Source organism: Symploca atlantica LB2515 (genome assembly GCF_052546295.1).
Genome location: NZ_JBQWMT010000001.1, coordinates 2050001 through 2511373, shown reverse-complemented (window position 1 = coordinate 2511373; position 461373 = coordinate 2050001). Strand labels below are relative to the sequence as shown.

Annotated in this window: 362 protein-coding genes, 5 tRNA genes, 2 rRNA genes, 9 pseudogenes and 1 riboswitch (2 of these 379 only partly in view); of the genes and pseudogenes, 213 read left to right on the top strand and 165 right to left on the bottom strand. The window is 44.1% G+C overall.

Going from position 1 to position 461373, the window contains the following annotated elements:
• The 4 genes from ACT7WV_RS10545 to ACT7WV_RS10530 all read left to right on the top strand — a co-directional run.
• On the top strand, positions 1-206 hold the 3' end of the coding sequence (locus tag ACT7WV_RS10545; protein WP_463424243.1) for an alpha/beta fold hydrolase. 637 nt of this gene lie to the left of the window's left edge; only the last 206 of its 843 coding nucleotides appear in the window; its start codon lies off the left edge, out of view; its stop codon occupies positions 204-206.
• A 469-nt stretch (positions 207-675) separates the two neighbouring features.
• The gene (locus tag ACT7WV_RS10540; protein ID WP_445102861.1) at positions 676-873 is read left to right on the top strand and encodes a hypothetical protein; all 198 of its coding nucleotides are present in this window, start codon (positions 676-678) and stop codon (positions 871-873) included.
• Between the two features lie 452 nt (positions 874-1325).
• Entirely contained in the window at positions 1326-2507 is a 1182-nt protein-coding gene (locus tag ACT7WV_RS10535; protein WP_445102860.1) for a nitric oxide synthase oxygenase, read from the top strand.
• A gap of 113 nt (positions 2508-2620) precedes the next feature.
• Positions 2621-4168 (top strand): NarK family nitrate/nitrite MFS transporter, encoded by a 1548-nt coding sequence (locus ACT7WV_RS10530; RefSeq protein ID WP_445102859.1) that lies wholly within the window; start codon positions 2621-2623, stop codon positions 4166-4168.
• Positions 4169-4345: 177 nt separating this feature from the next.
• Here ACT7WV_RS10530 and ACT7WV_RS10525 read toward each other — a convergent pair whose 3' ends face one another.
• The 3 genes from ACT7WV_RS10525 to hypD all read right to left on the bottom strand — a co-directional run bounded on the left by ACT7WV_RS10525 (position 4346) and on the right by hypD (position 10287).
• On the bottom strand, positions 4346-7879 hold the full coding sequence (locus tag ACT7WV_RS10525) for a response regulator (protein ID WP_445102858.1): 3534 nt from the start codon (positions 7877-7879) through the stop codon (positions 4346-4348).
• Positions 7866-8918, bottom strand: coding sequence for a BMP family protein (locus tag ACT7WV_RS10520; RefSeq protein WP_445102857.1), 1053 nt, complete (start codon positions 8916-8918; stop codon positions 7866-7868). Before ACT7WV_RS10520 ends, ACT7WV_RS10525 begins: the two co-directional genes overlap by 14 nt.
• 229 nt (positions 8919-9147) lie before the next feature.
• A complete protein-coding gene (gene hypD, locus ACT7WV_RS10515; protein ID WP_445102856.1) occupies positions 9148-10287 on the bottom strand; it encodes a hydrogenase formation protein HypD in 1140 nt (379 codons plus the stop codon).
• Between the two features lie 231 nt (positions 10288-10518).
• Here hypD and ACT7WV_RS10510 point away from each other — a divergent pair, with 231 nt between their 5' ends.
• Complete coding sequence (locus ACT7WV_RS10510) at positions 10519-10938, top strand: heavy metal-responsive transcriptional regulator (RefSeq protein WP_445102855.1); 420 nt, start codon at positions 10519-10521, stop codon at positions 10936-10938.
• 119 nt (positions 10939-11057) lie between these two features.
• On the opposite strand, the gene chrA is transcribed toward ACT7WV_RS10510, so the two are convergent.
• A complete protein-coding gene (chrA, locus tag ACT7WV_RS10505) occupies positions 11058-12299 on the bottom strand; it encodes a chromate efflux transporter (RefSeq protein ID WP_445102854.1) in 1242 nt (413 codons plus the stop codon).
• Positions 12300-12636: 337 nt separating this feature from the next.
• Here chrA and rpsD point away from each other — a divergent pair, with 337 nt between their 5' ends.
• The gene (rpsD, locus tag ACT7WV_RS10500; protein WP_445102853.1) at positions 12637-13245 is read left to right on the top strand and encodes a 30S ribosomal protein S4; all 609 of its coding nucleotides are present in this window, start codon (positions 12637-12639) and stop codon (positions 13243-13245) included.
• Positions 13246-13322: 77 nt separating this feature from the next.
• Here the strand turns inward: rpsD and moaA are convergent, their stop codons facing one another.
• Entirely contained in the window at positions 13323-14309 is a 987-nt protein-coding gene (gene moaA / locus ACT7WV_RS10495; protein WP_445102852.1) for a GTP 3',8-cyclase MoaA, read from the bottom strand.
• A 195-nt stretch (positions 14310-14504) separates the two neighbouring features.
• Between moaA and ACT7WV_RS10490 the strand changes: the two genes are divergently transcribed.
• From ACT7WV_RS10490 to guaA, 3 genes are all read left to right on the top strand, one after another.
• On the top strand, positions 14505-15413 hold the full coding sequence (locus ACT7WV_RS10490) for an alpha/beta hydrolase (RefSeq protein ID WP_445102851.1): 909 nt from the start codon (positions 14505-14507) through the stop codon (positions 15411-15413).
• Positions 15414-15503: 90 nt separating this feature from the next.
• Positions 15504-16625 carry a cobalt-precorrin-5B (C(1))-methyltransferase CbiD gene (gene cbiD / locus ACT7WV_RS10485; RefSeq protein ID WP_445102850.1) on the top strand — a complete coding sequence of 374 codons (1122 nt, stop codon included), beginning with the start codon at positions 15504-15506 and terminating at the stop codon, positions 16623-16625.
• 148 nt (positions 16626-16773) lie between these two features.
• Positions 16774-18402: a glutamine-hydrolyzing GMP synthase gene (gene guaA / locus ACT7WV_RS10480; protein ID WP_445102849.1), complete on the top strand. Its 1629-nt coding sequence runs from the start codon at positions 16774-16776 to the stop codon at positions 18400-18402.
• Between the two features lie 153 nt (positions 18403-18555).
• Here the strand turns inward: guaA and ACT7WV_RS10475 are convergent, their stop codons facing one another.
• Entirely contained in the window at positions 18556-18903 is a 348-nt protein-coding gene (locus ACT7WV_RS10475; protein WP_445102848.1) for a PilZ domain-containing protein, read from the bottom strand.
• A gap of 591 nt (positions 18904-19494) precedes the next feature.
• Here ACT7WV_RS10475 and hemJ point away from each other — a divergent pair.
• The 3 genes from hemJ to ACT7WV_RS10460 all read left to right on the top strand — a co-directional run bounded on the left by hemJ (position 19495) and on the right by ACT7WV_RS10460 (position 22592).
• A complete protein-coding gene (gene hemJ / locus ACT7WV_RS10470) occupies positions 19495-20109 on the top strand; it encodes a protoporphyrinogen oxidase HemJ (RefSeq protein WP_463424242.1) in 615 nt (204 codons plus the stop codon).
• 286 nt (positions 20110-20395) lie between these two features.
• Entirely contained in the window at positions 20396-22087 is a 1692-nt protein-coding gene (locus ACT7WV_RS10465; protein WP_445102846.1) for a CTP synthase, read from the top strand.
• A gap of 76 nt (positions 22088-22163) precedes the next feature.
• A complete protein-coding gene (locus ACT7WV_RS10460; RefSeq protein ID WP_445102845.1) occupies positions 22164-22592 on the top strand; it encodes a hypothetical protein in 429 nt (142 codons plus the stop codon).
• Positions 22593-22786: 194 nt separating this feature from the next.
• On the opposite strand, the gene ACT7WV_RS10455 is transcribed toward ACT7WV_RS10460, so the two are convergent.
• From ACT7WV_RS10455 to trxB, 4 genes are all read right to left on the bottom strand, one after another.
• On the bottom strand, positions 22787-23671 hold the full coding sequence (locus ACT7WV_RS10455; RefSeq protein ID WP_445102844.1) for an ROK family protein: 885 nt from the start codon (positions 23669-23671) through the stop codon (positions 22787-22789).
• A 46-nt stretch (positions 23672-23717) separates the two neighbouring features.
• Positions 23718-24269: a hypothetical protein gene (locus tag ACT7WV_RS10450; protein ID WP_445102843.1), complete on the bottom strand. Its 552-nt coding sequence runs from the start codon at positions 24267-24269 to the stop codon at positions 23718-23720.
• Positions 24270-24354: 85 nt separating this feature from the next.
• A complete protein-coding gene (locus ACT7WV_RS10445; RefSeq protein ID WP_445102842.1) occupies positions 24355-25239 on the bottom strand; it encodes an ABC transporter permease in 885 nt (294 codons plus the stop codon).
• A gap of 252 nt (positions 25240-25491) precedes the next feature.
• Positions 25492-26889: a thioredoxin-disulfide reductase gene (trxB, locus tag ACT7WV_RS10440; protein WP_445102841.1), complete on the bottom strand. Its 1398-nt coding sequence runs from the start codon at positions 26887-26889 to the stop codon at positions 25492-25494.
• Positions 26890-27254: 365 nt separating this feature from the next.
• On the opposite strand from trxB, the gene ACT7WV_RS10435 reads away from it, so the two are divergent.
• From ACT7WV_RS10435 to ACT7WV_RS10425, 3 genes are all read left to right on the top strand, one after another.
• Positions 27255-28592, top strand: a complete 1338-nt coding sequence (locus ACT7WV_RS10435; protein ID WP_445102840.1) for a class I SAM-dependent methyltransferase — start codon at positions 27255-27257, stop codon at positions 28590-28592.
• Positions 28593-28714: 122 nt separating this feature from the next.
• Positions 28715-29311 carry a type IV pilin-like G/H family protein gene (locus tag ACT7WV_RS10430; RefSeq protein ID WP_445102839.1) on the top strand — a complete coding sequence of 199 codons (597 nt, stop codon included), beginning with the start codon at positions 28715-28717 and terminating at the stop codon, positions 29309-29311.
• Positions 29312-29440: 129 nt separating this feature from the next.
• Positions 29441-31678 (top strand): O-linked N-acetylglucosamine transferase, SPINDLY family protein, encoded by a 2238-nt coding sequence (locus ACT7WV_RS10425; RefSeq protein ID WP_445102838.1) that lies wholly within the window; start codon positions 29441-29443, stop codon positions 31676-31678.
• Positions 31679-31747: 69 nt separating this feature from the next.
• On the opposite strand, the gene ACT7WV_RS10420 is transcribed toward ACT7WV_RS10425, so the two are convergent.
• Both ACT7WV_RS10420 and ACT7WV_RS10415 read right to left on the bottom strand, forming a co-directional pair.
• On the bottom strand, positions 31748-32755 hold the full coding sequence (locus ACT7WV_RS10420; RefSeq protein WP_445102837.1) for an FkbM family methyltransferase: 1008 nt from the start codon (positions 32753-32755) through the stop codon (positions 31748-31750).
• 45 nt (positions 32756-32800) lie between these two features.
• Positions 32801-34420, bottom strand: a complete 1620-nt coding sequence (locus ACT7WV_RS10415) for an FkbM family methyltransferase (protein ID WP_445102836.1) — start codon at positions 34418-34420, stop codon at positions 32801-32803.
• 149 nt (positions 34421-34569) lie between these two features.
• Between ACT7WV_RS10415 and ACT7WV_RS10410 the strand changes: the two genes are divergently transcribed.
• Positions 34570-35217 (top strand): Uma2 family endonuclease, encoded by a 648-nt coding sequence (locus ACT7WV_RS10410; RefSeq protein WP_445102835.1) that lies wholly within the window; start codon positions 34570-34572, stop codon positions 35215-35217.
• Between the two features lie 6 nt (positions 35218-35223).
• Positions 35224-36024, top strand: coding sequence for a hypothetical protein (locus ACT7WV_RS10405; RefSeq protein WP_445102834.1), 801 nt, complete (start codon positions 35224-35226; stop codon positions 36022-36024).
• A 131-nt stretch (positions 36025-36155) separates the two neighbouring features.
• On the opposite strand, the gene ACT7WV_RS10400 is transcribed toward ACT7WV_RS10405, so the two are convergent.
• Both ACT7WV_RS10400 and ACT7WV_RS10395 read right to left on the bottom strand, forming a co-directional pair.
• Positions 36156-36581 (bottom strand): hypothetical protein, encoded by a 426-nt coding sequence (locus ACT7WV_RS10400; protein WP_445102833.1) that lies wholly within the window; start codon positions 36579-36581, stop codon positions 36156-36158.
• Positions 36582-36784: 203 nt separating this feature from the next.
• Positions 36785-37270: an allophycocyanin gene (locus tag ACT7WV_RS10395; protein ID WP_445102832.1), complete on the bottom strand. Its 486-nt coding sequence runs from the start codon at positions 37268-37270 to the stop codon at positions 36785-36787.
• A 195-nt stretch (positions 37271-37465) separates the two neighbouring features.
• Between ACT7WV_RS10395 and rlmD the strand changes: the two genes are divergently transcribed.
• Together rlmD and ACT7WV_RS10385 are read left to right on the top strand one after the other, a co-directional pair.
• Entirely contained in the window at positions 37466-38842 is a 1377-nt protein-coding gene (rlmD, locus tag ACT7WV_RS10390; protein WP_445102831.1) for a 23S rRNA (uracil(1939)-C(5))-methyltransferase RlmD, read from the top strand.
• A gap of 503 nt (positions 38843-39345) precedes the next feature.
• A complete protein-coding gene (locus ACT7WV_RS10385) occupies positions 39346-39795 on the top strand; it encodes an ATP-binding protein (RefSeq protein ID WP_445102830.1) in 450 nt (149 codons plus the stop codon).
• Here the strand turns inward: ACT7WV_RS10385 and ACT7WV_RS10380 are convergent, their stop codons facing one another.
• A complete protein-coding gene (locus tag ACT7WV_RS10380; protein WP_445102829.1) occupies positions 39796-40080 on the bottom strand; it encodes a DUF6439 family protein in 285 nt (94 codons plus the stop codon).
• 47 nt (positions 40081-40127) lie between these two features.
• Between ACT7WV_RS10380 and ACT7WV_RS10375 the strand changes: the two genes are divergently transcribed.
• Both ACT7WV_RS10375 and asnS read left to right on the top strand, forming a co-directional pair.
• On the top strand, positions 40128-40520 hold the full coding sequence (locus ACT7WV_RS10375) for a sll0565 family protein (protein WP_445102828.1): 393 nt from the start codon (positions 40128-40130) through the stop codon (positions 40518-40520).
• A gap of 115 nt (positions 40521-40635) precedes the next feature.
• Positions 40636-42027 carry an asparagine--tRNA ligase gene (gene asnS, locus ACT7WV_RS10370; protein ID WP_445102827.1) on the top strand — a complete coding sequence of 464 codons (1392 nt, stop codon included), beginning with the start codon at positions 40636-40638 and terminating at the stop codon, positions 42025-42027.
• A 136-nt stretch (positions 42028-42163) separates the two neighbouring features.
• Here the strand turns inward: asnS and ACT7WV_RS10365 are convergent, their stop codons facing one another.
• Complete coding sequence (locus ACT7WV_RS10365) at positions 42164-42472, bottom strand: hypothetical protein (protein WP_445102826.1); 309 nt, start codon at positions 42470-42472, stop codon at positions 42164-42166.
• A 900-nt stretch (positions 42473-43372) separates the two neighbouring features.
• On the opposite strand from ACT7WV_RS10365, the gene ACT7WV_RS10360 reads away from it, so the two are divergent.
• Complete coding sequence (locus tag ACT7WV_RS10360; protein WP_445102825.1) at positions 43373-44656, top strand: cyclic nucleotide-binding domain-containing protein; 1284 nt, start codon at positions 43373-43375, stop codon at positions 44654-44656.
• A 37-nt stretch (positions 44657-44693) separates the two neighbouring features.
• Here the strand turns inward: ACT7WV_RS10360 and ACT7WV_RS10355 are convergent, their stop codons facing one another.
• The gene (locus ACT7WV_RS10355; protein WP_445102824.1) at positions 44694-45908 is read right to left on the bottom strand and encodes a DUF790 family protein; all 1215 of its coding nucleotides are present in this window, start codon (positions 45906-45908) and stop codon (positions 44694-44696) included.
• Positions 45909-46001: 93 nt separating this feature from the next.
• Here ACT7WV_RS10355 and ACT7WV_RS10350 point away from each other — a divergent pair, with 93 nt between their 5' ends.
• Entirely contained in the window at positions 46002-46985 is a 984-nt protein-coding gene (locus ACT7WV_RS10350; protein ID WP_445102823.1) for a tetratricopeptide repeat protein, read from the top strand.
• A gap of 197 nt (positions 46986-47182) precedes the next feature.
• On the opposite strand, the gene ACT7WV_RS10345 is transcribed toward ACT7WV_RS10350, so the two are convergent.
• The 3 genes and pseudogenes from ACT7WV_RS10345 to ACT7WV_RS10335 all read right to left on the bottom strand — a co-directional run bounded on the left by ACT7WV_RS10345 (position 47183) and on the right by ACT7WV_RS10335 (position 48504).
• Positions 47183-47740: a pentapeptide repeat-containing protein gene (locus ACT7WV_RS10345; protein ID WP_445102822.1), complete on the bottom strand. Its 558-nt coding sequence runs from the start codon at positions 47738-47740 to the stop codon at positions 47183-47185.
• 424 nt (positions 47741-48164) lie between these two features.
• A pseudogene (locus ACT7WV_RS10340) lies at positions 48165-48275 on the bottom strand (pentapeptide repeat-containing protein); the annotation flags it as partial.
• 37 nt (positions 48276-48312) lie between these two features.
• Positions 48313-48504, bottom strand: coding sequence for a pentapeptide repeat-containing protein (locus tag ACT7WV_RS10335; protein WP_445102821.1), 192 nt, complete (start codon positions 48502-48504; stop codon positions 48313-48315).
• A gap of 660 nt (positions 48505-49164) precedes the next feature.
• Between ACT7WV_RS10335 and ACT7WV_RS10330 the strand changes: the two genes are divergently transcribed.
• On the top strand, positions 49165-50070 hold the full coding sequence (locus ACT7WV_RS10330; RefSeq protein WP_445102820.1) for a CoB--CoM heterodisulfide reductase iron-sulfur subunit B family protein: 906 nt from the start codon (positions 49165-49167) through the stop codon (positions 50068-50070).
• Between the two features lie 3 nt (positions 50071-50073).
• On the opposite strand, the gene ACT7WV_RS10325 is transcribed toward ACT7WV_RS10330, so the two are convergent.
• The 6 genes from ACT7WV_RS10325 to ACT7WV_RS10300 all read right to left on the bottom strand — a co-directional run bounded on the left by ACT7WV_RS10325 (position 50074) and on the right by ACT7WV_RS10300 (position 55451).
• The gene (locus ACT7WV_RS10325) at positions 50074-51924 is read right to left on the bottom strand and encodes an N-acetylmuramoyl-L-alanine amidase (RefSeq protein WP_445102819.1); all 1851 of its coding nucleotides are present in this window, start codon (positions 51922-51924) and stop codon (positions 50074-50076) included.
• A 255-nt stretch (positions 51925-52179) separates the two neighbouring features.
• The gene (gene darG / locus ACT7WV_RS10320) at positions 52180-53223 is read right to left on the bottom strand and encodes a type II toxin-antitoxin system antitoxin DNA ADP-ribosyl glycohydrolase DarG (protein WP_445102818.1); all 1044 of its coding nucleotides are present in this window, start codon (positions 53221-53223) and stop codon (positions 52180-52182) included.
• Between the two features lie 16 nt (positions 53224-53239).
• Entirely contained in the window at positions 53240-53554 is a 315-nt protein-coding gene (locus ACT7WV_RS10315; RefSeq protein ID WP_445105620.1) for a DUF4433 domain-containing protein, read from the bottom strand.
• 66 nt (positions 53555-53620) lie between these two features.
• Positions 53621-54634, bottom strand: coding sequence for an IS701 family transposase (locus ACT7WV_RS10310; protein WP_445101257.1), 1014 nt, complete (start codon positions 54632-54634; stop codon positions 53621-53623).
• Between the two features lie 145 nt (positions 54635-54779).
• The gene (locus tag ACT7WV_RS10305) at positions 54780-55142 is read right to left on the bottom strand and encodes a DUF4433 domain-containing protein (RefSeq protein ID WP_445102817.1); all 363 of its coding nucleotides are present in this window, start codon (positions 55140-55142) and stop codon (positions 54780-54782) included.
• A 78-nt stretch (positions 55143-55220) separates the two neighbouring features.
• Positions 55221-55451 carry a transposase gene (locus ACT7WV_RS10300; protein ID WP_445105619.1) on the bottom strand — a complete coding sequence of 77 codons (231 nt, stop codon included), beginning with the start codon at positions 55449-55451 and terminating at the stop codon, positions 55221-55223.
• 64 nt (positions 55452-55515) lie between these two features.
• On the opposite strand from ACT7WV_RS10300, the pseudogene ACT7WV_RS10295 reads away from it, so the two are divergent.
• Positions 55516-56754, top strand: a pseudogene (locus ACT7WV_RS10295) (IS701 family transposase).
• A 7-nt stretch (positions 56755-56761) separates the two neighbouring features.
• On the opposite strand, the gene ACT7WV_RS10290 reads toward ACT7WV_RS10295, so the two are convergent.
• Positions 56762-56971, bottom strand: coding sequence for a transposase (locus ACT7WV_RS10290; RefSeq protein ID WP_445102816.1), 210 nt, complete (start codon positions 56969-56971; stop codon positions 56762-56764).
• A 57-nt stretch (positions 56972-57028) separates the two neighbouring features.
• Between ACT7WV_RS10290 and ACT7WV_RS10285 the strand changes: the two genes are divergently transcribed.
• Positions 57029-57514, top strand: a complete 486-nt coding sequence (locus ACT7WV_RS10285) for a hypothetical protein (RefSeq protein WP_445102815.1) — start codon at positions 57029-57031, stop codon at positions 57512-57514.
• A gap of 70 nt (positions 57515-57584) precedes the next feature.
• On the opposite strand, the gene ACT7WV_RS10280 is transcribed toward ACT7WV_RS10285, so the two are convergent.
• Positions 57585-57797, bottom strand: coding sequence for a hypothetical protein (locus tag ACT7WV_RS10280; RefSeq protein ID WP_445102814.1), 213 nt, complete (start codon positions 57795-57797; stop codon positions 57585-57587).
• 15 nt (positions 57798-57812) lie between these two features.
• Here ACT7WV_RS10280 and ACT7WV_RS10275 point away from each other — a divergent pair.
• Positions 57813-58055: pseudogene (locus ACT7WV_RS10275) on the top strand (IS200/IS605 family accessory protein TnpB-related protein); the annotation flags it as partial.
• A 433-nt stretch (positions 58056-58488) separates the two neighbouring features.
• Here ACT7WV_RS10275 and cobW read toward each other — a convergent pair.
• The 3 genes from cobW to ACT7WV_RS10260 all read right to left on the bottom strand — a co-directional run bounded on the left by cobW (position 58489) and on the right by ACT7WV_RS10260 (position 61446).
• Complete coding sequence (gene cobW / locus ACT7WV_RS10270; RefSeq protein WP_445102813.1) at positions 58489-59523, bottom strand: cobalamin biosynthesis protein CobW; 1035 nt, start codon at positions 59521-59523, stop codon at positions 58489-58491.
• A gap of 32 nt (positions 59524-59555) precedes the next feature.
• Positions 59556-60215, bottom strand: coding sequence for a HupE/UreJ family protein (locus tag ACT7WV_RS10265; RefSeq protein ID WP_445102812.1), 660 nt, complete (start codon positions 60213-60215; stop codon positions 59556-59558).
• A gap of 537 nt (positions 60216-60752) precedes the next feature.
• Positions 60753-60901: riboswitch (cobalamin riboswitch) on the bottom strand.
• Between the two features lie 2 nt (positions 60902-60903).
• Positions 60904-61446 carry a DUF3122 domain-containing protein gene (locus tag ACT7WV_RS10260; protein WP_445102811.1) on the bottom strand — a complete coding sequence of 181 codons (543 nt, stop codon included), beginning with the start codon at positions 61444-61446 and terminating at the stop codon, positions 60904-60906.
• Positions 61447-61659: 213 nt separating this feature from the next.
• On the opposite strand from ACT7WV_RS10260, the gene ACT7WV_RS10255 reads away from it, so the two are divergent.
• The 3 genes from ACT7WV_RS10255 (at position 61660) to ACT7WV_RS10245 (ending at position 64341) form a co-directional block, all read left to right on the top strand.
• The gene (locus tag ACT7WV_RS10255) at positions 61660-62370 is read left to right on the top strand and encodes a response regulator (RefSeq protein WP_445102810.1); all 711 of its coding nucleotides are present in this window, start codon (positions 61660-61662) and stop codon (positions 62368-62370) included.
• A gap of 46 nt (positions 62371-62416) precedes the next feature.
• Entirely contained in the window at positions 62417-63553 is a 1137-nt protein-coding gene (locus ACT7WV_RS10250; protein ID WP_463424162.1) for a sensor histidine kinase, read from the top strand.
• A 104-nt stretch (positions 63554-63657) separates the two neighbouring features.
• Positions 63658-64341 (top strand): class I SAM-dependent methyltransferase, encoded by a 684-nt coding sequence (locus ACT7WV_RS10245; RefSeq protein ID WP_445102809.1) that lies wholly within the window; start codon positions 63658-63660, stop codon positions 64339-64341.
• 109 nt (positions 64342-64450) lie between these two features.
• Here ACT7WV_RS10245 and ACT7WV_RS10240 read toward each other — a convergent pair whose 3' ends face one another.
• The gene (locus ACT7WV_RS10240) at positions 64451-65698 is read right to left on the bottom strand and encodes an HhoA/HhoB/HtrA family serine endopeptidase (protein ID WP_445102808.1); all 1248 of its coding nucleotides are present in this window, start codon (positions 65696-65698) and stop codon (positions 64451-64453) included.
• Positions 65699-66014: 316 nt separating this feature from the next.
• Positions 66015-66854 carry a prephenate/arogenate dehydrogenase gene (locus ACT7WV_RS10235; protein WP_445102807.1) on the bottom strand — a complete coding sequence of 280 codons (840 nt, stop codon included), beginning with the start codon at positions 66852-66854 and terminating at the stop codon, positions 66015-66017.
• A 317-nt stretch (positions 66855-67171) separates the two neighbouring features.
• Here ACT7WV_RS10235 and ACT7WV_RS10230 point away from each other — a divergent pair, with 317 nt between their 5' ends.
• From ACT7WV_RS10230 to ACT7WV_RS10175, 12 genes are all read left to right on the top strand, one after another.
• Entirely contained in the window at positions 67172-68752 is a 1581-nt protein-coding gene (locus ACT7WV_RS10230; RefSeq protein WP_445102806.1) for a pentapeptide repeat-containing protein, read from the top strand.
• A gap of 331 nt (positions 68753-69083) precedes the next feature.
• Entirely contained in the window at positions 69084-70661 is a 1578-nt protein-coding gene (locus tag ACT7WV_RS10225) for an ATP-dependent DNA helicase (protein WP_445102805.1), read from the top strand.
• A gap of 152 nt (positions 70662-70813) precedes the next feature.
• Entirely contained in the window at positions 70814-71026 is a 213-nt protein-coding gene (locus ACT7WV_RS10220) for a DUF2839 domain-containing protein (RefSeq protein WP_445102804.1), read from the top strand.
• Positions 71027-71395: 369 nt separating this feature from the next.
• Positions 71396-71743, top strand: coding sequence for a DUF1815 family protein (locus ACT7WV_RS10215; protein ID WP_445102803.1), 348 nt, complete (start codon positions 71396-71398; stop codon positions 71741-71743).
• Between the two features lie 315 nt (positions 71744-72058).
• Positions 72059-73204, top strand: coding sequence for a DNA replication/repair protein RecF (recF, locus tag ACT7WV_RS10210; protein ID WP_445102802.1), 1146 nt, complete (start codon positions 72059-72061; stop codon positions 73202-73204).
• Between the two features lie 639 nt (positions 73205-73843).
• Entirely contained in the window at positions 73844-77275 is a 3432-nt protein-coding gene (locus ACT7WV_RS10205; protein ID WP_445102801.1) for a glycerophosphodiester phosphodiesterase family protein, read from the top strand.
• A gap of 110 nt (positions 77276-77385) precedes the next feature.
• Positions 77386-78324, top strand: coding sequence for a hormogonium polysaccharide biosynthesis glycosyltransferase HpsE (gene hpsE / locus ACT7WV_RS10200; RefSeq protein WP_445102800.1), 939 nt, complete (start codon positions 77386-77388; stop codon positions 78322-78324).
• A 55-nt stretch (positions 78325-78379) separates the two neighbouring features.
• Positions 78380-79474 carry a hypothetical protein gene (locus tag ACT7WV_RS10195; protein WP_445102799.1) on the top strand — a complete coding sequence of 365 codons (1095 nt, stop codon included), beginning with the start codon at positions 78380-78382 and terminating at the stop codon, positions 79472-79474.
• Positions 79474-80403 (top strand): glycosyltransferase family protein, encoded by a 930-nt coding sequence (locus ACT7WV_RS10190; protein WP_445102798.1) that lies wholly within the window; start codon positions 79474-79476, stop codon positions 80401-80403. Before ACT7WV_RS10195 ends, ACT7WV_RS10190 begins: the two co-directional genes overlap by 1 nt.
• A gap of 238 nt (positions 80404-80641) precedes the next feature.
• Complete coding sequence (locus ACT7WV_RS10185; RefSeq protein WP_445102797.1) at positions 80642-82471, top strand: S8 family peptidase; 1830 nt, start codon at positions 80642-80644, stop codon at positions 82469-82471.
• The gene (locus ACT7WV_RS10180; RefSeq protein ID WP_445102796.1) at positions 82468-82692 is read left to right on the top strand and encodes a hypothetical protein; all 225 of its coding nucleotides are present in this window, start codon (positions 82468-82470) and stop codon (positions 82690-82692) included. Before ACT7WV_RS10185 ends, ACT7WV_RS10180 begins: the two co-directional genes overlap by 4 nt.
• A gap of 928 nt (positions 82693-83620) precedes the next feature.
• Positions 83621-86128 carry a CHAT domain-containing protein gene (locus ACT7WV_RS10175; protein WP_445102795.1) on the top strand — a complete coding sequence of 836 codons (2508 nt, stop codon included), beginning with the start codon at positions 83621-83623 and terminating at the stop codon, positions 86126-86128.
• A gap of 27 nt (positions 86129-86155) precedes the next feature.
• Here the strand turns inward: ACT7WV_RS10175 and ACT7WV_RS10170 are convergent, their stop codons facing one another.
• Positions 86156-86758 (bottom strand): hypothetical protein, encoded by a 603-nt coding sequence (locus tag ACT7WV_RS10170; protein WP_445102794.1) that lies wholly within the window; start codon positions 86756-86758, stop codon positions 86156-86158.
• A gap of 261 nt (positions 86759-87019) precedes the next feature.
• Here ACT7WV_RS10170 and speA point away from each other — a divergent pair, with 261 nt between their 5' ends.
• On the top strand, positions 87020-89083 hold the full coding sequence (gene speA / locus ACT7WV_RS10165; protein ID WP_445105617.1) for a biosynthetic arginine decarboxylase: 2064 nt from the start codon (positions 87020-87022) through the stop codon (positions 89081-89083).
• 121 nt (positions 89084-89204) lie between these two features.
• Here speA and ACT7WV_RS10160 read toward each other — a convergent pair whose 3' ends face one another.
• From ACT7WV_RS10160 to ACT7WV_RS10150, 3 genes are all read right to left on the bottom strand, one after another.
• Positions 89205-90368 (bottom strand): sugar phosphate nucleotidyltransferase, encoded by a 1164-nt coding sequence (locus ACT7WV_RS10160; protein ID WP_445102793.1) that lies wholly within the window; start codon positions 90366-90368, stop codon positions 89205-89207.
• A 416-nt stretch (positions 90369-90784) separates the two neighbouring features.
• Entirely contained in the window at positions 90785-91711 is a 927-nt protein-coding gene (locus ACT7WV_RS10155; protein ID WP_445102792.1) for a segregation/condensation protein A, read from the bottom strand.
• Positions 91712-91785: 74 nt separating this feature from the next.
• Entirely contained in the window at positions 91786-92157 is a 372-nt protein-coding gene (locus ACT7WV_RS10150; protein ID WP_445102791.1) for a lipopolysaccharide assembly protein LapA domain-containing protein, read from the bottom strand.
• A gap of 447 nt (positions 92158-92604) precedes the next feature.
• Between ACT7WV_RS10150 and pdxH the strand changes: the two genes are divergently transcribed.
• The 3 genes from pdxH to ACT7WV_RS10135 all read left to right on the top strand — a co-directional run bounded on the left by pdxH (position 92605) and on the right by ACT7WV_RS10135 (position 94574).
• Entirely contained in the window at positions 92605-93249 is a 645-nt protein-coding gene (pdxH, locus tag ACT7WV_RS10145) for a pyridoxamine 5'-phosphate oxidase (protein ID WP_445102790.1), read from the top strand.
• 120 nt (positions 93250-93369) lie between these two features.
• Complete coding sequence (locus ACT7WV_RS10140) at positions 93370-93831, top strand: hypothetical protein (protein WP_445102789.1); 462 nt, start codon at positions 93370-93372, stop codon at positions 93829-93831.
• A 314-nt stretch (positions 93832-94145) separates the two neighbouring features.
• Positions 94146-94574, top strand: coding sequence for a hypothetical protein (locus tag ACT7WV_RS10135; RefSeq protein WP_445102788.1), 429 nt, complete (start codon positions 94146-94148; stop codon positions 94572-94574).
• Positions 94575-94659: 85 nt separating this feature from the next.
• On the opposite strand, the gene ACT7WV_RS10130 is transcribed toward ACT7WV_RS10135, so the two are convergent.
• Positions 94660-95679 carry an aldo/keto reductase gene (locus ACT7WV_RS10130; protein WP_445102787.1) on the bottom strand — a complete coding sequence of 340 codons (1020 nt, stop codon included), beginning with the start codon at positions 95677-95679 and terminating at the stop codon, positions 94660-94662.
• A gap of 269 nt (positions 95680-95948) precedes the next feature.
• Between ACT7WV_RS10130 and ACT7WV_RS10125 the strand changes: the two genes are divergently transcribed.
• From ACT7WV_RS10125 to ACT7WV_RS10110, 4 genes are all read left to right on the top strand, one after another.
• Complete coding sequence (locus tag ACT7WV_RS10125; protein ID WP_445102786.1) at positions 95949-96323, top strand: DUF3110 domain-containing protein; 375 nt, start codon at positions 95949-95951, stop codon at positions 96321-96323.
• Between the two features lie 64 nt (positions 96324-96387).
• Positions 96388-97320, top strand: a complete 933-nt coding sequence (gene murQ, locus ACT7WV_RS10120) for an N-acetylmuramic acid 6-phosphate etherase (RefSeq protein ID WP_445102785.1) — start codon at positions 96388-96390, stop codon at positions 97318-97320.
• Positions 97321-97386: 66 nt separating this feature from the next.
• Positions 97387-98934, top strand: coding sequence for a site-2 protease family protein (locus ACT7WV_RS10115; RefSeq protein WP_445102784.1), 1548 nt, complete (start codon positions 97387-97389; stop codon positions 98932-98934).
• A gap of 806 nt (positions 98935-99740) precedes the next feature.
• A complete protein-coding gene (locus ACT7WV_RS10110; protein ID WP_445102783.1) occupies positions 99741-100241 on the top strand; it encodes a hypothetical protein in 501 nt (166 codons plus the stop codon).
• 38 nt (positions 100242-100279) lie between these two features.
• Here the strand turns inward: ACT7WV_RS10110 and ACT7WV_RS10105 are convergent, their stop codons facing one another.
• Complete coding sequence (locus ACT7WV_RS10105) at positions 100280-102010, bottom strand: glycoside hydrolase family 10-like protein (RefSeq protein WP_445102782.1); 1731 nt, start codon at positions 102008-102010, stop codon at positions 100280-100282.
• Between the two features lie 399 nt (positions 102011-102409).
• Between ACT7WV_RS10105 and ACT7WV_RS10100 the strand changes: the two genes are divergently transcribed.
• Together ACT7WV_RS10100 and ACT7WV_RS10095 are read left to right on the top strand one after the other, a co-directional pair.
• Positions 102410-102907 (top strand): hypothetical protein, encoded by a 498-nt coding sequence (locus tag ACT7WV_RS10100; RefSeq protein WP_445102781.1) that lies wholly within the window; start codon positions 102410-102412, stop codon positions 102905-102907.
• Positions 102908-103095: 188 nt separating this feature from the next.
• On the top strand, positions 103096-103476 hold the full coding sequence (locus ACT7WV_RS10095; protein WP_445102780.1) for a hypothetical protein: 381 nt from the start codon (positions 103096-103098) through the stop codon (positions 103474-103476).
• A gap of 38 nt (positions 103477-103514) precedes the next feature.
• Here ACT7WV_RS10095 and ACT7WV_RS10090 read toward each other — a convergent pair whose 3' ends face one another.
• The 4 genes from ACT7WV_RS10090 to ACT7WV_RS10075 form a co-directional block, all read right to left on the bottom strand.
• Positions 103515-103892, bottom strand: coding sequence for a DUF423 domain-containing protein (locus tag ACT7WV_RS10090; RefSeq protein WP_463424241.1), 378 nt, complete (start codon positions 103890-103892; stop codon positions 103515-103517).
• An 18-nt stretch (positions 103893-103910) separates the two neighbouring features.
• Complete coding sequence (locus tag ACT7WV_RS10085; protein WP_445102778.1) at positions 103911-104309, bottom strand: hypothetical protein; 399 nt, start codon at positions 104307-104309, stop codon at positions 103911-103913.
• Between the two features lie 72 nt (positions 104310-104381).
• Positions 104382-105074, bottom strand: a complete 693-nt coding sequence (gene bchM, locus ACT7WV_RS10080) for a magnesium protoporphyrin IX methyltransferase (RefSeq protein ID WP_445105616.1) — start codon at positions 105072-105074, stop codon at positions 104382-104384.
• 209 nt (positions 105075-105283) lie between these two features.
• A complete protein-coding gene (locus ACT7WV_RS10075; RefSeq protein WP_445102777.1) occupies positions 105284-106006 on the bottom strand; it encodes a hypothetical protein in 723 nt (240 codons plus the stop codon).
• Between the two features lie 5 nt (positions 106007-106011).
• Between ACT7WV_RS10075 and ACT7WV_RS10070 the strand changes: the two are divergent.
• From ACT7WV_RS10070 to ACT7WV_RS10060, 3 pseudogenes are all read left to right on the top strand, one after another.
• Positions 106012-106468 (top strand): annotated as a pseudogene (locus tag ACT7WV_RS10070) (RNA-guided endonuclease TnpB family protein); the annotation flags it as partial.
• 87 nt (positions 106469-106555) lie between these two features.
• Positions 106556-107795, top strand: a pseudogene (locus ACT7WV_RS10065) (IS701 family transposase).
• A 17-nt stretch (positions 107796-107812) separates the two neighbouring features.
• Positions 107813-108587: pseudogene (locus ACT7WV_RS10060) on the top strand (RNA-guided endonuclease InsQ/TnpB family protein); the annotation flags it as partial.
• An 11-nt stretch (positions 108588-108598) separates the two neighbouring features.
• Here ACT7WV_RS10060 and ACT7WV_RS10055 read toward each other — a convergent pair.
• The 3 genes from ACT7WV_RS10055 to nagA all read right to left on the bottom strand — a co-directional run bounded on the left by ACT7WV_RS10055 (position 108599) and on the right by nagA (position 111404).
• Complete coding sequence (locus ACT7WV_RS10055) at positions 108599-109714, bottom strand: Z1 domain-containing protein (RefSeq protein ID WP_445102776.1); 1116 nt, start codon at positions 109712-109714, stop codon at positions 108599-108601.
• Between the two features lie 33 nt (positions 109715-109747).
• Complete coding sequence (locus ACT7WV_RS10050) at positions 109748-110110, bottom strand: hypothetical protein (RefSeq protein ID WP_445102775.1); 363 nt, start codon at positions 110108-110110, stop codon at positions 109748-109750.
• A 61-nt stretch (positions 110111-110171) separates the two neighbouring features.
• The gene (gene nagA, locus ACT7WV_RS10045) at positions 110172-111404 is read right to left on the bottom strand and encodes an N-acetylglucosamine-6-phosphate deacetylase (protein ID WP_445102774.1); all 1233 of its coding nucleotides are present in this window, start codon (positions 111402-111404) and stop codon (positions 110172-110174) included.
• A 90-nt stretch (positions 111405-111494) separates the two neighbouring features.
• Here nagA and purE point away from each other — a divergent pair, with 90 nt between their 5' ends.
• The 18 genes from purE (at position 111495) to ACT7WV_RS09955 (ending at position 140409) form a co-directional block, all read left to right on the top strand.
• Positions 111495-112022, top strand: coding sequence for a 5-(carboxyamino)imidazole ribonucleotide mutase (gene purE, locus ACT7WV_RS10040; RefSeq protein ID WP_445102773.1), 528 nt, complete (start codon positions 111495-111497; stop codon positions 112020-112022).
• Positions 112023-112633: 611 nt separating this feature from the next.
• Positions 112634-114199 (top strand): ammonium transporter, encoded by a 1566-nt coding sequence (locus ACT7WV_RS10035; RefSeq protein WP_445102772.1) that lies wholly within the window; start codon positions 112634-112636, stop codon positions 114197-114199.
• Positions 114200-114293: 94 nt separating this feature from the next.
• Positions 114294-115136, top strand: a complete 843-nt coding sequence (locus tag ACT7WV_RS10030; protein WP_445102771.1) for an SGNH/GDSL hydrolase family protein — start codon at positions 114294-114296, stop codon at positions 115134-115136.
• A gap of 121 nt (positions 115137-115257) precedes the next feature.
• The gene (locus ACT7WV_RS10025; protein ID WP_445102770.1) at positions 115258-116469 is read left to right on the top strand and encodes a 4-hydroxy-3-methylbut-2-enyl diphosphate reductase; all 1212 of its coding nucleotides are present in this window, start codon (positions 115258-115260) and stop codon (positions 116467-116469) included.
• Positions 116470-116792: 323 nt separating this feature from the next.
• Entirely contained in the window at positions 116793-119477 is a 2685-nt protein-coding gene (clpB, locus tag ACT7WV_RS10020; protein WP_445102769.1) for an ATP-dependent chaperone ClpB, read from the top strand.
• 201 nt (positions 119478-119678) lie between these two features.
• A complete protein-coding gene (locus ACT7WV_RS10015) occupies positions 119679-121481 on the top strand; it encodes an asparagine synthase-related protein (protein WP_445102768.1) in 1803 nt (600 codons plus the stop codon).
• Positions 121481-122692 (top strand): hypothetical protein, encoded by a 1212-nt coding sequence (locus ACT7WV_RS10010; protein ID WP_445102767.1) that lies wholly within the window; start codon positions 121481-121483, stop codon positions 122690-122692. Before ACT7WV_RS10015 ends, ACT7WV_RS10010 begins: the two co-directional genes overlap by 1 nt.
• Before the next feature lie 297 nt (positions 122693-122989).
• Positions 122990-123901, top strand: a complete 912-nt coding sequence (locus ACT7WV_RS10005; RefSeq protein ID WP_445102766.1) for a sulfotransferase — start codon at positions 122990-122992, stop codon at positions 123899-123901.
• Between the two features lie 39 nt (positions 123902-123940).
• Complete coding sequence (locus ACT7WV_RS10000) at positions 123941-125734, top strand: asparagine synthase-related protein (protein WP_445102765.1); 1794 nt, start codon at positions 123941-123943, stop codon at positions 125732-125734.
• Complete coding sequence (locus tag ACT7WV_RS09995; protein WP_445102764.1) at positions 125731-126939, top strand: hypothetical protein; 1209 nt, start codon at positions 125731-125733, stop codon at positions 126937-126939. Before ACT7WV_RS10000 ends, ACT7WV_RS09995 begins: the two co-directional genes overlap by 4 nt.
• Positions 126940-127125: 186 nt before the next feature.
• On the top strand, positions 127126-129135 hold the full coding sequence (gene htpG, locus ACT7WV_RS09990) for a molecular chaperone HtpG (RefSeq protein ID WP_445102763.1): 2010 nt from the start codon (positions 127126-127128) through the stop codon (positions 129133-129135).
• Positions 129136-129222: 87 nt separating this feature from the next.
• On the top strand, positions 129223-130485 hold the full coding sequence (locus tag ACT7WV_RS09985) for a sulfotransferase domain-containing protein (protein WP_445102762.1): 1263 nt from the start codon (positions 129223-129225) through the stop codon (positions 130483-130485).
• A gap of 111 nt (positions 130486-130596) precedes the next feature.
• On the top strand, positions 130597-130833 hold the full coding sequence (gene rpmB / locus ACT7WV_RS09980) for a 50S ribosomal protein L28 (protein ID WP_445102761.1): 237 nt from the start codon (positions 130597-130599) through the stop codon (positions 130831-130833).
• A gap of 549 nt (positions 130834-131382) precedes the next feature.
• The gene (gene hpsA, locus ACT7WV_RS09975; RefSeq protein ID WP_445102760.1) at positions 131383-137022 is read left to right on the top strand and encodes a hormogonium polysaccharide biosynthesis protein HpsA; all 5640 of its coding nucleotides are present in this window, start codon (positions 131383-131385) and stop codon (positions 137020-137022) included.
• Positions 137022-137723, top strand: a complete 702-nt coding sequence (gene hpsB, locus ACT7WV_RS09970; RefSeq protein WP_445102759.1) for a hormogonium polysaccharide secretion pseudopilin HpsB — start codon at positions 137022-137024, stop codon at positions 137721-137723. Before hpsA ends, hpsB begins: the two co-directional genes overlap by 1 nt.
• A 100-nt stretch (positions 137724-137823) precedes the next feature.
• A complete protein-coding gene (hpsC, locus tag ACT7WV_RS09965; RefSeq protein WP_445102758.1) occupies positions 137824-138861 on the top strand; it encodes a hormogonium polysaccharide secretion pseudopilin HpsC in 1038 nt (345 codons plus the stop codon).
• Between the two features lie 52 nt (positions 138862-138913).
• Positions 138914-139630 (top strand): pilus assembly FimT family protein, encoded by a 717-nt coding sequence (locus tag ACT7WV_RS09960; RefSeq protein WP_445102757.1) that lies wholly within the window; start codon positions 138914-138916, stop codon positions 139628-139630.
• 185 nt (positions 139631-139815) lie between these two features.
• A complete protein-coding gene (locus ACT7WV_RS09955) occupies positions 139816-140409 on the top strand; it encodes a pilus assembly FimT family protein (RefSeq protein WP_445102756.1) in 594 nt (197 codons plus the stop codon).
• A 120-nt stretch (positions 140410-140529) separates the two neighbouring features.
• On the opposite strand, the gene glgB is transcribed toward ACT7WV_RS09955, so the two are convergent.
• The 3 genes from glgB to ACT7WV_RS09940 all read right to left on the bottom strand — a co-directional run bounded on the left by glgB (position 140530) and on the right by ACT7WV_RS09940 (position 144048).
• Entirely contained in the window at positions 140530-142839 is a 2310-nt protein-coding gene (gene glgB / locus ACT7WV_RS09950; RefSeq protein WP_445102755.1) for a 1,4-alpha-glucan branching enzyme, read from the bottom strand.
• Between the two features lie 198 nt (positions 142840-143037).
• Entirely contained in the window at positions 143038-143370 is a 333-nt protein-coding gene (locus tag ACT7WV_RS09945; protein WP_445102754.1) for a hypothetical protein, read from the bottom strand.
• A 516-nt stretch (positions 143371-143886) separates the two neighbouring features.
• Positions 143887-144048, bottom strand: coding sequence for a hypothetical protein (locus tag ACT7WV_RS09940; protein ID WP_445102753.1), 162 nt, complete (start codon positions 144046-144048; stop codon positions 143887-143889).
• Between the two features lie 475 nt (positions 144049-144523).
• Here ACT7WV_RS09940 and ACT7WV_RS09935 point away from each other — a divergent pair, with 475 nt between their 5' ends.
• Together ACT7WV_RS09935 and ACT7WV_RS09930 are read left to right on the top strand one after the other, a co-directional pair.
• Positions 144524-144937 (top strand): hypothetical protein, encoded by a 414-nt coding sequence (locus ACT7WV_RS09935; RefSeq protein WP_445102752.1) that lies wholly within the window; start codon positions 144524-144526, stop codon positions 144935-144937.
• A 319-nt stretch (positions 144938-145256) separates the two neighbouring features.
• Positions 145257-146963: a peptidoglycan D,D-transpeptidase FtsI family protein gene (locus ACT7WV_RS09930; protein ID WP_463424240.1), complete on the top strand. Its 1707-nt coding sequence runs from the start codon at positions 145257-145259 to the stop codon at positions 146961-146963.
• Positions 146964-147007: 44 nt separating this feature from the next.
• On the opposite strand, the gene ACT7WV_RS09925 is transcribed toward ACT7WV_RS09930, so the two are convergent.
• Both ACT7WV_RS09925 and ACT7WV_RS09920 read right to left on the bottom strand, forming a co-directional pair.
• The gene (locus tag ACT7WV_RS09925) at positions 147008-149125 is read right to left on the bottom strand and encodes a thioredoxin domain-containing protein (RefSeq protein WP_445102750.1); all 2118 of its coding nucleotides are present in this window, start codon (positions 149123-149125) and stop codon (positions 147008-147010) included.
• Positions 149126-149230: 105 nt separating this feature from the next.
• Positions 149231-149446 (bottom strand): hypothetical protein, encoded by a 216-nt coding sequence (locus tag ACT7WV_RS09920; protein ID WP_445102749.1) that lies wholly within the window; start codon positions 149444-149446, stop codon positions 149231-149233.
• An 82-nt stretch (positions 149447-149528) separates the two neighbouring features.
• On the opposite strand from ACT7WV_RS09920, the gene ACT7WV_RS09915 reads away from it, so the two are divergent.
• Positions 149529-150110: an HD domain-containing protein gene (locus ACT7WV_RS09915; protein WP_445102748.1), complete on the top strand. Its 582-nt coding sequence runs from the start codon at positions 149529-149531 to the stop codon at positions 150108-150110.
• A 17-nt stretch (positions 150111-150127) separates the two neighbouring features.
• On the opposite strand, the gene ACT7WV_RS09910 is transcribed toward ACT7WV_RS09915, so the two are convergent.
• Positions 150128-150520, bottom strand: coding sequence for a DUF6335 family protein (locus ACT7WV_RS09910; protein WP_445102747.1), 393 nt, complete (start codon positions 150518-150520; stop codon positions 150128-150130).
• A 164-nt stretch (positions 150521-150684) separates the two neighbouring features.
• Positions 150685-153138, bottom strand: coding sequence for an IMS domain-containing protein (locus tag ACT7WV_RS09905; protein WP_445102746.1), 2454 nt, complete (start codon positions 153136-153138; stop codon positions 150685-150687).
• A 329-nt stretch (positions 153139-153467) separates the two neighbouring features.
• Here ACT7WV_RS09905 and pdhA point away from each other — a divergent pair, with 329 nt between their 5' ends.
• The gene (gene pdhA / locus ACT7WV_RS09900) at positions 153468-154499 is read left to right on the top strand and encodes a pyruvate dehydrogenase (acetyl-transferring) E1 component subunit alpha (protein ID WP_445102745.1); all 1032 of its coding nucleotides are present in this window, start codon (positions 153468-153470) and stop codon (positions 154497-154499) included.
• 106 nt (positions 154500-154605) lie between these two features.
• Here pdhA and ACT7WV_RS09895 read toward each other — a convergent pair whose 3' ends face one another.
• Entirely contained in the window at positions 154606-156690 is a 2085-nt protein-coding gene (locus ACT7WV_RS09895) for a ShlB/FhaC/HecB family hemolysin secretion/activation protein (protein ID WP_445102744.1), read from the bottom strand.
• 398 nt (positions 156691-157088) lie between these two features.
• Positions 157089-158342, bottom strand: coding sequence for a DUF4912 domain-containing protein (locus ACT7WV_RS09890; RefSeq protein WP_445102743.1), 1254 nt, complete (start codon positions 158340-158342; stop codon positions 157089-157091).
• A 494-nt stretch (positions 158343-158836) separates the two neighbouring features.
• Here ACT7WV_RS09890 and ACT7WV_RS09885 point away from each other — a divergent pair, with 494 nt between their 5' ends.
• Complete coding sequence (locus ACT7WV_RS09885) at positions 158837-160822, top strand: amylo-alpha-1,6-glucosidase (RefSeq protein WP_445102742.1); 1986 nt, start codon at positions 158837-158839, stop codon at positions 160820-160822.
• Between the two features lie 234 nt (positions 160823-161056).
• Here the strand turns inward: ACT7WV_RS09885 and ACT7WV_RS09880 are convergent, their stop codons facing one another.
• A complete protein-coding gene (locus tag ACT7WV_RS09880; RefSeq protein ID WP_445102741.1) occupies positions 161057-162574 on the bottom strand; it encodes a glycosyl hydrolase family 57 in 1518 nt (505 codons plus the stop codon).
• A gap of 324 nt (positions 162575-162898) precedes the next feature.
• On the opposite strand from ACT7WV_RS09880, the gene ACT7WV_RS09875 reads away from it, so the two are divergent.
• On the top strand, positions 162899-163366 hold the full coding sequence (locus ACT7WV_RS09875) for a hypothetical protein (RefSeq protein ID WP_445102740.1): 468 nt from the start codon (positions 162899-162901) through the stop codon (positions 163364-163366).
• Between the two features lie 31 nt (positions 163367-163397).
• Here ACT7WV_RS09875 and ACT7WV_RS09870 read toward each other — a convergent pair whose 3' ends face one another.
• The 3 genes and pseudogenes from ACT7WV_RS09870 to ACT7WV_RS09855 form a co-directional block, all read right to left on the bottom strand.
• Entirely contained in the window at positions 163398-163724 is a 327-nt protein-coding gene (locus ACT7WV_RS09870) for a YbjQ family protein (protein ID WP_445102739.1), read from the bottom strand.
• A 206-nt stretch (positions 163725-163930) separates the two neighbouring features.
• Positions 163931-167713: a magnesium chelatase subunit H gene (bchH, locus tag ACT7WV_RS09865; RefSeq protein ID WP_445102738.1), complete on the bottom strand. Its 3783-nt coding sequence runs from the start codon at positions 167711-167713 to the stop codon at positions 163931-163933.
• A 46-nt stretch (positions 167714-167759) separates the two neighbouring features.
• A pseudogene (locus tag ACT7WV_RS09855) lies at positions 167760-169032 on the bottom strand (RNA-guided endonuclease InsQ/TnpB family protein).
• 238 nt (positions 169033-169270) lie between these two features.
• Here ACT7WV_RS09855 and ACT7WV_RS09850 point away from each other — a divergent pair.
• On the top strand, positions 169271-169972 hold the full coding sequence (locus ACT7WV_RS09850; protein WP_445102735.1) for a class II aldolase/adducin family protein: 702 nt from the start codon (positions 169271-169273) through the stop codon (positions 169970-169972).
• A gap of 2 nt (positions 169973-169974) precedes the next feature.
• On the opposite strand, the gene ACT7WV_RS09845 is transcribed toward ACT7WV_RS09850, so the two are convergent.
• Complete coding sequence (locus ACT7WV_RS09845) at positions 169975-170118, bottom strand: hypothetical protein (RefSeq protein ID WP_445105741.1); 144 nt, start codon at positions 170116-170118, stop codon at positions 169975-169977.
• A 424-nt stretch (positions 170119-170542) separates the two neighbouring features.
• Between ACT7WV_RS09845 and ACT7WV_RS09840 the strand changes: the two genes are divergently transcribed.
• Positions 170543-171733 (top strand): RICIN domain-containing protein, encoded by a 1191-nt coding sequence (locus ACT7WV_RS09840; RefSeq protein ID WP_445102734.1) that lies wholly within the window; start codon positions 170543-170545, stop codon positions 171731-171733.
• Positions 171734-171882: 149 nt separating this feature from the next.
• Here the strand turns inward: ACT7WV_RS09840 and ACT7WV_RS09835 are convergent, their stop codons facing one another.
• Positions 171883-172263 carry a transposase gene (locus ACT7WV_RS09835; RefSeq protein WP_445102733.1) on the bottom strand — a complete coding sequence of 127 codons (381 nt, stop codon included), beginning with the start codon at positions 172261-172263 and terminating at the stop codon, positions 171883-171885.
• 241 nt (positions 172264-172504) lie between these two features.
• Between ACT7WV_RS09835 and ACT7WV_RS09830 the strand changes: the two genes are divergently transcribed.
• The 3 genes from ACT7WV_RS09830 to ACT7WV_RS09820 all read left to right on the top strand — a co-directional run bounded on the left by ACT7WV_RS09830 (position 172505) and on the right by ACT7WV_RS09820 (position 175688).
• Positions 172505-173977 (top strand): aldehyde dehydrogenase family protein, encoded by a 1473-nt coding sequence (locus ACT7WV_RS09830; protein ID WP_445102732.1) that lies wholly within the window; start codon positions 172505-172507, stop codon positions 173975-173977.
• A 408-nt stretch (positions 173978-174385) separates the two neighbouring features.
• A complete protein-coding gene (locus ACT7WV_RS09825; RefSeq protein ID WP_445102731.1) occupies positions 174386-174820 on the top strand; it encodes a hypothetical protein in 435 nt (144 codons plus the stop codon).
• Positions 174821-175013: 193 nt separating this feature from the next.
• Positions 175014-175688: a pentapeptide repeat-containing protein gene (locus ACT7WV_RS09820; protein WP_445102730.1), complete on the top strand. Its 675-nt coding sequence runs from the start codon at positions 175014-175016 to the stop codon at positions 175686-175688.
• A 37-nt stretch (positions 175689-175725) separates the two neighbouring features.
• Here ACT7WV_RS09820 and ACT7WV_RS09815 read toward each other — a convergent pair whose 3' ends face one another.
• Positions 175726-176436, bottom strand: a complete 711-nt coding sequence (locus ACT7WV_RS09815; RefSeq protein WP_445102729.1) for a DUF928 domain-containing protein — start codon at positions 176434-176436, stop codon at positions 175726-175728.
• Between ACT7WV_RS09815 and ACT7WV_RS09810 the strand changes: the two genes are divergently transcribed.
• The 8 genes from ACT7WV_RS09810 (at position 176435) to ACT7WV_RS09775 (ending at position 183537) form a co-directional block, all read left to right on the top strand.
• On the top strand, positions 176435-176578 hold the full coding sequence (locus tag ACT7WV_RS09810; RefSeq protein ID WP_445102728.1) for a hypothetical protein: 144 nt from the start codon (positions 176435-176437) through the stop codon (positions 176576-176578). The two genes, ACT7WV_RS09815 and ACT7WV_RS09810, sit on opposite strands and share 2 nt — an antisense overlap.
• Before the next feature lie 71 nt (positions 176579-176649).
• Positions 176650-176985 (top strand): DUF3082 domain-containing protein, encoded by a 336-nt coding sequence (locus tag ACT7WV_RS09805; protein ID WP_445102727.1) that lies wholly within the window; start codon positions 176650-176652, stop codon positions 176983-176985.
• A 105-nt stretch (positions 176986-177090) separates the two neighbouring features.
• Positions 177091-178608, top strand: coding sequence for a cryptochrome/photolyase family protein (locus ACT7WV_RS09800; RefSeq protein ID WP_445102726.1), 1518 nt, complete (start codon positions 177091-177093; stop codon positions 178606-178608).
• Positions 178609-178743: 135 nt separating this feature from the next.
• Complete coding sequence (locus ACT7WV_RS09795) at positions 178744-178890, top strand: hypothetical protein (RefSeq protein ID WP_445102725.1); 147 nt, start codon at positions 178744-178746, stop codon at positions 178888-178890.
• Positions 178887-180551: an HD domain-containing phosphohydrolase gene (locus ACT7WV_RS09790; protein ID WP_445102724.1), complete on the top strand. Its 1665-nt coding sequence runs from the start codon at positions 178887-178889 to the stop codon at positions 180549-180551. The genes ACT7WV_RS09795 and ACT7WV_RS09790 overlap by 4 nt, the downstream gene beginning before the upstream one ends.
• A gap of 683 nt (positions 180552-181234) precedes the next feature.
• On the top strand, positions 181235-181459 hold the full coding sequence (locus ACT7WV_RS09785) for a DUF2811 domain-containing protein (RefSeq protein ID WP_445102723.1): 225 nt from the start codon (positions 181235-181237) through the stop codon (positions 181457-181459).
• A 122-nt stretch (positions 181460-181581) separates the two neighbouring features.
• Positions 181582-182205 carry an aminoacyl-tRNA hydrolase gene (gene pth / locus ACT7WV_RS09780; RefSeq protein WP_445102722.1) on the top strand — a complete coding sequence of 208 codons (624 nt, stop codon included), beginning with the start codon at positions 181582-181584 and terminating at the stop codon, positions 182203-182205.
• A gap of 102 nt (positions 182206-182307) precedes the next feature.
• Positions 182308-183537 carry an RNA-guided endonuclease InsQ/TnpB family protein gene (locus tag ACT7WV_RS09775; protein ID WP_445101398.1) on the top strand — a complete coding sequence of 410 codons (1230 nt, stop codon included), beginning with the start codon at positions 182308-182310 and terminating at the stop codon, positions 183535-183537.
• A 37-nt stretch (positions 183538-183574) separates the two neighbouring features.
• Here the strand turns inward: ACT7WV_RS09775 and ACT7WV_RS09770 are convergent, their stop codons facing one another.
• Complete coding sequence (locus tag ACT7WV_RS09770) at positions 183575-184855, bottom strand: hypothetical protein (RefSeq protein WP_445102721.1); 1281 nt, start codon at positions 184853-184855, stop codon at positions 183575-183577.
• Positions 184856-185205: 350 nt separating this feature from the next.
• On the opposite strand from ACT7WV_RS09770, the gene ACT7WV_RS09765 reads away from it, so the two are divergent.
• The 3 genes from ACT7WV_RS09765 (at position 185206) to ACT7WV_RS09755 (ending at position 188997) form a co-directional block, all read left to right on the top strand.
• A complete protein-coding gene (locus tag ACT7WV_RS09765; protein ID WP_445102720.1) occupies positions 185206-186564 on the top strand; it encodes a UDP-N-acetylmuramoyl-tripeptide--D-alanyl-D-alanine ligase in 1359 nt (452 codons plus the stop codon).
• Positions 186565-186730: 166 nt separating this feature from the next.
• Entirely contained in the window at positions 186731-187285 is a 555-nt protein-coding gene (locus ACT7WV_RS09760; RefSeq protein ID WP_445102719.1) for a GNAT family N-acetyltransferase, read from the top strand.
• 119 nt (positions 187286-187404) lie between these two features.
• A complete protein-coding gene (locus ACT7WV_RS09755) occupies positions 187405-188997 on the top strand; it encodes a hypothetical protein (RefSeq protein WP_445102718.1) in 1593 nt (530 codons plus the stop codon).
• Positions 188998-189019: 22 nt separating this feature from the next.
• On the opposite strand, the gene ACT7WV_RS09750 is transcribed toward ACT7WV_RS09755, so the two are convergent.
• Together ACT7WV_RS09750 and ACT7WV_RS09745 are read right to left on the bottom strand one after the other, a co-directional pair.
• Positions 189020-189223 (bottom strand): hypothetical protein, encoded by a 204-nt coding sequence (locus ACT7WV_RS09750; RefSeq protein ID WP_445102717.1) that lies wholly within the window; start codon positions 189221-189223, stop codon positions 189020-189022.
• 599 nt (positions 189224-189822) lie between these two features.
• Positions 189823-190326, bottom strand: a complete 504-nt coding sequence (locus tag ACT7WV_RS09745) for an AAA family ATPase (protein ID WP_445102716.1) — start codon at positions 190324-190326, stop codon at positions 189823-189825.
• Positions 190327-190423: 97 nt separating this feature from the next.
• Between ACT7WV_RS09745 and ACT7WV_RS09740 the strand changes: the two genes are divergently transcribed.
• Positions 190424-192145, top strand: coding sequence for a serine/threonine protein kinase (locus tag ACT7WV_RS09740; protein WP_445102715.1), 1722 nt, complete (start codon positions 190424-190426; stop codon positions 192143-192145).
• 646 nt (positions 192146-192791) lie between these two features.
• Here ACT7WV_RS09740 and ACT7WV_RS09735 read toward each other — a convergent pair.
• Positions 192792-193472: a hypothetical protein gene (locus ACT7WV_RS09735; RefSeq protein WP_445102714.1), complete on the bottom strand. Its 681-nt coding sequence runs from the start codon at positions 193470-193472 to the stop codon at positions 192792-192794.
• Positions 193473-193816: 344 nt separating this feature from the next.
• On the opposite strand from ACT7WV_RS09735, the gene ACT7WV_RS09730 reads away from it, so the two are divergent.
• From ACT7WV_RS09730 to ACT7WV_RS09715, 4 genes are all read left to right on the top strand, one after another.
• Positions 193817-194593: an FkbM family methyltransferase gene (locus tag ACT7WV_RS09730; protein WP_445102713.1), complete on the top strand. Its 777-nt coding sequence runs from the start codon at positions 193817-193819 to the stop codon at positions 194591-194593.
• Between the two features lie 438 nt (positions 194594-195031).
• Entirely contained in the window at positions 195032-199444 is a 4413-nt protein-coding gene (locus ACT7WV_RS09725) for a phytase (RefSeq protein ID WP_445102712.1), read from the top strand.
• A 284-nt stretch (positions 199445-199728) separates the two neighbouring features.
• Positions 199729-200907, top strand: coding sequence for a M20 family metallopeptidase (locus ACT7WV_RS09720; protein WP_445102711.1), 1179 nt, complete (start codon positions 199729-199731; stop codon positions 200905-200907).
• 155 nt (positions 200908-201062) lie between these two features.
• Positions 201063-201308, top strand: a complete 246-nt coding sequence (locus ACT7WV_RS09715) for a hypothetical protein (protein ID WP_445102710.1) — start codon at positions 201063-201065, stop codon at positions 201306-201308.
• Positions 201309-201319: 11 nt separating this feature from the next.
• On the opposite strand, the gene ACT7WV_RS09710 is transcribed toward ACT7WV_RS09715, so the two are convergent.
• Together ACT7WV_RS09710 and mgtE are read right to left on the bottom strand one after the other, a co-directional pair.
• The gene (locus tag ACT7WV_RS09710) at positions 201320-202867 is read right to left on the bottom strand and encodes a WD40 repeat domain-containing protein (RefSeq protein ID WP_445102709.1); all 1548 of its coding nucleotides are present in this window, start codon (positions 202865-202867) and stop codon (positions 201320-201322) included.
• 103 nt (positions 202868-202970) lie between these two features.
• The gene (mgtE, locus tag ACT7WV_RS09705) at positions 202971-204368 is read right to left on the bottom strand and encodes a magnesium transporter (RefSeq protein ID WP_445102708.1); all 1398 of its coding nucleotides are present in this window, start codon (positions 204366-204368) and stop codon (positions 202971-202973) included.
• 874 nt (positions 204369-205242) lie between these two features.
• Here mgtE and ACT7WV_RS09700 point away from each other — a divergent pair.
• From ACT7WV_RS09700 to ACT7WV_RS09680, 4 genes and pseudogenes are all read left to right on the top strand, one after another.
• A complete protein-coding gene (locus ACT7WV_RS09700) occupies positions 205243-206808 on the top strand; it encodes an ATP-binding protein (protein ID WP_445102707.1) in 1566 nt (521 codons plus the stop codon).
• A 199-nt stretch (positions 206809-207007) separates the two neighbouring features.
• A pseudogene (locus ACT7WV_RS09695) lies at positions 207008-207720 on the top strand (M48 family metalloprotease); the annotation flags it as partial.
• Between the two features lie 70 nt (positions 207721-207790).
• Entirely contained in the window at positions 207791-209008 is a 1218-nt protein-coding gene (locus tag ACT7WV_RS09685) for an RNA-guided endonuclease InsQ/TnpB family protein (RefSeq protein ID WP_445102131.1), read from the top strand.
• Between the two features lie 266 nt (positions 209009-209274).
• A complete protein-coding gene (locus ACT7WV_RS09680; RefSeq protein ID WP_445102704.1) occupies positions 209275-209694 on the top strand; it encodes a hypothetical protein in 420 nt (139 codons plus the stop codon).
• Between the two features lie 116 nt (positions 209695-209810).
• Here ACT7WV_RS09680 and ACT7WV_RS09675 read toward each other — a convergent pair whose 3' ends face one another.
• Positions 209811-210464, bottom strand: coding sequence for an HAD-IA family hydrolase (locus tag ACT7WV_RS09675; protein WP_445102703.1), 654 nt, complete (start codon positions 210462-210464; stop codon positions 209811-209813).
• Between the two features lie 33 nt (positions 210465-210497).
• Complete coding sequence (gene queG / locus ACT7WV_RS09670; protein ID WP_445102702.1) at positions 210498-211448, bottom strand: tRNA epoxyqueuosine(34) reductase QueG; 951 nt, start codon at positions 211446-211448, stop codon at positions 210498-210500.
• A gap of 239 nt (positions 211449-211687) precedes the next feature.
• On the opposite strand from queG, the gene ACT7WV_RS09665 reads away from it, so the two are divergent.
• Positions 211688-212650: an orange carotenoid protein N-terminal domain-containing protein gene (locus ACT7WV_RS09665; RefSeq protein ID WP_445102701.1), complete on the top strand. Its 963-nt coding sequence runs from the start codon at positions 211688-211690 to the stop codon at positions 212648-212650.
• Positions 212651-212864: 214 nt separating this feature from the next.
• A complete protein-coding gene (locus tag ACT7WV_RS09660; RefSeq protein WP_445102700.1) occupies positions 212865-213299 on the top strand; it encodes a ketosteroid isomerase family protein in 435 nt (144 codons plus the stop codon).
• A gap of 236 nt (positions 213300-213535) precedes the next feature.
• On the opposite strand, the gene ACT7WV_RS09655 is transcribed toward ACT7WV_RS09660, so the two are convergent.
• The 4 genes from ACT7WV_RS09655 to ACT7WV_RS09640 form a co-directional block, all read right to left on the bottom strand.
• Entirely contained in the window at positions 213536-213976 is a 441-nt protein-coding gene (locus ACT7WV_RS09655) for a hypothetical protein (RefSeq protein WP_445102699.1), read from the bottom strand.
• 382 nt (positions 213977-214358) lie between these two features.
• Positions 214359-214796: an ATP-binding protein gene (locus tag ACT7WV_RS09650; protein ID WP_445102698.1), complete on the bottom strand. Its 438-nt coding sequence runs from the start codon at positions 214794-214796 to the stop codon at positions 214359-214361.
• Between the two features lie 3 nt (positions 214797-214799).
• Positions 214800-216488: a SpoIIE family protein phosphatase gene (locus ACT7WV_RS09645; RefSeq protein ID WP_445102697.1), complete on the bottom strand. Its 1689-nt coding sequence runs from the start codon at positions 216486-216488 to the stop codon at positions 214800-214802.
• Between the two features lie 758 nt (positions 216489-217246).
• The gene (locus ACT7WV_RS09640; RefSeq protein ID WP_445105615.1) at positions 217247-217966 is read right to left on the bottom strand and encodes a response regulator transcription factor; all 720 of its coding nucleotides are present in this window, start codon (positions 217964-217966) and stop codon (positions 217247-217249) included.
• Between the two features lie 525 nt (positions 217967-218491).
• Between ACT7WV_RS09640 and ACT7WV_RS09635 the strand changes: the two genes are divergently transcribed.
• The 4 genes from ACT7WV_RS09635 (at position 218492) to ACT7WV_RS09620 (ending at position 225578) form a co-directional block, all read left to right on the top strand.
• Complete coding sequence (locus tag ACT7WV_RS09635) at positions 218492-221059, top strand: PAS domain S-box protein (protein ID WP_445102696.1); 2568 nt, start codon at positions 218492-218494, stop codon at positions 221057-221059.
• A complete protein-coding gene (locus ACT7WV_RS09630; RefSeq protein ID WP_445102695.1) occupies positions 221056-221484 on the top strand; it encodes a response regulator in 429 nt (142 codons plus the stop codon). The genes ACT7WV_RS09635 and ACT7WV_RS09630 overlap by 4 nt, the downstream gene beginning before the upstream one ends.
• 111 nt (positions 221485-221595) lie before the next feature.
• Positions 221596-223791: a sensor histidine kinase gene (locus tag ACT7WV_RS09625; protein ID WP_445102694.1), complete on the top strand. Its 2196-nt coding sequence runs from the start codon at positions 221596-221598 to the stop codon at positions 223789-223791.
• Between the two features lie 518 nt (positions 223792-224309).
• Positions 224310-225578 (top strand): glycosyltransferase, encoded by a 1269-nt coding sequence (locus ACT7WV_RS09620; protein ID WP_445102693.1) that lies wholly within the window; start codon positions 224310-224312, stop codon positions 225576-225578.
• 48 nt (positions 225579-225626) lie between these two features.
• On the opposite strand, the gene alr is transcribed toward ACT7WV_RS09620, so the two are convergent.
• Positions 225627-226841, bottom strand: a complete 1215-nt coding sequence (gene alr, locus ACT7WV_RS09615) for an alanine racemase (protein WP_445102692.1) — start codon at positions 226839-226841, stop codon at positions 225627-225629.
• A 505-nt stretch (positions 226842-227346) separates the two neighbouring features.
• Here alr and ACT7WV_RS09610 point away from each other — a divergent pair.
• From ACT7WV_RS09610 to nuoK, 11 genes are all read left to right on the top strand, one after another.
• A complete protein-coding gene (locus tag ACT7WV_RS09610) occupies positions 227347-231402 on the top strand; it encodes a PAS domain S-box protein (protein ID WP_445102691.1) in 4056 nt (1351 codons plus the stop codon).
• A gap of 56 nt (positions 231403-231458) precedes the next feature.
• The gene (locus ACT7WV_RS09605) at positions 231459-235325 is read left to right on the top strand and encodes a PAS domain S-box protein (RefSeq protein ID WP_445102690.1); all 3867 of its coding nucleotides are present in this window, start codon (positions 231459-231461) and stop codon (positions 235323-235325) included.
• Between the two features lie 393 nt (positions 235326-235718).
• Positions 235719-237233 (top strand): adenylate/guanylate cyclase domain-containing protein, encoded by a 1515-nt coding sequence (locus ACT7WV_RS09600; RefSeq protein WP_445102689.1) that lies wholly within the window; start codon positions 235719-235721, stop codon positions 237231-237233.
• 114 nt (positions 237234-237347) lie between these two features.
• Positions 237348-237845, top strand: a complete 498-nt coding sequence (locus ACT7WV_RS09595) for an HNH endonuclease (protein ID WP_445102688.1) — start codon at positions 237348-237350, stop codon at positions 237843-237845.
• Positions 237846-238577: 732 nt separating this feature from the next.
• Positions 238578-239837 (top strand): DHH family phosphoesterase, encoded by a 1260-nt coding sequence (locus ACT7WV_RS09590; protein ID WP_445102687.1) that lies wholly within the window; start codon positions 238578-238580, stop codon positions 239835-239837.
• A gap of 94 nt (positions 239838-239931) precedes the next feature.
• The gene (gene sixA, locus ACT7WV_RS09585; protein ID WP_445102686.1) at positions 239932-240432 is read left to right on the top strand and encodes a phosphohistidine phosphatase SixA; all 501 of its coding nucleotides are present in this window, start codon (positions 239932-239934) and stop codon (positions 240430-240432) included.
• A 95-nt stretch (positions 240433-240527) separates the two neighbouring features.
• Positions 240528-241664, top strand: coding sequence for a citrate synthase (locus tag ACT7WV_RS09580; protein WP_445102685.1), 1137 nt, complete (start codon positions 240528-240530; stop codon positions 241662-241664).
• A gap of 248 nt (positions 241665-241912) precedes the next feature.
• Positions 241913-243031 carry an NADH-quinone oxidoreductase subunit NuoH gene (nuoH, locus tag ACT7WV_RS09575; RefSeq protein WP_445102684.1) on the top strand — a complete coding sequence of 373 codons (1119 nt, stop codon included), beginning with the start codon at positions 241913-241915 and terminating at the stop codon, positions 243029-243031.
• Positions 243032-243233: 202 nt separating this feature from the next.
• Complete coding sequence (gene ndhI, locus ACT7WV_RS09570) at positions 243234-243836, top strand: NAD(P)H-quinone oxidoreductase subunit I (protein ID WP_445105614.1); 603 nt, start codon at positions 243234-243236, stop codon at positions 243834-243836.
• A gap of 81 nt (positions 243837-243917) precedes the next feature.
• Complete coding sequence (locus ACT7WV_RS09565; protein ID WP_445102683.1) at positions 243918-244544, top strand: NADH-quinone oxidoreductase subunit J; 627 nt, start codon at positions 243918-243920, stop codon at positions 244542-244544.
• Between the two features lie 37 nt (positions 244545-244581).
• Positions 244582-244893 (top strand): NADH-quinone oxidoreductase subunit NuoK, encoded by a 312-nt coding sequence (gene nuoK / locus ACT7WV_RS09560; RefSeq protein WP_445102682.1) that lies wholly within the window; start codon positions 244582-244584, stop codon positions 244891-244893.
• Between the two features lie 295 nt (positions 244894-245188).
• Here nuoK and ACT7WV_RS09555 read toward each other — a convergent pair whose 3' ends face one another.
• Complete coding sequence (locus tag ACT7WV_RS09555; protein WP_445102681.1) at positions 245189-246208, bottom strand: M48 family metalloprotease; 1020 nt, start codon at positions 246206-246208, stop codon at positions 245189-245191.
• A 134-nt stretch (positions 246209-246342) separates the two neighbouring features.
• On the opposite strand from ACT7WV_RS09555, the gene ACT7WV_RS09550 reads away from it, so the two are divergent.
• From ACT7WV_RS09550 to leuD, 3 genes are all read left to right on the top strand, one after another.
• Positions 246343-246477, top strand: coding sequence for a hypothetical protein (locus tag ACT7WV_RS09550; protein ID WP_445102680.1), 135 nt, complete (start codon positions 246343-246345; stop codon positions 246475-246477).
• Positions 246478-246579: 102 nt separating this feature from the next.
• Positions 246580-247983, top strand: a complete 1404-nt coding sequence (gene leuC, locus ACT7WV_RS09545) for a 3-isopropylmalate dehydratase large subunit (RefSeq protein ID WP_445102679.1) — start codon at positions 246580-246582, stop codon at positions 247981-247983.
• 46 nt (positions 247984-248029) lie between these two features.
• Positions 248030-248623 carry a 3-isopropylmalate dehydratase small subunit gene (leuD, locus tag ACT7WV_RS09540; protein WP_445102678.1) on the top strand — a complete coding sequence of 198 codons (594 nt, stop codon included), beginning with the start codon at positions 248030-248032 and terminating at the stop codon, positions 248621-248623.
• Between the two features lie 210 nt (positions 248624-248833).
• On the opposite strand, the gene ACT7WV_RS09535 is transcribed toward leuD, so the two are convergent.
• The gene (locus tag ACT7WV_RS09535; RefSeq protein ID WP_445102677.1) at positions 248834-249307 is read right to left on the bottom strand and encodes a CYTH domain-containing protein; all 474 of its coding nucleotides are present in this window, start codon (positions 249305-249307) and stop codon (positions 248834-248836) included.
• A 132-nt stretch (positions 249308-249439) separates the two neighbouring features.
• On the opposite strand from ACT7WV_RS09535, the gene aqpZ reads away from it, so the two are divergent.
• Positions 249440-250165: an aquaporin Z gene (gene aqpZ, locus ACT7WV_RS09530; protein ID WP_445102676.1), complete on the top strand. Its 726-nt coding sequence runs from the start codon at positions 249440-249442 to the stop codon at positions 250163-250165.
• Between the two features lie 99 nt (positions 250166-250264).
• Here aqpZ and hisIE read toward each other — a convergent pair whose 3' ends face one another.
• Entirely contained in the window at positions 250265-250915 is a 651-nt protein-coding gene (hisIE, locus tag ACT7WV_RS09525; protein WP_445102675.1) for a bifunctional phosphoribosyl-AMP cyclohydrolase/phosphoribosyl-ATP diphosphatase HisIE, read from the bottom strand.
• Between the two features lie 256 nt (positions 250916-251171).
• On the opposite strand from hisIE, the gene hemL reads away from it, so the two are divergent.
• Positions 251172-252473 (top strand): glutamate-1-semialdehyde 2,1-aminomutase, encoded by a 1302-nt coding sequence (gene hemL, locus ACT7WV_RS09520; protein ID WP_463424161.1) that lies wholly within the window; start codon positions 251172-251174, stop codon positions 252471-252473.
• Between the two features lie 160 nt (positions 252474-252633).
• Here hemL and ACT7WV_RS09515 read toward each other — a convergent pair whose 3' ends face one another.
• From ACT7WV_RS09515 to ACT7WV_RS09505, 3 genes are all read right to left on the bottom strand, one after another.
• Positions 252634-253128, bottom strand: a complete 495-nt coding sequence (locus ACT7WV_RS09515) for a YajQ family cyclic di-GMP-binding protein (protein WP_445105612.1) — start codon at positions 253126-253128, stop codon at positions 252634-252636.
• A 134-nt stretch (positions 253129-253262) separates the two neighbouring features.
• A complete protein-coding gene (locus ACT7WV_RS09510; protein ID WP_445102674.1) occupies positions 253263-253673 on the bottom strand; it encodes an MAPEG family protein in 411 nt (136 codons plus the stop codon).
• A gap of 3 nt (positions 253674-253676) precedes the next feature.
• Positions 253677-254180: a DNA recombination-mediator protein A gene (locus ACT7WV_RS09505; protein WP_445102673.1), complete on the bottom strand. Its 504-nt coding sequence runs from the start codon at positions 254178-254180 to the stop codon at positions 253677-253679.
• A gap of 159 nt (positions 254181-254339) precedes the next feature.
• On the opposite strand from ACT7WV_RS09505, the gene ACT7WV_RS09500 reads away from it, so the two are divergent.
• Positions 254340-254413, top strand: a tRNA-Val gene (locus ACT7WV_RS09500).
• A 168-nt stretch (positions 254414-254581) separates the two neighbouring features.
• On the opposite strand, the gene ACT7WV_RS09495 is transcribed toward ACT7WV_RS09500, so the two are convergent.
• The 4 genes from ACT7WV_RS09495 to ACT7WV_RS09480 form a co-directional block, all read right to left on the bottom strand.
• Positions 254582-255580, bottom strand: coding sequence for an XcyI family restriction endonuclease (locus ACT7WV_RS09495; protein ID WP_445102672.1), 999 nt, complete (start codon positions 255578-255580; stop codon positions 254582-254584).
• Positions 255570-255977, bottom strand: coding sequence for a DNA cytosine methyltransferase (locus ACT7WV_RS09490; RefSeq protein ID WP_445102671.1), 408 nt, complete (start codon positions 255975-255977; stop codon positions 255570-255572). Before ACT7WV_RS09490 ends, ACT7WV_RS09495 begins: the two co-directional genes overlap by 11 nt.
• The gene (locus ACT7WV_RS09485) at positions 255970-256713 is read right to left on the bottom strand and encodes a DNA cytosine methyltransferase (RefSeq protein ID WP_445102670.1); all 744 of its coding nucleotides are present in this window, start codon (positions 256711-256713) and stop codon (positions 255970-255972) included. Before ACT7WV_RS09485 ends, ACT7WV_RS09490 begins: the two co-directional genes overlap by 8 nt.
• A 248-nt stretch (positions 256714-256961) precedes the next feature.
• Positions 256962-257996: an adenosine deaminase gene (locus tag ACT7WV_RS09480; RefSeq protein ID WP_445102669.1), complete on the bottom strand. Its 1035-nt coding sequence runs from the start codon at positions 257994-257996 to the stop codon at positions 256962-256964.
• Between the two features lie 136 nt (positions 257997-258132).
• Between ACT7WV_RS09480 and ACT7WV_RS09475 the strand changes: the two genes are divergently transcribed.
• From ACT7WV_RS09475 to ACT7WV_RS09440, 8 genes are all read left to right on the top strand, one after another.
• Complete coding sequence (locus ACT7WV_RS09475) at positions 258133-259473, top strand: adenylosuccinate synthase (protein ID WP_445102668.1); 1341 nt, start codon at positions 258133-258135, stop codon at positions 259471-259473.
• An 86-nt stretch (positions 259474-259559) separates the two neighbouring features.
• Positions 259560-260186, top strand: a complete 627-nt coding sequence (locus ACT7WV_RS09470; protein ID WP_445102667.1) for a 50S ribosomal protein L25/general stress protein Ctc — start codon at positions 259560-259562, stop codon at positions 260184-260186.
• A 343-nt stretch (positions 260187-260529) separates the two neighbouring features.
• Positions 260530-261549, top strand: coding sequence for an adenosine kinase (locus ACT7WV_RS09465; RefSeq protein ID WP_445102666.1), 1020 nt, complete (start codon positions 260530-260532; stop codon positions 261547-261549).
• Between the two features lie 220 nt (positions 261550-261769).
• Complete coding sequence (locus ACT7WV_RS09460) at positions 261770-263293, top strand: bifunctional aminoglycoside phosphotransferase/ATP-binding protein (protein ID WP_463424239.1); 1524 nt, start codon at positions 261770-261772, stop codon at positions 263291-263293.
• 149 nt (positions 263294-263442) lie between these two features.
• On the top strand, positions 263443-263778 hold the full coding sequence (locus tag ACT7WV_RS09455; protein ID WP_445102664.1) for a hypothetical protein: 336 nt from the start codon (positions 263443-263445) through the stop codon (positions 263776-263778).
• A 48-nt stretch (positions 263779-263826) separates the two neighbouring features.
• Positions 263827-264618: a YdcF family protein gene (locus ACT7WV_RS09450; protein WP_445102663.1), complete on the top strand. Its 792-nt coding sequence runs from the start codon at positions 263827-263829 to the stop codon at positions 264616-264618.
• Positions 264619-264667: 49 nt separating this feature from the next.
• A complete protein-coding gene (locus ACT7WV_RS09445) occupies positions 264668-264898 on the top strand; it encodes a hypothetical protein (protein ID WP_445102662.1) in 231 nt (76 codons plus the stop codon).
• Between the two features lie 204 nt (positions 264899-265102).
• On the top strand, positions 265103-266302 hold the full coding sequence (locus ACT7WV_RS09440; protein WP_445102547.1) for an RNA-guided endonuclease InsQ/TnpB family protein: 1200 nt from the start codon (positions 265103-265105) through the stop codon (positions 266300-266302).
• Positions 266303-266313: 11 nt separating this feature from the next.
• On the opposite strand, the gene ACT7WV_RS09435 is transcribed toward ACT7WV_RS09440, so the two are convergent.
• From ACT7WV_RS09435 to ACT7WV_RS09395, 9 genes are all read right to left on the bottom strand, one after another.
• Complete coding sequence (locus ACT7WV_RS09435) at positions 266314-266535, bottom strand: ferredoxin-thioredoxin reductase variable chain (RefSeq protein ID WP_445102661.1); 222 nt, start codon at positions 266533-266535, stop codon at positions 266314-266316.
• Between the two features lie 320 nt (positions 266536-266855).
• Positions 266856-268163: a glutamate-5-semialdehyde dehydrogenase gene (locus ACT7WV_RS09430; RefSeq protein ID WP_445102660.1), complete on the bottom strand. Its 1308-nt coding sequence runs from the start codon at positions 268161-268163 to the stop codon at positions 266856-266858.
• A gap of 137 nt (positions 268164-268300) precedes the next feature.
• Positions 268301-268372: transfer RNA gene (locus tag ACT7WV_RS09425), tRNA-Val, on the bottom strand.
• Between the two features lie 303 nt (positions 268373-268675).
• Positions 268676-269131: a hypothetical protein gene (locus ACT7WV_RS09420; RefSeq protein ID WP_445102659.1), complete on the bottom strand. Its 456-nt coding sequence runs from the start codon at positions 269129-269131 to the stop codon at positions 268676-268678.
• 114 nt (positions 269132-269245) lie between these two features.
• On the bottom strand, positions 269246-269608 hold the full coding sequence (locus ACT7WV_RS09415; protein WP_445102658.1) for a hypothetical protein: 363 nt from the start codon (positions 269606-269608) through the stop codon (positions 269246-269248).
• A 517-nt stretch (positions 269609-270125) separates the two neighbouring features.
• Positions 270126-270857: a RadC family protein gene (radC, locus tag ACT7WV_RS09410; protein WP_445102657.1), complete on the bottom strand. Its 732-nt coding sequence runs from the start codon at positions 270855-270857 to the stop codon at positions 270126-270128.
• 96 nt (positions 270858-270953) lie between these two features.
• Positions 270954-271913: a phosphoribulokinase gene (locus tag ACT7WV_RS09405; protein ID WP_445102656.1), complete on the bottom strand. Its 960-nt coding sequence runs from the start codon at positions 271911-271913 to the stop codon at positions 270954-270956.
• Positions 271914-272075: 162 nt separating this feature from the next.
• Positions 272076-272429 carry a 4a-hydroxytetrahydrobiopterin dehydratase gene (locus ACT7WV_RS09400; RefSeq protein ID WP_445102655.1) on the bottom strand — a complete coding sequence of 118 codons (354 nt, stop codon included), beginning with the start codon at positions 272427-272429 and terminating at the stop codon, positions 272076-272078.
• Between the two features lie 77 nt (positions 272430-272506).
• Positions 272507-272578, bottom strand: a tRNA-Val gene (locus ACT7WV_RS09395).
• Positions 272579-272616: 38 nt separating this feature from the next.
• Here ACT7WV_RS09395 and ACT7WV_RS09390 point away from each other — a divergent pair.
• From ACT7WV_RS09390 to ACT7WV_RS09380, 3 genes are all read left to right on the top strand, one after another.
• A complete protein-coding gene (locus ACT7WV_RS09390; RefSeq protein ID WP_445102654.1) occupies positions 272617-273264 on the top strand; it encodes a metal-binding protein in 648 nt (215 codons plus the stop codon).
• A gap of 31 nt (positions 273265-273295) precedes the next feature.
• The gene (mazG, locus tag ACT7WV_RS09385) at positions 273296-274138 is read left to right on the top strand and encodes a nucleoside triphosphate pyrophosphohydrolase (protein ID WP_445102653.1); all 843 of its coding nucleotides are present in this window, start codon (positions 273296-273298) and stop codon (positions 274136-274138) included.
• Positions 274139-274275: 137 nt separating this feature from the next.
• Complete coding sequence (locus ACT7WV_RS09380; RefSeq protein ID WP_445102652.1) at positions 274276-274497, top strand: hypothetical protein; 222 nt, start codon at positions 274276-274278, stop codon at positions 274495-274497.
• A gap of 326 nt (positions 274498-274823) precedes the next feature.
• Here ACT7WV_RS09380 and ACT7WV_RS09375 read toward each other — a convergent pair whose 3' ends face one another.
• From ACT7WV_RS09375 to ACT7WV_RS09365, 3 genes are all read right to left on the bottom strand, one after another.
• On the bottom strand, positions 274824-275711 hold the full coding sequence (locus ACT7WV_RS09375; RefSeq protein WP_445102651.1) for an alpha/beta hydrolase: 888 nt from the start codon (positions 275709-275711) through the stop codon (positions 274824-274826).
• 169 nt (positions 275712-275880) lie between these two features.
• The gene (locus ACT7WV_RS09370) at positions 275881-276759 is read right to left on the bottom strand and encodes a cyanophycinase (RefSeq protein ID WP_445102650.1); all 879 of its coding nucleotides are present in this window, start codon (positions 276757-276759) and stop codon (positions 275881-275883) included.
• 349 nt (positions 276760-277108) lie between these two features.
• On the bottom strand, positions 277109-277327 hold the full coding sequence (locus ACT7WV_RS09365) for a hypothetical protein (protein ID WP_445102649.1): 219 nt from the start codon (positions 277325-277327) through the stop codon (positions 277109-277111).
• 510 nt (positions 277328-277837) lie between these two features.
• Here ACT7WV_RS09365 and ACT7WV_RS09360 point away from each other — a divergent pair.
• Complete coding sequence (locus ACT7WV_RS09360; protein WP_445102648.1) at positions 277838-279748, top strand: ATP-binding protein; 1911 nt, start codon at positions 277838-277840, stop codon at positions 279746-279748.
• A 39-nt stretch (positions 279749-279787) separates the two neighbouring features.
• On the opposite strand, the gene ACT7WV_RS09355 is transcribed toward ACT7WV_RS09360, so the two are convergent.
• Both ACT7WV_RS09355 and ACT7WV_RS09350 read right to left on the bottom strand, forming a co-directional pair.
• Positions 279788-280771, bottom strand: coding sequence for a 3'(2'),5'-bisphosphate nucleotidase (locus ACT7WV_RS09355; protein ID WP_445102647.1), 984 nt, complete (start codon positions 280769-280771; stop codon positions 279788-279790).
• A 574-nt stretch (positions 280772-281345) separates the two neighbouring features.
• Positions 281346-281543, bottom strand: a complete 198-nt coding sequence (locus tag ACT7WV_RS09350; RefSeq protein ID WP_445102646.1) for an NblA/ycf18 family protein — start codon at positions 281541-281543, stop codon at positions 281346-281348.
• Positions 281544-281767: 224 nt separating this feature from the next.
• On the opposite strand from ACT7WV_RS09350, the gene ACT7WV_RS09345 reads away from it, so the two are divergent.
• Positions 281768-282940, top strand: a complete 1173-nt coding sequence (locus ACT7WV_RS09345; RefSeq protein ID WP_463424160.1) for a glycosyltransferase — start codon at positions 281768-281770, stop codon at positions 282938-282940.
• A 122-nt stretch (positions 282941-283062) separates the two neighbouring features.
• On the opposite strand, the gene rpaB is transcribed toward ACT7WV_RS09345, so the two are convergent.
• Entirely contained in the window at positions 283063-283800 is a 738-nt protein-coding gene (rpaB, locus tag ACT7WV_RS09340; protein WP_445102644.1) for a response regulator transcription factor RpaB, read from the bottom strand.
• 543 nt (positions 283801-284343) lie between these two features.
• Between rpaB and ACT7WV_RS09335 the strand changes: the two genes are divergently transcribed.
• Positions 284344-284607, top strand: coding sequence for a hypothetical protein (locus ACT7WV_RS09335; protein WP_445102643.1), 264 nt, complete (start codon positions 284344-284346; stop codon positions 284605-284607).
• A 52-nt stretch (positions 284608-284659) separates the two neighbouring features.
• Here ACT7WV_RS09335 and ACT7WV_RS09330 read toward each other — a convergent pair whose 3' ends face one another.
• On the bottom strand, positions 284660-284890 hold the full coding sequence (locus tag ACT7WV_RS09330; protein WP_445102642.1) for a DUF3134 domain-containing protein: 231 nt from the start codon (positions 284888-284890) through the stop codon (positions 284660-284662).
• A 278-nt stretch (positions 284891-285168) separates the two neighbouring features.
• Here ACT7WV_RS09330 and ACT7WV_RS09325 point away from each other — a divergent pair, with 278 nt between their 5' ends.
• The 3 genes from ACT7WV_RS09325 to ACT7WV_RS09315 all read left to right on the top strand — a co-directional run bounded on the left by ACT7WV_RS09325 (position 285169) and on the right by ACT7WV_RS09315 (position 287672).
• Positions 285169-285753 carry a PAP/fibrillin family protein gene (locus tag ACT7WV_RS09325; protein ID WP_445102641.1) on the top strand — a complete coding sequence of 195 codons (585 nt, stop codon included), beginning with the start codon at positions 285169-285171 and terminating at the stop codon, positions 285751-285753.
• Positions 285750-286556 carry a PD-(D/E)XK nuclease family protein gene (locus tag ACT7WV_RS09320; RefSeq protein ID WP_445102640.1) on the top strand — a complete coding sequence of 269 codons (807 nt, stop codon included), beginning with the start codon at positions 285750-285752 and terminating at the stop codon, positions 286554-286556. The genes ACT7WV_RS09325 and ACT7WV_RS09320 overlap by 4 nt, the downstream gene beginning before the upstream one ends.
• A 681-nt stretch (positions 286557-287237) precedes the next feature.
• Positions 287238-287672, top strand: coding sequence for a hypothetical protein (locus tag ACT7WV_RS09315; protein ID WP_445102639.1), 435 nt, complete (start codon positions 287238-287240; stop codon positions 287670-287672).
• Between the two features lie 189 nt (positions 287673-287861).
• Here the strand turns inward: ACT7WV_RS09315 and ACT7WV_RS09310 are convergent, their stop codons facing one another.
• From ACT7WV_RS09310 to ACT7WV_RS09290, 5 genes are all read right to left on the bottom strand, one after another.
• On the bottom strand, positions 287862-289271 hold the full coding sequence (locus ACT7WV_RS09310; protein ID WP_445102638.1) for an ApeA N-terminal domain 1-containing protein: 1410 nt from the start codon (positions 289269-289271) through the stop codon (positions 287862-287864).
• An 88-nt stretch (positions 289272-289359) separates the two neighbouring features.
• A complete protein-coding gene (gene uvrA, locus ACT7WV_RS09305; protein ID WP_445102637.1) occupies positions 289360-292368 on the bottom strand; it encodes an excinuclease ABC subunit UvrA in 3009 nt (1002 codons plus the stop codon).
• A 64-nt stretch (positions 292369-292432) separates the two neighbouring features.
• Complete coding sequence (locus ACT7WV_RS09300; RefSeq protein ID WP_445102636.1) at positions 292433-293083, bottom strand: pentapeptide repeat-containing protein; 651 nt, start codon at positions 293081-293083, stop codon at positions 292433-292435.
• Between the two features lie 839 nt (positions 293084-293922).
• Positions 293923-295440, bottom strand: a complete 1518-nt coding sequence (locus tag ACT7WV_RS09295) for a pentapeptide repeat-containing protein (RefSeq protein WP_445102635.1) — start codon at positions 295438-295440, stop codon at positions 293923-293925.
• A 142-nt stretch (positions 295441-295582) separates the two neighbouring features.
• Entirely contained in the window at positions 295583-301099 is a 5517-nt protein-coding gene (locus ACT7WV_RS09290) for a PAS domain S-box protein (RefSeq protein WP_445102634.1), read from the bottom strand.
• A 438-nt stretch (positions 301100-301537) separates the two neighbouring features.
• On the opposite strand from ACT7WV_RS09290, the gene ACT7WV_RS09285 reads away from it, so the two are divergent.
• The 4 genes from ACT7WV_RS09285 to ACT7WV_RS09270 all read left to right on the top strand — a co-directional run bounded on the left by ACT7WV_RS09285 (position 301538) and on the right by ACT7WV_RS09270 (position 306151).
• Positions 301538-302215: a response regulator transcription factor gene (locus ACT7WV_RS09285; RefSeq protein ID WP_445102633.1), complete on the top strand. Its 678-nt coding sequence runs from the start codon at positions 301538-301540 to the stop codon at positions 302213-302215.
• A 279-nt stretch (positions 302216-302494) separates the two neighbouring features.
• Positions 302495-302884: a hypothetical protein gene (locus tag ACT7WV_RS09280; RefSeq protein ID WP_445102632.1), complete on the top strand. Its 390-nt coding sequence runs from the start codon at positions 302495-302497 to the stop codon at positions 302882-302884.
• An 851-nt stretch (positions 302885-303735) separates the two neighbouring features.
• A complete protein-coding gene (locus ACT7WV_RS09275) occupies positions 303736-304089 on the top strand; it encodes a DUF1830 domain-containing protein (protein ID WP_445102631.1) in 354 nt (117 codons plus the stop codon).
• Between the two features lie 1276 nt (positions 304090-305365).
• Positions 305366-306151, top strand: coding sequence for a WecB/TagA/CpsF family glycosyltransferase (locus ACT7WV_RS09270; protein ID WP_445102630.1), 786 nt, complete (start codon positions 305366-305368; stop codon positions 306149-306151).
• Positions 306152-306679: 528 nt separating this feature from the next.
• Here the strand turns inward: ACT7WV_RS09270 and ACT7WV_RS09265 are convergent.
• Entirely contained in the window at positions 306680-308680 is a 2001-nt protein-coding gene (locus tag ACT7WV_RS09265) for a glycosyl hydrolase family 28-related protein (RefSeq protein WP_445102629.1), read from the bottom strand.
• Positions 308681-309596: 916 nt separating this feature from the next.
• Here ACT7WV_RS09265 and rfbF point away from each other — a divergent pair.
• From rfbF to ACT7WV_RS09220, 9 genes and pseudogenes are all read left to right on the top strand, one after another.
• Positions 309597-310448 carry a glucose-1-phosphate cytidylyltransferase gene (gene rfbF / locus ACT7WV_RS09260; protein WP_445102628.1) on the top strand — a complete coding sequence of 284 codons (852 nt, stop codon included), beginning with the start codon at positions 309597-309599 and terminating at the stop codon, positions 310446-310448.
• Positions 310426-311424 carry an NAD-dependent epimerase/dehydratase family protein gene (locus ACT7WV_RS09255; RefSeq protein ID WP_463424238.1) on the top strand — a complete coding sequence of 333 codons (999 nt, stop codon included), beginning with the start codon at positions 310426-310428 and terminating at the stop codon, positions 311422-311424. The genes rfbF and ACT7WV_RS09255 overlap by 23 nt, the downstream gene beginning before the upstream one ends.
• 15 nt (positions 311425-311439) lie before the next feature.
• A complete protein-coding gene (locus ACT7WV_RS09250; protein WP_445102626.1) occupies positions 311440-312669 on the top strand; it encodes a methyltransferase domain-containing protein in 1230 nt (409 codons plus the stop codon).
• Positions 312670-312773: 104 nt separating this feature from the next.
• Positions 312774-313994 (top strand): class I SAM-dependent methyltransferase, encoded by a 1221-nt coding sequence (locus ACT7WV_RS09245; protein WP_445102625.1) that lies wholly within the window; start codon positions 312774-312776, stop codon positions 313992-313994.
• A gap of 162 nt (positions 313995-314156) precedes the next feature.
• Positions 314157-314570 (top strand): annotated as a pseudogene (locus ACT7WV_RS09240) (VanZ family protein); the annotation flags it as partial.
• Positions 314571-314645: 75 nt separating this feature from the next.
• A complete protein-coding gene (locus tag ACT7WV_RS09235; protein WP_445105611.1) occupies positions 314646-315716 on the top strand; it encodes a LamG-like jellyroll fold domain-containing protein in 1071 nt (356 codons plus the stop codon).
• 100 nt (positions 315717-315816) lie between these two features.
• Positions 315817-317004, top strand: a complete 1188-nt coding sequence (locus ACT7WV_RS09230) for a class I SAM-dependent methyltransferase (protein ID WP_445102624.1) — start codon at positions 315817-315819, stop codon at positions 317002-317004.
• 497 nt (positions 317005-317501) lie between these two features.
• On the top strand, positions 317502-323612 hold the full coding sequence (locus ACT7WV_RS09225) for an Ig-like domain-containing protein (protein ID WP_445102623.1): 6111 nt from the start codon (positions 317502-317504) through the stop codon (positions 323610-323612).
• A gap of 247 nt (positions 323613-323859) precedes the next feature.
• Positions 323860-324774, top strand: coding sequence for a glycosyltransferase family 2 protein (locus tag ACT7WV_RS09220; protein ID WP_445102622.1), 915 nt, complete (start codon positions 323860-323862; stop codon positions 324772-324774).
• Positions 324775-324876: 102 nt separating this feature from the next.
• On the opposite strand, the gene ACT7WV_RS09215 is transcribed toward ACT7WV_RS09220, so the two are convergent.
• The 12 genes from ACT7WV_RS09215 to ACT7WV_RS09160 all read right to left on the bottom strand — a co-directional run bounded on the left by ACT7WV_RS09215 (position 324877) and on the right by ACT7WV_RS09160 (position 339582).
• The gene (locus ACT7WV_RS09215; protein WP_445102621.1) at positions 324877-326238 is read right to left on the bottom strand and encodes a hypothetical protein; all 1362 of its coding nucleotides are present in this window, start codon (positions 326236-326238) and stop codon (positions 324877-324879) included.
• Between the two features lie 33 nt (positions 326239-326271).
• Positions 326272-327396 (bottom strand): exostosin domain-containing protein, encoded by a 1125-nt coding sequence (locus ACT7WV_RS09210; RefSeq protein WP_445102620.1) that lies wholly within the window; start codon positions 327394-327396, stop codon positions 326272-326274.
• Positions 327397-327476: 80 nt separating this feature from the next.
• On the bottom strand, positions 327477-328649 hold the full coding sequence (locus ACT7WV_RS09205; RefSeq protein ID WP_445102619.1) for a glycosyltransferase: 1173 nt from the start codon (positions 328647-328649) through the stop codon (positions 327477-327479).
• Between the two features lie 41 nt (positions 328650-328690).
• Complete coding sequence (locus ACT7WV_RS09200) at positions 328691-329644, bottom strand: glycosyltransferase family 2 protein (RefSeq protein ID WP_445102618.1); 954 nt, start codon at positions 329642-329644, stop codon at positions 328691-328693.
• On the bottom strand, positions 329641-330906 hold the full coding sequence (locus tag ACT7WV_RS09195; protein WP_445102617.1) for a glycosyltransferase family 4 protein: 1266 nt from the start codon (positions 330904-330906) through the stop codon (positions 329641-329643). The genes ACT7WV_RS09200 and ACT7WV_RS09195 overlap by 4 nt, the downstream gene beginning before the upstream one ends.
• Complete coding sequence (locus ACT7WV_RS09190; RefSeq protein WP_445102616.1) at positions 330903-331811, bottom strand: glycosyltransferase family 2 protein; 909 nt, start codon at positions 331809-331811, stop codon at positions 330903-330905. Before ACT7WV_RS09190 ends, ACT7WV_RS09195 begins: the two co-directional genes overlap by 4 nt.
• 78 nt (positions 331812-331889) lie before the next feature.
• Complete coding sequence (locus tag ACT7WV_RS09185; protein WP_445102615.1) at positions 331890-333041, bottom strand: glycosyltransferase family 4 protein; 1152 nt, start codon at positions 333039-333041, stop codon at positions 331890-331892.
• A gap of 103 nt (positions 333042-333144) precedes the next feature.
• On the bottom strand, positions 333145-334431 hold the full coding sequence (locus ACT7WV_RS09180) for a glycosyltransferase family 4 protein (RefSeq protein WP_445102614.1): 1287 nt from the start codon (positions 334429-334431) through the stop codon (positions 333145-333147).
• Between the two features lie 83 nt (positions 334432-334514).
• Entirely contained in the window at positions 334515-335768 is a 1254-nt protein-coding gene (locus ACT7WV_RS09175; RefSeq protein ID WP_463424159.1) for a glycosyltransferase family 4 protein, read from the bottom strand.
• Between the two features lie 112 nt (positions 335769-335880).
• A complete protein-coding gene (locus ACT7WV_RS09170) occupies positions 335881-336717 on the bottom strand; it encodes a glycosyltransferase (protein WP_445102613.1) in 837 nt (278 codons plus the stop codon).
• Complete coding sequence (locus ACT7WV_RS09165) at positions 336714-337703, bottom strand: glycosyltransferase family 2 protein (RefSeq protein ID WP_445102612.1); 990 nt, start codon at positions 337701-337703, stop codon at positions 336714-336716. The genes ACT7WV_RS09170 and ACT7WV_RS09165 overlap by 4 nt, the downstream gene beginning before the upstream one ends.
• Positions 337704-337758: 55 nt before the next feature.
• Positions 337759-339582, bottom strand: a complete 1824-nt coding sequence (locus ACT7WV_RS09160; RefSeq protein ID WP_445102611.1) for an ABC transporter ATP-binding protein — start codon at positions 339580-339582, stop codon at positions 337759-337761.
• A gap of 1164 nt (positions 339583-340746) precedes the next feature.
• Here ACT7WV_RS09160 and ACT7WV_RS09155 point away from each other — a divergent pair.
• Entirely contained in the window at positions 340747-342984 is a 2238-nt protein-coding gene (locus tag ACT7WV_RS09155) for a GumC family protein (protein ID WP_445102610.1), read from the top strand.
• Positions 342985-343546: 562 nt separating this feature from the next.
• The gene (locus tag ACT7WV_RS09150) at positions 343547-344605 is read left to right on the top strand and encodes a hypothetical protein (RefSeq protein WP_445102609.1); all 1059 of its coding nucleotides are present in this window, start codon (positions 343547-343549) and stop codon (positions 344603-344605) included.
• A gap of 292 nt (positions 344606-344897) precedes the next feature.
• Here the strand turns inward: ACT7WV_RS09150 and ACT7WV_RS09145 are convergent, their stop codons facing one another.
• The gene (locus ACT7WV_RS09145; RefSeq protein ID WP_445102608.1) at positions 344898-346118 is read right to left on the bottom strand and encodes an aminotransferase class V-fold PLP-dependent enzyme; all 1221 of its coding nucleotides are present in this window, start codon (positions 346116-346118) and stop codon (positions 344898-344900) included.
• Between the two features lie 203 nt (positions 346119-346321).
• Between ACT7WV_RS09145 and ACT7WV_RS09140 the strand changes: the two genes are divergently transcribed.
• Both ACT7WV_RS09140 and ACT7WV_RS09135 read left to right on the top strand, forming a co-directional pair.
• Positions 346322-346789, top strand: a complete 468-nt coding sequence (locus ACT7WV_RS09140) for a glutaredoxin family protein (protein WP_445102607.1) — start codon at positions 346322-346324, stop codon at positions 346787-346789.
• A gap of 41 nt (positions 346790-346830) precedes the next feature.
• Positions 346831-347688, top strand: a complete 858-nt coding sequence (locus tag ACT7WV_RS09135; protein ID WP_463424158.1) for a cytochrome c biogenesis protein CcdA — start codon at positions 346831-346833, stop codon at positions 347686-347688.
• Between the two features lie 23 nt (positions 347689-347711).
• Here ACT7WV_RS09135 and ACT7WV_RS09130 read toward each other — a convergent pair whose 3' ends face one another.
• Positions 347712-348413: a M15 family metallopeptidase gene (locus tag ACT7WV_RS09130; RefSeq protein ID WP_445102605.1), complete on the bottom strand. Its 702-nt coding sequence runs from the start codon at positions 348411-348413 to the stop codon at positions 347712-347714.
• 237 nt (positions 348414-348650) lie between these two features.
• On the opposite strand from ACT7WV_RS09130, the gene ACT7WV_RS09125 reads away from it, so the two are divergent.
• Entirely contained in the window at positions 348651-349052 is a 402-nt protein-coding gene (locus ACT7WV_RS09125) for a hypothetical protein (protein ID WP_445102604.1), read from the top strand.
• A gap of 120 nt (positions 349053-349172) precedes the next feature.
• Here the strand turns inward: ACT7WV_RS09125 and yidD are convergent, their stop codons facing one another.
• Positions 349173-349421 (bottom strand): membrane protein insertion efficiency factor YidD, encoded by a 249-nt coding sequence (gene yidD / locus ACT7WV_RS09120; RefSeq protein WP_445102603.1) that lies wholly within the window; start codon positions 349419-349421, stop codon positions 349173-349175.
• Positions 349422-349481: 60 nt separating this feature from the next.
• On the opposite strand from yidD, the gene ACT7WV_RS09115 reads away from it, so the two are divergent.
• Complete coding sequence (locus tag ACT7WV_RS09115; protein ID WP_463424157.1) at positions 349482-350180, top strand: diacylglycerol/polyprenol kinase family protein; 699 nt, start codon at positions 349482-349484, stop codon at positions 350178-350180.
• Positions 350181-350478: 298 nt separating this feature from the next.
• Positions 350479-351171: a hypothetical protein gene (locus ACT7WV_RS09110; RefSeq protein ID WP_445102602.1), complete on the top strand. Its 693-nt coding sequence runs from the start codon at positions 350479-350481 to the stop codon at positions 351169-351171.
• Positions 351172-351830: 659 nt separating this feature from the next.
• Here the strand turns inward: ACT7WV_RS09110 and ACT7WV_RS09105 are convergent.
• The gene (locus tag ACT7WV_RS09105; protein WP_445102601.1) at positions 351831-351983 is read right to left on the bottom strand and encodes a hypothetical protein; all 153 of its coding nucleotides are present in this window, start codon (positions 351981-351983) and stop codon (positions 351831-351833) included.
• A 307-nt stretch (positions 351984-352290) separates the two neighbouring features.
• Between ACT7WV_RS09105 and ACT7WV_RS09100 the strand changes: the two genes are divergently transcribed.
• The 4 genes from ACT7WV_RS09100 to ACT7WV_RS09085 all read left to right on the top strand — a co-directional run bounded on the left by ACT7WV_RS09100 (position 352291) and on the right by ACT7WV_RS09085 (position 357255).
• Positions 352291-353688: a nicotinate phosphoribosyltransferase gene (locus tag ACT7WV_RS09100; protein ID WP_445102600.1), complete on the top strand. Its 1398-nt coding sequence runs from the start codon at positions 352291-352293 to the stop codon at positions 353686-353688.
• Between the two features lie 175 nt (positions 353689-353863).
• Complete coding sequence (locus ACT7WV_RS09095; RefSeq protein WP_445102599.1) at positions 353864-354454, top strand: nicotinate-nucleotide adenylyltransferase; 591 nt, start codon at positions 353864-353866, stop codon at positions 354452-354454.
• A complete protein-coding gene (locus ACT7WV_RS09090) occupies positions 354427-355179 on the top strand; it encodes an NUDIX hydrolase (protein ID WP_445102598.1) in 753 nt (250 codons plus the stop codon). Before ACT7WV_RS09095 ends, ACT7WV_RS09090 begins: the two co-directional genes overlap by 28 nt.
• Positions 355180-355557: 378 nt before the next feature.
• A complete protein-coding gene (locus ACT7WV_RS09085; RefSeq protein WP_445102597.1) occupies positions 355558-357255 on the top strand; it encodes an NAD+ synthase in 1698 nt (565 codons plus the stop codon).
• A 107-nt stretch (positions 357256-357362) separates the two neighbouring features.
• On the opposite strand, the gene ACT7WV_RS09080 is transcribed toward ACT7WV_RS09085, so the two are convergent.
• The 3 genes from ACT7WV_RS09080 to ACT7WV_RS09070 all read right to left on the bottom strand — a co-directional run bounded on the left by ACT7WV_RS09080 (position 357363) and on the right by ACT7WV_RS09070 (position 362146).
• Positions 357363-360296: a glycerol-3-phosphate acyltransferase gene (locus ACT7WV_RS09080; protein WP_445102596.1), complete on the bottom strand. Its 2934-nt coding sequence runs from the start codon at positions 360294-360296 to the stop codon at positions 357363-357365.
• A 298-nt stretch (positions 360297-360594) separates the two neighbouring features.
• Entirely contained in the window at positions 360595-361677 is a 1083-nt protein-coding gene (gene psbA, locus ACT7WV_RS09075; RefSeq protein ID WP_445101826.1) for a photosystem II q(b) protein, read from the bottom strand.
• 127 nt (positions 361678-361804) lie between these two features.
• Positions 361805-362146: a histidine triad nucleotide-binding protein gene (locus ACT7WV_RS09070; protein ID WP_445102595.1), complete on the bottom strand. Its 342-nt coding sequence runs from the start codon at positions 362144-362146 to the stop codon at positions 361805-361807.
• 293 nt (positions 362147-362439) lie between these two features.
• Between ACT7WV_RS09070 and ACT7WV_RS09065 the strand changes: the two genes are divergently transcribed.
• Positions 362440-363969 (top strand): YifB family Mg chelatase-like AAA ATPase, encoded by a 1530-nt coding sequence (locus ACT7WV_RS09065; protein ID WP_445105608.1) that lies wholly within the window; start codon positions 362440-362442, stop codon positions 363967-363969.
• Positions 363970-363972: 3 nt separating this feature from the next.
• Here ACT7WV_RS09065 and ACT7WV_RS09060 read toward each other — a convergent pair whose 3' ends face one another.
• Complete coding sequence (locus tag ACT7WV_RS09060; protein ID WP_445102594.1) at positions 363973-364353, bottom strand: hypothetical protein; 381 nt, start codon at positions 364351-364353, stop codon at positions 363973-363975.
• Positions 364354-364606: 253 nt separating this feature from the next.
• On the opposite strand from ACT7WV_RS09060, the gene ACT7WV_RS09055 reads away from it, so the two are divergent.
• The 10 genes from ACT7WV_RS09055 (at position 364607) to tkt (ending at position 382250) form a co-directional block, all read left to right on the top strand.
• Complete coding sequence (locus ACT7WV_RS09055; protein ID WP_445102593.1) at positions 364607-365464, top strand: GUN4 domain-containing protein; 858 nt, start codon at positions 364607-364609, stop codon at positions 365462-365464.
• A 152-nt stretch (positions 365465-365616) separates the two neighbouring features.
• Positions 365617-366915 (top strand): adenylosuccinate lyase, encoded by a 1299-nt coding sequence (gene purB, locus ACT7WV_RS09050; protein WP_445102592.1) that lies wholly within the window; start codon positions 365617-365619, stop codon positions 366913-366915.
• A gap of 69 nt (positions 366916-366984) precedes the next feature.
• Complete coding sequence (locus tag ACT7WV_RS09045) at positions 366985-367596, top strand: hypothetical protein (protein WP_445102591.1); 612 nt, start codon at positions 366985-366987, stop codon at positions 367594-367596.
• 201 nt (positions 367597-367797) lie between these two features.
• A complete protein-coding gene (locus ACT7WV_RS09040) occupies positions 367798-370194 on the top strand; it encodes an OmpA family protein (RefSeq protein WP_445102590.1) in 2397 nt (798 codons plus the stop codon).
• Positions 370195-370893: 699 nt separating this feature from the next.
• Positions 370894-374844: a DUF4347 domain-containing protein gene (locus ACT7WV_RS09035; protein WP_445102589.1), complete on the top strand. Its 3951-nt coding sequence runs from the start codon at positions 370894-370896 to the stop codon at positions 374842-374844.
• Positions 374845-375417: 573 nt separating this feature from the next.
• A complete protein-coding gene (mutL, locus tag ACT7WV_RS09030; protein WP_445102588.1) occupies positions 375418-377202 on the top strand; it encodes a DNA mismatch repair endonuclease MutL in 1785 nt (594 codons plus the stop codon).
• Positions 377203-377258: 56 nt separating this feature from the next.
• Entirely contained in the window at positions 377259-378050 is a 792-nt protein-coding gene (locus tag ACT7WV_RS09025; protein ID WP_445102587.1) for an ion transporter, read from the top strand.
• A gap of 280 nt (positions 378051-378330) precedes the next feature.
• Positions 378331-378579, top strand: coding sequence for an acyl carrier protein (gene acpP, locus ACT7WV_RS09020; protein WP_445102586.1), 249 nt, complete (start codon positions 378331-378333; stop codon positions 378577-378579).
• A 65-nt stretch (positions 378580-378644) separates the two neighbouring features.
• Positions 378645-379904, top strand: coding sequence for a beta-ketoacyl-ACP synthase II (gene fabF / locus ACT7WV_RS09015; RefSeq protein WP_445102585.1), 1260 nt, complete (start codon positions 378645-378647; stop codon positions 379902-379904).
• A gap of 321 nt (positions 379905-380225) precedes the next feature.
• Entirely contained in the window at positions 380226-382250 is a 2025-nt protein-coding gene (gene tkt / locus ACT7WV_RS09010) for a transketolase (RefSeq protein ID WP_445102584.1), read from the top strand.
• Positions 382251-382375: 125 nt separating this feature from the next.
• Here the strand turns inward: tkt and ACT7WV_RS09005 are convergent, their stop codons facing one another.
• The 3 genes from ACT7WV_RS09005 to purS form a co-directional block, all read right to left on the bottom strand.
• A complete protein-coding gene (locus ACT7WV_RS09005; RefSeq protein ID WP_445102583.1) occupies positions 382376-382669 on the bottom strand; it encodes a hypothetical protein in 294 nt (97 codons plus the stop codon).
• A 392-nt stretch (positions 382670-383061) separates the two neighbouring features.
• Entirely contained in the window at positions 383062-383742 is a 681-nt protein-coding gene (purQ, locus tag ACT7WV_RS09000) for a phosphoribosylformylglycinamidine synthase subunit PurQ (protein ID WP_445102582.1), read from the bottom strand.
• Entirely contained in the window at positions 383739-384020 is a 282-nt protein-coding gene (gene purS, locus ACT7WV_RS08995; RefSeq protein ID WP_445102581.1) for a phosphoribosylformylglycinamidine synthase subunit PurS, read from the bottom strand. The genes purQ and purS overlap by 4 nt, the downstream gene beginning before the upstream one ends.
• Positions 384021-384119: 99 nt before the next feature.
• Between purS and ACT7WV_RS08990 the strand changes: the two genes are divergently transcribed.
• Positions 384120-384518, top strand: a complete 399-nt coding sequence (locus ACT7WV_RS08990; protein WP_445102580.1) for a Fur family transcriptional regulator — start codon at positions 384120-384122, stop codon at positions 384516-384518.
• Between the two features lie 93 nt (positions 384519-384611).
• Here the strand turns inward: ACT7WV_RS08990 and ACT7WV_RS08985 are convergent, their stop codons facing one another.
• Complete coding sequence (locus ACT7WV_RS08985; RefSeq protein WP_445102579.1) at positions 384612-385613, bottom strand: SPFH domain-containing protein; 1002 nt, start codon at positions 385611-385613, stop codon at positions 384612-384614.
• A gap of 184 nt (positions 385614-385797) precedes the next feature.
• Positions 385798-386235, bottom strand: coding sequence for an NfeD family protein (locus ACT7WV_RS08980; RefSeq protein WP_445102578.1), 438 nt, complete (start codon positions 386233-386235; stop codon positions 385798-385800).
• Between the two features lie 474 nt (positions 386236-386709).
• On the opposite strand from ACT7WV_RS08980, the gene ACT7WV_RS08975 reads away from it, so the two are divergent.
• Positions 386710-388737, top strand: coding sequence for a protein phosphatase 2C domain-containing protein (locus tag ACT7WV_RS08975; RefSeq protein ID WP_445102577.1), 2028 nt, complete (start codon positions 386710-386712; stop codon positions 388735-388737).
• Between the two features lie 138 nt (positions 388738-388875).
• Here the strand turns inward: ACT7WV_RS08975 and ACT7WV_RS08970 are convergent, their stop codons facing one another.
• A complete protein-coding gene (locus tag ACT7WV_RS08970; protein ID WP_445102576.1) occupies positions 388876-389430 on the bottom strand; it encodes a hypothetical protein in 555 nt (184 codons plus the stop codon).
• Between the two features lie 148 nt (positions 389431-389578).
• On the opposite strand from ACT7WV_RS08970, the gene folB reads away from it, so the two are divergent.
• Positions 389579-389935 (top strand): dihydroneopterin aldolase, encoded by a 357-nt coding sequence (folB, locus tag ACT7WV_RS08965; protein WP_445102575.1) that lies wholly within the window; start codon positions 389579-389581, stop codon positions 389933-389935.
• Between the two features lie 56 nt (positions 389936-389991).
• On the opposite strand, the gene ACT7WV_RS08960 is transcribed toward folB, so the two are convergent.
• Positions 389992-390702, bottom strand: coding sequence for a DUF2259 domain-containing protein (locus ACT7WV_RS08960; RefSeq protein WP_445102574.1), 711 nt, complete (start codon positions 390700-390702; stop codon positions 389992-389994).
• Between the two features lie 66 nt (positions 390703-390768).
• Between ACT7WV_RS08960 and ACT7WV_RS08955 the strand changes: the two genes are divergently transcribed.
• The 3 genes from ACT7WV_RS08955 (at position 390769) to ispE (ending at position 392856) form a co-directional block, all read left to right on the top strand.
• Positions 390769-390909 carry a patatin-like phospholipase family protein gene (locus ACT7WV_RS08955; protein WP_445102573.1) on the top strand — a complete coding sequence of 47 codons (141 nt, stop codon included), beginning with the start codon at positions 390769-390771 and terminating at the stop codon, positions 390907-390909.
• 167 nt (positions 390910-391076) lie between these two features.
• Entirely contained in the window at positions 391077-391898 is an 822-nt protein-coding gene (rsmA, locus tag ACT7WV_RS08950; protein WP_445102572.1) for a 16S rRNA (adenine(1518)-N(6)/adenine(1519)-N(6))-dimethyltransferase RsmA, read from the top strand.
• A gap of 4 nt (positions 391899-391902) precedes the next feature.
• Complete coding sequence (gene ispE / locus ACT7WV_RS08945; protein WP_445102571.1) at positions 391903-392856, top strand: 4-(cytidine 5'-diphospho)-2-C-methyl-D-erythritol kinase; 954 nt, start codon at positions 391903-391905, stop codon at positions 392854-392856.
• A gap of 137 nt (positions 392857-392993) precedes the next feature.
• Here ispE and ACT7WV_RS08940 read toward each other — a convergent pair whose 3' ends face one another.
• Positions 392994-394604, bottom strand: coding sequence for a peptide ligase PGM1-related protein (locus ACT7WV_RS08940; protein WP_445102570.1), 1611 nt, complete (start codon positions 394602-394604; stop codon positions 392994-392996).
• Between the two features lie 515 nt (positions 394605-395119).
• Here ACT7WV_RS08940 and ACT7WV_RS08935 point away from each other — a divergent pair.
• On the top strand, positions 395120-395248 hold the full coding sequence (locus ACT7WV_RS08935; protein WP_445102569.1) for a hypothetical protein: 129 nt from the start codon (positions 395120-395122) through the stop codon (positions 395246-395248).
• A gap of 370 nt (positions 395249-395618) precedes the next feature.
• Here ACT7WV_RS08935 and ACT7WV_RS08930 read toward each other — a convergent pair whose 3' ends face one another.
• Entirely contained in the window at positions 395619-396935 is a 1317-nt protein-coding gene (locus ACT7WV_RS08930; protein WP_445105607.1) for an aminopeptidase P N-terminal domain-containing protein, read from the bottom strand.
• 316 nt (positions 396936-397251) lie between these two features.
• Between ACT7WV_RS08930 and ACT7WV_RS08925 the strand changes: the two genes are divergently transcribed.
• The gene (locus tag ACT7WV_RS08925) at positions 397252-397794 is read left to right on the top strand and encodes a carboxymuconolactone decarboxylase family protein (protein ID WP_445102568.1); all 543 of its coding nucleotides are present in this window, start codon (positions 397252-397254) and stop codon (positions 397792-397794) included.
• The gene (locus ACT7WV_RS08920) at positions 397795-399129 is read left to right on the top strand and encodes an adenylate/guanylate cyclase domain-containing protein (RefSeq protein WP_445102567.1); all 1335 of its coding nucleotides are present in this window, start codon (positions 397795-397797) and stop codon (positions 399127-399129) included. It begins immediately after the preceding gene.
• Between the two features lie 200 nt (positions 399130-399329).
• On the opposite strand, the gene ACT7WV_RS08915 is transcribed toward ACT7WV_RS08920, so the two are convergent.
• The 5 genes from ACT7WV_RS08915 to ACT7WV_RS08895 form a co-directional block, all read right to left on the bottom strand.
• On the bottom strand, positions 399330-400109 hold the full coding sequence (locus ACT7WV_RS08915; protein WP_445102566.1) for an MBL fold metallo-hydrolase: 780 nt from the start codon (positions 400107-400109) through the stop codon (positions 399330-399332).
• A gap of 24 nt (positions 400110-400133) precedes the next feature.
• Positions 400134-400751, bottom strand: coding sequence for an anthranilate synthase component II (locus ACT7WV_RS08910; protein ID WP_445102565.1), 618 nt, complete (start codon positions 400749-400751; stop codon positions 400134-400136).
• A gap of 376 nt (positions 400752-401127) precedes the next feature.
• The gene (locus ACT7WV_RS08905; RefSeq protein WP_445102564.1) at positions 401128-401583 is read right to left on the bottom strand and encodes a diacylglycerol kinase family protein; all 456 of its coding nucleotides are present in this window, start codon (positions 401581-401583) and stop codon (positions 401128-401130) included.
• Between the two features lie 117 nt (positions 401584-401700).
• Positions 401701-402222, bottom strand: a complete 522-nt coding sequence (gene ybeY / locus ACT7WV_RS08900; RefSeq protein ID WP_445102563.1) for an rRNA maturation RNase YbeY — start codon at positions 402220-402222, stop codon at positions 401701-401703.
• A gap of 35 nt (positions 402223-402257) precedes the next feature.
• The gene (locus ACT7WV_RS08895) at positions 402258-402473 is read right to left on the bottom strand and encodes a DUF3285 domain-containing protein (protein ID WP_445102562.1); all 216 of its coding nucleotides are present in this window, start codon (positions 402471-402473) and stop codon (positions 402258-402260) included.
• Between the two features lie 279 nt (positions 402474-402752).
• Between ACT7WV_RS08895 and ACT7WV_RS08890 the strand changes: the two genes are divergently transcribed.
• Positions 402753-403982 carry an RNA-guided endonuclease InsQ/TnpB family protein gene (locus ACT7WV_RS08890; RefSeq protein WP_445101398.1) on the top strand — a complete coding sequence of 410 codons (1230 nt, stop codon included), beginning with the start codon at positions 402753-402755 and terminating at the stop codon, positions 403980-403982.
• Between the two features lie 219 nt (positions 403983-404201).
• On the opposite strand, the gene prfB is transcribed toward ACT7WV_RS08890, so the two are convergent.
• A protein-coding gene (prfB, locus tag ACT7WV_RS08885; protein WP_445105606.1) for a peptide chain release factor 2 occupies positions 404202-405309 on the bottom strand; the annotation gives its coding sequence in 2 pieces (ribosomal slippage) (positions 404202-405236 and positions 405238-405309; 1107 coding nt in all).
• Positions 405310-405436: 127 nt separating this feature from the next.
• Entirely contained in the window at positions 405437-406165 is a 729-nt protein-coding gene (locus ACT7WV_RS08880) for a Bax inhibitor-1/YccA family protein (RefSeq protein WP_445102561.1), read from the bottom strand.
• A gap of 468 nt (positions 406166-406633) precedes the next feature.
• On the opposite strand from ACT7WV_RS08880, the gene ACT7WV_RS08875 reads away from it, so the two are divergent.
• Positions 406634-407416: an RNA polymerase sigma factor SigF gene (locus tag ACT7WV_RS08875; RefSeq protein ID WP_463424237.1), complete on the top strand. Its 783-nt coding sequence runs from the start codon at positions 406634-406636 to the stop codon at positions 407414-407416.
• 26 nt (positions 407417-407442) lie between these two features.
• On the opposite strand, the gene ACT7WV_RS08870 is transcribed toward ACT7WV_RS08875, so the two are convergent.
• From ACT7WV_RS08870 to ACT7WV_RS08855, 4 genes are read right to left on the bottom strand one after another with little or no spacing between them, the layout of a single operon-like run.
• Positions 407443-408570: a glutathionylspermidine synthase family protein gene (locus tag ACT7WV_RS08870; RefSeq protein WP_445102559.1), complete on the bottom strand. Its 1128-nt coding sequence runs from the start codon at positions 408568-408570 to the stop codon at positions 407443-407445.
• A gap of 8 nt (positions 408571-408578) precedes the next feature.
• A complete protein-coding gene (locus tag ACT7WV_RS08865) occupies positions 408579-409082 on the bottom strand; it encodes a hypothetical protein (RefSeq protein ID WP_445102558.1) in 504 nt (167 codons plus the stop codon).
• Positions 409083-409086: 4 nt separating this feature from the next.
• Positions 409087-410571 carry a CIA30 family protein gene (locus ACT7WV_RS08860; protein WP_445102557.1) on the bottom strand — a complete coding sequence of 495 codons (1485 nt, stop codon included), beginning with the start codon at positions 410569-410571 and terminating at the stop codon, positions 409087-409089.
• Between the two features lie 50 nt (positions 410572-410621).
• Positions 410622-411248, bottom strand: a complete 627-nt coding sequence (locus ACT7WV_RS08855; protein WP_445102556.1) for a hypothetical protein — start codon at positions 411246-411248, stop codon at positions 410622-410624.
• 470 nt (positions 411249-411718) lie between these two features.
• Here ACT7WV_RS08855 and ACT7WV_RS08850 point away from each other — a divergent pair, with 470 nt between their 5' ends.
• The gene (locus ACT7WV_RS08850; protein ID WP_445102555.1) at positions 411719-412000 is read left to right on the top strand and encodes a hypothetical protein; all 282 of its coding nucleotides are present in this window, start codon (positions 411719-411721) and stop codon (positions 411998-412000) included.
• A 146-nt stretch (positions 412001-412146) separates the two neighbouring features.
• Here ACT7WV_RS08850 and ACT7WV_RS08845 read toward each other — a convergent pair whose 3' ends face one another.
• The gene (locus ACT7WV_RS08845) at positions 412147-413004 is read right to left on the bottom strand and encodes a hypothetical protein (RefSeq protein ID WP_445102554.1); all 858 of its coding nucleotides are present in this window, start codon (positions 413002-413004) and stop codon (positions 412147-412149) included.
• 94 nt (positions 413005-413098) lie between these two features.
• On the opposite strand from ACT7WV_RS08845, the gene ACT7WV_RS08840 reads away from it, so the two are divergent.
• Complete coding sequence (locus ACT7WV_RS08840; protein WP_445102553.1) at positions 413099-414004, top strand: alpha/beta fold hydrolase; 906 nt, start codon at positions 413099-413101, stop codon at positions 414002-414004.
• Positions 414005-414061: 57 nt separating this feature from the next.
• Here ACT7WV_RS08840 and ACT7WV_RS08835 read toward each other — a convergent pair whose 3' ends face one another.
• Positions 414062-415006: a glycosyltransferase family 2 protein gene (locus ACT7WV_RS08835; RefSeq protein WP_445102552.1), complete on the bottom strand. Its 945-nt coding sequence runs from the start codon at positions 415004-415006 to the stop codon at positions 414062-414064.
• Between the two features lie 150 nt (positions 415007-415156).
• On the opposite strand from ACT7WV_RS08835, the gene ACT7WV_RS08830 reads away from it, so the two are divergent.
• Positions 415157-416443: an FAD-dependent oxidoreductase gene (locus ACT7WV_RS08830; protein ID WP_445102551.1), complete on the top strand. Its 1287-nt coding sequence runs from the start codon at positions 415157-415159 to the stop codon at positions 416441-416443.
• 186 nt (positions 416444-416629) lie between these two features.
• Here the strand turns inward: ACT7WV_RS08830 and ACT7WV_RS08825 are convergent, their stop codons facing one another.
• Positions 416630-418153 carry a polysaccharide biosynthesis/export family protein gene (locus ACT7WV_RS08825; protein ID WP_445102550.1) on the bottom strand — a complete coding sequence of 508 codons (1524 nt, stop codon included), beginning with the start codon at positions 418151-418153 and terminating at the stop codon, positions 416630-416632.
• A 552-nt stretch (positions 418154-418705) separates the two neighbouring features.
• Here ACT7WV_RS08825 and stpA point away from each other — a divergent pair.
• Together stpA and ACT7WV_RS08815 are read left to right on the top strand one after the other, a co-directional pair.
• Positions 418706-420025, top strand: coding sequence for a glucosylglycerol 3-phosphatase (gene stpA, locus ACT7WV_RS08820; RefSeq protein WP_445102549.1), 1320 nt, complete (start codon positions 418706-418708; stop codon positions 420023-420025).
• 184 nt (positions 420026-420209) lie between these two features.
• Positions 420210-421001, top strand: coding sequence for a hypothetical protein (locus ACT7WV_RS08815; protein ID WP_445102548.1), 792 nt, complete (start codon positions 420210-420212; stop codon positions 420999-421001).
• A 6-nt stretch (positions 421002-421007) separates the two neighbouring features.
• Here ACT7WV_RS08815 and mutS read toward each other — a convergent pair whose 3' ends face one another.
• The 6 genes from mutS to ACT7WV_RS08785 all read right to left on the bottom strand — a co-directional run bounded on the left by mutS (position 421008) and on the right by ACT7WV_RS08785 (position 427836).
• A complete protein-coding gene (gene mutS, locus ACT7WV_RS08810) occupies positions 421008-423767 on the bottom strand; it encodes a DNA mismatch repair protein MutS (protein WP_463424156.1) in 2760 nt (919 codons plus the stop codon).
• Positions 423768-423859: 92 nt separating this feature from the next.
• Entirely contained in the window at positions 423860-425059 is a 1200-nt protein-coding gene (locus ACT7WV_RS08805) for an RNA-guided endonuclease InsQ/TnpB family protein (protein ID WP_445102547.1), read from the bottom strand.
• Between the two features lie 469 nt (positions 425060-425528).
• Entirely contained in the window at positions 425529-426329 is an 801-nt protein-coding gene (cpdA, locus tag ACT7WV_RS08800; protein ID WP_445102546.1) for a 3',5'-cyclic-AMP phosphodiesterase, read from the bottom strand.
• 134 nt (positions 426330-426463) lie between these two features.
• Positions 426464-426694, bottom strand: coding sequence for a helix-turn-helix domain-containing protein (locus ACT7WV_RS08795; protein ID WP_445102545.1), 231 nt, complete (start codon positions 426692-426694; stop codon positions 426464-426466).
• Positions 426695-426961: 267 nt separating this feature from the next.
• Entirely contained in the window at positions 426962-427405 is a 444-nt protein-coding gene (locus ACT7WV_RS08790) for an NUDIX hydrolase (RefSeq protein ID WP_445102544.1), read from the bottom strand.
• Entirely contained in the window at positions 427402-427836 is a 435-nt protein-coding gene (locus ACT7WV_RS08785) for a hypothetical protein (protein ID WP_445102543.1), read from the bottom strand. The genes ACT7WV_RS08790 and ACT7WV_RS08785 overlap by 4 nt, the downstream gene beginning before the upstream one ends.
• A 321-nt stretch (positions 427837-428157) precedes the next feature.
• Here ACT7WV_RS08785 and folD point away from each other — a divergent pair, with 321 nt between their 5' ends.
• The 3 genes from folD to ACT7WV_RS08770 all read left to right on the top strand — a co-directional run bounded on the left by folD (position 428158) and on the right by ACT7WV_RS08770 (position 430729).
• Positions 428158-429024, top strand: a complete 867-nt coding sequence (gene folD / locus ACT7WV_RS08780) for a bifunctional methylenetetrahydrofolate dehydrogenase/methenyltetrahydrofolate cyclohydrolase FolD (protein ID WP_445102542.1) — start codon at positions 428158-428160, stop codon at positions 429022-429024.
• A 58-nt stretch (positions 429025-429082) separates the two neighbouring features.
• Complete coding sequence (gene crtE / locus ACT7WV_RS08775; protein WP_445102541.1) at positions 429083-430012, top strand: geranylgeranyl diphosphate synthase CrtE; 930 nt, start codon at positions 429083-429085, stop codon at positions 430010-430012.
• Positions 430013-430270: 258 nt separating this feature from the next.
• On the top strand, positions 430271-430729 hold the full coding sequence (locus tag ACT7WV_RS08770) for a divergent PAP2 family protein (protein ID WP_445102540.1): 459 nt from the start codon (positions 430271-430273) through the stop codon (positions 430727-430729).
• A gap of 93 nt (positions 430730-430822) precedes the next feature.
• Here the strand turns inward: ACT7WV_RS08770 and ACT7WV_RS08765 are convergent, their stop codons facing one another.
• The gene (locus ACT7WV_RS08765) at positions 430823-431206 is read right to left on the bottom strand and encodes a DUF4346 domain-containing protein (protein ID WP_445102539.1); all 384 of its coding nucleotides are present in this window, start codon (positions 431204-431206) and stop codon (positions 430823-430825) included.
• 241 nt (positions 431207-431447) lie between these two features.
• Between ACT7WV_RS08765 and ACT7WV_RS08760 the strand changes: the two genes are divergently transcribed.
• From ACT7WV_RS08760 to ACT7WV_RS08735, 6 genes are all read left to right on the top strand, one after another.
• Complete coding sequence (locus tag ACT7WV_RS08760) at positions 431448-433709, top strand: ribonucleoside-diphosphate reductase subunit alpha (protein ID WP_445102538.1); 2262 nt, start codon at positions 431448-431450, stop codon at positions 433707-433709.
• A gap of 48 nt (positions 433710-433757) precedes the next feature.
• Positions 433758-434792, top strand: coding sequence for a ribonucleotide-diphosphate reductase subunit beta (locus ACT7WV_RS08755; protein ID WP_463424236.1), 1035 nt, complete (start codon positions 433758-433760; stop codon positions 434790-434792).
• 406 nt (positions 434793-435198) lie between these two features.
• Positions 435199-436170 (top strand): terpene synthase family protein, encoded by a 972-nt coding sequence (locus ACT7WV_RS08750; RefSeq protein ID WP_445102536.1) that lies wholly within the window; start codon positions 435199-435201, stop codon positions 436168-436170.
• Positions 436171-436178: 8 nt separating this feature from the next.
• Entirely contained in the window at positions 436179-437816 is a 1638-nt protein-coding gene (locus tag ACT7WV_RS08745; protein ID WP_445102535.1) for a histidine kinase dimerization/phosphoacceptor domain -containing protein, read from the top strand.
• 186 nt (positions 437817-438002) lie between these two features.
• A complete protein-coding gene (smc, locus tag ACT7WV_RS08740; protein WP_445102534.1) occupies positions 438003-441761 on the top strand; it encodes a chromosome segregation protein SMC in 3759 nt (1252 codons plus the stop codon).
• A 141-nt stretch (positions 441762-441902) separates the two neighbouring features.
• Entirely contained in the window at positions 441903-442892 is a 990-nt protein-coding gene (locus ACT7WV_RS08735; RefSeq protein ID WP_445102533.1) for a PRC-barrel domain-containing protein, read from the top strand.
• Positions 442893-442969: 77 nt separating this feature from the next.
• Here the strand turns inward: ACT7WV_RS08735 and dacB are convergent, their stop codons facing one another.
• Together dacB and ACT7WV_RS08725 are read right to left on the bottom strand one after the other, a co-directional pair.
• The gene (dacB, locus tag ACT7WV_RS08730; protein WP_445102532.1) at positions 442970-444481 is read right to left on the bottom strand and encodes a D-alanyl-D-alanine carboxypeptidase/D-alanyl-D-alanine endopeptidase; all 1512 of its coding nucleotides are present in this window, start codon (positions 444479-444481) and stop codon (positions 442970-442972) included.
• A gap of 38 nt (positions 444482-444519) precedes the next feature.
• A complete protein-coding gene (locus tag ACT7WV_RS08725) occupies positions 444520-444804 on the bottom strand; it encodes a hypothetical protein (RefSeq protein WP_445102531.1) in 285 nt (94 codons plus the stop codon).
• A gap of 618 nt (positions 444805-445422) precedes the next feature.
• Between ACT7WV_RS08725 and ACT7WV_RS08720 the strand changes: the two genes are divergently transcribed.
• Positions 445423-446283, top strand: coding sequence for an SDR family oxidoreductase (locus tag ACT7WV_RS08720; protein ID WP_445102530.1), 861 nt, complete (start codon positions 445423-445425; stop codon positions 446281-446283).
• A 46-nt stretch (positions 446284-446329) separates the two neighbouring features.
• On the opposite strand, the gene ACT7WV_RS08715 is transcribed toward ACT7WV_RS08720, so the two are convergent.
• Positions 446330-447220: a pentapeptide repeat-containing protein gene (locus ACT7WV_RS08715; protein ID WP_445102529.1), complete on the bottom strand. Its 891-nt coding sequence runs from the start codon at positions 447218-447220 to the stop codon at positions 446330-446332.
• Positions 447221-447575: 355 nt separating this feature from the next.
• Positions 447576-448604, bottom strand: coding sequence for a hemerythrin domain-containing protein (locus ACT7WV_RS08710; RefSeq protein WP_445102528.1), 1029 nt, complete (start codon positions 448602-448604; stop codon positions 447576-447578).
• A 477-nt stretch (positions 448605-449081) separates the two neighbouring features.
• Here ACT7WV_RS08710 and ACT7WV_RS08705 point away from each other — a divergent pair, with 477 nt between their 5' ends.
• The 5 genes from ACT7WV_RS08705 (at position 449082) to ACT7WV_RS08685 (ending at position 452848) form a co-directional block, all read left to right on the top strand.
• Positions 449082-449828, top strand: a complete 747-nt coding sequence (locus tag ACT7WV_RS08705) for an LmeA family phospholipid-binding protein (protein ID WP_445102527.1) — start codon at positions 449082-449084, stop codon at positions 449826-449828.
• A 52-nt stretch (positions 449829-449880) separates the two neighbouring features.
• Positions 449881-450402, top strand: a complete 522-nt coding sequence (locus tag ACT7WV_RS08700; protein ID WP_445102526.1) for a photosystem I assembly protein Ycf3 — start codon at positions 449881-449883, stop codon at positions 450400-450402.
• A 124-nt stretch (positions 450403-450526) separates the two neighbouring features.
• Positions 450527-450820, top strand: a complete 294-nt coding sequence (gene gatC / locus ACT7WV_RS08695; protein WP_445102525.1) for an Asp-tRNA(Asn)/Glu-tRNA(Gln) amidotransferase subunit GatC — start codon at positions 450527-450529, stop codon at positions 450818-450820.
• A 31-nt stretch (positions 450821-450851) separates the two neighbouring features.
• Entirely contained in the window at positions 450852-451808 is a 957-nt protein-coding gene (locus ACT7WV_RS08690) for a glutathione S-transferase family protein (protein ID WP_463424235.1), read from the top strand.
• A gap of 182 nt (positions 451809-451990) precedes the next feature.
• On the top strand, positions 451991-452848 hold the full coding sequence (locus ACT7WV_RS08685; RefSeq protein ID WP_445102523.1) for an Npun_R2479 family HD domain-containing metalloprotein: 858 nt from the start codon (positions 451991-451993) through the stop codon (positions 452846-452848).
• Between the two features lie 32 nt (positions 452849-452880).
• On the opposite strand, the gene ACT7WV_RS08680 is transcribed toward ACT7WV_RS08685, so the two are convergent.
• The 4 genes from ACT7WV_RS08680 to glyQ form a co-directional block, all read right to left on the bottom strand.
• Complete coding sequence (locus ACT7WV_RS08680) at positions 452881-454491, bottom strand: adenylate/guanylate cyclase domain-containing protein (RefSeq protein ID WP_445102522.1); 1611 nt, start codon at positions 454489-454491, stop codon at positions 452881-452883.
• Between the two features lie 327 nt (positions 454492-454818).
• Positions 454819-454905, bottom strand: a tRNA-Ser gene (locus tag ACT7WV_RS08675).
• Between the two features lie 57 nt (positions 454906-454962).
• Positions 454963-457323, bottom strand: a complete 2361-nt coding sequence (locus tag ACT7WV_RS08670; protein WP_445102521.1) for a ComEC/Rec2 family competence protein — start codon at positions 457321-457323, stop codon at positions 454963-454965.
• A gap of 145 nt (positions 457324-457468) precedes the next feature.
• Positions 457469-458365, bottom strand: a complete 897-nt coding sequence (glyQ, locus tag ACT7WV_RS08665; protein WP_445102520.1) for a glycine--tRNA ligase subunit alpha — start codon at positions 458363-458365, stop codon at positions 457469-457471.
• 341 nt (positions 458366-458706) lie between these two features.
• On the opposite strand from glyQ, the gene ACT7WV_RS08660 reads away from it, so the two are divergent.
• The 3 genes from ACT7WV_RS08660 to ACT7WV_RS08650 form a co-directional block, all read left to right on the top strand.
• Positions 458707-460196: ribosomal RNA gene (locus tag ACT7WV_RS08660) — 16S ribosomal RNA — on the top strand.
• 153 nt (positions 460197-460349) lie between these two features.
• Positions 460350-460423: transfer RNA gene (locus tag ACT7WV_RS08655), tRNA-Ile, on the top strand.
• Positions 460424-460683: 260 nt separating this feature from the next.
• Positions 460684-461373 (top strand): 23S ribosomal RNA (locus ACT7WV_RS08650); it runs 2194 nt beyond the window's last position.
• Together the 16S and 23S rRNA genes with 1 tRNA gene alongside form the textbook arrangement of a ribosomal RNA operon.

Below are 461373 nucleotides of genomic sequence, written 5' to 3'. Positions count from 1 at the left end.
TGACAACTCCCCTTGAGATTCCCACCCTTTTGGTGCAACCAGAAAAAGGCGTCAACCGCAAAGACTGGCAACTTAAACCCTATAAAAACTATCTAAAAAACTTACGTATTTGCCAAGTTCCCGGCAATCACTGGCCATTTTTGGTGCAGCCTGAAGTGTTCAACCAGACTGTGGCAGCTTTTTTAGAAGAACAAAGAGCACTGTAGTAGTATTTTACTGGAGTGAGAAGCATTAGCAAGATGAGGGGACAAGTAGAGAGCCTCTTTTGAAGAACTTTGTTCGTGGCTCATTAAAAATTGCTGTAACTCAATAACTTATCAAGACACCTCTAAGGAAGGATGACAAATCTTGAGATTTACCGATATGCGGGAAAAGCGATCGCATATAAAAATCAATCTTAGTTGAATTTTTGATGAATTTCTGAAATTATCTATATAAAAATTCAGTAAAGTTTGACTATTTACCTAGACAGGTATTAGTAAAGTATGTAAAGGTTTTAGTAAGAGAAAAATCTTATCAGGGTTGCTCATCAAATAGTCTGGAACACCTCAAAAAAAGCACAGTTTAATCCTTTTAGCTAACTAGTTAAAGAAGATAAATAACTGAAAGCTTGCCAGATGGCAATTTGAGGCTCTGAATTTCCCAGAAAGTATTTTCTTTAATCAGGAGAATTAAATGGTAGACCATTACGCGCGACTAAGTGAGCGTACAATTTCACTTCGCCAGGCTCTAGTCGTCCACTCGGTTTACACACAACTGAGCAATCTACGTCTGCAAATTTTCAGGGCATCTGATATTTTTCCAGCGTGGGATTTGAGGAGTTTAAGGAAAACTATCCGAGAGTGTCTCAAGAGTACGCCCATGTTTGGCTAAACCCTCCAGAAATTTTGATCTATTAGTTACGTCACAAATGTTCAGCCGCAAAAAAGGACAACCTTCTCCTTAGTAATCCCATCATTATCACTCTGGCAAAAATCTATCGAAACCCGAAGAAGAACCCACTTTTATCCGCGTGAATCTGTGGTTCTGAATTATTCAATTTTTGCTAAAAATCTATTAACTGAGGTTTTGGGCTTCCTTAACGGCTCGATAAACATGCAGACACCTAGGCATTTTGCCTCTTCGAGAACAATCAATAGTTTGGCAACCTGCCCTATTAGTCAGTGTGCATTATACAAGAGGGGCTGGCTGGATTAGCCAACCTAAAATCTTAACCACCTAATTACAAAAGGTGCAAGCTTTCAGTCTTAACAGAGAGTTGCTAATTGCCGTGGAAAATTTCTTCCACAGCAGGAAATAAATACAGCTACATTCCCCAAAAAATCATGAATTGGTGCAGCCACAGAAAAAACCAGATCGCGCTCTGGGAAAAAATTGAACAACAAGAATTAGTCTCCCCAACTTTGCTGGAAGCAGAGGATTACCTCCAGCTACTCCACCGAGAAAAACAGCTTTCAGAAAGTCAGTTGTGGGCAAGACTAGGTCAAATTAAGCAGGAGTTACGGCACACTGGCACCTACTTACAGACTCCTGAAGAGTTGACCCACGGTGCCAAAGTTGCATGGCGCAATAGTGTCAGGTGTATTGGGCGCATTTATTGGCAGGGACTAACCGTGCAAGATTTACGTCATCTATCCACTGCTGAAGAAATTTTTGCCGCCATAGTCGAACATATCCAATTTGCTACCAACGGCGGCAGCATCCGACCAACAATCAGCATTTTTGCCCCTGATCAGCCGGGCCAACCAGGCATCCGTATCTGGAATCCATTACTAATCCGCTATGCAGGATACCGACAAACTGATGGCTCAGTACTAGGTGATCCAGCTCAGGTAGAACTAACAGAAATTATCAAACGCCTAGGCTGGTCAGGTGGAGCAGGAACTCCCTTCGATATACTGCCCTTAATTATTCAGATGCCAGGTCAAAGACCACGGCTGTTTGAGCTACCACCAGAGATCGTCATGGAGGTGCCAATTAGTCATCCCCAATACCCCTGGTTTGCCGATTTAGGTCTGAAATGGCACGTTCTTCCAGCAGTTTCTGACAAGCGCCTCGAAATCGGAGGGATTTCCTACTCGGCAGCGCCGTTCAATGGCTGGTACATGAGTGCGGAGATTGGATGCCGTAACTTTGGAGATACCAATCGATACAACATGCTGCCAATTATTGCTGAAAAACTGGGTCTAAAAACCACCTCCAAAATTTCTCTCTGGAAAGACCGAGCCTTGGTAGAACTAAATATTGCCATTTTGCACTCTTTTGCCCAACAAGGTATCTCAATTGTTGACCATCACACAGCCTCTCACCAATTCATACGTCACACCGAGCGAGAGGAGGAGTCTGGTAGAACGGTTCCAGCCGATTGGGGTTGGACTGTGCCACCAATCTCGGCCTCAACCACCGAGGTTTTTCACCGTGAGTACCAAAATGTTTGCCTCAAACCGAACTTTTTTGACCAGCCAGCTATTGGCAGCAAGACATCTGGTGGTTGCCCTTTTCACTAAGCTACCAATTTACAAAACAGTGAATTGGCATAGCACTCCAGCAGTGGGTCAAATACTTTAAAAAACCCACAGAAAAAATATTCCGTCTACCAAAAATATAGGGAAGTTTAGCAATGCTTAAAGGACTGGCCTCCTTTAGTGGAAGATACCGTATCTTGCACATGACTTGGTTTGCCTTTTTTCTGACATTTATCGTTTGGTTTAGCTTTGCACCTTTTGCAACAACGATTCAGAAAGACCTAGGATTAACCGCCGAACAGCTCAAAACTTTAGCAATTTGCAACCTGGCTTTAACCGTTCCAGCTCGCATTGTTATTGGCATGATTCTGGATCGTTTTGGGCCTCGAATTACCTTTTCTGGTCTACTCATTTTTGCAGCTATTCCCTGCATTACTACCGCCATTTCTCAGAACTTTGACCAACTACTGTGGAATAGTCTATTTAACGGTATTGTTGGTGCTGGCTTTGTGGTGGGTGTCCGCATGGTGGCCGAGTGGTTCCCCCCTAAAGAAATCGGGATTGCCCAAGGCATCTACGGTGGCTGGGGCAATTTTGGCGCAGCTGCGGCTGGATTTTTGTTGCCCCCTATCGCGGTAGCTACCTCTATTTATTCCTCCGGTTTAACAAATTGGCGTGTTGCCATCCTAACTACAGGCTTAATTTCGGCTATTTACGGCGTTATCTACTTCTTCAATGTTCAAGACACTCCCCCTGGCAAGGCATTTCAGCGTCCTCGACGCAGTGGTGGTCTTGAGGTGACGAGTACCAAAAGCTTTTTTGCTGTTAGTTTGCTAGACCTCGGCTTAATTCTTTCTCTCGGTTTATTAACTTGGCCATTAGCTGGAGAAAAAATCCGTTTTTTGAATGGGCAACAGGTGTTGTTAATTTGGGTATTTCTAGGTGCTTTATATTTGTTTCAGTTCTACAAATCCTGGCAGGTGAATCAAGAACTGGTTGGCTCAATCAATCCGTTTGCTCATAATTTTCTTAAAGGTGCCAAGCGCTACCCACCATCTGCGCGTTACGAAGTTCGTCAAATTGCCTTACTCAGTTTTACCTATGCCGTTAACTTTGGCTCTCAACTAGCAATTTTATCAATCTTGCCTCGCTTTTTTGAACAAACTTTTAGTCTCAGTACTGTTGTTGCTGGGATAATTGCAGCCAGTTATCCTTTTTTTAATCTGATTTCACGTCCTAGTGGTGGTTTAATTTCCGATAAACTGGGTAGTCGCAAGTGGACAATGACTTGTTTAACAGTAGGCATTGGTATTGGTTACTTACTAATGGGGAATATTAATAGTAACTGGTCACTATTAGTTGCGATTGCTGTTACTATGTTCTGCTCTTATTTCGTCCAAGCAGGGTGTGGAGCTACCTTCGCTATGGTGCCACTAATTAAAAGAGAAATAACTGGACAAATATCTGGTTGTGTGGGTGCCTACGGCAATGTGGGTGGAGTTGTTTATCTCACCATCTATAGACTTACTGATATCCAGACTTTGTACGCCAGCATGGGGATAACTGCCCTGATTTGCGCTAGTCTGTGTGGGTTCTTCCTTAAAGAACCTCAAGCTTCTTTTGGTGAAATAGTAGTAGAGAAAGTCAACTCTCAAGTGCCAGAGAAAGAAGAATTGCCAGAGAAGAAGCTGACTTCAATTTAACTTTTTCTAGCAATTTATCAAGCACATCATTTAATTCTTTTGTGCATTGTAAATTTTTTGGGAGGATTAGTAATTCTAGGTAATTATTTTTCCTCCTTTTACTTATTACTTATTACTTATTACTTATTCTTATTACTTCAATCCAGACTATCTATAGATTTTTTGAAATTATTATTACTAAGGAGACGTACCAGGATATAGCTGCCGATAAGAACGCTCGAAATAGATTTGAGCAACTGTATCAGACGGATTAAGGCGCAAGCATTCTTCAAATTTTTGCACGGCTTCCCTAAAAGCCTGCTGATGGTAGAGCAACAAACCCTCTTCAAAGATACTTTTTGTCGCCAATTTACTCGCTTTAAGCAAAGGAGCATCTCCATCAAAAATTTCAAAAACAGCTACCGCCTTCGATTTCCCTTTTACTTTAACCTGGTCAATAAAGCGGAAGCTATACTCCTCAGGAGTTTGCAAACGAGCTAATGTCAGATGAGAGATTAATAGCGATACTCCATACTGTTTAGTCAGTCTTTCTAGGCGGGAAGCTAAATTAACCGCATCACTAATCACGGTACTATCCATGCGATTTTTGCCTCCCACTGTACCCAGCATCAAGCAACCTGTATTAATACCAATCCCTACCTGAATCGGTGGATAACCGCAGTTAGCACGATTTTGATTATAGTGTCTGAGCCGATTTAGCATAGTAATAGCTGCCTTGACAGCATCGTCGGCTACGCCACCAAAGAGCGCCATAATTCCATCGCCCATGTATTTGTCAATAAAGCCCCGATTGTCAATAATTGCTGGTTCCATGCGCGACAGATAGGCATTGATAAAGCGGAAATTGTCCTCCGGGGTCATACTTTCCGACAGGGTAGTAAAGTTGCGAATATCGGAAAAAAGAATCGACATTTCTTCTTTCTGAACATTGTCGCCCAATTGAACATCAACAATGCTTTCTTTGTTCAACAACTGCAGAAACTGACGCGGGACAAAACGACTACAAGCAAGGTGAATATTAGAGAGTCTTAGATGAGTTTTTAGCCTAGCTAGTAACTCATTTTTCGAGATGGGTTTAGTCAGATAATCATTAGCACCAACACTCAATCCTGCCACGAGATCATTAACTTGATTTTTTGCAGTTAACATGACTACTGGCAATTCGTTGGCAGCAAATTCTTCCCGTAGTTTTTGGCAGACTTCATAACCGGTCATTCGAGGCATCATTACGTCAAGTAAGATGAGGTCAGGCTTGAAACCTTGCTCAATTACTGCTAGCGCCTCTATGCCATTGTTAGCTTGGGTAATGGCATAATCTTCTAACAGAAGATGATTTACCAGCACTTGAAGATTCACTGGCTCATCATCGACAATCAGGATTTTGAATTGATTCGTTGGTGGTATGGGACAGATTAACTGTTGAAACTTTGAGGATGGTTCAGCTACGGCTGTATGCAAATTCTGGGTGTAGCTGTTTCCGTGGACGTAGTCTGGCATGGTGGCTAAAGGGGAAGCCTCACTATCATCAAAGTCAGATTTTTGGGAAATAGCCGTTGCCAAACTTCTAACTCTTGAATCTTGGGGATCTGTACTTATTACTGAATACTGTCCCTCAAAAATAGGCAGCGTAAACGTAAATCTTGAACCCTTATCTAAGGCGGAGACAACAAAAATTTCTCCTCCGTGCAACTCTACTAATTGTTTAGTTACTGCTAAGCCTAAGCCAGTGCCTCCGTAGGCGCGTGCCATCGAACCATCAGCTTGTTCAAAGGATTCAAAGATACGACCTATCTTATCTTCCGCGATACCGATGCCAGTGTCGGAGATCGTAATTACTAATTGTTTTTTATTATTAGTGCTTTTGCCTAACAAGCTTGAGGTTTCGTAGAAATCGTAGAAGCTAGGCTTTTGTTGGTCAAAGTCTGGGACTCCTAGAAAACTTGCGGGTGTAAAGGCAATATCCTTGGGTTGAGTTTCGCCAAAGTCTCCCTTCATAGTCATACCTGGCTCTAAGGTATGATTTATCTGTGCAATGACTTCACTTGTGGCAATTTGCCGATGAGAACTCTCAATTCCTAGTTCTTGCTCAGGAATACTGACTAATTTTGCTGAAATTTCTATCGTACCGCTATCGGTGAATTTAATGGCATTACCGACTAGGTTATGCAAAATTTGTTGCAAGCGATTTTCATCAGCTTTGGCTGGAGGTAGATCAGGGGGAATTGAGTTAACTAAATGTACATCTTTTTGACCCACCAGAGCTTGGCTGAGGGTGAGAACGACATCAGCAATTTCTCGCATACCCACTGGCTTGAGTTGCAGTCGTAGGTTATTGTGTTTCAGCTTAGAAAAATCGAGGATATCATTAACCAACGTGGCTAGTCGATGTCCACTTTGGGCAATCATCAACAAATTCTTGCGTTGCGATTCAGAAACTGGCCCAGCAGCTCCGTCAATCAACGATTCGGCAAGGCCAATCATGCCGTTGAGGGGTGTCCGCAGTTCGTGAGAGGTATTGGCTAAAAATTCATCTTTGAGCCTATCTAAGCGTTGTAATTCCTGGTTTTTGGCTTCTAGAGTAGAAAATGACTCTTGTAACTGCCGTCCCATATGGTTGAAGGAGTCAGCTAGAACCCCTAGTTCATTTTGTGAGCGAATGTTCACCTGAACATGCAGATTGCCTTTACTAATCTGGGCAGCAGCAGCTGCGAGACGACCTAATGGGGTGACAAACCGCCTCGAAAAAAAGAAACCCACCCCTGCGGTAGCTAGGGTGGTCAGAGAAAGCGCTCCAGCCATGGCTAAAATCATCTGGCGTACAGGAGCGTAAGCTTCGGTGGTAGGCAGTTCAACAACCACTTTCCAGGGAACACTACCCACAGAGGCATAGGCCCCCAAAACTTCTACTTTTCTCAACCCGTGGTAGGTACTCAACGGCTGGCTTTGAGTATCGATTTCTGTTGGTGCTAATTTTTCCAGGAAAGGACGCTTTGAGAGGTCTTCGAGCTTTGAATTGGTCGGGTTACTGCCTTTTTCGGCAATTAAGTGAAGGCGATTATCAATCACGTAAGCGTAACCAGTGTCTCCCACATTAGTATCAGAGACAATAACCCAGAGAAACTCTAAATTAATCCGCGCCAGCAAGACGCCATCAACTTCGTCGGCATTATTGCGCACTGGCACTGCCAATGTCACTATGGGTACTCCCCGCTCTTGGTCAATTTCCACATCACCAACATAATCTTCTTGACGGTTGAAGGTGTGGGAAAATATAGGGTCATTTGCTTGATATTCAGAGGAGATTTCCCCCAGGGGTGAAACTTCTGCAACAATTTGACCCTGGCGGTCTAAAAGAGCGACCATTTCATAGGCTTTATTGTGGCGCGTCAGACCCTCTAATAAATTCTGCTGCACTACTGAGGGTAAATCTGTCAAGCCTTGTACCCTAGCTAGGTAGTTGAGTTTCTTTTTCAAGTCCTCTAGGTAAACATCAATCTGTTGTGCCGCTGACTTGCTCCGTTGCTGCTGAAGCAACAGAGACTGCTTCAACTGAGAGCGGAAACTCAATTTTGTTAGCAGTCCACCAGTGAGGACAGAGGAGAATACAACCAAGAATACCAAACCATATCGCAATTGATTAGCAATCGTTAGCATTCCCCCACCTCTACCAACACTTCTAGCTTTGTTTTGAGGGGAATTACGGCGAGACATCAATTTTGCCAGCAAGGATATTTTTTTTGACGGTGTTTACCATATCTTCTTCTTTAGCGGTTAGTGCTCCGCGGAAAGGAGCTAAGGTTTGCGCTCCCTCAGATAACCCAAACCGATATTGTTTCCCTTCCCAGCGTCCTTGTCTTACCAACATAGCTCCTTCCAGCAAAACTACAGGTACTTTCTGTAGTGAGCTAGTTAGTATGGCGTTAGGAGCCATCTTATATAAATCCTGTACCCAACCGATCGCATGTACACCAGCTTCTGAGGCGACTTTAACTACAGCAGCATCACCAGCCCCGGCTATGCCTAACAATACATCCGCTCCTGCTGCTACCATTGCTGAGGCAATCTTCTCGGCTTTGTCGGGATTGGCAAAGCTATTAATCCACTTAACAGATACCTTAATCCTCGGATCTACTGCTTTGGCACCCCGCTCAAATAACTTCCCAGCTTCGACAATATCAGGTATGGGCATGCTACCAATCATTACCACTTTTCTAGTTTCGCTTTTCAAGCCTGCTACGACACCAGCAAGATAGCCTAACTCACCGGAACGAAACCCTAAAGCACCAAGATTCTTATTATTGCCGGCATAACGCCCCACAATAGCAAATTCCGTGCGAGGAAATTCTTTAGCAACTGTCTCTGCGGCCACATTAAATTCGCCCCCGTGACCAATAATGAAATTAAAGCCATGTTTGGCGTATCGGCGAAATGCTTGCTCAACCCCTCTAGGCGGCAAGTCTGCTAGGTTTTCTGTGTAAGCCACTTGCGCTCCCAGCTCCTTTTCAATCAGCTTAAGACCTTTGTAACCTGACTGACTCCAGGGGTCATCACCCCTAGAATTGGGTAGGAGGATTGCAACTTTAAAGCTACTGCTCTCTGGTACGGCTGGTGTCGTTGGAGTTTCACCGGGGGTGTAAATGACCGATAACCAGGCAAATACGAAAGAAGCTACGGGAGCAAGCAGCAGGGTGCGAAAGCGAACTTTTCTGAAAACTCGGTAAGTCAAACCACTGATAAATCTGATTAACATAGGTGCGATCAGCTAGCTCCTTACGGAACCGCCACGCTAACGCTAGTACCATAGGTAATCGCCTTTAATGGCTAATGTTTGCTCAAATGGGCGATCTACCTTGATCCTCTAACATAAAAATGTAAAAGACTTGATACAAGTACTGATCAAAGGTGATCTTATATAATCCGGAAACCCCTCCCTACGCAGAGAGGGGTCTAACCCCTCGTTAATTGAGCAATAGTCTCGATCACTCACCATGCCTTGGTACTGTCAACGCCACTTCTTGGTTAACATCTGACTGTTGTCGATAGCGATAATAAGCGGCGCAAGCTCCTTCTGAGGAAACCATGGGGGCTCCTAGGGGATACTCAGGAGTACAACGACTACCAAAGGCTGGGCATTCGTGGGGTTTCTTAATACCTTGTAAAACTAATCCACTCAGACATTCCGAAGCCTGTAATGGCAGTTGCTCGATGGCACCTAATTCAAAACGACGGGCAGCATCGAAGTCAGCATATTGCTCTCTTAGTCCTAGTCCACTTTGGGGAATCTCGCCGATCCCACGCCACCGACGCGGCACCACTTCAAAGATTTCGCGAATTAGCTGTTGAGCTATTTGATTACCTTGCTGCTGTACAGAACGAGTATATTGATTTTCTACTACGGCTCTCCCTTCCTCTAGCTGTTTGATGCACAGATAAACTCCTTGCAGAATGTCCACTGGCTCGAAGCCGGTGACTACAATCGGAATGTGATACTTCTGAGCAAGAGGCTGATACTCGTGATATCCCATCACCGTGCAAACATGACCAGCAGCGAGAAAGCCTTGAACACGGCAATTAGGTGAAGAAAGAATTGCCTCCATTGCTGGCGGCACCAGTACATGAGATACTAAAAGGGAGAAATTTCTCAAACCCAACTGATAAGCTTGGCTCACTGCCATCGCTGTTGCTGGTGTGGTGGTTTCAAATCCGACAGCAAAGAAAACTATCTGTTTTGTGGGATGGTTCTGAGCAATTTTTAGAGCATCTAGGGGAGAGTAAGTAATACGAATATCGCTACCAGTTGCCTTAACACTGAGCAAATCTTTTTTGGTTCCTGGTACTCGCAGCATATCCCCGAAGGAGCATAAAATAACTTCCGGGCGAGAGGCAAGGGCAATTGCTTGGTCAATTAATTCCACTGCCGTGACACAAACTGGACAACCAGGACCATGAATCAGAGTGACTTCTTTGGGCAAAAGCTCGTCGATTCCATATTTGACAATGGAATGAGTCTGTCCGCCGCAGATTTCCATGATTGTCCAGGGTTGACTAATTACAGAGGCGATCGCATTAGCATACTTTTGTGCTGCTACCCCATCCCGGTATTCATCTACAAATTTCATGGTTGAGAATTTATTATAGTTCCACCCCTATTGTGAGACTAGAGTACCCAAGGCTTCTGTAGAGTGCACATCAAACGTTACTTGCTGGGGGATTTCCGGCAGATCTCCGACTTCTTTGGGCAATCAGGGTTTCCTAAAAGAAGTCGGAGATCTGGATTATTTTTGCTGAATTTGCCTTCATTGACGCCGATACTAAAGATATTAACTAGATCAAATGTAAGGAAAAAAGCAATGCTTACTAGTGAGCCAAAACTCCTCTTGATCGGCAAACTAGAAGCCCTCAGTGGTGTTCCGATTAAGACTATTCGCTACTACGAAGAACTAGGCATAATCAAGTCTTCAGGACGTACAGAGGGAGGTTTTAGACTATTCTCACCTGATGTAGTGTCTCGCCTCAGCTTTATTAAGCGGTCGCAAAATCTCGGTTTCAGTCTCCAACAAATTGGAGAAATTCTCCGTATTCACGATCACGGGGAATTACCCTGTGACGAAGTTAGGCAAAAGATCCAAGCCAAAGTCTTAGATATTAATGCTCGGATTCAACAGTTAAAAGAACTCAAATCAGAACTGTTATCTCTAGTTTCCGAGAGAAAACCTTTATACCATCAAGAAGAAGGGCTGATTTGTCCAATTATTCAAAATTTTGAATAATTGACCTTCTAAAAAGACACTCGATTCATCGTCAGTGAAAAACGGGAGATGGTCAATGGAAAATTGAGCTGTAAATGCCAGAATCTGGTTGATAGCCTCTATTTTCAATTAACCATTTTCTATTTTCCAAAAGATTCCATACATAGCCCAATTAATGCTCCTGCTGGCACCAATTGCCAAGTAGGAGTCTTGTAGCGTAATAGAGCAATTAAAGCCAGAATCAGAATTAAAACTGCCACTGCCGAACGTAGTATATTTTCCTGTACCAAAGCTGTCTGTGCCAACGGTAATGCTGCTGCGGCAATTGCTCCGACAACAGCAGGGGTTACTCCTCTCAAGAAAGCCTGAATCCAGGGGTTTTGACGAACCCGCAACAGCAGTGGTGAAGCCACCATAATAAAAATAAAAGAGGGAGTAAAAATGCCAACGGCAGAAACTAATGCTCCCAGCACTCCGGCAACCTTGTAACCAACAAAAGCCGCCGTTAGCACTACAGGACCAGGACTTAACTGCCCAATTGCCACTCCATTGATAAATTCAGTGTGGGTAAGCCATTGAAGCTTATTAACCACTTCAAATTCTAACAAAGGGATAATCACCAGTCCCCCACCGAAGATAAAGCTGCCAACTTTGAGAAAAAATAGAGTCAAAGGTAAGAAAAATTCCCTAATGCGTTCCCATCCCCAGAAACTGGAAAGAGCAAGAGTTTCTGTCGGTATGTTGCCCAACAAAATAGCTAATCCCGGCAGTAGATAACTATTAACTTGCCTAGACGTGGATTGGCGATTTTGTGGCCCTCTAGGGCCAGAGAAATACATGCCAATCAATCCTGCAATCAGAAATTGCCCTAGGACACTTAACTGAGAGAGTAAGGTTACCAGAAAAACAGCGATCGCAATTAAAGCACTACTCCAGTGTTTAATTGTCTTTTTGCCCAACTTCCAACAAAAGCCCAAAATAATCGCGGTTACGACTGGAGAGATACCCAAAAACAGCGCTTCGATTTGAGGCAATCCCTGAAAACGAAAATATCCCCAAGAAAGAGCCACAACAATTAAAAAAGCTGGACTAATAAAACACAGTCCAGCTACTAAGGCTCCCCATTGTCCAGCCCTTAAGTAACCTGCATAAATCCCCATCTGGGTAGAAGCTGGACCCGGTAGCATTTCACAAACCGCCAAACCTTCGGTAAACTGCTCCTGAGTGAGCCAGTTACGTCGAATGACGGCTTCATCATTAATCATGGCAATATGGGCTTGCGGGCCACCAAAGCCAATTGTGCCTAATTTGAGAAAGATTTGAGCCACTTCTACCAATCGTTTTGGGAGACTAGGGTTTGACTCTTGCCGTGGTTGAGCCATTTGCTTTGCCTCGGTTACCAATAAGCTGCTGATTACACTACTCAACAGAAACAACGAGAATAGTACCAAAGTGTAAGTATTCAACCGGGAATAATCTTAGCTATTGCAGCCTGATCGGGCAAGACATTTACTAATTCTGGAGCAAGGTTCTAGCAATTGTTTTAGCTAGATTGGTGAGCTGCCGCGCCGGACTCTGCCAGAATGAGAATGAAGCCATTCTGTAAAATTGGTTTATAAGTTGCGGGTTCAGATTTTTACCCTGGGAATTACTTGCCCTCTAAGTGTAAAATAATAGTTTTGGGTAAAGATTTAGTTAGGACACTAAAGAGGAAGTTATATGTCGCGATATCGAGGCCCGCGTCTGCGGGTGGTGCGCCGTCTAGGTGATTTGCCTGGTTTGACTCGCAAGACGCCCCGCCGGGCATATCCACCAGGTCAACATGGGCAAGGTCGCCGGAAGCGTTCAGAATATGCTATCCGCCTAGAGGAAAAGCAAAAACTTCGCTACAACTACGGCGTTACAGAAAAGCAGTTGCTTCGCTACGTGCGTCAAGCTCGTCGGCGGACAAGTTCCACAGGTCAAGCCTTGCTGCAACTGCTGGAAATGCGACTGGATAACACGGTGTTCCGTCTGGGAATGGCAGGTACAGTCCCTGGTGCTCGTCAGTTGGTCAACCATGGTCATGTGACGGTCAATGGTAGAGTGGTCGATATTGCCAGCTATCAATGCCGACCAGGGGACGTAATTGGGGTTAGAGACCGCGCTCAGTCCAAGCGTCTGGTGACACAAAATCTCGACTTCCCAGGCTTGGCAAACCTTCCCAGTCATTTAGAGTTTGACAAAAATGCTCTCGTAGGCAAGGTTAATGGTGTCGTTGAGCGCGAGTGGGTGGCGCTGCAAATTAACGAACTGCTTGTGGTTGAGTACTACTCACGGAAAGCCTAGGTTAAGTTACTGGTTGAAGGTTAGAAGGTTGGAGGTGAAACTTTTAACTTCTAACTTTCAACTTTTTTCAGTTCTCACTAACCGCCAATCTGCGACATGGTGCGGGTATAAGTTCCCTGGGTTCCAGAGTCTCGCTGCTTGAAGTTAATTTCTGGTTTAATTAGCAGTAACTCTCTTACTTGTTCTCTTAAATCAGCAGTGTCAATACCGAGACGGATAGCTTTTTTTAAGTCGATTTGACCATTTTCATTGAGCAGACAGGGGCGTAGCCAGCCATCGGCAGAAAGGCGCATGCGATTGCAGCGATCGCAAAAACACTCTGACATCTGAGAAATAAAGCCCAAAGTGCCTAAAGCACCGGGAATTTGAAAGACATCAGCCGGTCCATTCCCCCGGACATTAGCGGCACTCAAACCCCAATGTTCGCGAATGCTTTGTCGCAATTCCTCTGAAGGCACCCAAGCACGTTCTCCAAAGAGTTCGGCATTCCCAATCGGCATAAACTCAATAAAGCGAACATGCCAGTGACGTTCAATAGTTAGGGCAGCTAAATCTAATACTTCGCCTTCATTGATCCCCGGAATTACTACCACATTTAGCTTGAGGGGGTCAAAACCAGCGTGGTAGGCGGCTTGAATGCCTTCCCAAGTCTGTTGCCAGCGTGAACGTCCCCGGCTACCAGTAATTTTGTCAAAAGTCTCTGGGTGAAGAGAATCAAGGCTAATATTGACACGCCGCAAGCCTGCATTATAGAGATTTTCTGCCATGCCTGCGAGTAAATAGGCATTTGTGGTCATGGCTAAGTCCTGAGTTTGGGGTAAAGAGGCAATATCTCTGACTAACTCCACAACACCAGGACGTAATAAGGGTTCCCCACCCGTGAGGCGAAACTTACTAAAACCTACAGGAATAAAGACCTCTTTAAGTAGCCTTAGCAGTTCCTCATTAGTTAATAATTCCTGCCGCAGGATATAATCAAGCTCAGCTCCTTCCGGCATACAGTACTGACAACGGAAGTTGCAGCGGTCAATGAGGCTAATTCGCAAATAATCTACTGTATTCATGCTTGTTTGAGCTATTGCTTATCGTTGATCGAGTGACGAGCAGGAGTCCTTGATTAAAGACTTATCTTAGATGAGCTGGTGAGAACTGCTCTGGTGTCTATTTTCATTTAATAAGAATTTTTAAGAAAATAAGGGGTAATAGCCCTGATTACCAAGAACTAAAAAAGTGTTACCTGATTACCAAGAACTAAAAAAGTGTTAAAGGATCACGAGGCACCGGATTTTATTCTCTATGCCCAACACGGATGGGCAGATAATGCGCAAGCGATCGCTCAACTGGCACAGGCAATAGCAACCCCAAAAACTAGAATTATTACTCCCGATCTCGGCTGGTGGAGAACCTGGCTGAGAATTGAACCTCTGATTGAGCAAGTAGAACAAACGGCAATAGAAGCATTTTCCCATCATCCCGAAACACCAGTGAGAATCATTGGTCATTCGATGGGGGGATTAATTTGGCTGGAAGTTCTCAGCCGTCACCCAGAATGGTGGCCACAAATAGAATCTTTAGTACTGATTGCCTCTCCTATTGGGGGTGCAGATATCGCACGAATCATCGATCCCTTAGGTATTGGCATTGGTATAGCCAGAGATTTAGGCATCAATCGCCGAGAGATGGCGCAATTGATTGCTCAAGCTATTCCTACCTTGGGGATCGCAGGCAATATTGATCAGGGCAGCGACGGCACAATCACTGTAGAAACAACCAAGTTCGATTACGGAAGTTCAATAATACTACCGAATTTACCTCACGCTACTCTCAAAAATCATCCGCAAGTAGTAGAAAGCATTCGTAATTTTTGGGCTAATCCAGTCATAATTCAACCTAAAGTAGCAGATTTTGCCAGTGTATTAATTCAACGTTTACGCTCATTACCAGGAATGACTGATGGTCATTGGCGCAATTTCTCCTCTTCTAAGAAGTATGTAACTCTCGAAAATGGCCTAACGATTCGTACTTGGAAGAACCCCTTACAAATCGAACATGTTTTTCTTGCTAATAGGGAAGGGCTGTGTCTCTATAGTGGCTTTGTTGGCTGGCTTCACGTTGCACAGTTACGCGATAACCTCGAAGGCATCAAAAGAGAATATGGGCAATCGTGACGGTAAATGGAAAATAGAAAATAGAAAATTGAGACTATAATCCAGTTCCTGGCGTGTACAGCTCAATTAACCATTTGCCATTTGCTACTTATGACTGTATCTTCTGCTCAGTCTGGATATACATTACCTGTATTCGCCTGTGCCACAGCCATGGCTGCACTGCATTGGTTGCGCCACCTACAACCACTGGATGCTGTATCAGTGGACTTAATTGAACCTTCAGAAACTGTAGAAATTCCCATCGAACAAGTGTCAGGGATTCGGGCAGGTATGGCGCTAGCAATTACTCGTAGCAACCCTGGTGATAACCTTGATTTGACCCGCGATACTCCAGTGTGGGCTGTAGTTGAATGGGTTCAATCGGGGCAAACAGAACAGGTAAAGTTAGTCGGTGGAGAAGGAATTGGGCGACAAATAAGTGCAGGTGGTAAGGCGGCAATTTATGCTTATGCTCAAAAACTGCTGCAAGCCAACCTGAAGCCTTATCTCACACCAGCAGAAAAAATTCAGGTGACAATTATCTTGCCAGAAGGACGCCAGCTAGCACAACGCACTTCCAATGCAGCTTTTGGGGTGGTGGAAGGACTTTCACTACTAGGCACTACAGGCATTTCTCAACCTCTAAGCGCTCCTGGTCAGTTAGAAGCTTACCGCGAAGAACTGCGATACAAAGCTAGCCGTTTTGAGTGTTTAGTGTTTTGTGTGGGAGAAAATGGCTTAGATTTAGCCCAAAAGCTAGGGATTAATCCAGAGCAATTGGTGAAAACTGCCAATTGGCTGGGACCGATGCTGGTAGAGGCTGGGTTGCAGAAAATTTCTGCAATTTTGCTGTTTGGCTATCATGGCAAACTGATTAAACTAGCAGGGGGAATTTTTCATACTCACCACCATCTAGCCGATGGTAGGCTGGAGATCTTAACAGCTCACTGCGCTAAGCTCGGTCTACCAACAGCGCTGTTACAAGAAGTTTTTCAGAGTCCGACGACTGAAGCCGCACTTCAATGTCTCCGGAAATGGGATGCTACCAGTGGTAAGGATTGGGTGAATCAAGTTTACGGTGCGATCGCGAGTACTATTGATACTCGTTGCCAAGATTATATCCAAAAACACTCTGAACAAGAGATCTGCGTTGGTTCAGTAATGTTTAATCGCGATCGCCAAATTTTCGCTACTAGCGCCACAGGTGTCACGTTTCTATCACAATTGTGCTAACTTTGTAGGAATCTCCGTAGCTTTAACCTACAGAAACCGCTGGGTTTCGACCAAACTTTCCCTGCAAGAGATTCTTGCTGCTCTCCTGAGCATGTTTGAGCAGCAAAATCTCTTGCACCTTTACACAATTGCTATAACGGACGCATCAGTGACACTACAGACAGAACAAGCATCTGACCAAGTAGAGACATTATCACCAACGTCTCTACAAGGGCAACTCAACCGTCAAATGATCATCATCTTAGACTTTGGCTCCCAATACTCCGAGCTAATTGCCCGTCGCATTCGCGAGACTCAAGTATACTCTGAAGTTATTTCTTACCGCACTACTGCCGAACAGCTACGGCAGCTTAGCCCTAAAGGAATTATTCTTTCAGGAGGTCCCAATTCTGTCTACGACAAGGGGGCACCCTTGTGCGACCCGGAAATTTGGAATCTAGGTATACCAGTACTAGGGGTCTGCTATGGTATGCAGTTGATGGTGCAACAACTTGGTGGGCAAGTAACACGTGCCGCAAGAGCCGAGTACGGTAAAGCATCACTACTAATTGACGATCCTACTGACTTGCTGACCAATGTTGAAGAAGGGTCAGTCATGTGGATGAGCCACGGGGACTCTTGTCAAGCTTTGCCAGAAGGGTTTGAAATTCTAGCGCATACGGAGAATACTCCCTGTGCTGCAGTTGCTCACCATGAAAACAAGCTTTATGGTGTACAGTTCCATCCTGAGGTAGTACATTCTGAGGGTGGTCTTGCTCTGATCCGTAACTTTGTTTACCACATCTGTGAATGTGAACCCACTTGGACAACAGCAGCCTTTGTTGAAGAAGCGATTAGAGAAATTCGTGCCAAAGTCGGAGACAAGCGGGTGCTGCTGGCTCTCTCCGGTGGTGTTGATTCTTCCACTCTCGCTTTCTTGCTCCACAAGGCAATTGGGGATCAGGTCACTTGCATGTTCATTGACCAAGGTTTCATGCGTAAAGGTGAACCAGAGCGCTTGCTGAAGTTATTTCAGGAGCGATTTCACATTCCTGTAGAATATGTCAATGCTTGTGAGCGTTTTCTTACCCAGATTGATGGTATTTCAGACCCAGAAGAAAAACGTCGCCGCATTGGTCATGAATTCATTAACGTTTTTGAAGAAGAGTCGAGACGCCTCGGTCCTTTCGATTATTTGGCTCAGGGTACTCTCTATCCCGATGTGATTGAATCAGCCGATACTAACGTTGATCCCCAAACCGGTGAGCGCGTAGCGGTGAAAATTAAGAGCCATCATAATGTTGGCGGTTTACCTAAGGACTTACGCTTTAAACTGGTTGAACCTTTGCGCAAACTCTTTAAAGACGAAGTTCGTAAAGTAGGACGTTCCATTGGTTTGCCAGAGGAAATCGTGCGACGGCATCCTTTTCCCGGCCCAGGGTTAGCAATTCGTATTGTTGGCGAAGTCACCAAAGAACGGCTGGATATTTTGCGTGAGGCTGATTTTATTGTCCGCCAAGAAATTAATCAGCGGGGAATCTATCATGACTTTTGGCAAGCGTTTGCCGTACTGTTGCCCGTGCGCAGTGTCGGAGTTATGGGTGACCAGCGCACCTACGCTTATCCCGTCGTCTTGCGCTTCGTTTCCAGTGAAGATGGTATGACTGCTGATTGGTCACGAGCGCCTTACGACCTACTCGAAACTATCTCCAACCGGATTGTTAATGAGGTAGAAGACGTTAATCGGGTAGTTTACGATATCACCTCTAAGCCTCCTGGCACCATTGAGTGGGAGTAGGGGTTAACTTCAGATAACAGATTAACTTTAACGAAAAATCGCCTGCTCATGAGCAGGCGATTTTTTATACAGAGGATATGACTATCCTGACTGTAAAAACAGCTAATCTAGGTAAAAAAGATAGTATTTCTTGCTCAAAACTTCAGCTTTCGATTATTCAGAAAAGACATTTTCTGGAACATCTAGCAGGCGGTTGAGACAAGTTTCTGAGATATCTAAAAATTGCAACCCTATCTCATATTTAGCCTGCGACTTCTCGGTAGTTTCCTTAATCCAGGCAACTCTGACAGTCGGAGTGACCGTTTTACTGCCTGGGACAAAGAACTTTAATTGAAAAGATTCTCCAACTTTCAACGGTCTATCGGAGTAGATGCGAGCACCGCCTCGACTAATGTCAACTGCCCAATAGCGACCTCTAAATAATCCTTGAGTTTTGCAAAAAAGCGAGATTTGTTGACGCTCAAACCCTCTTTTTTCTGGGGAAACTTTGCTGTTATCCATGGCTTATTTTCAGGATAGGTAAAAATTTTTGTCTAGTGAAAACTATTTTTACACACTGGAGGTTTGCGATCAGGTATACGGGAGTATTGAAATATTGTTCTAAACCTCCAATTAACTCCATTTAATTCCACGTCTTTTATAAATATAAATTATAAAGGATTAATTTGCCAATATTTCAATTACTGTAAATACCACTATTTAATGTAAATCACCAATACAAGAAAGGAAAGATGTTTGCCAGATTTCGCAGTGTGAATGTCTTCACAAGAAAAACATATTTTAGTAATTTCATTAATGTTTTTTTGAAGATCTTTGCTCTTGAAGAAAAAAAACTGAGTTGTTTATAACCAGAGACAATCATCAAAAGTAACGATTAGAATCTATACCCAAGTCTTCTAGAGAATTTTATTTTAAAGAATTAAATTTTTCTTTATCCCTACATCCAAGCCTGAGAGGGTTAAAAGAGTCGATCAGACTGGCTGTGGTCAAATCTGAGTAGCTTGGTGCTGTCGAGTGGGAAAATTAAGATAACCTAGCACAAAGCAAACAAGGTGGGTAGTTCTACCCCAATCAAGTAGAGGAGATAAGATGATGGCTTATTTTTGGTTTAAAGCCTTTCACCTAATTGGCATCGTTGTTTGGTTCGCCGGGTTATTTTATCTGGGGCGTCTTTTTGTATATCATGCAGAAGCTTCAGAGCAGTCAGAACCCGCCCAAACAATTCTCAAAAGTCAGTATCAGATTATGGAGAAACGCCTCTATAATCTGATTACCACTCCCGGAATGGTAATCACGGTAGTGATGGCAGTTTGCCTATTGACTACTGAACCTGAAGTTCTCAAGGACAGTTGGTTACATATCAAGCTGGCTTTTGTTGCAGCTTTACTGATCTATCATTTTTACTGTGGTCGCATCATGAGACAGTTAGCCACAGAAAAATGTGCTTGGAGTGGTCAGCAGTTCCGGTTTTTCAATGAAGCGCCCACTGTTCTGCTATTAGCGATTGTTTTACTGGCGGTGTTTAAGAACAATCTGCCCACAGATGTTACTGCTTGGGGTATCTTAGGATTGATCGTCGCCATGGTAGCAACAATTCAGCTCTACGCCAAAAAACGCAAGCGCGACAAAGAAAAAATGCTCTCAGAAGCATCACCAGAACAACCTCAAACCCAGGATGAAGAGACGACTCGACAGTTACCAGTTTGAGAATCAGGGGTGGTTGCTCTTTGGGCAATCGCCCTAGGAAGTTTCTATTGATGTTCGGTTAAATTAGCATTACCAGCCCCTAAAGCAAGAGAACCCGGAAAAAAGGATTTTCTTTTTTCCTTAACTTTTGCTTAAAAATTGAGGGTGCCATCAGAGTTATTAGATTAGGCGATTACTGTTAGCAAAGCTGATCTGTAAAGACTACCACCGGCAACTAACCACTTCTGAAGAGTGTGGCACAATTAACGGGGTGTATCTAGAAAAAGTTTGTTTTTCAAAAAACTTTATGAGTAAGTTTATCTTTGTAACCGGTGGCGTTGTCTCTAGCATTGGTAAGGGAATTGTCGCCGCTAGTCTGGGGCGTCTCTTAAAATCGCGGGATTATTCTGTCTCGATCCTCAAGCTAGACCCGTATATTAACGTAGATCCAGGTACGATGAGTCCTTTCCAACATGGGGAAGTGTTTGTCACCGCAGATGGTGCCGAAACTGATTTAGATTTGGGACACTACGAACGCTTCACTGATACGTTGATGTCCCGCCTCAACAGCGTTACTACTGGCTCAATTTATCAGGCGGTGATTAACAAAGAGCGTCGCGGTGACTATATGGGGGGTACAGTACAAGTGATTCCCCATATTACTAATGAAATAAAGCAGCGCATCCACAGAGTTGCCAAAAACACCAATCCAGATGTGGTGATTATCGAAGTGGGTGGTACGGTTGGTGATATAGAATCTCTACCGTTCTTAGAGGCAATTCGCCAGCTGCGCAAGGATGTGGGGCGCAACAATGTTTTGTATATGCATGTGACGCTGATTCCCTGGATTGCCTCCGCTGGCGAGATGAAAACTAAGCCAACTCAGCACTCGGTTAAGGAACTGCGCTCAATCGGTATTCAGCCAGATATCTTGGTTTGTCGATGCGATCGCCCTTTACAGATAGGTATAAAAAACAAACTTTCAGAATTCTGCGATGTACCAGTAGAATCGGTGATCACTTCCCAAGATGCTAACAGTATCTACGAAGTACCCCTAATTTTAGAGCGAGAAGGACTCGCCCAGCAAGTCCTGGAGTTATTGCAAATGCAACAAAGAGAACCAGATTTAAGTCAGTGGAAAACTCTGGTTGAGCATCTGTATAGCCCAACTAAACAGATTGATATTGCTATTGTTGGTAAGTATACCCGCCTGGGCGACGCCTATCTCTCGGTAGTCGAGGCTTTGCGGCACGCCTCAATGCATGTAGAAGGTATTACTGGGGATAGTACAACCGGAATAGATATCAATCTGCGTTGGGTTAACTCTGAAGACTTAGAGACTTACGGAGCTGAACGCTTCCTTGATGGTGTGAGTGGTGTCATTGTACCAGGTGGTTTCGGCGTCCGGGGAATCGATGGCAAAATTGCCGCAGTTGAATATGCTCGTAAAAAACAGATTCCTTTTCTCGGCTTATGTCTGGGAATGCAGTGTTCTGTGATTGAATGGGCACAAAATGTTGCTATGCTCGAAGATGCCAATAGTGCAGAATTTGCTGTTGATGCGGCAAATGCGGTGATTAATCTGCTGCCAGAGCAACAAGATGTTGTAGATTTAGGTGGCACAATGCGCTTAGGTCTGTATCCTTGTCGTTTACAGATAGATACGCTAGCGTCTTCTCTATACCAGAAGGAAGTAATTTATGAGCGTCATCGGCACCGCTACGAATTTAACAATGCTTACCGCAATCTATTTTTGGACACGGGCTATGTGATTAGTGGCACTTCCCCTGATGGTCGTTTGGTGGAAATAATTGAATTGCCACAACACCCCTTTTTCATTGCCACTCAGTTCCATCCAGAGTTTAGTTCTCGACCAAATACTCCTCACCCTTTATTTAGGGGGTTTGTGCAAGCTGCTGCCATAAAATTCAACAGCAAAGAAGCAATTCTTCCTAACGGCACAGTCTCCAAAGAGCAATCTCCAGCAGAAGTATCCTAGCCGATGAGCATGCTTATATTTAGGCAACCATTAATGTTTGTCGTGCCAGAACTCACCTTGTAAATAGGGAGGTTTTGTGGCGTACTGGATAAAAGTTAGTTACGAGCGCAATGAGTATGTCGTTGATCTTGACAGCCTCAGTGCTTTCGCCTGCTCCCCCAATGGCAAAATAACGTTTTGGTTGCCGGATAGTTCTATCCCGGTTGTAGTTAACCAAAAGAGTGATCCAAAGGGCTATCAACAAGTTATCGAGTACATCAAAGACATACAAGATGTATCGCAGCGCTTACATGGAGAACCTTGGATCAAGGTTAACTACGAGCGTAATGACTACATCATTAACCTTAATTGCATTAGCAGTTTTTGTTACAATCCTAGCGGCAGACTAACATTTTGGTTACCTGATAGCTGTACTCCGATCATCATTAAACAGCACACAGACCTAGATACTTACCAAAAACTAATCGAGTACATCAAGCAAAAAACTGGATTTGTACTCTCTTAGTTTGCCGATTAAAAGTTATTCGAGCAGCGTTCCCTGAAGGGTTAAGTATTGCTGATTACTGAAAAACAATGAAGGGTTAAGTATTGCTGATTACTGAAAAACAATCCAGATCTCCGACTTTTTTGGTGAAACCCTGATTACTGCTGAATAAATTTGATTCAGAAGTCGGAGATCTCTGATCAATCATCCTTTCTTCAGCATAAAGACTGCCAAGCTAATTGAGCGGCACCCACTATCCCTGCCTGATTGCCTAACTCAGCTTTGAGTAGTTTAAGACCAACACGGGAGCTAGGCAACACCCGTCGTTCAATTTCTGCCAAGGCTGCTGGAAAAAAGAACTCAGCGCTGGCACTGACGCCGCCGCCAATAACAATTGCTTCCGGTGTCAAAACATAGATTAAACTTGCCAACCCGGCACCCAAATCACGCCCGTAGCTTTGCCAAAATTCTAGAGCTTTTGGGTCACCTTCTCTTGCCATAGCACAAAGTTCCGCTGGTTCCTTGCCTGTGCGGCGTCGAATTGCTCTAATTGAGGTGTATTGCTCTAACGAACCCTGATTACCACTATTACACATTGGACCGTCTGGGTTTAAGGTAATTAAGCCCAACTCGCTAGCAGCACCTTGATGGCCAGTGAAAAGTTTGCCATCCAGAATAATTGCCCCTCCGACACCAGTACCTAGGGTCAGCAAAATTAGATGGCGAAAGCAGCGCCCAGCACCTAACCAAGCTTCTCCCAAACCAGCACAGTTAGCATCATTAGCCAGAACAGTAGGATAAGCAGTATTGGCTTCTAACAAATCAGCTAGAGGGACATCCAGCCACCCGGTGAGGTTAATCGCAACTCTGGCAATCCTACCTGTCGCATCAGCTGGCCCAGGAGTCCCGATACCAATGGCTAAGCAATGCTGATTAGGATCTAGTTGTAATATGGCTTTGGTCATCGCCTCTACAACAGCAGTGGGTGTTGCTGGTTGAGGGGTTGGTACACTGAAAGACTCGGAACAAGTTCCATCCTGCTGGAAACGCCCCAGTTTAATGGCAGTTCCCCCTAAATCAATGCCGATTACTTCAGTCATTAGTTATGCTGTAATTGATCATGCGCAAATGACCAATAATAGCTGTTTAGTCAGCAACTTTAAAAGAATTCCAAAACTCTTGAAATGCCTGTTCTGCACCTTGATAAATTGCTGCTTTTTCGTCTAAAACAGCTTTGCTAATCTCTCCATCTTCGTATTGTTTTCGTGCTAGTTCTAACTCTAGTTGCTTATTTTGATAGTCTTGTTTTCTGATGGTTCCTTCTACGGAACCAACCCAGTTAGGAAAGCCTAAGTTTTGAGTTTCCGAATCGGTATTGCCAACTTTTGCGATTGCTGGCTCTCCCAAAGTGGCTTTACTATTTTCTGTAAGGCTTCTAAAGCTGGACAAAGCATCCCTAATCTGAGCTATTGTTTCTAGGGAATTTTCTACAGAAAACCTTTCGTTAAGCGTATCGTCTGCTGGCTCATCCGGACTAACTGGAGAAATAGACAAATACTCCTGTCGAAAATAAGTATTAGCTTGTACTGGCAGCGTTGCTACAGAACTAGTCCAGAAGTCTACAGCAATAACCAGGGAAATCAGCGTTAAACTACCAGTTGTAGCTAGTAGTGATAATTGGCGTTTGATACCTTTCATAGCAGTTTCGAGGTTTATTGTACAGCTATCCAATTACTGTACATAAACTATTCGACGCTATTGTGATAATGTTCAGTTCCACCATTCAACGATGTTCTCTGGAATTAATTAACTCACTCAAGCCTTCTCCTACTAAAGATAATCCTACTACCATCAGTGTCATGCCTAAACCAGGAAACAGGGCTGTCCACCAAATCCCTGTGGGTAGGGCATCAAGGGCTTGACGTAAGTCGTGACCCCATTCGGCAGTTTCTTCGGGCAGTCCTAGACCTAAAAATCCTAAGCCTCCTAGAATCAAAATTGCATCGGCAGCGTTGAGGGTAAATAATACTGGTACGCTTTGGATGACGTTGAAAAACAAATAGCGAGATAACACTCTTTTTGTAGAAGCGCCCATGGCTTGCGCTGCTTCAATGAATAATTCGCTTTTAACGCTGGCGGTATGGTTGCGGACAACTCGATAATACTGAGGCACGTAGGAAATGCTCAATGCGATCGCAGCATTTAATACTCCTCGCCCTACGACAAAAGCTAGAGTTACTGATAGCAGCAATCCTGGCAGGGTGTAAATAGTATCCATCAAAAACAGCAACACCCGGTCTAATTTACCACCCAGGTAACCACTGACTAACCCCAAGGGTACGCCAATAATTAGACTAAGAGAGGTGGCGAGAATTACTACTTGCAAGGCAGCTTGAGAGCCAAATAAGGTGCGAGAAAAGACATCATAGCCCTGGCGAGACGTACCGAACCAATAACGCGCTCCTGGTGGCTCAAGGATAGGATTACTTAATGACTCGGTGGGGTCTTGCAGCCATCCCCAGGACTCAAAGGTGGGAGCAAGAATGGCTACTAAGACAAAGAAAAGTGTGATTACTACTCCCACCGCCATGAGTTGCATGGAAAGACTAGGGCGTCCAGAAAAACGCAAAAAGCGGGGTAATCGAAGTTTGAGTTTGGTTGAGGTCATAATCAGTAAGTAATAAGCATGCCCTTGAGCGGAGCGAAGGGTAATAAGTAATAATAAGAAAATTTATTACTTTTTGGAAAACTTATTACTTAAAAAGCATTTCTTGCAAACATTTGGGGAATCGATATATCGATATAAGGTTAGCAGGTTAGAGGTTTACAGCTTGCAAGGAAATTGCCAACCACAGCTTTCAATCTTTAAGCCAGTAGAAACCTCGACAAACAACCTTCTAATCTGCCAACCCCAAAGATACTATTTACCTGCTGAAACGCCTGCTGGTAAATGTTCTTCAATGACGTTACGATACTCGCTTTTTTGCTTGATGCCCCGAAGTTGTGTCACTATTTCCTTATCCTTGAAAAATTGTACAGTGGGTGTTCCTGTTACCATGGCGTTTTCGGCAATTTCTGGGTCGGCTTCGACGTCAACCTCGACGAAGTGAATTTTCCCGTCAAACTCATCTACCACCTTATCCAGAATTGGCTTCAGGGTACGGCAAGGGCCACAAGTCGGCGAGACATATTTAACCATGATTAAGCGATCGCTATCATGGAATAATTTACGCAGGGCATAACCACCGACGTGGCGTGTCTTATTCACATCAAAGGTTTCTGCCGTGTCAGCAACCGTCGCTTTTTCTTGATTTGGCGTCGTTACTGGTTTTTCTGATTCTGGTTTTTGATGGTATTCCTGAATCAGGTTGTGAACAGAGAGCCAGCGTTCTGCTAGCATTGCTGCCATACAACCAGTACCAGCAGCAGTGATGGCTTGACGAAATTCGTGGTCTTGGACATCGCCAGCAGCATAGACGCCTTCGACACTAGTTTCTACTGAATCGTGCTTAGTCACAACATAACCAACTTCGTCTAGTTCTAGTTGTCCCTTAAACAAAGAGGTATTGGGTTTGTGACCAATGGCGTAAAATAGCCCTTTAACCGGAAGATCTCGCTCTTCGCCAGTTTGGGTATCGCGGACTTTTAGCCCAGTCATCCGGTCATTCTCACCGAAGACATCCACCGCCTGAGTGTTCCAGTGAACTGTGATTTTCGGGTTATTCAGAACCCGGTCTTGCATGGTTTTACTAGCCCGCATCTGGTCACCGCGTATTAGCATGTGAACACGAGAGCCATATTTTGTCAAGTAAACCGATTCTTCCGCCGCTGAGTCACCGCCTCCAATGACGGCTAGTTCCTCACCATGAAAGATGGGGGTGGCACCATCACAGATAGCACAGGCTGAGATACCATGGCTCCAAAATTGATTTTCGCTGGGTAATCCTAAGCGTTTGGCAGTAGCACCTGTGGCAATAACGATGCTGTGGGCTTTTACTTCTCGTTCATCAGAGCGGACAATAAAGGGACGCTGGTTTAAATCAACAAAGGTGACATCTTCTGTATAGCACTCAGTCCCCCAACGCTCTGCTTGGGCTTTCATCCGTTCCATTAGCTGTGGCCCGGTAATTCCTTCTGGGAAGCCAGGGAAGTTTTCGACTTCTGTGGTGGTCATTAATTGCCCCCCTGGGATGCCTCCAGCTTGGAAGCCTTCAAACATTAGGGGTTTCAGGTTGGCTCTTGCTGCATAGATAGCAGCAGTATAGCCTGCGGGGCCGGAACCGATGATTACCAGATTTTCTACAGTGGGGTTGGTCATATATAAACTCATAACGACTACGTTTTGATAATTATAGCGGTTTTTGGGCTGTTCGTAATGCAGCCCTCAAAAATATTAGAATCATAGAAATATTAGAATCATAGAGTTTACTAATTGCAGTTTCCGGAAAGCCGGTTGCATCAATGCCAACCTGACACGGCTTTTTACTTTTTACCTTGGATAATCATTTCAATTGCCACTGCCAAATAATTCGCCCATGGGTCTAAAGGGAGTTAGAATCACCTAGCCTAGTGGCAAAAATTAGTGCATATTCTGTTGAGATACCTTCGTTTATTGATACCTACTTGCTCACTGGCTAATCTTAGCCAAGTATAATCCCTAAAAATCATCAGGAGACTCTTAAAATGGACAGTCAAAAATATGATTTAGATTTAATCGAAAAAATTCGTCAACAGTTTGACAAAACACCTTACCCTAGAACTCCCTTAGAACAATCGCCAAAAGACGACTTAAATTCGCTATTTATTCATAATTTAGTTACACCTTACTACCTAGTAAATCAGAAAATTACTAATACCGAAGGGAAAGTAATTTTAGATGCCGGCTGTGGCAGTGGTTATAAATCATTAGTTTTAGCTGAAGCTAATCCAGGAGCCAAAATAGTTGGAGTTGATTTATCAGAAGAATCTGTTAAGGCAGCAAGGCACAGGTTAGAGTTTCACGGCTTTGAAAACGTAGAATTCCATACTCTTTCGATTTATGATTTGTCTGAGCTGGGTATGGAATTTGACTACATTAATAATGATGAAGTTCTCTACTTACTGCCCGATGTAGCAGCAGGTTTGAAAGCAATGAAGTCTGTTCTCAAGCCAGAGGGAATTATTCGCACTAATTTACACAGTTCTCTGCAGAGAACTGTCTTTTTCCGCGCCCAAGAACTGTTCAAGAAAATTGGTCTGATGGATGGCAATCCAGAGGAAATGGAAATGGAACTTGCCATCGAAACCATGAAATCTCTCAAAAATGGAGTGAATCTCAAAGATAGGGCTTGGAATGCTGGTTATGAAACCCCTGATTGGAAAGGTACGCTGTTATCCAATCACCTGTTGGTAGGGGACAAGGGATTTACTATTCCAGAAATGTTTGCTGCTTTAAGAGAGGTAGAACTAGAATTTGTCAGCATGGTTTACTGGCGGTATTGGGATGTAACTGATTTATTCCAAGAACCAGATAATTTACCCGCATTTTGGGCAATGAGTCTGCCAGAAATTTCAACAGAGGATCGCTTACATTTGTATGAACTATTACACCCGATACATCGGCTTTTAGATTTTTGGTGCGCCCATTCTAGTCAGGTAGATTCTTTTTTACCTGTTGACCAGTGGCAAGCATCCGACTGGCAAGGGGCTAAGATACACTTGCATCCTCAGTTGAGAAATACAAAATCGCGGGAAGATTTAATTAAGTGCATCACTGAGCAAAAGCCCTTTGTGATCAGCGGTTATGTCTCTTTGCCAACTATGGCACCAGTAGAGATAGATGGCACTATGGCAGCTTGTCTGTTGCCTCTTTGGGAGGAACCGCAGTCTTTTAAGTTCCTAGTGCAGCGCTGGCTCAAGATTCGTCCCCTAGATTTAGTAACTTTGGAACCAGTGAGTGAACAGATGGCTTTTGAGGAAGTCAAAAAATGTTTAAGTAAGCTAGAAGTCTTTCTCTACGTGCTTTTGGAGAAGTCTGTTTGAAGTTTCTCCATGGCTGCAAGCAAAATTTTTTGGTAAGGGTGATAGGAAAAGGCTCGCAGGTGGGTAAGTTAGTTACAGAAGTGAGAAGTTAAGCATCGCCCACCTCAAGAAAAGGCCTCAATATGAAAACTGAACTAAAAGCAAAGTTTTTACAGTACCTGAACCAGAACAAAAAGGACGAAGGTTTCACCCTGATTGAACTGCTGGTTGTAATCATCATTATTGGTATTCTCTCTGCTATTGCTCTGCCCTCCTTCCTTAATCAGGCAAACAAAGCGCGGGAATCAGAGGCCAAAACCTATGTTGGTTCGATGAATCGGGCGCAGCAAGCCTACTACTTAGAGAAACAAGATTTTGTTAATCGAACGGAAGATATTGGTTTATTGGGTCTAGGTATTGCGACCCAGACTGAGAATTATGAATACAAAGTGCAGTCAGAAAATGGTGTTGGTGACCAAACTAATGACACGCAAGTAGCAAATATGGCACAGCCTCGGAAGGGTGACCAAGCTACAGTTAGAGCTTATGTAGGTGCAACGCAAATAACCACTAATCCAGATACCAGTGAAGCGACTACTGTAGCAATCTTATGCCAAGGAGCTAAAGCTCCGATTGGTCTCGGTGGTGCTGGAACTGGTGGATTTGACGCAATAAAATTCGGCAATCCCGTCGCTGGAGAGTCACCAAAATGCGTCGATCCTAACTACGAAAATCTATGATCGATAACTAACTAATACTAGCTGTTGATTTTAGAGTTGCCTCTGATTGATTACAAGCATTTTGAGGAAGTGGGTAAGACTATCTACCCACTTTCTTTTCACTGAAATTGCACCAACATCGAATACCCGATGACTGCTGAATACAACTTGACAAATCTGGTCAACTGGCAGCAGCAAGCTGCCCAATATTTAATTAAAGGCGATTACGCTCAAGCGGCAAGCCTTTACGAACAGGCAATTGAAGCAGAACCAGAGATCAAGTCTTACTACTGGCATCTCGGCTTAATGCTCATGTTACAGGGGCAAGAAGCCGAAGCCCAAATGACTTGGCTGCTAGCAATCGCAGAGGGAGAGCCAGAACAGGTTGACCAGTGGACAGGGGAACTGCTCGAAGTTCTGCAAACCGAAGCCGAACGGCGAGAGGAACTAGACGACTATGCTGTGGCTTGGGCAATTCGCCAGCACATCCGGGAAATTAACCCCCGCGATATCAATAATTTATTACAGATTATTCAACTTTCGCTCAGTCTTAAGACTTTTATTTTAGAAGACCTAACTCAGTTAGGAGTTATCAATCTACTCCAGTCAGAGGAAACCAAGACTGTTGACCCTGAGCTACTGCTACAGGTGCTGCAAAATGTTTTATCTCAAGCTCCCCCTCACCAAACTCTAGTAGAGTTGACAGCAGCTTGTCTACCCTGGGTTAAAGATACTGATCGCTTTGTAGAAACAGTAGCACGCGCATCTATCGAAATTGGTCATCTAGCCAAGTGTCCTACCCTAGCAGCAGAGCTAATCGAGTTATGTTTGCGTTTAGATGATCAAAACTTAGATGTCTTGACTCAACTGACGGCATTTTATCAAAATTCGCAGCAATACGATAAAGGTATAGAAACGGCTAGGCGCTGCTATTCTATGGCGCAAGAGTTATCGCATAAAGTGTATGCCAGTCATCTGCTGATGCGGGGACTTACTGGCGCTGGCGGACACAGGCAAGAAGCCGTTGATGTTTTCCAAAAGCATAAATCCTTACTCTCCGCTCTAGTCCAGGAAAGACCTACCCATCTGCCTCAAGGTTGGAATCTCAGTCTGCATAGTTCAACCTTCTTTTTACCTTACTTTAAAGATGAGGCCAAAGAAAATCGGCTGATTCAGAATCAGCTTGCCGAGTTGTGTCAAGTCAATACTCGTAATTATGCCAAAGAGCAGGCAGAGCGATATAGCAAAAGAGTACTAACCAAATCTAACGGTCATGCTTATACTAAACCGCTCAAAATTGGATACTTCTCTCATTGCTTGAGAATGCACTCCGTAGGCTGGCTAGCGCGCTGGGTATTTAGGCATCATAACCGCGAGCAGTTCCAAGTGCATGCCTATATGCTCAATAATCGGCAAACTAACGACCCTATACAAGACTGGTATATCGGTCAGTCTGACAAAGCTTACCAGTTTCCGCCCAATGGTCTGCAAATTGCCGAGCAAATTTACGAAGATGAAATTGATATTCTGATCGATCTTAATAGCACCACCCTAGATATAAGCTGTGAAATAATGGCGCTGAAACCTGCGCCAGTTCAAGTCACTTGGTTGGGTTGGGATGCTTCGGGAATACCAGCCATCGATTACTTTATCGCTGACCCCTACGTTTTACCAGATACGGCTGAAGATTATTACGCCGAGAAAATTTGGCGCTTACCCGAAACTTATATAGCGGTTGATGGGTTTGAGGTTGGTATACCTACTTTACGCCGCGAACATCTCGATATTCCCAGCGATGCAGTTGTGTATCTTAGCGGTCAAAGAGGCTACAAACGGCATCCCGATACGGCAAGACTGCAAATGAAAATAATTAAAGAAGTGCCGAATAGTTACTTTTTGATTAAAGGTTTTGCCGATGAAGAATCAATTAAAGGCTTCTTCAACCAAATAGCAGAAGAAGAAGGTGTAAGTTGCGATCGCTTACGATTCTTACCTAATGATCCTTCAGAAGTAACTCACCGAGCAAACCTAGGTATTGCTGATGTTGTGCTAGATACCTATCCCTACAACGGAGCCACCACAACCCTAGAAACTCTTTGGATGTGCATTCCCTTAGTAACCAGAGTAGGAGAACAATTTGCCGCTCGCAACAGTTACACCATGATGGTTAATGCAGGTATCACAGAAGGCATTGCCTGGACTGACGAAGAGTATATCGAATGGGGTGTTCGCTTAGGAAAAGATGAAGCACTGCGGCAACAAGTCTCTTGGAAATTAATAAAATCAAAGCAAACGGCACCACTGTGGAATGGTAAAAAGTTTACTCGCGAGATGGAAAAGGCTTACGAGCAAATGTGGGCTAAATATGTTGAAAGTAGTAACTCGTAGTTGATTGATTCTAAAGCACCTGTAGGGTAGGCAAAATTAACCCGCGATCGCCTTCACTTATTCTTGCTCTTAGGAAGCATTGCCGACTTGCAATAAATCTAGCTTTTCATCACTAATATAGTTGCGAATTTGAGCCACAATAGGTAAGCTTCCTAATCCTTGTTGCACTAGTTCGGGAAACTGAGCCAAACTCTCGACTATATTATCAGCAAAATTATATTGTGCCTCTTCGCCGTAACTTAGAGTCAGATACTCTAACAATTCTAAGGAATAGTCAGGAAAATTCATTACGTCAGCAATGCAAGCTAATTTAAATATTTTCTCTGGAGTCTTTAAGGTTGTACTAATATCTTCTCGAATCAAATCCCGCAAGTAAAAAGCATCTCCCCAGAGTAACTGTCCGGGACGAACTCTTGATTGGATAGGAGATCTAGCGCGAGTGCAGTAAGATTTAGTTAAATCAAATAGTGTGAAATCTCGCTTATTTAAATAAGTATCTACATCAGCAAATAAAGGTTGATTGACGTACAAATGTGAAAATTCCACTTCGATTTGTACTGCCAGAACACTTTGCTCTAATATCCCGGAAGCGCCTTCTAATACCTGAAGATCTGCCCCCTGAACATCAACTTGTAAGAAATCAATCTCCTCTATTCCTTCCTCTTGACAGAAAACATCTAAGGTTGTGGTTTCAATCCCTAGAGTGAAATCTAAATTTACCAATTTCGCAAGCCCAACAAACCTAGCTAGGTATGGTTCATTAGGGGGATATAGGGAACTACACATCGGGTGTTGGGTTACATAAAGTGTAGATTCTCCTACAGAACTCCCTAGTGCAAGAGGAATATGTTTTTCCGTCCAATTTACTTGTCGAGTTTCCAGATCGGCGTTAGCTTGTTCGCAAGCGTCAGCGTCTGCATCAAATCCGTAAATAGTTAATCGAGGTGCAAAAATGCCCCACTCTTGACTAGCGTAGTCATCCTGGCTGCCTATTTTACGAGAGCCAACGTTACATATAGTAAGATGAATCCGATCTAAGTGACCACTTTGCTTTAAGCTGGCAAGAAAAACTGACAATTTTAAATCCTCTTTTTTGAGCAATAAACAGTAAAAAATTAATAACTATTGCCTGGATAACTTTGAAGTAGAGGTTTCATTTTTAAATATCGCAACGATATTCAATCTTCCCCGTAAATCATCAATAGAATTTATGGGAATAAGTTCCTGCAAATAAGGCTGATATCGAAACAATTGATACCCTCTACACTGAAGAAAATCAGCAACAGCTATGTTACTTCCTTTACTACCTGCAATATTTTCATATAGTATAATCGGATTAAATTCAGTTAAAATTCGATCGCTACCTACTAATACTTGCAGTTCGTGACCTTCTGCATCAATTTTTAACAAATCTACCTGACAAATATTTTCTAGCTCAATTAAGCTATCGAGAGTAAAGCAAGGAACCTCTTCAAAATTGCCTTGTTTTGCTGTTACCTCGGCCTCACTATCAACAATTTCGTTAAGTTCGCTGGCTGCATGTAAACCAAGTCTGACTGCACCATCGCGATCGCTTGCTGCACCCGCACATACTTTCACCCAACTTAGCTCATTAATCCTACAGGTTTCTTGCAAACAACGCACGCAACCGGAAAAAGGTTCAACAGCCAACACACAACCATTTACGCCTACCCTTTGTGCAGCACTAAATGTGTAAACTCCCACATTAGCACCAACATCAATCACCGTCATTCCAGGTTTAAGCCAGCTTCGCCAGAACTCCATTTCTGCTTCAAACCAATCTCCTTCAGCAATTAAAACACTGGTAACAAGACTGCGGAGACTTGACTCAACTGCTAGTGTTAACTTCTCCTCAAAAGAAACATAGGTTATTGAACTTTCACTCCCCAATTGAGTCCAGTCCAAGTCTATTGAATGTGGCTTTTTAAGCCTAACTTCGCGAGCGATTTCCAGCCAACTTTCTGCTACTTTTGTTTGCCCTAAATCTCGATAAGCTAGGTAGAGAGATTGCATAACTTTCGCAGAAGTTGGGTGAACCTTGTGGGCACAGTGCAAATTCAACAAGCCTTCCCATTGACTATTGATGATATTAGCAATTCCCAGCTTTAAATTAATAGAAGCAACCTGAGGAAATAGTTGAGCAGTTAGCTGTAAAAATCGTTGTCCTGTAGTATTGTAAAAAACTAACTGTGAACGACATAACACTTCACTAAATAAAAGTAGCGCTTGAGCATAACCATCCTCAGTTTGTAGAAGGTGAACTAATTGTTCATCCCGACTGTCTGTAAAATCGTTTGCAGGAGGCAGGTAAATTAAGCCCAGAGGAATTGGTTGCTCATTAACATAAGCAGGCTGTAGAGTATTAATGAAAGTAGAAAACGCCATTTGTAAGGCTTGCTCTTTTTCCCCCGTCATGGCTAACACTAAAGCCAGATGAGCTGCACAAAGCGGATGTCCCTGTAATTCACTTCCCTTATTTAACGCCTCGAAAGCAATTTCAAGATATACGCCACGTAGGGATAAGTCTTGGCATTGCTCCGCTTCAATTAGTGCTAACGCAGCACAGTTGTTAAACTCAATAGCAGATGTAGGATTATCCCAACAAGTACTTTTAAGAGTACTAGCTATACGCAATAAAGTATCTTGCCCTAACTGCGGACAAACACCTTCTAGATATTTCCAATAGACATCACCATAATTCATAATAGATTCTGACGTCACTACCTCAAATCCTGAATAAATTGCACAACTGCCTAACCTACACTACAAGCGCTATCTTTAAATTACCCAGTTTTGCCTCAAGAACGATCGCACCTACTCAAACTTTCTTCGCAACTGGGTAGGTACTACTAGAAAATAGGGACGGAGAGATGTTACTCGAACTCAAGCAAATCACAGTACCACCAGGACAAAGAGTGCTGCTGCAAGAAGTTAGCTGGCAGGAATTTGAAGCTATTCTAGAGGATTTAGGTGAACATCGTGCCTCTAGGGTGGCTTATGACAATCAAACTCTGGAAATTATGACCCCATTACCAGAACGTGAGACGGTAAAAGTCATTATTGGAGATTTAGTCAAAGCGCTTCTGGAAGAATTAGACGTTGACTTTTGGTCACTTGGTTCAACAACCTTTAAAAACGAAGCAATGCTCAAAGGCATAGAACCTGACGACTGTTTCTACATCCAAAATGAAGCTAAAGTGCGAGGCAAAAATCGTTTGGACTTAACATTAGATCCACCTCCTGATTTAGTACTAGAGGTTGATATAACTTCTCGTACTCATTCCAATATCTATGAAGCACTGGGAGTAACTGAACTCTGGCGATTTGAGAATGGTCAATTGCAAATTAATGTGCTGCAAGAGGGTGAATATTTTCAGTGTAACTATAGCCCGCAGTTTCCCAATTTACCCTTGATTGAGATAATTCCCCAATATCTTAACCAATGTACCACTATAGGAAGAAACAAAACAATGAAGGCTTTCCGTACTTGGGTGAGGGAGCAAAAGAAATACCAATAATAACTAATGACCATTAACCTTGCTCAAAACCTCAGTCGCTCCCTAGTAAGCTCTATCGCTGCTTTGGGCTGTGCTGTAGCAGTAGCGATGCTACAATTACCTCAACTCAATGCTCTCAAGAACAGCTCTAAAAACGCCACGCCAGCCGCCCTCAAACAGGAATTAGCATCAGAAAGATTAAGCCTCAATCTACTGCAAAAAACTCCAACCTTTGGCTTTGATAATTTACTCGCCGATTGGGTATTTATCAATTTCCTACAATACTTTGGTGATGAGCCTGCTCGTGCCGTAACGGGCTATCAGCTTAGCCCAGAGTATTTTGAAGTAATTATAGACCAAGACCCCAGATTTCTGGAAGCATATCTCTTTCTTTCGAGCAGTAGCTCCTTATATGCAGGCATGCCAGAACGCTCTGTAGCTCTCATGAAAAAAGGACTAAAGTCCCTTTCTCCTAATGTTCCACCCCAATCTTATTATGTTTGGCGCTATAAAGCTGTTGATGAGCTATTGTTTTTAGGTGATGCTCAAGCAGCTAGGCAATCTTTTGCAAAAGCAGCAGAGTGGGCTAGTACTTATCCAGATCCAGAAAGCCAGAGTGTTGCCGTAATTTCTCGCCAAACTGCTGAGTTTCTCAGTCGTAATCCTCAAAGTAAATCGGCTCAAGTCAGTGCTTGGGCAATGGTTTTAAATAACGCAGTGGATGATGGTACTCGTCAGAGAGTTATTGACCGTATTGAGGCGCTGGGTGGTAAAGTTGTTGACACACCGGAAGGAGGACGGAAAATTCAAATGCCCCAAGTAGATTAAGTCTCAAACTGGGCTTGATCAAAGATTCATTATTTAAACCTTATTGTCAATAATTGGGAAATTATTGTAGTGCGATCATCTTGGTCGCTACTTATACCCAATTTAAATCTGTCAAAGCTTAGTCTAATTTCCTAGAGCAGTTGCTGCATTGTTAAGCCTAAACTAAAACCAGTCAGAGTAAAAATAGCGATAACCCCAAAAGCTTGTAGATCACCGTAACCTGCTGTTTGAAGATCTAAGCGGGCTAACAAACCTGCACAAAAAAGTACTAGAAAGCGGATAAAAATGTGAAGTGATCCAAGGACAATTACTGCCAAAAAAGAGCCAATAATCACTGTCACAAAAGCTCTGTTGTCAGATTTTAGCCAAGTTTCAACAAAGCCTCTCACCAAATTTACGGGAGCAGTCAAAGCGACAGCAATTAGAAAAACAAGAACTCCCCCCATTAACCACCACCACCAAGAAACCTCAGAGGCAGATATCAACCAGCCAAAGACGCCATTAGTGAACAGAAGAAGTAACAGAGTTATCCAGGGCAGTTTGGTCCAAAACTGCATTTTTTTTGCCTAAAACCTATAGTGAACTACCTACATCAAATCAAAAATTATGATCTAAGCTTCGCGTCTTATCAGCCGTTGTCGCTTGCTGTTACCATAATTATGCTTGATCAATGTCTTGTATCAGAACCTATCCGGCTTAGTAATCCCAGCGACCTCACCTTAAGTCAGGTCGCTGAGTTGACAGTATCTGTAGTTAACAATTAGGACATGGCTTGAATGATGTAATCAAAGTAAGGAGAAGCTTCCACAGCATCTTCCTCACTCAGTAACGCCAGAGAAGCGTTTTTTAGACAGCGAATCGATTCAGCCATTCCTGACACCGGTACACCGAGGGAGTTGTACATTTCTCTGACCCCAATCAAACCGATTTTTTCAATTGGTTCTTTATCACCAGCAATGATTCCGTAACTCACCAGCCGCAAGTACCAGCCGTAGTCCCGTAAACATTGATTGCGCTCACGCTGACCATAAGCATTGCCACCAGGAGCAATGTAATCAGGGCGCTTTTGCCAAAGCTGCTTGCTAGCTTCTTGAACTATCTTTTTTTCATTTTCAGATAGGGTAGAAGCAATACGCATGCGCTGCTCACCAGTCTTCAAAAACTCATTGATACTCTTGAGTTCGCCAGAGCTAGGATATCTGAGTTCGTCGTCCGCTTGGAGAATTAGTTGTCTAACTACGCTCATATTATTGGGTTAACTTAGGTAACATTTGTAGTTTAGCGACTCTGGGCTACACAGAGAAAGAGTTGAAGCCTAGAAGATAGAAGACTGCTGATAGCAGGTTGTAATGCTTCTTAACTTGCAATAAATGATAAGCTACCAGCCCGCGCTTCCTTCAACCTTATAAAAGATAAAATACAACATCGGAGTTCAAATGAAATGATAACTATTGATCCTACCCCAGACCTTTGGCAACAAGGTCAGCTGCTCGAAGTAATAATTACTGACCTTAGTGATAGTGGTGACGGTGTTGGACGTTTTGCTTCAAGGGTCGTGTTTGTGCCAGATACCGTAACAGGCGATCGCGTTTTAGTCCGATTGGTGCGTGTCAAGCCTCAATACGCCCATGGCAAGGTACATGAACTCTTAGAGAGGTCTCCAGGGCGCATCCGACCAAATTGCATTGTGGCTGATAAGTGTGGTGGTTGTCAGTGGCAGCATGTTGCCTATCCCTACCAAGAGGAGACAAAACATAATCAAGTGGTTCAAGCGTTAGAGCGCATCGGTGGTTTCACTGAGCTAAACATTGCGCCATTGTTGAAAGCTGGCTCTCCTCTGGGCTATCGCAACAAGGCAACCTATCCGCTAAAAAGGTCAGCAGCTGGTAAAGTGCAGGCAGGCTATTACCAAAAAGGCAGCCACCAGCTCATTAATCTCAATCAATGCCCTGTACAAGATGCTCGCTTAAATCCCCTACTGGCACAAATTAAGCTGGACATTGAACAGTTGGGATGGTCGATTTATAACGAAAGCCGTCACCAAGGAAAATTACGCCACTTATCGCTGCGGATTGGACGCCGCACCGGTGAAATATTGCTTACTTTAGTAGCAACAGACGCCAAATTACCAGGTCTTGACATCCAAGCTCAAAAATGGCTGAGTAGCTATCCCCAAATAGTGGGGGTCTGTCTTAATCAAAACCCCGACCGTACCAATGTGATTTTTGGTTCTCAAACCCACTGTGTTGCGGGTCAGCCATACTTACAAGAGAACTTTGCTGGTCTTGAGTTCCAATTGCGCCCAGAAACATTTTTCCAAGTTAATACCGAAGCTGCTGAAGCCCTCTTAAAAGCGATTACCAAGCAGTTAAGTCTCAGTGGTAATGAAGTATTAGTCGATGCCTACTGTGGTATTGGCACGTTCACCTTGCCTTTAGCTAGGCGAGTGCGGCAAGCAATTGGTTTGGAGGTGCAAGCGGTGGCAGTGGAACAGGCTCAAATTAATGCTCAGCTCAACAAAATTGACAATGTGACCTTTCAGACAGGAGCAGTAGAGCAGTTATTACCTCAACTGGGACTTGTGCCAGACATTGTATTACTTGATCCCCCACGTCAAGGATGTGAGCGCTCTGTTATCGATGCCCTACTAGAGATTGCACCACAAAGAATTGTCTACATCAGTTGTAAGCCAACTACTCTGGCGCGGGATCTCAAAATTTTGTGCCAGACAGGAAACTACCAGCTAACTCACCTACAACCAGCCGATTTTTTCCCTCAAACTTCCCACGTTGAATGTGCTGCTTTTCTGGAGTTATGACCTGGAGCCCAGTAATCTCCTGAGCAGAATACCTTCTTGGGAGGCGGGTGTTTCGTGTTCTCGATCAGTCTTCAACTCCAATTTCTGAGTCACTATTAGCTGATGCGTAATTTGCATGTTTCCATGACATTTGAGGCATCGCTCTGGTGTTTGGCAGAGTATTTCGATACAATAGAAAGGTGTGGAGGTTACCTTCTAAGCTGCGAGAAGATGACTCTCCTCTAGAGGAAAGAAGTTAGCGCACTTCGATATTATCCGTCGCAAAGTGGGAACTGGCTTCGGTGGTTCTACGGAGACAGGTGGCAGAGCAGCTTTTCAGTAAATGTGAATTCCAGCCCAACCAGCAGAATTTCACAATTGCAGAAGCCAGTATCTAAAGCCTAGACAAGTATTTCGTGCCTAAGCAATAGAGCCTGGTTCGGAGCAAGTTAGCTCAAGTAACACGCTAGCAATTCTTGTATAACATCAAGTCCACCAAACAAATTCTAGAGGTCTACTCATAAGTGATTGCTATATCAATGCGCCCAACCGGACGCGACTGGGGAACAATTAGCTTCGCTTCTACCCTCTACCTTAGCCCAGTCATCGACCTGCTTCTCGAACAAGTTCCCCGCCAGTGGCGACCAGAACTCCGTCTGGGACTTCAAGAAGCATTAGTAAATGCGGCAAAGCACGGTAATAATTTAGACCCAAGCAAGAGAGTAGAGGTTCACTTTTCGGTAGTAAAGGGCGAATATTGGTGGGTAATTGCCGACGAAGGTTCTGGGTTTCGTCCACCTTGTTGCAGACAAGTTGAAAGTTACGAGAGTTTGCCTAGTGACTCCTCTGAAAATGGCAGGGGTCTTTGTCTCCTCCAACTCATCTTTGACCAAGTTCAGTGGAATCATCAGGGAACAGAACTGAGGTTATGCAAACAGGTCAACTCTGGCTCAAGACTGCCCCTACTTACCTAACTAACGACCATGATCCCCATGGCTAGGACACGGAGGTGCTGAAATCGAGCGGTCTAGCCATCCTGATGCTTGGTTAAACCTAGCAAGAGCTTCCTCTGGTTGTTCTTTGAGAAGAAAGATCAGAGCAGCAGCTGCTTGTTCACGGGCTCTTGCTTGGCGATTAGACTTTAAGCGGTGCCAATCATTGGGTCTGATGGTTAGGCGTTCTGCGAGTACTTGAGCAAGTTCTAGAGTACTCAGTTTACTGAGAGTATCAGTGCTGCTTAATTGGGTAGATTCAGGCATTACTTTAAATTACACTGTCATTTACTCTTAAGTTTAATGTACTGAAGATGCCTCAAGGAAACTCGCGCCCGTCGTCTGGTGGTTCAGAATCTAACCAGCCCGATACAGGTAACAGGGAGTTTGAGCAGGTTCTTTCGGAAGTAGAACAATCTCTTCAATCTCTCAAAGAACGTTACGAACAGGTGAAACGAGATCGGCAGCAGCAAGCACGACTCCAGCAGCGCCGAGAACAACTAAAAAAGCAACTGCCAAATATCAGTCACCGACAACAGTTGCAAACAGAACTACGACAAATTAAAGAGCAACTCGAAACTATCGAGCTCAATTTAGAAAGCCAGTTGTTTTCTTGGGGTTCTCTAAAAGAGCCTTTTTGGCAAGCCGTCCGCTTTGCAGGACTAGGTATTGTTATTGGTTGGATCTTAAAGTCTTGTAGCGCTTAGTCATTCACCGTCAGGAGATCGCTATGCTGCTCTTTCCTAATCGGCAATAACCACTAAACTGGGATTATGGCTATGTTTGCCCAGGGTTTGGCTTGTTAGTGACTGTCAAAAAAATATGGTAAATCGACGGATTGTAGAAATATTAAGAACTGGTCAGCCTGATGAGTCGGTGACGATTAAGGGTTGGGTGCGCACCAAAAGAGAATTGAAGGATTTTGCCTTTACGGAAGTAAACGATGGTTCTTCCATGGTTTCCTTGCAAGTGATACTTAATCCCGACTTGCCAGATTACGAAAATACATTGAAACAGCTCAACACTGGGGCTTCAGTAGAGGTTAGTGGTGTACTGGTGCCTTCTCCTGGAAAAGGGCAACGAATTGAGATCAAAGCATCTCAGGTCAAGGTATACGGCGAGGCTAACCCAGAAGCCTATCCCCTTCAGAAAAAACGTCATTCCTTTGAGTTTTTGCGCACGATTGGGCATTTGCGAGCACGTACTAACACCATGGGAGCAGTCTTCCGGGTGCGCAATGCCTGCGCCAGCGCCATCCACGAATTTTTTCAAGAGCGGGGTTTTTTGTGGGTTCACACCCCCATTATCACTGCTAATGACTGTGAAGGTGCAGGTGAGTTGTTCACCGTCTCTAGTCTAAATTTTCAAAATCTGCCGAAGACAGAGGCAGGAGAGTGTGATTACAGCCGAGATTTTTTTGGTAAAAGAGCCTACCTTACTGTCAGTGGTCAACTGCAAGCCGAAGTGATGGCAATGGCATTCCGAGACGTTTACACCTTTGGCCCCACTTTTCGGGCAGAAAATTCTAATACATCCCGGCATTTGGCCGAGTTTTGGATGGTAGAACCAGAGATGGCGTTCTGTGACTTATCAGGGGATATGGACTTGGCTGAGCAATTCCTCAAGCACCTCTTCAAGTCGGTGCTGGAACAATGTCCAGAGGACATGGAATTTTTCAATAAACGGATTGATGATTCAGTACTGTCAACTGCTGAAAATATCATCAATAACCAGTTTGAGCGAATTACTTATACAGAGGCGATTGCTCTTTTAGAAAAAGCCGACCGCCAGTTCGAGTATCCCGTCAGTTGGGGTCTAGATTTGCAGTCAGAACACGAGCGCTATTTGGCGGAAGAACTCTTCAAAAAACCTGTAATTGTCACTGACTACCCAGTAGGGATCAAAGCCTTTTATATGCGTCTCAGCGACGACGAACAAACCGTGCGTGCCATGGATGTTCTCGCTCCCAAAATTGGTGAGATCATCGGCGGTTCACAGCGGGAAGAACGTCTCGATATTCTTGAAAAAAGGATTCAAAGCCAAGGGGTGAATCCAGAAGAATTATGGTGGTATCTAGATTTACGCCGCTATGGCACCGTAGAACACGCAGGGTTTGGCCTAGGATTTGAGCGATTGGTACAATTTATGACTGGTATGGGAAATATTCGTGATGTCATCCCCTTCCCTCGAACACCTTTGAGTGCCGATTTTTAAATTGGTTTTCCCATTGCTAACTACTTTGCCCTCAATCTAGCTAGCAAGTTGGGTTTCGATGGAAGAAAAAAGTAATTAACCTGATATCCAGAAACAATTTAAATGTTTAGTAACACAAAAAGACTTGGATATGGTATTATGAAACCTTCCTACAGATGCCAGACGGCTGCTCAGACAGAGCTTTTTGAATTATGGTCAACAGACCTTGCCTGCTAGGGTCGTCGTTTTGAGGATAAAGCTCCCAGGCACTGATTGGTGCTGGCTGGTAGGCTAGCTTGTAGTAGTCGTTGGGGGCAACAAATATCTTCCACACAGGCTGTTTGGATTTTTTCCGGGTTTCGTAGCCGCACTTTTTGAGAGCCTCTCGAATAACAGTTGCTTCTCGAGCAACTTGTATGGCCTCGTTAGCAGAAGATCTCCTCGTGGGTATTTGATAAGTAGTCATGGGTGATTTAGCTTGGTTAAGCAGTGAACGTGAAGGCTGTTTTGTTTTGTAGCTGTCCCGTCTGACAGTCTTTTTGAGGTGGCGATTTATCTTCACTAATGACAATGCTTATACAAAATAGCTATGAGCTGCATTCGCTGCCATTCGGGATAAACTCTACTGATTTGAAGTCGCTGTAATTCAAATAAAACGGGCATCTTTGCCAACAAGCTAAGAAGCGATTAACCCGTAGTTAGTTGTCAAAAACTTGGAGCAGAATTAGTTTAAAAGGCTGCTGTCAGGGAAAACGCCAAGAACAGTTAGTCTTCTTAAACCTAGCAGTGATAAGTCATCTGCAAACAAGGACAGATAGTTTCCTCTAAGATTTTCTAGGTGTTGATCATTTGTCTAGCTTCCTAGTGTACTTAAGCTTCTTAATAAGTTTTAACACAGAAACTGTATCTCCGTAATACATTTTTCTGAATTAGGGGTGTAATCTAAGATACTATGAACTGACAAATCAGGTGATAATGGAGCTGGCTACTTTGGTTATCCAGCAAGTTGGCGTAATACCAAAAACTAGTGCTAGAAAAGAGCTACTTTTTTAATGAACTCAGCTTCGGCAAAAAAAATTGAGTAACTGTTTTAACAAAGAAAGTAGTCAACATAGTGGCAATACCTTGTTGAAATAGCTGAAACAACTGATGCTCTGACACAGCTCAACTTTTTTTGATTTCGTTAAACATAATCAGTGCAAAGAGCTTAACATTCATTCGTTAACTCCAAACTAAGATTTAGTTACTTCTGGGTTAAATGCGATCAACTTGTATTAGTCTGAACCAATAAAGTCGGTTTGGAGCTATCTACTGGTAGTATGTATTCAGCCTGGCACTAGAAGCATCTACCTAAAATTTATAAAAGTTGACCCAATCTTCCCTAACGGCAGCATTTATACAGGGCATATTAGGAGCTTCAAGCTTGGTCTTGGGAGCCTCTTTAGGAGTTTTTTGGCAACAGAGCAAGTCTTTCTCGGCTGCCGTAATGGCCTTTGGCAGTGGTACTTTACTCTCAGCGATCGCTTTTGAAATCACTATACCCGTTTACCGTGAGAGCGGGTTTTTGCCTTTGCTGGTCGGGTTTATTGTGGGTGGTAGTTTATTCACTGGTCTAACCCAATACATTGACCAAAAAGGCGGTTTTTTGCGCAAACTCGCCTCTAGCCGTCGCTACCTTCTAGAACATCGCCAGGAACAGGTATCAGACATTCTCAATCGCATTGCCCATATTGAGGTGATTCAGAATCTACCAGCTAGGGAGAGGCAAGCCATTGCTCCCTTTCTCAAACCAGTTTCTGTTCAATCTGGAGAGGTACTTTGCCAAGAGGGAACTCCGGGAGAGTACTTCTACATGATTGTGGAGGGAGAAGCTGAGGTACTCAAAAACCAGAAAGTGGTTAATACAATGGGACCCGGGGAGGTATTTGGTGAAATGTCATTGCTGACAGGAGAACCACGATCAGCCACTGTGATTGCTCGAACTCCGATGGAGTTGTATCAATTGCACCAGCAACACTTTAATAATGTGTTAACTTGGTCACCCCATATGGCTTGGGCCTTAAGCCGTTCCCTAGCGCGGCGGCTGCAATTCTCTACTGATTCACGTATTGCGGTAGAAGAAAATTTAGATCGTTGGCGGCAACAGTTAATTGATCGAGTAGAACTAGATCTGTTGATCACAGAAGACCCTACCACTCTGCAAGGATTGGTCAAGCGTTCTGCTCCTTTGGCGATTGTCATAGGTACATTAATTGATAATATTCCAGAATCAGCCGTAATTGGCATGAATGCGGGAGAAGGTCATTTCGGCTGGTCATTTTTACTGGCGGTGTTTATTTCCAATTTCCCTGAAGCATTGTCGAGTGCCTCTGGCATGAAACAGGCAGGCGCTGGGAAAATTCAAATTCTCGGTTTGTGGATTGGAGTCATGCTGTTGTGCGGTTTTTGTGCAATTGCTGGCTACTTTTTGCAAAGCAATACCCCTGGGTTACTAGTAGCAATAGCTCAGGCTCTCTCTGGTGGAGCAATTCTGGCGATGTTAGCCAGTACAATGATGCCAGAAGCCTATGAGCTTGGTGGCAGTTCGGTGGTTTTCTCGACTATTTTGGGTTTTTTGTTAGGTTTCTTTATTTCATCAAGCCACATTTGAGACCCTCAACTGACTGCTGAGTTGATCAAGAATAAGCTTAATCCAAAATTTCCAACACAGTTTTCGGCGAAAGTTTATCTTTAAACCAAACAACTCTTACCGGAATATCCTGCAATTTAACCCCGGCTTTTTCCAAATTTAATCGCTCAGAAATTGCCAGAATTAAGTTATCGCATCCTGACTGATGTACCTGGTAAAATTTCTTCTTTAAGTATTCTGGACGCCAGTAACCGACAATCTCTAATAAGAAGTTACGTCCATCGGGGTGAACTAAGCGAAAGTCCGGAATCATCACACTACCAGGAACAGGAATTAGGTCAACTTCTCGCTCTAATATCCACTCAGTTTTTTGGGATTCCCAACGCTTGGCAAAAGCCATCTCCAACATACTGTCATAAGTCTTATCAGGCGGATAGTGACTCACTAAACCACACTGATCATTGAGACTAAAACGACCCGTTTTGATGGTGCCACTATAAGGGTCACGACGCTGCAATGTAGTATTGAGACTCCATTTAGTAACATGCAACAAAGCTGGGAGTAGTTTGGCGATCGCCAAACCATAGCGCGTACTAGGCTTAAATAGGCTCGTTGGCCCATCGATGATAATCGTAAAGCCGTGGTCAGCGTCCCCCTCAATGTATGTCATTAGCTGAAACAGCTTCAAATAGCGGAATAAAAGCTTATACTGACCAGGAACATTCCGGTGGGCATTAATAGTAATGTCACTAGCACGATAAAAAATGCCCTGCACTTGAGACAAGTTGTAGCGGTGCAGTAATGCTTCTGGTGCTGGGTCATCAAACTGGGTAAGGATCCGATTTTCTTGTAAATCGGCATATAAACCAGTGTTAATTTGCTGTGGCAGAACTTCGTGGTTTAATTCTTGACCGAGGGCGATACAGAGAGTCTCTAGTGTCGCTTGAGACGCCCCAGGAGAGGGGACGGATTGAGCCGCCAGGGTAAACACCCTCTTACGCAGTTCTTTAGGTTCTAGGGGGCTGATGATTTCAAACGTGGAGAAGCTGTTTTTGAGGATATGTGCCAAACCTCTTTTGAGTCGGTAGTCAGGACTGTCGCCTTCCAGGTCTAATAACTGTCGATCTAACTCGCCTTGAGTATGACCAACAGCCTCCTGGAAGCAACTGATTAATTCAGTAGCAATGGCACAGCTTTGTGGGTTAATCGACAATCGTTTGGGAACAATCTCTTCTCCATTTTGCCGATTAATTAACAGCTCAGTCGGTAGCATAATTTAATTGAATCCTTTAGTTCTTCCAGTCATAGTATTAATAAGCTTCAATTAAATGGCAGGATTCTTGCTAAATGAGGAAGGGAATTCGAGATGAGTAGAGTAATGCTCAGGCGGCAGAGTTCATACGACGCAATCTACAGAGCTCTGGAATGCCGACCAGACAGTTACCAGGATTGGTATGAGCAAGGGAATGCCTTGCGTGATGCGGGGCGCTACGAGGAAGCCCTCGCCAGCTATGACCGAGCCTTGGATTACAAACCCCATGATTATTGGACTTGTTACTGGCAGGGCGATATTTTGGAAGCATTAGGACGCTGGGAAGACGCAGTTGCTAGCTATGACCAAGCCCTAGAAGACAGACCCTCTGACTACTGGGCTTGGTGTCGTCAGGCTATTGTGCTGCGCCAGCTTGAGCGCTACCAAGAGGTAATTGTCTGCTATGACCATGCCTTAGAAGCCAGACCAAGGGATTATTGGGCTTGGTATAATCGGGGTTACGTAGCTTTAGAAGACTTGGAGTGGTACACAGAAGCGATCGCTTGTTTCGAGCAAGCCCTAGCAGCGCGACCACAAGACTATTGGAGTTTTTATCGACAAGGCGACGCTTGGCGATACTTGGGACGTTACTCCGATGCGATCGCTTGCTATGATCAAGCGCTTGAGTGTCGTCCTGCTGATTACTGGGCTTGGTATCGACGAGGAAACGCTTTGCGTGATTCGGGCAACTGGGAAGAGGCTATTATCAGCTATGACCAAGCATTAGCCATTAAACCAACAGACTTCTGGAGTTCTTACCAGCGAGGCGAGGTGCTGCGGCGCTTAGGTCGATATCAAGAAGCCATTGCTAGTTACGACCAAGCCCTTGACAGTGAACCAGAAGACGCTTACGCCTGGTACAATCAAGCTTGTGCTCAGGCGTTGCTCGGTAATCATGAACTAGCTCTTGCTGCGCTGCAAGAAGCGATTCAGCTAAATGGGGAAAATCGAGAGTTACCCAAAACCGACTCAGATTTTGATAGCTTGCGAGGGCATGAGCAGTTTCAGGCATTGGTCTTTGGCAACCTGTCTCTCTAGGGAAAAGTAGATAATATCTAGAGTTGTCATGGGCTTAGTGGCGAGCAGAACACCAAGTTTGGCTTGATATACCGCGAATAAGCAAAAATCGGCAAGTAAATGGGGGAGTTCCGAGAGTTAAAGTTGAGGATATCCCAGTTTTCCAGGATCGTAAACTCAGCTCCTGAACTCCCCCAGTTTAGTTAAGGATCACAGGATTAATCCGTTGAGCAAGAGCCGTTCCAACTTACCCAATGACGGGACACACCATGATGTGCTATTTCTCTATCAAGCTTGTCTTTGCTCAGACAAGTACCACTCAATTCAGCACCCACTAAATCGGCACCACTGAGCTCAGCCCCGTTTAGCTTGCTGTTGGTCAAACAAGTCCCACTTAAATCGGCACCACTGAGTTCGACATCAGTCAAGTTAGCGCCACTAAGATTAGCTTGATGAAGGTTAGCACAACGCAAGTCCGCACCACTCAGGTCAGCACCGCTCAGGTTGGTTCCAATCAAGTCGGCCCCAATTAGGTTAATTTCGGTTAAATTTGCTCCAGTCAAGTCAGCCCTGCTCAAGTCGGAATTGGTCAGATTGGCTTGATGGAAACAAGTACCACTCAGGTCAGCTCCACTCAAGTCAGCTCCACTCAGGTCAGCTCGACTTAGGTCAGCTCGACTTAGGTTTACTCCACTTAAGACAGCATTAGCCAGGGAAACGCCCCGAAAATCCGACTCTCTGGCAGCATATCGATGCAAAAGCTCTTGAATATTCATCTCTTAAGGTTTCCTAAATGTGTATTTTTAGGCAGCCCTGCGTTGGAAAGAGTTTGCGTAGGTTTTCCCTACACCCTACGTAATCAACTCACCTAGGCCACGCCATTGATCGGTTAGACCATCCTCACGTCACACCAGAAACAAATTTGAGTTTTTCACTTTCTAAACAAAGGTCACGACCAAATCGGCTTTCACAATTTCACCACTAAATCTTGATCGGCTTTATCAGTCGTTTTAATAAGTTTGAAACCCAAGCTTTATAGCTCTTATCGTTTCAAGTCTTAATTAGAAGCAGCAGCAACTTTGCTGGTATTCTACTCAAGTACAAGTTTATAACAAAACCTCTTTTATGGTTAAGAACTTTAACAGAAGTTTATTTGAAAAAAAATTTACAACTTCTATGCAAGTAGAACTTCGCCTCAGCTCAAAAAAACGGAATATCCTCTAGTTTAATTAACGCAGCGTCAGCATCGCTTAAGTCAGCACCAATTAGATTTGCCCCAGTTAAATTAGCTCCGATTAAGTTAGCTTCGGTTAAATTTGCCCGTCAGCTCCATTTAAGTTAATGTCAGTCAGTTTAGCTTGATAGAAACAAGTACCGTACCGCTCAAGTCAGCATTATTTAACTGGGAATGAGACAGGTTGACTCTGCTCAAGTCAGCACCAGAGAGGTTAGCACAACTGAAAACAGTACTAGCCAGGGAAACTCCCTGAAAATCGAACTTTCTACCAGCAGATCTAAGCAAAATTTGTGGCGTTTTCATTTCTTCAGGTTTCCTAAATTGCTAGTTTTAGGCGGCATAGAGTTCTGGCGTAAGTTATAGTTGAACCCTACGTCATGAAATCACCTTGACTGTAGTATTAATCTGTCATAATCTCTTAGATTATATTCAAGGCAAAGCTAAGTGTATTGATCTACTAACGGTGACTATGCGGTCACTTTCGCCTCTGTCAGGTAGTTACTGAATTATTGGCAATGGCATTAATGAGTTCGCACAAAAATGACCAATACTCAGTTCTAATTATTCTTTAACTAGAGCTGACAAACGTTAGCAATTCTTTGTTTAGCACCTAATCAATGGCAAATATTGTAATTCCAAAATAATCTCTGATTTGAAACTTTCAAAAAAAAGTTTATCGTACTGTTTTATTAAGGGAATTTGATAACTCATTTTAATTACGACTTGCCTAGGATAAACCCTTGTTGATTTTAAATTGATAATTTCACCAGACAAGCCAACTTGCAAAACTTGAAAATACTTACCAGTAACTTGACTATTTATCGTTAGTGTGAATTCAATTTTTCTCTCTGTGGTAGCTTCTTTGGTAGAGTAAAATCTTGAAGAGGCGATGGCATCAGATTACGCTAACCTCTTGTAAAGAATAGACCTAAACAATTATCTGCAAGCCCAATTCAAACCGCTATGCCATCTCCAACTCTAAAGTATGCTTACTTTCCTGGCTGCGTTGCCCAAGGTGCCTGCCGGGAGCTTTATCAATCTACTAGCGCTCTCGCCCTGGCATTAGGTATTGAACTGCTCGAACTCAAAAAAGCCGCCTGTTGTGGTTCTGGTACTTTCAAGGAAGATTCCCAACTGCTCGAAGATACCGTCAACGCTCGCAATATTGCCCTAGCAGAAGAACTGAATTTGCCACTTTTGACCCACTGCAGCACTTGTCAGGGGGTAATTGGTCATGTAGATGAGCGGTTAAAACAATCTCAACAAACAGACCCGAAATATTTACAGCAGGTCAATGGACTGCTCAAGCAAGAAGGCTGTTCACCTTACCGAGGCAGTACAGAAGTCAAGCATTTGTTGTGGGCGTTAGTGACTGATTACGGACTCGAAGCTCTACAAGAACGAGTTACTCGCAAGCTGAGTGGACTCAAGTGCGCTGCTTTCTATGGCTGTTATTTACTAAGGGCACAGCAGTCTATCCCCTACGACGACCCTTTCCGACCAGAATCAATGGAAAATGTGTTTCGGACAGTCGGGGCAACACCAGTTTATTATCAGGGTCGCACCCAGTGCTGCGGTTGGCCGCTTTCTAGCTATGCTCCAGAGCAATCTTTCCAGATGGCTGGAGGACATATTCAGCAAGCCATTGATGCTGGGGCAGATTGCTTGGTCACACCTTGTCCTTTATGCCACCTTAACCTTGATTCCCGTCAACCAGAGGTAGAGAAAGTGATTGGTCGTCAGTTAGGATTACCAGTATTGCACTTACCTCAGTTGGTTGCTCTGGCACTAGGAATTAGCCCCAAGGAGTTGGGTTTAGAGCGGCACATTGTTTGCACTAAACCTGTGTTAGAGAAACTAGGATTTTAAGCTCTAAAAATTTTGCTGCACATACTGTAAAATTCCAGCTGCGATCGCATCGGCAATTTGACTGCGGAAAGCCGGGGAAGCGAGTCTCGGTGCGTCCTCTCGACCAGTGACAAAACCAACTTCCACTAAAACAGCAGGCATGGAAGTTCTTCTAAGAACATAAAATCTCGCCTGTCTAACTCCCCGGTTTCTTACATTTAAACTTTGCAGCATACTGTTATGAATTGTTTGGGCAAGACGCCGACCACGAGCACTGGAGTAATAATAAGTTTCTATGCCGTTAACATCTGGACGGCTTAAACTAATGGCATTAGCATGAATACTCACAAAAATAGTAGCGCGTGCCCGCTCGGCCATTTGAACCCGTCCGGCAAGACTAATAAATCTGTCATCGGAGCGGGTCATGACGACTTGTAGTCCCTGTTGCTCTAGGATAGAGGCTACTTCTCGGGAAATGGGAAAAATTACATCTTTTTCCTGCAATCCACCAATGCCAATGGCTCCGGGGTCTTTGCCACCGTGTCCTGGATCAATGATCACTAAAACACGACTGTTAGGGACACGATAACGGCCAGCTGACGACCTTACCCTCTGAGGCGTTGTACTCCTCTCAGGCTGTGGCACCGGAATTGAGCGACTACGAGGCGATTCGGCTCTTGGCTGCTGCAATTGTAGTGCTAGAAGTTTGTCATTGAGCTGGTTGAGTTCTCCAATTTGAGCATCCCGGCCAGGTTCTACGAGAATCACCACAGTGCTGGGGTCTTGCTGTCTTAGTCGCACCTGCGATACTGAACTACTAGAATTTAGCTGAGGCCCCTTAACCCCATCATCGAGTTGAGCAGAGGGAATCAGAATACGGTAGGCATTAGCTGAACTATCCCAACTGCTGCTTGCCCTAATGCTTTGGTCAGCCCTAATTAACAGCTGAGTATCGTTATTAGCCAGTTCAACAGACTCAATCTTGGCCAGTCTCCTGGCGGTTTCAGCAGAAGAGGTTCGTTCCTCAGAACCACCGACCTGGAGGGCAGAGGCGCTCTGAGGTACAATCACCAGGCCACCGACACCGCTATAACTCACCTGCCAATCTGGAGAGTCTCTGGCCACTTCCAACCTGACGCGAATTATCGCTGGTGAGTTCTGCTCTTGGGAAAATTGAATTTGATTAACCCCGTAGAGATTGACCAGTATCTCTTGGTTGAGCAGATTAGCAGGCAGAGTAATACCCTCGACTTCAAAATCTATAGTACGAGTTGGGCTACTGCGTCTTGCTTGCCGAGAACGACCTCTTCTCACCCTGACTTTTTCAGGTTCACTGCTGCTAGTCCGAATGAAAAAACCATTCCGTGTCACCTCAAAACTCGGTGGTAGGTTTCTTGAGGTTGCTTGTTGATCAGTAGTTATTACTTGAGGAGAAGATTGATTGTTGGAGGAGGCAGAGATTACTGATGGTGGCGCTGTCCTTTGAGGGGTTGGCAATTGCACTGACCATTGACGAGGAGAAGCACCTTGAAATTCGACCTTTTGCGGATCTAAGAAATAACCAGGTGCTAACTCGACGACAATGCGAGTCGTCTGAGGGTCAAACTGTCCTACTCGGATTTCGCGAATTTCCCCTGTACCTTGCTGATTGACCGTCCGGCGTTCCAAGGTTGTACCAGGCAAATCGATGACCAGACGCGTTGGGTTAGTAATTAGTTGCGCTTTGGGTTGCACGCCACCGTCCGTTACTAGCACTAACCGATTTCGATTTGTCTCAAAACGCCAAGAAAGGAGTTTGGCAGCTTCGGCGGCAGATGAACAGAGGACAACGCTCCAAAAACTTGCAAATACCAGTAACCACTTAAATCTCATCATTTAATTGTTGCTTCTTAGAAGAACCTGGTACTCCTTCACTTAGGGAGGGAAGAAGCAGAGAACCTTTTACCATTTCACTTTAAAGTGTTGACACGCATCATTTGATTAGGGATTCAGGCGTTAGGAGTCAAAGATTAGGCACTAAAAAAATAACGACAAGCATCAGCGGCGACAAGCTATCCGGAGCTTAGTCAGCGGTTAACGGTCTGTCCGGTCCCTGATACATTTATTAGACTTTGTATAAAAGTGTGATGCCTAGGGGCTTGCCAACCACCCCATCTCGCGTAGTCGCTTCCAAGCTAAGTGAATGTGACGGGGTTCAAACATTCGTTTGCGTGTGTTCCAAGCATGAACCTTTGTGACAACCTCTTCCTCAGTTACAGCCTTTTCTTGAGTAGCAACCCAATGAACAGTAGACAATAACTCCATCCCAAAAGTCGTCTCAAATCCTTCGATGAGATCCGCGACACGGGCAAACCTAGCCTGTGTTGCCTCATGCTCTGTTAGAAATGTTTCAGCTTGCTCAGAAGCATAGGGCTTCAACTCCAATGGTTTATCTGGTCGATCTTCAGCATCACCATAACCACTTATAAAATGCCCTTCAATATGACTAAGGACATGGCGTAGATTCTCAGCATAAGGTCCATAGGGAGCCTTGTGATAATTTAGACGCAGAGGTTCACCAGCTTCTTGCATAAAGTACATTAGCTTGTGTACTTCCAGAAGAGTAACAGTAGGGTCCATAACGGCTGCTAAGTAGCGGCGCATCAGTCCTAGCAACGCCGCTCGTCCAACAGTCATGTTCGGTACTTTGTTCTCTCTGACCATTGCAGTAGCTTGGGGCGCTCCGGCAGGCTCAAACAGAAGAATATCTACCTCTGGTAAGGATTGCAAAGCTTCAATAATTAGTGGTCGCACTTCTTCCCAGTTCAAACCACCCAACCCACAACCCAATGGAGGAATTGCAATCGAGCGAATCTGCTGCTGCTGTACAACGTTTACTAAGTCTGCAAGCCCTGATTTAATGTCTTCAATGCGGCTTTTGCCTTTCCAGTGACGCTTAGTGGGAAAGTTGATGATGAAGTGGGGATTATACAAGCGATTGAGGTCATGTATAAACATCTTGCCAGGTTGCACCTGATGAGCTTTACAAGCAGCTTCATAAGCTTTGAAGTTTTCTGGAAAGGCTTTCCGGAATTGCAGTGCAATACCTCGTCCCATGATGCCAACACAATTCACTGTGTTAACCAACGCTTCAGTGTCGGCTTTAAGGATGTCACCTTGAGTTAGCTCAATCATGGGTTGGCGTCTCCGATCAAAAATACCAGCTAGGCTCTATATCTATAACGGGTTGATGCCCGACGCTTGTCAAAGCCGTTTTAACTTTTGTTGCCATCGTACTATTAATTGTCCCAATTTTCTCAATCAGCGTCCACGGAAAGACATCAAACATCAAAAACTCCGCTTGTTTGCCTTCCTTGACCTTGGCATCACGAAAATCTGTAGACGCAACAGCAGCCCAGTCAATCTTGCTTAGTTTGGAGGGATGATTATAAAAGGTAGTTAAGCGAGCACCGGCATTACCATCACTGAAAGCCCAATGTACTGTGTTTAAATTTGCCCAGTGGATTACTGTCAGGACTTACGCAACTGTCACAAGCAAGGGCGTAGCTACGCCGCGCCAAGCGCTAAACAACTAGAGGACAAACATGGGAACATCCGGACGTTTGAGTTGCTGAACTAAATAATTTGACAATAATCCATGTTTAATTTGATAAATTGTTTGACTACTTTTATAAGCTAAATCTTTGAGTCTAAGCCCAACTAAAATAGCGCAGGCAATATGGTTTCTTTGAAGGCGACCCTTGCGACATTGACACGATTCAATCCCAGTCAATTGTTTTAATTCTCGATGAAACTCCTCAACCTTCCATCGAACCTTACACACTTTTTGTACAACGTCCGTAGAATCTTGAGATAAATCGTTTGTAGCGATAAAATCCGTTCTGTCGGTGGAGACAGTCACCCGGAATAGTTTCACTTTTTTAGCACCTGGGAACTTTTTTATTTTAACTATTTTACCGGATTTCAACTCCTGCTCATCCCAAGATAACAAATCAACTTTTTTATAATTTTCTTGACCTGACGTATCATCAACAAGCCGATTACGTTTCAGAGGGCAATAATAATATTTCCCTAAACCATCAATATATAACATCAGTTTGTTGGTTGCATACCAAGTGTCCATCAAGACAGCTTGAAACGGCAAAACCTTATGATACACAAGGTTTTGTAGCATCTCTATTACATGATCTATCTTGGTTTTTCCATCTCGGTCTGGGTCATAAATACGATAGTCCACTACCCAAAACTTTCCGAGTTCATGATTGACATATATACAATTTATGACACCAATTCCTTGGATAACACCATGTTCATTGCCACTATACTGCCGTTTACTTGTCTCTATTTCTGTGGCATGTCGTTTATCAAGTACTGTATCATCAAACACGACATATGAATTCTTATTTATTTCGATGATATCTTTGAGATTATCCCAAAGTAGACGCGGTGTTAGCTTTTCATTTTTGAGATAGCGGTTGATTTTATCATGGCTAATCTGCTCTAGATGCTCTGCCAAATTTGTCAGAGTATAATTAATTTGACTACTTAACAAATACTGACAATAGTTAAGTTTAGTAAATCTCATCAACTAAAAGATTTTTTTATGCGTCCTCAACTAATTTTCTCATGATTTGAAGAATACTTAACATAGCCAATCACTGTTACTAATTTCAGCAATGCCATCTGGGTACGCCACTTTGACATAGTACATAAATACTATAAAGTTGCGCTCACGCTGTGCCAGTTGCGTAAGTCCTGACTGTATTGAAGTCGGCTTGGAGGTGGACAATAGGTTGCTGACCACCCCTGTAGCTAACCTCTGGATGATTTCCCATGTGCAGAATGTAGAGCATGATGGAACGTGGGCAGAAGTAGAACGGCACATACTGTCCCACCATTGTCCCTGAATGGCATGAAACCTCTATCTCATTGAGTCGTCGCTGCTTAATGGTAGACATCCCCACCAATGAACAGGTGAGTCCGTTGGCAATGCGGTTTGCATCCGAAACCAATCCCATACTGGCTACAATGGTGGGCAAATTGTCTATATGGGTGATGTGATAAAGTTTGGGGCTAGAGGGAACCGATGCCATGTGGCATTATCCTTTGAGCAAATTCCGTCGCTAACTACCGCTTGACCCTATCGGGTACAAGCGTAGGATGCGCGACGGTCAGGATTTATCAGCTTTACCGTGATTCTTAATGTAAGTAATTAGTACATCAATACTGGCACTAGCTCCTACAGAAATAATCGTCGAGCCATCGTTCCAAAATTCACCACCCCAAAGATATTCTTCCAAATAGTCACCGTACTCCTTCCGCATTCGGCGAGAGGATACGGATTTCACATTTTTGATCAAGTTAACGGGACTTAAACGAAAATAAAGAGTTAATAAAGGTATAATTTAGGCATGGCAGCCATTTGACATTAGAGTGTAAGACAGGAAAGAGACAACCCCCGCCGCCATGCCTCCTTGCTTCGATAGATGGTGCAAACGCTTTGATGATGTCTGGAGACATCAAGCGCAAAAAAGGGAGTTTAGGAACTATATTGGGGGATTATTAGGGGAAAGTGAAGGAAAAAACCTGTCTCAAATGGCGGATAACGCGGTGGGAGTGACTTACCACCGATTACATCATTTTTTAACGGAAGCCCCCTGGAATGCTCAACAGGTAAATGAGCGGCGTCTACTGGTGATGAATCAGTGTAGCCAACCCGAATAAGTAGAGGATTCACGTTAATTGTAGATGACTCAGGACATAGGAAAAGTGGCAATTTCACGGCGGGAGTAGGACGACAGTACATTGGAGAAATCGGGAAGACAGACAACGGAATAGTAGTGGTAACAACTCATCTATATGATGGGAAAAAAGCCTACCGTTAGATATAGAGTTATCTCAACACGCTAGTTCTTTAGCTGAAGGAAAAAAGATATTGAATTCCAGAAAAAGCCGGAGTTAGGCTTAGCATTAATTGACCGCAGCATGAACAGAGGATATCGACCGGGTATCGTATTAATTGATGCTGGGTATGGAAATAACACAACGTTTTTGCTGGAACTGGAAAAAAGGAAACTCAAGTATATAGGAGGATTAGCCAAAAACCGTAAGGTGATAATTGAAATAGGGATAAGTCAACGAGAAGAGATTCGCCTAGATAAGTTAGCCAAATCCTTGTCGCCAAAAGATTTTACCCCTGTTCAAATCAATCTAGATAAACTGAAAACCGTTTGGGTGGCTCCTGTAGAAGTTGAACTCTCACAGCTTGAAGGAAAGAGAACAATTGCTATCGTCATGAATGCCTCAACCTTCGACCAAGCTAGTGATGTTGACTATTTTATTACCAATGTTGAATCAACAAAAGCCACAGCCGATTGGATAGTAACTACCTACTCTCAAAGAAATTGGGTAGAAGTTTTCTATCGGGAAGCCAAAGGCTGGTTGGGTTTATCTGAATATCAAGTCAGAGATTATAGAAGCCTGATAAGACATTTCATGCTTGTGTTTTGTGCCTATACATTTATTTTATGGCACACTTTAACCGGAGGATTAAGACGGCGTTGGGCATCGAAACCTTTAAACACCTTTACTGAAGCATTAGAGGCGTTTCGGACAGCGATGTCTTTCCGTTTTATGGAGTGGTTGAACCACAATCGGGACGTATTCTTTGCTCACAAAGCTGCTTTGGGCTTTGTTTGGGCTTGAAATCTGTCTAAGTCCCATTAACCAAGTTTAATCCTGGATAAGCATCAAACAAGATGTGAATGTGGTCGCCTTCCCCACCCAGTTCAATAGGTTCGCACTCCCATTTCACCAGCAATGTAATGAGGATTTGCTTTAACCTATCCTGCATCTCTTGGGTCAAGATATCTTTGGGATACTTCAATGTGAGGATTAAGTGGTAGCACAACCTGAAAGTCATGTGATTTCTGGATTTTAGCTTTAAATTTTTCTCTTTATTCACTGCTACAATCATTGCATGGGCAATTCAATTGTACGCACAGATCGGTGGCAGTTAGCACCGACACCAGAGCAGGTGAAGCATTTAGAGCGAACAGAGAAGATGTATCGCTCCTACGCTCGTGCTTTGATTGGTGTCGTTTTCACTCACTTTGACCAAATAGTGAGTGCTGACTCTCCTTGTGCGGCAACTGAACGACTCATTCATGCCACCAAAAATAATCCCAATCCTCGATACCAATACTTGGGACGGAATTTTTACAAGTTTCCGTCCTACCTGCGTCGAGCCATTATTCAAGCCGCTATCGGGCAAGTCTCTAGTTTCGTGACTCGTTATTACCGATGGCAGCAAGGACGACGCTCCAAAAGAAATGCACTGCCTCCTATACTCAACGCCGTGACGAATTTGCACGTTGTTTTGTATAGAGGGCAGTGCATTTTGTTTGAAGAAGATTGCGTCCACATCAAGGTCTACAACGGTAGGGAGTGGACATGGGAAAAATAGGGGTAGTTGGACGCCGAGAACGTCACAAGCTCCCAAACTCTAAGAGTTTGTCACCATCACTAGTAATGAATCACAAAGGAGTGTTCTTGGCAGTTCCCTTCCAGATCACACCTCCTAAGATGGGAAAACCCAAAAAAGTTTGTGGTGTTGACCTCGGATTGAATACAATTGCGGTAGCCTCAATCGTGAGTTCTGACGGCACTGTGACTGCGTATACTGATTCTTCAATAATTGTGCAGCCGACATAGACCGAAGGGATAAGCGATTGCAGGCTATTCGCCACAAAGCCCGTTTAACGATGAGAAAAACGGGCAAGCTGTACAAGGGTTTTTGTCAATCGATTTACCGGAAGGCTCACAATATCAACCGTCAAATCTGTCAGTTAGTTTCTAGGCAACTGGTAGATTGGACAGTACAGCAAGGGGCTGAGGTTATCGTCCTGGAAAACCTTAAGGGTTGGCGACCCAAGGGTGGCAAGAAAGGCTCTACCTTGCGTCAGCGGTTCCATGGTTGGATGAAGAGTCGATTGGCTCAACTCATTACCGAAAAATTTGAAGAACTGGGAGGCAAGGTCGAGTTTGTTTTTGCCCGTGGTACATCTAGTAATGCTTTTGATGGTTCTGGGACTGTAAAACGTTCCAAATCCAACTATTCTCTGGCTACATTCCAGACTGGGAAGCGGTACAATGCTGACCTTAGTGCGAGTTACAACATAGCGGCTAGATATTGGCTGAAAAACATTAAACCCACTCGGAGAAATCGCAGTGGGTCTGTTTCGGGCAAAAGTTCCCGAACGGAACCGAGAATGCCGCCTACTCTGTCATTTATGGAGCTAGACGCCACGCTTCTATTCGTAAGAATGAAGCGTGGAGCATTCACACATTTTCCGAGTATGGCATCAATGCGTACGGAAACGAATCAGTTAGCCTCAAATTTTTGTAGGAAATTGGCCGAGAGTGGACTGACACAAAGAGCTAATTGCGAATTGCTGCCTCAATTTGAGTCTGGTCTAGGTCGCGACCAATCACCACAAGGCGCGTCTGCCGTAATTCACCACTGTTCCAGGGTCGGTCGTAAAAAGACTCAAAACGTTTGCCTACTCCTTGCAACACTAGACGCATCGATTTTTGTGGCACATCGACAAAGCCTTTAATGCGGTAAATTTCCTGCTGTTGCACTAACTTCTGTAGTTTATCGATTAGTGCTTTCGGTTCAAACGCTTGGTCACAGATTAAGGCAAGAGAGTTAATCTCTTCATCATGTTCGTGTTCTGCTTCATGGTCATGATGACTAGGACGACTATCTAAGTTATCTTCAACTGCTGCATTAAAACCCAGTAAGATTTCAGGAGCAATCTGCCCATCTCGGCAGGGAATAATCTTGACTCCTGAAGGCAACTGTTTTTCTAGCCAGTCTTGGATTTTGGCGTGAGTTGCTTGGTCAACTAAATCTACTTTGGTCAGTAATACCAAATCTGCACAAGCCAGTTGGTCTTCAAACAGTTCCTCAATTGGCGTCTCGTGTTCTAAGCTGGAGTCTGCTTGGCGTTGGGCTTCTAGGGCATCAAGGTCACCAACAAGGTTGCCAGCGGCGAGGGCTTGGCAATCTACTACAGTGATTACGCCATCGACTGTGGCACTATTGCGAATTTCCGGCCAACGGAAGGCTTGCACTAGCGGTTTAGGCAAAGCTAATCCCGAAGTTTCGATCAGCATACAATCAATTTGCTCCCGGCGCTTGAGCAGTTGTTGCATAGTGGGAAAAAATTCCTCTTGGACAGTGCAGCACAGACAACCGTTAGTCAATTCAATAATGTTATCTGCCGGGTTGCCTGCTTCGTCGCACACTTGGCAAGAACGTAGTAAATCGCCATCTATTCCTACTTCACCAAACTCGTTGACGAGAACAGCAATGCGGCGTCCCTGGTTATTTTGTAATAGGTGACGAACCAGGGTAGTTTTGCCAGCACCGAGAAAACCGGTAACGACGGTAACAGGTATTTTATGCATTGCAGAACTCTGTAAAGGATATCAAGAAGCAATTAACCGAGGATGGCAGAGGAGAGGAACACTGCACCAGCACCACCAATGGCGAAGCCGGCAAACCGCAGTGGCAATTTAGGTTCCTCGCCAAATTGCTTGATTACAGACTTGCTAACCCAGAATGCCACGAAAGAAATTGCTAGCTGAATTACAGTAAAGCCGACTAAATAAGCTGTCAGTGATGTCATTTCCGCCCCGACAATTGCCTCGCCGTAAGCATAACCGTGGAAAATTCCGGCTAATGCAGCCAAAGTAATTAGCCGGACTAGGTTGGGATATTCTTTCCTTGCCAGCATGACTCCGCAGCCAAGTACCGAAGCGGAGATGAACAACTCAGGGGTGGGCAAATTGAAGCCCATCAAGTGAATACCTGTTCCTGCCAAGGCTGCTAAAATGAATGCCACGGGAATAAAAATACCTCTCTGTTTGAGGGCTGCTAGCAAGCCAATGGCGACCACAAAGGCAAAATGGTCAAGGCCGATTACCGGGTGAGCAATTCCAGCAAGGAAGCCTTCTAAGATGTTAGAGGGCGTTTTACCACCAAAGGCATGGTGTGCCGACGCTGGGTTAGCAATTAATAGTAGACTAATTCCCCCTAAAAAGGAGAGCACTCTGACGTTGAACTCTGGGGTATTTATCCTGATTTTTGCAGTTTTCATACTTAACACAATCGATATTTCAGTTTTTGATAGGGCTAAGGGTCAATTGCAGCAGCAAAATATGGTTTAAGATACGTTGCTAAACTCCAATCACTCTGACTAAGACAACAAACTCTCAGGTTTGAGATGGTATTTTACCGATATATGGGAACGTGGCAGCAGATACAACATGTAACTTCACCACAGTAAGGAAGCAATTAGCGATTGCTTGGGTGAGAGTGATATTCCTCATGGAGAAATCGGGACTAGCAGCTTTTTCCTCTTAGCTGTGACTGTAGTCTCACCATTCCCAACTAAGAAAGAAAGTTGAATTTTCCCTTAATCTTGGATAACACCTGATAGGCAATTTTCCACTGATGCAGCTCTAGATTGTACAACCTCTCGTGTACTCACAAGTTAGTTACTAACTCAATGGTTCCCCTACTCAGATGATTGGGTTTTCCTGTTGGCATCGCTAGTCTTAACGGCGACTGTTCCCAACCCCTTAGTTTTGGCAAAGCTAAATTAACCATCATCCGTACCTCGCAGATGTGGGACAACATTACTTACCAGTGGGCGGGCATTCTGACTCAGAGACGAACTAGTAGTCTCATCACAGCTGCGGGACAGCGCCGGATTTGCACCGAACTTTCCCCGTTACCTCTGAATAGCTGTTTACTATCAGAACCAACTAGGCATTGTAACTGTATCATACTGGGGAGTCGAAGTTGTCTTCTTGTGCTGCGACTGTTTGCCATTCCAGCACAACCACTCTTGGAACGCGCAACTCAATAGATTGATTGTCATTGATTTGCAGGCAAAGGTTCAGCGCTACCGCCTTTGGTAAGCTGGTCAAAACGTCTTGAAAATTATACTGACCAACATTGACAGCTGGTGGATTTTGCGAAAACAGATCCTCAGCCTGGAAAATTTCTCCGCTATTGGTGATAATTTGCAGTGGTTGTGGATGAGTAATCTCTACAACACCAGGAAATCCCACCAATCGGAGACTAACTTTGCCAGGATTATCTAATTTTGCCCGTTTGAATAACACTACCTGCCAGGTATTACCTGTTTTATCTTGCAGGGTGTGTCTAGATTGGTAAAGTATTTGTCCTGGTGCTTCTTCCTGCTGGCGCATTGCAGCTACAGCTAATTGGTTTGTGAAGTTTCCTAAAAATACTAGAGTTGTCAGAAGCAATACTGCTAACAACAACAGCCTTGAGGAAAACTGTCTAATTTTACGCCCCACAAGTATCACCTTATTTAAGAATTAGCTACATTTTATTGATTCTCCAGTATGGGCTGTGATGAGAAATAAATTCCACATAAATTATTATTATTAATTTTTTTTGTTAGGATAACCCGCGAATATTAAAATAGGTAAGAATCGCCTGTCAATCAAAATATGTTATTACTCAAAGTGTTCAGATGAGCTGGTTAATCCTTAGACACTCAACACTTTATGGATATTTTAATTGTTGAAGATGAGCCGGAAATCGCCAAACTCATCCAGTTGACGTTAGAAAGAGAAGGGTTTGCCTGCCAGTGGTGCCGTGATGGACTGACAGCATTGCAAGAGTTTAGACAGCAACAGCCCGATATCATCCTTTTAGATTTAATGCTACCGGGTTTAGACGGGCTGGAAGTATGCGCCAGAATCCGCCAAAAGCCAGGTGCCAAAGACCCTTATATTATGATGTTGACAGCTAGGGGTGAGGAAATTGACCGCGTTATTGGTCTATCGACAGGTGCTGATGATTACCTAGTTAAACCTTTTAGTCCTGCGGAACTAGTTGCTAGAGTGAGGGCTTTATTACGGCGCAGTCTCCGTCACAGTGGACAAAGTTTGAGCCATCGCACCGAACATTTTACGGTTGATATGGATCAGCATACTGCCACACGCAACTTAAACTCTGATCAGCCAGAAGCGCTGGACTTAACCACCTTAGAGTTTAATCTCTTAGCAACATTTGTAAGTCAACCCGGTCGAGTATGGAGTCGCACTCAGCTAATTGACAAGCTGTGGGGCGATGACTTTTTTGGAGATGAACGGGTAGTAGATACTCATGTGGCAAGGTTACGCAAAAAAATTGAGCCGGATCCAGCAAAACCGACATTTGTAAAGACTGTAATCGGCGTGGGTTACAAGTTTGAAGACTCAGCGATCGCTTAATAATCGCAGGTGATTAATCTGCAAAACTCAAATCCGGAATCCTTCAATGAGAAAGACTGGTTGGCGTAAAATGAGGGCTTTGCCTTTGGCATCGCGCCTCTTACTCTCTCATTTACTAGTAATGATTGTGGGAGTAGGTACTCTAGTAATTATTGGTAAGCTGTCTTCTCCTCGCTTCTTTGTTACTCGTCTACAACAACTCGAAGGTAGGGGCGTTCTGTTGCGCTATACCCGTACCTACTTGGTAGATGTGTTTCAAACTACCTGGAATCGCAGCACCTTTTGGTCGGTAATTGCTGGTGCGACTGCTGCTGGTGGACTTAGCTACTGGATTTCGCAACGCATTGTCAAGCCTTTGACTCAGATTGAGCAAGTTACTCAAAAGTTTGCCTCTGGAGAATTGGGCGAACGACTACCAGCTAGTGGCATTCCTGAAATTAACCGACTAGCTAACAGTTTTAACCGCATGGCAGTTAGTTTAGAAGATGTAGAGCGCCGCAGAAGAGAACTAGTAAGTGACCTTACCCACGAATTACGTACCCCTCTAACAGTACTACGGGGTTATTTAGAAGAATTAGCGACTGAGCGTATCGAGGCAACACCAGAAGTGTATCGGCAATTAGCCAGAGAAACCAGACGTTTAGAACGTTTAATCAATGACTTACAAGAACTTTCCAAAGCAGAAGCTGGTTACTTGCCCATTAAGCTAGAATCGGTCAATTTGCGTCCTTTGTTAGTATCTTTAGTGCAAAGATTTGCTGACCAATTGCTCGAAGATGGCCCAATATTGCGCTTGGAATGTCCTGATCAATTGCCGAAAGTACTCGCCGACATTGACCGGGTAGAGCAAGTTTTAGTCAATCTTTTGGGCAATGCCTTAACCTACACCAAAGCTGGTTCAATTACTGTTAGTGCTGGCAAAGAGTTGGAGGGGGTAAAATCTTCCGTGTCTCGATTGTGGATTGCTGTGACTGACACAGGCGTAGGAATTGCACCAGAAGATTTACCCCATGTATTTGAGCGTTTCTGGCGCGGAGAAAAGTCTCGCAACCGTGACAGCGGGGGAACTGGTATTGGTCTGGCGATTTCCCAACGGCTGATTGAATTGCAAGGGGGGGAAATTGAAGTGGAAAGTCAAGTTGCCGTGGGCAGTACATTTCGGTTTTATCTACCTTTGGCATGACAATTATTCAGGTAGGCAATCTCTTTGCCTGATCTAAAAAAAGACCAGTAAAATAAAATTCTCCGGTTTTTTGCCTGCAACCTGGCGACAAGGAAGCAAGATTAATGTTCGAGAAACAACCGCAAGCCCTGCAACAGAAAGTCAAGTCATTGGCACAGCGATCGCTAAAGCTATCAGATCCATCTGGATGGTTTGAAGTCTTATACACTGAGGCAAACGGCAATTTTTCTCAAGTACCATGGGCGCGTTTGACAACTCATCCTTATTTACAAGATTGGCTCGACACTTATCACACGCCAGGCAATAATCGCTGTGCGCTAGTCATTGGGTGTGGACTAGGGGACGATGCCGAAGCTTTAGCCAAATTAGGTTTTCAGGTAACAGCTTTTGATATTTCACCTACAGCGGTCGCTTGGTGTCACCAAAGATTTCCTAATTCATCGGTAAACTACCTCGTCGCCGATTTATTGGCACTGGATCCTTCCTGGTGCCATGCCTTTGACTTAGTTTTTGAATCACGCAATATTCAAGCTTTGCCTTTGAGTGTGCGCTCCCAGGTAATTAAATCAATAGCCCCTTTAGTTGCCCCAGGGGGAACTCTGTTAATAATTACTCGTTTTCGCGATACAGACGCAGAACCTGATGGACCGCCCTGGCCTTTATCAGATCAAGAACTTGCCTTGTTTCAGGAGTTGGGATTGCAGGAAATCCGCCGCGATACTTTCTGCGAGTCTAATAACGACACTATTAAACAGCTTCGTCTGGAATACTACTTTGGTCAGGGATGAGTAAAAAATGCTGCTAAAAAGCTAGCGCCCACAACAAACAAGCGCTAGCTACTAAAGCTACTAAAAGTGCCAAAATCTCCCCACTTTTAACTGGAGAAATGTCATCAGACTACTGTCTTGGTGCCGGGAAGGCTCCGGGCTGCACAGTCAAATTAATATTCTGTTGCTGACGCTGCAACTCTAAGCTTAAGGTGTCGCCCACCTTGGTTTTTTGTACGTATTTCTGAACATCACTGGCATCTTTGACGAACTGATTGTCGATGCTGAGAATCAGATCACCAGGACGTAGTCCGGCTTGAGCAGCAGGTGAACTTCTCACCACACCAGTAATTAATACTCCCTCTTCTGCAACTACTTTAAAACCAGCATCAGGGTCGCCGTTAATATTTTTTTTCAAATCTGCTGTCAAGGTCACCATTTCAATACCTAGGTAAGGGTGCTCTACCTTACCCCGCGTTACTAACTGCTCTGCAACTTGTTGAACGGTGTTAATCGGAACTGCAAAACCTAAACCTTGAGCACCTTGAATAATTGCCGTGTTCATGCCAATCACTTCACCCCTAGCATTTAGTAAGGGGCCACCGGAATTTCCCGGATTAATGGCAGCATCGGTTTGAATAAACTCGACTCGTTTATCAGGAACACCTACCTGAGAGCTAGAACGACCAGTGGCACTAACAATACCAGTAGTCACCGTGTTATCTAAACCGAGGGGATTACCGATGGCAATGGCCCATTCCCCAGGCCGCAGTTGTTCAGAATCGCCGAAGGCAACCGTAGGAAGATTGTCAGCCTCAATTTTAATTAGGGCAACATCTGTCAACGGGTCGGTTCCTAAAACTTTGCCCTCAAAGGCACGACCATCCTTAAGAATCACACTAACTGTATCAGCTCCATCAACGACGTGGGCATTAGTTAAAATGTGACCATCAGCATTGATAATAAAACCTGATCCAGTTCCCCTTTCCACTCGTTCCCTTGGTTGATCCGGTGCTTGAAACCCAAAGAACCTGCGAAACATAGGGTTTTCAAAGGCTTCTGGAAGTTGACGGCTAACAGTCCGGGAGGCATTAATCCTTACTACTGCTGGTCCAACTTCTTGGACTACTCTTGTGACAAAATTAGCGTCTTGAGCTAAAGCTGACACAGGCTGAGCTGTTGGCAGAACATCAGTTAGAGTATCAGAGGCTGCCTGAGTTGGAGACTTAGCCGTTGGCAATAAGTTACGCGAGGCAAAATAAGTGCCGGAAAAGGCAACACCAGCTCCTAGGAAAAATAGCGATAGATAGGTTGCTACCTTTTTGAGACCAGAGGAGGAAGTGCTTTGAGATTTGGGTGTTTGACTATCTAGTACCATGAGATTTAAGTTGTTGTTGCAGTTAATCTGGATGACGCAGTGGGGCTGACACTAGGCAAAAGGTATATAGTAAATGATCGCTCTGGTGGCCTTTGGCATCACACAAAGACCTTTTGTCTGGTCAGCTGAATCTTTTTAGGAGAATACAAAAATCAAGATTACCTGCAGCTGACATTTATCACTTTAGACATTATCCGTTGCCTTCTAAAGAGAGGCAGATTTCACGGAATTGGCATTTCTAAGGCTCAAAGTACTTTTTTTATTAGTGTCACCCTAAATGAGGCACTACCTGAGTAGCTAGCTAATTAATACTTAGCTAAGTAAAAAATTCCGGACGTCGCAACTGAGCCAACTGAAGTCTTTTCTCTAGAGTTTGCCAGTCTTCTTTCTCAAGAGTCTCAATTAGTTGCTCTAGACTCTGGCGATATGACACTAGTGATCGCAGTAACTGCCTCTGATTATAACGCGCCATCATCACTCCTAGTTCTGGGTTACCGCCTCCCACACGACTGGTGTCTCGAAAACCAGAACTTGCTAATTTTTGGCTCAATAGGGAAATACTTGGCTCAGTCTCACTTAAACAGGCATCAATTAAGCTGTTACTGACCATTACTGGCAGGTGAGAAATCCAGGCTACTGCTTGGTCATGATCTTCTGGTGTGCAAATATAGACTTTTGTGGTGAGCGATCGCACAATTTCTTCGACAATTTGCAGTGCACTTGCTGGTGTTGTCTCAACTGGCGTCAAAACATAAGAGTTGCCAGCAAAGAGGTTCGGCTGAGCTGCTTCAATGCCACTTTCGGCTGTTCCTGCCATAGGATGTCCACCGATAAAGTTGGGCCACAGAGGAGCAACTTGCTCAACTACTGCCTGCTTGACTGAGCCAACATCCGTGAGCACCACCTCTGCTGAGAGATCAGGAATTAATTTTTCTACAGTGGGTGCGATCACTGCAATTGGCGTACAAATAAATACTACTTGTGCTTCTGCTAAAAGAGATAAATTAGTACTAGTGTGATCAGCAATACCCAGATCAATTGCCTGGTGACAAGTTTGTTCTTGCCGAGAAACGCCTAAAACTTGGTGACCTAATCTTCGCAAGTCTAAACCCAGCGATCCACCAATCAAACCAAGCCCGACAATCCCAATGTTCATGTTCCCGTGTTGTCAAAATTGAATATATTCCAGCATAAAATTCATTATTGCCTCATGCCGAAACAGTACGGTGATCGCTCGCACTGAGCATTAGAGTCCTTTCTGGTTCGCTAAAATTGGTTATTCAGTTTACTGGGTTAACAAATCTCTAAACTCACAAATCTGACTAAAAATCGGGAATTTTGCAGTTTCGGACGGTAGCTCAGTCTATTCCCAACAGAAACATAAAAAGCGAGTGATCCCGCAGACTATGCAAAACAAAGGCGATGCCGGCGGATAGTCCTCGCTTTCCAACTACATTCTCTTAGGGCTTGTTCATGGTAGCATCAGTAATGAAGGTCACGGAAATCCTTAGACAATATGCAGCGGGAGTCAGAGATTTTTCTGCTGTTAAACTTACAGGAATTAACCTAAGTGACGCTTTTTTGAGTGGCGTTAATTTAAGTGATGCTGACTTGAGTGTGGCTAACCTGAGCGGTGCTAATTTGAGCTGCACCGACCTAAGTCGCGCTTATCTAGGCATGACCAATCTTAGCGGCGCTAATTTATCTCAAGCAACCTTAACCCAGACTAACCTCAATGCCGCTAATTTGGCTAGGGTTGACCTAAAGGAAGCTCAATTGACTCAGAGCTTATTGATTCGTGCTGAGCTGAGACGTGCCGATCTAACTGGGGCAAATTTTGAAAAAGCCAACCTTAGTGGTGCTGATTTGCAGGAAGCTGATCTCAGACAGGCAAAACTCAGTAACGCTAGCTTAAACCAAGCTCGACTTCGAGGTGCTTTACTAGTTGCAGCCGTCTTAGAAGAGGCTTCTTTAAACGGAGCCGACTTGAGCCGAGCCGATCTTAGAGGCAGCGATCTCAGAAAAAGTGAACTAAAGAAAGCGAATCTGAGTCGCGCTAATCTCAGTGGGGCAAATCTGAGTGGCGCAAATTTGCGCTGGGCAGATCTTTCAGGGGCAAATTTGTCTTGGGCAGATCTCAGCGATGCCAAATTGACTGGAGCCAACTTAATCGGAGCTAATTTGAGCAATGCCAATTTGCCCAATGCTAGTTTAGTTCACGCGGATCTCACCCATGCTCGGCTGATTAAAGCCAATTGGATTGGGGCTGACTTGACTAGTGCAACAGTAACTGGGGCTAAACTCTACGCTGTTTCTCGGTTTGGTTTGAAAACAGAAGGAATCATCTGTGATTGGGTTGATATGAGTCCGGATGGTGATCGCCGGGAAATTATTCGCCTCTCTATCGATGACTCAAAAAAGTTTTTCAATGAAACCCTACCGACAGTGCAAATTGTTGTAGACGCTCCTTTGGATCTCAATGCTAATTTAGCTTTAGTATCGAATTATCATCAAATTGCTCGTATCTACCCAGCATTGATTAAAGCTCCCAGCGTCCAAGTCGGTGTTCGCAGAACTACTCTTACCTTCACGGCTAGTAATGCCGAGTTATTCATCATTGCTTACTTGGCAATTCTGCCTTTCAAAGATGCTGCTGTCACGCACCATAATATTGTTAACCTATTAAGCACACTCCGCTCACAAAATCTAGAGATTTTGGGTAGCAAAGAGCAAGAACGAATCGGTCAATTAATTGCCACTCTAAGTCAAAGTTTTGCTCAGATTGACAGTCTTAAGTTATCGCAGATTACACCAGAACCAAGTTCAGCAAGTAACTTTTTTGAGGCTCCCAGCCATACGGTGGTTACTAATTCCAGCGATCAAGCTTTGAATGTTTATGAACACCCTGCTTTTGGAAAACATTTGCTTGATCACAGTAGCCTGTTCGACTCTGGCAAAAGCGCTTTAACAGCAACAGCAAAACCGACGCTGCCGCCAGTGGCTACAGTAGTTGAATTTATCAAAACCTTTGAGTATCCAGCGTGTAATTCTTGATCAGCTTGACCAATTAAAAAAAACTAGCTCAACTTCTAAGGTGTTCACGTTAATTAACTCACCTCGAAGAAATCTGGGTGCGTCTTTACCATAAAAACGTCAAAATTCAAATAGCAAGTAAATGATTGCTACAGTCCAGTCAAAAATAAAAGCTGGATTGTCCAAAATGCTTGAAAATAAATTAACTCAAAAATAGAGAATTTAAATAGTAATTTTTAAACCTTAAAGCCCTTAAATTCACCTTTGGCATAATTGAAATAGAGTCACAGCTACCGCTCTTACTAGACCAACAGCAAAGGGCATGGTTTGCTAGTGTCCTGATGTCAATATAATGTTTAGAGCCAAAAGCGAACAGTTCAGAGTGATTGAGGCACAAGTCCATTCCTCTCTACACACATTTCTGCAAGAGCAGGGTCAACCCGGTTGGCCCCACAGCTTAACTATGGCGAGGCTGGTGGCAAGAGCCTTGCGACTGGGGCGTTCTGCCTTAATTCAGACAGGTTTGGAAACCTTGCATGCCACATCTGCCAATGCTTCGTACCGCTTGAGTTACTTGACACCAGCATTAATCTGGGAAAGACCAGTGATCTTGGTAGCACCTGGCTCAGTGCAGCAGCGGTTGTTGCGAGTAGAAATCCCTCGATTGCAAGAGTGGATTGGTTCCAATAAGAGAGTGTACGCAGGTGACAATTTTCCCGATGACAATTTCGATGGATTGCTGATTACCTCACCAGCATCTTGGCTGACAGACCGATTGTCCGGTAAGGGGTGGTTTCCCAGAAACATTCCTACTATTATCGATGGTGCCGATGAACTCGAAGAATGGGCAAGAAAGCAGCTTCAAGCCTGTATTCAACCCTGGGATTGGAATGAGCTGATGGGGGAGTTGCCCAACGAGGCTGACTGGATCCGGGAAATTCGCGTACAACTAACAAAAGCTGTATTTGAACACCCTCCTAATCCTTATGAGTGTTGCTTGATTGAGGCACCTGAACAAGCTCTCTTACGGCAAATGTTTGAAAAATTAGAGCTAGCAGCAAGTCTTGAGAGTACCTTCTCTCTACCAAAGTCTTGGAAAAATTTTTGGCAGTGCTGGCAACGCTCGGGTCAGCTAATGTGGGCAGAAATTGCTCGCTCTCCAGGTCAATTTTCTTTGTACTGTTCTCCAGTAGAAGTAACAACAGCATTAAGCTCGGTATGGTCTGAGCAGCCAGTAGTATTGATTGGTGGTTCGCTGGATCTAGAAAGATCAGCACCCGTTTACCGTCAACAACTAGGCTTAGGAGATTTGACTTGCTTAAAGTTCTCGCCAGATCGGCAAAATGAATTGATTCAACTCTATCTGCCCGATAGGTTACCCATGCCGAATACGCCGCCCTTTCAAAGTGCCCTGATTCAACAAGTTCGTACACTGCTGAACCTTAGTAGCCAGGCCAAAGGATCCGTCGCCATCCTTGTCGGAGATGTACCCCTCAAAGCACAGTTAGGTGCAGTAATGGCTGCCGAATTTGGCTCGCGGGTACGGGTAGAAAAGACAAGCCGAGATGAAAGAGGCATTCTGATCGCTGGCTGGGAATTCTGGCGACGCCATCAATGGGAACTCCTTGGGCCCCAACTGCTGATTGTTACCACATTACCAATCCCTTCACTGGAGAATCCTCTGGTTGCCGGTCAAGTGGCTTACTATAAGCAGCGTCGCTTGGATTGGTTTCGCTTATATCTCTTGCCTGCTGGCTTAAGAGAATTACAAAGAGCAGTTGCCTCAGTGCGAGAAGCTCAAGGCGTTGTTGCTATTCTCGATAACCGTGTGAACCATCGTAGCTACGGGCGTCAAGTTCTCTTGGCTCTCAGTCCCTTTGCCCGGATTAACTATCTAGATGAAAGTCTGTTTACGCATTTTATTTCTTGATCCCCAGCCAATTAATCAAGCGATCTCCCAAAAAAATCGGCATTTCTCGCTCAACAGTTGTGCCTCACACTTTATCTTTTCGTAAATGATCTAGAATTAGCTGCCGTCAACAAAGCTATGATCTAAGCTTAACTAAGTCTAGGCAAGCGATCATGGGTGAAGCTAAACGCCGTAAAGCCGCACTCGGAGAAGAGTACGGCAAGGAATCAAAAATCTTCCCCTGGCTACCGATTTCTAAAAGTCAGGGGGAACAATTTGTTAAGTGGACTACTAGGGGAGCCTGGGCTGGTATTGGTCTAATGGCTGTCCTTTGGTTGACTGTTAGGCTGATTGGACCAGCCTTTGGTTGGTGGCAAGTCAATTAGCTACCAAGGTAAGGCTGATTAGACCGGGAGCTAGGTTGATCGATAGTTGATAACAATTATTAGTTATAATTATTGATTGGATTAAAAAAATGTTATGGCAGCTTAACGGGTCTATACTAGACAAGTCCATCTTGGGATAGAACCTCAGTAGAGATAGCTAGCCTTAGTATGGAAACGGGAATTGCTGAGTGTTGTGGTTGATACTTTCGAGACAGCACTCAGCAAGTTAGTCTTGTTAATGCCAAGTTGAGAAGGACATCTTTCTCAAAAGTCTCGGGCTCTGGGATCGAGTTTTCCGAAAAGCTAGGGGGTAGAATCTTAAGAAAGTATAAAGCTCTAATATCTTAGAGTGGTGTTTGGAGGACAAACGTGTTCATACGACTTGCAGAACAACACCGTCAGTTCGTCCAGGATCTGGTTATGAATCTCCAAGCCTTGGCAACTGTACTAGAGAACAAAGGCTATCTAGCTTCCTGCTATACCTGCGGCAGCCAGATGAATAGTGCCTCTTTTATGGTTAGTCTAGGAGATAATCATCTGATTCGCTTCTTGGTGTCTGATTACGGCATCACCTGGACTGAAATGCGGGATGATCGAGAACTGATGAAGTTGGAAGGCGCTGAGGCGATTAACCAACTGCAAGATCTTGCAAATTTGGTTAAGTACCAAGTTCAGCCTTCTGAATCTTCTTACCGTCCAGTGACTAATTATGTCTAAGACTTCTCTGGGCGCTCCCAGAGCGTCTCAATGAAACCAATGCACTCTTGTGATTTCGACAATGGTGAGAAACGACTTACTGGTGGTTTACCTCACCCTTGCTTAATTACTCGCCTCATAAGGCTGGGACACTTATGTGGTTGACACTACTCCTTTTTCCATCCATGAAGCTATGGTTGTGAGGAGCGCGCCTACCTCGGAAGCGCTCAAGCTTTCTGGCTGCTTGAGTCTCATCTCGGAGTTTAGGTCTCAGTGTCTGTGACTATGGGTAAAATTGCCTTCAGAGAGGCTTGATGTGCCTTTTTACCTTCATGGATGTATCTGAAAACCTTACACCTCCGACAATTTCGTAACTACCGAGAATGCTTGGTAGATTTTGGCGCTCCAAAAACAATTTTGGTAGGGAATAATGCTCAAGGAAAGTCGAATCTACTGGAAGCAGTGGAGTTGCTCTCTACTCTCAAGAGCCATCGCTCAGGACGCGATCGCGATCTTGTTTTAGAGACTGCTGCTTATGGTCAAATTCGTGCCAACCTGGAACGTGTCTATGGCTCAGTAGAACTAGCTTTAACTCTACGCACTCAGGGACGGCGCACAGTCGCCCTAAATCGAGAGTCGCTACGCCGCCAGTTAGACTTTTTGGGTATACTCAATGCCGTACAGTTCTCCAGTTTAGATTTGGAACTAGTGCGCGGCTCTCCTGAACGGCGTCGTAGCTGGCTCGATTCTATCCTGATTCAGCTCGAACCAATTTATGCATATATTTTGCAGCAATATGGTCAGGTGCTGCGACAACGGAATGCTCTCCTCAAAAAAATTCGCAGCCAGGAAGCAGAAGGTAAAACTAATCAATCATTATCAATAAGCCAGATTGACGAACTAGGATTGTGGGATGCTCAACTGGCAACAGTAGGTTCTAGAGTTACAAGGCGTCGAGCGAGAATGCTGAAGCGGTTGGCACCCTTGGCACAAACATGGCATTCTCAGATCAGCGCGGCAACAGAAGTACTGCATGTCACCTATGCTCCCAACGTCAGCATAGAGCAAGATAAACCAGAAGCCGTACAAAAGGCATTTTTAGAAAAAATCCAACAGCGCCGCATCCCTGAACAGTATCAAGGTAGAACCCTTGTCGGCCCTCATCGGGATGAAGTTGAGTTCACTATTAATCAGACGCCAGCAAAATCCTATGGATCTCAGGGGCAGCAACGGACATTAGTGCTGGCACTAAAATTGGCAGAACTGAAGCTGATTGAGGAAGTAGTTGGGGAACCGCCCTTGCTGTTGCTGGATGATGTACTGGCAGAACTTGACCTGAATCGTCAAAATCAGCTACTAGAAGCAATTCAAGACCGATTTCAGACTCTGATTACAACAACCCATTTGGGAGCCTTCGATTCCCAGTGGCTCAAATCTTCTCAAATTCTCTCGGTTCAGGGAGGGCAAATCAGCAGTTTCTAGAGGAGCATCCCAAATTTGCCAAAACATTGCTAGCTCCCTGAAATTAAGGGAAGCAGGCAAAATGCCTGCGCTAAAAATTTACAAAAATGGGATGCTCACAGTTTCTAGAATCTATCTTAAAGATCAAAGTCCTTAATGTTTGTCAACTAGACGAATTGTAAAGGTCAATTTAGTGTCAAAGAACACTACAAAAGTACCCGGAATAAATAAAGATAAATTATTCGTGTAGCTTACTGTAAATAACTGTACTTATCTGTTGAACTCATGAATTCATATTTTGGTAATTAATACCAAATATATTTTTAATTAACTATATTTATTTCCCAAAAACTTCATTTAAACTTCACTAGATATTTATCGTAACTTTATCAAACTTTAATGCAAAATAGTTGACTAATTAACGGTTATAAGTGCCGAGTTATTGTTGTTAGTCATATTTTTTTGATGAGTACAAATTTATTTTTTTGTGGTCAGAGTTAAATGTTTTTTAATGTAAAAAAAAGTTCATTTTAATCTAGATTTTTCATAATAATCACGTGCTGATAATCTGCTCTCAGAAATGTCAAAAATTTGATTGGTATTTTTCTGATGCAGCTATAGTCAAATCTTCAGTTTTCCAAAGTTTAAATAGGGAAAAACATGACTGTTATTGATGGCAGAACTACTGCCAAGCCGTACGTTTTTAACGTTCCGGATGGTTCTAATGCGCCTCATTATGACCTCACTCCGCTACTGACAGTTGGTGATGAAGTCCCTCTTTTAGAAGGAGAATTCGGCAGTTATACTCCTAGCGAAACCCAAACCTTTGCCATGGCAGGGATTCCTGATGGCTTAGGAGTTACTCAAATTGATGATCTTTACTACGTCTGGGTAAACCAAGAGCTCGGTGCTTCTGTAACCACTGATGTGTCCTCTACAGTTGAGGGACAAATTAACGGGGCACGGGTCTCTCTGTTCATTTTTGATGAGAACTGGAATGCCATCGGTGGCAAAAACCTGATTGAGACGGTAGAAGCTGACGGCACAGTCTATACCTTGGATCTGGAGTCAGGTAACTACCTAGATGTTGATGGCAACCTGCTCAACGAAGGTGTATATGGCGAAGATATCGGCAATTTCAGCCGCTTTTGCTCTGGCTACTTAGCAGCCAAAGGCTTTGTCGATGAACAGGGCAACGAAATTCCTGTCTATTTTGCTCCCGAAGAAGATGGCGCTGCTGCTCGCGGTTGGGCTATTACTCCAGATGGTACAGCGACTGCTATTGAAGGTTTAGGTCGCTATGCTAAGGAGCAAGTTTTTGCTGCTTCCCAATATCGAGCCGATAGCCCTTCTGGGAAAACCGTCTTACTAAGTATGGAAGACAACGGCGACGGTGAAGTCTACATGTATGTAGGAGAACAAACCGCAGAAGATCCTAATGGTTTTTCAGACACTACTAACAGCCTTTATGTGCTGCGCGTTGAAGACAAAGAGGGCAATGTCTACAGCTATGAAGACATGCCTGAGAACGTGGAGGTAGTAGGTAAATGGATTTCAGTACCCGATCATGTAACTCTCAGCCCAGAGGGTGAAGTACTCTCAGACTGGGTCAACGGCGAATTCAATACCCTCAACGGTCAGCCTCCTCTGGTAATTGCTCACAGAGGAGCTAGTGGCTCGCGTCCAGAGCATACTCTAGAATCCTACAAGCTAGCAATTGAGCAAGGGGCAGACTTTATTGAGCCTGACTTGGTTGCTACTAAAGATGGAGTATTAATTACTCGTCACGAGAGCGAGCTAGCAGTTGTCCAACTCGATGAGAACGGCGAAATCGTTTTTGACGAGAACGGCAAACCAATCGTTACCTCAGAAACCACCAATGTTGCTGATTTAGAGCAGTTTGCAGACCGCTTGACGATCAAAGAGATTGATGGCAAGAAAATTGCCGGCTGGTTTTCTGAAGACTTTACCTATCAAGAAATTGACGAGTTTGTTCTGGCAAGAGAACGGATTCCGGGTACTCGTCCTGATAACGCCGAGTTCAATGATCAGTTCAAGATCCCGACCTTAGAGGATGTAATTAACCTAGTAAAAGAGGTCGAAACAGAAACTGGTCGCAAGATTGGCATTTATCCTGAAACTAAGCACCCCACTTACTTTGCCAAAGAGGGGACACTGCTGGATGGTACGCCGATCAACATGTCTCTGGGGCAAAAGCTGATCGACGTATTGGTGGAAAATAACTTCACTGACCCCGATCGCATTTTCATCCAGTCTTTTGAAATTGAAAACCTGATCGAGTTGCATGAGACCATCATGCCTGCTGCGGGGTTAGAGATTCCCCTGGTACAGCTTCTCGGCGACTTCACTGATGCCTCTGTCAATGAGGGTGGAGGTGGCTTCTCCGTTCCCTACGACGTTGTTTACAACTTCACCTCTGACAACTCCGACGCTAATCCCAGCGTATACGACGGCTTCCCCATCGAGTTTGACGCCAACACTTACTACGGTAACCTCGCTAATCCTGAGGTAATTAACTACATTGGCACCTACGCCTCCGGTTTAGGCCCCTGGAAAAACAGCTTCTTGCTTCGGGATTCCTTGGAAACACCCGTGGATGGTAACAGTGACGGTGTCGCTGAAATTAGAACTCAGCTCACAGGAGAAATCCTACCACTGATTGACTGGGCTCATGATGCTGGAATGCAGGTTCATCCTTATACCCTACGGAATGAGGAAAACTTCCTGACTCTGAATATTGATGGCACCCCACAAACACCAGAAGAAGAGTTCAAACAGTTAATTGAACTAGGTGTTGATGGTTTCTTTACGGACTATCCTGGAACTGGGAACGCAGTGCGCGACCAAGTCGTCGCAGAGTACGAAAGCGCAGTTCGCTCCACCAACTTCCGTCGTCTGGAGGATATGCATGAAGATCCTAATAATCCCGGCACTTTCTATCTAGTTACAACAGGACGTACTGAGAAAAACGGTTCTTTAACTGAGGACGCCGAAACTCCAGAAGAAGCCGACAACCCTTACGGAAAGCTGCATCGCTTTACTCTCAACCCAGATGACCCCACGGGGGAGATGAAGTTTGAATTTTTAATGTCGGGAGGTCCCGATCAGGGCGTCAGTTTCGATAACATGGTTGTCGATAGTAATGGCAATGTTCTGATTCAGGAAGACGAAACGGCTTTCGGCGGCGATGTCATGGACGCAGAGGGACGGGATGGTAGTGTTCTGTCTTATAACATTGCTGAGAATGAAGGCGTTGTTGGTGATGATCAGGTAACTTTCCTCTTCGAGATTGACCAAACCATAGAAGGAGCGGAGTTTGATAATGGTACTGGTGGCTGGGAAACCTCTGGCATCATTGAAGTCGATCCTAATGCTCTACCTGGTCAAAGCTCTTATCTGTTTGACGTTCAGGCTCATGGCATTAGGAATGATTCAGGAGTCTACGAGGGTCAATACGAGCAAGGCGGTCAGTTGCTTTTAGCTAAACCCGCAGCAACTGTGTCTGGCAGTGGTGTGCTTGTTGGTGGCGAGAGCGGCGAGATCCTCGAAGCTAGTGCTGGTAACGATACAGTTGCTGGTGATGAAGGCGGTGATTTGATCGTCGGTGGCGATGGCGACGATGTACTGCGCGGAGATCGTAATCGTCGCTCATCTGGTGGCAGTACCGGAGGAAACGACGAGATTTACGGTGGCGCTGGCAACGATCAAATTGGTGGTAAAGGCGGCAATGATTTCCTCTTTGGTGAGGACGGCGACGACCAAATTTGGGGCGACGACGGCGACGATTTGCTGCGGGGTGGTCTTGGTAACGACACTCTGACTGGTGATGACTTCTCTGGTGGCAGTGGTAGCGATACCTTTGTTCTTGCCATAGGTGAAGGCACTGACACAATTGTTGACTTTGAGATTGGCGAAGACTTCCTTGGTTTAGCAGATGGTCTCACTTTCGAGGAGTTGTCTTTTACTCAAGATGGTAGCAACGCCTTGATTAACTTCAGTGATGAGACACTGGCAATTTTGAATGCGGTTCAGGTAAATGACTTGATTGCTGATACTTTTGTCGTTGCTTAGCACTTTGACTAATAATTTAGCTTCTTTACTTGACGTTTAGAAAGTGTTGGGGGAGGTTTTTCTCCCCTAATCTTTATTGCTGAATACTGAAAAATTAAGTAAGTCGGCTTATGGTTGACATGACAGTGGCTATCTGTACCTACAACGGAGAAACCCGCTTACCTAAGGTTTTAGAAAGATTGCGATCGCAGTCTCTAACGGAGCATTTTTCTTGGGAAATTATTGTTGTTAATAACAACAGTACTGACCAAACAGCAGCCGTTGTTCAAGAGTATCAATCTAATTGGTCAGAAGCTTATCCCCTGAGATATTATTTTGAATCTAAGCAAGGATTAGCTTTTGCTAGGCGACAAGCTATCAAAGAAGCTCAGGGTTATTTAGTGGGTTTTTTGGATGATGATAATTTACCTACATCTAATTGGGTTAGTGCAGTTTATCGCTTTAGTCAGTTACATCCTAAAGCTGGAGCTTATGGGAGTCAAATCCAGGGAGATTATGAAGTAGAACCACCTGCAAACTTTAAACAGATAGCTTGTTTTTTAGCAATTATAGACCGAGGTGATCAACCTTTGCTCTATGACTTTCGTGGAGGCTTACTTCCTGCTGGTGCAGGATTAGCTATTCGCAAGCAAGCCTGGTTAGATCATGTTCCTGAAGTTCCTCTTCTTAAAGGTGTATGTGCTTCCTCTCTCTTATCAAAAGGAGAAGATTTGGAGACATTATCTTATATTAGAAATGGGGGCTGGGAAATTTGGTATAACCCTGAAATGCGCATTTATCATCATATTCCCCAATGGCGTCTTGAAAGAGAATATTTAGTCAAACTTTTTCGGGGTGTTGGCTTGAGTCGGCACCGGATCCGCATGCTTCGTTTCCAAGTTTGGTGTAGACCATTTATGCTCATATTGTATTTCGCTAACGATCTACAAAAACTTATTATTCATTTTTTTAAATATCAAATCTTTATTGATACAGATCTTATTATTGCTTGTGAAAGAGAGTTACTTGTTAGTAGTCTAATTAGCCCTTTTCATAGTAATTATCGATGAATTACCAAAAGATCTAAATTAATAAAGAATTTTTTGATCAACTTCTTATCTTAAAATGACCGATAAATTACCAAGAATTTATTTCTATATCCCTCAAAAACATTGGCCTAGTACGATACCAAAAAGTGCTGATAGTAACTGGAAAGGCTTTGGCATTGGCATTTATGCCTGGACTTTACAAACTTACCTCCGTCTAAAAGCAGATGGTTTTCCCTGTACACTAGTAAGTGAGTTACCCAGTGAGGGAATTGTCTTAGCACACCGTAACTCTCTAAGGGTACATAAAAGCAATTTCCAGCCAACACCTAAATTATTACTAGTTTGCCTAAAAGCAGAATTAAAACCTTATCCCGGTGCGCAACTGCATGTTGTGCAAAACCCTTTAGAAACTAAGACTTTCAGGAACAGTTACTATCTGCCCCATTGGCCACAACCAGCTTTAATCCCTCGCGATACAGCGCGGGGAGATCGCTTTGAGAATATCGCTTTTTTTGGTCACAAGGTCAATTTGGCACCAGAACTATTGCATCCTTACTGGCAACAAAAACTTGAGCGTTTGCATCTGCGTTGGTATCCGATAATCAACCGTAACCGCTGGGATAGTGATCGCGAAATTGATGATCGTTGGCATAACTACAGCGAAATTGACGCTGTGATTGCTGTGCGTAGCTTGAATCAGCAACAACTCTACTTGAGCAAAAACTACCTCAGCAAACCTGCGACAAAACTATATAACGCTTGGCTAGCAGGTGTACCTGCCATACTTGGCAGTGAATCTGCCTATCAAACCGAACACCGCAACGAACTTGACTACTTAGAAGTGTCTTCTCTTGAAGATATATTATCAGCTTTACAGAAACTGCGTGATCATCGAGCTTTGCGTTTAGCAATGATCAAAAATGGGCAAGTCCGCGCTCAAGCAATATGTCCCTCTCAAATTACGGTTTTATGGCGTAATTTTTTAGAAAATGTCGCCATCCCAGCTTATCATTGTTGGTGCAGTCAATCTCGATGGTCTCAGCAAGTATTTTTGGGAAGTAATTATCTGGCTTTCAACTGGCTGCGTATGCAAGATAAAGTACATCATGCACTAGCGACACCCCTAGATAATTCCTCTCAAAAACGATTGCCTAGCGAGATTCCTGGTTGATGAAACTTTTTTATTACCAACGTCAAGATGGAACAGCTAATTTCGGAGACTCCCTGAATCTTTGGCTATGGAAGCAATTGCTCCCTGGCGTCTTTGACGAAGATGAAACTACTGCATTTATTGGCATAGGAACTTTAATTAATAATCTATTACCTGATCGTGTACCAAACGCTAAACGAATAATCATCTTTAGTTCTGGAGTTGGCTATGAAAAAGGTACACCTTTAATTGATGACTCTTGGAAAATTTATTGTCTAAGAGGTCTATTATCAGCCCAAAAGTTGGGCGTTCCTGCTTCTTTAGCCATAACAGATGGTGCAATCCTCGTTAGACGCCTCTTCAAAACTGATAGTATAAAAGTCAATCGCTTCGCTTTTATGCCACACATTCATCATGCTAATTATGGCAGTGACATCTGGAAATCTATCTGTACAGAAATTGGCTTTGCCTACATCGATCCACGCTCTCCCATAGAGCAAATTTTGTCTGCTATTAACCAAACAGAAGTTCTACTTGCTGAAGCCATGCACGGTGCTATTGTCGCCGATGCTCTCCGAGTTCCTTGGATTCCTGTGTGTAGCAGCGCCAGAATTTTAACTTTCAAATGGCAAGACTGGTGCTCCTCGATAGAGGTAAAATATCAACCAAAATACGTCATGCCTTGGGGAGATATTTATCCACCAGTAGCACGGGGTATTCGTTCTTCTTTTCGAGCTACTAGTCATTGGGTTAATTGGCTGCAACAAGATAAGTTTCGCTTTTTAGGAAAGATATCTACTTCTCAGCAGAAATTAATTGCCACGCAGTTAATGTATATTGCCCAGAATACTCACCCGAATTTAAGTACTGAGCAAAGGATTGAACAACTTACTGTTGCCCTAGAAGCAAGGCTAGCTCAGTTTAAAGCTGATCTGGCTTGGCTCAAATAAGTTCAACAGAGGCTGAGGAGTAAAGCGATCGCTTTTACACTGAATCAAATGAATAAATTAGATGATTTGAAATTTTAGGCAATTCCTTGCCCCTCCTCCTCCTTGTCTCCCTTGATCCCTGATTGTGCAACGCCCTTATCTGTCTCAATACTGTACCTAACCTTACCCCCTGAAAATCAGCAGGCATAGCGATGAGTTATGGTAGTTGTTAAATTGGCGCGACAGCGGACTGGTTGCCATGAAAAAGTTTCTCTTAGTGTGTTTGTTTGTATTAACGCTGGGTTTTGCCTTATTCAACTTTAAAGGGCTGGCAAATCAAGGCGAATTTGAGTCGATTGTGCTGGATTTTCGAGATGATATCCCAGCAGCCCAGATTGTTGAGCAGGTAAGAGCGATCGCTCAACAATACGATGTTAATCCCCAACTCAATAGCGAATTTTCTGTTACTGACAATATTTACATTTTGCGGGGTGACAAGCAATTACTCCGGGCTCTAAAAAATTCCGAACTCTCTAAGCAAACGGAATTTATGGAGCCGAACTATATCTATAGTCTCCCAGAACCCTTGCTGACAGACTCATCTGAGTTCGATAGCAATTTCCTTGGGACGCTCAGCCTCAGTAGCCCCAATGATCCTTTATATAGCCAGCAGTGGAATCTGCGTAGTATCAACATTGAATCAGCTTGGGAAGAAACCAAAGGTAGTGGCATCACCGTAGCCGTGATTGACACTGGTATCAGCATCGTCCCCGATTTGAAAGATACCAAATTTGTTGAAGGCTACGACTTTGTTAATGACCAAGTTGAGGCCATAGATGATGCAGGTCACGGAACCCATGTTGCTGGTACAATTGCCCAAACTACCAACAACGGCTATGGTGTCGCTGGAATTGCTTATGAAGCCAGCCTCATGCCCTTAAAAGTATTAGGTGCCAGTGGCGGTGGTACGGTGGCTGATATTGCCGAAGCAATTCGCTTTGCTGCTGATAATGGTGCAGACGTAATTAACCTCAGCCTGGGTGGTGCTGGTGAAAGCAAGCTCATGGAAGAAGCAATTGACTATGCTTACCAAAAAGGTGTTGTTGTTGTGGCCGCAGCAGGTAATGCTAACACCAATGCCGCATCTTATCCTGCCCGCTATCCCCACGTCATCGGGGTTGCCGCGCTAGATTCAGTCAATATCAAAGCACCCTACTCCAACTTTGGCGCTGGTGTAGATATTTCGGCCCCTGGTGGTAGCGAAACAGGCAAGATTTTGCAAGAAACCATCAACCCAGAAACACTGCAACCCACCTTTGCTGGTTACCAAGGAACCAGTATGGCTGCTCCTCATGTTGCTGGTGTTGCTGCTTTAATTAAAGCTAGTGGCATCCAAGAACCTATAGAAGTTCTCAATGTACTCAAGCAGTCTTCCCGCCATGTTGAAAGTGACCCCCTCAACCATTTTGGTTCCGGACATCTAGATGCGGCTGCTGCCGTGAAGCTTGCTTTGCGGGGACAAATTACCTTCCATGACTTTTTCCGCTGGTTAAGAGATAACGGTTATCTCAACCCCCGCTTCTGGATTGATGGCGGCACTATTGCACTGTTACCTAAAGTGGCGATGGTTTTGGGTTCCTACCTCTTTGCCTGGTTCCTGCGAAATTATTTTCCTTTTGCCTGGAGTTGGCCGCTGAGTACTGGTTTAGTTGCGGGTAGCAGTGGTTTGTTCTTCCTGAAAGGTTTCTACATCTTCGATTTGCCCCAGTGGCCCTTCCGAGTTATGGGTAGTTCACTCCCAGAACTTGGCAGCGCTATTCAAGGTAGCAGTGCGCTCAACCCAATTTTTGCCAGTGTGCTGATTCCTTTTCTGTTAATGACGCTGTTCCTGGGAAACTCGCAATGGAAGTGGCTAGCAGTTGGTTGCACTCTTGGCGTCGCCAGTTGTTTAGCGATTAGTGCGGTGGTTTCACCGAGTGTCATGTGGCTGGGTTCAGGCATTTTGGCTCGCATCTTCTTAGTTACCAATGCCTTACTCTGCTATGGACTTGCCTATTTAGCATCTAAAGGAGAGGAGAAAATTGCATGAGCATTAGTGTAACTGGTGTGATCGAACATAAAGGCATTGGCCCAGGCACCTGGGCACTAGTCACAGAGTCAGGAGAAACTTATGAACTCAAAGATGCTCCTGGCGAGTTAAAAAAAGCCGAACTGAAAGTTAAAGTAGAAGGACAGGTACGAGATGACGTAATGACTTTCGCCATGATTGGCCCTGTGCTGCAAGTTAAGTCTTTTGAGTTGCTTGACTAGGGATACTGTTGACAACTTCCTTAGTGAGCTGTAGAAAAGATTGTCTGTTATCCATCCTCTACCCTCAAACAAAATCGGCGTTGTTGAATGAGAGTACGAATTATCATGCTGAGCGAAGCAAGAAAAGGGAAGCATCTGAGCAAATGCTGTGGGCTAAAACTTCGCTTTGCTCTGCTCAGCATGACATCTAAATTCGTACCTCTGTTCAGTAACTTCACTAAATCAAGGATTGTCCTGACTTGACAACAAAATCCTCAACGAAGAAAAGTTCTACTACGGCTTCTCCAGTTTGGGCAGCAGGCTTATAGTGCTAAGATCGGAAGTAGTAATTGAGTACTTGCTTACTCAGGGAAACAAAGACGCACCAACTAAGTCAGTGGTGCTTTTTCGTCCCCCATCCGGCTTCTTGGCTGCACACCTCAAAAGGTTGCTAGCTCCAAAGTGAGTAAAGCCCTGTCGATAGAGTAAGGAAAGAAAAGTTAGCAAATTCTGAGAGAGGTGAGGCTAGTGCATCTGGGACATAGCTCGCGAGGCTCGACTAGGGTAATCGCAGCTAAATTAAATCCTCTAAAAACCATCGAGGCACAGTATAGCTTCAGAACCAGACTAAGCAAAAAACAATTTGATCGTAGCAATTGACTAGTTTAACTTTCATTATTGGCAAAAAAAATCCCCGGCTCAAACCGGTGAGCTGGGGAGCGTTGATCAGGGTGCATCTACCACTCCACTATTACGGGATTGGTAATAACTATCCGGATAACTGCCAGAAAATTTGCTCCCTAACTAAATCAAGAATTTTCTAATTGGTCATAAATCCATCCCCAAAAGCCAATTTGGGAAACTTTTAGGAATTTAGATCAATCTAACGATAAATAGAGAGATATACTCAATCCCGAAGACTGTTCACTAGCAGCTCAAGCCCTTTAAGTTGAACAAAGCCGTGGCACAGGAACTGCAAATCTCTGTGACCCCCTTAGGGGGAGACGAATATTTGGTGCGTATTGAAAAGCCTTCCGCGCCGGGAGTCTCATTAGCAGAAGAGCAACTCAGGTGGCCTGTGGAAGATTGGTTAGTACAGGCTCGGCAATTGATGAATGACCCAGTCTTGGGCTTGTTGGAGGGCAGTACAGACTATTTGGAAGACAGCTTTTTCTTACCAGGAGGGGAAAAAGCGGTAACTACCTCGTTACCGAATCTAGTGGCATTAGGTCAGCAACTGTATAACGCTCTATTTCAAGGTAGTTTGGGAATTAGCTGGACTCAGGCACAAGCGATCGCTCAACATCAACGCCAAATTTTAAGGCTGCGTCTGGGACTCAAAGGAACACGCTTACCCCGCCTACCTTGGGAAGTTCTGCATGCAGGTGATCGCCCCCTAGCAACAGGAACCGATGTCGCTTTTTCTCGGTATCAACCAGGTACAAGACTGATACCCTGCTCTAACAAGTCACGCTCTCAACCTGGTCAACCCCTGAAAATTTTGATGGTGATTGCTGGCCCTTCTGATCAAGAAAGCCTAGGGTTGGTCGAAGAAGCAAATCACTTACGTAGAGAACTCAACAGCACTGCCGAGGAAAAAGCAGGGATTGAGTTGACAATTTTGCCACAGCCGGGACGCGAACAGTTAACCCAAGCGCTTGAGCAAGGTCAATATCAAGTTTTCCACTATTCTGGTCACTCTAACTTAGGAGAATGGGGTGGCGATGTCTACCTGGTAAGTAATAGAACCGGTTTAACGGAAACCTTGAGTGGTGATGACTTGGCAGGATTGCTAGCCAACAACGGTGTACAACTGGCGGTATTTAACTCTTGTTATGGTACTTATACGACAGCCTCAGAGCTGCGGCAAAACCAGCAAGAACGGAATCTAGCCCAAGCTATGGTTGAGCGGGGAATTCCTGCTGTTTTGGCAATGGCGGAAAGGATTCCAGATGAAGTGGCGCTGAGTCTAACGCGACTACTTTATCGCAATCTTAATCGGGGCTATCCTATTGATCTAAGCTTGTCTCGGGCACGGCAAGGACTAATTTCGGCTTACGGCTCTAATCAGTTGTACTGGGCACTGCCAGTTCTCTACTTGCATGAAGATTTTAATGGTTTCCTGACGCAAGTACCTGAAATCACCAGAAACCCTGAAAAAATTTGGCAGTTACCTGAATCTCCTGATACTTTCGTAATTTCAGGCTCGCAAGAAGCACTATTTACTCCACCACCTGTCATCTCAAATAGTTCTTGGGATTTTGATGAGCAATCGGAAGAGCCATTAATGGCAGAGTTGGAGAATGATGAAAATGATACTCTCTTAATCGATAGTTCAGACTCTGACCCCGGTGATGCTGATTTCATTAGAGGTTTGTTCAATGAACTCAATCCCCCGGATGCTACCCAAGAATCAGCATCACCGATATCTGATGCAGTCGAAGATACCCTTGAGAGGGAATTGCCAGTTAAACCCCCTAATCCAAAACCTCCCCTACCAAGGCAATCAGCAGTAACCATCTCCAGCGCGGTGACAACGCAGCAATCATCTCCACCCTCTCAAAACTCTGATCATCATCCCCTACCCCAGCGTAGACAAGGGAAAATGGGAAGTTTGAAGATCTGGCGGCAGAAATTCCAACAACCGTGGTTATTGATGGGGTTAGGAGTTACTGGGGTAATGGCAATCACTGTTTTGGGTTTGTGGTGGTTCCAGAACCGTGAAAGGACTGCCTTGATTCAGTTCAACTCAGCACCGGGTATTCAACAGCCTCTAAATCCTGAGCAGACCAACTTTGCCGTAGCTGATACGGCCACGGTGGTAAATATTGCTATTAAGCAACTCTCTGAGGGAAATATTCCGGTAGGAAAAGAAGCTGTAGAGGCGCTGCTGAACCGGAAGGCTTTGCCCTACGCTAAAGCTGCCCTTGATGCCGTTCCTCCATCACAAATCGATGATCCTGCCGTGAACTTTTTAAGAGGGCGTTTAGCTTGGCAGTCTCTTCAAGAGGGAAGTACAAATTATAGCGTTGATGATGTTCGTCGTTTCTGGGAAATTGCCCACCAAAAACAACCTAATTCCTGGGAATACCTCAATGCTCTTGGTTTTGTTTACTATGCCCAAGGTGATTTCGAGCGAGCGAATAACGCCTGGCTAGACGCACTAGAATTGATTGGCGAGGCACTAGTTGTGGCAGAAAAAGCAGGAGACACAACTAAACAAACAACTTTAAACTCAACAGCTTTAACTACCTATGCAGGATTAGCACTGGGAATGTGGAAATCTGCCCAGGAACAACCAGCCGACAAAAAAGAGCGTCTTTTGAATGAATCAAGGAAGTTTCGCCAAAAAGTGATAACTGAGGATCCGATTACTTTTCAACCTAATGCCTTGGTTAAAAACTGGCGTTGGTCAGAACAAGCGATTCAAGACTGGCGATCGCTTTTAGCAACCTAATTTACCAGGTAGTTCTTAGCTGAGAAACTAATCTTTACGCATCAGCGAGCCAAGAGACTGCTGCTTACGCAAGTCCATCATCTCAGCAAGACCTCTTTCATCGACATCTAGGGGATATCTCTGCTCTGGCGGCAAAATTGTTACCCTAGATAGTTGTTTACTATCGTTGGGGACTTGTTTGTTGAGAGTTGGGAAGCTGGAACTGGGAGCAACTGGTTCTGATTTTCGGTGAACCGAATGACGCTTTTGGGAAGCAACCCGCCGTTTCTTGCGAACGGCAGAGGCTTGTTTTAACCTTTTGGGTGGTTGATTGCTGGAAGTTGAGTTCTTTAAAGCTCGAGTGATCAATAAAGAGGTAGCGGCACACCCTAGAGTAAGAGCACCAAACAACGATAGCGGTAAATCGTCTTGGGCAGTGGATTCTCGTACTTTTACGATCGCTGGTGTTTGTCTAGAAACTTCTTTTTGGGCTGATCCAGGGTTAAGTAGACCAGCCGCTGCTAAGCTGCCAGCCAAAACCAGAGCAACCCAAAGCCCAGCGCAAAATGCTAAGGGATGAGTGCGAAGTAACTGATTTAAAGGATGTAGGCGATGTGGCTGTTCAGGAGTAGTATCGGATGATTTGAGCATCGACGCCGTCAACAGTCAGGATAGATTTGGCACGCGAGCAAAGGCGCTGGCAAAGATTGTATTTACCTGGCCTCAGCATATTATATCATGACTACCTGACCGACCCGAGATTAGGAGGGCATTAAAAAGAGGGTTGTGAGGTTTTTCACTACTCACCGGCAATGCAACTTAGATTCCAATTAGCTCACCTTAGATCACGACCATCAAAGATGCGCTACAGTGGCAATCGCAGATACTAACTTCAAGGGTGACATTAAAACAATGGGGGTAGATCTAACGCCTACAATCGCTATCAGTAATCAGACGCCAAAAAACGATCAACTAGGTGCATCAACACAGAGCAACCAAGAGCAGGAAAAAAAGACCGTACAATCTTGGACAATAGAGGATAGTGAGAAGCTCTATCGGATTGGGGAATGGGGAGAACCATACTTTTCCATTAACGCTGCAGGTCATGTTACGGTTTCTCCCAAAGGAGATCGCGGTGGATCTCTGGATTTATTGGAACTGGTGGAAGCCTTACGGCAGCGTAATTTAGAATTACCTCTGCTGATTCGTTTCTCTGATATTTTGGCCGACCGACTAGAACGCTTAAATGCCAGCTTTGCCAAAGCGATCGCCCGTTACAAATACCCCGGCACCTACCAGGGTGTTTTCCCCGTTAAGTGCAATCAACACCGGCATTTAGTTGAAGATTTAGTACGCTTTGGTCAACCTTACCAATTTGGTCTTGAAGCTGGTTCTAAACCAGAATTAGTGATTGCCTTAGCAACATTGCAAACACCGAATTCGCTATTGATTTGTAATGGCTATAAAGACCGAGAATATATTGACACTGCTCTGTTAGCAACGCGTCTAGGACAAAAACCAGTAATTGTATTAGAGCAGGTAGAGGAGGTGCAACTAGTAATTGATGCAGCTACTCACCTAGGAATCGAACCAGTGCTAGGTGTGCGGGCAAAACTGAGTACAAAAGGCACTGGTCACTGGGGACCCTCTACTGGCGATCGAGCTAAGTTTGGTCTGACAATTTCCGAGATTCTCGCCTGTGTTGAGCAACTGCAAGATGCTGGAATGCTACAGTCTTTGCAGCTTTTACACTTCCACGTTGGTTCTCAAATTTCCGCTATCAGCGTGATTAAGGATGCAATCCGAGAGGCTAGCCAGATTTACGTTGAGCTAGCGTCCTTGGGTGCCAATATGCAGTATCTTGATGTCGGTGGTGGCTTAGCTGTAGACTACGACGGCTCCAAAACTAACTTCCACGCCTCGAAGAACTACAATATTCAAAACTACGCCAACGACATTGTTGCTGAAGTCAAGGAAGCTTGCGAAGCACGTCAATTGCCAGTGCCAGTGCTAGTGAGTGAGAGTGGTCGGGCACTGGCTTCTCATCAGTCTCTTCTGATCTTCGATGTTCTCAATACTACTGATGTCCTCTCTGAAACGCCTGTAACTGTCGAGGAAAAAGAACATCTAATTGTCCGTAATCTTTGGGAAACCTACTGCAACCTCAACATCGAGAATTATCAAGAAGCCTATCACGATGCTATTCAGTTTAACGAGGAAGCAAAAACCCTATTTAATTTGAGTTATCTCAGCATCACCCAGCGTGCTAAAGCTGAACAGTTATATTGGTCATGCTGTCAGAAAATTCTCGAAATTACCAGAACCCAAGATTATGTTCCAGACGACCTGGAAGACTTGGAAAAAACGATGGCGTCAATTTATTACATTAACCTATCCGTCTTCCAATCTGTACCTGATTCTTGGGCAATTGGTCAGCTATTCCCGATTATGCCAATTCATCGACTCAAGGAAGAACCCACCCGCCGTGGCATCTTAGTTGATCTCACCTGTGACAGCGATGGCAAGATTGACCAGTTTATTGATCTGCGGGATGTCAAATCAGTACTAGAGTTGCACCCTCTCCGAGAGGCAAAGGAGAGAGTGGAAAGTACAGTAACCAAGAAAGGAAAAATTGCTTCTTCCCATGCCTCATCTAAAGAACCCTACTACTTGGGTCTATTCCTCGGCGGCGCTTATCAGGAAATTATGGGCAACTTGCACAACCTGTTTGGCAAGACTAATACTGTCCACATCAAATTGACGCCGAGAGGTTACAACATTGAACAAGTTGTTAAAGGAGACACTGTAACAGAAGTTCTAGGTTATGTACAGTATGATGCCAAAGACTTAGTAGAGAGTATCCGCCGTCTTACAGAGCAAGCTCTGCAAGAGAAGCGTATTACCATCGAAGAGTCTCAGTTACTGCTAAGAAACTACGAGCAGAGCCTCAGCAGTTACACTTATTTGAAAGCTTGAAACTTTGAGAATTACCAGTGACAGGTTATTGAGAAAAAAGGTAAAGGGTTGAAAGTTAAAAGATTGAATATATAGTAGCCATTTGCAGTCTTCCAACCTTCAACCTAATTCAACCGATTAACTAACCTTCACTGCCCAAAAGTTCGGCAATCGCCTGCCGTTCTGCTGGTTCCTGAGACGGCGGAATTCTACGAGTGTCGGTAATCAACCAATCTAGAGCTGCTGCTTGGACATCAATTGAAGCACCAGTCTTGTCAACACAGTAGCGTCCAAATACCAGCTTATCTACTAGGCGCACTCCAGCGCCTAGCCGGGAGTATTCAAAAATCACGCTGTTATCAACAGTTGCACCGCTACATATCCAGCAACTATGGCCAATCATTGTCGGACCAATGATTTTCGCCCCGTCCTCGATATGAGTCATGCCACCAATGTAAACCGGGCCAGTAATATCAACTTTGTCCCAATTAACAGCTACATTCAACCCAGTATAAATTCCGGGAGCTACTTCTTTGCCGGGAATCCGCACATTCTTGATCTCTCCGAGCAAAACGCTGCGAATAGCATGCCAATAGTCTGGCACTTTACCAATATCCACCCACTCGAAATCCATGGGCACTGCATAAAAAGCAGCTTCTTTTTCCACCAACTTAGGAAAAAGTTGACTACCAATATCATATTCCTGACCAGAAGGAATATAGTTTAATACTTCTGGCTCAAAAATATAAATACCTGTGTTTATATTGGTACTGAGAGCCTCTTCCACCGAGGGCTTTTCTTGAAAGCTTTTAACCCTGCCTGTTTCGTCCGTAACAACGACACCGTAACTGGGAACCTGCTCTCGCGGCACTGGTTTGGTTACAATTGTAGCAATTGAACCCTTTTCTTTATGCCACTTCAGAGCTGCTGACAAGTCGAGGTCGATTAAGGCATCACCGCAGAGAACGACAAAAGTATCGTCAAAAAATGGATAAAAGTCCTGAATTTTGCGCATGCCTCCTGCCGAACCAAGGGCTTCGCCCACTAGTTGACCATCAACAATTCGACCTTCAAAAGAATAGGCAATTTGAACCCCAAATCGTTGTCCATCGCGGAAATAATCTTCAATCTCATGAGCAAGGTGACTGACATTGACAACAATTTCGTCAAAGCCATGCTTGCGTAGCAGTTCTAATAAGAACTCCATCACTGGCTTTTGCAGGATGGGAATTAAGGGTTTGGGAATGGTGTGGGTAATAGGGCGAACACGAGTCCCCTTACCAGCTGCCAAGATCATGGCCTTCATGAATTTTTTTCCTCAACCTATGCCACAGAATTTTTTTTAGAAATTGAGTCTGGTTTTAATCATTCCCTCCCTAGCGGGTGGGATCTGGATGCGATCTACAAGGAAAAATGATAATAATCAGACGATAAAAACAGAGACTCACAATACTTTTTAAGAATAAAAGTAAAGAATCAGTGGTTATTGATTAACCTTGTAGATCTCGCTTTCTGTTCACTTTAAACTAAGAAAAGTGATATTCGCACCAGCTTCGCTAATTTCCGAGAAACTGTAAAATTAGACTCTCGGCACATCGCTTGCTTCATTCTCATTTTGGCTTTGTTATTTTCAAGTGTAAAGTTTTAGCATGGGCAAATCTTGAGAATAAGTGGTTTTTGCAGTTAGCATACTTGAAACCTTGCCTCTATTCTGACCATAACTCAATGCGCTTTTTCTTGCCTCTCCAGCGTACGAATTTTTAAATCTTGGTAGAACTCTTCTTGGAATAACTCAACCTTAGACTGAGCCGATAACAATAGCAAAGCCCAGAAGACACCCACTCGGTCAGCTGTTGATGGTTCGGTTGCCTCACTAGTCATGTTACGCGAGGCGCAAAGCTCTAAAAACGCAGGCTTTCCTTGCGCGCTACCGCGTCCTGCTTCGCTTACTGCGCTACTTGGTGCACTAGCGATATCGCCATTGAGTAGAACATCGACTGTCGTCGATGCTGTGGTTGATGCCGTCCACCACTCTAACAACTGATCCAAATTTAGCCAATCTTTTCCCCCAGTTAATTGTTGCCAATTGTCAGAGAGAAATACTTCTAGACCCGTTGCAATATCTGTGAGATTTTCATCATGAGCTAGATGAGCGATCGCTTTTGCTGCCTGAATTCGCGATAATGAACGGGACTGCTTAGAGCAGCTTTTAGCTGGAGCTTCACCCAGTTGAGCTGCCATTTGCTGCAACTGATCAATAAGTTCGGAGAGCGTCACCGGTCGTCTTTTAGGAGGTGGAGCTGCGATGCGGCGGTACAAATGACGCTCTAGATGCTGCGGCAATCGAGTTGCTCGGTTAGTATCGCTATCCTCTTCCACAAAATCTTCGATTTCTGGCTCTTCGATCTCCTCTAGTCGCTCTAAGGTGTCAGCCTTCAGCAAGACTAACATTGAAGCCCATAAAAAAGCTTGACCAGACTGAGATAGGTCAGTGTCACGACGTCCAGGTTCAGTGTAGTCTCCTAGAGACAATTCACTTAAGTAGCGGTCAATTACCTCAATTACTTGTACATCCCAAGGGTCAATTTCCCCTCTTTGGGCCAAGCCAATCAGGAGAGCAATCGCTTCATTAGCAGTTGTTTGAGTCATCAGGGAGTGAAAGGAATATTAGCCAAAAGAACAATGGAGACATTGCTATCCGCTTTTTCGGTAATCGAGGTAGTTTATTCGGCTAGTACCTCTTCTACCTGCTCGGTATTAGTTTCAGATGCTGATAGCAAAGGTTTCTCTTTCTCTTCCACTTGTTCCTTGTAGTTTTCAAAATCTTTTTCCAATTCCTGAATACGTTCATCTTTAGAGCGTAGCTGACGCAGATTTTGACGATGTTCAAGCTGTTTGAGTAACTGCGTCCAAATACTAAAAACCCAAGCAAGTACAGCGCCAAGCCACATCGCCAGAAGCAGTTCAATTGCTAAAGGGGCTTCAACCTGTAAACCCTGAATAACTTGGATCGAAGCTGGCTCTGTGTTTTCCAAACTAAATAAAACCAGAGCCAAGCACAAAGTAAAAATAATCAAAAAATTAATCTGTCGCATTATTTGAATCCTCAATCTTCCAGTCCCTTGCCAATTTTACAAGAGAAAAAATCAATAACTCTGCCTGGTTACAGTTGTAACTTTGTATGTTGAATTTATCTCTACAATTGCTCTCTATCAAGACAAATAACATCAGTTAATTGCGAAAGCTAGCTCCGATGAGCCGTGATGATTTTCCCATTATTATACCTGTTGACTTTCTTGCCTGGGTGCAGAGTAGGGTCAGCAGAAAAATACCTCAACACTCGACCAGTTAGTAAAAAATAATTCAACGATACAACCGCAAAACTTCTAGACCTGGACTTGCTCAAAGTTAGTGTCTAGGGTGAAAACCCTAAACTCCATCAATTAACTACTCACGAAACCCAATAGGTATGGTAGGGTAGTGTTTCGCGACTATCGCCAGAGTAGCGCGATTGCCAAGGAGGAACAAATAGGCTGCCTTAAATGGACATAATCGTCGCAAAGCTGCGCAAGGAGTATACCTTAGAAGGGTTGAGTGAAAAAGAGGCACATCCCAATCCCTTTGAGCAATTTAAAATCTGGTTTGAGCAAGCACTGACAGCAGAACTGCCAGAACCCAACGCAATGACCATTACCACTGCGACCTTGGATGGCAAACCTTCGGCGCGAATGGTACTGCTCAAAGACTACGATGAGCGGGGCTTCGTCTTTTATACTAACTACAAAAGTCATAAGGGAAAGCAGTTAGCACAAAATCCCTGGGTTGCACTTGTTTTTTGGTGGGCTGAGTTAGAACGACAGGTACGTATTCAGGGTCAAGCCAAAAAACTGTCCTCCGCTGAATCGGATGCATATTTCTATAGCCGTCCCCAAGAATCTCAACTGGGCGCTTGGGCTTCTGAGCAGAGTCAAGTGATTAACAGTCGCGAGGTACTCGAGCAAAGGTTGCAGCACCTCCAACAAGAATACGAAAATAAGCAGATTTCTCGCCCACCTCATTGGGGAGGTTTCCGAGTCATGCCTACAGAGATAGAATTTTGGCAGGGGCGTCCTAGCCGGCTGCACGACAGGCTCCTCTATCGACTCATTGAGGATAAAACCTGGCAAAGACAACGCCTCTCACCGTAAACTGAGTTATTGTAAACTTAGGTTGGTTGGGCAGCACTTTTGTTGATTCAACCTTTTTGTAGCTGCAGTGGGACATGTTAGTACAGCAGTTGTTTTTTTAGAGGGCAGATCCCAACAAAGATGGAAAGAGGTTTACTCTGGTTTCCCTTGCTGGCAGTTTTTTGTTGGCTTGCCTGGTCTGGTTGGAACGAATACCAAAAACTCGAAGCTTATCGTCGTTGGGCAGAGCAGTTCGATCGGGCAAAGTACGATATCTATGCAGTACTTGGTCAAAAAAATAGTGACTTGACTTGGGGTATACCCACACGCCAAGGACCGGTGAATCAGCAGAGCTTTTCTCTCCAAGACGTTCAATCAATTAGTTTAGTGGTGGATAGTCAAGAAGTTGATTGTGAAACTCCACCTAGTAAAGGTCGTGCCATTGCTCTGAAATTTATTTTGGCAGAGCCTGCCAGCTTTATTCAAATTCCTTTTACGGAAATCCCCTTAGCAGCTAGGTGGGGAAATTATCTCCAGCAGGAACTAAAAAAATTGCACCAAGACGTAGCTCATAATAGAGAACAGGGAACAGGTAAGAGCTAATAGGTTTTGGGTCAAGGATTTTAGACTTACCAAATTAGTCAGAAAAAAGTAGGGTATTGTTACTCATTACTCGATATCCCAATCAATCCTAGTAACTGCCATCAAAGACTACCGTCGAGTAACTTCCTAACTCAGTCAGCTTGTTTGATGGTTTTCAATCACGCAGGGTTTATTGTTTGGTTTAGCTGAGACGCAAAAACCTTAGTAGATATAGACTTTGCCTCTATAAAGAGATATAAAAGTTATCCGGGTGTAAGACTTGGGGGGCGGAATTTAGGTTGTGTCAGTCAACCGGCAGGGAAAACCCTAAAAATATGCTACCTGATCTACTAAAAAAAGTCTTCACCACCAGGGATTTATCTAACTTGAGTCCCCTGGGGGGTAAAACAAATACTGATGTCGTACCCTTTCGATATACCTTTTTTGGCGAAGGAGGTCTGGTCAAAGGCGGAGTAACTTTGATGCACCAGACCAACATCTATAATGATTTCTCTTTGAGAGCCTTTAGCTTAGCACCTGTGATCTCCCCTGATGGAGTTTTTTGGTGGAATCTTTCTGGAGAGCTACTCATTGATTTCACGCTCAATTTTGTTGAGGGTGAGCAACTTGATTCCTTACAAGGTACTTTAACTCTGCTGGATGCCTTATCGCCTGGGGAGCATGGTAAGTGGCTTGCTGGTGTTCGTAGTTGTGGTTGTCAAGTTTCCCAAGCAAAAGGGACTTGGTCACGACGCGAAATCTAGCTGCTCTACTAGACAACACTGCCACAACACTGCGATCTCAAAGAGTAACTTTAGTCAATCAAACTAGCATTTCTGGAAATAACTCTCAACGCCTATACTCATCCCCACAGTCGCCAATGAGTTGGTACAAATTCCGCGATTTTTCCAGTACCTTATTGATTTGCTCATGGTCTGTTTGAGTCAGGTTTAAGCTAAATACCCTGGCGTTATCTTCCAAGTGTGAAGATATACCAAGACGAGCACCAACAATTACACCTGCTACAGTTGGTTGATCCAAGATATAGCGAACTGCAACATTGGCAATACTCACTCCATGCTGATCTGCAATATGCTTGATTGTAGCCAGTAACTCTTGAAATAACTGCCAACTGCCCCAGGCATCAAGCATATTCTTGTATTTTTTTAAGCTAACAGTATCAAGCTGTGTCCCCCGTGGCTCTTGTTGTCCCAGGTACCTTTCACTTAATAAACCGCCGCACAGCGTACCATAGCTGAAAAGCTTGATGTTATTAGCCTGACAAAACTGCACCATGTTCAGTTGAGGACGACTGTCGATTAAAGAAAACTGCACCTGATTGGAGACAATTTTTATCCCCGCCTCAACAATAATTTTCAGGTGTTCAGTATCAAAATTAGTTAAAGCTAGGTGCCTAATTTTGCCCTCGTCCCGGAGTTCCGACATATACTTAAGGGCATCAAGGTAGTTTTGATCCCGATATTCCCACCAGTGGAATTGCATCAGATCAAGGGTTTCAACACCCATCCTTTTCAAGGAAATATCAATATTCTTTTCTACCAGGGGCTTAGTCATTCTGGTTGGTCTTGGCACCCACTTGGTAAAAGCCTGAAGATTAGACAGAGCTTCTTGACCACGGGTAGCCAGCAGTTGACGCCGGAACTCTCCAATAAAGTCTTCGGCTGGTCCGTAATGATCCGCCAAATCCCAAGTAGTGAAGCCAGCATCCGTATACTCGAACATGCTCTGAATCGCTGTTTTAGGGTCAATACGCCCATGAGCACCAGAGACTTGCCACATACCATTCAAGATACGACAGATGTTCAAATCTGGCGTGAATTGCAGTCGGCTAGATGAGGGTAGATTCATATTGAAACATTTCTCAACTTTTACTCACCACCTTTGATTTTGACATTCTCTGTATCTGAATTAAAGATGATTTAAGGGAATTACTACTTCAGGAGTGGGAGTCTCAAGATGATCCGATAGCTCAAACTAAGGAAGAGCTTTTGACAAATATCAGGCTAACTGCATAAAAAAAAGCAATAACTCTGACTCAGGTTTAGTTTACTGTGGTCAGATATTCTAGGTAGAGAAGACAGATTCAAGTATATAGTCCTGAAGATTAGCAACGACTTATGGATGTACCTAAGCGAGTATTTGTTCTGTTATTTAATGCACGCACAGAAAACGAGGGAATTTACACCATGCGGATTGGCGATCGCAACAAAGTTTTGATGTTCAGTTCAGAAGACGACGCCGCTCGCTTCTCGCTGATGCTGGAAGCGCAGGATTTCCCCACAGCAACTGTCGAAGAAATTGAGGCAGAGGAAATTGAGGCGTTTTGCGATAGTGCTGGTTATGACTTAGAGCTGATTACACCAGAAATGCTGGCAATACCACCGCAGGCCAATGTTGAAGAAACCGACTGGCAAGCAGATGCTCCAGAAACCCAAGAAACCGAAATCTCTGAGCTAGACCGCATTCGTCGTCAGCTAGAAGGATTATTATAAAGTTCCGGAGTTAGTCTGGGCGCTGCTGGCAGTTATCTAAAAGTCAGGATTAAAAATCTCCATCATGAAGTATTTCGAGGAGCGGGGTCATCTGCTCACAGAACAGGCTAACCCAAACAGTCAGGATCTTGACCAACTGACATCTCTAGAATTAGTGGAGCTGTTTAATCAGGAAGATCAACAAACCCTAAAGGCGATCTCCAGTGCTAAAACTCAGCTAGCACAAGCAATTGACTACACTACTTCAGCTCTAGAGCAGGGTGGACGCCTCTTTTATATCGGTGCTGGGACAAGTGGACGCTTGGGTGTGCTTGATGCTGCTGAGTGTCCTCCCACTTTTTGCACACCGCCAGAACTGGTACAAGGCATCATTGCTGGAGGTGCTGGTGCCTTAGTGCGTAGTTCCGAAGGCTTGGAAGATAGGCTCGAAGATGGGGTAGAAGCGATCGCTCATCACCAGATTACTAATCTAGATGTGGTCATCGGTATTAGTGCCGGTGGCACCACGCCTTTTGTTCACGGTGCGATACAAGGGGCACGGCAGCGAGGGGCTACAACTATTCTAATCGCCTGCGTTCCCAGAGAACAGGTGAGTATCGAGACTGATCTAGATATTCGGCTACTGGTTGGTCCGGAAATACTGGCTGGCTCCACGCGGCTCAAAGCCGGTACAGTAACTAAGATGGCACTAAACATCATCTCTACCGGTGTTATGGTGCAGCTAGGCAAAGTTTACGGCAATCGCATGGTAGATGTGGCTGTCACTAACAAAAAACTGCATGACCGGGCAGTGCGTATTCTGCAAGACCTTACCATTATGAGCAGGAAAGAAGCCAGTTACTTACTAGAGCGCAGTGGACGCCGGGTAAAATTGGCACTGCTGATGCATTGGACGGGATTAGACCAAGAAAAGGGCGAGTCCCTACTTACCGCATACCGAGGTAATCTCAGAGCCGCTGTCAGAAGCTGTACACAGGGGAGTGAGAATAGCAATTGACAAAATCTCGAAGCTCGCACTACAGCTCTCCCTGAACAAGGAAAACTAACGACTAACGGCTAAAAAATGTTTAATGGATCAGAGACTACTGCAACTGTTTTAATCATCTTGGTGGCTATTGGCGTCTTGGGTTGGGGTTTCAACCGCGCCCGCTCTTACGGCAAACTGGGCATCTTAGCCTGGTTGCAGTCAGTCGTCTTGACGGCTCCCTGGCTATTATTTTTTGGTTTATTTGCCGCCGGTATTTACTTGAATATAGTTGGCATTCTCTTTTTGTTAGTCGCCTCAGCAGGTTTATACATCTACTTAGGCAGGCTTTTACGTGCTGCTGGTCAAGATGCTCTATTACAGGATCGGGTTAAAAAGCTGCTCCAAGACAAACAAGATTCTCCTGAGACCCCAAATCTAAAGGAGAATCAGTCAGATAATTTAACTACTCAAAAGCTCAAGGAGGAGTCAACTGGCACTAATCCTATCAAGACTGAGGTAGCTCCTATTCCTGAAGAAGACCTCAAAATGATCCAGGGGATCTTTGGCATTGATACTTTCTTTGCGACAGAAACAATTCCCTATCAGGAAGGAGTGATTTTTAAGGGCAATCTCCGGGGAACAGAACCAGAGGCAGTTTATTCTCGTCTAGCAACTGCTTTAGAGGAGCGATGTGGAGATCGCTACCGACTATTTTTAGTTGATGGCCCAGAAGGTAAACCCGTGATCATTGTTCTTCCCAGTAGCAACGACCCACAGCCTTCAACTTTATCCCAAAAAATACTGGCAGTTGTTCTGCTGATTGCGACCATTATCACCAGTATAGAAGCAGTTAGTTTACTACTTAAATTCGATTTCTTTGACACTCCAGAGCGGTTTGGAGAGGCACTACCGATTAGTTTAGGGGTTTGGACAATTCTTACTGCTCACGAGCTGGGTCACTGGTGGCAAGCAAAGCGTCACCAAGTACGCCTCAGCTTGCCTTTTTTCATTCCCAACCTGCAAATCGGCTCTTTTGGTGCCATCACCCGCTTTGAATCTTTAGTACCCCATCGGGCAGCACTGTTTGATATTTCTGTAGCCGGACCAGCTTTTGGTGGCATTGTTTCCCTGGTTATGCTGATTATGGGATTGTTACTTTCCCATGAAGGCAGTCTTTTCCAAATACCAGCTCAGTTTTTTAGTGGTTCTTTCCTCGTAGGAGGTCTAGCAAAGCTTTTCCTTGGGGCTTCCCTGCAAAAGACAATAGTTGATGTCCATCCCCTAACCATTGTTGGTTGGCTAGGTTTAGTGGTTACAGCCTTAAACTTGATGCCAGCAGGTCAACTGGATGGAGGAAGAATTGTCCAGGCAATTTACGGACGTAAAACTGCTCGACGCACCACCATTGCCACATTAATTCTCTTGGGAATTGTTGCTTTGCTTAATCCCGCCAATCCGCTTATTTTGTACTGGGCAATTGTGATTCTTTTCTTACAGCGCGGCGCGGAGCGTCCCAGTCTTAATGAAATTACAGAGCCAGACGATACCAGAGCGGTTTTAGCATTGCTAGCACTGTTTTTGATGGTAGCCACGCTGATCCCCTTGTCTCCTGGGTTAGCAGGGAGTTTAGGAATTGGCGGTTGAGGATGCGGTGGCAAGTTGTGTGTTTGTTTCACTTGCTACCTGCAAACTTCAACTTTCAAACCGACTTAATTACCTAAGAAGAGTAGACTAACTTATTTGTAAGCTCTACAGGTGCTGAGGAATAACTTAGTCAGAGCGCATAATTTTGCTGAGGTTCTCAAACAAGCACCTGGTGAGATACAAAGTTACAAAAATCTGCTGTCTATTCGTGAGACACTCTTCGGTTAACTTGAGCAAGTCGAACCCAGAGGCATCTAAAAATTGAGTTCTATTGGTAACTAATCCCTCGTTAACTCCAGCGGGGGAGAACTCAATCTTGCTTGAATCTTGATAAATATAAGAAAATGTAATGGTATAATGGCGTCTCCATGTTTTAATAGTTATAATAGGGAACAAATCAACATACAAATTGGTAGGTCGGGGGTCCGACGCGGGTTCTGGAAAAGAACCGACGGTTTCCATTAGAAGCCAATTACTGAGGTGAAAGCGTCTAGCCTCCTTCAGAAAATTATGGGTTTGCAGCCAGTACTTCTTCGAGTGCAACGGTGGATTAGCCGCTGTTCATCAAATTTTCCTACCTTGACAAAGTCGTTGAGCCTACTATTTTGTAGGCTCCCCTTGTGTTGGTTTAGGAAATGCTATCTGGAAGTAATCTCACATCCGGGTTCAAAACTTCTACCAATGCAACGAATATTGCAGCTACGGGTAGAAATTTAGCCAAGTATCCGGGTTAGCTCGGCATTGGGGTGCTGCGCTCTATCAATTAGTACGCTCTTAGATTGAAGCACCCACTTGCGAAGCTTGCGATGCAAAACATCAACAATAACAGTCCTGCAACAGCAGCGAAAATTTCGATTAAAGCGATCCAGCCTAGTCTCATTATGCAGGCATTGGCGTTTACGGGCATCTTGTACCTCAGTGTTGGACAGATACCCCCAAATTCCACAGAGGGAATTTACCACTCTGAATCTAAGGCTACCTTGTCAGAATCCGTCCTTAATGCAGTACTAATAGATGCTTCACAACAGTCTGGGTTACCAACTGACGCCCTCAGTATTGTAGATGCTCAAAGGCGTACTTGGACAGATAACTGCCTGGGACTGGGTGAGTCTGAAGCTTTATGCACCAAGATGGAAGTTCCCGGTTGGCAAGTTGCTGTTGCTGGTGGACTACAACGCTGGCTCTACCGAACCAATACATCAGGTTCAATGATTAAGCTTGATTCGGGTGCTTCTTCACCTAGCAAGGATAAACGGCATTGGGGGGAAGCCTTGCCTGCAGTCTATCTAATCACTGATTCTTTGTAAGTCAGACTTGGTAATCAAGAACTTCCAGGAATACCCACTCAACTGGAAGGCTTTTCGTTGGCTAAGAGTTCTGGGGGTTCAGCAGGTATGGGGAAGATTGCTCCCAAAGCATTCTGTCGCTGCTGCAAAGGTTCTGAGCTAATATTCCACAAAGTTTCGTAGAAGAAGAACGAAACACCAGAAAATCCTCGGCGTCGTACTGCTTCAATTTGCCTCTGGATTTGTGAGAACGGGACGGATCTATTTTTCAGACCAGTTAGAATGCCAATACCTACAGGAATATGACTGCGTGCTGCTTTTAGTTCCGGTTGCTCCAATTCCGAGATAAAAGTGCTAAAGCTATCTCGATAAATTTGTACAACTAGTTCCTCTACCAAACCAAGACGTTCCCACTTTTGCCAATCTGCTAAAAAGAAACTATAAGAGAAACGCTGTGGATTGGGAGAAACCGAGAGAATAACATCCGGCTTACGGTTTTTGACCTCTTGGAACACCTGATTGAGGAAATCAGTAATTTTGTCAGCGCGCCAGCGCAGCCATTCAGCATCTTGAGAGTCGGCTGGGGGAGATTTACCTTGGTGTTCTTGTTGGTACAACTGCACAGTAAAGGGATCATAGCCAAACTCAGAAGGTAAGCCGAAGTGGTCATCTAACTGGATACCGTCAATGTCATAATTACTAACAACTTCCAGAATTAAATCCTGGATAAATTGTTGTACCTCCGGCCGGAAGGGATTCAGCCAAACGCGCTTATGGATACCTTCGAGCCATATTTTTTTGCCTTGTTGATTGAGGGTAAGCCAGTCTGGATGGCGTTGCGCTAATTCAGAACCAGCAGGAGCCATAAAACCGAATTCCCACCAGGGGATCACTCTCATACCTTGTTGATGTCCCTGCTCAACAATTTCTTTGAGAACATCTCGCTCCTGTAATCCCGGTTCTGGATCCAGAGAGCGCCCAATCACCGTTTGAGCAACTTGGCTAGGATAGAGAGTATAACCCCAATTCCAAACAGTTGGATAGACGGTGTTGAAATTTAACTCATTGAGGCTTTGCAGAGCCTTAGTTGTTTTGTTAGCTGAGAACAGCACATCACTATCTATATTTGTCAACCATACTCCTCGTAATTCAGTTGTCAAATTAGCTGTCGGTATTCCTACTTGAGGAATGTATTGTGAGGATACCAAACCGGTAGTTTGAGTAGCTTGACACACAAAAGCAGCCACATCAGCTCTACTTGCTGGCTGATTGGGGTTGAATCTTTGAATCTCTGGGTAATTAACAACTAGTTGATTTTCTGTAGCAGCAGCGATCGCTTTTTGGGCATATTCAGGAATCTCTCTAGCATCAGTAAAAGCAACCTTTAAAATCTTCGTGGGTGGTTCAAGGGGTTGCATTTTCAAGCCGTTAGCTAAAGATACTAATGCCTGTACACGAGTAATCGGTTCAGTTGATCTAAATACACCACCGGGATAGCCACTGAGAAATGTTGTTTGATAAGCTTTGCGAATCGCATTGCTAGCCCAGTAGCTAGTAGGGACGTCACTAAATTTTTCCTCGCTGCGCACCTCTGGTGCTTCCGGAAAAGCTTGATTGAGTATTGCTGCAAATTCTGCCCTGTTCACAGGTGCATTGGGCTTAAAACTGCCATCTGCGTAACCACTAATGATCTCCTGCTGTGCTAGTTTTTCAATGCAAGGTTGCGCCCAATGTCCTGCAATGTCATTGAACTTCGTTTGAGCCTCAGCAGTGGTTGACTTGCCAACCACGATTACTACGCCTAGGATTATCAGGAAAATTGGCCTAACCTGATGCCTAAAGCCACGCCTCACAATGATCTGCCTAGCTATACAGAATTTTAAAAAGCTTTGGACAAACTGTTTCATCGGTACTCAAATCAATAGCTTACGATAACGCGAAAATTTCTTTGCTCAACCATCCCAGCCGTGGGAAACCTTTTGGATTAAGACACTTCAGCCTGTAGATAGATGAGATCAATTCGGATATCTGTGCCACTATTCTAATTTCTCCCTCAGCTAGTGCGGATTTTTAGATCAGGAGACTGTAGTTGTATATTGGCTTATTAGCCAAAGCTAATCTCGCCGTAGAGATGTTACAAAAACTAACTTATCATCTCAACAATTTAAAAAGTTATATAGTATTCTGCTATGACTATCGAGCATGAGTCCGAAGATCTGGCTATGAAAGATAACACATCGCTGGTCAGACTAGCTAGAGCAATTAGCCTATCTCAAGGGCAGTTTTCCCTAATTTTGGTATGCAGCAAAAGTCCAATGTTAGGGCTGCAAGTGGTTGAGAAATTGCAAGAAATATCCTCAGTCAGAATTCAGAAAGTGGTCGTGAATTCATCTATCAAAACACTGTTTACAAGTATTCTAAACGCGGTTGAAGAGCCACTTCCGCCAGCATTAATGGTCTTTGGCCTAGAATCAGTGACGGCAATTGAGCAAGTATTAAGTGCTACAAACTTAGTGCGAGATGAATTTCGCAAACAGTTCCCCTTTCCCTTAGTATTGTGGATTAACGACGATATCTTACAAAAGCTGATTCGATTAGCACCAGATTTTAAAGCTTGGGATTTAAATCCGATTCGTTTTGAATTTGCTAGTAGTAATTCTCTGGGGTGGGCAGGAATCACTGCCTAATTGCTTCGGTTAAGTTTTCTGCACATATACAGTACAAGAAAAACTAATTGCAGTATCAATCAGTAAGGAGAGCTAAATGTCTCAGAGTTCTGGATTTGATTTCAGTTCAATTAATTGGTAGACAGATGATTGTAGTACTAGAATAGTAGTAGATAGGATAATTTCAATTGACATAGGAGGGTAGAAAAATGAAACCCATCCTTGATAAAGCACAAGCTTACTTGCCTCCAGTTATCAGCCTAGTTTTGCTGCTGATTTTATTACTTAGTGAAACAATTTCTAGTGTTCAGGCTCAGCCTGAATTTAACGGTTCGTCGTCTCCATTTATTACTCCGCAGCCGTTGGAACCAGAAAGAAACGTGTTCCGAGTTAATGACTTGCTGGGTAAGACAGCCTCTCAACGGTTTTTTGAGGAAGGAAGATGCCTGTGTGAAAGAGAAACTCAATTGTTACTCAACACAGAGGGTTCCTCTACAGATAACATCCTGAAAATCAGTGAAGATTTATTCAGGCAAGAGCAACTCCCGATGGAGCAAAATCCTCAAACTTCACCCAGTAATAGCAAATAACTTACTGGTCAGGGTACTATTATTAACCGTGGTAATGGTTAATTGAAACTCCAGGCAGCGATCGCTAAACATCCCCAGCCGACAAAAAATGCTAATCCTCCTAGTGGTGCGATCGCTCCTAGCCATTTAATGCCAGTTAGACTTAGAGCATACAAACTACCTGAGAAAATAGCGATTCCAGCCAAAAAAGCAAATCCAGCGATTACTAGTGGTGTTTGCCCTGTCTCAGCACGACTTAAGAGCAGCGCCACTAGTAGCAGTGCCAGAGCGTGGTACATTTCGTAACGAGCGCCTGTTTGAAAAATTTCCATTGCCCGATCGCTTAATTTTTCTTTGAGGGCATGAGAACCAAAGGCACCAGCAGCCACCGAGAGTCCACCCAGAAGGGCGGCAAGAAATAGGAAAATTCTAGTGATCAATTTGCCTCTATCTCCTTAAAGAATAAAATGATAGAGGATACCGCCCTCTTCAGTTGCATCGAAATTAGCATCAAACCCTTTAGCCTTCTCATCTAGATAGTGCTTAGCCGCAGCTTCAGATAGCTGTGCTTCCATGGCAAAACGCATTACTGTAATTCGCCCCTGGCCTTCTTCGAGTAATCTGTAAAAAGTGGCATGAAGGCGATCGCTTATCTCCTGTTTACCTTGGCAATGAAGACTCCACGCCAGCCACCCACCCCAGAGTGCTGCTGGGAAACCGAAAACCAAACCGCCTATCGCATCAAGCTTATCTTCGGGGGTGACATCTTTCTTGGTTAGTACCACGGCTGGCACTATTAAGAGGATAAATCCTACAGTTAACAACACACCCGCAGCTAGTTTTTTCAGCTTCATAAAAGTTTTGGCTGATCTAGCAGTCCTAAATGATTCATCTAGGATTGCTATTTTGTTAATTTTGCCGTAATTCTACTCTGATTTACGGATAGCTTCCAGGATGGAAGAGTAGTAAAAACGAGTGCTAGTCATGCCAAAGCGATCAATTAAAAAGCCTTTACTTTCCAAGATGTTGACAATTTCAGCTTCACGATGTTGATAAGCGCGGGTGGTTTTACTTGGCCCAGGGAAAAACTCGCCGATTTTCTTGAGAATACTCAGGGCGAAAGTTTTGGGAGCAAAGCTGAGAATCAGGCGAGATTCTGCCAAAGAGGCGAGGTGGGTAATCATTTTGGCTGCTTCGTCTTGGGGGTAGTGAATCAAGACATCCAGGCAAACAACCGTGTGATATTTGCCGCTCAATGCTTCCAAATCCTGCACGGCAAAGGTAATATTGTCTATGTTGCCTAAAGTATTTTCAGCTCTTTCTTTGGCTTCCCCCACCATCTTCTCGGAGATATCGCTGGCAAAAACTTGAGCACCAGCTTGGGCGAGGGGAATGCTGAGGCTACCCACGCCACAACCAGCGTCACAGATAGATAAACCAGCCAAATTACCGTCTGCTTGCAGCCAGCTAAGGACGCTATCTACTGTCTGCTGGTGTCCTTTGCGGATATCTCGCTGGACTTTGTTGACTTCACCATCGCCGTAAATCCGCCGCCAGCGGTCAAAGCCCGTGGCGTTAAAGTATTCTTTAACAACGGTTTTATCATCAACTACGTTCATAAATTTGGGTTTAATCAGGGGGTTGGCACGGTTAATTACTTTACCAGTTGTAGTGGATCGGTGAATCATAAGATTTGCGATAAAGCTAGGCCAAATCCATGGGGTACCTATAACATCCGGCTGGGAATGCCTGCAAGTATGCTGCCTTACTAAGCTTTCGCCTCTCAACTGGGTGTTAGCTAATCTGGTTCATTGGGGAAAAAGCTTTATCAAACACCGCCTGGTTCTTGACTATACCAACTACCCTTCATTTGTTTGGGAACCCATATAGCAATTACAGGGACATTTGAGATCTTTTTATTTTCAGCTTCCACATCGAGATTAAGGTTGTGGACTTGAATTGTCAACTTATCACGCGCTTTAATCTCTCTATCTCCTGGGTATCTTTCTGAGTCTTCTGCTCTTCCTTGAAAAAACCTCGATTGATCTAGTTTATTGTTTTTCGGAATAGTTCTTTGGCGAGGCTTCCCTCCATCCATAAAATAAATTTCGCATAGTTCATCAGGTTTTTCCTCTAAATAACACTTCACCTGTAGCATTAGTCCCGTAAATTTTTGTGAATCCACCGGATAAAATGTAATAAATTTACATATAAATTCTTCAAATGTTGTTTGAAGTGAGATATCACTCGCAAAAAAATGTTTTTCAAATTTCTTTTTTTCTGTCCAGGTTAACTTTGACAGAAAGCTATTGATAACTTTCCAGTTTTCCTCTTTAGCATCTTCAGACTCATGAGGATAGACTGGAGCGTACCATTTAGCACTAAAGTCAACTCTCATACCAGGTAAGTTTAGTACATCCTTTCGCGTTGGCTTTAGCTTTGTGTCCAGCAAAAAAGTACGCTTCCAATCTGACCGAAAATAATGGGATTCAAGCCTCCCCCTTCCAGGGGGACTTTGTTTATGATATGTTTTTGATGTAGGTTTTTCCACGTCAAATGATTGTCTTAGAGTTCAAGGCTAAGGGAAAAACAACTCAATACGCTGCTATAGATGAGGCGATTAGAACCGCTCAATTCGTCCGCAACAAAGTTATCCGTCACTGGATGGATAATCGAGGTGTAGGACAAAAAGAGCTGTATCGCTACAACACTAAGCCAGAGCTGAGTTTCAATTCGTGAAAGCCTTGAACTCTCATGCTTGTCAGGTTGCAGTTGAAAGAGCCTATAGCGCTATTGCTCGGTTCTACAGCAATTGTAAGAAGGCTATTCCAGGGAAGAAAGGCTATCCAACGTTTAAGAAAAATTGTCGATCACTCGAAAGTACAAAACTTCAGGATGGTCGCTTTCTGCCACCCGAAAACAAATCACTTTCACGGATAAGAAAGGGATTGGCAAGCTTAAACTCAAAGGGACGTGGGATTTAAACTACTACCAGTTAGCGGGACTTAAACGAAAATAAAGAGTTAATAAAGGTATAATTTAGGCATGGCAGCCATTTGACATTAGAGTGTAAGACAGGAAAGAGACAACCCCCGCCGCCATGCCTCCTTGCTTCGATAGATGGTGCAAACGCTTTGATGATGTCTGGAGACATCAAGCGCAAAAAAGGGAGTTTAGGAACTATATTGGGGGATTATTAGGGGAAAGTGAAGGAAAAAACCTGTCTCAAATGGCGGATAACGCGGTGGGAGTGACTTACCACCGATTACATCATTTTTTAACGGAAGCCCCCTGGAATGCTCAACAGGTAAATGAGCGGCGTCTACTGGTGATGAATCAGTGTAGCCCAACCCGAATAAGTAGAGGATTCACGTTAATTGTAGATGACTCAGGACATAGGAAAAGTGGCAATTTCACGGCGGGAGTAGGACGACAGTACATTGGAGAAATCGGGAAGACAGACAACGGAATAGTAGTGGTAACAACTCATCTATATGATGGGAAAAAAGCCTACCGTTAGATATAGAGTTATCTCAACACGCTAGTTCTTTAGCTGAAGGAAAAAAGATATTGAATTCCAGAAAAAGCCGGAGTTAGGCTTAGCATTAATTGACCGCAGCATGAACAGAGGATATCGACCGGGTATCGTATTAATTGATGCTGGGTATGGAAATAACACAACGTTTTTGCTGGAACTGGAAAAAAGGAAACTCAAGTATATAGGAGGATTAGCCAAAAACCGTAAGGTGATAATTGAAATAGGGATAAGTCAACGAGAAGAGATTCGCCTAGATAAGTTAGCCGAATCCTTGTCGCCAAAAGATTTTACCCCTGTTCAAATCAATCTAGATAAACTGAAAACCGTTTGGGTGGCTCCTGTAGAAGTTGAACTCTCACAGCTTGAAGGAAAGAGAACAATTGCTATCGTCATGAATGCCTCAACCTTCGACCAAGCTAGTGATGTTGACTATTTTATTACCAATGTTGAATCAACAAAAGCCACAGCCGATTGGATAGTAACTACCTACTCTCAAAGAAATTGGGTAGAAGTTTTCTATCGGGAAGCCAAAGGCTGGTTGGGTTTATCTGAATATCAAGTCAGAGATTATAGAAGCCTGATAAGACATTTCATGCTTGTGTTTTGTGCCTATACATTTATTTTATGGCACACTTTAACCGGAGGATTAAGACGGCGTTGGGCATCGAAACCTTTAAACACCTTTACTGAAGCATTAGAGGCGTTTCGGACAGCGATGTCTTTCCGTTTTATGGAGTGGTTGAACCACAATCGGGACGTATTCTTTGCTCACAAAGCTGCTTTGGGCTTTGTTTGGGCTTGAAATCTGTCTAAGTCCCATTAGAACAGATAAAACGAGTTAGGTTAGTGCGTCGTGCCGATGGGTACTATGTTCAGTTCTTGGTAAGTGCCGAGAACAAAGTAGACATTAACCCAACAGGTAAAACTATTGGATTAGATGTTGGACTCAAAGAGTTCTACACCGATAGCAATGGACACACTGAAGCTAATCCTAGGTTTTATCGAACAGGCGAGAAGCGGCTGAGGTTTAGACAACGCCGTGTTTCTCGCAAGAAAAAAGGAGCCAGCCAACCGTAAAAAAGCCATTAATCGACTAGGACGAGTACACCTCAGAATAAGTAGGCAACGTGAAGAACACGCCAAAAGACTGGCGCGTTGCGTAATCCAATCTAACGATTTGGTAGCCTATGAAGATTTGAGGATTAGAAACTTAGTTAAAAATCATTGTCTTGCCAAATCTATTAATGATGCAGGTTGGTATCAATTCAGGAAGTGGCTAGAGTATTTCGGGGTTAAGTTTGGCAAGATAACTATTGCGGTTAATCCTTCCTACACTTCGCAAAAATGCTCTAGTTGTGGCACTCTTGTCAAAAAGTCCCTATCGATGAGAACCCATATTTGTCAGTGTGGGTTCGTGTTAGATAGAGACTGGAACGCCGCTATCAACATCCTGAAATCAGCCTTGAGTACCACAGGGCATGTGGGAACTTGGGTCATCAACCCGAACGCTTTGGGAGATTCGACCTCTACTTTGATTGGAGAAATCCTGTTAAAGCAAGTTGGGTCTATGAACAAAGAATCTCCGCACTTATAGGACGGAGAGTGTCAAAAAGGTTTTCCTTGATAATCGCTCAACTGTCTATGAATATCTTTCTCATGCTCAACATACTTTTTATAAGCGTCTTGCACATCTTTTTCTAGGTATACGCGACAATATCCCAAATAGGATTTCTTGTAGCCGAAGAAACGAGCTCTTTGCTGTATAGTATCTGCATTTCCCACACCAACGCTTCTGGGCATATAGGTTACAGTTAAGCCCTCGACCGTAAATCCTCGATCCATTGCCTGTCCGCCAACAAGGATGTGGGCATAATCATTTTTCCAATTAATTGATGGTGTCTTACCTCGGACTGAGTTGACTTCTTGGATGTTTGTATCACGGATTGCGCGTGGAAGTACCTCAATAAGCTTCTCAAAAGACGGTAAATCTAAGACGGTTTTTTCTAATTCATCGTAGGCTTTTTTAAAAGATTTCCGTAAATTTTGCGGGGCTGAGTCTGTTACACTAAAATTCAAATTTTCCCATTTCTCTTTTACCTTTTTAGCCCATTTAAAGTAGTCTCCATGTGGGTCAGTTTCTCGTGATGGATGAACCATCATTGATCTATTATTACCCTTACGTTCATTCAGGACGTAAGCGGATGCTACTCCCAGGTAAAAGACCATCATTGCAGACAAGAAAGAGTTGGGCGGTTCAGTAAGCGGCTTATTTTTAGTGGAAATTTCCTGATCAGGAATAGTTTTGACGAGGTCTGGACGATTACGGAAAAATTCATTCCCGCCCGTATAAGCTGCACCAGGTTTAAGTAGTTCAACGAAGTCTGGTGAAAGTACATCGGTAATGTTGATTAGTAGTGGTGCCTGTGGTGTCGCAGTGTATTGTAGGAAGGTGTGGCTAGGTAACGACCTCCGAATTTCAGTGAGGTGACGGTATAAACTACTCACTGAACCCTTATTGATTTTGTTATTCAGCCCTGCCTGATCTGCCTCGTCATCAATTACGAGTACAGGGACACCTTCTAAGTTGATATCCTCAAGTAGTTCCTTTAAAGCTTGGAGGTGATTTTTCTGCTTCATCACACTTAAAAGCGCTATTTGCTTCTCTGCTTCTGGCACTAGGGGATCTTCCCATGCCTTAAGCAGGCTCTCAATATTGGGCAAATCAGTTTCCTTTCGTGGATTCTCAAAGTTCTTTCACTTCCAATCTTGCCGTTCTTCTATTTGTAAATCCTTGATCAACCTTTTGTTTGATTGATCTAGTAAGTTGGTTTTAGTTCCTGCAATGATAATTACTATTCGGTAACTATTGTCACAAGCCAAAGCTGTGACAGTGGTAAAATTCAACGTTTTGCCACTTTGCACGTATCCAATAACTAAGCCTGTTTTACTACCACCAAGAGAGGTAGGGGAAATACATTGCCTCATTACTGCCAGTGCCTCATCTTTTACCCTAGCTTGGCTTTCAGGATCGTCAGGAAGTTTGTGTTTTAGCAGCTTTTCTGTCTCTTTACCTACTTGTGGAGACCATTGATTGCTTGAGTATGTTGGATCGACCATTTTTTCTACTGCGTTAATCTTATTGGCTGTGCTTCTCCTAAGATTCCGCTAGATTCAAAATTTATCCGGAAAACCCGCACGGATTCGATCGTGTCAAACGTCGCCAACTCAACTTTCCGGTTGTTTCATGCCAACGCCAACGCAACAAATTAGCAGCTTGTCCAACTGCAACTCCCGGTAAACCAAGAGCACGACGAGGTGCTTCTGTAGCTAAAGCAATAGCTTGCTCAACTCCACAAATCCCCCACTGCACCAAATTCTCTACCCCCACCAACAACGGCAGTGTTGTCCCCGACAAAGTACCATCAGCTAACCTTGCCGTACCATTTTTCACTTCAATTTGCCGCGTATCCCAAGGATAAACACCATCAGCTAATCCGATAGGTGCCAAAGCATCACTAACGAGAAAAATCCCTTGCTCATAACAACCAGCCCGCAGCAGTAACTGTAACATTGCCGGACAAACATGCTGGCCATCGGCAATCATGCCACAATAAACATCAGGATGGACAAGAGCAGCCCCCAATAATCCCGGCTCTCGGTGATGCAATCCCGGCATAGCATTAAAAGCATGAGTCACCATCGACGCCCCGAGAGTAAAAGCTTGTTCAGCTTGGGCAGCAGTTGCCAAAGAGTGACCTAAACTAACAGTAATACCCAAAGAACGTAAATAAGCAATCACCTCGCCAGTTGAGTCTAATTCCGGTGCCAGAGTCATTACCTTGACAAGCCCTGCACAATCCCCCAAAATCAACTTTACGTTGTCAATCGTCAGCGGTAATAAAAACTCCTCTGGATGCGCGCCACGCTTTTGGGGATTGAGAAACGGTCCTTCTAAATGAACACCCCAAATCGCCGCCGCTTGCTCCTGCTCCTGAGATGCCCTAAACTCAGCCAAGACAGCAAGCGATCGCTGAATCTTCTCTACAGAAGTAGTCACCAAAGTTGGCAAAAAAGCATCTATCCCCTGATGCCACAAAAATCGACAAATTTCCTCAAGCTTTGAGATATGTTCCTCTTCTAAATCAGTAAACGCCAACCCCAGCGACCCATTAATCTGCAAATCCACACCACCCAAAGACACCCAATCCCCAGCAACATCAATAGTGGATGATTCACGACTCCCCTCTCTAGCAGAGACACTATCCATGGATGCGATCGCAGCAATTCTACCCTGCTGATCTATCCTGATCTGCTGCAACTCTTGAGAACAGTACAGTCGTGCATTGATAATATCCAGGTTAGTGCAGTGATTACCAGATGCAGAGGAGAGTGACTTAGCTGCTGAGTTCATCAATTTTATTTAGAGGGAAAAATACCTAAACACAAGTTTATCCAGTAAAGCTTCCCCTTCCCCCCTATCCCCCTTGTCTTTAAAAAACCTATGACTCAACCACAAATTGGCATTATCATGGGCAGTGACTCAGATTTGCCCACCATGCAAGCTGCGATCGCAATTTGCGAAGAATTCGATGTTCCCTGCGAAGTAGCGATCGTTTCTGCTCACCGTACTCCAGAACGGATGGTGCAATATGCCAAAGAAGCCCATCAGCGTGGACTCAAAGTAATTATCGCTGGTGCTGGTGGAGCGGCTCATTTACCTGGTATGGTGGCAGCACTAACACCTTTACCCGTAATTGGGGTGCCAGTTTCTAGCCGTCACTTACAAGGTGTCGATTCTCTCTATTCGATCGTGCAAATGCCAGGAGGAATTCCCGTAGCCACTGTAGCGATCGGCAATGCTAAAAATGCTGGTCTACTAGCTGTGCAAATTCTAGCCTCTCACCAGCCAGAATTACTCAAGCAAGTCCAGCAATATCGCCAAAATTTAGCGCAATCCGTCATGGAGAAGCAAGTTCAGCTAGAAAAGTTAGGTTACCAGAAGTATCTGGAGAAAATTAATCTTAGTTAAGGGGAGGACTAGAGGTAGCGGATTGGTCAACATCAAGATTGTTTACCAAACCCTTAATAAAATTACGGTAATTGCTGTACCCTACAGTAAATTAACGAAAAATCGCCTCTTATTCATTGAGAATACTTGCCATTATCTAGGGCAATCGAAGTAAACCAAAAATCTCAAAAAAGCGAACTAAATAGTGATTTTTACTTATCTTTTAAGAGATAACAATTAGTGCTACTCCAGGTGAGTGTTCATCAATTCGCTGCCTTTTGAGATTAGGAGTCTCGGCGCTAGCAAGTTTGTTTGCGGAGAATAATTTAATCTCTTGACTATTTGCCAAGTTATTTGTAATGTTCTGTATTACCAAATATAGTCCAAGTAGTCCAAGTTGACGAAACTATCTGTCATCTTAATTAGGCAGAGTGCAATCTAGCAATTGACAAGCCAACTAATTGTGATTACAAGCCAACTAATTGTGATTAGTAGAGTAGTTTTGTCTTTATGATTACCTAAAATCAGGTGGTTTCTTCGCTATGCACTAAAGTGTTATCTAGCTAACCAGCTAATAGCTTGTCTGCTAAAAATTGCGACGTGTTTCACAAATCAAGGAAACTCCAGTTACCATGCCTAGACCCAAGTACAATCCAACTCTCAGTAGAGAGAAATCGCCACCAAAAAGCAAGCAACTTTTTTCGGGACAGTTTGCTCAATTTCCTGGAAATGCGTCCTTTCTCCAACCATTACAAACTGTCGCCAAATTATTTTCTCCCTACTGGCTAGCTTGCATTCCCCTAGCCGCCATAATTGTCGTAGTTTGGAATACTGCTGCTGTTGCCCAGGACGGCAATGCGCCAAGCACAGCAGAAATTCAGGGAACTCTGAATGCAATTTGGGTGTTAATAGCAGCCATTCTAGTAATTTTCATGAATGCCGGATTTGGCATGCTAGAAACTGGCTTCTGTCGCCAAAAAAATGCCGTTAACGTCCTCTCCAAAAACCTAATTGTCTTTGCCCTAGCAACGATCAGCTTTTGGGCAATTGGCTTTTCCTTCATGTTTGGTCAAGGAAATGGTTTAATTGGCTTGGGCGGTTTTTTCTTAAGCAGCGAAAACCCTGCCACTTATCAACTAGAGCCATTTCCCGGCGGTCTACCAGTATCTGTATTTTTCTTATTTCAGGTTGCCTTTGCCGGAACCGCAGCCACGATTGTCTCTGGTGCTGTGGCCGAGCGAATCAAGTTTATTGATTTTTTAATCTTCAGCATCTTACTCACAGCAATTGCCTATCCGATCACCGGACACTGGGTTTGGGGCGGTGGTTGGCTCAGTGAATTGGGCTTTTCCGACTTTGCCGGTTCGACAGTAGTTCACTCAGTTGGTGGCTGGGCGGCCCTCATGGGTGCTGCCATATTAGGCCCGCGTCTTGGTAAATACGACGAAAATGGTCAACCCAGAGCTCTGCCCGGTCATAACCTGAGTATAGCCACATTGGGTTGTTTGATTCTCTGGATCGGCTGGTTTGGTTTCAACCCAGGCTCAGAGTTAGCAGCCAATCAAAATGTTCCCTACATCGCAGTCACAACCAACTTAGCCGCCGCTGCCGGTGCTATTGTCGCGACCATCACCTCTTGGGCAAAAGACGGCAAACCAGACCTTTCGATGATCATCAACGGTGTTCTGGCTGGCTTAGTAGCAATTACTGCTCCTTGTAATGCCGTATCTTATTTGTCTGCTATCATCATTGGTGCTCTTGCTGGCGTCTTTGTTGTTTTTGCAGTTGCCTTGTTTGACAAGATCAAAATTGACGATCCCGTGGGTGCCATCTCAGTTCACCTGGTCAACGGAATCTGGGGGACATTGGCAGTTGGCATCTTTAGCTTTGCAGAAAATGATGCTGGTCAAAAACTCGGTCTGATTTATGGCGGTGGTTTCGGTCAACTCCTCTCCCAAATTATTGGTATCCTTGCCATTGGTGCCTTCACCGTTATCGTTAGTGGCATCTTCTGGTTAGTGATCAAAGCCATCTTCGGCATGCGGGTATCTCCAGAAGAAGAAATCGAAGGTTTGGATATCAGCGAACACGGTATGGAAGCCTACAGCGGTTTCCTTAAAGAAGCTGGCGTCAACGAAGTTACAACTGGGATAAATAACTTGAGTGGCGATGCCAATGATATGGCTCCTAGTTCCTAAAGAGAAGTAAATTCAGAGGGTTTTTAGCGGGGGATTGTTCAAAGATGATTGCGATGAACTATTTTTCTGGTAGAACAGAGTTGAAGCCAATTCAGTGTCCATCTACTTGAAAAGTCGTCCTAGTTGGGCTTTTTTATCCCTCGCTGCCAATGGGCTGCTGCTGCTGGCACTAACTTCAGTGCTACCGCGTCAGCAGCAGTGTTCCCTGCAATCTAACCTCCGCCGATCAGTGGCAACAACTGGTCTGTCCTACCCGATGCCGGAAATCTTGCCAGATCTCGGGCCGCGACACCACTTAAACTATCGGCAGTGGGTAAGCTTGCTTCGTAGGGAAGCTGAGGCAGTATCTGCCCACAAACCTGAAAATTTGACCGTACTTCTCGGAGATTCTCTAAGCTTGTGGTTCCCTCCCGAAATGCTACCTCCAGAACAAACTTGGCTAAATCAGGGGATTTCTGGGGAAACATCGGCAGGCTTGCTCAGTCGCTTGTATTTGTTAGATGATACCGAGCCCCAGGCAATTTTTCTGATGATCGGGATCAATGACTTAATTAGCGGAGCTACAGATGAGACAATTTTGGCAAACCAAAGGCTGATTATCCGCTACTTGCGCCGCAATCACCCCCAAGCTAAGGTTATCGTCCAATCGATTTTGCCTCACTCAGCAGATGCAGTAACCTGGGAGGGACGCGACCAACTCTTGTCCATTCCCAACAGTCGCATTCAGCGAATCAACAAGCGACTCGAAGAACTGGCTCAATCACAAGGCGTCATTTATCTCGATCTGTACCCTTTTTTTGCCAATGCTCAAGGTAATCTCAACAATGAACTGAGTACGGACGGTTTACACCTGAACACTAATGGCTACTTAGTCTGGAACAACGTACTCAAGGTACACAACCAACTGGTGCTTGAGGGGGGCTGGGAAGGTAATTGAAAATCTCGCTGTGTGTGCCATCACCAATTTGCCATTTTCTCTACTGACCGATACCTCACGGCATCTTATGATTTAAGTAGTAAAGGAAATTTGTATACATTTATTTCGGAAAAGGCACGGCATGGATACAAAAGCTTTCAAGCGCTCACTCCACAGTTCGGAAAACTACCATCGCCGGGGATTTGGTCACGAAGTTGAAGTTGCTTCTCAGCTCCATTCAGAATATCAAAGCAACCTAATTCAAGAAATTCGTGAGAATAACTATAAGCTAAATAGGGGAGAAGTTACTATCCGGCTCGCAGAAGCTTTTGGCTTTTGTTGGGGTGTCGAGCGAGCTGTCGCTATGGCTTATGAAGCCCGCCAGCACTTCCCTACGGAGCGTATCTGGGTAACTAATGAAATTATTCATAACCCTTCTGTGAACCAAAGATTGCAAAGTATGCAAGTGGGGTTCATTCCAGTAGAGCAAGGAAACAAAGACTTTTCTGTGGTCAAACCCGGTGATGTAGTGATTTTACCGGCTTTTGGTGCCAGCGTTCAAGAAATGCAACTGCTCAATCAGAGAAATTGCAAGATTGTTGATACTACCTGTCCCTGGGTGTCCAAAGTCTGGAATACGGTAGAAAAGCACAAAAAAAAGGATTACACCTCAATTATTCACGGTAAATATAAGCACGAAGAGACAGTTGCTACTAGTTCTTTTGCTGGCAAATACCTAGTACTGCTGAATATGCAAGAGGCAGAATATGTTGCCAACTACATCCTCAACGGCGGCGATCGCCAGGAGTTTCTCAATAAGTTTAGTCGCGCTTTCTCAGCGGGATTTGACCCTGATCGGGATCTTGATCACATTGGTATCGCCAACCAAACCACTATGCTCAAAAGTGAAACAGAGCAAATTGGTAAGCTGTTTGAACGGACGATGCTCAAGAAGTATGGTCCAACCCAACTCAACGAACGCTTCCAAAGCTTTAACACCATCTGTGATGCCACTCAAGAGCGGCAGGATGCTATGCTGGGGCTAGTCGAGGAAAAGTTAGACTTAATGGTGGTCATCGGTGGATTCAACTCCTCCAACACAACCCAACTACAGCAAATCGCCATTGAGCAAGGCATACCTTCCTACCACATTGACAGTGCTGAACGGATTGGTCCAGGAAACAAAGTAGAGCATAAGCCACTGCGCCTGGATTTAGAAGTTAAGGAAAATTGGCTACCCTCAGGGGAACTTATTGTGGGTGTGACTTCTGGAGCCTCGACGCCTGATAAAGTGGTGGAAGAGGTAATCGAGAAGATAGTCAAACTAAAAAGAGTTCCAGTGACTTCAGTTTGAGGTTAGCAGTTCAAAATACATCTCCCATCCACTAAAAGCCTAGCGTTACTAAACTCCAATTCTTGTTGATAGCTATTTACCTAACTCAGGATAGAGCTGTCACTTAAGAGTCAGGAGTTACCCTGTAACGCCTAGGGTGACTTATCAGATTTAAGGTTATCTTGGTATTAAATTAGCTCTAAATTCAATAGCTGATAGTAATCTTGAAGCTTTTAATTTCAATCTTCCCACCTTAATCAGTAACCGAAACTTAGTCTAATAGGACAAGTTGTGATACTAATCAGGGTAGGAAATAGTGTTAAATAAAATTTTATTTATAGGAAATGCAGCCCACTGACTCCAGCAAGTTTACCGATAAAGCTTGGGAAGCAATAGTTAAATCACAAGATGTTGCCCGCCGCTGTAAAAATCAACAGCTAGAGGTGGAGCATGTCGCGATCGCATTGCTGGAACAAGATGGGCTAGAACAAGATGGGCTAGCGTCTCGTATTCTTAATCGTTTGACGGTTGACATTCCCATATTTAAACGGCAATTAGAAGCATTCGCTAGCCGTCAGCTGAGAGTGAATAGCGTTGACCAACTATATTTGGGTCGCGGCTTGGATCTGATGTTAGACAAGGCTGACGAAGCCAAAAGCGCCTTAGGAGACGGATTCATTGCTGTTGAACATTTACTTTTGGCATTAGCAGAAGATGAACGGGTAGGTCGTCGTTTGTTCAAAAGCTTCAACCTGGATAAACCCAAGTTAGAGGCAACCATTATCGCGATCCGGGGTTCTCAAAAAGTTACAGACCAAAGTTCAGAGTCTCGTTACGAAGCCCTCGAAAAATACGGACGGGATTTGACAGAACAAGCCAAAGCCGGAAAGCTTGACCCTGTAATTGGTAGAGATGAAGAAATCCGCCGGGTAATACAGGTACTATCTCGTCGCTCGAAAAATAACCCGGTACTCATCGGCGAACCCGGTGTCGGAAAAACTGCGATCGCCGAAGCACTCGCCCAACGGATCATTAATGGTGATGTGCCAGAATCTCTGAAAAACCGCCAGTTGATTTCCCTAGACATGGGTAGTTTGATTGCTGGAGCCAAATATCGGGGAGAATTTGAAGATAGGCTAAGGGCAGTGCTGCGGGAAGTTACTAACTCAGACGGTCAAATTGTACTGTTTATTGATGAGTTACACACGGTAGTGGGTGCTGGGGCTTCTCAACAAGGAGCAATGGATGCTGGTAACCTACTCAAACCCATGCTGGCCAGGGGAGAACTGCGCTGCATTGGAGCCAGCACTCTGGATGAGTACCGCAAGCATATTGAAAAAGACGCAGCCTTAGAACGCCGCTTTCAACAAGTTTTTGTTCCGCAGCCAACTGTAGAAGATACGATTTCGATTTTACGTGGTCTCAAGGAACGCTACGAAGTTCATCACGGCGTTAGTATTACAGACTCGGCTCTAGTCGCCGCTGCAACGCTTTCTAATCGCTACATTACCGAGAGATTTCTGCCAGATAAAGCAATTGACCTGGTAGACGAGGCCGCCGCCAAGCTGAAAATGGAAATGACTTCCAAACCATTGGAATTAGAGACGATTGAGCGGCGCTTGATGCAGTTGAAAATGGAAAAGCTCTCACTGGATGCAGAGAATCAGCAGAAGGGACTAGCTGGAACCACGAATGCCTACCGCTCCTCACGAGATCGCCTAGAGCGTATTGAACAAGAAATCGCTGCCTCAGAAGAAAAACACCAGGAACTCGAAGGACAGTGGGAAGGAGAAAAACAACTGCGGACAGAAATTAACAATCTCAAAAAAGAAGAAGACCAACTCAAAGTACAGATTGACCAAGCAGAAAGAGCTTATGACCTGAATAAAGCAGCTCAACTAAAGTATGGCAGGCTAGAGGTTTTGCAGCATGATCGCGAAACCAAAGAAAGCCGGCTCTTGGATATCCAATCTCAAGGGAAAGCTTTATCGCGGGAGCAAGTTACCGAGGCGGATATTGCCGAGATTGTTGCTAAGTGGACAGGTATCCCCCTCAAACGACTGCTAGAGTCGGAACGCCAAAAGCTTTTACAACTAGAAAGTCATCTACATCAACGGGTAATTGGTCAAACAGAAGCCGTGGCTGCTGTGGCCGCCGCGATTCGTCGCGCCAGAGCGGGAATGAAAGACCCCGGACGCCCGATTGGTTCCTTCTTATTTATGGGCCCTAGCGGTGTTGGTAAAACTGAACTAGCCAGAGCCTTAGCCGAGTTTCTCTTTGACAGCGATGACGCTCTAGTCCGAATCGACATGTCAGAGTATATGGAGAAACACGCAGTCTCCCGCTTAATTGGGGCACCACCAGGATACGTGGGTTACGAAGAGGGAGGACAACTCTCAGAAGCCGTGCGGCGGCGTCCTTACTCAGTAGTCTTGCTTGATGAAGTGGAAAAAGCGCACCGGGATGTTTTTAACCTTTTGTTGCAAGTGCTTGACGATGGTCGCATCACAGACTCTCAGGGAAGAACCATAGACTTCCGCAATACGATTATTGTCATGACCAGCAACATTGGCAGCGATCATATTCTGAGTGTGGCCGGTGATGATGCTCAGTACGAAGAAATGCGCAAACGAGTGACAGAGGCTTTGCGATCGCACTTCCGGCCAGAATTCCTCAACCGTGTTGATGACAACATCATCTTCCACACCCTCACCCGTAAGGAATTGCGGAAAATTGTCACCATTCAACTCAAACGCATTGAGCGTCTCTTAGCAGATCAAAAAATTACCTTAGAACTCTCCGAAACTGCTCAAGATTACTTAGCAGAAGTCGGGTACGATCCGGTATACGGTGCTCGACCCTTAAAACGGGCGATTCAGCGGGAGTTGGAAAATGTGATCGCCACCAAAATCCTCGAAAATACTTTTGTTGAGGGGGACACAATCTTGATTGATTGTCAGGAGCAGGTTCTCACTTTCAACAAAAAGCCAGTGGTGAAGCTTTCAGAACCTCAAGTTATTTCTGGGTAATTAATGATCACAAACCTTAAACGGTAAATTTACCACATAAGTCTACTGAAAATTTCCATCTTTACCGATCAATCCTCTTGTAGGGAGTCTCTTGGTAGGTACAACGCACCCTCCTGAATCAACTCTCTGGCCAACCCAATCGGGCTATTCTGGCTATTAAGGAAAGGAACGTGTACCACCTGTTTGATACTACGATCAAATATGGCTAACTTTATTATTGTTTTTGACCCCGATCCAGAACGGCGATCGCAATTTACAAAAACAGTTGAGCCTTTACTACCAATAGTCGATGGCTTAATCACCAATTCTTGCACAACTGGTAATCTCTGGGCTGGTTGGGCGGCTCATCAAAATGCGCCTGTGAGTTGGGTTAGCGATGCTCAAGGAGCAGGTTTTATTTGGGGAGATGCCATTCCACCACACAAATCATCTCCTATCGACCCACGCAAGTTGAGAATACTTTGGCAAAATGCCGCCGACAGTAACTTACCAGCTTTTGATGGGTTTTATGCAGCAGTTACCTATCATCCAGATTTTGGTCTAACTGTCGGAGCAGACTATCTAGGACTATTTCCCGTTTACTATTACATTAGTGGTGATGTTGCCCTAGTAGCTTCAACACCAGAATTATTCAAACACCATCCTCTGTTTCGACAGGCTTTTAACCCAGCAGGATTAGTCGGAATCCTGTTAACCAATGGCTTATTTAATGGTCAAACTCTGTGGCAAAATGTCCAGCGCCTAGCTGCGGGACACGTTCTCGTTTGGAAGCCCGCAACCTTCCCTAGGGAAATTCAACAGCATCAACTGCTGGGTAATCAATCTTCTCAACTGAATTCCCTTACTTTTGCGGAACATCTAGATATCTTAGATCAAGCCCTTGACCAGGCAATAACTCGTCAAGTGAGGAAAGAAGAACCCTGTGGCCTTCTCCTTTCCGGTGGACTAGATTCCCGCATGCTGGCGGGGTTTCTTGGCAGAGAAGGCATTAAACCGATTGCTTTGAGCCTAGGTAACCGCAGTGATTTAGAGATAGAATGCGCTCTTGGGGTTGTTAAACAACTTGGTTTAGAACATCGTCTAGCGGCAATTTCTCTAGATGATTATCCCGCCTATGCTGATTTGCTCATCAAGGGGGAGCATCTTGCCAACGGTTTTAATTGGGTGATGAACTGGAGTCTGGCGGCCCATCTTAGCAGCCTTGCACCCAAAGTAATTAATGGTTACTTATTAGATTTAGTGCTGGGAGGTAAGATACCCTACGCTCTATCACAGGATAATCTTTCCTTTGAAACCTTTTTTTTCCAAGGAGTTAATCGCTGGGGATTATCGCCTGACTTATTAGAAAGACTATTACGCCAAGAAGTATTTGGGGAGTTGGTGCAAGACACCCTAGCTCAAATTAGGGCAGTGTATGAGAGCTATTCTGATATCGAGTTTAGAAAAGCTTGGTATTTTGAAATATACCATCGACAAAGATTTCATGTTGGCTCTGCGGCATGGCAACTCAGCTTTGCTGCTTGGCCAATTATGCCAACTCTAGACCAGCAATTGCTAGAAATTACAGCAGCTTTGCCGGTGAAAACCATTGCCAAGCGTAAAGCTCAAAATCAGTTGCTTTGTACTAGATTTCCGCAATTAGCTCAGTTACCTCTTGATCGGAATGCTTTCAATGTAGAACCACTTTTGTCTAGCAAAAACCGTCAGCGATTTGCCCGCTTCTGGCGTTGGCAGCGTAAATTTAGACAGTGGCAGCAGAAACTAGGATATGAACGCCGCTACTACTATAGAATTTATGACCTTAATAATATTGGATGGCGAGCAATACGGCAACAAGCAGAACCTTATCGGGAGCAAGTGCAACATCTTTTGCACCTAGAGGTGTTGAATACACTGCTACCCACTCCTGATCAGCCTTGGCAATATTCTCTAGACTCAATTACTGAAGCCTCTGGCGTCAAAGCTTTGCTAGGATTGCTGCTTTGGTCAAGGGATAATTTGTAATGCATCAAACCCATATTTGGCAAGAAGAAACCGTTGAAGTTAATGGTTCAATCTTAGTTAGTGCTAGGATTGAACTCCCTGAGCAGCCTCCACAGCGCTTATGGTATCGTCTCCCTGCTCAGTATCGTTCTCGAATTACCGAGAGTTGCGATCCCTTTGTCGTTGCTACTATTTTGTTGATCATGAGCCAGGGAATTCCCACTGTGGTACATGGCGAAGTCTCCCCATCATTGTTGCAAAATTTAGAAGAGTTTCAAGCAGCTTGGGCTTGCTGGTGTCCCCAGAAGTATCAACAAGTTGAAATTACTGCCGAATTGGAACGAGAACCACCTGCTATTAACCCTTCGCGTCCAGCAATTGTTGCTTTTTCTGGAGGAGTTGATAGCTGTTTTACCTTATTTCAGCACCGCACTAGTCGTAATGGAAGACAACAGCGTCCTATAGAAGCATGCCTCATGGTGCACGGTTTTGATATTCCTCTAGAACAAGAGGAGGTATTTGCCAGAGCAACCGAAAAATCTCAAAAGATGGCGGCTAGCTTGGGGGTAGAGTTAATTCCCATGGCAACTAACTACCGCCAGTTAGGGCAAAATTGGGAGGATACTCACGGGACGGCTACCGCTTCTTGCTTAATGCTCTTACAAAAGAGCTATAGTATTGGTCTAATTGGCAGCTTTCTTCCCTACCAATCCTTAAAGCTACCTTGGGGAACTAATCCTGTCACAGACGGTTTACTCTCAAGTAAAACTTTCCAATGTATTCACGACGGTGCCTCCTTTACTCGCTTAGAGAAAATTCAGGAGATTGCCCATTGGCCGGCAGCTTTGCAAGACTTGAGAGTATGCTGGCAAGGAGCCGAAAAAGACCGTAATTGCTGCCGCTGTGAAAAGTGCATTCGGACAATTCTGGCTTTGAGAGTAGTTGGTGTTGATTTACCTCCCTGTTTCCAAGAAGATGTCAGCGATGCTCAGATTTTAGGTCTTCAGAAAGTTAAAGACGCTCAATTAGAGGAATTGAGTCTTATTTTAACAACTGCCAAAGCCGAGGGCATATCCGACTCTTGGGTAACAGCTTTAGCAAAATCTATTGAGCAAAACCGCCGTAGGGAGATAGTTGATAAACGCAAGAAAGCACTGAAGAAGCTTCTACCACAAAGCTTGTACAGTGGTTGGCAGCAAGCGCGATCGCTCTTATTGAAAAGATCAGGTTGATTGATGGCTATTTATCAGGAAATGGGGGCATCATACCAAATCAGAGCCGATTACTCACCTCTGCAAAAGTTAGTGAAACTTTGTAGGGATGTGTCTCCACGTCCCTACAAATGTCAGTTTTGAAAAATCGACACAATATCTTTTACATAAGTTAGTAACTATCTGTGTAAATCTAGTGTCACTCTGTGGTTGTTCTTCCACAAGTCTTATTTTTGTCAAAAATCTCGATAAGTATCAGTCTGGCAACTGCCAATTTCTGTGTTCCTCTCAAAAAGTAATGAGTTCTCAACAACCAATATGTTGACCAACCTCGGCAAGGTTATCCAAATCAGCCAAGATTTGCTAGTTGGCATCAAAACAGTACGACAACCTCCCATTTATATAGTTGGTCTGCCTCGAACCGGGACTACCTGGATTGCTTCAATTTTGAATACAGCGAGGGGAATTAAGTATGTTTATGAGCCTTTTAACTATCAAAATGTACCAGAATCCGCACCGCACTTTATGAAATATCTGCTTGCTCACGATGATGCTCCTGAGTTTGCTCGATATTGCACTGATGCTTTTGCTGGTAGTCTTAATAACTCTTTTACGACAATACATTTATCGTCGCCATATATAAAATTTCGTCACTTTCCAGGTCGAGTGATGGTCAAAGATGTACACTCATGTATGGCTCTCGAGTGGATTAACCACAACCTAGCACCAATTACAGTTATCGTGATTCGTCACCCATGCGCTGTGGCTGCGAGCTGGTTTCGTCTACAAGGCAAGAATGACAATTCGCTTCAACAGCTACTCATTCAACCTAGGCTACTCAATGACTACTTAAAGCCCTTTGAACCTGTACTCAAAAATGCCAAAGACTTCTGGCAGAAAATGGGTGCTTTTTGGGGAGGAACCTATTACGTCATGCTTCAACAGTGGCGGAAGCACCCAGACTGGATATTACTGCAACATGAATCCTTGTGTTTAGATCCAATTGGTAATTATCGAAAATTGTTTGCTCAACTTAACCTCAATTGGACTACAAAAACTGAGCAGTTACTTGATTACTCGACCAAGCAAGATAGTGGTCAACCTTATCAGCCTCAACGCCGATCTTCTCGAGAGCCGGATAAGTGGAAAAATGAGCTTGAACCAGAGCAGATTGAGAAGATTAGGCAGTTTGTCAAGCCCTTTGGTCTTCCCTTTTATTCAGACTTTTAACCTGCTTTTCAGGCGGCGCAATTACCCTAGAAAGTCGATATGGCTAATTTTTTTATTATTGTCGATCCAGACCCAGAGCGACGATTAAAATTCCAAAAAATCATCGAACCCTTACTGCCACCAGTCACTGGCTTAATTACCAATTCCTCTGCAATAGGCGATTTCTCTGCCACCTGGGCTGCCTACAAAAGCGCACCTCTTAGCTGGGTGACTTCTCAGGAAGGAGCGGCAGTTGTTTGGGGAGAAGCAATTGTTCAACAAGAATCTACGAGAATCGATGCCACTAATTTAAGAGAAATTTGGCAAAAATCTTCCCATCAGAGTCTACCACCCTTCGACGGCTATTATGCTGCGGTGGTATATCATCCTGATAATGGTTTGATAGTAGCAGCTGATATTCTAGGGCTGTTTCCTCTCTACTATTACACCCACGGTGAAGTTGCTCTAATCGCTTCGAGTCCTGAACTTTTTCAATATCACCCACTGTTCAAAGCAAAATTTAATCCACCCGGCTTAGTAGGAATTTTACTAACTAATGGACTCGTCGATGGTCAAACCTTGTGGCAAGGAGTTAGACGCCTCAGTGCTGGACATTTTCTCCTCTGGCAATCCTCAAAGCCTCCTCAAGAAGTTAAACAGTACGAAATTCCTGGGGGGAGTGAACAAGACTCCTATTCAGATCTCTCTTTCAAAGAGCATCTCGACATTCTAGAACAAGTCCTCGACCAAGCCCTCAAACGTCACTTACCAAAAGATCAGCAATATTCTTTGCTACTTTCGGGGGGACTTGATTCTCGAACACTTGCTGGTTTCCTGCATCGCCAAGGCATCAAACCCATAGCCTTAACATTAGGAAAACGCAGCGATTTAGAAATGCAATGCGCTACTCCTGTCGCCCGTACTCTAGGCTTGGAACATCACACTACAGAGATTCCGTTTGAGCAATATTCTGCTTATGCTGAGCTGATGATCAAGTGGGAGCATCTAGCCAATGGCTTTAACGGCATGATGTTTTGGGGAGTATACCCTTACCTGCGACAATTAGATGCTAGATTTATCTCTGGATACTCGATGGGGCCTGTATTTGGGCAATCTTTACTGCCAAGCGAGAATGAGTCTTTTGAACAATTCTTTTCTAGCATTAATGCCTGGGGTTTATCTCCCGATTTGCTCAATAAACTGCTGCGACAGGAAGTTTTTGGTGATGCGGTTGAGGATACTCTAACTCACCTGAAAAGAGAGTATGAAGGCTATTCTACAGTCAAGTCTAAACGGGCCTGGTATTTTGACCTCTATCATCGACAGCGATTTCATACAGGAATCTTATGGTGGCAACAAAGTTTCGGAGCTTGGCCTGTTCTTCCTATTCTAGATTCGCAAGTTCTAGAAACTAATGCCCTCTTACCCACGAAAACCCTCATTGATAGACGTGCCCAGCAAGCACTCCTGTGTACTCGTTTTCCACAATTGGCTAAGTTACCTCTAGACCGTAATAACTATAATATTGAGCCACTCCAGTTTGGTGCCAGTGATCGGTATCTAGCTCCTTGGTTACGCTTGCAGCGTAAATGGAGACGGTGGCAACAAAAACTAGGATATGAGCGGCGTTATTACTACCGCATTCTAGACGTCAATAACTCTGGATTTCGTCAAGTAAGGCAGCAAGCAGACCTTTACCGTCAACAAGTGCAGTATCTTTTTAATGCTGAGGTATTTGATCAACTGCTACCAACGTCAGAGGTAAACTTGCAATACTCCAGGGATTCAATCATCGAAGCCTCTAGAACAAAAGCCCTGCTTGGATTTTTGCTGTGGTCAAGGAATCATCTATGATGCGCCAAATTCATCTCTGGCCGGAAGAAGCTACTGAAGTTGATGGCATAAAGACTGTCAGCGTAGCAATTGAGTTTCCCAATCAGTCTCGAACTTATCTCTGGTATCAAGTTCCAGTAGAGTATAGTTCTCTCATCTCTTCCAATTGTGACCAGTTTGTTGTCGCCACCGTTATGCTAGCAATGAGTTGCTCGGCTGATTTGGTAGTTCATGGTACGGTCTCTCCCTCACTGCTCAATAATTTGGCAGAATTTCAAGCGACCTGGGCTTGCTGGCTTCCCAAGCGGTATCAGCCAATTGAAATTAAACCAGAGGCTGAACGAGAAACTACCAGGGTAAATGCTTCCCAGAAAGCTATTAGCGCTTTTTCTGGGGGAGTTGATAGCTGCTTTACCTCTTGGCGTCACCGAACTGGCTGTTGCGGAAGACAACAACGTAATCTCCAAGCGGCATTAATGGTTCATGGCTTTGACATTCCTCTTAGGCAAAAATCGGTGTTTAACCGAGCAGTAGCGAAGTCAAAAGAGATGTTATCCAGTTTGGCGGTTGAACTAATACCCATGGCAACCAACTTCCGAGAACTCAAGCAAGATTGGGAAGAAGTCTACGGAGCCGCAGTTGCTTCTTGTTTAATGTTATTACAGGGGGGTTATGGAATTGGTATGATTCCCAGTGGCCCTTCTTACAAAGCCCTGATTCTACCTCATGGCTCAAATCCAATAACGGATCGTTTACTCTCTAGTGGTGCCTTTCAAATTGTTCATGATGGTACTGGCGCATCTCGCTTAGAAAAAATTAGACAGATTGCTAACTGGCCAGAGGCTTTAAAGAATCTAAGAGTATGCTGGGAAGGTTCTCAACTAGACCGCAACTGTGGCAAATGTGAGAAGTGCATTCGTACTGTTTTGAGTTTTAGAGCTATGGGCCTGAACTTACCGCCGTGTTTTGACGATGATGTAACAGAGGCTCAAGTTTTAGCTCTCAAAGTACCAAGAGCACAACTACTTGAATTTGATCGCATCCTAGAAATGGCCAAAGCTACAGAAATTTCTGATTCTTGGGTGAACGTCCTAGAAAAATGCATCTTTCGCAATCGGCGTCTGTATGCCTACAGAGAACATCAAGCTTCCCTTAAAAAGCTTTTGCCACTGAGAGTGCGAACTCCTTTGGGAAAACTGCGATCGCATCTACCGAGACGAGGTTAAATACTAATGCCCCAGACCTTATCAGAGTTGAAAGCCGATTAATAATTCTGGCAGAGCTTGTACAACTTAAGTTATTTCTCAAAAGTAGGGAGATCCGATCTTCGCTAGGGGGCAATCCGAGGCGCAAAACCAAGCTAGATCGCACAAAATCTTCTTAGAAACCTTAATAATTATTAAATCAGACCCATGACTGTACTAGAACAAGGCAATATCACGATTCATACCGAAAATATCTTTCCCATCATTAAGAAGTCTCTCTATACTGACCATGAAATCTTCTTGCGGGAATTGATCTCTAACAGCGTGGACGCAATCCAGAAATTGAGAATGGTTTCCTATTCTGGGGAAGTTGACGGCGAAATTGGGGAACCGGAAATTAGCATCAGCATCGATAAAGATAAAAACACCCTTTCTGTCTCCGATAACGGTATCGGTATGACTGTTGACGAGGTGAAAAAATATATTAATCAGGTAGCCTTCTCTAGCGCCGAGGAATTTATCGAGAAATATCAAAAAGACGCTGACCAACAAATTATCGGTCACTTTGGTTTGGGCTTCTACTCCTCCTTTATGGTGGCTCAGAAGGTGGAAATTGATACCCTTTCTTATCAAGCAGGAGCCACAGCCGTTCATTGGTCCTGCGATGGTTCACCTGCATTTGAGCTGTCGAACTCAGAGCGTCAAGAGCGTGGCACTACCATAACTCTAACTCTTCAAGAAGAAGAAAAGGAATACTTGGAACCGGGACGGATTCGCCAGTTGGTGAAAACCTACTGCGACTTTATGCCAGTGCCAATTAAGTTAGATGGGGAAGAAATTAATCAGCACCAGGCACTATGGAAGCAATCGCCGCAAAACCTCACGGAAGAAGATTATCTAGAATTCTATCGTTACCTTTATCCCTTCCAAGAAGAGCCATTGCTGTGGGTACATCTCAATACTGATTATCCTTTTCTACTCAATGGTATTCTTTACTTCCCCAAACTTAAACCTGATGTAGACGTAACCAAAGGTCAAATTAAGCTATTCTGCAATCAGGTATTTGTTAGTGACCATTGCGAAGAAGTTATTCCTAACTTTTTGATGCCACTGCGGGGGGTTATTGATAGTCCTGATATTCCCCTGAATGTTTCTCGTAGCGCTCTGACTAATGACCGCACAGTGCGCCGTATTGCTGACTTTATTGCTAAAAAAGTTGGCGATCGCCTTAATGAACTTTACCGTGAAAATCTTGCTGAATACATCCGTTGCTGGCAAGATGTTGGCACTTTTGTTAAATTCGGCTCCCTCAACAACGACAAGTTTAAAAAACAAGTCGAAGACATTATCCTCTATCGCACTACCTATGAAATAGAGAAGACACAAAACAAGCCAGTAAGCGATTCTGAGACGCCCCAAGTTGAGGTGCAGTCTCAACAAGGGGATGTCTGGGAAGATGTAAGCAAACCTGAAGTAAGTAGCGACACTCAAGAAACTCCAACCCCAGCTGAGCCCTATACCACTCTCAAAGAGTATCTAGAACGCAACAAAGATAATCACGAAAACCGCGTTTTCTACTGCACGGATCAAGCTAGCCAAGCAACTTACGTAGAACTGCACAAAAATCAAGGTCTGGAAGTCCTGTTTATGGACTCCTTTATTGACACCCACTTTATCAGCTTTTTAGAGCGGGAGTATTCGGATATCAAGTTTTCGCGGGTAGATTCTGATTTAGACGACACTCTGGTTGAGCAAGATAAGGCAGCGGATATTGTTGATCCGAAGACTAATAAAACTCGCTCTGAGACGATTAAAGAGCTGTTTGAGAAGGCTCTCGACAAGCCGAAAGTTAATGTTCGCACTCAGTCTCTGAAGTCGGATGATCCCCAGGGAACACCACCTGCAATGGTTCTTTTACCAGAAGCAATGCGGCGTCTTCAGGAGATGACAGCGATGATGCAGCAGCAAAGTGTTAAGTTTCCTGATGAACATATTCTAGTAGTAAATACGGCACACCCACTGATTGAAAATCTCTTTAAGCTAAGTCAGGGTAGTATTGTCCAAGATGGTGGGCAATCGCCTTCTGGTGAGTTGGCTAAGATGATTTGTCAGCATGTTTATGATCTGGCGCTGATGGCTCAAAAGGGATTCGATGCTGAGGGGATGAAGGCTTTTGTGGAGCGTTCAAATCAGGTATTGACTAAGTTGACAAAATAGTAGGTAAGTAGGTATTTAGTTTTTTAACCACAGATATAAGTGTGAGGCTATATCTGTGGTTTTTTATCGGGCTTGAGGAGATAGTTAATGAGTCTGGAACACAAGATTAAGTCTCTGACAGAAAGCGATTTTCTGGAGATAGTGAAGCGTGTATCTACTCTCCCGATGCCTAATAATCAACAAGAGGCGTATCGGTTGGTGCGTTATCTAGATTTGAAAGTTACTGAGATTGCTAAGATAAGGGGTAAAGATGTTAGTGAGGAAGGGATAAAGGTTAATGGTCAAGCTGTGGGTTGGTCTGCCGGAAGTGCAGAAACTGATAGTCTTAAGGAAAGGCTTTTAGACTTAGCTAAGCAAGTAGAACTAAATGAGCGGGTTTTTCAGTCTCAAAAACCTACATTTGAAGTGGTTTGGCAACTTAATAGTGAGTTTGATGCTGGTGTAAAAAGGTGGCAGCAATATCAAGATTTAGCAGTCCAAGATATTGAAGCTAGATTACCTAATTTTGTAGTCTTGGGTGCACCTAAATCTGCAACTACCTGGCTGTATGCCTGTTTAGCAGCTCATCCTGATGTCTTTGTTCCTACTGATAAAGAGCTAGATTTTTTTGGCACCCATCGCTACGAGATGGGAATTAATTGGTATAAACAGAAATTTATTAACTGGAGTGGACAGAAAGCTTGTGGGGAAGTTTCTGTTGGTTATTTCAGTTATGAAGAAGCTCCCCAGCAGATATTGAATAGTTTAGGAAAAGATTCTCTGAAGTTGATCGTGCTTTTAAGAGAACCTATCGATTGCGATCTTTCTTTTTATTTTCACTGGCTGCTGCGAGGCGAAGCACCCAAAACTTTTGAAGAGTCGTTAAAATTCAGGAGATTTAGAAGGTTTTATCATCGCACAGTTCATTATGATCAGCATTATCAGAAGTATTTAAGGTTTTTCTCTGAAGAACAAATTTTAGTGCTGTTATTTGAAGAAATTCAACAACAGCCTTTGTTTGTTCTACAGCGAGTTTTTGAATTTCTGAATATTGAGCCAGATTTCTACGATCAAGTCTTCGACAAAAAGCAAAATGTCGGGCGCTCAATTAATAATCTGTCTTTGCATTACTTACTGCACCACACAGGGATTATTTGTCGTGAGTTGTTGCCTCACCAGAAAGTAGGGAATAAAATCAGTAGCACTCTCAGGCAACTAAATAACCAAATAAATATCGCCCCTCAACGTCCCGCACTGCAAATTGCGCCTTGGCTTTATCGTCAGTTACAAGAGGAGTATCGCCAGAGTAATCAAAGGCTTGCTGAACTGGCTAAGCTGGATTTGTCTGTTTGGGAAACATCTGACGATTGAGAGGGAAATATGGAGGAGTGCTCAAAATAACCAATTATCTCACCACGGTAAAGCGCAACACCCATAAAATAGAGATTCGTGGTTTAGCGTAATTAAGTTTCGGAGGTTTCTATGTCCCGCAGATGTGAACTGACTGGCAAAAGGGCAAACAATGCCTTTGCAATTTCTCACTCCCACCGTCGTACCAAGAAGCTACAACAAGTTAACTTACAGTCGAAACGGGTTTGGTGGCCTGAAGGCAATCGTTGGGTAAGGCTGCGTCTTTCTACTAAGGCAATTAAGACTTTAGAGAAAAAGGGCTTGCATGCAATGGCCAAAGAAGCTGGGATTAACCTCAGTCGTTATTAAGACTAATGGTAGTGGAAGTCCGGGCGCGACGTGCAAGGGCTTCCACGACTGTAGCGCCTGCTGTCCTCATCTTGATTAACAACGGGGAATCAAGCAGTGCTGTGATTTTTGAGGTGGGTGATAGGTTTTCTTTCCCAAGTGGGTAGGATAGATTTTAGTTACCTTCCGAGAAAACTTTCGTTAAGCTTTGTAAAAAAAATGCTGCTGCGAGGGTTGGTCTGCAAATTTACGCTGAAATTATTCTCTGTGAGAGGCTTTCCTGACTCTGGGTAGACCTCTCCACCACTAAATAAATACGGATGGAGTCAGGCTCGCTCAGGAAAAATTCTGAGACATTAGCCCTAGCTCGTCTCTAGTCAAATTAAACCTTACCGGCTTAATAATCAACGTCAGGATTTTCTAACTAAAGTAATTTTTATCCACCCTACAGGAAGTTAGCTGGGGGAGAGGCACCTTACAAAAGGCAAGCAAAGCACTAGACATCGCTAGTGTGTCCTCATTAAAAAGATCTACACCGGAACTATCAAAGCATCTGGCAGGAAAGCAGCAATGTCAACCAGGAAAAGGAAATCCAGGCTTATTGACAATCTGTTAAGACAGATTGGACGGCTATCAAGAGCAATCACTAAGGCAGTGATGACTTGGCTTTTGCGCAGCTTGATGATTCTAGGACGCCGCAGCTCAAGGTATTCTACCGCAGGCTTTGTCTTGCCAACAGTGGTCATGGTGACCCTGGTGGTTGTGCTGTTAACTACAGCGATTTTGATTCGCTCCTTTGACAGAGCGAAGAACGCCAGCAATTACCGAGTCAATGAAACGGTTTTAAGGGCTGCAGAACCAGCAATTGACCGTGCTAGGGCAAAGTTAGACGCTTTATTCAACGATCCGACACTGCCGCGCTCAACCCCTTCAGAGGCGGCGTTAAACGATGCACTCCAAAGTCCTCGCTATAGGTTTGGCGATGAAGAGGCGCTGACAGTAGCTTACGATAGCGACCAAAGCGACAATAGTGCTTGGAGATTTCCTGTTGATACGGATAATAACGGTAAATTTGATAGCTATACCCTGTATGGTCTTTTCTTCCGCAGTCCGAGTCGTAACCTCAATACTGGGCAATTTGATAGAGCCAGACGGCCTTTAGATGCCAGAACGCCACCGATGGATAGTGGAGCAGTTGGTGGGGTTTGCGCTGCGACACAGGCGACAACGGCTAACTTTGTGGGTAACTCTAGTTGGTATAAGCAAGGAGGCGAACTGAAGAAAAGCTTCTTTACAATCGTCGCGACAGTACCAATTACTGAGCCTCAAACTGACGCTAATTATGAAACCTATAAAGGTAATCAAGGTTTTTCGGCTTTAGAGTATCAGCAAGACCGAGCATTGATACCGCTGAGTAATAACGCCGTATGGTTTGACGATGATATAGACATCGGTAACTTACCGACTTTTCGCTTAAATGGGCGAGTGTTCACCAACAGTAATTTATTGGTGAGTAGTCCCAAGGGTAATCCAGACACTGATTCAAACCCGGAAGTAATCTTTTACCAAGTTAGTAGCCCCGATTCTTGCTATTACCTAGAAGAGAATGCCGAAATTATTGTTGGTGGCAATGTAGCTGCTGGAGCAACAACCCAAGACAAAGATACCCAAGGACCAGTGAAAGTACACCGCTTTCTCGGAGCAGGCGTAAATCCGATGAACAATGGTGGGGACGATAATATTGATGGCAATAACAAGACAATCACCGAAAATGGCGGTCAAGAGGTAGCTTACAACACCCTGGCATACGCTCAGCGTATTGAGGCGATGGTGAATGAAGCTCTAGATTTGCATACGCCCGGTCTATCCGCTAGACCCGACCCTCTTCCAGTAATAGATAAAGCTAGCGTCAGCGGGGTGGCGCGATACCCGCAAGAAGTCAAGGATAACTTTGAAATACGCTTCGATGAAGGCAATAAAGACCCGATAGATATCCTGACAGAGGAACTGCAAACTTACTTCCAAGACAGAACTCGTCGAGTTCCCTTCGCAGAAGTTCCTTTTGGTGGCGATCCCCTCGGTGATTTAGGCAATACTTTGGGGGTTACCACTCCAATTCGTCCACCAGAAGACTGGATGAATATAGACAAGAACAACCTGAATCTAAAATTTGACAATCAAACCCTTTTCCTGCCAGCAGTTGACCCCAACCTATTGCAAGGAATAGAAGAGTTAGTGGGCGATCGCGTTAGCTTTGGTAATGGCTTACCAGCTCGTTGGTACGAAGGTAATGAAAATTTTGCCGATCCAGGAGATACGCAACCAGTTACAAACAACGGTAATGAAATCTTTTGGAATAATCAGCGGAACGGAGGCGCTGATCAAGGTAACCCACGTACTCGCGAAAGCTTGATTGAACCAGTACCTGACCTTGGAAAGAGTGAGAGGAATGGTTTTTGGGAGGTGGAATCAGCCAAACAGCCTCAAGCTCTGGAAAATACAGGCGGATTTAGGGTGATTACGGGTGCAGGCATTTATGTGACCGATGACGGTAACACTAACAACCCATCTTTCCGTCGTTCGGATAATTCTTTTTTACCCAATCCTCGTTTGCTTCCTGGTCTCACACCTCCTTTTGCTGATGCTATAGTCACTTGGCCAGATTCTCTGCCGATGACCGGCAGCTTAGGGGAAAATCGCAAGGGCGATCTGCAGATGAGGGCAACGGCAGTCTATCACTACACCAGCGCATCAGGAACAGCTCAGCAACCAATTGCTTGTGTCAGCAGTTACTACGACCCTACCAACCCCACAACAGCCAGAAATCCCAACACCTTACCTGATGTCAGTGGTGGTATTGATACTACTGGTAACGACGGCACTATCGATGTCTTGGCAAATGGTTCAAATCCTGGTACACAACCTACTGCACTTCAAGGTGCCCGCTCTAATAACGGTGTTTCCTACAGCCCACCGACATCAAGAACACTATACGCCACTGAGCTAGCACAACAGGCGAGGCTGGTATACCCCAATGGCAGGCTAGTTAACGAACCTCTAAGGAAAGCGCTAGCTAAGACAGCTACTAATAGAACTTTGGCAGATAACTCCGCGATTGACAGTGCCATTTGTGCTCTAGGTATTATGGACGGCTCACTCGCCCCCAACGCTAGTGTGGTACCTCATGGTGCAATTAAGGAAGTGGCATTTCTCAATGCTAGGGAAGTGAAATCGATCAATTCCTTCGATCCTGATGCTGCTGCCGCAGGCACTGCATTGGATCCTTTGAGGGAAGCGGAAACAATCGCAGATTTAAAAGCGTTGGCTAACAACACTGATGAAACTGTAGAAGCTGACTTAGGCACAGCAGCAATTCCAATTATCACCGATACAGCACCTACTTCTTACACACTTCCCCTAGAGCAACGTCAACCCTTAGAAAGCCGGGTGACTGAGTTAGATTTAAACTTGCTAAAAAATAGAAACATTGGCAGCGAATTTTTAATACCGAATAGCGGCATCATCTACGCCAGCCGTGACGATGCGCTACCAGATAGAAGTAATGCCACCCAAACAGACGGCAGCGATGGTACTGCTGATGTAAGTGCTGTTGATTTCCAGCTCGATCCTACACGTCGCCCTGATGGTATCCGTCTGATTAATGGCTCAGAAATAAACAGGACGAATAGTGATCAAGAAAAAGGTCTAATTTTAGCAACAGATTTGCCTGTCTATATTAAGGGCGATTTCAACCGCCATGATCACGAAGAATTTACCACTCGACTAGATGATGACTGGGGTAACTTCTATACTCGTGACATTACTACCCTGGATCCAGACTTTGCTTGTCGTCCTAATTTGAGGGGTTGTGGACCACAGGGAGACAAATGGCGTCCAGCTACGATTCTGGCAGACTCAGTTACGCTGCTTTCTGATAATTTCCGGGATGGCTTCCGCAATGAAGGGGATTATGACCTGAGAAATAATATCGGAAATTTGGCTGTAGATTCCCGGTTGAAAAATGGGTTCTGGTTTAATAACTTTGTCACTAGTGCTAATGATTGGGTAGCTCCTAATGGTTTTCCCAAAAATGACCTTCCTGATCCTGATAGAAAGTCATACTTGAATTCATACCTTACTAACGGCGTAACACCAGTTCAGCGACGAGAGCAGTTTCCAGAGTATGTGATGGAAGTCTGTCTCAAGCTTCCTCTGTCGCAGTGCGGCCCGACTGATTGGGTAGTTGGTTACGACGTTGATGGAGACAACAACTTTTACCAGGACACTGACGGGGACGGCATCATACAAGATGGCGAGTATGATGTTATTCCAGCACTTGGCAATATCAGGGAAATAGATGTCAAGGGATATCAGCTAGGGCAAGCCGTGTTAGCTAGCGGAGTAGCTCTTGATATTGCTCGTCTGGCAGCAGGTACAACTGCCAAAGCTGCTTGGTCTGACGATCTTGATGGCAGCGTCCTTACAGATGCCGATTACGAAAATTTACAACGCTTCCCCCGTAGAGTTGCCTTTGCACGCAACGACAGAGGTCTTGTAGTACTAGATACTACAGCCAACAATACTCCTAAACCTTTGGGAATTGGCTGTCCTCTAGACAACACGGGTGCAGCCTTTGCAGCTAATGGATGCACTTATCCTACAAATGGCAGAGGAAACGCAGAAACTAATTACGGTACCCCTCAAGCTAACGCTCTCTGGTTCGCAACCACAAACATAACGGGTGGGAATTTTATCAGAGAGTACCGAGCAGGAGCACCTCTCTACTATCTTGAAGATTTAGAGACCGATCCTACTCCGACTGAGAATCAAGTACTGTTACCAGGCATTACTGAAGTTCCGGGTATACCTGCTTTGGCTGGTCTCAACGGTACTACCGAGAATGATGCTTCAGATTACGCAGTTTGTACTGCAACAAGCAGTTCCAAGGCTTATCAGGGTGCTCCGGCTGGTCCTGATTGCGATGCTACGGCAATAGAAAAGATTGAGGCAGCAAGATTAGCTCTTAGCGCTTTGCCGGCTGATTGGGGCGCTACAAGTGATGCGTGGGGCGGTAATGCCAATAACCAGCCTAGGCTAGACGCAACCACCAATCCGATTGCTGGATACCGCAGAGTTCGAGACGATAACAAAGATGGTGTTTACGTCTATGATCTTCCAGATGCTGGCGGTGCAACTAATATTGGTCCTGCTGTAATTACTCTCAGAGGTACGCAGGAAACCATCTTTGTACTGAAAGCGCCAGGAGCTAACTCCATAAAGTTTACTGGTGGCGCTGTCGAACTCAAACTAGAGGGAATTGATCCAAACAACGTCTTCTGGGTTTCCGGTGGCAACATAACTTTCGATGGCAGTCCTCACAAATTAGCCGGAAACTTTATCGGTTCACCAGGGGGTACTCTTGTCGTAGGCGCAGGCACCGAAATCAGTGGTGGTCGTTTCTTAGGTTTTGCTAGTGTTACTGGTTCTATTCCGGCAACCTTTACCGCAATGACTACCACTCAACCGCAGTTACTGCCAATCCTGCAAATCCATTCTCCTGAAGGAAAGCCTGATAATGACCCAGACGTCGCTTTCAACGGATTAATGGACACTAACTGGATACCCAAAGCAATCGCAACTACCTTTAACGGAGTATTTGTTACCGGTGACTTCCCCTCCAAACCCAATGAACCAGGTGGAGGTTTAGGTAACTTTATGCGTTTCTTAGAAGACTGGGTAGACACTGGAAATCCTGGTAACCCGGATCATACAGCGAGAATCAGTGGCAGTTTTATCCAAACCAGGAAGAGTAATTTCTCAGTAGCTCCATTTGTAGCAACTAATCCAGGATTAGATGAGAACAATCTGGATACATCTCTGTTCTACGACGAGGAGGCAGGAACTGGAAAACCCACTTACTATGATGATGGCTTTAAGTACAGGGGTGGTGCAAGTCAACGGCGGTCACCTTATTATCTGGCACCAAAACGGAACTGGGGTTTCGATGTCGGACTGCTGACCCAATTACCTGACTTGTTCTCTGAAAGATTCACCCAACCGCCCGCAGGCGAACCGTTTGAGTTCTTCAGGGAAATTGGTCGCGATGATGAGTGGGTTCAAACTTTGCTGTGTGCCAAGGATGCAAACAACAATCCTGTACTAACAGACCAACGCCCAGATCAATTCTGCACTGCAAACACTGGTGGTTGATGATGTTAATCAAGAAACAGAAACCAAATTTCTCTCAAAACAGCCAGTCCGGTTTCACCATCATTGAGTCTTTAGTGGCAATCCTGGTGGTGACAATTCTGATGGTGGCCTTGTCACCAGTGATTGTGCTCTCGGTGGCAACGCGGCTTCAAGCAAGGCGGGTAGAAAGGGCAACTGAGGCGGCAAAAGCCTATGTTGACGGTGTTCGCTCAGGTGCAATTGAACCACCTAATCACATCGTGACAGTTAATGCAGCTGACTTAAATACTAAGAATAGGTTTCTTACAAATTCGGTTGCAGCTCCTACTGCCTTGCTTGCACCTTGCGATGCCAACACCTACTGTCCAACTAACATCACACCTAGTTTGTACTGCATAGATCTAGACGGCGGTGGCTGCACTAGTGGCAGCCCAAAAGACCTCATAGTTCAGGCTTTTCGGAGTGTTCCTTTGCCAGCCGTCACTATTCCCGATGTCACTGACCCCAATATTGGCTACCTCCTAGGGGTGCGAGTGTATCGGGCAGATGGCTTTGATGGTACTCCAACTCTAGTAACGCAGGCAGGGGCGGGGGGTAGGCAGTCAACCAATACTGGCGGACTAGGTAATCGCCAAGCACCACTAATGGAAATAACTACAGACATTAGTTCTAGGGAGACTAGTTATGGTGATTTTTGCGATCGCCTTGGTTGTGGTCCATAACTTAGCGACAAGTCCTCAGCAAAATCTGGTTTGGGAGGCAAATTAAGAGAGTCTTGATACTTTCGACTTAATATCTTTCAGGGAAAGGAAAAATGGCACCATGATCAGCCCACTCAAATTTATTCTCAACAATCAACTGAAGCTCAAACATAAGCAGCGTCATGGGAATAGTGGCGGCTTCACCCTGATAGAACTACTGGTGTCAATGATTCTAGCGGTTCTGGTTTTCGCTCCCTTGCTGGGCTTTATGATCAATATTTTGAAGACTGACCGCGATGAGCAAGCTAAGTCAGCCTCTGAACAAGAAATCCAAGCAGCAACCGACTATATTGCTCAAGACTTACAACAAGCCGTCTATATCTACGATTGGGACGGACTAGGGAAACCTAACTCTACTGTTGTTCCTACTGCCGCTAACCAATTTCCGTCTGGCATACAAGACCAAATCCCACCTGTAGCTGGTGCTCCTGGTTGTAATACTCCAGCCACCTGCACACCAGTCCTCGTCTTTTGGAAACGTAAGCTAATGCCTGGTGCTATTCCTGCTCCTAATAATGGAAATAATGATACCTATGTCTATTCCCTTGTTGCCTACTACCTAATCACAGAAGATCAACCTACTTGGTCTAATGCTGCTCGTATTGGCAGATTTGAAATTAGGGACGGAGTTGTCGATCCAAATAATCCCTTTGCCAATAACAATCCTAACTATCTTCCAGATTATGCTCCCAGTGCTGGTTTTGCACCTTTTGAGGTTACCGGATCCGGCAACCTCAAGAACAAAATGAATACTTGGACAAATAGCGGTAATTTCACCACCGGCACTAACGTCTTAGTAGATTATATTGACCTGCACAACCCTGATTTAGGAGAGCCACCAGAAAATACACCACCAGGGGGCATAGAGTGCGATAAGGATAACCCTGATGACACAAAGAAAGAACAAAGAGTACCAAATACCGGCAGCAATAGCTTTTATGCCTGCGTAAATTCTACGCAGAATTATGCACGTGTTTATATTAGAGGCAACGCTGTAGCTCGCGTTCAAAGACAAAATATTGCATACACAGATGGTCGAAGTGCCTTTTTCCCAACCGCAACTATTCAAGTTAAAGGAAAAAGTTATCTACCTAGATAATTGCTGCTAAACGCAAGACTAAATCAGTGGCATACATATACTAATTCTTCTTATGAAAAAGTTACCTTTAATCTCTCCTATAGAAACAACGGCTCAATCACAGCATCTGACAAAGCATTTAGCAAGGCTGTTGCGTATGCGATCGCACGCTGAACCTAACTCAGGATTTACCCTACTCGAAATAATAGTAGTAGTGCTAATTATTGCAATTTTAAGTGCGATCACCGCTCCTAGTTGGTTTGGCTTCTTGAGCCAGCGCCGAGCAAATGCGGCTAGTGAAGCTGTCTGGAGTAGTCTACAAAGAGCACAAAGCGAAGCTAAAAGGAGAAAACTCAGCTACAGCGTAAGCTTTAGAACTGATAATGGTGTCCCCCAAGTAGCTACCTATCTAGCAAAAGATCAGATGGGTAATATTATTGATCCTGGTAGCCTAGCCGCCAATAGCTGGGAAGCTTTGGGTAAAGACTTTCAACTTCAACCGGGTCAAGTTGTTCTGGGAACAAACCTTACCGGTGAAAATCAAGGTGATGATAACCTTGAGTATGCTAAAAATGCGCCACAAAAACAAACGATTACCTTTGATTATCAAGGAAATTTGGATCCACAGTCAAATCTAAATATTCCAGACAAAGGTTTAATTATTGCTGTGGCTGTACCTCAACCTGGTAACAATGACGAGGCTATCACTTCAACACAGCGATGCGTCAAGGTAAAAACAATTATCGGTTCAATGCAAACGGGGAAAGGGGAGGAATGTAATGCTGATTGAATATTTTTTAGAGTAATGATAAGAAAAAATTGATACTAAAATAAATTACGATAAAATACTACCGTAAAAACCCTGACATTTTTTTAAGTCAGGGTTTTTTATTATTCAGAGTTTTTCCCCTGTTTGTCTCGCCAAAAATTTAATTAGATGAGATTGAAATAACAATTTCATCAGGTTAATCTACATTGAGACCAAACAAGCAATACATCAAAAAAGCAGCATCTCAACCCACTGCTGGATTTACATTTCTCGAACTAATGGTTGTTGTATTCATGATGGGAATACTAAGTGCGATCGCAACTCCATCTTGGCTGGGTTTTGTAGATAGACAGCGCCTCAATTCAGCTCAAGATCAGGTTTATTGGGCAATGCAGGAAGCAAAAAGCAAGGCCAAGCTACAAAAAATTACCTGGCAAGCTAGCTTTCGAGAAATTGATGGAGTTGTGCAGTGGGCAGTGCATCCAGCAAGATCACAAGAATTCATCCCCATAGGTGTTAATTGGAATCCACTTGGAACCAATATCAGTATAGATAAAGAGAAGAACAAAAAAGCTAAGTATGAGACAACTTTTGACAGTCCCGGCAAGAAAACTATTACCGGACCATGGAGAGTTCAGTTTAACTTTCATGGTAATACTAACGGTCAGTTAGGAACTATGACGCTACGCACTAAGCACACTGACGATGTAAAGCGTTGCGTGATAGTCTCTACCCTAATTGGAACAATCCGCACTGGCAAAGAGCACGCCAAACCAAAAGATGGTAAGTACTGCTATTAGGAAAAAGGACATTCAACTCCAGAATAATTGCTAGTGAGTCCGCTTAGCGTGCGCATGGGAGCAAACATCTTGCTCCCTGAAATTACGGCAAGCGGGCAAGATGCCCGCACTACACATTTACTAACTATTTTTCTGGTTCAACTCTTCTATTGCCTTTGCTGTTTTCTCTTTATTCAACTTAAGAATCAATACACCTAAAGGAGGCAGGCACAAATCCAAGGAATAAGGCTTGCTGTGGAACCACCATTCATCCGTCCACTTGCCTCCCAAATTTCCCATGTTGCTACCCCCGTACTCACGGGCATCGCTGTTGAAAATTTCCGTGTAAAACCCTGGTGCTGGCACTCCTACACGATAGTGACTATGGGGCTGAGGTGTGAAATTGCAAACAGTAACAACAAACTCGTCGGAATCCTTAGCACGACGGATAAAAGAAACCACACTATGACGGTTGTCACTACAATCAATCCACTCAAACCCTTCCTCCTCAAAGTCTTGGGTGAAAAGAGCAGCTTCTTGTCGATAAAGCCGATTCAAATCGCTAACAAATTGCTTCAGCTTTTGATGGGGTTCATGTTGCAATAAATGCCAATCTAAATCAGCCCAAACATTCCACTCATTCCACTGGCCATACTCCATGCTCATAAAGAGAGTCTTCTTACCAGGGTGCGTGAACATGAAGCTATACAGACAGCGAATATTGGCAAATTTCTGCCAGCTATCCCCTGGCATCTTGCCCAACATATTGCTTTTACCGTGGACAATCTCATCGTGAGACAGAGCCAGCATGTAGTTTTCCGAGTGGTTATACCACATACTGAAAGTTATATTATTTTGGTGGAACTGGCGGAACCAAGGATCCATGGCATAGTAGTCCAGCATGTCATGCATCCAGCCCATATTCCACTTTAAATTAAAGCCCAGTCCTCCCACATAAGTAGGCCAGGACACCATAGGCCAGGCTGTTGACTCTTCTGCGATCGCCAGAATACCAGGGAAGTAGTTAAAAATCAGATGATTTGTCTGCCGCAGGAAATCAGCCGCTTCAATGTTTTCTCTGCCACCATACTGGTTAGTTAACCATTCCCCTGGCTCACGGCAATAGTCAAGGTAGATCATTGAAGCAACCGCATCTACCCGCATACCATCAATATGGTACTTATCAAACCAGAACAGGGCATTTGCGACTAGAAAATTACGGACTTCGTTACGGTTGTAATTGAATACCAGAGTACCCCACTCTTTATGCTCACCCTTTCGGGGATCAGCATGTTCATAAAGGTGAGTACCGTCAAAGAAGGCTAACCCATGACCATCTTTGGGAAAATGACCAGGCACCCAGTCTACAATCACACCAATGCCGTTTTTGTGGCACTGGTCAACGAAATACATGAAGTCTTCGGGTGTACCATGGCGGGAGGTACAGGTGTAGTAACCTGTAACCTGGTATCCCCAAGAGCCATCAAAGGGATGCTCCGCCACAGGCAAAAGTTCGATATGGGTGAATCCTAGTTCTTTGACATAAGGAATCAGCTTCTCTGCTAGTTCCCGATAGGTAAGAAAGCGCGCACCTGGTTTCAGTTCTGAAACTTGCACTACGGCTTGTGGATTACCATTCTCGTCTACTGCTGGCGTTGCTGTAGAGGCGTGCAGCCAGGAACCGAGGTGAACTTCATAGACAGAAATCGGCTGAGTTAGCGGCTCAGTATTACGCCGATGCTCCATCCACTCAGCATCACTCCACTGGTAAGCATCCAGGTTAGTAACTATGGAGGCGGTTTTCGGTCGGACTTCTTGCTGGAAACCGAATGGGTCAGATTTTTCGTAAATATGCCCATCGTAATTTTTGATCTCGTATTTATAGTGTTCCCCAACACCTACTTCAGGAATAAACAGATCCCAAACGCCTGTGTGACCTTTGCGCATCTGGTGTTTGCGTCCGTCCCAGTGGTTAAAATCCCCCAAAATCGAAACGTTACGGGCGTTGGGTGCCCAGACGGCAAAGTAGACTCCCTTGACACCGTCTATCTTGGTGGGGTGTGCTCCGAGTTTCTCGTAGATGCGGTGATGATTGCCTTCAGCAAATAAATGTAAATCAAAATCTGTTAAAAGAGGGTTACGGAAAGCATAAGGATCATAACTAACTCGTTCATGATCTCCTTCCTTAATGCGCAGTTGGTAATTTGCCAGTTCGGGAATCTCAATTTGGGCTTCAAAAAAGTGTGGGTGGTGCACCGCATGCATTTGGTATTCCGCCCGTTCTTCTGGACAAACTACCCACGCGGCCTCCGCACTCGGTAGATAAGCCCGCACTACCCAGCTAGTTTTACCATTCTGCTCAAATTTATGGGGACCAAGGACTTCAAACGGGTCGTGGTGTTGGTTCCAGACAATCCGGTCAATTTGTTCAGGGGCAATCATCAGGGACATCAGGCTAGTTACCTCAGTAAATGAGGAGCTTCAGCTCCGTTACTTTAACTTCTATCTTCATAAGATTAATATTTATATATATTTTTGGTTTTTTCTACGCATTTTAGGAAATTCTCTGCTAGAGAAGGCTCAGAGAGGTAAGATCCCTAGATATTTATATCATCTGCCGTTTGCTGCCTCTACTGCCTAACCGCTAGACTAAAAAGGGTTGATCCTATCTAGTATCTGCAACAGACGCAATTGAAAAATAGAATTCTTAATGGCTGGATGAATTCCCGGAGCGGTTGAGCGTTCCTGTAACTTGGCCTGCAATTGGGCATACTCAGCTGCTGTCAATGGCTTGCCATCAATCGGGGATCGCGCCTCAGTGATAATTTGCATTCTTAGTACTTCCTCTGGCAAATCTTCCGGTGGTGGTAAACTTCGGGCAGGTTGGACTGTTCCTAAGCTTAGTACCACCAAAAGACTCAGGAATTTACCTGGTTTTATTACTTGAGAAGCCCTTTCAATCAGGGGAGTTACTCCCAACATCCGATCCTTAAATACTAATCAATCTAGCTGACAGGGGTTCAATACAGACAAAATGAATCTGCACAATGCCCTCAAATAGCCAAGAATACTCCCACCAATAGGGGATAATCAATGCCAGGGGAGGGATTGACGGCTTTTAGTACTAGGTGACACCCACCAAGTCTGCACTTGCTTGCCATCGGCATCGTAACACCTCTAGACCCCTGTTTAAACGGTTAGCAGCATTCAGCCCATCTAGACTATCTGCAATTAAGCTATATTTTCTTGGGGATCATTATTCAACGGGGGGAAAATTACAAAAGGCGACTTGCCCCCTTGGTTTACTACCTTAGGGTGATTCGCCTTGGTTATTTTTATTACCTGCCTCGTGGCACGGCATTTGTTGAGCTTATTGCTACAGGGGCTTTCTTCCATAGTAGCCAGCCCACTTAGCGCCAAATTTTGCACAAAAGCCTGACAAAAATAAGCATGCTTAGTTGCATCAAGGTTTTCGCTAGCTAGCTATAGCTTCAAAGGCTACGAAGGAGATGGAGAAGGGGCATCCGCCGGAGAGACAGTGGGAGCAGGAGATTCTCCTTCAGTACTCTCAGTGGCAGGATCAGTTCCAGCTTCGTTGCAGGCTCCCAGGGTAACGGCTAAGGTAAGAAAGAGAGCCAGCCCAATTAAATTTTTATTCATACACTCCTCATTTTCTAAAGGGCTAATTTACAAAGATAATGTTACTCAGCCCGGTGCAATTATACAGTTTTAGCATATTCCTCTAGAAAGTTAGGTCTTTTTGAGGTTTACCCTTAACACTCCTGAAAATAAAAAATAGCCTTGGACTAGTTAAGGGTTGAGGTGAATCAGAGAGTACACTTTAACTTCTCTCGTTTTAAAAAGGGTTCAACAGTCCATATTACCCAATATCAGAGTCTTAATTCAGTAGCTGCCGCAACTAACGGCTGATGCTACGATAAGGCGAGATTATCTAAATTGTTAGCTAATAGCTAATAGCTATCGGCTAATTGGTAAATACTATAATCTAATCTGCCCAAAGCTTATGAATGCTGCTCCTCGGTCGGCCATACCTCCAAAACGCCACTCCAGAAGACAAAATACTAGCTCGAAAGGAAAATTTAGGGATGCAAAGCTCCCGTCAAATATAACTAGTATGCCGCCCCTGAGTACTCGGAAAACAGTAGCTCAGATTAATCGCTCGCAACAGCCTACACCTCTGTGGCTGCGATCGCTAATATTTTTGCAGCGTAGCTCAGAATTAGCCTCGTTAGTCCTAGTAGGAACTACTCTTACTGTTTATTCTTGGACAGTTTACACCCAGCAGCAGTGGACACGAGAGTATAGTAAACTGCAAACTTTGCAGCGCCATGAGCGACATATGACTACTGCTAACGAAGTACTGAAAAACCAGCTAGCTCAACAAGCCGAAAGCCCAGCGACAGGTTTAGTTAATCCGACACCAGACAACACAATTTTTCTGCAACCAGCAAAAGAGCGTCCCTCTCACAGTGTTCCTCAATCAAATTCTGAGGTAACCTCAGCAGCGAAAATCCCCCTGGGATACTAGTAAAAATCATGATCGTTACACCGGCTAAAATACCGCTTACTCGCCAGAGCTTAAGCGGTCTCTTGGTCAAAGATATCCCCAAGCAACATGTATTGCAAAAGTAATTTGAAAAGGATTAAAGGTTAAGTGTTACACGTTGATTGTGAGCCTTAGTTAGGAAGCGAAGCAATTGCGTAGACAAAAATCTTTCAATAAAAGAGATTTCGGTACAACTACCTTGTCTTCTCGTAAGGAGAACTCAGTTCGCACGCCGAAACCTTCACCTCTAAGCGGAACAAACTCTGCCAATCAGTTAAGACTGCTGCTAGTTTGGGGAGTAATGATCGCAGGCAGCCTAGGACTAATGTTGAACTTGCATCAACTGCAAGTTGTCCAGTCCCCTAAATTGGAAGCAAAAGCACGAAAACAGCAAATGGGATACTTGCGTCCCTTTGTGCCTCGGCGTTCAATTATTGACCGTAATGGCAATATTTTGGCCGTTGACCAGCCCGTTTATAAGCTTTATGCTCATCCAAAACTGTTTAAGAGATCTAAGCAGGATGTAGCTTTTTTGCTGGCTCCTATTCTTAAGAAAAGTTCCAACGAATTAGAGAAGTTATTCAATGAAAAAACTACAGGCATTACAGTTAGCCAAGCTTTGAGAGAAGACGCCGCTGACCAAGTTGCCAACTTGCAAATGGATGGCCTGGAACTGATTCAATATTACTCTCGCTTTTATCCCCAGCAAGATTTAGCCTCAGGCGTCGTGGGTTATGTGGATGTGGATCATCGTGGCCAGGCAGGACTGGAATACTCTCAAGAAAACTTGCTAGAACAAGCTGTGCGCACAATCCGGCTCAGTCGGGCCGGGAATGGGGAACTCATGCCTGGCCATATTCCCGAGGGATTTTTACACTTTGACGATTTGCGGTTAAAGCTGACCCTCGATAGCCGCCTGCAACGGGCGGCCCGTTTCGCTCTCAAGCAAACAATTGATGAGTTCGATGCTCTCCGTGGCACCGTCATTGTGATGAATGTAGTCGATGGCTCCCTCTTGGCAATGGTTTCCGAACCAACCTACAACCCCAACGAGTACTACAAATCTGATGTGGGTCTCTTCAAAAACTGGGCAATAGCAGACTTATACGAACCGGGTTCGACTTTCAAGCCGCTCAACGTGGCGATTGCTTTAGAAAGTGGTGCTATTGATCCCAACAGCCAGTTCAACGATACAGGTACAATCCAAATCGGTAAATGGCCAATTGCCAACTACGACTTTGAAGACGAAGGTGCACCGGGTCTTTTAAGTGTTACCCAGATTCTGCAAAATTCAAGTAATGTCGGCATGGTTCGGATCATTCAACAAATGGATCCCAAGGTTTACTACGGCTGGCTAGAAAGGATTGGCTTGGGGCAAAAGATTGAGACTGACTTGCCTTTCGTAGCAGCAGGACAGCTCAAAAGCCAACGACAGTTCACTGCTTCACCGGTAGAAGCAGCAACTACCTCTTTTGGCCAAGGCTTTTCTTTAACACCTTTCCAACTAGTTCAAATGTTCGCTGCTTTGGGTAATGGAGGTAAGCTGGTTACTCCCCATACTATTCAGGGACTATTTGATGCCAATGATCAACTCTACTGGCAGCCACGCCAGAGCGAACCGCGACCGATATTCTCGCCGAGTACGACCCAAACAGTACTCAAAATGATGGAAAGTGTTGTCAGCGATGGTTCTGGGAAAAACGCACAAATCCCCGGTTATCGGATTGCTGGTAAAACAGGTACTGCTCAAAAAGCTAGTCCGGCAGGTGGCTATTATGAAAATGCTAAAATAACCAGCTTCATTAGCATTTTTCCGGTAGAGTCTCCCCGTTACGTAGTATTAGCTGTGGTTGATGAGCCAAAGGGGGAAGCTTTTGGTTCCACCGTAGCCGCCCCTCTAGTTAAGTCCGTAATTGAAGCTTTAATTTCGCTTGAGCGACTCCCGCCCAGTCGGTCAGAAGAGGCTCTTCAACCTCCTCAAGCGTCGTTTAATTATATTAATCCGTGAGCAGACTCCCTGGAGGGAGAGTTGAACACGGAGCGAAAAGAGTACTAGGCTCTCACTTGACTACGCTGCACCTGTTCCATTAACTGTTCTAAGGTATGGGCAGGTTTAAGGCAGCGGAGTGCCTGACAGACCAAACCCACTGTATCTTTAGGCAGATTAGTATCTAATTTAGAAACACTAGCAGGCAAATACTGGCTAACTAGCGAGGGTAATTGATTGCCACTAGAGCGAATCAGAGTGCAGTTTTGATACCAATCTAGGGCAGTAAATAAGCTGGGACACATTTGGGGAGACTGGTTCATAACACTACTGAAAGCTTGCAGAGATTGCTCCGCCCGGTCGAGGTATTGCAAGTCTTCGGTTAATAAAGCAAGACGAACGAGGTTAGCGATCGCAACTCCATTGGCAGATGGTGTGGCATTGTCTGTATAGCTACGCTCCCGCACTAACAATTTACCATTGTTGTTATCTGTAGTTGCATTGTAATAGCCTCCTAGTTCCAGGCTCCAGAGCAACTCATCGAACTCTTGCTGTACTTTGATTGCCTTTTCTAGCCAGTAGTTGGGAAAGGGTGAGGAGGCAAATTTACCCTGATTATTTTCCACTCCCCAAGAAGCCTGATCTAAATCCAGCAAAGCTTTGACAAACAAGGCATAATCTTCAGACTGCGCCAGCACCGATGCTTGACCAAGAACTTTGTCCTGTTCCCCAGCATCAAGGTAATATAAGCGGTGCAAGCGTTGGTTTATCCACTGATTTTCTAGAATAAAATTAGCGGCATTGGCGGCTAGTTCTAAGTACTCTGGCTCAGCAAAGACACTGTAAGCTCTTGCCAGACCTGAAATCATTAAGCTATTCCAGGCAACAATCATTTTCGTATCTGTTACAGGCGGAATCCGACCGGGCCAATTGCGATTTTTTGCCTCCTGATTGTTTCGCGCTGGTGAAAAAGTTGCGATTAGTTCCAACTTTGAACCATAACGAACCTCAAAAAGTTTAGCTAAAGCCGCTTCTAAGCTTTCACTTAATTGCTTGGAATTGCGGCGCTGCAATACGTTGTAACCTTCAAAATTGCCCTCGTCTGTAACAGTAAATTCCTCCTTAAGTGCTGTTAAATCTGAAGGTGTTAGTATTTGTTCCAGTTCGCCATAGCTCCAAACATAGAATGCTCCTTCTTCTGGCTCTACGGCGGTTGATTCAGTAAAATTGTCGGCATCTTGGGCTGCATAGAAGAAACCCTCAGAGGAAGTCATTTCCCGCTTCAGCCATTGGACAGTACCAGCGATCGCTCTAGCAAAAGCAGCTTCCTGAATACCCGCACTCCAAAGATTTGCCAGATACTCAATAATTTGCCCATTGTCGTAGAGCATCTTTTCAAAGTGAGGCACTGTCCAAGTGGCATCAACAGTGTAGCGATGAAAACCACCTGCAACATGGTCGTAAATACCTCCCTTTGCCAAATTTAGTCCCCGTTGAGTACAGGCCTGGTAAGCGTCATCTTCTGAGGCAAACTCAAAACGAGTACCTCGTAGTACCAGTTCAGCGTAGGGCATCATCGGAAAATTGGGACCGGGAGCTACAGCGCTTACTATACTAGTATTAGTTTTTAAACCAATTTGCAGTAAATCTGTACCCAACTGACTGCTCCCGGAGAACACCACTGCCTGCTGGAGGTGTTCCATGATCTCTTGTTTAAAGGTCGTTAGCTTGCCCTTTTCAACGTCGTAGAAGCGACGGATGGCTCGCAGTACCTCCAAAAATCCTGGACGTCCGTAGCGTGGTTCTACGGGAAAGTAGGTGCCACCATAAAACGGCACTCTGTCTTCGGGAGTCAAGAAGATATTCAAAGGCCAACCTCCTTGACCAGTCATCATCTGCAATGCCTGCATATAAATACTATCAACGTCCGGTCGCTCTTCCCGGTCTACCTTAATCGGCAGAAAATTAGCATTCATGTACTCAGCGATCGCTAGATTAGAAAAGGCTTCTCCTTCCATAACTGTGCACCAATGGCAGCTAGAGTAACCAATTGACAGAAAAATCGGCTTATTTTCTGCCTTTGCTTTTTCCAGGGCTTGATCAGACCATAACCACCAATCGATAGGATTTTCAGCGTGTTTGCGCAGATAAAGGCTTTGGGATTGGGCAAGGCGATTAGTCATGGCAAGGGGAGTGGTATAAATGCGGCTTGATGGAAAATCGAAAATTGAGCTTTCAACACCAGAATCTGGCTTATTGCCTCAATTTTCCATTAACCATTTAACAATTTAACCATTTAACAATTTTTCTTGAGCTTTCTCGTAAACTGCTTTTTGCTCAGGTGTTGATGCTTGTAAACATTCTGCATGAACGCGTTCCAAACCCTCCAGGTATTCCTGATTCTGAGCCAAAGTTGGATTGCTACGAGTAGAGGCAATCATTGCTAGTTGTGCCCGCAGGGGTAATTTACTGAAGGCTGCCAAACGTTTTTCCAGAGAAGACATATCTTTAGAGGCTGTTATTCTAGAGGTTTGGTCTGTTAAGGTCGCGTTAGCTTTTTCAGCTCTACGTCATTATTTCGCTATTATGAAGCTCTCAGAACGCTTTATCGAAGCTTTGACCTTTGCTAGTGAGTTACATGCTAACCAAACACGCAAAGGCAGTGGAATTCCCTACATTGCTCATCTGTTAGGTGTTGCTAGTATCGCTCTAGAACACGGTGCCAATGAGAATGAGGCGATCGCCGCTCTACTCCATGATGCGATCGAAGATCAAGGTGGTGCTGCAACACGGGAAGAAATTCGCCGCCGTTTTGGAGATACGGTAACCGAGATTGTCGATGGCTGCACCGATTCCGACACTACACCCAAACCTCCTTGGCGTCAGCGGAAAGAGGCTTATCTTGCTCACCTTCCCCGGGCATCAACCTCGGTGCGTTTAGTCTCGGCATCCGATAAACTTTACAACGCCCGGTCAATTCTTAGTGACTATCGCCTCAGCCAAGATGCCGTCTGGGAGCGCTTTCATGGGGGGAAACAAGGAACGCTTTGGTATTATCGGACTTTAGTAGAAGTCTTCCAAAGCACTAGTCCTACACCCCTAACTGATGAGTTAGAGCGGGTAGTGAAGGAACTTGAGCGTTTAGTACAAATTACCGGAAACGACTAGTAAGGAGAAACTAGCAATTAATCTCGGCGCTGGGGATAATCTTCCGCGGACTTGGGGTCTAACTCCCAACGCTGATCATCGCGCCTGTCTAGGGTGTCTTTAACTTGAACTGGTTCTTGTTCTACTCCCTCAACACCAACGGCTTTTTCTAATTCCTGTGTCACATTTTGCTCAGGTGTGGGAGTTGTGCCTCCGACGGCTTCTTCACCAACGACTTTCGCCTGGTACTGATTAGCATCAAGATCGCCTCCTGTGGTTGCTGCACCACTTGCCCTACGCTCTGCTGAGGCTTCGATCATGCTACCTTCGCCGGTATTGCGGTCTGTTAGTCCATGATAGGGAACAGCAATTTCTTGATCTTGCTGTTCCCTATTGAGGGATTGTTCGTTGTTGAATCTCTGTTGTTCCATATCAGTGGTTTACCTCTTGAATTACTGCGTATGCCCACCCAAAGCGTAACGCTTTAGTAGTTAGAGGATTTATCACTTTGGATTGAAAAATATCTATCTCTTCTGAGTGAGATTGAAGCATGAAAGTTACCAGATTAGCTAAGACATGAGCCAACAATAATTAGTTATCTGACAACCGCCATGTCTCTAATGAACCACTGACCCTGCTGGCGAATTAACTCATACCTAACTCCCAAATTTTCATTGTAGGAAGTTGATTGATCGAGCCGACCGTCTTGATAGACTTTAGCATTTTCACTGACTGCTGCTTCTACAGTAGCGAGATCTGAGTTAGTGTTGTTTGTCTCCACCGAGGTCACAGTCAGAGTATGTTCATACTGTCGGTAAGAGCTATTTTGTCTATCGGCTTGAGCGCGTTGCTGCCAGACAGATAAAGCTGGATTCGCTAAGATTTGCCCTAAGGCATCAATTTGATGCTCTGATCCAAAAGCGAGCTTTTTAGTATCCAACCAAGTTTGGATCACTTGCCTAGCTGTGTCCTCCGTTAAAGGGCCATCGGGAGCTGTAATCCGACTGCCAGGTTGAGGAATCTCTATCGGTGGCTGCGCTAGCTGTACTAGTGGCTGCTCTGGCTCTAGACCTGGAGCTGAGAAACTTTTTAGTGTTCTCTGTAGCCAAATCAGCAGAAGCCACAGGATTGCTAATCCTGCCAGACCGACAATTGCCAGTAAAAACAGCTTTCTGGCTTTTTTGGCTTGCTTGGCTTTCTCTGGTCTGCGTTTAACCCTACCAGGCGGCAAACTCAGAGGTGGTTCTCCGGCATCAGACGAGGCTTTAGATGGGGAATCTGGTCTGGACAAGCGACTTGTTGATGACGAACTTGGGGAATTAATACCAGGAATAGCTTGTTGAGATGAGCCTAGACTAACTCCCTCTAGAACTGAGTCTTTCGTCAGTTGATGTTCTTGGTTGTGTGACCTTGACCTTAAAGAAGTATCACTAGGCGTACCTGCAACTGCTGATTCGCCTGCTTGGTTTGAGTGGGAAGTCTGTTGCCCTATGGGCAGAGTTGAAATGCCAGAGAAAGGATCGTGAGCAGAATCGAGCTGACTACTACCTTCAGTGGCAGCAGACTTTGGTTTTGCTTCCCACCTCGGCCAGCCTACTTTTTGTTTATCTGTTGCCGATTGTCCATTACTAGCGGTGGACTTTTCTTTCCTACTAGCCTTTGACCATTGACTGCTGATATTGCTTGTGCCGTTGGTGGCTCTTGAGTGTGGTGCGCTAGAGTAAGCTGTCTTTTTGGAGGATAAAACATCCCATTCATTGTTGCTTTCCTCTGATGACTCTGGCAGCTTTTCTAAATATGCCTGTACTTGCTCGTCAGCAAAGTATTCTTTCAAAGAAGCTTTCTGGTCAGATAGGTCGCGGAAGTGGGGGAACACCGAAGCTTGTAGCCAACGCTCACCATAGAGGCACAATCCCGGCAATAAGTCTGGGGAACCCTGAGAATGTTCACGAATGAATGCCAGAGGTTCGTACTCTTGGCTCAGTTCCAAGGCTCGACTGGCTTCTTCTGTTTGACCCAAAAGCAGGGCACATACTGCTTGTTCAAGGTGTACATCTTGACGTCTGCCTAAGCGCAGCAGCATCTGCTTAGCGCGAGCTATTAGGGCAGGTTGTCTTTGAGCAAACCCCCGTGCCAGAAGAGCATAAACTGCTAGATAAGTAGCAACAGCGGAAGGGCGTCGCGCTTCTGCTTCAAACAGAGTTTGTTGCTGAGCTGCACTCAGATAACTGCGCAACTGTTGGATAAAACGGAGAAAATCATCAATACTCAATCCTGATTGGTCATTACCAGTACCATCAATACCCCCTCGTTCTTGGAGCATTTCCTGTAGTAACCGCAGACCATTGCGCCTTTGGGCAATATTTTCTTCAGGTAGAGCTAACAACTCGAGGATGCGGTAAGGACGCAGCTTGTATATATCTGACTGAATTTCTCCCCTGACGGCAGGAAATAAACCCTCCTGTAAAAGAGATTCTTGACCCGCTTCCAGAGAAGAGGCGGCTTTTTCATACTGACCTTGCTGCCATTGTTCTCGACCGAGTTCTAGGCAAGCAAGGGCTACGGTTAAGACAATGTCGGCTCGCACCAGATGAGGGTCTCCCAAGCTACCCTTTTCCAGACTAGTGCTGTTACTACCAGTTAGTAAGGGTCGCCCCAGTTTTAGTACCAGTTCGTATTCCCCAAGTTCTTGTAAGATCAGCAATGATCCAATAAATTGCTCATCTTTAATATCAATACTGGGAGTATGAGGATCTGCGATCGCATCTGTTGCTTCGCTCAACTCTGGAGCATGAGATGCTGCTTTTTGTTCTGAGTGCTGTTCATAAGTTCTGGCAAGAAAGCTGGCATCGTAGTTTTGGCGCTTTTCGGGTTCACTCAGAACTGTATAGGCTTCGTCAAAAAGCTGTTTACGAGAGTTGATCGCCGCTTCTGAATACTCTCGGCGTGGTAGTTGCAGGGCGCGATCACGATAGGCTTGGCTAATCTGTTGAGCAGTAGCCTGAATCGGCAGTCCTAAAATTCTGTAGTAATCGAGCGGGATTCGCACGGTTCATTTCCCCAGCGCAGAGCAACTGAACTAACATACATTCACCAAGAGCCTTTTCAACAAGCGTGCTGTGGTTTACTGAACTTTCACCCTCTTTTGCTAGAGTCCCAAGCCCAGCCACCTCGCTCTAGTTGCTTTCCTCGGCTTACACTTCTAGCGGCGTTGGCAGATTATACCTTTTAATGTGACATTCATTATAGATCTTAAACCAACTATGCTAACTTAGCTCAAGCTAGCCATGCTCAGCTTTACTGCGGCTGTGTAAAAAAAGCTGAATAAGTGTGGTTATAAATGCCAGTATATTGTTAAAGCAAGAATACTACAAACCAATGGTTCAGGAAAGAACTTTACCCCAGTTTCCGGTTGAGCAAAGCAAAATCACTAAAGATGAAGGATTACTCCTCTATGAGGATATGGTACTGGGTCGCTTGTTTGAAGACAAGTGTGCCGAGATGTACTACCGGGGCAAAATGTTTGGTTTTGTCCACCTCTATAACGGTCAAGAAGCTGTTTCCAGTGGTGTCATTAAGGCAATGCGCCCCGGTGAAGACTACGTTTGCAGCACCTATCGCGACCACGTCCACGCCTTGAGTGCTGGGGTGAGTGCGCGGGAGGTAATGGCAGAGTTGTTTGGCAAAGCTACTGGCTGTAGTAAAGGGCGCGGTGGTTCAATGCACATGTTCTCCGCGCAGCATCGGTTGCTTGGGGGTTATGCCTTTGTCGCTGAAGGAATTCCTGTTGCCACAGGTACAGCTTTTCAAATTAAGTACCGCCGAGAGGCCCTAGGAAACAGCAATGCAGATCAAGTAGTAGCTTGCTTTTTCGGAGACGGAGCCTGTAATAACGGTCAATTTTTTGAATGCCTGAATATGGCAGCCCTCTGGAAACTACCAATTCTCTATGTGGTAGAAAACAACAAGTGGGCAATTGGCATGGCTCATGAAAGGGCAACCTCCCAGCCAGAGATTTATAAAAAAGCCAGTGTTTTTGGTATGCCTGGGGTTGAAGTAGACGGAATGGATGCCCTGGCAGTCCATGCCGCTGCCACCGAAGCAATCGCTCGTGCTCGTGCAGGAGAAGGCCCAACTTTAATTGAGGCCCTTACCTACCGCTTCCGAGGTCACTCTCTAGCTGATCCAGACGAACTCCGCTCTAAAGAGGAAAAGGAATTCTGGTTCCCTCGTGACCCCATCAAGAGGCTAGCAACTCACCTCACTGAGCAAAATCTGGCTTCCCCAGAGGAGCTTAAAGCCATTGATCATCAAATCCAGGAAATGATCAATGAGGCTGTTCAGTTTGCAGAGGAGAGTCCGGAACCCGATCCGAGTGAACTGTACCGCTACATTTTTGCTGAGGATTAGTTACCTTGTAACTAGCTAGATAGAGTAACTCTAAGATTACTGTAAGCATATTAAGCAAGCTCAAGGGTCAAGGATAGGAAACCTTGCCCTCTTGAGTTATTAGCTACTAGAGTTGATAGCGAACACTAAAATAGAAGCCCTCATCTTGGGCATTAGTACCCCGATCCTCAAGGTCAACTAGGGGCAGGGCATAGTCAAGGCGTAGGTTTAATTGGGGTGTTGCTTGCCAGATTAAGCCTATACCGATACCCGCTAAAAACTCCTGGGACTGAGTGGATTGCAAATCCTCGTTAATAGGATTATCGGGGTTATTCCAGACATAGCCCAAGTCAAAGAAAGGAGCAAGCTCAAAAGTGGCAGCACCGGCTTCGTTTCGCTCTAGAGTGATGCGGTCTTCTAAGGAAAATCGCAGACCATTATCCCGCGCTCGGATGTTCTGTCGGTAACCCCTTAAAGATTGACCACCACCAATGACAAATTGTTGAGAGGGCAATAAACTATCGGGCGTTAGCTGAATATCAGCTCCTACAATCAGAAAATTGTTATCACCGAGAATCTGCACCCGCTGCACTTGACCAAGCCAACTGAGAAAACGTCCATCGGGTTGGGGATCAGCATTAATTGTGGCACCAAACCAGCCAGTGCCGAGACTAAAAAGCGATCGTAAAGACCAAGCTCCCTGGACATCGCGCCGTAGATAATCCTGACCAAACTTGAGAACACTGGTGTTGGTAACACCATCAGTGTCTGCACCAGGACTAGGGAAGCCGAAACCACTAATTAGAGACTGGCTTTCTTGGATACTAAAGCCTAAAGATAGGGCAAATTCTTCACGGGGACTACGCACTAATGGTTGTCGGAAACTAATCTCGTATAACTGTGAATCTCCCTCAATATTCAGAAATCTCAGGTCATCATCAACAATTTGATTACGATTGAGAGAGCTTCTTAATTGCACAGTGCCGTTCATGGCATTGACTGGCAACCGATAGCTAAATTCAAAAATATCAGCACCACTCCTAGTTGTGTGGTAGTAAGAGGCAGCAATTTCATCTCCGTTGCCCGTCAGGTTACGATAGCGCAAGTTAGTACCCAAACGCTCAGAACCAATACTTGGTGCTGAGTAATTATCAATACTTACGCCGGCTTGAAAGGGTTTAGCTTCGGTAACGCGAACAATAATAATGCTCTGGTTAGCTCCAGTTCCTCTGCGCAAACTGGCTTCTACATTTTCAAATAAAGGATCGGCTCGCAGCAAGCGTAATTGGTTTTCCAAATTAGCCGTATTGAGAGGTGTCCCAGCACCCAGTTGCACGCGGCGGCGAACATAACCAGGATTGACTCGGCGTGTTCCTTCAATTTGGATCTCCTCAATACTCCCCTCTAAAACGCGGATTTCCACTACACCTTGAGGAGGGATTACCTGGTCTACAAGGAGTGCTCTGGAGGTAATGTAGCCATTCTCTAGATATAGCTGAGTAATAGCATCTGCCACCCCCCTAAGTTGTTCGAGAGTCAGGGAGCGTCCTTCAAAAGGCTGCACGACTGCTTGCAATTGCTGCTCAGAAAAAGCAGTGCTGTCCGTAACTACAATTTTCTGGACTTGAATGGTTGGAGAAGCGGGAGCAGTGGGAGTTTCTGGTACAGTTGGCGGTTGAATTGGCGTTTGTTCTTCTGGTAGTAATGGTTCTAGTGTGGGAGTTGGTTGAGGAAAGCGCTCTTGGTTGGGGTTGGTTTGGGAATTCTCTGGAAAAACGGGAGGTGGCTGCTGAGCTTGTAGAGGTGTCTCGCGAAATTTGTAGTTATTGACAGGTAGCAAGAATTTTTCAGACAAGGTATCTTGTTGCTTGTCTGAATTTACCAACGTACTGCCGCTTAAGGCTCCAGGAATCAAGTACTTGGGTAGGGATCGCCTTTCCTCAGAGAATTCCAAGTTACTCAATTGGTATGTAAGCATCTCACTACTTGACCCTGGCAAAAAAGCGGAATTTGCCAGATTAGTATTGATGGAGTCTGGAGCAGCTCCAGAAAGGGCATAGGAAGCAGCATCTTTACCTGGAAAGAGCAACGTACCTGTGATTAGGCTACAAGCAATTCCTACACACAACGGTGGGAGTTTTGGAAGAAGACGCCTTGTCAGCGCACCCTCGATTAAAACCTCACACCAAAGCAATCTCATCTTTGAGCGCATTGGGTATTTTATTCTCCTCCTCCTTGGGTCGATGTTTCTCCGACTTTCGCAAGATCACTAACTAATAAGTGAGCTAGTTAATCTGTCCAAAAGCCTCCCCTGATTCTTACAGAAGCTTAAATTTTGCTCCTTGACTGTGATAAGCGTCAATTAGTCACTCCTCGTTCTTCTTCAGAGCAAAGACTTTCTATCTGTTAGCTTCTCAGCAATCGTTTCTGGTTTGATCGTTCCGGTAAAAAAAAACCCCTGACATTAGCCAGAGGAAAAGCTGGATAGGTACTGTGTACCTATTATTTAGTATTTAGTATTTAGTATTTAGTGAGTCTACACGTCAAGCTTCTAGCTCTTAGTAGGTTTTTGGAACTCCCTCAATTGGGGGAGTCCTGTTACTACTTCCTTTAGAGCCATTCGAGAACGGCTTCTTCTTTGGTGTTGGTATTGCGGGATGGTGTCTCGCGGTTGAACTTCATATGGATTGAGCGGGTTTGTTCACCGTCTACTGCTACTGCCATGATGGGATAGTCAATCAAACCATCTTGGAAGGACATCTGGAAGCGGAAAGTACCATCGGGGTTGAGCTTGATGGGACGTCCACCAATGGTTACCGTGGCATCCGGCTCAGTGGCACCATAGACAATTAACTCAGCATCGGCCACTAACCAAAACTGGCGAGGACGCATGGGAGGCATGGAAGCGCCAAAGCCCGCACCAGACATACCCACACCAGACATGGTCAAGCCAGACATTGTTGGTACAGCCCACATGCCTACGCCAGAGGGGAATACATAGGAGCTAACTGCCTGCTGAGGAACCATCGAGCCAGGAACGTGTTGCATCGAGCCGAACAAAGAACCGGCAACGCGCTGAGCTTCGGCAGATTTCGCCATGCCAAAGATTTCGTCGTAAATGGGGTTGCCATTGGCATCGGCGGTAATTCCAGTACCAGCAGCAGCTTTCTTGCTGGGTGGCACCAGTTCCAAGAAGGTTTTGCCACGTAGCTCTTCGTCCCAACCAACTGTGATGAAGTTGTCTTCGATCCAATCAGAAGGATATACAGGTGGAACACGCACGGGCGCAGAACGAGCCAGAACGAGCCAGCGGCCATCAGCACAACGGTAGCCGATATCAACTGCATAATCGCGATCGCTCACTGGTATCGGCAAGTACCATTCCCGTGCTAGCTCGTCACTAGGATATTCCTGAATGCTGTGGGGGCTTTGGTATTCAAGATTAATATCGGTGACATCATAAATGCGCAGAGCTAACTGTTGTCCACCTTGACGCCGCAGCTCTTCTTTATGATCGTTAGGAATATCCCAATAGGTATAAGCCCATTGTGGATCACGAGGCATGAGGACGATGCGGCTTTCGCCGTAACCATCCGGTAAATCCGGTAATCCCTCATCTACAGATGCCAGGGTGCCACCAGTGCGATCTTCTTGACCTAATTCAAACTTTGCTGCTTCCACTTCTGATTGTGCCTCCACTGTGCGAGATGGACTGCCTGAAATTTTTGTCCGTTGTATCTTTTGAACTTCTGCCAGTAGCTGCGACTTACGCATCCGGCTGTAACGAGAGACTCCATATTCACTAGCAACTCTACGTAGTTGCCGTAATGTCATCTCTTCTAAAGGTGGGCGTTCTTTTGCCATGAGTTTGCTCTCCAGTATTTAAAACGACAGATATGCCACTCCTGGCGAACCAAAGATTTTTGGCTCTCAGGCTGCACATACAAGCGCTGAAATTCTCCAACTTTTTCTGAAAGGGGCTTGAGAGATCAACATTCAGAGGTAACCTCTTCGGGTTTTCCTACCTTCATTCCCCCTCCCAGCGACTACTGGCTTTGATTAAGATTCCCAATTTGCTATAGCCATTTAGTGAGTGATCCTTCCTACAGGTAAATGGGGTTGAGCTGGCCGCCATTAGTCAGTAAATACTAAAAATCAGTATTTCTTTGGGATCGCCCTCTGCAATCTATCTAACAGAAAACCCCCAGGTAAGATCAAGAGGCTAATGAGTTGGATTTACAGCAAATTTACGGATTCATAGGCATCAAGGGGATCATAATGTCAAAGAATGATGACAATGGGATCGAATTAAGGAAGGTTTAGAGAAAAAAGCTAATATTAAGAACCTTGAAGAAAATATGATTGACTTTGGACGAGAAATATGCGGTAATATCTCGCAGGCAACAGCGCGGGAGTGGTTGGTCAGTAATGGCATTGGCGGTTATGCCTCAGGTACACTTACCGGTCAGTTAACACGCTGTTATCACGGATTACTTGTGGCAGCACTCAACCCACCTCTGGGGCGAACTCTTTTGCTTGCCAAACTAGAGGAAACTGTCCTGTATGATGGACGTTTTTATCCCCTAAGTACCAATCATTGGGCAAGTGGAGTGATTGGTCCCCACGGCTATCGATATATTGAGAGCTTCGAGTTAGAAGGAAAAATACCAGTGTGGCGATTTGCTTGTGCAGATGCCCTCTTGGAAAAACGGATCTGGATGCATCCAGGCAGCAATACTACCTATGTTCATTACTACCTAAGCCGTGCTACTCAACCTCTAACACTAACGAGCAAAGCACTGGTCAACTATCGTGACCATCACGGTAACACCCAAGCGGGAGGCTGGCGGATGAGTGTCGATGAGATGGAACGGGGATGTTGCGTTACGGCTTTTCCGGAGGCTGCTAGTCTGTACCTGTTCACTAATCAAGGCAAGGTTTCCTGTACTCATAACTGGTATTACGGCTTTGGCTTAGCAGTAGAGGGCTACCGAGGACTTATAGATTATGAGGATCATCTGCATGCCGCTACCTTTGAGGCTACCTTGAAGCCAGGAGAATCACTCACTTTTGTTGCCAGCACTGAGAGGCACCCAGGTTTGAACGGTGAGGTAGTCTTAGAATTGCGTCGAGTTTATGAGCAAGACTTGCTCAAACTCTGGCAAGCCAAGCAACCTGTTGCTAGGAAAAAAACTGCTGATTGGGTAAATCAGCTAGTCCTGGCTGCTGACCAGTTCATTGTCAATCGCCCTCTCTCAGGTGAACCTGACGGCAAAACTATTATCGCTGGTTACCACTGGTTTGGTGACTGGGGTCGTGACACGATGATTAGTCTGCCCGGTTTGGCAATCTCTACTGGTCGTTGGGATGTGGCAAGGGAAATTCTGCGCACTTTCTCCAAATACGTGAGTCAGGGAATGTTGCCCAATCGCTTTCCCGATTTCGGTAAAATACCGGAATATAACACCGTAGATGCTACTCTTTGGTATTTTGAAGCAATTCGTGCTTACTACGAGGCAACTGGGGATAATAGCCTGCTAGAAGAACTATTTCCAGTACTGGCAGATATTATTGATTGGCACTGTCGAGGGACACGCTACAACATTCACCTCGATACCGATGATGGGTTACTTTATGCGGGCACAGATGGTGTGCAACTGACCTGGATGGATGCCAAAGTTGATGACTGGGTAGTTACACCCCGCATTGGTAAACCGATAGAAGTCAATGCCCTCTGGCATAACGCTTTGCGTGCTATGGCGGTGTTTGCTGACAAAATCAATCAGCCGAGCCAAGAATATCAGACCAAGGCTGAGCAGACAGCAGCAGGATTCAGACGATTTTGGAACGAGGCGGTTGGTTACTGCTACGACGTGCTAGACGGCCCAGAGGGAGAAGATGCTTCGTTGCGACCTAATCAAATATTCGCTGTCTCGTTGCCAGAGAGTCCCTTGGAAGCGGTTGAGCAAAGGTTGGTGGTGGAAGCGATCGCTCAATCTCTGCTCACTTCTCACGGTTTGCGATCGCTAGCCCCCGATCATCCCCAGTATCGGGGTATCTATGGTGGGAATCAGCTTCGTCGGGATGGTGCTTATCACCAGGGAACGGTTTGGGGTTGGTTAATTGGCCCCTTTGTTTTGGCACACTTGCGTGTTTATCATGACCCAGTGCAGGCTTTGAGTTTCCTCAAGCCGATGATTAACCATCTAGAAGCACATGGCGTTGGTAGTCTCAGCGAGATTTTTGATGGTGATGCGCCGATGAACCCACGGGGATGTATTGCCCAAGCTTGGACGGTGGCGCAAGTGCTTCAGGCTTGGGAAGCTATTGGTCAGCATTTGTAGTTCCTAGCTTTGAAGGGCTATAGCAGTTTTCCGTGATTTATGAAGAAATTCACCACAGATGAATGGTGTCGTTAAAAATCCAGATGGGGGAGACTTCCCCCCAAAACCCCTGCACAAGGATTGCTCGGTTGAGATGAATGTTTTAAATCAGTGCTGTTTAACTACAGATGGACAAGAGATCAAATATGTAGTTACCGCAATTCATCTCGGATTGCTCTGGTAGTGAAATGGCTCTTAGAAGTTATTTTGAATGCCCACCTCGCCCCTTCGATAAATCTCGCGGGCGTAGTCAGTCCAAACTCCTTGTCCCCAATAGCGGAAACAGCTAGTTTGTAGCAACAGGTTGTTGATTAGTGCTTCGCGATAATGGGGTTGTTTGGTAATATTTTCTGCTACTGAAGATGGTGACTCGCTTTGGAGCAATGGATCAATTTTTTGATGAAATTCTGCACTAAGTTGGTTCATGGGAGTTAAAACATTTTCGTATCCTTTGACCCAACTAATGCTGTTTGTCCAAGAGGCTCCATCCATGTGAAAGTTTGGGTTATTTTGCTTTAATTCTTCAATCGCTTGAGTGACTAGATCGGGTGTAGAACTCTCTGGTGAAACTCGCTGCCAAATTTGATGTTGACCTATTGCTTGGCAAGCTGGATAGTCTTCTGGCTGACAACCAGCAGCTTCTATCAGTTCTAAATATTCGGTGCCTGTAACTCCAACAACGCCAGTTTTTCCTCCTCCTTGAGCTGCCATTTCGTACCAAGCTTGCTTAAATCCGCTAGGAAATTCATTCATCATCACTCCGCCGTTTTCACCATCCCCAATTTGACTGACAATTGGTGGTACTGAAACATTACTTAACTGCCTTTTTGTCAAGGTTTTAGCTTCGTAGTAAGGCTGCATTTGAGCTACTAATTTTGTGTCGGAACCTTGGGTTTTAATTAGTGCCGTAATACTGATCGTTTCTCCCCAAGAATTACGGGCAACTAAACGGTGAGGTAGATGTTTGTCTTGCAGCGGTTGACCCGTTAGAGTTTCAATAGAATGCTCTTGAACTAATAACCAGCGATATCCAGATTCTTTGAGTGCTTTAACAAATTCAAACAGGGTATCTGGGTGATTGGGAAGATGCATTTCTGGTGGAGAAAATCCCTTAACTCTTGCTAGTGCTTCCCAACCAAAAATTGCAGCAAAATGATGTTGCCATGCTTGAATATGCAACTTCAAATCTGGTATTGGCGTGGAAGGAATAACCGCATGGCTCCAGGTAGTGCCTAGCCATTCTACATAAGGTTGGTAAGTTGGGTCACAGGTGATGCGCTTGAGGTTGTCTAGGATATCTCCCCGTCCCATTTGTCGCAGTCCCCAGAGGAGATTGCCGGAGTAGTCTAGCATGACACGAGGGTTACAACCGGAGGCGACTAATTCGGGGATAAAATCTCCCATGCGGCTATAGCAATAGGCAAATGGCTCTGCATTATGGTTATCTCCTTCTTGCTGATGCTCGAACATATATTGCAAATGACCAATTAGTTCGCCATTTGAGCCAGCAGGGATGGTTGGCTGGTGCATATGCAAAGCGATCGCAAAAGTTGCGGTTATTTCTTCTAATCGAAGATTAGTCTTGTCTAAAAATACAGGTTGATTATCATTTACTACTGCCAATACCTCTGCTTCATGACCGCAAATATTGGGCAATCCATCAATAATTTCTGATAAAGGTGTGAGTGTAGTTTGGGTGGAAAAAGAAGTCATTTTATAGTATTTCTTTGCGAAATAACTTTAAGAATAATAAATTATACCAACTAACACAGCTTAAAAAACTAAAAGCAGTAAGAATAGTTCCTCAGCATGTGTTGTTACTTTCTTTGACTTTTGTTTGTCTAAGATCAAAGCGACTACTGAAGAAAAAAGCTGGACTAATTCTTAGGTTCAATTCCGCTTTCTCTTTCTTGGTCAATCAGTAGCTATAGTGGGGTTATACTACAAGCCCTAGTAGTCAAATAATGACTGTGGGTGTGCCAAGCGCTAAGCTTGAGCTTGGTAAATGCTAAGATACTCCCTTTCTCTGATATAGCCATGACCATGAAGCTCAAACATTTAATGTTGCCTGTAATAGCTGTTTTCTTAGGCACCACGTTTGGATTCAGAGTAACTGCTAGGGAGCTAGAGGAACCTGAAAAAGAGGTAGAAGCTCAGATTCAAGCCGTGATTCGAGCACAGAGCAATGAGGGTTACGAACTGGCGTTTCCTAGAACTGTGTCCAAGCTAGCTCGAGGAGCCCAAGCACCAAAGACAGTGCGGCTTTATCCTAAGGGGGAGTACAGTTTTGTCGCCGTTTGTGATCAGCGCTGTGATGATGTCGATTTGATTATCAAGGACGGTGACGGTAATCAGGTGGCTGCCGATGTTGCCGAGTATGCGATCGCGGTAGTTAATTATAGACCACCAACGGAGGGCAGCTATCAGGTGAACGTAAAAATGAACGAGTGTTCTACAGATAACTGTCACTTCGGCTTAGGAGTGTTTCTGAAGTCAGAAGGCTAGCCCTGGTGAAGTTACAGTGAGGTAATTAAACTCATTGTAACTTCACGGCTGTACCTGTAGCGGTAATCAGTAACAATGCTCCTGTTTGATCTACATTGATCGTACCAGTGTCAAGCTTAATACCAATCACAGCATCTGCACCTAATTGCTGAGCGCGTTCTTCTAATTCTTTGATAGCTTTAAGTTGCCCTTTCTCAAAGACTCGTTCGTAACTACCAGTACGTCCTCCGATAAAATCTCGAATTCCAGCAAATAAATCTCGTAAGGCGTTGGTGCCATAAACTACTTCAGCCGTGACAATTCCTAAATAAGTTTCCACAACAGCACCTTGGATGACATCAGTTGTAGTTACAATCATCGATTAACCTAACTATAGGACTTTCAAGAATAAGGCAATTTTCCTTATGATAGGATAATTATTGGTAAACAAACTCCATTTTTCTTTGGGGTCAGAACTTACTAAGAGATCTGCATCACTAAAGGCAAATTAACAAAAGTTCCCTCCCTGTCAGAAAAGGCGGTCGCTTTTTCTAATACCTCAAGTTTTGAACTAATTATAGTCATTTAAACCGTCACCCCTTCCAATTCCTGATCCGTTGACTCATACAATTCCCTTAGCTTCTGCAATTTTTCCTCAGACGGTTGCCAGAAACCCCGTCCATTTGCCTCCAACATCCTGGCTACAACGTTACGAAATGCCTCTGGATTTGCCTCTCGCAACTTGTTCGCCATCTCTGCATCTAAGGCGTAAGTATCCGCCGCTTGGTCATACACCCAAGCATCAGTAAAATCAGCCGTACCACCCCAACCAATTAACGCTGTCATCCGTTGAGAAATTTCGTAGGCACCGCCGGAACCTTGATTGGCCATTGCCTCAGCCCACTTAGGATTAAGTAACTTGCTGCGATACTCTAAACGCAATAAATCTTCTAATTTCCGGGGTGTCGTATCTTGCGAGAAACTTTCCACAAAAGAGGTGCTTACCTTCTTACCCCCTTGTTTTTCTGCTGCCCGTTTCAATCCACCTGTATTGGCGTAATATTCTTGAATATCAGTTAAACCGTACTCAACCGAATCAATTTCTTGAACAACGCGACTGGTACTTTTCAATAACTGATTAAGGACTTCGGGGCGTGCTTGACCTTTATCTTGCCTACCATAACTAAAAGCATTGCGACTTTGCCAAGTTTTCCCTAACTCATCCCCTGATTCCCAATTACCATCAGTAATTTGGTCATTCACCAGGGAACCAAAATCCCCAGCAGGGTTAGAAAACAATCGTGCTGAGGCATTTTCTACCCCTTGAGAGTGCAACATTAAAGCATGTTTGCGAATAAAGTTCTCTTCTTGTGGTTCCTCTGCTTCAGCAGCCCGCAGGAATAGATCATCCAGTAATTCGAGAATATTGACAAAACTATCCCGAAAAATACCAGAAAGATTCGCTAAGACATCAATCCGGGGATGTCCCACCTCTGCTAGTGGTTGTAATTCATAACGCACAATTCGCCCTGTGCCTTCCTTAACAGGTTTTGCCCCTACCAATTCCAAAAGAATACCCAAGGATTCACCCTTAGTTTTAATCGCATCTAGCCCCCATAACATCACTGCTACAGTTTCTGGATACTCACCATGTTCTGACTGGTGTTCGGCGATAATTTTTTGAGCAATTTCTCTACCCCGTTCATAAGCTGCTGGTGAAGGCATGCGATAGGGGTCAAGGGCATGAATATTTCTCCCTGTGGGCAAGACACCAGGGCCATCTCGCAATAAATCGCCCCCTGGTGCTGGTGGAATAAATTCCCCATTCAACCCCCGCAACAGATTAGTGATTTCGTCTGTGGTTTGCCTTAATAAGTCACGGATTTGCAAGGCTTCTTCTAGGTGTGCCGATTGACCGTTATTTTGTGGCGACAAAGGCTGTGCCTCTGGGTTGGTAATTTTTACTAATGCCTCTTCCGATAACTCTTCACCAAAATAAGCCCGCAGATAAGCAGCCATTTGTTCTGCATCCGGTGCTTGTCCTAATGTATGTAACCCAGAAGAAAACAGGCGTTGTTCTACTACTTGTAAGTACTCATACAACTTGCCTAGATAGCGGTTAAACACATCTGCACTAAACATCCGGGCATTTTCTGGTGTGAAGTTAATGCCCAGTTTCTTCGCTTCTTCAAAGGCACAATCGGCATCTAACCCCGTATCTAAAATTTTCTTACAAATCGCCTCCTTGAGAGTGTAATTCTTTTGGGGATCTTCGCGATATTCTGCAATTAAATCCCGCAGTGTCATTAATTCTTTATACAAACCAGCGCGGCCATAGGGCGGTACATTGTGAGAAATCAGCACACCATAGCCCCGGCGTTTCGCCAAAATTGACTCCGAGGGATTATTCGCCGCGTATATGTATAGATGGGGCATGTCTCCCAGCAGGATATCTGGCCAAGAATAGCCCGTATTGCCCAAAGGATTTCCCGGTAACCATTCCACCGTGCCATGCATGCCAAAGTGAACCAACGCATCAGCCTGAAACTCATGCTGTAACCACTTGTAGAAGGCAGCGTATTGGGGATGAGGCGTTAAATCCCGTTCAAACATCAACCGCATCGGGTCACCGCTAATACCCAGAGGAGGTTGTACTCCAATCCAAACATTACCCAACTGCACGCCGCCAATCTGGAATTCATCCCCAGAGGTTTTAATTCCTGTACCCGTCAGAGATTGCCACTGCTTTTCAATACGCGTAGTTAACAGATAACCCAACCATTTTTGCAGAGTTTTAACATTAACTACAGACCGAGAAACACCGACAGATTGCTGATCTATCTGTGTTAATTTGCGTGTATCTGTGGTTCCTTCATCTGCTTCTTTGACCCTGCGGATTAACTCTTCCCCATCTTGCGGTAACTCCCCAACCTGGTAACCTTGTTCTTGAAGCGCCTGCAAAAAATTCAATAGCGATCGCGGTACATTTAATAAAGCCGCCGTCCCTGTTGCCCCATACCCCGGCGGGAAACCATAAAGAATCACCGCAATCTTTCTTTCAGCAGGCAGTGTTTTTCTCAGGGCAATCCAACCCTTCAACCGTCCAGTTAGTCGCTTAACCCGTTCTGGAATCAGGTAAATATCTTCTCCCACCAAACCACCCAGGGGTATCGGGTCAATTGCCCCATCCAGTTCCGGCAGTGCATATAAGACGACACTTTGCAGCCCGCCAATACCTTGCCTTGTCCAAGAGTGAATATCCTGAATTAACAGCGGTGCGGCAACCAGATAAGGGACATTTTTTGCCGTGAGAATTTCTCTAGCCACTGCCACCTGACGCCCTGCTTCCATGGAACCAGCGGGCCCACCTACCAAGGGAAAACCAATGGTGGAAACAATTGCATCTACCTCTACAGCTTCAGTAGATAAGGAGGGAGTTTTCACGTTTCCGGCACGTCTTTGGGCAGTTTCATCCGCCGATGTCATCCAATCTCGCACCGCGACATGTCCTTCGACGCCATTAATAAAAATCGGTAATGGCACTAACCCAGCTTGTTCAAAATAGCGAATTAACTGAGGAATATAAGGTTGTTTCGTAACTACATGTTTGCGATACAGCAAGATTCCGACTACTGGCAAATGCCAAGTTTCCGGCTTAATTTGGCGATACCATGCCAAATATTGTCGAGGCGACTCAAAATAAGCAGCTTCCCCCGGAGGAAAAGTTTTCTTGCCACTCCCCAAATAGTCGGGATGCAGCAACCCGATATTGGGGGTTTCTACTGGTGGCGGAATGTCTCCCACCTCTAACCCCAAGTACTTTTGGGCTAGTGTCCAGAACATAAACGCCACATTTTCTTGCCCGCCAGCATTCCAGTAACCATAGATAATCAGCCAGTTACGCAAGTCTTGGACTTTTTTGGCGGGAATGTATTTCAGCAGCTTAGGGCCAACTTTCAAAAAGCTGATATAACCAGCCAGTTTGTCTTCTTCTCGCCCCTTGCTAAATTTATCGAGGATGAATTTAACGGGTTTGGGCATGCCTTTGGGCTTATCCCCGATTTTGAAGGCACCAATCTGGGTAAGACTCATCAATTCTAAGGCTGACTCGAAGACGAGGCGAATCGGTATCTGCTGCACCCTGTCACGCAGCCAAATCACTTGGTCATAATCGAAAATCAGACTGGCAAAAAAGACATCGGCATCTTGGAGTGCGGTTGCTACGGTGGTGGGTTCACTGCTGAGAGAAGAATCACTAAATACCCGAATATCTAAGTCTGGACAGCGTTTAGCCGCCAACTCAGCAGCTTGGCGGTATAAGTCAGCATTGAAGGATTCAAACCCAGCAATTAAAACGATGCGTTTCATGATGCCCTAAGCTCGAAATATTGCTTTATCTTCGATCGTGAACTACCTAGGCTGACTCTAGGCTAACGCCTCGCTTCGCTAAGAGTACAGCGTCGGCTTCTGACTTCATGAGGGAATGCCACAACTTAGGCTTACGCCCAAGCTTTGGTCTTACTTCCCCTCCATCAGCAGCAGTCCTGGTTCCCAAGACCGAACAGCCCTCCCTTGCATCCTACGGCGAGCATTCTGATACCTTCTACTCTGATATTGATGGCAGCGTTGCCGTCCCTATCATGATGAGTGCCGCAGTTTGGACAAGTCCAAGTCCTGACTTCCAGTGGCATCTCGCTTATCTGATAGTGACAATGAGAGCAGAGTTTTGAGCTAGGGAACCATCGGTCGATTTCTACCAATACTTTGCCTTCACGGTCTAGTTTGTATGAGAGAAAATTGACGAACATTCCCCAACCCACATCAGAGATTGCTTTGGCTAGTTTGTGGTTACGAACCATGCCCTTAGTATTGAGACTTTCGACTACGATGACTTGATTATCGTCAACAAGCTTTCTCGATAGCTTATGCAAGTAGTCTTGACGGACATTACTGACTCGCTCGTAAACCCTAGCTACTAGTTTTCTAGCTTTATTTCTGGAATTACTTCCTTTGACTTTTCTCGCTAGTTTTTGCTGCTTTCTCTTGAGGTTACGCTCATGCTTTGCTAAGTGTTTAGAATTGGCAAACTTAGAGGTTTTAATGCCATCATTGACAATGGCAAAATCCTTTAATCCTAAATCAATGCCCGCTACTTTCCCCTCAATGCTAGGTGTCGGGTTATTTCCCTGTAACTCCATCAACACAGAAGCATAATACTTCCCAGATGGGGTCATACTGACGGTTACAGTCTTGAGTGTTCCCTCTATTGGTCGATGAAGTTTTGCCTTGACAATACCTACACGACCGGGAAACTTGAGACATCCATCAACGACTTTGACTGACTGAGGGTATTGAATAGACTGCCTATTTTTCCTTGACTTGAATCTGGGGTATTTCGCCCTACCCTCAAACAAGTTTCTGTAAGCAGTCACTAAGTTGAGTGTAGTAGCCTGCAAAACCTGTGAATAGCAATCAGCTAACCATAAGGTTTCTTCTTGTTTCTTGAGCTTGGGAAGAAAGGAGTTTAATGCAGACTGACTCAAGCCTTTACCTGTTGATTTGTAGGTTTCAATGCACAGATTGAGTGCATAATTCCACCACCAGCGAGAACAACCAAAGTGTTGAGCTAGTACCTCTTGTTGTTCAGTTGTCGGATATAGCCTAACTTTGACGGCTTGATGTAGCATTGCTTATCACCTTCTCTTACTATTATAAACATTCCCAGTAAGGCTAATTCGGAAACTTGCAAATTTTACCGGGATTGACCGGATAAAATTTGCTTGGGGTATGTCCATGTATCTCAACGCTCACTTTGTTAGGTAGAGTCTGGGACTTATTGCCTCCCCCAAACCCCCACCATTAGTTAAGAGGTATTCAGACCCAGGTATTTGCTGCATGATCATCAAGGGAAATTGAAAATAGAAAATGACTGTGGAAAAAAAGGCTGCACTACAGATAATTGATACCTGTTTGCGCATGAACAGCATCGGTATTAATCAAGGCACTAGCGGGAATGTCAGTGCCAGAGTCAGAGACGCTAAAGGCGAAGCCATAGCCATTACACCCAGTGGCATAGATTACGAAGATTTAACTCCCGAAAAGATTTGCCAAATTTACTTACACAAAGACCAAGAACCAGTTATTGACAATAATGGTTATTTGCCCAGCACGGAATGGCGTTTTCACTACGACATTATGTTGCACAGAACTGATGTTAACGCCATTGTTCATACTCACAGCATTCATGCTACAGCACTAGCTTGTCTGGGCATACCGATACCTAGTTTTCATTATATGGTTGCGAAAACTGGCGGTAGCAGTATAAAAATAGCCGATTATGCTACTTTTGGCACCCAAGAACTGAGCAATAATGCCCTACAAGCGTTGGGAAATACACTAGCTTGTTTGTTAAAAAATCATGGTGTAATTGCCTGCGGTAAGAGTCTTCAGCAAGCCCTCAGAGTGGCTCAAGAAGTAGAAACTTTAGCCGAAATGTATCTGAAAATCCTCAGTGTTAACCCGATTTACGGAAAAGCACAACTGTTGAGTGAGCAAGAAATGCAGATAGTCATGGAAAAGTTTAAAACCTACGGAGTTCAACCAATTAGGAAAAATCAGGACGGCTAAAGTTACATGCCTCTATCTAAAGCATGTACCGATTCTGGATACCGTCCTGTATACTCTTTAAAGGCTTCTACTTGAGATTTAAAATCTCCCGATTCATTGAAGTTATTCCAGTCTACAGCGTTTTCCACTCCGGTGAGGTACAGCAACAGCAATGAGTGAACCAGTCTTAAATCCCATTATTAGTACCTCATTAGCCTGAGAAATGCTGTATATATTGCAGTAGGGCGGGTGCTCCTATTTCTTCGGTAAAATTTTGAGCATATTCTTCTTCAAAATCATCCCAGGGTATTAGATTCGCCATGATTAACCAACGGTACAACAATACTTCGTTGGAACCGACACCTCGTTAATTGCCCGAAGGCGATTAGCCGAAGGTGCGGTTCAACTCCGCCGTTAGGCATACTTCTGAAAGTAGGTTCGCTTAAGTGATTTATGCTAATTTTTCTTAATAAATAAAACAAATTCTAAAATTTTGAGGACTATAACTTTTATCCAAAAGTAGGATTTAAAGTAAGAGCTTTACTCCAATGCAACTAAGATCAGTAGTTCTGTGCTTTGGAGACTGTTGATATGAAATTGCAAAAATTGATCGCAACTTTAAGCTTGACCACAGCTATTGCGGCGACTCAAGTAGTTTACTCGCCTCATCTAAAGATAAAAGAAGCTTGGGCTCAATCTCCAAGACCATACGTCATTCTTGTAAACGGCAATGCTGATTGTTGTGTTTGGTCTTCTACAAGTAGTCTGTACATGGGAGAACTATGGAATATCCCAAATGCTGAATTTAGAATGACGGCATGGGATCATTTTCAACATGGTGGACGACAAAGAAAAAACCTTGATATCGGGGTATTAGGAAGATATTCTACATCTAATGATGCAGACTTTATCCGTGATGCTTCTGATTTTATCAATAATCAACTTGCTCCCAACAGGCCTTTAGTTATTATTGGTCATAGTTATGGTGGAGACTCTGTAATAAAGTTAGCTCATCGTGTTAACAGAACTATTCAGTTTTTGGGGGTCATTGATCCAGTTGGAGCTGGAGGATTTCGAACTCCAATTCGAGATCATGGTGTACCTTCCAATGTTGATTACTTCTTTAATCGATGGCAAGAAAATGCTTTTGCTACGGACAATATAGTTCCTTTTGACAGCCGAGGAAGTGGATCGATTAATGGTTGTCGAGCTGGAACTTGCGACCAACGACCACAGAATCTTGCCAGAAATGCAGATGATTCAGAAATTAGAGTTTCTTGTGGTCCACAAGAGGTTACTTGCGAAGGGTGGAGATTACCAGGCTGTAATTTTGGTGGTTGCTGGTCTGGCTCTAATGGAACTAAAGCAAAGCGCTTAACACATAACCCGATGCCTAGAGATGCTTATATTCAGCGTCAGGTGCTTGAAAGAGTGAATCAGGCTATAGCAGGCTTTACACCTCCATCCCCCATAGCTCAATCTCAAATCAGTCCTTCTCTTCTTGAGGGAAGATGGGTAAGAATTCAGAATCGAAACTGGGGAAGTTGCCTGAACTTACAGAATGCTGACCGCAATGGAGTAGGTGTCAACTCATGGGAATGTGTTTCACATCCTGACCAGGAATGGAAAATTACTGATGTTGGGAATGGATACGTTAGGATTCAGAATCGAAACTGGGGAAGTTGCCTGAATTTACAAAGTGCTGACCGCAATGGAGTAGGTGTCAACTCATGGGAATGTGTCTCACATCCTGACCAGGAATGGAGAATATCTCCTCTGTAGCTAAACAATTACGAAAGGGCTGCCTAACATTTGCGTGAAGTGGACTTCTAGAGTTAGATCCGGTTTAATACAGCGTTATGTTCAGCCGCTGACGCTCACCGTTAAGTCTTCACAAGCCTGTTTAATCCTGTATGACTAATACCAATTTCCTAAATGCCTGCTACAGATAAAGCCTCTAAAATAAACTGCCATCCTGTCAAAGAACTAATGACTTGAGTACTTAATTGGCTCAAGATTTCTTGCACAGAATCTCTCAAATCCTGTAAACTGTCAAAACTTTCCCATTTTAGTTTCTCTTTGAAATACTCCCACAATCTTTCGATTGGATTCACTTCCGGACTATAAGCCGGTTGAAGACGTGGCACTTTTAATTTTCCTTGGAGTCGATAGCGTACCCATTGATGTACTGTGCGATAAGATACTTGTAAGTCGTAACAGCTTGACAGCCATTTTTGAACTTCTTGATAACTCTCAAACCCTTCGGGGTCTTGGAGTTCTGTTTCTAACTTTTCTACTATCTCCTGTGTCATCAGTCTCGGTCTTCTCTGAAATAGAAGAAAGAATACTACAAATTACTTTTGCCCCCTGCTCCCCTGCTTGCCATTTTTAGCAAACATTTAGCCATTTCAGGTTAGCAGTCTCATCTGGGAAGCTTGTAGGTGTTTTACGAAACCTAAACCTAGTATTAATATTTTCTAAAATTTAGGTTAAAGGTTCTCCTAAGTATTGACAATTGGGATTGGGTGTAAAACAAAATGAAGGAGACTGATTATGGTCATTGCCTCCGTACCAGAGCAAAAGGTGAAAATCGGCCCAACTCAGTTGCTGATCAACAATGAATGGGTGGACAGCGTTTCCGGGAAACGGTTCGAGACAATTAACCCAGCCACGGGGGAGGTAATTTGCCATGTTGCTGAAGCTGATGCTGCTGATGTTGATCGGGCAGTGGAAGCGGCAAGGAAGGCTTTTAGTAGTGGGGACTGGAAAAATATGTCTGCCACTGGGCGCGGCGAGTTACTCTACAAACTTGCTGATTTGATTGAGCAAAACATTGAGGAACTGGCACGCCTGGAAACTCTAGACAATGGCAAGCCGCTTAATGATTCCCTCAAGGCAGATTTACCCCTAGTTATTGCCTGTTACCGCTACTACGCAGGCTGGGCTGATAAAATTCAAGGCAAGACTATTCCCATCAATGGCCCTTATTTCTGCTACACACGTCATGAGCCAGTGGGTGTGGTTGGCCAGATTATTCCCTGGAACTTCCCACTGTTAATGCAAGCTTGGAAGCTGGCCCCAGCCTTGGCCACTGGCAATACTGTTATCCTGAAAACCGCTGAACAAACCCCTTTATCTGCGCTACGCATCGGTGAACTGATTGTGGAAGCGGGTTTTCCCCCCGGCGTGGTCAACATTCTCTCTGGCTATGGCCCAACTGCTGGAGGTGCAATTGCTCGCCACATGGACATAGATAAAGTTGCCTTTACTGGCTCAACTGAGGTGGGCCACCTGATTATGGAGGCAGCGGCCAAGAGTAATCTGAAGCGCGTCACCCTAGAATTAGGTGGCAAGAGTCCCAATATCGTCTTTGCTGACGCTGACATGGATCAGGCAATTGAAGGGGCTCACTTTGGTTTGTTCTTTAACCAAGGACAGTGTTGCTGTGCCGGTTCACGGGTATTTGTTGAAGAAAAGTGCTACGACGAGTTTGTTGCCAAAAGTGTAGAACGGGCGAAACGACGCACCGTAGGCAACCCGTTTGATACCCAGACAGAACAAGGGCCACAGGTGGACAAGGAGCAGTTCCACAAGGTAATGAGCTACATTGAGTCTGGCCAACGGGAAGGGGCGAAGATGTTATGTGGTGGTAGTCAAGCTGGTTCGCAGGGCTATTTTATTGAGCCTACTATCTTTGCCGATGTTCAGGATGAGATGAAGATTGCCCAAGAGGAAATCTTTGGTCCAGTAATGAGCATTATCAAGTTCAAAGATATTGATGAGGTAATTAAGCGAGCCAACACGACAATTTATGGTTTGGCTGCGGCCGTTTGGACTAAGGATATTACCAAAGCCCACGCGATCGCTCACAGTCTTCGTGCTGGTACTGTCTGGGTGAACTGCTTTGATGTCTTTGATGCTGCTGCTCCTTTTGGTGGTTTTAAACAGTCTGGCATTGGTCGAGAATTAGGCGAGTACGGCTTGCAGCAATACACTGAAGTGAAGACAGTCACGGTGAAATTGTAGAGGTTATTACTTTTTATCACCAGACAAAGTAACAGGTGGGGTTTAGCCTAGTAATTAAAACACTACTGAGGTGCATATTCCTCAAAATGGTGCGGGCAATCAAGCCCGCGCTTACCTTCATCCTGCCTACCTCTATTGCGAGTAATTTTAACTTAGGTTAATTTATATGTATTGGCAAATCAGCAGATTTACAGCTATAAGACTCTTGCTATTATCTTTTTTTCAGATTAATAAATCTATATAGAAACTTACACTCATTGAGCAATTACTGAGCTAACAAATCAAATCCTTAAGTAAGCGGCTGGATAAAACTTGCCCATAACATCTATAGAAGTTATTAAGGGTTTACCATACTCAATAATTAAGTTAGGATTAGTTTTAATCAGAATATTAAATAAATTCAAAGATATGTTTATTAGAGAAACTTATAACTATAAAGAAAATAGTTGCAGCTTGCCAGTAAAGTCGGTCATGATGAGCTGCGACTTTGAGGTAGGAATAACCAAAAAAAACTCAATTGTTGAAATTTATAGAGGTTCTTTTAGCTTTGATCCCTCTTACCTAAAAGGAGTAGGATTAGAAGCAATTACAGTAGAAAAAAAGTTATTTGTCATTTTTACATTCAAGGATGGAAAATATAATGAATTTTTTTGGGATCTGCCGTGGAATAATCCCTTTGTAACCTTCCGAGAAGGTAAATTAATCGGGCTGCAATGGTGGAATCCTTTGTTTATCTTGGAAACAAACAAGTTCAAGCTTTGGCGAAAAAAAGAAAGTTTACAAATCAAGGCTGGCCCTGAGTTCGAGGGGGTAGTAACTTATTCTGAGTTACGACAAGTTTAGGGCAAACCAAAATAAATAAGTCTTACTTTTGTCTAGAGAAAATTCAGGGTTTTAACTTTTTTTATAATTACTCCAGTATGACCAGAGACTTAACTAATTGGTTGTGCATCCTCAAACTAGAAAAAATACCTCTTAGCCTCCGTAATTACTCAAGTTAAAAGTTAAGTGTAGATAAATAAACCAAACTACAAAAATGCCAAATCAACAACACGTAATTTGTCTGAGGCAAGGTTCAATTTTTTGGAATCAGTGGAGAGAAAGTAATCCTCAAATCAAGCCAGATCTTAAAAAAGGGATTTTCCGAGGAAGTCTGAGTGGGGTAAACCTTAATCAAGCTAACCTTAGTGAAGCTGATATTAATAAAATTGATTTGAGTGAGGCAAACCTTAGTCAAGCTGACCTCAGCAGAGCAAGAGTCAGTTACGCTAACCTCAGTGGAGCCAATCTTAGTAGTGCAAATCTTTGGGTTGCTAACCTGAGTGACACCGACCTCAGAGGTGCTAACCTGAGTAATGCAGACCTTAGAGGTGTAGACTTCAGTCAAGCTAACCTCAGAGGTGCTAATCTCAGTGGAGCCAATCTTAGTCTAGCCAAACTGAGCGGAGCTAACCTGAGTGAAGCTAACTTAAGTAGGGCAATTCTTGTTGCTACCAAAGCCCTGGGAACTAACTTTAGTCACACTATATTTACTGAAGCTATCTTAGACAGTTGGCAGCTTAACAAAGTCACCAATCTTGAAGAAGTAATTTGTGATTACTGCTATTTAAAGAGCCATCAGAGGGAACGTAGTCCGAAGAGTGGTAAATTTGCTCCGGGAGAATTTAAGCAACGGTTTGGACTAGTTACCGAAGAAGTAGTTTCAACGTAGCTGACTAATTCTTAGGCAGATCCAAGACTTATAATGGCTACTTGCTAATATCGGAAGCAGATAAACTCTCAAGCAGAGTTTTTTCGGCAATCTCGTCGAGTTTTACTGGCTCTGACTTGAGCAATTCTTGCCATTGATTAATCCACATGAGATTATCCGGCTGGGAGCGACGCAGTTGAGCTAAAGTGGCGATTGCTTCGTGCCAGATGCCTGCATCTGCATAAAGGGCTGGGTAACTTTGGGGTGCTGCTATCTCCAACTCATTAATTAAACTGGGCTTAGGTTCAATTCGTTGTACCCACCCTTGTACAAGTAAATCTCTAGAGCGATCTTCTGCATCGTAAATAATACCAAAGTACCAGCGATATAGTTTGCCAATTGCTAAGGGTGCCAAGCTTTCTGTGGCGGGTAAACCGAAACTGACGATGCCATCTGTCTCGGGTAGTTTTAGTGTGGTTTCGTAAACAATATTTTTGTCTTCATCAAGTAGAGTGAACACCCCTACTTGTCCGGAAGTTTGGGGCACATAGACAAAAAAAGTTGGATACTCTGATACCGTCAACCCAAACTGAGTTTCTGGTATCAAGGCAGTTAAAGACTTCCCTTCATGGAAAAAAGAACTTCGCAATGCTTCCGTTTCTCCTCCAATCGGCGCTATGCCCTCTGGTGGGCTGAATTCTAACGCTATTGAGGGAGTGGTTAACCAGAGAGAAGCTAGCATTGCAGCAGCCAGGATTGTTAGTTTCATGGCGTTTATACCGTTCCTTGGCGTCTATGGGATCAATAAACTAAGGGCGAACTCCTTCAAGCTTAACCTCGTCGATTCTGGTAGTCGTCATCGGATTAGTGACCCCAATCGCCCTCTAATGCTTGACCAGTCAGGCATTTAACCCAGCTCAACAAAAGCGATCGCTTTTCTCTTATCCTGGTTACCATACCTGCCAAAAGCTTACTAATAATTATGAATAATCCTACTCCTACGCCTAACCAAGACACTCTTCAAAAGCTACCTAGCCCGTGGCGCTGCTTGACGGGGGCTTTAATTTCTGGAGGATTTGCGAGCGCACTTTATTTGCTGACAACCTCCATTGCCCAAAGCTTTGCCAGTAAACCCCTGCCTTCAACTAACCAGACAGCCGTCAATATTGCGATCGCAGTTCGCACTTTGGTGGTTGGTATGAGTACCTTAGCGACGGCTATCTTTGGTATCGTGGCTGTTGGTTTAGTTGCCCTTGCAATTCAAGTTTCCCTGGGACAGTTAAGAAACCGCACGGCTTCAGATTCTGATAGTCAGTAATTCTGACATTACATCAGGAAACACGGTTTTTTTGCTTCTTCAGACAGAAGCGTTTCGCTAGGTAAAGATGCCAAATTAGAAGCTGAACTCTCTGGAGAGGCAATAGTGACCACTGGCGTTTGGGTATTGGGCGACCAACTGTGGACAGAACAAGCAGCACTTTCTAGCTATTTTCCGGAAAAAAAGAACACACCAGTAATCTTAATTGAGTCTCTCAAGTATGCCCAACAACGACCTTACCACCGCCAAAAACTGGTATTAATTTGGTCAGCCATGAGGCATTTTGCCGAGGAATTACGTCAAAATAATTGGTCTGTTACCTATGAGATAGCCAATGACTTTGAAGCCCCTCTCCAAGCTTGGGTAAAAAAACACAAAATTACTGAATTGCGGGTAATGAACCCCAATGATCGACCCTTCACTCAGATAGTTAATAATCTCAAACTCAATTGCCAAATCACCTTGGTTGCCAACAATCATTTTTTGTGGAGTAGCTCCGATTTTCAGAAGTGGGCTGCTTCCCAAAAAAGCTTAATCATGGAAAACTTTTATCGATCAGGACGCAAGCGTTTCCAGATTTTGATGGAAGGAAACCAGCCAGTGGGGGGTAAGTGGAACTTTGACAAACAAAATCGCCAACCGCCGAAAGGTAAGCTGAACACACCAGAAGCCCTCTGGTTCGAGCCCGATCAAACAACCCTTGAGGTGATTAATACGGTTAATTCTCTAGATTTCCCAAGTTATGGAGATGCAGAACCTTTCCGCTGGGCGGTAACTCGTTCTCAGGCACTTCAAGCATTAGATTTTTTTCTTAAACATCGCCTGCCCATGTTTGGTCCCTATCAAGATGCGATGGTAACTGGAGAGGAAACAATGTGGCATTCGATGCTTTCCCCCTACCTGAACATTGGCTTACTTAACCCCATGGAAGTGATTATGGCGGCCCAAAGAGCTTACCATCAAAATAAGTTAGACTTAAATAGTGTTGAGGGTTTTATTCGCCAGGTTTTGGGTTGGCGAGAATACCTACACGGCGTCTACCATTACATGGAAGCCGACTACCCAGAGAGTAATTGGTTTAATCATACTAGGTCACTACCCGCATTTTATTGGAATGCTCAAAAAACAGACATGAACTGTCTGCGACAAGTCCTTGAGCAAGTTCAGCGTACTGGTTATGCTCACCACATCCAACGGCTAATGGTACTGAGTAACTTTGCTTTAATTTCAGGAATTTCACCCCAAGCAATTGAAGATTGGTTTCATGGGGCATTTATCGATGCCCACGACTGGGTAATGCAGACCAATGTAATTGGTATGGGTCAGTTTGCCGATGGAGGTATACTGGCATCAAAGCCTTATGTAGCCTCAGCTAACTACATTAATAAAATGAGTGACTACTGTGGTAAATGTGTATACCAGTACCAAGAACGTACTGGAGAGAAAGCTTGTCCTTTTAATTTACTATACTGGAACTTTCTGGCTCGCCATCGCGAACAACTAAAGTCTCAGGGTCGCCTTAATTTAATGCTGCATCACCTTGATCGCATTTCTATTGAGGAAGCAACAAAAATCAACCAAGATGCAGCAAACTGGCTGAATAAAATAGATGCTGCTACATAACTAGTTAAGCAGTTTTTCAGAAAATTCGAGGCTGAACGCTACAGAAAATCCGATAATAAAGTTAAGCCTAAATATATAAGGGTGTGGCTACTTACTTTCCTGGCTCTGGTGAATCAAATCAGAGTTTGGTGAGTGATGGACTCAATTTTAGCTGTGAATAAACCAAAAGCTCGACCAGAAATTATTCAGGCTGTTGAGCCTAGGCAGGGTGAATCACTCAAGAGTTCCCGTCACTTAATGATTTATCAAATTTACTCACAGTCTACCACTCCCCAATTATGACTATCGATAGCCAAGAACTTGTACAAGCCTTTACTGAAAGGATAGAACTGACGGAAAAGCTGTTGGCAATTGGCACAGCGCTTTCCAGTAGTAATGACTTGGATGAATTACTACATTTAATTCTATCCAAGAGCCGAGAGATTACTTTTAGTGATGCCGGTAGCGTCTATTTAATAGACCGCATTGAAGGAAATTCTAAGTTACTGTTCAAGGTGGCCCAGAATGATTCTTTGCCTGGTGTTTCTCTTGAAGAATTCGCTATGCCCATGACGCCAAAAAGTCTAGCAGGGTATGTAGCGCTGACTGGCGAAAGTTTAAATTTACCTAATGCCTATGATTTACCGCCAGATGTTCCTTATGAACTAGCCCGCACTTTTGACACAATCATGCCCTATCGTACTCGCTCAGTACTAGTGCTGCCTATGCAAGACCAGGATGGGGAAGTTATTGGTGTTTTACAGCTAATTAATCGTAAGCTGAAATCTGACATCATTTTGACCACTGAAAATGCTATGGAGATGACCCAGCCGTATTCAGAGTGGGAAGAAAGAATTGTGCGGGCTCTTGCTTCTCAGGCGGCAATTTCCATTGAACGAAATCAGTTGCAAAAGAATATAGAAAATCTTTTTGAAGGTTTTGTTAAGGCCTCTGTTCAAATTATTGAAGCCCGTGATCCGACAACTTCTGGTCACTCGGAAAGAGTTGCAGAACTGTCTGTTCGTCTGTCAGAAGAGGCGAATTCTGTAAACCATGGTGCGCTCTATTCAGCTAAGTTTAGCACTCGCCAAATTCGAGAAATTCGCTATGCCGCCCTGTTGCACGACTTTGGTAAAGTTTGTGTTCCAGAAGCGATTTTAGTCAAGCAGAAAAAACTTTACCCTCAACAATTAGAGGAAATTCGTCATCGTTTTGCGATTGCTCAACGTACTCGAAAAATGGAATGCGCCCAAGCAAAATTCCAGCATTTACTGGAACATCATCACCACAAACACCCTGAAGAGGTTTCTAACTCTAGCTGTTCCCACTGCCAGGAACTCGAACGATTTGATGCTGAACTTGCTCAAACTGTGGAGAAGCTTAATAACTATTGGGAACTCATTAAAGAACTCAATGAACCTAATATCGTTAAAACTAGACAGTTTCAAGCTTCTTCTGAGGAAACTTTAGCTCAACTTAAGGCTTTGTCTCAGTATAGTTATCACGATTTTGACGGTGTGACCAAACCCCTGATTTCCCAGGATGAAATCGTACAGTTAATGGTTCCTAGAGGAAACCTGACACCCCAAGAACGCTTAAGCATTGAGACTCATGTTACTAACACCTACCACTTCCTCAAAAAGATTCCTTGGACAAAACACCTCAAGGAAGTTCCTGCTATTGCCTATGGACACCACGAGAAGCTTGACGGTACTGGCTACCCTCAAGGTTTGAAGCAAGAAGAAATTCTCGTCCAAACACAGATTCTCGCAATTGCAGATATCTACGATGCACTGACGGCGAGCGATCGACCTTATAAACGTCGTCTAATGCCAAACATCGCGCTAAACATCTTACGACAAGAAGCGGCTAACAACAAAATTAATAACAGCTTGGTCGAGCTATTTGAACAACGCCAAGTTTTTACCGTTTTGGGTCACACTTTGGAGGTTAAAGTAGCTTGATCTCAGAGGGGTCTTTGGAAACGAGGGTAGTGTAGCTAGAGAGAGTATTCTCATTAGTACCTTTTTTAGCTGTAGTCTTTGTGTACCTGAAGTATTCTATATGCTCACAGAACCAATGCCCGAAGGGCTATAGCCTGTTGACTATAGTCGCAACGCAACGTCCTAGCTGATTTAGGTAAGTTTTTGAGATCTAGACCAGAAAAAGAGACATTTGCAATTCTTATCTTTCCCTTGAGTTTTCCCCCAAGGATTCCCCAGTGTTTCCACACAGTAATTCCACATTTTCCACAGGTTGCCGAAGTTTTTCCACAGGTAAGGACGGTGGGATCGGCTCTTACCGCCTTACTGGGGATTTTCCTTGGCGAGGCTCCTTGGCTGGGTAAATACTTAGTTAAGGTTAAGAAAAGTAAATAAAATTAGGCTCTAAGCCTCATTGTTTCGTAAGATTTTTCAGTGTTTGAGAGTTGCTGTAATATTTCGCAGCATTGACAACACCACCCCATCTCGGTTGACAATGAAGCGACCAACCAATTAAAAGTTTTGATTTGAGAAAAACACCCGCCCAGCAAAAGTGAGTGTTTTTTGCAAGTTAATTTGTCTTTACTTTCAGATGTAAAACCGGCTTTTCAAGGCACTGAAAGCAAGGTTGCTTTGTCCACCACCGATAACAAAAATAGGTAAATATGAACGCAACCGTAAGCATACTGGCAGAAATCCCCGAAGACCTACACGAGTCCCTCAAGCGTTACCTAGAAAACCATCCTAGCTGGGATCAAGACCGAGTCTTTGCCGCAGCACTATCACTGTTTTTGCTTCAAAATGGAAGTTGCAAGACCCCAGAAGCATCCCAGAGTTACCGTGCCTGTGCTCGCGTTTATCTGGAGTCCCTCTTTCAATATCCCGCTTAACTGAACTCAGAGCAGAGGTGGTGGAAGCTGTGGAAAAATTTTGATTCTTAATTGCTAAACTAAGCTTCTCCCTCCCTTACTTGCTGCTTACCCCCAGACCTAACTAATTTTCTGCGGAAAAAATGACAAAAGCTACCTCACCATCTACTCTGGTGATTCCTCAGGTGATTGTTGGTTTGGGGAATCCAGAATCAAAATACGACCGAACCAGGCATAATATTGGCTTTGAGGCTGTTGATGTCCTAGCTCGTCGCTGGCAAATGTCCTGGAGCGAAAATCGGCGCTTCCAGACACTTTTGACCGAAGGACGCAGCCCTCAAAGAGAGAAGATCTTTTTGCTCAAGCCGCTAACCTATATGAATCGTTCTGGTCAGGCAATCCGTGCCGTTACTGACTGGTACAAGCTACCCCCAGAATCGGTGCTAGTTATTTACGACGACATGGATTTACCAGTAGGGCGTCTGCGATTGCGCCTTTCAGGTTCTGCTGGAGGTCATAATGGGATGAAGTCTACGATCGCACATCTCGGTACGCAAAATTTCCCCCGGTTGCGCATTGGCATCGGTAAATCTGGCGCAGAGAAAAATAGCGTCTCCCACGTACTAGGAAAATTTTCCCCAGCAGAAACCCAATTAATGTCAGAGGTTCTCCAGCTAGTGGTTGAAGCGGTAGAACTCTCTCTCAAGCAAGGTATTGAAAAGGGAATGAGTCTTTACAACAGCCGCAATGTCACAATTAACGATTAGCTATGGAGACAAACTTACCAAAATAATGGGTCTAAAGCCCCGTGCTTTTAGCGCGGCTTTGTTTAACTGCGCTATACTTACCCTAAGTAAGTCAGCGTAATCATGTGGGTATTTGAAGCAAAACTTCAGGGAACAAACGGGCAGTATGAGCGGCTTAATCAAGCCATTCGTACTGCTAGGTTTGTTGGTAACAGTTGCCTCAGATACTGGATGGACAACAAGGGAATTGGGAAATACGAGTTGAGTGCTTATTGCGCTGTTCTCGCCAAAGAGTTTCCCTTCGCTTTTCAGCTCAACTCTCAAGCTAGACAAGCCTCCGCTCAAAGAGCTTGGTCTGCTATCACCCGCTTCTACAACAATTGCCAAAAAGGCAAGCCAGGAAAAAAGGGTTTTCCACGCTTCAAAAAGCACCAAACTCACGGTTCTGTTGAGTACAAAACAACGGGATGGAAGCTGTCGGAAGATAGAAGAACCATCACCTTCACCGATGGTTTCAAAGCTGGAAGCTTCAAGCTGTGGGGAACCCGTGACTTGCATTTCTATCAGTTGAGTCAAATCAAGCGGGTTCGAGTTGTTCGTCGTGCTGATGGGTACTACGTTCAGTTTTGTCTTGATGTTGAGCGGGTTGAGAAACGAGAACCGACTGGTAAGACCATTGGGTTAGATGTTGGCTTGACTCACTTTTATACCGATTCCGATGGACAGACTGTTGAGAATCCCAGACATCTGAGGAAGTCCGAGAAAGCTCTTAAGCGATTGAGTAAGAAGCTTTCTCGCACCCAAAAAGGCTCGAAAAATAGAGCCAAAGCTCGAAACCGTTTGAGCAGAAAACACCTCAAGGTAAGTAGGCAGCGTCAAGATTTTGCCGTGAAGTTGGCAAGATGCGTAGTCCAGTCTAACGACTTGGTTGCTTATGAAGACTTGATGGTACGAAATATGGTCAAGAATAGAAAGCTCTCTAAGTCGATATCGGATGCTGCTTGGTCGACTTTCCGTAACTGGTTGGAATATTTCGGCAAGGTGTTTGGTGTAGCTACGGTGGCTGTGCCACCTTACTACACCAGCCAAAATTGCTCTAACTGTCGGAAAGTCGTCAAAAAGTCTTTGAGTCAAAGAACACATCGCTGTCACCATTGTGGGTTTGTTTTAGACCGAGACTGGAATGCATCCCGGAACATTTTGGAACTAGCACTACGTACCGTGGGGCACACGGGAACGCCAGCCCTGAGCTTTGTCGAAGGGTTAAACGCCTCTGGAGACATCGACCTCTGCATTGGTGGGGAAACTCCTCAATGTAAGCCGAGTCGTGGAAAGAGGAAACCCAAAGAGTGATCTTTGGAATCCTCGTACCTAAAGGTCGAGGAGGATGTCAAATAATCTGATTTAGACAGGAAAGGTCAGCCGAGCCAAAATGCACACTCAAAGCAATATTCACGTTTTCCATAGATTTAACTAACCACGGTACGCCTTCTCTGTTAGAAGACTCGTAGTGATTAAATAAAATAGCAAATCGCTTTTCCAAAGAAGGCCTGACTTTGCCACACACCAGCACAATCTTGAGCAATAATCCTGTAGTGGTAGTTGCACCCAAGTTAGTGGTCAAATCAACAAAAATAAAGTGATTGGGTCGTTGAGGACTCTCCACCACCAGAAAGTTTAGTAACCTGCTACAGGTGCGCACCAGCAAGAACTCACTAGGTTTTTGATAGTCATTTACCCTAAAAGTACTCTTGAGATAAGAATGCAGTTGATCGTTAAAATGGCGTTTTCCGTAGGCTGAATCAATGGAAGCCGTTAAGTACTCATACAAATCATCCTTAAAATTTTTGTAGGAAGAAGTTTGGTGGCTGTGAGTGAGAAAGCTTTGCGCAAAATCCCTGTAAGTACCTGTTCTATCGACTTTGCCGACAAAATGTTTGAGGGCTGCGCCCAACTCACCATCGCTTAATAATGTCGGATTACTCACTGGTTGAATTACTCTTGTTGGTAGTGCAAAAGCATGATTACGCCGAGCATGAGCGCAACGCACTTGATACGTTACATAGTGGGATAAATTTAGTTCAAAGCGCCGTTGACTGGCACCGCGAATTTGCCGCACAGCTTGCTGGTGTTCGTAACTACTATCTTCACTCAACAGACAGTGCTCGTATAAATAGGGATAACGCTGAATTAAGGCCCCTATTTCCTGGGAACCGCTGCCACTAACTTGTACTGTGTTACTGAGTACTTTAGACAAGCGTCGCAGCTTCAGATATTGCTCGGTTTCCCGAAACAGCTTGACCAAATGCCGCAGACGTCTGGCTCCACGAGATTGTACACTGTGTAGATTAGGTGGCTTTTCAAAAACGGCTACTAACTCCGGAATTGCCCATTGCAGTTGAGGTTGTAATCGCCAGCGATTAATCAGAATGTGGCAGCAGCGATTGAGAACAAACTGGAATTCTTGCTCAGCTTGCTTGCTCATGGCCAATTTTTCTAGGACAAACCAAATTTGCTGATCTTCGTATTTTGAGCCATTCCAGAAGAGGCGGCAAAAACGCAAAATCATTTGCCTCGGTGACTCAAGCTGTACACAATATAGTAGATGATCGTACAGCTGCTGCTCTTCCGAGATAGTTTGTCGCATGTCAAAGTCTGTCCAAGTAGTCACTTTGAGTCAACCCTCCTAGGTGCAAAGGATAAAACCAAACTTAATTGCTTTTACCCTTAATGATTTAAATTCCAACTAAACTTACCCTCGGCTGATGACCTCTACAATTCAGATTCATCATAATTAATTACCTAGTGAGGGTATGCTAAATGACGGCTGAAATTGTCTAAAAAACCCTAGTAGATGCACCTATTCATCAACTCTGAAGAGAGTTTGAACGAGAAGTGCGCTAAGACAGCGCCCTTGACTGTAAAGTTTTGTTTAATATACTATCTCATCGCTCCCTTGTGTTATCCAAAAAATTTGCTGTCGTTCAGCGGAATTTAGTCAAAATTGGGACAAATAGCCTTATGTTTGGTCAGCTTCGTGTGAATCAATTAGTTGATATTGTTGCCGCCGAGCCGGTAAGTCTTTCCCAGGAAACAGCCTCTTCGCTCTTCACGGGTATTACGACCGATACTCGTAGCCTCAAACCTGGTCACATCTTCGTCGCACTGCGGGGTGAGAATTTTGATGGCCATGACTTTGTAAAAGTTGCTTTACAGCAAGGAGCAATCGCAGCACTAACTGAGCGTGGCACAAATACCCAACTTAATGGTATTCCGCAATTACAGGTAGAAGACACTTTACAGGCATACCAACAAATTGCTAGGTGGTGGCGTGATCAGTTTGACATTCCAGTAATTGCCGTGACAGGCTCTGTTGGCAAAACTACTACTAAGGAGTTAATTGCAGCAGTTTTGTCGACAACAGGGAAGGTTCTTAAAAGCAAGGCAAACTACAACAACGAAATCGGTGTACCGAAAACTTTGTTGGAATTAGATTCAAGCCACGACTACGCCGTAATTGAAATGGCGATGCGTGGACCAGGACAGATTGCGCTATTGGCTCAGATAGCGCGCCCCACAATCGGTCTGATTACCAATGTGGGGACGGCCCACATCGGTATTCTAGGTTCTCGAGAAGCGATCGCTAAGGCTAAGTGCGAGTTACTAGCCGAAATGGCCGACACCAACGTGGCAATCCTCAATCATGACAACCAACTCCTAATGGCAACTGCTGCCGAGGTTTGGCAAGGACAGACTTTGACTTATGGTCTGGAAGGTGGTGATTTACAAGGACAGCTAGTTACTCCACAAACCTTAGGCATTGACGGTATACAGTTAACTCTCCCCCTAGCTGGTGACCATAACGCCCTCAACTACTTAGCCGCGCTGGCGGTAGCTAAAGTGCTTGAGGTTGACTGGACACCTCTGAGCAAAGGTTTAGCGGTAGCAATGCCATCAGGGCGATCGCAGCGCTACGATTTACCTAATGATATTGTAATCCTTGATGAAACCTACAACGCAGGACTAGAATCGATGCTTGCTGCACTACAGTTGCTAGCCCAAACTGAGGGAAAGCGGCGGATTGCCGTGCTAGGAACTATGAAGGAATTAGGAGAACACTCCCCTGCACTGCATCGAGAAGTGGGAAATACTGCCGAGCAACTGAATTTGGATGCTTTGCTGGTTTTGGTAAATGACCCAGAAGCGACAGAAATTGCTGCTGGCGCTGGTTCGGTGCCATCTGAGTGCTTTGAGAATCATGAGGTTTTATTAGAGCGTCTCAAGGAAATGATGCAACCAGGCGATCGCATTTTGTTTAAAGCTTCTCGTTCCGTTGGTTTAGATCGGGTGGTTAATCAGTTGCGCGAGTCAATTTCTTGAATTGAAACTAGAAAATTGAAACTATCAGCTAGATTCTGGTGTGTGCAGCTCAATTAACCATTGGCACGCAAGAACGATATTTTCTAGAGGCGACGAATCAAGAGCCTTTCAAGCGGGGAAGAAGTCAAAAAATTGCTCTAACTGATAAGAGTGAAAAAATTGAACAATGCATATTATTAATCTTGGTTCTGATGCTGAGTCAATGATTCAGCAAGCGGCGAGATTGTTAGTTGAAGGTTTCCAAGAGCATTGGCCGAATGCTTGGCCCGATATGGATAGTGCTTTGGAGGAAGTACAAGCATTTTTTAGCACAGACAGAATTATCCGTGTTGCAGTGGATGAAACTGGTCTAGTGTGGGGATGGATTGGTGGCATTCAGCAATACGACGGCAATGTCTGGGAACTGCATCCTTTAGTGGTGCGTTCTGAATATCGGGGCAGGGGAATAGGAAAATTGCTGGTTGCAGATTTGCAAGAGCAAGTGAGGGAACGTGGTGGATTAACTCTTTGGCTGGGGACAGATGATGAAAATCAAATGACTTCACTGGCGGGTATTGACCTTTACCCCGATGTTATTGAGCAGATTACTAATATTAAAAATTTGCGCTGTCATCCCTATGAATTTTATCAGAAGTGTGGTTTCGTAATTGTTGGGGTAATGCCGGATGCTAATGGGTTGGGAAAGCCGGATATTTTTATGGCGAAAAGGGTTCAAAGGTGAAGTAATCAATGTTTACTCAAGCCAAAAATTGTGCCTACAGAGGGAGTAATAAAAGACTACTTAATGGGTAATCTAACTATCAAATAGTTACCCTTTTACATCCGAGTTTTTCCTTCCCTATGTCACTGCCCAATCTTGAAGAACTTGCCAAGCAAGGAGATGCCAAGGCGATTACTGCCTTACTGAACGACTCTTTAGAATCTCAAGGCATAACTGCCAAAGCTTCCCTTAACAATGACGACTTATATATTGTCCTCGAAGCTGCCGAAACTCCTTCCCAAACAGAAGCGATCGCTCTGATCAGTGAAGTGATCACCAGCTTACAACCGGGATCAATCGAGGCGGTGACAGTAGACGGGCGTCAAATTGGCAGTGATACACCCGCTTGGCATCAACAGTTCTTCTTTATGGAGACTTCCCCTCAGCTTGCTACCGACAACGCCACAACTGAAGAGCCTTTTTCTCTTGACACCTTTACCAAAAAGGTGGCTGAGGTTAGCGAATCGATTGGCAATACCACCTCTGTTGCAGGAAAGACAATGGCGCAGAGAGCCACTGGAGTAGGCGAGGTGGTAGGTAAGACTACCTGGGCTACAGGCAAAGTCTTTGTGGATAAAGCAACTGGGGTAGGTAAGGCTGTCGGCGAAACTTTCCGGCAAGCTGGCAAGGCAATGAGCAACACAGCCGCCGGAGTAGGAGAAGCGCTCGCAGACATCGGCGCAACGATCGGCAATCATACCTCCAGAGCGGGTAAAACTGCCGTCAACACAGCAGTTGGTGTCGGTGGCACAGCTCTTAGGCAAACATACCAATTACTCAGTCAAATTACTCAATTCGTTGCTGGTGTTCCGATACTGGGCAAAATCTTAGATCAGGTAGATGTGGTCAAAGCCCAGAACGCAGTCAAAAAACTCCAGAAAAAGTATCCTCAGGAAACACCAAGGCAAATCTCTCATCGAATCATGGTAGAAAAGGCTGTTTATGCAGGTAGCAGTGGACTAGTTACTAGCTTGGTGCCAGGAGCAGCAGCGGCTTTGTTCGCTGTCGATTTAACGGCGACAGCGGCATTACAAGGAGAAATGGTCTATCAGATTGCGGCGTCTTATGGGCTTGATTCAGAAGATCCCGCACGCAAGGGGGAAGCCTTGACTATTTTTGGTCTCGCCCTTGGTGGTAATCATGCAATTAGAGCAGCTCTGGAGTTGTTGCAAAATACACCAGTGGCAGGAGCATTTATTGGTGCTAGTACCAACGCTGTAATGATTTACTCAGTAGGTTATGCTGCTTGCCGTTTCTATGAAGCCAAGTTGGATGAACAAGATACGGGAGAAGCACTCTTCAGTTCACAAGAAGCAAGCCAAGACTATTTGAAAACTGCGATCGAGCAACAAATTATTATGGATCAAATTTTGGTTCATGTCATTGCTGCGGGAAATCCACAAAAGTCTTGGTCAGATCTATTGCCTGACTTAGAAGCTTTACATATTAGCCCTGCATCCTTGGCAGTGATTAAGGCTAACTTGCAATCTCCGCCACCTTTGGAGCAACTTCTGGATCAACTCAACCATGACTTCGCTATGCCGCTACTAGCTCAATGTCAGCAAGTAGCCCGACAGGATGGGACTGCGACGCCAGAAGAAGCCGAGGTAATCAACAAGATTTCTCAAAGGTTCCAGATTGACCTCAACGCGCTGCAACAAGAAGTGATTTAGCCCTTAAATGCTCATCACCTCATCAGTTTTTTACACACTGGATCAATTCGCGGGACTCTTGTTTAATCAAGCCATCCATTGCTGATTCCTGTAACTTCATGAAAGCCTTGAGATCCTCTAGCTGATACTTGGTTGTCTGCAATAGTACCCGCAACTGATTTTCAGATTCTACTGTCAGATAACCAGTAGCAAGAGTATGTTGAACGATTTCACTAATTCTAATCATCTGCTTGCTCCTCCGTCTCAAATTTCTTAGAACACTCAACAACATTTACCATTTAGGCAATAGCTGCCAGCAAACCTTTCTGATCCCTAAATCCCTAGGGTGTAACAACCATTGTTCACCAGAGTGCCTCTTTCTCAGAGTAAAGCCTAAGTCCCAGTCCATTTTTTTACTTAACACTAGTAGTTATCACCCTTAGCTTCGCTATTTATTCAAAAGTCTACTTTCTGCCCTTACTGAATTCTCTAACTATCACACCCAGATAATTTCTGAGAGGAATGTAGCTGAAATTTCTAGATGTTACTGCTCAAAAAGGCGGATTATCAAAAAAAATAATCGTCTTTAATGGTCTAACCAATGATAGTTATTGATCTAACTTGTGCATTGACTCCTACTCTTGTATCCACAAAATACTGATCGTACCAGTTGAAAAGAGCCAACGTAGCTGTTGGAAGAGTGAATTGTTGATCGAAAGTCATCCTTATGTCTGTAACAAAACAAACAGACTCATTGAGTTAATAGTTTGTTTCCTGCTCCGCCGGTTTTTGCCTAATAGAGCAAAGAGAGTACGCTAACTCTGAGAATAATACAAAATAAGGTGATTAACTCAAAGATAGTGAAACAAAACCATCAGGGGTAATTTTTCCGGAGTTAACAACAGCAAATCCTTCTGTAGGTACAGGAGGAAATTCCTGGAGAGAATTAAACATCCTTTCAATCACCTCCTCTGGTACTTGGCGTTTTCGTTTTTGGTTCCAAGCTTTGCAGGTTTCTAGCGGTGTTTGTAGGTGCCATGCTATCCATTGACAACGGGGAGCATAGAGATTAAGCTGCTTGAGTATAGCGACACGCCAAGAACGTTGGACATTAGTGGCGTCATAAATGATAGGTTGCCCTGATCTCACCGCTGCAAGAATTTGCGCTAAAACTTGTTCTTCTATAACCTGCCATTCTCCCTGAATGCTGGCATCACCGTAAAGTGCTTCGCGGATTTGGTCAGTAGAGACAATTCTGAAGTCACCCTGTTGAGCAAGTTGTGCAGCGAGGGTGGATTTACCGCTACCGGGAGGGCCAATTAGAAAGTGACAAATGAGGGGTTTGCTCATCGGTTCCTTAGTTATGGTATATCTTCAATCAGCATGAACTTACCACTAGCTCACTTGATTCAGTAAAATCAAGTATCATTCTGTATCGGGCCTAGTTGTGCATCAGTCTGTTGCTGTCGCAGTTCATTGTATTAATCCCGATTGCCCCTGTCCCTATCCTCAGCCTTGGGGTAACAAGTTTTGCCAGAGTTGTGGGGGAGCACTGCTGCTAAATCATCGCTTCGTTCCCCTCCAATACCTAGGTTCAGGGGGATTTGCTCGTCTCTACACTGTTTGGGATTTGCTTTCTCAGAGAGAACAGGTACTTAAGGTATTGGTGGAAACTTCGCCAAAAGCACGGTTACTGTTTGAGCAAGAGGCCGCTGTTTTGGCAAGCCTAGATCATCCCGGCGTCCCCAGAGTGGAGCAAGATAGCTATTTCAGCTTAAGACTAGATAATCCCCAAGGACGCTTACTGCCTTGCCTGGTCATGGAAAAAATCAACGGCAAGACTTTGGAGGATATTCTAGAGGAACATCCACAGGGGTGTCTAGAGGCATCAGTGCGCCATTTGCTCTACCAGGCGCTGGAGATTTTACGGGAGTTACATCGTTCTGGAATTATTCACCGTGATATCAAACCGTCGAATTTGATGCTGCGGCAAAAAACGGGCCAGATGGTGGCAATTGATTTTGGCGGAGCAAAACAAATTGGCTCAATTCCCCTGGTTCCTGGCGGCAATTCGACACGCTTGATTTCTCCTGGTTACTCTCCACCAGAGCAAATTATTGGTGAGGCGGTTGGGCCGCAGGCTGATTTTTATGCCCTGAGTCGCACGATGATTCAGTTGCTCACGGGTCAAGATTTGGCAGATTTGCAAGACCCCACGACGGCAGAGTTTCAGTGGCGTAATCGTGTGGTAGTTAGTCCAGAGTTTGCTGACTTACTCGACGATATGGTACGCAGTGATCCCCAACAAAGACCAGCAACAGCTACTGAGATTCTGCTGCGTCTGGATATGATTAACCCACTAGGCTCTTATCGTAGATTAACCCGGAACTCTGTATCAACAAAATTGGTAACAGCAGCAACAAGGGGGATGCAATTATCAACACAAGCCATCTTCGCCTGTGGTAGGGGTATTACTGCCCTAATGGTTTTTGTGTTGCAGGTGCTTACTGGCATCGTCCTCGCCTGTCTAGATACAACCTCGGAGATGGTATTTGGGGGAGTTGGGGCCGCTATGGGAGCAGCGGCGGGGTTTGCCTTGATTAATTTAACCACCGTAGGGGATTATTTTGCTGATTGGTTCTTCCAACAAATGCCACTTTACCTTCCAGAAGTTCAGATCAGGGGATGGCGAGAATTACTGCTGTTTGCGATCGCAGGTTTAGGTACAGGCTGGGGTTTAACCTTGCTTGGAGGCTTTGGTCAGCAGCGACGCTTTTTGGCGGCAGGTGCCACAGGTATGCTTGGTTATAGTGTCGGCTGGCTACTCTGGCAGACTTCAGCTTATGGTACACCCGATGATCGGTTGCTGGGATTGATCAGTGGTGTTGCGGTTGCCCCTTTAGTGCTGGGGTTGGGGTTACCTAGTCATTACCTAGTTCACGCCTTGGTGGGGGCAATTGGTACGGGTGCCGTCTGCGGGGGTCTAGTTTGGTTAGGGATATTGCCTGGATCGGTTTTAGTTAATATCTTTTCTTACTCTGACGCTAGCTGGCTGGATTTTATCCAGAGTGTGACTTTCTTTGCTTTTTTAGGTGTCATCCTAGGATTCTGGCTAGGAGTGAGTTATTACCTCTTGGTGCCTGTGCTGCGTTGGTTGGGTTGGCGCTGAATCGCAGTCTGTCTAATAGTATTGGAAAAAGCTCCCTACCGCGTGGGGAGAGAGCCGAATAAGTATCGTGAGATTAGCTCACAAGTACTCGCATTCTTTACCTAAGAAAATCTTAGTCAGCTTATGTGACGTACAAGTGACGATCCCGTGTCGCTGAAGTGAAAAATGATTTACAGGCAGCCAAAGGCAGTATGATTTATTGCGTTGCGATAGATAGATTATCCAGGAAGTTGCTCAACGGAGACGGAAAAAAGGTTTGCCTTGGGCATTATTCTGAGTCTTGAGCAGTTATATGGGCAAAAAAATGCTCCCTTGCCTGTCTATAACAAGAGAGCGTTAGTAAATAAATGGTGTTAATGGTGTGAGGAGAAGATCATGAAAGCTCATGTCCTCTACTTAATTAAAAGTGTAGTTAAGGGATGTGACGCAGACATGGCGCTCAGGTGACAATGTGGCGACAACTTTATTTGAGTGGGAGTTATTACACATCTCAACTAGTTTAGGGAAAACCGTTAATCCCTTGATCCATCAGGAATTAAACCCATGATCTTCCTCGGAATTCAGGGTCAGAGTTACTAATAAAGATCTTACTGATAATCCTTTTTTTCCTAAGAGTTTTAGGCTTTTTATTTAAGATTCTTGCTAATTATTTCTTGTCCATCATGAAATCAAACTCATCCAAGGGCTTGGCATATTCGACTCTAATCCTATAGTCACTTGGTTGGGAAGTTTTCCATGCCCAAGAGTAAACTTTGGTTGAATTGGCAGGAATCTCATAAATTGCATACTTGCCATCGCTCTCAAGAGGATGCCATTTGCTTTCTGGTTCGTCGTACCCTTTTGTTTCAAAGAACAATTTAGGGCCAACATAAATCTGGCAATAGTTTGGCCCACCGATGGGACAGGATGAGTTGCTCGAACTTTGGTAAGAAATAGTGTGATTATTAGCCAGAGTCTGTACTGATTTAGCGCAAATTTTGCCTCTCCACTGTTTGATATTGTTAAACCAAGCAATGTATTGGTAGCGCGGTTTTCCCCAACTCTCACCATTGCCTGGACTCCAGCCTTTTCCTTCGGGAAAAAGGTTAGGAGAATTTTGCCGTGTGCGGTCTAGGCTGGTAAACGGATTATTGGATAAAAAGCCACCAAAGGTAGATGACTTAAAGTTTTGATTGTTACAAGCTAAGTCAACTGATTGGGCATTGACTGACTGATTTTGAAACTTAGTAAAGGATATCCCAGCTATCAATAAACTAGTAACTGTTACACCCAATAGGGTGGAAATTCGTAAATTACTTTGCCGGATAGCTTCCCTGATTTTAACCATGGTTTATTCCTACTAATTTTGTGAGTTATTAGAGTCCAGACAATCCCTGAGAATTTTGCCTTCAAGCATATGGACTAGTTAACCTGCTTATAAATCAAAATTAAGACCTCTGGTTTTATACATAGAGTTGATTTTTGTAATAATTATTTACAACAAAAACCTACTGCTCTTAATAACGGAACTGCCATTGTTTGCACTGTTTAACAGCACTTTGACTACAAGTTGGGGCTAAATTTAGTGATTCACCTCAGAAAATTGACGCTAAAATCAGTAATTAGAAAAAGTCCTCAAAGTTTGAATTCGGGTGCAATTTACCGAAACTAACTAAGCAGGAATATTAAGTGATGAAAGAATTTTTAAAACATCTTCTCATCCGTACACCATTTGAAAATCCGGCAAGAAAGATACAATCTCTCCTCAGATTTAGGAAACGTTTTAAGCATCCTGAACTACAAGAAATTCATCTAGAGTCCCACAGAATTGAGCAGGTAACACAGCGTTTAATTAGTGAATCTTCCAACTGCATTGATATCGGATGTCATCTGGGCTCAATGCTTAGTGATATACTGCGACTTTCACCTCATGGTAGTCATATTGCCTTTGAGCCAGTTCCCTATAAAGCCCACTGGCTCAAACAAAAATTTCCCGAAGTAGCCGTTAAAGAAATAGCACTCAGCGATACATCTGGTAAAGTAAGCTTTTACATTAATACTCATCTTTCTGGTTTTAGTGGTCTTCAGCCACATAATGCCGAGAAACCTGAAAGTCTCCAGAAAATTACTGTTGAACGTGCCAGACTAGACACTATTCTGATGCCTGAGCATCGTGTTGATTTTATAAAAATTGATGTAGAAGGAGGAGAATTAGCCGTACTTCGTGGTGCTACGGAGATATTATCTCATCATCGCCCTACCCTCCTATTTGAGTGCACTCACTCAGGACTTTCTTCCTTTGGCTTTACTGCTTCCCAAATCTTTGAGTTCCTAACTCAACAGCATTCATACTCAATATTTCTACTCAAAGATTTCTGTAATAATGGAGAACCTCTGAGCAGGGAAAGATTCCTGAATGCAATAGAATATCCATTTCAAGCATTCAATTTTATTGCGACAGCGAATTGATACCAATTTACTGTAGTAGCTCGACAGTTTTCCCAATAAGTAAACAGCACTCTACCAAAACAATGACTGTTTTTCAAGAGGATTTCTTGATAAATCCTCTTGAGCTTTTTCTTAACTAAAAGATATTCTTAGCTTAAACGTATACAATACATACCTTAAATTTATTGCTGTAAGATATTTTACCGAATCAGTAATACTCATGAGCTGATTTTTATTGAGTAAACCTGCATTGAGGGAGCAGCATAGCCTGATTTTTTTATCATTGTGTTGATTACTCAATTCCTGTTCTGACTTCAATCAATAGTTAGTGCAACATTAAGAATCTCTAACAAGTTATCAGAGATTCTATTCTCTGCTGCATGGTAGGAAACTAAACTACATATACAGCTCACTTAATGGGTTTCCAAAAGATAATTAGTAACCTTTGAGCCTAACCAGATGTCTATTCGTTTTGCCAGCTTCAACGCATCTTTAAACCGTGATCAAGAAGGTGAATTGATTGCCGACCTCTCCACACCAGACAATCAGCAGGCAAGAAACACAGCAGAAATCATTCAACGCGTCAATCCCGATGTGGTGTTGATTAATGAATTTGATTTTGATGCTAACGAAACAGCAGCAAACTTATTTCAGCAAAACTATCTCTCAGTAAGCCAGAATGGCACAACAACAGTTGAGTACCCTTTTGTTTACCTTGCCCCATCAAACACCGGTATTCCTTCTGGCTTTGACCTCGACAACAACGGCGAAGTTGGTGGCCCTAACGATGCCTATGGCTTTGGATTTTTTCCTGGTCAGTTTGGCATGGTTGTCTATTCTAAATATCCCATTGATACTGCTAATATTCGCACCTTTCAAAACTTTCTCTGGAAGGACATGCCAGATGGGTTACTTCCCGATGATCCAGCGACACCGGAAGCCAATGATTGGTACTCGCCAGAAGAACTAGAAGTCCTCCCTCTTTCCTCCAAAAGTCACTGGGATATCCCAATTTTGGTTGATGGCGAGGTAATTCACGTCCTAACTAGTCATCCCACACCCCCGGTCTTTGACGGCCCCGAAGACCGCAATGGTCGCCGCAACCATGACGAAATTCGTTTTTGGGCTGACTATATCACTCCCGAACAAGGTAGTTATATTTACGATGACCAGGGAGTTGTTGGGGGTCTCACTCCCGGTTCACAATTTGTGATTATGGGTGACCAGAATGCTGACCCCTTCGATGGAGACAGCACCGATAATGCTGTTGGGCAATTACTGGATAATCCCTTAATTAATACCTCGGTAACTCCTAGTAGTATCGGTGGTTCAGACGCCAGCGTCCGTCAGGGTGGCGCAAATCTCAGCCACCAAGGTAACCCAGCCTTGGACACAGCGGATTTTAATGATGCTGAAGGTGCTTCCGGTAACCTGCGTGCCGATTATGTCCTCCCCTCCCAGAACTTGCCAATTAGTGAGGCTGCTGTATTTTGGCCACCAGCAACTGACCCCCTGTTCCCTTTAGTAGGTGAGTTCGATCCCAATCTGCAACCCACGGGTTTTCCTAGTTCCGATCATCGCTTAGTTTGGGTTGATGTTGAAGATGCTAACCGCAAAACCGTTGCCGATGTAGAATTTTTGGGGGAAGACACCTTTGAGACAGGTTTAGTTGTTGATGGCACTCAAGTAGGCGGTTTATCCGGCATTACTTACGATGCCACCGATGATCTCTACTACGCCATTTCCGATGACCGCAGTCAGAACAATCCTGCCCGTTTTTATACCCTAACAATTGATATTGCTGATGGCGATTTGCAAGATAGTGATGTCACCTTTACAGGTGTGACCACTCTCTTAGACGCCAATGGTACACCTTTTCCTGCCCTTAGCCTAGATCCAGAAGGTATTACCTTGAGGGATGATGGCACTTTGTATATTTCCTCTGAGGGGGATGCCAATCAGTCAATTAATCCTTTTGTTAACCAGTTTTCCTTACAAGGACAACAGTTGCAGGAGTTACCCGTACCTGCTAAATTTGTGCCGACAGCAGACGGTATGAGTGGTATTCGCAACAATCTCGCCTGGGAAAGTCTGACCATTACGCCAGACGAACGCTTCCTCTATACCGCGACAGAGAATGCCTTGACCCAGGATGGCCCGGCTGCTGACCTAGAAAATGCCAGTCCTTCCCGCATTTTGCGCTATAACTTAGCAACAGGGGAAGCTGATCAGGAATTTTTGTATTTTACCGACCCCGTAGCAGCCGCGAGTGTCCCGCCGGATGGTTTCCAAACTAATGGCTTAGTTGAGTTACTCGCACTAGATAATACTGGCAGTTTCCTCGCCTTAGAGAGGTCTTTCTCTGCGGGTGTAGGTAACGGCATCAAGTTGTACGAAGTGCGATCGCAAAATACCACAGACTTGAGTGACTTTGATAGTATTAACGGCTTCGAGGTTGATGCTGCCGCCGAGAAAAATTTATTGCTGGATTTCGCTGATTTAGGGCTAACTCTCGACAATATCGAAGGCATGACTTTTGGCCCAAAACTACCAGATGGTCGGCAGTCTTTAATTGTAGTTAGTGATAATAACTTCAGCGATACTCAATTTACTCAGTTCCTTTCCTTTGCCCTGGATATTAATACTATTCCAGCAGTAACACCCACAGGAGAAACACCTTCACTACTGCGGACTGAAGACGGTTCAGATGCTGACGACCCAGCAATCTATGTACATCCTACCAACTCATCTTTAAGCTTAGTAATTGCCACCTTAAAAGATGCTGGGTTGGTGGTGTACGACTTAAATGGTCAGGAATTGCAGCGTATTGCCCCGGCTAACCCTGGTGACGTTCGCTATAACAATGTTGATTTGGTTTATGGTTTCAATCTTGGTGGTCAAAGCGTCGATTTAGCTGTGGCTTCCGACCGTGAAAATGACACCCTAGCAGTTTTTCAGATTGACCCCGATACCCGTCAACTTAATAACATTACTGCCGACAGCCTCAGTCAAATTCCCGCCTCAATTTTTGGCATAGATGATGCTTCTCAGACAGCTTACGGACTGGCAACTTATACTAGCCCAGTTTCCGGCAAACCTTACGTCTTTGTTAGTCAGGCAGACGGCAACCAGATTGCCCAATTAGAGTTAGTAGATAATGGGGCAGGTCAAGTAGATGCCACAGTAGTGCGAACACTTACTGTTCCCCTTCCTGAAAGCGGTGAACTGGAAGATGCCCAAGTTGAGGGTATGGTAGTTGACCGAGAACTGGGCTTCCTCTACGCTGGACAGGAAAATTTAGGCATTTGGAAGTTTGCGGCTGAACCTGACGGAAGTGATGCAGGTCAGTTAATTGACACTGTGAGACCAGAAGGTAGTAACTTAGAAGCCGATGTTGAAGGACTAACTATCTACTATGGTGCCGCTGGTCAGGGTTACTTACTTGCCTCCAGCCAGGGTGACAACACCTTTGCTGTCTATGAAAGAGGAGGTTCAAATCAGTACTTGGGCAGCTTTGTAGTTGGAGAATCTCAGGGGATTGATAGCGCTGAGGAATCCGACGGGGCAGATATCATTAACGTCCCCCTAGGTGACCAATTTCCCTTCGGTTTGTTGGTAGTTCAAGATGGTTCTAATGACCCTGCTGCCGTTGCCATAGACGAAGATGGCGAAGAAATCCAAAACTTTAACGCCAACTTCAAGTTCGTTGGTTTAGAGAATCTAGCAGCTACTTTACCTGAGTTCTTCACCCTTGATACAGAAAGCTTTAATCCACGCCAGCTAACATCTAATCCTGCTTTTTCAGTCGCTAGCTTGACGACCAACGACAACAATATTTTCAGCTTAGATGGCATGGCTGGTGAGCCAAAGCAACTCCAATTCAGTTTAACCGGGGTTGATACATCTTCTGTCAGTGAAATCGGTGTGTTCACAGTTGAGGATGACCAGGGAACAGTTAAGGGCATTCTGCCCGAAGAAGATGGCTATTTGCCAGCCGCCTTGGAAGAAGCCCAAGTAATTTTCTCTCCCCTTCCTGATACAGTAGATTTGTTGGGTGATTTGAGTACAACTCAGCGTCAGTTAGGTTTTGAGAGTGGCGATCGCTTAGTCTTTTACCTAGTACCGGGCAGCACTACCGATGCAGTACTCTCAGGAGAAGCTACTCCTGTAATCTTTGGTTCGCCTTCTTTCAATACCGATGGCGTTAACTCTCTCCAAGTAACAGACTTAGGTAATGGCACTTTTAGCCTAGGTTGGGAAGACCAGCCTGGTAGCTCTGAAGAAGATTTTACCGACATTGAGCTAACTGTGCAAACAACCGATGCACCGCCAACGCCTGGTACACAATGGCAAGGACAGCGAGAAATCATCGATTTACGCGAAATTGACCTAGATGGAGATGGTCAAGAGGATCAGACGGTATCAGCCAACCTGATAATTAACCGTGAGGCAGCCTTTGACAATGCCTTGGGTCTGTACATCGTTGATGACATTGATGGTGGAATTGACTTGGATGGAGATACTCTGATTGATGTGCGTCCAGGAGATGAGGATTATATACAAGTTGCTCTTGGAGAGCGTAGCGTTATCGACTTAAATGCAGACATACCGATCTTAAACGATGTACAGCTACCTACGGGTATTCTGGCACCCTACATGATTGCCGACGGTACTAGAGAAAACTTTTTAGAGTCAAACTTCAATAGTATAGAAGAGCAAAGTCCATTAGTCTATTTTGCTTATTTAGGGGCTAATCCCGATAATGCTGATCATATCCGTCAGCTTGGGGATAACGTCTTTGGTTTTGAAGATTTGCCCGATGGGGGCGACCAGGACTTTAATGATTTAGTACTTCAAGTCAATTTTGGTTAGACTTCACAAAGCAAGAGATAGAAACAAGGAGTCTTGAACTCAAATGCTTGCTCAAGCCAGAAATTTACCGATAATTGACACTCCAGCATAGCCATCTGGCAACTCTTGCCTCCTCACCTTAATTTTTGACTACAGATAACCCTTCTTTGCCTACCAAAGAGGGGTTGTTAGTAACTTGTTCACTAGGTTCCGCTTCAACCAGTGCCGAATAATTTGAGAAGAAGACAGCTATTAGCCTATAACTTAAGGACAATCAAGAATACTTTGTCAACTCTAGTCATTCTATGCTCACCCGGATTAAAGACCTAGCCACAGAACTCGCACCTCGCTTCATTGAAATCCGCCGTCACATTCACTCACACCCAGAACTCAGTGGTCAAGAATACCAAACGGCTGCCTATGTTGCTGGTGTACTCTCTTCCTGCGGCATTGTGGTACAAGAAGTAGTGGGTAAAATCGGTGTGATCGGAGAACTCGTTGGTGGCACTGATGACCGCTTAGTCGCACTGCGTACTGACATGGACGCTTTACCCATCACTGAACGCACCCACCTGGAATTTGCTTCACGCCACCCAGGAATTATGCACGCCTGCGGTCACGATGTGCATACTACACTCGGTCTAGGTACTGCCATGATTCTCTCGAAACTGGGGGAACAACTACCAGGGAATGTGCGTTTTTTGTTTCAACCAGCGGAAGAGATTGCCCAAGGTGCTCGGTGGATGGTGCAAGATGGCGCAATGAATGACGTCAGTGCAATTTTTGGGGTACACGTTTTTCCCTCAATTCCTGCCGGTTCCTTGGGTATCCGCTATGGTGCCTTAACAGCAGCGGCAGATGATTTGGAAATTATTATCACGGGAGAATCTGGTCATGGAGCCCGCCCCCACGAAGCGATTGATGCAATTTGGATTGCTTCCCAGGTAATCACAACCCTACAGCAGGCAATTAGCCGCACCCATAATCCTTTGCGACCGATGGTCTTGACAATTGGAGAAATTAGTGGTGGCAGAGCACCAAATGTGATTGCTGACCAAGTACGCATGGCAGGAACAGTGCGATCGCTTCATCCTGAAACTTATGCCAATTTGCCCCAGTGGATTGAGCGGATTGTCGCCAATATCTGCAATACTTACGGTGCTCGTTACGAAGTAAACTACCGACGTGGCGTGCCTTCAGTGCAAAATGACTTAGCTTTAACTCAGGTCTTGGAAGCCTCGGCTAAAGAAGCTTGGGGTAGCGAACACGTCCTAATCTTACCAGAATCTTCCATGGGAGCGGAAGATTTCTCAGTATACCTAGAGCATGCTCCTGGCACAATGTTTCGCCTTGGTGTTGGGTTTACAGATCAACCGAACTACCCACTACACCATCCCGAATTTGCAGTAGATGAATCGGCAATCCTTACTGGTATAGTTACCCTTGCCTATGCCATCTACCAATACTGGCAAAAGCGTGCTTAAGACGAGGGAGACGAGGGAGAGGAGGGGGAAGGAATTGCCGAAAATCTTCAATCATCCTCCTGTCTTAAGAAGTTTCTTATGACTACTGATAGAGCTACTTTTGCAGTGTTTCGCTTAAGCTAATAGTATGTAAAAGAAGCCAATCATCTAAACTTATGACATCTCCCAACCCCCTCAAAGGCACAGATTTAGTCGATTGTGCAAGAGCTAATGTTAAGCAGGGAGTAGAAACTACAGCCAAACTTTCTGGCTATGGTGAGGATATTAATGCCTTTATGGAAGAACTAGAGAAGGCTTGCCAAAATATGGGTATTAAAGTGGATGACATAATTATTCAAGGAAGCTCTCCTCTGGAGACAGAAGGCAAGGTTATTGCTCCGGAAACAGCTACTGAGCTCTAAAGTTAAATCAATCAATTAAGTCGCCAAACTTTGATAGTGCCATCCACACCACCACCGATGATCAATTGACCATTAGGACTGATAGCAACCGCAGTCACTGAATCAGCAGAATCATGGTCAAGCATACCTAACTCTCGGCCAGTTCTGAGATGCCAAATTTTAATGGTGCCGTCGGCACTGCTACTGCTGAGAGTTTGACCATCAAAGTTAAAAACTACCGACATTACTGGTGCTGAATGACCTCGCAGGGAGTTTAGTAATTCAACGCTGCCTAGCTGCCATAACTTTACCTGTCCATCTGTACAACCAGCAGCGAGTATCTGACCATCCGGGCTAATGGCAAGGGAACATACTGAGCTGAGATTGCCTGTTAGGGTACACAGGGCAGCAGTTTCTCTTCCTGCCTCAGTAGGTTCTAGCCGCCAGATGGTAATCATACCATCACTACCGCCACTAGCCATGGTTTGACCATCTGGTGTGAGCGCGATCGCAGATACCAGTCCGGCGTTCTTGGTGAGGTTACCCAAGAATTCCCCTGTATCCAGACGCCACAGCTTGAGAGTTTGGTCAAAACTACCACTAATTAGGGTCTCGCCGTCTGGTCTGATGGCAAGTGAGCGCACCGAACTTTTATGACTACTCAGAGTGTTGCTTAATTTTCCCGTATCCAGACGCCACAGCTTAATTGTTTCGTCAAAGCTACCGCTGGCAAGAATTTGCCCATCTGGACTGATGGCAATAGACAACACTCCCTGGGAATGATCAGATAAGGTGTTAAGCAGTTCTCCTGTAGTAAGCCGCCACAGCTTGATAGTATTGTCAAAGCTGCCGCTGGCAAGAATTTGTCCATCCGGACTGATAGCAAGAGAACTAACCCAATCTGAATGTCCTGTCAGGGTGTGTAAACTGCTCCAGCTTGGTGGCGTATAGTCAAATGGTTCTGTATCTAGAGAGCTAGAGGAGTTATCCACCGGATTGAACAGATCTGGACCAGTAGGGGCTTGTCTTTCTGCAATTTCCGGTAACTGGCGGTGAAGTCGGGTAATTTCTGCAGTAGCTGAAGCCGTCACCTGTTCTAAGTGTTTTACTCTGGCGGGCAGTGAAGAGCCATTGAGATATTGCACAACACTACTGAGGGATTGCTCCAAACTGGTCAATTGCCCTCTGAGTTGAATAGTTTCTAGACTACTTGGTTGATTTTCGGGGGCTTCTAGCTGGGCAAGATACTCTGGTAGCTTTTCTTGTAACAAGACAAGGGCTTGTTGGAGCTGTTGTTCTGAGAGGGATTGGCTCTCTTCTGAGATTTGTCGATGTAACTTAGCTGTTTCTGCCTTGAGCCGACGCCTGATACGTTGCTCTAAATAAAGACGATTGATTAGGTTTAACACAAGAACCGCAGCCACTGGCACGGCTCCATAAATTAGCTGCCCAGATGCTACTGCCACGCCTAGGCCGATGACAGCTCCAGCAAGAAAGACATACTCTGCAATCTGTAGGCGGTGATTCCACATCGAACACCTCTGAAGATCAATTCCGGTGGCACCGGAACTTTCTGGCAAAACTAATTGGGCTTTACTAATGGCTGAAAACCACAATTAGTGTGATACCGATGCACGCCGATTGTAGCTGACTGGCAGCGCTTGTGAAAGTAAAACTTTAAACTTACGAAAGCCCTAATACCAGCCGAGCAATATTGAAATAAATCAAGACACCCAAGACATCGACTGCTGTAGTGATGAAGGGTGCAGACATCAGGGCAGGATCAAGGCCCATGGAGCGAAACAAAAATGGCAGCGCCGAACCGGCAACAGAAGCCAAAATTGCGATCGCTACTAAGCTAACCCCTACCGAGAAAGCAACAAAGAAATTGCCTTCTAGCCAGTAGGCCCACACAGTCGCTACAGAACCCAGAATTGTACCCAGTAGTGCACCTGCTAGCGCTTCTCGAAAAATCACCTGGGGTGCACCAAGATCGTTAATTTCATCGGTGTTCAAGCCACGAATCACCACCGTTGAAGACTGAGCACCAACGTTACCGCCAGTGCCTGTCAGCAGAGGAATAAATGCAGCCAGGATCGCCATTTGCTGTAAGAGAGCCTCTTGAGACTTAATAATTGTGGCAGTGACGCTGTTAGTTAGCAACAAGACGAATAACCAGACAACTCGTTTACGAGCTACGGTTATTAAACTCGTTTGGAAGTAATTGTCACGACCCGATTGCACACCACCACCTAAGGCGTAAATATCCTCGGTTGTTTCTTGCTCCAAAATGTCGATGACATCATCAACAGTGACGATACCCACCAGACGCTGCTCTCGATCAACTACCGGAACCGCCAGTAAGTCGTAGCGCTGGATTAGCCGTGCTACTTCTTCTTGGTCAGTATCCGTATCAACATAAACCACGTCTCGGGTCATAATTTCACCCAGAGTTTGCTGAGGCTGAGCAGTTACCAAATCCCGCAATGAAACGATTCCCTTGAGGTGTCTAGCCGCATCGGTGACATACAAGTAATAAATCATTTCTGAGACATTGGCTAAGCTACGAATTCGCTCTAGTGTGTCGCCAACACTCAAAGTTTCTTTGAGAGAGATATATTGGGGCGTCATAATCCGCCCCGCAGTATCAGCACCGTAACCCAAAAGCTGTGCTGTTGCTTGGCGTTCTTTCGGGCTAAGTTGTTCTAGTAAACGTCGAACAACTTTTGCTGGTAATTCGTCGAACAAGCGTACTCGGTCGTCTGGCGACATGTTGTCTACAATGTCGATCACTTCCTGACGCTTGAATTCCTCGATTAGCGCTTGCTGAACACTAGAATCGAGATACTCATAGACTTCTATTGCCTCGGCTTTGGAAAGCAAGCGGAACGCAATCACCTGTCTCGCTTCTGGTAAACCCTCAATTGCCTCAGCTATATCTACTGGCTGCACTGGCACTAGCAGCGCTTTTGCTCCTTGGAGGTTATTTTGCTCAAGCAGCATTTGCAACTGAGTACGGACTAACTGCCGCAGTTCACTGCGGGAGATTGTTGTCTGGAGGGGGATTTGGTCTTCAGTCAAGGCAAGCCCTCCTTTCGAGTCTTAGTTTAAGTGTTTCATTAAGTCTAAAGGGTTTTGGATTTTGCACTAGAGATCGAGGTTTTTGGACCATGGATTTGCTAAATTCAACTGACATATTTAAACTATTTCTCATTAAACCTTGAAGATGACTTTAATTTTGACTGCAGTACAAAGTCACTTAAGCAGGAAAGTTGATAATTTTTTCAGTCTGGGATTATTTTGGTCATCAAGCTTTCACTTTTTACCTCGTCAGGTTACTCAATTCCCCAAACAACGGGAAGAACAGCTAACTTGAGTCAGGTTTACTACTCTCCCAAATGTACGCCTAAATCAATTAAAGAGCCAGGTCTTTAGTTAATTGAGTGAGGTATCCGAGAGTAGCATGTTCCACTGAATATTATTGCTTAAACTTCTAAACAGCTAATTATTTTACAGCGGAGGAAGTATTTAGATACGGTAGGGATAGATGCTTTTCAATTTCCTAGTCTGTCTCGACTTATCATGATATTCGTCTTGCTGACAGAGGGAAAGATTTGGTATTGTCTTAGTAAGTTTAAGTGGCAAAGCTGATAGGTAGCAAACAATTAATAATGCTCATAAATCAAGCTTTATTGTTGCATTTACTATCCAAGTAAAAATAATAATATTTATTTATTAAGCCTTTTTAAGGCAATACAATTACACCTTAAAATAACTCTCTTCGTAAATAAATCGTTAATCGAAAGTGTAAAATTGGAATTTTAACACCAGAATCAGTCTTGTAGCGTTAATTGTCGGTTAACCACTTAACAACTTAACCCTTAAGGGATCTAAACTAGATCACAGCTAGAAAGCAAAAAGAAATCTTACTTGACAACAGTTATAATTTTTCCTAATGAACAAAACACCAATTCATGTCTTATTGGTGGAAGATAGCCCTGATGATGCTGCTTTGCAGTGCCGTCGGTTTTTGCGATTAGACCAGGAACAGTGGCAAGTAACTCATGTTGAGTTATTCAGTGAAGCAATTAATGCTTGCGGTAATAATCAAATTGATGTGATTTTACTAGACCTTAACCTGCCTGATTCTAAGGGGTTAGAGACCGTAGTAAAATTTGTTGTCGCTGTGCCGAATGTCCCAATTGTAGTACTTACAGGATGTTTTGATGACCAGGAAACAGCACTTAATGCCTTAGGGTTGGGAGCACAAGATTATCTTGTCAAAGATCAAATTACAATGCCCCTATTAGTGCGTACAATTCGCTATGCAATCGAGCGGGGACAAATCCTCAAACAGTTACAAGATAGTGAAAGACGCTTCCGAGGAATTTTTCACAATTCCTTTGAACTGAGGAGTTTATTAACACCAGAAGGAAATATTCTAGAAATTAATCAGACGGCCCTTGATTTGTGGGGTGTAAAACAAGAAGAGGTGACAACTCTGCGGCTATGGGAAATGAAGTGTTGGTCTGACTCTCCAGAAATTCAGGAACAGTTGCAAGCTGCGATCGCCCAAGCCGCCAACGGTAATACTGTCCGCAACGAGTTCCCGGTTCGCACAACCTCAGAGGTAGTAGCCTGGATCGATTTTTCCCTCAAGCCATTACAAGACGACAGGGGAAAAGTGATACTACTTATTGCTGAAGGTAGAGATATTACCAATGTGCACCACGAGCTTCGCTTACGCAAACAGGCTGAAGCTGAACTCCTCACCGCTTTGACTAAAGAACGGGAGTTCAGTCAGATGAAACTAAATTTTGTTTCCCTGGTTTCCCACGAATTCCGTACACCATTGACCACTATCCGTTCCTGCAAAGATCTCTTGGTGCATTATTGCCGTGAGAGCATGAATCAACAAAAAAGCAAGCATTTCCAACGCATTGAAGCGTCAATTAATCGCATGCTGCACTTACTTGACAATTTGCTCCTTGTTGGTCAAGCCGAGGCGGGTAAACTAGAGTTCAAGCCAATTTGCTTAAATTTAATCGAGTTCTGTAGTGATCTTGTAGAAGAGTTACAAATTAATGCTAGTAGTACACATGAGATTGTCTTCACCCATTCAGGAACATGTATTAACGCCTATATGGATGAAACTCTGCTGCGTTTACTCCTGGGCAATCTACTCTCTAATGCGATCAAATACTCTCCTGAGGGCGGAAATGTCACTTTGGCACTCTTGTGTCAAGATGAAGTCGCCAGATTCCGGATTCAGGATCACGGCATTGGCATTCCCCAAGAAGAAGCTTCTCGACTCTTTGAGTCTTTCCAACGTGCCAGTAATGTAGGGAAAATTGAAGGCACAGGTTTAGGACTCTCTCTGGTCAAAAAATCTGTAGACTTACATGGAGGTAAGATTGTTGTCGAGAGTGAAGTGGGCGTCGGCACAACTTTCACAATCATACTACCGCTTAAGAGTGTGGTGGCAAATCAACAACAGGTCAATTGGCTCCAGAGAAGTTAAACTTCTAAGATTTACGGACGTTGTGCTTGATCCCAAAAAAAGGTCTATAAACCGTACTAGCAACTTCGAGTTCCCCCGGCCCTAGCGTTGGCATTCGGCGAGTAAAATAGGGGCAAAACCTTAACATGGTGCGACTGCTTAGGTAATTAGGTTGTTCGTGCCAATGCCTCAAAAGCAGTCCAGGCAGATGAATCAACTAAAAAAGGAGGCACCGAGTCTTTATCGAATACTAGGAATATTAGCACTTCGAGCTAACCTGCCCATGCCTGGAGTTTACATTGTTCCCAGTGCTGCTGCCAAAGCCTTTGCTACGGGGCGTGACCCAAAAAAGGCGGCTGTGGAGGTGACAAAAGGGATTATGCGATTCTTACTAGAAGATGAGTTAGAAGTGGTAATTGCCCGGGAACTCAGCCACATTTACAACCGTGGTACTCTGACACAAGCTGTTGCTGCAACGGTTGCTGGTGTCATTTTTTTTCTAGCGCAAATGCTGAGCTACAGTTTGTGGTTTGGCCGCGACTCTCGCCGTCGGGACAATGGTGCAAATCCCCTAGTTTTGCTATTAATAGTAGTTCTCGCCCCGATAGCTGCTTCTGTAATTGAGATGGCTATCTCCCGCACTAGAGAATTTTCGGCTGACGCGGGTGCAGCTAGACTAACAGGTAATCCTAGAGCCTTAGCTAATGCCCTGCAACGGTTAGACAAAAGTGCAAGTCAAGACCAATGGCAGGTAACCCGGCTTTTGAACGACTGCTAATTATCAATTCCTTTAGTGGTGAATTTTTAAGCAATTTATTCTCTACTCACCCCTCCACCGAGGCGCGAATTCAGCAGCTAGTAAGACTAGAGGAAGAGCTTTCAATCTCAGATTATTACCTAATTCGGCAAGAAAGCTCCCGCTATAATCTCTGATTTAGCGGTGAGATGAATTGCCAGTGAAAAGCACTTGTGCTAGTATTTTATCGTGGTTGTTAAGTGATAAATGCTAGTCTACGAAGCCAAGTTAAAGGGAAATATAAACCAGTACGAGAGGCTAAACGAAGCCATTCGCACTGGTTTGTTTATCCGTAATTCTTGTCTTCGTTTTTGGGAAGATGGCAACGCCAAGAGTCGGAACGACTTATACAAATACGTCACGCGATTAGCCAGAAATACAGACTTCCCTTGGACTAAAAACCTTAACTCACAAGCTCGTCAAGCTATGGCAGAGCGTACTTGGGCAGCTATTTCTAGGTTCTTCGATAACTGCAAAAAGCAGATACCAGGCAAGAAAGGCTACCCAAAATACAAGAAAAATAGACCCGCCCACGGCTCAGTAGAATACAAAGTCACGGGCTGGAAGCTGTCTGAAAATCGAGACAGAATAACCTTCACTGACGGCTTCAATGCTGGCGAGTTCAAACTCTACGGCAGTCGAAACTTAAACTACTACCAACTTGAGCAAATCAAGCGAGTCAGGGTAGTACGTAGAGCTGACGGTTTTTATGTCCAGTTTTGTATCGACTATGACCGGACTGAGGAGAGACAGCCAACAGGTAAAACTGTAGGACTTGATGTTGGCATCTGTGCTTTCTACACAGACTCTGATGGTAACAAGATTGATAGTCCCAAGTACCTGAGAAAGTCTGAAAAAGCCCTAAAGCGCCTACAGAAGCGAGTCTCTCGAAAGTTCAAGAAAGGTCAGGCTCAGTCAAGTAGCTACAAGAAAGCCAAGCAAAAGCTTGCAAGAAAGCACCTCAAAGTAAGTAGGCAACGTAAAGACTTTGCAGTTAAGACTGCATTGTGCGTAATCCGGTCTAACGACTTGGTAGCCTATGAAGACTTAAAAGTGCGAAATATGGTGAACAACCACAAACTAGCTAAGTCTATTTCTGATGCTAGTTGGACGATGTTTAGGACTTGGGTGGAATACTTTGGGAAGGTATTTGGCACGGTAACCGTGTCCGTACCTCCCCACTACACTAGTCAAAACTGCTCTAATTGCGGCGCAACCGTCAAGAAATCGCTTAGTACTAGAACTCACAAATGCGGTTGTGGAACTGTATTAGATCGTGATGAAAACGCGGCGAAAAACATTCTCAAATTAGGACTACGTACCGCAGGGCATGCGGGAACATTCCAGGAATACTGGACCAACGCTTCCGGACAGATGAGCCTCTTTTGTCTTGATGAAAATCAAGATACTAAGTTCGCTGGTTGAAGGAAGAATCCCCCGCTATAACCCTTCGCTTTGCTCGAGGGCAAGCCTTTGATTTAGCGGCGGGAGTGTCAAAAATTGAGTTAGTTAGAGAAAGATTTAGTTGCTTGGGTAATGGTAATTTTTACTATAGCAATCTTAGATGAATTGTGAGAACTGCATATTTTATCTTTGTCTATCTGTGGTTAATTTTTCTCAGGAATCATTTAGGATTTCTATAGTGAGTAAAGTTTCTTCAGTTCAGCCTAATAAGGAGAAAGTAACTAATCATGACTACTGAAAACAATCAAAACAACGTCCCTAAAGAGCGTGCTATCGTCGAATATAGCGAGAGGAATAAAGAAATAGTAGAAACTAATATGCCTGAGGCATCTAAACAGGTGCAGCAGGAAACTTTGGCACTGATTGAAGCGATACAAAAACGGGCGCAGACTGAAGCGCGAAAAGCCGGTGAATTTACCCTTGAGAAATATCTGGAGGCGGTAAGCACAGCACAGGCAGAAGTTGAAAAAATGAATCTTTTTGAGCCAGAGCAGATTGAAAACTCAATCCGACTGATGAGAGAAGAGGCGAATAAAAATTGGGAGGCAATTGCTAAAGATGTTACCAGCCTCGGCGATCGCCTTTCTGATGCTGCCAAAGCTGCCTGGGATGCTCTCACGACACCTCGGCCCGATTCCAGAAGCTAGATGTAACAGTCTGGAACTGTAAATACTAGTTGTCTAAATGTGATTTTTGTAACAATCCCGTTCCTGATACAGGAGCGGTTTTTTGTCAGTGATTCAGATGCATTGTTGATCTAGGTTCACGATAATATTTTTTCTTGCATTTTCTCCATTACCTCAATCAATTCTCCAGGTCGGTCAATTAAAAAATCTGGATTATGTTCAGCTAAGGCACTTTTTGAGTTAAACCCCCAGCTAACAGCAATTACTCTAATGTTGATTTTTTTTGAAGATTCAATATCTCTAGTTTCGTCTCCTACATAGACAACTTCTTCTGAGTTTAACTTACGGGCATTCATGATTTTTTGAATTAATCTATGCTTGCCAAATATTGTGGTTGCAGAATAAACAAAATCAAATAAATCTTCCATGCCGTGTTCTTGTAAGAACAAAGTTACATTGTCTTCTGAGTTAGAGGTCAATATCCCTAATTGGTGACCTTCATTTTTTAACTGCAACAGTACTTCTTGCATCCCCGCTAATGGTTGCAAACTGGGGATTTCTTGATGTAAGTTTGCTTTAACTTGTTTGAGAAGAAAAGGCAATTTAAAAATAGAAATTCCTGACCGCTTAAAAATCTCTCTAGAACTCAAATTTCTAACTTGATCAAGTTCCTCTGGCAATGTTGGCTCATATCCAAACTCTAGCGCCAAGCGATTAGTAATACCAACAACGGCATCAAGTGTATCAGCAAGCGTGCCGTCAAAATCAAAAATTATTAACTTTACCCTCATTTGTGAACTCAGAGTGTTGACAATGATCAGTGATCAGTTAGATATCCCAAATTGCTCAAGATTGGCGCGAGCATTCCGCCGCAGCATTTCTGGCTTAATTCGCCTTAGTGCAGAGGCCGGAAATCGCTGGTTCCACTCATCATCCGAGATTTCTGCTAACTCCCTGAGTGTGGGAGCCACATTCCAAGGGTAAGGCTGAAACTGTGGTTCGTCGGTTTCTTGCGCAAAACGTTGGTTCCAGGGACAAACATCCTGACAGATGTCACAACCAGCAACCCAACCTTCTAGATGAGGTTTAATGTCTTCTGGCAATTCTTGGCTTCGATTTTCTATGGTGTGATAAGCAATACATCGGTTGGCATCAACGACGAAAGGTTTAGTAATTGCGTTTGTGGGACAAGCATCAAGACAACGAGTGCAGGTGCCACAGTGTTCCGTTTGGGGCTCGTCTGGAGCAAATTCCAGGTTAGTTAAGACTTCTCCCAAAAAGACCCAACTGCCGTATTCCGGCGTAATCACATTGCCATTTTTAGCAATCCAGCCAATTCCTGCCTGTTGTGCCCAGACTTTATCCTGTACTGGACCTGTATCAGCATAATAACGTGCTTGGACTCCTTCACCAAACTCTTGCAGCCAATTGGTCAATGCCTTCAATTTTTTATGCATTACCTTGTGGTAATCTCTACCCCAACCGTAACGGGAGACTTTAGCATATTGGGAGTCATCGGGACGCTGATGGGGAGTGTAGTAGTTAAGGGCAACACAAATGACAGACTCTACCTCAGGCATACAGGCACGGATGTCAAAACGCCGGGGATTTTTCATCCATTCCATCTCAGCATGATAACCCAGGGCCAGCCACTCCTGGAGGTGTTCGACGGCTGAACTATCAGCAGCAGCGTTGACTGTAGCGATGCCCACTTTCTGAAAACCCAGTGATCGGGACTTCTGCTTCAATTGAGAACTGCTGACAGATACTTTCACAGGCTCCTTTTGTATTAGTAAATTAGCTAAAAGTCAAATAAGAAGTTTTTCGCAATGTTATTTGTAATTTTTATTTACAAAAGTTTGCGAAATGTTGCATGATGAAACTGATAGGGTCAAGTACAAGCAAAGGAGGTGAAGGACTTGATTTCTTTAGCCCTTCAGAACTACTCGGTTTCCAACTGAGTTCTGAAACCTAGCGATTGATACCTGAAGTAATAATTTTTGAGTTTCTGACTATGCCATATACTTTACAGTCCGCTCAATCCATTTTTCCCAACACTCAAGTTGCTAACGCTGTTCCAGACACTATAGAACAGTACAATCAACTCAGCGCTGAAGACCAACTGGCATTACTCTGGTTTGCTTACAAAGAAATGGGAGTGACAATTACCCCTGCAGCCCCAGGAGCGGCTCGTATGGTACTAGCGGAAGGCTTGCTCGCGCAAATTAAACAGATGCCTCCTGCCGCCCAAACACAAGTCATGTGTGATTTGACTAACCGTGCCGATACTCCCTTCTGCCGTTCTTACGCCTCTTTTAGTATGAACATCAAGTTGGGTTTCTGGTATCAGTTAGGGGAGTGGATGGCACAGGGTATCGTCGCTCCTATTCCTGAGGGTTATAAGCCTTCTTCTAATGCCTCAGCCGTACTCCAATCAATCAGGAATCTTGATCCAGGTCAGCAAATTACAGTACTGCGTAATACTGTAGTAAATATGGGATACGATCCTGATGCTCCCGGCAGCTACAAAAAAGTCGAAGAACCGGTAGCTCCACCGACTGCACCCGCTGCTCGTACTCAGGTGACAATTGAGGGTATCAGCAATTCTACAGTTTTAGGCTACATTAACAACATGAACGCCAACGACTTTGAGGCGGCTGTTGCCTTATTCGCCGAAAAGGGTGCTCTGCAACCCCCCTTTGAAAAGCCAATTGTCGGACATGAGGCGATCCTCGCCTATATGCGCGAACAATGCCAAGGACTTAAAATGATGCCAGAGCGAGGCGTCGCTGAGAGTGTAGAAGATGGCTATACATCGGTTAAAGTTACGGGTAAAGTCCAAACTCCTTGGTTCGGTGCTAGTGTTGGCATGAACATTGCTTGGCGCTTTTTACTAGATCCTCAAAACAAGATTTTCTTCGTCGGTATCGATTTACTGGCATCTCCTAAAGAACTACTCAACCTAATCAGTAGATAGAGAGCTGCAGAAGATTTGAGGCAACTTTAGACGCTTTACTCTTTTGCCTCAACTTCCACCATGATATTAGTTGAACCCTATCGCCCACGAAGTGACAGCTTTCTGGGGATGGCTAAACTGGTATCTAGAATAAATTTACACGAAATCTATCTAAGAGGGCAGGTTTACACCTGCCTTTTTACTTAATAATGATTTCGTAAGCGAGGAAGACCTGATGACTATTACTCATACCCCAAAACAGAATAACCAGTCTGCTCTGACTAGTAACTTGACAATAGAGGGGATTACTCAATCGGCAGTCATCTGTTACTTTAGCAAAATGAACGCTGGTGAATATCCAGCAACAGCAGCCTTATTCGCTGATAATGGTGCAATGCTTCCGCCTTTTGAAGAACCAATAGAAGGAAAAGAAGCGATCGCTAATTACTTGGAAGCTGAGGCTAAAGGTATGCAGCTATTTCCCCATGAGGGAATTGCTGAAACCCTAGAAGGAGAACAGACTCAGATTCAAGTCACAGGTAAAGTACAAACTCCCTTGTTTAGTGTTAATGTATCCTGGATATTTGTCCTCAGCCCAACCGAGGAAATTCTCAGCGCCCGCATCAAATTACTAGCCTCTTCTCAAGAGCTATTAAAACTTCGTCGTTAAATTGCTGCAATATCTATCGTTGCCAAATCTTTGGCTTACCAATGTAAGTTGGCAACTGCAAAAGCTGAACAACCAAAAAAGAACGCCCCACTAAACTTTTGTTATTAGTGAAGCTATTACTTAAGGGATTATCACACCATAAGAGCTGATCTAAATCGGCTTCTCAGTCCTTAAAACTGCCAAACAGCTCTTGATTAGATCAAAAGATTGCCTATTTTTAAGTACCTAGAGATTGCTTAGGCTACGGCTGCTTGTTCCCAAGAACGAGCCAACATCTGACGTCCTAAATCTATATCTTTGGGGGCGCATTGCCAGTCTGGGTGAGCAGTCATTAACAGGCTATCTATTGTCTCGTGATCAAACAGATGCCAAACAGCAGCACCAACCACTGAACCTTCAATGGCGTAACAGTTAGGGCTAATACAGTTAATAATACAACTACTCGCAATCCGTACTAGCTCCATCCGCTCGCCTGGTTGGAGTGAGCGGAACTGCAAAATGTTTTCTTTCCACTGCTCGAAAGATGACACAGACAATCCCGGAATCGCTACCTTAAAAGCAGCATCACCATTGACTGCAATCCAGTAATGGCGTGATGGGTCGATACCTTCCAACCAAGGAGATTCATCATCAAGTCGGTAGCGAGGAGACAGGGTTAATGGCTGTGTCTGTGTCATGGATAGTTGAGTAAATGAGAAACAGGATTTACTAAAAACAAATGTGCAAAAGCGCGCCCAATACTATCATCAAGGATCAAAGGAGCGTTTTTACAATACAGTATGATCGAAATTGAGTCTCTTAACTTTCCATAATGCTATTTATTATGAGAACTAAATCAAGCTAATTTAACAAAGCTTATCAATTTAAGTAAAAATAAGGGGTTTAATAAGTTTATTTAACAGACATCCCAGGAAAAGGGCGACTGAGGGATTTGGGGACTTGACTCACTATCTTCGCGGTTGGGAAGCTTAATTTATTTTAAAATCGGGAAAAGTAAATTAATTGCCCTAGGTTAAGCCCAACAAAAAACTTTGACAATTTCCCAAAAAAAAACTAGGGTCACGGTGTCTTTTGCTCCTTGGGCAGATGGGTTTCCAATCTCAGGCAGTTACGACCATCTACTGTGTCTTGCAAACGATATTCCACTCGATCCATTAACCTAGTCATAATCAACCAGCCATAGCCATTTTCTTGCGGTACATCTGGATTAGGCGGCAGATAAGTAGATAAGTCAAACCCTTTGCCATAGTCCCAAATCTGTAGAGCAACATCTGTGTCTTTGATTTCTAGACAAATTGAAATCGGCAAATTTGGTTGATCTCGATGAGCGTGACGTACTACGTTAGAAAAAGCTTCCACTAATGCCAGTCGCAAACGGCGAAATTGCTTCTGCAAATCGATGGATTCCCCTACCTCGGCTTGCAAAGTTACCAGCAACCAGTTTTCTACAACGCTCAAGAATTTTAAATCGCTCGGTATTTGCAGCTCCGTCTTCATCGACTATAGAACCTCCAGAGAGAGTATGGTTTGGTCATCTTCCTGAACGCTGTTAGTGCATTCTCGAAAACGGTTCAGCAAATTAGTCAGGTCAAAGGGGGCTGACTCCTGAGTAATCAGTTGCCAAAGACCGGATTGATTGAGCATCTTCCTGATATCGTTGTCATTTTTTCTGGCGATACTCGTCGGTTCCGCCATGAGTGCTTCTGTAATTCCATCGCTGGTTAACAGCAAGATGTCACCAGCCTTCAAGGTTAACAACCCTGCTTGTGCTTGCCAAACTGGTATGATTCCCAAAGGAACGCCACGAGTCATGAGATAATTAGGCTCCACGGTTATTTCCTGCTCTGGGGAAGCCCTTTGTTGGGCTAGTAGGCATCCAGACCAGGCAATAGGATAGATGTGACCAGCATTAGCATAGACTAACTGTCCTGAGGCTGGGGTGTAACGTGCCAGTACCATAGTGATTAAACAATTGCAACTGACTAGGTCGTCTGACATGATACTGTTGAGATTTTTCATCACGACCTGTGGTTCTGGAGATATTTCCTGAGCTAACTCCCGCCTGAGAATGGAAATCGCACTCGCCATAAATAGAGCAGCAGGAACCCCTTTGCCCGAAACATCACCTACCGCTAGCCAAACATCTCCTTGAGGATGAACATAAACTTCAAAAAAATCACCGCCCACTTCCCTGGCTGGGTAACAATGAGCCTGTATCAGCACGCTTTCTATATTCGGCCAGCTTTGACGTAACAAGTTTTTCTGAATTTGGCGAGCTAACTCAAGCTCGTCAAGCATCTGCTGGGCTTGTAACTGAGTGCGTTGGTAGAGTTTCGCCTGGGAAATTGCTAGGGCTGCTTGTTGGGCAACGTCTTTAATCAAGTCCACGTCTTCCGGTTGCCAATAACTTCTGCTTCCTTGCTGATAGAGGTAAAGAACCGCTAGGATTTCTTGTTGATAGATCAAGGGAACTACTAAATGCACCGACTTTAAGTCTTCGGTGTCTTCTTGCCAAAATTTTGCTTGGCGGTTCTCTATGACCTTTTCAATGAGCGAGTCGGCATTAGGCAGGGGCGATGTTTCAATTTCAGCAGCTTTGTAAGAGAAATCTTTTAGTGTTAACTGGTCACCGTCTATTGGTTGCAGAATGCAACCTGTGGCTTGAAAATTATTGCCAATAGTTTTGACAACAGTTTGCAGAATACTACCATAGTCAAGTGACTCTTCTCGAATGGCTGTTGTGATCGAATTGAATAGTTCTTCTCGTCTTAAAGCACGGCGGAGTTGATGAGTTCTTTGTTTAACAACTTTATAAGTGTCAGCGGCTTGTTGAACGACTGCTTTGAGACTCTCTGGGTTCCAAGGTTTGGTAATGTATTTAAATACTTGACCGGTATTGATCGCTTCTACCAAATCATCAACATCGGCAAAACCAGTTAAAAGAATGCGAATTGTGTCTGGGAATCTTTCAACCGTCAGACTCAGAAATTCTGTCCCATTCATTAGGGGCATCCGCTGATCAGAAATAATGACAGCCATCTCCCCTTCCTTGTCAAGAATTTCTAGGGCGCTTCTTGCCCCGTCGGCTTTGAAGACACGAAAATCACGCCGGAAGGTTCTATAGAGCAAATCTAGATTGTCAGGCTCATCATCTACCACCATCAATTTGAGTTTATCGGCCTGACTCATTTGCTCGATCCGGTTCCTGCTTTTGTTAGAGACGACAGCTTGAAGAGCATTCAATGGGTTTATTAGGGACTTTTCCTCATTCAAGAACCGTGCAAAATTCTCCAAGCTTGGAGAAAGTTTGAGATAGGTTCGGTATTGGACTTAGCGGTGCCATCCTGGAGATCAGCAAAAGTGCTAGTCAACACTTATATGGAAACACATCGAAAACAATTTCGATTTTCTCATTCCATCACATTCAGTAGAGGTTTGTTCACCCAAGCTAGCAAATTAGACCGCTTAGCATAGCCAGAAACTCTGTAAAGCAAGCCAGTAGAACAAACTACTCCTGGCTTTTGATTATTGACATCCCCATGCCTAAAAGTAACGGGATTTTTGATCTTAAGAATCCACTTAACATTAAATAATACTCTTAACTGCCAGCAGTAATGCTCTCACTAAGATTAATCACCACACTTTCCTGTCCTTTGATCTTTACTTTCTCTGAAAAACTAGCTTTAGATCCGCAAGTATTGGCGGGAAAGGAAACCAGAGCAGGAAATGGGTTTGCCGCTTTTCTGTGCAACAAAACATCATATGATATTCTATCATTTTCTTGCTTTGCTTACACGAAAGAGCTGTTAACCTGTGACTTTTAAGGCGATTTCTGTAGATGCGATCGCCCCAATTACTAGTAGATGCTTAAGTAGGTAGTTAGCCAACCCAGCAGCTTAATATTTGTTGGTGCGTAACAGCGGCTAGTTCCTCACGATAAAGATAACTCAGCCCACTAAACCAGAGCGAAGGGCACGGACGGCAGCTTGGGTACGGTCGTCGGCACAGAGCTTATTTAAGATATTCCGAACATGAGTTTTGACGGTTCCCACAGTAATGTATAACTTATCAGCGATCGCTGCATTGCTGTAGCCTTCTACAATCAGTTGCAAAACCTCCAGTTCCCGTTCAGTCAGGGGGTAGGCTTCGAGCATTTCACTGTACTCTGGTTCAGCAGCACTGATTTTCACAGTATCAATTGTTGCCGTAGTTCCCGCTTTCCCTTTGGATGAGTTGGCTTGCTTGAGAACAATTTTAGCGATCGCCGGGTCGATCCAAGAGTTCCCTTCACTGGTGACCTTAAGCGCTTCTAGCAAACTATCAAAATTGATCGTTTTCATGCAATAAGAGTCGGCACCTGCGGCAAATGCCGCCATTACCGCCTCTTCGTTATCTTGTAAGGTCAATACCAGAATCTTGGTTGGTACTGATGAGCCTTTAGTAACCGATTCTTTAAGCCTGCGAGTCAGTTCAATGCCGTCCATATCAGGTAAACCGATGTCAACGATCCCAACATCTGGTTGGAATCTTTCCAGTAATTTGAGGCCATCGGCACCATTGGCCGCCTCACCTACTACTTCAATTTCATTATGCTGTTGCAGGGCTGTTCGAATCCCGACCCGGGTTAGGTCGTGGTCTTCAATGAGAGCAACGCGAATTTTACTCATCATCAACGTTTATGGTGTTGAATTAGCGGCTTTCCGGAGGAAATATGTCCAATTTGGGCATAACGTTAGATTGATATCTACCTCTAAGTAGTGGTAGGTATTTCTCAACTACAGATAGATTGTAAATAGCAAAATGCTAAGACGTCGATTTAATTGTCTTAATCCAGAACCATGACTGGTGACTCCCAAAGATCCACAATCAACGCTTACCCAGAATATTGTTCATTGGGGAGTTTTTATTTAGCACTCTGACACTCTTGAGAAAACACTACTAAACCCAGAAAAGGATTTGTCCTTGAGTAGGGGTTTTCTATTACTTTTGTTTTTTCGTGGTTCTGGTCTTTTTAGGCAGCGCTTTCCAGCTTGCTCCATAATTCAATAGTACCACTGCCATCAAAGTCTTTAGTAACGCGGCTCCCTTAAGAGAGGCAGCTCACCACCAGGGAATAGAGAGCCAGAGCTATTTCTACCAACTCAAACCCTTGTGGGCTAACTTAGCTGGAACGTAAGTAAGGAGCATTGATAATGGAGGCCTCTAAAATTTTGCCAGATCAAAGCGAGTCGCGAAGAGATCTTTCCGTTCGCTGGCGAGGCGCTTTAATTATCTCGATCCCGGTTGTTTGTTTATTAACTTCAATTGCTGCCATTGCCACACTACGCTCAAAAACTGTAGAAGCTAGATTTGAGGAAGTACAGAGCCAGCAAACCCTCACAGCAACTAATGACTTGATCATCGCGTTAATCAATGCCGAAACTGGCGTACGGGGTTATGTGATTACCAGGCGTGAAGAATTCCTCGAACCTTACTTAGAGTCAAAGGTTCTCCTCCCTGAGTCTCTTAATTCTCTCAAAGATCAAGTCCGAGCCGATTGGCTGGAGGATCAGCAATTCCAAGATATTCTTGGACTCGTGCGGCAACAAATCCTGCTTCTGGAAAAAATTCGCCAGACGGCTAACTTGCAAGGAGCCACCACCGGAGAATCACCCACACTGACTGCTCAGCTACTAGAGGCTAAGTCGAGTCGAGACCAACTTCTGGGGAAAATTGAGGGACTCTACCAGCAAGAGGAGAGTTGGCAACAAAATCGTGAAGCGCAAGTGCTGCGTTTACGGTTATTGACAGATGCTGTTCAGTGGGTGGCAGTAGTTGCTGGTGTACTTAGTTCGGGAGCCGCGTTGTACCTTTTCAATAAATTGGAGAGGGAGCTAGCAGAGCGAGCAAGTCGCTTACGAGAGAGTAATATTCGGCTGCAAGCTGTTTTCGATAATGTAGTTGATGGCATTATTATTCTCGATGAGTGGGGTTATATTGAGTCTGCCAATGCCGCCGCTGTAGAAATCTTTGGTTATCAGCCCGAGCAAGTCAAAGGCTTTCACTTACAGCGACTGATTGCCGAAAGATTGACGGATGATAGCGGCAAAGTAATGAGCTACGTCAGGGGAAACCTGCAATATGAACTAGGAAGTCAACGGGAAACTGTAGGTCGTCGCAAACTAGGCAAGCTGTTTCCTATGGAGCTAGCAATTAGTGAAATGCCACTGGAAAATGAGCTTCTCTTCTTAGGGATCGTGCGCGATATCACAGAGCGCAACCAGTGGTCAGAAACCCTCCTCAAACAAGCTCAGCTACTAGATTTAGCAAATGACACCATCATGGTGCGCGACCTCAACGAGAGAATTACGTACTGGAATCAGGGAGCTGAGCGGATGTACGGCTTTTCTCCCAAGGAAGCGGTGGGGCAATCTATCCACACTCTGCTCAAAGCTGAACTCCCTCAACCGTTAGAGGAAATTAAGCAGAGCCTGCGACAAGATGGTTACTGGCATGGGGAAATAGTTCGGACTAAGCACAATGGAACCCGTGTTGTAGTTGCTAGCAGTTGGACTTTGCAGAGGGACGATGCAGGTCAGCCCATGGCTTACCTAGAAATTGACCAAGACATTACAGAACGCAAGCAATCAGAGGCGGCACTACGCAAGAGTGAAGAACTTTATCGCACCTTGGTTCATAACTTTCCTAACGGAGCCGTGTTCCTGTTTGACCAAGAGCTACGATACACCATTGCTGAAGGGGCGGGATTAACTCAGTTCACTCTAGAGAGTGAGACACTCACAGGTAAAACTATTTGGGAGGTATTTTCTCCGGAAACTGCTCAAGTATTAGAGCTAATGTATAAAGCTGCTCTAGTGGGCAAGGCTACAGTTGAGGAAATACCTTTGGCTAACCGCATCTATCGTGTCCATGTGCTGCCTGTAACTAATGAAAACAAGGAAGTGTTTTCTGGTATGGCGATGACTCAAGACATTACGGAGAGTAAAAAAGCAGAGGAAGCATTGCGCAATCGTGCTTATGAATTAGAAAAAATGACGGCAATGCTGGCACAAACTACGGCAATTCTCAATAAGAAAAACTCCGAACTTGATCAATTTGCCTACATTGTCTCCCATGATCTCAAAGCACCACTGCGGGCAATCTCCAATCTTTCTCAATGGATTGAAGAAGACCTCGAAGGTCAGTTGACGGAAGATACCGGGCATCAAATGAACTTGATGCGAGGTCGTGTTCATCGGATGGAAGCCTTAATTAATGGTCTTTTGCAGTATTCTCGCGTGGGGCGACTGCGCACTGACTTAGAACTAGTAGATGTCCAGGTATTACTAGGAGAAATTATCGATTCTTTAGCGCCGCCGTTGGAGTATACGGTGACAGTAATGCCAGGAATGCCCACCATTAAAACGGAACGCTTGCCTCTAGAACAAGTGTTTGCCAATTTAATCAGCAATGCCATTAAGCACAATCAAAGGCCCGACGGACAGGTCGTAATTTCTGTTCAAGATCAGACAAGTTTTTATGAATTTGCTGTGGCTGATAATGGCCCTGGGATTGCACCAGAATTCCATGAAAAAGTTTTTGTCATGTTCCAAACCTTGGAAGCACGAGATCAGGTAGAAAATACGGGTGTCGGCTTGGCAATTGTTAAAAAAATCCTTGAAGAACAAGGAGAAAGCATTCGCCTGGAATCTCAGTTAAATCAGGGAACAACTTTCCGCTTTACCTGGCCTAAGCAACCAAGAAAAGGTGAGTATCAATGAATAATAAGAAAACCAGTCTTTTGCTAATCGACGATGATGAAGTTGATGTAATGACTGTCAAACGTGCATTTAAAAAAAACAACATCACGAATACTCTATATACTGCAAATAACGGTGTCGAAGGGTTAGCAATGTTACGGGATCCAGATGGGTCTAAGTTACTGGCCGGGCAGCGCAAAATTATCTTGCTGGATCTTAATATGCCGAAGATGGGCGGGATTGAATTCTTGCGAGAATTAAGATCTGACCAGAACCTTAGAAGTATTCCGGTGATTGTACTGACGACTTCTAATGAAGACAAAGATAAGGTAGAAGCCTACAATCTTAATGTTGCTGGATATATTATTAAGCCTGTGACTTTTTCGCAGTTTGTTGAAGTAATGGCAGCAATTAATCAATATTGGATGCTTAATGAAATGCCGTAGTTTTGTCTTTTGTTATTTGTTTTTTGTTGCTAGATTATGACCCATAAATAACTATCCAATTTCCTGAAGGGCGAATCACTAAGAACAAACAACAAAAACTAAAAAACAATTATGGAAGAGATTATCAAAATCCTGGTTGTAGAAGATGATGAAGTCGATTGTATGGCGGTCAGGCGAGCGCTCAAGAAAGCTGGCTTGTTAGCAGAAACGGTCACAGCTATCAATTGCGCCAGTGCAATTACGACTCTCAATCAACAGAGCTTTGACTGTGTCATTCTTGACTATCGTTTGCCGGATGGGGATGGATTGACTTTGGTAAAAAAAATACGCAGTAATGGGATTAATATCCCCTTAGTCGTGTTGACTGGTCAAGGAGATGAGCAACTTGCCGTCGAGCTCATGAAAGCGGGAGCCTCAGACTATCTTCCTAAAAAGAAACTCTCACCCCAAAGTCTTTCCCGTAGCCTGATGAATGCTGTCCGGATCTACAGGGCAGAAAAAGAAGCTGCTATGGCAACTCAGGGGTTACTCGACTCGGAAGAACGCTATCGCCTAGTGATTGAGGGTTCTAATGACGGGTTTTGGGACTGGGATCTGATTACTCAAGAAATTTATTGTAATGACCGCCTTTATGAAATCGCTGGCATGCGACCTGTCCCAGCTAGCTTCACTTACAAGCTCTTTTGTCAACGGCTACCTCGCTCAGATCGGGTTAAAATTGGTCGAGCGGTAGCAGCTCATCTAGAAAATAACTTAGAACTGGAGGTAGAGTTCCGGCTGTTGCATACCTCCGGAGAATATCGTTACTGCATCGCTCGTGGCAAAGCACAATGGGATGAACAGGGGCAACCATTACGGATATCTGGTGTACTCAGCGATATTAGCGAACGCAAGCGCTCAGAAGAATCTCTGCGCTTTCAAGCCCAAGCTAGTAATCTCCTTTCGGCTTCCCTAGACTACCGTACTACTTTGGAAAACCTGGCTAAGCTAGCAGTACCTCGCCTTGCCGACTGCTGCGCCATTGATGTGGTAGAGTCAGAATCGTTTTCTCGTCGCCTTGCTGTTGCTCACGTACATTCAGGCAAAGAAAAGTTGCTCTGGGACTGGCAGCGCCGCTACCCTACTCAGCAGGACGATGAGTATGACTTTGCTAAAGTTTTGCGGAGCGGTCAATCAGATGCTTGCTTTGAAATTTCTGAAGAACTGCTCACTTTAATGGCGCGCGATCAGTCGCACCTGAAACTATTACAGGAATTAAACTTAAAGTCTTACATCTGTGTTCCTTTAAGGGTAGGAGAGAAAACTTTAGGTTCAATTTTATTTATTTGGAGTGAGTCAGGTCGTCGCTACTCTAAAAGAGATTTGGCTTTTGCCGAAGATTTAGCACGCCGTGCGGCTTTAGCTATGGAAAATGCACGACTCTACCGCGAGGCACAGGAGGCGGAGGCACGCTTAGATTTACAGAATAAAATCCTTGCTCAGCGAAACCTGCAATTATTAGAAGCTTCACGACTGAAATCTCAGTTCCTTGCCACCATGTCTCATGAGCTACGAACTCCGATGAATTCTATTCTAGGCTTCTCTCAGATGCTATTGCGCCAGCGCCAGAATTCCCTGACATCTCAACAGGCTGATATGATTGAGCGCATTCTCAATAATGGCAAGCACCTACTAGCGCTGATTAATGATATTCTTGACCTTTCCAAAATTGAGGCTGGACGTCTAGAACTCAAACCAGAACCCTTTAATCTGGAAGCTCTAGTAAGAACAACTATTGAACAAATCCGCTCCTTAGCTGATGAGAAACATCTGGCATTGCACGTCCAAACAAATTTACAAGACCCTAACACGATTAATGACAGCATTCGCCTTAGGCAAATCTTAGTCAATCTTGTCTCCAATGCTATTAAATTTACCGAAGTTGGCAGTGTGCAAGTGGAGGTTAGGGAAATATCCTTCGACAGATTATTACTCACTGTTAAGGATACTGGTATTGGCATCGCCTCAGACGACTTAGAAAATATTTTTGAAGAGTTCCGACAACTCGATCAGAGTATTACTAAAAAGTACCCTGGTACGGGTTTGGGACTAGCAATTACTCAATCTTTGGTGCAGTTGATGCAAGGCAGTATCAAGGTCGAAAGTCAGCTCGAACAAGGCTCAACATTCCGCGTCGAGTTTCCCAGGGAAGTAAAAGCTTCAAGCTTGTATCTTACCGTCAATAGTAAAAGTCAACCAGGAGCTAAAACTGCAGAAAAATCCCCATCATCGCAGAATTTGAGAAACCCCAAGAGGTTGCTCTACTAAGGTAGGTTTAACATTGCCAGTTTCTCTAGATGGCAAGATGGAGTCTTTTCTATTGGTGAAGTTACTCTGCTCAAGTTTACCTGACTTGGGTAAAAATGCTCAAGGGAAAAGTAAATTTTTTCTTAACTCTATTACAGTTAGTCTTTACTAAACTAAAAATAAGTTCACATATTGCAACTGGAAAAACTCAACTGTATACTTACCCTTGGCACAAAAAATTCTTTTTTCTTCAGTTACCGCTTCGTTGAAGATTAATGGTTTCTCGATACCTGAGAAGGAAGAGTACGAAGAAAACAGACCAATGAGCGGTAGCTGACCATGTAGCGGTTTAAGTTCACGTGGTGGCAAGTAATCTCTGACCGTTAGCTGATGTATTCAGCAGACCTCAGTCTCAACGGTTATTTACTTTATATAAATCCAACTGACTCAGTAATCTTAGGCTAAGAGGTTAGCCCGGTAAGAGATAGACTGCCAATCTGCCCTCGCCTTCTTCAAAAATTGGAAATTTACAACAACATATGGACAGTTCAAGTAAACAGCACATTGCTCTGATCTCAGTTCACGGTGATCCAGCTGTCGAGATTGGTAAGGAAGAAGCTGGTGGACAGAATGTATATGTGCGCCAAGTCGGTGAAGCCCTTGCCCAGCAAGGGTGGCACGTTGATCTGTTTACTCGCAAAGCGAGTCCAGAACAAGCAAGAATTGTTGAGCATGGTCCGCGTTGTCGTACCATTCGCTTAACGGCGGGGTCAGAGGCATTTGTGCCACGACAAGAAATTTTTGAACATTGCCATGAGTTTTTGGCTCAATTGCTGAGGTTCCAAGAGCAAGAAGGCGTCGAATACTCTTTGGTACATACCAATTACTGGCTCTCTGCTTGGGTAGGCATGGAATGGAAGAAGCGCCAATCAATTAAGCAAGTTCATACCTACCATTCTTTAGGAGCCGTCAAATACAGCTCTGTAGAAGCGATCCCGGCGATTGCTAACACCCGCTTAGAGATCGAAAAAAACGTGCTAGAAACCTCAGAGACAGTTGTGGCAACTTCTCCGCAGGAAAAAGAGCATATGCGATCTCTGGTTTCTCCAGAAGGCAATATTGAGATCATCCCTTGCGGCACCGACATTCACCGTTTTGGTTCAATTGGTCGTGCTGAAGCACGCAAAAAATTGGGGATTAACCCTGAAGAGCAAGTGGTGTTCTACGTGGGACGCTTTGATAAGCGCAAGGGTATTGAAACTCTAGTCAGAGCCGTAGGTCGTTCCCAGTTGCGGGGTGAAGGCAAGCTGAGGCTAATAATTGGTGGAGGTTCTCGTCCTGGTGAGAGTGATGGCATTGAGCGCGATCGCATTGAGGGGATCGTCGCTGAATTAGGCATGAGTGACTTCACCTGTTTCCCAGGACGCATTGGTGACGAGCTTTTACCGATCTACTATGGGGCTGCCGATGTCTGCGTTGTTCCCAGTCACTACGAACCTTTTGGTTTAGTTGCCATTGAAGCCATGGCAAGTGGAACACCAGTAGTAGCCAGCGATGTTGGCGGTCTTCAGTTTACCGTAGTTCCAGAACAGACTGGCTTGTTGGCACCAGCAAAAGACGATGCTGCCTTTGCGGCTGCGATTGACCGTATTCTTGCTAACCCAGATTGGAGCAATCAACTTGGCTTTTGGGCAAGAGAACGTGTCGAAAAAATGTTTAGCTGGGACGGCGTAGCTTGTCAGCTAAGTGAGCTTTATACAGACTTACTCAAACAACCAGCAAAAACTTTGGCTTCAGTGAAAGCTTAAGTCTTAAAACTGGCAAGGTTGAAGGTTTAACTACACCGAAACAAACCTTCAACCTTCTTGTCCTGCAACCGTCAAAGCGACACGCGGTAACCGATGCTTAAAGCTACATAGGATTTCCCAGGAAATAGTTCCTAAAGACTGCGCCCAGTCGTCAGCAGTAATTTGAAACTCCCCATCCTGCCCAATCAGCGTCACTACTTCTCCAGTTTGCAGATCTGGAAGGGCAGTAACATCGAGCATTAGCATATCCATTGTAATTGCCCCAATTTGCCGCACTTGCTGCCCCCGGATTAAGGCAATCATTTTATTAGATAGATTACGAGGGATACCGTCAGCATAGCCAATACCAACTACTGCAAGGCGCAATTGCTTTTGGGCGATAGATTTGTAACCATAGCTGATGCCAGTGCCTGGGGCAATATCCTTCACCTGCATCACCCGCGCTTTCACCTGCATCACTGACTGCAGATCAATCACTCGGCGCAAGTGTTCAGCTGGGTATAGACCATAAAGGGCAAGTCCAACACGTACTAAATCGTAGTGGAGTGTTTGGTCTGTTAAAGTGCCAGCTGAGTTAGCTAGGTGTAAAAGGGGTGGCACGATTCCAGCTTGGTGCAGTTGGCTAACCGCCTCATCAAAGCGCTGCTGCTGTTGCCTAATCACCGTGGTGTCGGTACTTTCAGCTGTGGCAAGATGCGAGTAAACACTAGCAATTTTTAGCTGGGGCAACTGTTGTACCAAAGAGACAAATTGCTTGGCTTGTTGCCAAGGCATGCCTAATCTGGACATTCCTGTATCCAAGTTGAGATGCACTGGTACTGTTGTTGCTAAACTACTCAGGATCTTGGAAAAAAGCAGAGCTTGTTGAGAGTTACACAGAGTTGGTTCTAACTGCCAGTGAGCGATCGCTCTGACTTGCTCTGGGGTATCAGTAGCCCCGAAAATCAATACAGGCGCTTCAATTCCCGCTTCCCTGAGTTGAATTCCTTCTTGCACAGTGGCAACACATACACCAGCAACCCCAGCTTCTAAAACGGTTTTGGCAACTATTGCTGCACCATGACCATAGGCATCTGCTTTCACCACTGCCATTAGTTGGGTTTGAGGTGCCAAAATTTGCTGGAGTTGACGCACATTATGGTGTAGTGCCGCTTGATTAATTTCTACCCAGGCCCGTTGGTAAATCCAGGGATCAGTATTAGTCAAGCTATGGGGAACAGTTTCCAACTGCTGTGGTGTCACCTGATTAGTCTGTTTCAGCATCAACTTTCACAAACCCCTTAACTTAACTGATCGAGTTAGTTGTGACAAGAAAGGCGAATGATATTTATTCAGATACTTCACTCTCTTAAAATGATCATTCATTTTAACGATTAACGAACCACTTTACCCAGACAAGTTAGGGCAGAGTATTCCTGCTCACAAGAGTTTAGATTTTAGCATTCTCATTCTCCCTGAAGCATCTCTCTTCAAAATTTCGACGGGAAACTAAATTAGAGATTTTGTTCATCTTCTTAGATTTAGCTGGTTTCAGCAGTTTAAACCAGAAGTACCGCAGGAATTACTTGAGCAACTAGAGCGCTAATTTAGGCAAGTATCAAGCAAAATAAAAGAACAATCTCTCTTCAATGTTCTTGAAATGATGCAGATCTGAGTCAGTGCTGGAGATATACTTAGCTAACACAAATTTGCCTACTAGGACTTATTCTGAGACTGTATAACTTGATCAGGAACCATCTTACCCCTTGCCCTTGAACCCTTTGTTTCGATGATTATTTGGCTAGTTCCTCAGTTTAGTCAATGTAGCACTACCCTAGGCATTTTAATTTTATCTGCCATTGTCCGAGGAAAAACTAGTTTCGATGGTGGCTCTTTGATCAATACCACCAACGATTTGAGTAAAGTTCCCTTACTACTACAAATTTTATTGCTAGCCACAGCAATAACAGCTCTACTATTAGCAGCAATACTCAGAGAACGTGCCTGGGCAAAAAAATTGTGGCTGTCTCGCCAAGCTAATTTAGCATTGCATCGGCAGTGCCAGCAGTTAGAGAACCAAGTCACAGAAGAAACTTTTCTCCTTGAAAAGTTAAATCAGCAACTACAAAACCAGGTTATTGAACTTCAGCAAAGAGAGCAAGCCTTAAGAGAGACTCAACAAAGATTGGGCGCTATCTTTGACGGGACTTTTCACTTTATGGGACTACTTTCACCGACAGGCACGGTAGTTGAAGCTAACCAGACACTGTTAACTTCTTCAGGTATTGCCGCTTCGGAGATTGTCGGACGTCCCTTTTGGGAGGCAAGATGGTGGAAAAGCTCTACAGAAACCCAAGAACACCTTAAGAAAGCAATTGCTTCTGCTGCTAATGGGGAGTTTGTTCATCATGAAATAGATTTTCTCGGTACTGGGGAAGAAATAGTAGTCACCTTGGACTTCTCCCTCAAACCAATTTCAGATGAAACTGACCAAGTAAAATTACTAATTTTTGAAGGCTGTGAAATTACTCAACATAAGCAGGCACAAAAAAAACTGCGAGAGTCGCAGCAACGGCTTGCCCTAGTAGTGCAGCAAACGCCCTTAGCCGTGATCGAATGGGACACTAACTTTAAAATTGTTGATTGGAACCCAGCGGCACAAAAAATTTTTGGCTACAAAAAATCGGAAATTTTGGGCAATTCTGCCCAGGTTTTAGTACCTACAAGTGCTACAGATCAGGTGAACCAGGTTCTTGATCAACTCTCATCCATTACCGGGGGAACTCGTAGTACTAATGAAAATTTGACAAAAGATGGTAGAACAATCATTTGTGATTGGTATAACATCCCTCTAATTGATCCTCAAGGACAGTTTCTCGGTGCTGCTTCGATGGTTCTAGACATTACCGAACGCCAGCAAACTCAAGAGGCATTGTTAGAAACTCAGGAGCGATTTGCCCTTGCCATTGAAGCCAATGACAATGGACTTTTTGATATCAACTTTAACAAACAGGAGCGTTATTTTTCCCCACAGTTTCGTCAAATGATTGGCTATCCTTTAGATATTCAAGGCCCTTCTTTAGAAGAAATAATCGCTGTCGTTCATCCTGATGACCGGGATAAGGTTCAAGTAAGCTTGAATGGTGTTTTTGATCAACAAAAGTCACGGTGGTCAATAGAGTTTCGTTTGTTCCACACAGATGGCTCAATGTTATGGATTCTCTCACGGGGTTTAGTAATCAGAGACGAGCAGGGTAAAGTAGCACGTCTAGTTGGCACTCTCACCGATATTAGCGATCGCCAGCGCGCCGAAGTGGCGCTACGATCTAGTGAAGAGAAGTTCCGTCAGTTAGCAGAACACATCCACGAAGTCTTCTTTTTAACCAGTCCTAATTTCAGCCAAATTCTCTATATCAGTCCCGCTTACGAAGAGGTGTGGGGACAGACAACGCAGAGTTTGTACCAGCAGCCGAGTTTGTGGCTTGATTCAGTACACCCAGATGACCGCCAGCGCGTCACCATGGCGTTAGCACCAACTATCCGAGGAGAACAAGACTTCGAGCAGCAGTATCGGATTATACGACCTGATGGTCTAGGGCGCTGGGTTTGGGTGCGTGCCTTTCGTATCCTAAATGAGACGGGGTCTTTAGGGCGTATTGCTGGCATTGCCGAAGACATCACAGAGCGCAAATTCTCAGAAACCGAGCTACTACGCCAAGATTTACAAAGGCAATTGTTTGCGGATATCAGCCTAGAAATCCGCCAGTCCTTAGAACTGGAGACGATTCTCCAAACCACTGTCACCGAGGTACGACGTATTCTTCACGTTGACCGAGTATTAGTTTATCAGCTGCGAGCTGATGGTTCAGGCAGCATTGTCACTGAGGCAGTAGTCCCTGAGTGTCGCTCCATTTTAGGAGAGGAAATCTACGACCCTTGCTTTGCCAAATCCCACTTACAAAAATACCGTCAAAGACGAATTCGCACCATCGATGACCTAGAGCACTCACAAATCGAAATCTGCTATGCACAAATGCTGCGCGGGCTTGATGTGAGAGCCAACCTGGTAGTGCCTATTTTGCAACGGGACGTCCTTTGGGGTTTATTAATTGCCCATCAGTGCAGTAGTCCAAGGCAATGGCAGAACTTTGAAACAGGACTGTTGTGTCAATTAGCTGACCAAGTGGGAATTGCCCTATCCCAAAGCCAACTTCTAGAACAAGAAACCCAAACCAAGCAGCAATTAGCCCAACAGAACCTCTACTTAGAGCAAACAAGAAGAGAAGCCGAGGCTGCTAATCGTGCCAAGAGCGAATTTTTGGCTAACATGAGTCACGAACTACGTACTCCCTTGCACGGCATTTTAGGATACACTCAAATCCTCAAACGAGAACTAAATCTGAGTGTCAAGCAACAGCAGGGTCTTAATATCATTCAACGATGTGGTGAGCATTTACTAACTTTACTCAATGACATTTTAGACCTCTCCAAAATCGAAGCTCAGAAAATGGAACTGCAGCCAAGTGATGTTCAGTTGCCCCGTTTTCTCGAAGACATCACAGAAATTGTCCGGATCCGTGCTGAGCAGAAGAATATTTACTTTCATTATCAACAGCTTTCTCCCTTACCAGAGAGCGTTAGAGGGGATGAAAAACGACTGCGCCAAGTTTTAATCAACCTCCTCGGTAACGCAGTCAAATTTACCAATACTGGCGGCGTAACTTTTAAAGTTGGCTACGTAGATTCTCAACAGTTAAAACAGGAAATTAGTGAAACAAATAGCGAGAGTGAGGCTTTAAGAGTCATTAATCCCTTGCTATCTAAGGAAAAGTCTCAGCCGGCTAACCTTCGCTTTGTAGTAGAAGATACTGGCATCGGCATTGCACCAGAGCAATTAGCAAACATCTTTTCGCCGTTCCATCAAATTGCTGACTCTAGTCCTGTCGTAGAAGGTACAGGCTTAGGACTAACAATTAGCCAAAAATTGTCCAAGCTGATGGGTGGTGCCATAAAAGTAGAAAGTAACTTAGGTAAAGGGAGTGTTTTTTGGCTGGATTTAGATTTACCAGCAGTATCTCAGGGGCAAGTAACAGATGTTGTTCCAGAGAGGGCAATTATTGGTTTTCAAGGTCACAAGCGTAAAGTCGTTATTGCCGACGATAGCTGGGAAAATCGTTCGGTTTTTGTTAATTTGCTCTCTTGTGTGGGGTTTGAAGTAGTTGAAGCTAATAACGGTCAAGAGTGTCTTGATTATGCCCGCTCATGGCAACCAGATTTGATTTTGCTTGACCCGGTGATGTCAGTAATTAACGGGTTGGAGGTTACCCGGCAACTGAGACAGTTGCCTGAGTCGAAAGATGTAGTGATCCTTGCCACCTCAGCCAGCGTTTTTGATGACAACCAGCAGCAATGTTTAGCCGCTGGCTGCGACGGTTTTATTAGTCAGCCGGTGCAAGCAGAACATCTTTTTGAACAGTTGCGGACTGAACTTGGGCTGAAATGGATTTATGATCAAGAAGATGAAGTAGTAAGCAAGTTAGACGAAAATACTTCCGTTGAGCAAAATATTTCTGGAGCCCCATCCTGTCAGTTAACTCCCCTTTACCCTTGCACCAGACAATTTCTTGAGGGGGAAATTATTGCACCGCCACTCTCAGAAATTACCATCCTTTACGAACTGGCGATGAGAGGTGATATTGGAGGGATTTGTGAGCAAGCCAGCAGATTAGAACAGTTAGATCAGCAATTCGCGCCTTTTGCCCAACGATTGTCTCAATTAGCCAAAAATTTTCAGGAAAAACAAATTCTGGAGTTGGTTAAAAAATATATGGTGGTGCAGGAATAATTACTGTCAGTTAGTTTGGGGACTAGGAACCGACTTGAAGGTTAAGCTAGAGCATCTTGCCACAGAAATTAGCCAGAAAAAATATGGGTTGGGAAGAGGAGATTATCGATAGTCAGCAGGCAGGGGAACTCTTACGAGATAGCCAGCATTTCTTGAAAAAAATTGCCCAAACAACTTCCTCTACAGAGCAACTTTGTCAAAAAAACGTCTTCTACATCTATGACTTAAGAGCCAAAAGTAGTATCTGGGCTAATCGTCAGTTTGCCCACTTGTTGGGCTATCAACTCTCAGAAATCTCGCAAATGGCAGCAGATTTGCCCCAGATTATACATTCAGAAGATCTCAAGATGCGCAGCGAACATCTTAGACGGCTTTGTGCTGCCAGAGATGGCGAGATCTTGGAGGTGGAATACCGGGTAAGGCACAAAAACGGTGAATGGCGCTGGATTAAAAGTCAGGAAACTATCTTTACTAGACACCCTAATCTTTTGCCTTGTCAGATTTTGGGATTAGTCCAAGATATCACCGAGCAGAAGTGGACTCAAGCAGTACTTAGGGATAGTGAGCGAAAATTTCGCACAATTTTTGACCAAACGTTTCAATTGACAGGATTACTGAAAACTGATGGCACGCTGCTAGAGGCTAACCAAACTTTACTCGATTTTACCGGACAAAACCGCTCAGAAATTTTAACTCGTCCCTTGTGGGAGGCAAAGTGGTGGAAGAATTCCCCGGAAACGAAAGAACTCTTAAAGCTTGCAGTTAGTGCTGCTGCTGCTGGTGAGTTCACGCGCTACGAAATAGACATCAAAAATGCCAGTGGGGCATTGGTGACCATTGATTTCTCGCTTAAGCCTTTTAAAAATGAAGCGGGTAAGGTGATGCTGCTCATTTTTGAAGGCCGTGATATCAGTGATTCACTGCGGGATAGCTTTGTCTGGCGACAGCAAGTGAAAGCTTTGTTAGCAGGACAAAATCATGTCCTCAAAATGATTGCCAAGGGTGCTGAACTCAAAGCTGTTCTTGCTGCTTTGGCTCAATTAATCGAGAAGCAATTGCCTCAGATGCATTCTTCTTTTTTCTTATTAGACAAAAATAGTATCAATTTACGGTTGGCCGCAGCTCCTAGTTTGAGCGAATCTTATGCCCAGAAGATCGATGGTGCTGCTATTGGTCCCTACGCTGGTTCGGAGTGTACGGCAGCTTATTGGGGCAAGCGTGTGATTGTCGAGGATATTACGACTCATCCTTTGTGGTCAGACTACCGGGGTTTAGCCCAGTCTCATGGTATAAGAGCTTGCTGGTCTTTGCCTATTCTGTCCAAGGAAAGGTTTTTTTGTGCTGATGGAAGGCGGGGAAAGGTGTTGGGCATCTTCACTATGTATTGGAGTGAACCCCGCAACCCTAATAAACACGAGCAAGAACTGACTGATAAAGTAACTCAACTGGCAAGAATTGCCATCGAGCACTCTTTAGCTCAAGAAGAACTCCTCCGCAGTAATGCCATGCTCACAGCCCAACAAGAAGCCGCCATTGATGGGATTTTTGTCGTTGATGAAAATCATCAGATTGCTTCTTACAATCAGCTTTTTTGTGAGTTGTGGCAGATTCCCGAACAAATTATTAAATCCGGTGAGGAAAGACCACTGTTAAACTGGTTGCTCTCCCAACTAGAAAATTCTCAGGAATTGCTGGTTGAGTTGGAGTATCTCGAAGCTCATGCTACTGAAACTAGCTATAAAGAATTTAACCTTAAAGACGGGCGTATTTTTGAGTTTTATTCGGCACCAATACTCTCTTCTTCGGGAAGCTATTACGGAAGGATTTGGTATAACCGAGACATCACCAAACGCAAGCAAGCAGAGGCAGCACTGCGACAGACAGAAGAAAAGTATCGCAAATTGGTTGAGTCGGCTGGTGATGCCATTATTGCGATAGATGCACAAACGGGAGTTATCCTAGAAGCCAATCAGATGGCGGAAAAGATTCTGGTAAAATCTCGCAGAGAAATTATTGGTCGGCATCATACAGAAATTTATCCTCAGGAAAAACAAGCCAAATATGCCGGGATTTTCACTGAACAAATTGAGAGAGGCGATGTTTTCCAAGCAGAACTGGAACTATGGACTCAACACGGTCAAATTGTCCCTGTAGAGGTGAGATCAACTCTTGTTGATGTCCAAGGTAAGAAAATTATTCAGGGAATTTTGCGGGATATTAGCGATCGCAAAAGGACAGAGAAGGAACTCAAACAGGCTAAAGTTGCGGCTGAGGTGGCTAATCGCGCTAAAAGTGAATTTTTGGCTAATATGAGCCATGAACTGCGTACCCCCTTGAATGGTCTTCTGGGATATGCTCAAATCCTTAAACGAGAACCAAGTCTAAGCGAAAAGCAAAAAGAGCGGGTTAGTATTATTCAACAAAGTGGCGAACATCTGTTAACTCTGCTCAATGACGTCTTAGATCTTTCCAAAATCGAAGCTCGCAAAATGGAACTGCAATTGAGTACTTTTCAGTTTCCGAGTTTTCTGGAAGGTATTACGGAAATTGTCCGTATCCACGCCCAACAAAAGAATATTTACTTTCGTTACGAATGGCTCTCTTCTTTACCGAAAAAGGTCACAGGGGACGAAAAACGATTGCGGCAAGTTTTGATCAACCTCCTGGGTAATGCGGTTAAATTTACCGACACTGGTGGTGTAACTTTTAAAGTTGGCTATGTGGAATCCCCACAGGCAGAAGTTGATGGGAATGGCGAAAGTCAAGTTTTGAGCGCTCACCCTTCGTCTTCTCAGCCAAACCGTCAACCTGCCAACCGGGAAGGGAAGATCCGCTTTTTTGTGCAAGACACAGGTATCGGCATCGTACCTGAGCAATTGACGAAAATCTTTTTGCCATTTCATCAAATTGCTGACTCTCGCCCCATGATCGAAGGCACCGGTTTAGGACTGGCTATCAGCCATAAATTAGCCAAGCTTATGGGTAGTAAAATACAAGTAACCAGTATCTTGGGTCAAGGAAGCGTTTTTTGGTTAGATCTCAACCTACCTGCAGTTTTAGCTTGGACGACGGCTACTGAGATTACCGAAAGCAATATTATTGGCATAAAAAAAGAAACCTGTAGGGTACTCGTAGTAGATGATCAACCAGAAAACCGCTCAGTTTTGGTGGAATTGCTCTCACCTTTGGGTTTTGAAGTTGCCCAAGCGACGGATGGTCAAGATTGCTTAAATCAGGCTTTGAAAGTTAAGCCAGATGTGATTTTGCTAGACATGTTAATGCCAGTAATGGATGGTTTTGAGGCAACAAGAAGGCTACGGCAGTTGCCTATCCTCCAAGATGTGGTCGTTATCGCCACATCGGCCAGTGTTTTCGCTTACGATCAACAACAGTGCTTAGCTGCTGGTTGTGATGCTTTTATTTCCAAGCCAGTGCAGGCAAAGGAGCTTTTAGAAAAGCTGGGTAAGCATTTAGAGTTGGAATGGGTGTATGAAGAAAAGTCTACCCAAATTAGCCCACCCTCAGTTTTCCACGACAGCATAATGCCCATAACTACAGAGTCAATCCCTCAAAATTCTCTTGCTGGCAAGGCTCGACTGTTTGAGGCTTCTCCTTTTCCTTCACCAGAAAAATTTTCTCAGACAACTTCTCCACAGAGCAAGGGGGAAGCCCTGCTGATGTCAGAACACCAAGAGTACAAAAGTCGAGAAATACTCTTTGTTTCTCCACCTCCGGAGATCATGAGTTCTCTGTATAAACTAGCAATGATGGGCGATATTAAAGGAATACAGGAGCAAGCCAATTTGATTGAACAATTAGATGAGCAATTTTCACCCTTTGCTAGACAACTGCGTCAATTAGCAAAAGGCTTTCAGGAAAAGCAAATTATCGAATTTGTTAAAAAGTATACAACGGCAGAATGAGTTTCTTGTTGTAAGGTTGCTTGCTTCTACCGATTAATCACTAAATTAGGGGTGCAAGCTGGTTATTTTTACTGGCTTAAACTATTTTCCAAACAATAGCTCTGCTGTTTGGAGTAGGATCAGATTTTTAGTCAAAGTCTAGTTTGAAGTTCTTCGACCAATAAATACGTATCTAATTACCTGACGATTGGTCTAACGCGCAACCTATACTGTATCGGCTATGGGTACACCTTTGTGAATACTAGTTTCCCTGACAGCAATCAGGCTGTAGCAATTGATTGCTGTTATGAAAACACTTTTGGGGTCGCGTAGCACTTCCTAGGTAAAGTTGTCCGGAAATTGTGGATCAGCCGAGCAAATGACCATTTACCCGGCAAAGACAGCCTAACCCAAATGAGTGATGATAATTTTAACCAAGGGGATATTCTGATTGTCGATGATAATCCTACTAATTTAGCGGTATTATTCGACTTTTTAACCGATTCTGGCTTTAAGGTCTTAGTAGCTCAGGATGGTGATAGTGCCCTTCAGAAGGCTGAGTTAGCTAATCCTGATTTGATCTTGCTGGATATAATGATGCCGGGAATAGACGGGTTTGAAACTTGCCGTCAGCTAAAAGCTAAAACCGCTACGAAAGATATTCCTGTAATTTTTATGACTGCGCTTTCTGATACGGCGCATCAGCTTAAGGGATTTAGTCTCGGTGCGGTAGATTACGTTACCAAGCCAGTACAGCAAGAAGAAGTGAGAGCCAGAGTCACAACTCACCTGAAGCTGCGGAACCTGCAAAAGAAACTAGAAGCACAAAATCGGCAACTGCAACTCGAAATTAAGGAGAAAGAGCAAGCAGAACAGTCCCTGCGACAAGCGGAAAAAAAATATCGCAGCATTTTTGAAAATGCTACCGAGGGTATCTTTCAGGCTACCCCTGACGGAAAATATATCACTGCCAATCCTTCGCTGGCGCGTATTTTAGGCTACTCATCACCAGAAGAGCTGCTCAATGAGATTACTAATATCGGTGAGCAAGTTTATGTCGAACCCATGATTAGAGAAGATCTCGTAGCTCTGATGCAGAGGTACGATACTTTGACCGAAGTTGAATCTCGTGTCTATCGTAAGGATGGCAGTACTATTTGGATTGCAGAGAATATAGATACTGTTAGAGACGAGGATGGCACTCTGCTCTACTACGAAGGAACCGTTGCTGAAATTACCGAGCGCAGACGCTACGAAACGGATCTCCGCAACGCGAGGAAGCAGACAGAACTACTTCTACTGAGCATTTTGCCTCAACCTGTCGCAGAGCGTCTCAAGCGAGAGCGGCGTAAGCTTGCTCAAGAGAGAGTCACTGTGGCTGATAGCTTTGAAGCAGTAACAGTTTTATTTGCAGATCTAGTAGATTTTACGGAGTTCTCTAGCCAAACTTCCCCTACGGAACTGGTAGAAATTCTCAATCAAATTTTCTCGAATTTTGACCGACTGGCTAAGGAGTACGGCGTAGAAAAAATTAAAACAATTGGCGATGCCTATATGGTTGTTGCTGGTTTACCTACCCCTCGTGAGCGTCATGCTCAAGCGATCGCCCAAATGGCTTTGGGTATGCGAGAGGCAATTACTCAATTTAATACCAAGACTGGTGAAAAATTCAGCCTCAGAATGGGCATCAACAGCGGTCCTGTAGTTGCTGGGGTCATTGGCATCCAAAAATTTAGCTACGATCTGTGGGGAGATACAGTGAATACCGCCAGTCGTATGGAATCTCACGGTATACCTGGTTGTATTCAGGTTACAGAGGCAACCTACGAACTCTTAAAAAACGAGTATTTGTTTGAGGCAAGAGGCCCGGTTGAGATCAAAGGAAAAGGAGAAATGACCACTTATTTACTTATTAGCAAAAAAATATAGTAAACAAGTGCTAAGTATTGTTGAGTCTGTCTGAGTTACAAAAATAGCTTTCTGTGACCGAGCTAGGGTTACCTGTGCTAGTATCTGGGAGTATTCTCTTTATTACGATCACCAATGGGCAAGGTTCTGGTGTTAAACGCCTCCTACGAACCGCTCAATATTACTAACTGGCGACGGGCGGTTGTCTTGCTGATCAAAGGGAAAGCGGAGCACGTTGAACACAATGGCAAATACGTATACCCAGAGTTTCCGCTCCCCACAGTCATTCGACTGCGCCAGTATGTCAGGATTCCTTACAAAGAAATTCCCCTGACCCGCCGAAATCTACTCCACCGTGACGCTCATTCCTGCCAATACTGCGATTATAGTGGTGAGGATTTAACCATAGATCACGTAATTCCTCGTTCCCGTGGCGGCGGAGATTCTTGGGAAAATCTGGTTACAGCCTGTGTGCGCTGCAATGTAAGGAAAGGTAACCGTACTCCAAAAGAAGCAAGTATGTTGTTACGACGTCCTCCCCGTAGACCCTACAGCAGCCTTCACTTTGAAGTCGCTAAGCATATCCGAGGCGGCTTGCATCAGGAGTGGCAAAAATACGTAATCGGTATTTAATCACAATTATTCAACCAGCAGAAATCCGCGATCTCATTGACTTAGCTGACAATTGCAAATCAGCGTGTTGCAGACTTGAGGAAAAAACCAATTAATTGGCTATTTTACGGTTAATTTCGCCTTTGATGATTGATTATTACTCTCTTGAGGCTGTCAAACAAAAATAATCGGCAGACTTCTCCCAGAAAAAGGTTTCCTTTCCTTTCTTGATAGAGCCTGATAAACTGGCATTGCGATATGAGTTGGTCAATGGATTAGTGCGAAGAGTGTTGATTATGCTCTAGTCTACCAAGACCCACATTAATTTTGTAAATAGCCCAAATAACTTGAATCTCTTCAACATTTCTGTGTCGGCCAAGCTTTGAGGAGCTACGTTGAGCTACCGACACTTGTAACTAATTCCCTCAACTTACTAGGCAAGCGGCAAAGTTTTTCTAAAGTGTTGTCTCAAGTCCCTTGTCCCTTAATTTACAGAGCGTCCCTTGCAGGGATAAATCAACAGATTAGGGCATGAGACTTTAATCACTGTTTGCCAAAGCTGCTGCTATTCAAACTACCCCTTCACAGTTTTGCCCTAAAAAATGTCAGCCTTGATGTATCCAACTAACTGCTGAGTTGGGACAATATCCCCAAATAAGGATGAATTTTATTCTAAGCATAAATCCTATGGGAGTATTAGGCTTTCTTTGTTTCTCTTTGTAAAATTTTTGATCACATCACCATAATTAAAACATGCCATCTAACCCACTCACACCGATTAACGATTCACTGATACGTGCCGCCAGTAATTCAGACTCATTATCTGATGCAGAGCAACAGACAGAAAAGTCTTCAGAAAATTCCCTTAGCCGTATCAGTAACTATTCTGAGAAGCAGCCGCACTCGAACTCGCCAGATCTAAAAGTAAGGGAACTGCGACGAACCTTAGAACGTCACACCTCTGAGCGGCAGCTAGTGATCATACAAGATTTCCCGGATCCAGATGCTCTCTCCAGTGCCTGGGCTTACCAGCTGATTGCCCAGCAATACAACATCCAATGTGACATTGTATATGCTGGTACTCTCAGTCACCAGGAAAATATTGCTCTGGTTAAACTAACCAAATTACCGGCAAAACGCTGGGGTTTGCAGACTCTCAAAGACCGGGATTTCTCTGTATATCAAGGCTGTGTGCTGGTGGATAATCAGGGAACAACAACACAGCTTATGCCCCTTGTACAGCGAGCAGGTATCCCAGTCACGGTCATTATCGACCATCATAGTGATCAAGTAGACCTCAAGCCGGAATTCGTCGATCTTCGCCCTCAAACGCGAGCAACCGCCACGATTTTAACCCAGTACTTTCAGGCGGGTTTACTCAAACTAGATACCGGAAACAGCGAACATGTCAAGTGCGCCACCGCCTTAATGCATGGTCTGCGATCCGATACCAACCAGCTAATGCAAGCTCAAGAAGAAGATTTTTTGGCAGCGGGTTATCTGAGCCGTTTCTATGACGCGCAGTTACTCAAAGCTGTACTACAATCAGCAAGATCGCGGCGGGTAATGGATGTTATTGAGCGAGCGCTGAAAAATCGCATGGTGCAGGATAACTTTTCTATAGCCGGTGTAGGCTACCTCCGCTACGATGACAGAGATGCTATCCCCCAGGCTGCTGATTTTCTGGTCACAGAAGAAAATGTACACACCGCCGTGGTTTATGGTATCGTTCACGACGAAGACCAAGAGCTAGAAGTCGTGATTGGTTCGCTCAGAACCAACAAACTAACCCTTGACCCCGATGAATTCCTCAAAGAAGCTTTCGGTAAAGACAGTAGCGGACGATTCTTTGGTGGGGGGCGTATGATGGCAGGAGGCTTTGAAATCGCGATTGGTTTCTTGGGTAATTTTAATGACAATACCGAATACGCTAAGCTGAAGTGGGAAGTTTTTGATATGCAGATCAAGCACAAGCTCCTGCGGTTGGTGAAACCCAAAGATGTTTTTGCCTGACTGAATACCTTAGCTTGAAAGCTCTGAAATCGTTAGAAATGAGCTATTCAGTATACCTAGAGTAAAAAATCCTCGTAAACAGACTGAGGACGAGATGGAACTGTACCTAATCCGCCATGGCATAGCCGCTGACAGTGAAGGCTACACCAATGATCAAGAACGTCCGCTAACAGAAATAGGACTGAAAAAAACCCGTAAGGTCGCCAAACAACTGTGCGAGCGCGGATTGCGCTTCCCCTTGATTTTGACTAGCCCCTTGGTACGGGCAAAAGAAACGGCTTTAATCCTTAGAGATGCTGGCTTGGGTTCTCAGGTAGAAGAATTTGCTGATCTTGCTCCTGAAGGTGATATTCAGGCCTGGGTTAGCTGGTTTGAGCAACAGTGGCAAAAAAGCAATGGCGAGGGTTCTTTGGCACTAGTAGGTCATCAACCAGATTTAGGACAGTGGGCTCAAACATTGGTGTGGGGTCAAGCCCAAGAAAAAATCATCCTCAAAAAAGCTGGAGTTATTGGGTTGAAGATACCGGACAGCGGTGAGCTTGTTGGTCGCGGCGAGTTATTTTTGCTGATCTCGCCTAAGTGGTTAATCTTTTAAAAGATGTAATACTCTGTGTAAAACTGAAGACGATTAAATGCCTGTTGTTTCTGGTAAGTTAAGCTGGTAGTTTTCCCAAATTATTTGGTGGCACAATGACTGTCTGCGAGTACAAGCCAGGCCTAGAGGGCATTCCAGCTGCCCAATCTAGTATCAGTTATGTCGATGGCAAAAGAGGGATACTGGAGTATCGAGGTATTCGCATCGAAGAACTTGCAACAAAAAGTACTTTCTTGGAAACAGCTTATCTCCTGATTTGGGGAGAGTTGCCGACAAAGGAAGAACTAGGAGCATTTGAGAGGGAGATTTACTTACATCGGCGGATTAAGTATCGCATCCGGGACATGATGAAATGTTTCCCCGAAACGGGTCACCCGATGGACGCCTTGCAAACCTCTGCAGCTGCTTTAGGTCTTTTTTATGCAAAACGAGCTCTAGATGACCCAGATTACATTCGTCAAGCAGTGGTGCGCCTCGTTGCCAAAATCCCGACCATGGTGGCAGCCTTCAAGCAAATGCGCAAGGGTAACGATCCGATTCAGCCTCGCGATGACCTTGGATATGGGGCAAACTTTCTGTACATGCTCAATGAGCGAGAACCCGACCCCCTAGAAGCGCAGGTTTTTGATGTCTGCTTGACACTGCACGCAGAACATACAATAAACGCCTCTACCTTCTCTGCCATGGTGACAGCTTCTACTCTCACGGATCCCTATGCCGTAGTTGCCTCAGCTGTAGGAACCCTAGCCGGACCCCTGCACGGGGGAGCCAATGAAGAAGTAATTGCCATGTTAGAAGCAATTGGTTCAGTAGAGAATGTCCGCCCTTATTTAGAAGAGTGCCTACAGCGCAAGACTAAAATTATGGGCTTTGGTCATCGAGTTTACAAGGTAAAAGACCCGAGAGCAAAAATCCTCCAGAGCTTAGCAGAAAAGCTATTTGAAAAGAGTGGTCGGGATAAGTACTATGACATTGCAGTGGAGTTGGAGGAAGCAGTGGAAGAGAAACTAGGCAGCAAAGGTATTTACCCCAATGTCGATTTTTATTCGGGTTTGGTGTATCGAAAACTGGGAATTCCTATAGATTTGTTTACACCAGTATTTGCGATCGCACGGGTTGCAGGATGGCTGGCTCACTGGAAGGAACAGTTAGCAGAAAACCGCATCTACCGTCCCACTCAAGTTTACAGTGGACGCCATGATGCCCCCTACATTCCCATCACCAAACGTTAGTTGCTACTAAGATTTATAGGCAACTATTAGCTTTGCTAAGGAATATTATAAAAAATCAACTAGGTATAATTCCCCAATAGTTGTGCCTTGTTGAAGGCAGTAGGAAGATATACTGGATAGATGGTGAAGTAGTAAAAAATCTTCATAAAAGGGCGCTCGCTCCTCAATCTATCTACCAAATTAGCGGAGCTACCATAATTGGCGCTGCGCTCAAGCTACTAGAATAACCTTCGTGCGACTAGCAAGTAATGAATCCAGGAATTGACCTCCAAGGAAGCTTTATACAATCTCTCAGGGATTTGGGTATACCAGCCGGTACTGCCAAAGCCATCTGGATGCCCCTGCCCATGTTCCTCATGATTATCGGTGCCACTTTAGGCGTCCTGGTGGTCGTCTGGCTAGAACGGAAGATTTCTGCCGCCGCACAACAGCGGATTGGCCCCGAATACGCCGGACCACTAGGTGTTCTTCAGCCTGTGGCAGATGGTCTCAAGTTAGTTTTCAAAGAAGACGTAGTCCCTGCCAAATCTGACCCACTACTGTTCACCCTAGGTCCGATTCTGGTAGTTATACCTGTGTTTGTGTCCTACCTAATTGTGCCTTTTGGACAGAATCTGGTGATCACAGACTTGGGTACCGGAATATTCTTCTGGATTGCACTCAGCAGTGTTCAACCGATTGGTTTGTTGATGTCAGGCTATGCATCTAATAACAAGTATTCTCTACTAGGTGGCTTAAGGGCGGCAGCACAGTCTATTAGTTATGAAATTCCTCTGGCGCTGTCGGTACTGGCAATCGTCATGATGTCCAATAGCTTGAGTACTATCGATATCGTTGAACAGCAATCTGGCTATGGTATTCTCGGCTGGAACATCTGGCGTCAGCCGGTGGGTTTTTTAATATTTTGGATTGCTGCTCTAGCAGAATGCGAACGACTGCCTTTTGATCTCCCAGAAGCGGAAGAAGAATTGGTTGCCGGTTACCAGACTGAATACGCTGGCATGAAATTTGGCTTATTCTATATCGGTTCTTACATCAACCTCGTTCTCTCCGCACTGCTATTTGCTGTTCTCTACCTGGGAGGCTGGGAATTCCCCATTCCCCTAGATAAGTTAGCTAATTGGCTAGGCGCTGATCAAACAAGTCCCTGGTTGCAGTTAATTACGGCATCTTTAGGGATTACGATGACCCTACTCAAAGCTTACTTCCTAGTCTTTATCGCCATTTTACTGCGCTGGACACTACCCCGTGTTCGTATTGATCAACTGCTCAATTTGGGCTGGAAATTCCTGTTGCCAATATCTCTGGTAAATCTATTACTAACTGCCGCCCTCAAATTAGTATTTCCCTTTGCCTTTGGTGGTTAGTTTAGAAGGTTCAAAATTGGGTGGTTGTCAGGTTGAAAGTAAGAAATTGTTTACGTAGTAAACGTGTAGTGCGTAGGTTAAAAGCTTGTTTTCTTGAGTTCTCAAGATCAGTCACAAGACAACCGATAACCAGCTTTCCCCATAACCTGCAACCGACAACCGGCTTTCCCTGTAACCTGCAAATTCTCCTCAGATACCTATGCTGAAGTTCCTCAAACAAGTAAGCGACTACGCGAAAGAAACAGTTCAAGCTGCTCGTTACATTGGTCAAGGCCTCTCGGTTACCTTTGACCATATGCAACGCCGTCCCGTGACTGTGCAGTACCCCTACGAAAAACTAATCCCCTCTGAGCGATATCGGGGTAGGATTCACTTTGAGTTCGATAAGTGCATTTCCTGCGAAGTGTGCGTTCGGGTTTGCCCGATCAATCTGCCAGTAGTAGATTACGAGTTTGACAAAGCTAGCAAAAAGAAAAAACTCAAGCACTACAGTATTGATTTTGGAGTTTGTATTTTCTGCGCTAACTGCATTGAATACTGCCCAACTAACTGTCTGTCGGCAACTGAAGAGTACGAACTCTCCTCCTATGATCGCCACGAACTAAACTATGACAGCGTAGCCATGGGACGGCTACCCTACAAAGTGACTCAAGACCCGATGGTAACTCCTTTGAGGGAATTTGCCTACTTACCGAAGGGCGTAATTGATCCGCACGATTTGCCAGCAGGTAGTCAACGTGCAGGTAAACGTCCAGAAGAGATTTTAGAGCAAACAGAATCCTCAGAAGAAAGGGTCAAAAATTAACCTCAATTACCTAACTAAGGTTAACGGGTTAAATAATAACTGATAGCTACTACAGATAAATTGCGAGGAGATTAAGTCATCGTGGATCTAGCCCAAGGGGTTCAGATAGTCTCATTTGTTCTACTAGCTGCAATGATGATTGGAGCGGCTTTAGGAGTTGTCTTGCTCTCCAACATCGTCTACTCAGCTTTTTTGCTGGGTGGTGTTTTTATCAGCATTTCTGGCTTGTACATTTTGCTCAATGCTGACTTTGTGGCAGCGGCACAAATATTAATTTACGTAGGAGCAGTTAACGTACTCATTCTGTTTGCCATCATGCTGGTAAACAAAAGAGAGGACTTTGCTCCCATTAACAACCGTTGGATTCGCACTGTTTCAACAGGGTTAGTCTGTCTTGGTTTGTTCGCCCTGCTGGGTACAATGGTGGTGGCGACACCTTGGTCAGTTTACACTGAGCCAGTTCTCAATACGAGTAGTTCGGTTGTAGAGATTGGTAAGCATTTCTTTAGTGACTTTTTGCTACCTTTTGAGTTGGCTTCTGTGCTGTTGCTAATGGCGATGGTAGGGGCAATTATCTTGGCACGTCGGGATTACATCCCAGAGGAGTTAGTGCCTCAAGACAGCGAGATTAAAACCAGCTTCACCTTGCCAGAGCGTCCCCGCGAACTAGTTACAGTAGCCGGTGAATCCACCGAAGGGCAAAATTAGGGAAATTAGTTTTGTTTGATCATCACCAAGAAGATTTATGCAACTACAACTCCAATATTTCTTACTCCTAGCGGCTGCCCTGTTCTGCATTGGTATTTACGGCTTAATTACCAGCCGTAATGCTGTACGAGTGCTAATGTCCATTGAACTCCTACTGAATGCAGTGAACTTGAATTTAATGGGGTTCTCCAATTTTATGGATCCTCAAGGTATTAAAGGTCAGGTTTTTACTGTATTTGTAATTACTGTGGCGGCAGCAGAAGCAGCAGTAGGTTTAGCAATCATCCTGTCGATTTACCGCAACCGGGAAACGGTAGACATGGAGCAGTTTAATTTGCTCAAGTGGTGAATTGCCTGCTTGATATTTCTGAGGAACGTCTGCCGAGAGTGGTGGGCGTTTTTTTTAGTTTATTTGTGCCTATCTACTTAATCTGCGATTAAGCTGTCACACATTTAAATTAGGTATGAGTGGCGACCAAGATAATCGCCACTCATACCTAACTATTGACAATAAGGTTTAAATGATGAACAGCTTATGATGCCTCCTGTAGCGCCTTGAGTAACTCAGGAAACAATAACCAAACCTCCTGAAACTCTTGGACTCAAGTACTCCTGAGATTTAGCAAATAATTCTTCAGCATTTTTTAGTAGGTGGGGAATTGAATATCAGAATCCTGAGAACCATAACGAGATTCTACTTGTAGAGATTTTCTGTCTCTTGCTACTGAGATACCTAGAGGATTTCCCGACCCGGCTAGATATTTCTTCCCTTCTGCTACTAACTTGTCTATGTTAGCTTGGGTGTTCATTCCCTCTATTGCGGCTAGGCGATCTCCAGGTTTTGGGTGAGTGACAGCGGGCATTTGTGCATTCTCAGTGTCCGATAATACCTCCATTACTCGCTGACACCCTTTTGGGTCAAAACCAGCCCTGACGACATACTGGAATCCAATGGTGTCAGCCTCGGATTCTTGGTCTCTGATAATAGTGTAGTACTGGTCATTCAGGCTAGCTATATTTTCCTGGTATATCTCAGCAGCTCGTTGCTGAGCAGCGTTTTTCTGACTCTCGTTCAGGTTTCCTAAGACTTCGTTAGCTACGCCTGTGCCAATAAGAGCTTCTGGGCTATTTCTCCCCAATATTCTCGCTGCACCACCTAAAACAGCTCCAAATATACCTCTCTTTTTCTTTGCTTCTTGCTCTGCAGATACAATTTCAACCTTTGCTTCCTCTAAAGCCTGTCTTTGCAGCGCATCGACTCGACGTTCTATCTCCCGTCGGGTAGGTCCATGATCTTTCGTATGATGAGCCATTTCATGCCCAATCACACATGCCATTCCGGCTACGTCACCTGATAGCTGCTGAAGCAAACCACCTTCAAAGGTAATCAGGTTTAGCTCGGAAGCGGTTGCATTAACTTCAGTTGTTTGAGGTACAGTAAACCTCCAAGGTCTTTCATCCAACTTGTTGGCGCGGGAAATGCGCTCGATCGCTCGATAAACCAAATAATAGTCTTCACCAACTTGAGGTCCTAGTGCTTCGACTAAGTTTGTCTTGATTCTTTTAAAATGCTCTTCTTGGTCAATACTTAATCCAGGGGTAGCAGTCGTCAACACTCCAAGAGGTAGCAAAACTGCCAACAAAGTCGCCATTTTTCTCGCCATTAACACCTTCCTGGTGGGATTAATTCCTACGAATCTATCTCACCAAAATAGAAATGGGTAGTGTTGCTGGGTAGAGAAGGGTGTATCCCAGTACAGCAGCAAGTTTTGAGTGATTGAGCAACCTAGAGTAGAAGTTGTTTGAAGATATATTTTCTGGCAATATGTTAATTGAGGTAAATACTCCTCCGAAGAGCGAGCATCGCCAATGTTCCGAGAACTTGGATGCGATCCAATGTTCCGAGAACTTGGATGCGATCGCTTCAGATTAGTATCCTTTGTCTTATCCGCTCTAAAATAGAAAATTCAAGCATCTGACCAATCACCACTGGTGAATTGTCACTATCCTCCAATTCAAGTGACTGCCTTTTCTGATGAGCGAAAGAACACTATTTGATAAAGTTTGGGACTTACACACTGTTGGCACTTTGCCTTCAGGTCAAACTCAGCTATTTATTGGTTTACACTTAATTCACGAAGTTACCAGTCCTCAAGCCTTTGCCATGTTGCGAGAGAGAGGACTCAAAGTACTCTACCCCGATCGCACTGTCGCTACAGTAGACCACATCGTACCCACAGAAAACCAAGCGCGTCCTTTTGCCGATGTCCTAGCAGAAGAGATGATGCAAGCCTTGGAAAAAAGTTGCCAAGAGTTCGGTGTCAGATTCTATAATATTGGTTCTGGTAATCAAGGCATTGTTCATGTAATTGCACCAGAACAAGGGCTAACTCAACCCGGAATGACCATTGCTTGCGGTGACTCCCACACTTCAACTCACGGTGCCTTTGGTGCGATCGCTTTTGGTATTGGTACTTCGCAAGTTCGCGATGTCCTGGCGTCCCAAACCTTAGCACTCTCTAAGCTGAAAGTTCGCAAAATTGAAGTTAATGGCAAATTACCTCCCGGCGTATATGCTAAGGATGTAATTTTACACATTATCCGCACCCTCGGTGTTAAAGGTGGCGTCGGCTATGCTTACGAATATGCTGGCACTACTTTTGAGCAGATGAGCATGGAAGAAAGAATGACCGTCTGCAATATGTCCATTGAGGGCGGTGCTCGTTGCGGCTATATTAACCCTGATCAGGTAACCTTTAACTACCTCCAAAGTAGAGACTTTGCTCCCGATAGTGAAGACTGGGAACAAGCCGTGCAATGGTGGAGCAGTATTCGCTCTGATGAGGATGCCGTATACGATGATGTCATCACCTTCGATGCGGCGGAAATTGCACCGACTGTTACTTGGGGGATTACTCCAGGTCAGGGAATTGCCATCAACGAAGTGATTCCCACACCCGACACACTAGCAGATAGCGAAAAAGCGATCGCCGAAGAAGCTTACCACTACATGCACCTTAATCCGGGAACACTTCTTCAAGGGACAAAAGTTGATGTCTGCTTTATCGGTAGTTGCACCAATGGACGAATCACCGACTTGCGAGAAGCAGCTAAATTTGCGCAAGGTAGACATGTTGCCAAGGGAGTCAAGGCGTTTGTTGTCCCTGGTTCAGAACGAGTAAAGCAGGAAGCGGAAGCCGAAGGACTCGACAAAATCTTCCAGGAAGCTGGGTTTGAGTGGCGCGAACCAGGGTGTTCGATGTGTCTGGCGATGAACCCCGACAAACTCCAAGGTAGTCAATTGAGTGCCTCATCATCTAATCGTAATTTTAAAGGTCGCCAGGGTTCCTCAACAGGACGCACGCTGCTAATGAGTCCAGCGATGGTGGTTGCTGCGGCTGTTAAGGGAGAAGTGGCTGATGTACGGGAGTTGCTTTAAGTAATAGGAGAACTGCTGAACATAGTGAACTAATAGGATTAAATCAATGAGTCAAGTTAAAACAATTTCAGGGCAAGGTATTCCCTTGGTAGGTAATGATATTGATACAGACCGCATTATTCCTGCCCGATTTTTGCGCTGTGTTACCTTTGACGGCTTAGGAGAACACGTCTTTGCCGATGACCGTAGCCAAGTAAAAGGAGAACATCCCTTTGACCAACCTCAGTATCAAGGTGCCAAGGTTTTGGTAGTTAACGGCAATTTCGGTTGTGGTTCTTCGCGGGAACATGCACCCCAAGCTTTAGCCAAATGGGGAATTAAAGTCATTGTGGGAGAGAGTTTTGCTGAAATTTTCTTTGGCAATTGTCTGGCAATGGGTATTCCCTGTGTGACAGCAGAACCTGAGACAGTGAAGCAGTTACAGAGATTATTGCAAGAACAGCCTCAAACTGCAATTACTGTAGATTTAGAAGCAATGCAAGTCCTTTGTGGAGGTTTTCAAGCTTCTGTATCTCTAGGTGATGGGCCAAGGCAAATGCTGACTACAGGAACTTGGGATAGTTGTGGACAATTAGTTAGCCAAGTTGAACAAATTCGGGCTACGGCGGCTAAGTTGCCTTATATTAGTTGGGCTAGTTGAAGCGGAAAATAGTCTTTTGTCGTGAAAAACCCTGCTTGGGGGACTTTCCCCCAAACCCCTTGATCAAGAGTTGCTATCACTCCCATGGAAGGTAAGCGAGGCGCTCGCAGGAAATCTGGCAAATAAAATAGGATAGCTATAGCAAAACACTATATACTATCCTGCAAGTAAAAAGAGTAGTTACCTAGGTAACTACTCCTGTCTTACAGTTTACTTATCCGACCACTTAGTAAAGGGATGCTTTGCTAAATTAGAGTTGAAATATCTGGGTTCATCAGAAACTTCTTTACCAATCCATTCTGGTAATTCAATAATTTGATTTTCTTTGGTAAGTTCAACTTCTGCCAAAATTAATCCTTGATTTTCCCCAGCAAACTCATCTACTTCCCAAATCAAGCCAGCGAATTCAATTTTGTACCTGGTTTTTTCTATTAGGGGACTATCGCACAAATTATCCAGCATTTCTTGAGCATCTGAGGCAGGAATTGGGTACTCATATTCCTGTCTAGTAAAACCCACAGTTAAGCTTTTAATTGTTAGGTAACCTTGATTACCTACGAGGCGCACCCTGACAGTCGTGCCGTTGCTCGTAGCAATGTAGCCTTGGCGATACACACTGCTAGTACCAAGAACTCGCCATTGTTCACCTGTGACTAAAAATTTACGCTCTATTTCAGTTGCCATAGGTAAAGTTTATTGAATAAAAGTAACAATTAAATCAGTTAAGTAAGCCTTAGTATTAGTTATAAGTTGCGCTATATTTACATTTTCAAGCTTAAGTGGTAATCTCTGACCAAATTCTAAAATACTATTGCCATGATTAGCAAAAAAGGAAGGATTTTCGTCGCCGAGATGATCGGCACCTTTGTGCTGGTTTTCGGTGGGTGTGGCAGTGCGGTTTTAGCAGGAGAAAAGATTGGCTATCTAGGAGTCTCCTTTGCGTTTGGCTTATCCTTGTTAATCATGGTTTATGCCATTGGAGGAGTCTCTGGATGCCATATTAATCCTGCCGTAACGGTTGGTTTGGTATTTGCCAAAAAACTGGATAAGAGTTTGCTACCGTACTACATAATCGCTCAGATTGTTGGGGGAATTATCGGCGGCGGCATCTTGTATTTAATAGCATCAGGAACACCGGGTTTTGATATAAGTGCAGGATTTGCTACTAATGGTTACGGATCACATTCTCCTGGTAGTTACAATTTGGTTGCCTGTGCAATTGCCGAAATTGTTTTAACTTTCTTCTTGTTATTCACAATTATGGGAACTACACACCCTAAATTCCCACCTGGTTTTGCAGGCATTTCTATTGGTCTTTCGCTGGTGTTAATTCACCTGGTTGGTATTCCTGTAACTAATACTTCAGTAAACCCAGCAAGAAGTATTGGTGTAGCTATTTTTCAAGGCGGCTGGGCATTACAGCAACTATGGTTGTTTCTTATCGCTCCTTTTCTGGGTGGGATTCTAGCTGTATACGCTTACCAATTACTCAAACCGGAACTTAAGTCAGATATTAAACCTGAGCTGAAAACTCAAGTTTAACTCGTTAGTTTTGTCCTGTTTCTTTTGAAGTTACCCGACAGTAAAGAATAGGTAAAAATTTTCATTCATCAAAGCAAGAAAGGCGAAATCATCTCGGAGTTATCGCCTTCTTTCTTGTAATTTGCGATAAACATCTCGCACGTCAACCTGATGGTGAGCTAAAGCAACAAGAGTGTGATATAGCAAGTCGGCTGCTTCAGAAGCGATCGCTTCTGGATCATCATCTTTACAAGCCATTACCACTTCTACTGACTCTTCACCAATTTTTTTGAGAATCTGATTATCCCCACCTTTGAATAACTTACAAGTATAGGAATCCTCAACAGGATGATCTCGGCGATCGCAAATTACCTCAAAAACCTGAGACAAGGTATCGGCTGGGGGTGCGGCCTTTTTATCCTCTATCTGATGAAAACAACTGCGTTCGCCTGTGTGGCAGGCAATATCACCGATTTGTTCAACACTGACCAATAAAGCATCACTATCACAGTCATAACGAAGCGATCGCACTTTCTGCAAATGACCAGAAGTAGCTCCCTTATGCCATAATTCGCCACGAGAGCGACTCCAAAACCAAGTTTCCCCAGTTTCCATGGTTTTGTGCAAAGACTCCCGATTCATCCAAGCCATCATCAAAACAGTGCCATCTAGATAGTCTTGTACAATCGCAGGCACTAGTCCTTGCTCGTTGTAGCGAATTTTGTCAATGGGTATGGCTTGGCTGATAGCAGTAGGTTCAGAGGCGGACATACCTTGAGAAACTCCAGTAGGCACTGGGCAATAACTGACCCGTTTAAGATATCATTTTTGATTGACCAACTGACTAAATAGCGCAAATTAGCATTACTATACCTGTGGATCTAGGCTGACAAATCTGGATTCTTTCTGTACAGGAATATTACTGTTTTTGACAAATGGCATAATAAACGATCCTAAGTCTTAATTCACGTTTAACCTTAATCCTGGGACAGAGGTAAAACAATCACATCCAACTGAGGAGGAAGTTTTGGTTATCACCACTTCTTTTACAACCACCAAATCAGAAGAAGTTTTTAATGCAGCCCAGAAGCTGATGCCAGGTGGCGTTAATTCACCAGTAAGGGCCTTTAAATCAGTGGGGGGACAACCCATTGTTTTTGATCGAGTTAAGGGTGCCTATATTTGGGATGTCGATGGTAACCAATACATCGACTACGTAGGCACCTGGGGCCCAGCCATTTGTGGACATGCTCATCCGGAGGTAATTGGAGCACTGCATGATGCTCTGGAAAAAGGCACCAGCTTTGGTGCTCCCTCAGCGCTGGAAAATGTTCTGGCCCAGATGGTCATTGATGCCGTTCCCAGCATTGAAATGGTGCGGTTTGTCAATTCTGGAACCGAAGCCTGCATGGCAATCATACGCCTCATGCGTGCCTTCACAGGTCGCGATAAAATTATCAAATTTGCCGGCTGCTACCATGGTCACGCGGATATGCTGCTGGTGCAAGCAGGTTCTGGGGTTGCTACCCTGGGTTTACCCGACTCTCCTGGCGTTCCCCAGTCGGCTACAGTCAATACTTTGACTGCTCCTTACAATGACCTAGAAGCTGTCAAAGCTCTATTTGCAGCTAATCCTGAACAAATTGCTGGCGTGATTTTAGAGCCAGTTGTCGGGAATTCTGGCTTTGTTACCCCTGCTAACGGTTTCCTAGAAGGCTTGCGGGAACTGACTCAGGAACATGGAGCTCTCCTGGTGTTTGATGAAGTGATGACTGGCTTCCGCATTGCCTATGGCGGTGCTCAGGCAAAATTTGGAGTCACACCTGATCTGACGACGCTGGGTAAGGTAATTGGCGGCGGTTTGCCTGTAGGGGCTTACGGCGGACGCCAGGATATCATGTCGATGGTGGCACCAGCGGGACCCATGTACCAAGCCGGAACCCTCTCTGGTAATCCTCTGGCAATGACAGCAGGAATTAAAACGCTGGAATTGCTCAAAAGACCAGGAACCTACGAGCAGTTAGATAGTATTACGAAAAAGTTATCAGCAGGTTTGCTGCAAATTGCCAAAGAAAACGGTCACGAAGCTTGCGGTGGCTACATCAGCGCCATGTTCGGCATGTTCTTCACCGCCGGGCCTGTTCACAACTATGATGATGCGAAAAAGTCAGACTTAGCCAAATTCAGCCGTTTCCATCGCGGCATGTTGGAACATGGCGTTTATTTAGCCCCATCACAGTTTGAGGCTGGTTTTACCTCCCTGGCTCACACGGATGAGGATATTGAGAAAACTTTAGCAGCAGCAAAGGAAGTAATGTCTAGTCTCTGATTTAGGGAATATTTTGAGCAAGTACCTTGTTAAGGGTCAAAAGAAACTCCAAAGCTTGATGGGGTAAATGCTAAAGAGGCAAGGCGATGATTACCTTGCCTCTTTAAGCTAGTTATAAAAATCTTGATCTTTCTGCAAAAATTAAAGCGGGAGTTTCGCTTTACCGATAATTAGTAAATTGCAGAGCCACAGGTAAATCTTCCTGTTTAAGTCTGTGGATAACTTCTTGCAAATCATCTTTAGATTTACTAGAAATCCTTACTGTATCTCCTTGAATTGAGCCTTGTGCTTTTTTGCTAAACTCGTCTCGAATCAGCTTGGTGATCTTTTTGCCAATATCTTGGCTAATGCCTTTTTTGAGCTTAATTTCTTGACGGACGCGATTGCCACTAGCTGATTCTACCTTGCCATATTCAAAGATTTTTTGCGAAAGCTCACGCTTAGCTGCCTTGGTGCGGAGGATAGTATGAACAGCGTCTAGGGTAAATTCGCTATCGGTATTCACCGTAATTTCTTCCTCACCAAGCTCTAAAGTTGTCTTGGTGTCTTTAAGATCGTAACGGGTGTTAATTTCACGAACAGATTGGTCTACAGCGTTAACCAACTCTTGCCGGTCAAAGTCGCTGACAATATCAAATGAATAATTGGAGGCCATAGAAAGAGATGTTGAACTGCCGAGTTTTGACACTCCCCGCTCTAAAGAGGCGAGGCTATCAAGCTCCTCTACCATTCACGTATACTAACAACTAAAAAACCTTACAGCAGATACTAAGAAGTATGTCATTGTAGTTAGCTATTCACACTCAGAATACTCAGGACGAAAAGGGTAGCGCTGCAAAGAGAGCCAATGGCAAACATTAGCGATCTCGCCAGGGGTACATCGAAAATATAAAATCCTGAATATAGCAGGCGGGTAACTACAAAAGCGATCGCAGCTCCTCCTGCTACAGCAGAGTTTTGCTTAGTTACATAAGCCATCAGCGCCGCTACAGCAAAGATGATAAATGTTTCAAAGGAATTCTGGTGAGCCCAAGTGGCTCGCTGTGCATAAGGAGGCAGTTTATCAAACATGGCGCGAGGTGCGCTGATGTCATATCCCACGCTAAGACGAGCATATCCTACCACCAAAAAAGGTAGATAGATTAGGGCTGCTGCTGCTGCAATACAGAAAAGTAAAATCGCCGAATCTTGTAGATTCATCAGTTAATCAAAGTAGAACAGAGTAACGAGCTTGCGCTGATCTTCCGCCTCTTCACAGGTTTTTAGCAGGGTTCGGCTGTCGTGGAAGGCGAAGCAAATGAGCTGCTGACACCGGGAAACAATTTCGGTGTTACATAAAGCACTAGCTTCCGCCAGGGACAGATGATCGTTATCTGGATTTTCCACCAAATGCATGACCTTTTCCAGCTGCTTACGGGACTCACGCGGCTGGCGCTCTAGGCTTTGAGGCAAAATCACAGTCAGCAGGCTAGCGTCGGCACGCATCGCCCCTCGAATGGCTGCTGAGTTAGTGCCAGTAGCACCAGAGGTCATGAGACGATTGCCGCCAAGAACCAGGGCGTAGCTCATCATCTCGATCAGATTTTGATGGGTAATGGGGACATGGCGCGACCCCAGAATAGCAATCCGCTTAGCACCGGTTTGCTGAATTGTCGCGAGTTCTTGCGCTAAGGTATCTACACCCGAGAGGTCTACTGATTGAGTCAATGACGCTGGTTTAGGCTGAACAACCCAGCTATTTTAGCAGAAGCAGCGGTGGTTGGGACTGGATAAGAGCAGTTTTGGTTCCCAATCTGCCCAATAAATTGAGTCAGACTTTAAAATTTACTGTTTTCCTTTTATCTGTGTTATGATTATAAGCCGTGCGGACGCATAGCTCAGTTGGTTAGAGCACTACGTTGACATCGTAGGGGTCACTGGTTCGAGTCCAGTTGTGTCCATTGTGTATCTCGTGGTCTTACACAACTCATTGTGATGCGATCAGGATTAGAAACTACTTAGGAAGGTACTTTTGCTTTTATAGAGATGTCTATCGTAACTTGACTGAGGTAATGGGGTGCTTAAGCCTGATAGTTGTCAACATAGTTAGGTTTAAGCTCAGTCAAGTCTCAAGAAGCCAGAGATAGTATTCTGTTAAGAAACTCATCTTTTTTGTTGGATTCGTAAATAATTTCGTTCAGGGTGTACATGGTTCCGAAATTTCTGGATTCAGCAACACGTTTAGCGACTTCTTCTGTTACACAACTACATAAATACAAACATTCACATAGAGGATTATTAAGCCTAGTTTTCTCAAAAGATTTCATAGCTGCTCCCAATCTTTCAAGCGCACCACCTGGATCAATACCTGCCTTAATTTCAATATCTCCCCTTACAACACCATTTTTGTCATAAATTGAAATATCTGGCTCACTGCCAAAAACAATAGAACCTTGAGTCGTTAATAATATAACTTTTATATTTATGGCTGACTCTAAAGGTTTTTCGAGTTCTGGAAAAGTTTCACCATTGTTTAGAGTGTATCCTTTAATAATATTTTTATTAAGAAATTCTCTGATTATTAACTTTCTGACCAATAACTCTCCCTCTAATCCTATAGCATTATTCCAAGAACCTTGAATTTGAGTACCAGCACTAGCAAACATCATCCCTGATATTTGCTCTAAGCTAATTCCGTCAACACTTTCAATGAGAATACTCATAAATTCATTGATTAACAAGCATATTTTTTGAACTTTTTCTCTTGAGGGTACTTTGGCAGATTGCTCAATTCCTTCAACGGCAATCGAGAGAATTTGTTTCAAACCTTTTTGCGATAAAAGAGCTACCGAGCGATAATAAGCAAGAAGAGCTGGTTGTTCTTGAAGAATTCTTGGGTGCAAAAATAGAAATAAGGGAGAAATCTCCGATTCACGAATTATGTCCCAAGCACATTCTGCAATACCCCATTCACTTCTATTGTCCCAACTAAAAGCTTCATCTAATTCTGCTAAAGCTTTAATCCTCTTACCAAATTCAAAAAAAGATAACTCATTAAGTTTTCTAAAAAAAGTACTAGAGCGAAGAGTGTAGTGAGCTTTAAGTGCCTTTTTTTCGTTAGGTGTCACTATTCTTTTCTAAAATTTGTCGCTTGATTTCTTCAGCTAGGACTTTGCTAAGAAGTGGAGGAACAGCATTACCGACTTGTCCAAACTGGGTCATCGTGGTTTTTCTCTTAGAGCTATACGAATCTAATCTAACTCCCTTAAACTCCCAATCGTCTGGAAATGTTTGCAGTCTTGCTAATTCCCTCACTGTCAACATTCTATCGAGGTAAGGATGTATAAAATCTCTGTAACCGCTTCTGGTTACTGTTGGAGATGGCTTGTTGGGAGCTAAACGCCGATATGTAGAGCCAAAAGTTTTTTTTGAATTACTAAGTTTTCCTCCAACGGGAACTTCCTTTATCTTCTCAATCGTCGAGGGTGAATGCGCTGTAGTTACGTGGTTTTTTAAGTTAGTCATATCCCAATGCCTGGTTTCTTGCCTTAATTGTTTTCGCTACTCTTTTAGCGGTTTCTGATGGCTCATCTGCTATGGGCAAATTTGCTAAAGCATCATCGACAGTTTTATAATTTGGCTTTAATAAAGGGTATTTTTCTAGAGCATAATGAGTAGCTTGTGGAAACTCAAAGTTTTTATTTATTCTGTTACCTACAAAAAATACCCTCTCACGAAATTGAGGAACACCAAAATCCACAGCATTGAGTTTTTGTGGCTTCTCAACTCTATATTGATATTTAGCACCGGAGTATTCTATCTCTCTACGAAATTCTTCAAGAATAATGCTAACAGCTTTACCCTCATTCCAATTCAATAATCCAGGTACATTCTCCATTACAAATGCTATTGGTAAAGCTTCGCGTACAACCCGAACAAATTCGTAAAAGAGAGTACCTCTAGCATCATGTATACCTTTCCTATTCCCGGCCAAACTGAAAGGTTGACAGGGTGGCCCACCAATTACCAATGCAGCAGCCAAAGGTTTTAGCCCAGCGGCTTCTAAGATTTCCTCACTTGTTACCTGTCTAATATCTTTACAAATTATCGGGGTGTCTTTCATATTAGTTGATAGTGTATCGCAACAAGCGGGATCACTTTCAACACACACACTTATATCAAATCCTGCTTTTTTAAAGCCAATATCTAGACCACCAGCCCCAGAAAATAGACTAATAACTTTTGGGAGAGGTTTACTCATCTGTGCTTAACTAAAATCCTCAACTTGATACAGCGCTTCAGTTTACCAACAACATACTCAAAAGTAACTGAATATAACATTGAAAGCCATCAGACTCTTGATGTGGGAAGTGGCGTTAGTGATAAAAACCGATCGCTCCCTTTGAAAAGCCCTCAGTCAAGCTTGTCCAAGCGAGCAAAAGAGAAGAAAATAGGGTAAGAGTTTTAGAAAAACTCAGTGACCTATTTCCCTACTCCCCAAAAATCGACTTAACTACTCACAGCTAAAACTTCCGGTTGTAACAATTCCGTCAGCAAAGATTCTGGACGTTGATCATAAGGCCAAGCAAAAGCATGGCGGAACGCCGCATCCTGACAAGCTTGCAGTTGCCGAAAATCAATCACATCTTGAGTAAGTAAATTTTCGTACTCAAACGGCAAACGAACATTGTGCAAACCAGCATTATCTGTACAGATAGCAATATCTACACCCGCCTCAAAACAGCGGTCAAACACCACCTTTAGTTGATGTAAATCATCCAACGTGCCAGTCTTCAGGTAAGTAGTAGGACAGACTTCCAGACATTGCTGACGCTCTGCTACCTCCTTTAATAACTCCGGGTAGAGCAAAGGAATTTGAATTCCGTGACCAATCCGCATTAAATAAGGCAACAATTCTGGGTAACAGCCATTTTTGGTTTCATACAAGTGACCCGTAGTTTTTAAACCCAGCGATCGCGCATACTTATATAACCCGACAAATTCATCCAAACGCTCGGCTACCTGAGAATCTCCCCCCGCCAAATCTACAGCGCACACATAATTCTTTGCTTGAGCCGCGAGGTCAACAATTGCTTTATTTACCTCATAAGGTAGCCGCGAGTGCATACACAGGATTTGGCTAGTCAGAATCTGATATTCGCTCACACGACTGGCTTTACCAACAATCTCTACAATCTGAGCCATTTGGTCAATCCGTTCTGATTGACTTAACTCTTCCGGTGTACGCAGATAAGGAGTGTAGCGCAGCTCTAAATAAGCCAAATTCTCAAAAATGTAAGCCCCGCGAATCAACCGATAGATGAAATACGGCAAAGTATCTGCTTTTTGCACGCTTTCTACCAAAGTATGCAATTCTAGATATTCATCGAGAGTATTACGCTCCCTTGTGTAAAATTCCTCAAAATCTGGATACTCAGGAAATTTTTGCCTCAACTCACCATGATGGCGTTGAAAGTACCGCCAAAGAACACGAGGAACAACCGATCCACCTAGATGGCGATGCAACTCCGCATATAAAGTCATAAAACCTCCCCGCTTAGGACGGAAACTTTCTCTAATTGTCCCTAAAATAGGTCTTTGTGAAAGGCTAAGTTGACAGCAGTCACGACCCCTGCCGATAATTGTAGTTTGTGTAAACTTTAACGCTTTTAATAAACCCTTGGCTAACGTTGTTGTAATCGGTGCGCAGTGGGGCGATGAAGGAAAAGGAAAAGTCACCGACTTACTAAGTCGGTCGGCTGATGTTGTCGTCCGTTACCAGGGGGGGGTCAATGCTGGGCATACAGTTGTTGTCCAAGGTCAAACCTTCAAACTTCACTTGATTCCCTCCGGGATTTTATATCCTGATACTGAATGCATTATTGGCTCTGGCACAGTCATCGACCCCGCAGTCTTGATTGAAGAACTAGACACCATTGAATCCCTAGGCATTTCCACCAAAAATCTGCTGATTTCAGAAACAGCCCACGTCACGATGCCTTACCACAGGTTAATTGACCAGGCATCGGAAGAGCGACGGGGAAGCAAGAAAATTGGCACTACTGGTCGTGGTATTGGACCGACCTATGCTGATAAATCAGAACGTGCTGGCATTCGAGTTTTGGATCTCATGGATTCAGAGGTACTCCAAGAAAAGCTCAACTGGACAATTATCCAGAAGAATGTCATTCTAGAAAGGCTTTACGAGCTACCGCCTTTAGATCCGGCAACTGTGATTGAACAGTACCAGTGCTATGCCGAGCGCTTGCGTCCCCATGTAGTTGATAGCTCTCTAAAGATTTACCAAGCCATCGAACAAAAACGTAACATTTTGTTTGAGGGTGCCCAGGGGACGCTTCTCGATTTAGACCACGGTACTTACCCCTACGTAACTTCTTCCAATCCCGTCGCTGGTGGAGCTTGTGTAGGGGCGGGTGTCGGACCGACCATGATTGATCGCGTGATTGGTGTGGCGAAAGCCTACACAACCCGTGTAGGAGAAGGACCCTTCCCGACAGAACTCGACGGCAAACTAGGAGAGTTACTCTGTGAACGCGGCGCAGAATTCGGAACAACCACTGGCCGTCGCCGTCGTTGCGGTTGGTTTGATGCTGTAATCGGTCGTTATGCTGTCCGGATCAACGGCATTGACTGTCTAGCAATTACCAAACTTGATGTCCTCGATACTATTGAAGAAATCAACGTGTGTGTTGCTTACGAAATCGATGGTCAAGGCTGTAATCACTTTCCTAGCAGCGCTCACCGATTTGCCCAATGCCGACCGATTTACAAAACCTTACCCGGTTGGCAAAAATCTACTGCTGAGTGCCGTTCTTTAGAGGATTTGCCCAAACAGGCACTAGATTATCTCAAGTTCCTAGCAGAGTTGATGGCCGTCCCGATTGCCCTTGTCTCCCTAGGAGCTAGCCGCGATCAAACAATCATCATTGAAGATCCTATCCATGGTCCTAAACGAGCGCTGCTAGACGCTAACGGTGCGCCAGTAACCTCGGAAGTTTAACTTTGGTTGTTTGTTGGCAGTAATTCTAACAACCAATAACCAACCCTCACGCTAGCCTTAATTACAAACCCTGAAAAGCAACTGAAATGGAAGTTACTGTTGAATGTCAAAAGCGACCGGAAGGCTCTAAGCCAAAAGCCTTACGCCGGTCTGGTAAAATTCCTGCTGTTCTCTACGGTCACCAAGGCACAGAATCAGTGTCACTGACCGTAAACGCCAAAACAGCAGAAACTTTACTCAAACAAGTTGATGTGAATCTTACACCGATTCAGGTAAGTATTCCTGATCTTCCCTGGAGCGGAAAAGCGATCCTGCGAGAAGTGCAGGCTCATCCTTGGAAAGGAAAGCAACTATATCACCTGAGTTTCTTCTCTCTGGCTAGTCAGGATAGCCTCCAAGTAGTTGTACCACTGCATTTAGTTGGAGAAGCAGTGGGAGTCAAAGAAGGTGGTGTTTTAGAACAGGTGATGACAGAAGTTCAGGTGCAGTGCGCTCCTGATAATATCCCAGAGTCGATTGAGATTGATATCTCTAATATGGAACTCGGATCGAGCTTGCACCTTCATGAGCTCGTTGTGCCAGAAAACCTCACTGTTATGGACGATCTGGAAAGAACGGTGATCAGTTTAGCTGCTCCTCCTGTAATCGCGGCAGAGCCAACGGAACAACAAGAGTCAGCAATGTCAGCAGAGCCAACCGAAGAAAAAGACTAAGGTTGGTTGAGTTACTTATTGGCACCAGGGAGAAATTTCCTCCCTGGTGTTATTTTTTATCTTAGTAACGGAGTACCAGAAAATCTAAATCCTGTTGGCGCAGCGGTGCCTAGCACTTCTTGGAAGCAGCTTACACCATAATTTTTGATTTGCTGTAGGAGGATGTCACTAAAACAAAGTTGAACTGGTAGGCGATCGCATATTTGATAAATTAAAGACAAATCTGGAGAAGCGTGACTTTAGTCCGGTTCGTAACATCCTTTTAGAACCCCCTGTGCTTTAAGCCAGAAGAGGGTCAATCGGCTAAACTTGTGATTGCAAGATTTGCCTGAAAAAAAGTCTTATGACAGAAAACAATAAACAGCCAAAGTCAGCTGATGTATTCGGCGTCGGCAATGCCATGGTGGATATTCTGGCGTTAGTGGAAGATGATTTTGTTCGGGAACATCACCTAACACCAGGTTCTATGACCCTCATGGATACCGAAAAGCAGGGTAAACTTCTCCACGACTTGGAACACCATTCCCTAGAATTGAGTTCTGGAGGCTGCGCAGCCAACACGATGATTGCCTTAGCTCAAAGTGGTGGTAGTGGCTTCTATTCAGGTAAAGTCTCCAAAGACACTAATGGTGAATTCTACCGTCAGGATCTGATTGAAGCTGGAATCCAATTTGATGTACATCCCACTCTGACATCCAGCGGACCGACTGGTACTTGTCTAGTTCTGACCACTCCTGATGCTGAGCGTACCATGTGTACCCATTTGGGAGTTTCTACGACCCTAGCGTCTACTGACATCGATGTAGATCAACTCAGCCGCTGCCAATACAGTTATATAGAAGGTTACCTCTGGGATGCACCCCATCCTCAAAAAGCCAGTCTCGAAACCATGGAGCAGTCTAAGCGTCACGGCGTCAAAGTAGCCTTTACTTTTTCTGATTCTTTCTTAGTAGATCGTTTTTCTGCTGATTTCCACAAGCTGGTTTCTGATTACTGCGATGTACTCTTCTGCAATGCTGATGAAGTGCGCCGCTTCTGCGAACTCGAATCCCTAACAGAGTGCGCTAGCAAAATGGGTGAATTAGTTGATACCGCTTTTATTACCGATGGCGCGAACGGTTGTCTGGTAGTGGAAAAACAACAGGTTAGCAAAGTGTCTGGATTTCCTGTAAAAGCTATCGATACTGTCGGTGCTGGAGATGCTTTTGCTGGTGGAGTACTCTTTGGACTCACCAATGGCTTCAGTACTCTACAAGCGGCTCGTTGGGGCAACTACCTAGCTTCCTGTGTAGTGCAAGTTCACGGTGCTCGTTTAGCAAAAAAATCTGTGGCTGATCAAGTTCAAGCCATTATTGGTAGCTAGGGAAGGACGCTAGTTCTTGTTCAACTTTTCGGGGTGCTTTTCTTTAAGGTTGACCTAATAAGTCAGTGATACTGAATCATCCCTGATCTTCCTCAAAAAGCACTCTCAGCTTGATAAATTGCTCAAAAAACTCTTATTAGCGGTAAAAGGGTTGATAGAAGCTAATTTGTGGGCAACGGCAGTGAAACAAAAAAGCAATATTTCTTGCCTAATCGAGCAGATGAAGCAGCCAGGGTTTTATCCTCACCCTGTCGAGGAACCAATTAAGCTGATTCAAACCCATATTTCCTACGTCTTTCTCACAGGTGATTACGTCTACAAAGTTAAGAAATCAGTAAACTTTGGCTTTCTGGACTTCTCAACCTTGGAACTTCGAGAGCATTTTTGCTTAGAAGAATTGCGGATCAATCAACCTAACGCACCTGAGATTTACCTAGAGGTTTTGCCAATCACTAAGACTGGCGAAAAGTTTTTCCTGGGTGATCAAGGAACTCCTGTGGAATATACGCTGAAAATGTGTCAATTTCCCCAGGATGCGCTGTTGCTCAAAATGTTCGAGCAAGGGAAGCTTACAGAAGCTCATCTGGAAGAATTGGCGCGAGTTGTTGCCCACTTCCATACCCAAGCAGCAACGAATGATTATATCCGTAGCTTTGGGGAACCCGCTAAAGTGCGTGAGGCGATTGAGGAGAATTATCAGCAAACGGAAAAGTATATCGGTGAACCTCAAACTCAACAGCAGTATCAGGAAACCAAGCAGTATACCGATACTTTTTTTGCTCAGCACCAGGAATTGTTAACCACACGTCTGCAAAACAACTGGATTCGGGAATGTCACGGAGATTTACACCTGGGAAATATTTGCTTATGGCATGACAAAATGCAGCTATTTGACCGCATTGAATTTAATCAACCTTTCCGCTTTGTCGATGTAATGTACGATGTTGCTTTTGTGGTGATGGATTTGGAGGCAAGGGAGGCTAAAGAGTTAGGGAATGCCTTTTTGAATACCTATGTGGAGCAGACTGGTGACTGGGAAGGTTTACAGGTATTGCCTTTGTACCTCAGTCGGCAAGCTTACGTACGGGCAAAGGTAAATTCTTTCTTAGTGGATGATTCTGATGTCCCGGAACAGGCAAAGCAAGAAGCCGCAGCAACGGCGTCTAAATATTACCGATTAGCTTGGGAGTATACAAAATTTCGACAAGGCAAGCTGATTTTAATGTCGGGTTTGTCGGGTTCTGGTAAAACAACGGTGGCACGGCAGTTAGCCCGACGCTTAGGAGCAATTCACCTTCGCTCGGATGCGGTTCGTAAACACCTCGCTGGCATCTCTTTGGAACAACGAGGAGGAGATGAACTTTACACAACAAAAATGAGCCAAGATACTTACAAACGCTTGCTTGAGTTGGGAATCAAGCTGGCAAGCCTCGGCTTCCCGGTAATTTTGGATGCTAAGTATGACCGTCTCTCGTTGAGAAGAGAAGCTATAGCAAAGGCAAATAATCACAGTTTGCCAGTACAAATTATCTGCTGTACTGCCCCGCAAGAGGTATTACGTGATCGGCTTTTATCGCGCACAGGTGATGTTTCCGATGCCACGGCTGATTTGCTGGAGCAACAAAAAGCAGCCTCTGAACCGTTCACGGAAGCGGAAAAACCACTGGTTACCACCTTGGATACATCCAAGTTTCCTCTAAAATCAGTAATTGAATCGGTTTACCACCTGATGGCAACAAGATGAGTACTAGAAAATCAACTTGGTCGTGATAATAAAAGACAGCTCAAGATTTTGCCGATGGTCGTTGATGGTCATTTCTTTGTAAAAATTATACGGAGGGCGCGTTTTTTCTCCAGCCTGAAGGAGAAAGGATTGACGACGCGCAATTATTAATGCGAAATGCTACGAATGGTTTCTCCCAGGGATTTTCTACCGCACTGCCGCTTTGGCTATTTTTTCTATTCTGTTTTTTCTTTTTGGGGTATCCAGTTCCTTTGAGTATTTTACTGGGTGCTATTGGCGGGTTAGCTGGTGGCTGGATAGTTGGCTGGTGGAACAGCAAAGATGAACAGACTCGAATTTCAGAGTTACAAGAGGAAGAAGAATCAGAGGAAGCCCCAATCAGATTGAAGGGGTTGCGCTCTGCTAAAAAGAAAAGAGATGCCAGTTATAAGAGGCGCTTACTCAAGGCAACATATGATGAGCTTAATCGTAGGATTCGCTATTGAACAATTTGCTCTTTGCCATTTTCTCTTAAGCTGCAACACTCTAGAATAATGTTTTTATTCCTCTCCAAGCTGTTGCCTATTTTCTTCTATCCTCTGGGGCTGGCTTGCATGCTGCTGTTTGTGGCTTTGGTGCTTGCCTGGAGGAACCCTCGGTGGGTGCCAGTACCAGTAGCTTTGGCATTGATCATTCTGTTACTGGCAAGTAACAGTTGGGTTGCTAATAATATAGTTAAATCTCTAGAGTGGCAAAATATCCCCTCAAAAGAATTACCTAAGGCAGAGGCAATCGTTATTTTGGGAGGTGCGACAAGACCAGCTTTTCCACCACGACCAACAGTGGATTTGAAAGAACAAGGCGATCGCATCTTCTATGGTGCCCAACTCTACCGTGAAGGCAAAGCTCCTTTAGTAGTGGCTTCGGGGGGTCGCATTGCTTGGCGCGGTGGGGGCCCTTCAGAATCCGTGGATATGGCACAGATTCTGAAAACTCTAGGTGTACCAGCCTCGGCTATTTTGCAAGATCCAACTTCTCTCAATACCCACCAAAATGCTGTCAATGTGAAGAAAATTCTGGAAGAACAAGGTATCAGTAAGGTGCTGCTAGTAACCTCAGCAATGCATATGCCTAGATCACTGGCAATTTTCCAGCATGAGGGTATTGAAGCTACAGCAGCGCCTACTGACTTCCTAGTAACTAAACAAGAAATTGAAGAAGTTGACAGTAGTAGCCAAGCTTTTCTACTCAGCGCCCTTCCAGATGCTGACCGCTTAGAAAAAACTACTAGCGCCCTCAAGGAGTACCTCGGTAGTATTGTCTATCGCCTCCGGGGGTGGTTGTAACCTAGAGGTTAGTTAGAGATTATCAATCCTATTAGTTCTTAGTGTCTTCATGCGAGAAGAATTACGACAAATTGCCCCCACTCCTCCGCCAGCAGCCGAGATTTTTGCTACATACCAGTTAACTCAAAATTTTTACCAAGAAACCCAATACCGAAAGGCTCACGAAAGCTATTGTGAATGGTATCGGGTGACCGCAGAACGCCACCAACGAGAGTTGCGCAGCATGCGAAACGACCTCAACCTATTTGGTTGGTTCTGTGGTCGCAACCGTTCCCACTAAAGTAAAATTAGGTCGAGTTTGCCTATCTCACGAGGATACGTCCGAAGCTGGAAGCTCAGTCACTTTAGTGCTGAGAGGAAAGCGATAGCGAAGCGGTAGCGAGTCTTCGAGCGTCGGTAGCGGTTTTAACCGCCTACAGTCTGCTTGTATTTCCATGGTTTCCACTGTGATATAAGTGTTGCTCACATGTGAGGTTTTACTGATTTGAAACAATTTCTGACTATAGTTTGCCAGCTTCAACCAAGTCCTGAGCAAGTCCTCAAAATAGAAGAACTGCTCAAAGCTTTTGCTGAGGGCTGCAACTATGCAAATCAGAACGTTAAAACATCGATAACCAGTAAGACAACTATCCAAAACTTGGTGTATCAATCCCTGCGAGAGCAGTTTGGACTGAGTGCCAATCAAGCCGTCAGAGTGTGTGCCAGAGTTGGAGCTAACCGAAAAACAGCAAAGCTCAAAGGTAGACCTGTTAAAGAATTTAAGCCTACCAGTGCTGATTATGACGCTAGGATTTTCTCGTTTAGGGAAAAAGATTGGGCGGTTAGCTTGACACTCCTCAATGGTCGGGAACACATCAGGATTGATGCCGGAAACTACCAGAGAGGAAAGCTCAAAGGTAGAACACCAACATCTGCCCAGTTGTGCAAACACCGTGACGGCAAATACTACATCCACATTCAGATCAAGGATGATGCACCCAATCCTGTTAAAACCCAAAACGTTATTGGTGTTGACTTTGGGCGGCGTGATGTCGCTGTAACCAGCAATGGGGACAAATGGGATGGAACTGGAATAACCAAAGCCAGAGATAAGTTTTCTAATGTCAGAGCTTCTCTCCAAGCAAAAGTCTCTCGTAAACGAGACGCTTCGCCAACGAAAGGCACAAGAACGACTCGAAGACGAGTTAGAAATATCTGGAAACGGCTGTCGGGACGTGAGAGGAGATATCAAACTTGGTTGAACCACACAATTAGTCGAGCAATCATTCGGGATGCCCTGAAGTCTGGTAGCCTTGTTGCTATTGAGGATTTGACTGGCATCCGAAACAGAAGCAATCAGCAACCTCGCAGTAAAACAGAGCGTAGACGCTCCAATTCGTGGGCATTTTATCAACTTCGACAGTTTCTTGAATACAAGGGTATTCAGTCTGGTGTTGAAGTAGTCGCCGTCTCTCCTCGATACACAAGCCAAACCTGCCATCAATGCCTGCGTATTGGCTTGAGGTCTGGAAAGCGGTTTGGGTGTACCAACAAGGGCTGTAACTGGCATGGAGATGCCGATGTAAATGGTTCTGAAATGATTCGTCTCGTGGGGCTGTCCGTAACGCAGCCTGAAGGCTCGAAGATTCTTAGCTGTGAACTCAGTTGGGACTCTTCAGGGCTATTGAAAGCTCCGTGTCTTTAGACCGGAGAAGTTTACACGACTTCTAATTCATCTTCACGGAAGTGCCCAATAAATTTGTCTTCAAATTTGACTTGTACTGGCAGATTGGCACTGACTGGTCTGCCTTTCCACTCCACAATGACTGAACTCACCTGTCCCTCCCGTCCCTGAATATCTAGGGGCTGGTTTTTGTGGGCAGGATGGTGGTAAACAATGACAGATTTCATAACTCGGACGCGATCGCCAACTTTCATAGGTGAAGCTCGTGTTCTCTTTGACAGCCTAAACTCAGCAGGAACATGCCCTGGCAGCCTTACTATTTTTGCACAGCATCGCTCTTTCCTAACTCGGTGATTACCTCGGTATCTAAGGCGATTTTGTGAAGTGAACAGTATTACTCCTAACAAGGGCTTCTAGCATGGGGCTGAGTAAGACTAGATCTACTTAAACAGAAGCGGCAGCAATCAATAAAGCTGGAAGTCGCTCTGGAATCCAATCTTACCACGATGGTTGTCCCCCAGATTAGTTTTTTCTAGAGCCTAGATTTTCTAGCTAACTCTTGAGGGCAGAGATATTAATCTAAATCCTTGTGGGTAAAAGCCTTAGCCTTTTGACCAACGTAAGTAGCCGCAATATGACCCTTACCAGTAACTTGATACTTGTAAGTCACTAATCCTTCTAACCCCACCGGACCACGAGGCGGCAACTTGTGGGTACTAATGCCTACCTCTGCCCCAAAACCGTAGCGGAAGCCATCGGCAAAACGAGTAGAACAATTGTGGAAGACGTTGGCGGCATCGACTTGATTAAGAAAAGTCTCGGCAGCAATTTGGTTTTCAGTGACAATGGCATCGGTATGACCAGAACCGTAGTTGTTGATGTGTTCAACTGCCTCTGTAAGGGAATCTACCACTTTAATCGAGAGAGTTAAATCGTTGTATTCAGTAGACCAATCCGCCTCTTGAGCAGGTGAGATAGTCAAAATTTTGCAGGTTGCCTCGTCTCCTAATAATTTAACCTGGCGTTCAGTAAGAGCCGCTGCTGCCATAGGTAAGAAAGTTGGTGCAATTGCCGAGTGAACCAGGAGAGTTTCAATGGCGTTGCAGACGGCTGGGTATTGAGTTTTCGCATCAACCGTAATGCTTACTGCTTTGTTTAAGTCAGCCGCTTGGTCAACATAGAGATGACAAATACCATCAGCATGACCAAGTACGGGGATTCGGGTATTCTCCTGGATATACTGAACAAAAGAATTGGAACCTCTAGGGATAATCAAATCGAGGTATTTATCTAGTCGCAAGAGTTCCCGTATTTCCTCTCTAGTTGTTAGCAACTGGATAACGGCTGGATCTATTGCTGTTGTTTTTAGTGCTTGGTGAATTACTTTCACCAGAATTTCGCAAGAACGAATTGCTTCTTTACCGCCTTTGAGGATGACACCATTGCCTGATTTAATTGCCAGGGAGGTAATCTGAATCAAAGCATCGGGGCGGGCTTCAAAAATGATACCTAACACACCAACTGGACAAGTAACTCGCTTGAGGATTAACCCCTCATCTAGTTCCCGATGAATTTGCACCTTGCCCACCGGATCCACAAGTTTGCCAACATCACGTACACCTTCAATTGCTGCCAATAACTTGGTTTCGTCCAACTTCAGGCGGTTATACAGTGGTTTGGCAATTCCCTCTGCCTCAGCCGCTTGGCAATCTGCTACGTTCGCTGCCAAGATTTCGGGCATCGCAGTTTCTAAGGCTTGGGCAATGGCTTCAATAGCTTGGTTTCTCAACTCTGTTGGTAATACTGCGAGTTGCCTTGCCGCTTGACGGGTGGCTTGAGCGATCGCATTTAGAGGTAGGGAGGCAACTTGAGGGGCTGTCATGATTAAGGAGTTAATACTGAAAAATGCTGATTTATCTTTAAATCCTAACGGCTGGTCTGGATATTCTGACTAATTTGAGGTTCCGTTTCCTCTGCCTCGTAGTAGCAGTAGCAAAACGACTTAAATTTATTTAGAAATGGGCGATACTGGTTTCGAACCAGTGACCTCTTCCGTGTGAAGGAAGCGCGCTACCACTGTGCTAATCGCCCGCGACTTTTTAATTTAACACACAGCAGCAGCTTTGGCACGGGGTCGCTTTGCGTTTGCGTAGCCTTGCCCTCTTCTCAAGCGTTTGTAGAGCATAGCTGAAGGGCAAATGGGAACCACCCTTGGCATTGCAGTCGATGTTGCTCAAGCCCCCCTGTGATACCCAAAAAACTCAAAATTGAGTGTGTCAGTGGTATCAAACAAGAAGCGTCAAACTTGAACGCGAAAAGGCTGTGTCGCCATTGAAATCACAGAGAGCGGATAATGCTACTTGAAGCATCGGGGTAGGCTTGAACGTTCCAGCTTTAGCGGTTAAGACTGGGAGCAACAGAAGCCAAGTAGTTTCGGAACACCTGGCGGGCATTTTTATGTTCACCAGATGGGGTTAAATTGCAAAGGAACCAGATAGGTTGGCTCTGATAACATCTTGGTTCATCAGTTGCAATTAATCGAGCAAGGTGTTCGCAATTCCAGCCCGGAATTGTATACTCCCAGCTACAAAAAACACTGAGTGCATATTTTAGCCGCTCAATAGTTTGGTTTGGCTCAAAAGTAATATGGTCAATGCCAACAACAAACTTTGCATTTTCTCTTTCAAAAGAACGTAATCCACGACCTGTATCAAAGATATGCCTGTTTGACAAACCGATGCCATAGTGCCAAAAAGGATCGAACGGGTTTTGCCAATTAAGAAGACGACCATATCGCCTGCTTGATGGATCAATAAAGCGATTAATTTCATCGATTTTCTTATCAATCAACTTTCAAAAACCCTCCAAGAAGTGGCTAGCAGGCTCTACAGTGAAATCTCTGTTAAGGCAATAACAAGGCTGATGATAGCTAATCTGATGCGATTGCCAACTAACTCAAATATTTTACTGGGTTGAGTCTTCGTCAAAGTCTTTCTTAATCTCGCGAATCGCCTCTTCTAAATCTTTGGAATTAAGCCACCCAACATAACCACCAAAATGGCATGTATTTTTGCTATCAAATATATAAACATGATGAATTTTTAACTGATTTATGAACAACCGAAGGCTGCCACTACCATCCTTAAACTTTACGTAAACTGAAGCTTTATCAGTATACAAATCGAAAGAAATATTAGTAATTCCTGGTACTTCATAGAGACGCTTAATTGCCTTTTCCACCATACTTCTCTTTGGTGGTGGTGTAGGTGGTTTGGGTTCATCTTTTTTTGTTTTTGAAGTAAAAGGGAAAAATTTAAATTCAAACATTACTCGAAATCCGTTGTATCTTTTGAGTAAACAACAAGTATTAGTGCGCTATCTCTTTAAGATTTTTTCTTTTCTTGTTGAAAAATAACCACAATATAAATAATTAGTGCTAAGTTAACATAACTTCGCTCATAGCCTGCTATCTCTTATCGGATAACCCTAAAATATACTCGTCTTTACCATGACGCTCCGGAAATTGGGAAACTGAACATCAACTTTCAATCAATTTTCACCAATCCCTCTTCCTGAGCTAGCTTAAGATATCCTGATTACCTTCATACGTAGCTGCACTGTATCCACCATCTAGAGCAAGTTTTTGGTGATTATTTCTGAACCAGTTTGCATTGCCTGCGATCGCAATCTCTTCATGTAATCTCGTACTTTTATAAACCCACTTAACATTTGAATGGGTGATAATAATAAGTTGAACAGTTAACCGCGATCGCATGCAGTCGTTATACCCAAATAAATCTGTAAGGCTTCTGTCTATAGGGTTAAAAACAACGGCTAAACCACCTTAAGTATCTTGCGAATATTCATCCCATAAAGTAGTAGTTTGATGCAGACTCTGATGATTACCATTGCCCAAAATGAGGTGATCTAAAAGAGAAATATTAAGTATTTGCGCTCCTTTCAATAACTGTTCAGTCAAGTTAAGGTCTTCCCTACTAGGTTCCACACTTCCCGTAGGATGATTGTGAGCAATAATCACCCGCGTTGCCCCTTGGCGCAATACTTCTCGGAAAATATCACGGGGATTGGCTAAAGTCTCAGTCGCTGTGCCAATGGTAATTACTTTAGTGCCCAGCAAGCGATTCTTAACATCAAGCAGCAGTACTGCAAATCTCTCCTGAGTTTGCCACATTAAATCGTGACTCAGGGCGGCGGCTGCTGTTGCTGGACTATCAATTACCGTGCGTTCTGTTGGTCTAGTCTGAAACGCCCGTTTTCCCAATTCAACCGCCGCCAGAATCGTTGTTGCCTTGGCTGGCCCGATGCCATGAATCTCCATTAACTCCTGAGGGTTGATGTCTCTTAACACCTCCATCGGGTCACGCTGGTCTTGGCTTAACTGCCGTAAGATATACTGTCCTAAACCTACTGCTGAGAGCTTGCCTTTACCTTGACCTGTGCCCAACAAAATTGCGATTAATTCCGCTGTTGTTAGATTTTTGGCTCCTACAGCGAGTAGTCGCTCACGGGGACGCTCGCTGGAGGGAATATCAGCAATTCTCAGGCTATAAGTCATAGATGCACACTTTATAAGACTCAACCGCAAGGGTCTTATTATTAGTAATCCCTTTTTGCGTCTCTTAAGCTACATCCAGAGCCAAACAAATCAATTTTAAGAACTAAGGGCTGGTAATTGATAAATATTGGCAGCTTTAAGCATGTGATAAGTAATCAGCAACTGCGTGAGGGCTAGAGGGTAGCTTTGGAGTGTTTCTCCTGTTGTCCCTACTAATTTTCCAATGTCTTGATTACCTTCAAGGCTACAGAATTTACCTAGGTAAGGAACATCATTACACAAGATCCGTTCCAATTCTTTGACCTGTTCGCTATTAGCATGACCATCAATTTCTAAAACATCAACCGGTTTACCCATATCCCGGTCAAGTTCTAAGCGAATTGCTGAACTTAAGTGAGACTTATTCGGGTCAAGAATTCTGGTAAAGTCTGGGTGCGGTATGTTAGGTCTGAGTACTAAGCGCACGTTAAGCATAAGGTCACTTTGATCATGTCCCTCCTGGGGTGGGTAGAAACTAACAACAATGTCTGACCACTTGCGTTGGGGACGGATGAATGCCTCTGAATCAGATTCACGCTTCCTTAGCTGTTCGAGAACCTGTTCCTCGGTATAACCACGCTTACGAGTATCGCGATTAACTTTCCATTGAGAGCGTAGAGTTTCTGGTGGGGCCAAATATACTCTGACATCGTAGCAATCGCGTGTCCCGCGAGTAGAATAGCCCAGCAGCCCCTCGACAATGACAAACTTTTTTGGCTTAATGTATTCTGGCGGGTCAAACTCGCCGCTGGTGTGGTTATAAATCGGCTTGAGGATTGGTTGTCCGGTGCGTAGCAGGCTTAGGTGCTGCTGAATAATATCTAGGTAGTTACAGTCGGGATGTAATGCCGAAATCCCTATCTCAGATCGCTGCTTACGGTCGTAGCGGTGATAATCATCTGTACAGATTACTGTAACCTCTTCTGCCCCTAGTACTTGAGCAATTCCCCGCGTCAGGGTGGTTTTTCCTGCGGCGCTATCACCGACGATGCCAAGAATGATGGGGCGATTAGTCATGGTTTTTCTTGCAGCTGGGGCTGGTTGCTAGAGATGATATCCCGAATAGCTTTAATTCTAGGAGGGAAGGGGAAGCGAATCAATCCCACTAATCTTCTAACTAGCAAATGATCTTCTGACTCAAAGTCAGAAATCACTAAACCCCATCTAGCGATCGCTTACTTATTTTGCCGCAGACTTTTTGGCAATTTCATCAGTCTTGGCGGCCATAATAAAGTCGTTCTTATGCAGTCCAGAAATAGCGTGAGTCCACCAGGTTACTGTCACTTTGCCATACTCAGTAAGCAAAGCCGGGTGGTGCCCTGCTTCTTCTGCTGCTGCTCCCATGTGGTTGGTAAACTCTAGGGCACTCTTGAAATCTGGAAATTGGAAGGTACGCTCTAAGCGAGACTCTCCCTGTGGTTGAATCATTTTCCAGTCAGGAATCTGAGGCTTGAGTTCGCTAATTTCTTGCTGGCTAACTGGTTGCGAGTCTTTGGTGCAAGCCTCGCATTTTTGCTGTGTTAGTTGTGCCATAGAACTCTCCTTCTATTTGTGGCTGTTCACACTGCCTAATTTACGAGGCCCAGTGATTATGAGCATCTATCAAAAGATGGGCGGTACTGGATTCGAACCAGTGGCAGCCTGCTTGTAAGGCAGGAACTCTACCGCTGAGCTAACCGCCCGGTATACGATACTTAGGATAACACGAGAATGGACAAAAATGCCTTCTGGTCAAACACATGATCGCATTACGCTGTGGAGTTTACCAGTAGTAATGGGCTTAACCCTAGTGCTGACAAGGAGTAGTGACCTCACGTTGCTGGTATCGGGAGGGTTTCTGTTTAGTGGTTTGATGTTGAGTCCTGACCTGGATCTTTATTCGCGGCCTTTCAAGCGGTGGGGTTGGTTGCGCTGGATTTGGATTCCTTACCAAAAGGGAATGCGCCACCGCTCAATGCTATCTCACGGGCCAATTATTGGTACAACTTTACGGATAGTTTATCTTGCTAGCTGGATAGTTGGCTTAGGGGTGCTGGGGTTAGTTATTATTGATTTATTCCGGGATGTGTCTTGGAGTTGGCAACAGGTTACTACTGAAGTGATCGCCTTTGTTTTTAAGTATTGTTGGCAGCTCGTTGGTCTGTTTGCAGGTTTGGAAATGGGGGCAATGACTCATTCTCTATCTGACTGGACTAATTCTGCCTATAAACGCTGGCAAAGAGCAAGGCAAAAGTCAAAGGGATTGTTAAGTAACAGCAAGAGCTCATCTTCTAAGCCTCGGACTAGGAAACCCACTACTAAAACTCAAAGGCAAAAGAGCAAAAAGAAAAAGAGCTTTCTGATTGGCAGAAAACGCAAATCGCGCTAACAATAGTTGAGTGGTTTATCGGTTTGTCTCGATGTCCCTTTCCCAGGAACTACCCTCAGAGAAGCCCTCCTCTGCTACTCTAGAAGCTCTACAAAAACTGATTGATGTCGTTGCTCGGTTGCGATCGCCTGATGGTGGTTGTCCTTGGGATTTAGCTCAAACCCCCCAAACGCTAATTCCTTATGTGATTGAAGAGGCCTATGAGGTGGTAGAGGCAATTGGCTCTGGAGAAACAGATGCGATCGCAGAAGAATTGGGAGACTTACTGTTGCAGGTGGTACTGCAAGCTCAGATTGCTACAGAAGAGGCTCAGTTTACTCTAACAGAAGTTGCTCAAGGTATTACTGAAAAGCTGATTAGGCGTCATCCTCATGTTTTTGGAGATGTCACAGTTACGGGTGTCGAGGAGGTTCGCCAGAACTGGGAGCAAATTAAGGCTGCTGAAAAAGGAGAAACGGTGGCACAAGCTCAGTTACTGAGCGCTAAACTAAGTCGCTATGCTAGAACTTTACCCCCTTTAATGGCAGGGATGAAGATTTCTCAGAAGGCTGCTACGGCTGGTTTTGAATGGGAGAATGTGGCAGGTTTCTGGGCTAAGTTTCAGGAAGAATTAGCCGAATTCCAAGAAGCAATTGAGTACAAAGATAAAACTGAGCAGCAGGCAGAATTGGGAGATGTATTGTTTACTCTGATTCATCTCGCCCGCTGGTACGACCTCGACCCAACAGCGGCTTTACAGGAAACCAACCGGAAATTTATTAAGCGTTTATCAAAAATAGAGGCAGTTGTAGACCGCCCTCTCTCAGATTACACCTTGGATGAGTTGGAAGCTCTCTGGCAGCAAGCTAAAGTCCAACTGGCACAAGAGAGTTGATGTCTCCGGTATTTTTATTCAGGGAAAGTAAAATTTGTCAAGCCAGTGAATGACAGTTTGACAGGGGGTCTGACCCTCCACCTCCCCCCCCCTTAAGGGAGACTCATATTATAAATAAGTGAGTTATATACTGCCCAATGCCACAAGTTCGTCTTATACCAGGTGCTATCTCCGAGTTATTTGCTCAGGCCAGTTACTCCGGTAAGCTGACGCTTGCTGATCGATACGGTCTGATGGCGGCAATGTTAGAGGATTCAATTACTCAAGAAGAAAGAGACTCAATTGATCGGTTGATCCACGCTCTATGCCGAGGGCGAATGAAAGTGGTAGATGAACTTTCGGCGATTGGCTGTTCTTGAGTAATGAGTTTTAGTGATTTTACCTAGAGGTGGTCAAGGCTATTTAAGATATTTGCCACCAATACGGACAGTTAATGCTATAGTTATATCTTCTCTTGATCATCAGGGTTAACTAAGGTGAGTCAACCTCACCTAATACAAAAAAAGAGTGTGTTCTGCAGAAAGCCTTACGGGTGCTTGTCTAATAGCTAGTTGCCTGGAGTAGATATTTCGCTGAACTATTAAGAGCAATCGTGTTCAAGTGTGTCCAACCGGTTGCAGCTGCACTTATGCAGCCTAAATCAGCTTGCGCGACTATTGGTTCAAAGAAACCGCGTAGGCTGGTTTTATGTGAGCGATAGACCTTTTGTTTGTACCTCAGACCAGGTTAGCTCGCTTTCAACATAAGTTTTAGCTAGGTTGATGAGCAAAGGAAGATAGTCATTTCCTTCGAGCTTAGTCATCATGGTGTGAGGGATATTTAATTCTCGATCAAAGCAGTAATACCAAGATTGCGCTCGATATTTGAGTATCGCGGCAAACAAGTTTTGTTGTTCTTGAAGATTTGTAGCGCGATCGCTTTCGCTAGCAATAATTAATGTGGGAGTTGCGGGAGTGTTTTGGGCACGGTTGAGAATCTCGTTTCCCATATCGAGAAAAACTTCTAAGGCAGGAATCGCAAAACCCTCATAACCAAAGCTCCCTGGGTTATCTTTGTTAAGCCACTCGTAGTAGAAGGGCAGGATTTGCACTAGCCAATCTACGATAAGGTTAGTGCTACTTAAGTAGGGAGCAAATAGTAAGGTTTTTTCAATTTGTTCTTGCTGTTTTAGAGCTAACCAAGCCGCTATAGTTCCCCCACTGGAGTAACCCCCCAGAATTAGTTGTTTCCCCAAAGATGCGGCTTGTGTCAACCAATGTTGCGCGAACCGTTGATATAGTTTAGGGCTAGTTGGCAGAGGGGGAGGATTATCGCCGTTCCAATTTCCAGCAACCCCATGGCCAGGTAGCAGTGGTACTAAGACATTGTAGCCTTCCTGAAAAAAAGCCTCTCCGAGTGGTTCAAATTGGTAAGAACCAGCAGTAAATCCGTGAAAGAAGAGGAAAACCTTTGGGGTGGGATGAGGGTGGAAATAAAATTTAGAGCGACACTTATCATTCAGTATAGGTAAAGAGTCCTCAAAAGCTCTAGTTTGCTCAATAATGGCGGTTGTAGTAGTGGAGTAATCAGCCATGTGTAGCTTAACTAATGGGTGCTTGAGAGTGGATAAGTTTGGTATTTAGTGTGGGCTTGAAAATTGCTGATGGAAAATCGAGCTTCATAGACCATAATCTGGCTGATACTCTCAATTTTCCATTTGCTCTTGGCGAAGAACCCCGGTGTCACTTCAAGGGTTATAGAAGTTAACCGATGATTACAGGAATCTCTGTGGCTTGACCATTCTCCTGGCTTTTCTGTTCTACTGTTGAAGTGTCTTCTGCCAGAATTGGCATCTTGGAACCGAGATCAAAGCGATAACCGTGGGGCAAAATATGAAGCTTGACTCCACAGAGTGCCAAGTCCTCATCTCTCAAAATTTGGGATAGATTGCTGTAGGTAATGTCAGCCATATCAACGACAGTAACTGCACCTTCGCCAACAACTTCCAATTCGTTATCCCTTACTATCGCTGCTGTATTTTCGTCAATGCCAAATCCTAAAGTAACAGGCTGCTGCGCGATGGCTGAGAGCAAACGTCCGATGCGTCCACGTTCGGCGAAGTGCTGATCAATAACCACTCCTGGTAAGAAACCCATACCAGGTTCCATTTTAACAATTTCTACCCGTGGATTTGTCTGAGAGTCTCCTTCCACAATCATCATATCTGGCATCATCGCTGCACCGGCACTGGTTCCGGCGATGACGATTCCCTCAGATAGGCGTTTGTGAAGCAGTCTATCAATCTCAGTATCCTTCAAAATACTGGTAATGCGAGCTTGGTCTCCTCCGGTAAAGAACACCCCTGTTGCCTTCCTAATCGCTTCTAATGCTCTCGGGGCATTGGCATCTTCCCGATAAAGAGTATCAATGATTTGGATTTCTTCAACTCCCAGTCTCTCAAATACTCTGATGTAGTCATCGCCTACTTCCCTCGGCATTTCTGTTGCCACCGTCATCACAACGATTTGTGCCTTGAGGCCACCAGCACGGCGAATGAACTCTCGCAAGATCTTGCAATCGCCTTCTTTGTCTTCTGCCCCACCAATAATCACTAACTGCCCGTCGCTCTCACTCAAAGCCATATGAGCCTCGTTTTTTAGGTAGACAGTATCAACAGTAAATGAGTAAGAGTAAACGCTCAAACTATCTTTTGGTAGATTTTTATACAGAAATTTTTACTTTCTTGTGTTGTCCTTAGCTTGATTACAAAATAAAACATTCTATTTCCGGTAGATACCCGAATACTAAATCAAATTTATTTAGTATTAGTGGGCAATAGGGATTCAGCAAAGAAATCGGGTATCTAGGTTTTCTGTTTCGTAGTTATCAGTGATGCAAAAAAGACCGTCTATGTTGAAGGTCTAATTAGGAGCGTCTCTTGGATTTAGCGTCGGATACCAGCTATTCACGGTGGTTTCTTCTTGCTATTTCCTAACTAGATCTGCCACACATAATCAACTTGCTCAAAATGAAGCGAGCCCGTTCTAGGGGATAATGCCTAGGTTTGCCGTCGCAAACAATTTGGTACTCATCGCTGTACTCACCGTCGCCGTAGCCAGAAATTAGTTTCCGATGAAAAGCTTGTTCGGCTAGTCTTTCTACTTCATCCCTGAGAGATTCCTTATTAAGAGATTCTTGTGTACTGTTCATCTCCTGCTGTCTCCTGCGAGCTTTATTTCAATTTTTAAAATACACCAATTTCTCTGTCATCTCCCCAAAGCGACAGTTTTTTTTACAGAAATTATCTCTAGTCGAATGGTACTAACTAAAACTGAAGCAGCAAATAGTCGTTTGTCGTTAAAAACTCTACCTAGGGGGTGGTTCTCTCCCCTCATCCCCCCCCACCCCCAGCAGAGGAATTACTCTGTTCGGCTGAAATTAATTCTCTGCAATAAGTGCTATCTATCTATGGTCAATAGATAGCTAACTGGGGATATTGACTCATTTATTTTGCCCCTCTCATGGAAGCAAATTTTTCAGAAAAAATGAGTAAAAACACGATAAAGAACGGAACAATTAACTCCTTTTCCCTGATTTCCGTAGTCCCTAGTTAATTTAATCTCAAAGATGTCTCGGGATAGAGGAAAATACAGCAGCAATTAGATTAACCTTGATTGGGGTAGAGATTGTTTGGGTAATTAGTCCAAACGGAGGGAATCAATGTTAATAGAGCAAAATGCTGATGTGTTTCGCATCAATGCTCGCAAGAGTGATGCTTTTGATATTTTTAATCTCAAGTATTACGAGGGCGCTAACCCCTATCTGGAAACAACAGCACTAGTCTTCGATTTTGCCCTGACTGGGTATCTGGAACCTCTGCCACTTCAAGATTACCTCTCGGTTATTAGCAAAAAGTATCCCCAGCTGCGTGATCAGACTTATGACTCTTACGCCCATTTGTTTGCTCAGACAGTGTCGGAAGTGGGCAAACTTGATATGGGACTGCACCTTGCGGGCTGGAACCTGAAGCCGCAAGAAGACCATGCCAAAATTAGCATACAAGCTCTCCATGCTCGCACTCAAAGAGCGGTTGTTTATGCTGTTTGGGACTGGTTTGAAGCCATCAATCAAGATAATGATTTTCCTGTTGAGGAGCAAATTAGAGCGCTGCAAACCCTATTCCGGCGCTCCGTATACGGAGGGCCAACTATCTATGCTTTGTTAAGAAAAGCTCACGAAAAAGCTATTCCTGCCTTTTATCTATGGGACGAAGGGCTGATGCAATATGGATATGGCAGAAAACAGGTTCGCGGTTCAGCGACAACATTTGACAGCGACAGCCATTTAGATTCAGACTTTACCACTCGCAAGGATGACTGTAAGGCTTTCTTAGGTAACTTAGGTTTCCCTATACCTAGAGGGAGTATTGTCAGTTCTCTAGAGGCAGCCTGGAGTACAGCAGACGAAATTGGCTATCCAGTAGCAGTTAAGCCGGTGGTTGGCCATAAGGGAATTGGGGTAACGGCTGCTGTGCAAGACGCCGAAGAACTCGAATTTGCTTATAATCGGGCATTAGAAGCGATTATCGAGGGTCAAGCAGTCGAGATCATTGTTGAGAAGAGTATTAAAGGCTCAGACTTTCGTTTACTTTGCGTTAACGGTAGATTTGTTGCCGCTACAGAACGCCGTCCCGCATCTGTTATTGGTGACGGACAATCTGCAATTGAAGAATTGATTGAGCGCGAGAATCTAACGCCAGCACGCCTGGACACTCCCACTTCACCACTAGGCAAAATCCTGACGGATGAGTCAATGCTAATGTACCTGACAGAACAAGGCTTATCGTTAGATAGTGTGCTAGAGAAAGACCGTCTTGTCTATCTGCGTAAAGTTGCTAACCTTTCTTCTGGAGGCTTAAGTATAGACGCCACCAGCACAGTCCATCCTGAAAATATTATTCTGGCACAAGACGTTGCCCAACACTTACGGCTTACCTGCCTAGGTATTGATGTAATTGCACCAACTCTGTCAAAATCGTGGAAAGATAGCGAATTTGCTATTTTAGAAATTAATGCTGCTCCCGGCATTTCTATGCATTTGCGACCTGCCGTTGGAGAAAGTATTGATGTCCCCTCGCGTATCCTCGAAACTTTTTACGAGCGAGGTACAGATTCCAGAATACCGATTCTCACTTTCAATCGGATTTCTATCTCAGAACTCCAAGAAACCATTGACCACATTCTTCTGCAACACCCCCATTGGGTAATTGGGGCAGTTTGCCGCGATGCAGTTTTTGTCAATCGAGCTGAAAAAATTCTCAATAAGAGTTACAACAACAACGTCCAAAATTTGCTGCGCAATCCCAAGCTTAACTTGTTAATTGCCGAGTATCGGGCTGATGTCTTGGAATACGAAGGAATGTTCTACCAGGGTAGTAACATGGTGGTTTTGGATAATCCCACAGAGACAGAGATGATTCTGGCGCAGTATGTCTTCGACGACTCAACAGTAGTTGTCAGAGAAGGAAATCAAATTTCAATTAGACGCAAGGGGTTAATGGAACACTACACTTTGGGTGCTGTTGAACCATTTACGCGAGTCTACCTCAAGGAAATTGGGACAATTGTCTAAACCACGGTGGGGGCACAAACAGGAAGTGCCCCGACGAACTTACCCTATGGTTTCTTGTAAAGCTGCAATAACTTGATCATGAATACTGCCATTGCTGACAATGACGCCTTGGTTATCGGCTAGCTTGGCACCCAAAGAAAAGTTGAGGGGTTTACCGTACATATCCGTGACACGGCCACCAGCTTCCTCAACCACAATCGTCCCCGCTGCATGATCCCAAATTTTCTCTCGGTAGTCAGGAGATTTCGGGGAAGGTAGGCGTAGGTAGAGAGCAGCTTGACCAGATGCAACTGCACCATACTTAGCTTGAGAATCCATCCGTAGTGAATCGGCGGTAATCCCTACCGCCTTGGCTACTGCATCCTGGCGTGAATGGTCACCGTGACCAGATTCTACGCTTTCTACAAACCGCAGATTTGCTAGATCGTCGGCAGCAGCAACTCGAATCGGTCGGGGTGTCCCTCCGGCCAAGGGAAGCATAATTGCTCCTTGACCACGTACTGCAACAAATAAGACACCGCGCTCACCGTTGGGTTGATCTAAGGCTAAGGGCAATGCTGGACAGGCGAGAACACCCAGTTTGACCTCACCCTTTTCTACCAACGCCAAAGCCACTGCATATTGGTCTTGACGGAGAAACCCTTTAGTGCCGTCAATGGGGTCTAGTGTCCAATAGCGAGGTGCAATTTCACTATTACCTCGGTTAATCCAGCTAAGTACTGCTTCAGGGTTGGCTTCACCAGTTAAAGCTTGCACATAGTTAGTTACTTGCTGCAATTGGGCAGCCATCGATGGTTCACGCAAAGCCGCAGCATCTTCTTCGCCCACCACTGGGTCATCAGGAAACGCAGCAGCCAGTGCTCGGCAAATCACTGCTTGAGAGCCAAAATCTGCTACGGTTACAGGACTTTTATCACTCTTTTCAATGGCTTCAGGTACTCTCTCCTGACGGACTTTTTCGCACAGTTTCGCTGCTGTCAATGCCGCCTCAATGGCAACCTGTCTCTCTTTCTCATAAGACATCGTGGATGATTATCTCCTTAGTAGTTAATTTAAATTCCCAGAGGAGCAGTCGGCATTTACACCCTGTACAGCTTCCAAGTTAACTGGCAGGAAAAAGATCTGCCAAGGCAATCACTAGATAAAAACTCCCTGTCATTAGAATTTTCTTCTTTTTCGTAGGCAAAAGATGGCTTTGAGCGATCAGGAACAGAAGACTATAGCTGCTGCACGAATCAAAATATCACTGGCTTTTCTTTTAGTAATTCCCAAATATAGATGGCATTGCGTGTCGTTCTGAGGTCGCGATAGGCAGTTGCGGCAACCCCGCCTGTAATGTAGTAGGGAATACTTAGTATTTCAAAAATTCAGTTTAGCAGTGTGGCAATTTACCTGCAGTCAAACCTCCACATTGATGCGTCACTCGTGGCATTTAATACAGGTAACCACTTGCGGTCTAATACTCATTGGGCAAATTGTTCTGCGTATCTTTCACCGTCAAGCAGGCAATTATTAACCAGGAAAGGAGTTATGCAAACACAGGGGATATCGGGGTACAAACTGTGCTTGCGTAACTTCTAAGAGTGATTGGCGCATTTTAAACGGATGCTGGGTCTGAATTGATTCCCCACTCTTGATTCAGAAAATGCTTGTACATATTTTCCTTGTGCATCGCTAGCTTATAAAACTCAAGCAAAAACTCTCTTGCTTGTTCACCGGACATACGCTCTACTTGGTCGGTAAAGGCTCTCAGTTGAAACTCTTGCTCTAAAGACAATTTGGCTGGCTGATTCATAATTAGTTTCTCCGTTGCTATCAACGGCTCTTATTTAGTTTACGTAAATTTCTATAAACAAATGTAACAATTATTTACAAGATCTTCAATACGTCTTTTGGTGTAGTCTCCGATTTTTAAGGTGGGGCATCCCGCACATGGGCTGATTCTGTCACCTTATCCCTCAAAATAAAACCAGTCCCCTTTTTAAGAACTAGCCAGTGTCCATGGATTTGAGTCTGTGCATGATTGTCAAGAACGAGGAAATGTCTCTGTCTGATGTTTTGAGTAGCGTCAGGGATATTGTGGACGAGATGGTAATCCTAGACACTGGTTCCACAGATCGCACGGTTGAGATTGCTAAAGAATTCGGTGCTCGGGTTGAGTACTTCAAGTGGTGCAATGATTTCTCTGCCGCCCGTAATCAAGCGCTTAAATATGTACAGGGTGAGTGGATCCTAGTTCTGGATGCAGATGAAGTGCTCACACCAGAGGTTGTACCAGAAATCAAGCAGGCAATCCAGCAGGAAAGTTACTTGGTGATTAATTTAGTACGTCAGGAAGTGGGTGCTGCTCAATCACCTTACTCCCTTGTTTCTCGCTTATTCCGCCATCACCCAGAGGTTAAATTTTCTCGCCCCTATCATGCCATGGTGGATGACAGCGTTGCTCAGTTGTTACGGAAGGAACCTCATTGGCAGATAATTTCTTTACCTACAGTGGCAATTAAGCACTACGGCTATCAGCCAGAAGCGATCGCAGCATTGGATAAACACACTAGAGCACGGCAAGCCATGGAAGGATTTCTGGCTAACCATCCCAACGACTCTTATGTGTGCAGCAAGTTAGGAGCACTTTATATTGCCATTAATCAGTTGGAGCAAGGAATTGAACTACTAGAGCGAGGCTTAAGAGCTACTGAGATAGATGTGAATGTGTTATTTGAGTTGCATTACCATTTGGGTAATGCTTATACGAACAAGCGCCATCTTAAGTTAGCAGTAGTGCATTATCAAACGGCAATTAAACAGCCCATTTTACCGCAGCTCAAAATTGGCGCTTATAACAATTTGGGTAATTTGCTGTTGAGTATTGGGGACTTCAATAACGCTAAAGCTTTCTATGAAACAACCTTGAAACTTGACCCAAGCTTTGCTGCTGGCCACAATAACCTAGGGATGTGCTTGAAAGCACTAGGACAGCTTAAGGAGGCAATTTGTTGCTACCAGCAGGCAATTGGGTTTAATCCCGACTATGCTGATGCCTATCAGAACTTGGGGGTGGTTTTGCTCAAACTTGGCAAAGTACCAGAAAGTTTATCAACTTTTAGCAAAGCGATCGCTCTTCACGAACTGCATAATCCCCAAGAAGCCCAGCGCCTTCGCCAGGGACTGCAAGAGATGGGTTTTCCCCTTTAAATTAGCAAGTATTACCTCAATAACCAGGGGGCGTAGCATTTGTCCGGAAAACTCAAAGGCTTATCCCCTAAGCTATCTGCACTAATGTTACGCCCCCACGACAAAACCGCTTGCGGATTCGTTTAGACTCTTGCTGGCTCTAGAACCTGTACCATTCGCTGGAACAAGTAACCTGTGCCACGCGCTGTAATAATAAACTCTGGCTGTTTGGGATCTTCTTCAATTTTGGCTCGCAAGCGAGAGACGTGAACGTCAACAACTCGCAAATCACCATCACATCTGGATTCATAACCCCAGATTGCTTTCAAAATCTCAGCACGAGAAACTGCTGCTCCTGAGTGACTAACTAATAGTTGCAACAAGTCGAATTCTATACCGGTTAATCGAACAAGTTCCTCTCCTAAACGAACTCGGCGCTTGTTGGGGTCTATACAAAGTACACCAACTTGAACCACTTGAGAATTGAGGAGATTAGAGGAGTGGTTTTTTTGGAGCCGACGCAGAATGGAATTAATACGGGCTTCTAATTCTTTGGGTGAAAAGGGCTTGACCAGATAGTCATCTGCTCCCATTTGTAGCCCTGTGATCCGGTCAGCAACATCTCCCAAGGCAGTTAACATAATTATCGGTACATCGGATTCTTTGCGTAATTCTTTGCATACATAGTAGCCGTCATACTTAGGCATCATCACGTCTAAGACAACAAGATCCGGTGCTTCTTTCCAGAAAACCTCTAGCGCCTGTTCGCCATCAGGGGCAGTGACGACGTTGTAACCAACCATGGAAAGGCGAGTTTTCAGGATACGACGGAGGGCGGCCTCATCGTCTACCACCAGGATTTTTGACCTGTGGTTCTCCACGTTTCTTAATACTCCTTACGGAATTGCTGAAAATTAATTATCCATCCGCTTTAGTCCCCTCATTTCGGTAGACTCTAGTGGCTGAGTCAGATCGAGCGTCTGGCAAAAATTAGTGTGTTTTAACAGTACACCAGAGTTCAGCCTCAATGAGCGGTTCTCTTACTGAGTGAAAAAAGCCAGACAGCTTTGCTATTTATTAACTGCATCCACAGCCATTAAATTGAGATGCGTCTCTATACACTAATGTTATCACTATGATTACATTAGTTTTCAATTTTTTATTTTTTAGCGCCGTCTTTGGTAGCCAAATTCAATGATTATGTGTTTTTTGTGAAAAATAATTTACATAGATCGGAGTGCTTGCTTGAACTTTAGTTAATTAATAGTCAAATATTGATAAGCTTTGAAGCCTGACTGTTATGATATATACTGTTATGATCTATTTTTAATCTAGTAAATAGCGGTTATTGGACTTATGGTATGGCCAATCCATTCATTGGAGTCAGGATTTCTCCAGAGCTGAATGAGGCCATTGCAGCTAGGATGAAACAAACTGGTCAGTCTAAGTCTGATGTTGTGATCGCAGCACTCAAGAGCTATTTAGGTATCTCCTCATCTCATGAAAGGTTAGAAGCGATTGAGCAGCGTCTGTCAGCTCTAGAAGAAATAACAGGACTTACTCAGAGCTTACCAGAAGGACATCCCCGAATTGAGTGTTCGCCGAGAAAAGAGCATCAAAATAAAACCAGGCTAATTCCTAAGCACACTAACGGTGTCCAAGCAAAAAACTCTTCAAATAACGAATAAAAAAATCTCCCACTTTTGCTCTTAAGCTAAGTGGGAGATTTCGATTAACTATTTAGTCCTCCAGATCTTCGGCATCGTCGTCTTCTTCATAAGCACCATCATCGGCTCCCATCAGTTCCGATATTTCTTCATCGGCATCAACGAGACTGCGGTCTTCTGCAGAATCACGTGCCAAGAGGCGGCCACGATTTTCTAACCAATCCAAAAGTGATGTCTCTTGCTGGAGGGGAATTACCTGAGCTAGTTGATCGCGAGGCTCCGAACGTAAAGCAGGATTATCCATAGTAATATCCAGGTTGTAGTTTGGTAAGCAAGAAAGAAGGATCAGTTAAGTATTCTAGAGAACGCCTGTTTAAATGGCTAGAGGAAAGCTAACCTACATAACCCTGGAGCGTCAACAAACTAGTTAAATCCAGGTTAACACCTCCCGCTTTCCCTACAAATAAAGATAGACCTGGGGAATAAAGATAGAGTTGGGTAAATAGGCTTGATTGAGATCTTAGCAGTGGTACAACCAAAGTCGAGCATTCGGCAGAAGATATTAACAAAGGTGAGTTTTAAATGAGTAGCAAGGCAGAATTACTCGAAGCGATCGCTGGCAAGAATCGTGGTCTCTTAGCAACGGAAACCGATAAAATAGCAATTCTGGCGGTAGTTGCTCGACTGGAAGACCGTAACCCTACTCCTCGACCTATTGAAGCTGGTAGCCTGCTAGAAGGTAACTGGCGTCTGCTTTATACGACGAGTCGAGGAATTTTGGGGCTTGACCGAGTTCCACTAGTCAAGCTGGGTTCAGTTTATCAATGTATTCGCACCAAAGATCAGAAAGTATACAACATTGCCCAGTTCTCTAGTCTGCCCTTTCTTGAAAGCATAGTCAGCGTTCGGGCTAAATTTGAGCCAGTATCGGGACGTCGAGTTGATGTTCAGTTTGATCGGTCTATCGCTGGTTTGCAAAGCTTAATCGGCTATAAATCCCCCAGTAATTTTATCGAGCAAATTGAGGCTGGCAAAAAGTTTTTCGGGCTTGATTTTGAGATTAAGAGTGGTAATCAGCAGGGCTGGCTAGACATAACTTATCTTGACGACAATTTACGCATTAGCCGAGGTAACGAAGGAAGCGTGTTTGTACTTACAAAACCATGAAATCTCCAGAAGATGCCTCACCCTTGATTCCTTTATCCCAAGGCCAGCTAAACCTACTAGAAACCTGTCCCCGTAAGTTTCAACATATCTACTTAGATCAGCTAGGGACACCTGTCTCCTATGAGCAACAAGAACGTCTTACTTGGGGTAGCCGCTTTCACCTACTGATGCAGCAAAGAGAACTGGGATTGCCTGTAAGATCCCTGGTTGAGGGTGATGCTCTCCTGCAACGTTGGGTCAAGGCTTTAGTAGATGCAGCCCCCGAAATTTTGACGCCTGATTTTACCGCCTTTCGCTCGGCGGAACATTGCCGCACTCTCCATTGTCAAGGTTATTTACTTAGTGTTGTTTACGACTTGTTGATAGAAGACGAAAGATCTGCTCAAATTCTGGATTGGAAAACCTACCCAAAACCCAAAAACCGTAAGTGGTTAGCCAAAGACTGGCAAACACGTCTGTATCTTTATGTTTTAGGGGAAACCAGTAATTATTTACCAGAACAAATTTCCATGAGTTATTGGTTTGTCAAGTCAGAACCACGCCCTCAAAGCTTTAAGTTTGTCTATGACGAACTACAACACCAGAAAACGGCAGAAGATTTGACAAAGCTATTGACCCAGTTGACTAGGTGGTGGCAAGATTACCAAGAAAAGGGTATTTCTTTTCCTCAAGTGTTGGTCTCTGCTGAGCGATGTAGTGACTGTTCCTTTGCTATTCGTTGTCAACGGACACCAGAAAGTGCAGTAAGTAGTGATCAGGACTTGCTGTTAAATTTAGGTGATGTTCAAGAAGTGCCACTTTAAATGAGTATTTGTTGGAGCTTTAATTTCTTAATGTCGTAAGAAATTAGAGGACAATTCAGCTATAAATTTGAGCAGAGATGAAGAGATTTTAAAGATTCCAATAATTTTCTGGTTTCTGTCGGAAAAACCCGTCTTCGAGCTTTACTGGTTTTTAATAAAAACGTTACAAGATGGTAAGAATTGACTGGCTACTGATTACTACCAGATAATGGGCTTTTCCTTTAAAGTGGCGCTATTTAATATTCACTGAATAAATTCTTTATTAAACTAAATAAATTCGGGACGTGAATCCGGATAGCAGTTAATTTTCTTGTATGTATTAGCATCAGGCTACGAGAATAGACCTCTGACCAAAGTCAGATCTAGTAAAGAATATAGTGCTTGCTCTCTGCTATTGTGGTAGTGCCGCGCCACTAATACAGGAATGGGTGTTCCAAACAAGATAAATACTTTTTTGGCAAAGAGATTCCGGTCTACCCATCTTTACTAATTGGTGGTCTAGGGCTCTTCCCTTCAAACAACGGGTGAAATTTGAGGGTAATCACTGCAAGTTAGTGTTACTAAATAAACCACCAAGAGAGTTACTGCTTTAAGGTGTAAATTCTGCATGACTATTTGGGGTCAAGCATAACCACATTCTACTTATTGCCCAGCAATTTAAGTAGGAGTACAAGCTATACCATGATCAAAACTAATATTTGGATTGTTTTTATTCTGTATGTAGTTTATGCCATAATTAGTCCTCCACTTTTTCTGTTGACTTCGGGTGGCTGGGTGGCTTTTTTTTTCTTCTTGGCAATCGGAGGTATTTACTATATTTCTAGTTCTGTTTTGTTGTTTATGACGGCAACTTTACGTACTAGTAAGAGGCGAACAAAGGTGACAATTAACGGAAAATTTCTGCGGATATTTATGGGACTCCAAGCCTTTGTGGTTTTGTTTAACTATGATACTTGTGGTGAAACTATCTGCTACCAGGGTTTTTTGCCAACTCTCTTAGAAGAAGCTAGTATACCTGTATTTTTTGCCCCCCCGTTTGTCGTGGTATTGCTGGCTTTAATTTTGTATTTGCTATTCTTATCATTTTTCTTACTAGATATACGCTCTAGAGCGTGATCAGTAAAAGCAGTCGGGAGTGAGGTATCAGGAAAAAGATATGCCTCACTCTTGAAATAGGAATTTAACTAATGCGGGTAAAGAAAATAGCCGCAAGGATAATCAGACCTAAAAGTGCTAAAGGAACCCAAAGATCGGAAAGCTCCAGCATTTGTTATTTTTAATCCTCTTTGTTAAACAGCTAGATAGCTAATCTCTGTGGCGGAGCTCAGCAAACCGATTGAATTGTTTTACAGCGCGATATATATTTTCTCTAGGAATATCAAGCTGAATTAATACATGGGTTATCAGTATAATTTTCAGTTGCTCTGCTAGGCGAAACATACCACTCCCATCTAAAACGGCTTGAGCAGCAGAATTTGCATCGAAATGAATTAAGTAGTTTCGGGTTTCTACAACATCGCTAATAAAATTTTGCTTGTCAGTTATAAATTCACATAAGCAGTCTTCCCATATTTCGTCTAATAGCAATCTTAACCTCTTTCGTTGTGAAAATTCATTGCCGTACTTTATTTTATTTTTTAAAGTATTGCGATGATCTCTGTCTACATTATTGGGGATATTCTCGATGAGAGTATCGCGAATCGGACGGTAGTCTTCATCTGATACGTATTTTCCACCAAATACTCGTCGATGCAGTGCTTCTATTGCTTGTGCGTAATTTAATAGCTTAAATTCTGTATATAGTGATGAACTGGAAAGTGTTGCTACATGCAAATTGGTAGCTGGCTCTAAAATGTCAGCCTTTTGAAACCAGTTATTCACTACGACACTAAGTTCAACCTCTAATTGAGGTACGGTATAAAACAAATTTGCAGGGTGTTTCTCAAGGAAGTTTTGAAAATTTTTGTGAAGATCAAAATAAATTTCAAATTGTTCCGGAATGGTTATGTCTCTGGTAGCATGAACATCGTCTCCGTGTCCTATTAATACAGTTGGAGATACTGGAAAACCAGTCATAATTATCAAGAGTTTCTGAAGACTGTAAAACTGCTTCATGTACCAGTCTAAAGATTGTGGCATATCTGGTGTAAGCCGCAAGTAGGAGCTATGAGTCATTTCCCACTTCAGGTATCTTGGGTTATTTCTACTCCCAACATAGTTTGTATAAAATTGCGCACCTATGGAATCTATATAAAATTGTATAGGCTCTGGACGTCGATACTCTAACGTCAACCCATTAGTATTGATATCACCATCTTGAAATGGCTGGATTGCTAACCACTCGTCTAAAAGACTAAACCTAACTTCTGCTGAGGTGAAGGTAACATCTCTCTTATTTTCAAATTGTCTTTGACCAACAAGAGCAAATTTTGCTGTGTGGAGTGAAGTAGATAAATCAGGTGTTGAACTGAATCGACCATCACTATAATGACAGTCAATTAATGTGATTAATTTATTATCAACCGTTTGACCTAAAATAATTTCCTTTGATAGAAACTCAAGATTGCCAGCAAAAACTTCTTGCCTTGATAGTAATGAATCAATAGTTTTAAGTTCAATTCCTTGGTATCTATCTATATGTAAAGTACCTGAAACTGTTTTATCAGGATTGGTAGGCAGCCACCAGTAGCCCGCATATTCTGTAGCACTCCTCATGAATTTATACTTCTACTCCTTCACACAAGCTGCAAGAAACTCTTGCAGGTACTGATTTACTAGAAGACTGACTAACTCTGCACATGCTTTAAGCTTCACAAGCTACTGATGGATGCTGCTTTAACACCTCCTTTAAATACTCTCCTGTATAAGACTTAGGATTCTCGGCTACTTCCTCCGGCGTTCCCACGGCAATCACCTCACCGCCCTTATTACCACCTTCTGGCCCTAAATCAATCACCCAATCGGCACAACGAATCACATCTAAATTGTGTTCAATTACCAAAATTGAATTTCCCTTATCTACCAAACGCTGCAACACATTTAGCAGATGATGTACATCATAAAATGACAAACCTGTAGTCGGTTCATCAATCAAATAAAGCGTCTTACCTGTCGCCCGACGAGACAATTCTGTTGCTAATTTTACCCGCTGCGCCTCTCCACCCGAAAGAGTAGGCGCGGGTTGTCCTATATGAACATAACCTAGTCCCACATCAATCAATGTTTGCAATCGATTTGCTGCTCTGGGAATATTTTTAAATACTTCTAGAGCTTCTTCCACTGCCATATTCAACACATCGGCAATTGAATTTCCTTTAAACTTCACCTGCAAGGTTTCCCTGTTGTAGCGCTCTCCTTTGCAAACTTCACACTGCACATATACATCGGGTAGAAAGTTCATTTCAATGACATTCACTCCCTGACCCGAACAAGCTTCACAGCGTCCACCTTTGACATTAAAAGAAAATCTTCCCGCCTTATAACCTCTGGCTTTGGCTTCAATTGTTTGAGCAAATATATCTCGAATTACATCAAATACACCAGTATAAGTAGCAGGATTAGAACGAGGAGTTCGACCGATGGGAGATTGGTCAATTACAATAGTTTTATCAATCGCATCTAGTCCCTTAACTTCGCCTAGTTCTTTAGGAAAGCGAACTTTATGACTGAGATGATTTTGCAATGCAGGATAGAGTAGTTCATTAACTAGTGTGGACTTCCCGGAACCAGAAACACCACTAATGCAAACCAGCTTACCTAAAGGAACTTCTACACTAATATGTTTTAGGTTATTGCGGTGAGCATCTTTGAGGCGCAAAGAAACACCATTACCTGCTCTTCTTTCGGTAGGAGTTTCAATTACTTTCCTTCCCGATAAATAAGCTCCAGTTAGAGAATTCTCAGCTTTGAGTAATTTCTCCAAATCTCCCTGAACAACGATTTCTCCACCATGAATTCCAGCTTGTGGACCAATATCAACAATTTGGTCAGCAGTACGAATGGTTTCTTCATCGTGTTCTACCACAATCAAAGTATTACCCAAGTCCCGCAGTTTCTTAAGAGTAGTAAGCAAGCGCCCATTATCTCGTTGGTGTAAGCCAATACTTGGCTCATCTAATACATAGAGGACGCCAGTCAGTCCGGCTCCAATCTGTGTAGCTAAACGAATTCTTTGGGCTTCTCCACCGGAGAGGGTCATGGCGGCTCGATCTAAGGTAAGGTAATCTAAACCGACATCTATCAAAAATTGCAACCTGCTGTTAATTTCTCTGAGGGCAAGATCGCCAATTTGAGCTTGGCGCGCTGAAAGTTGCAACTGATTAATTCGCCCTAAAGATTCGCTAATAGAAACTTCCGTTAAATCAGTTATTCTATATTGTCCCAGTCGCACCGAAAGTGCTTCAGGTTTGAGACGTTTACCATGACAGACAGGGCAAGATTGATAGACGAGATACTGCTCTAGTTTTTGTTTTTGAGCTTCTGAATTAGTTTCTTGATACTGACGTTCTAAAGTGGAAATAACGCCTTTGTAGTGCTTGTAATAGCCCTGTTCTTTTCGATAAGCTGAATCGGCGTCAATAAAAATTTTCTCCTCACTACCATGGAGGATAATCTGCTGTTGTTCTTTAGTAAGCTGGTTCCAAGGTGTCTGAAGTTCAAAGCCATAGGCTTGTCCTAGACTGTAGAGAATAGAAAGATAGTAGGAGTTTTCTCTTTCTGACCAAGGAGCGATCGCTGCATACACCGCCTGTTGAGGATCGGGCACAATTAATTCAGCAGAAAAAGTACGCAAACTCCCCAAGCCATGACAGTGGGGACATGCACCGTAGGGAGAATTAAAAGAAAACAGTCGCGGTGATAATTCTTCCATGACTGCCCCATGCTCTGGACAAGCAAAGTTTTCTGAAAAAACTATTTCTTTGGGTAATTCTTGATAGGAACCACTATCTTTTGTAGCATTTTTTGTTTTAAGATGGTCATGGTTAGATGGTAAATCTGTCTGTACTGATGTATCATTTAATACCTCAATAACCGCAATTCCACTGGAACGACGCAGACAAGTAGAGAGGGAATCAGTCAGACGCTCCTGCAGTCCTGGCTTTTTAATCAGTCGGTCAACTAAGACTTCAATGTTGTGTGTATAATTTTTATCTAATTCAATCGTATCTGAGAGTTCTAAAATCTCGTCATCAACTCTGACGCGCACAAATCCTTCAGCAGCCAGACTGGATAGCAGTTTCTTGTGAGTGCCTTTTTTGCCTCGAACAACAGGAGCTAAAATATGAAATTTAGTACGGTCAGGCAGTTCCATCAGGCGATCGCACATTTGATCAATCGTCTGAGGGGCAATGTTACGATTGCAGATGGGGCAGTGGGGCTCTCCAGCACGCCCGAACAGTAGCCGCAGATAATCGTAAATCTCGGTAACAGTGCCCACTGTGGAACGGGGATTATTGGAGGTGGATTTCTGGTCAATAGAGATGGCGGGACTTAAGCCTTCAATTGCATCGACATCAGGCTTATCTAGCTGACCTAGAAATTGCCGCGCATAGGCACTGAGAGATTCCACATACCGGCGTTGTCCTTCGGCAAAAATGGTATCGAAGGCCAAGGAAGATTTGCCGGAACCAGAGACGCCAGTGAAGACAATTAAGCGATCGCGTGGCAGTTCCAGATCAATATTTTTTAGGTTATGCTGCCTTGCCCCTCTAACCCGAATCATGTTCTGGTTGTTTGGGTTAGAGTCGTTGGGCTGGCGACTATCCCAGGATACAGTTAACTCATGATCTTGAATCTCGGCGGGATGAGACATTAAAGCTACAGCGTAATAGTCCTTAATGATCTTAGCGCTGCCTTCACATCTGTAATAGTATTAATTAATCGTGGGTGCTGCCATCAGGCATAATAGCTCCCTCCAGATTAGCTCCCTCCAGATTAGCTCCCTCCAGATTAGCTCCTCGCAAATCAGCAGCTACTAGTTCAGTACCTTCTAAGTTAGCTGACTCCAGATTGGCATCAGACAGCTTGGCTTCCCTCAAGCTGGCTTTCCCTAAGTTAGCACCCCTGAGATCAGCCTTTTTCAAGTCAGTTCTAGCCAAGTAGGCTCCTGTCAGATCAGCACCTCTGAGGTCGGCGCTATTTAAGTTAGCATCACTGAGAGTAACCTCTTGCAAGTTGGCACCACTCAAATTGACTCCCCTCAGGTCTGCACCACTCATCGTAACTCTTCTGAGATTGGCAGATTTTAGATTAACCCCTCCTAGTTTAGCCGCCACTAGCTCAGCTTCTTCGAGGTTGGCACCCTCAAAGTTAACCAACCTGAGATCAGAATTGAACAAGTCTGCTGCTGTAAGGTCTGCTGCTGTAAGGTCTGCACCTTGGAGTGTGGCTCCCCACAGATCAGCTTCGGCCAGGTCGCTATTCCTGAGATTAGCACCCTCTAGGTTGGCTCTTTTAAGGTTAGCTTTCTTGAGATTGGCACCCTCTAGATTGACATTTTGAAAATAGCACTCTGGGCAAGATTTCATTGTCAGCAACTTTTTGACCATGATGGATCGAATGAGCCAAGAAAGTTGAGGATTTTTCTGTAGCTGGAGGAAAGCTACAAAAGTAAACATTGAGAAATAGATTAGCATTCCTACTAATTTTCTAGAATTTCTGGCAGGAACTGGCATCTCTAAAGACGGTGCATTGCCGACAATATCAATTTGCTTGAGTAGTTCTTGGGCAACTGCGATAGAAAAAAGTAGTGTTTAGCTATACCGATAGCTATCATTTTTAATTAATCATTAATACACTACTGGTTTAGCTGTGGTACGAACTCCTGAAAAATGCTCAGATCGGCTTTTTGCTAGCGAAAGTCTTACTAACACCAATCAGAAAAATTTTCTGCCGAAGTATCTGAATCATCAATTGGGTTGAACAAGACAGTTTTTTAAGGTAATTTTTCCTTACCTTCTGATACCTTGATTACAGCTTTAGAGTATTTTCTTGTCTAGATTGCTTCCCCTTTTAGTAAATGGCATTCTCTGAAAACAACTCAGTTTAGCTTTCGCTAGCACCTACAAAATAACTATCGCTCAAATTTACGGCTGTCCGGATCTTTCTCCAGTTAATTAATTAATGGCTTGTCTAAAAAATGCCAGCACTCAATCCAAGTTGTGGAAAAACTAGTAAGTTTACTTGCCACAGAAGCTGGAGGGCATCTTGTTAAGTAGCTCAAGCTGGGAGAATAATATTAAATTCGATTGAACAGTCAAAGTTAGGTCGCAAGTAAGTTAGGGGAGGAAAAGTTACCCTTTTTTGATAATTGGACTGATCAATACTAATCTTGTTAGTTGGACTGATCAATTACTGATCTTGTTCGTCAGTCGTGGATAGTCCCATCAGGCATAGTTGCTCTGTTGAGGTTAGCTCCATCGAGGTTAGCTCCATCCAGATTCGCCCCTTTCAAGTTGGCACCCGCCAGGTTAGCATCCTTCAAGTTAGCCCCTTCCAGGTTAGCACCCTCTAGATTAACACCTTCTAGATTGGCAGCTTCGAGATTACTACCTCCCAGATAAACACTGTTGAGATTAGCACCCCCCAGGTAAGCGCCATTGAGATTGGCCCCCCACAAATTGGCACCTCTAAGTTTGGCCCCCCACAAATTGGCACCTTCTAGCTTGGCACCCCACAAATTGGCACCCTCTAGCTTGGCAATCTTTAGCTTGGCATTTCTTAAGTTAGCTCCCTCTAGATTGGCACCGTAGAGGTTAGCGTCAACCAAAGAAGCACCTTCAAGGTTAGCACTCCTGAGATTGGCATCTACTAAATAAGCACCATCTAAGTTAGCCTTTTCCAGCATTGCCCCTGCGAGCTCAGCACCCACAAGGTTGGCACCTTTTAGTTGGGCTTGTTCAAGATTACATGCTGAACATTCTCCAGTATTCAGCAAATGTCTGGCGACAGGGGGACGCCAACCCAAAGTTATACCCACTCCAGCCACAAGACTGAGGGTAGAAAGGGTCACCAGAGCAGCTGGCGCTTTTTCTTTAATAAGACTACCTAAAATCTCAATGCCAGTGTTACTGGCAACTACTCTAATTGATCTCAGAGCCTCTAGAGCAACTGCGGCACTAGGATAGCGATTTTTCAAGTTAGGAGAAACCATTTTTTCCAGCCATCTGATAAATTGCCGACTCAGTTCCGGCACCAGATGCTTAAAATTAAAGCGGGAATCTTGAGCAATTAAGTTGCCAATATCCGTGGATTTAGTTCCAGTCAGCAAGCAAATTAGGGTTGCACCTAGGCCATAAAGGTCAGAAGCTTTTGTCAGTGGTTGGTTAAACAGTTGTTCTGGTGGCATGAAACCCAGCGTACCTTTAACAACACTGCTAAGAGCTGCATTTTTGCTAGCTTGGCGGGCAAAGCCAAAATCCACCAGATATACTTTCAGTACTGAGCGTCGGTCAACTAGGATGTTTTCTGGCTTAATATCCCGATGAATGACTGGCGGCTGTTGTTGTTGCAGGTAAACTAAAATCTCCAAGACAGCTAGGGCAATCTGTTTGATTTCTTCTGCTTTCCAGATGCTTTCTTCAGCTAAGGAAGGAGCTTGTTTATACTCCTGCACCAGACAAAAGCCAGTACTTGTCTCAAAGGAATCCAGGTAACGGGGAATGCCGGAGTGACTCAACTGCCGCATCATCTGAATTTCCCGCTGATGGGCGTCGTACTCTGCCCAGTTAGTTCCTGGTTGGGCAAACTTAAACTGTTTGATGACAACAGGTAACCTGGTACTTTTTCTATTGGCTAGGTAGGTAACGCGACCCCCAGCGCTATTGTTGCCTAACTCCTGTTGAACCTGATAGCTGTGGCGCTCAAAGTTTGGGTATTTACTCATGTGCCTGGTTTCGATTTTGCCTTTTTTGAGGTATGTATGGCACTCGCCTGAGAAGGGATGGTTACTATCGAGCTTGGCACAGAATTTTCCAGTTTCCTAGAACTGATGAAATTTTGTTAACAAATCTTGGCTGTGGCAACTCTTAAGCTTTTTGGATGGGAATTGTCAAGGTAAAGGTCGTGCCAACGCCGACCTCACTCTCCAGGGTGATGGAGCCACCGTGTAGCTCCACACAGTTTTTGACCACAGTTAGTCCTAGGCCGGTGCCATGAATATTATCGATATTTCCTCCCCGATGGAACGCCTCGAACAGATGGGGTTGGTCTGACATAGGTATACCAATACCCTGGTCTTGAATCCGGAAATTAGCATTACCCTGTTCAATAACTATCAGGAAAATAATTTGACTATCTTGAGGTGAGTACTTAATGGCATTAGAGAGTAAATTAGTGATAATGCAACGCAGTAGTTTTTGGTCAGCGTAAGCATTCTGACATTCACCTCTAATATCAAAAATTATGCTTCGTCCAGGACCAGCGCTAAACTGCATCTCTTCCACAAGATAGAAACAGAATTGTTCGAGATTCAAGGAAGTGGGATTGAATTCCAATTTGCCCGTTTCAGCCCGATTAATTGTCAGAATATCTTCCAGTAATTGAATCATATTTTTAGTAGCTGATTCAATGCGTCGCAAATTTCTTTGTCTTTTATCATCTGACCAGTTCTCAGAGCAAGATGCTAGTAACTGAGTAGACATCAAAATGGTGCTTAGTGGGGTGCGGAATTCATGGGAAGCCATCGAAAAAAAGCGAAGTCGGAGGGCGCTAAGTTCTTGCTCTCTTTCTAAAGCGCGACTTACTTCTTCTGCTTTTTGACGTTCAGTGATGTCAATACCAATACAGATAATGTACTTAACTGAACCGTCAGCCTCAAGAAGAACTGTATTAGACCAAGAAATCAGTCTCCGAGAGCCATCTCGCATTACCCAGTAATTGATGTTTTCGTTAGGAAATTGACCCGCTTGGAGCTCTTCAACTACTATTTTGACTGAATCTATATCCTCTGGAAGTAAAAACATTTCCCAAACATAGCGGTCTTTAACTTCTTCAAAAGAGTAGTCGGTTATTTGCTCACAAGTTCGATTAAAGCGCACAATTCTTCCTTGGCGGTCTAGAACCACAATTAATGCATTGGCTGTGTCCAGAATTGCCGCTACAAAGTTACGTTCTTCTAGTAAAGCTAATTCCGCTCGTTTGCGATCGCTAATATTCTGCCACATCGCCATGCCAGCAAAAATTTCTCCTTGCTCGTTCTTCACTGGCAGCACGTGTACTAGATAAATCTGCTCACCATAAGCCATTTCAAAAACCGTGGCTTTACCAGTAAGTGCTGCCCGATCAGCTGGCTCTTTGACTTTACTTATTTCCGGCGGAAAGACTTCTTCAATTACTTTACCTTCAATTAACTCTTTAGCTAGACCAAACTCTGATAAACCTTTACCTTCAGCCAGGGTGTAGCGCAAATTGCGGTCAAATAAAAGCACGACACCGTTGGGGAAGTTGCGGGCCATGGTACGGTAGAGTTCTTCACTTTTTTCTACCGCTTCTTCTGCCTGTTTGTGCTGAGTAATATCCCGGTCTACCCCAACCATACGGACTGGATTTCCAGCTTCATTGTAAAATACCTGCCCCTTGCTGGCTACCCAACGAATTGTACCGTCTGGGGAAATCACACGGAACTCAATCTCATGATTTTTCCCTTCCTGCACAGCTCGTTCTACCTCTAAAAGGACGCGGCGGCGGTCTGAAGGATGTAAACTCTCAATAAAAGTTTCGTACCTACCATCAAAACTGTTAGCAGCTATATCCCAGAAGAGTTGGGAATTGGCAGTCCATTTGAATTCGTCCGTGAGAATATTCCACTCCCAAGTACTCATCCCCGCAGCTTCGAGAGCGACTCGTAGTTGCTCTTCACTAGCTTGTAAAGCCGACTCCGCCTGCTTGCGTTCTGTGATATCAATAGAAGTACCGAGTATCTGCCGTGGTAAGCCTTCCGGCGTTCTGGTAAAGACAACCTCCCAACTATGAAACCAACACCATTCACCCTGAGCATTTTTCAGGCGGTGTTCGCTTTCGATGACCTCATCATCCTTAGCTGTAGCAAATCTTTGGTTAAATTCCTCAACAGCGGAGAGATCTTCTGGGTGTAAAAATTCTGCCAAAAACTGCGAACCCATCGCCTGCAACTCTGCTGCTGTGTAACCGAGGAACTCCTCAAGCTGTCGATTGGTATAGATCTCACAGTCTTGTGTCAGGTCATAAATATAGAGGTGATTGGGAGCGGTATCTGCAATTTGCTGGATCAGCCGTTGACTCTCCCGCAAAGCTTCCTCGGCCCGCTTGCGCAAGGTAATATTCCGCCCCACTGCCTGGTACTCAATTAAATCACCTTCCTCGCTAAAAATTGCCCTGGTAATCCACTGTAACCATCGGCTCTCCATATTGGGCAAGCTGACATATTCTTCACTCATCACCACAGGGTTTTCCCGGCTCAAAACAGCGAGCAGCTTTTCCATATTTTCGGGATCTTTAGCTAAAATCATGGGGCAGAAACTGCGGCCAATCATTTCCTGGCGAGGCTGGCGAACATAGCGACAGTAAGCATCGTTAACAAAAGTCATCGTGCCGTCGGGGCGGAAACGACAAATTAGTTCTGTTTGATCCTCTACAATGGCACGATAGCGAGCCTCACTTCTACGTCGTTCTTCTTCAGCTTCCCTGCGTTCAGTGATGTCGATACAGCAACCGATATACCCCTCAAAATTACCCGCATTGGTAAACCGAGGAACCCCTGTATTTAACACCCAACGATATTCACCATCTGCTCTTCTCAGGCGGAATTCTACTGTGTACAATTCCCCTTTCTGGGCGGCGGACAAGTAGGTATCTAGACAATACTGAAGATCTTCAGGATGTACCCCTTCTAGCCAACCGTTGCCCTTTTCTGCTTCTAGGTTACGTCCGCTAAAGTTGAGCCAAGGTTGGTTGAAAAACGTACAAAGAAGATCGGCATCAGACATCCAAATTAATACGGGGGCGCTATCTGCCATAGAATGGAAGCGGGCTTCACTCTCCCGCAGCGCGGCTTCTGCTTGCTTGCGCTCAGTAATGTCACGCAGTACTGACAAATGCCGCCCCGGAATAAAATTAGCGGTAGCAGCGTACTCAATCTCCCTTATAGTTCCATCAGGACGCAGCAGGCGTAATTCTCCAGTTTCCTGTCGTTGGTTAAGGAATTCATGCCAAGCTTGTTGTCCATCAAAATCAGGCTCGATAAAGTTAGCAATCTGACAACCGACGAGTTGTGAGTGGGGCAAACCAAACAACTGGCAAGCAGCAGGGTTAGCTTCCACAAAGGTGCCATGGTTATCCGTGATCGTAATAGCGTCAAGCGCGCCCTCGAAAATAGCTCGCAGTTGTTGCTCTCTAACACGCACTTCAGTAATATCTGTCGCGGCGCAAGTAATGCCTACAATCTCTCCTGCTTGATCCCGTAAGGGTTCCACTGTCATATCCCAGTAGCGCACTTCTTCTTGGAGAGTCACGAAAGTCTCCACCCTTTCTCCAACACCCGTGGCAATTACTGGCTGTTTGATCTGTGTCAGCCGTTGGGCATCTTCTGGTGACATCACCTCCGATTCCAACTTTCCGACTAGCGCCTCGGCATTGAACCCTAGGTTAGTGTTATAAACCCAGGTGTAGCGTAAGTCAGTATCTTGATTAAAGACAATAATCGGTGCATTTTTTAGAGCAATCTGAAAGCGCTCTTCACTGGTTTTTAAGGCTCTTTCTGCCTGCCGACGCTCAGTGATGTCACTAGAAATGCCACCAACTCCCCAGAGCCTTCCTGCAGTGTCATAAACAGGAAACTTAATCGATACGTAGGTTCGGAGATCTTCCCCCAGAGGCAGTACTTCTTCAAACTCCATAGCTTTTCCAGACTCAAGCACCATTTGGTCGTGCCAGACAAGCCTGTCTGCGGTTTCCTTGGGGAAGAGTTCCTGATCAGTCTTGCCGATAACTTGCTCTAGGTTGAGAGAGCGTTTTATTTCTTCGATACGGTTGCCCAGAATGTATCCACCGTTGATGTTTTTCAGGTAAATAGCTGCTGGGGAGTTATTCAGGATACTTTCTAGGCGCGCTTCACTTTCTCGGAGTGCGCTCTCTGCCTGCTTACGCTCTGTAATATCACGCCCAAAACTACAAGAGTACTCTTTGCCATTAAATTCTAGGTATTTAGCAGAGATTTCCACAGGAAAAATTCTGCCATCTTTAGCCTGATGGCAAGCTTCTTTCCTCAGAGAACCATTTGCCTTGAGTGTTCGCCAAACATCTTGCCAGATTAGAGTATTTAGATCGGGATCTATATCAAATACACTCATGGAGAGTAATTCTTCACGGGAATAACCCAGGGAGTGACAAGCTGCATCGTTAACGTAGACAAACCGGGCGTTTGAGTCTACCCAATAAACTGGATCTATGGCAGAATCAATGCAAAATTGGGTAAGCTGTAGGGCCTCTCGAATTTGCTTGCGCTCGGTAATGTCGTAGAAGGTGCCAAATATTGCCTGCTCACCGTTAAACTTGACAAATTGCGCAGAACCGCTTACCCAGAAGGGTGTGCCGTCTGCTTTCTTAGCTTTAATTTCGTAGTCACGGAGATATCCCGTTTTTTTCAAAGACTCCAGGAAAGCATGACGCTCAGCAGTATCATGGAAAAAGTCTGGAATGGGTTTCCCAATTAACTCCTGTTCACTTAAACCAAAAGTGGGACTAAAAGACTCATTGGTATAGAGAACTACGCCATCCACTGCGCGGGTAATCGTCATCGGTAGTGGTATCGCCTCAGCAATCTTGCGGAAGACATCTTCTCCCTGTTGCGGTGCTTTTAAAGAGCGCTTGAGTAAAGTAATTTCCCGGGAAATGCCTAGTACAAATTCTAGAGAACCGTCTGCGGCAAATTCTGGTACAAGACGGCACAGAAAGTATCGAGTCTCTTGCTGTTTACGAAACTGGAGTTCTATTTCGAGTTCCTGACCAGTTTCAAAAATTCTGTGCAGGATGCTTTCCCATTGTCTCACTAGCTCCTCGGACATCCCTAATTCGCGATTAGTTTTGCCGATGAATGTCTTAGCTGCGATGCCTGCAACTTTTTCAACAGCTGGGTTAACGTAAACATACGTTAACTTTTTGTCAAACCGAGCAATAATATCAGGAGAATGTTCGGCGATTGTTTTGAATTTTTGTTGATTATCCGATAGGGTTTGGCACAGCAGCTCTAGCTGAGAAGAGTCTCCGGGGATACTTCTGTTACTACTTGGTTGCTCAACTGGAATGTTAAGTTCCTCTAGTAGTTGACAGACTATAGAAGCTGAGCGTTCTTTTTCCGGCGTTGCTGCCAGTAAAAGATAGTAAATCCCGCCTAACAAGGCTAAGCTGAAACTATTAATGATCGCTAACGTCAACACCACTGTTTGTAAGGTAGCCGTGGTTACTGTTGCCGTCAGACTCCAATAAGATAAGGCACTCACGCCAGATAGCATCAACAGTGCCAACTCTAATCCCCTGGTAACAATTTTTTGTTCGATGACCCATTTCATCAGTGTTTTCCTTAGTCTCGGTGGAGTTTTAAAAGTTTTCGCAGTTTCCGTGGCAAGAACTCTCAAGCCGTTTTTTTGTTAAATTAAAGTCTATTTTCAGGTATTATCTACTGAGAACCAACCAGAGAGACTCTGGCTTTAACAGCTTAGGTTGCTCCCTTAGTCTGGTTGTACTGGTGTTTATTTCGGGGGAGCTTAATGAATTCTTCGGGTGGAGCGGTTCCATGAAAATGTGCACTGGATAGTCTATCTGTTACTTGGTTACTAGTTGCCAGTGCTGTTCTGCCGGCGGTAAAGAGAAGGATCCTCTGCATTCTAGAAGTGGTTTATCTCTTCGTATCTTGTTTTTCCAGATGGACTCTGTTGGCTGTGTTTTTCTTGCTGGGGTTAGAACCTCAAGTTTTCTAAGTGTAGTATCTACTCCGAGTAACCTCCGATATGAGAATCCTTCTGGTAGAAGATGATGTGCAACTTGCTGAAGCACTGGCAGAGGCGCTCTCTGATCAGCGCTATGTACCGGATGTTGTTAATGATGGAGAAGCGGGTTGGGCCCAAGCCAAAGTTATTAGTTATGATTTGATTTTGCTAGATGTCATGCTGCCTAAACTGGATGGTATCAGCCTGTGCCGTAGATTGCGCTCTAATGGTTATAGCACCCCAATCCTGCTAATTACTGCCCGCGATACTAGCACTGACAAAGTCAACGGTTTGGATGCTGGAGCGGACGACTACGTAGTTAAACCAGTTGATCTGCCAGAGTTATTAGCTAGGGTGCGTGCTCTATTGCGTCGAGGTAGTACTTCCTCACCGCCGGTATTAGAGTGGGGAGGCTTGAAGCTTGATCCATCCAGTTATGAAGTTACCTACCTTGATCAGCCTTTGCGTCTAACTCCTAAAGAGTATTCTCTACTAGAGTTATTTATGCGTAATGGCAAGCGGGTACTCAGCCGCAGTGTGATTATTGAACATGTCTGGTCTTTCGAGGCTCCTCCATCGCAGGATACCGTGAAAGCTCATATAAAGAGCTTGCGCAATAAACTTAAAGTGGCGGGTACTCCAGATAATTTGATTGAGACGATCCATAGCATTGGTTACCGCCTCAGACCACTGTCTTAACTTTTATTTACATAAAAAAAACTTAATTCTTTTATGTTTATTGCCTAAATTTTTCACTTGTTGGGTGTAAACTCAATTCAGTTAAGAAAGTATAGGCTATCGTGTGGCTACTCCAGTTACCTGGTTGACCACCTGTAGCTTGTCCACCCTGCCTGAAATCGGGAGATTTTATCCGTGCTAGAAGTACAGGATCATTCGTCCTACAGAAGGTCACCATGCGCTGAGCACCTCAATTGGACTAACGCTCGCTACTGGTTCCTGAAAGCGAGGTTATGGTCAATGTCTAAAAGACCGGGAAATCCGGAACCGGAACTAGTCAACAAGGAAATTGAAAATGCTGTGGAGCTTGATGCGGATAGAATCTCCAAAAAAATCTTTGTGGCTCATGAAGTAAGCCTTAGGTTAGTTAACGGCCTAAGCAAAAAAAATTTTGGACACCACACTTCTATCAAAGATCAGCCCCAACAATCGTCCAATCCCCAGCTTCCCTATCGATTTCGAGAATTGGGTGCGCCACTAAGGAATTGTACTTATCATAGAGGGGTTAAGCAGATTGCTCAAATTAGCACTTTTTTGAGTAAGTATCCAATCTATCATCAACTCAAGCTATGTTATTTTCCTTCCCCCGGCTTTGGCAGTGTTTTCTATGATTCGGCGACAGACTATTAGAATAATTGAACTAGCTCAAGGCTGGTTTTTTTTTCTCTACTATCTAGAGACTTTAGCAATAAAGCTCCAGTCTAATCTTTACTCAACATGCCTCTTGCGACTAAACAGGAGCTGCTTAATGCCAGCATCCTAGGTGATTGAGCTGAAATGTTTGATTAATGAGCCCAGTCTCCACTATTGGAGCCCTAGTAAGCTCTAACTCAAAATATTGTGACCTGCTGTCCGAGCTAACTGCCTAGATTGAGCCTATGAGATTAACTCAAAGTAGGATTTTGCCCCCTGTTTAGCCACTGCAACACCAGTTGCTGATTAATTAGACCTTAAAAATTTAGTTTCTAACTATGACTGACTTTTTGTAGAACTACCCATTTGAAACTTGGATAACTAGCTGATGACTCAACAAGGCAAGTCAATTAGATTTCTCCGGGCTTTATTTACTAGATAAAATCAGCCGTTTTATCAGTACAAAGCTTCATGATTAGCCCAAAATGAGTGCTAATCAAAGTTAGGTTAAACTTGGCAATTTAATTATCTCAGGAAGAAACCAACATGAAAGAGTTTAAGAGATTGACATTAACAACTTCCCTGGTAATTTGCAATAATAACAAGGGGGTGAAATGGCAAATTGAAGCTATCGAGTGTGCTAAATTAGAGCGAATGAGGTGCTTCTGAATCAATACCAGCGTTTTGACAACTTGGTAAAAATAAGAGCAGAGTATGATTTCTCGCAGTCAGTTAACATTAGGGAAATGTCGGACTAAAACTTACGGCATCTCTCATTCTCAAATTGCAGCTTAATCCCAGTAGCCAATTGCTGATTAGTAGTAAAATTCACAAAAAAAATGCAGCTAATGACTCAAAATTTCCACGGTTCGTCCTCTGAATGCACTGAGAAAATCCTCTGCTGCTATGTCAATGGAACAAGTAACATCTTAATCACTCGGATTACAAATATTCCCAACTGGTATTTCGAGCGCGTTGTTTTTCCTAAAGAACGCTTTTTATTTGAAGCACCACCTGCTGCACAGCTAGAAATCCATCGCTCTACACTAAATGAAGCAACCCTATCGGATAGTATTTCTTGTAAATACCTGCGTGTTGGTGATTCAAATAGCACTAGCAAAGTGACAGAGTCTTCTAACACAATTGCTAATGCTAAGATGGTTAATAACCTAGAATTTTCCAGAGAATCTGTGAAGATTTGAGCCAGCAATAGCTGGTTTTTTCTTGTTAATTCAGGGTTTAGGGTATAGCTTACTCTAAACCCTGAATTAACTGAGTACTCAATAGTGAGGAACTTCTCTGCTGTTCATTCTCTGCAAGGAAATAAGGAGAGTTCCGCCCCGCAACCAGTTAAAGTTTAAAAAGAGTGCGGTGAATGAGTTTTGACAACTAAACTGGTTTACACTTGCTCTTCCAATAAAAACAATAAAAATAGTTAATAGAGTTTTTTCGATTTGATATTAACCACTAGCTATTTTAGACTCCTCTGGTGTCCTTATGAACACGCCGGAGGAGTCAATATTTATCAGTGACTTACAGCAGATTTCAACTTACCGAGGTATAGCACAGGTATCAGGTATTGCTTATTAGGTGCTAAAAAAACCTACAATCCTCAACTCATTACCCAATACCTGTAAGCCACAATCCATTACCTACCACTGACAAACTTTATTTCCTTAATGCCCTAACTATCCTACTCCACTTCCACGAGAACCGCTATGTAGCAATTTCCATGGAAGTGGAGTAGGGTTATCTCTTTTCTGACGCCTGACTCCTTAATTTATAGCCAATCTCCCTTGATAACACTCTTTCAACGGGGGTGACTAAAAGCTTTGGTTACATAGATAAAGTTCACTTACTCTTCGGGAACACCTACAGTGAACGCGGACTAAATCAAAATAGGGGTATTAGACCTTCAGTTGTTACCAGGCGTACTCTATCCAATAGAACAGCCATAACAACCGGTAATCATAGCACCAATTTTCGATGAAATAGATGGTGAAATTTTCCTCCTGAAAGAGTAATTTATCTGTAAATCAGTAAATATTTTTTTTGCTAATTTTCCTCTGGGCAAATTAATTTATCTTAGATATTAAAGGTAACTCACTATCCTTAATTTATGGAATATTTTTATTTAAGACTTTTTTTTGAAGCTTTGATAAACTCTCGTTAAATTTTCTCGAAAAGAATTGCATAATTGCTTTTTCCGCCAAGAAAATTGTGTTTTTTTCGTAAACCTACTTGTTGAATAAGAGTAATTAATGTAATAATTCTGATCAAGCATTAAAATTCCTTCTCCTGATAGAGGTTAGTCTTTGTATTCAAGAGTAGGAACTACATTTTTAACATCTTCCCTGTTTTTTTTAGCTTTAGAGACTACCTAGATTGACGACCCATATCCAAAAAGTCTATTAATTAGGCTACTCCGCAATTTTTGAATACCAAATTGAACCTTTCGTTTTTAAGCAAGTAAAACTTATGTCTAACAAGCTTTCTCTACCTAGTGAGCATGTACTTGGTATTTCTATTACTGCTCTCAGTTTTGATGACCAGATGCAAGCAATTTTGACTTGTGCAAAACGTGCCGAGTCCAGAACTGTATGTGTAGCAAATGTACATATGCTTGTAGAAGCTCATTCAGATCTAGATTTCGCAAAAGTCTTAGATAATGCCGATGTCATCACTCCCGACGGCATGCCTCTAGTCTGGATGATGAGACAAAGAGGGCTACACACCCAAGATCGTGTGGCAGGTTTAGATATTATTTTGGCTATGTGTAAGTTGGCTCAACTACATAACGTCAGTGTCTTTTTCGTGGGTTCTCAAACCGAAATTCTTCAGCGTATGAGAACAAGGTTAGATAAAGAATTCCCCAACCTTAAAATTGCTGGTATGGAGCCTTTACCCTTTCGTCCGATGACTCTGGACGAAGATGAAGCTATTATTAAGCAGATTAATGAAAGTGGAGCTGGTTTGGTATTTGTTTCACTAGGATGTCCCAAACAAGAACGCTGGATGGATCAGCATAAGGGTAAGATTCAGGCAGTCATGATTGGACTAGGAGGAGCTTTTCCTGTATATGCAGGACTCAAAAAACGAGCACCAGCTTGGATTCGCAATATAGGGCTTGAATGGCTTTATCGTTTAGGTCAAGAACCGCGAAGACTAGCGCGTCGTTACTGGGGAACAAATATAGCTTTTTTGTGGATGCTTATCAAGCAATCTCTAAAGTATAATAGTAGCCCTGGAGTTTGCCGTGAATAATTTTAAGTGACAATTGAATCAGAGTAGTGCACTACGAGGTAAGTTTAATATAAAAAGCAACTAGTAACCTTATTTTACGTTTAGTTTTTAATTTACTAGAGACATGGCGATTTCAATAAATAAAAACTAATTGATAAACTAGTTGAAGTTTAATTATTAAGATGTAAAAGGACTCTTACTTAATAAAGCATCTCATCTCTGGGAGTCCTTTTGCTGTTCTATTGCTTGAGGAAGGCTACCAAAGAGTCAATTAATATAGTGAATACTCAGCTATTTGGGCTAATAAGGTGGAAATCTGGGATGCTAAAGCTTAGATGCCCAGCTCGTAATCCCTCTTTATTTCCCCAAGTGACGAAAGAGGGATTACTACTAATGAGTGGTAGGTAAAAAGGCGATCGCAAATCCGAAGCTGGGAAAACATCATTAAACTGGACTTGCAAAATCAAAAAAACTAGAGTTGAGATTTTTTAAGTTGGGGTTCTTTGAGTAATTAAGGCTAACTCCAGGCTGCCGCTTTTCTTCTAGTTGTTAAGGGTTATATCCTACATAAAGGGATACACCGATCATATTGCCTGTACTCAGGGCGTCCCTTCTTAAAGTCTTAGTCTCGCCATTACGAGTTTCCTCAACCTGAATTGTGTAAGTTGGACCAAAGGCAATTTCCCTATATACAGCGGAAACCGCAGAGTCCTGATTAAGTAACACCGGTATTTTGGGGTCACTAACTCCCTGTGCTGGATAGAATAAACCGCCCAGAATCTCGGTCTTACCACCATTAAGTGTTGCCGCTACTGTATTGCCGAACTCGGTTTTGTAGCCAAGCAACCAAGCCAAACCGCCATCATTCTTAATCAGCGGCTCAGGTGGTGGTGACTCACAATTAAGCTGGCGGGCGTACATCTTTTGTCCTTTACCGATGTTGATCCGAGCAGCTACAATGTTTTCGATAAACCAGGTACTGGTGTTGCTCGTACTCAAGAAACTCGGTCCTATGGAGTGCCGAACCACTACAGGCTGAGATGCCGCATTCTCCAAAACACCATTGTCAAAGTTAAATCGCTCTAGGAGTACGGGGTTATCCTGGTTCTCGAAACGGAATAAAATGTTGTCAGAACTAAGCCACGAATGAAAGCCGACGAGGTCGCGAACATTACCACGTACAATTACTGGCTTGTTGATTCTGTAGCGTCCTGAAGGAAAGTAAACCGTGGTTTTGCCTGAGTCAATAGCTTTCTGGATACCTTCAGAGTCGTCTAGCTCGTCATCGCGTTTGGCACCATAGGCTTCGACATTGGCCCAATTGTTTAGATCGTGGTCAAAAAACTTTGGTGTCTCTTCAACTGCCAAGTTCAGGGTTTTCGGTGGAGAATTGAAGAGGCTGATAGGGGTAGCTGAGACAAACTCTTTTATCTGTGGACCGGCTACAAGCTTATCTCCACTCTTAATCGCAGCTTTGTATCCTTCAACCTTGACGTTGCGAACCAGAATTTGGCTGTTGTTTTCGATGGCAACTGCCTGTGGTGAACCGCCACGGAGTTCCGAGTCAATCAACACGACTGGTCCTGGCCAATCGCCGCCGTTGCTGAAAGCCGGAACTGAATTAATGCTAGTCAGCTTGCGGATAGCCAGTACGTTGTCTTTATTTTCAATGCCAACTAAGTTCTGGTTTTCTAAACGGATGTTTTCCAGGGTAATGCTGTATAAAGCTGAGCCACTCCGGATGCCGATATCGAAACCCTTAACAGTAACCTTTTTAATCAGACAAGGGCCGACTTCGCGGGTTAAATTCAGACCAACTACCCCTTTACCATCACCAGAGACAATGACAACGTTCTCCATCGCGCCAGTATTACTAGCATTGAAATCTACCCCCATCGCACCGGGATTGCCTTTCCCGGTATCGAAAGTCATGTCAAAAATGTAGTTATTGTGGGCGCGATTGCCAGCGCCAGTATCCCCAGTGCCCAAGGAACCAGAGCGGGTTATGGGTTTGGGTTGCTCAGGGTCACTGAAGCCTGAGGCATTGTTCTTAAGTCTAATTATGGTTTGCTCAGTTCCTTCACCTTGCCAGGTAAGGAAGGCTCCAAATATGCCGTCCTGTCCTTTCCAGTCAATTGTCTCACTGACTAAATAGGTTCCCGCTGGGAATAAAAGTGTTCGATGATTAGTCAAGTTTTCCTGCACGGCTCGGCGGATGGCTGCTGTGTCGTCGTTAACACCATCGCCCTTAACACCATAGTCCCGCACGTTTACCAAGTTAGCATCAGCAGGATAAACAACGTTTGCTGGTACCGGACTGCTCACTGAAGCCCAGAGGCAAGAAGGAAGTACTATCAGGCATAGTAGACTGCATAGAGCTAGGGAAAAGTACTTTCCCGCCGCGAGATGCCGACGTACCGCTGCGCGGTTTTTAGGTCTTGACCCTTGGGTTTGACGTAGTGGGAGACCTAGCAACAACACTTTCTGAAGAATTTTGCGATGCCATTTACTGTAAGTCCTGACTGAGAAACAGATCAAGCGATTTTCCATGACTTTCTTATTGAGTCTTTCTCCAGTTAAGACTGTTAACTCTATCCTGGGTTTTAGGAAGGTAATATCTATCTCTTTGTAAGGATTATTACGTTTAAGCTCATTGCTCCATATGCTCCGGTGCGCCTTCCCTACTTATGGATCGGATGAGTTAGGTTAGCTTCAAATTAAGAAGAGCATATTCGCGAATTTTATCATCAATTGTGACTTAATAGTCTAGATGAAAATTTCACAGTAGTCTCAAATATTAATTTTCTTAAAGATAACGTAAAGATAGCCCTCTCTATAATGACATTTGGCAAGGTAGTTGTTTAAGATAGGCCAAGTCAGGTGGTTTTATTACTCAAGCTTATCTAAGACTGTTTTTGAAATACTGGTATCCTTATCGTTTGCCCAAAAGCATCTACAAATATTTCTAAAAAAATCGTATTATTCACGGCGAATAATCTAGGAGATTCATCAGTGGATAGTGCAATTAATTCGGCAAACAATAGTGTGACTGTTTTCCCTTTTTGGGGAATTTTACGCGAGGACTTTGTAACTTTAAAACAGGCTTGAATTAGGCAGATTACGAAAACCCATCTTAATAGTACGGATCTAGTAGTAGTTAGGCAAAGAATGAAACTAGGTAAATCCCCAAAAAATAGATAGGATTTTAGCTGTCTTTGACTGGTTACTTAGAAAGCTTGAGCTAAACTTAGTTTGACTATCCGCTAAAAAGTAGGTTGAAAATCAAGAATCATCAAAGCCCGTAGATTGGTTTATTGGTCTGTTGTTTAATCTGCTGAATTTCGTCAGAACTTGGTTTGCCAAGAGCTTGATCGAGTTTAAACTATATCTGCATCAACCATTTCCTAACAAGTATTTTTGCCAAGTTTGTGAAAAGAAATGGGTCGTTAACACGAGACGTTTTCTTATGAAAGTAGCGATTCTTGCTGGCGGTCTGGGTACTCGCCTTGCCGAAGAAACCGAAAGCAAACCCAAGCCCATGGTAGAAATTGGCGGTAAGCCAATTATCTGGCACATCATGAGGCATTATGCCCACTATGGTCTCAATGATTTTGCTATTGCCCTTGGCTATAAGGGTGAGGTGATCAAAAAATACATGGTGGACTACTGTTCCCTCAACAGTAACCTCACAGTAAACCTCCAAAATGGAGAAATCAAAAAGCATGGTGGTGATCAACAAGATTGGACTGTTGATTTAATCGACACCGGTATCACAACTAATACTGGCGGTCGCATTAAACGCCTTGCCCCCTATTTAAACAACGAGACATTTATGCTGACTTGGGGGGATGGGGTTTCTAACATAAATTTGCAAAGTTTACTGGAATTCCATCGCTCTCATGGCAAGTTAGCTACCTTAACTGCGGTACGTCCAACAGCAAGGTTTGGTCACTTAGAACTTAATGGTGACCAGATTACGGAATTCTCGGAAAAGCCCCAGACGCGAGAGGGCTGGATCAATGGTGCATTTTTTGTACTAGAACCGGGAATTTTTGACTATATCGAAGGCGATGATATCCAGTGGGAAAAGGCACCACTAGAGGGATTAGCCAAAGATGGTCAACTAATGGCTTATCAACATAACTCGTTCTGGCAATGCATGGACACCCTGCGCGACAAGCGCTTGTTGGAAAGCCTTTGGCAGAGCGGTAATGCACCATGGAAAACTTGGGAGGAAAAAGATGCGAGTATTATTGACGGGTCACAAGGGTTACATCGGGACGGTCATGGTGCCTATGCTACTAGCCAAAGGACATGAAGTTGTCGGACTAGATAGCGACCTTTTTGAGCGCTCCACATTTGGAGAGGGAATTCAGGATATCCCGGAACTGATCAAAGATGTCCGCGATGTTGAGATATCTGACCTCGAAGGATTTGATGCTGTATTTCATCTAGCAGGGTTGTCCAATGACCCATTAGGCAACCTGAATCCAGACTTAACATCTGAGATCAATCATCTGGCTTCAGTACATCTGGCTAAGTTAGCCAAAGAAGCAGGAGTCGCACGCTACGTCTTTTCCTCTTCTTGCAGTAACTATGGTGCAGGTGGTGAAGACTGGTTAACCGAAGAATCGCAGTTTAACCCAGTCACACCCTACGGCATTTCCAAAGTGCGCGTTGAACAGGACGTTACTCAGTTAGCAGACGATAACTTCAGTCCTGTCTTTCTGCGCAATGCTACTGCCTACGGTGTATCACCCCGCCTGCGCTTTGACTTGGTACTTAACAATCTAGTTGCCTGGGCCCTGACTACAGGTCGAGTTTATATCAAGAGCGATGGCACCCCCTGGCGTCCGATTGTCCATATTGAAGATATTTCACGGGCTTTTATTGCTGTTCTCGAAGCACCACGTGATTTAGTCCATAATCAAGCTTTCAATGTGGGACGAAACGAAGATAACTATCAAATTCGAGAACTGGCTGACATTGTTCAAGAAACAGTCCCTGGCTGTCAGATTGAATATGCCAAGGATGCTGGACCTGATAAGCGCTGTTATCGGGTTGACTGTAGCAAAATTGCCCAGACCTTGCCAGAATTCCAACCACAATGGAACGCTCGCAAAGGAGCCCAAGAATTATACGCTGCCTATCAAAAAGTTGGGTTAACCCTAGAAGAATTTGAAGGGCCCAAATACCAACGCATTGCTCACATCCAACAATTACTGAGTACCGGACAGTTGGATGAAAATCTACGCTGGAGAACTAAAGCACCAGTATCTACTACAGTGAGTTAAGAGGATTGTCAAACAATGCCTGAATCCCAGCCAACTTGCCGTGCTAGTGGCAATTCTGACCTAGAGTTAATTATTCCTTTCGGTTACACTCCTCTAGCCGATGGACTGCTCACCAAAGACCAGCTAGATCAACCAGAGTATACTGCTCCCCTTGACTTAGCTTTCTCTCCCAGTTCTGGGCTAGTTCAAATCACAGAAACCGTTCCCCCAGAAATTCTGTTTTGTCAGGATTACCCCTATTTTTCTTCCATCTCGCCGTCATTGCTAAAACACTTTGGTGATAGTGCCAAAGCCCTGATCCAATCCAGGCAACTGGGTGCCAACAGCTTCGTGATTGAAGCTGCCAGTAACGATGGCTATATGCTCAAGAACTTTGTTGAAGCAGGCATTCCCGTACTAGGTATTGACCCAGCTTCCGGGCCAGCCGAGGCAGCTCAACAAGCAGGTATCCCTACTCTTTGTACCTTTTTTACTGAAGAGCTAGCTAAGAAGCTGCGTTTTGAAGGCAAGGAGGCGGATGTCTTTTTAGCCAATAATGTCTTGGCCCATGTGCCAGACTTGAACGGTTTTGTTGAGGGCATTAGTATCTTACTAAAAGATACAGGCGTGGCAGTAATTGAAGTGCCTTATGTTGTTGACTTGGTGGATCACTGCGAATTTGACACCATTTATCACCAACATCTGTGCTACTTTTCCGTGACTGCTTTGGACAGGTTATTCAGAAAACATTCTTTATTTCTCAATGACATCAAGCGTGTCCCGATACATGGAGGCTCGCTGCGCTTGTTTGTAGAGCCAAAAGAAGCAGTCAAAGACTCAGTTAAATTACTCTTGCAACAAGAGGTAGAACGCAAGGTCGATCAAATCGATTACTATCGTGATTTTGCTGCTCGTGTCCGTGAAATCAAGCACTCTTTACTAGATATTCTCTGGGATCTTAAAAAACAAGGGAAGAAGGTTGCTGCCTATGGTGCAGCAGCGAAAGCAACAACAATGTTGAGCTATGTTGGTATTGATAAAACGCTCGTTGATTATGTAGTGGACTTAAACAAGTTCAAACACGGTCGCTATATGGGCATCAATCATCTACCAATTTTCCCACCATCAAAACTTCTAGAAGATATGCCAGACTACGTCCTGATTCTGGCTTGGAATTTTGCTGAAGAAATTATGCAGCAGCAGGATGAGTATCGGCAAAAGGGCGGGAAGTTTATCGTCCCAATTCCACAACCCAAGATTGTATAGCTATACCATAATCATAGCTCCCGGATACCTCTGTCTGAGTGCGTCAATCTTTTGGATTAATTTTTGGGTTTTGCGACCAATTAAATTCCGATTTAGGAGCAAATATGTCCCAGTCATTACTAGCTAGTCTGGAAAATACCGCTACGCTAGCCGAGCATGTCTGTCCCAACTGCGGTCACAAGGAGTTGTGGCTTTTCTATGAAATCCGCAATGTGCCAGTTCATAGCTGCTTGATGCTTTCCAGCCAGCAGGAGGCCCTGGAATTCCCCTGTGGTGATGTTGTTTTGGGGTTTTGCGAGCATTGTGGTTTTATAACTAACGTGGTGTTTGATCCTCAGTGGTCGGCTTATGCGCCCAATTACGAAGATCAACAGAGTTTCTCACCAACATTCAATCAGTTTGCTCTTGATTTGGCTAATCGCCTGATTGAGAAATACGATCTTCGTCACAAAGATATTGTTGAGATTGGTTGCAGCAAGGGCGATTTCTTGTTACTGCTGTGCGAGTTAGGTCAGAACCGAGGCGTTGGTATTGATCCCTCTACAGCGCCAGGGCGAGTCCAAAGCGAAGCGGCTGACCGCGTAACTTTTATTCGAGACTACTACTCGGAGCGTTACGCTGACCAGGTGGGCAATTTTATTTGCTGCCGTCATACCTTGGAGCATATTCATCCTACTGCTGAATTTGTCAGTACTGTAAGACGCTCCATTGGCGAGCGCCTTGATACAGTTGTCTTCTTTGAAATCCCAGATACAACCCGTGTATTGCAGGATTTGGCTTTCGAGGATATCTACTATGAGCATTGCTCTTATTTCACACCTGGGTCACTAGCCCGCCTATTCCGTTCCTGCGGTTTTCAAGTAACTGACCTATATCGAGCTTATGGAGAGCAGTATCTCTTAATCGAGGCTCGACCTGTAGCTACGCCCTCTGAAAAGATACATCCTTTGGAAGAGAGTCTTGAGCAGACAATCCAGGATGTCAAGCACTTTGCTACCAGCATCCGCAAAAAACTGGAGTATTGGAAGCAGCATCTACAGAAGATGCAAGAGCAGGGGAAACGAGTCGTTGTTTGGGGTTCAGGTTCCAAGTGTGTTGCCTTTCTGACCACTCTTGATACCATAGACAAAATTGAATACGTTGTTGACATTAACCCCCATCGTCATGGCAAATTCATTCCTGGAGTTGGGAAACAAATCATGTCACCGGAATTTTTGAAGGACTACAAACCTGATCAAGTGATTGTGATGAATCCCATTTACTGCAATGAAATTCAGCAAATGCTCAATGAGATGGGGGTAATGACAGAAGTCATATCTCTCTGAAAAATTACTTAAATTGAGGGCACTTTTTAGCTCTAATCTGATCAGTTAATCATCTAAGTCATGATTAACTGATCATCCATAATTTATAAATCAGTAATTTATAAATCAGTGCATGTATTTCTTACTCTCTCTAGGCATGATTGACCTGAAAGCAAGCTACAAATGCACGCAAGTTTTTTACTATCTTTCTCGTATGTGAATCAACTCATAAAGAAATCGGCACCTAGACTTGTTTCTTTCAGTCTGCTTATAGTGTTGCTCACTACACTCTCACCATTTAATTTTTCCTTAATCGATGATTTATCTGTCAAAACTATTGCTAACAGTTTTCATCATCCGAGCAATGTTAGAGACTGGCTAGCCAACATTTTATTGTTCCTTCCCCTTGGCTTTAGTCTTACTTATCTGATGCCAACAAGAGGACTAAGATGGATAGGAACACTTGTCGTCGTCTTGTTGGTCAGTTTCAGCCTATCTCTGGGAGTTGAAGTTCTCCAGGTATTTCTACCATCGAGGTCACCCACACTTCTAGATATTTTCGCCAATAGCTTAGGCGGTTTTTTCGGCTTTTTGTGTTTTCTTCTAATAAGACTAATATTCCTTTTTGAGCTTGAAAAATGTCTTTCGATCAAGAAGCTAGTAGGCAGCTTTTTGGGATATGCCACCATAGCTTTTGCGATTTTGATCGCTTTACAAAATAACACACATCTTACTAATTGGGACTCAACGTTTCCTCTGTCAATGGGCAATGAGTCAACAGGAGATCGACCGTGGCACGGATATATTTCTGAAGTATGGATTTCTAATAGAGCCATCTCAGATAAGGAGGTAACACAGAGCTTTTCTAGAAACTATCCCACGGTTGCAATTGAAGATTCTCTGGTGGTTTTTTATCAGCTTATAGGTCAAGGAAGCTATGCCGATCAAGCTGGACATCTACCAGATCTATTCTGGCAAGGAAAACTTCTGGATAATCAAAATAGGGCAGATGTTTTACTAACTCCAAGTCATTGGCTTAAAACATTAACACCTGCAACCTATTTAACCCAAAAGATCTGTCAGGCTTCTCAATTTACCTTGAGTACCACTGTTGCCACTGCCAATACTACGCAGAGCGGACTTGCGCGAATTATCTCTCTTTCAGGTGATCCTTATCATCGAAACTTTACTCTTGGGCAAGAGGAAACTAATCTAGTATTTCGACTGCGAACACCACTTACTGGAGAAAATGGAACAACTCCCGAACTAATTGTTCCTAATGTTTTCGCTGATACTAATCCCCACCAACTAATCATCACCTATGATGGTTCATCTCTGCGATTATATATCGATCAACTAAAAAAGCTATACTCTATTAATCTTAATTCTGGGCTGACTTTGTTTCAGTTTTTATCACCTTTAGATAACGATTGGAGTATTCAGCTCAATACTTTTAATCCCAAAATTTCTACGATGCTTTGTTATGCATTAATTTTTATACCTCTAGGATTTATCTTAGCTCTGATCACTACTATAATGAGAGGTAAATTTATTTTCTATATCTTCTTGATTTGTGGTGGAGTAGTATTGCCTGGCTTGATATTAGAAGCTATGTTGGCAATTGAGAATCACAGAAATATGGGTTTAGAAAATACGCTAACAAGTATAGTAATCACGTTAGTTGCCCTGCTCTTATTTAGGGTGCCTTTTAAAACTCACTTGAACTTTCGCCAGCAGTTATGAACTTAGTTTACCGCAAAAAAGATAACCTTTCAAGACAAACTAAATACCGCAAAAAACAACAGTCTTCGCAGAGTAAAAAGTTTTAGGAGTACAAATATAAATGAACACATCAGCTAATCAAAGCACTAGCACCGATACACCCCCAGATTTAGAGCTATTTTTTGAAATGCTGGAGGTTCCAGTCTATTGCAATCTTTTGTGGTCAGAGCAGCAAGCCGCAAAAAACTGTCCTAAGGGAGATATCAAACTGGCTTTTTGCCCTAACACTGGTCTGATTATCAATGTAGCGTTCGATCCTACCAAGTTGGGCTATTCCCAAGACTATGAAAACTCTTTGCACTACTCTCCTCGATTTCAGGAATACGCCCAATCTCTAGCTTCCTCGTTGGTGGAACGTCACAATCTTTATGACAAAGATATTATCGAGATTGGCTGCGGCAAAGGTGATTTTTTGATCTCGTTGTGCGAATTTGCTAATAACCGAGGAGTGGGTTTTGACCCTAGTTATGTTCCTAGAGCAGAGCATAGTCCTTTGCAAGACCGCGTCCAGTTTATTCAGGATTTTTATTCAGAGCGCTACAAAAACTATAAAGCAGATTTCATTTGTTGTCGGCACACACTTGAACACGTTCCGAATCCATCTGACCTGCTCGAACCACTGCGACAAGCGATCGGCGATCGCCTCGATACCGTTGTGTTCTTTGAAGTCCCTAATGCACTGCATACCTTTCGCAATCTTGCGGTCTGGGACATCATCTATGAACACTGCTGCTACTTCGCCCCTACTTCTATGGCGCACGCTTTTTCTACTCATGGGTTCCAGGTTTGCGATCTCAAGGAGACGTTTGAAAGTCAGTTCCTTTGCCTTGAAGCTTTGCCAGTGCCTGGCGAAATCGCCCCCAGTGAGAATCGAAAAGATGAAGTTGAGGCTTTATCGAAAGATATTGCCACTTTCAAAGCGAAGTTCGACGCTTTAGTAGAAACTTGGGAGCAAAAGCTGACACAAATTGCTAATGCCGAGCAACGAGCTGTCGTGTGGGGTGCAGGATCCAAAGGGGTTACTTTCTTGAATATCCTCAGCAACCAAGACTCGATTGAATACATTGTAGATCTTAACCCCCGCAAACAAGGGATGTACGTTGCTGGCACGGGACAGAAAATTGTTCCACCGGAATTTTTGCAGGAGTATCAACCGGATGTAGTAATTGTAATGAACCCGATCTATGAAGCAGAGATTCGAGAGCTAACTACAGTTTTGGGTTTGACTCCTGAGCTAATCTCCGTGTGAAGTAGATATTTTGTTAGAAGGCTGCTCTGTCAGTATTAGCGTGTTGGTTACTTAATTTTAGGGACACAAGCCAAGCTTGTGTCCCTAGTTACTTTTTAAGAGCAATCTTGGAGTCTCCTGACTGACAAAAGTTTCTAACTTAACAAGGTAAAGACAAAATTTAGGATGAGTTTTCTGAATTTCTCTGAGTTAGAAATTTAATTCACTTACTGAAAAACTGCTGTTTTTTTATATTTTGAATATTTAATATTCTACAAATTCTCCGTGAAGTTACTGTAAATAACCCCTATAAGTCCATATAGGAAATTAAAATGAGGATGCTTCCACAAAATTATCCATTTGCACAGTTTTACAAATAACCTTTTAAATTTGAGGTTATTTTTTCTAATCAAAATTAAGCGAATGGTGATTAATTTGTATTTATAGTCAGATGAAATCTACCGATAAAACCTTGAAAACACTGATATTCACTAATTTTCTACTACATGAACTTCGCGATGCCAAATGTTCGAGTTTCCTCTCTCCGCCAGAGACAAGAACAACTAAATGAATGCTTTGCCCTGGCGACTTGCCAGTATTCTTACAGCCCCAGCACCCTCGTTTTCATTGACTCATCAGTTGATCAATACCAGAGTTTAGCGGATGGCGTTAATCCCGGAGCAGAAGTATTCATTCTTGACGCTACAAGAAATGGCATTGCTCAGATTACTGAAGTAGTGCAACAACACACCAACTTTGAAGCGATTCACATTGTCTCTCATGGCTCACCGGGAAGTCTTCAGTTAGGCAATACGAAACTAAGTCTAGGCACTTTAGATGACTATGCCAATGACTTAAAAATCTGGTCATTAACTTCCTCTCTCTCTTCCATTCTTCTGTACGGCTGTAATGTTGCCGCCGGAGACGCAGGTGAAGTATTTATCAAACAACTTCAGGAACTAACAGGGGCAACTATTGCCGCTTCTGCCAAGCTGACTGGTAGTAAAGCTTTGGGAGGAGATTGGAATCTAGAGGTCACTACAGGCGAGATTCCAATCTCTCTAGCATTTCCGACGGCAGTAAGGGAAGCCTACAATTTTGTTTTTGCTGAGCCTTTCAATTCAGATGATTTCAATAGCTCCAATCTCGATTCTAACCTATGGACTTTCGTTAATCCTCTAGGTGACAGTTCATATCAGCTAACAGGAACAGGAACAGAAAATGCCTATCTAGAGCTATCAGTTGCCAGTGGTTCTGGACACGACGCCTGGAACACCAACAACGCAGTGCGGGTGATGCAGGCGGCACAAGATACTGACTTTGAACTGGAAGTTAAATTTGCCTCACAGCCATCACAGAGATATCAGATACAGGGACTCATTGTTGAGCAAGATGCCAATAATTGGCTGCGCTTCGATACCTATTACGATGGCTCACAGCTGAATGTCTTTGCCGCGGCTACCACTAACGGTTCATCACAAGCTAAGTTCAGCGTTCAGGTTGTATCTGGTTCAGCCCCCTACTTGCGAGTAAATCGTCAAGGGGATGTCTGGACTCTACAGTACTCCGCAGACGGAGTTAACTGGTCAGCAGCAGGAAGCTTCACTCAAGCCTTAACAGTCAGTTCCGTGGGAACATTTGCTGGGAATGCAGGAGATTCACCAGCCTTCACAGCCCAGGTAGACTACTTCTTCAACACCGCAGCACCGATTGTCCCAGAAGATGGAAGTGGTGAACCCTTACCGAACCAAGCACCCGCAGCTAATAACGATACTGCTACCGTTGTTCCCAATAGCTCAGTCGAAATCAATGTTCTGAGCAACGACACTGATAGTGATGGTAATGTTAATGCTTCCAGCGTTGCTATTAGTGGCAATCCTGCTAACGGTAGTGTGACAGTAGACTCGGTTAGTGGTCTAATTACCTACACCCCCAATGCTGGTTTTATCGGTACTGATAGCTTCAGTTACACGGTGGAAGATAATGAGGGAGAGTTATCTAATCCGGCTACAGTCAACCTCACTGTGGAGGAACCACCTGCCAATCAGGTACCGATAGCCAATAACGATACTGCCACACTCACCACCAATAGCTCAGTCGAAATCAATGTTCTGAGCAACGACACTGATAGTGATGGTAATGTTAATGCTTCCAGCGTTGCTATTAGTGGCAATCCTGCTAACGGTAGTGTGACAGTAGACTCGGTTAGTGGTCTAATTACCTACACCCCCAATGCTGGTTTTATCGGTACTGATAGCTTCAGTTACACGGTGGAAGATAATGAGGGAGAGTTATCTAATCCGGCTACAGTCAACCTCACTGTGGAGGAACCACCTGCCAATCAGGTACCGATAGCCAATAACGATACTGCCACACTCACCACCAATAGCTCAGTCGAAATCAATGTTCTGAGCAACGACACTGATAGTGATGGTAATGTTAATGCTTCCAGCGTTGCTATTAGTGGCAATCCTGCTAACGGTAGTGTGACAGTAGACTCGGTTAGTGGTCTAATTACCTACACCCCCAATGCTGGTTTTATCGGTACTGATAGCTTCAGTTACACGGTGGAAGATAATGAGGGAGAGTTATCTAATCCGGCTACAGTCAACCTCACTGTGGAGGAACCCCCAGCATTTGCCTTCAACTCAGATGATTTTAATAGTTCCAATCTTGATCCTAACCTGTGGACTTTGGTCAACCCATTAAACGATGGGTCGGTGCTAATGAAGGGTGTGGGTACTGGAGATGCCTATCTAGAGTTGTCAGTGCCGGGTGGAACCTCCCACGATCTGTGGGGATATCGAAAAGAAGCGGTTCGCGTCATGCAGCCTGCAGAAAACACTGATTTTGAGCTGGAGGTGAAATTCGCTTCAGGACTGACAGCAAACCAGACACAGGGGTTTCTCATTGAACAGAATGATAACAACTGGATAAGGTTTGACACTTATCATGATGGCTCAAACTTAAAAGTTTTTGCTGCAACTACTAACAATGATTCATCACAATCAAAGATTAACATTGTTGCATCTGGTGACGCCTCATATCTAAGGGTGAATCGTCAGGGAAATACGTGGACAATGAACTACTCTGCTGATGGAGTGAACTGGTTAACTGCGGGAAGCTTTAACCAAAACTTGGAGGTAAGTTCGGTAGGAGTATTTGCCAGCAACTCTTCCAGTCAAGGACGTTTTCCCTCCGCCTTCACAGCGCAGGTGGATTACTTCTTCAACACCGCAACGCCCATAACACCGGAAGATGGCAACCCATCTGACGATAATCTTGCTCCGTTAATTGGTAGCGTGCAGCGCTTCAACCATGGAACAGACACAGTAGAGTTGTCTTGGTTTACCGATGAGGCAGCGACAGGTACAGTTGATTACGGAGCAACCACTGCATACGAGTTGGGTTCTGTGAACACCACTGGTGGTTTGTATAAGCATTCGGTAATGCTTACTAATTTATTACCAGGCAATACGTACAACTACAAAATTCAATCTGAGGATATCTCTAATCAGGTCGCCTTTTCGGAAAATTTTGAGTTTGTCTTCAATCCGAACCCACCAGCACAGATAGACATTTGGTATGGATTGAACCAGACTTTTGGACAAATCGGCCAGCCCCAGGACTGGGTCAACCTTCTTGGCAACGTGTACGACCCAGACGGTATTTCTTCGCTTACTTATTCCCTTAACGGTGGTTCAGAGATTCCTATCGCAGTGGGAGTAGACGGTCGCCGATTATCGTCACTGGGTGACTTCAATATTGACCTTGCTTACGCCGCTCTGGACGCTTCGCCACTTGACGACGTAGTCAAAATCACTGCTATAGATGGCTTGGGAAATGTCTCAACTGAAACAGTTACGGTTGAATACGAGTCAGGTAATTCTTGGCCAGAGCAGTACTCCGTTGACTGGAGTTCCGTCACAAATATTCAAGATGTAGCGCAGGTGGTTGATGGTTTATGGACTTTGGAGGGCAATGGAGTCCGTACCGCTGAACCGGGTTATGACCGCCTCATTGCAATTGGTGATGCATCCTGGGATAACTTTGAGGTAACAGTTCCGATAACAATCAACGCTCTAAGAACCGGTCCTGAAGGGAGTGGTGTGGGAGTTATCGTGGGATGGAACGGACATACCGACAACCCCGTAACAGCTTGGCAACCTAAATCTGGCTTTCTTCCTCTTGGTGCTGCTGCTTGGTACTACAATAACCAACTGGAAATTACTGGAAATACCTGGAATTTTAGTCCTCTCAACCAAGCACCTCTGACTTTACAAGAGGGGTTTACCTACAACTTCAAAGTACGGGTAGAGACAGCTCCAAACCTTGTTGATACTATCTATAGTCTCAAGGTCTGGCAAGAAGGTCAGACAGAACCAACGGAGTGGAGCTTACAGGGACAACAAAGCAATCATCTTGATGGTTCTATAGTACTGGTTGCTCATGAACACGACGTTACTTTTGGCAACGTAACGATAATTCCCCTAGGAGAAGATATTCCCAACCAAGCTCCAGTTGCCAACGATGACCAGGTGTCAGTTGTTCCAGCTAATTCAGTAGTCATCGATGTACTCAGTAACGATAGCGACAGTGACGGTACACTCAATCCCAACACACTGGAGATTGTCGATGCACCCAGCCACGGTACACTCAGCCTTAATAATGGCCTGATTACTTATACCCACGACGGTTCTGAGACCAGCTCAGATAGTTTTACTTACACCGTTGAAGATAACTATGGGGAGACTTCCAATGCAGCAACGGTAGATATTAGCGTAGAGACGCAACTGCTAGCTTTTGACTCTGACGATTTCAACAGTGCTACCTTAGACTCTCGATGGAGCTTTGTAGATCCTTTGGGCGATGGTTCTTTTGAGTTGACAACGCCAGGAGCTGGTGAAGCTTATCTGGAGTTGTTAGTTCCTAGCAGTTCTTCTTCTCACGACATATGGAATACCAACAAAGCTGTACGGGTGATGCAGGATGCCGAAGACATAGATTTCCAACTGGACGTGAAGTTTGCCTCAGAACCATCTGCAGGATATCAAATTCAAGGTCTCGTCATTGAGCAAGATGCTAACAACTGGCTGCGATTTGACACGCTCCATAACGGCTCACAATTACATGTCTTTGCGGCAGCTACCGTTAACGGGTCGTCACAGGTAAAGCTCAATGTCCCGGTCACCTCTGCTACTGCCTCTTACTTACGAGTGAATCGCCAAGGGGATGTCTGGACACTAGAGTACTCTGCTGATGGGTCAAATTGGACGGCAGCAGGTAGCTTTACCCAGGCTATAACAGTTGATTCAGTGGGTACTTTTGCCGCTAACCATCCAGTCGGTGGAACTGCCCCAGCTTTCACGGCAAAGGTAGATTATTTCTTTAACTCAGCCGCACCTATTTTCCTTGAGGATGACGGTCTTCCCGGCGTAGCACTGACTCAAACAGGAAACAGTACCAGTGTGATTGAGGGAGGCTTCGATGATAGCTATAATTTGGTCTTGGCTAGTGCACCAACTGCTGACGTCACCATCAACTTAACGACAGATGATCAGATTAGTACCAATACCTCAGCACTGACATTTACCCCCACAAATTGGAATGTACCTCAAATCGTCACGGTTAGCGCTTTGGATGATGCTGTTTCCGAAGGTCCCCATACTAGCAACATAAGTTTCGTTGTCAGCAGTACTGACTCTAACTACGATGGTCTGAGTGTTCCTAGCCTCGATGTTGCTATCAGTGATAATGACGTACCAATTCGTATTAATGCTGGTGGTGACGCATATACTGACAGCTCAGGCAAGCAATGGTCAGCTGACACAGGATTTGTTGAGTTTGATGGAGTCTACATATCACCTCATACGGTACACAGTACTGATGATTTACCTCTATTTACTACAGAGCGCTATGGGAAGGTACTCTCCTACGAGATTCCCATAGTCAATGGTACTTATGATGTGAACCTCAGCTTTATTGAAAACGTCTTTACCTATAGTGGTGGACGAGTATTTGATGTTAGTATTGAGGGGCAATTAGTTCTCGATAATTTTGATATCTGGGATGAATTTGGGATCCTTGACAGGCTTTTAACTAAAACTTTTGAAGATGTTGAAATCACTGACGGAGTCCTTAATCTTGACTTCCAAGCAAGCGCTAGCAATGCCTTTACTCTAGGTATTGAGGTTTTGCAGCCTGGTTCGGATATTGTACAGCAGGAAGAGGGCAACAGTATTCTCAGTGGTGAGGATAGCAACGATACCCTAGTTGGTGTTAATCCCAATGCTGCCAATCCAGGACAGGGTGAGCAAGATGTCTTTACTGGACATGGTGGTGTTGATCGATTCATACTAGGAGATGAGATTAATGCTTACTACGATGACGGCATTGCTAACAGTAATGGTCTAGATGACTACGCCTTGATTGTTGACTTTAGCCGAGGCCAGCAAGATATTATTTACCTCCACGGTAATGAGAGTAACTATAGACTAGAAACTGCACCGCAAGGACTGCCTAGTGGTACCGCTATATTTCTCCAGACTGCTGACCAGGATGAGTTGATTGCTATTGTTCAAGGAGCTACTGATCTGGCTCTTGCCAGTCCCTCCTTTGAGTTTCTCTAAAGTTAGACTAACTCAGCTTATAAGGCAGTAACTTTATGAGCTGAGTTAGTTCCTCGCACTGTGAAAACCAGTGTCTGGTTTAAACTCTGCCAGCCCATTTTTGATAAATATGGAATAACTCGATTTGAGCTTTAGACAAAACAGTAAATACAAATTTTTCTATAAAAAATTTCTCAAACATCTTATATTTTCTCAATCATTACCGAACTTGTAATTTTCAATTCATACGATAGTTAACTAGCTAAAGATGAACATTAATAAACCTCGCGTAAGCATTGGACTACCAGTATATAATGGCGATAATTTTCTCAGAGAGGCTCTGGACTCAATTTTGGCTCAGACTTTTGAGAATTTTGAGCTAATCATCTCAGATAATGCCTCGACTGACAAAACTGAGGAGATTTGCAGAGAATACGCGGCTAAAGATCAACGCGTCCGTTACTATCGAAATGAATATAACCTTGGTGCTGCCCCAAATTACAATCGTGTTTTTGAGTTAGCTACAGGTGATTATTTTAAGTGGTGTGCTCATGACGATTTGTGTGCTCCAGAGTTTCTAGAGCGTTGTGTCGAGTTACTTGAGCAAGATGCTTCCGTAGTTTTATGTCACACGCAAACAAAGATTATAGATGAACAGGGAAGATTCTTAAGAGATAATCATACTCAGAGAAAAGCTGATTCACCGAAACCTGAACTACGCTTTCGTGAGCTCCTCTATGAGAACGACTGCTTTCAGATTTTTGGCTTGATACGTTCTAGCCTTCTTAGAAAGACACAACTTATAGAAAGTTATGGACATGGAGATGGAGTTTTATTAGCCAGACTTGGACTCATGGGTAAATTCCACGAGATTCCTGAGTATTTGTTCTTCAACAGAGAACATTCCCAAATGTCCATGCAAATAGCTCACTCTACTTACGAAGCGTACACATCTTGGTTTGACGCAACAAGAAAGGGAAAGATTGGACTTCCACGGTGGAGAAGATTTTGGGGGTACTGTGTATCGGTGTGGGAAACCCCACTAAGTTGGCAAAAACGAATCTGGTGCTATCGACACCTAGTGAGTTGGTTGCGAGGAAATCGCAAATTTCTACAAGAAGATTTGGTTCTAGCTAGTACAAAATATCTGAAACTTTTGAGGAACAATGATAGCCTCTCCTAAAGGTTCAAATTAGGGTTCATCGCTTTAATAACAAACCTCTTGCCAATTGGTGATTTCCATATTTATCCGCGATTTTAAGTTATTTGGCAATTAAAACAAGGATTATATTTTGCTAATTTCATATTTCTTCCTATCAGCTTGATGTTCTTGCCAGCGCATGCCGATTACACTAGCTATGTAGAGCATGTAGGCTGGTTCTTCCATTTGTGTAAAAATAAATCCGCAAACCAATACCGTCAGCATAATAAATTTAGGCATCTCGTCCAGACAAAGCCGGCGCCAGACTATAGAACAGAGATAGAGGTAACTTCCCAGTCCGAGAAAGCCAAAATCTCCCCAAATGCCTGCCCAGCCGAAGAAAGGAGCAAACATGCTACTTCCCTCCGCTAGCCAGCTTGATGCCACGTAAGCCCAAACGCGATCGCTAACAGGCACAGTCTCACCAAAAGGAACATTGGTTGCTCCCAATGGCGATAACAAAGAACTATAGTCTCTAATCATCCACCCTCCTAATCGACCTATGGTATGACCAGGACCAAGACCGAGCCACCAGTTCACGGGTGAATGAAAATAGGTAGTAATAATACGAATTCCTGAAGACTTCAGTAATGTAGCTTCACCTTCCGGGCCATACATTTCTGGTCTAGCCCAGGTTGCAAAAGCACCAAGAGCTTCTATATTTTGTACAGCCCAGGTAAAGACAACAACGAAAATAACTGTACCTGTTAGGTACATTATAGTTTTGCCAATATTTTTGATATTACTGAAAGTTAGAATTATAAATGCCAAAAGAAACATTAAGACTACCTGCTTGGCATCCGCAAATTGTATATTCAGAAAACCGCTAACTAGTACCAAAGCCCTTAACCACATTGGCTTTGTCTTAGAAGTTACGAAGTAATAAACAGCAAAAGTACAGGAAACTGAAGCCCCAACAACATGACCTGATCCTGAGCGGTAAAATACTCCTTGAATGTTGTCGCAATCTCCAGGTAAGTGGCAGAAACCCAAACCATACTGGGCGAAAATTAAAAAGAGATGGAAAAAGACAAAACCTGCCATCCAGGATTTAATGCGATCAAAAGTGGCAGGAGACATGGGTATACAAATTATTGCCAGCAGCAGCATGAATGGTTCAGCCAGAAGCAAGAAGCCTAGAACTACGTTAATAGCTCCTGCACCGTTCCACAAAGCACTAGCAAATCCAACTGTGAGAAAGAGCCATAAGCCAAACAAAATTTCTCTAGAAATTGAAATTTGGCTGGTGTCTTTCGTACGGGTTTTGAGTAAGGCAACTCCACAGGTAAGTGGTACTGTGGCAAAGTGCAGAAAGTTAATTGGTGCTGGAGCTCCCGCCGATTCGAGGAGGCGCGGCAAAAAAGCGCTGGCAAACGTCCACAATACCAGAGTAGAGGTCTTAATATAGCCCTTTTTTTTCTTGAGATTTGTAGGCTTTACATTCATTTACTGACCTCCGTCTTCAGGTATTCTGGTATATTAAGTTTCCGCTTTTTCGGACAAAGCATTCTCCTCTCTAGCTTTGGCAGACAATACTAGTGGAAGATGGCGATGGAAATTAGCAAAGAATCCCTCAGGGGAGATTCGTTGTTCCCAAATCCGGCGGCATTCATGTTGTAAATCTACAAATTCTTGTGGTGAAAGCTTTTCATGGAACTCAGCTATCTTCTGGGCGATGAATGGGAGTTCGTTTTCCTCTAACCAAACACAGTATTTCTTCCAATCTATCTCAAAGTCGTAGGGCAGGACACAATCTGTATTGATAAAAACTGGAATTCGTCCACAACAGAGAGCTTCGTAGAAACGAAAAGAATAGTTCCCAGAACCACGACAACAGAAAATATAGTCGCTCTCCACCATATTCTGCACAAACTCCAGCCGTATTTTCTTTTGAAAGTTTAGGTCGGGTTCCTGGAAAAAAACAGGGCGTTCTCTTTCAATGAAGTTAGTTTCTATGAACGGACTTTTCGACAAAATCGGTAGGGCTTGAAACCTTAAAAGATGACCGATATAATAGGGTGGTATACCTGTTTTATTTTTGGATAAAAGTCTTTTGCTTCGGTATAGTAAAAGTTTGGCGTAGGTTTTCAGGTTTCTTTTTACTGCAAAACCACAGAAGCCAACAACTGGTTTGGGACGCTTTTCCCGAATGGGTATTTGGTTGTTAAGGTATTTCTCTACAAAGTCTTCACTCCAGGCAGGCATAGCAAAATCATTAGACTTTTTAACAGAACGATAAAGAGAATGGCGAAATACTAAATTACTCTCGATAGGTAATTTAACATGTGAACAATCACCGCCAAAAAAGCTTGCTGATAGCTTGTCTGCTTCTCTGGCTTGTTCAATGAACTTAATTGATAGACTTTCCTGCCTAGAACTCAGAGCGGGTTCCCAGTTGCTGGGAACAATAGCTAAATCAGCTTCCTCTAGAGAAGACATCTCAAAAAGAGAATGACCTATTTCCATATATTTGTCGAGCAGACAACTTTGTGGGGAGTTGGGATTTTCTAGATCTAGAGGCTTTCCCCAAAAGGGAGATAGTATAGCTTCGCCGCCGGTTACTTTTGGTAGATAGTTTGCGTCGGAGAAGATTTTCAGTTTCATTATCTCACTTACTCTTTTATTCAAAAAATTACAACAATAAAGTTGATCTGATAACTGAACTTGAAAAGGTTCAAAATTTATCAAGTAATCAAAGCTGTTCTGGTCTGGGCGTAAATGTTCATTAGCTGCTGGTAGTTTTTTTCGGCAGTGTACTTACCTTCAAACTCTGCCCTTGCCTCCCGGCGCATCTGAGCAACTTCTGAGGGGTGTGCTAGTACCCATTTCACCTGCACAGCAAGTTCTCCCGGATCTCCGGGACGGAAATGGAGACCAGTACGACCAGAGTCCACCAATTCTGCGATCGCACCAATATTAGCCGCAATCACAGGAGTACCTTTGGCAAAAGCCTCAACGGCCACCCGACCGAAGGTTTCGTACCATTTGGATGGGAAAATTAAAACCAGTGCTTCTCCCATTAGCTGATGAACTTCGGACATTGGTCTACGTCCTAACCACTCCACTTGCGGGAGTCGTTGCGCTGCTTCTGCCACCTGAGATTCTAGAGGACCTTCCCCAACTATCTTGAGAGGCAGGTGTTCGCCCAAAAGCTCCCAGGCGGCTAGTAATGTGTCTAGTCCTTTCTCTACAGAAAGCCGACCGACAAAGAGGGCATATCTGCCGCTTCCAGTTCCCAGGGCAGGTTCAGGGTGGACAAAGTTGGGCTTGACCATAATCTTTTTGGCCGGAAGACCACCCTCGATAAACTTCTGCCGAGCAAACTCGGTCAGAGCAATGTAGATATCCACCATCTCTGTCCAGGTGTGCATAGCTCGGTGTGCCATGAGCATCGCGCTGACTACCCCCGTAGCCGCATGGCTGTCTCGGTAGCAAGCATGCTGAATACCGGACAAAGGAACAGACTTTCCTAAGCAGTCCTCACAAACCTGACCATTGCGGAAAAAAAGGGCATTAGGACACAGAAGGCGGTAGTTGTGCAAGGTCTGAACAACGGGAACTCCCTCGGCTTTTGCTGCATAGTAGACCGAGGGGGAGATCAAAGGTAGAAAGTTTTGTACGTGAACCAGATGATGAGGCTGCGCCCTTAACCGCTCTCTTACGATTTGGTAAGCTTCCTGAGACCAAATGGTTTTAGTAGCTGTACGCAGTGTACCCAAAGACGCTACACGCTCGTTATTTTCTTCGTACACTTCAACCGAGTGACCTCTTTCTCGCAGAAGGCTCACTTCTGCTTTGTGGCACTCGTCTTCGCCACCGCGAATTTGATAGCGGTTATGTACACTCAGGATGCGCATCCTAGTTTCCTTCGTGAAGTCGCACGGTTGAATGGGTTAATTTACTCTTGTGTAGCTCGGCGTGCTGCCGGAGACAGTTTTTGTTTCCACACGCGAGGTATGGAATAGGAGGGATTGGCCGCGATGGACATACCAAGATACAAAACAGCTTGTAAATACTGCTGTTCAGCAAAAAATAAGCCAGCTTTCCGATACCAAAACTGACCCAAAGTCCGTATCTGTCGATCCAGGCGTGATAGTGTTGGTAGCTTTTTTTCTTCTTCAATAAACTGATTCAAATCCGGCACCTCTTTACCGGCGACCCGAGCACGATGACGGGCGACAACACATCGGGCCAATGTCTGCTGTAAAAAGAACTTCTGCATCGAAGCACTCTGGGAATGGATGCGATACAACAGTAAGGGTTCTGGAATTGCTAGTACCGGACCATGATCGCCCATACGGTCAAAAAGCTCATAATCTTCCGTTGGGTGAAAACCTTCAGTGTATCCGCCTTCCTTCAAAAAGATTTCTTTGTTCAACAAAGCGCTAGGCTGGATGACAAATGGCACTTCTCCTGCACGACGCAGTGCATAAAATTCTTCTTCGGTAGTTGGTCCTTGTCGGACTAGGCTGAGGATTTTTCCGGTAGCACTAATGTGATTGGCATAACTACCCCAAATCACAACTTTAGGATTAGCTTTTGCCGCATTAATTTGTTTTTCCAATCGATTCGGTAGGGCTATATCATCCGCATCCATCACTGCTATCCAGGGATATTTAGCGGCTTGAACCCCAGCATTTCTTGCCCCACTGCAGCCAATATGACCGCTTTTAATTACCTGGATGCGATTATCTTGTTTCAGATAACGATCAATCACCTCTAGAGTGTTATCGGTTGAGCCATCATCAACAATAATCAGTTCAAAGTCTCGAAAAGTTTGGTTTAATATACTCTCAATTGCTAGACCAATGAATTTGGCTGCATTGTAAGCAGGCATTACCACACTGATCATCTGTTACTCCTGGAAGCTTTCCCTTGTGTTTTTTCAAAGATGTCTTCGTAGAGCTGTGCCAAATGCTCTCCCCTAGTTTCCCAAGCAAATTCTTCTCTTAACTGCTTTTTCCCTGCCTCTCCCATACGTTTTAGGAGAGCTGAGTCCTTTGCCAGACGCACCATGGCTTCTGCTAAGCCGCCTACTGCCTGCTCAGGGTCAAAAGCCGGGATTTTAAAGCCAGTTTCTTGGGTGACTTGAACACCAGGTCCTCCCAAGTCCAGACAGATCACTGGACGACCCGTTGCCATTGCCTCTAGACACACCCATCCCCCAGAGTCGTGTAAGCTGGGATGAACTAGAACATGGCATTCCCTTAATTTACCTAAACTCTCCTCGCGAGGTAGTCTCCCCCAAAATTTAACCTGTGGGGCCACTCCCAAGTCTTTGGCAAGAGTTGCCAGTTCCTCCTGTTCAGGGCCATCCCCCAATAGCCAGTACTCGGCGTCAGGTAAGTTGGCTTGAGCAAAAGCCCGAATCCCCAGATGAAAGCCCTTCCAGTGCAGTAGCCGACCCATACTAATGAATCTTACGGGGCAACTATCAGGCATAGCGTACTGGCCAAGATGGGCGATTTCTTCGGCTGGTAGACCTGTCTCAGGAAAAATTTCTACCTGATTCACACCCATTTTGTACAATCGCTTGGCCGTATCTTCGGTAGTTGCCCGAATGAAGGCACTTCTTTTGGCAGTAAGACGTACAAAGGGATCGCGCTCCCCTAGCCAGCGAACTAGGTCTCGCGCAGTTTCGTAGGCTCTGGCACGAGGACTAAAATCTCGCCAGAAAGGCTTTGGTGCAGATTCTCCACCACCGACGGGTCCCCAGATAAAAGGCACTGGCAATAGAGAAAGGAAACTAGGGCTTGAGTACTTAACAAAAGTTACATGGTGAACAATGTCAAAGCCAATTTGATGATGCAGGCGACGGGCAAAAAAGTAGGCTTGAATTTGCCATAAGTAGTAGTGAATTTGCATCGCCCCGCTTTGGTTCAAGCGCCAAAATCCTCCAATAAGAGGGAGATTGCAGTAGACAAAGTGCAGGTTAGGCACTGGGTTACGGGCTAGTTCGGCTTCAATGATTTCTCCGCTTTCGTCAGGTCGAGTCAGTACCCAAACTTCGTGGTGCTTGGCTACTTCCCGAGCAACATTCCAACCAACGCCAGGTTCAGAACCTCTACCCGGTTCACAGGAATAGGCAGAAATGAGAACTTTGAGTTTTTTCATGCTCTCTCTCCTAGGTTCAGTGCCTTAGGTTTCAGCCATAAAGTAATTTGCAGTTGTGTCCATTTTCCTAGCCATGCAATTAACTTGGTCAAAAATAAAAATGTTCCTATTAGCAATCCATACCTTTCCCGAAAGAAAAAAAACTTTGTTGGCAACCGATATGGTGATTTTTTATTCCAAAACAATGATTGAAAGATAGCGGCAGGAGTAAGTCCTGGTTTAAAGTAGTCTTGAAAATTTAGCTTGGCGTGAACTGAACCAATTAAAGTTACTTGAATATCTCCGACAAGACATGCTTTGAAACCGGAGCGTGTTGCTTTTAAGGTATACATATCGTCTCCTGAATAGTGAGGAAACTTACTAGCATCTGGAGAACCTATTTGGCGAAATACTGACGCGGGAATTCCTACACACCAACCAGACATGCCGTCAACAAATATAACTTCACCAGGCTTGGCTGCACACCCTTGCCGACCTTGAAAACCATTGTGTTGTTGGGTCAAAGAATCTGCTTCGCTAGAATAACAAGTCGGCGCTACCAGAGTGTCTGGATGAGTACGCATAAATTCTATTAATCGTGGCAAAGTTTTGGCATCAGGAATGCAATCATCGTTGAGCCAAATGAAATATTCTGCTCCCTGTTCATAGGCATGCTTCATGCCTAAAGCCATAGCTCCTGTCCACCAAAGATCTCCATTGCCCGGTAAGACTATTACTTCCGGATAAAAAGTATTGATAGCTTCTTTAGTGCCATCAGTAGAAGCATCATCAACAATTACAACGTAATATCGCTGGAGATCACCACACTTTTCTAGGTTTTTTAAACACGCTAGTGTTGTTTCTTTACGATTGTGGACAGGGATAACAATGTATACAGGCTCTTTTGTGATAAAAACTTCTGACATTATTAATATTTATAACTAAGAATAGAATTACTTGCAAAAATAGTTGTGCGCCCTTAATTGACTGTATTTTTTATATACTCAACCCTTCAAGACAAATCCCACTACTTCAGCCAAAGTTTTCGATACAGCTTCAGGAGTATGGTTATTCATAATTTGCTTAGATTGTTCACCCATTTTGCTGATTAAACCAGGATTATTCATGAAATGTTTCATTAATTCAGCTAACTTTTCCGGCTCATGGGGGTCAAAGATACGGCCATTTTCTCCATCAGCCACGATTTCCTTAGCTCCCGCCCATTTAGAACAAAGAATCGGTTTGCCAAACATCATGGCTTCAACAGCTACCAGACCCCAGACATCTTCAAGGGTAGGAAATATAAAAACATCAGCCTTGTCAAAATAGGCTCCCACCTGCTCATATTTAACATAACCAACCCATTTGACCCGATTTTCTAGATTGTGGGTTTTGACGAAACTCTCAAGTTCTGAGCGTTGAGGACCATCACCTACAATTAGTAATGTATAGTCTTGATCCCCTTGAGCTTGAAGAATTGAGCATGCCTTTAGCAATTCATGCAAACCCTTCCTCGGAATAAGGTTTCCTGCAAAAATAAAGATCGGGTGCCGTAGTTCTGAAGTAGTTAGCTCAACATTTTCGAGATTAGGTGAATAAGTTTTGGGGTGTGGTACTAGGTAAGGTCTATCAAAAACACAATTCTCTCTAGCTCCAATCACCTTGCTCAGATAAGCTTTACCTGTATGATTATTGGTGATAAATGCATCTGTAAAACGTGCCATGAGGCGACGCTGAAATAAACGTAGCCAAGACCCTTGATAGTCTACTCCTGGTGAACTGCCATCGTACACGATAACAACTCGCCATTTGCACCATCCTTTCAAAAGCAAAGCAAATATTGTCCAAACGGAGAAAGCTGTGGAGAAGACTACGTCTGGCTTAAATTTTAGTAGATGACCAACAATGCTGGGAGATAAGTAGGTAAAGGAGGGACCGTAACTTTTTGATGACCCAGATTTCGAGAGAATTTTTATCTTTCCTACCTGCTTGACAGTAAAAGAATCTTCGAATCCAGGAAGAAAACCGGGCCAATCAGCAGTGAAGACCATCGTCTGTGGAAGTAATCGCGCAAATTCACTCATTATCGGTTGCCAGTAAGCTCCTGCTCCTTGCAAGAGCCAAGCAATTCTAGGGTAGTCACTATTCTGATTCACTAGAGATTCCTCTAACACCGTCCTAACCATATTTTTACAGGTATGCATGACACATTTATTTGGTTATCTTGTCAGATAAATCTGCTAAGGTACTGCTCTACATTTAGACAGATTGAAAGATTACCTGCGCAAATTGTTCGGCAGAATTTTGTTCAGCAAAGAGCTTCATTTTGTTGAAGTCAGCTAATGCTTCAGAAGATTGCAGCAAGAACTGAGTCAATCCCTTAGCAATTTCACTCGGTACTGTCGAATCTATGGTTAAACCGAGTTGCCAGTGGCGAGTTACTTCTCCCATGAGACCATAGTCAGAAGACAAAAGAGGCTTTCCTGCCGCTGCAGCTTGTACTAGAGTGCCACTCATACCAACGTGCCGCTGGTAAGGGGCTAGAATGACATCTGAACTTTGGAAATACAACTGAACTTCTTGCTCAGGAACAAACTGATCACGGACGATAATTTGTACAGGCAATAACTGAGAGATTTCTACAATCCGTTTTTGAATTGGTGAATCCTCAGTGGCAAACAGTTGACCTACTAACAAAATACAAAGCTTCTGGCAAAGGTTAGGGGATAACGTAGAAATCGCTTCCAGTAATTCGTGAATACCTTTACGACTATCATATAGCGCACCGAATAAGAGAAAAACTTTCCTATCAAGCTCAATTCCCAATTGAGCTTTAAAATTTTCTAGATTGTGTTGTTCAGGAACATCGTATATTTGTACAGGATCTGGCAAATGAATGGCTTGTGCTTGACCACGGAATTGCTCCATGTGTTTGACAACAAAAGGATCCAGACAAAATAAATTGCGTAACTGTGGATGATGCATTACCCGAGGTAAAGTAATAAGCTTCTCGCGCAAGTGCTGCACACGCTCTTTCCAAGAAGGTACATGTTGAGAGAAGTTACTGTAATGAAACGTTGGTCTAAAATAAATGCCAGAAAATGGGCAGGAAAGCTTGGCTTTACAGGCTACTGCTGCTTGGAAGGAGTCGAAGTAAAGTAGCAGACATTGAGTAGCACCCAGCAAAGTAGCGTATTTGTGGAGTAATTTCCACTCTTGAAAGGAACGCAAAGCACGATTCCAAGAAGATTTCCTGGGTATAAGGCTTGCTTCTTCTTCAGGCGTAATTGCTACAAAATTCAGGCTTTGTTGATGATAACTTGTCGCGATATTTACAACGTCAGCATGATTTTGTACGAACTTAGGAGAAACCACAATATCCAGATGACCTGGTAATTCTTGTTTACACCAATACTCAGCTAAGTGCCTAATATAGCTGGCATAGTGTCCTCCGTAAGCGAGTTCAAACACTAAAATCTTGCGATCGTGAGTATCAAGCTGGCGGTCTTCAATCTTTGATATAGAATTTTCTTGGGTGATAGTCATTACCACAACTTATTCTGTAAATGAAATAAAATTAATTGTTTCTTAAAGCTTAAATGATAAATATAAGAAATTAATCAAAAAAACTACTTTTGGCATTTGTCTTTTTCTAGAATTTCAGCGTAAAGAGACAAGTAGCGGCTAGCTTGTCGCTCTAGGGCAAATTCCTGTTCAGCTTTTTGCCGAGCTTCAATCCTTAGTGTGCTGTGACGTTCTTCATCTTCTAATACCCAAGCAATTCCCTTAGCTAAATCATCAATGTCAAAGGGATGAACTAAGTAACCGTTTTTTTGATGGTCAACAATATCTTTTAATCCCGTCGCCTTAAAAGCAACAACTGGTGTTCCACAAGCTAGTGATTCAGAGGCAGTTTGTCCAAAAGATTCCTGAATAGATGGCACAATCATCACATCAGCAGCTGAATAGGCACGCCTTAAGGAGAGGGGCTCATTTAATTGACCTAGATAGTGAGCTTTAAAGCCTAAATCAACTGGTTTTTCCGGTTGAGATGAACCAAAAACTACCAGCTCTATTTGGTCGTGCCAGCCAGATTTACTCAAGCTTTGTAGAGCTGGAAGGAGAAGATGAAATCCCTTTCTTTTATCCTGAGTCGCGCTTAGTGCACCAAAAAGAATCAATTTTTTATCTTGAGGTAAATTCAGGGAATGACGGGATTCTTGTTGATTGATTGGTTGAAATTTTTCTGTATCTAGGCAGAAGGGAATTACTTCTACTCGTCGATTTCTAAAAAGTGAGCTAGAGCTGGCACAATCAGCCATCCAGGAGCTGGGTGCGACAATGGTTAGGTTAAGATGCTTCCAAGCTTTAGCTTTACGTTGCCATACCCAGCGTGATAAATCAGATTCTTGACCACTGCGTAGTTGAGGGCAAGCACCACAGGAATTTGTATAGCGATCGCACTCTTGATTGTAGTGACATCCTCCAGTGAAAGGCCACATATCTTGGAGTGTCCAAACCAAAGGAACCTTGAAGTTCTTGAGATCTTCTATTTTTAAATATTCCCAGCCTACCCAATGTAGGTTAATGATGCTAGCGTTGAAATTTTTAATCCTATTCTTAATTAAAGAAGGGGTAGCATTTATCGAAAAAGTGGTCTTGCGACCAAAACTTTGGCTAAGAATACTACCGAATAGTTTGGCTTGGAGTTTTTTGAATAATACAGTCTGTTTATCGAGCTTAACTACTGATTGATACTCTGATCCCTTTTGCATGACCAGCATTGAGGAATCTGCTTTTTCCTTAAGCAATCCTAGGTGCAAGCGTGAGGCAGCATGCCCAGCACCTGAACCTTCATGCATTGCTAGATGTAAAATTTTCATCTTTATAGACCATTTTTGTTCTCAAGTAAAAAAATAGGTACTAAGTAGTAATTTATCAAGGTAGTAAATAGTTTAAACGCCTATTTTCCATAGAGCTCAATAATAACTACTACTAAATCCATTCCTGAAGTTCAACATCGTAACGCAAGATACTACCTTTATTGAAAATCGTTTTGACTTTAAAAGGTGCAGACCACATAATTTTGTCAAAAATAGCCAGGGCAAATTCATGCAGTTTTGGCTTTAATAGCATACTACGCTTCTCTTCGTAGTAAGCATTGTTACCTGTTCCTGATAGTTGCCCTCTGTGGAATTTAAATCCGCCAAGATATGATTTGACAATCTTTAGATCACAAATTTTGGAAAATTGTAGCCACAGATAAAAATCACCTGCATACTTAAATTTTGATAAATGTTCAAAATCAATTAAACTATTTAGAGAAGAAGACCAAAAAGTAGATTCTTGCTGGACAGTTGGTAATTCCTTCCCATAATAACCACAAGCAAAAAGCTCCTTCCGGTATTTGAAAGGTAATGTAACTTCCACAATCTGCGACTTTTCATTATAAAAAACACTATATCCAGTCAACCAACTCGCTTTTCCTGATTCAAAAATCTCTAGTACCACATCAAAAGCATGTTTATTGTAATAGTCTCCTGCATTAATATAGGCAATAATATCTCCCGATGCCATTTTCAATCCCTTAGATAAAGCATCGTACATGCCGGCATCTGGTTCAGAGATTATTTTTAGATAGTCACACTTATATTCCTGTTTAATAGAGTCGATTATATCGACTGTTTTATCAGTTGAATTTCCATCACATATTATATATTCTAGTTCAGCTTTTTTGGATAAAATTGCTGTTTGCTCAATAACTGACCTAACTGTTTCTTCAATATACTTTTCTGCGTTAAAGCAAGGAGTAATAATAGAAAACTTTATCATGATTTATTTATTAAAAGTTTTTTAGCAAAAATCAACGATGTCTTGGAATTGAATATAATTATAAATTTTTCAAATATAATTATTAGTAAACTTATAATTTCTTGTTTAATCCTTAATAACTTTCGTTTGCCACTTTTTCCGCCAAGATAAGTATCAAAATAATACTGATCTGCAAGGCGATGACTAGTAACAAAAGGAGGATGTTTTATATCTGAAATGTTTGTAAGTGGTAAACCAGCTAAAGAGTTAGTATCAAAAGTATGTGTAGCATCAACTCCGAAGCCAATATTTGAGATCAGATTAGAGTTCGGAACTATTGACAAGCCATTTTGACACCAGCAAGCATAAATCCACTGGTAGTCCCATGAATTGATACTTCCGTCAAAGGTACAGTCGAATCTATTGACCCAGTATTTCTTATCTAAAAAATCTTCACAGTACGAATCGATTAAATCTAGTTCTTTATATTCTGGCCAAGTTTTCATCTCGACATCATAATACTGCCATGCTCTTCGCCAAGTAGCCCAACCCCAAATAAACATATGTTTTGAAAAAAAATAACTATAGGAAGTTCTAGATTGACCTGATTGAAAATTGGAACCTCCAATCATCATAATTCGATCATCATGTCTGTACTTTTCCAGTAGAGCCTCACAAAAAGAAAAGAAAGACGGTGCAGGCAGGCAGTCATCTTCTAAAATAATCGCTTCTTCAACCTCTGAAAATACCCAGTCTAATCCAGTTGATACACGTCGTTTACAGCCTAAGTTTTTTTCGGAGAAGTTAGTTAATACTTCACAATCCCAGTCAACTCGGTCAATAATTTTACGAGTAGCAGCGCACTTTTCTACTTCACCCGGCAGGTGTGTACGAGGACCATCTGCAACTACTAATAGCTTAGTTGGTTGTGCTTGGCGAATTAATTCAAATACTTTCTCAGTAGTGTCTGGTCGGTTAAATATCAAAAAAGCAACTGGAGTTTTCACAGTAATTTCTCAACTTATATACTCACAATCATATTTAGCAAATTTATCAATCAGATTAATTTGATGAAAGGTAATCTTTTAAAACAACCTCTTGATAGCTCCCTGACTCTACAACACGACCTTTATCCATCAAATAGATGCGATTACAATGCTCCACTGTGGTAAGGCGATGGGCAATAATAATCATAGTTTTTGTGCCACTCAAAGATTTAATCGCCTCGGTTACAAGGGTTTCTGTTTCATTATCCAGTGCCGAAGTAGCTTCATCTAATACCAAAATTTCCCTTTCATGATAAAGAGCTCTAGCAATTCCTATTCGTTGACGTTGACCACCGGATAAAAGAACCCCTCTTTCACCGACAGACGTCTCGACACCATCTGGCAATTTACTAACAACCTCTGTAAGTTGAGCCAGCTTAATAGCTTTCTCCAACTTTTGTTTATCAATCAAATTATCTGGAACACCGAAAGCAATGTTCCTTTCCAAGGTGTCGTCTATCAGGAAAATAGATTGAGGAATATAGCCGATCAGATTCTGCCAGTTGCGTAAATTATTGATTACGGATACGCCGTCAACTTTTAAGTCTCCACTTTCAATTGTTAAGAGACCTAAAATTACATCTACTAATGTAGTCTTTCCTGCTCCAGATTTACCAATTAAACCAATTGATTGACCTTTATTAATTGACAAAGAAATGTCTTGAATTGCATATTCTGAAGTATTTGGATAACGATATGCAATTTCATCTAAAGTAATCTCTTTTTTGAAAGGTATAGCTTGTTTATTAGAGTGGTTATGACTAAATGAATTATCAGAACCACTTCCTGGCAATTGATTATGGTTGAACTGAGCAGATTCTATCTCTTCTAAGTTTTTTAAATCTAAATATAATCTGTCAACAACATAAGTGTGTTTTTTGATTCCACTAAATGATTGCATTAAATTACTGACTGCAGGCAAAAGCCGAATTGAAGCCATTGCAAACACACCCAAAGTCCCAGTTAAATTTTGTGAATTTTGCTCACTATAAATTAAAGAAGTAATTGTAAAGCCAACAAGGAAAATAATTAAAATAGGCTCTAATAGGTAGCGTGGCAAAAGAGAGAAAGCATGAAAATCTTCTACCGCAGTCTTATACCTCAATGCCTGCTTAGACATCTGATTTTCAAAGTAAGTCTCACAACCAATGATCCGTGTTTCTTTAAGTCCTCCCATGCCATGATTAATAACGCGAATTATCTCTTGGCTCGCATCAGAAGATTCCCTACCCCAATAAGAGATTTTATTTTTAAACTGGTATAGAAACAAAGAAAGAAGTGATAAGACCACTAAAATACTTAATGTGGCTGTTAAGCTAGTTTTTAAAAGCAGTAAAACTAGAGCGCATACGACAGTAAAATTAGCCACAGCGAAAAGGGTTGGCATCAGCACTCCATTGGCAAAATTCAAGGTTTCGCTGACAATATTTTGAATTAAAAGAGCGGTATTACCACTAATATGAAAAGTATAAGGAACTCTCAAATAAGCGCTCATTAATCTCAATCGTAAGTCAGCCTGTTCGCCGAAACCAAATCCGAATATATATTTTTGAACTATAAACCCTACCAAAGACTTAAAGCTTAGGATACCAACAATTAACAAACCTAAAACGGATAAAAAAGAAATTTCAGAACGAAAGTTTAGCTGTGTATACAACCAATTTGACCAACTACTCTGATGAATAACTTCAGGGGAGGTAGCTATTGTCATGAATGGTCCTATAAGACCAACTCCGAAAACCTCTAACATAGAAGTCAACAAGAATAAAAACATCAGTAAAATAATCTGTTTTTTCTTGCCGCCAAGAATATAGAATACTCTTGAAATATAATTAATCATTGAGAATAAAACTCCCAACTTGAAACGTTTTTGCCTGATTGACTTGCCACAAAGTGTATATTCGCTGAATAAACTTGAAAAAATTGTTGATGAATTTGCAAAAGTTCAGTAAAAAATAATAAATACCCGCAAGTCCTGACAATATAGACCTGCGTAAATCAATCACTTCATTAAACACTAAAGCTCTTAGTAGAGCATTTCCCTTCCTATAAATAGATGCATCGCTTCATGTAGATATCAACTTTATTTTTTGCTCTTACTATTCCCTGATATCGTAATGCAATAAGAAGACACCCTTAATCCCTGCACTGAAGCCGACACACTAGGTAAATACCTACTGCACGTTCTCTCAGAACTCGTGTTTTTGATTAGGCAAGCTAATCTTCGTCAACTATAGCCATAATTTCCTTGAGTGCAAATACCCTGGGGAAGATTATTGAAGATTTTTTGTAAAGATTCTCTAAAGCTATCTTAATACCTTTCTCCATTTGCTGGCACTAAGGGTGGTGACTTCGCTTCCGAGTTGATAAAGTAGTCTGGCAAGCTCTAAAAAAATATAAACCTCTGACAAAAGGAATTTATCGTCTACAGGCTGAAAGTACCGATGATACTAGCTATGACAAAAAAACAGCGTCTTTATTTACCTAAGGTGTATGTTAATTTCGCAGTATTCCTAGCTTGAACGTTCAACTGGACACTGGTCGATGAAGACTATTTCAAGTAAAAATTTATCTTATTTATTACACTGCTGATTTCTCTTCCCCGAAAGAATTACCCGCTCCACTTTTCAAAATGTTGCACTGAAGCATCAGCTTACTTGATAGTTAACTCAATTAACGGTCACCTACTCTACTTCTAGTCATAAAAAAATCAAAGGCTTATTAGGTAAGGTCTTGAGGCTCCTACAGCAAAAATAATTACGTGGTCTAGTAGTTCCCAAATAAAAGTATGTACTGACCCTATTTATCCTCTAGGCTGCGGTAAATTCTATAAATTTGTAAAAAATACTCGGTTTTCTAGCTTAAGGCGTCGAAGTCTTATTACTTGGATCTTAGCTACCACAGCTTCTTAGCAAGTAGATACATAGAGTGTAGATGTGCCAAAATGAAAGCAAGATTGCAAAATACTTCTGACATACAAACCAGCCAATTTATAGAGGCCAAGATGAAGGCTGAACAACATTCTCAACCATTGCCTCTAGCTAAAAATATCCAACTCCATGAAGATGAAGAAGGTGGCTTAGACCTGGGTCAAGTTCTTGGCTCTATCCGTCGTGGCGCACTTTTAATTGCTGGCGTAACCACCGTAGTCGCTTCTGCTGCTCTGCTCAAAGCATTAACGGATACACCAGTCTATCAAGCTGGGTTTGAACTATTAACAGAGCCGGTGACAGTCGAAACTGAAGTTATATCCTCTGTCTCCGACACTCTGACAAGTCGGCAAGAGAAAGCCGCGACACTAGACGAAACGAAAATTAAGGTTTTACGCTCTCCCAGAGTACTCTCTCCTATTGCTAAACAGCTTGAGACGAAATACCCAGGCATGAGTTACAGCCAACTCAATGGTAGCCTTACCATCCAAGTCAATGGACCAAATGTCTTGACAGTTAGCTACAAAGATCCTAACCAAGAGCTAGTTAAGGATGTCTTAAAAGCAGTGTCTGATGCTTTTCTGGATTACAGTCTAGAGGAGCGCCAAGCAGACGTTCGTCGGGGTATGAAATTTGTTGAGGAGCAATTACCGCAGCTCAGGGGGCGGGTTGAAACTTTGCAACAACAACTACAAACGCTACGGCAACAAAATAACTTACTTGATCCAGAAACTACGGGTAAACTCCTTTCTGATCAAATTGCTACTTTTGAGAAACAACGACTAGACCTTCAAGTTCAACTCAATGAAGCCAATGCTCTTTATACCGACTTACAAAGGGAGTTAGCACAACAGCCAGTTGAATCCGCTGTTGGTTCGGCACTCACTGAAAATTCCCGCTACCAAAAGATGCTGGGGCAAATCCAGGAAATAGATTCTCAGATTGCTCAAAAGTCCGCCATCTTTCGGGAAGAAAGTCCAGATATACAGACTCTCCAGGAGCAACGACAAAACTTGCTACCCTTGCTGCGCCAAGAAGGGGAAAGGGTCACCAGGGAAGTGGAAATGCGCATTCGGGAACTAGAAGTGCGTAATCAAGCTCTGAGCCAAGGAATAGAGCGCCTCAATCAGCAAGTGAAACAATTGTCGGCAGTTACTCGTGAGTACACTGATATCCAAAGGGAATTACAGATTTCCACGGAGAACCTCAATCAATTTTTAAGCAAAAGAGAAGGTTTGCGCATCGACGCTGCCCAAAAAGAGATGCCTTGGCAGTTACTGGGTGAGATTGGTGATCCTCAAGCTTCTTCAGCCAGTGCTAAGACTAATTTGGTCTTAGGTACAGTCTTAGGTCTGCTTTTAGGCATAGGAGCAGCTTTAGTTGTAGACCAACTCAGAAATGTCCTTCACACTCCTAAGCAAGTAAAAGACCTGACCAAGCTACCACTGCTGGGAGTAATTCCCCTCGATAAAGAACTTGGAGAATTTTCTCCTGCTGTGGATCCAGGTGCCGTTGTGCACAAAGCCAGCTACACTTCTGAGTTGTTCAATGGTCATCAGTCTCAAAGATACACGGCTGATCCCTTTTTTGAAGCTTTCCGCTACTTCTGCACTAATGTTCGTCTCCTCGGTGCCGACAATCCAATTCGCTCTTTTGTGATCACCTCAGCCGTACCCGGAGAAGGGAAGTCTACAGTTGCAGCACACTTAGCTCAAGCAGCAGCAACTATGGGTCAACGGGTGTTAATCGTTGATACCGATTTGCGCAGTCCCCGCGTACACCAGCGCATGGGGGTAATGAATATGTACGGATTAGCTGATGTAATTTCTACAGACTTAGACTTTGATAATGTTATTCAACGATCGCCAATCGAAGAAAATCTCTTTGTCATGACTGCTGGTCCGACTCCGCCTGACTCAATCAGGCTGCTTGCCTCTCAAAAGATGCGGGACTTGATGGAGAAGCTGCAAGCAGCTTTTGATCTAGTTATTTACGACGCACCGCCTCTTCTGGGGTTTGCAGATGCTAGCCTTGTGGCTGCTCACACCAGCGGTATCGTGTTAGTAGCTGGTTTAGGCAAGGTTAAACGCTCAGTTCTAGAGCAAGCCTTGGATGAGTTAAGAGTATCTGGCTCTTCTGTCTTAGGAGTAGTAGCTAATGGAGCTAAGGAATCTCAATCTGGAGTATCCGATTACTATTACCGAAATCAGACGGAAAACACGAATGTACTCCAACCTGGTAGAGGTGAGCGAACTGCTACTACTCCTTTAAAGTCACCTATGACTTTCTTAAGAAATATTAAGCGACGCTAGCATTTCTATCCCTAGAGGAAGGAAGGCTCTTGAGCTACTCATCATTGATAAAAGAACTATAAATGATTTTGCTAACGGTTACTTCCGGATAGCTTGATGATTTCCTGAAATAAATATCTAGAACACCTATATCAGTTCTATATCAGTATTAAAAACTAATCTCCTAGTCCCTTCCCTACCAGGAAAGGGGGAGACTTTCCTCTGCTCCTAATCAAACTATATTTGTTCCTTCTCTGCCAGAGGAGGCAACTTCCCTATTCACTGCCTTTCCTGGGTAATTTAGAGGTAACAGCAGCCAGGTAAAAAATTGGTTTATTCAAGGGCTAGGAAAAGATTTTTGTAATTACTGAATAGCTGTTCTCTAGATCAGGGAATTCTGGTGGTAAGGAGTTTTTTGATTACAGAATAAAATAGTTTTTTTGGTCAAATATCCCAAAAAGCGTTACTAAGGCGTGTTCCCTTAACTACATGGTGCGCTACGACCTAAAAGAACTATTTTAGTTTACCATCGATCCCGGAAAAATTTGGAAAATGCCGACGAACACGCACAAGGAGTAAAGTTATGAACAAAGACGATTTATCAGACGGTTTGATTTCCCTTTCTCCCACAACTTCGCAATCGCCAATCTCCCAGGCAGAAGCTCAGGAATTAGAAAATCGGGCTGTTAAGAGTGGATTAGGAGTTTCTTTTCTGCCCAAGCTACCGCCTATACTAACTGGTATGGGAGCCGGAATGACTACTTTTAATGGTGTAGCCATTACAGTTGGGCTGTATTCTCTATTTAATGCGACTCCAGCTAATACCGGATTTGACCTGTTAGATAAAGCAACGGAGCAATATAAATCCGGAAATTTCGAGGAAGCGATCGCTTTAGCCGACTCTATTGAGCAAGACAGTTCTGCTTATGAAGAAGCTGTAATTTTTCGTCAAAAATGGCGACAAGAATGGGACACAGGTGCTTCCCAGTTTGAAGCTGTTAAACAAGCTTTTAACGAGGGACGATGGCAAGATTTACTTGAGGAAGCTCGCCAAACTCCTAATGTTGAAGTTTGGCAACGCAAAATAGCGCCTTTTGTTATTGCCGCTAAACCTCAACTGGAAAATGAAGCCAAAAATTTATTGCAACAAGCTTACCAACAGGCAGCACAGAAAAACTTTACTGAGGCTATTGTCCTGCTCAAAAAAATCTCGCCCGAAACTTCTACTGGTGCCCAAATTAAACCCAAGTTGACTGAATATCAGCAAAAGCAGGAGATTAAAGCCAAGTCTTTACTACAAAAAGCCTACGGACTGGCGGTAAAGAGAGACTTTATTGGTGCTCAGAAGTATCTGTCGGAAATCCCTCAAAATACGGCTGCCTATGAGACAGCTAAAGTCAAGCTGGCTGAGTATTCACAAAAGCAGAATTCCCTTGAAGAAGTTGAGAGACAAGCAAAATTAAGGAAAGCAGCAGAGACACAGAAAAGGTTATCAGAGTCATCTACAAATAAGCCAGCAGAAGCGCAGAAAAAATCATCAGCACCATCTACAAATAAACCAAAAAATTCTCAACTTAATCCGGGTGGTCAGCTACAGGAAGTTAAACCTCAACCACCTAGTGCAGCGCCAGTGCTCCAATAGATTAGAGTAGGACTTAGGTGGAAGAAGGAAACATATTCTTTCTGGTTAACAACTTAAAGATACCTCTTACAAGAGGACTTTTAGGGTGGGTTTGGTGGATTAATTTACGTAAGTAAAGCTTATCTATCCGCAAAACCTGCCCTCTTGATATCCCGGTTAAAAAAGTGCTTTTTAGCCTTCTCATCAGCCAGTTTTACTATCCCCCAAGTGCATCTTGGATCAACTTTCGTAACTCTTCCCAGTTCAACGCACCCAGCATATCCTTAAGAAAACACCAAAAAATATCTTCCTGTCAGTCTGATATTAGCTGCAAAAGTTTACTAGCTAGATATTGATACTGCTCTCTGTTGTTATAAATCTGAGCTGAAACTCTGATAAATTGCTCCGAAGGTTCCCTCCAAGCAATTACTGGCACCTCAATCTGGAAACGCTCTAACAGAATATCCTGGAGTACAGGCCATCCTCGCGGTTTCTCTTCCTGTTCCTGCCAATGCAATTGATCGGGTAAAGGTACAACCGCCATTGAACCAATCATCTGATCAGGACAAGGTAGTTTAGTTCCCAAGGCTTGACAAAGTAGCTGTCTTGCAGCTATTGTCGTTGTCTTATTGTGAGCCATTAACTCAGACCATCCACCAGGTAGCAGGGAACCCATGAAGGCGATCGCTTCTGGCACGCAAAGATAGGCACTTGGATCATCAGTACCAGTCCAATCAAACTCCAGTTGAAAACGTGACTTATCAGTGCGCCGTGAGTTGGCACCGTGGCTAATAGTCAGTGGACGAATTAGTGACTGCTTCTCTCTTTGTACATAAAGAAAGGCTGACCCTTTAGGCGCACACAACCATTTATGGCAGTTGCTAGTGTAATAAGCCGCCCCGATCTCGTGCAAATTAAGTGGCAGCATTCCCAATGCATGAGCACCATCCACCAAGGTATCTACTCCCTTGGCTGCTAGCTGACTCACCAATTCCTGGATGGGAAAGACTAAAGCCGTTTGGCTAGTCACATGGTCTAAAAGTGCCAGTTTGGTTCTTGGCGAAACCTTTGCCAGCACTGCTTCTATTACCTGTGCTGGCGACTGAATGGGGAAAGGCACCCGCGCCACCACAACCTGTGCACCGGTACGACTAGCCACAAACTCTAGTGCATTGCGGCAGGCATTATACTCTTGGTTGGTTGTCAGTAACTCGTCCCCCGGATTAAAAGAAAGCGACCTTAACACCGAATTAACACCCGTCGTGGCATTGGGAACAAAGACTAACTCAGCCGCATCAGCCCCAATAAAAGTTGCCAACTGACTCCGCGCCTGGTCTAGCAACTGCTCAAATTCCCGCATAAAAAAGCGCAGTGGTTCTTGTTCCAACTGCTGACGCGATCGCTGTTGGGCTAACATCACGGGCAAAGGCACTGCACCATAGGAGCCATGGTTGAGAAAGGTAATTGTCGGGTCAAGAGACCAGAACTTTGCCCAACTGCTAGGATCAACTTGCAAAGGTTCGTTATTAGTCATTGATTCTCAAGCAATCGCCATTAGCAATACTTACTAGGGAAGAAATTTAGTTCTTGTCTTCCTGTCCTAACCCAACGACTCTGTAGGCTATATTGAGGAAACTCTTGCATTTCTGGGGAGAAGCCTCACCTATTTTCTCTTTACCCTGATTAGAGCAATCTACCACTAAGATAGCTATGCAACCCCAAAGAGTCAGTCTACTAATGCTCATTCGGACTACTACGATTACCCTACTGGCGCTAGCAGCCGGTTGTTCCTCTGTGAAAACGCCCCAAGCTACAGCTTTACCTTCAGAGTCATCTACACTACCAGTGACTACCTCACCACAGTCATCTACAGTTGCTGCTCCCAAACAAGAAACCGTAGATTCTGAAACTAAGGCATCAATAATGGCTCTTGCCAGCCACTTGAAACAAATCGGTGCCAAAATGTACGGCGCGTATTGGTGTCCCTACTGCAAGAAGCAAAAGGAACTGTTTGGAGAAGCAGTTAGCGAAATTAACTATATTGAGTGTGATGCCAAAGGGGAAAATCCTCAACCAGAGCTATGTAGAAGTGCTGGTGTTAGAGGCTTTCCTTCTTGGGAAATTAATGGTCAACTTCATCCAGGTTTGCATACTTTGGAAGAACTAGCTGATTTATCGGGCTATCAAGGTTCTCGCAAATTTTGAATGGTTTTTTCTTCTTTCCGATGATTGACAAATAACTCGACATGACACGGATTAAATGGCTTGGGGAAAGCCTTATTAGCAGAAATCTCTTGAAACTCCTTGCTTTGGGGTTGCTTTCGGCGGTGGTAGTGTTCCTTATCTTCGGAGATTTCAGACAGGCTTTATCCGAGCCATTTGAGCATTTAGTCTTCAGCCTTGAAGAAAGCTATCAGCAATGGTTCAAGTCTCAGCTACTTAATCAACCGCTACTTTTGCTACCTATTGCCTTTGCTGGGGGGCTAATTGCCAGTATCTCTCCCTGTATTCTCGCCCTACTGCCCGTTAACCTGAGCTATATTGGCACCCGCGAAATTACCTCTAGCCGGGATACCTTTCTCAAAGCAGGATCTTTTGTTTTAGGAGTAGTAACAACACTTAGTCTACTGGGGTTGTTTTCCTCTTTTGCTGGTGCCGTGATGGTGGGCTACCTTGGCTATGTCCATATATTTATTGGTACGCTAATTACGCTAATGGGTCTAAACCTCCTAGGTATTCTGCCTCTGCCTTTACCACCAAACCAGTTTAGTTTGCCCGTTGCTGGCCCTTATGGCGTTGGCTTAACCTTTGCACTACTGAGTTCTCCCTGTGCTAGCCCCGTACTCTTTGCCGTTCTGGCTGCTGCGGCTGCCACCGGTTCCCAGATATACAGCACCTTGACAATGGTTAGTTATGCACTGGGCTACACAGCAATTATTTTCCTCGCCAGCTTGTTTACAGGTTTAATTAAACAAACCAAGGTGTTATTGAAGCATTCTGAAAAGCTAGTGCGCTTGAGTAGTTTTTCTCTGATCTTTGCCGGAATATATTACTTAGCTAATGGTATTAACTGGGTAGTCCTAATCTGGAATAGTAATAGCTGAATTACAGAGAAGTACTAGCAGTGCTAGGAAATAACGCGACCGTAACGAGCCTTAACAGTCGCGGTAGAGTTGTTTTGATTGCACAGCCATGCCCACATCTGATCCCCAAAACTAAAGTGCCACCACTCGCCGGGATGGCGCTGAAAGCCAGATGAAGACATAACATGCCACAATAACCGCCGGTGGTAATGATACGGTGCTTCCAGTTTACTAGCGTAGTAATCTGGATGAGAGCGAGGTGAGAGTTCATCAATGGCAGACCCCATATCAACAGTTTGCCCCTGATCATTCACTAAGGTAAGGTCTACGGCACCTCCGGTACTATGAGGTGGCGGTGTTGCTAATTCAGGGCTAGGCACTGCCCAAATTTGGTAGACTTGATGCCAAATTTCTTGCTGTTGATCTTCTGATAGTTCAACAGGATTGAGTTGTTGTTGCCGTACTACCTCAGCAAATGTATAGTCCACCATAAATTGTTGAACTGCTACGGGGCGGTAGGCGTCAAAAATCTGGAGACGCCATCCTGGATATTGCTGTTGTAGCCGCGCTTGAGCGGCGATTAGAGCCCTAAGGACACTCTGGCGCACACGGTAAGGTGATGTTCCTTCGTAGGGCGCTCCCAGTTTTTCGTAGGGGTGAGGTGATAGGAGGGCAAATTGTTTTCCGGGGATCGATACCAGAGGTTCGCCACATTCCAGAATAGGAATTTTTTGATAGGGTTTCATATTTGCCTTGCTCAGATTCCAAACAATGTCTTGATGAAATTTATCAGTGATGTTCGTCTGAACAAGCTAAGTAATCAGTAGTATGCCCAGTTAGTTAGCAATCCTAATACTCTAACTCATTGCTGTCAGCATAGCAGCAAACAACAACGCTCAAAGCTGTGATCAGAGGATTCGAGCTTTTCACTTAGACCTAGCTATTATAAGATGACTTTTTAAATGAGCTAAGGAGCTTGAAGAATGGTCGAAATTGTAGGTATTCGTAAAGCCAGCGAAATAGCTGAAACACAGACTAAATCAAATAAAGTTGTTCCACCCGGCAAACTTGAACTGGCTATTAAGATTAGCGAGATGCCTACGCCACGCACGGTAAAAAATGGCTGGCAAGAGTTTGAAGTAGATTGCGACGGCATGATTTTCACCGCAACCGTTAAACCCAAAGTCTGGAAAAAATTAACCACGGCTGAGGAGACTTACCCGATGTGGGTAGCGGCAATTACTGGTAAGTTAGGAGTCAAAACAAAGAAAGGTTTTGTTCTAGAAAATCCCGCCATTCAAGTATTTGAGAAAAAGCCCAAACCTGTCCTAGAAGACCAAGCTTCTGAGGAAAAGACTCCGGCGGCGACAGAGGCTTCGAGATGAAGCTTGCCCATACCAGAGATTTTAGTCTGTAGAGGTAACTGCCTGTTTCTCGAATCAGTTACTTTGCTCAAAAGTAACTGATTTATTGATTATGAATTGGTTAACTGATATTCAAGATCACTATTCTTCGATTTTTGCCTTATTAACCGAATTTGTAGACTCTGGCACCGGATCATAACCACCAGGGTGAAAAGGATGGCACCGTAAGATGCGCTGCATCGCTAGGCAACTGCCGCGCCACAAACCAAACCTGTCTATTGCTTGAATAGCGTAGCTAGAACACGTGGGTTGAAATCTACAGACTGGTGGAAATATGGGAGAAATTAAAGCTCTGTAACCCCTAATCAACCAAATTATTAATAACTTCATCTCGGTAACCAAATCTCGATAGAGTGTTAGAGAGTTGTTGTTTTTCCTATTATCAAGTCTTTGCTGAATTCTGTAGCTTGGTTGGAATCAATCCCGGCGTTGTGGCTCCACATGGGTCTTGTTGCCCTAGTGTTAGGTATGGTTGTGCTTTTGGCAGAAGCACTACATTTTTATGGTCACACCAGTTCCGAACTGACGCGCAAGATAGTTCACATCGGCACCGGCAACATAATTTTAGTGGCTTGGTGGTTACAAATACCTGCTTGGGTAGGTATAGGGGCATCAATCATTGCTGGTGTTATTGCACTTTTGTCTTATTACATTCCGATCTTGCCTGGTATTAACAGCGTGGGACGCAAAAGTCTAGGCACCTTTTTCTATGCCATTAGCATTGGCATCCTGATCGCCTGGTTTTGGCATATAAACCAATACCTTTATGCCGCTATTGGTATTTTAGTTATGGCTTGGGGTGATGGACTCGCTGGGTTGATTGGTCAGAATTTTGGTCAACATCACTACGAAATCTGGGGCATCAAAAAAAGTTGGGAGGGTTCCTTGACTATGGCTGTAGCTAGCTATGTGGTTAGTAGTCTGATTCTATTTGCCGTATTCGGCAATACTTGGCAAGTTTGGCTAGTGCCGGTGGCGATCGCTCTATTTGCCACTTTTTTAGAAGCTTTCTCTAAAATTGGTGTCGATAACCTGACCGTGCCTTTAGGTAGTGCAACACTAGGTTTTTTCCTTAATCAAATTTTTTGAGTTCTGGATTTTTTAGCCCAGAAGGGACAAAATTAGCAATTTTCTGAGAATGAACCAATATCTGAGTTAGAGCTAACTCTAGTGATCAGCCTTAGATCTCTTTCCCCCAAAAGCCTTTGTTAAAGGAGCTTTTGGGGGTACTTGGGCAAAGCTATCTCCCAAGTTTATAAATAAAATCTTAAAAAAATTGATTGAAAACAGTAGACGATTCCCGCCATATTACCTTAGTATATGTAAAGATTTATTTCTATGGGCATAACTCCGGCTAAATTAACCTCCACTCAACGATAAATACTTGATGAGTTTTTTCAATTCAGCAGAGCCAATTATCCGCAGCAAGCAGGAAGCACTCGACTTTCAAGACCGTCAGGGACTCTTACGCATTAGCGTCGAATTTGGAGATAAGACGCTCATTTCGGCTTCTTATACAAGGATTGACCAGACTTTTGTCCTCTGGGGTCTAATCTGCCCGGCAATTTTTGCTACGGCACAGTTTTTACCAATCAGTTGGGTGGTTCAAGCGGCTTTGTGGTCGACCCTCACCTTCCTCGGTACTGTGGCGATGATTGTACTCACTCACTTTTGGGTAAAAGTAGAACGCCTCAGGTGGGTACTTTATTGCTGGGTAGTTTTGATGCTGTCTGGGGTCGTACTGACGGACTTAAGCATCTTTCTTGGCTGGGGGCAAGTGTTGATGCACCTGTGTCATCTGTGGTTAGGATTTAGTGCTTTGGGTTACTTTTGCACAGGAATAGGAATGCGATCGCGTGCTTTTCTTCTCGCTGGTATTGCTCACATTCTCGGTATCGCCTTCTTGCCTTACGTTGGTGGCTGGCAGTTTCTCGCTACTGGTATTGTTATGGCGATAAGCTTACTTCTGTTTGCTGAGGTTCAGTGGGATATGCGACCACCAGTTGATTACAGTTTGTTAACACCAGAACAAAAGCGCTTCAACGAAAAACAATATCAACTGCGCCAGCTTCCTTTGTAATTAAGCAGTACAGATTTAATTAGTAGACTAGAGTGAGTGACTGGAAATTATCAGGATCGAGGGAGTTAGTAGCGCCTTTGTTGATAATTTAAATCACGAATTAGTATTAAGTATGACGATAGTTTACATCTTTTAAAGTCCAATAACTTGTCTCTATGCAATAATCTAAATACAGCTAAATGAATTTATCTTGATCGATTAAGAGCTAGCTTTTATCCAGAGATACATGATTTATCTGTGTATTCTCGAAAAGATAAGAGAGGTTGGCTCAAGATCTACTAGATGAAGGTAAACTGTGCTGGAGGGAAGTTATGCCGCTGTGATCCCTAGCTGTGCATCCAAGGAGAGCGATGTCAGATGCATAGACAGTACAAATAATATAAGCAGCTGACTGAAGACGGCGTGAAGTTTTTATCGCTTCCTTCACTTTGCTACTACCAAAGGGGGACTAAACTCCCCACCAGAGCGGTCGGAGGTAGTAGACGTCACTAAAGTCAGTCTGTAGAACTAACCTTTAAATAAAGGCCCCGTCTTCTATTCGAAGGCGGGGATTTGTCTTTTTTATTGCCATTACAAAACTTGGTGAAGAAAACTTACTCATCTTCACCAAGTTTCTGTGTCTTACGTAACGGAAATATGAAAAATTGCTGACTTAATGACTACCAGTTCTCTCCTTCCTTATCCTGAAATGGATCGCCACTAAAAGGCTGGACTCCAGTTTCCGGATAAGCATCATCGCTGGGACTAAAAATCCGACCCACCGCTCCGAAAATATACTTGCTGATGTTGTCAAACAGTTGGAAAATGCCCATGTAACTGCCCTCACAACGAGTTCACTAATTGATTATCAAAAATGAAACAGAGTTAATAAATGTCTTTTACAATTCCATACTATAGTTAAGTCTTAAGATTTGGAGAATTTTGCAACATTTGTTTGTTTATATTTGCAATAATTTGCTCATAACCGAGTTGAACTCAAACTTACTCTGCTAGCTGCTCAATGTTGTTTGCCAACTCTTGATTTTCTGGCAATATTTCAGGAATTTTGCTGATCGGTATGACGTATTCAGCAAATGGCATTATTTTTGGTAAGAAGTACTATAACCGGAGCAACTAACTATGCTCCTCAACTGGGTGATGAAACTGGCAAACCAAGAACTGACAATTGATGCCTCCGATTACAGCCTCTTGACAGATCTTTACCAACTGACGATGATCGCTTGCTATGCGGGTGAAGGTTTGGCGAGAAAACCAGCATCCTTTGAACTCTTTGTGCGCAGTCTACCAAAGAATTTTGGTTACCTGATAGCGATGGGGCTGGCACAAGCACTTGAATACCTAGAGAAACTTCACTTTAGCCAAGATCACCTAGAGACTTTACAAGAGACGGGAATTTTTAAGGACGCCCCAGCTGAATTTTGGTCACTTTTAACAGATGGTAGCTTCACTGGCGATGTTTGGGCAGTACCAGAAGGAACCGCGATTTTTGCTAACCAACCTTTATTGCGGGTAGAGGCACCACTATGGCAGGCGCAGTTAGTAGAAACTTACCTATTAAATACCATTAACTATCAAACTTTGATTGCTACGCGAGCAGCACGGCTCAGAGATGTAGCGGGGCCAGAAGCCAAAATCCTGGAATTTGGTACGAGGCGAGCCTTTAGTCCCCAAGCATCCCTGTGGGCAGCACGGGCATCAATCGCGGCGGGACTAGATAGTACCTCAAATGTTCTGGCAGCGCTGAAGCTAGACCGCAAGCCCAGTGGAACTATGGCTCATTCCCTAGTAATGGCATTCTCAGCAGTATCTGGGAGTGAACAGCATGCCTTTTCTGCTTTTTATCGCTATTTTCCTGATGCTCCCTTACTAATTGATACATACGATACAGTAGCTGCAGCACAGCATCTGGCAGAAAGAGAAAAAGCTGGCGAAATAAAAGTTGCTGGCGTGCGTTTGGATTCTGGAGATTTAGTCAAGTTGTCCCAGCAAGTGCGATCACTACTACCACAAGCAAAAATCTTTGCCAGTGGCGATCTTGATGAGTATGAAATTGCCAGACTCAAAAATGCTGGTGCTTGTATTGATGGCTATGGCATCGGCACTAAGCTGGTTACTGGAAATACTGTTAACGGAGTCTACAAACTGGTAGAAATTGATGGCATCGCCACCATGAAGCAATCGAGTAGCAAAGAGACTTATCCTGGTCGTAAGCAAATCTATCGCCAAGACACTGGAGGTACAATTCAAAAAGATAGGTTAGGACAGGCAGAAGAATCCTGTCAACCTAACGAACGACCCCTGCTGCAACTGGTGATGCAACGAGGTCAAAGGTTACAGCTACCGGAAATCTTAGAAAACATCCAAAAGCGCACAGCAACTTCCGTTGCCAGTCTTCCCGACTCAACACGTCAACTTACCGATCCTACGCCCCTACCAGTGGAAATCTCTGATGCTTTAGAACAGCTAACCGATAAAACTCGGCAAAGACTCGAAAGCGAAGCCGCATCAAAGGACTGAAGGTAAAAAATGAGAAGGTTGTTAATCTAGCAAATGTCGCACCTTGCACCTCGAATGCACCTAAGGTGCAACCCACATATCTTCAAAGAAAGCCCACAGAAAAAGTCTAACTTCCAGCCTTCTACTCTAGAAAACCTTTAACTTCTAAGCAGATAACCTTCAACTCTTCTGAACTATGGTCAATATTGCTTTGTTCGGTACTAGTGCGGATCCACCAACTGCTGCTCACCAAGCCATCCTCAAATGGCTATCAGAACGCCATGACTTGGTGGCGGTGTGGGCTTCTGATAATCCCATGAAGTCCCACCAAACACCTCTAGAGCAACGTTCACAAATGCTGAGGTTGCTAATTGAGGAGATTTCACCACCCCGACACAACATTCGTCTCTACCAAGGCTTCAGCAGTCCTAGAACCTTAGAAACTGTGGAACAAGCCCGTCGTCATTGGGGATCACGAATAGAATTGACACTGGTGATTGGTTCTGACTTAGTTAATCAGATACCCCGATGGTATCAAGTGGAAAAATTGTTGAGTAAGGTTAGTTTACTAGTGGTGCCACGTCCCGGATACGAGGTGGATGTAGCTGGTATCCAACAATTGAGGCAGTTGGGAGCCACAGTGGAAATTGCTGATTTTCAGGCACCAGCAGTCTCCTCCACTGCTTATCGTGAGCAGGGAGACACCCAAGCTGTAACTTCTCCCATCAAGGAATATATTGACCAACAACAGTTGTACGCATGCCAGAAAGCGGCACCAAACAATTAAAACAAGAGGCTTTAGCTAATTTTCAAGTCGGGGTTGATAACGTTATCTTCTCCGTCGATACTCAGCAAAATCGTGTCTTGGTACTGTTGGTGATGCGTCAAGAGGAACCCTTTTGTCGTCGGTGGAGTTTACCAGGAACCTTGGTAAACCACGGAGAAGCTCTGGAAAACGCTGCTCATCGGATTCTCTCGGAAAAGATCAGGGTGAACAACCTATACCTAGAGCAACTATATACCTTCGGAGAGCCAGGTTTTAACCCCTGGAAATCTTCCGGCCAAGATCATCGTCAGACTCCTTTAGATATACGTTACTTATCCGTCAGTTACTTTGCCCTAGTGCGGTTTGAAGAAGCCCAATTGATTGGCGATAGTCTCAACGGTATTGCTTGGTATCCCATCAAGAAACTGCCTCAGCTTGCCTTTGACCATAATAAAATTCTGGAGTATGGTTATCGGCGTCTGCGCAATAAATTGGAGTACAGCCCGGTCGCTTTTGATGTTTTGCCAGAAGTATTCACACTGAGCGATATTTATCAACTGTATACCACCGTTCTCGGAGAAAGCTTCGCGGATTATTCCAATTTCCGCACTCGTTTGCTTAAACTAGGATTTTTGTCTGATACTGGTCTGAAAGTGTCACGAGGGGCAGGGCGTCCTGCTAGTTTGTATCGCTTTGATGCTGATGCTTTCGCACCATTAAAAGATAAACCATTGGTGTTTATCTAGAATTAAGCAAAACTTGACCTATCTAGTCTAGATAATGAAAATTTTGTTTGTTGAGGATGACGATTTTAATCGAGAAGTAATCACTGATTCCTTTAAGCTATCAGGGTACAAAGTTGACGCTTTATCTGATGCCTTTGCCTTGCTATAAAGGTTCTCTAATTCTGTTAAATTCATCCTGAAACCTCAGAAATTTAACATATTTCAAGTATTAAAATCACTTGTTTGCGATCGCGTTTCTGCGAAAGTCTCAATTCGGTATAAGTAGCGTACAATTGGCCTGAGATCATGACTCAACAATTGCATCTAGGACAAGCAGGATTGGGCTCTCTTGCTTAATTAGTGTAACAGGGTTAGAAGAATCAACTAAAACTAAGTACAATGAAACTTGCCCTCGCTCAACTCAATCCCACGGTTGGGGATCTAGCTGGCAACAGCCAACAGATTCTCAAAGCCGCTAACACTGCTGCTTCTCAGGGAGCCCGACTCTTACTGACCCCAGAATTATCACTGTGTGGCTATCCGCCACGAGACTTACTGCTCAATCCCAGTTTTGTGGAGTCAATGGCAACTACCTTAGGAAAGCTGGCAGAGGATTTACCGCCTTCATTGGCAGTTTTAGTAGGAACAGTGGAAAAAAATCCCAAAGCCCAAATGAGCGGTGGCAAGCACCTGTTCAACAGCATTGCTTTACTAGAAAGGGGCAAGGTGCAGCAGATTTTTCACAAGCGACTGTTACCTACCTATGATGTCTTTGATGAAAAAAGGTACTTTGAACCAGGGCTAGAAAGTAATTCTCTGACCCTGGACGGGGTGCGCGTTGGTGTTACAATCTGCGAGGATTTGTGGAACGATGAAGAATTTTGGGGTAAGCGTAATTATCAGGTCAATCCCATTGCAGACTTAGTTCAGCAGGGTGTCGATTTACTGGTTAACCTCTCGGCATCTCCCTACAGCGCGGGTAAGCAACAGATCAGAGAGTCAATGTTGCGCCATAGTGCTAGACGTTACCAACAACCCATCTTGTATGTTAATCAGGTGGGGGGCAATGATGACCTGATTTTTGATGGTAGTAGCATTGCCTTTAACCGTGCTGGAGAGAAGGTTTGCTTGCTGCCTGCCTTTGAGACAAATTTAGCAATTGTCGAATTTGATGAAGCAGTGCCAGACTTATTACCAGCCAAGGTAGCAGCAATGCCAACTAGTCTTGATGAAGAAATTTGGTCGGCTTTAGTACTTGGTGTCCGTGACTACACCCATAAATGTGGCTTTCAGAAAGTGGTAATTGGTCTGAGTGGTGGTATTGATTCTTCACTAGTAGCAGCAATTGCAACCGCTGCCTTGGGTGCAGAGAATGTTCTCGGCGTCCTCATGCCTTCTCCCTATAGTTCTGAACACTCGATTATTGACGCCCAGGCATTAGTTGATAACTTAGGTATCATCTCCCATACTTTATCAATTAAGGAGTTAATGCAGGGCTATGACCAGACTTTAGCACCTTTATTTACCAATACCGAACCAGGAATTGCTGAGGAAAACATTCAATCGCGCATTCGGGGCAACTTGTTAATGGCAATTTCTAATAAGTTTGGCTATCTCCTTCTTTCCACGGGTAATAAGTCAGAAATGGCAGTAGGTTATTGCACTCTCTACGGGGATATGAATGGAGGATTAGCGGTTATTGCCGATGTTCCCAAAACCCGTGTCTATTCTTTATGTAAGTGGCTCAATTCTCGGACAGACAAGAAGGTCAAAAATGTCCAAGATTCAACTCAACAAGAAATTATTCCTGCCAATATCCTGAGTAAACCCCCTAGTGCTGAACTCAAACCCGGTCAAGTTGACCAAGACTCCTTACCGTCCTACGATATCCTTGACGACATCTTGCAACGGCTAATTCACGATCATCAAGGAGCTGCTCAAATTATTGCTGCTGGTCATGAGCCAGAAGTGGTTAAGAAAGTATTGAAAATGGTAGCCCGCGCCGAATTTAAACGTAGACAGGCACCTCCAGGATTAAAAATTACTGACCGCGCTTTTGGTACTGGTTGGCGGATGCCAATCGCGAGTAAGTGGTAAGTAATTGGGAATACTTCGGGGATTGACTCCTAGTATTCCCCTTATCTGGGAATAATCTTGAAGAGTTGCTTACTCAGTTAAGCTTGTGAGCTTGTTTTGAGAATCGGTCAATCCAGCACCTCAACAGTCCCCAACTGACCGTCAATTCTCACCCGTTGACCGTCTTGTAATACCTCGGTAGCGTTATCAATATCCATCACAGCAGGAATACCATACTCCCGTGCCACGATGGCTCCATGAGAAAGACGTCCTCCTACCTCTGCAATTAAACCACCCGCACGAGCTAATAGTGGCGACCAACCGGAATCGGTGTAAGGTACGACCAAAATTGTTTGCTTATCAATGCTGGGAAATGTTTGCAGACTGATCACCACCCTTACTGTACCTTCTATTTGTCCAGAACTAGCACCAATACCTTGCAGTAATCGTTGAGCAGGAAGGGATGAGGACTCATGTTCAACAGGTAAGGGTGGAGCATCACCATAAACTAGAGATGGCACGCCGTTGAGCTGGCGATGCTGCTCAAATTGCGATCGCCTTTGTTGTACAGATAAAATTACCCGTTCTCTGAGTACTTGACTGGTACTAAACACCAATGAGCGAATTTCGGAAAACTTCAAGAAAAAGATATCCTCTGGCTCAGAGAGCAAACCTGACTGTAGCCAAACTTTCTCCAGTGCTACAAAACTCCAGCGTAAATGAGCTAATAGCTGAGAGTAGACTTCTGTAACTCGACCTTTGAGATTAAGACGCGCCTGAACTAATTCTGCTTTCCAGCGCTGGCGCTTAAGCTGTGAGTTTATTGGTGGCGCATCAGAAAGAAATTGAGTAAATAGCTGCCGCACTACTCGTGGGTCTTCTTTCCAAGTGGGAACCGCAATATCGGTTGCTGCTTCGCTCAGATAGCCATACTTCTCAAGGAACTGGTAAAGCTGGTCTAAGATGCTTTGACCATCGGGAAGTTCCACTAAGGTAGTGAACATAGAAGGTCCACTGGTCTCTGTAACTTCCTCTAGGCGCAATAAGTGGCGGGCGTCTGCTGCTAGTTGAGCAAGCGCTTGTATGCTAGCAACTTCCGGTGTCTGGCTATTATCTAGCTCTGTATCCTTAACCCCCAAAATTGTCTGTCGTAGGGAAGTACTTAGAGGAACAAGAATGCTGTAGTAAGTGGCTTGTTTGAGTACTTCCGTAATCATCTCTACTCGTTTAATTATTTCCCGTGGAGACAATTCCGAGGCAGATTGAGCTGTTAGTTGACTCAGGGTTGGGGCAAATTTTTCTCGGTAGTCTTTCTCGAAATCTGTGTCTAAATGCCATTCTTTACTTAGTAATCGCAATAATCCTGGTAGGTTTCGCAGAGTAGATCTCAGCGGTGGTCTAGAGAACTTTGCTCCCCTAGTCAGAAATTCTAGACTTTCTGGTGGCAGACCCATAAGCCGAAAAATTTGCCCCAACAGTGTGGCATTGAAGTAAGCGTAGGAATAGTGGAGGGTTGCAGTTTCCGGGAAGTTTAGTCCACTAGCGCGCTCATCTAGGACTAAAGTAAAAATATCTCCCCAAACACCGCAGGTAAGGGGACGATTAATTGACCACGTGAGGGGTCTAATCAGTCCTGGAATCACCTCGGCTGCAATTTTGCGTGTCCAAATTGGTTGCAATGTGGTGATTGGTCGCGCTTGGAGTAACCACAACTGCTCACCGTCGTAGCTCCACTCTATATCCTGAGGGATACCGTGGTAACGCTCTTCCAACTGACGTGCTAGGAGTGCCACTTTCTCAATTAAGGCAGGAGGTAAATCGCCACTACCCTCAATATGTGCAGTGGTTGTTAAATCACTATTTTGTCGGGAAGTTATTAGAGAATTACTCCTCAATTCCCTCGACTCACGGAGATAAACTCGATACTGCTCCGGTGTAACTCGCCCCGATACTACTCGCGTGGCATCTCCGGGTAAACCCTCAATTACCACGGCTTCACCTTGCTGAGAGATAGGATCGCGGCTGAAGGCAACACCAGAAAAAACTCCCCGGATTTGTTTTTGAATTAGTACTGCCATTGACGTTTCCGGTAGCTGGCGTTGGCGTCTGTACTGAGCAGCTACTGGGTCATTGTAGGAAGCTAAAACTAGAGTAATTGCCTCCTGTAATCTTTGCCTATCGGTTACGTGCAATATACTCTGATACTGCCCTGCTGCTGAAGAAGATTCCGAGTCTTCCCCTATCGCAGAAGAACGAACTACTAGAGGATCTGAGCCAGATACTGGCAAGTATTTAACTAGAGGTTCTGGGTCATCTCCTGGCGGTAGTACCCAGCCAGCAGGTACAGTGTAGCCCCAACGCTTAAGCTGTGATAAAGTGGCAGCTTTTTGGCCAACTTTGTTGGTTTCTAGCTTACTATCGAGAGAAATTATGGCGCGATCGCCTCGGAAGAAACGAAACACTCTCTGAGATTCTGATTGAGCTTCCGGTGGGGACAACTCTAAGTCATCGGGCATTTTTCGGTAAATCCAGGCTAGCAATAAACCAAGGATGATCGCGGCGATAATTCTTGGTAGGTCTTGGGGGTGTCGCAGGGTCAAGATTAAGGGAAACAAAACTAAGACACCAAGGCGTCCACTGGTGCGATCGCGCAAGATTGTAAAGCTAATTCCCCCAATCAAAAACACCAAGCAAGCCGCCGCCCAGTCATGAACCACAAAGCCCCAGACTACATTTGTCGTCCCGGCTCCCTTACCCATCCAATAACGACCCATTACCAGCATAATCAAAGCGATCAGCTCCCATGCTGGTTCAGCCGGAAAGAAATAGCGGGAGATTAAAACTGCCGCGATGCCCTTGGCTGCTTCCGACACAACAGCTAAGATGCCTGCTAAGCGTCCCCCGTGGTAAAAAGCTGCTGAGACTGAAATGTTACCAGTGCCTAAACGCGCTAGTTGGCGTCCCGTCAGTGCGTAGGTAATCCAGGAAATCAGAGGGAATCCACCGAGAAGCGGACAGACGGTAAAGATGACCAAAGACCCCCAAACCTGTGTTAGCGTCATGGGACTGCTCAAATCACTCAAACTGGCAAGTTACAGACCAGCTTACAGAATTAAAGCAAGAAAGCCTACTCTTTATCCTTCTGGATTATTAGTATTGGAGAAATTCTTCAGAGCTTTTGCCTAAGTTGATAGCTATCTATTTGAGTATCTTGTCGCTTGCGATAAGTCGCTTGCCTGTCTGCATCTCAAGGATTGTAACGGGAGACTTCTTGCCCGATTTGTTCAACAAAAAAAGCGCCCTCCCAGTGGAAGGCGCTTTCTTATTAGCTAGAGGTTTTAAATCTCTGTCTCTATTTAATTAGCCGTTGATAGCTGGAGCAGTGAGTGCTACTGGTGTAGCTTCGCCTGCTGCCAAGTCTAAGGGGAAGTTGTGAGCGTTGCGCTCGTGCATTACTTCCATACCCAGGTTGGCGCGGTTCAGTACGTCTGCCCAGGTGCCAATTACGCGACCTTGTGAGTCAATTACTGACTGGTTGAAGTTGAACCCGTTCAGGTTGAATGCCATGGTGCTGATGCCCAAAGCTGTGAACCAGATGCCGATTACTGGCCATGCACCCAAGAAGAAGTGCAGAGCGCGGCTGTTGTTGAAGGATGCGTATTGGAAGATCAAGCGACCAAAGTAGCCGTGGGCTGCCACAATGTTGTAGGTCTCTTCTTCTTGACCGAACTTGTATCCGTAGTTTTGCGATTCGGTTTCTGTGGTTTCACGCACCAAGGAGGAGGTTACCAAGGAACCGTGCATTGCGCTGAACAGTGCTCCGCCGAAGACGCCTGCTACACCTAGTTGGTGGAAGGGGTGCATCAGGATGTTGTGTTCTGCTTGGAACACGAACATGAAGTTGAAGGTTCCTGAGATTCCTAGAGGCATGCCATCTGAGAAGCTACCTTGACCTAGGGGGTAAATCAGGAATACTGCACTCGCTGCTGCTACTGGTGCGCTGTAGGCTACGCATATCCAAGGACGCATTCCTAAACGGTAGGATAGTTCCCACTCACGACCCATGTATGCAAATACACCAATCAGGAAGTGGAAGATTACCAATTGGTATGGTCCACCGTTGTAGAGCCATTCGTCTAAGGATGCTGCTTCCCATATTGGGTAGAAGTGCAAGCCAATGGCGTTGGAAGAAGGTACTACTGCTCCAGAGATGATGTTGTTGCCGTACATCAAGGAACCAGCTACTGGTTCGCGGATGCCATCGATGTCCACTGGGGGAGCTGCGATGAAGGCAATGATGAAGCAGGTGGTTGCAGTTAGCAGGGTGGGGATCATCAACACGCCGAACCAGCCTACATAGAGGCGGTTGTTGGTTGAGGTTACCCAGTTGCAGAACTGCTGCCACAGAGAGGCGCTTTCGCGCTGCTGTAGTGTGGTAGTCATGTGCTTATGATTGCTTGATGAATTTTCTAGGTTCTGCAGACGTTTTTTCGTCTGTATGTATTTAGATTAGCGTGATTATTCTGTTTTGTAAAGTTATCCAAAGAAATTTCTGACTTGCGGCATAGTTTTAACCTGGTGGCCAGTTCATTTGGCGTCCCCCCAAGATGTGCAAGTGCAGATGATCGACTGTTTGACCACCATCGGAGCCGTTGTTAATCACCAGGCGATAGCCGTTGCTTAAACCTGCTTGCTGGGCAATGCGTTTGGCAGTTAAGAGCAGGTGTCCCATCAGGGCGTGGTCTTCCGACTCAGCGGTGGCTAGCTGGGGAAGCGGCTTTTTAGGAATGAGGAGAATGTGAACTGGTGCCTGGGGAGCAATATCTTTGAAGGCAAGTACTAGGTCATCTTCATAAACAATGTCTGCTGGGATTTCTTTGCGGATAATTTTGCTAAAGATGGTCTCGCTCATGGGGCTTGTCAGTAGTGAGGTTGATTGATAGCTAGAGCAATTTTACGCTTTGGTCGTTATGCCCTGAAACGAAGCAAGAGTTTTACTTCTCCTCCGCTTGAGGTAACACCGAGATTCGTCACCCATAGAAAATGGAAAATGGAGCTTTCAACATCAGAATCTGGCTCATAGCCTCAATTTTCAATTAACCATTTTCCATTAGCAATTTGTAGTTAACCAATTTCGGTAATTTCTCGGTTAGTTTGCCCAGATAGCAAGCACTATACTCACGCTGAAGTCTCAGAGTGATGGATATGCTGGCCAGGGTGTGGAGTGCTTCAATTGTCGGGATCGATGCTGTAAAAGTGGGTGCTGAAGTTGATGTTTCTGGTGGACTGCCGGGAATTGTGGTTGTGGGTTTGCCTGATGCTGCTGTTCAAGAATCCCGAGAAAGGGTCAAGGCGGCCCTGAAAAATGCTGGTTTTGCTTTCCCTATGCGTAAGATTGTGATTAATCTCACACCTGCTGACTTACGTAAGGAAGGCCCAAGCTTTGATTTACCAATCAGTGTAGGGATTTTGGCAGCATCGGAGCAGGTGAGCGCTGATTTGTTAGGAGATTATCTCTTTTTGGGTGAAGTTTCTCTGGATGGCAGCCTGCGACCAGTTGCTGGTGTGTTGCCTATTGCAGCGGCTGCTCAAAAACTGGGGATTGCTGGTTTGGTTGTCCCTGGTGGTAATGCCCAGGAAGCCGCAGTAGTGCCAGGTCTGGCTGTTTACGGCTTTAACCATCTCTCGGCAGTTGCCGAGTTCCTCAATCAGCCAGAACATCACTTACCAGTGCAGGTCGATAGGTTGCAAGACTTAACTCAGTCTCAGTTTACCGGAGCAGATCTTAAAGATGTTAAAGGTCAGGCCCACGCTCGCAGAGCTTTAGAGATTGCTGCTGCTGGAGGACATAATTTAATTTTTGTTGGTCCCCCCGGGAGCGGTAAAACAATGCTAGCCCGACGACTACCAGGAATTCTGCCACCCTTGAGCTTTGCAGAAGCATTGGAAGTGACTAAGATTCACTCGGTTGCTGGGTTACTCAAAAATAAAGGTTCATTGGTAAGTGAGCGTCCCTACCGTTCTCCTCACCACTCTGCCTCTGGTCCTTCCTTAGTCGGTGGTGGTAGCTATCCTCGTCCTGGAGAAATTTCTTTAGCTCATCGGGGCGTACTTTTTTTGGATGAGCTAACGGAATTTAAGCGTGATGTGCTGGAATTCCTGCGTCAGCCTTTAGAAGATGGTCAGGTAACTATTTCCCGCACCCGGCAATCTGTGAGCTTTCCGGCTCAATTTACTTTGGTGGCAAGTACTAATCCCTGTCCCTGCGGTTACTTTGGTGATTTGATTCAAGCTTGCACCTGCTCGCCTCGACAACGGGAGCAATACTGGGGGAAACTTTCAGGTCCCTTGATGGATCGCATTGATTTACAAGTGGCGGTTAATCGCTTAAAGCCAGAAGAGATTACGCGGCAACCTTTAGGCGAGGAGTCTGCACCAGTCCGGCAAAGGGTCAAAGCTGGTCGTGATCGCGCTCATATCCGCTTTAAATTAGAACCCACTCTAGCTTGCAATGCCCAGATGCAAGGTAACCACCTGCGGCAGTGGTGTCAGTTGGATGACACTAGTCGTAATTTATTGGAAGGGGCGATTCGTAAACTGGGGCTTTCTGCACGGGCGAGCGATCGCATTCTCAAAGTAGCCCGTACAATTGCTGATCTGGCTGGGGATGATGCTCTCAAGGCTCAACATGTTGCTGAAGCTATTCAATATCGCACCATAGACAGGATGCAATAGCCGTTAGAGTCCCTCGCGACTTACATTTAACAACGGGATTTTACTGCTCACAATCATTAATAAGTTTTTCAGTAGATACTCTAGACTGCGGCAATGGGTGATTGCCCAGATATTCATGGTTGAACAGACCAGTGAGAGCCCTAAAAGGATAAAGGTCGGAACCATCACCACATCAATAATGAACCATGTACCTACATGAAGTACCATTAATAAGGCTGGAATACAGGCAAGCAGGGCAGCTTGTCGCACTTGAACTTGAGGGCTGCGCAGCCCAACTAAGACTATTGTTTGCAAAGTCAGCAGTAAGTTAGTTGGAACCAAAAATGCACAGATGTTGACACAGTTGGCTCGTGAAAACTCAAAGAGGGGGTTGAAGTCGAGCATTTAGATGATTTTTATCGGCACTGTTGTCAGTGTATCGTCCCACCCTAGTTACTGAGTGAGATTGAACACCCTACACAAAACCTTGACACCACTGAAAGGGTTGAATATCCCTTGTCTACAGCTAGGTGTAACAGTTTATCAAGGAAACCTTACACCAGACACAGGACATATTTCAGTTTGCTGATATACAGATGCTCCCTCCTAACTTAATTGAGCGCTCTTGAGTAAGATTACTGCTACAGGCAATTAGTATGTGGTTTTTATCATACTAATTGACCAAATTGACGCTGATGAGTCTAATTCGATGCGAACTAGAGATTTAATTGCTTTTGTCGGTTTGATTGTCTCAATTGCCGCTTTCGTTCAACCTGAAATTAGGCGGTGCATTGGCTTAGATCCTGGTGGATGTCCTGTTGAAGAATTTCGCTCTTTTACCCCTCCTAGGGGCATTTCCTCCGAACCCTATGACAATAGGTTAAAGCTTAGGGAATCTCTACCACAAAGTACCGAGCTTGAAGCAACACAGAGGGATAGTTCTTCAACTTCGGATCGAGCATCTCGACTAGAGCCCCCAGTACCGCCTCCTCCTCCTCCTCCTGAAGCCTTCCCACCTCGCAAAATAGTAGTTCCTTTCTTCTCTGAACCGCTAACTGTTGAACCTTCTAGATCTAGCGAAGTTGATCCGTCTAGGGCCACCCTTGCTAATTCAGAGGTAGGGGGAAACTATAGTAAACTGCAACAACTGCTGGTATCTGGCAACTTTAAACAAGCAGACCGAGAAACTCGGAAAATCATGCTCCAGGTAGCCAATCGTCAACAACAAGGCTGGCTCAATGACGCAAGCATCCAGGAGTTCCCCTGTCAAGATTTACGTGCTATTGACCAACTTTGGGTGCAATACAGTAACAGCAAATTTGGCTTGAGTGTGCAGAAGCGCATTTTTCAGGAAGTCGGAAAAGATCAGGACAAATTTGGCGAGAGCGTTGGTTGGTCTAGTACAATCCTTGGCCTTCAACCCCCCCCAGGACACCTTCCTGTTGCAGATGTTTGCTGGCCAGGTAAGGTTAGCTGCTGGTTCTGGGTCCCTCGGCTAGATGCTTGTGGAATTTAGCTATGATCCATCAACCACTTCTGATTAGCGAAGCATTGAGTGGTCTTTATAAAGCATCAATCGTGAGCCAATTGTTTAAGGTTTGGTTTATTGGTGAGGCGGATCTGAGTGTCGGAGTTACAATATGACGGTTGTGTTAGGCGAAACAAGCATTGATCGAGCGCTACACCCTGCCCGAAATGGGAGAACTGTGGACAGACACCTACAAACTTAGAACCTGGCTTCAGGTTGAAGTGGCAGTTTGTGAGGCACAGGCCGAATTAGGAAAGATTCCTGAAGAAGCAGTTGAAGAAATTAAAGCCAAGGCGAACTTTGACCCGGAACGGGTGCTAGAAATCGAGGCAGAAGTTCGCCATGATATGATTGCATTTCTGACCAATGTCAATGAATATGTCGGTGATGCTGGTCGTTACATCCACTTGGGTTTGACTAGTTCTGATGTCTTAGATACGGCCCTGGCACTGCAACTAGTCGGCAGTTTGAACATAATTTTAGAACGCCTAGAGCAACTTTCCCAAGCAATTCGCTACCAAGCCCAGCAACATCGCTACACAGTGATGATTGGTCGTTCTCACGGAATTCATGCTGAACCAATTACTTTTGGCTTCAAGCTGGCTGGTTGGCTAGCAGAAGTTTGTCGGCAGCGTGATCGGTTAGTGGGATTGCGCCGCGAAATATCTGTGGGTAAAATTTCTGGTGCCGTAGGAACTTATGCCAACATTGATCCCAAAGTAGAAGCGATCGCTTGCCAGAAACTCGGACTTGAACCGGATACTGCCTCAACACAGATAATCTCCCGCGATCGCCATGCTAATTACGTACAGCAATTAGCACTTTTGGGAGCAACTATAGAACGTTTTGCTGTGGAAATTCGTAATCTCCAAAAAAGTGATGTTCTAGAAGTCGAAGAATTCTTCGCCAAAGGACAAAAAGGCTCCTCGGCAATGCCTCATAAACGGAACCCAATTCGTTCTGAGCGACTAACAGGAATGGCGCGAATTCTGCGGGGTCATGCTGTTGCTGCCTTGGAAAATGTTGCTCTTTGGCACGAGCGAGATATCTCTCACTCTTCTGTAGAAAGGGTAATTTTACCAGATGTTTGCATCTTAACCCACTTCATGCTGGTGGAAATCACCGACTTGGTAAAACACTTGCTGGTTTACCCAGAAAACATGAAGCGGAATATGAATATTTATGGCGGTGTTGTATTTAGCCAACGGGTGCTGTTAGCCTTGGTAGAAAAGGGGATGGGTCGTGAAGAAGCCTACAGTGTTGTGCAATCTTGCGCTCATCAAGCTTGGAATCAACCAGAAGGTAATAATTTTCACGATTTGATAACCCAAGACTCTCGTGTAGTTGAGAAGCTGACACCAGAGGAAATTGAGGACTGTTTTGACCCGCAACACCATTTGCAGAATCTAGACGAAGTTTATCAGCGATTAGGAATTTAGGCGAGTACTCTGCCTGCTTTGCCTGAGACTTTTGATCAACAAAAACTATTGCCAATTTGAGATCTCAATATGGCTGATCTAAATAGAGAAGACATGCGTGAAAGACTGGGTAATATTGACCAAATTAGGGATATAATATTCGGTCCTCAACTGCGAGAATACAACAGTCGCCTCGATAGTATAGAATCTCAAATTTCCTTGCTAGAGAAGGATATTAGCGAGAGCATTGCACAAACTCAAGCGGCTTGCTTGACAGAACTACGCGCAGCGGTTGATTCCTTAGATACAAAAATCAAGTCTTTCAACCTCACTACCCAGAATGACACGGCTGAAATTCGGCAAACGGTTGATCACCTTAACAAAAAGTTTTCTGGCAATATTGAGGCTCTAGATCAAACTGTTGCTCAACAGACTACCTCTTTGCGTAGTGATCTCTCAGATACGAGAGAAAGGTTACAAGAAGATATTCGCTCTCTCAAGTCTCAGATTTTTGAACAGCTAGAAATGCGATTCTCGGCACTCAAAGATACTAAGGTTTCTCAGGCTGATTTGGCAGAAATTCTCTTTGAGCTTGGCTTAAGAATCAAAGGGACTGAATTGGCTCCTGAACTCAAAAAAGCTGCTGGTAATGATGATTCGTCTAGAGTTCACTTACTAAGACCCAGCGAGGTTTCAGAGTAAACTAAAACTAATTAACCGAAGGATTTAATTAGGACAAAAATCATTGTATAAAATTACAGGGGAGCTCTGGTAGTACATCCAAGGAGCATAACTCCTATGTTAGGGTGTTATGCTCCTGATCGCCTTCTTCACAAGCGTTGCTCAAACCCAAAGTAAGATAACAACGTCCTTGTCTACCGTGTGTCTATCCGAAATGGAACTATGACCTCATCACAAGAAGATCCATCTGGCATGTCCCAACTGCAAGCCTTAGTGGATTTATTGATTGAGTTACAAGCACCTAACTTACCTCAAGAAGCTTGTGAGGAATCACTTCCATCTCAGGAAGATTCTACAAGTACAGATAAATCCTTGAGTCTTCAGTCAGTGGACGAAGTTCAGAATTCAAGTACCTATAAGCCGATAGTTGAGCCTGAGTTAAATCTACCAAAGGTTCCTCAGTTTAACGAAGAGCAAGCAGAAGTAATTAGCGAAGAGTCGATTTCACTCAGTGAAGACTTAGCTTCTGATAATTGCCTGAGTGTTTTTGACGATTTACAAAACCTGCTGCTTCAGCCTCAGCCATCGGTAGAATCTCACAATCTTTCTAGTATTACTGAGCCGGATGTCCATCAGGCAGAGAATTCCGCCACTGTAATTCCAATGGCAGACGATTCACTGGTTCCCTTTGGGCCGCAATCATCGCCGCCATTAGAGTCTATCAATCTCTCTACGGAATCGATAGATGATACTGAGTTAGATGATTCAATTGAAGCACTGGAGAATTTGCGCAGTCTGCTGTTAACTCCAGAACTTCTAGATTCTCGTCAGCTATTTCTAGAACTCAGAGAAAAACTAGAACATCTTAATGAGCAAATTAATCAACCCAAGATGTTGATTAATTTACTTTTGCCGTTAATGACTGAGCTTTTAAGTATCAAAATCTCTCAGGCAAAAAGAGAAGTTGCCGAAGCAATCGCTCCTATTCTAGATGAGGCGATTCAGGCGAAGGCAAAGGAGGATAAAGCGGGGATTAGTGCGGCTTTAGCACCGTTGCTAGCAGGAGCAGTTACCCAACAAGTGGATCACTACCCCGGAGAAATGGCTAAGGCACTCGGCCCAGAAATGGGTACAGCCATTAAAGAACAGATTAGCCTGGAACGGGATGCCATGGTAGATGCTCTTTATCCCGTCATTGGCAGTACTATTGCCAAATACATGACGGAAGTCATCGATTCTATTAATCAAAAACTCGAAAACGCCCTTAGCTTAGAGGGAGTTTCTCGCAAAATCCGCGCCAAAATCCAAGGAGTCTCTGAAGCAGAACTCATCTTCAGGGAAGCAGTTCCTTTTACCATCCAAGGGATTTTCTTAATTCACAAAGCCTCTGGATTGGTAATTTATGAAGTGCAACCGGCTGAAAATGAGCGCCTAGACTCAGATATGATCGCAGGCATGCTGACGGCTATCCGTAGCTTCGTCAATGATTTTATCGCCCAGTCTGGAGACGTCTCGGAGATTGACCAGATTGAATACGGCACTTCTCGAATCGCTCTGGAAGTGGCGGGGTACTGTTACCTGGCGGTGATCAGCAAAGGGCAACCACCCCAGGATTTTTTGAAGAAAATGCGGGAGAATCTGGGTATTATTGTGCAAAAACATGGTGAACCCATCGAACTATTTGACGGCAACTCTGCCAATGTACCCGTCCAAGTCAAGCAACTTTTAACATCTTTAATACAATTTAGCGAGACCTCAATTAAGTCTCAAAAGCCTAAGTTTCCTATTGTTCTACTGCTATTGATTGGTGCGTTGCTTGGCGCTATTTTCATCCCTTGGGGAATTCATCGGCACCGCAGTGGAATTAGCCATCGCCTTGAGGAGAATACCAGCTTAGCTTTATCATCGGATCCTGAGTTAGCTGTTTATCTTCTTAACGTAGAAGCAGATCCAAAAACCATCAAACTAGCTGGAAAGTTGCCCAATGAATATTTGCGCTTAAAAGCAGAAGCAATTGCCAATCGAGTTGAGCCCAACCTAAAAGTAGAAAATGATATTATTGCCGTCAAAGTTCCTCCTGACCCGGTATTAGCTGCGGCTGAGGTCAAACGAGTAGCTAATATCCTTAATCAGGTTCGGGGTGTTGATATTTCCGCTAGCTATCTTGATCGTAAAGTCAGAGTGGAAGGAATTGTAACAGAGTTCACCGAAGCCCAGAAAATCACACAGGCATTTGAGCAAATTCCTGGAGTTGAATCAGTTACCAATACTGAACAGTTACTACTTAATTCGATTGTCTCTCGCATTTACTTTGAGCAGAATTTAGCGGTTTTGATGTCAGCAGAACGACAAAAAGTTATTAAGCTTAAAGATTTTTTGGAACTCTACCCCAACAAGCATCTTAAGCTCATAGGTTATAGCAGCAGAGAGGGCAGTGAGGTAACAAACCAGAGATTGGCACAACAACGGGCTGAAGCCGTGAAAGATGTCCTTGTGGCTCAAGGTATCGATTCCGGACGATTGTCCATTGCAGAGATTAAAGATTTTCCTCGTGGTATAGATGCTGAACAGCCCTTATGGTTGAGTAGATGTGTAGAGTTTGAGATTATCACGCCTTAAGCACTCGGTTAATAGTGTCGTATACGTCCTGTATAAAGAGTGAGAGAAGGTTTAAATAAATCAGATTTAATTGATGAGAAAGACCTCAAAAAATGGGTTAGTATGGTTCATCTTGAAGGTGGACAACAGTTGACAGGCACTAATTAAACTTCAGGGAAGATTAGTTTAGGTGTTGACGAAATATTTTAAAACTAGCTTCAAAAAAAATAACCCTGATCACCTGCTAAATCAACTGTGATAAATACTCCTAATATTTAAGTATTTACACGCACAAATACAGTTGATTTTTTAAGCAAACTTAGGTGGTTTCCCGATTATTAAAGCTTATAACATCTGAGTATTGTTGAATAGTCAATCGATAGCAACCCTTAAAGATGGTCAAAGAGAAAAGATCATCTTGTGTGAACAGGTAGACGGAAAAATAAATTAAACAGGGTGAGTAGTGCAAGTGTTTAGTAAGAGACAGTTGCCCAGCCAAGAACTTGGGAATACTGCCTTGTTTATCTATGTCTGCCTAACTATCTGTTTAATTATTGAGCAAAATAATCTGCTAATTTTTTGTTGCTTTAAAACACTAGTTTTTTGAAAAGCAAATCAATTGTTGTGTTTAATCTACACCACTAAAAAAGCAGAGCTTATACCACTAGTTTTCTTGAATTTTAGTCACTCAAACTCGGTGAAATAGCCGCTGATTCTATTATGACAACTTCAACGCTGTATCGTAGTCACAAAACCACTCCAGAAACCTCATTTACTCAAGATGAACAGTTGCAAGAAAATGCTCTGATGCTGGTAGTAATTGACCCCAGAGTTGACAACTATCAGATGCTGGCGGCTGGAGTTCTGCCTGGTGCAAAAGTTCTTGTGCTTGATACCAAGCGAGATGGGATTGAGCAAATTACCGAGGAATTGGCTAATCATCCCTTGGCGACACTCCACATCGTCTGCCACGGTTCACCAGGTGCTTTGCTGCTGGGCAATACTCTGTTTAGTCTAGAAAACCTAGACAGCTATGCTAGTGATCTGCAAACTTGGTCAATTTTTCTCGGTCGTGCTCCTCTACTCCTCTACGGTTGTAATGTCGCTGCTGGAGAAACTGGGGCAACTTTCTTAGCACGACTCCATGAATTAGTTGGCACAAATATTGCAGCTTCTGCCAATTACACTGGTAGTGCTGATCAGGGTGGCGACTGGGAACTAGAAGTTACTACAGGTAAAATTGAAGCTCCCTTGGCATTTCAGGCAGCAGTAAGGGAAGCTTATGACTCTGTTTTGCCAATTAATCTTACAGGACTGACTGCTCCTTTAATTGAAGGGGGAGACTCAGGACTCTTAACAGTAGGTCTAGACTTAGGCGTACCCCTCAACCTTGGTCTACTTAATCCACCTCCTGCTACTGCGACAATTACTCTTACTCCTGATAATCAGCTTAATTTAGGGCAAGGTGCAGGTCAACCTGTTACCGTTGATGTCACCATTAACAATGGTGCATCGATTTCAACTTCTCAAAACATCCAAGTTCTTGCTGTTAATGACGGAGTGGATGAAGGTGGTCTTCATAACGGCAGTATTACGGCCTCGGTTAGCACCAGTAATGCCACTCTTCAAGGGGTTCTTAACCTTCTTAATCTTGGTGTTACACTACCTGTCCCTATCAGTGATCCCTTACCACTCCCGGAAGTGAGTATTACCCCGGCTGATGGTATCTTGGCGGTCACGGAAGGGGGAGCCACCGATACCTTGCAAGTCGCACTGACTGGTTTGCCTCTTGCTCCTGTTACCCTGAGTGTTACCTCAGACAATCCAGAGATTGACCTGGGTGCTGGCGTTGGCAACCCGATTACTTTAGATTTTGACCCCACTAACGGCACCACTCCTCAACTAGTTAATATTTCCGTTGCTGATGACGGAATTGTGGAAGGACTCCAAACTGGCAATCTGACTATCACTGCTGATGTTGCGGGTCTAGTTGATCTGAGCTTGCCACCATTGACAGTCAATATTACCGATGCCATAGTACCTGGTTTACCCAGCATCAGTATTGTTCCTACTGATGGTCTGTTAGCCGTCACTGAAGGAGGTGACCCAGCTACCTTAGAAGTATCTTTAACCGACCTTCCTCTTGCTCCTGTTACCCTGAGTGTTACCTCAGACAATCCAGAGATTGACCTGGGTGCTGGCGTTGGCAACCCGATTACTTTAGATTTTGACCCCACTAACGGCACCACTCCTCAACTAGTTAATATTTCCGTTGCTGATGACGGAATTGTGGAAGGACTCCAAACTGGCAATCTGACTATCACTGCTGATGTTGCGGGTCTAGTTGATCTGAGCTTGCCACCATTGACAGTCAATATTACCGATGCCATAGTACCTGGTTTACCCAGCATCAGTATTGTTCCTACTGATGGTCTGTTAGCCGTCACTGAAGGAGGTGACCCAGCTACCTTAGAAGTATCTTTAACCGACCTTCCTCTTGCTCCTGTTACCCTGAGTGTTACCTCAGACAATCCAGAGATTGACCTGGGTGCTGGCGTTGGCAACCCGATTACTTTAGATTTTGACCCCACTAACGGCACCACTCCTCAACTAGTTAATATTTCCGTTGCTGATGACGGAATTGTGGAAGGACTCCAAACTGGCAATCTGACTATCACTGCTGATGTTGCGGGTCTAGTTGATCTGAGCTTGCCACCATTGACAGTCAATATTACCGATGCCATAGTACCTGGTTTACCCAGCATCAGTATTGTTCCTACTGATGGTCTGTTAGCCGTCACTGAAGGAGGTGACCCAGCTACCTTAGAAGTATCTTTAACCGACCTTCCTCTTGCTCCTGTTACCCTGAGTGTTACCTCAGACAATCCAGAGATTGACTTGGGTGCTGGCGTTGGCAATCCTGTTACCCTCAGCTTTGACCCAGCTAACCCCACGGCACCTCAAACCCTCAATGTCTCGATTGCCGATAACGGTCAGCCAGATGGCGATCGCACTAGTAACCTTACTATTACTGCCGACACTGCTGGTTTAGTCAATCTTGACTTCTCTCCGATTTCTATTGCGATCACCGACGCCGCCTTGCCTCCACTTCCTCTTCCTGGAGTTAGTATCCTCCCGGCTGATGGCATCTTGGCAGTCACGGAAGGGGGAGCCACCGATACCTTGCAAGTCTCCCTCACTGGACTTCCTGCTGTCCCTGTCACTCTAACAGTTACCTCAGACAATCCAGAGCTGGACCTGGGTGCTGGTGTTGGTAACCCGATTATCCTAAATTTTGACCCAACTAACGGCACAACACCTCAACTAGTTAATATCTCCGTTGCTGATGACGGAATTGTGGAAGGCTCCCAAACTGGCAACCTGACTATCACTGCTGATGTTGAAGGTCTAGTAGATCTCAATCTACCACCACTGACGGTTGATATCACTGACGCTGTAGTGCCAGAAACACCTGTCCCAGAAACTCCTGTTACAGAAACTCCTGTTACAGAGACTCCTGTTACAGAGACTCCTGTTCCAGAAACTCCTGTTCCAGAAACTCCTGTTCCAGAAACTCCTGACACCAGCAGCCCAATTTCACGTGCTCTGATTCAAGGTGTCAACGATTTCTTTACTGTCCAAGGTCCTGCCGGAGAAAATGTTGTCCTTGAGTTTGACCTCTCCTCTGTTAACACAGATTCTCTCAACGAAATTGGGGTTTTTGTTGTCGATGATGCGGCAGGTAACATTAACGGCGTTTCTCCAGGCACTCCAGGCTATCTGACAGAAGCCCTCGCTAGGGTACAACAGATTTTCTCGGTTCTTCCAGACACCAATGATTTGCTCCCCAATAGCAACCTCTTACGTAATATAAGTTTTCCGTCTGGCACTCAACTAGGGTTGTATTTGGTGCAAGACGGCACGGCAACGGAAGCTTTGTCTGAGTTAGCTGCTGGCCGAACACCGCCTAATGTTTTCTTCGGTTCACCTTCGTCCAATACCAACGGGATTGACTATCTTCAGGCTTCAGAACTGGCAGATGGCAATTTTACTCTAGCTTGGCAAGACCAACTCGGTGGAAGCAACCCGAATTTTGATAATGTTATCCTGGGAGCCCGGGCAACAACAGACACAGCTTTACCTGTAGGGACACAGCAGCAACAGGACACCCAACTAGAAGTCATCGATTTGAGAGATCAAGTGGGTCAGTTATTCGACTTTAACTTTGTTGGTGCTAGCGAAGCTGACTATGACAATAGTATCGGTTTGTATGTAATTGAAGATCTTCAGGGGACAATTATTGACCAACTAACTGGGGCACTATTCACTCCTGGTAATGAAGGTTATGCACAAGTAGCTATTAGACAGGCTGTGTTCGCATCGGAACTGGAATCTAATCAAAATACCAATGGTTCACAGCAGCTAATCGGTGGATTGCTTTATGCACCCTACGTTATTTCCAATGGTAGTAAGGATGAATTTCTAGCTAATGATTCCTTCTCTATAGGTGATGCAGAAGATCCTCAGGCTTACTTTGCTTATCAGCAAGCGAATCAAGATGGGATTGACCACATCCGCCTACTTGGTAACAACACCTTTGCTTTTGAAGATATGTTTGGTGGTGGAGACGGAGACTTTAACGATGCGATTTTTCAGGGTAACTTGACATAGCAATATTAAGGTTGACTGAACAGTTTTCAGGATGCAGAGTACATTGCTTGTGGGAAAGGGTAAATAGTAGTAATTGTTCTTTTTTCTCTTCCCGTATCTAGCTTTCTTGAAAATTGCTTTCAGTTAAAAACTACCGTAACTCTACATCTGGAATCTATTAATTAGCAGTACCTTTAGTATTATGGAGTTATACTAAAGGTACTTTTTGCTATGTAAAATCATTAACTTTGATACAAAATATAATGAATCACCGTTTAACTTCTGGTATCTGCCTATAAAAATCATATTGAGAGAATTATTACTTCAATGGCAGATGGTTTGTTAGTAACAACAGCATTTGCCACCATAAAAACAGCAAATATATATGCTCAAAAAATCTTTGGCTATGACGAAAAAGAATAATCTGTTAGGTAAATCATACGGTGGTAAGATTTCAGTTGATAGTAAGCTGAGGGTGGGTAAAAGTTTTGAAATTGCCCTGCGGTTAAATAGTAGATAAATTTCGCCAGTATATTTTTAATTAAGGGGGAAGCTATCACAGTTTATCTCTGCCTTTGCCTAAACTAGTAGCATATGAACTCTGGTATTCAAACTCTGCCCAAAGAGGTAGTAAATTTAATCGCTGCTGGTGAGGTGATTGACTCTTTAGCAGCAGTAGTACGAGAGTTAGCGGAAAATGCTCTTGATGCTGGCGCAACCCGTATCTCTGTTTCAGTATGGCCTGAACGATGGCGGGTAAGAGTGGCAGATAATGGTAGTGGCATGAGTTTGGCAGATTTACAAAAAGCTGCATCTGCCCATAGTACTAGCAAAATCCACAGTAGTGATGATTTGTGGAAAATTACCACTCTAGGATTTCGTGGTGAAGCTTTGCGTAGTCTAGCAGCTCTAGCCGAAGTTGAGATTTTGAGCCGACTAGCAGGCATTTCTGACGGTTGGCGAGTAGCTTACGATTCCCAAGGTGAACCAGTACAAACAGAAGCTGCTGCGATCGCTACTGGTACGGTTGTCACGGTTGCTAATTTATTTGGTGCTTGGCCAGTACGTCGCCAGGGTTTACCAACTACACCAAAACAGTTACGGGCAGTACAAACAACCATTCAGCAAATCGCTCTCTGCCATCCCCATATTACTTGGCAAGTACAACAAAGTGGGCGAGAGTGGTTTAGCCTTTGTCCTGGTAAGACAGCACTGCCAATTTTACCTCAAATTCTGAAGCAGTTACGGCAACATGATTTACAGCAGTTGACGCTGGTAGTGCCGACACCGGAACCAGGGGATAGGATTGGGGGAACACTTTTAGAAAATCATCTTGCCAGAAAGCAGACAAATTCTGGGCAAAATTCGTCTTCTACAGGAATTGCACCGTCCACAATTCAGCTAGTATTAGGATTACCGGATCGCTGTCATCGACGACGCCCAGATTGGGTAAAAGTGGCGACAAATGGACGCTTAGTGCGATCGCCTGAGTTGGAACAGACGATTCTTGTTGGTATGGCGCGAACTTTACCACGTGATCGCTATCCGGTTTGTTTTCTCCATCTGCAAACTTGCCCTAGCCAAATTGACTGGAATCGCCATCCTGCTAAGGCAGAAATTTATTTGCATTCCCTTCCTTATTGGCAAGAACAAGTAGCTAATGCTATTGAACAAGCGCTGCGGATTTCTCCCACCAATCACCCAGAAGCTGTTCATTCACAACGGATAGGAAAGCTGCTGAAAGTATCAGAAGAAAAAGGTACTTACCATGTTAGTCGTTCTCTTCAAGCGATGCCTTCAGCAGGAGAAAATACTAGGAAAGCTGGTGAAATTGGACTAATTGAACTACGGGCTGTTGCCCAAGTTCATCATACATATATCCTGGCAGAGCATTCTACAGGCGTGTGGTTGGTAGAACAGCACATTGCCCACGAGCGAGTTTTGTATGAGCAATTGTGCGATCGCTGGCAGCTAGTACCTTTAGTAACTCCAGTGATTCTCAATCGTTTAACATCGGCTCAGCTAGAACAGTTACAGTACCTTGGTGTGGATATCGAACCCTTCGGTGAACAAATGTGGGCAGCACGAAATGCACCCGCAATATTGGCAGATAGAGATGATTGTCGAGATGCCCTGCAAGAACTGAGTTTGGGAGGAGACTTGCAAGGGGCTCAGGTAGCAACCGCTTGCCGTAGTGCTATTCGCAATGGTACTCCGCTAAATTTACCAGAAATGCAGACCCTCTTAGATCAGTGGAAAGCAACTCGTAATCCTCGCACCTGTCCTCACGGACGTCCAATCTATTTATCTTTGGAAGAATCGGCGCTTGCCCGTTTTTTCCGACGTCACTGGGTAATTGGCAAAAGTCATGGGATTTGACTTTGGCGTAGCAGCTACATTGGAGTAGGCAGTGATTCTATTTTTAAGTTTTCCTAATGTTATTGCGACAAAAGATTGCGCATTATTTAGAAGATATTGAAACGCCACCTGGTAGAACAGTCAACTTACTCATTTTGCTACTTATTCTACTGTCTTCAGTTATTTTTGTAGCACAAACCTATCCCCTACCAGATGCTTTTCGTCTTACTCTTAATACTGTTGATACTTCAATTATCGTAATTTTTTTTGCAGAATATTTGTTGCGTCTGTGGTGTGCTGATTCTAAAATAAAGTTTTTTTTAAGCCCGCTTTCTATTATTGATTTATTAGCAATCTTGCCCTTTTTATTGAGAATAACAGATATTCGATTTATTCTTGTCTTTAGATGGTTCAGGATTTTGCGGCTAATTCGTTTTGTTGAATTCAAGTCTTCTTTCTTCAGTATCAGCAATCAAGACAGCCGGATTTTTGCCAGAATATTATTCACCTTGTTTACAATTATTTTCGTTTACTCAGGTCTAATTTATCAAGTTGAGCATCGCAGCAACCCGGAAAATTTTGGCACTTTTTTGGATGCTTTTTACTTTGCCGTAGTAACTATGACAACGGTTGGATTTGGTGATGTCACTCCCTTTTCCGAAATTGGTAAATTATTGACAGTTCTCATGATTTTGACAGGAATTGCTCTAATTCCTTGGCAAGTCGGTGATTTGATTAAGCAGTTACTCAAAACCGCTAACCAAATAGAGACTGTTTGCACCGGTTGTGGTTGGCGATTTCATGATACTGATGCTCAATTTTGTAAAGTTTGTGGTAGTAGATTGGATAAAGCTGAACAGAAAATTTAGCAAATTGCTCCAATTACCTGATTGGGAGTTGTTTCCAGATTTAATTACACCAGTCAACACCTGGAAAATGTAGTGTAGAGGAAAGATGATGACTTGACAAAAGTAAAACGCATTTTATAATGTCACAGCTTGCTCTCTTTGCCTGACTACTAGTGCCAATTTGAGAAGGGGCTATACATCATAGCTTTGGTGATCTCAGTTTCGGATACAATGGAAGGAATGCATAGAACCAGGTAAAACTGCTGTATAAAGTTTTAGCGACTGGGTTGAGGAATATCTAATGAACCAAGAAATTTTTGAGAAAGTCAAAAAAATAGTGGTTGAACAACTAGAAGTTTCAGCCGAAGATGTAACACCGCAATCGAACTTTGCCAACGATCTCAATGCCGACTCTCTAGATACGGTAGAACTCGTAATGGCACTGGAAGAAGAGTTTGATATCGAAATTCCCGATGAGGCAGCTGAACAGATTGCAACGGTCCAAGCTGCTGTAGACTACATCAGTAATAAAGTAGAAGCTCCTGCTTAAAGAAAACTTAGATCTCAACGGAAAGTTCTGCGTTCTGGGCGTTTAAGCCCTCTGATACTGGCATCATGACAAACTTGGAAAAGAAACGCGTTGTTGTTACAGGTCTCGGCGCGATTACACCGATAGGCAATAATCTGACTGAGTATTGGGAAGGGTTGTTGAGCGGTCGCAATGGTATTGGTCTGATTACTTTATTTGACCCTTCTCGGCACGTTTGCCGCATTGCCGGTGAAGTAAAAGGCTACGACCCTCACGAGTATATGGATCGCAAAGAAGCAAAGCGCATGGATCGCTTTGCTCAATTCGGGGTTTCTGCTAGCAAGCAGGCTCTAGCCGATGCCCAGTTCGAGATTAATGACCTGAACGCAGAACAGGTGGGTGTGCTGATTGGCACTGGCGTGGGAGGTCTCAAGGTATTAGAAGACCAGCAGGAGATTTACCTGACTCGAGGTCCTGATCGTTGTAGTCCTTTTATGATTCCGATGATGATTTCCAATATGGCAGCCGGATTGACGGCGATCCATACTGGTGCTAAAGGACCCAATAGCTGCACGGTTACTGCTTGTGCAGCCGGTTCCCATGCTGTAGGGGATGCTTTCCGTCTAGTGCAGCGAGGTTACGCCCAAGCAATGATTTGTGGTGGTACAGAAGCGGCTGTTACCCCCTTATCCCTAGCTGGGTTCGCAGCAGCGCGAGCGCTCTCCACCCGTAACGAAACTCCAGAAGTAGCATGTCGTCCCTTTGACGTGGCTCGTGATGGCTTTGTCATGGGTGAAGGATCGGGCATCTTGCTACTTGAAGAACTAGAACATGCCAAGAGCCGTGGCGCTCGAATTTACGGGGAAATCGTCGGCTACGGTATGACCTGTGATGCCCATCACATGACCTCGCCAGTACCGGGTGGGGAAGGTGCTGCTAGGGCCATGCAACTGGCAATGAAAGACGCTGGTTTAAGTCCGGAGCAGGTGAACTACATCAATGCTCACGGTACTAGTACACCAGCAAATGACTCAACTGAAACAGCAGCAATTAAAAGAGCTTTAGGAGAACAGGCTTATAAAGTAGCAATTAGCTCCACCAAATCAATGACAGGACACCTGCTGGGTGGTTCTGGTGGCATTGAGGCAGTGGCTTGTGTGATGGTAGTAGCCAAGGATCAAGTGCCACCAACGATTAACTTAGAAAACCCCGATCCTGCCTGCGATCTTGATTATGTGCCTAATTACAGCCGTCCGATGAATGTAGAAGTGGCACTTTCCAATTCCTTTGGGTTTGGTGGTCACAATGTGACACTAGTATTCAAAAAATATAGGCAAGAAGCTTGAAGGCGCTACTGCCAAAGGTAAACTCTGCTAAAAGAACTCCTCAACATAAAGGGAGAAAGTATCTAGAGTAAGGGTAATTAAAAAGAAGGGGAAGGGGAAATTGTGCAAACGATTTTCCCTATGACCTTTTTCCACCACAGCTCTCCGTAACCTAATCTTTGATCATTTATAATTGCCCCCTATCGATCCCCAATTCTTGCTCATCGATTCCGATAATGGGATGATGAGAGCATAGCCTTTGGGCAACCGAGAGCCATTGAGTTCTAGCTCACACACATCTCGTGCTAAACGTTAATTAACCAGAGTCATCAAATCGAAATTATGGCCGTTGCAACCCAATCTCTCGAAGAACTTTGCATTAACTCCATTCGCTTTCTGGCAATTGACGCCGTAGAAAAGGCAAATTCTGGTCATCCAGGGCTGCCAATGGGCGCGGCTCCGATGGGCTTTGTGCTTTGGGATCGCATTATGCGGTACAACCCCAAAAATCCTAAGTGGCCCAATCGGGATCGCTTCGTCTTGTCCGCTGGTCACGGTTGTATGTTGCAGTACGCCCTGCTTCATCTGACTGGCTATGACAGCGTTACTCTTGACGATATCAAGCAGTTTAGACAGTGGGAATCAAAAACTCCTGGTCACCCGGAAAACTTTCAGACTGAAGGCGTTGAAGTAACTACAGGGCCTTTGGGACAAGGAATAGCTAATGCCGTGGGCTTGGCAATGGCAGAGGCACACTTAGCAGCTAAATTTAACAAACCAGATTGTCAAATTATTGACCACTACACCTACGCAATTCTGGGTGACGGTTGCAACATGGAAGGTGTCTCGGGCGAAGCTTGTTCACTGGCGGGTCACTTGGGCCTGGGCAAGCTGATTGCTCTGTATGATGACAACCATATCTCGATCGACGGCTCAACAGACCTCTCTTTTACCGAAGACGTTGGCAAGCGTTTTGAAGCTTACGGTTGGCATGTACAACACGTACCAGACGGTAACACCAATCTGGAAGCCATTGAGCAAGCAATTAAAGCGGCCAAGGCTGTTACCGATAAGCCTTCCTTAATTAAAGTAACCACCATTATTGGTTACGGTTCCCCCAACAAAGCCAACTCTCACGATGTTCACGGTGCTGCCCTAGGCGGGGATGAAGTCAAAGCAACTCGTGAGAACATGGGATGGAAGTATCCAGAATTTGAAGTGCCAGAAGATGCTCTCTCCCACTTCCGTAAAGCAGTTGATCGGGGTGCACAGTACGAACAAGAGTGGAATTCCCTCTTCACCCGGTACAAGGCTGAATACTCAGAAGAAGCAGCCGTACTAGAACGGATGCTCAGCGGTAAATTACCAGAAGGCTGGGAGAAAGCGCTGCCTACTTACACACCAAAAGATAAAAAGGATGCTACTCGCAACCAATCTGGTGCAACCCTCAATGCCATAGCGGGAGTATTGCCAGAACTGATCGGTGGTTCTGCTGATTTGGCTCCTTCCAACAAGACTTTGCTGAAATCTTCCCAAGATTTCCAAAAAGGTCACTACGAAAATCGTAACCTGCGCTTTGGTGTTCGTGAGCATGGCATGGGTGCAATTTGCAATGGTATGGCTCTGCATGGCTCAGGCTTGATTCCCTACGGAGCCACGTTCCTGGTGTTTACCGACTACATGCGTGGTGCGATTCGCCTCTCAGCCCTTTCTCAGGCTGGCGTAATCTGGGTAATGACCCACGACTCGGTAGGACTAGGTGAAGATGGTCCGACCCACCAACCCGTTGAGCATATCCCTTCTCTGCGGATGATTCCTGACTTAGTAGTGATTCGCCCGGCAGATGGAAATGAGACTTCTGGAGCTTATAAAGCTGCCATTGAGAAGGCAAAACCTAAGACAGGAAAAGCCCAGCCAACACTGCTAGCGCTATCGCGGCAAGGTTTGCCCAACTTGGAGGGTAGTTCCATTGAAAATACCCTCAAAGGGGCTTATATCCTCTCGGATAGCGATGGTACTCCTGAAATTATCTTGATAGGCACAGGCTCGGAAGTCTTCCTCTGCGTTGATGCAGCCGTGAAGTTGCGGGCAGAAGGCAAGAAAGTCCGTGTTGTCTCCATGCCTAGTTGGGAACTGTTTGAGGATCAAGATGAAGCTTATCGTCAATCCGTGTTCCCGAAAGCTGTTACCAAGCGCTTAGCTGTAGAAGCAGCTGTTAGCTTCGGCTGGTGCCGTTATGTTGGCTCGGAAGGTACTACGATCAGTATTGACACCTTCGGTGTTTCCTCTCCTGGCCCACTGGCGATGGAGAAGCTTGGCTACACAGTTGATAATGTCGTAGCTAAAGCAAAATCACTGCTGGGGTAATGGCGTAATCTTGAGCTACCTGCTCTCAGGGCAGCATAGAGAAATAGAAAGACACAGGGGCGAGTTAAGATTTGGTTAGACCAACTAAACCCGCCCCTCAATTTTATCTAGACTAGTTGCTTGCCTTATTTTGTTAGACCATAACGGCGTCGGGTTTGGCGTTGAGAGCTACCATATTCAAGTTGTGTTGCTCCTTCTTCTAACTGTATCGACAAGTCAATCATCATGCGGGCATAACGAATAGTATCCGTTAGCCCCCCTTCGGTTACTGGATAGCTATAGCGAGGGTAAGCTTCTTTTGGGTGCTGCCACCGCAACCACAGCCTTTGGTTAATCAGCTTCGTGCTAATTAACCAGTTCCGGTATCGGATTGGTTGTAACTTCAGACTGGTATCAGAACCGCGTGATGTTCTGGACATTCCCACTATTCTCATTCAATGATCTACTTGATGAAGAGATTTTTGTTAGTCAGAAAACTCTCTTCAACACTATCCTTGATTGTCCTAGCTAAAACCTAATAGGTCACGTGTGACCTCAGTTAAGAGCAGATTGGTGGGTTAGTTGTTTTTTTAGGTTTTTCTCTTGCTAGTATTTTTCACTATATTATGAGTATAACTGATGATTTTAATATGTTTTAACTTTTAAAAGTTAGGCAACTCACTCAATCTTGAGGAATAAGCAGCTAAGAAGATCCTCGCTAATAGGCTACTTATTCCTGTGTTTTGTGGGAAAAGTAAAGTAGTTTCGACAAGAAAATTGCCAGTACAAAAGCAGCAACCTGATTAACAGGATGATCGTTGGCAAAAGAGTATTATTGGCTAATTCCCAAGAATAAACTCAGGCCGTCTGTATACCCTAAGAGACTATCTGAGGCTCTTTCTGGGTGGGGCATCATACCCAAAACTTTGCCAGTTCGATCGCAAACTCCCGCAATGTTGTTGATTGAACCATTGGGATTACTAGTATCATTCGCTTCACCAGTAACTGTGCAGTAACGAAACAGTACTTGCTGGTTATCTTCCAGGGATTTCAAGGTATCAGCATCGGCATAGTAGCGACCTTCGCCGTGGGCAATTGGCAGGGTAATTACTTGACCGACGGAGTAAGCTGATGTCCAACTGAGGTCGCTGCGTTCCACTTTTACCGGCAGGCGATCGCAAATAAAATGTAAGTCACGATTCCGGATAAGTGCCCCCGGCAAAAGTCCGATTTCCGTCAGTACTTGAAAACCATTACAGATACCAAGGACAAACTTACCCAGCTTGGCAAACTCCACCACCTGTCGCATTACTGGTGAGAATTGAGCAATTGCCCCACAACGCAGATAGTCACCATAGCTGAAGCCACCAGGAATCACCACGACATCTAAATCAGAAATATCGGTTTCCTGATGCCAAACCATCCGCGTTGAGTAGCCGAGCAAATTATGAGTAACATGAGCGACATCGCGATCGCAGTTCGACCCAGGAAAAACCACAATGCCGAATTTCATACCGATGTACCCATCTCTACACTCACCTCAATCAGATCAAATCGGTAATTTTCGATCACCGGATTTGCTAATAGCTGCTGGCAGATTTCTTCTAGCTGTTGTCGTGCCGTGTTTTCTTCACCAGCAGAGATCATCAGCTCAATATACTTACCAATGCGTACCTGCTCGACTTTTTTGTAACCCAACTGCTTGATTCCTGACTCAAGAGCTACGCCTGCTGGGTCTAAGACCGAGGGGCGAAGGGTAACATAGATGCGAGCTTGATATTTGTGAATCACAAGTCCCCCCTGAATTTAAGAAAGCCTTATTTTAAGTTTGAGTCACAAAGGTCTCAAAATAACCAGAAATTTCTAGTTTACTGAGAAAGAAGGAAGACAATGAAACTCCAGCGCACCCGCTCTCAAGAGCGAATTTTGAAACTACTCAAAACCTTGAACCGCTCTATCTCTGCCCAAGAGCTGTTTATCGAGTTACGCAATCGTGACCAGACTCTGGGTCTAGCAACGGTGTATCGTGGTCTCGAAGCCTTGAAGCTCGAAGGAGTAGTGCAAGTGCGAACACTAGCAACTGGAGAATCACTCTACAGTTCCTTACAAAGTGACCAACATCATCTCACTTGTCTCAATTGCGGACGTTCCATTCCCATTAGTGAATGCCCAGTCCACCAACTAGAGAGACAACTGCAAGCAGACCACCACTTCAAGATCTACTATCATACCCTAGAGTTTTTCGGACTATGCAGTCGCTGTGCGACCGATAACGGCACCGAGCCATGATGGGTGATAACTGAAAACTCTTGCCTTGTGGAGCAGATATCTCTCCCCAAGAACTGAGATCATTAGTACTCACCTCACTCATTAATCAACAAACTAACGGTCTATCTTATCAAGATCCAGACGCAGTTGATTAATACTGCTCTGCTCACCATTACCAATTATGGAGCGCATCCCCTCAATGGTTGCAGGAATACTACGAGGATCAATGAACATTACCTTGCTGCTTTCACTGCTGCCAATCTGAGAACCCATCTCTAGATAATTCTGGGCAAGTAAGAACTGGAGTGATTCCCGAGCATTAGGGTCACTATTGATGGCATCGGTAACAATTTGCATTGCCTCAGAGGTTGCCTGCGCCTTAAGGACTTGCTGCTGACGTTCTGCCTGAGCTTTGAGGATAATCGTCTTCTGTTGTGCCTCTGCTTGTAAAATAGCTGCCTTTTGACGGGCTTCAGCATCCAGTACTTGGGCTTCTGCTTGCCCTCTAGCCGTATTAACCGCAGATTCCCGATCCCCTTCAGAAGTCAAAATTGCCGCCCGCTTTCTGCGTTCTGCCGACATTTGCAACTCCATCGAGTCCTGCACCGCTTTAGAAGGGACAATATCTCGCAGTTCTACCCGCGTAACTTTAACTCCCCAAGGATCTGTGGCAATATCTAACTCCCGCAGCAAAATTTCATTGACCTCAGCACGGGCTGTAAAAGTTTGGTCTAGCTCGAGTGTACCCATTTCTGAGCGAATCTGAGTCAACACCAGATTCTGCATCGCTATTTTGAGGTTTTCGACCTTATAGTAGGATTTTTCCATATCCACAATTCGCCAGTAAACCACAGCGTCAACTGTAATGGAAACATTATCACGAGTAATACATTGCTGAGGTGGGATATCGATTACTTTTTCTCGAATAGTTTCCTGGAAAACCACCCGATCAAGAACAGGGAGGAGAAAGTTAAGACCTGGTTGTAGTTTCTTTCCACTATACTTTCCTAACCTTTCCACTAAGGCTTCATTGCCTTGATTGACAATCTTAACAGAGCTAGCTATTCCCGAACCGCCAAGAACTAAAACAATCAGCCAACCGAAAAATTCTCCCATCTTAGACCTCCTAAATTATTTGGTAGTTTAATGTGTCAATACTGCTTAGCAATTGGTAAAGTATCCCTATAACCAAAGAAGAGCGGTCTAATGTCTGCGGTCTTTGAGGGTCAAGATCTCAGAGTTTGACTACAGCCTAAAGTGAAAAACTTCTGTGCGTCTACCTAGGGACTCTAAAAAAAATTTAATCATCTACTAATTTCTGAGGAACTACAAACAAAGTGGTGCCTTCCCTTCTAACTACATAGACTTTTTCCTTGGGTGAGATCGCTACTCCATAGTCTTCACAACGAGCACGCCAGGAAATTCCTTCATAAACCACCCGTCCGGCCTCCCCAGGGGGGATTTCTGTCAAGGCTTGGGCTTCAATCTCATCGAGTTTTTTCACGCCTCTGGTAACGGGCAAGATCCGACGGGATAAAAAGACAAACCCCGTAGAAAGTAACAGCCACAGCACTACTTGCACACTTAAAACTGTCGGCACCACAGAAATGACAAAAGCCACCAAAAAAGCGCTGATTCCCATCAGGAAAGCTACAAAAGCCGTTGGCAGAAACACCTCCATTAAACAAAGAATTGACCCTGCCAGTAGCCAGAGGATAGCAGGACTTAGCTGTGACATATCAACATTGGGTGTAGGGTAAGTTTAGTGAGTGGATCAATTAGCTGCATTTTTGGTTTGGGGAGACTCTTAGAGAAGGGAAAAATCAAGGGGCGAGTATTGCTCGTTGCCGAAGAGTTAAATTCTTCTTCCCCAATTGCGATATGCGCCCAGATTAATTGGCTGATATATTAATTCCAGCTTCGGTTTGGTCGGTTACGGTCAAACTAGTTAAGTAGTCATACCTGGAGCTGGAATGAGAGTACTCATCGCTAGTAATCTGTGCCAATTTACGAAGCTGTCTGGCTAAGTTAGTCCCCCTGAACACAGAGCAGTATTTTTCTTTAGCCTGTTAATTCCTTAAGGCACATTGGCATCATTGGGTGAAAAGGAGGAAATTTTCCAGATTACAGTTCCAATTTAACTTAGCAGTTTGGAATTTGACCTTACGGCAGCAAATTAACTTAATTGTTTTATTAAACCGGTTTTAAATTTATGAGTAGTAACAAGCCGCTGATGAATCGCTATCTTTGGGCAGTTGGTTCAGTTACAGAACTTCCTATTAAGTCCGGAGAACTAATCGCAGAGAGATACAGGATAGTTGCACCACAAATTTGGCAAGATTTGCAACCCCAACTACCAGCGCAAATGCCGGAACAACCCAATAGCCAGATTCTCCCTTACCTACGCTTGTATCCCCACCGGCTTCATGTTCCAGAAGTTTATGGGGTATGCCAGTTGCAGGGAGAGACTTTTCTAGGAACTCCCGCGCAGAATACAGTAGTCACATTGCTAGAGAATGTACCGATTGACCCCAATGGTGAGCTATATCCTTCACTGAAGTCAATGTGGCCTCAGGCTTCGCCAGTGCGTCAGATTTACTGGCTGTGGCAGATTCTAGAGTTGTGGAAACCACTGGAAGAATTCGGTGTAGCTTCAAGTCTTTTAGTTGCAGAAAATCTTCGGGTTGAAGGATGGCGGGTGCGACTGCGAGAACTTTATACGAGTGCCGTAGAAGACACACATAGAGAAGCAGGGGTTACTGCGACTATTAACCAGGCACAGGATCAGGACTCACCAGAAGCTGGAACAGTGCCTGGTGTAGCTGCAGCATTACTCACACCCCGCAGCAACACTAGTCTCCGAGAATTAGGAGCGTGTTGGGAGTCTTGGTGTCGTAAGGCTTCAGCATCGGTGGCAGATAGGCTACAGGGGATTATTGGAGAGTTACAAAGGGAAAAGCCATCCTTAAAAGCGATCGCTTCTCAACTCAATCGGCTATTGCTAGAACAAGCCTCCCTCCAACCTCTGCGCTTAACAGTAGCTGGTGCTACGGATTCTGGACCTCAACAGAACCACAACGAAGATAGCTGCTACCCTACCATCGCTGACTTGCCCGAAGATCCAGAAGACCCTCGAGACCCCTTGATTCCCCATTTGTCAATTGTGTGTGATGGTATTGGTGGACATGAAGGTGGAGAAGTGGCTAGCCAGCTAGCGGTACAGTCAGTCAAACTTCAAGTGCGAGGACTACTAGCAGAGTTAACTCAAGATCCGGAAATTATGACGCCGGATTTGGTAGCGCAGCAGCTAGAAGCAATCATTCGGGTGGCGAATAACTTGATTGCCTCTCGCAACGATGAACAAGAACGAGAGTCCCGCCGTCGTATGGGAACCACTTTAATTATGGCATTACAGTTGCCACAGGTGGTGGAGACAGCCAATGGCAGGGGTAATAGTCACGAACTCTATATCGCCAATGTGGGAGATAGCCGCGCCTACTGGATGACACCTCGTTACTGCCAGCAACTGACAGTGGATAATGATGTGGCAGCGAGGGAAGTCAAGATGGGGCATTCTCTGTATCGGCAGGCGTTGGCACGTCCAGATGCTGGTGCTCTTACCCAAGCAGTGGGAACCAGGGATGCCGAGTTATTACGTCCTACGGTACGCAGATTTATTTTAGAGGAAGACGGCTTGTTGCTGTTATGTTCTGATGGTCTTTCCGACAACCAATTAGTTGAGCGATTTTGTGCTGATTATCCAAAGGATGTTTTCAGTGGCAAACTTCCGATGGAAGCAGCCCTGAAGTCTTTAATTAGCTTGGCTAATCAACAGAATGGTCACGATAATACTTCGGTAGTTCTCACTTATTGTGCTGTTTCTCCTCAGTATCCTGTAGTCTTAAATCTTGGAGAAAGTCCAGTACCTGGCCACACTATAGATGTCACTTTAGAGACTGAACTAATGGCGAATGCTCAAGCAAATGAGTCTGATTCTAGTGCCATTGTTAAAGCGGAAGTAGTCAAACCCGCAACTGCAACAGCAGGTGATTTACCTAAAGTAATTTTGGGATTGGCAGGGGTATTATTGGTGCTATTTTCTGCTGGTGCTGCTGTATTAACGGCCCAGTGGCTACTCAATCCTGAGGGGTTTACTCGCATGCGCGATCGCTTCTTACCACCTCAGCAGGAACAAGTACCTGAGTCTGAGGAAGTAACAACGCCAACTTCCGAGGAATAGTTAGGGGTTTTGGGGGACATTGGGCAGGTATGGAGGTTGCTGTAGTCCAGTTCTTCTAAGCATTTAAGAGTTGCCGCTTCGACAATAGATTCTGGGATGTTGCTCATTTCCATCCTTGGGGTGGATTATTGGGAATTGCTAGTTTGGAGGATTCCGGAGATCTTGCCCAGGAGTTAAAGAAGCACGAAATTGTTTTAGACTCATCCTCAAAATCCAGGCGCTGACTAACTCCAAAAATAATCCAAAAGTCAAAGTTAAGACTCGTAAAGGTTGAATAGATGATTTTTGTTGTTGTCCCTTATAGAATCCTATTGGTTGATGAATTAATTTACTTTTTATTTGTTCAAGGGTAAAATCAAACGTTTCCTCATCAGTAAATATGCTAACTCTATCATTATGACAATCAATGGATTTAATAACGGGAAAACCATAGGTGTAAAAAAATTGTTTTTCTCGAAAAAATTTGCCTTCAAAGAAAGTAACGGAGTACGAATAAGCTACAGTTGCACCTCCATTTCCTTCGTATAATCTAATAGTGGTTTCTGTTTCTGTAGAGGGAATTTGGCATTGTGCCATTAATGTCTCTAATTGAGGGTTTCCAAATACATTTCGTTCTGATAATAGCAACTTAATTCCCCAGATGGCTAAAATCAGGGCTAGAAGTCCTAGAATTAACGCTGAAGCTTTTCTCATTTAGAAATTCGTGATTTTAGAATAATTTTTCAGACTTTGGAATAGCCTGCTATCTCATGATCACGTATGATCACAATTTCATCTAATCAGAGTTTTCGAGAAATCCCTAAAAGCGTCATAATAAAGTTATTGTGCATCTTAATAGGCGATGGATAGCATTCGCGTAACTAACATTCGTTGCTATGGCTACACAGGTTATCTGCCAGAAGAACAGGTACTCGGACAATGGTTTGAAGTGAATCTAACAATGTGGCTCGATTTGACAGATGCGGGTAAAAGTGATGAAATTACCGACACCCTGGATTACCGCGCTGCAATTGACAGAGTTAAGCAGACAGTGAAAACCTCGAAGTTTGCCTTAGTCGAAAAACTCGCCAACGCGATCGCTGATGCCATCTTAGAATTAGATAAGGTGCAGCAAGTTCAGGTACAGCTAAGCAAACCCGCTGCCCCCATCCCTGATTTTGGCGGCACAATTACTATTGACATCACTAGAAGCCGTTAATCTATTTTCCGGCGCATTTCTCCGACAATTGTCATGCACCCTTTTTGGCGATAATTCTACAGAGGAAAACTATAAACTAAAGTTGTTTGTAAATCAGCATTGTAAGTCGCTTCATTAGCATTGATAAGCACAACGGCGCTAGTTCCATCGGGAGATAAGCGCACTTCTCGGATAGAATATTTTCTCACTGCCTCGCGGTAATTGTTTAACTTACCTAGAGTTAACTGACGATAATTGTAATTAATTATCAGCCGCATTGAAGCTCGATCTACATCAGAAGTACCCCCCGATAAAACTGAAGGAATATAGTTTTGCTCCAGGCGAATTTGTAGAGGTTCTTTTTGAGTACTTACTAGGAATTTTTTTGTTTCAGTGCCATCTGGCTCAACTGAACGATAAATATTGGGTAATCTTCGTCCTAATTTCAGTTGATTGAGTCCTAAATCCCGTCTTATTTGCGCAGTTTGACTGAGTAAATTATCTTCAGCATTTTTAGGAGTAAGATTGGCAACAGAGCGGTTATAGTCGGTTTCTAGGCAACCATTACTCACACAGGAGTTGGTATCTACATTGAGAATTTGTATTTTGGCAATAGGAACTTTCGTAACTGAATTCTGAGTGCTTTCCAGATAGATATAGTGATTACTATCTAAAGAAAAACCTGACAAGCGACGAGACATTTTGAGAACAATTGCCCATACTTGCGAATCAAAAAGAAGAAGGGTGCTAACAAGGAACAAAATTGAAAATAAAGAAAAACGCTTCATGATGATTTGACGTTTTTAACGATATTAATAACAATCATAATTGTTGTGAGGACAGTTAGAGGAAAAATGACTTATCGCATTTTAAGCTTAGATGGCGGTGGAATTAGAGGCATAATTGCGGCTGTAACTTTAGCAGAAGTCGAGAGAGAAATTAACAAACCCTTAAATGAACATTTTGATTTAATTGCAGCAACTTCCACCGGATAAATCCTAGCTACAGCTATTGCTACGGGAGGCAGCAGCAAGGAGATTATTCAACTGCATAAACAATTGTTGAATAACTTCCTTGCACAATACTGCTCTTGAGCGATCGCAAGTACCGCAAATTTTCTAGAAGAGGAAATTTGTTCCTGGCACACCGCTAAAATAAGGCAATGAACCCAAAAGCACGCAAACAATTTGGTCAACATTGGCTACGTAGCGACAAAGCGCTCAACGCCATTGTGGCAGCAGCCAAATTAAACAAGAGCGATCGCCTCCTAGAAATTGGTCCTGGCACGGGTATTTTAACCCGCCGCTTATTGCCTATGGTTGAGTCAGTGGTTGCCGTGGAAATTGACCGCGATTTATGCGAGCTACTGGTGAAAAAGCTAGGTAATATTGATAACTTCCTACTGCTGCAAGGTGACTTTCTCTCCCTTGACTTGGGGACACAGCTAGCTTCCTTCCCTAATTTCCAGCAGCCGAATAAAGTAGTTGCCAATATCCCTTACAATATCACAGGCCCAATTTTAGAGCAGCTACTGGGGAAAATTGCTCAGCCAAGAATACCAGCGTTTGATTTAATCGTGCTGCTGGTGCAAAAGGAAGTAGCGCAGCGTTTATACGCCAAACCCAGTTCTAGAGCATTCGGGGCATTATCGGTGCGGGTGCAGTACCTAGCAGAGTGTGAACTAATTTGTGATGTGCCAGCCAAAGCCTTCTCTCCTCCACCTAAAGTAGATTCTGCTGTTGTCAGGTTACGTCCCCGTATTATGGAACCACTAGTCTCTGAACCCAAGCGCTTAGAGCAACTATTAAAATTAGGCTTTGCTAGCAAGCGGAAAATGTTGCGAAATAATCTGAAATCGGTAGTCGAGATAGACCACCTGAGTAACTTACTGGAACAATTAGAAGTAAACCCGCAAGCTCGCGCAGAAAACCTGAGCGTTGCCCAATGGGTAGCCTTGAGTAATCACCTAACCCACATTGCCTAGAGAAATGCGCTCTTATTCCCTAATTGCCCCAGCAAAAATCAATCTTCATCTAGAAATCCTTGGTGATCGGGTGGATGGTTATCATGAGCTAGCGATGCTGATGCAAAGTATCGATTTAGCTGACACAATTGATCTGCATCCCCTAAGTACTGACATAATCCGTGTCCACTGCAATCATCCTTTAGTGCCACCGGATAAAGGTAATCTTGCCTACAAAGCAGCTCAATTAATGGTAGAAGAGTTTCCTGAGGTTTTTGCTCGGTTCGGCGGTGTCGAAATTACCATCAATAAACAGATTCCTGTGGCTGCTGGTTTAGCTGGTGGTTCGACAGATGCTGCTGCCGTTTTGGTGGGGTTAGATATGATGTGGCAGTTGGGACTAACTCGCCCAGAATTACAAGAGTTAGGGGCAAAGCTGGGTTCAGATATTCCTTTTTGTTTGACGGGTGGTACAGCGATCGCAACGGGTAGGGGTGAGGAAATTGATTCTTTACTAGGTATCGATTCCTTTTACGTGGTATTGGGAAAATACCGTAGGTTGACAATTTCCACTGCTTGGGCATACCAAACTTACCGTACTCAGTTTGGTCATTCCTACGTCCGTAATGCTGAGAGGCTAGCATCAAGTGCCGCAAGGGTTCATTCAGGACCGTTAGTTAAGGCAATGATTAACAAGGATGGTGTACAGATTGGTCAATTGCTGCACAATGATTTAGAAAAAGTTGTGTTGCCCACTACTCCCCAAGTAGCACAACTTAAAGAAGCTTTTCAGAATACAGGAGCTTTAGGAACTATGATGTCTGGTTCAGGGCCCACTGTTTTTGCTCTTTGTGAGTCAGAAGCTCAAGCGTTGGAAGTTCAACACCAAGTTAGGGTGGCAATTCCTGACCCAGATTTAGACTTCTGGGTAAGCAAGTTCTCAAATCAAGGTATTCAGCTTGCATCGCCTGTTAGTTAACTGTGGTGCTTCCGGTGAATCTGTTGATTCAGGTAAAGTCAGAATTGCCTCTTTTCGGTCAGTATGCGGTACACCATTTGCCACGCTTAATTTCTACAAAGTTCGGCTTTCTTCCTCGTTTAAAGCTATCTACCTCCCTACCCCTGATTCCAAGAAATCGGAGTACTAGAATAAGAGCACAAATTACGAGCGCAAGCATTTGTGTCAGTTTCTTGATCCAGTACATGCACCACCTGGTTATACAAATCCTCGGCTTGTTGCAAAGAGTCTCCAATACTGGTTAACCCAAGCTTGCCAAACTCAGAAAGTGCCCCCATCAGGTGGAAGACGATGCCAGTTCTGTTGCTGCTATCAAAGTGCAGTCGGTGGTGAGTAATAATATCCATGAGGTCATTGGGTATTAAGCCTCGATAGCGCTCCTTTTGCAAATTGTCAGTAGCAATGTAGTACTTTTGCCGGCCCTGCTGACTGTAAAAAAGACCTGTAGAAAGGTCGTAGCGGCCATTAGTTAAGTACTTGAGAGACATAAAGGGATGGGTAGTGCCACCTTTACGCAGGTTGATTTCGATTGCTTGTAAGTCCCAAGCTAAAGCACTACCCTCCGGCTGACGAACAGCCACAAAATCTACACCATAACGCTCAATTGCCCCTTTCTCCGCCAAAATCCGACCAACTTGCATACCTAAAGTTTGCAGGCGTAGCCGATAAGCCTCATCAGCCGGGAAGCGACAACCTAGATAAATCTGACCGTCTGGTCCCCCCAAAATTTGATCATGAGTAGAGAGAATTTTCACCTCGCCGTTAGGGGTAATATATCCTTGAACGCTAGGCGATCGCTTTTGGTCTCCTTCAATAAACGCCTCGGCAATTGCTCCTAACTCTGGGATACGACCAGCGAAATTTTCCCACGTTTCCTCACTCCCTTGAAAGCTCAAATGCTCCATTTGAGTAATCAAGGCTGTTACTCGTTGCTCATGGGAGGCTTGAGTTGGGGCTGCTTGTGGTATCTGCCTCAAATCAAGGACAGCATTGCCCTCTCCCGAAAAGCCCTCATTGAGCTTGATCACAATCCGCTTTAATTGGGATTGGCGCTCCCACAAGTCGGCGGCGGCTTCGGCTAAATCCTTCAAGTTCCACACCAACTCACTACCATCTGGATGGGTTATACCACTCATCTGGAAAATTTGCCGACTGCCACTCTTGGTGCCCCAGCACAGCAAATCTGGGTCAGCAGCAAGTAGGGGTATACCGAGTTGTACCGACAACTCCCGTTCCAGATGAGTAGAGTTATAACAAACCATATAAGACCTGTTAGGACGTAGTGCTTGACGAATCCGTGCCATCAAGCGAGGACGCTCTAAAATCTTTTGGCTCAGTGGTTGTAAAGAACCATCATAAGCTGTCATCAGCAAAAGGCGATCGCGCGCATGGGAGAAAGGAATTCCTGGCAACAACTGCAAATAGTAGTCAATTACAATAGGCGGCAACGGCTGTGAAGTAACGTAGACTAACCGAGTATGAGGATTGCGCAGACGAATCAAGGAAAATAACAGCCGTTCTTCGTAGTGGAGAAAACCTTTGATTTTTCTTAGTTCTCGCTGGTCAAGACTTACGGAAGGCACCACCAAGATATCGTAGTCGTCTTGGTCAAATAAGTCTACGCTCGACCAGAGGTCGCGCAATTGTTTCTGAAGCTGCCGAAATTGTGCTCCTTGTGCAGAAGAAGAATTATTCAAACTGTTTTGCATTGCTTCAGACCCACTTTAATGCCGATAAAAATAATCTTAACGGTTAGAGGGTTAACTAGTTAACAAACCTTTACCAATAGGCAGTCAACCAATTAGATTTTTGTTATTTTTTTTGTAAAACAAATATAACTTAAACTGACGTTAATTTTTTGCAAAAGTTAGTAAATACATTATTAGAGCTAGAAAAAACTAAGACGCCTGAACTTTTCAGTCTGAAGTAATCACTAATTTTGTTTTTCTTAGGACTGAAGAGTACGACTAAATTGATCAGCGCACAGCATCTCAAAGATTCTAATGCTTCTTTTGTCGCCATAGCTTCGCTCAGCATAACATAATAGAACGTAACATATATTAGTATCAAATTTCTAATATATGTTAGTAAAAAACTGGTTTTAGTCCTATGGTGACGAGCAAAACACCAGCCGAGTAGCGAACAATACTCTCTAATATTAGTTGGCAGACTTTTAAAGCGATGTTGCCTGAGATGGGTTCTGAGCAAGTAGCCCGATTGGCATATGACTCTAGTGGAATACTCTAGCTCTTTAATTGATAAACTCCAACTTTACGCATCTCTGGAGATTCCCAAATTTTGGCGCTACAGTGGCGGTATTTTGCGCATTTACAAACTTGAAGCTGGGGTATAAGTAAAGTGTCAAAATAGTCCAACTTTTTCGCCTGTTGTAATTAGTGAGATTCCTCAGTTTATTGCAGAAAGTCGTCGTGTTGGGGAAATAACCTGTAATCGGAATTTTCGCAGTTGGGTTAGGCAGCAGTTAAAATGAGTTGAAGGATAGGAGTGATTACTTTAAGGGAACTGCTAATAAAAAAGCTTTTCCATCACTTCCTTTCACTCCAAATTCATCTTGGCAAAGTGGTCTTGCAGCAGCTTGTGCATGAAGCGATAGCGCCCTCCAACTCTTATCCCCGAAAGTTGTCAAATTACCTCATAGAAGCTGATAAATACATTCACAAAGCCAACGCTGTATCCTACGCATACAGCGTTGGGTAATTTACTTAACCTTCCATCTCCTCTATCGATTTAGGAACCTCTGCGGTTAATACCTCGTGTCCCGACTCAGTAACTAACACATCATCCTCAATGCGAATACCAATACCCCGCCACTTTTCAGGAATTTCCGGCTGTCCTTCCACAGGTTTAATCTCTGGCCCAATATAAAGTCCCGGTTCCACTGTCACTACATGACCCGGTTGCAAACTTTGCCAAACATCCTCTCCCTGTTTGTAACTTCCGCAATCATGGACATCGAGTCCCAGCCAGTGACCAGTGCGGTGCATATAGAAAGGTTTATACTTTTCTTCTTTGATGATTTCTTCAATATCACCAGCCAGCAAACCCAAATCCATTAAACCTTCGACCAAGACTCGCACAGCAACATCATGAAACTGATTATAAGGATTACCCGGTTTAACTTGTGCGATCGCTGCTAATTGCGCTTTGAGGACAATCTCGTACAGTATCTTTTGCTCTGGGGTAAACTTAGTGCCGACAGGGAAAGTGCGAGTAATATCTGCGTTGTAGTACCCATAAGAACATCCGGCATCAATCAGCAGTAACTCATTATCCTGCATCTGCCGATTATTCTCTACGTAGTGCAACACACAGCTATTGACCCCAGAGGCAACAATTGAGGGATAAGCTGGCCCTAAAGCCGCCTGCATCCGGAAGATTTTTTCTAGTTCTGCTTGCACCTCGTACTCGTAACGTCCAGGTTGGGTGAACTCCCGTGCATAGTTATGGGCTTCCACAGAAATGTCAACAGCTTTACGCATCAACTCCAATTCTGCGGGACTTTTAACTTGGCGCATGGCATGCAAAATGGGATTTGTTGATGCCATTGCCATCGGACCAGTACCACGTTTAGGATAACCTGCCATCATCCGTTGCCAGTGTTTCAGGATGGTTTTGTTGAAAGCATGCTCGCGCCCCAAGTGGTAATAAATCTGATCAGCTTTTTCTAGGTACTGAGGCAACTTTTCGTCTAGTTCTGCGATGGGATAAACCTCATCAGCACCAAATTTTTTTTTGGCAGCTTCGACGCCGGTAAGATAGCCTGTCCAGACTTCTTTTTCGGCATCTTTCGGTTGGACAAATAAAATAAATCGGTGTTCTTGATGATGCGGTGCTAGTACTGCTACAGCTTGCGGTTCGTTAAAACCTGTCAGGTAAAAGAAATCGCTATCTTGTCGGAAATTATACTCGACATCATTGTGCATTACCGCAACTGGGGCGCTATGAAATATAGCAGTGCCGTTGCCAAGTTTGCTCATTAACTGTTCGCGACGCTGGCAATACTCTGTTGGCAAAATCATTAGTGTCTTCACTATCTGGTGTTCATAAATTAATTATTAGCTTTCCGGAGAATTATTAACCAAGGCTATTATCAAACCACTGGTGCCACTCTTCATGCAAACTATTTTCTTCTACGGGAGGGCATTGCGATCCGAAAAACTTTACATAAACTTTACACTAATTCTGCGGAAATTTCATGGCGTTGGAGAAAACAATAAGCAGAGTAAATTAAAAGTAAACAAACACACAAGGCATATTGGTAATATCGAAGCTTAGTTCATCAGGAAACAAGCTAGTATTGTCAAATGCCATTCACAGTTAGCACTAGAGGTAACAATGGCTCACTTCCCTATCCAGGAATATGATCAACTAAATGACTCGAAAGCAAAACTAGTCTACGAAGAAATTAGGTCTGAATTAGGGTTCGGTATTGTCCCCAATTTGTTCAAATCCATGACCCTGAGTCCGGGTTTTTTAGAGGCTAACTGGAAAAAGTTTCGCTCTACAATCCTTGAAGGAGAAGTACCTCGTACTATTAAGGAGATGATTGGTGTTGCTATTTCCCAGAGTAATAGCAGCCAATATGCTCTCAAAGTTCATTTGCACAGTTTATCAGCTTTAGGGATTAGTGAAGAAGTACTCCAGATGCTAGTCTCTGACTTTGCCAACTGTCCCCTACCGGAACGGGAAAAAGCTGCGATCAGCTTTGGCTTAAAAGCTGCTACTAATCCCCAGCATTTGACAGAAGCAGATTATCAACACTTACAAGAATTGGGTTTAGAACAATCAGAAATTTTTGAATTAATTGCCGCTGCTAATTTATTCACACAAGTCAATCAATATACCGATGCTATCGCTTTAGAAATTGATAATTTATAAATGAATCAAGACCAGGAACACGATACCCTTCTACAGACAACTCGGCATCTGCTTGCTGAAGTACAGGGACTTTCGAGTCGTCTTGTAGCAGTTAATGAGATTGCTAATAAGATTAACTGTACTCTCAATTTAGATGAAATTTTTCGTGTAGTCGGGAAGAAAGCCAAATGGTTATTAGACTTTAATCATTGTAGTATTTGTCTCAAAAACTATGATGATTCTTGTCGTCTGGTAACTCTGTTTGGAGCAAAATTTGCTGAAAACTGCCTTAACTTTTCTGAAGAAAATCCGATTACTCGTGTCTTGAACAGTAGAAAACCCCAACTTAACCCTCAAGATTGTCAAAGTAGTTTTCTCAAAGATTACCCTTCACAGCTATTTATTCCCCTCGAAGCTGAAAACCAGGTCATTGGTTCGCTAAACTTTGCTAAAACTTCTACCATTCCTTACACTCTAGAAGATTTACGTATTGGTAACCTTCTAGCAGTACAAGTATCCGCCGCTATCCGAAATGCTAAATGCTTTGAGGAAATTAACAAGTTGTTAGAGGAGATGAACCAACTGTATTGTCAGCTAGATATGGAAAGGCGAGAGTCTGACACATTGCTTTTGAATATTCTACCGCAAAAGATTGCTCACGAACTAAAACAAACTGGCAAAGTTAAGCCAGTTCACTATCAGTCTGCTTCAGTTCTTTTTACTGACTTCCAGGATTTTACTAAGCTAGCAGAAGAATTAACGCCAGAGGAACTAGTCACCGAACTTGATAGTTGTTTTTCTTACTTCGATATGGTTTGCCAAACCCATAATTTAGAAAAGTTAAAAACCATCGGCGACAGTTATATGTGCGTGGGGGGAATTCCCGCCTCTAATCTAACTCACGCTATTGATGCTGTACTAGCTGCCTTGTACATCAAGGAATTTATGAATTTGCGGCAGCTAGAGAAGATGCAAGCGCAAAAACCCTATTGGCAAATTCGGATCGGCATCCATTCAGGACCATTAATCGCTAGCGTAATTGGCAAAAAAAAGTTTACCTACGATGTTTGGGGCGACACAGTTAATATTGCCTCCCGCCTAGAATCATCTGGCATGCCTGGTAAGATTAATATTTCCCAGTCAACTTACGAACTAATCAAGGATTTCTTTGAATGTGAATACCGAGGAAAAATTGCTGCAAAAAACAAAGGGAATATTGATATGTATTTTGTCAAACAAATTAAAAACTATCTCTCTAGTGATCCCTTTGGTCTCTTGCCCAATGATGAATTTTATACGCTTGTAAGGGAAGAACTAATTAGTAGTCACGAACTAGGAAGTTCTAGTCAATGTTGAGTTCAAATTTAATCTTAACCAGACAAGCAGTTTAAGATTAAATTCACCCAGTTAAACTAATCGCTGATCAAAGAATAGTTGGGCTTTGTCATAGCCCACGGCAGTTAATTAATTTTCCTTATTAGCCAAGATACACAGACTACAAGAAACTTACTAGAGAGACAAAAGTAGGGGCAATACTCTTTGTAAAGGAGTATTGCTTAAAATGCATAACTGAGTATCTTAATCATTGAACCGTTTTTTGGTAAATCGCTAGACTTAACAGTTATCGTATCGCTGTTAACACGGCTTGCTGGCACTCCCTCCATCAATGTCAAAAACTCATCTACCTGTACAATATCGCAGGCTGCGGGATCAGCAGCTTGTGTCAGGAAATGAGTGGGAATAATCATTTTAGGATTGAGGGTAGAAATTGCTCGCTTAGCTTCTTGGGGATTGTAAGCTTTTGCCCCTCCTCCCACTGGTATCAGTAGTATATCAGGACTACCCATGAGGATTTTCTGTTCCAGTTCAATGGGTGCTGCAGCCCCTCCTAGATGCAAGATTTTAACGCCACTTTGATTCCATTGCCAAGCTACATTCGTGCCAAATCTTTTACCTCCGACACGGTCGTGAGGAGTGGCAATACCCTGTATCTTTACCCCACTTATCTCGTAGGCACCTGGTTCAAATATTATCTGAGGATTTCCTGGTAACCCTCCTGCTGCACCTTCATCCAACAGTTGGCTACTGATAAGTACGATGTCTGCATCGATTTGTGGTGGACGATATCCGGCAGTACAACCTAGTGTCCGAAAGGGATTTACCAAAACCCGCAAGCCGCCGCCAGTGAACAAAAAACAGGTATGTCCCAGCCATTTTACTGAAAGTGTACTACTGGGAGTCTGCGCCTGAGAGGGAGTTAATTCAGAAGCTACAACAGTACTAAAAGTGGTCAATAAACCAGTACCTAAGTAGCGCATCAACTGTCGCCGTTTCATATTTTTATCTTAATTTCCTGTTACTTACACTGATCTTGAATAAGAAGGTGATACTGTAATTGGCTCGAGGAAGTTTCGCAATAGCTGTTTCCCACAAGAAGTCAAAATACTCTCTGGATGAAACTGGACGCCCTCAAGGTGTGGATGGTTCCGGTGTTTGATGCCCATAATTGTGCCATCATCAACCCAGGCTGTAATCTCCAAAACATCTGGACAGCTTTGAGGGTCAATTACCAGGCTATGATACCGAGTAGCAATAAAGGGATTAGCTAGTTCTCGGAAAACACCAACCCCGGTGTGATAAATTTCGGAAGTCTTGCCGTGCATTAGCTGTGGTGCTAAGACAATTTTCGCGCCGAACACCTGACCTAAACCTTGATGACCTAGGCAAACTCCCAGAATTGGCACAGTTGATCCAAGTTCTCTAATCAGCAGTTCCGAGATTCCTGCATCCTCAGGACGCCCTGGCCCAGGGGAAATTACTATCCCATCGGGTGATTTGTGGCGGATTTGTTCTAGAGTAACTTGATCATTGCGGTAGACCTGAATTTCAGATGCTACTGGTAGCTGTAAGCCTAACTCTCCTAGGTACTGTACTAGGTTATAGGTAAAACTGTCGTAGTTATCAATAACAATGATCAAAACCCATACTCCTCAAGACCTATAATTAATAATGCATCTAATGCATCACTCAAGTCTAGGAAAGTATTAGCAATACCAATTTAGTATTTAGTGTATAAACAAAGAAAACTCTTTACGCGAAAGGCTTATGATCACTCCATAATACAATCAAGTTTCGAGTAAGTCGGTCATCCAGCCCAAAGAAAAGAATACGCCAAGCTCAACAATGCCTAACCACAAATCAAGTTGCCTGACCACCGACTTACTATGCCCCCCAATAAATAGCCCTATTCAAGGCTTCCTGATCGGCGCTCACTTGTTAGGGCTTGTCTATGCTATTGTCGTATAAAGTCTGATACAGTCACCTGTCGGAGCTGGTTTTCAGAAAAAGAAAATCCTATAGAAACATTTGCCAGACTAACTCTAACAGTGGTGGAAAAATTAGGGATCCAGCCACTAATAAAGAGGTGATTGCCGAGACAAGAACGGCACCAGCAGCACAGTCTTTCGCGATTTTTGCGAATTCATGGTAATTCTTTTTAACTGTTAAGTCAACTACTGACTCAATTGCCGTATTTAGTAGCTCTAGTGCTAATACCAGACCACTCGTCAGGGCAATTACCGCTATTTCCACCATTTCTAAATGTAAAAAAACGCCCAAACTAATTGCTAAGGGAGCAATGAAAGTATGGATGCGAAAATTGCGTTGGGTAATGAAGGCATAGGATAATCCAGCCCAGGCATATTTAAAGCTAACAAATAAATTGGGAGCGATCTGCCAAGCTAAGCGACGGTTAGGTTGAATAACTGGATCAGAATGCTTGGGTATAGGCATCGAAATGTCTTGAGACATAGACAGGGAACTCGAAGTGAGAAAGTTGGGCGTGGAAGACTGAGCCTTTTGTAACACCATTAATTTTTAACTCCATCTTTAGGAATAAACCACCTAAAAGGCAATAGCAAGCTCCACTCAGATTTTTTGACCTACCATCTGAAGCAAAGTTTCCTGCTGATTCAGCATACTCATCAGACTTTCCTGATCCGGATGATCCCACCCCAGTAAATGAAGTAAACCGTGGGCGGCTAACCAGGCCAGTTCTTTTGATAAGGAATGCCTTTGTTGTTGTGCTTGCTGATCAGCCCTTTCGACTGAAATAACTATGTCACCGAGCTCCAAAGGCATCGACAACTGTATTTCAATTGGTAACTGAGGAAAGCTTACCTCTCGTGTAGGGAAAGAAAGTACATCTGTTGGCTGATTTTTCTGACGATACTGGTGATTGAGGGCTTGAATTTCAACATCGTCTGTGAGGCGCAAACTAAGTTCGTAGGTGTCAGAAGGCGAAGTATTCGGTTGCAGAATTTCTAACCATTTGTAGAACCAGTTTTCCCAGGTTGCAGTAGAAATGGGACAGAGAATACTGCCAGCATCTCTAGCTTGTAACCTAGACCCGATAAAGAAGCAATCCTGCACACTCACTTCAACCTTCACAATCAATTTCTCCTGGTGGATGAGTTGTCAGTGTGCTAATGGGTTAAATAGGCAAGACCAACTAGCGCAGCCAACAAGCCCGCAGTTGTCAAGAAAAAGTGGTAAAGAGATTTACCTCCCTTACGCACCATATTACGCATTGCTAGTTTTACATACGTTGGTTGGGGCTCAGTAGCAACCAAGGCTGGTGTGCTTTGAGTTTCACTGAGACTCCGCGTTGGGGCTTCAGGTGCTGAAGACGGGTTGCTCATAAAAAACTGGGAATTTAGCTCAAATTGGATTTTCTATGACTCTAATGTAACAGGTTACTTAATAATCGCGGCTCCCTTACAGACTAATGAAAAGTTCGCTATCTCTACTTTCTAACAAAATCTCCTAGTAGACAGTTCCTCTATATTTATCTGAATTAGACTCTCCTTTTTATGCACGAAGTGGTTTTTTTTTACCAAAATAATGGGTCTAAAGCCCCGTGCTTTTAGCGCGGCTTTGTTTAACTGCGCTATACTTACCCTAAGTAAGTCAGCGTAATCATGTGGGTATTTGAAGCAAAACTTCAGGGAACAAACGGGCAGTATGAGCGGCTTAATCAAGCCATTCGTACTGCTAGGTTTGTTGGTAACAGTTGCCTCAGATACTGGATGGACAACAAGGGAATTGGGAAATACGAGTTGAGTGCTTATTGCGCTGTTCTCGCCAAAGAGTTTCCCTTCGCTTTTCAGCTCAACTCTCAAGCTAGACAAGCCTCCGCTCAAAGAGCTTGGTCTGCTATCACCCGCTTCTACAACAATTGCCAAAAAGGCAAGCCAGGAAAAAAGGGTTTTCCACGCTTCAAAAAGCACCAAACTCACGGTTCTGTTGAGTACAAAACAACGGGATGGAAGCTGTCGGAAGATAGAAGAACCATCACCTTCACCGATGGTTTCAAAGCTGGAAGCTTCAAGCTGTGGGGAACCCGTGACTTGCATTTCTATCAGTTGAGTCAAATCAAGCGGGTTCGAGTTGTTCGTCGTGCTGATGGGTACTACGTTCAGTTTTGTCTTGATGTTGAGCGGGTTGAGAAACGAGAACCGACTGGTAAGACCATTGGGTTAGATGTTGGCTTGACTCACTTTTATACCGATTCCGATGGACAGACTGTTGAGAATCCCAGACATCTGAGGAAGTCCGAGAAAGCTCTTAAGCGATTGAGTAAGAAGCTTTCTCGCACCCAAAAAGGCTCGAAAAATAGAGCCAAAGCTCGAAACCGTTTGAGCAGAAAACACCTCAAGGTAAGTAGGCAGCGTCAAGATTTTGCCGTGAAGTTGGCAAGATGCGTAGTCCAGTCTAACGACTTGGTTGCTTATGAAGACTTGATGGTACGAAATATGGTCAAGAATAGAAAGCTCTCTAAGTCGATATCGGATGCTGCTTGGTCGACTTTCCGTAACTGGTTGGAATATTTCGGCAAGGTGTTTGGTGTAGCTACGGTGGCTGTGCCACCTTACTACACCAGCCAAAATTGCTCTAACTGTCGGAAAGTCGTCAAAAAGTCTTTGAGTCAAAGAACACATCGCTGTCACCATTGTGGGTTTGTTTTAGACCGAGACTGGAATGCATCCCGGAACATTTTGGAACTAGCACTACGTACCGTGGGGCACACGGGAACGCCAGCCCTGAGCTTTGTCGAAGGGTTAAACGCCTCTGGAGACATCGACCTCTGCATTGGTGGGGAAACTCCTCAATGTAAGCCGAGTCGTGGAAAGAGGAAACCCAAAGAGTGATCTTTGGAATCCTCGTACCTAAAGGTCGAGGAGGATGTCAAAATTGGCAGACTCAAGGGTAGCAATTTGCTTTTACAAACTGGACACTGGTCAGGAAAAACTAACCTAAGAAAAGTTAAGCATGAAGTATAGCAAAGGTGTCAGGCTCACTTACCAAGTTCAATTTTTAATCTGACTCCCTGATGCCCGATGCCCAAATGCTAGTTTCCGGTCTTAGGCTTAAGTTAGCTGATTTTCTTGGCGGAGGTAAGCCTCAATGAACGGGTCGAGATCACCGTCTAGAACATCGCTGACCGCTGTTGTTTCAAAATTGGTGCGCAGGTCTTTTACCATTTGGTAGGGGTGGAAAACATAATTGCGAATTTGGTTGCCCCAAGCCGCTTCTACCATATCACCTCGGATTTCTGCGACTTCTTGAGCTCGTTGATCCTCAGCGATAATTAGTAGCTTCGCTTTGAGAAGAGTTAGGGCTTTTTCTTTATTTTGTAATTGAGAGCGTTCCTGGGTACAACGCACAGCAACTCCGGTAGGAAGGTGTACAATCCGCACAGCAGTCTCTACCTTGTTAACATTTTGCCCGCCCTTACCGCCAGCACGAGAAGTTGTAATTTCTAAATCCTTATCGGGAATGTTCAGCTCAACGGAATTGTCCAAGGCTGGCATTATTTCTACTCCAGCAAAGCTAGTCTGCCGCTTGCCATTGGCATTGAAGGGTGAAATTCTTACCAATCGGTGGGTTCCTTTCTCCGATTTCAGGTAACCATAAGCGCGGGGGCCATTAATTTCGAGAGTCGCAGATTTAACACCTGCCTCATCCCCTTCAGAAATTTCTGCCAACTGTACTTTGTAACCGTGGTTTTCTCCCCAACGGGTATACATTCGTAGCAATATTTCTGCCCAATCTTGGGCATCAGTACCACCTGCACCAGCGTTAATCGTGAGAACCGCTCCATGGGAGTCATATAAACCAGAGAGAAGCTGTTCTAACTCCCAACGATCTAGTTCCTGATTGAGCTGGGTAAGATTATTTTCAGCTTCTGCTAGCAGTGCCTCATCGGCTTCTAGTTCCATTAACTCTAGGACAGCCTTCGCATCTTCTAAACTGGCTCGCCACTGCTCGTATTGCTCAAGGTTAGATTTGAGGTCATTGAGGTGTTGCAGTGTTTGCTGTGCTGAAGTCTGGTCGTCCCAAAAATCGGGTTGAGCCGCTAGCTGCTCCAAGTCTTGAATTTTCGCGGTTAGGGCAGCGATGTCAAAGATAGTCCTGGGTTTTACCCAGGCGCTCGGACAATGTCTCGATTTCGTGTTTGATGTCTAATACTTCCATCATGGTTTCAATCTTCAGCTACTACTCAAGGTTGGCATTTTTGATTTTAACTAGAGTTCTCCATCCTTCAAACAATTAAGGGCACGGCTACAGCCGTACCCCCAAACTGCTCGCTTACTGCAGCATTTTAGTCACGACCGTTAAGGGCAATGAGCAACCGCAAAATGAAAATGAACAAGTTGATGTAGGTCAAATACATCGACAAAGCAGCGGGCAGATATTGGTCATCGCGGTAGGTACGGGGCAGAATATAGAAATCTACCACAGCTACGCCAGCAAACAAAAAGACGCCGAGGCCGGAGATGCCGATTTCTAGCCAAGTTGGTGTGTAAACACCAAACAGCGAGAGCAGCATTTGACCAACTAAGACAACGAGCAGAGCAATTACGCCTAAGGATATTGTCTTGGTTAAAGCTAAACCATCTTCTTCCGAAAGATTAGAGCCAATTTGACGAGCAGCGATGAAGGTAACGCCACAGCCAAGGGCCGCAATGCCAATACCTTGAGCTCCAACGCCTTGCGTACTCAGGGCAACGTAGACTATGCCACTGAGGGTATAGCCAGATAAAAGGCTATAGGTAGCCAGCATGGGTAGTGCGAGGCTGTTATTCCCCTTTTCAGCAACGCCACGGGCTACGAAGAAGAGAATTAACTCGACAATCAGCGCACCAATAAAAGTGGGCATAAACAGCCCTGGATAGGAATTAATGACTCCAATACCACCGTAGGTACCTAGTGCAGTTAAGACCAATCCAGCACCCACATAGGGAAGCGCCTTGACAATAACGTTCGGCCCAACTAAGGTTTGGCCTTGAGCTTTACGAATTGCCTGACGAAAGTCACTGGTGTTGCTCATGAGACTTCCTCTGAAGTTTATCAATGATTAATTAAGCACAAGTTGCTAATCATTTCTATTTTTACCGAAATCATCAGCTCTCGCTAGGAGGGAAAACCGACAAATTTACCGCTTAGCCAGTGGCAGTGAGAGTAGATAAACCTATTAATATCTACTCCCCTTGATTGGAAGAAGGAGTCTGCCGAGAGACAGAGATATCTAGATTATTTATTCTTTCTCTTGCGGATTTTATTTTTCTATTTTGCTATCGAAGTTCCTTTACAGGATAAGCAAAGCTTCTTAATTAACCTACTCTGCCAGCTCGAAAATTTACGTATTTTTGCTGAGACTCAAAAAGCTGCAGTTAAAATTTTCCGTAAAACGACGCTAGCTGCGGAATTTTTATTTCCAGATAATAAGGAAACAGATTTATTTGCTTATAGCAATTTTCTTCAGGAAACAGATTTTTGTCGCTGGGATTTTTTTATGATGGTAAATCAGTCTCTAGATTTTCAAAACATGGAACTTTTGATTGCTTACTACAAAAATCCTTCCATAGAGGTTCGCAATCGATTAGTACAATTCAATGCTGGTTTGGTTAAGAAAATTGCTCATAGGTTAAGTTTGCAGTGTACCGAACCCTATGAAGATTTAGAGCAAATGGGTTATGTGGGTTTGATTCGAGCAATCGAGAGATTTAATCCCTATCAAGGGGGTATTTTTAGTTCCTTTGCTGTGCATTTTATTCGTGGTGAAATGCTACATTTTTTACGGGACAATGGTTTTCTTGTCAAGATTCCTCGACGGTGGCAAGAACTCCATCAGCAAGGTAAACAAGTTTCTAAAAAATTGACAGTTACTCTGGGTCGCTTTCCTAAAGATGCCGAAATTGCTAAGGCTTTAAAAGTGTCATTATCTAAGTGGCAAGAAACTAAATTAGCAGCTCAAAATCGCTGGCCTTTAAGCTTAGATGCAACTCTGAATCAAATGATTGATTCTTCGGTAACCTTGGGAGAAACGCTGCCCGATACTACTGAACAAAGCTGGAAAAATTGTCAAGAAGAGCGACAACAACTACAAAGAGCTATTAGTCAGTTGGAAGGAAAAACTCAGGCTGCAATTGAGTTTGTATTTTTGCGGGAACTATCTCGCAAAGAAGTAGCAAAGCAAATTGGTGTCAGCCCGATGACGGTGTCGCGACACGTACAACGCGGTGTTAATCAACTAGTATCTATCTTGGAGAAGCAAACACCTGGGCGTCTCGCTAGCTGATTTAAGCAACTTGTCGAAATAGTTATTTATTGAAAATAGTGAGGCACAAAAAAACTAGTGTCTTGGGTGATGGGTGTACGATCTTCGCGGATGCCAATGCCTGCTGCTTGATTACCAATAACCCAGGAACCGATGACTGGATAATAGCCGTCAAACTCTGGTAGAGGTAAGTAAGACTGATAAATTAATGGCTCATCTCCGTATATCCCGGAAGTTTGGTAGTACTTTTGTTCGTAGTAGATGGTGATGTTTGCCCCTTCACGGGAAAAGACTGGCTTACTCAGATAGGGATGAGATAATTTAAGAGCGTCGTAATAACTCGGCAGTAAGTTAGGGTGCTGGGGAAAGATTTCCCAAAGTATGGGTAGAATTGCTTTATTACTGAGGATCAGCTTCCAGGCTGGCTCTAGAAGCATCATTGGTTCAGCTAAGAGATACTGACCAAAAGGATCACTAATTAACCACTCCCAAGGGTAGAGCTTGAATAGATGCCTAATTATTTCCTCGTCAAGGTCGCAAAATATTTCTTGGGTGTGGTTCCAGCCAATATCTTCAATCAAGATATGCTTGGTTTGTAAACCTGCCTGGATAGCTACATCTCTAAGGTATTCTACAGTGGCTGAGTCTTCTTTACTCTCAGCAGCGCAGCTAAAATAAAGCGTCTGTCCTCGAAGCCAGTCCATATCCTGGAAAACTGCCAGTAATTTTTCGTGGATAGAGTTGAACTGATCTGCTTTTGGGAAAACTTCCTCCAACCAAGTCCATTGGACCACACTCGCTTCTAAAAGGGCTGTGGGAGTATCGGCATTGTACTCCAAAAGCTTCGGAGGGTGCTTGCCATCGTACACTAGGTCAAAGCGGCCGTAAAGGGAGGAGTCGCGCCTTTCCCAAGAGCGACGGCACAACTGAGCAAACTCCGGGGGTATGCACAGTTGAGAAAAACGGTTTTCTTGGATAACGCACTCCACTGCGGCTAAGCACATTTCCTGCAAAAGCTCAGTTACAGTCTCTAGTTCGTCCACTTCCTCAGCGCTGAATCGGTAACAGGCTCCCTCATTCCAGTAAGGCTGTCCAGATAATTCATAGAAGTGAAAGCCGACGGCTTCGCACTTGTGCTGCCAGTCGGCACGAGGCTCGATAATTAGTCGTTCCACTGTTGGTGTTAGCCTCCACGACTGCCGGAACGCCCGCCAGAAGCAAAGCCGCCACGAGTAGTCTTACCGCCACTACGATTAACCCTGCCACTGCTAGGGGAAGTTTTGCTGCTGCTACGAACCGAGGGTCTATTTCTGATAGTACTGCCACTACCAGAGGTGGTATTTTCACTCTTACTAGCATCCTCTCTAACAGAGAGTGTTGGTCGCCTTTGGGAATTATTGAGAATGCCTGCGCTGTTGGGAACAAGTTGGGGCTGGGTGCCGGTGCTGGGGTAATAGTAAAGCCGACCTCGACGATGACTGTAGTAGGGACCGTAATAGTACCATACAGGATATGAGCTATCCCTTACCGGTTCGCACTTGTCTGCCCCGCCCCATTCCAGGCTACAGTCACTGAGGTTTCTGTAGACCTCACGGGAGCGTTTTTGATTTGCTTGGCAAGCAGTAAATGATACTGAGGCAATTAGAACGAGAGTCAGAGTAGCAGTTTTCTTGCTCTTGAGAGTCATTCTCTTAGAGATTATCAGCTTTGAGAGCGGAGAACAGACTTTGCCAATTCAGGGGGCGAGCGCTATTTTGTGCCTCTTTCACCTCAAAAGTGAGGTTACAGGCCTTAGGTTGCTCTAGAACCTGAAGACAAAGCTCAGCAATATCTTCTCGAGAGACTTTGCCCCGGATATTATCCCCTTGCTCGAAGCTCAAGGCTTGACCCCCGGCTTCTTCTGTTAGAGCACAGGGTCTAATAATTGTGTAGGGAATTCCACTTTCCCGCACAGCCTCTTCTCCCCGTAGCTTCCAAGTAAGAATGCCTCCGAGTTGGTCGTTCATCCTTACTGCTGGTGGCTCCTCGTCCAAATTAATTCCCGGACGTCCCGGACGAGTAACGCCAGCTGAACTAATCATTATAAACTGTGGCAGTGGAGAGCCGCCATAGCCTCCGATCCTATCGACCTGTAGGGTAAAACCACCAGGCTGGAAATTCGGGTTCAGTGCGCCGTCATACTCAAATTTACTCAGCATTAGCTGCAAGGCGTAGACTTGGTGGGGATCAAATGCTGGAGCATCTTTCAAGGTTTTAGCCCGAAAGACAGGAATCAAGTCATCAAAAGGGACATGAACATCAATCCAGTGGTCTTTTTCCGTGTCGAAGGAGTAGCAGTAGGAAATGCCATCCCATTTGGCTTCACTGCGGAGAATGAACTTATACCTTTGACCATCCCCTTTCAGTCTTAGTGCAATGCCTTCGTAGCCAGCCAAATTTAGTGGAGGGTCGAAATTGCGAGTGCGAACCGAGACAAAGCCGCCAGAGTTTGCCGTAGAGACATTACCAGTAAACAGGGCGGTGTGATCTCTCAGGCGGATAGAACTCTCACTAACGCCACCCATCACTACATCATCTACTGCTCCCCAGGTTTCTCTTAAGTCTTCTGTGGGGTTTTTGAAATCAAAGAGTAGTTTTTCGTCTGCCTTACCTAGATGCTTAGCGGCTGTTTGCGCTAGGTTCTTAATGCCCTGATAGTCTACAATTTCTGGACTATCTACAACTTCCGGCATGTAGAATTTGATGCCTTGATAGTATTTTTCCCGGTCAGCAGTATCGCCTTCTACAGGTTGCACTCGGACGCCAGTACAACAAACCACAGCAGAGACGCCTTCCATGAGTTCTGGCTTCAATGTCTCCGGGATGGTGATGTCTGCCTCGAATAGTTCTACCTTGTCACCTAGCATCTCTCGCCCTTTCTGGGCATCTCTAACTAAGGCACGTACCGGATAATCGTCTTTAATTAGACGCCGTACGACTCGCTTCCCGACGCCGCCGGTTGCCCCGGCTACGAGTATGACTCCCATTCTTTTGTCTCCACCCTGGGTTACTTGTTGATGATTCGTACTGCCCATCAAAAGTCGTTTTAGGCAACTAATGAAGGGGATAACCTCGAAATAGGTCAGAGTTTTTACGAATCTGCCGATGTCCCATTGAGAGCGATTTTTTTGTGTCATAATCGCGTCCTCACTATTTTCTCTAGTGTATAAACAGATTTGGTGTTATTTCAGTTGCCACAAGTTCCATGGGAATCCCATTGAAAAACTGCTAGCAGTAAGACAGTTACTCCGAAAACAACTCCAGTAGTTAGAAACTGCCAAGCACCCACAAAGGGCAAAGCCGCGATAGTGACTAGGTGGAATAGGCTAGAGAGGAGCAGAGTGCGCGATCGCATCCCTAGTCCAGTAAGCAAGTAACCTAAAGCAACCAAACTTAACCATAAAGGGCAAAGGTGCATTAACACCTCTCCCCAACCAAATAAAAGGCTTAAGTTGGTTAATACCAAGCCAAACAGCATCAAAAATAACCAACTACGCAGAATCCAACCCAGCCCATCTAGGTGAAGCCAAGAGGGGATCAAGGCAACCATGCCAACTGTACCAACAAGAGTAAGAACTGACCACCAAACGGCTTGAGTTAGCCAACTAATTGGTGCAAATTGAGCTGTAACGAAAATTAACGTTGATATGGCACCCCAAATTAAGCAAACTTGGTCGAGTCTGGTATAAAAGCTTGAAAATAGCGTAAAATCGCCAATTTGCCAGTGAAAACGCCAAAGCCCAGGGAGATCTGGAAGCTCAAAAGCATTTTGTTTTCTACATAAAAGGGGTGCATCTGGATTGAAAAAAGTCATCGAAACGTTGCTTAAATCAAGATAATTAACTGTTTTAATGCTTTATTTATAATGCTTATACCAGTAATTAGGGGAATACCTAGGGAGTCATTTTTCGCAGACAACACCTTGCTTCCCTTTCTTAAGAGCATTGAGCCGGCACGTCAGAAAATCTGTCTTGGGAGATACTCTTTTACTCAGATGTGGTTGTGGACAAGTTCAAACTAGCCAAGTGCCAATTGGCAGATGTTCTACCGAGGGAGGAACCTCGCTGATGCAACTTGACGGCAATAGGTTACCTTTTGTTAGTAGATCTGCTAATCAATCTTTAAGAAATCCTCTAAGCGAGGAAAAACTCTTCCTGTTAAACCCTAAACTTATCAAGGGCAGGCAACAGTCAACAGTCTGGAAAAGTTAAGTATTGTAGTGGATCTACCTGATAAAAGGTTTATACCGTTGAAGTATTAAACAGTAGAGGTAGGAAAAAATATATGTTACTTACACGTCAACAACTCAAAGCCAAAAAACGTCACGCTAGAAGGCTAGGACAATTACTTAGAGACGCCAGAATAGAGCTAGATCACAATCTAGGCGTTTTTGAAGACAACTGCATTGAAGATGGTTCTTGGGGCGTGGCTGACATTGCTTGTTCACAGGAGGCTCATTTATTGATTGGGGAAATCCTGACAATTGCCACTGAATGGGAGCAACTCAATCATTTTCAAATAGAGGAGAAGTTATCCGAAATTGAAAGGCAATTTTACCCTAACTGACTAGATAGCCTTTTGTCGGTAGTTGTCTTCGGCTGAAAATAGCTGCAATTGGTTAAGAGACTCTCGGCTTCTTCCAGACATCGGCTGGTAAAGCAAGCAATGCCGACTTCCGTTATTTATTATCTTTCAACCTTGTTAAGTATTGTTTAATTACCTATACTGAACAGTAACATAATGCAGTTAGCAATGACGACCACTGCAAAAACAAAAATGATTGCCATCATCAGAAAAATCCCGACATTTCTGCGACGGTCGAAAATTGTTAAATACTCTCCCCAGCAAAAATTATAAGGAGGGAAACAGTATTGCCAAACAAGTACAAGAGTTACTAAAGGGATTGGCAGTAAAAATAAATAAATAAATGGAACTATATTTAGTAGTTCTGTTTCAGATCTGATTTTTGCTTTTTCTATTAATAAAATTGCTTCTACTGGGTCAGTAATCTTACCATTTTTCCACTGAGATTCCAGAGAAATTAGCGGTTCTAGTAAGGTTTGATGACGTTCTTTGATCACCAAAAAACTCACTAGCATTGTGGCTACCGTAAATGTTATTGACAGAAGGATATAACGAAATTTATTGGTAATTAGCTGATTAAGAGCAAGCCTTTTAATCTTATTAATTCTTTCTTCTAGCTTAGAGGTGGTGACCGAGACCCAAGTTCTATCCTTAGCTATTATCCTGTATTCTATAGAGTTGGTCGCATTTTCTGCATCCGCATCCCGGAACTCCAGGAAAGTTTTGTAAGATGAGTAATTTTTCTTGTCAGCAACAGTAATTTTTAACCTTTTAATCGCTGTTGCTCCAATATTATCTAGTAGAAATAGCTCTTCTAGAGAATTTAGTTCTATTATCGAGCCATTTTTGACTTTTAATTCGTAGGTGATGTAGATAGTATCACTAACTGCCTGAGTCTGTTCTATGATTAAGTTATGAATTCTTTGTAACTCCTGCTCAGTCAAGACAAACCCATGACTAAAAGAGTTAGATACTTCAGTTTTCATGCTGCTTGTCGGTCATGAGCTTCAATTTCAAAGGTTAAACGCAGTTTTATCTTATTATTGTTCACGTATTAGAAAAGCTCAGAGTCTGACACTAATGCTTGAGTTTCAACCCCCTAGCTTTGGGCAAAAAGTAGTTAATACTTCTTTGGGAGCAATGGTGTATTATACCCCAGTCGCTCCACTGTGGACAGTAGACGCTGTCCTAGAGGAAGATCTTCCACCCCTCGTCTTTTTGCATAACTTTGGCGGTGGTGCTTCGGCTTATGAATGGTCAAAGGTATATCCAGCCTTCGCCACTAGTCACCGAGTCATCGCTCCTGATTTAATTGGCTGGGGAAAGTCGGCTCATCCTCCTCGGGATTACTCAGTTAATGACTATTTAACAATACTGGAAGAGTTTTTTATACAGGTAGCTGACTCCCCAGTAACTGTAGTAGCGTCTTCCCTCACGGGTGCTTTGATAATTCGTCTTGCTGTGAAGCATCCGGAATTATTCAAGGCATTATTGCTAGTTTGTCCTTCCGGTTTTGCTGACTTTGGACAGGATGCTGGTCGTAGATTACCGCTTAATGTAATTAGAATACCGTTTTTGAATAGCCTGATTTATACTTTGGGAGCGACTAACGAACTAGCGGTAGGTAATTTTTTAGTGCAGTTTCTTTTCGCCAAACCAGAACGGGTAACACCAGAAATGGTGGAAGCTTATTTAGCCTCAGCGCAACAGCCCAACGCAGAATATGCAGCGCTAGCTTTTTTAAGAGGTGACCTTTATTTTGATTTATCGCTGTATATTAAGCAATTGAAAGTACCGACGGTAGTATTTTGGGGAAAAGAAGCACAGTTTACTCGCCAAAGCTTAGGTGAGCGTTTAGCAAGTTTGAACCCGGAAACTATTAGAGGATTTGAAGCGATCGCAGATACAGGAATTTTGCCGCATTTGGAGCAGCCAGCAGTGGTAATTGGATTACTGGAGCGTTATTTGCGATTTTTGGCTGCTTAAGCTATTGCCGAAACGGCTAGCCTTATTGAGCTAGAGAGTTAGTCAATTTAATTTGCCTTAACTATCGTAGTCCTGACGACGCGTCCGTAACTGCATCTCTTCGATTAGCCTGCGGTTAGCTGCCATTAAATCGGCGATTAAACCAAACATCCACAACTGAAAGCCAATTAAAATCAAGATGGCAGTCAGAATTAAGCTAGGAATCCGAGTTCTTTCAGTACCGAATCCAAAATAAATTAGCCAGCGTAAACCCAATATTACCCCAAAACTAAAAGGCAGACTGCCCAACATCACAAAAAAGCGCAGGGGCTTGTAAAGCATGAAAATCCGTAAAATGGTCAAGAGCGATCGCACGACGTAGGAAGTGTTACTCCTGACAAGACGGGAAGGGCGTAAAACCGGATTGGTTCTAATTGGCACCGAGGTAACCGCCATGCCTTTTTGCCCTGCTTGGATGATGGTTTCTAAGGTGTAGGTGTAACTGTTGAAGACATTTAGCTGCATAGCAGCTTCGCGGCTAAAGGCGCGAAAACCACTGGGAGCATCGGGAATTTTCGTATTACTGGCAAGACGTACCACCCAACTACCCAGTTTTTGCAGCAGCTTTTTGCTGGGGGAAAAATGGCGAATTTCTCTGATTGGTCGAGCCCCAATGACAATTTCTGCTTGTCCTAAGAGAATTGGTTCTAGTAACAGAGGAATGTCGTCTGCGCAGTACTGATTATCAGCATCAGTGTTAACAATAATATCAGCACCAGCTTTGAGAGAAGCCTCTATACCGCTCATAAAGGCCCTGGCTAAACCTTGGTTAGTTGCCAAGCGCACTACGTGATCAACCCCGTAAGCTTTGGCTACTTCCACAGTGCGATCGCAGCTGCCATCATCGATGACTAACCACTCGATAATCTCAATACCGGGCAACTGGCGAGGCAACTCATCTAGGGTTACTCCTAGGGTACGTTCCTCGTTATAACAAGGAATTTGAATAATGAGTTTTGTCATCCGTAGATGCTGTGCAGATTGATTGACTACTATACATCAAATCAGTAACCTGCAACTTCCAACATCTTTGAGACAAAAATTAGCTACTTTCTTTTCTCCCTTATTCTTTATTTATCACCTGATTGTGCAACTCACCTTTGTACTGATTTTATGGTTCAAAACGTTGTGATTATTGGAGCCGGTCCAGCTGGACTGCTACTAGCACATTATTTATTGCGCCGAGGCAACTACCACATTGATATCTATGAGCGTCGTCCTGATCCTCGGTTAACCAGTCTTTTTAGTGGGAGAACCTTTCCTCTCTCGCTTCAGGAACGAGGGAGAAAAGCGCTTCGAGTAATTGTTGGTCTAGAGGAGGCAATCGCTGCTCAAAGTGTGTTCTGTCAGGGGACGATTATTTATCGAAAGCAAGGCAAAACCCGACGCGTTCCCCGCAAAATTCCGATTCTCACCCTTGATCGTAATCGCCTTGTCGCAATTCTGTTGGAGCAATTAACCAAAACCTATAGTCCTAATCAGGTCAAGGTAAATTTTAACTGCGAATGTATTCAGGTGGATGGGACGGCTAAAACTGTGACCTTAAAACCGGAAGGGAAAGACAGCTTTACTGCTCACTACCAACTATTAGTGGGTGCCGATGGTGCACGGTCAAGTATTAGAGAGTATTTAGTTAAGAATACAGGCTTGCCGTGTTCCCAACAGTATGTTCCAGATTCATATAAGTCGGTATTTTTAAGTCGGTGCAATCTGAGTGCGGGAGTGGAGTTAGAAGCGAATAAAATCCATGCCTGGAGTTTGAATAATAACATCCGGACATTGATGGTGCCCCAACCAGGAAACCAGTTGAATGGAGTAATTCTTTTTAAGGATCAGAATAACCCCCTAGAAGGATTATCAACAAAAGAAGAAGTCAAGGCATTTTTTCAGGAAAATTTCCCGACTTTTGGTCAGTTGATGTCGCTAGAGGAAGCAGAGACGTTACTAAAGCGTCCGGTGGCAAGGGTGTTAACGGTACGCTGCGATCGCTTTCATGAGGGGGATAGTGTGTTGCTGATTGGCGATGCGGCTCATGCGGTATCTCCCTCCATTGGTCAGGGGTGTAATTCTTCGTTAGAGGATGTGCTGATTTTGGGGCAGTTGTTAGAGCAGTATGGAGATGATTGGGGTCGGGTTTTGCCTAAGTTTTCCGAGCAACGAGTTCCAGATGCCCATGCCCTGCAGGAATTATCTGATTATACATTCCCTCGCCAGAAGTTGTTGTTAGTTGAGTTTTTCTTCCGATTGAAGGTGAGAAGGCTATTGCATCAATGGTTTACCTCTTGGGTTGATCCCTTCGTGTTTGATTTAGTAATAGATACGGACTTGCCTTATTCCCAGGTGTTAGATCTTCATCAAGGTTGGATTAATAAAGTTAAGCGCTCAATCAATGAGAATTAGTCAACAACTTTTTTGGATTACACGCCTTGGGCAATAATCTTGAAAGCTCTGTTTTACAAAGCTTTCAAGATTGAGCACTCTCAACTTCTAGTTCCCTAAAACCCAGAACTTTGTACCTTGTTCAATTAAGAACTGCGATAGCTCTTCCCTCTGAGTGCGATGGGGAACACCTGGTAGGTTTAATTATTAGTTACCTCCTATGTTCAACAGATTGAAGATACTGAAGAAGGAACCAACGGGACTGAGAATTGTATTTAAAGTATCCGAGATACGGGCAAGACCAGAGCGACCGACAACCAACACGTCATTAGGACGCAGGGGAGGATTAGTTTCGTCGTTGATGGGCGCTGTAAAATCTATCTGTATTTCCCGTTTTTGCACCGTACCATCGGGTTGTAGACGAACCAAATATACTGCTTTTTTGCGGGCGCGACGATTATCAAATCCTCCAGCAGATAGAAGGGCTTGGTTCATCGGGGTGTTGGCTGGAACTTCAACAACACCAGGATTATTGACTTCTCCCACTACATTAACTCTAATGATTGCTGCCGAAAAACTGGCTGAGGCTAATTCAGTCGCTTCAGCAGAAGTTAGTGAGCTTGCCGTGGGGACAATAATTGTATCGCCTGCTTGCAAGATTAAATCTTGAGAAAGGTCGCCTGCTTGTAAAAGTCTCCAGAGGTCTATCTCAATGTCTTGCTGTAAGCCGCTTCTAGTCTTGCGTTGTACCTTAACCTGGCGAATATCTGCCAACTGGGTAATACCACCAGCTACTTGGATTGCTTGTGTCACCGTTGGCGGATTGCGGTCTCTGCCAGTGCCGCCGCCACCAATTTGGTCAGCATTAGCGGCACTAGAAGTAGCGCCTGCCACTGTATAAGGCCCTGGACGAACTACTTCCCCTACCACGGCAACCTTGATAGCCTGGGCTTCATCTGCCGCAAAGCTGGCATCCGCCAGTTGACGACTCTCATTAAGGTCTACATTGGCTAAGGTGGGGATAAAAATTTCGTCTCCATCCCTCAAATTAACGTCCTGGTTGAGGTTCCCGTTTTGTATTAAATCCCAAAGATTGATGTTGTAAACAACCCCATTTCTCTGTAGTTGGACGTCCCGGAGTGCTGCTGCTTGGGTATGACCTCCGGCTAACTTGATAACTTCAGTAATGGTAGGAAATTTTTGACCTTCACTCAATGGCAGACTATAGGCACCTGGACGAGATACTTCTCCCGCTACCGAAAATTTTAGGGGACGAGGTGTTAAAAGACTCAGGTTAATTAGCGGGCGTTTCAGAATACTAGAGTAACGATTAGCAAGGATTTGACTAGCTCCTTCCAGGGTTAATCCTTGTACCGATACACTGCCAACAACTGGCAAGTTGAGGGTGCCATTGGGCAGTACTTGAAATTCACCACTGTACTCAGGTACATTAAAAACATCGACTCGCAGACGATCACCAGAACCTAAGGTGTAGGCTGATTCTGATGGCAGAGAGGTTGCTCTGCTAGGGGCTACAGGTGAAAAGCCAGGTAGTTGTGCCTGAGCAGGGGTAAGGGTCGTAAAGCTTAATAAAGCCAGCAGAGTTAAACCTGCTATCGGCTGAGTTAGACGTCTTTGAGAACTATTACTTTGACTTAAAATATCAAGTCTTTGCTTTCCTGGCAATTTACGATGATGGATGTAGTTTGAATAATTTCTTTTTGTACTCACGTTAACAGTATTCCTTACAGACATATTGACTCTTACTACTTAGAACCACGCTATTTTTTGGAGAAAATCCGGAAAATTATTGGTCGTAGAAACTTCGCTGTACGAGAGAAGAATAAAGGTTTACCTGCTGTAAACTAATCGGTGACTGGCAGGAGAACGACAAAATTTATTAATAACACTCACACACTCTTGAATTTGTCAATATTTTAGACCTTGGTTTCTCTTGATGACTATACCGAGTTGATTGATAAAAAGAGAGCAATTTTGTGGGACATGGAGTCTGTATATAACTCATCAATGCTTTCCTCGGCTTTGTCATCAAGCTTAGTTTGTTACTTACCGCTTTCCAGGAGATACAACCCTAATTGGCACGACCAATTTTGCCGAATATTCAACAGTGGGTTACATTCGTCTACATAACCTTTTGGGATATTTACCCTTTATAGCCTAGGGACGCTGGCATTTAGGAATTTGTTTCATTGAGCCTTCGCCGCTTCCTGATCGACCTTGATAAGGCAAAATTAACTTGTTAAGGCATTGGAGCAGTATTTTATGACAGTTTCTCCTCACATCCTACTTCATGAGCAATCTCTGTCTTTAAATAATGAAAAGCTCGCTCAAGTTCTCACTGGTATTGATAATCTGCTGATAATCCAGGATCTAGACGGAGTCTGTATGGGATTGGTGAAAGACCCTCTAACGCGGGTCATAGAAGTAGAGTATGTGAAGGCGACTCAATTCTTCAACGGTCACTTTTACGTCCTTACCAACGGAGAACACATCGGTCAGAGAGGCGTAAAGAGTATTATTGAAAGAGCTTTTGGTGATCCTGCTGAAGTCAAAGATAAAGGTCTTTATTTACCAGGACTCGCCGCTGGTGGCGTACAATGGCAAGACCGTTACGGAAATGTCTCTCACCCCGGCGTCAGCGAGCAAGAGTTAGCCTTTTTAGCCGAAGTTCCGCAGCGCACGAGAACACGACTAGAAAGCTTTTTCGAGCAGTATGAAGGATTACTAGCAGCTAGCGAGCTAGAAGAATGTATTCAAGCTTCTGTGCTTGATAACAAGGTGTCGCCCACAGCTAATCTTAATACTTTTCATGAAAAACTCGGTGAGCGCACTGATATTTACATTGCCTTGCAGAGAGAAATGAAAAATTTGATGGATGAACTGCTACAAGAGGCAGAAGTAAAAGGTTTAGGTAATTCCTTTTTTGTACATTATGCGCCTAATTTGGGCAGAGACGCGCAAGGTCAAGAAATTGTCTGGCCAGCCAAAGAGAAAGACTCAGGAACTACAGATTTTCAATTCATGATTCAAGGCGCGATCAAAGAAGCAGGTGTTCTGGTCATTTTAAATAGTTACTATTTCCAAAGGACAGGTAAATATCCTTTAGGAGAAGGGTTTAATGTCCGACAAGCTCCCAAAAATCATGCTGATTTACTGAATTTAGTCAAAGCCAATTTTGACCCAGCAGAGATGCCTTTAATGGTTGGTGTTGGTGATACAGTAACCAGTAAAGTTGAAGAAGAAAATGGTCAAACTGAGATACGTCGTGGAGGCAGTGACCGGAATTTTCTGCAATTAATTCAAGATATTGGCCGAGAGTTTGATAAGGGAAATATCATTGTGTACGTTGATAGTAGTCAAGGAGAAGTTAAAAATCGTAAACCTCTAAAAATTGGCAATGTAGTTGTTAATGATGCTGGAACTCCTCGGCAAGAGTTAGTAGTTTTAGAAGGACCTGGCGATGCCCGAGATCTTGAGGATCCTTTAACTTTAAATGTTGTTTTTCCCGAAGGACACAAACAATATGCTCAATGTTTTCAAAAGGCAGCGCGGTCAAGACAAGCAAGTGATGGAACGAAATAGTCAAGTTAATATAGTTCCCAAATGAACTGCTAGAACTGCACATTTGATCTGTAGTCTATCTGGGGTTGATTTTTTTCGTGCATCCTTAGCAAAGACGCTAAAAAGTGACTACTAGACTTACGTAATTATCTGTTTTTACCTTGTAGCCACTACTTGTATTCGCTAACTTAGTAAGGCAACAGCAGTGATAAAACAAGTAAGTTTAATAGCACTTTACGGCAAAAAATCCTTAGCATTAGCTAATCTAATTATTCAATGCCAGGAGATGATTGCGGCCATTCCTGGCGTTGAATTCATGCCCTACAATCTGTCACAAATTCACGCTACTTTTGTGGGACTTGAGAAAGTAATAGGGACGCCCCTGAATAACTTAAACCTTAATAGATATCAAAATCGCTCTGAGAAGATGGATATCTACGGTTTTCTTAGTTTCCTCGGAACCTCGGATTACCTACCATTACAGGTACAGTTGGGTGGGTTTGAGGATAGTGATTACCCCTTTACTAGTCGCCAACAAAAGCCCTTTGATCGTTCGTTTGCTATTCAGGGAGACAAGGCTGTACTTATGGGATGGCCAGTAGCAGCACAGTTTGGTTCACTGCCAATTGCTACCAACTTAGATTTACTTAAGGAAACTCCCATTTATCCTAATATCCTAGACCAGTTGCGGAAGGCTAGTCAGAGTTTTAATATTCTTCATACCTATCATCGAACACCAACAGATATAGATAATGATTTTTATTTCCGTATTGGATTAATTAACCCGGAAACTCTGCATCCTTCTTCAAAGCTGAGTCTGGAGAACAGCATTAAAGAGTTTCTCAGTAACAGAGTACCTTTGCTAATTAATATTAGACTTACCGATTTGTTTTTAGCTGCTTATGATCATGAAACATTGCCCTTAAATTCCACAAAAATTTGGTCTTTGCAGGATAAGCAACTGACTCAAGAATTTATCGAAAACCTTTATAATTAGAAGCAGTTATTCAAAAATATCAAGTTGCTCAATAGATGTTTTCGTAGTATTAGTATTTGAGTTTGGCTGCTTTTTCTGAATCCCCTGGCGCAGTCCCAAGGCAATTTTACTGTGCTTTTCAATTTGTCCCATTACTTGTTTAGCCCGGTCAATCACTACTTTGGGTAAACCTGCCAAACGCCCTGCTTCAATACCATAAGAACGGTCAGCACCTCCTGGCTGCACTTGGTGTAAAAAGACAATTCGTTCTGGTAATTCCTTTACAGTTACCTGATAATTAGCCACATTTGTCAAAATAGAAGCTAACTCGTTGAGTTCGTGGTAATGAGTTGCAAAAATAGTTCTTGCCTCAATTTCTGCTGCTAGATATTCTGCTACTGCCCAAGCAATTGATAAGCCATCAAAAGTTGCTGTTCCTCTACCAATTTCATCTAACAAAACCAGAGAATTAGCTGTGGCATGGTTAAGAATATTCGCAGTCTCATTCATTTCTACCATAAAGGTAGATTGACCTGTTGCTAAGTCATCAACAGCACCAACTCGCGTAAAAATGCGATCGCATATTCCTAAAGTTGCCGAGGATGCTGGGACAAAACTGCCAGTTTGCGCCATTAATTGAATCAAACCTACTTGCCGCAAATAACAACTTTTACCACTAGCATTCGGCCCTGTCAAAATAATTAAGTCTGGGCGATGATCAGAGGCTATTTGGCTTGAAGTTTGTTCACCAATCTTGGTCTCAAAAGGTAGGTTATCTTCGGAATCCGTAATTTTTGACTCTTCTTGACCCAAGTAAGCGGAATTCGGTACAAATAAGCCCGCTGGTAAAGACTGCTCAACTACTGGATGACGCCCCTCTATAATAGTAATTTCCCGATTCTCAACTACTTGAGGACGACAGTAATCCTGATATACAGCCACCTCGGCTAGACCACAAAGCACATCAATGGCTGCCACCGCACGGGACACTTGGCGAATTAGTTGCGCCTGTTCTCCTACTTGATTTCTGAGACCAGAAAAAATCTCGTATTCTAGGCGGTTTAAGTCATCCCTGGCGGTGAGAATCCTAGTTTCCCTCTCCTTTAATTCTGGGGTAATGTAGCGCTCTTCATTGGTTAAAGTTTGCTTGCGGATGTAATGGTCAGGTACTTGGTCTGCTTTAGTTCGGGAGATGCTGATGTAATATCCAAAAGTTTTGTTATAACCTACCTTGAGTGCGCTAATGCCAGTGCGTTCTCTTTCAGTAACTTCTAAATTGGCAATCCATTGCTGGTCAGCCTCCGCATTAGCACGCATTTTATCCAGTTCAGGACTAATCCCCAATCTAATTAAATTACCTTCCGTGAGATGCAAAGGTGGTGCTTCTAGTAGATGGGCGGACAGTTTTTGCCCTAACTGTTCTAGTTTTTGAGGCACAGTTTGTAATGCTTTAAGGTAGGGAGAAGAACCATAGGCTGCTAACTCAGCCAGTTCTGGCAATTTCAGCAAAGAATCCGCTAGCGCCACTAAGTCCCGCGCATTAGCAGTACCCGAACCAGCACGACCCGTCAGTCGGTCTAGGTCATAGATACCGCGTAATAACTGCCGTAAGTCTTGGCGCAGTCCGCTATTTTCTACCAATTCCTGAATTGTATCGTGCCGTGCTCGAATGCCTTTAATATCTAACAGTGGTTGCAACAACCAACGGCGTAATGCCCTACCGCCCATTGCAGTACTAGTTCGATCGATTGCCCAGAGTAGGGAACCATGAAAAGTATTATCCCTGACGGTGGCAGTAATTTCTAGATTGCGGCGGCTTTGGTGGTCGATGATCAGGAAGTCGGCAATAGTGTAGGTGCGTAAAGTCCCCAGGGCGACATAATTTTCTTTTTGGGTATCTTCTAAATACTCCAACAAGCCACCAGCAGCGCGGACGCCAAGGGGAAGATGTTCACAACCCATTCCTTCAAGCGATCGCACTTTAAACCTTTCTAACAGACGTTGTCGTGCTTCCGCTTGACTGAAGGGTTTTTGGGGGCGCAAGGCATAGCAAAATGCTTTTGGCAAATATTCAGGCAAGTACTCCGATGTCTCTCCTGGACGCAGCATACTACCTAAATCAGGAGCATTGGTGGGAACCAAGACTTCCGAAGGTTGTAGGCGCATTAGTTCCTGTACTAGCAGTTCTAAATCCGTGGCTTGAGTGGTCAGAAATTCCCCTGTAGAAATGTCTGAATAAGCTAAACCCCAATGATTTCCGGCAATTACTAATGCTGCTAAGAAATTGTTGCGGCGGGCATTCAGCATTCCCTCTTCTAATAGGGTGCCTGGGGTGAGAATGCGTGTTACTTCACGACGCACTTGACGCCCTTCTTTGGCTGCAATTGAGGCATCTTCTACTTGATCGCAAATTACGATCGCAAAGCCTTTTTGCACCAACATTGCGCAGTAGCGTTCTAAGGCATGGTGAGGAACCCCTGTCATCGGTACTCGACCAACTCCCTTGCCAGCTTCTTTGCTGGTTAAGACTAGTTCTAGTTCTTCGGACAACCTCCTGGCATCCTGAAAGAAGGTCTCGTAAAAGTCTCCCACTCGATACAGTAACATTGCCTGGGGATACTGGTCTTTGAGCTGGGCAAAATGCTGCATCATTGGTGTGAGCTTTTGACGATCTACCGTCCGATGGTCAGCATTTTCGGCAGCGACGCGCTTTGCCGCTTCTGTAGCACGAGTTGGCTTGGCACCGTTAGCTTCATCAGAAGTAGATGCTTCGAGGTATCCGCTCATGGATGGTTAGTAGATATGCCGCCTGTTCTTAACGACTCTATCCTAAGACAGGGGTGATAGTCATTATCTTCTTTGAGTAAACTTCTCCGGTCTTAAAGACACGGAGCTTTCAATAGCCCTGAAGAGTCCCAACTGAGTTCACAGCTAAGAATCTTCGAGCCTTCAGGCTGCGTTACGGACAGCCCCACGAGACGAATCATTTCAGAACCATTTACATCGGCATCTCCATGCCAGTTACAGCCCTTGTTGGTACACCCAAACCGCTTTCCAGACCTCAAGCCAATACGCAGGCATTGATGGCAGGTTTGGCTTGTGTATCGAGGAGAGACGGCGACTACTTCAACACCAGACTGAATACCCTTGTATTCAAGAAACTGTCGAAGTTGATAAAATGCCCACGAATTGGAGCGTCTACGCTCTGTTTTACTGCGAGGTTGCTGATTGCTTCTGTTTCGGATGCCAGTCAAATCCTCAATAGCAACAAGGCTACCAGACTTCAGGGCATCCCGAATGATTGCTCGACTAATTGTGTGGTTCAACCAAGTTTGATATCTCCTCTCACGTCCCGACAGCCGTTTCCAGATATTTCTAACTCGTCTTCGAGTCGTTCTTGTGCCTTTCGTTGGCGAAGCGTCTCGTTTACGAGAGACTTTTGCTTGGAGAGAAGCTCTGACATTAGAAAACTTATCTCTGGCTTTGGTTATTCCAGTTCCATCCCATTTGTCCCCATTGCTGGTTACAGCGACATCACGCCGCCCAAAGTCAACACCAATAACGTTTTGGGTTTTAACAGGATTGGGTGCATCATCCTTGATCTGAATGTGGATGTAGTATTTGCCGTCACGGTGTTTGCACAACTGGGCAGATGTTGGTGTTCTACCTTTGAGCTTTCCTCTCTGGTAGTTTCCGGCATCAATCCTGATGTGTTCCCGACCATTGAGGAGTGTCAAGCTAACCGCCCAATCTTTTTCCCTAAACGAGAAAATCCTAGCGTCATAATCAGCACTGGTAGGCTTAAATTCTTTAACAGGTCTACCTTTGAGCTTTGCTGTTTTTCGGTTAGCTCCAACTCTGGCACACACTCTGACGGCTTGATTGGCACTCAGTCCAAACTGCTCTCGCAGGGATTGATACACCAAGTTTTGGATAGTTGTCTTACTGGTTATCGATGTTTTAACGTTCTGATTTGCATAGTTGCAGCCCTCAGCAAAAGCTTTGAGCAGTTCTTCTATTTTGAGGACTTGCTCAGGACTTGGTTGAAGCTGGCAAACTATAGTCAGAAATTGTTTCAAATCAGTAAAACCTCACATGTGAGCAACACTTATATCACAGTGGAAACCATGGAAATACAAGCAGACTGTAGGCGGTTAAAACCGCTACCGACGCTCGAAGACTCGCTACCGCTTCGCTATCGCTTTCCTCTCCGCTTTAAAAAGACGGAGCTTCCAGCTTTTGAGGCAAAAGGTGAATCTCAATTCAACTTTTAGAAAACATCCAAATTAGGAAAGCGATCGCAGGCAAGATTAATAAAAGTGCAGCGGGTTCCATGGTTTACTTGTGACCTAGCTTGATCTAAGGAACTGTCCCTTTCTAATTAACTATCTCCCACCGGGGTCAGAAGTTATTTAGTTGGGAGTTGATGGCGCTTTATCTAGTTAACTTGCCCTTAAAGTCCTAAGAGGTACATCAAGTAGAAGTCAACTATTTATGTTGGAGGGCAACCTAAGTAACCGAGTGACTCCAGCTATTGTTTGTAATGTTTTACTTAGATATCATCATTTTACGACTAGTTGACTGAGTATAAACAACTCGCTCTACTTTAGTTTCCCAATTACCATCTGGATAAAGTTTCAATAACCTAAATCCAGGTAAAGAGGGTTCTAAGGCGTAGTTAGGGCTTTTCGGTTTGAATTGGATGCAAGTGGAGGGTGTTCCTAGATAATTGATGCCGTGACGCTCTTGCTCAAACTCTTGATGAATATGACCAAAGATAGTCAACCGTACTTGTGGGTGGCGCTCAAGTACAGCAAATAAATCTTCTGAGTTTCTTAGATTGATTCTATCCAGCCAAGCGGAATCAATCAGCAAGGGAGGATGGTGAAGAGCAATTAAAGTTGGGCAGTTGCTGGCTATTTGTAACTGCTGCTCTAACCATTCTAAGCTTTGTGGTGATAATTCTCCATCAATACGACCTGGAAGAGCACAGTTGAGCATGATGAATTGCCAACCTCCCAACTGCCAAGATTTTTGGGCAAAAATCGGTTCTTGGTTGAGAATTTGCTGCATTATGAGCAAGTCGTCATGGTTCCCTGGAATCCAGTAGGTGGGAATGGAGAGCGGACTCAACATATTTTGCAACTGGCAATAAGCTTGCGGCGTTTCATCCTGAGATAAATCTCCAGTAAGGAGCAGCAAGTTAGGCTGAGGTTGTAGTTGTTTTACCTGTTCAAGAACGGCAGCAAAAGACTCTCTGGTAGTTATACCTCCCATTTTTTGGTCGGGGTCGGCAAAAAGATGAATATCTGTGATTTGTACCACAAAAATTGGATTTTTCTGGCTCATTTTTGTTAAGGTTGTTTTGCTGTTGCTTGGGCATTAAGGTGGTTCGCTGAACCTATTTATAGTAATGCTGTCTTCGTTGATCGCCATCTCGTAACTTTTGCGATGCAACTGCCATTATGACGTTTCATCGCAATCTACTTTTGATAACGATGAGTTGTCGCCTCTAGCAGTTCTTCAAAGGTGCAGTGCAAAACTTCCATCAGACGCTGAGTTTCAGTAAATGTCAAACGAGGTTCAACAACGCCTCTTTCCCAGGCACTGACTGTTTTGATAGTTATACCTAAGGCATCTGCCAGCTTGCGCTGAGTTAGTCCAACGCGTTTGCGCAATTTTGCCAGCGTTAGTTGATCTTTCTCCTCTGACATATTAAACTCAGCGGTGTTCACTAGCTAGTGAATTAAATAAACAAGTAAGGTCAAGCGGCTAGCAAAGCTAGGGCTACTTATCATACCAAGTCGTGAACAACTATTAACTTTAGTTTACCCTTGGTGAGATTACTAATCTACTAAATTACTTGGCTATCTAGAGACTTCAGAGTTTCAGTCTATTTTGAGTATGCTCGAAACTCAGCAGTTGTATTTTTGATTTACTCGTTTTCTGCTCCCCTAAGCTCTTGACTAGCTAGGGAAAATTCAACTTTCTACAAACGGTTGCTGTGCCATAAAATCTAGCAAGATTTTTTGATGAAGATGCCCCAAAGGTCGTGTCTGATCGGCTTTTTCCGAGTAGCAGCTACCAGTTTTGATCTGCTGGGGAGTTAATAAACCCATATCCCAACCTTCTTGGAGAACTAGTTGTTCTAGTCCCACTGTTAGGGTAGCGTGGAAAACATGGCGAATTACTGCTGGTTCACGATAGCAACCGAACTGGGACAGTGATGGTGGGATATAGCTAATTTCCTCTGAGAGTTCTCGCTCAATTGCGTACTCTGGGGTTTCACCAGCTTCGATGTGTCCGCCAAAAAGCCCCCAGCAACCAGGATAAACAATGCCAGAGATGTTATCTCGTAGCTGCATGAGGTATCCTCCCTCAGAGTGGAGGATCGCGATCGCTACTTCAATTGGTTGAGTGTTCATAACTTGCTTGCCTCTGAAGGTACTGAGTCTTCAGATCGTTCTTTCCTCTGTTCAATCCGCTTGAGTTCTTGAATATAGACCTCGCCTAACTCTTGTCCACCAATAGGAATACTTTGGAATTGAAGCTGACCCCTGATCAAGAGTTGATCTCCGACTTGGGGAGCTTCTTGATTAGTTAACACCCAAATATTACCAGTAGCGTCTTGAAGTTGGTACGCCCCGGTTTCTAGAAATGGTGCCAGCTTAGTAACTTGGCCTAAAACTGAGACTGTAGGAGTAGCATCACGATTTCCTTGGAGTTGGTTAATGGGGGTGACGTTCAAAGAATTATCACCGATATTAATTCCACCAAGACCAAGGGACAATGAGTTAGCACAACTTGCCAATCCCCCTGTAAATATTAACAAACAAAAAGTGAGGATATAAAGCATTTTGGATTTTTCTCTGCTATCTTTCGAGCTTTTGGGATACCCAAAGAGAGATAACAAAGAATGGTCGCAGTAATTACCTTGTCTATTCTTTATATGGAACATTGCTTTAATGTGAGAAGGGATCTTGCCATGGTTTTAGTTAACATTTTGTCTTGCTGTCTTGGACTCGTTCTTTACTTTTGCTAAGTTTGCTAAGACAGATCTAGTCAACTGGAGGCTGAAGATGGTTCTTTACCTAAGAGCGGCATCGGCGAATAGGATTTGTCTGCTGGTATCATTAGGCGCTATGCACGGAAGGAAATACTTCAGAAAAAAATCGCGATGGAATCGACCTTACTAGATGGTAAAGCTCTTGCCCAAAGAATTCAGGGGCAGCTTGCTCAACAGATTCAGCAACACCTCTTGACGATTGGACGTCCGCCAGGACTAGCAGTGCTCAGAGTTGGTGATGACCCGGCTAGCGCTGCCTACGTGCGTGGCAAAGAGCGTGCCTGCGCTAAAGTAGGTATTGCCTCTTTTGGGCAGCATTTCCCCGCTAATACTTCCCCTATAGAACTAGAGCAGAAGATACAAAGCCTGAATCAAGATGAGCGTGTAGATGGGATTCTTCTGCAACTTCCCTTACCCGATCACCTAGATGCTGTTTCCTTACTCAACCAAATCCATCCGGATAAAGATGTCGATGGACTGCATCCAGTTAATATGGGACGCTTGGTACGGGGAGAGCCTGGCTTGCGTAGCTGCACACCAGCAGGAGTGATGCGCCTGTTTCAGGAGTATTCAATTGATTTACTCGGCAAACAAGCCGTAGTGGTCGGGCGCAGCATTCTGGTGGGTAAGCCATTGGCACTAATGCTCTTAGAAGCTAATGCGACAGTAACAATCGCCCATTCGCGATCGCACGACCTCAAGGAGATCACCCGTAGTGCCGATATTGTAATTGCGGCGGTCGGACGCCCCCACTTCCTGACCGCTGACATGGTAAAACCCAAAGCAGTAGTGATTGATGTAGGCATCAACCGGATCAACGACGAGAGTGGTGCATCCCGCCTTGTGGGAGATGTGCACTTCGACTCTGTTCGGGAAGTTGCCCAATTTATCACCCCGGTTCCCGGTGGTGTGGGACCGATGACTGTTGCCATGTTGCTACACAATACTTTACTAAGCTACAGCAAATCCCATTCATAAAGACCCCCAGCCCCGTAGAATTATTAAGACAGTGAAAAAAAATTCAAGGAATGAAGGCATGGTAGTGACGGATGGACGACCTGCCCCGAAAGAAGAGCTCCCTAATTTTGACTTGTCCACTTACTTGAAAGAGCGGAAAGTTCAAGTTGAGGAAGCTTTAGACCTTTCCCTGCCACTGGTCTATCCCGAAAAAATTTATGAGGCGATGCGCTACTCCCTTTTAGCTGGAGGTAAACGTTTGCGTCCCATCCTTTGTCTTGCTGCCTGTGAACTAGCTGGTGGTACTGTGCAGATGGCAATACCCACCGCTTGTGCGCTGGAAATGATCCACACCATGTCGTTGATTCACGATGATCTCCCAGCGATGGATAACGACGACTATCGTCGGGGTAAACTGACTAACCATAAGGTTTATGGTGAAGACATAGCGATCCTCGCAGGAGACGGCTTATTAGCTTATGCCTTTGAGTACATTGCCGCTCAAACCCAGGATGTCCCAGCCCAGAGAGTCTTGCAGGTAATTGCCCGCTTGGGGAGAGCCGTGGGGGCGGCAGGATTAGTAGGAGGTCAAGTTGTTGATCTTGAATCGGAAGGGCGCGGTGATATTAAAGAAGAAACCCTGACTTTTATTCACACTCATAAAACAGGGGCATTGCTAGAAGCCTGTGTAGTTTGCGGAGGAATTTTGGCTGGGGTTAGCAATTCCCAGCTAGAAGATTTCTCTAGCTATGCTCAAAATATAGGATTAGCCTTTCAAATCATTGATGACATTCTAGACATAACCGCCACTCAAGAAGAACTGGGAAAAACAGCGGGGAAAGATCTAGAAGCGCAAAAAGCAACTTATCCTAGTCTTTGGGGAATTGAAACCTCAAAAGCCAAAGCACAACAATTGATAGCAGCCGCCAAAGAGCAGCTAACACCATTTGGCGAAAAAGCTATCCCTTTGCTAGCGATTGCTGACTTCATTACTGCACGCACTCACTAGACAATCGAGGACTGCCACTGGAACGGATTAAGGAGACAAAGGAGAGGTATGCGCTACATTCCGGCTAAACCAAAGCTAAAATGGGAATCCTCTGAGGCTCTCAGGTCAGCTCTCAGGTCAGAATGTACTCAGACAACTCTTACCATCAGAGCTTCTCCTCCAGATTAGCGGTAACACTTGCTGCTGGAGAGCACTCTCTCCTTCCTGACCACTCCGGAATCCTTAATCCCTGATCTTTCCCATTTTGAGTAAAACAGTATGCAGGACTTTGGCGACATCCTAGACAATCATGTGCTGCTAGTGGCGGTCATTGCTTGTCTAGTTGCTCAACTATCCAAGCTCCTTGTCGAACTCACGAAAAATCGCAAATTTAATCTCCGTGTCTTGGTAACCACTGGCGGTATGCCTAGTTCTCATTCAGCACTAGTCACAGCCCTAGCTGTCGGTGTGGGACAAACGGTAGGCTGGGCTTCTCCTGAATTTGCGATCGCCGCGATTTTTGCCGTGATTGTTATGTATGATGCTGCTGGTGTCCGTCAGGCTGCCGGGAAACAAGCTCGTATCCTCAACCAAATCATTGATGAGTTATTAATTCAAGGCAAAGAGTTCAACGAAGAGCGTCTTAAGGAATTACTTGGGCATACACCCTTTCAGGTGATTGTTGGTTTAGGACTAGGTATCGCCATTTCCTGTTTAGCGGCTCCTGCTTATTACTAGAGCAAGTGTATCGATTCGAGTGACTGGCTGCTGCTGAGGCAGTAGCAACCTCTAGTTGTAGAGGCTAAACAGGCGTTTCCTGAAGGCAATTTTCTAGTCCTGAATGTACTCACCTCCAGTAACTAGCGCGATCTCTGCCCGTACAAATTCTCGTCCCAGATAAAGGGCGTGATCTAAGCGACTCAAAGGACATGGTTGAGTTTCTTCAGTAATTTTCATACCTAATTCTTTGGCTGTTCTACCCGTGAAGACGGCTGTAGGAGTGCGCTCCAACTTCCCCTGACAAGCAAGCGGTTCACCGGTTTCGGGATCAACGGCTAAGCCTTTTTCGTTAATCGCATTGGTAAAGTGTTTAGCACAAATTAGCCCTGTCTCACGATCGAGGTAGATGATGAAATAACCTGCCGGATCGAGATCGATGAAACGCTGGGAGAGTTTGTGGTCAATAGCAGAAAGGTTTTCAATTGTAGGAATCATGGCGCAAAATTTTAGAGGAAATCTCCCAGTTAGCCCAGGGCAAAATTTTTGATTATATTTTGATATCTCTGTATCTAGTGTAAAACTACGGGAACGAGGTTAGGATAGCTCTAGGACTGTGACTCTATACTCTATATCTAGTACTATTAGAGCTTATGGCTAAACCCAGAACGCTATCAGTAGCGTTCTGTCTTATTGTCACAATTTTCCAGTAACCGTACATTCGGCTTTTGGCGTGAATATGCAACAGACCCTATCGACAACAACCGTTCCTTATCTCAATCAAAACAATATTCAAGTCATCAGGCGCAATGGCTGCGTTACTCAACTTGATATTTCTAAAATCCGTTCTGTTGTTGATTGGGCTTGTGCTGGTGTGGACGCTAATCCTATCACCCTAGAAGCCGGATTAACAACCAAGCTCCAGGATGGCGTTACTACTAGGGAAATTCAAGACAACCTGATCAACTGTGCCCTAGAAATGACCTCACCGGAGGAACCCGATTGGCGCTATGTTGCAGGCAGACTCCACATCTGGAGTTTATGGAAGGACACCCTTGTTAGACGTGGCTATCAATACACCAGCTACGCTCGTACAGTTGCTGACAAACTCCAAGCGAACCAATACGACCAGCGTATCTTGATCTACAGCCCAGAAGAACTGGAAATTGCAGGAAGCTGGATTAACCCAGACTGGGATTTAGATTACGACTATGCAGGGGTGGTACTACTGACGAAGCGTTATCTTTTGCCTGACGAACTACCCCAAGAAGCTTTGCTGACCTGCGCCCTCCTGTTAGCGTCTGTGGAAGCCCCCCAAGATAGGCTCGTTTGGGCAAAGAGATTCTACGTCGCGATCGCCACTAGAAAAATTTCCCTAGCAACTCCAATACTCGCTAACCTCAGAGTGCCAGGAGGTTCCTTGGCTAGTTGTTTTATCACAGCCATGGATGATAACCTGGAAAGCATTTTTGACACCATCAAAGATGCTGCTCGTATCTCTAAAAACGGTGGTGGCGTGGGAACTAATGTTAGCCGGGTTCGTGCCACTGGATCCTGGGTAATGGGCAAAGCTAATACTTCCGGCGGTGTCCTGCCCTGGATTAAGCTACTCAATGATACTGCGATCGCGGTTAATCAAGGTGGACGGAGAGCTGGGGCGATTACGATCAGCCTGGATGTTTGGCACTTGGACGTCCCTGAGTTCCTGGAAATGCAGACAGAAAATGGTGACCAACGACGCAAGGCTTATGACATTTTCCCTCAGTTGGTCATCACTGACGAATTTATGCGGCGTGTGGTAGCTAAAGAAGAGTGGACATTGGTAGACCCCTACGAGGTTCGGACTAAGTTGGGAATCGAATTAGCCGAACTGTGGGGTGAGGAATTTGAGCAAGCCTATAGGTTAATTGAGGCGAGTTCGGATACACTCAAGCTCTACAAAAAAATTAATGCCCGTGAACTGTTCAAAACGATCATGCGATCGCAGTTAGAAACTGGCATGCCCTATTTGGCTTTCAAAGACAGCATTAACCGTGCTAATCCCAATAAACACCAGGGTTATATTCCTGGAGTTAACCTCTGTTGCGAGTCATTTTCCAATGTCAAGCCGGGAGGAGAAAGCCATAGCTGCAACCTCTGTAGTCTCAATCTGGCAAATATTGAGGAAACCGAAATCCCTAATATCTGCCGCACCGCTGTTCGGCTACTGGACAACACCATCGAAATTACTCAACCTCCTTTTGAAGGTAGCAAAACCCACAATGATAAATATCGCACGATTGGTGTGGGGGCAATGGGGTTGGCTGACTGGTTGGCAAAGAGGTGTTTGTCTTACAATTCCTTAGCACAAATTAGCGGCTTGTTTGAGGATTTTGGTTATTACTGCACTCATGCTTCTATGGAGTTAGCCAAGGAAAGAGGCGCTTATGCAGCTTTTGAAGGTAGCGACTGGAGTCAAGGAAAGTTAATCGGTTCTAAACCAGCGGCATGGTATACCGAACACGCAGCGCATCCAGAACGTTGGTGCCAACTAGCCTTAGATATCCAAGAACACGGTATCCGCAATTCCCACATTACAGCGATCGCGCCCAATACATCCTCGTCTCTGGTGCAAGGTTGTAGCGCTAGTGTGTTGCCCGTCTATAGCCGCTTTTTCTACGACAAATGGGCAAAGGGGACGGTTCCTATTGCACCGCCTTTTATCAAGGAAGCTTTTTGGTATTACCAGGAAAACAAGAACCTGGATCAGAAGCGAGTAGTTAAGGCGATCGCTATTATCCAGCAATGGATTGATACAGGTATTTCAATGGAGCTTTTGTTTAACCTCAATCAGGGTGTTTACTACCCTGAACAACCAACAGCAACCATCAAAGCCAGGGATATTCTGGAAACTTTAGTGATGGCTTGGCAGGAGGGATGCAAGGCAGTTTATTACATCCGTACTGTACAGCGCGATTCTTTTGAAGAGTCCCGTGAAGAATGCTCTAGTTGCGCTAATTAACATTATCAAACTCAGGTTTTTATGCCAGTACCTTTGACTGCTACGTTGATGCCTGTCAATCCTATCTTCAATCCTGATGGGAGTGACGATGTAGAGAATCGCTCTATCTGGTTTGGTAAGACGACCAATTTGATGCAGCTCAATGATGTTCGTTATCATTGGGCGGTTAGTTTGTATCAGCAGATGCGGGAAAATTTTTGGGTGCCACAGAAGCTAGATGTCACTCAAGATGTGGTGGACTATTGGAACTTAACTAAGGCGGAACGTCATGCTTATGAAGGCATTCTTTCTTATTTAACTTTCCTTGATTCTCTCCAAACCTGCAATATTCCTCACATCAAAAGTAGCATTACTGCCCCTGAAGTGAGCTTGTGCATGGCTGAGCAGATTTCGCAAGAAGGAATGCATAATCAGAGTTATCAATACATTATTGAAACTGTTATTCCTTCCGAAAAAAGAAGTGCAGTTTATGATTTTTGGCGTACTGACAAGGTACTATTTCGTCGTTGTGAATATATTGCTAGTCTGTATCAGCGCTACATTGATTACCCAACACCCGAACGTTATTTTGTCTCTCTAGTAGCAGACTTTTTGCTTGAGGGCTTGTATTTTTATAACGGGTTTATCATGTTCTATAGTCTGGCTTCTAGAATGCTGATGCCAGGTTCAGCTGATATTATCAAAATGATTAACCGAGATGAATTGAGTCATGTTCGTCTTTTCCAGAAACTGATTCCAGAGGCAATGGAAATTTATCCTCACTCAGTTGACCAAATCTATGAAATGTTTGACGCCGCTGTTCATCATGAATGTGAATGGACTAATCATATTGTCGGCAATAATATTCTCGGTATAACCGAAGCAAGTACTCATGCTTATACAAAGTATCTGGCAAATATGAGGCTGCGCTCTATTGGCTTAGAACCACTTTATAAGGATGAAAAATACAAGAAAAGTCCCTACGCACATTTAGAGAGATTTTCAGACACCAAGAAAGAAGCGCATACTAAAGCTAATTTCTTTGAAGCTGGTGTTACTAGTTACGTCATGTCATCCGGTGTCAGCGGTTGGGAAGACATTTAATGACATTCCCTTAATTTTTTTGTAAAAAAAGATTAGTGATCGTGGTTGAGTGCCTTTCCTGTCTTATAGGGAAGGTATTTTTCTTTGATAGATAAATTAATTTATTCCCGATTAAGTCTGTCACAGAACCCCTTTTTGGGCAGTATTTTTTTTAATTCTTTACAAAAAAACATTAATTTTGAGTGTTATTAGGGTTGACAACAAGACTAAGGCGTAATTTTTGAAAAATTTTCAGTTTTTTTTAAAAGAAAATTAAAACTATTGGTTGTCGAAAAAGACCCACTTAAGTGTAATTGCGGATACTACTTGATAAAAAATGTTTGATAATTCAGACAGTAGAAGATCGAGTTGACTTTTGCTTAATTAAAGGCCTTGAGTTTCTAGATACTTAGGAAGTATTTGTTATATGGAAAATACCATTCTGCCAGAGCTATATTGCCCGTTTCCTGCCAAGCTTAACAAGCATGCTGAATCACTTCACCAGCATACGATTGAATGGGTACGCCAGTTTAATTTGATTGAGGATGAGGCTACTTATCAAAGATTTTGTAGATCAAGACTCTCTGATTTGGCTGCTCGTGTTTATCCTGAGGCAGAGTGGACAGAATTAAAACTCCTCTCCGATTGGAACGTTTGGTTCTTTATTCTAGACGATAAGTTAGATGAGGGAAATATTGGCAAGCAACCAGAGCAGTTAGCTATTTTGAATGCTGGGCTAATTAATATCTTAAAGGAGGTAGGTACAGCTAATCAGATTAGTGGATTGGGTGAGGCTTTAGAGGATATTCGACAAAGAATAACAGAGCAAAAAGCTGAACCTTTCTTAATGAATCAGTTCATCCGTCATGTTGAGCAATGTTTATCTGCATCTGTTTGGGAGGCAACAAATCGATCCAAGGGGATTGTACCAGATGTTGCAACTTATAGAGAAATGCGTGCATTAACTAGTGCCGTGACAACTATTTTTAACTTTATCCTTATTGTCCTAAAAATTGAGCTACTACCGGAAGTTATCAACCATGCTGACGTTCAACATTTGGCGGTAATAGCGAATAACATAATCTGCTGTGTCAATGACATTTTTTCATTGGAAAAAGAAATGAGATCTGGCGATGTACATAATATAGTTTTAGCACTACAACAAGAGCATCAGTGTACTCTAAAGGAAGCAATTCAATATTCTATCGAACTTCACAATCAAGAAATAGAAACCTTTATCAAGCTAGAAACCCAGTTACTCTCTCAGAGAACAGAGGTAGATTATCAGCTTAGACGATATGTATCAAGCCTTCGTTTTTGGATAAGTGGTAGTCTCGACTGGCATCGTCTCTCTGATCGATACTGTTTTAAGAAGACGGTGATTTCTCAGAGCAACTAAGTAATTTCATGAAGTTAGAAGATTTGCAAGAACAGATACATGATGTACGTTCAAAACTGGGAGATTGGCAGCAGCAGCTGGAACGTACACATTCGCAGCAACAACAACTGGAAATAATGGCGGCTGCCTTTACTGAAATAGACGCTTCCTTGGCTAAAGTGCAAGTAACTGCACAAGAACTGTACCATTCCCAGGAAATGTCAGATGCCAATGACACAGTAAGAGCTCAATACCCATCTCAACAGGAACTATTAGATTTCTCGTCAAGTACTGAATTTGCTGCACAATTCAAAAAATTGGATCTCCTTCACACCGTTGTTACTAATGCCCCTATTATTTTATATGCCATAGATAGCAACGGTATATACACTCTTACGGAAGGAAAAGGATTGGAGGTTTTAGGAAAAAAACCTAGTCAGGCAGTCGGGCAGTCAATTTTTCAACTTTATGGTGGCTATCCCAGTATTTTAGAAAATATCCGCTCCTGTCTAGAGGGTCGAAAGCATGAATGGATTGCCGAAGTAGGTAATCTAATATTTATCAATAAAACAACGCCACTGCGAGACAGAAACGGTCAAATCATCGGCATGATTGGTGTAGCAACCGATATAACCGAGCAGCATAAAGCTGAAACAGCACTAAGACAGTCAGAAAAACAATTACGTCTTGCCTTAGAAGCTGCTCAAATGGCTTTCTGGGACTGGGATATTCAAACAGGAAAGGTTAGTTGGTCAGGTAATTTTAAACAACTCTATGGTTTACCTTCTGATTTCGATGAAGGGAGTTATGAAGGGTTTCTCAAAATTGTTCACCCAGAAGATCGTCAGCGTGCTAATCAAGACAGTCAACGCACTCTTGAGACGAAGCGAGAAAGTGACTTTGAATACCGCATTATTCGACCTGATGGTAGTATTCGTTGGGTACAAAGTAAATATAAATTTTTTTATGATCAAGAGGGTAACCCAGTTCGTAAATCTGGGATTGATTTAGATATTACTGAACGCAAATTGGCTGAATTAAAACTTAAAGAAGCTCTTAAAGAAAAAGAAATTCTACTTAAGGAAATTCATCATCGGGTTAAAAACAACTTGCAGATAGTTTCCAGTCTGCTGGAATTACAGTCAATGCGTATTGATTCCCCAGTTTTATTAGATATTTTTAGGGATTGCCAAAACCGCGTCGAATCTATGGCAATGGTTCACCAACATCTGTACCAAACTAAAAATTTATCAACGATTGATTTGGATTTTTATATTCAAAATCTGGTTTCTAATTTATTTAAGGCCTACAATGCGGATCCAGCTAACATTGCTTGGGAATTAGATATTGATAATGTGACTCTGAATGTTGACTACGCAATATCCTGTGGTCTGATTCTTAATGAGTTAATTTCTAATGCTTTGAAGCATGCTTTTGATAAAAATACTCAGGGAAAAATTAATGTTTTAATCAAAACTGCAGAAGACAATCATTTAACCATGGTAGTTAGAGATGACGGCAAAGGTTTGTCGGAGAATTGGGAATCATTAAATAGCAAATCCCTGGGATTTCAAATAGTTAATGCTCTGGTGTCTCAGCTTGAGGGAACACTTGAACATCATCACCATTCCGGGACAGAATTCTTCCTGAAATTTCCTTGCATTTAAGCAAATTTCCTGGTGTCGCTAAAATTCGCAAGAGGCAAAAAACTTCTTGTTATTCCCTGTTTTCCTCTCAAAGCCAACTTAATACACCTGCCATTGAACGATTGCTCGTGCTAACCTAATCAGCATTGCGCCAACTTTAAAACTGATGGCCTATGCCTATCGGTCAAGCTCACTTAACCAGCGCCTATGGTTCATGTCAAGCGCGTAGAACTCACTAACTTTAAATCCTTTGGCGGCACGACTCAGGTTCCTCTGCTGCCAGGTTTTACAGTTGTTTCCGGGCCAAACGGGTCAGGTAAATCCAATATTCTTGATGCTCTGTTGTTTTGTTTGGGCATTGCCAGTTCTAAGGGTATGCGAGCAGAACGGCTTCCTGATTTAGTTAACCACAACAAAGAGCGTCGAGGCACAGTTGAGGCTAATGTCACTGTCACCTTTGATTTGTCAGATGCACCGGAAACCTTTGCAGGCAATCAGGAGCAAGAAGTTCCTGTTTTAGGGGAGAGTTTAACAGATAACTATGCTGGTAATGGACATCAGACAGCCTTAACCGAAAATTCCTCCTCTCCAGAGGAATCAGAAAATTATCAACCTCATCCCCTCAAGCCAGAAACTACAGAATGGAGTGTGACTCGACGGCTAAGAGTAACTAGACAAGGGACTTACACCTCAACTTACTACATCAACGGTGAATCTTGCACCCAAACTGAACTACACGAACAACTCAATAAACTGCGGGTTTATCCGGAGGGGTACAACGTGGTGCTGCAAGGAGATGTTACTGGCATCATCACGATGAAACCGCGAGAGCGTCGGGAAATTATAGATGAGTTAGCAGGCGTTGCCGCTTTTGATCGTAAAATTTCCCAAACTAGACAGACTTTAGATCAGGTCAAAGAACGGGAGGATCGTTGCCGTATTATCGAAAAAGAGCTGATTGCCCAACGAGACAGGCTAGCAGCTGAGAGTACTAAGGCAAAAAAGTACCAAAAGCTGCGCGCTGAAGTTCAGGAAAAGCAGCAGTGGGAAATAGTACTACAATGGCGATCGCTCCAACAGCAGCAAGCACAGCTCAGGCAGCAAATTGAGCTGGGTCAAGCCCAAGAAACTCAACTAAACTCACAATTAAGGACACTAGCAGCACAACTAGAGCAAGCAACCACAGAACTAGAGCAACTTAATGCCCGTGTCAAAGCCTTAGGAGAAGAAGAACAGTTGGCTTTAGCTTCAACTTTGGCTACCCAAAAAGCTCAACAGCGCCAACTTTCTCTGCGACGACAAGAACTACGTGATCGTCTACAACAAACCAAGACTAACCTCCAGAAGACACAGGAGCAGATTCAACACAATGAGCAGACTCTGGAGCAGCTAAAAGCTGAAAAGCATCATGTAGAAACCCAAGAACTCGCTTCAAAGCTGACAGCCAGGGATGAAGCACAGACTGCTCTCAATCACAGTCGAGAACAAGCTAATGCGATCGCTTCTGCTTCTGATGCCTGGGTACAGCAACAAACTGCCCTTAATCGCAATAGTGAAACTTTGCTGCAAAGTATTGATCCTCAGCGCACAGAGCAAGCTCGATTGCGAGAACGTCAGAGTCAGCTTAATCGCGTTATTGCCGAGCAAACTCAATTGTTGCAAAACTTAGAGCCAGAAATTGCGACCAAACAGGCTCAAGCCGCAGAATTAGAAGCTCAACTGCAAGCATCTGCCCAACAAATTCCCTCTCTGGCTCAATCCCTAGCAGCAACTGAGCGAGAATTACAAATTCAGCAACAAACCCAGACTAGATTACTCTCAGAACAACGAGATAAGCAACGTCAGCTAGATAAACTAGAAGCTCAAGCCCAAGCTCAGCAAGAAGCCCAAGGCACCTATGCCACTAAAGTACTCTTGGAAACCGGAATACCGGGTGTTTGTGGATTAGTAGCTCAACTTGGTCGAGTAGAGCCACGCTACCAACTAGCTCTAGAAACATCTGCTGGTCAACGTTTGGGTCATTTAGTGGTAGAAGACGATGGTGTTGCTGCTGCTGGGATTGAGCTGCTCAAACAAAAACGTGCGGGGAGAGCCACCTTTTTGCCTCTCAACAAAATCCAGCCACCGCGATTTACTGAAACTGTTGCCTTGCGCTACGCTAGAGGCTTTGTGGACTACGCTGTTAACCTAATTGAGCATGAGCTTCGTTACGAGAAGATCTTTGCTTACGTTTTTGGTAGCACAGTGGTCTTTGAAACTCTTAATGATGCTCGTCACTATTTAGGAAAGCATCGTATTGTCACCTTAGAGGGAGAAATACTCGAAAGCAGTGGCGCAATGAGTGGCGGTAGTCGCAGCCAACGTTCTGGATTACATTTTGGCACTAGTGATGCGACAGAATCTTCTGAAATGGCGGCTTTGAAAAATCGCCTCCAAGAAATTGAGATTGTTTTAGAGCGCTGTGGTGACTCGATTGAGAATTCCTCAGCTTCGGTTAAACAAATGACTCAAACACTGACGGAGGTAAAGGCTCAGAGTAAGGAAACACAATTACGCTGGGAGCAGTTAAATAAAGAGGTTAAGAATCTAGCAGCGCAGCAACACCAGGTAACTTTACAACTTGCTCAAAACACTCAGGAGCAGCAAACTACAAGCGAACGTCTGCATGTTCTCAATATTAATTTACCTACTCTAGAAGCCCAGTTACAAGAACTACGTCAACAGTTAGCCCAATTAGAAGAGTCTCAAACACCTAACGAGTGGCAACAAATTCAGAGCATTATTAAAGGCTGGGAAGCCAAATTGCACGAAGGTGAGCAAGCACTCCTGACTACCGAAAAACAGCTCCTGGATTTGGAAAATCAGCAGCAGCGCCTGGGTGAGAAAACTACAGAAGACTACCGCAAGATTACAGAATATCAAACTCAGCAGCAGTCTTGCCAGGATCAGCAATCAACACTTGACTCTGAACTGCTAGCGATGAGTGAGCAGATTACTCAGACTGAGGTACTGTTGAGCCAAATTGAGCAGCAACTAGGGGAAGTTAAACAGAAACGCGATCGCGCTGAGATATACCTCAGTCAACAACAACAGCAGCACCAACAGCTTTCCTGGCAACTCCAAAAACTCCAAGAAACCCAGTTAGCGCGACAGGAAGAATTTACCAGTCGCCAAACTCAGTTACAACTCCAAGAAGCTGAGTTACCTAATCCTCTTCCCGAGGTGCCACCTCTGATTAATCATCTGGAGACAGAATCTCACGCCAGTGCCTCTCAAGTGATTGCCTTCGACTCCTTCGCCGCTCACCTAGAACAACTCCAAAAGGAAATAAAAAACGCTCAGAAACGCCTCCAGGCAATGGAACCAGTCAATATGTTGGCTTTGGAAGAATACGAGACTACCCAGGTACGTTTGCAAGAACTTTCGGAGAAATTGGCAACTCTCGAAGCCGAGCGCACTGAACTTCTTTTAAGGGTAGAGAACTTTACCACTCTGAGATTACAGGCTTTCAAGGAAGCCTTTGACGCCATCAACCATAACTTCCAGACAATCTTTGCCGAACTCTCTGATGGTGACGGTTACCTACAGCTCGATGATTCGGAAAATCCCTTTGAGGGTGGACTTAATCTGGTTGCTCACCCCAAGGGCAAACCAGTACAACGGCTAGCTTCAATGTCAGGCGGGGAAAAATCTCTTACTGCCCTGAGTTTCATCTTTGCCCTACAACGCTACCGTCCTTCGCCTTTCTATGCCTTTGATGAAGTTGATATGTTTCTGGATGGGGCAAACGTCGAGCGATTAGCTAGAATGATCAAACAAGAGGCTATGCTGGCTCAATTTATCGTAGTCAGTTTACGTCGCCCCATGATTGAGTCTGCTGAGCGCACTATTGGTGTTACCCAAGCTAGGGGCGCTTACACTCAAGTTTTGGGTTTGAAATTGCCGCCCAAAAATGCTACTCGATAGATTAAATTATATTATTAGCGTCAAAATATTGTTATTGATATTTGAGCAGGAGTCAAGATTTTTTAGAATTACCAGACATTAATGACATTTGAATGCTATTGATATTCCAGCAGGAGTCAAGATTCAGGATTACGAGACATAATGACAACTGAACTTATTCGTCAACGCTCTGATATTTTAAATACCCAGGTGATTACTCGTGATAACGGTAGACGCCTGGGAGTCGTCAAGGATCTATTGGTAGATATTGATCGGCGTGAAGTTGTCGCGCTGGGATTGCGAGACAACCTGCTCGCCATTGCTGGGATGCCCAAGTACATGCTCCTGAGTAGCATTCAGCAAGTTGGTGATGTCATCTTGGTAGAGGATGAAGACGCTATTGAAGATATTGACGTTGAAGCCTACAGCACCCTAATCAACAGTGAAGTAATCACCGAAACTGGTGAAATGCTAGGTCGAGTAAGGGGCTTCAAGTTCAACGTTGAAGATGGCAAAGTATCTTCTCTAATTATCGCTTCTTTGGGAGTACCACAAATTCCTGACCAGGTTGTTAGTACCTACGAACTCCCAATTGATGAAATTGTCAGTAGCGGCCCCAATCGATTAATTGTTTTTGAAGGATCTCAAGAACGGTTGATTCAGTTGACGGTAGGTGTTCTAGAGCGCTTAGGTATTGGCAGGCCACCCTGGGAACGTGAAGAAGAGGAAACTTACTACACCCCAGTTACCCGACCGGAAAATCAACTGGGAACGGGCATTCCTGTTCGCACCCCCATATCTCAACCTATTCAAACCGCTGTACCTGTCGAAGAGTCTTGGGAAGACGATTGGCGAGAACCAGAACCCATGCGCCGTCAGGAACCAGAGCCAGTTTACTACGAGCAAGAAGAGGATAACTGGGGTGATGAATGGGTCGATGCACCTAGTAGACCAGTAGCTAGGTACGAGGAGCCAGTCTATACTTCACCGGAGCCTTACGGCAAGGATTATGTAGAGGAATACCAAGATTACGAAGTTGAGGGTGATGCCTGGGAGGACGAGGTGCCAGCGCCAGAGCCTTATCAAGCGCCGCGAGTTAATATTCCAGAAAAGACTAAAGCTCCCGAATATGAAGAAGAGGCAGGTTACTGAACTTTAAAGCATGAAGGGTTAGGGGTAAAGTTTCAACCTTCAAGCGATCACTTCGGGGAGAACTACGCAAGCAACTTTTAACTTACTTTACAAGTACGTAGACGAGTTAATAAAAGGACAATTTCATCAATTGCGTGACGTAAATTGGTGCTAGATTGCTCGGATTGATTGACCATGATACTGAAGACCAAAGGCTGATAGGTAGGAACATCCAGATACCCTGATAAAGCTGAGACACCGCTCAAAGTTCCAGTTTTTGCCCGAAGATTACCTTGAGCTGCTGTGTTACTAAAGCGACTGCTTAAAGTGCCACTGATACCAGCAACTGGCAAAGAAGCACGGTAAACGGCTGCTTGAGGAGTTTGTGCGATTAACTTGAGAGTTTGTGCGATCGCTTCTGGAGTTACTAGGTTATGGCGAGACAGTCCCGAACCGTCAGCCAGGAGGTAGCTTGTGGGATCAACTCCCAGATTGGCTAAAGCTGCTTTCAACGGATCTTCTGGAGACAATTTACCCTGCTGTGTAGTATGGAGGGTACGTAGCAGCGCTTCTGCATAGAGGTTGTTACTCTCCTGATTGGTTGCGACTAACAAAACTGCTAAGGGAGGAGATTCAACTTTTGCTAATTCTCTTTCACCAGAAGCGACGTAGTTAGATGCTAAAGAAGCCCTAACCACCTCAATTCCTTCAGCTCTCAGTACATTTTGAAACCGTTCCAAGAAATACTTAGCCGGGTCAGGAATTGCCAGAAAATAAGAGTTGGACTCTGCATCAACTGCTAGCTTACCCGTAATTTGCAACTGGGGTTGACCTAAAATACCAGTAACTGCGGCAGAGTTTGGTGTTAGTGCTTCTGCGGTTAGGGAATTATTTCTCACTTGCCATTGTTTAGCAGCGATTTGGTCACTCCAACTCAACTCTAGAGCTTCACCGAGCTGTTGTGGTGATAGCGTCAGTTCAACAGCATTTTGATTCAAAATTAAGCTATTGACAGCTACAGCATAGGAAAAGTGTAAGTCAGACCACTCCCAGGTAGGATTGACGGCTGCTTCCTGAAAGTAGCCATCATCTACAATCAATTGCTCTACCTGGTGTATTCCTTGCCTCTTGAGTTGTTGTGCTAAGTCGCTCAGATCAGCATTATTAAGACTAGGGTCACCGCGTCCCGCCACGCGCAAAGAAGTTAAATTAGGAAGAGTGCCAGTACCATAAACCGATGTTTGAATCCGGAACCAGGAGCCAAGCTGGTGTAGAGTAGCTGCTGTTGTCAGAAGTTTAGCATTCGAGGCGGGTATAAAATAGCGAGATGCTTCACGAGCGTAGAGAGTTTCAGTAGTAGCTAGAGGTTGAATCAAAATACCCCAACGCGATCGCGCTAATTGGGGACGCTCAATAATTGCTTCAATGGCAGACTCTAAATCTCTAGGGCAAATAGGCTTGCTAACCTCTGGCGTTTCCTTGGCTGTATTTGAAGTAGCAACTTGAGCGATTGCCAGATTTTGCCCAAATATTAAGGATACTCCTAGCAAAGAAAGCAACAATCTGGGAAGTTTACTTAAGCTGAGTATGCTGGCTGGGGGAATCGGCATAACAATATTTCTGAGTGAAGTTGAAGGCAACCCAGCTTTTATTCTTGAGTACGGCTACGACGAAATATGCCACTCATGACAATTCCTGTCACCACCATACCAATCAATCCCAGACCATTTAATAGCACGTAAATAGGTCTGAGTTGCTCACCAAGATAGGTGCCTTGATGAATTGATAGCATGAGTTGTGAATACTCCCTTGGCATACCAAACCAGCTATTTCCTATACGGTAGATTATCCCTGTAATAGCCGTGACTAAGAAGGGAAGGAAAATAATTGGTGCTAGTGTGCGGTGAAGTTTGCGAAGAGTACGCTTGTCCATGATCATCTATCCGAAATTCTAAATGGAGCTGAGAGTTTTGACCGCTAGTCAGTTTTCCTCGGATACAGCTTGCCCATGCTGTCGCTACAGTTTAGCCTAAAATAAATCTGCCCAAATAACTTTAATTTACTTCAAAGCTTGATTGCCAAACAATTGTAGGGTATCTGTCAAAAAAAATTGGGATAGTGCTTCATTAATTATCAAAACCCAATCTGCTCATTCAGTTAGTAATTAAAAATCTAGAATCAAAGTAGTGATTTGCTACTGGTTTCTTATATCCATAGGTTGAAAAAAAACTTGGTCACTTTACATCTACAGATTGATAAAATCACGCTGTCATAAAGTTAACCTGTATACAGTTCAAATAAAAGTATTCGATTCTTCACCGGAGGGGAGTTTTGCCGTTGTGACCCCTAGTTCAAACATCGAAGTAGAGCGATGTCAGATGTTGAGACGGTGCGAGAGCAATCAGCCAACTAGAGCAGTGTAGAGTTTTTATCGCTTCCTCTACTTTGCCACTACCAGGGGGGAATTAAACTTCCTATCAGAACGGTCTGAGGTATTGGATGCCTGTGGTGGAAAAATTAAGTAATCCCAATTAGTTTTAAGGAGTGTTACATGACAATTACGCCCGATCAGATACCACCTCAGTCACAGTCTAGAAAACCAGCTTTGGAGTCAGAAATGACGCCAAAACCACAGTATGACCGCCCTGAGTATCAGGGAAGTGGCAAGTTGCGTGGCAAAGTGGCTTTAGTTACTGGAGGGGACAGTGGCATCGGTCGCTCAGTAGCTGTTCTCTATGCTAAAGAGGGAGCTGATATTGCTATTGTTTACCTCGATGAGCATGAAGATGCCCAAGAAACCAAGCGTCTTGTAGAGGAACAGGGTCAAAAGTGCTTACTAATTGCCGGAGATATTAGTGGCGAAAAGTTTTGTCAGGAAGTCGTACAAAAGACGATTGATCAGTTGGGCAAACTTGATATTCTTGTCAATAACGCTGCGGAGCAGTATTTAGAAGAAAGCATCGAAAAAATTGACGCAGAACGCTTAGGAAGTATTTTCAGCACGAATATTTTCTCAATGTTTTACTTGAGTAAAGCTGCTCTCCCCCATTTTCAAGAGGGAAGTTCAATTATTAACACTACGTCGATTAATGCTTATAAGGGTAATACTTCTTTACTGAGCTACTCAACTACAAAAGGTGCTATTCTGGCTTTCACCCGCTCACTTTCTCAATCTCTTGTGGGTAAAGGAATTCGCGTTAATGGTGTAGCACCAGGTCCCATCTGGACTCCTTTTATTCCTGATGCTTTTCCTTCTGAAGGAGTCGAAGGTTTTGGTAAACAAGTGCCGATGAAGCGACCTGGTCAGCCAGTAGAAGTAGCGACTAGCTTTGTCTTTTTGGCTTCCGATGATTCCAGCTATTTTACTGGTCAGGTATTACATCCTAACGGTGGGGTTGTAGTTGGTGCTTAGCTTTATGAGCTATTGGCTCATTGATATTAGAGCATTAGATCTCACCTTAGTTGTACTGGGGTGGGGTCTTTTTTTCTGATGGTGATAGCTCTTGGCAATTGTGTACGTCACCGTCAGGCATTGTAGTACCGCTCAGGTTGGCTCCGTCGAGGTTGACATCACTCAAGTCGACTCCACTTAAATTAGCCCCACTGAGATTTGCATCGCTCAGGTTGGCTCCACTCAAGTCGGCATTGCTTAAGTCGGCACCGAATAAGTCAGACTTCCTCAAGTCAACCTGACTCAAGTCGGCTTGATTGAGGTTGACTCCCGGAAGAGGAACTCCACTTAAATTAATTCCGGAAAGGGAGACTTGAGGAGCCATTAAGTAAGCTCCAGCCGCTATGGGGTGGAATCCATCGGGAAACTTAGTCTGTTCGTCGTACACCGTTCTTTGCAAGTTGATTTTACTCAAATTAGCTTCGCTCAAGTCGGCTTCATATAAGCAGGCTCCACTTAGGTTTGTCCGATTGAGGTTGGCTCCAACTAAGTTGGCTCCTCGTAAGTCAGCTCCGATTAGGTTAGCTCCTTGTAGGTCAGCTCCATTGAGGTCTGCGCCCACTAAACCGGCAATCATCATTGTCACAGCCCTCAAATCCGCGCCAGTCAGGCTAGCTAAACTCAGGTTAGCTCCAATTAAGTTAGCGCCCATCATGTCAGCTCCGCTTAAATCAGCTAAGCGCAAGTTCGCACCCTCCAATTCTGCTCCTTGCAAGTTAGCTGTTGCCAGAGTGCTGTGACTCAGATTTGCCCTCCATAAGTTAATTTGACTCAGATTTGCCTCAGTGAAATCGGCACCACTAAGGTTGGCTTGTCTGAGATTAACTCTGCTCAGGTTGACCAAACAGAAATTTCTGTCTCCCGCTGCATATTTCCTTAAAAGTTGATCAGCGTTCATGGGTTATACCTTTGTTACTTTCTCGCCACCACGAGTCAAATCACTCAGCTCGAACCTGAAGAGTCAACCTCTGGTCAGCCTCATTTAGCAACAGTGAGTTTGTATCTACTTCACTACTCAATCTGTGGTTTTGATCTTATAAAATATTTATTCAGAGTAGGCGATCCATTTTACTGCAATTTTCTTTTTTTTGTGACAATTGTTCATCAATTTGCCCCCAGTTAACAGTACTTATCTTCTTGATTTATTCAGTTTTTTTAAAAGCTCACCCTGAAAGTCATATTCTCTACTTGCTAAAAAAGACAGAGAGGTCACTTAAACCTCTCAGTAATATTAGTTAAGTTGACCTAGTTGATTACTTGCTAGATGCCATTTCTTTTTGTAAACGGCTCTTGGCCTCTTTGAAGCGAGTAGCCATTTGCTCCATTTGCTGCTCACTCATGTTCTGGCGAATTTTAGCCAGCGCGTCGTTTTCTTCCTCACGAACGTGTTCTTTAACTGCTTTCTTAAGTTTTTGAACTTTATCCTTGAAGTTAGCCGCGCTGGGGTCGCTAGACTTAATGTCTTCTAGCATCTGCTTCATTTGAGTTTGTTCGTCGTACAACTCCTGGGTATTGTTATAGTAGCTCCGGAGTGCTGGGTAGACGATTTCTTCTTCTGCTTCGGCATGAGCGCTTAGATCTTTGTAAATCTGGCCGAAAAACTCTTGGATTTTTTGAGGTTCTTTGGCGTTCTCAATTTCCGAAAAGAGAGTCTCTACCTTACGGTGATCAGTCTGGATGAGTTCGATAATATTCATCTCATCTTTAGTGCGGGTTACTGCACCGCCGAATACTCCACTTAAGGCTGCAACCGCATCCTGTACACGACCCCAAACGCCTTGATCTGGATCTTTACCAGTCAGTTCACGAGTACCTAAGATCTCTAAGATTCCTTTGAGTTGTTCTTGGTGAGCGCGGTTTTCAAAGTTAACTGTATTCAAAGGTGTGATAGCTTCTTCAATGTCTGCACCTACCACTTGAGCAGCCTTATGAATGATCAGTCCAGACATGACCTGTCCGTGCTTGAGTAGCTCGTGCTGCGTAACCTTTTCATACATAGAGAACTCTTTGGAATCCATCATTTGCTGAGTCTTTTCGATCAGCTGCTGGATTTTGTCTTTCGGCTGAGCTTGGACGCCGTACTCAACAATTACTGTTTCCAGCACACCCATATTTTTCTGGTCGTCATCGAGCATTTCCCGCAGGCGCTCAGCAATTTCAGAATCAGTACAAGCTGAAATTAACTTTTGTTCATTGGCAATTATTTGATTTTGTATTGCCTTCATATCACCCAATTTTTCGGCGATCGCTGTGCGTTTTGTGTCTTCGAGTTTTACTGCCATTTCTACTTCCGTTTGTCAGTTTTTTGGGATGGTTTATTCTGTTTGTTTTAGTTTCTCCTATGGCTAAATTTATTTCTTCTTTCTCTTGGTAGATTCATCTTCGAGCTGAGCAAGCCTGAGAAAATATTTGTTTAAGCACTATTACTATTATTTTTTTGCTAACGATATGCAACAAAGATTACGCCTTTAGATAGATGTATTTTAATTGGAGAATTAAATGGCTCTGAAACATTAGATTGATTTATTATAAATTGGTGATCGTTTATTTATAGAAAACTTCCAAAGTCAACTCTTATAAAGTAATCATCACCAGACCCATAATCAGAAAATGTTACACTCCCCTATTTACAAGCTGAAATCTTGTTGTAATTAAGGAGCCAAAAATTTTGCAAACAAACTAGACAGCATTTCTAGATTCTATTAACTGATATGGAGAAACTAACTCTTCGAGATAGCAGCACAACAGGAGAATAGTTCGTGACACAAGAAGGAAATTCAGGAATTGGAGAACAGGCACTTAATAAAGTAGCGGAGCTTAGCTTATCGGCAAAACTTAATGACGCTGAGGTTATAGATGTTGATATCGAAAGCGACGCTCTAGGGCTGGTACAGGGAGAAATAGATTCGGTTACCGTCAGGGGTGAAGGCTTAGTCACACCACAAGACCTAAGACTTGAGGAATTACAACTACAAGCGGATAACATTGCCATCGATATTCTCAGCACCGCCCTAGGCAAAATTGAACTGAGTCATCCCATTGATGCTTCAGGTCGTCTCGTACTCACCACAGCAGATCTTAATCGTGCCTTAAACTCCGACTATCTACGCCAACAGGTCCGAAATTTAAAGATTCCTCTCAACAATCGAAGATTGATAATTGATTTACAGAAAGTAGAATGCAGCTTACCAAGCAAAGATAAACTTGTTATTCAGGCAAAGGTTATTGCTCATCTGGTTAATAAAACTCAAAAAGCTAACTTCAGAGTCGTACTTAGCATTCGGGATGGTGGAGAGTATATTGCATTTGAGCAGGGCCAGTATCTTGAGGGCGAAGACTTACCGATAGAACAAACAGCAGCTCTATTGACGAAAATTAATGAAATTTTGAGTCTACGCTATTTCCGTTATCAGGGTATGCTGCTACAGATGAAGCGGCTAGAGGTGGACACAGACCAAGTAACGGTTTGGATTAAAGCTCATGTTGAGCAGCTTCCTTCTGCGTAACCCTCTAGACGAGATACGATGATCTACTAGCGGGTCTATTGAGGAAGCAACTATGCCCAGAACTCAACGTAACGATAACTTTATCGACAAATCCTTCACGGTGATGGCAGATCTCATTCTAAAAATTCTGCCTACGAAGAAACAAGCTAAGGAAGCTTTTGTTTACTACCGAGATGGTATGTCAGCTCAAGCCGATGGTGAATATGCCGAAGCCCTCGATAACTATAACGAAGCTCTGACATTAGAAGAAGACCCCTACGACCGCAGCTATATTCTTTACAACATGGGGCTAATTTATGCCAGTAATGGTGAACACCAGAAGGCTTTAGATCTCTATCACGAGGCCTTAGAATGCTACCCTCGTATGACTCAAGCCCTCAACAATGTCGCCGTAATTTACCACTATCAGGGTGAACAAGCAAAGGTAGCCGGAGACGCAGATGCGGCTGAGGCTTTGTACGACCAAGCTGCTGAATATTGGAAACGGGCGATTCGCATTGCCCCCAACAACTACATTGAGGCACAAAACTGGCTGAAAGTTACAGGTCGTTCAGCGATGGATGTCTACTTTTAGCTTTAGCTATTGGTCGCTAATTGTTTGTTGTTAACAAATTACTAGCGACCAATTACTAGGAAATTCTGCCTTTTTAGCACCTCAAGGGTGTCAACCCCTAACCAATAAATAACTAACTAATCCTATGATTGACCGTGAGCAAGTACGCAAAGTCGCTAATCTCGCCCGCTTGGAAATGACACCACAGGAAGAAGAGCAGTTTGCAGGTCAGCTAAGTAATATTTTGGACTACTTTGAGCAGCTAAGTGAATTAGATACTGATGATGTACCACCAACTACACGGGCAATTGATGTCAGTAACGTGACTAGACCAGATGAGTTAAAACTATACCCTGATAGGGAAGCGATGCTCAAAGAAGCTCCCGAACAAGATGGTGACTACTTCAGAGTGCCAAAAATTCTCAATGAAGAGAGTTAAACATCCAAAAAAAGGTGATGAGGAGGAAACTATGGCTACAGGGATGCTTATCAATGGGCAATGGACTCACGAAGCCTATCAGCAAGATTCCCAAGGAAGATTTAAGCGGAATCCCACCAAGTTCCGTAACTGGGTAAGTACTGATGGTTCTACAGACTTTAAAGTCGAGTTAGGGCGCTACCATTTGTATGTTTCCTATGCCTGTCCTTGGGCGCATCGTACTCTGATAATGCAGAAATTAAAGGGTTTATCAGAGGCGATTACTGTTTCAATTGTTGACCCTTTTATGAATGAAGAGGGTTGGGAGTTCTCTGATGCTCCTGGTTGCATACCTGATACAGTTAACGGATCTCGCTATCTGCGGGAAGTGTATCTTAAAGCGGATCCTAACTGTACTGGACGGGTGACGGTGCCAATTCTTTGGGATAAGGAAACTAACACAATTGTAAATAATGAATCCCTCGAAATTATCCGGATGTTCGACACCGAGTTTACCGCAATTGCTCAGTCGGATGTTAGTTTCTATCCCGATAGTTTGCGTGAGAAAATTGATCAGGCAATTGACGCCATTTATGAGCCGATTAACAATGGCGTTTATCGGTCAGGGTTTGCCAAAACTCAAAATGCTTACGATGAAGCAGTAACGGAACTGTTCGAGGCTCTTGATTATTGGGAAGATATTTTAAGCAAGCAGCGTTATCTTTGTGGAGAGAGGCTGACTGAAGCTGATTGGTGTATGTTCACCACCCTGCTGCGCTTTGATCCTGTCTATTATGTCCATTTCAAGTGCAATTTGAGGCGCATAGTTGACTATCCCAATTTGTGGAATTATTTGAAAGACCTTTACCAGCAGCCAGGAGTGAAGGAAACTTGCAATCTTGATCATATCAAGCAGCACTATTACAAAAGCCATCCTTTTATTAATCCGAGTGGCATTGTGCCGAAAGGGCCGGTGATTAATTTTGAGGAACCTCATAACCGTGGATAGTTTGATGGTGCTATATTCCTAGTGCTACCCAGTGAAAATTATTGAAAGTGATCGACATTACTGATTGATAGATATTAGTAATCTACGATATTTCTGGCATTGTATCTCTTAATTAATGCCGGTTTAATTTTCCAACTTCCTCAGTTTTAAGAACCTCAATAAATAATAACTCCGGGTTATCAATGTTTAATCCCAGTAAAATTCTTATTGATGCTTTCGTGCGAGAACTCAAGGCAGGATACTACTCAGCTTATGGTGGTCTGAAGTCAGACTATGCCGACATTATTGGCTGGGTTGGCAATATGGCATTAGAAAATATCGCCAATAGTAATGCTCTGTATCATAATGTTGAACACACCGTCTTTGTGACTTTAGTAGGTCAAGAAATTTTGCGGGGTAAACATATTCGTGAAGGTGGAGTTTCCTGTGAGAACTGGTTGCATTTCGTGATTTCTCTGTTGTGTCACGATATCGGCTATGTCAAGGGAGTCTGTCGCCAGGATCGACCTGAGTTTCGAGTATATGCTATCGGAAAAGAGGATATTACCGTTACACTTCCCTTGGGTTCTACCGATGCTAGCTTGACTAATTATCATGTTGATCGGGGTAAGCTATTCATCGAAGAACGATTTGGTGGTCATAAACTCATTGATGCTCCCATCATCAAGGAAAATATTGAATTAACTCGCTTTCCTGTTCCTTTAGACTCTGACCATCAAGATACTGTCAATTATCCAGGTTTAGTGAGGGCGGCAGATCTAATTGGTCAACTTAGTGACCCCCGCTATTTAGATAAGACGGTTGCTTTATTCTACGAATTTGAAGAAATTGGTATGAATAAAGAGTTAGGTTATTGCCACCCAGATGAGCTGCGGCTCAATTATCCCAAATTTTACTGGAAGGTAGTCTATCCTTACATCCATCAAGCCCTAGGTTATCTGAGGCTAACTCAAGAAGGTAAACAAATTCTCGCCAATCTCTACGCCCATGTCTTTGAAGTGGAACATGAGTCGCATCTACAGCCTGTTTTGACCTACTAAAGCTAGCCGTTAGGCTTTATCCAAGGTGAAGGTTAAGTGGGTAATAGTTGCACTTGCTCCCAGAGAAGACGATAGAGTTGCAAGGGTAAGTCTTTTCCTTTGACCTGAACAGGTGCCATCTTCTGTAAAGGCAGAGTCCGATTTTCGAGTTTATTAAAAGTACTTTGGGAAATAAGGATCTCGTCAGCTTTGGCAACACTACAGATACGGCTAGCAACATTAGTAGTATCACCAATGGCTGCATACTGAATCAGTTTTTTTGAGCCAATGTTTCCCGCCGCCACTTTTCCTGTGTTGAGTCCAATATGAATTTTAATTTCTAAGTTACGCCGTTTTGCCCACTCTTGATTAAGACGGCATACCGCCCATTGCATAGCGATTGCTGCTTGAACAGCTTGATCCACGTCATTTTTTCGCTGGTAAGGAGCGCCCCAAACTGCTAGTAGGGCATCTCCAATATATTTTTCTAAAGTTCCTTCGTAAGGAAATACAATCTCCTCTACCATAATCTGGAAGTATTCATTGAGCATCTCAATTAATTGCCGAGGTTCCATTTGAGAAGACATTTCTGTAAAGCTGCTGATGTCACAAAACAGTACTGTTACTTCAGTGTCAATAATCTCTAAGTTACCTTCTTCTCTGAGCTTTTTGCTGACACTTTCGGGAAAGAAACGCTCAAGTTTATCGAGTAAAACCGCTTCTGCTTGCATCTGTTGGTAAAGTCGGGAATTTTCAATTGCGATCGCGGCTTGGTTCGCCAGACAAGCCAGAAACACAAGATCTTCGTCAGAGTAGACATTAACCAAGGATAAATGATCAACGTATAGTACCCCGATTACTACCTCCCGCTTTTTCAGGGGTACACACATTGAGGCATGGATACCTTGTTTGAGAATAGAGTCTGAATCTTTTAACTGTGGATCAAGGCAAGCATCAGCGGTTTTGATGGCATCTCCATTTTTGGCAACCAAATTGGTAATTCTTTTACTATAGAAGTTGTAGTCTGCTGTGATTCCTGACTTTGACTTGGCAGCTTGACGTTCAAGTACTCCTGTTGCTTGATTTACTAAGAGAATTGCCCCTCGATCTACATCCATGTTTTTGAACAGTTGGTCGAGAATTTTCTCTAACAGTTTCTCTGGTTCTTCAGGGGAAGAAAGCTGTTGACTAACTTTGAGCAAAGTATTTAATTTCGTAACTGCCTGTTGAGCAACATAGGGTGGTGCCAAACTAGGAACTGCCAAGTCTTGGTGCAGTAAGTTTTGCATAGCAATTTCTGTTTGCTCAGGTGAGAAGCATGTGACAATTGATATCTGAGTTTCTTCGAGATCTAGAGGATCCTGTCCAGAATTTTTGAGGGCCTCAACAAACTGGAAAACTATACCACCACAACGTATTAAGTCCCCGTCTTTGAGTTCGTAGTGGTCAATTACCACTCCGTTGACAAAGGTATGATTGAGGCTGTGCAAATCCCGAATAATAGCCTGAGTATCAGTAATCCCAATCTCTGCGTGTTTGCGGGAAAGACTCTTGTGGTTCACGACAATACTATTGTCTGCGTCGCGTCCAATGCTGTTGGTGCCAAAACTCAATTTGTGAGTTTTGGCATCAGGAGTTTTAGGCTCGGAGATTAGATATGGCACATCCTCTGCTCAGGGTTACTCAGGCTTAAATTTCTTACCCTACCTTAAATAGGGGACAAATCTTTTCTAGCACTTGCACCCCTAATAAAACTAAGATACCAAAACAATATTGTGGACAAAAAAATTCTTACCAAGTTTCCTGGATTAAGCAGTTCTAGTGATGGTTCAAATTCAAGGAGCGATCGCAAGTAATCAGGTCAACTATGCAACAGACAAAGTGCATACACCATAGCCAAAAAGTTTGGCATTGAAGCTCTTTGCCAAAAAAAATTCCTTACCAGGATCACCTAGTAAGAAAAATAAGTCTTGATAATCTTCCTATTCAAACGGAGAGGGGGGGATTCGAACCCCCGATGGTTGTGACACCATAACAGATTTCGAGTCTGCCGCATTCAACCGCTCTGCCACCTCTCCTCTTAGAGGAGGTATCCTCAGTTATTCTACTGACATCCAGCAAGATTTACTAGCACTTTACAACAACGGGCTATCTTTATTGATTCTCTCAAGAGTTGTTTGAAAATCATCTTGAGGTGTCCACTGGATAGCACCATCACGTCCAGCCCAGTAGAGTGTAATTCCAGCTTTTTGCAGTAGCTGTGCTGTTTCTTGATTCACCGTCTCGGATGAAGCAATCGCCACTTTCGGTTTCAGGGCATCTAAAAATTCCGGTGTTAGGCTGTCTCCAGACCAATAAAGTACTTGCATTTGAGGGAGGTTCTCGCTTGCTACTAACTTTTGCTGCAAAGCTGGCTCGCTTTTTCCTAGAAGCAACCAATTTTGATTACGCAGTTGTAGTTGCAGTACTGATGGTTCAATATTGATCAATTTAAGAGTAGTAGAGGCAACAGAAATTGTTTCACCTGTTGACAGGGACTGATAGTTACCCTTTTGAGACTTAACTGTACTAACAATGTAGTCGTGGTAAGCGGTAGATTCTCGATCCTGAGTATCGCTTGACGGAGGTTGTGAAGCGGCAGTATCGTAAAACTTCTTGACTGATAAACTTTCTAATATAGGAACCCAGCCACTTCTAAGGCGAGGTTGCATATCTAAGGCAATAGCCCAGTCGAGGTGATTAACTCCTTGCTGTCGCAGAAACGGTAACACGACAAAAGTGGCTGTTTCTGCTTCTCCACTATTCAATAGGGCAACTCTATTCCTGTCTTGAACTACTAAAATTTGTTCTTGGTTACCAGCTAGAATGGTTACTTGCAACTGTGCTACCTTGGTTTGCCATCCAGGAAGTATCACTAAGGTCAGTGCGATGCCACTCAGTAGCCACCAGTGATTGCGCCATTTTCGGTTAATACTGGTGAATCCAAGCAATCCGTACAATAACAGCAGTTGCCATAAGGAAATTTGTCCAACAGCGATGGAACTCCCTGGCAAATTGTTAAAAAATTCCACTAAATTCATCAATAACTGAGTTGGATAGTAGAGCAGCCAAGCCAAGCTACTTCCCACACTGGATGATACTAGTGCTGCCGCTGTACTAATAACACCACCCAAACTGATGAGAGCGATTAAAGGAGAACAAGTTATGTTAGCTGCAACACTGTAGGGAGCAATTTTGTAAAAAACATAGAGTTGTAGTGGTAATGTCCATAAGGAAGCAGCTAGCGAAACTGCAATCAGGGAAGCGATTGTGGATGGTAGCCAGTCTAACTTCTTGGTCAGCATTGGTGCTGTTACTAATAATCCTAGCGTTGCCAAAAAGCTCAACTGAAATCCCAAATCCCAAATCCAAAGAGGATTCCACAACAACAAAATAGTTGCTGCTACTAGCAGTGAACCCAAAGGTTTAACCTGGCGTTGGGTTACTAAAGCTACTAATGCCCCCAATCCCATAATTGCTGCTCGCATCACCGAGGGCTGTAGACCGGTTAATCCTACATAGACGATTAGGGTACTTAGTCCAATGCCAAATTGGGTTCGTGTTCCCCAACGCCTCGTTAATGCCAAAACTAAACCCAAAATCAGAGAAATATGAAATCCAGAGGCTGCTAGTACATGAGCTAAGCCAGCCTCGATAAACTGGTCACGTATATCGTAGGGTAAGTCAACAGCACGACGACCCAAGACCATAGAACTTACAAGCTGCCCCTTCGGGCTACCTAACGAGCGCATTTGTGAACGGATAATTCGCTCTCTAACCATCCACCATCCCCAAGGTTTTTCTTGACTTTCGTCGGGGAAGCTGACCTGACGCCCACTCATACCAGCAAAAGCGCCTTCTCGAGCCAGGTACGCTTGAAAATCAAAAGCCCCTGGATTTTTGGCTGGTTTGGGTTCATATAAAATGCCGGTAATAGCAATTATTTGACCGGGATAGAGACTGGTAGCTTGAAGCAGTGGAACTGTTACGTATAACTTGCCGCTGACTCCCTTACTAATTGCACCGTTCTTGTCCTGACTTTTTAGTTCACTCAGTTGCTTTGCTTCTAACCAGAATTGTCCTCGTCCGCTGCGTGTAAGGCGAGGTATGCTCTCAACTTCCCCTTGAATGGTGATAAATTGCGCTGGTGTTGTGCCACTACCTGACTGGGCGAACTGGCTGATATCATTCAGTTCTGGTTGCGGCATTCTTGCTTGGAAATAGATAACCGCTAGGGATCCAACAAGTCCTGCTGCTAGCCAGAGCCTGGGCTTTGGTCCTGTTCGCCAAAGTCGGGGTAAGGTAATTGCGGCTACTATCCCGAATACAGCTAGTACCGTAACCATTATGAAAGACTCTGTCCAGCGATTAGCAGGAGTAAGTAATCCCAGGCTAGCTGTAGAAAGTAGACCAATAATATAAGCCAAACTCAGTAGAGCACCACTGGCAGGATTCATCTGACTGCTCAACCCAACTTCTAACCTAATACTCTATTAAAGATAGAACGCAACACTAGTAAGTTACGAATACTAGAAAGCGCACCTTGATTCCTCTCCTTAATAGGAGAGCTTGCCAGCGCAAGCTTAGCTACTGACTCTTCGACTACACAACAGGGGTACTGTGGTAATCAGATTTTCTTAAAAGAGGGAACTCAAGATTTTCTCTCTGTTGTAAGTAGAGTTGAGCCGCTCGCCGTGCTAAATTGCGAATTCTACCAATGTAGAGAGTCCTCTCCGTGACTGAAATGACGCCTCTGGCATCAAGTAAGTTGAACGTATGAGAGCATTTCAGGACGTAGTCAAGTGTGGGGAGAACTAGCCTTTGTTTGCTCAGTTTCTCTGCTTCCTGCTCGTAGAGACTAAACAAAGTGAACAGCAAGTCGGGGTTAGAAGCCTCAAAGTTATAGGTACATTGTTCAATTTCTCCCTGAAGATGAACATCTCCATAGCTAATTTGCTCGTTCCAGCGAATTTTAGTAAAAGCATCGACTTCTTGCAGATACATGACTAGTCGCTCTAGACCATAGGTAATTTCTATGGATACGGGATGACAATCAATCCCGCCACACTGCTGGAAGTAAGTGAATTGAGTAATTTCCATTCCATCGAGCCAAACTTCCCAGCCGACGCCCCAAGCTCCTAGCGTCGGGGATTCCCAATTATCTTCTACAAATCTAATGTCGTGGTCTTCAGGATTGATTCCTAATGCCCTGAGGGAACTTAGATAAATTTCCTGGATGTTATCTGGTGAAGGTTTGATCAATACCTGGTACTGGTAGTAGTGCTGATAGCGATTCGGGTTTTCGCCGTAGCGCCCATCTGTGGGTCGTCTGCACGGTTCTACGTAAGCTACCGACCAAGGCTCAGGACCAATTGCTCTCAAGAATGTGTGTGGATTCATGGTGCCAGCACCTTTTTCTGTGTCATAGGGTTGGGCAATCAGGCAACCGCGATTACTCCAGAACTGATTGAGCGTAGCAATCACTGACTGAAAATTCACGTCTAACCTCCACTTATGTATTCTCACAACATCTAATCTCATTTCCATTGTCCCGTAAATGCATTGTCATATCTACGTTTGAGACTTCAGGAAAATATTTTCCCAAAAAAGGTTGACAAGAAAGAGAAAGGAGGATTATATTAGTAAAGCGCTTGAGGGGAAGACAAACGACTCCCAAGCCCCGAACCTAGACAAAGCAATAGTTTGAAAGCTTTAAAAGAGCATTGGCACTCGTCAAGTAAATTGAAAGTGAAAGGGTTAGCCCTGACACTAGCATAAGAGATAACGAGAGAACCAGGAACTAGAAGCGCAAGCAACTGGAACCACAAATTCTCAAAAACAACACGGAGAGTTTGATCCTGGCTCAGGATGAACGCTGGCGGTATGCCTAACACATGCAAGTCGAACGCACCTTTCGGGGTGAGTGGCGGACGGGTGAGTAACGCGTGAGAATCTGCCTTTTGGTCGGGGACAACCACTGGAAACGGTGGCTAATACCGGATGTGCCTACGGGTGAAAGATTTATTGCCAAAAGAGGAGCTCGCGTCTGATTAGCTAGTTGGTGGGGTAAAGGCTTACCAAGGCAGCGATCAGTAGCTGGTCTGAGAGGACGATCAGCCACACTGGGACTGAGACACGGCCCAGACTCCTACGGGAGGCAGCAGTGGGGAATTTTCCGCAATGGGCGAAAGCCTGACGGAGCAATACCGCGTGAGGGAGGAAGGCTCTTGGGTCGTAAACCTCTTTTGTCAGGGAAGAACACAATGACGGTACCTGACGAATCAGCATCGGCTAACTCCGTGCCAGCAGCCGCGGTAATACGGAGGATGCAAGCGTTATCCGGAATTATTGGGCGTAAAGCGTCCGCAGGTGGCTTGTCAAGTCTGCTGTCAAAGACTGGGGCTTAACTCCGGGCAGGCAGTGGAAACTGACAGGCTAGAGTGCAGGAGGGGTAGAGGGAATTCCCGGTGTAGCGGTGAAATGCGTAGATATCGGGAAGAACATCGGTGGCGAAGGCGCTCTACTGGACTGCAACTGACACTCAGGGACGAAAGCTAGGGGAGCGAATGGGATTAGATACCCCAGTAGTCCTAGCCGTAAACGATGGATACTAGGTGTGGCTTGTATCGACCCGAGCCGTGCCGTAGCTAACGCGTTAAGTATCCCGCCTGGGGAGTACGCGCGCAAGCGTGAAACTCAAAGGAATTGACGGGGGCCCGCACAAGCGGTGGAGTATGTGGTTTAATTCGATGCAACGCGAAGAACCTTACCAGGGCTTGACATGTCGCGAATCTCCGGGAAACTGGGGAGTGCCTTCGGGAGCGCGAACACAGGTGGTGCATGGCTGTCGTCAGCTCGTGTCGTGAGATGTTGGGTTAAGTCCCGCAACGAGCGCAACCCTCGTTTTTAGTTGCCAGCACTTCGGGTGGGCACTCTAGAGAGACTGCCGGTGACAAACCGGAGGAAGGTGGGGATGACGTCAAGTCAGCATGCCCCTTACGTCCTGGGCTACACACGTACTACAATGGTAGGGACAGAGGGCAGCGAACTCGCGAGAGTCAGCGAATCCCGTAAACCCTGCCTCAGTTCAGATTGCAGGCTGCAACTCGCCTGCATGAAGGAGGAATCGCTAGTAATCGCAGGTCAGCATACTGCGGTGAATCCGTTCCCGGGCCTTGTACACACCGCCCGTCACACCATGGAAGCTGGCCACGCCCGAAGTCGTTACCCTAACCTTTCGAGGAGGGGGACGCCGAAGGCAGGGTTGGTGACTGGGGTGAAGTCGTAACAAGGTAGCCGTACCGGAAGGTGTGGCTGGATCACCTCCTTTTTAGGGAGACCTAACTAGTCAGCAACTAAACCCAAATGAAGGTAGCTGAACTAGAGATTAAGGTCGGCCGAGTGTCAATCTCAAAGCTTTCAAACTATTAACTGGTTCGGTTGAAACTCTCTTGAGTGATTAACCAACTATTCCCGGTAACATGGGCTATTAGCTCAGGTGGTTAGAGCGCACCCCTGATAAGGGTGAGGTCCCTGGTTCGAGTCCAGGATGGCCCACCTCAACTGGGAGTGATAGAAGTTCTTCTAGCTTTATCAAACGGCAGCTAAGTCAATCATTGAGCTGCTCTCGAACCAAACTTTGGAGCAATTAGAATTCAGCACCTTTACTGAGACGAAAGTTCAGTGGAATGCTGGATGCTAAATCCAGTCAGCACCTTGAAAACTGCATAGCAATTATTGTGGTCAAAATTTCTGTCAAGTGACGCTCTTGCCCTTGAGGCAAGGAAGTTAACTAGAGAAAAGAGACAAACCAATGTGGTCAAGCTACAAAGGGCTAATGGTGGATACCTAGGCACACAGAGGCGATGAAGGACGTAGCAACCGACGATACGCTCCGGGGAGCTGGAAGCAAGCTTTGAGCCGGAGGTTTCCGAATGGGGCAACCCTAAGTACTGCTCAACGAATCCATAAGTGAGCAAGAGCGAACCCAGTGAACTGAAACATCTTAGTAGCTGGAGGAAAAGAAAGCAACAGCGATTCCCTGAGTAGCGGCGAGCGAAACGGGAAGTAGCCTAAACCACCTAGTATTCTAGGTGGGGTCGTGGGACAGCGACACTAGAGACGTGAGGTTAGAGGAAGCAGTTGAATGCTGCACCAGAGGAGGTGAAAGTCCTGTACTCGAAAGCCAAGTTTCTCTTAGCTGTATCCCGAGTAGCACGGGGCACGTGAAATCCCGTGTGAATCCGCGAGGACCACCTCGTAAGGCTAAATACTCCTGTGTGACCGATAGCGAAACAGTACCGCGAGGGAAAGGTGAAAAGAACCCCGGAAGGGGAGTGAAATAGAACCTGAAACCATTAGCCTACAAGCAATGGGAGGACGATTCAACGTCTGACCGTGTGCCTGTTGAAGAATGAGCCGGCGACTTACAGGTCGTGGCAGGTTAAGGCGAAAATGCCGCAGCCAAAGCGAAAGCGAGTCCGAATAGGGCGTAATGTCACGGTTTG

Excerpts from the sequence above, each read along its gene's own strand:
- ACT7WV_RS10540 (WP_445102861.1), top strand. The coding sequence starts at position 676 with ATGGTAGACCATTACGCGCGACTAAGTGAGCGTACAATTTCACTTCGC.
- ACT7WV_RS10535 (WP_445102860.1), top strand. The coding sequence starts at position 1,326 with ATGAATTGGTGCAGCCACAGAAAAAACCAGATCGCGCTCTGGGAAAAA.
- ACT7WV_RS10530 (WP_445102859.1), top strand. The coding sequence starts at position 2,621 with ATGCTTAAAGGACTGGCCTCCTTTAGTGGAAGATACCGTATCTTGCAC.
- ACT7WV_RS10525 (WP_445102858.1), bottom strand. The coding sequence starts at position 7,879 with ATGTCTCGCCGTAATTCCCCTCAAAACAAAGCTAGAAGTGTTGGTAGA.
- ACT7WV_RS10520 (WP_445102857.1), bottom strand. The coding sequence starts at position 8,918 with ATGTTAATCAGATTTATCAGTGGTTTGACTTACCGAGTTTTCAGAAAA.
- hypD (WP_445102856.1), bottom strand. The coding sequence starts at position 10,287 with ATGAAATTTGTAGATGAATACCGGGATGGGGTAGCAGCACAAAAGTAT.
- ACT7WV_RS10510 (WP_445102855.1), top strand. The coding sequence starts at position 10,519 with ATGCTTACTAGTGAGCCAAAACTCCTCTTGATCGGCAAACTAGAAGCC.
- chrA (WP_445102854.1), bottom strand. The coding sequence starts at position 12,299 with ATGGCTCAACCACGGCAAGAGTCAAACCCTAGTCTCCCAAAACGATTG.
- rpsD (WP_445102853.1), top strand. The coding sequence starts at position 12,637 with ATGTCGCGATATCGAGGCCCGCGTCTGCGGGTGGTGCGCCGTCTAGGT.
- moaA (WP_445102852.1), bottom strand. The coding sequence starts at position 14,309 with ATGAATACAGTAGATTATTTGCGAATTAGCCTCATTGACCGCTGCAAC.
- cbiD (WP_445102850.1), top strand. The coding sequence starts at position 15,504 with ATGACTGTATCTTCTGCTCAGTCTGGATATACATTACCTGTATTCGCC.
- ACT7WV_RS10475 (WP_445102848.1), bottom strand. The coding sequence starts at position 18,903 with ATGGATAACAGCAAAGTTTCCCCAGAAAAAAGAGGGTTTGAGCGTCAA.
- hemJ (WP_463424242.1), top strand. The coding sequence starts at position 19,495 with ATGGCTTATTTTTGGTTTAAAGCCTTTCACCTAATTGGCATCGTTGTT.
- ACT7WV_RS10465 (WP_445102846.1), top strand. The coding sequence starts at position 20,396 with ATGAGTAAGTTTATCTTTGTAACCGGTGGCGTTGTCTCTAGCATTGGT.
- ACT7WV_RS10455 (WP_445102844.1), bottom strand. The coding sequence starts at position 23,671 with ATGACTGAAGTAATCGGCATTGATTTAGGGGGAACTGCCATTAAACTG.
- ACT7WV_RS10450 (WP_445102843.1), bottom strand. The coding sequence starts at position 24,269 with ATGAAAGGTATCAAACGCCAATTATCACTACTAGCTACAACTGGTAGT.
- ACT7WV_RS10445 (WP_445102842.1), bottom strand. The coding sequence starts at position 25,239 with ATGACCTCAACCAAACTCAAACTTCGATTACCCCGCTTTTTGCGTTTT.
- trxB (WP_445102841.1), bottom strand. The coding sequence starts at position 26,889 with ATGACCAACCCCACTGTAGAAAATCTGGTAATCATCGGTTCCGGCCCC.
- ACT7WV_RS10435 (WP_445102840.1), top strand. The coding sequence starts at position 27,255 with ATGGACAGTCAAAAATATGATTTAGATTTAATCGAAAAAATTCGTCAA.
- ACT7WV_RS10430 (WP_445102839.1), top strand. The coding sequence starts at position 28,715 with ATGAAAACTGAACTAAAAGCAAAGTTTTTACAGTACCTGAACCAGAAC.
- ACT7WV_RS10425 (WP_445102838.1), top strand. The coding sequence starts at position 29,441 with ATGACTGCTGAATACAACTTGACAAATCTGGTCAACTGGCAGCAGCAA.
- ACT7WV_RS10410 (WP_445102835.1), top strand. The coding sequence starts at position 34,570 with ATGTTACTCGAACTCAAGCAAATCACAGTACCACCAGGACAAAGAGTG.
- ACT7WV_RS10405 (WP_445102834.1), top strand. The coding sequence starts at position 35,224 with ATGACCATTAACCTTGCTCAAAACCTCAGTCGCTCCCTAGTAAGCTCT.
- ACT7WV_RS10400 (WP_445102833.1), bottom strand. The coding sequence starts at position 36,581 with ATGCAGTTTTGGACCAAACTGCCCTGGATAACTCTGTTACTTCTTCTG.
- ACT7WV_RS10395 (WP_445102832.1), bottom strand. The coding sequence starts at position 37,270 with ATGAGCGTAGTTAGACAACTAATTCTCCAAGCGGACGACGAACTCAGA.
- rlmD (WP_445102831.1), top strand. The coding sequence starts at position 37,466 with ATGATAACTATTGATCCTACCCCAGACCTTTGGCAACAAGGTCAGCTG.
- ACT7WV_RS10380 (WP_445102829.1), bottom strand. The coding sequence starts at position 40,080 with ATGCCTGAATCTACCCAATTAAGCAGCACTGATACTCTCAGTAAACTG.
- ACT7WV_RS10375 (WP_445102828.1), top strand. The coding sequence starts at position 40,128 with ATGCCTCAAGGAAACTCGCGCCCGTCGTCTGGTGGTTCAGAATCTAAC.
- asnS (WP_445102827.1), top strand. The coding sequence starts at position 40,636 with ATGGTAAATCGACGGATTGTAGAAATATTAAGAACTGGTCAGCCTGAT.
- ACT7WV_RS10365 (WP_445102826.1), bottom strand. The coding sequence starts at position 42,472 with ATGACTACTTATCAAATACCCACGAGGAGATCTTCTGCTAACGAGGCC.
- ACT7WV_RS10355 (WP_445102824.1), bottom strand. The coding sequence starts at position 45,908 with ATGCTACCGACTGAGCTGTTAATTAATCGGCAAAATGGAGAAGAGATT.
- ACT7WV_RS10350 (WP_445102823.1), top strand. The coding sequence starts at position 46,002 with ATGAGTAGAGTAATGCTCAGGCGGCAGAGTTCATACGACGCAATCTAC.
- ACT7WV_RS10345 (WP_445102822.1), bottom strand. The coding sequence starts at position 47,740 with ATGAATATTCAAGAGCTTTTGCATCGATATGCTGCCAGAGAGTCGGAT.
- ACT7WV_RS10335 (WP_445102821.1), bottom strand. The coding sequence starts at position 48,504 with ATGAAAACGCCACAAATTTTGCTTAGATCTGCTGGTAGAAAGTTCGAT.
- ACT7WV_RS10330 (WP_445102820.1), top strand. The coding sequence starts at position 49,165 with ATGCCATCTCCAACTCTAAAGTATGCTTACTTTCCTGGCTGCGTTGCC.
- ACT7WV_RS10325 (WP_445102819.1), bottom strand. The coding sequence starts at position 51,924 with ATGATGAGATTTAAGTGGTTACTGGTATTTGCAAGTTTTTGGAGCGTT.
- darG (WP_445102818.1), bottom strand. The coding sequence starts at position 53,223 with ATGATTGAGCTAACTCAAGGTGACATCCTTAAAGCCGACACTGAAGCG.
- ACT7WV_RS10310 (WP_445101257.1), bottom strand. The coding sequence starts at position 54,634 with ATGAGATTTACTAAACTTAACTATTGTCAGTATTTGTTAAGTAGTCAA.
- ACT7WV_RS10305 (WP_445102817.1), bottom strand. The coding sequence starts at position 55,142 with ATGGCATCGGTTCCCTCTAGCCCCAAACTTTATCACATCACCCATATA.
- ACT7WV_RS10290 (WP_445102816.1), bottom strand. The coding sequence starts at position 56,971 with ATGACTTTCAGGTTGTGCTACCACTTAATCCTCACATTGAAGTATCCC.
- ACT7WV_RS10285 (WP_445102815.1), top strand. The coding sequence starts at position 57,029 with ATGGGCAATTCAATTGTACGCACAGATCGGTGGCAGTTAGCACCGACA.
- cobW (WP_445102813.1), bottom strand. The coding sequence starts at position 59,523 with ATGCATAAAATACCTGTTACCGTCGTTACCGGTTTTCTCGGTGCTGGC.
- ACT7WV_RS10265 (WP_445102812.1), bottom strand. The coding sequence starts at position 60,215 with ATGAAAACTGCAAAAATCAGGATAAATACCCCAGAGTTCAACGTCAGA.
- ACT7WV_RS10255 (WP_445102810.1), top strand. The coding sequence starts at position 61,660 with ATGGATATTTTAATTGTTGAAGATGAGCCGGAAATCGCCAAACTCATC.
- ACT7WV_RS10250 (WP_463424162.1), top strand. The coding sequence starts at position 62,417 with ATGAGAAAGACTGGTTGGCGTAAAATGAGGGCTTTGCCTTTGGCATCG.
- ACT7WV_RS10245 (WP_445102809.1), top strand. The coding sequence starts at position 63,658 with ATGTTCGAGAAACAACCGCAAGCCCTGCAACAGAAAGTCAAGTCATTG.
- ACT7WV_RS10240 (WP_445102808.1), bottom strand. The coding sequence starts at position 65,698 with ATGGTACTAGATAGTCAAACACCCAAATCTCAAAGCACTTCCTCCTCT.
- ACT7WV_RS10235 (WP_445102807.1), bottom strand. The coding sequence starts at position 66,854 with ATGAACATTGGGATTGTCGGGCTTGGTTTGATTGGTGGATCGCTGGGT.
- ACT7WV_RS10230 (WP_445102806.1), top strand. The coding sequence starts at position 67,172 with ATGGTAGCATCAGTAATGAAGGTCACGGAAATCCTTAGACAATATGCA.
- ACT7WV_RS10225 (WP_445102805.1), top strand. The coding sequence starts at position 69,084 with ATGTTTAGAGCCAAAAGCGAACAGTTCAGAGTGATTGAGGCACAAGTC.
- ACT7WV_RS10220 (WP_445102804.1), top strand. The coding sequence starts at position 70,814 with ATGGGTGAAGCTAAACGCCGTAAAGCCGCACTCGGAGAAGAGTACGGC.
- recF (WP_445102802.1), top strand. The coding sequence starts at position 72,059 with ATGTATCTGAAAACCTTACACCTCCGACAATTTCGTAACTACCGAGAA.
- ACT7WV_RS10205 (WP_445102801.1), top strand. The coding sequence starts at position 73,844 with ATGACTGTTATTGATGGCAGAACTACTGCCAAGCCGTACGTTTTTAAC.
- hpsE (WP_445102800.1), top strand. The coding sequence starts at position 77,386 with ATGGTTGACATGACAGTGGCTATCTGTACCTACAACGGAGAAACCCGC.
- ACT7WV_RS10195 (WP_445102799.1), top strand. The coding sequence starts at position 78,380 with ATGACCGATAAATTACCAAGAATTTATTTCTATATCCCTCAAAAACAT.
- ACT7WV_RS10190 (WP_445102798.1), top strand. The coding sequence starts at position 79,474 with ATGAAACTTTTTTATTACCAACGTCAAGATGGAACAGCTAATTTCGGA.
- ACT7WV_RS10185 (WP_445102797.1), top strand. The coding sequence starts at position 80,642 with ATGAAAAAGTTTCTCTTAGTGTGTTTGTTTGTATTAACGCTGGGTTTT.
- ACT7WV_RS10180 (WP_445102796.1), top strand. The coding sequence starts at position 82,468 with ATGAGCATTAGTGTAACTGGTGTGATCGAACATAAAGGCATTGGCCCA.
- ACT7WV_RS10170 (WP_445102794.1), bottom strand. The coding sequence starts at position 86,758 with ATGCTCAAATCATCCGATACTACTCCTGAACAGCCACATCGCCTACAT.
- speA (WP_445105617.1), top strand. The coding sequence starts at position 87,020 with ATGGGGGTAGATCTAACGCCTACAATCGCTATCAGTAATCAGACGCCA.
- ACT7WV_RS10160 (WP_445102793.1), bottom strand. The coding sequence starts at position 90,368 with ATGAAGGCCATGATCTTGGCAGCTGGTAAGGGGACTCGTGTTCGCCCT.
- ACT7WV_RS10155 (WP_445102792.1), bottom strand. The coding sequence starts at position 91,711 with ATGACTCAAACAACTGCTAATGAAGCGATTGCTCTCCTGATTGGCTTG.
- ACT7WV_RS10150 (WP_445102791.1), bottom strand. The coding sequence starts at position 92,157 with ATGCGACAGATTAATTTTTTGATTATTTTTACTTTGTGCTTGGCTCTG.
- pdxH (WP_445102790.1), top strand. The coding sequence starts at position 92,605 with ATGGACATAATCGTCGCAAAGCTGCGCAAGGAGTATACCTTAGAAGGG.
- ACT7WV_RS10140 (WP_445102789.1), top strand. The coding sequence starts at position 93,370 with ATGGAAAGAGGTTTACTCTGGTTTCCCTTGCTGGCAGTTTTTTGTTGG.
- ACT7WV_RS10135 (WP_445102788.1), top strand. The coding sequence starts at position 94,146 with ATGCTACCTGATCTACTAAAAAAAGTCTTCACCACCAGGGATTTATCT.
- ACT7WV_RS10130 (WP_445102787.1), bottom strand. The coding sequence starts at position 95,679 with ATGAATCTACCCTCATCTAGCCGACTGCAATTCACGCCAGATTTGAAC.
- ACT7WV_RS10125 (WP_445102786.1), top strand. The coding sequence starts at position 95,949 with ATGGATGTACCTAAGCGAGTATTTGTTCTGTTATTTAATGCACGCACA.
- murQ (WP_445102785.1), top strand. The coding sequence starts at position 96,388 with ATGAAGTATTTCGAGGAGCGGGGTCATCTGCTCACAGAACAGGCTAAC.
- ACT7WV_RS10115 (WP_445102784.1), top strand. The coding sequence starts at position 97,387 with ATGTTTAATGGATCAGAGACTACTGCAACTGTTTTAATCATCTTGGTG.
- ACT7WV_RS10110 (WP_445102783.1), top strand. The coding sequence starts at position 99,741 with ATGCAAAACATCAACAATAACAGTCCTGCAACAGCAGCGAAAATTTCG.
- ACT7WV_RS10100 (WP_445102781.1), top strand. The coding sequence starts at position 102,410 with ATGACTATCGAGCATGAGTCCGAAGATCTGGCTATGAAAGATAACACA.
- ACT7WV_RS10095 (WP_445102780.1), top strand. The coding sequence starts at position 103,096 with ATGAAACCCATCCTTGATAAAGCACAAGCTTACTTGCCTCCAGTTATC.
- ACT7WV_RS10085 (WP_445102778.1), bottom strand. The coding sequence starts at position 104,309 with ATGAAGCTGAAAAAACTAGCTGCGGGTGTGTTGTTAACTGTAGGATTT.
- bchM (WP_445105616.1), bottom strand. The coding sequence starts at position 105,074 with ATGAACGTAGTTGATGATAAAACCGTTGTTAAAGAATACTTTAACGCC.
- ACT7WV_RS10050 (WP_445102775.1), bottom strand. The coding sequence starts at position 110,110 with ATGGTCGATCCAACATACTCAAGCAATCAATGGTCTCCACAAGTAGGT.
- nagA (WP_445102774.1), bottom strand. The coding sequence starts at position 111,404 with ATGAACTCAGCAGCTAAGTCACTCTCCTCTGCATCTGGTAATCACTGC.
- purE (WP_445102773.1), top strand. The coding sequence starts at position 111,495 with ATGACTCAACCACAAATTGGCATTATCATGGGCAGTGACTCAGATTTG.
- ACT7WV_RS10035 (WP_445102772.1), top strand. The coding sequence starts at position 112,634 with ATGCCTAGACCCAAGTACAATCCAACTCTCAGTAGAGAGAAATCGCCA.
- ACT7WV_RS10025 (WP_445102770.1), top strand. The coding sequence starts at position 115,258 with ATGGATACAAAAGCTTTCAAGCGCTCACTCCACAGTTCGGAAAACTAC.
- clpB (WP_445102769.1), top strand. The coding sequence starts at position 116,793 with ATGCAGCCCACTGACTCCAGCAAGTTTACCGATAAAGCTTGGGAAGCA.
- ACT7WV_RS10015 (WP_445102768.1), top strand. The coding sequence starts at position 119,679 with ATGGCTAACTTTATTATTGTTTTTGACCCCGATCCAGAACGGCGATCG.
- ACT7WV_RS10010 (WP_445102767.1), top strand. The coding sequence starts at position 121,481 with ATGCATCAAACCCATATTTGGCAAGAAGAAACCGTTGAAGTTAATGGT.
- ACT7WV_RS10005 (WP_445102766.1), top strand. The coding sequence starts at position 122,990 with ATGTTGACCAACCTCGGCAAGGTTATCCAAATCAGCCAAGATTTGCTA.
- ACT7WV_RS10000 (WP_445102765.1), top strand. The coding sequence starts at position 123,941 with ATGGCTAATTTTTTTATTATTGTCGATCCAGACCCAGAGCGACGATTA.
- ACT7WV_RS09995 (WP_445102764.1), top strand. The coding sequence starts at position 125,731 with ATGATGCGCCAAATTCATCTCTGGCCGGAAGAAGCTACTGAAGTTGAT.
- htpG (WP_445102763.1), top strand. The coding sequence starts at position 127,126 with ATGACTGTACTAGAACAAGGCAATATCACGATTCATACCGAAAATATC.
- ACT7WV_RS09985 (WP_445102762.1), top strand. The coding sequence starts at position 129,223 with ATGAGTCTGGAACACAAGATTAAGTCTCTGACAGAAAGCGATTTTCTG.
- rpmB (WP_445102761.1), top strand. The coding sequence starts at position 130,597 with ATGTCCCGCAGATGTGAACTGACTGGCAAAAGGGCAAACAATGCCTTT.
- hpsA (WP_445102760.1), top strand. The coding sequence starts at position 131,383 with ATGTCAACCAGGAAAAGGAAATCCAGGCTTATTGACAATCTGTTAAGA.
- hpsB (WP_445102759.1), top strand. The coding sequence starts at position 137,022 with ATGATGTTAATCAAGAAACAGAAACCAAATTTCTCTCAAAACAGCCAG.
- hpsC (WP_445102758.1), top strand. The coding sequence starts at position 137,824 with ATGATCAGCCCACTCAAATTTATTCTCAACAATCAACTGAAGCTCAAA.
- ACT7WV_RS09960 (WP_445102757.1), top strand. The coding sequence starts at position 138,914 with ATGAAAAAGTTACCTTTAATCTCTCCTATAGAAACAACGGCTCAATCA.
- glgB (WP_445102755.1), bottom strand. The coding sequence starts at position 142,839 with ATGTCCCTGATGATTGCCCCTGAACAAATTGACCGGATTGTCTGGAAC.
- ACT7WV_RS09945 (WP_445102754.1), bottom strand. The coding sequence starts at position 143,370 with ATGTTGGGAGTAACTCCCCTGATTGAAAGGGCTTCTCAAGTAATAAAA.
- ACT7WV_RS09940 (WP_445102753.1), bottom strand. The coding sequence starts at position 144,048 with ATGAATAAAAATTTAATTGGGCTGGCTCTCTTTCTTACCTTAGCCGTT.
- ACT7WV_RS09935 (WP_445102752.1), top strand. The coding sequence starts at position 144,524 with ATGCCGCCCCTGAGTACTCGGAAAACAGTAGCTCAGATTAATCGCTCG.
- ACT7WV_RS09930 (WP_463424240.1), top strand. The coding sequence starts at position 145,257 with ATGATCGCAGGCAGCCTAGGACTAATGTTGAACTTGCATCAACTGCAA.
- ACT7WV_RS09925 (WP_445102750.1), bottom strand. The coding sequence starts at position 149,125 with ATGACTAATCGCCTTGCCCAATCCCAAAGCCTTTATCTGCGCAAACAC.
- ACT7WV_RS09920 (WP_445102749.1), bottom strand. The coding sequence starts at position 149,446 with ATGTCTTCTCTGGAAAAACGTTTGGCAGCCTTCAGTAAATTACCCCTG.
- ACT7WV_RS09915 (WP_445102748.1), top strand. The coding sequence starts at position 149,529 with ATGAAGCTCTCAGAACGCTTTATCGAAGCTTTGACCTTTGCTAGTGAG.
- ACT7WV_RS09910 (WP_445102747.1), bottom strand. The coding sequence starts at position 150,520 with ATGGAACAACAGAGATTCAACAACGAACAATCCCTCAATAGGGAACAG.
- pdhA (WP_445102745.1), top strand. The coding sequence starts at position 153,468 with ATGGTTCAGGAAAGAACTTTACCCCAGTTTCCGGTTGAGCAAAGCAAA.
- ACT7WV_RS09895 (WP_445102744.1), bottom strand. The coding sequence starts at position 156,690 with ATGCGCTCAAAGATGAGATTGCTTTGGTGTGAGGTTTTAATCGAGGGT.
- ACT7WV_RS09890 (WP_445102743.1), bottom strand. The coding sequence starts at position 158,342 with ATGGCAAAAGAACGCCCACCTTTAGAAGAGATGACATTACGGCAACTA.
- ACT7WV_RS09885 (WP_445102742.1), top strand. The coding sequence starts at position 158,837 with ATGATTGACTTTGGACGAGAAATATGCGGTAATATCTCGCAGGCAACA.
- ACT7WV_RS09880 (WP_445102741.1), bottom strand. The coding sequence starts at position 162,574 with ATGACTTCTTTTTCCACCCAAACTACACTCACACCTTTATCAGAAATT.
- ACT7WV_RS09875 (WP_445102740.1), top strand. The coding sequence starts at position 162,899 with ATGACCATGAAGCTCAAACATTTAATGTTGCCTGTAATAGCTGTTTTC.
- ACT7WV_RS09870 (WP_445102739.1), bottom strand. The coding sequence starts at position 163,724 with ATGATTGTAACTACAACTGATGTCATCCAAGGTGCTGTTGTGGAAACT.
- bchH (WP_445102738.1), bottom strand. The coding sequence starts at position 167,713 with ATGAAACGCATCGTTTTAATTGCTGGGTTTGAATCCTTCAATGCTGAC.
- ACT7WV_RS09850 (WP_445102735.1), top strand. The coding sequence starts at position 169,271 with ATGACTGTGGAAAAAAAGGCTGCACTACAGATAATTGATACCTGTTTG.
- ACT7WV_RS09840 (WP_445102734.1), top strand. The coding sequence starts at position 170,543 with ATGAAATTGCAAAAATTGATCGCAACTTTAAGCTTGACCACAGCTATT.
- ACT7WV_RS09835 (WP_445102733.1), bottom strand. The coding sequence starts at position 172,263 with ATGACACAGGAGATAGTAGAAAAGTTAGAAACAGAACTCCAAGACCCC.
- ACT7WV_RS09830 (WP_445102732.1), top strand. The coding sequence starts at position 172,505 with ATGGTCATTGCCTCCGTACCAGAGCAAAAGGTGAAAATCGGCCCAACT.
- ACT7WV_RS09825 (WP_445102731.1), top strand. The coding sequence starts at position 174,386 with ATGTTTATTAGAGAAACTTATAACTATAAAGAAAATAGTTGCAGCTTG.
- ACT7WV_RS09820 (WP_445102730.1), top strand. The coding sequence starts at position 175,014 with ATGCCAAATCAACAACACGTAATTTGTCTGAGGCAAGGTTCAATTTTT.
- ACT7WV_RS09810 (WP_445102728.1), top strand. The coding sequence starts at position 176,435 with ATGGCGTTTATACCGTTCCTTGGCGTCTATGGGATCAATAAACTAAGG.
- ACT7WV_RS09815 (WP_445102729.1), bottom strand. The coding sequence starts at position 176,436 with ATGAAACTAACAATCCTGGCTGCTGCAATGCTAGCTTCTCTCTGGTTA.
- ACT7WV_RS09805 (WP_445102727.1), top strand. The coding sequence starts at position 176,650 with ATGAATAATCCTACTCCTACGCCTAACCAAGACACTCTTCAAAAGCTA.
- ACT7WV_RS09795 (WP_445102725.1), top strand. The coding sequence starts at position 178,744 with ATGGACTCAATTTTAGCTGTGAATAAACCAAAAGCTCGACCAGAAATT.
- ACT7WV_RS09790 (WP_445102724.1), top strand. The coding sequence starts at position 178,887 with ATGACTATCGATAGCCAAGAACTTGTACAAGCCTTTACTGAAAGGATA.
- ACT7WV_RS09785 (WP_445102723.1), top strand. The coding sequence starts at position 181,235 with ATGAACGCAACCGTAAGCATACTGGCAGAAATCCCCGAAGACCTACAC.
- pth (WP_445102722.1), top strand. The coding sequence starts at position 181,582 with ATGACAAAAGCTACCTCACCATCTACTCTGGTGATTCCTCAGGTGATT.
- ACT7WV_RS09775 (WP_445101398.1), top strand. The coding sequence starts at position 182,308 with ATGTGGGTATTTGAAGCAAAACTTCAGGGAACAAACGGGCAGTATGAG.
- ACT7WV_RS09765 (WP_445102720.1), top strand. The coding sequence starts at position 185,206 with ATGTTTGGTCAGCTTCGTGTGAATCAATTAGTTGATATTGTTGCCGCC.
- ACT7WV_RS09760 (WP_445102719.1), top strand. The coding sequence starts at position 186,731 with ATGCATATTATTAATCTTGGTTCTGATGCTGAGTCAATGATTCAGCAA.
- ACT7WV_RS09755 (WP_445102718.1), top strand. The coding sequence starts at position 187,405 with ATGTCACTGCCCAATCTTGAAGAACTTGCCAAGCAAGGAGATGCCAAG.
- ACT7WV_RS09750 (WP_445102717.1), bottom strand. The coding sequence starts at position 189,223 with ATGATTAGAATTAGTGAAATCGTTCAACATACTCTTGCTACTGGTTAT.
- ACT7WV_RS09745 (WP_445102716.1), bottom strand. The coding sequence starts at position 190,326 with ATGAGCAAACCCCTCATTTGTCACTTTCTAATTGGCCCTCCCGGTAGC.
- ACT7WV_RS09735 (WP_445102714.1), bottom strand. The coding sequence starts at position 193,472 with ATGGTTAAAATCAGGGAAGCTATCCGGCAAAGTAATTTACGAATTTCC.
- ACT7WV_RS09730 (WP_445102713.1), top strand. The coding sequence starts at position 193,817 with ATGAAAGAATTTTTAAAACATCTTCTCATCCGTACACCATTTGAAAAT.
- ACT7WV_RS09725 (WP_445102712.1), top strand. The coding sequence starts at position 195,032 with ATGTCTATTCGTTTTGCCAGCTTCAACGCATCTTTAAACCGTGATCAA.
- ACT7WV_RS09720 (WP_445102711.1), top strand. The coding sequence starts at position 199,729 with ATGCTCACCCGGATTAAAGACCTAGCCACAGAACTCGCACCTCGCTTC.
- ACT7WV_RS09715 (WP_445102710.1), top strand. The coding sequence starts at position 201,063 with ATGACATCTCCCAACCCCCTCAAAGGCACAGATTTAGTCGATTGTGCA.
- ACT7WV_RS09700 (WP_445102707.1), top strand. The coding sequence starts at position 205,243 with ATGAACAAAACACCAATTCATGTCTTATTGGTGGAAGATAGCCCTGAT.
- ACT7WV_RS09685 (WP_445102131.1), top strand. The coding sequence starts at position 207,791 with ATGCTAGTCTACGAAGCCAAGTTAAAGGGAAATATAAACCAGTACGAG.
- ACT7WV_RS09680 (WP_445102704.1), top strand. The coding sequence starts at position 209,275 with ATGACTACTGAAAACAATCAAAACAACGTCCCTAAAGAGCGTGCTATC.
- ACT7WV_RS09675 (WP_445102703.1), bottom strand. The coding sequence starts at position 210,464 with ATGAGGGTAAAGTTAATAATTTTTGATTTTGACGGCACGCTTGCTGAT.
- ACT7WV_RS09665 (WP_445102701.1), top strand. The coding sequence starts at position 211,688 with ATGCCATATACTTTACAGTCCGCTCAATCCATTTTTCCCAACACTCAA.
- ACT7WV_RS09660 (WP_445102700.1), top strand. The coding sequence starts at position 212,865 with ATGACTATTACTCATACCCCAAAACAGAATAACCAGTCTGCTCTGACT.
- ACT7WV_RS09655 (WP_445102699.1), bottom strand. The coding sequence starts at position 213,976 with ATGACACAGACACAGCCATTAACCCTGTCTCCTCGCTACCGACTTGAT.
- ACT7WV_RS09650 (WP_445102698.1), bottom strand. The coding sequence starts at position 214,796 with ATGAAGACGGAGCTGCAAATACCGAGCGATTTAAAATTCTTGAGCGTT.
- ACT7WV_RS09645 (WP_445102697.1), bottom strand. The coding sequence starts at position 216,488 with ATGAGTCAGGCCGATAAACTCAAATTGATGGTGGTAGATGATGAGCCT.
- ACT7WV_RS09640 (WP_445105615.1), bottom strand. The coding sequence starts at position 217,966 with ATGAGTAAAATTCGCGTTGCTCTCATTGAAGACCACGACCTAACCCGG.
- ACT7WV_RS09635 (WP_445102696.1), top strand. The coding sequence starts at position 218,492 with ATGGAGGCCTCTAAAATTTTGCCAGATCAAAGCGAGTCGCGAAGAGAT.
- ACT7WV_RS09630 (WP_445102695.1), top strand. The coding sequence starts at position 221,056 with ATGAATAATAAGAAAACCAGTCTTTTGCTAATCGACGATGATGAAGTT.
- ACT7WV_RS09625 (WP_445102694.1), top strand. The coding sequence starts at position 221,596 with ATGGAAGAGATTATCAAAATCCTGGTTGTAGAAGATGATGAAGTCGAT.
- ACT7WV_RS09620 (WP_445102693.1), top strand. The coding sequence starts at position 224,310 with ATGGACAGTTCAAGTAAACAGCACATTGCTCTGATCTCAGTTCACGGT.
- alr (WP_445102692.1), bottom strand. The coding sequence starts at position 226,841 with ATGCTGAAACAGACTAATCAGGTGACACCACAGCAGTTGGAAACTGTT.
- ACT7WV_RS09610 (WP_445102691.1), top strand. The coding sequence starts at position 227,347 with ATGATTATTTGGCTAGTTCCTCAGTTTAGTCAATGTAGCACTACCCTA.
- ACT7WV_RS09600 (WP_445102689.1), top strand. The coding sequence starts at position 235,719 with ATGAGTGATGATAATTTTAACCAAGGGGATATTCTGATTGTCGATGAT.
- ACT7WV_RS09595 (WP_445102688.1), top strand. The coding sequence starts at position 237,348 with ATGGGCAAGGTTCTGGTGTTAAACGCCTCCTACGAACCGCTCAATATT.
- ACT7WV_RS09590 (WP_445102687.1), top strand. The coding sequence starts at position 238,578 with ATGCCATCTAACCCACTCACACCGATTAACGATTCACTGATACGTGCC.
- sixA (WP_445102686.1), top strand. The coding sequence starts at position 239,932 with ATGGAACTGTACCTAATCCGCCATGGCATAGCCGCTGACAGTGAAGGC.
- ACT7WV_RS09580 (WP_445102685.1), top strand. The coding sequence starts at position 240,528 with ATGACTGTCTGCGAGTACAAGCCAGGCCTAGAGGGCATTCCAGCTGCC.
- nuoH (WP_445102684.1), top strand. The coding sequence starts at position 241,913 with ATGAATCCAGGAATTGACCTCCAAGGAAGCTTTATACAATCTCTCAGG.
- nuoK (WP_445102682.1), top strand. The coding sequence starts at position 244,582 with ATGCAACTACAACTCCAATATTTCTTACTCCTAGCGGCTGCCCTGTTC.
- ACT7WV_RS09555 (WP_445102681.1), bottom strand. The coding sequence starts at position 246,208 with ATGGCGAGAAAAATGGCGACTTTGTTGGCAGTTTTGCTACCTCTTGGA.
- leuC (WP_445102679.1), top strand. The coding sequence starts at position 246,580 with ATGAGCGAAAGAACACTATTTGATAAAGTTTGGGACTTACACACTGTT.
- leuD (WP_445102678.1), top strand. The coding sequence starts at position 248,030 with ATGAGTCAAGTTAAAACAATTTCAGGGCAAGGTATTCCCTTGGTAGGT.
- ACT7WV_RS09535 (WP_445102677.1), bottom strand. The coding sequence starts at position 249,307 with ATGGCAACTGAAATAGAGCGTAAATTTTTAGTCACAGGTGAACAATGG.
- aqpZ (WP_445102676.1), top strand. The coding sequence starts at position 249,440 with ATGATTAGCAAAAAAGGAAGGATTTTCGTCGCCGAGATGATCGGCACC.
- hisIE (WP_445102675.1), bottom strand. The coding sequence starts at position 250,915 with ATGTCCGCCTCTGAACCTACTGCTATCAGCCAAGCCATACCCATTGAC.
- ACT7WV_RS09515 (WP_445105612.1), bottom strand. The coding sequence starts at position 253,128 with ATGGCCTCCAATTATTCATTTGATATTGTCAGCGACTTTGACCGGCAA.
- ACT7WV_RS09510 (WP_445102674.1), bottom strand. The coding sequence starts at position 253,673 with ATGAATCTACAAGATTCGGCGATTTTACTTTTCTGTATTGCAGCAGCA.
- ACT7WV_RS09490 (WP_445102671.1), bottom strand. The coding sequence starts at position 255,977 with ATGACTAACTTAAAAAACCACGTAACTACAGCGCATTCACCCTCGACG.
- ACT7WV_RS09485 (WP_445102670.1), bottom strand. The coding sequence starts at position 256,713 with ATGAGTAAACCTCTCCCAAAAGTTATTAGTCTATTTTCTGGGGCTGGT.
- ACT7WV_RS09480 (WP_445102669.1), bottom strand. The coding sequence starts at position 257,996 with ATGACTTTATATGCGGAGTTGCATCGCCATCTAGGTGGATCGGTTGTT.
- ACT7WV_RS09470 (WP_445102667.1), top strand. The coding sequence starts at position 259,560 with ATGGAAGTTACTGTTGAATGTCAAAAGCGACCGGAAGGCTCTAAGCCA.
- ACT7WV_RS09465 (WP_445102666.1), top strand. The coding sequence starts at position 260,530 with ATGACAGAAAACAATAAACAGCCAAAGTCAGCTGATGTATTCGGCGTC.
- ACT7WV_RS09460 (WP_463424239.1), top strand. The coding sequence starts at position 261,770 with ATGAAGCAGCCAGGGTTTTATCCTCACCCTGTCGAGGAACCAATTAAG.
- ACT7WV_RS09455 (WP_445102664.1), top strand. The coding sequence starts at position 263,443 with ATGCGAAATGCTACGAATGGTTTCTCCCAGGGATTTTCTACCGCACTG.
- ACT7WV_RS09450 (WP_445102663.1), top strand. The coding sequence starts at position 263,827 with ATGTTTTTATTCCTCTCCAAGCTGTTGCCTATTTTCTTCTATCCTCTG.
- ACT7WV_RS09445 (WP_445102662.1), top strand. The coding sequence starts at position 264,668 with ATGCGAGAAGAATTACGACAAATTGCCCCCACTCCTCCGCCAGCAGCC.
- ACT7WV_RS09435 (WP_445102661.1), bottom strand. The coding sequence starts at position 266,535 with ATGAAAGTTGGCGATCGCGTCCGAGTTATGAAATCTGTCATTGTTTAC.
- ACT7WV_RS09430 (WP_445102660.1), bottom strand. The coding sequence starts at position 268,163 with ATGACAGCCCCTCAAGTTGCCTCCCTACCTCTAAATGCGATCGCTCAA.
- ACT7WV_RS09415 (WP_445102658.1), bottom strand. The coding sequence starts at position 269,608 with ATGTTTGAATTTAAATTTTTCCCTTTTACTTCAAAAACAAAAAAAGAT.
- radC (WP_445102657.1), bottom strand. The coding sequence starts at position 270,857 with ATGACTTATAGCCTGAGAATTGCTGATATTCCCTCCAGCGAGCGTCCC.
- ACT7WV_RS09405 (WP_445102656.1), bottom strand. The coding sequence starts at position 271,913 with ATGACTAATCGCCCCATCATTCTTGGCATCGTCGGTGATAGCGCCGCA.
- ACT7WV_RS09400 (WP_445102655.1), bottom strand. The coding sequence starts at position 272,429 with ATGGCACAACTAACACAGCAAAAATGCGAGGCTTGCACCAAAGACTCG.
- ACT7WV_RS09390 (WP_445102654.1), top strand. The coding sequence starts at position 272,617 with ATGCCTTCTGGTCAAACACATGATCGCATTACGCTGTGGAGTTTACCA.
- mazG (WP_445102653.1), top strand. The coding sequence starts at position 273,296 with ATGTCCCTTTCCCAGGAACTACCCTCAGAGAAGCCCTCCTCTGCTACT.
- ACT7WV_RS09380 (WP_445102652.1), top strand. The coding sequence starts at position 274,276 with ATGCCACAAGTTCGTCTTATACCAGGTGCTATCTCCGAGTTATTTGCT.
- ACT7WV_RS09375 (WP_445102651.1), bottom strand. The coding sequence starts at position 275,711 with ATGGCTGATTACTCCACTACTACAACCGCCATTATTGAGCAAACTAGA.
- ACT7WV_RS09370 (WP_445102650.1), bottom strand. The coding sequence starts at position 276,759 with ATGGCTTTGAGTGAGAGCGACGGGCAGTTAGTGATTATTGGTGGGGCA.
- ACT7WV_RS09365 (WP_445102649.1), bottom strand. The coding sequence starts at position 277,327 with ATGAACAGTACACAAGAATCTCTTAATAAGGAATCTCTCAGGGATGAA.
- ACT7WV_RS09360 (WP_445102648.1), top strand. The coding sequence starts at position 277,838 with ATGTTAATAGAGCAAAATGCTGATGTGTTTCGCATCAATGCTCGCAAG.
- ACT7WV_RS09355 (WP_445102647.1), bottom strand. The coding sequence starts at position 280,771 with ATGTCTTATGAGAAAGAGAGACAGGTTGCCATTGAGGCGGCATTGACA.
- ACT7WV_RS09350 (WP_445102646.1), bottom strand. The coding sequence starts at position 281,543 with ATGAATCAGCCAGCCAAATTGTCTTTAGAGCAAGAGTTTCAACTGAGA.
- ACT7WV_RS09345 (WP_463424160.1), top strand. The coding sequence starts at position 281,768 with ATGATTGTCAAGAACGAGGAAATGTCTCTGTCTGATGTTTTGAGTAGC.
- ACT7WV_RS09335 (WP_445102643.1), top strand. The coding sequence starts at position 284,344 with ATGAAACAAACTGGTCAGTCTAAGTCTGATGTTGTGATCGCAGCACTC.
- ACT7WV_RS09330 (WP_445102642.1), bottom strand. The coding sequence starts at position 284,890 with ATGGATAATCCTGCTTTACGTTCGGAGCCTCGCGATCAACTAGCTCAG.
- ACT7WV_RS09325 (WP_445102641.1), top strand. The coding sequence starts at position 285,169 with ATGAGTAGCAAGGCAGAATTACTCGAAGCGATCGCTGGCAAGAATCGT.
- ACT7WV_RS09320 (WP_445102640.1), top strand. The coding sequence starts at position 285,750 with ATGAAATCTCCAGAAGATGCCTCACCCTTGATTCCTTTATCCCAAGGC.
- ACT7WV_RS09315 (WP_445102639.1), top strand. The coding sequence starts at position 287,238 with ATGATCAAAACTAATATTTGGATTGTTTTTATTCTGTATGTAGTTTAT.
- ACT7WV_RS09310 (WP_445102638.1), bottom strand. The coding sequence starts at position 289,271 with ATGAGGAGTGCTACAGAATATGCGGGCTACTGGTGGCTGCCTACCAAT.
- uvrA (WP_445102637.1), bottom strand. The coding sequence starts at position 292,368 with ATGTCTCATCCCGCCGAGATTCAAGATCATGAGTTAACTGTATCCTGG.
- ACT7WV_RS09300 (WP_445102636.1), bottom strand. The coding sequence starts at position 293,083 with ATGAAATCTTGCCCAGAGTGCTATTTTCAAAATGTCAATCTAGAGGGT.
- ACT7WV_RS09295 (WP_445102635.1), bottom strand. The coding sequence starts at position 295,440 with ATGAGTAAATACCCAAACTTTGAGCGCCACAGCTATCAGGTTCAACAG.
- ACT7WV_RS09290 (WP_445102634.1), bottom strand. The coding sequence starts at position 301,099 with ATGAAATGGGTCATCGAACAAAAAATTGTTACCAGGGGATTAGAGTTG.
- ACT7WV_RS09285 (WP_445102633.1), top strand. The coding sequence starts at position 301,538 with ATGAGAATCCTTCTGGTAGAAGATGATGTGCAACTTGCTGAAGCACTG.
- ACT7WV_RS09280 (WP_445102632.1), top strand. The coding sequence starts at position 302,495 with ATGTCTAAAAGACCGGGAAATCCGGAACCGGAACTAGTCAACAAGGAA.
- ACT7WV_RS09275 (WP_445102631.1), top strand. The coding sequence starts at position 303,736 with ATGACTCAAAATTTCCACGGTTCGTCCTCTGAATGCACTGAGAAAATC.
- ACT7WV_RS09270 (WP_445102630.1), top strand. The coding sequence starts at position 305,366 with ATGTCTAACAAGCTTTCTCTACCTAGTGAGCATGTACTTGGTATTTCT.
- ACT7WV_RS09265 (WP_445102629.1), bottom strand. The coding sequence starts at position 308,680 with ATGGAAAATCGCTTGATCTGTTTCTCAGTCAGGACTTACAGTAAATGG.
- rfbF (WP_445102628.1), top strand. The coding sequence starts at position 309,597 with ATGAAAGTAGCGATTCTTGCTGGCGGTCTGGGTACTCGCCTTGCCGAA.
- ACT7WV_RS09255 (WP_463424238.1), top strand. The coding sequence starts at position 310,426 with ATGCTACTAGCCAAAGGACATGAAGTTGTCGGACTAGATAGCGACCTT.
- ACT7WV_RS09250 (WP_445102626.1), top strand. The coding sequence starts at position 311,440 with ATGCCTGAATCCCAGCCAACTTGCCGTGCTAGTGGCAATTCTGACCTA.
- ACT7WV_RS09245 (WP_445102625.1), top strand. The coding sequence starts at position 312,774 with ATGTCCCAGTCATTACTAGCTAGTCTGGAAAATACCGCTACGCTAGCC.
- ACT7WV_RS09230 (WP_445102624.1), top strand. The coding sequence starts at position 315,817 with ATGAACACATCAGCTAATCAAAGCACTAGCACCGATACACCCCCAGAT.
- ACT7WV_RS09225 (WP_445102623.1), top strand. The coding sequence starts at position 317,502 with ATGCCAAATGTTCGAGTTTCCTCTCTCCGCCAGAGACAAGAACAACTA.
- ACT7WV_RS09220 (WP_445102622.1), top strand. The coding sequence starts at position 323,860 with ATGAACATTAATAAACCTCGCGTAAGCATTGGACTACCAGTATATAAT.
- ACT7WV_RS09215 (WP_445102621.1), bottom strand. The coding sequence starts at position 326,238 with ATGAATGTAAAGCCTACAAATCTCAAGAAAAAAAAGGGCTATATTAAG.
- ACT7WV_RS09210 (WP_445102620.1), bottom strand. The coding sequence starts at position 327,396 with ATGAAACTGAAAATCTTCTCCGACGCAAACTATCTACCAAAAGTAACC.
- ACT7WV_RS09205 (WP_445102619.1), bottom strand. The coding sequence starts at position 328,649 with ATGCGCATCCTGAGTGTACATAACCGCTATCAAATTCGCGGTGGCGAA.
- ACT7WV_RS09200 (WP_445102618.1), bottom strand. The coding sequence starts at position 329,644 with ATGATCAGTGTGGTAATGCCTGCTTACAATGCAGCCAAATTCATTGGT.
- ACT7WV_RS09195 (WP_445102617.1), bottom strand. The coding sequence starts at position 330,906 with ATGAAAAAACTCAAAGTTCTCATTTCTGCCTATTCCTGTGAACCGGGT.
- ACT7WV_RS09190 (WP_445102616.1), bottom strand. The coding sequence starts at position 331,811 with ATGTCAGAAGTTTTTATCACAAAAGAGCCTGTATACATTGTTATCCCT.
- ACT7WV_RS09180 (WP_445102614.1), bottom strand. The coding sequence starts at position 334,431 with ATGACTATCACCCAAGAAAATTCTATATCAAAGATTGAAGACCGCCAG.
- ACT7WV_RS09175 (WP_463424159.1), bottom strand. The coding sequence starts at position 335,768 with ATGAAAATTTTACATCTAGCAATGCATGAAGGTTCAGGTGCTGGGCAT.
- ACT7WV_RS09170 (WP_445102613.1), bottom strand. The coding sequence starts at position 336,717 with ATGATAAAGTTTTCTATTATTACTCCTTGCTTTAACGCAGAAAAGTAT.
- ACT7WV_RS09160 (WP_445102611.1), bottom strand. The coding sequence starts at position 339,582 with ATGATTAATTATATTTCAAGAGTATTCTATATTCTTGGCGGCAAGAAA.
- ACT7WV_RS09155 (WP_445102610.1), top strand. The coding sequence starts at position 340,747 with ATGAAGGCTGAACAACATTCTCAACCATTGCCTCTAGCTAAAAATATC.
- ACT7WV_RS09150 (WP_445102609.1), top strand. The coding sequence starts at position 343,547 with ATGAACAAAGACGATTTATCAGACGGTTTGATTTCCCTTTCTCCCACA.
- ACT7WV_RS09145 (WP_445102608.1), bottom strand. The coding sequence starts at position 346,118 with ATGACTAATAACGAACCTTTGCAAGTTGATCCTAGCAGTTGGGCAAAG.
- ACT7WV_RS09140 (WP_445102607.1), top strand. The coding sequence starts at position 346,322 with ATGCTCATTCGGACTACTACGATTACCCTACTGGCGCTAGCAGCCGGT.
- ACT7WV_RS09135 (WP_463424158.1), top strand. The coding sequence starts at position 346,831 with ATGACACGGATTAAATGGCTTGGGGAAAGCCTTATTAGCAGAAATCTC.
- ACT7WV_RS09130 (WP_445102605.1), bottom strand. The coding sequence starts at position 348,413 with ATGAAACCCTATCAAAAAATTCCTATTCTGGAATGTGGCGAACCTCTG.
- ACT7WV_RS09125 (WP_445102604.1), top strand. The coding sequence starts at position 348,651 with ATGGTCGAAATTGTAGGTATTCGTAAAGCCAGCGAAATAGCTGAAACA.
- yidD (WP_445102603.1), bottom strand. The coding sequence starts at position 349,421 with ATGAAGTTATTAATAATTTGGTTGATTAGGGGTTACAGAGCTTTAATT.
- ACT7WV_RS09110 (WP_445102602.1), top strand. The coding sequence starts at position 350,479 with ATGAGTTTTTTCAATTCAGCAGAGCCAATTATCCGCAGCAAGCAGGAA.
- ACT7WV_RS09105 (WP_445102601.1), bottom strand. The coding sequence starts at position 351,983 with ATGGGCATTTTCCAACTGTTTGACAACATCAGCAAGTATATTTTCGGA.
- ACT7WV_RS09100 (WP_445102600.1), top strand. The coding sequence starts at position 352,291 with ATGCTCCTCAACTGGGTGATGAAACTGGCAAACCAAGAACTGACAATT.
- ACT7WV_RS09095 (WP_445102599.1), top strand. The coding sequence starts at position 353,864 with ATGGTCAATATTGCTTTGTTCGGTACTAGTGCGGATCCACCAACTGCT.
- ACT7WV_RS09090 (WP_445102598.1), top strand. The coding sequence starts at position 354,427 with ATGCCAGAAAGCGGCACCAAACAATTAAAACAAGAGGCTTTAGCTAAT.
- ACT7WV_RS09085 (WP_445102597.1), top strand. The coding sequence starts at position 355,558 with ATGAAACTTGCCCTCGCTCAACTCAATCCCACGGTTGGGGATCTAGCT.
- ACT7WV_RS09080 (WP_445102596.1), bottom strand. The coding sequence starts at position 360,296 with ATGACGCTAACACAGGTTTGGGGGTCTTTGGTCATCTTTACCGTCTGT.
- psbA (WP_445101826.1), bottom strand. The coding sequence starts at position 361,677 with ATGACTACCACACTACAGCAGCGCGAAAGCGCCTCTCTGTGGCAGCAG.
- ACT7WV_RS09070 (WP_445102595.1), bottom strand. The coding sequence starts at position 362,146 with ATGAGCGAGACCATCTTTAGCAAAATTATCCGCAAAGAAATCCCAGCA.
- ACT7WV_RS09065 (WP_445105608.1), top strand. The coding sequence starts at position 362,440 with ATGCTGGCCAGGGTGTGGAGTGCTTCAATTGTCGGGATCGATGCTGTA.
- ACT7WV_RS09060 (WP_445102594.1), bottom strand. The coding sequence starts at position 364,353 with ATGCTCGACTTCAACCCCCTCTTTGAGTTTTCACGAGCCAACTGTGTC.
- ACT7WV_RS09045 (WP_445102591.1), top strand. The coding sequence starts at position 366,985 with ATGGCTGATCTAAATAGAGAAGACATGCGTGAAAGACTGGGTAATATT.
- ACT7WV_RS09040 (WP_445102590.1), top strand. The coding sequence starts at position 367,798 with ATGACCTCATCACAAGAAGATCCATCTGGCATGTCCCAACTGCAAGCC.
- ACT7WV_RS09035 (WP_445102589.1), top strand. The coding sequence starts at position 370,894 with ATGACAACTTCAACGCTGTATCGTAGTCACAAAACCACTCCAGAAACC.
- mutL (WP_445102588.1), top strand. The coding sequence starts at position 375,418 with ATGAACTCTGGTATTCAAACTCTGCCCAAAGAGGTAGTAAATTTAATC.
- ACT7WV_RS09025 (WP_445102587.1), top strand. The coding sequence starts at position 377,259 with ATGTTATTGCGACAAAAGATTGCGCATTATTTAGAAGATATTGAAACG.
- acpP (WP_445102586.1), top strand. The coding sequence starts at position 378,331 with ATGAACCAAGAAATTTTTGAGAAAGTCAAAAAAATAGTGGTTGAACAA.
- fabF (WP_445102585.1), top strand. The coding sequence starts at position 378,645 with ATGACAAACTTGGAAAAGAAACGCGTTGTTGTTACAGGTCTCGGCGCG.
- tkt (WP_445102584.1), top strand. The coding sequence starts at position 380,226 with ATGGCCGTTGCAACCCAATCTCTCGAAGAACTTTGCATTAACTCCATT.
- ACT7WV_RS09005 (WP_445102583.1), bottom strand. The coding sequence starts at position 382,669 with ATGTCCAGAACATCACGCGGTTCTGATACCAGTCTGAAGTTACAACCA.
- purQ (WP_445102582.1), bottom strand. The coding sequence starts at position 383,742 with ATGAAATTCGGCATTGTGGTTTTTCCTGGGTCGAACTGCGATCGCGAT.
- ACT7WV_RS08990 (WP_445102580.1), top strand. The coding sequence starts at position 384,120 with ATGAAACTCCAGCGCACCCGCTCTCAAGAGCGAATTTTGAAACTACTC.
- ACT7WV_RS08985 (WP_445102579.1), bottom strand. The coding sequence starts at position 385,613 with ATGGGAGAATTTTTCGGTTGGCTGATTGTTTTAGTTCTTGGCGGTTCG.
- ACT7WV_RS08980 (WP_445102578.1), bottom strand. The coding sequence starts at position 386,235 with ATGTCACAGCTAAGTCCTGCTATCCTCTGGCTACTGGCAGGGTCAATT.
- ACT7WV_RS08975 (WP_445102577.1), top strand. The coding sequence starts at position 386,710 with ATGAGTAGTAACAAGCCGCTGATGAATCGCTATCTTTGGGCAGTTGGT.
- ACT7WV_RS08970 (WP_445102576.1), bottom strand. The coding sequence starts at position 389,430 with ATGAGAAAAGCTTCAGCGTTAATTCTAGGACTTCTAGCCCTGATTTTA.
- folB (WP_445102575.1), top strand. The coding sequence starts at position 389,579 with ATGGATAGCATTCGCGTAACTAACATTCGTTGCTATGGCTACACAGGT.
- ACT7WV_RS08960 (WP_445102574.1), bottom strand. The coding sequence starts at position 390,702 with ATGAAGCGTTTTTCTTTATTTTCAATTTTGTTCCTTGTTAGCACCCTT.
- ACT7WV_RS08955 (WP_445102573.1), top strand. The coding sequence starts at position 390,769 with ATGACTTATCGCATTTTAAGCTTAGATGGCGGTGGAATTAGAGGCATA.
- rsmA (WP_445102572.1), top strand. The coding sequence starts at position 391,077 with ATGAACCCAAAAGCACGCAAACAATTTGGTCAACATTGGCTACGTAGC.
- ispE (WP_445102571.1), top strand. The coding sequence starts at position 391,903 with ATGCGCTCTTATTCCCTAATTGCCCCAGCAAAAATCAATCTTCATCTA.
- ACT7WV_RS08940 (WP_445102570.1), bottom strand. The coding sequence starts at position 394,604 with ATGCAAAACAGTTTGAATAATTCTTCTTCTGCACAAGGAGCACAATTT.
- ACT7WV_RS08935 (WP_445102569.1), top strand. The coding sequence starts at position 395,120 with ATGACTCTAGTGGAATACTCTAGCTCTTTAATTGATAAACTCCAACTT.
- ACT7WV_RS08930 (WP_445105607.1), bottom strand. The coding sequence starts at position 396,935 with ATGATTTTGCCAACAGAGTATTGCCAGCGTCGCGAACAGTTAATGAGC.
- ACT7WV_RS08925 (WP_445102568.1), top strand. The coding sequence starts at position 397,252 with ATGGCTCACTTCCCTATCCAGGAATATGATCAACTAAATGACTCGAAA.
- ACT7WV_RS08920 (WP_445102567.1), top strand. The coding sequence starts at position 397,795 with ATGAATCAAGACCAGGAACACGATACCCTTCTACAGACAACTCGGCAT.
- ACT7WV_RS08915 (WP_445102566.1), bottom strand. The coding sequence starts at position 400,109 with ATGAAACGGCGACAGTTGATGCGCTACTTAGGTACTGGTTTATTGACC.
- ACT7WV_RS08905 (WP_445102564.1), bottom strand. The coding sequence starts at position 401,583 with ATGTCTCAAGACATTTCGATGCCTATACCCAAGCATTCTGATCCAGTT.
- ACT7WV_RS08895 (WP_445102562.1), bottom strand. The coding sequence starts at position 402,473 with ATGAGCAACCCGTCTTCAGCACCTGAAGCCCCAACGCGGAGTCTCAGT.
- ACT7WV_RS08890 (WP_445101398.1), top strand. The coding sequence starts at position 402,753 with ATGTGGGTATTTGAAGCAAAACTTCAGGGAACAAACGGGCAGTATGAG.
- ACT7WV_RS08880 (WP_445102561.1), bottom strand. The coding sequence starts at position 406,165 with ATGAGCAACACCAGTGACTTTCGTCAGGCAATTCGTAAAGCTCAAGGC.
- ACT7WV_RS08875 (WP_463424237.1), top strand. The coding sequence starts at position 406,634 with ATGGTAAATCAGTCTCTAGATTTTCAAAACATGGAACTTTTGATTGCT.
- ACT7WV_RS08865 (WP_445102558.1), bottom strand. The coding sequence starts at position 409,082 with ATGACTCTCAAGAGCAAGAAAACTGCTACTCTGACTCTCGTTCTAATT.
- ACT7WV_RS08860 (WP_445102557.1), bottom strand. The coding sequence starts at position 410,571 with ATGACACAAAAAAATCGCTCTCAATGGGACATCGGCAGATTCGTAAAA.
- ACT7WV_RS08855 (WP_445102556.1), bottom strand. The coding sequence starts at position 411,248 with ATGACTTTTTTCAATCCAGATGCACCCCTTTTATGTAGAAAACAAAAT.
- ACT7WV_RS08850 (WP_445102555.1), top strand. The coding sequence starts at position 411,719 with ATGTTACTTACACGTCAACAACTCAAAGCCAAAAAACGTCACGCTAGA.
- ACT7WV_RS08845 (WP_445102554.1), bottom strand. The coding sequence starts at position 413,004 with ATGAAAACTGAAGTATCTAACTCTTTTAGTCATGGGTTTGTCTTGACT.
- ACT7WV_RS08840 (WP_445102553.1), top strand. The coding sequence starts at position 413,099 with ATGCTTGAGTTTCAACCCCCTAGCTTTGGGCAAAAAGTAGTTAATACT.
- ACT7WV_RS08835 (WP_445102552.1), bottom strand. The coding sequence starts at position 415,006 with ATGACAAAACTCATTATTCAAATTCCTTGTTATAACGAGGAACGTACC.
- ACT7WV_RS08830 (WP_445102551.1), top strand. The coding sequence starts at position 415,157 with ATGGTTCAAAACGTTGTGATTATTGGAGCCGGTCCAGCTGGACTGCTA.
- stpA (WP_445102549.1), top strand. The coding sequence starts at position 418,706 with ATGACAGTTTCTCCTCACATCCTACTTCATGAGCAATCTCTGTCTTTA.
- mutS (WP_463424156.1), bottom strand. The coding sequence starts at position 423,767 with ATGAGCGGATACCTCGAAGCATCTACTTCTGATGAAGCTAACGGTGCC.
- cpdA (WP_445102546.1), bottom strand. The coding sequence starts at position 426,329 with ATGAGCCAGAAAAATCCAATTTTTGTGGTACAAATCACAGATATTCAT.
- ACT7WV_RS08795 (WP_445102545.1), bottom strand. The coding sequence starts at position 426,694 with ATGTCAGAGGAGAAAGATCAACTAACGCTGGCAAAATTGCGCAAACGC.
- ACT7WV_RS08790 (WP_445102544.1), bottom strand. The coding sequence starts at position 427,405 with ATGAACACTCAACCAATTGAAGTAGCGATCGCGATCCTCCACTCTGAG.
- ACT7WV_RS08785 (WP_445102543.1), bottom strand. The coding sequence starts at position 427,836 with ATGCTTTATATCCTCACTTTTTGTTTGTTAATATTTACAGGGGGATTG.
- folD (WP_445102542.1), top strand. The coding sequence starts at position 428,158 with ATGGAATCGACCTTACTAGATGGTAAAGCTCTTGCCCAAAGAATTCAG.
- crtE (WP_445102541.1), top strand. The coding sequence starts at position 429,083 with ATGGTAGTGACGGATGGACGACCTGCCCCGAAAGAAGAGCTCCCTAAT.
- ACT7WV_RS08770 (WP_445102540.1), top strand. The coding sequence starts at position 430,271 with ATGCAGGACTTTGGCGACATCCTAGACAATCATGTGCTGCTAGTGGCG.
- ACT7WV_RS08765 (WP_445102539.1), bottom strand. The coding sequence starts at position 431,206 with ATGATTCCTACAATTGAAAACCTTTCTGCTATTGACCACAAACTCTCC.
- ACT7WV_RS08760 (WP_445102538.1), top strand. The coding sequence starts at position 431,448 with ATGCAACAGACCCTATCGACAACAACCGTTCCTTATCTCAATCAAAAC.
- ACT7WV_RS08755 (WP_463424236.1), top strand. The coding sequence starts at position 433,758 with ATGCCTGTCAATCCTATCTTCAATCCTGATGGGAGTGACGATGTAGAG.
- ACT7WV_RS08750 (WP_445102536.1), top strand. The coding sequence starts at position 435,199 with ATGGAAAATACCATTCTGCCAGAGCTATATTGCCCGTTTCCTGCCAAG.
- ACT7WV_RS08745 (WP_445102535.1), top strand. The coding sequence starts at position 436,179 with ATGAAGTTAGAAGATTTGCAAGAACAGATACATGATGTACGTTCAAAA.
- smc (WP_445102534.1), top strand. The coding sequence starts at position 438,003 with ATGGTTCATGTCAAGCGCGTAGAACTCACTAACTTTAAATCCTTTGGC.
- ACT7WV_RS08735 (WP_445102533.1), top strand. The coding sequence starts at position 441,903 with ATGACAACTGAACTTATTCGTCAACGCTCTGATATTTTAAATACCCAG.
- dacB (WP_445102532.1), bottom strand. The coding sequence starts at position 444,481 with ATGCCGATTCCCCCAGCCAGCATACTCAGCTTAAGTAAACTTCCCAGA.
- ACT7WV_RS08725 (WP_445102531.1), bottom strand. The coding sequence starts at position 444,804 with ATGGACAAGCGTACTCTTCGCAAACTTCACCGCACACTAGCACCAATT.
- ACT7WV_RS08720 (WP_445102530.1), top strand. The coding sequence starts at position 445,423 with ATGACAATTACGCCCGATCAGATACCACCTCAGTCACAGTCTAGAAAA.
- ACT7WV_RS08715 (WP_445102529.1), bottom strand. The coding sequence starts at position 447,220 with ATGAACGCTGATCAACTTTTAAGGAAATATGCAGCGGGAGACAGAAAT.
- ACT7WV_RS08710 (WP_445102528.1), bottom strand. The coding sequence starts at position 448,604 with ATGGCAGTAAAACTCGAAGACACAAAACGCACAGCGATCGCCGAAAAA.
- ACT7WV_RS08700 (WP_445102526.1), top strand. The coding sequence starts at position 449,881 with ATGCCCAGAACTCAACGTAACGATAACTTTATCGACAAATCCTTCACG.
- gatC (WP_445102525.1), top strand. The coding sequence starts at position 450,527 with ATGATTGACCGTGAGCAAGTACGCAAAGTCGCTAATCTCGCCCGCTTG.
- ACT7WV_RS08690 (WP_463424235.1), top strand. The coding sequence starts at position 450,852 with ATGGCTACAGGGATGCTTATCAATGGGCAATGGACTCACGAAGCCTAT.
- ACT7WV_RS08685 (WP_445102523.1), top strand. The coding sequence starts at position 451,991 with ATGTTTAATCCCAGTAAAATTCTTATTGATGCTTTCGTGCGAGAACTC.
- ACT7WV_RS08670 (WP_445102521.1), bottom strand. The coding sequence starts at position 457,323 with ATGAATCCTGCCAGTGGTGCTCTACTGAGTTTGGCTTATATTATTGGT.